Source organism: Rhizobium binae, assembly GCF_017357225.1.
Taxonomy (GTDB): Bacteria; Pseudomonadota; Alphaproteobacteria; order Rhizobiales; family Rhizobiaceae; genus Rhizobium; species Rhizobium binae.
The window spans coordinates 236,094-680,236 of record NZ_CP071604.1; the positions used below are offsets into that span (position 1 = coordinate 236,094).

Genomic DNA, 444,143 nt, shown 5'->3' on the forward strand with positions numbered 1-444,143 from the left:
CCTGGCAAAAATCAAACTCTTACCTGTTTTTCGCCTGTATTTCTCGTATTGTCGAACCATCAATATTCAGGGGAAAGTGGGAATGGCAGTTCTGTCGTCGAAGATCGGTTTGTTTCTCTCGCTTGCGGCTGCCTTGGTGCCGATGGCGGCTGTTGGTCAGGACCAGCCGTTCCAGATCGGGAGCTCGGTCATCAGCGAGATGAAGTACAAGCCGGGCTTTGCGCATTTCGACTACGTCAATCCCGATGCCCCGAAAGGCGGAGACCTGCGCCTCTCTGCAAGCGGCGCCTTCGACACGTTCAACCCTCTGCTCGCGAAAGGCCAGACAGCGGTGGGCCTGTCGCTTGTTTACGATACGCTGATGAAGCCGGCCGATGACGAACTCCTCGTCTCCTACGGTCTGCTGGCCGAGGGCCTCTCCTATACCGCTGACGTCTCCAGCGCGACCTTTCGCCTGCGGCGGGAAGCAAAATGGGCGGATGGTCAGTCGGTAACGCCCGAGGATGTGATCTTCAGTCTTGACAAGACGAAGGAACTCAACCCGCTCACGGCGAACTATTACAAGCACGTGGTGAAGGCGGAAAAGACCGGCGAGCGCGATGTCACCTTCACCTTCGATGAGAAGAACAATCGCGAATTGCCGAACATTCTCGGCCAGCTGGTGGTCGTGCCGAAGCATTGGTGGGAGGCACCGGGACCGGACGGCAAGCCGCGCGACATTTCCAAGACGACGCTGGAGCCTGTGATGGGGTCGGGGCCCTACAAGATTGCTTCCTTCTCCCCCGGCGCGACAATCCGTTATGAGCTGCGTGACGACTATTGGGGCAAGGACCTCAATGTGAATGTCGGCCAAAACAATTTCCGCAACGTCATCTACACCTATTTCGGTGATCGGGATGTCGAATTTGAAGCCTTCCGTGCCGGCAATAGTGACTATTGGCAGGAAACGACTGCCGCCCGCTGGGCAACGGGATATGATTTTCCCGCAGTGAAGGAAGGAAGGGTCAAGAGGGAAGAGGTCAAAAATCCGCTGCGCTCCACCGGCATCCTGCAGGCGCTCGTGCCCAACATGCGCCGCAACCTGTTCAAGGACATCAGGGTCCGCGAGGCACTGAATTATGGTTTCGACTTCGAAGAGTTGAACCGCACGGTTGCCTTCAACAGCTACAAGCGGATCGACAGCTATTTCTGGAACACTGACCTCGCCTCCTCCGGCCTGCCCCAGGGACGGGAGCTTGAAATACTACAGGGGCTGAAGGACAAGGTTCCGCCGGAGGTCTTCACCACCCCCTATACCAATCCGGTCGGCGGCGATCCGCAGAAAAGCCGCGACAACCTCCGCAAGGCGATTGCGCTGCTGAAAGAAGCCGGCTGGGAGCTCAAGGGCAACCGGATGGTCAATACAAAGACTGGCCAGCCGATGAGTTTCGAGATCCTTCTGTCGAGCCCCATGTTGGAGCGCTGGGCGGTGCCCTACGCCAACAACCTCAGAAAAATCGGGATCGATGCGCGGGTCCGGACGGTCGACGCCTCGCAGGCCGTCAACCGTGAGCGCAGCTTCGACTACGACATGATATGGAATGTCTGGGCGGAGACGATGAATCCGGGCAATGAGCAAGCCGATTATTGGGGATCGGGTTCGGTCAACCAGCAAGGCTCTCGCAATTATGCGGGCATCGCCAACCCGGCGGTCGACGAGCTCATTCGCATGATCATCTTCGCGCCCAGCCGCGAGGAACAGGTCGCGGCGATTAAGGCCATGGACCGGGTCCTGCTTGCCAATCACTATGTCATCCCGCTGTTCTACCGCGATACCTATAACATCGCCTATTGGAGCACGGTGACACATCCGGCCGAGTTTCCGACTTATGGCCTTGGCTTCCCCGATGCCTGGTGGTCCACGTCGGCAAAATGAGCGGGGCTTGCAATGCAGGGGCTCTGGGCTCCAAATGGCACAAGCGAATCACGACAAGCCGGCAGGGCCGGCAAGGGAAGGCTGGCGGATTGGGTGGAATTGGACTGAACGGCGTGCAGACAGGAAAAACTTTCCCGGAGGCTGAAGGCTGATGGGCGCCTATATCATTCGCCGCCTGCTTTTGATGATCCCGACCATCGTCGGCATTATGGCGATTTCCTTCATCGTAGTTCAATTCGCCCCCGGTGGTCCGGTCGAGCAGGTGATCGCCCAGCTGACCGGCCAGGCCGACAGCGCCGATCAGCGCCTGTCCGGCGGCGGTGATCTTCTCGGCGGCGGCGGCGGCGAAGAAAACTCGAAATATCGCGGCGCCCAGGGGCTCGATCCGGAGCTGATCGCCAAGCTTGAAAAACAATTCGGCTTCGACAAGCCGCCGCTGACGCGTTTCGGCGAGATGATGTGGAACTATATCCGCTTCGATTTCGGTGAGAGCTTCTTCCGCAACACCTCGGTGCTCGACCTCATCAAGGAAAAGTTGCCGGTGTCGATCTCGCTCGGCATATGGATCCTGATCTTCTCCTATGCGATCTCCATTCCGCTCGGCATCCGCAAGGCGGTGAAGGACGGATCGACCTTCGATGTCTGGACCTCGGGTGTCATCGTCGTCGGTTATGCTGTGCCAAGCTTTCTCTTCGGCATCCTGCTGATCGTGCTGTTCGCCGGCGGCTCGTTCTACGACTGGTTCCCGCTGCGGGGGCTGGTCTCGGACAATTTCGATCAGCTCGCCTGGTGGCAGAAGCCGCTCGATTATTTCTGGCACCTGACTTTGCCGCTGATCTCGCTCTCGCTCGCTGCCTTCGCGACGACGACGCTGCTCACCAAGAATTCCTTCATAGAGGAGATCAAGAAGCAATATGTCGTCACCGCCCGCGCCAAGGGTCTGAATGAGCGGCAGGTGCTCTACGGCCATGTTTTCCGCAACGCCATGCTGATCATCATCGCCGGTTTTCCCGGCGCCTTCATCTCCGCCTTCTTCACCGGCTCGCTGCTGATCGAGAACATCTTTTCGCTCGATGGCCTCGGCCGCCTCGGCTATCTCTCGGTGGTCAATCGGGATTATCCGATCGTCTTCGCGACGCTCTACATCTTCTCGCTGCTCGGCCTAGTCGTCAGCCTGGTCTCCGACCTGATCTACACCTGGATCGATCCGCGCATCGATTTCGAGCGGAGGGATGTCTGATGGACGCTGCCGCAAATCCGGCCACCGCAACCCCGGTCAAGCCGCCGCGCAAGGGCCTGCTGTCGCCGACGAACATCCGCCGCTGGCAGAATTTCCGGGCGAACGGCCGTGGCTACTGGTCGCTGTGGCTGTTCCTGCTGCTGTTCGTGCTCAGCCTGTTTGCCGAGTTCCTCGCCAACGACCGGCCGATCATCGCCTCCTACAAGGGCGAAATTCTGTTTCCCGTGCTGATTGACTATCCCGAGGAGAAGTTCGGCGGCTTCCTCGCCGAAACCGACTATCGCTCCTCGGTGATAGCAGATGAGATCAATGCCAATGGCTGGATGATCTGGCCGCCGATCCGTTATTCCTACCGCTCGGTCAATTCGAACATTCCGCATTCGGCGCCGACTCCCCCCTTCTGGCTGATGAGCGAGGAGGAGCGTTGCTCCGGCTACCCGCAAGGGGTGAATGACCCCGGCTGCACCCTTGGCAATCTCAACTGGCTCGGCACCGATGATCAGGCGCGTGACGTGCTTGCGCGCGTCATCTACGGCTTCCGCATATCGGTGCTGTTCGGCCTGGCGCTGACCATCTGCTCGGCAATCATCGGCGTGACGGCAGGGGCAGTGCAGGGCTATTTCGGCGGATTGACCGATCTCCTGCTGCAGCGCTTCATCGAGATCTGGTCGTCGATGCCGGTGCTCTACATCCTGCTGATCATCGCCGCGATCCTGCCGCCCGGCTTCTTCGTGCTGCTCGGCATCATGCTGCTCTTCTCCTGGGTCAGCTTCGTCGGCGTGGTGCGCGCTGAATTCCTGCGCGCCCGCAATTTCGAATATGTCCGCGCCGCCCGCGCGCTCGGCGTCAACAACCGCACCATCATGTGGCGTCACCTGCTGCCGAACGCCATGGTCGCGACCTTGACTTTCCTGCCTTTCATCCTCTCCGGCTCGATCACGACGCTGACCTCGCTCGACTTCCTCGGCTTCGGCATGCCACCGGGCTCCCCCTCGCTCGGCGAGATGATCGCCCAGGGCAAGACCAACCTGCAGGCGCCCTGGCTTGGGTTGACGGCCTTCTTCGCCATGTCGATCATGCTTTCCCTTTTGATCTTCATCGGCGAGGCCGTGCGCGACGCCTTCGACCCGAGGAAGACGTTTCAATGAGTGACATGACAGAACCGCTCCTTTCCGTCCGCGATCTCTCGGTTGCCTTTCATCAGGGCGGCGAAACGTCGCTTGCCGTCGATCGGATCTCCTTCGATATCGCCAAAGGCGAGGTCGTGGCGCTCGTCGGCGAATCCGGTTCCGGCAAGTCGGTCTCGGCCAATTCGATCCTCCGGCTTCTTCCCTATCCCTCGGCAAGCCATCCCTCCGGCGAAATCCTGTTCAAGGGCAAGGATCTTCTGAAAGCATCGGAGCGGGCGCTGCGCGAGGTGCGCGGCAACGACATCACCATGATCTTCCAGGAGCCGATGACCTCGCTCAATCCGCTTCATACGATCGAGAAGCAGATTGCCGAGATCCTCGCCCTGCACCAGGGCATCACCGGCCAGCCGGCGCGCCAGCGCGTGTTGGAATTGTTGAACCAAGTCGGCATCCGCGAGCCGGAAAAGCGGTTGAAGGCCTATCCGCACGAACTGTCAGGCGGCCAGCGCCAGCGCGTCATGATCGCCATGGCGCTCGCCAACCGGCCGGAATTGCTGATCGCCGACGAGCCGACCACGGCGCTCGACGTCACCGTGCAGGCGCAGATCTTGGAACTGCTGCGGAAATTGAAGGCAGCGCACGGCATGTCGATGCTGTTCATCACCCATGATCTCGGCATTGTGCGCAAATTCGCCGACCGCGTCTGCGTGATGACCAAGGGCAGGATCGTCGAGGCAGGAACGGTCGAGGAGGTTTTCGCCAATCCGAAGCACGATTATACCCGCCACCTCCTTGCCTCCGAGCCCCGCGGCGAGCCGCCGCTTGCCGATCCGTCGAAGCCGGTGGTGATGGAAGGTTCCGACATTCGCGTCTGGTTCCCGATCAAGGCGGGGCTGATGCGCCGCGTCGTCGACCACGTCAAGGCGGTCGACGGCATCGATCTTTCACTGCGCGCCGGGCAGACGCTCGGTGTCGTCGGCGAGTCCGGCTCCGGCAAGACCACCCTCGGCCTGGCACTCACCCGGCTGATCTCCTCGCAAGGGCGGATCGCTTTTGTCGGCAAGGATATAGCCGGCTATTCGTTCAGCGAGATGCGGCCGCTGCGCAACCAGCTGCAGATCGTCTTTCAGGATCCTTACGGCTCGCTCAGCCCGCGCATGTCGGTCGGCGATATCATTGCCGAAGGGCTGAAGGTGCATGAGCGCTCCTTGAGCGCCGAAGAGCGCGACAAGCGCGTCTGCTGGGCGCTGGAGGAGGTCGGCCTCGACCCTCTGACGCGCTGGCGTTACCCGCATGAATTTTCCGGCGGCCAGCGCCAGCGCATCGCCATTGCCCGTGCGATGGTGCTCAAACCGCGCTTCGTCATGCTCGACGAGCCGACCTCGGCGCTCGATATGAGCGTCCAGGCGCAGGTAGTCGATCTCCTGCGCGACCTGCAGAAGAAGCACGACCTCGCCTATCTCTTCATCAGCCATGACCTGAAGGTGGTGAAGGCGCTTGCCAACGACGTCATCGTCATGCGGTTCGGCAAGGTGGTGGAGCAGGGGCCGTCAGCGGAAATCTTCCGTGCGCCGAAGGACGATTACACCAAGGCGCTGATGGCCGCCGCCTTCAACATCGAGGCGGTGCCGACGCCCGCCGTGCAGCAGTAAAGAGCATCATGTCCGCACCTCCTCCTGTTCTCGTCGACATCAAGTTCAATCCCGAAGGTGTCGCCCGCGTGCTGAAGACGGCTTTTGCCGACCGTGGCAGCATCAATCTCGCCGATCCGGCCGATCGCCTGCGGGATCTCAGCGCTGCCGAATACGCGCTCCTCTGGAAGCCGGATGCCGATCTTTTCAACCGGGCGCCGAACCTCAAGGTCATCTTCTCGGGCGGCGCCGGTGTCGATCACATCATCGGCATGGATGGCCTGCCTGAGATACCGATCGTTCGTTTCGTCGATCGCAGCCTGACCACCCGCATGAGCGAATGGGTGGTGATGCAATGCCTCATGCATCTGCGCGGGCAATACGCCCATGACAGCCACCAGCGGCGGGGCGAATGGGCGAAGTTGATCGCGCCCGAAGCAGCGGAGGTGACGGTCGGCGTCATGGGCCTCGGCGTGCTCGGGCAAGACGCGGTCGCCAAGCTGAAAGTGATGGGTTTCAACGTCATCGGCTGGTCGCGTACCCGCAAAGAGATCGACGGCGTCGAGACCTTCGACGCGCACCAATTGGCCGGGTTTCTCGCCAGGACCGACATTCTCGTCGGCCTCTTGCCGCTGACACCCGACACCACGGGTTTCTACGATAGCGGGCTATTTAAAAAGCTCCGCCGCGACGGTGCGCTTGGGCGGCCGGTCTTCATCAATGCCGGCCGCGGCCGGAGCCAGGTCGAGGCCGACATCGTCTCGGCCATCCGGAGCGGCATCCTCGGCGGCGCTTCGCTTGATGTTTTCGAGGTCGAGCCTCTCGCGTCAGATAACCCGCTGTGGCGGTTGGAGAACGTCTTCATCACCCCGCATGACGCGGCGGTCTCGGAAGAGAACGCGCTGTTCCGCCATGTCGAGACGCAGATCGCCCGTTTCGAGCGCGGTGAGCCGCTACAATTCGTGATCGACCGCGCCGCCGGCTATTGAGCGTCCGGAACCTTCGAGACGACTGACCGTTTTCTCTGCGACAGTTTCTTCCGGCCGGATCGGCCGGCAAGACAGCGGAAGGAGACGATGATGGCGCATCAGACGGAAACACGCTGGGAAAAATCCGACGGCAAGCTTCACAAGGAAGCGCAGATCCCGCCCGTCAAGGCGAAGCAGGGGCGCATGGGATACCGCATCCTGACGGTACTGCTCGTCGCGCTGATCCTCGCTTTCGTGGTCTGGATCCCGGTCGAGATCTGGGGCAATCGCGAGGCGAACGAGGTGGCGCCGCGGCAGCCCGGCCAGCAGCTCCAGCAGCAGCAATCGGACGCAGCACCTGCCCCGACGCAGCAGAATGGCAATGCAGTGCCGACCGAGACGCCTGCAACAGCGCCGGCCCCGAATGTTGCGCCTGCCGTACCGGCCCAGCCTGCAACGCCGGCGCAATAGAGCAATTCCAGATGATCTTCCATCCCGCCGCCATGCCGCGGCGGGATGTTTATGTTTTATCTGGACTTTGCCCGCTGATTTTTCGATAAGAAGACGCACGAGCCGGTTTCGTGCGCCGGCCCGGATACTTGGCAGCACCTGACCGGATTGGACAGGGGCAGGAATTCATGGCCAAGACCGATATTGCAAGACGCGTCTACAATCACGCTTGGAAGCTCGACCCGATCATCCGCAGCCTGATCGATACCGACTTCTACAAGCTGCTCATGCTGCAGATGATCTGGAAGCTCTATCCAGACGTCAATGCCTCCTTCACGCTGATCAACCGGACCAAACGCGTCCACCTCGCCGAGGAGATCGATGAAGGCGAATTGCGTGAACAGCTGGATCACGCCCGTACGCTGCGGCTCTCCAAGAAGGAGATGATCTGGCTTGCGGGTAACAGCTTCTACGGCCGCGCCCAGATTTTCGAGCCGGAATTCCTCGCCTGGCTTTCCAACTTCCAGCTTCCCGAATACGAGCTGTCGAAGAGGGACGGCCAATATGTGCTGGATTTTCACGGGGCTTGGAAGGAAACCACGATGTGGGAGATCCCGGCGCTCGCGATCGTCAACGAGCTGCGGTCGCGCTCGGCGATGAGAGCGCTGGGCCCTTTCACCCTTGATGTGCTCTATGCCCGCGCCAAGGCGAAGATGTGGTCGAAGGTCGAGCGGCTGAGGGAACTGCCGGGCTTGCGGATTTCCGATTTCGGCACCCGCCGCCGCCACAGTTTTCTCTGGCAGCGCTGGTGCGTCGAGGCGCTGAAGGAAGGCATCGGGCCGGCCTTTACCGGCACCAGCAATGTATTGCTGGCCATGGATTCCGATCTCGAGGCGGTCGGCACCAATGCCCATGAGCTGCCGATGGTGGCCGCTGCCCTGGCGCAGACCGACGAGCAGCTGCGCAACGCGCCCTACAAGATCCTGCGCGACTGGAACAAGCTCTATGGCGGCAACCTTCTGATCGTCCTGCCGGATGCCTTTGGCACCGCGGCCTTCCTGCGCGACGCGCCGGAATGGGTGGCCGATTGGACGGGCTTTCGCCCGGACAGCGCGCCGCCGATCGAAGGCGGGGAGAAGATCATCGACTGGTGGAAGAAGATGGGCCGCGATCCGCGCCAGAAGCTGCTGATTTTCTCCGACGGCCTCGATGTCGACGCCATCATCGACACTTACCGGCATTTCGAAGGCCGGGTGCGGATGAGCTTCGGCTGGGGCACCAACCTCACCAATGACTTTGCCGGCTGCGCGCCGACGGAAATCTCAGGCCTCAATCCGATCTCGATCGTCTGCAAGGTCAGCGACGCCAATGGCCGTCCGGCGGTGAAGCTCTCGGACAATCCGCAGAAGGCGACCGGCGAACCGGCGGAGGTCGAACGTTACCTGAAATTCTTCGGCACTGAGGACAGGGTCGATCAGACCGTCCTGGTTTAGGCGCGCCGCGCCCCGCGGCTATCCCCGGATAAGGCGCGGCCGTTCCCGGATACGGCGTGGCCCTCCCGGGGCATATCGATGTGCCCGGCCATCGCGTCCTCGATCGACCAGCCGAAGCGCCAGGCCTCGAACATCGAAAACCATTCCTGCAGATCGGTGATCGGCAGCATATCCGGTTTCGACATCGGATTGTCGGCCAGGCTGCGGCCGAGCGCACGGTCGCGCGCGCCGCGTTCCTGCATCTCAAGCAGATCCTCGAACATCGTCACCCCTCTTTTGATGGGTCTATGCAATCACGCTAATGGAACCTTGTCGAGTCCGGATGCGGCGATTCCGGTTTTTCACAGGATTAGCCCTAATTCGCTATCTCGATGCACTGAGAGTGACGGGGAGGCCCGGCTTCCTGGCTGGGGTCCGCCTCCGGGCCTCCCGGCTGGCCGAATCGCAAAACGGCAGCATCGACAAGTTGCCGCCTTCCGGCCAGGCCGATCCAACCAAGATGATACGGACGGTGAACAGCCGGTTAACATCCACCGGATCTGTACCGATTCCACACGATCCGGCAGGTCGTCTGCGGCATGCCTCGACGGTTCAGGCAGCCAGTCGGCGAAACCGGGTCCGGATCCGGTCGAGGTAATAATGGCCGGGAGACGCTGCCGCTGTCATCGCATGGGCTTCCGACGAGGGAACCCCTTCGAACAGCCGCTCCTCGCCATTCTTGAAGCAAATCCTGAGCCGTCCATCTTCCTGGCTGAAATAGACGGATTTGATGATCTTCGACTTCACCGAAAGTTCTTCCACCTGTTTTACCTCTGGTTTTTAATTTTCCAGAGCATACCGCGTCACGTGCAAAGACCCGGTGAAGCGGCATGGTAAAAATTCCGGAATCGTCTGGTGTCTAAACATCCGCCACCGCAAAGCCCGTTTCGGCCAGATCACGCCTGATCAGATTTTGCCAATCCGGCTGAGAAGGCCGTCAACAAAGCCTTGCCCTGGCTCCATTCCTCAAGGCCGCTTTGCCCGTTGATATGGCCGAAAGCACCGATCTCCACAAAGCCGCTACCCCAGCGATTGGCTCGCGCCCGGGCATGGTCTAGTGTGCCGAAAGGATCATTGGCGCTTGCGACAATCAGAGTGGGGAAACGCATCTTTTGCGATGGCGGATTGCCGAAGCCCGCCGCCTCCTCGGGAAATGACGCGGACTGCGGATCCGGGACCGCCACGAGAAAGGCTCCGGCAACGGCAAGCGATGAAAGCTGCTGCCAATGCGCAACCGCCAGACAGGCTAGGCTGTGGGCGACCAGCAGGGGCGGTGTTGCCGATGCGCCGACGGCGCGATCAATGGCCGAAATCCAGTCCGCCAAGTCGGGCCTATCCCAATCGCTTGGCTGGAAACGCCGCATTTCCGGGCGCGATATTTCCCAGCGGGTCTGCCAATGATCGTCGCCAGAACCGCCAATGCCTGGCAACGTGATGATGTCTTTCATGCGTTTTCCTCTGATCATTCGTGCAGGTGAAAATGATGCATTTTCATTTGCATCGGAATGAATGATCATCGGAAAGCCGCATCCTTCTCCGATGATTTCAAGGTGATCCCATGGCTTTGCAGGAAAACAATCGCATGTTGCTCGATCCAACCGATGTCGCGATTATCGAGGCGATGCAGGAAAATGGCCGCATTGCGATTTCGGAACTCGGTCGACGGGTCGGGCTCTCCCAGCCGGCGGCATCGGAGCGGGTCAAGAGGCTGGAAGACCGCGGCATCATTGTCGGTTATTCCGCCCGCATCGACCCCGCGGCCCTGGGCATTGGAATGATGGCGGTGCTTCGCCTGCGCACGACACATGAACATATCAAGGCTTGCCTGAAACAGTTTGCCGAGATGCCGCAAGTCATGGAAGTATTGCGCCTTACCGGAGAGGATTGTTTCCTCGTGAAGGTGCTGGTTCCGTCTCCGGGAGAATTGGAAACCATCGTCGATACGATCGCACGTTTTGGCGCCGTGACCACATCTCTTGTGTTGCGCAGCGAGAATCCGAAGCCGATCGGACGCGCCCTGCTACGGCGCTCTTGAGAATATCCAGGTACGCGTGAATCCAATCGAAACGAGCGACATGAGAGGCCGCGATGGTTCCCTGTCGAGAGGATGGCTGGACCGTCTTTGTAGACCTGTGGCAGAGGTATTTTCGCACCGCCGCACAGAGTACCGCACTATGACGCAAGATCGACGAAACATGGCGGACAGGGAGGGATTCGAACCCTCGGTACGCTTTCACGTACACACGCGTTCCAGGCGTGCGCCTTAAACCACTCGGCCACCTGTCCTTTGGCGTTCGCGCCCGGAGAGGAGCAAATCGTCGGAACGGCGCGATATATACCGATGAATTTTTGCCGATCAACCCAAATCTAACAGTTTTTTGACTTCTTCCGATAAAACTCGCCTGCGCCCGTCCGTTGTGCTTCACCCCATTGATGACTATGTAATTCTCAAGGTTGAAAATGGCGCGGGTCCGCCGGAATTGTCCGGTATATCGAAGCGTCGGAGGAATTGATGCGTTTCCTGTTGCGTCTGGCCAGTCTTGTCGCGCTTGCGGCGGCCGTTATTGCCGGGACCATCGATTCGATCCAGTCGGTTGCGGCATCCACCGTTGTCATGACGCCGATGTCCGACGCCTGGCAGGATGTGAGCCCGGATACGCTGACCTCGCTGCAATCGGCGCTTTCCTACTATATACACCCGCGTTTCTATGCCTTCATCTTCCAGTGGCTGATGCTCCAGCCGGCCTTTGCGGTCTTTCTGGTGATCGCCCTGCTTCTTTGGATGATCGGCTACAAGAAGCCGCAGGTCTCCGGCCGATTCATCGCATAGCGAAGGTGTTCGAGCCGGTGCGATCCGGCAAAAGAACGGCGGCATTTGGCCTTGCCCGGTTTAGGGCCCGGTTTCAGGGACGGCCCGCGGATCGGCTAAAAAATCTGCATCCCCGTCGATGAAAATGTCCAAAAATCAGCCGGGGAGAACTGATTTTCAGCAATCGCTGCAAATCTTTACCACCTGAAAAATTTCTGGTGAATTTTTCCGTGAGCCATGCAAGGATGCGCGCAGCCAGGCCTCCGGGGGGAGGTCGGTGGTTCCGCAGACATGTCCGTAAAGGGCTTGCGGGAGGACCCCAAACAAATAGCAACAACAGGGCTGCAACTCATGAAAAAATCCCTTCTCACTCTTCTTGCCGTGGCTGCCATGTCGACGACGGCGCTTGCCGCCGATGTCAAGCCGGCGCTGGTCTACGGCACTGGCGGGAAGTTCGATAAGTCTTTCAACGAAGCGGCTTATAACGGCGCCGAGAAGTTCAAGGCCGAGACCGGCATTGCCTATCGCGACTTCGAGCCGACGGGCGACACCCAGGGCGAACAGGCCATCCGCAATTTCGCAAGCCGCGGCTTCAACCCCGTGGTCGCCGTTTCCTTCGCCTGGACTTCGGCCATCGAGAAGGTCGCAGCCGAATTCCCCGACACCAAGTTCATCATCGTCGATTCCGTCGTCGACAAGCCGAACGTCCGTTCGGTCGTCTACAAGGAAGAAGAAGGCTCCTATCTCGTCGGCATCCTCGCCGGCATGGCCTCCAAGACCGGCAAGGTCGGATTCGTCGGCGGCATGGACATTCCGCTGATCCGCAAATTCGAATGCGGCTATGAGCAGGGCGCCCGCGCCGCCAAGGCCGATATCCAGGTATTCCAGAACATGACCGGCACCACCGGTGCGGCCTGGAACGATCCGGTTCGCGGCGGTGAGCTCACCAAGAACCAGATCGATCAGGGCGCCGACGTCATTTACGCGGCAGCCGGCGCCACCGGTCTCGGCGTTTTGCAGACCGCCGCCGACAACAAGAAGCTGTCGATCGGTGTAGACTCCAACCAGAACCATCTGCATCCGGGTTCGGTCCTGACCTCGATGGTCAAGCGTGTCGACCTCGCCGTCTACAACGCTTACACCGACACCAAGAACGACAAGTTCACCGGCGGCGTTCAGGCGCTCGGCGTCAAGGAAGATGGCGTCGGCGCTGCGATCGACGACAACAACAAGTCGCTGATCACGCCGGAAATGCAGGCTGCCGTCGACAAGGCCAAGGCCGATATCATTGCCGGAACCGTCAAGGTTCACGATTACACCACGGACAACGCTTGCCCGAAGTGATCCGCGCCCTGATGTAATCGACGATTGAGATCGGGCGTATGGCGGAGGGGATTTTCGCCATACGCCCTTTTCTTATTTGGAGCCTGCTGTGACAGATAAGCCCGCCATCGAGCTTGTCGGCATCGATAAGAAATTCGGTGCCGTCCATGCCAACAAGGACATCAACCTCACCGTTGCCAAGGGGACGATCCACGGCATCATCGGCGAAAACGGCGCCGGCAAATCGACGCTGATGTCGATCATCTACGGTTTCTACCATGCCGACAGCGGCGAAATCCGCGTCAACGGCAGTCCCGTCATCATCCGCGACAGCCAGGCAGCAATCGCCGCCGGCATCGGCATGGTGCACCAGCATTTCATGCTGGTCGATAATTTCACCGTGCTCGAAAACATCATGCTCGGCGCCGAAGGCGGCTCGCTACTGGCAAGGGGCGTCGCATCGGCGCGTGCCGAGCTGAAGCGGCTGGAAACGGAATACGGCCTCGAGGTCAATCCGGATGCGCTGATCGAGCAGCTTCCGGTCGGCCTGCAGCAGCGCGTCGAAATCTTGAAAGCCATGTATCGCGGCGCCGAGATTCTGATCCTCGACGAGCCGACCGGCGTGCTGACACCAGCCGAGGCCGATCACCTCTTCCGCATCCTCAAGGTGCTGCGCGACCAGGGCAAGACGATCATCCTCATCACCCACAAGCTGCGCGAAATCATGGCGATCACCGATACGGTCTCGGTCATGCGCCGCGGTGAGATGGTCGCGACCCGCAAGACGGCGGAAACGACGGTGGAAGAGCTTGCCGAACTGATGGTCGGCCGGCGCGTGCTGCTGCGCGTCCAGAAGGGTGAGGCACACCCGGGGGCGGCCGTGCTCTCCGTCCGCAACCTCACGGTCAAGGACAATCGCGGCGTTATCATGGTGGACAACGTCTCCTTCGATGTCCGCGCCGGCGAAATCGTCGGCATTGCCGGCGTTGCCGGCAACGGCCAGTCCGAATTGCTCGAGGCGATTGCCGGTATCCGCAAGCCCGCCTCCGGCGAAATCCTTCTCGACGGCCAGACGATCGACAAGGCCGATCCGGCTCGACTGCGCGATCTCGGCCTTGCCCATATTCCCGAGGACCGTCATCACATGGGCCTGGTGCTGAAATTCGAGGAGTACGAAAATTCCGTGCTCGGCTATCACCGCCGCCCGGGCTATAGCAAGGGCCCGCTGCTCGATCTCGAGGCGCTCCGCAAGGATGCGATGGAAAAGATCGAAAAATACGACATCCGCCCGCCGAATCCGCGGCTGAAGACGGCAAACTTTTCCGGGGGCAACCAGCAGAAGATCGTCGTCGCCCGCGAGATCGAGCGCGACCCGAAGATGCTGATCATCGGCCAGCCGACGCGCGGCGTCGATATCGGCGCCATCGAATTCATTCACCGCCGGATCATCGAAATGCGCGATGCGGGCAAGGCGATCCTGCTCGTCTCCGTCGAACTCGACGAAATCCGCGCCCTCTCAGACCGTATCCTTGTCATGTTTGCCGGCAACATCGTCGGCGAGAAGACGCCCGATGCCGGTGAACAGACCCTCGGCCTGATGATGGCCGGCATTGCCGCGTGAGGCCCTTATGAGCACTGCTTCCGTTCCGTTGCCAAACTGGATCAACTACGGCCTGATCCCGCTTTTGAACCTCATTGTCGCCTTCCTGATCTCGGGCTTCGTCGTCTGGCTGATCGGCGAAAGCCCGCTTGCTGCCCTTTCGCTGTTGATCGAAGGTGCATTCGGCAGTGGCGAAGGCATAGGCTTCACCCTCTATTATGCGACGAGCTTCATCTTCACCGGCCTTTCCGTCGCGGTGGCGATCCATGCCGGTCTCTTCAATATCGGCTCCGAAGGCCAAGCCTATATCGGCGGCCTTGGCTGCGCGCTGGTGGCGCTGGCGCTCGACAAATACGTGCCCTGGTACGTGACGATGCCGCTCGCCATCGTCGGGGCCGGCATCTTTGGCGCAGCCTGGGCCTTTATCCCCGCTTTCCTTCAGGCCAAGCGCGGTAGCCACATCGTTATCACGACGATCATGTTCAACTATATCGCCGCCGCCCTTATGGTCTATCTGCTGGTGCACGTGCTGATTGTGCCCGGCAAGATGGCGCCGGAAACCCGCACCTTCCTAGAAGGCGGTCAGCTTCCGAAGCTCGGCTGGGCCATGTCGATGTTCGGCGCGAAGCTCGGTGCGGCTCCCTTCAACGTCTCGTTCATCATCGCGCTTCTGGCCGCGTGGTTTGTCTGGATCCTCATCTGGCGCACCAAGCTCGGCTTCGAAATGCGTACGCTAGGCGTGAGCTCGACGGCCGCCGCCTATGCCGGCATTCCCTATGCGCGGATCGTCATCATCGCCATGCTTCTCTCCGGTGCGCTCGCCGGCATGATGGCGCTCAATCCCGTCATGGGCTCTTCCGCCCGTCTGCAGGTCGAGTTCGTCGGCGGCGCCGGCTTCGTCGGCATTGCGGTCTCGCTGATGGGCCGCAACCATCCGCTCGGCATCATCCTGGCGGCGATCCTGTTCGGCACCCTCTACCAGGGCGGCGACTGGATCTCCTTCGAGATGCCGAACATCACCCGTGAGATGATCCTCGTCATCCAGGGTCTGGTGATCCTGTTCGCCGGCGCGCTGGAATACATGTTCCGGCCGGCAATGGTGCACATCTACCAGCAGTTCCAGCGAGCCTGAGGAGCGGACGATGGATTACTACGAAATCTTCATCAACGTCCTCAGTTCGACGGTCCGGCTCTCCATTCCGCTGATTTTCACGGCGCTGGCTGGCCTGTTTTCCGAGCGCGCGGGCGTTTTCGATATTGGTCTCGAAGGCAAGATGCTCGGTTCGGCCTTCGCCGCCGCCTGCGTCGCCTATCTCACCGGTTCGGCTTGGCTGGGGCTCGGCGCCGGCATCGTCTGTTCGGTGGCGCTCAGCCTCGTGCACGGCTTCGCCTCGATCACCAATCGCGGCAATCAGATCGTCTCGGGCGTGGCGATCAACTTCTTCATCGCCGGCATCACCATCGTCCTCGGGCAGGCTTGGTTCGGCCAGGGCGGTCGCACGCCGCAGCTGTCACCGGAAGCGCGCTTCGCGCCGATCATCCTGCCGGGCGCCGACGCCATCCGTGATGTGCCGATCATCGGTCCGCTCTATGCCGGTGTCATTTCGGGCAATAATATCCTGACGTATCTCGCCTTCCTCGCCGTGCCCTTCTCCTGGTGGGTGCTTTACCGCACGCGTTTCGGCCTGCGGATGCGCGCCGTTGGCGAAAACCCGGGCGCAGTCGATACCGCCGGCATCTCGGTCACCTGGCTACGCTACCGCGCCGTCATGTGCGCCGGCATTCTTTGCGGCTTCTCCGGCACCTATCTCGCGATTGCCCAGTCCGCCGCCTTCATCAAGGACATGTCGGCGGGCAAGGGCTACATCGCGCTCGCCGCTCTGGTCTTCGCCAAGTGGAAACCGGTGCCGGTGATGCTCGCCTGCCTGCTCTTCGGCTTCCTCGACGCACTGGCGAACTTCATGCAGGGCAAGCAGGTGCCGCTGCTCGGCGAAGTGCCGGTGCAGATCTTCCAGGCATTGCCCTATGTCCTCACCTGCATTCTGCTTGCCGGCTTCATCGGCGTCGCGACCCCACCGAAGGCCGGCGGCGTGCCCTATACGAAGGAGCGTTGATCATGTCTCATGACTTGTTCGAAGCCGCCCGCGGCGCCATGGCCTTTGCCCATGCGCCCTATTCGAAATTCCCCGTCGGGGCGGCGATCCGCGCCGAGGACGGCAAGGTCTATACCGGTGCCAACATCGAAAACCTCTCCTTTCCGCAAGGATGGTGCGCCGAGCCGACTGCAATCAGCGCCATGATCATGGGTGGCGCCCGAAAGATCGTCGAATTGGCGGTCATTGCCGAAAAACTGCCGCTCTGCCCGCCCTGCGGCGGCTGCCGTCAGAAGATCTCCGAATTCGCTTCCAAGGACACGAAGATCTATCTCTGCGATGAGGCCGGCGTGCAGAAGACCATGACGATGGAAGAGCTTCTTCCTTTCAGCTTCGAGACCGAACTCGGATGAAGGCGACGGTCGAACTGCTCGCCGCATTGCTCGGCGCGATCAAGCCGCGCCATGGCATCGTGCTCGGCTCCGGCCTCGGCTCCCTCGTTGGCCAGTTGGACGGCGCCGTGCGTATTCCCTATCGCGACCTGCCGGGCTTTCCCGTCAGCGCCGTCTCCGGGCATGCGGGCGAAGTCGTTGCCGGCCGGCTCGGCGGCGTGCCTGTCGTCATGCTCTCCGGTCGCGTCCATTATTATGAGAAGGGTGATGCCAATGCGATGCGCCTGCCGATCGAGGTTTTGAAGGCGCTCGGCGTCGAGGCGCTGATCCTGACCAATTCGGCAGGATCGCTGCGCGAGGACATGCCGCCCGGTTCGGTGATGCAGATCACCGACCATATCAACTATTCCGGCATGAACCCGCTGATCGGCGAGGAAAGCGATCTCCGTTTCGTCGGCATGACCAATGCCTATGATGCCGGTCTTGCCAGCGCGATGCAGAAGGCTGCGGCAAAGCTCAAGATCGCGCTGGCGCAGGGTGTCTATATGTGGTTCTCCGGTCCAAGCTTCGAAACGCCGGCCGAGATCCGTATGGCGCGCATCCTCGGTGCCGATGCGGTCGGCATGTCGACGGTGCCCGAGGTGATCATCGCAAGAATGCTGGGCCTGAGGGTTGCGGCCGCCTCCGTTATCACCAACTATGGAGCAGGCATGACCGGCAATGAACTCAGCCACGAAGAAACCAAGGACATGGCGCCCATCGGCGGCGCCCGTCTCGCCGCCATACTGAAAGAGATGATTGCGGCCGGAACAGGATGATTTTAGGCCGGGTCGGCCTAAAATCTGAATCCTGTTCTACATTAAATAGTGAGAGCATGATGTCGTCCGAAAACCGCTCACACTTTTCGGCATCATGCTCTAGAGGAAGTGAAAATGAATAGTCATTCCATCCGGGAAACGGCGGCTGTCGCCCTTTCCCTTCTCGATCTCACCAATCTGAAGGACGATTGTACCGAGGCGCAGATCGAAGCGCTCTGCGCCCGGGCCCAGACGCCCTATGGCAACAGCGCCGCGATCTGCATCTGGCCGCGCTTCGTCGCCCAGGCCCGCAATATCCTCGGCACCGGCCATGCCGTGCGGATCGCGACCGTGGTCAATTTCCCGGCGGGAGAGATGGAAGTGGCCGATGTCGCCGCCGAAAGCCGCGAGGCGATTGCCGACGGCGCCGATGAGATCGATCTGGTGATTCCCTATCGCAGGTTCATATCGGGCAACGAGAAGGCGGTGACCGACATGGTCAAGGCGGTGCGCGCCGAATGCACCAGCCCCGTTCTGCTGAAGGTCATCATCGAGACCGGTGAATTGAAGGAGGCGGCATTGATCCGCCGTGCCTCCGAACTTGCCATTGAAGCCGGCGCGGACTTCATCAAGACCTCGACAGGCAAGGTCGCCGTCAACGCGACGCTCGAGGCCGCCGACATCATGATCCGGGCCATTCGCGAAAGTGGTCGCAAGGTCGGCTTCAAGCCGGCTGGCGGCATCGGCTCGGTGGCCGATGCGGCGCTCTATCTCAGCCTTGCCGAAACCATCATGGCGCCGGATTGGGCGATGCCCTCGACCTTCCGTTTCGGCGCTTCCGGCCTGCTTGACGACATACTGGCGGTTCTAAGCGGGGCGCAGCCAGCATCAGCGGCGGCGTCGGGCTATTGAGATGATCCCGCAGGAGATCATCCGGCGTAAACGCGACGGCGGCGAACTTGATGCCGCCGATATCCGATCTTTCATCGATGCGCTTGCCGCCGGTCGATTGTCCGAGGGCCAGATCGGCGCCTTTGCCATGGCCGTCTGGTTCAAGGGCATGTCGCGCGAGGAAATCGTGGCCTTGACGCTGGCGATGGCCGATTCCGGCGATCGGCTGCAATGGGCTGATATCGACCGTCCGATTGCCGACAAACATTCGACCGGAGGCGTCGGCGACAACGTTTCACTGATGCTGGCGCCGATCGCCGCCGCGTGCGGCCTTGCCGTTCCGATGATATCAGGCCGCGGCCTCGGCCATACCGGCGGCACGCTCGATAAGCTCGAATCCATTCCCGGCTATATGATCGCCCCGGATGCGGATCTGTTTCACCGAGCGGTCAAACAGGCAGGATGTGCCATCATCGGCCAGACCGGCGCCTTGGCGCCGGCCGACGGCAGGCTCTATGCCGTGCGCGATGTGACGGCCACCGTCGATTCCATTCCCTTGATCACGGCCTCGATCCTCTCCAAAAAACTTGCCGCCGGTCTTCAGACGCTGGTGCTCGATGTCAAGCTCGGCAACGGTGCCTTCATGGCCGACCGCGAGCAGGCGGAAATGTTGGCACGGTCGCTGGTCGAGGTGGCGAATGGCGCGGGCGTGAAGACTTCGGCACTGATCACCGACATGAACGAGCCGCTCGCCGATAGCGCCGGCAACGCCGTCGAGATGCGCAACTGCCTGGATTTCCTGGCGGGCAGGAAAGGAAATACTCGGCTCGAGACTGTCGTTCTTGCCTTTGCCGCCGAGATGCTGGAGAAATCGGGCATTGCCGCTTCGCCGGATGAGGGCGAGGCAATGGCGCGCCGGGCCCTGTCGTCGGGGAAGGCGGCCGAGGTTTTTGCGCGCATGGTATCCATGCTCGGCGGCCCGGCCGATCTCATCGAAAACCCGGACAGATACCTGGCTCGAGCCCCGGTCGAAAAGCGTGTCACAGCTGCCCGGTCCGGCTGGCTTGCCGCCTGCGACGCCCGCGGCATCGGTGTCAGTGTCATCGATCTCGGCGGCGGAAGACGCCATCCCGCCGATCGGATCGATCACCGCGTCGGCTTCTCCGAACTTCTGCCGCTTGGCACCCGCGTAAATGCCGGCGAGCCGATCGCCCTCGTTCACGCCGCCGACGAAGCCGCGGCGGAGAGGGCAGCCGCAGCACTTGCCGCGCACTACCGCATCACCGAGGACGAGCCGGCGCTGAACCCCGTCATTGCAGGTCTTGTCTGACGCAGTCTACTGCTTGAGGCTGAGGGAGCCGTCAGCGACGGAATAGGAGGCGAGCTTCTTCAGGAAGCTCATGCCGACCAGCGTTGTCGTCAGCGCTTCGTCCTTGAGGACGAAGGCTTCGATATCCCGGACCCGGATGCCGCCGATTTCGATCCGGTCGAGTGTCACATGCGCGGCCTTGGTCTGGCCGTTCGCGGTGTTGACACCATAGCGGAAATTGAGCTGGTTGGCTGTGAAGCCCATCCGGCGCGCGAGCGTTTCGTTGAGCGCGACATAGGTGGCGCCGGTATCGATCAGGCCTTGCACCGGCTTGCCGTTGATCTTGAAATTACCGGTATAGTGGCCCTGCGCATCTGCCTGCAGACGGATCACATTGCTGCCGGAGATGGATGCGGGGGCGGCGGGCATGCCGCTTTCGCTCGAGATGTAATTGGCGGAAGGAGTGCCGGCGGGCTGTTGGTCGGTGCCGGCGAAGAAGGACGGCACCTGTGTGGCGAGCACCGCGACGATGCTGGCGAATATGACGGTACGCACGAGCATGAAACAGAAATCCTTCCTGTATAAACCCCGCTTCATGCGGGGCCTCATGCTTCCATACTGCTAGGCCGCAAGTGCTGATAAGTTGCTAATATCGGCAGGAAAACGGCCCGGGGCGAACCGCCGGCCGTAAAACTCTTTCGATTTGGTAAAGGAAGGCTGAAATTACTTGGTGCCGTACATGCGGTCGCCGGCGTCGCCGAGGCCGGGCACGATATAGCCCTTCTCGTTCAGGTGGCTGTCGATTGCAGCCGTGAAGACGGGAACGTCGGGATGCGCGGCGCGGAAATTGCGGATGCCTTCCGGGGCGGCTAGCAGGCAGAGGAAGCGGATATTGTGGGCGCCGCGTTCCTTCAGCTTGTCGATCGCCGCAATCGAGGAGTTGCCGGTCGCCAGCATCGGGTCGACGACGATGATCAGGCGCTCGGCCACATCTTCCGGCGCTTTGAAGTAATATTCGACCGGCTGCAGCGTTTCGTGATCGCGGTAGACGCCGATATGGGAGACGCGGGCGGAAGGCACGAGATCGAGCATGCCCTCGAGCAGCCCGTTGCCGGCGCGCAGGATCGAGGCGAAGACAAGCTTCTTGCCTTCAAGGATCGGAGACTCGATCGTCTGCAGCGGCGTCTCGATCGTCTCCATCGTCAGCTCGAGATCGCGAGTCACCTCGTAACAGAGCAGCGTGGAGATTTCGCGCAGCAGGCGGCGGAAACTTCCCGTCGATGTCTCCTTGCGCCGCATAATGGTGAGCTTGTGCTGCACAAGCGGGTGATCGATGACCGTGACGCCGTCCATGGGGAAGCCTTTCATTCTTTCTGTCGACTGTTTCTTTCACGGAAATCGGCTCGACCGCAAGGGTTGAGCCGAATTTGCGCCGATCTTCCCCAATCTCCGGAGCCTTTCCTGGTGAAGAAAGGCTCCAGCCTTACAGGCGGGTGAGCAGCGCCTTCCGCGTCTCCTCGTCGACGAAGGCTGCTTCGATCGCGGTGCGCGTCATGGCGTCGATCTCCGCATCGCCGAAGCCGAAAGCTTCAGCGGCCAGCGCATATTCCCGCTCGAGCGACGTATGGAAGAAAGGCGGATCATCCGAGCTGATCGTCACCGGCACCCCCGCTTCCTTCAGCCGGCGCAGCGGATGCGAAGCGAAATCGGGAAAGACCCGCAGTGCGATATTGGAGCCGGGGCAGATCTCGAGCACGGTGCCGAGATCGGCAAGCCGCTTCACCAGGTCGAGATCTTCGATGGCGCGCACGCCATGGCCGATGCGCGCGGGGCGAACCGCATCGAGCGCATCGGCGACGCTGAAGGCGCCGCAGACTTCGCCGGCATGGATGGTGAGCCCCAGGCCGGCATCGCGGGCGACGTCGAAGGCGCGGGCATAGTCGGCCACGCGGCCCATGCGCTCTTCGCCGGCCAGGTTGAAGCCTGTGATCAAGGGATTGCCGGCCTTTGCCGCATATTCGGCTGCAGCGATCACGCTCTCGGGGCCGAAATGCCGTTCGCCGGTGACGATCAGCCGGGCCTCGATGCCGCTCTTTTCCTTGGCGCGCCGAATGCCTTCGCAGACACCCGATATATAGGCGTCGGCACCAAGCCCGATGCGTTTGCCGTGATCGGGTGACACAATGAGTTCGCTGTAGATCGCGTTGATGGTGGCGAGTTCATCAAGGTAGGTTTCGGTCAGAAGCGCATAGTCCTCCTCGGTCTTGTAGACCTCTGAAACCGTGTCGTAGCATTCGAGGAAACTTGCGAAATCATGCCAGACATAGGCGCCGTCGCGAAGCGCCCCGCTGATGTCGATGCCGTATTTCCGCGCCTGCGCCTCGGTCAAAGCCGGCGGTGCCGCACCCTCCAGATGGCAGTGCAGCTCGACCTTCTTCAAATGGGATGTCACAGAAAACTCCTTCCATGCGGTCCGGCCGGAATGCCGAGATGACGCGCAATGCTTTCGCCGATATCGGCATAGGTGCGGCGCACTCCGATCGAACGCGACCGGATGCCGGGGCCATAGGCGATGACAGGCACGCGTTCGCGCGTATGGTCTGTGCCGCGCCAGGTCGGATCGCAGCCGTGATCGGCGGTGAGCACGACGAGGTCGCCGGGCTTCAGCTTCTTGTGAACCTCGGGCAGGCGCGCATCGAAGGCTTCGAGGGCTGCGGCATAACCCGGCACATCACGGCGATGGCCGTAATTCATGTCGAAATCGACGAAATTGGTGAAGACGAGATCGCCGTCGTTCGCCGCGTCGATCGCCGACAGCGACGCATCCATTAGCGCCTCGTTGCCTGTCGCCTTGATGACCCTCGATATGCCCTGATGGGCGAAGATATCGCCGATCTTCCCGACGGCATGCACGTGCCGGCCTTGCTGGACGAGCCTGTCGAGCAATGTCGGCTCCGGCGGCAGCACCGAGAAGTCGCGCCGGTTTCCGGTACGCTGGAAGGTGGAAGCCGACTGGCCGATGAAGGGCCTGGCGATGACGCGGCCGATATTGTAGGGATCGAGCAGCCCGCGGGCGATCTGGCAGAAGGTGAGCAGCCGATCAAGGCCGAAATGCGCTTCGTGTGCGGCGACCTGGAAGACTGAATCCGAAGAAGTGTAGCAAATCGGCTTGCCGGTGCGGATATGCTCTTCGCCGAGCCGGGCGATGATTTCAGTTCCTGATGCATGGCAGTTGCCGAGAATGCCGGGCACATCGCCGTCTCTGCACAGGGCCTCTATCAGTTCCGGCGGGAAGGCGTCGCCCTCCGTCGGGAAATAACCCCAGTCGAAATTGACCGGGGTTCCCGCGATCTCCCAATGGCCCGAGGGCGTATCCTTGCCGCGGGAGATTTCGTTGGCGGTCCCATAAACGCCGTAGACCTTCTCAGGCAGAGGCATACCGGCCGGAAACTGACCGGAGGCCGCGTGCGCGATATGCATCAGCCCAAGCTCGGACATATTCGGCAGGCAGAGCGGTCCGCTGCGCAGCCCGGCGCGATCTCCGGCTCCGGCGGCACAGAATTCGGCGATATGGCCGAGCGTATCGGCGCCTTCGTCGCCATAGGCGGCCGCATCCGGCGCGCCGCCAACGCCAAAGGAATCGAGAACGAAAAGAAAGGCACGCGCCATTTTACCCCCGAAAGGACCGATCGCCGACCTCCGGGATCTCGGAAGCGGTTTGCGGCCCAGGCATATAATGCCGCGCCCGGCTTGGCAAATTCGAGATCGGGAAGGGGCGTCAGCAGTCGCCGCAGGGGATCGATTCGCCCTGTCGCTGGCGGTAGAAATAGCTGCGGCTGATGGTGATCGTGCGCATGCCGTCCGGCATGAAATTCGGCGCGAACAGGAACATCGTATAGGGAATGCTGAGCTCGGTGCGGACGAGGAAGCTGTTGGCCGTCTTCATGTCCGCGGGTATGCCGCTGACCGCGGTGTTTTTGGCATAGGGCGCACTCCCGTCCTGCGCCCAGGACCAGAGCACCTTGGCATTGGCACTGGCGTCAACGGTAATCCCGGTGATCTTCAGCGTCAGCGAGGTCGAGTTGTAGGGCACGAAGATCGCGGTTGCGACCGACCGCATCTCCGTGAGTGTGCTCTTCGTGATCGATTGTTGCTGGGTGACAAGATCGGCGATCGAACTGGCGGCACGGGTCGCGCGCTTGGAGACGCTGAGGCCGATCGTGATCTCGAAAGCGCCGATATAGAGCATGACCAGCACGGGGAAGAGGATCGCAAACTCGATCGCGCCGGCTCCCTTGCGCTCCCGGATCAGCCGCCGCGCCGTCAGTGCCAGTCTGGTGAACGGGTTGCGCAATGCCATTATGGATACTGCTCGTTCTGGAAGGCTGCGGTCGCGATAATCAGATATTGCGTTGGCATCGAACCGTCGGAGGGACGGATCGTCGTGATGTAAGGCCGGACCAGATCCGTGATGATTTCCCAGCGATAGTAGGCGCGCACCATGTTGATCGAGCCGGCGGCGCCGGGCGAATATTTGATGGCGGCCGTGTTGAGGTCGGAATATCTGTCGCTCGAGAGCTTGGGGATTGTCGTCGGAATGGCCGAGAAGGTGGCGAAGGTCTGCACATCGAGATAGAGCTTGCTCGGCGTGGCCGCTTCGGTTGCCGAGCAGCTGATCAGGATCGCGATCTCGTCGCAGAAGGCCTGACGGAATTGGGTCTGGGTCATATCCGTCGTACGGCCGAGATTGTAGGTAATCTGCCCGGTCCGCATCCGCCGGCTCATCGTATCGACGGCATTGGAGACGAGTTCTTCGGCGGCGAAGGCTATGAAGGTTTCGAGGATCGCGAAGATCACGACGAAGTAGGGAATGGCAAGCAGAGCGAATTCGATCGCCGCTGCACCGTCGCGCGATCGGGCGGCAGCGCGAAACCGGGAGAAACGGAACGGCGCGAAGGCGCGCTCCCCATCCGTCTTTTGATCAACTACCGTCATTGCCTGGACCCGAGCGACATCTGCATGCCACACTAGGGGCCGTTCGTTGATTTTCCGTTTCAGTCCGATACGACGATTTTAACGACCGGCGAAGATCCCAGCCGGCCGATCAGGGCGACGTGGTACTGTCGGCGGCCTGCTGCGCGTGCTGCTCGCAGTTCGGCGTGCAGGACAGCACCGAGCGCTCTGTCTGCCGGTAGACGCGTACCGTGTTGCCCTCGTCGATCGAGACCAGGATGCGCTCGTCGAGAATGGCGTTGCCGTCGGCGTCCAGCAGAACGAGATTGGTGGTGCCGAAGCTGCGTCCTGTCAGCACGATCGTCTTGGCATCGGCCACGGTCGCATCGGCGACCTTGGCATTGCCCACGATCACCTTGCTGACGGGGCGGTCGAGCTTCAACACGCGCGCGTGATCCATATAGACGCGCAGCATGTCATCGTCTGCGGCCGCGGAAATTCCCGAAACACCGAAAACGGCGATCATGCCGGCAAAGAAAGCGGTTTTGCCGTTCGATGACATTTGGTCCTCTTTCACGATCACAGCGCAACAGGCGCATAGAATGGAAAAAAATGGTGAATGAAGCTTTAAACTCACCATGGTGTTTCGAGGTGGAGCAGGATGATCCGATTTGGCACGCGCTCCGGGCGGTGCACGTCCCAGTTGGGTACGGCGGCTGTGCTATTTTTAGATGAAACCTGTCGTTAACCCAGCAATATCGTTAAATATTGAGAGGATTGAATAAGGTTATACTTACCCTACAGCGGCCTCTTACTGCCTTCACATCCCGTTAACTCTTTTTCTTAAGCCGATGGAAACGCCCATTCACTAGATTGCAGTAATCCGATCAACGGCAACAGTTGGCGGACGTGCTGAACATCAACTGGAGTTAGGAGTAACCATGACCAAGCTTTTTAGCCGTTTTCTGAAGGACGAATCCGGCGCGACCGCAATCGAATACGGCCTGATCGCCGCCCTCATTTCCGTCGCGCTCATCACCGGCGCAACGAGCCTCGGTTCCAAGATCGGCAACACGTTCAACGGCCTGAGCACCAAGATGGACGGCGCCACTTCGGCGGCCAACTAAGCGAGGTGCCGCGAGGCGGCATCTCCCTCTTTCTGGCCGGATCTGCTCTGGCCGGTCTATCGAGCGGGCTCACGCGCTGCACGGCCGTGAGCCTTTTCATATCTTACGATGATCGGGAATATGCATGATCGCAGCTGCAGTCTTTGTCATTCTGCCACTCTGCCTCGCCATGGCGGCCTTCTCGGATCTTCTCACCATGACGATTCCGAACCGCGTTTCCCTGATTCTTATCGGCTCGTTCCTGGTGCTGGCGCCGTTCTCGGGCTTTGGCCTGCAGGCAATCGGCATGCACCTTGCCGCTGGCGCTATCGTGCTTGCCGCCTGTTTCGGGCTTTTTGCCTTCAACGTGATGGGCGGCGGAGACGCCAAGCTATTGAGCGCCACCGCGCTCTGGTTCGGCCTGAACCAGTCGCTTGCCCTGCTGATGGCCGACGTGGCGGCGGTCGGCGGTCTCATCACCTTGCTCATCCTGCTGGTAAGGGCACAGTCGAACACCATCCTCGCGATTGGCCTACCGGTCCCGAACTCGGTGCTGATTGCCAAGAAGATCCCTTACGGCATCGCGATCGCGATCGGCGGCTTCATGGCCTTCCCGTCCTCGCCGATTTTTATCGCCGCGCTGGAAAGCCTGAAATAGCGGCATTTTAAATGCCCGTTAACTTAAAATGTAAGCGTTCCATTAACCATAATTATACCAATTGCTGAGCATTCTGCAGGGCGAACGTATCGTGCCTTGAGGAATGATCGATGAAACCGGCCCGCCTGATTATCTTAGCCGTTGCCCTGGTGGCAGCCGGCCTCGCCGGCTTTCTGGCGATGCAAATGGCCGGCAGTGGCAGTGTCGTCACCCAGGTGCAGTCGGTCATCGAGAAGGAACCCACCGTCAACGTCCTCGTCTCCAGCGGCAACCTGGCGGTCGGCCAACGGCTGGAAGAGGGCTCGGTTCACTGGATGGCCTGGCCGCAGGGCGGCGTTGTCCCAGGCCTCATCACCGAGGCCGACAAGCCGGATGCGATCAAGGACCTGCAGGGCGCCGTCGTGCGCCTGCCAATCTTCGAAGGTGAGCCGATCCGACCGGAAAAGGTTGCCGATTCCAGCAGCCGTATCCTGTCATCGCTGTTGCCGGCCGGCAAACGCGCCGTTGCGACCGAGATCTCCGTGGCAACTGGCGCCGGCGGCTTCATCCTGCCGAACGACCGCGTCGACGTCATCATGGTCCGTAAGGGCACCGAGGCCAACAAGCTCATCACCGAGACGGTGCTGAGCAATGTCCGCGTTCTGGCCATCGACCAGCAGATCCAGGAAAAGGACGATGGTTCGAAGTCGGTTGTGGGAACGACCGCTACGCTCGAGCTTACGCCCGATCAGACCAAGGTTCTCGCCGTCGCTCAACAGATGGCCGACCGGCTGTCGCTCGCCTTGCGCTCGGTCGCCGATGCCCAGGAGCAGGACACCAGCGCCGCCGACTATCTGCTGAGCGGCGACAACGGCAGCGCGATCATTCAGGTCATCAAGTCGGGCTCCATCGTAACGGATGCCGGCGCAGCGCCGAAGCCGGAGTAAAGGGACGTGCAAATGGGCAATTCAACGCGGCGCGCCAAGCTTCTCCTGACAGGCAGCCTTTCGCTTGCAATCAGCGTCACGGGCATGGCGCCGGCCTCTTTCGGGCCGCTTCTCGCCGTTGATGAAGCGCGTGCCGATTCTGGAAACCTTATCCGCATTGCGCAGACCGGCCCCGACGCCCACCGCCGGCTGAAGCTCGGTCTGAACAAGGCCGTCGTCGTCGATCTGCCGGAGGATGCGCATGATATTCTCGTGTCTGATCCAAGCATGGCCGATGCCGTGACCCGGACGTCGCGTCGCATCTATCTGTTCGGCAAGAAGGTTGGACAGACCAATATATTTGTCTTCGGCGCCGGCGGGCAGGAGATCATCAACCTCGATATCGAGATCGAACGCGACGTCTCGGGTCTCGAGGCCAATCTCCGCCGCTTCATTCCCGACTCCAATATCAACGTCGAAATCGTCTCCGACAACATCGTCCTGACCGGCACCGTGCGCACGCCGCAGGACGCCACGCAGGCTGCCGATCTGGCCCAGGTCTTCCTGAAGGGCGGCGAGGCGACAACGCGAACAGAGACGGCGTCCGGCACCGGCGGCGACAGCGCGGTAGCACTGTTTGCCGAAGGCCGGCAGACGTCCCAGGTCGTCAATCTGCTGAAGATCGAAGGCGAGGACCAGGTTACCCTCAAGGTAACGATCGCCGAGGTCCGTCGTGAGGTCCTGAAGCAGCTCGGCTTCGACAACCTGATATCCAATTCCTCCGGCATGACTGTTGCCCAGCTCGGCACTCCGAGCGCCGACAGCGCGACGGCGACGGTTGGCGGCGGCCTGGCGGCTCTCTTCAAGAGCTCGATCGGCAAATACGATATCTCCACCTATCTCAACGCATTGGAACAGGCCAAGGTCGTCAGGACCCTGGCCGAGCCGACATTGACGGCGATCTCGGGCCAGGCAGCGACCTTCAATTCCGGTGGTCAGCAGCTCTATTCGACGACCGACAATGACGGCAACGTCACGGTCGTACCGTTCAATTACGGTATCAACCTTGCCTTCAAGCCGGTCGTGCTGTCGTCGGGCCGCATCAGCCTGGAGATCAAGACGAACGTCTCCGAGCCGGTCGCCGGCAGCGGCAACGCCACCTATCAGCGCCGTTCGGCAGAGACCTCGGTGGAACTGCCCTCGGGCGGCTCGATCGCGCTCGCCGGCCTCATCCGCGACAATGTTTCCCAGACGATGGGGGGGACGCCCGGCGTCTCGAAGATCCCGCTGCTCGGAACGCTGTTTCGCCAGAAGGGCTTCGAGCGTCAGGAAACCGAGCTCGTCATCATCGCGACGCCCTATCTGGTGCGTCCGGTGGCGCGCAATCAGCTCAATCGGCCGGATGACAATTTCAGCCCCGAGAACGACGGTGCGACCTTCTTCCTCAACCGTGTCAACAAGGTTTATGGCCGCCGCGAGGCACCCGTCGCGGATGCTCAGTTCCACGGCTCGATCGGGTTTATCTACAAATGAGCGGAGGGGCATCGGCAGCAATGGCACAGAACAGAGATCAGGCGATGGCCTCCATGAATTCGTCGACACGCCGGCCTAAAATCTCCAGGGCGGTTTTCGTCACGGCCGCCGTTTCGATGGCGATCCTTTCCGGATGCGCCGGCCCGCACGACCAGCTGACAACCGGCGGCATTCCGGATGATTACCGTGCCCGCCACCCGATCATCGTCACCGAGGCCGAGCAGACGGTGGATATTCCAGTGGCCTCCACCGATCGGCGCCTGACCATCGCCCAGCGCGATCTCATTCGCGGCTTTGCTGCAAACTATATCTCCCGCGCCTCCGGCCCGGTCTATGTATTGTCGCCGGAAGGCTCGCCGAACTCGGCGGCGGCCCATCAGCTGCGCAATCAGGTTCGGGCGGAATTGGCGTCGAGAGGGATCGCCAGCTCGAAAATCATCAATACCTCCTATGCCGCTGCCGGCGCTGGCGATGCGGCGCCGATCCGCCTGAGCTTCACCGGCACGACCGCGATCACCACGCAGTGCGGTCAGTGGCCGAAGGATATCTCGAACGATTTCGCCAACCAGAATTACTATAATTTCGGCTGCGCCACGCAGAACAACCTCGCCGCCCAGATCGCCAATCCGGAGGATCTGGTGGCGCCTCGCGGAATGACGCCGATCGACGCGCAGCGGCGCAACAACGCGATCCAGGAATACCGAACGACGACATCGACGATCGAGGATGTCGCCGGCAGCGACAGCAGCTTCTGAGGCGAGACGGGATGATGAGCGCCATCGAATACGAGATCAAGAATCCCAGCGAGCTTCGTCATGCCGAAGAGGCGGTACGCATGGCGGATCTGGAAACCATGCGGCCGCTGCCGCGCATCTCGGTCCACGCCTTCTGCGAGAGCGAGACCCTGCAGCATGTCATGGAACGTTGCGCCAATGACCGGCGCATGGCGAAGGTGAGCCTGCGCATCACCAGCGGCGGTATCGCCGCTGCCGCCAATATGTTTTCCGGCGCGCCGACGCCGAACCTCATCATCCTCGAGACCAAGGCGAATGTCGGAAGCCTGCTTGCCGAACTCGCTCCGCTCGCCGCCGTCTGCGATCCGACGACCAAGGTCGTCATCGTCGGCTACTACAACGATATCGGACTGTATCGCGAGCTGATCCGCAACGGCATTTCCGAATATATGGTCCAGCCCGTCGCCATGCCCGATATTCTTGCGGCGATGGCCTCGATCTTCGTCGATCCGGAAGCTGAGCCCCTCGGCCGCAGCATCGCCTTCATCGGCTCGAAGGGCGGCACCGGCGCTTCGACCATCGCCCATAATTGCGCTTTCGGCATTTCCAATCTCTTCTCCACCGAGACGATCCTCGCCGACCTCGACCTGCCCTATGGCACGGCGAATATCGACTTCGACCAGGATCCGGCCCAGGGCATCGCCGAAGCGGTCTTCGCGCCCGACCGACTCGACGAGGTCTTTCTCGACCGCCTGCTGACGAAGTGTTCCGAGCATCTGTCGCTGCTCGCAGCCCCCTCGCTGCTCGACCGCGCCTATGATTTCGACGGCCAGGCTTTCCAGCCGGTGCTCGACGTCCTGCAGCGCAGCGCCCCGGTCACCGTGCTCGATGTTCCGCATGCATGGTCGGAATGGACCCGCTCGGTGCTGGCGAGCGTCGACGAGGTGGTCATCGCGGCGGTTCCCGATCTTGCCAACCTGCGGAACACCAAAAACTTGCTGGATGCGCTGCGCAAGATGCGGCCGAATGACAAGCCGCCGCATCTCATCCTCAATCAGGTCGGCATGCCGAAACGTCCCGAGATCTCGCCGTCGGATTTCTGTGAGCCGCTGGAGATCGATCCGATCGCGATCATCCCCTTCGACATCAATCTCTTCGGCAACGCCGCCAACAGCGGCCGGATGATCTCGGAAGTCGATCCCCGGTCGCCGACGGCTGAAACCTTTTCGCAGATATCGCACATCGTCACCGGCCGGGTCGCGATCAGGAAGGCGAAGAAGGGCGGCCTGCTGGGCCTTCTGAAGCGAAAATAGACGACTAGAACGAGCAGATTGGATCAAGCAGCATGTTTGGAAAACGCGGAAACGAAGGTTTCGGAAAGGCTGGAGGCGCGATCGCTCCCCCGCCGCCGGCCGCGCCCGCGCCCGTGGCTTCCTCTCCTTCCATTCTGGTCGAACCCGCGCGCGAGAACCAGCGCCAGCAGGTGACGCCGCCGCCGATGCAGGCGCCGCCGCGCAAGCGGCCGGTCCGCACCGACGAATATTACGACACCAAACAGCAGGTCTTTTCTGCGCTGATCGACACGATCGATCTCTCGCAGCTTTCCAAGCTCGATGGCGAAAGCGCGCGCGAGGAAATCCGCGACATCGTCAACGACATCATCACCATCAAGAATTTCGCGATGTCGATCTCCGAGCAGGAGGAACTGCTCGAAGATATCTGCAATGACGTTTTGGGCTACGGTCCGCTCGAGCCCTTGCTGGCGCGCGACGACATCGCCGACATCATGGTCAACGGCGCCGGCCAGACCTTCATCGAAGTCGGCGGCAAGACCATCGAATCGGAAATCCGGTTTCGCGACAACGCCCAGCTTCTTTCCATCTGCCAGCGCATTGTCAGCCAGGTCGGCCGCCGCGTCGATGAATCGAGCCCGATCTGCGATGCGCGCCTGCCCGATGGTTCGCGCGTCAACGTCATCGCGCCGCCGCTGTCGATCGATGGGCCGGCGCTCACCATCCGCAAGTTCAAAAAGGACAAGCTGACGCTCGATCAGCTCGTCCGTTTCGGCGCGATCACGCCGGAAGGCGCGACCGTGCTGCAGATCATCGGGCGGGTGCGCTGCAACGTCATCATTTCAGGTGGCACGGGCTCGGGTAAAACGACCCTCCTGAACTGCCTGACCAATTATATCGACCGCGATGAACGCGTCATCACCTGCGAGGACACGGCCGAACTGCAGCTGCAGCAGCCGCATGTCGTGCGTCTGGAAACGCGTCCGCCGAATATCGAAGGCGAGGGCGAGATCACCATGCGCGATCTCGTCAAGAATTGCCTGCGTATGCGTCCCGAGCGCATCATCGTTGGCGAAGTGCGCGGACCCGAGGTTTTCGACCTGCTGCAGGCGATGAACACCGGTCACGACGGCTCGATGGGCACGATCCACGCCAACACCCCGCGCGAATGCCTGAGCCGTATCGAATCGATGATCGCCATGGGTGGCTTCACGCTGCCGGCAAAGACGGTGCGCGAGATCATCTCCACCTCGGTTGACGTCATCATCCAGGCGGCGCGCCTGCGCGACGGTTCGCGCCGCATCACTCAGATCACCGAGGTGATCGGCATGGAAGGCGATGTCATCATCACCCAGGATCTGATGCGCTACGAGATCGAAGGCGAAGACGCCGGCGGTCGACTGATCGGCCGGCACATGTCGACCGGCGTCGGCAAACCGCATTTCTGGGATCGGGCTCGCTATTTCAACGAGGAAAAGCGCTTGGCTGCCGCCCTCGACGCGATGGAAGCGAAAACCAAGGATTAGGCTGATGTTCGCGTTCGATCCGATAGTCTTGGCAATCGTCGTCCTCGCCGCAGTTTCCGCGGCGGCGGTCGCCTATGCCCTGATGTTTTCCCGGATCGAGGCCGACAAGAAATCGGCAAGCCGCATCAATCGCGTGAAATCGGCAGAGGTCGACCGGGTTAAGGTCAAGGCCGCCCGCGATCGCGTGCAGGAAATGTCGAAGCGGCGCAAATCGGTGCAGGACAATCTGAAGGACCTCGAAAAGCGCCAGAACGAAAAGACCAGGAAGACCCTGTCGACCAAATCGCGTTTGGTGCAGGCCGGCCTGACGGCCAGCTTGTCGCAGTTCTATCTCTTCAGCGCTATCTTCGCCTCGGTTCTGGTGCTTGTGGCTTTCGTCCTCGGCGCATCCCTGCTGGTCATGGCCGGTGTCGCCGTCGTCGCCGGTCTGGGCCTGCCGCGCTGGGTTCTCGGCTTCCTGATCAAACGCCGCCAGAACAAATTCCTCAACGAGCTGCCCAATGCGCTCGACGTCATCACCCGCTCGATCAAATCAGGCCTGCCGCTCAACGATGCGATCCGCCTGATCGGTACTGAAGGCACCGAGCCGGTCAAGAGTGAGTTCCGGCGGGTCATCGAGGCGCAGCAGGTGGGCCTCAGCATTCCCGACGCTTGCGCCCGCATGACGCTCCACATGCCGCTCCAGGAAGTCAACTTCTTCGCAATCGTCATCGCCATCCAGTCGCAGGCGGGCGGCAATCTGTCGGAAGCGATTGGTAACCTCTCCAAGGTGCTGCGCGAGCGCCGGAAGATGAAGGCCAAGGTGTCGGCGCTGTCGATGGAAGCCAAGGCGTCGGCCGTCATCATCGGCGCGCTGCCTTTCATCGTCGCGACCCTCGTTTACCTCACCTCGCCGAACTACATGATGATCCTTTTTACCGATCCGCGCGGCCATTTCATCATGGGTGTCTCGGCGATCTGGATGTCGATCGGCATCTTCGTCATGCGCAACATGGTCAATTTTGATATCTAGCGGAAGGAAGCACCATGTCGCAGGACCTCGCCGCAACGCTGACCAACCCGGGCATGCTGATCGCCGTCTTCGTCGCGATCGCCGTCTTCGCCACTTTCTATACGATCGCCATCCCGTTTTTCGAGCGCGGTGATCTCACCAAGCGCATGAAGGCCGTTTCGACCGAGCGCGAGCAGATCCGCGCCCGCGAACGCGCCCGCATGAATGCCGACCCGGGCGCCGGCAAGGCGTCGCTCCGCAGCCAGAACAACCGCTCGGTCCGCCAGATTGTCGAGCGGTTCAACCTGCGTCAGGCGCTCGTCGACGAAAATACGGTCAACAAGCTGCGTGCCGCCGGTTTCCGCTCGGAGAATGCGCTGAATACCTTCCTCGTCGCGCGCTTCCTGCTGCCCTTCCTCTTCCTGGCGCTTGCCGCCCTCTGGGTCTTCGGCCTCGGAAACCTCGCCGAAAGGGGCATGCCCATCCGCCTCTTTGCCGTCATCGGCATCGGTTATGTCGGTTTCTACGCGCCCAACATCTATATCTCCAACCGCATGGGCAAGCGTCAGCATTCGATCAAGCGCGCCTGGCCGGATGCGCTGGACCTGATGCTGATCTGCGTCGAATCCGGCATTTCGATCGAGGCGGCGATGCGCCGCGTGTCGGAGGAGCTTGGCGAGCAGTCGCCGCCGCTTGCCGAGGAGATGGTCCTGACGACGGCAGAGCTCTCCTTCCTGCCGGATCGCCGGGTGGCGCTCGAAAACCTTGCCACACGCACGCAGATCGAATTGGTGCGTTCGGTGACCCAGGCGCTGATCCAGGCCGATCGCTACGGCACGCCGGTTGCCCAGGCGCTGCGCGTTCTCGCTCAGGAAGGGCGCGACGAGCGCATGAACGAAGCGGAAAAGAAGGCGGCCGCCCTGCCGCCGAAACTGACGGTGCCGATGATCCTGTTCTTCCTGCCCGTGCTGATTGCAGTTATCCTCGGTCCGGCCGGCATCCAGGTGGCGGACAAGTTCTGACGGTTTCCAAGCCGTCAAATCTTACGTGACCGGCGCGGGAACCGCTGGTAAAAGAGATCGGCGGCCATCGGGCGCCCGCGTGTACCTGCCCTGGCGCTCGCACATTCCCGGAGAAAGCTTCGATGTCTTCGATTGGAATTTTCATCAGCATCATGGCGGCTCTGGCCGTCGGCGCGGTAAGCCCCGGCCCGAGCTTCGTCGTCGTCTCGAGGATCGCCATTTCGCGGTCGCGTTTCGATGGCCTTGCGGCCGCGCTCGGCATGGGTGCCGGCGGCGTCGTTTTTGCGGCGCTGGCACTCGCCGGGCTGACGGCGCTGCTGTCGCAGTTTGAATGGCTCTATCTGCTGCTCAAGGTCGCGGGAGGGGCCTATCTCCTCTATATCGCCGTCAATATCTGGAGAGGTGCTGCGCAGCCGCTCGCGGTGTCCGACACCGTCAATGGCCGCCGCGCGCCGACGCGCAGCTTCATGACGGCCCTGCTGACCCAGCTCAGCAACCCGAAGACGATCATCGTCTATGCCAGCCTGTTTGCCGCGCTTCTTCCGAGGACGGTCCCGCTCGACCTGATCGTTGCCTTGCCGCTCGGTGTCTTCGCGGTGGAAGCGGGATGGTATTCGATCGTGGCGCTCGCCTTTTCCGCTCGCCGTCCGCGGCGCTTCTATCTGGCTGCCAAGAGCTGGATTGACCGGGCCGCCGGCGCCGTCATGGGCGGCCTCGGTCTCCGTCTCATTCTTTCGGGCCTGAGCGCCCGTTAGAGCCTTTCCTGGTTAGATTGAAGCATTCTGCCGGAGCAGGTTTTCGTCAGGGCAAAGGCGATTGGCGATGTTCATACCCCAAGATACGTCCGACCGATCGCCTCTGGTCCTGGCTAGAGATGCCCGGCCCACCGGCCGCACCGCTTCGCCGTGGCTAAGCGATAAGTGCGTCCGGCGATTCTGGAGTCTTGCAGATTTGCCGAGCAAATCTGCGGGAGGGTTGGCTGAAACGGGCCGGCTGATCGACCGGCCGGCTTGGCCGTGGGGCTGGGCTACGACGCGCGCCGGTCGGTCGACCATCCGACTCCGCTTGAGCCAACAGAATGCTTCAATCTAACCAGGAAAGGCTCTAAATCATCACCCGGAGATCCGCCCTTGGGTTGACGCCCGTCAGTTGGTATTGCTGTCGCCCGCTGCTGCCGGCGCCTTGTCCTTGGCGGCGAGTTTCTGCCAGGAATTCTGCTGTGACAGCATGCCTCTGAGATAGGCGACATTGGCATCGGCCTGCTGCGGCGAAAGCTCGCGCCGCGCGATCTGCTCGGCTTCCGCAAAACGTCCCTGCAGGCCGACGACGAGCGCCAAGTTCTGCCTGACGCGGCTGTCGGCGTTTGGTTGGCCGGCGGCGGAGCGCAGATAGGTTTCGGCCGTACGCAGATCGCCGGTCAGCACGTAGGACATTCCGAGATTGGACAGGATGGACGGTTCGTTCGGCTGGATATCGAGCGCGTCGCGGTAGCGCTGCCTGGCCTCGCTTGCCCGGCCCATCTGATCAAGGATCGCGCCTTGGGCCGAGACCAGCTTCCAATCCGGTCGATCCGGCGTCTGCGCCCGGCTGATCGTGTCGAGCGCTTGCTGGAACTGCCCGGCGGCCGCTTGTGCCTTGCCATAGGCTGCCAGCACGTTTCGGTCGCCCGGATTGGCGATCGCCACCTGCTGCATGACGGCGAGGGCTTGGGCGTCGCGGCCGTTCATGCGCAGCAGATTGGCATAGCTGACGCCGGTAACGGGATCACGCGGGTTCTTTTCATAGGCCTGGCCGAGCCGGTCCGTTGCCGAGCGCAGTTCGGTCGCGTCCATCTCTTCGACCGGCTTGGTAAGTTTCGGCACCGAGCCTGTCGTCATCCGGTCCCTGGTCGTCGAGCAGCCGGCCAGCGCGAGGATGATCAGCGACGCTGCGACGCCCTGCAGGAAGCGATTGGTAGATATGGTCGTGAGCGAGGCAGGCATGACGCGTTCCTGATTCCGAAATCGGCGCCTCACCTGGAACGCGGAACAGGGAAAGGTTTGACGCAATCTTCGCTCCAGCAATAGTCTGTTAACCCTAACAGACCGTTAAGGAGTGATTCCTGACGACCGCCGAAGGACAAACATGGCCCCCTATCAGTTCATCGAAAGACCGACCCCCTTCAGCACGAAGGGCGGTTCGACGCTGCCGATCTTCGCTGTCACGCCCGCCCATATCGAGACCGGCACGATCGATCCGATCGCGCTCGACTGGGCGAAAAAGGCAGGTTACAAGGCCGAGAGCGGTTCGCTGCTGCTGATCCCGACCGCCGAGGGCCATCTTGGTGGCGCGCTTTTCGGCCTCGGCACCAATCCATCCGAACAGCCCTATATCACCGGTAGGCTCGCGCGTGCGCTGCCGGCCGGCGACTGGCACATCGAGACCGCGCCGCTGACGGCAAATCGCCTGGCACTCGGCTTCGGGCTCGGCAGCTACCGTTTCGACCGTTACAAATCTGAAAAATCTGCCGGCGCGACAATGCTCATTCCGACCGATGCCGACGGCGCCGACATCAAGCGCCAGCTTGCCGGCGTCTTTCTCGCCCGCGATCTCATCAACACGCCGACGAACGACATGGGACCGAACCAGCTCGAGGCAGCATTCCGCGGCCTGGCCCAGCACTACAAGGCGGAACTATCGGTTATCACGGGTGACGAACTGCTTGAGCAAAACTTCCCGCTCGTCCATACCGTCGGCCGCGCCAGCGCCGACGCGCCGCGCCTTCTCGAACTGCGCTGGGGCAAGAAGGGCCATCGCAAGGTGACGCTCGTCGGCAAGGGGGTCTGCTTCGATACCGGTGGCCTCGACATCAAACCTGCTGCCTCGATGCTGCTGATGAAAAAGGACATGGGCGGCGCCGCCAATGTCATGGGCCTCGCCCTGATGATCATGGATGCCAAGCTGAAGGTCGATCTGCGTGTCATCGTCCCTGTCGTCGAAAACGCAATCTCCTCCAACGCCTTCCGCCCCGGCGACATCTATCGCAGTCGCAAGGGCCTCACCGTCCAGATCGACAATACCGACGCCGAAGGCCGTCTGATCCTTGCCGATGCGCTGGCCTATGCCGACGAGGAGGAACCCGAGCTCCTGATCGACATGGCGACGCTGACCGGTGCCGCTCGCGTTGCGCTGGGCCCGGATCTTCCGCCCTTCTTCACCGACGACGCCAATCTGGCGCATGACCTGACCGAAGCGAGCCTGGAAACGGACGATCCGATCTGGCGTCTGCCGCTCTATCCCGGCTATGAAAAGGACATCCGCGCCAAATTCGCCGATCTCACCAACGCGCCGGCTGGCGGCATGGCAGGGGCGATCACCGCCGCGCTCTTCCTCAAACGTTTCGTCAGCAAGGCGAAGAGCTGGGCGCATTTCGACATTTACGGCTGGGCCCAGTCGGAGCGGCCGCATTCGCCGGGCGGCGGCGAAGCACAGGCGATCCGCGCGCTCTTCCATCATATCCGCACGGGCCTGCGCTAGTGCCGAAAAGTGTGAGCGGTTTTCGGGCGACATCATGCTCCGACCTTTAATTGAGAACAGGATTCAGTTTTTAGGCCGATCGGGCCTGAAATCATCCTGTTCTAAGGGGCTGCCCGAAACTGCCCCGGCGTTGGGGCGGAGGGCGATCGTTAAAATTTTATTCACCCTGCCGGACGGCAATTGCCGGCGGCCCTTGCATGTCCATGGCAACTGCCGGAAAATGAAACGCTAGCGTAACGATTTTCCGGAGGGGCCGTGCCGATCGAACTGACCGCCTCGCAGGCGCTGGGGCTCTGGCATGGCGTGGCGCTCGATCAGGTGCGTCTTGACGATCGCGATTTGACGTTGCGCCAGATGGCGATCCTGCTGCATATTTACTTGGTGCCGCCGCCCCACACCGTGCGCGGGCTTGCCGCCACGCTCGGTGTCACCAAGCCGGTCATTACCCGCGCGCTGGACACGATGGGCGAGATGGGCCTGGTCGATCGCGTGCGCGACGATGCCGATCGGCGCAACGTCATCATCAAGCGTACCGTGGGCGGCGCGCTTTACCTGGAAAAGCTCGGCGATCTCGTTCGTGATCAGGGTCGCCGTCTGCCGATCTGAACGGACGATCTGAAAGGAATGGGAATGACGATGTTCGACCGCCGCCTGCATGCCTACAGGTCCGATCTCGCGGAAGCAGCACTCGAAGGCAAGGTGGAGGCGTCGCGCTTCGTGGAAGGCACCCCGGCGCGTGTCGCCGTTCCCGTCATTGGCTTGCGCCCTGCGCCGGAATTGGCGCGCGGCATCGATACGGAACTGCTCCTTGGCGAGCAGGTGACGGTTTTCGATCGCGCCGACGGCTGGTGCTGGGTGAAAGCCGCTTCGGATGGTTATGTCGGTTATGTCGCCGCAGACGCGCTTTCGCAAATTGACCCGGTACCGACCCATATCGTCACCGTGCCGCGAACCTTGCTCTACCCGGAGCCCGAACTGCGCAAACCGCACCTGACGACGCTTTCGATGGGAAGCCGCGTTCACGTTGCCAACGAGGCTGAAGTGCGAGGCAATCATTACGTCGTGCTCGAGGATGGAACCGCGATCTTCGCCACGCACGTCCAGCCGATCGGCGCCCTCGACGGTGCCGATTACGTCGAGATCGCCGGCCGATTCCTGGAAACGCCCTATCTCTGGGGCGGACGCTCCGGTCTCGGCATCGATTGCTCCGGCCTCGTGCAGCTTGCGATGCTGATGACCGGACGACAGGCGCCGCGTGATACCGACATGCAGGCAGCCGGCGTCGGCGAAGCGATCGACCGTTCTGAAATCCGTCGCGGTGACCTGGTGTTCTGGAAGGGCCATGTGGCGATTTTCGAGGATCCGCAGACCATCCTTCATGCCAATGGTCACAGCATGACGGTGGCGCGTGAGAATTTCGAGTCCGCCGTCGCGCGCATCGGCTCGCTCTACCAGCAGCCGACCGGCTATCGCCGCCCGTTCAAGTGACCAGTGGCCCGCGGCCAGGCACTCACGCCGCCCGTCCAATCTTCGAAGGCTTTCGACAGTCTGAGGACCCGCATGTCGTCGAAGCGTGGCCCGACGATTTGCAGCCCGATCGGCATGCCCGACCGGGAGAAGCCGCAATTGATCGAGGCGGCCGGCTGTTCCGACATGTTCCACGGCACGGTGAAGGCGATATGTTCGAACGGCCTTGCCGGATCGTTGGTCGGCGATGCCCATTCGGCCGGATAGGAAATGATCGGGTTGGTCGGCGAAAGCAGCGCATCGATCGTCGTGAACAACCGTCCGCAACTCCTGCGCATTTCGATCGTCTGGTTGAAGCCTCTCACCGCATCGACGCCGCTGACGTCGGCGCCGACCTTCGCCCAATCGCCTATATAGGGGAGGATACTGTCGCGCCGCTTCTCGTCCAGGTCTGCGATTTCGCTCCAGAGGCGGGCGCGCCAGAAGCTGTCGAGCCCGTCAAGCATGGCGCGCGTCAGCACCGGCTGGACGGATATGATGGTGGCGCCGGCCTTCTCGAAAGCTTTTGCCGCTGTTTCGACCGCACCCGTGATTTCGTCATCCACAGCAAGCCCGCAGCCGGCATCGAGCATCAGCCCGATCGTCATGCCTGACATGTCGATATCGAGATCCATCCAGTTGAAATCGTTCGGCGGCAGGCTGGTGCCGTCGCGCCAGTCCGGGCGCGACAGCGTCGCCATGGAAAAGGCCGCATCCTCGACCCTGCGTGTCATCGGGCCGAGGCAGCGCCCGACATAATAGGGATCGGCCGGGATGCGCCCGTGGCTCGGCTTGAAGCCGAAGATGCCGGTCCAGCCGGCGGGCAGGCGCACCGAGCCGCCGATATCCGTGCCGATATGCAGCGGCCCGTAGCCGGCCGCCGCCGCGGCGGCAGCCCCGGCGCTCGATCCGCCGGGATTCTGCGTGATGTTCCAGGGATTGCGGCTGAGAGCATGGAAGCTCGAAAGGCCGGAGGAAAGCATGCCGTAATCGGGGCAGGTGGTCTTGGCGAAGATCACCGCGCCATCCTCGCGCAGCCGGGCGGCAGCCGGCGCATCGGCTTCCGCCGGTTTCGGCTCCACCGCCTTGGTGCCGTACGGCACCGGCTGGCCCTTCGTGGCGATCAATTCCTTCAGCGTCACCGGAATGCCGTCGAGCGGGCCGAGCGGCCGTCCCTTTGCCCAGCGCGCCGTCGATGCTTTCGCCTGCGCCCGCGCCGCTTCCGGATCGTAGAGATAGAGCGCTGAAATCGACGGCTCCCAGGCAGCGATATGGTCTTCCAGGGCGAGCCAGTAGTCGAGCGGCGAAAGGCTTTTATCGGCGAAGCGCCGTCTGAGCGCGCGGATGGTCAGATTGGTGTCGCTCATCGCCTCGGTCTCCGGCCTTTCGTTTCGGGAGGACATCAGCGGCTTGCCTCCCGTGGATCGAGAAGATCGCGCAAGCCGTCGCCGAGCATGTTGAAGCCGAGCACGGTCAGCGCGATGGCAAGGCCGGGCAGAACCACCAGCCAGGGGGCCTGCGCCAGATAGGTTTGCGCATCGGCGAGCATCCGGCCCCATGTCGGCGCCGGCGGCGCCATGCCGAGCCCGAGAAAGCTGAGACCGGCTTCGGTCAGGATCGCCAGCCCCAGCTGGATCGCCCCATGCACGATGATCTGGCTGATGATATTCGGCAGCACATGGCGCAGCGAAATGGTCAGGCGCGTATTGCCGATCGCGCGCGCCGCCGTCACATAATCCCGGCTCCAGGCCTGGAGCGAGGTCGCCAGCGTCACCCGCGCAAAGACCGGGATCATGAAGACGGCGATCGCGGCAATCGCGGTGAACCGCCCCGGCCCGAGAAAGGCGCCGAGCACCATCGCCGACAGGATCGGCGGCAAGGCAAAGATGACGTCGCAGATGCGCATCAGCAGCGCTTCGAAAGGTCCGCGGATCGCTGCCGCCGAAACGCCGGCGATCGAACCGAGCGTCCCGCCGATCGCAACCGCGGTAATGGCGATCGACAGCGAATTCCAGCATCCCGCCATCAGCATCGACAGCACGTCGCGGCCGAACTGGTCGGTGCCGAGCAGGCCGAAGGCGAGAGGTGGCTGCAGTTTGTGGACGATCTGCATCTTTGCCGGCGGCAGCGGCGTCCAGACGAGCGACAGCAGCGCGACGGCGATCAGCAGGCCGACGATGACAGCACCCGAGATCATGTTCCTTCGCCGGCTAATCCTGAAAGGGCGGCGGCCACTTGACGTGGCAATGACTGCGATCGGCACCATGGGTCAGGCCGCCTTTCTCATCCTGGGATCGATCGCCATGTAGGAGAGATCGACGATGAAGTTCACCACGATGACGAGGGCGGCGAAGAACAGCACGACATCCTGCATCACGATGATGTCGCGCTGGGAAAGCGCCTGCAGGGCAAGCCGCCCGAGACCGGGCAGGTTGAAGACATTTTCCACCAGCACTGCGCCGGCGACGAGAAAAGTGAACTGCAGCCCGATCATGGTGAGGATCGGGATCAGCGCGTTCGGTACGACGTGACGCCACAACACGGCGCTGCGCGAAAGCCCTTTGGCCACCGCGGTACGGGCAAAATCCTCATGCATCGTCTCGAGCACGGCCGAACGCGCCACCCGCGTCAATACGCCCGCCTGCGGCATCGCCAGCGCGACTGCCGGCAGAACAAGCGCCTGGAATGCCGGCAACAGACCGGCACCCCAGCCAGGGAAACCGCCGGCCGGCATCAGCCTGAGCATCGTAGAAAAGAGAATGACCAGCAGCAAGGCCACCCAGAAGGCGGGCATTGCGATGCTGATCTGTGAAAACAGCGTTGCGGCGATATCGAAGACGCGGCCGCGGCGCGAGGCGGCGAGCACCCCGAGCGGCAGGGCGATCGCCACCGAAAGTGCGATCGCCATCAACGCCAGCGGCAGCGTGACCGCCAGGCGCTCGACGAGCAATCCCGCCACCGGGACGCCATAGGTGTAGGATCGGCCGAGATCGCCTGACAACAGGCCGGCCAGCCATTGCCCGTAACGCAGGACGAGCGGCTGGTCGATACCGAGATCATGGCGTAGCGCCGCCAAGGTCTCCGGGCTCGCCGACGTGCCGAGTAGGATCGAGGCGGGATCGCCGGGCAGCAGATCCATGACGGTAAAGATCAGCAGCGAGACGATGACGAGGGTAATGACAAGGCCGGCGAAGCGGCGGGCGAGGAGGGCGATCATGCGGGCCACGCTTTCGGTGTGGCACGGCAGCCCTTCGATGCGCTGGCGATGGGTTTGGCGAGAAGGTCAAACCCACTCTCCGTAATCCTCGGCCTTGAGCCGAGGATCCATGTTGCGGCTGCTCGTGGATGCCGTGTGGATGCTCGGCTCAGGGCCGAGCATGACGGAGGGCGGGGACCGGCATTGGACGGCTCGCCATCAGGCTTCGTTTCGCTCATCTCCGCGCCTCATGCATTCAAATGCCGATCACTCCTCCCAGGAAACCCCGGACAGCACGTTGGATGGAATCGGCTCGTTCTCCCACAGCCCTTTCAGCTTCCTGTCCCAGACACCGAGTTTCGGCATGACGAAGAGGTAGAGCGCTGGCACGTCCTCGGCGAGGATCTTCTGTGCTTGCCCATAGATTGCATTCTGCGCGGCGGGATCGGCCGTCTCCTGGACCTTCTTCATCAGCGCGTTGAAGGCCGGATTCTTGTAATTGAAATAATAGGGATCGCGCGCATAGATGTCGACGTCGAGCGGCTCGGCATGGGCGACGATCGTCATGTCGAAGTTGCGGTCCTTCATGATGTCCTGGACCCATTTCGCCGGAAACTCGGTCGGCTCGATATTCATCGTCACGCCGATCTCGGCAAACATCGCCTGCATCACCTGAGCACTGCGCGGCGCATAAGCCATCTGTGGCGATTTGATCGTGAAGGTGAAGCCGTTGGGATAGCCGGCCTCAGTCAGCAGCGCCTTGGCCTTTTCGACGTCATAGGGGAGCACGCCGGTCATGTCCTGATAGCCGGGATCGTTCGGCGTGTAGTGGCTGCCGATCGGCGTGCCGAGGCCCGACCACGCGCCGTCGATCACCGTCTTGCGGTCGATCGCCATCATCAGGGCTTGGCGCACGCGCTTGTCGTCGAACGGCTTCTTGGCATTGTTCATGCCGGCGACGACTTTGAGTTCGGTATTGCCGATCCTGGTCACGAGCCTGGCATCGCTGTCGAACGAGCTCATCAGTTCGGGTGCGGCAAATTCCGGAAAGGCGTCGAGATCGCCCGATTTCAGCGCGGCGGCCTGCGCCTGTGGATCGGCGATGAAGCGGAAGGTAACCTTGTCGAGCTTGGCGGCAGCATCCTTGTTCCAGTAGTCGGCGTTCCTGGCGAGTTCGACCCTGTCGCCCTTTGCCCAACTGACGAATTTGAAGGGGCCGGTGCCGATCGGCGTCACCTTGTCGTCGTCGGCCGTCTTCTGCGCGACCATCACCGAGGCCGGCCAGCCGAGCCAGTAGATCAGACTGCCGGTCGGCGCCGACAGATGCAGCACCAGCGTTTCCGCATCGGGCGTATCGATCGAGGCGATCGAGGCGAAGAAGCGCTTCTGCGGATTGACCGAATCCGCGCCGCGAGCGCGGTCGAGCGAAAACTTGGCGCTGGCGGCGTCGAAGGCCTCGCCGTCGTGGAATTTAACCCCGGTCTGCAGCTTGAATGTGTAGGTCAGGCCATCGGGCGAGACCTCCCAGCTTTTTGCCAGCTGCGGCTGGACCTTGCCGGTCTGGTCGATCCTCACCAATCCCTCGAACACGTTCTGCCAGGTGACCTGGCCGATTGCGACGGGCGCAGCGATCGTCGGGTCGAGACCGGTCGGCTCGACGCTCATGCCAAGCTTCAGGCTGGTGTTCGCCGCTTCCGCCGGCGTCATCGCCGTCACCGCGAGACAGAGCGAAAGCGCGGCGCCGAGGGAAAGCCGCCGGACGAAACGTGCCGACGACGCAAACGAAACCTTATTCATCATGCGCATTCCCCACCAGGTTGCGACCATAAAGCCTGCCGCGATCCTAAGATCGGCCTGCCGCGCTTCCAGTCTTTGTTTTCCGCATCTGTTTGACGCAAAGGCTGCACGTCTTGCGAGACATGTTTATTCGATCAATGACCGTCAGGATAGCGGTCGCGCCACGCCTTCTGCGCGCCTTCGGCCGGAAGGGCGCCGGCCTCGTAGACGCCACGGGCGATCGCCCGCGCCATCACGATGGTGGCGAGGTGGCAAAGCTCCATCAGGCTTGCCATGTCGTCTCGTCGATGCCTGCCGGTCGAAGCGGCAAAGACGGTGTCGCCGTCGAGCGGCAGGTGCGCCGGCAAAAGCGCCCGGGCGAAGCCGTCGTGGCCGGCCAGCGAAAGCCGGTGCGCCTCCGCCTTCGTCAGCTGCGCGTCGGTCACCACCGCACCGATCGTCGTTGCCGGGGTATTCGTCCCCTTGAGCCGCATCCGGTGGTCGCAAACCGCAGGCATGCCGAGCCCCCCGAATTCGCCGTCCTTTTCGAAGGGTGCCGCCCAGAAATGCGGCCCGTCGCCGATCGTTGCGGAGCCGAGCGCATTGACGGCGACAACAGCCGCGACGCGGTGTCCGGCGCTGCTGACGGCGCTGGCCGAGCCGAGCCCGCCCTTGAAGGTGGCCGTCGTCGCCCCCGTCCCGGCGCCGGCGGTGCCGAGCGCGAATGGGCCCTTGGCGGCCGCCTTCAACGCCGCATAGCCCATGTCGCGATAGGGTGAATGGAGCCCCCAATCCTTGTCGCCGCCATTCAGCAGGTCCATCAGAATCGCCTGTGGCACGATCGGGATGCGCACCGAACCCACCGCAAAACCGCGGCCGACCTCGCGCAATCCCGCCTGCACGCCACCGGCGGCATCAAGCCCGAATGCCGAGCCGCCCGAAAGCACGAAGGCGTCAACGGCGCTGACGGTCATTGACGGGTCGAGCAGGCCGGTATCGCGCCCGCCCGGCGCGCCGCCGAGCACTGTACCGGATGCGACGGCCGGCTCGTCGAAGACGATGACCGTAACGCCGGAACCGAGGGCGAGATCGGTCGCATGGCCGACGGCGACGCCGTCGATATCGGTGATCAGGTTGAGAAGGTCGGGCAAGGGCGGATCCTTGTGCGCGAAGGGCCGCCGAATAGGACTGCAATTGTCCTCAAAAAACAAGACCGGCCCCTAAGGACCGGTCACGACAGGAAAGCCGCCAAACTCGGCAGCGGCCCCATTGCCCTCAGGCATGAAGCGGCTTCGGATGGCGGCGGGTCATCAGGTCATGGATGGCCAGCCGTACCTCGTCCGGCGAGCCGAATCGCTGCTCGTCGAGGTCGTGGACATGGTATTTCACGGCGATGAACTTCAGCCGGTCTTCGTCTGGAATGACGATCCCGACAGGAACGCCGGCATATTCGATAACTTGCTTCTTCATGGATAGAACTCCTGCTGCGCGGCATGCGCAGCCATGGCGAATTGACTTGTCTGGTACCGTTGAAAGGAGGACGAGCGTCACATTCGACAGTTCGGGCGGGAGAGGGCGCCCGGACGGTCATTGCCAAGCACAGATCGCCCAAGGAGATCGGCGAGAATATCGATGTCTATCATGTCTCGTTCCTTGCGTTGGCGTTGCGCTTGAGTGGTCCCGAGCCCGGGACCGGCGATGGCTGTCATCATTATCTACAAACTTAGGTGAGATTATCCAACAGCCTGTCAGAAACATATTCCGAAACGTGTCAAAATATCGACGATTCGAAAAAAATCATTCCGTTCCCGCTGAACTTACCGGAAAGCAACATATCAGCTCTTCGTAAAATTCGCATGACAGAATCGAAACTCTTTCGACCGCCGCAGCAGAAATAGGAAGCCTTGCTGATTCCGGCAATGGGCCGCGTCGGCAAAAATCGAAATGCCTCGAAATGATCCATTTGGTTAAGGCGGCAAGCGCCTTGTTCACCAGCCTTCGTCGAGCACCTTTTCCAGCATGTCGGCGAAAAAATCCGCGCTTTCGATGCTGAGGCAGAGCGGCGGTTTGATCTTCAGCACATTATGGTGATCGCCGGTCGGCTGCATGATGACGCCAAGTGTCAGAAGCCGGTCGCAGATTGCTGCCGTCTCTTCCGTCGCCGGCTCCAGCGTCGTTCTGTCGCGGACGAATTCCAGGCCGAGATAGAGGCCTATGCCATGCACGGCGCCGGCGATCGGGTGGCGGTCGATCAGCGCCGCAAGCCGCCCCTTCAGGTGATCGCCGACCGTGCGGGCATTTTCCTGCAGCTTTTCCTCGGCCATGATGTCGAGCACCGCCATGCCGGCGACGCAGCTGACCGGGCTGCCGCCGGTGGAGGAAAAGAAGGGACCTTCCTTCTCCAGTGACTGCGCGATCGCGCGTGTGGTGATGACGGCGCCGAGCGGATGGCCGTTGCCCATGCCCTTGGCGACGGTGATGATATCAGGCACGACCCCTTGTTGTTCAAAACCCCAGAAATAATGACCGAGTCTGGAATAACCGACCTGCACCTCGTCGGCGATGCAGAGGCCGCCGCGAGCCCGCACCTGCGCATAGATCTCCCGGAGATAACCGTCCGGCAACGGAATGCCGCCGGCATTTCCGTAGACCGATTCGCAGATGAAGCCGGCCAGGCCTTCGCCGCCGGCGTCGATCGTCTCCAGCATCGGCGTGACGGCGCCAAGATAGCTCGCTGCCGTGTCGGGCCCGCGAAATGCGCCGCGGTAGGTATTCGGCGAAACGACCGCATGCACCCAATCCGGCCGGGTGGTCAGCGCCTGCGGATTGTCGGCGATCGAGGTGGAGACGGCGTCGCTCGCCGCCGACCAGCCGTGATAGGCTTCAAGCAGGCAGAGCATATTGCGTGCGCCGCTATGGGCTTGCGCCAGCCGGATTGCCAGGTCGTTCGCCTCGGAGCCGCTATTGACCAGAAGGACCGTATCGAGTCCCTCCGGCGCAAGCGCGGCGAGCCGTTCGGAAAATTCCGCGATCGCGCCATAGTGAAAGCGCGAGTTGGTATTGAGCCGCAGCCATTGCGCGCCGATTGCCGCAGCGAACCTGGGGTGGCCATGGCCGAGGATGGTGACATTGTTGACCATATCGAGATAGGCGCGGCCCTCGATATCGAACAGATATTCTTTCCAGCCGCGCTCGATCTGCGGCGGCGCGGCATAATAGTGCTTCTGCGCGCTTGCGAGATGCGCCTGCCGCCTGACGAGCAGACCGGCAGTTTCCGGTTGCGGCGCTTCCGCTTGCCGGCCGAGAAGGGGCGAGGGTGAAGGGCAAAGTACCGACCAGGCCGCCGCCTCTCGCGGCGTGGCAAAGAGCGGCGGTTCGAGGCCCGCGACGCTGCAGAGCTGGAGGCGCAGCCCGCCGAGCGACGACGCCTCTCCGGAAACCGAGCCCAGCGGATCGCCGGCGGCAAGCATGGCGCCATCCTCGATTGAAGGGTCGAGCCCGTCGAGGTGCAGGGTCGTCGTCTCGCAGGTCAGGGTCAGATGCTGGTCCTTCCAGCCGATGCGGCCGGCAAAGGGTGCTGTGACCGCGCTTCCGGCGGCAAGGCATATGTCGACATGCAGGGCGCAGGTCGCATGTTCCTTGGTGCTGCCAAGGGTCGCGCGGGAGAGCCGGTATTCGCCGTAACGCGTTGCCGCCGCGCCGCTTTCGGTCGCAGCCCGGGCCAGCAGCCGCCAGTCCATATCGGCATTCAGCCAGTTGCCGGCGGAAAAATGCGGGCTTCGCACGCCGAGGTCGATATAGTCGATTGCGGTGGTATCGATGTCGGGCAGCAGGGGCAGCCATTCCGATGTCTGCGGAATGGCGATGTCCGTGCCGGCTGCCTTGAGGATGGCGGCTTCCATGAGTTCGAACGGAACCGACATCGCCGTATCGAAGATCGCCCGCTCGCGGTCGAGATTGCCGCGGACGTAGTCGTTGTCAGGGTCGACTGAAATCTGCTGCTCGCTACTGGCGACGAGGATGACCGCGCGGGCGACGATCAGCGGCCACAGTGCCTTCAGTTCGTCGTCGCTCAGCGGATAGATCGCCTGATAGGCGGTGACGGCGGGTAGGATATGAAAGGGGTCGCCATTCGCCTGATGCAGCAGCGAGGCGCAGGTGACCGCGAGGTCGCCGACCAGCCAGCCGCGGATGATGTCTCCGAAATCGATCACTCCATCGGGGATCGTATGGCCGCGTGCGTCACGATGACCGACGACATTGTCGCCGGTGACATCGTGATGGACAGCCTGCAGCCGGAGCGAAGGCGCCAGGGGCTGGATGCGGCGAACGGCCATCACCATGGTCTTGGCGATCCGGTCGCGGGCGGCGCTGTCGGTGATGGCGGAAAGCAGCTGCACGGCGACTGGCCCGGCGCGTCGCAGATCCCATTGCAGGTTGCGGTCGAGCCCCGGATGGTCGAAATCGGCAAGGGACTGCGCCAGCCTGGCGCAGAGAGCGCCAAGCGCCGCAACGGAAGCCGGCGCGACATATGTCAGTTCCGTCAGCCCCCGACCTTCGAGATATTCCAGTAGCCGGACCTGATAGCCCTGCCCGCGCACGGTGAGGACAAGGATCTCTCGCCCGTCATTCGTGACGACGACGTTCGGAACACGCGGCGCTTCCGACTTGCTTTTGAGGTGACGGATTGCCGCGTTCTGCGCTTCGAGTTCGCGGGTCTGGTAGGCGGCATGGCAGATTTTCAGGACGTAGCGTCCGCGATCACTGTCGACCCGGTAGTTCCGATCCTGCTGGCTGCCCAGTTCGACAACGGTGCCGGACAGACCGTAGTGATCAAGAAGGATCTCTTCCGCGTCCGCGACAGTGACGTCGGGACGCGGCAGCGCCATGCGATCAACAAGCGCCTCGTCGGTCATGACACCCCCTCCCGCAGCATGATTCGATTACCCGTTGAGCGAGATAATCAAATACTTGCTGCCGGCAGGCAACGGGTGATCGTCGTTTGCCAGCAAAAGAGATGCCGGCCTTGACCGGCCTTAGCCCATGCGTTCGGAGGCATAGCTTCCCGGGCTTGCCGGGAAGACGACGGTGCGGTTGCCGTTGATGAAGGTGCGGTGGTGGATATGGGCGTGGATAGCCCGGGCCAGCACCTGGCTTTCGACGTCGCGGCCGATCGAGACATAGTCGTCGGCGCTCTGGGCATGGGTGATCCGGGCCGTGTCCTGCTCGATGATCGGGCCTTCGTCGAGATCGGCAGTGACGTAATGGGCGGTGGCGCCGATCAGCTTGACGCCGCGCTCATAGGCCTGCTTGTACGGGTTGGCGCCTTTGAAGGACGGCAGGAAGGAATGGTGGATGTTGATGATCCTGCCCGACATCTGCTTGCAGAGCTGGTCGGAGAGGACCTGCATGTAGCGGGCAAGCACGATCAGCTCGGTGCCGGTCTGGTTGACGAGCTCGACCAGCTGGGCTTCGGCCTGCGGCTTGTTCTCCTTGGTCACCTTGATGTGGTGGAAGGGGATGTCGTGGTTGACGACGACCTTCTGGTAATCGAAATGGTTGGAGACGACGCCGACGATGTCGATCGGCAGTGCGCCGATCTTCCAGCGGTAGAGCAGGTCGTTGAGACAATGGCCGAAGCGCGACACCATCAAGAGCACCTTCATGCGCTTCTCGCTGTCGTGGAAATCGTAGTCCATCGCAAAGGGCGCGGCGACGGCGGCAAAATCGGCGCTGATTTCGGAACCGGACAGCCCCTCTTCCGAAATGAAGCTGACGCGCATGAAGAACTTGCCGGTATCGAGATCGTCGAACTGCGAGCTGTCGATGATGTTGCAGCCTTTCTCGGCTAGATAGCTCGAAATCGCCGCAACGATGCCGCGCGTCGATTTGCAGGATACCGTCAATACATAGCTTGTCATGTCTCTCGCTCTTCCCTCTTCAAGACCGCAGCCGTGCTTAGATCAAAGCCCGGGCCGCGAATAGGCCGGCGCACTTTCATTCATGCGACAAATTGCAAGAGGAACCATCAGGTTTGTGCAAGTCCTCTTGCTTCCAGGTCCTAGCTTAAGAGAAGTTGCGCAGAAAACTGTGCCGCCAGCGCCGTGGGGATGCGTATTCTCGCCTTCGGCACGAAAGTCAGGCCGGCGGACCGCTTGCGACGGCCGCTTTCCGGCGGGGCGTGGTGATTTCGTGGACGATGGCACCGCCGAACGACGAAAGCACCAGCGACAGGATCACGAAAAGCACCGGCTGCTGCAGGATGCCGATCGCAAGACGGTCGGCGACAACCCTCAGAAACGCCAGCGTGAAGGCGTGGGTGATGTAGATGGCGTAGGAGCAGTCGCCGAGATAATTCAGCCATCCGAGAACCGGCAGTCTGGAAAAGTCGATGGAGACCGCGCCGTAGACGATGAAGACCGCCGGAATTCCCCAGGCGTAGAACCGGCTCTCCGGCTGCATGAGCGCCTCGTTGACGAAGAGGAACACAAAGCCGGTGGCGAGCGCGGCCCACGCCCAGCGGTTCGGCAGGAGCGCCTTCTGACCATAGAGCCAGCCGAGCACGACGCCGCCGAGAAACTCCAGCATGATCGGTGCGCCGTAGAACCGCGTGGCCGTTGTTTCCGGCAGCAGCCGGCAGGCGATCAGGATCACGGCAAAGACGGCGAACATGGCTGGAATCCGGCGGCCTTCGGTGAGCGGCAGCAAGAGCGCAAACACGAGGTAGAAGAACATCTCGTAGTTCAGCGTCCAGCCGGGCACGACGACGGGGGTGATCGTGCCGGGATCGGCGGCATTGGCCCATGGCAGAAAGAACAGCGAGGCGATGAGATGCGGGAGGTCGAACACGGTCGATTTCAGCAATGATGAGGCCGCCAGCGCCACGACGGCTGAAAACAGCGTTGCCAGCCAATAGAGCGGAACGATTCTTCTGAGGCGGCGGCGGGCGAAGTCGATCCGGCTCATCGCGCGCCCGCTCGTCGTCAGCCACATCACGAAACCGCTCAAGACGAAGAAGATGTCGACCCCGGTTTCACCATAGAGAAAGGCCGTCGCGTCGACGGCGGGATTGACTTTGGCAAGCTGCAATATCGCATGGAAATAAACGACCATCAGCGCCGCGACAGCGCGTAGATATTGAAGCTGGACAAGCATCGAGCGTCTTGCTCCTCGGGCTCGCGCGGGCGCCGGTCTCTCCCGTGCCGCTGCGGTCAACTCTCTACATCTGCCGCACGACCTTGCCGGATGCGCGGGCTGTCGTGGAAGCGCATATATCCGACGACGAACCACAGGAGGCCGGCAATCTTCATCGAGAAGACGGCGGTCCCTCCGATCATCATATTCAGAAAAATGAAAAGAGAAAGTGAATGGGCGCAACGCCGCTGCGCCGCCGTGCGGCCGGCAGGGAAGAGACAGACGAACAGCCAGAAGGCGATGACGCCGAAAATGGTCGCCGCGTAGATCAGGTAGACATAGCCACTATCGGCGAACTCGGCGACCCTGTCGACCGACAGCCCGAGAACGGCAAGCGGATCGAGCTCCATGATCTTCTTCATCGTCAGATTGATGCGGCCGGTGAAATTGTCGCCTGTCGCATTGGGCTTCATGGTGTAGACGAGGAAACCTGCGGCAACGATCAGGGGCATCAGCGCCAGATTGAAATTCTTCGGGATCTTCGGAAAGATGAAATAGCCGACGATGCAGGCAAAACAGAAGATCAGCATCGTGCGCGTATCGTTCGTCACCAGGATCAGCACCGCCGTAGCGACGAACAGCAGCCGATCCCAACGGCTTATTCTTTCCCACATGGAGATCAGATAGATCGCGATCACGCCGCAGAAATTGGCAAGCGACACCTGTTCGAGGAAGATCGACGACGAGCGGTGATCGATGATGCCGAAGGAGAAGCGCTCGGGGAAACCGAGCGCGTTCTGGAACAGGCCCGTCTTATTGTAGCTCAGCGGCAGCAGCCCGCGTGTATTGGCGAAATAGTCGGAGGGATGCACGATGCTGACATAGAACGGCACGCTGACGATCTCGAAGACCAGGAAGATCAGCACCGCAAGGCTGGCCCAGCGAAAGGCCAGCTTCATGGTTTTCTCGTTGCTCCAGCCGCCGAGGCCGGAAAAGCAGAAGATGATCAGCACGTTGCGGAAATGATCGACGAACGGCAGGCGGTTGAGCAGGCTGACATAGATGGTCACGACAAGCGTGAACAGCAGGAACAGGAAGGCCGGCAGGTCGGTTTCGTAGATCCCCTTGTGAAGGATGTAGATGATGGCACTCGCCATAATCAGGCCTTCGCTGGCGGCGACATGCGTCAACGAAAGCGGCATGATGTTGTGGTTGATGAAGGCCAGAATGCCATTATAGAGCACCGAAAGCAGGCCGAGCCATAACACCGGATAGTCGACGCGCGATGCCCTCGCGGCCGCATCGAGCCGTTTGCCCGCCACAGTGAAAGTCGCTGCTTTCTGATCGACGGCTGCCACGGTCAGTTCTCCGCGGGCTTCACGGCGGTGCAGGCGCCGCGATCGGATTTGGCCGACTCGGCGAGAAGCCGCATCTGCGGCCGCTCGGCGCCCGCATGCGGCTGAACGTTGAACGGTTCGTCCGCCGGCCACCATTCACCCGCCGCCCAATAGGACCAGCCGAGCCAAACGTCGCTATTTCCAGACATGGTGGCGTAGATTTCTCTCAGCCCGCCCATGCAGTCCTTGTCGGCGGAGGCGCCGAATTCGCCGAGAAAGCCGCGCTTGTGGTTCAGCTTCAGCCAGGCGGTGACGCCGGCGATTGCCTTGACCGCGGTGGCCGCACCTTCGCAGGTCGGATGGGTTCCCGACGAATCGACATCAAGATATTGATGGACCTCGTAGGCGTAGAAGTCGAGCGGGTCGCGCACGCCGAGCATCACCGTGCCGTTGGCGCCGCCCATCACGTCTTGTTCCCAGCTATGAGCGCCGCTCCAGGCGGTGCCCGGCACGAGGATGAGGTTGCGTGCGCCGACGGCCCGGATGCTGCGGATCGCGGCGTTGGCGGCATCGAGCCAGTCCGTCGCCTTGATGTCATGCGGTTCGTTCATCAGGCCGAAGAGCACGCCGTTCTCATTGGCGAATTCGACCGCGAGCCTCGCCCAGAAGTCGGCGAATGCGGCGTCCGTCGCCGGCGCGGTGCCGATTTGTACCTTGTCGTAGTAGCCGAAATTATGCGGGTCGAGCAGGACGGCCATGCCATGCTTGCGGATCAGAGCAACCGTCTCTTTGATCCGCTTGATCTCGTCCTCGTCGAGCCGGCCGCCGAGCGCCGGCTGGAGCCGCTCCCAGCGGAAGGGCATCCTGATGATGGTCATGCCCTTTTTGGCGAAATAGCCGATCGTCGCCTCGCTCGGATAGAGGTAATTCGTGCCGTAAATCGCGTCGCGCTCGCCATATTCGCCGCCGGACAGGTTGACACCGCGATAGCAGGGCTTGTCGGCCGCAAGCGCCGGAGACGCGATGAGGGCGGCCACAAGCAGCGGCGCCGTCAGGTGTCGTGTCGTCCTCATGGATATCCCTCGCAGTCGCGGCAAACGGCAACATCTCTATGGTCGCCAGTATCTTAACGGTCCGTTAGCTAAGAATTTCTAAAGTCTCGGCACCTCGGCTTCAGTCTTTCACACTGGGCGGGACACGAGTGCGCGTATGAGCCAGTATGACACGAATAGAGTGAGCCGGCTGCCCGGCTGGCGCAGTTATGAGCCGCCTCAGACTGCGCCGGAAGGCGTGCGCCTGCGCAGTCCTGTCGTCCGCCCGGATGATTTCGCTCGCCCGGTGCCCGAACCCACTCCTCCGCCTTTCGTGCCGCCGCTGGCAAAGGTTGCACAAACCCGCCGACCCGAGCCGCCGTCGCCTGGGCCTGCCGAGCGGCCTGCGGCCGATTTGCCGCCGCAGAGCACGTCGGGACCCGGAGTCCCGCTTCTTGATCTCCGCTCCAGCATCGCGGCGATCTGGGGCCGCCGGCGGGTCGTGCTTGTTCTGGCCCTTATCGGCGCCGTCGCCGGCGGCGCACTGGCGCCGTTCATCGGCCAGAAATACACTGCCGTCAGCAGCCTCTATTTCGATCCGCGCCAAATCGGCCTTGCCGATGTCGGTGCGCAATCTTCCGGGCCGTCGCCGGAAATGATCTCGGCGCTGATCGACAGCCAGGTGCAGATTCTGACCTCGGGCAATGTGCTGCGCCGCGTCGTCGAGGCGATGAAGCTCGATCAGGATCCGGAATTCACTGGCGGCCGGACTGACGGTGCCGCCGTCATCGGCTCCCTGCAGAAGGCGCTGGTCATCACCCGCCAGGCCAGCACCTATGTCGTTTCGCTTGCCGCGACGACCAATGATCCGGAAAAATCCGCAAGGCTCGCCAACCAGGTCGTCACCGCCTTCACCGAAGAGGAGAACAGCGCCTCGAACGGCCTCTACGAAAACACGTCCTCGACGCTCGACGGACGGCTCGACGACCTGCGCCAGAGGGTGCTGGAGGCCGAGCAGGCGGTCGAGACCTTCCGTGCCGACAACGACATGGCCGCGACCGAGGGCAACCTGATTTCCGATCAGCGACTCGGCTCGCTGAACACGCTGCTGGTGACGGCGCAGGAAAAGACCATCCAGGCGAAGGCCCGCGCCGACGCCGTCGCCAATCTGCGCGTCGAGGACATCGTCGCCGGCAATCAGACCGAGGGCGGCCCCACCTCGCCGCTCGTCAGCCTGCGCCAGCAATATGCCAGCCAGGCCGCCGCCGTCGGCAGCCTCGAAAGCCAGATGGGTACGCGTCATCCCCGCCTGCAGGCGGCCCGCTCGTCGCTGCAGAGCATAGCCGGCGAAATCAAGGGTGAGTTGCAGCGTCTTGCCACTTCGGCACGCGGCGAATACGAGCAGGCAAAAGCCGCCGAAGACAGCATCGCCAAGGAGCTTGCGGTGCAGAAGGCGCTGCAGGCGACGACCTCGGACAAGCAGGTGGAATTGAACGAATTGCAGCGCAAGGCGACGGCGGCGCGCGATATCTATGAGACGGTGCTGAAGCGCTCGAGCCAGACCAGCGAGGAGCAGAACCTCAGCCAGAGCAACATTCGCGTCATCTCGCCGGCTGAGCCGCCGGTCAGGGCCGACGGCCCGGGAAAGAAGATCCTGCTGGTCGCCGGCATCATCGGCGGTCTCCTTGCCGGTTTCGTCATCGGTGCCGGCTTTGCCATTCTCGCCGGCCTCCTCAGCCATCCGATCATCAAAGGTTATTTCAGGAGATCGCCCGTTGCGGCTGCTTGATCAGCATCTCCGGTTTTCCTACATCCCATGAGCGGCGCAACGATGCCGGCAGGAGAGTTCCATGCGGCTTGTGATGATGTTTCCGATAGTGCTCGTTGCCCTATCAGGCCTTGCGCCAGCGTCCGCCTTTGCCGTCGACTGGACGAAGCCGGTGAATGCGGACGTTCAGGCCCTCTATCCCTACAGGGGGCTGCCCGGCGTCAAGGCGCAGCCGGACAAGAAGGAAGAAGAATCCTATAATTGCCGCACTGAAACGGTCCAGGTCCGCCGTCGCTACGACGAGATCTTCCGCTCCGGCGGCATGCCGACGCTGATGTATGTTTGCGAACGCGACGGCTTCGTCACCATGGGCGGCAAGGTGCCGCTGCGCGGCCACTATCAGCCGGTGCGATAGGCGCTTCAGCCGGTCAGCAAAGCCGTTGGCTGCGCCTGTCGGAACCGCTGGGCCGGAAGCGCCATCCTCAGATAGTCGAATCCGGCATTTGCTTGCGATCGCTCGACGACCGAGTATCTGACCATGCCTTCCTCCTGCGACCTACGCCATGAAGACGATCCCTGCTTGTCCGCCCACGCTTTTGGCGGCCACGCTCTCGCCGTTCCGCTTTGCCTCCTGGAGGAAGGAGAGTAGCCTTCCTTGATTGGCGCGACACGCCCCTGGAAGGAACGACTCATATGTCTCCGCTCGATCGAAGCCGGCGGCCTTTTCGTCGGCCCGCACCCTGCCAGCCCCGGACCTGTCGCGTGGTTCGCCGAGGCCGTGCGGCAGGCGAGGATGCGCGGGCTGCCGCCATGAGTCGGCAGTTCCTCGACGTCGAATAGCTTCAGGCCGTGGGTGGCAAAGACCTCGGCGAGCAGCGAAAGAGAAAAGACCATAGGCCTGCGGGACAGGGACGGGGAAGCAGCAATGGAACCGCTGAGCTGGATCAGCAACGCTGACGCACTTCGTTGCCGAGGCCGTCAAAAGAGGAATACCGTTCCATCCGGCATCGATGCCGCTTTCATCTTGCGCGGCATGATAATTGCATTATTACTAATATTCTAATCCTTGGGGAGAAAGTGCCATGCAATGGGACACATCGGTGGATTTTGCGCCTCTCGTTCTCTTTGTTGGGGGGCGGGGAAAGATCGTCCGGACGCTCCGTGACGCAGCCGAGCTTCTGATGATCGAATGGCCGCTTGACGACGGAGAGGAATACGTCGCGGCTGTGAAGGCTTGCGCCGACGCGATTATCGGGCAGGCCGGAATGGACGAACTCAGGGACTTGCTTCTGAGCGCCGCCAGAGAAGCCGGTATCGGGGTTTTGTCGGTGATTGCCGACGGCGGGAATGCGGCGCCGCACATGGCGGCGTAGAGGCCGGGAATCGCGCCATCACCTACCGCCCTGGTTTGGCTTTCAGAACCAGCATCATGGAACCAGTCTGTCGATAACGAGCATCGGCGCCGGCCTTCGTGGAAGTTGCCAATGTGCAATTTTGGAAAGTTTGATATCTGATCTTGGCAGCGATCAAAAGGAAATGGTGCCCAGAAGAGGACTCGAACCTCCACGCCTCGCGGCACAGGTACCTGAAACCTGCGCGTCTACCAATTCCGCCATCTGGGCGACGGAGAGCGATGTAAGGGGGTGGCCCGCGACTGTCAACTGGGTTTTTGAAGTTTTCCTGACAGTTGGCAAAAAACTGCCGATCACATCAGCAGGCGGGCTGCCGGACAGGCATAGCACCTGTCATCGGGCGTCCTATATAAGAGAGGATCATAAGGAAAAGCACGATGCCTGCTTCCCGCACTTTTCTGCTCGCCGGCCTCTTGGCCGTTCTGTTGCCCGCAATTGCAGCCGCCGATTCGCTGAAGGTGGGCAGGCCGGGGCTCGGGCCGCTTAATACCGGCTCGACGCTTTGCGATTTTCGCGGCTGCTTCGGCTTCGGGCCGCAGCAATGGCATCGGCCCGCCTATGTTCAGCCGAACTACCGTCCGCGCGGCGCGGGGCCGACCTATTATCTGCCGGGTGCGGCCGGGCGGCCGCAGCTAACCTATGATCCGCCGCCGGTGCGCCGCGTGCAGCCGGCGGCGCGCGACATGAACAAGCATATCGCCTGGTGCACCAATGAGTACCGCTCCTACAATCCGCGGACGGATCACTTCCTCACCTATGAGGGCGTCTACCGAGTCTGCCGCTCGCCCTATCGCTGAGGTCAGCTTTCGAGCGAGGCTCGGTCGACATGGCCGAGATCGCGGCCGGGCTCGACGATGTCGCGAACCCGCTGCTTCAGCTCCTTCGGCCCGGGGAAACCGCCGTCGCGCTTGCGTTCCCAGATGAGATCGCCATTGACGCGGATCTCGAAATTGCCGCCGGTGCCGGGGACCAGTGCCACCTCGCCGAGGCTGTCGGAAAAAGTATGCAACAGCTCTTGTGCCATCCAGGCGGAGCGCAGCAGCCAGTTGCACTGTGTGCAGTAGAGGATCGAGACGCGCGGTTTTTCGGTCATGGCGATTTCCTTTCGTTCCGCTTGGTTTAAGCGCGGTGACGTGGCCGCGCAATTGCTCTGATGGAAGCGTCTTGCCTACGGGCTTACGCCATGGTTTCCTCCGCGTCGATCATATCGGGAACGCCCATGCGAGTCGCAGTCGTCGAAAACATGAAGAATACCGGTCTTGGCGCGCTTGCCACAGCGCTCGACGAGGCGGGCGCGGAGATCGAGTGGTTTCGCGTCTGGCAGGACGGCATCCTGCCGCGGGATGTAGCAGGCCATGACGCGCTGGTTGTCCTCGGTGGTGAGCAGAGCGCGCTGGATGACGAGACGCATCCCTACCTGCCGGAGCTCGCCCGGCTTGCCCGCCACTTCGGCGATGCCGGCAAGGCCGTGCTTGGCATCTGCCTCGGCAGCCAGATCCTCGCCCGCGCCTATGGCGCCGACAATCATCTCGGCACCGCTTGCGAATTCGGCTGGCACCGAATCGGCGTCACCGCCGAGGGCCGGGCCGATCCGCTGCTGTCGGCGCTTGGCGGCGAGTTCACCATCTTCGAATGGCATGCAGACACCTTTGCCCTGCCGGAGGGCGCGGTGCGTCTGGCGGCGAGCCCCGTCGCCGCAAACCAAGCCTTCCGCATTGGCCGCGCCGTCTACGGCACCCAGTTCCACTTCGAGGCCGACCGGGCGGTCGTCGAGCAGTGGAAGGCGGAATTTCCCGAAACGATCGCCCGCATCGCCCCCGGCTGGCTGGAAAATCATGCCGAACTGGCGGCGCGCCACGGCGTCGCCGCCGATGCCGCCGGCCTTGCCATCGCGCGTGCCTGGGTCAGCCTGATTGAGCCTGCAGAGATTGGAATATTGTCGGAGGCCTCGGCGTGAGAGGCGATTCGATGCCGGCAAGCGACTATGAAAAGATGGCGGCGGGTGAGTGGTATTGCTGCCTCGACGACGAACTCGATCGCCTGCGCCAGCAGGCGCGCCGTGCCGTTCACGCCCATAACACGCTGCCCCCGGATGAGCGCGGGGCCGTCGCCGCGGCCCTCAGAGCGCTCTTTGCCGGGGCGGCGTCGGATATCTTCATCGAAGCGCCGTTTCATTGTTCCTACGGCATCAATATCGTTCTCGGCGAGCGCGTCTACTTCAATGCCGGCTGCACCATCCTCGATTCCGGCCGCGTGACGGTTGGAGACCGCACGATGGTCGGGCCGGGCGTGCAGATCTATTGTGCCGAACATCATAAGGATCCCGTACTTCGCGGCCAGGGCATCGAGATCGCCCGGCCGGTTGCGATCGGCAGCGATGTCTGGATCGGCGGCGGCGCCATTATCCTCGGCGGGGTGACGATCGGCGATGGGGCACTCGTCGGCGCTGGCGCCGTCGTAACGAAGGATGTGCCAGCGGGTGTAACCGTGGTCGGCAATCCGGCGCGCCCGATGAACCGCCTCTGAGATTTATGCCGGCGGGCTCCCTCGACAACGGCGCCTGCTCCGCTAAATCACGTGGCGCAAGGGGAGAGATATCATGACGGCACAGAACTTACCCATGGAAGGCGGCTGCCGTTGTGGCCGGGTGCGGTTGAAGATCAGTGCGCCGCCGCTGCTGACCATGGCCTGCCACTGCACGGGCTGCCAGAGGATGACTGCGAGCGCCTATTCGCTGAGTGCCGCCATCCCCAGCGAAGGATTCGAAGTGACGAGGGGCGAGCCTGTCATTGGTGGCTTGCATGGCACGACGAAACATTATTTCTGCCCGCATTGCATGAGCTGGATGTTCACCCGTCCGGAAGGCATGGACTGGTTCGTCAATCTGCGCGTCACCATGCTCGATGACCCCAGCTGGTTCACGCCGTTCATCGAGACATGGACGAGCGAGAAGCTGGCCTTTGCGGAGACCGGTGCGGTGCACAGCTACGCGGCGCTGCCGGAGATGGCGGCCTACGAGGGGTTGGTGAAGGAGTATATGGCGCGAGGTTGATCTCAGAGGCCCTGGAAGTTCAGGGCGGTGATGATACGATCACCGTCGGCCGCGAGGTCGGCGGCGACGCCGATCTCTTTAACGGAAATCGCTCCGATAAACTGGTCGCCATAACGTATGGCTCGCCGTTGATCACGAATTGCGGGTTGAGCTGACACATGATTTTGGGAAGCTTCCAGCGGAAGCATTGGCGCCATGATCCGCGTCGTCAGGTCGCCATGCAGGCCTGATTGCAGATCAAGCGCAAGCGCATCCCATGGATCACATTGCAGACATGAAACCGAGCCATCAGAACTGCCGATGTTTCTGAAACGGCAGGCCGTGTTTTTCGACATAGGCATTGGAGGCGGCAATGGCCTCCGCGTTCCCGATACGCCACGATCGTTCGCGTTCCGCCTTTATGGCTTTCGCGATTCCATCTTCCGCCGCCCGGGATATATTGATCTTCTCACGCACCTGCGACACGAGTCCATCATCGAGAGAGGTTCGCCGCTTTCCTTGGCCGCTGCGCCGTAACGATCTCCTTTGCCTTATGCGCAGATCATGTGCGCATAAGGTGCCATTGAGAAGCGTTACTCGTCGCCCATCTTCAGCGCTGCTATGAAGGCTTCCTGCGGAATCTCGACCTTGCCGAACTGGCGCATGCGCTTCTTGCCGGCCTTCTGCTTGTCGAGCAGCTTGCGCTTGCGGGTGGCATCGCCGCCGTAGCATTTCGCGGTCACATCCTTGCGCAGCGCCGAGATCGTCTCGCGGGCAATGACGTTGCCGCCGATCGCCGCCTGGATCGGGATCTTGAACATGTGCTTCGGAATCAGCTCCTTGAGCTTCTCGCACATGTCGCGGCCGCGCTTTTCGGCGGCGGTGCGGTGCACCATCATCGACAGCGCGTCGACCGGCTCGCCGTTGACGAGGATCGACATCTTCACGAGGTTGCCCTCGCGGTGGTCGGTGAGCGTATAGTCGAAGGAGGCATAGCCCTTGGAGATCGACTTCAGCCGGTCGTAGAAATCGAACACGACTTCATTGAGCGGCAGGTCGTAGGTCAGCATCGCGCGGGTGCCGACATAGGTGAGTTCGATCTGGATGCCGCGCCGGTCCTGGCAGAGCTTCAGGATGCCGCCGAGATAATCGTCGGGTGTGAGGATCGTCGCGCGGATCCACGGCTCGTGGATCTCGGAGATCTTGACGACGTCGGGCATATCGGCCGGGTTGTGCAGCTCGCGTTCCGTGCCGTCGGTCATGTACATCTTGTAGACGACCGAGGGGGCGGTGGCGATGAGATCGAGGTCGAACTCGCGCTCCAGCCGTTCCTGGATGATTTCGAGATGCAGCAGGCCGAGGAACCCGCAGCGAAAGCCGAAGCCGAGCGCCGCAGATGATTCCATTTCGAAGGAGAAGGAGGCGTCGTTGAGGCGAAGCTTGCCCATGGCGGCGCGCAGATCTTCGAAATCGGCGGCATCGACCGGGAAGAGGCCGCAGAACACCACCGGCTGCGCCGGCTTGAAGCCCGGCAGTGCCTGTGCGGTCGGCCGCTTGTCCTCGGTGATCGTATCGCCGACGCGGGTGTCGGCCACTTCCTTGATCGAAGCGGTGATGAAACCGATCTCGCCCGGGCCGAGGCTGTCGACATTAACCATCTTCGGCGTCAGCACGCCGACACGCTCAACCTGATATTTCGCATCCGTGCCCATCATGCGGATCGTCTGACCCTTGGTCAGTACGCCGTCGATGATGCGCACGAGAACCATGACGCCGAGATAGGTGTCGTACCAGCTGTCGACCAGCAGCGCCTTCAGCGGCGCCTTCTCGCCGCCGGGGCTCTTCGGCGCCGGCAGCTTGTGGACAATCGCTTCGAGCACGTCGGGAATGCCGAGGCCGGTCTTGGCCGAAATCAGCACCGCCTCCGACGCGTCGATGCCGATCACTTCCTCGATCTGTTCCTTGATGCGGTCGGGTTCGGCGGCCGGCAGGTCGATCTTGTTGAGCACGGTGACGAGCTCGTGATTGTTGTCGATTGCCTGATAGACGTTGGCGAGCGTCTGCGCTTCCACACCCTGCGAGGCGTCGACGACCAGCAGCGAACCCTCGCAGGCCGACAGCGACCGTGAGACTTCATAGGCGAAGTCGACGTGGCCGGGCGTGTCGATCAGGTTGAGGATGTATTTCTCGCCATTGTTTGCCTGGTAGTGCAGGCGCACCGTCTGGGCCTTGATGGTGATGCCGCGCTCGCGCTCGATATCCATATTGTCGAGCACCTGCTCGGACATTTCGCGCTCGGCAAGGCCGCCTGTCGTCTGAATCAGGCGGTCGGCCAGCGTCGACTTGCCGTGGTCGATATGGGCCACGATCGAGAAGTTGCGGATATGGGACAGCGGAGTGGTCGAATTGGTGCTCATGCGCGCCATATAGCAGCGCCGCCCCCGGCCGCAAAGCGGTAATTATCCCGCCGTTTACGCTATTTTACGAGCCGGCGGACGCGTCTCAGACCGGCCAGGTCTCCAGCCGCCAGGCCGAATCCCAGAACATCCATTCATATTGCGCGGCGCGCACGAAGACATCGGTCATCTCTGTGCGCTCCGCCGGCGAGGCGGCGCGAGCGGCGATGTCGGTCAGCGCGATCACTTCGCGCGCACCGGCGGCAAATTGCGGATCGCCATAGGTGTTGATCCAGGCCTGGAAGGCATTGCCCTCGATAACAGGCCGGTTCTTGATCGCCTCGCCGACATGCCAGTAGATCCAGAAGCAGGGCAGAATGGCGGAAAGCGCCACCGCGTAGGAGCGGTGATAGGCGGTGGCCAGCAGAAAATTGGTGTAGGCAAAGCAGGTGGGCGACGGCTCGGCCAAGGTCACATCCGCGGCCATGATGCCGAACTGGGTGAGGAAGCCCGCATGCAGGCCCTGCTCGACAGTGATCGCCTTCTGCGCCGAGCCGAGGAAACGCAGCACCTGCGCATTGTCGGGCGCCTTGGCCGCGACGATGGCAAGGCATCGCGCATAGTGCTTGAGATAAAGCGCGTCCTGCAGAATGTAGTGGCGAAAGATTTCCGCCGGCAGCGTGCCGTCGGAGAGCCGCGTCAGCAGCGGCAGCGCCTCGATCTCGGCCATGATGGGCGCAATCCTGTCCCAGGCGGCGGCCGTAAAGCTTCCCGTCAGTTCCGTTCTCTGGGTGCTGGCGTCCATTATTCTCTCCATCGATCGCGCTGACATATACCGGCGAGGCTGCGGTGAAGGCAAGCTGCGTGCGCGCCGCTTATTGGCTTGATTCCATCATTGGATCATGTATTTCTCCTATGGTAGAATCACGGGTGGACGATGGACCAGCAACTCGAACAGGCGATCGGCATTCGCATCCGCAAGCTGCGGCTGGAAAAGGGCTTGACGCTGGACGATCTTGCCACCGCCTCCGGCGTCAGCCGGGCTATGATTTCGCGCATCGAACGGGCCGAGGCGAGCCCGACCGCCTCGCTGCTGGCAAGGATCTGCGCCGCCCTCGGCCTGTCGCTCTCGGCCTTCTTCGCAGAGGAGGGACAGCAGGCCTCGCCGTTCTCCCGCCGGCAGGACCAGCAGGTCTGGCGCGATCCGGAAACCGGCTATCGCAGGCGCGCGGTCTCGGCGCCCGGCACCGCCTCCGATGTCGATATTGTCGAAGTCGAATTTCCCGCCGGCGCCCGCGTCAGCTTTCCCCCGCATGCGGCCTCCCGCGGCATGACCCAGCATGTCTGGCTGTTCGATGGCGAGCTGGAGATGACGGCCGGTGAGATGGTCTACCGGCTGCGTCCCGGCGACTGCCTCTTCATGCCCGTCGGCGAGGGTCATGTCTTCCACAATCCCGGCAACGCGCCGGCGCACTACTGCGTCGTGCTCGATCGCGGCGGCCGATAACGACTTTCATTTCAGGAGAAGAACATGCCTGACATTCGCACCCTTTCCGCCGAAGAGGCGCGCGCCGCCATTCCGGCGCTATCGCAGGTGCTTGCCGATTGCGTGGCTGGCGGCGCTTCGGTCGGCTTCATGCAGCCCTATGGGCCTGACGATGCCGAGCCCTACTGGCGCGACGTCGCCGATGCCGTTGCGGCGGGCGGTAATCTGTTGCTGGTCGCCGAACTCGATGGCAGCATCGTCGGTACCGTGCAGGTGGGTGCTGCGCAGATGCCGAACCAGCCGCATCGCGGTGATCTGAAGAAACTGCTGGTGCATCGCTCCGCCCGCGGCAGGGGTATCGCCCGGTTGCTGATGGAAGCCGCCGAGCGGGAGGCGAGAAAGCGCGGCAAAACCCTGCTCGTGCTCGACACGGCAACCGGCAGCGATGCGGAGGCGATTTATCCGCGCTTGGGCTGGGAGCGCGTCGGCGTCATTCCCGATTATGCGCTGTGGCCGCAGGGTGGCTTCTGCGATACCACCCTGTTCTACAAGCGGCTCGCCTGATTGCGCCGGCTCCGCTCACGCCAGCCGGCGCAAACCCGGAAATGCCCCGGCAAGTGTGGTGTCCGCCGTCCATTGCGCCGCGTTCCAACCGAACTGCCGCGCCGCTTCGATATTTTCCGCCATGTCGTCGATGAAGGCGATTTCGCCGGGCAGGGCGCCGACACGTTCTGTCGCCAGCCGGAAAAAATCCGGCGAAGGTTTGCGGTGTCCGAGCGCGGCGGAATAGATGATGCCGTCGACATGCGCGCCGAGGCCGGCCTCTTCCATCAGGTAGCGCGCCCGCCTATGTTCCTGATTGGTCGCCAGAAAGAGGGCAACACCGCTTTGCCGGAGGGCGGCAAGCTCTTCCAGGAGATTGAGATCGAGGCGGGAATCATTTTCGAACCAATAATCGATCAGGGTTGCGGCACTGAGATGCGGCGCGATCTCTGCAAGCACGGCCGAAAGCCGCGGTTCCAACGCCTCGCGGCCGATGACGATGTCGTTCCAACAGGTCTGGAAGAACGCCTGCTGCAGCAGGTCGAGGCGCAGCCCGAGATCGCGCTCGAGATAGGTGAAGTGCGGCAGGCCGTCGGTCGGCCGGCCATGAATGAGCACGCCGTCGACATCGACCATCAGCACTTTCATGCGGAAAATATCCTCGATCTGAAAACATCGGCGAAGGTGGTGTCATTTAGCGCTGCGATCCAGCCGACACACCGCTTTTTCGTTGGGGCGAAGCCGTGTAAATCTCGATTGTCAATCAGGGGCAGGATCTGCAATGCGCGTCATCTATTCCGAGGATCATAAGCTGCGCGACGCCAGGACCGAGCTCTATGCCGGCCAGCTGGTGACGCCCTTCGAGGCGCCGCTCCGCGCCGAATGGATCCTGGCAGCGGTCAAGGAGGCGGGCTTTGCCGATGTCGTCGCTCCCGATGCACACGGGTTGGAAACGGCAAACAAGGTGCATGATCCCGCCTATCTCGATTTTCTCGCCACCGTCTGGGACCGCTGGGCGGCGGCCGGCTTCGAGGGCGAGGCGATCGCTAATTCCTTCCCGGTGCGCCGCACCAGCCAGCGCGTGCCCGACAATATCGTCGGCGCGATCGGCCATTATGCCAATGCTGCCGATACCTCGATCACCAAGGGCTCCTACGAAGCGGCAATCGCCTCGATGCGCTGCGCCGTTACGGGCGCCGATTGGCTGGCAGAGGGCCATCGTTTCGCCTTCGCGCTCTGCCGCCCGCCCGGCCATCACGCCGGCATCGATCTCTTTGGCGGCTACTGCTTCATCAACAATGCGGGGGTCGCGGCCCAGCGGCTGCTCGATCATGGTGCGGCCAGGGTCGCCGTGCTCGATGTCGACTTCCACCATGGCAACGGCACCCAGGATCTCTTTTATCGCCGCGGCGATATCTTCACCGTCTCGCTGCATGGCGATCCGATGCACGCCTTTCCCTATTTCCTCGGCCATGCCGACGAGGAGGGCGAGGGGGCGGGCGCGGGGACCAACCGCAATTATCCGATGCCGCCCGGCACGCCCTTCGAGGCCTGGTCTTCTGCCCTTGCCGATGCGCTCGCCCGCATCAAGGCCTTCGGCGCCGAAGCGATCGTCCTGGCGCTGGGCGTCGACACCTTCGAGCGCGATCCGATCTCCTTCTTCAGTCTCACCTCCGACGATTTCACCCGCATGGGCGCAATGATATCCGCTGCCGGCCTGCCGGTGCTTGCCTGCATGGAAGGCGGCTACGGCGTGCCGGAGATCGGCCGCAATGTCGCCAATGTCCTCAAGGGTCTGGAAGCCTGATCGCTTGAGATGACCGACGAGACCGTTCCATCCGATACCCCGACACCCCGCATGCTGAGCTGGGCGCGCAACTCCGCCATCTATCGCCTGGAGCGGCGGATGATGACGGAAAAGCAGCTCTTCGACGCCATCACCCGCAAGGCCAGAGAGAAGTTCGAAGACATCAGCGCGGGCCAGATCAAGGCCGTCGCCGATTTCGCCGTCAAGTTTGCCTATAACAATAAGCTGATCGATGATGGAGCCTATGCCGAAGTCAGCACGCGCTCTGCCGTGCGCGGCGGCAAATCGAAGCGCGCGATCGCCCAGAAGCTTGCTGCCAAGGGTGTCGCGAGCGACAAGGTCGAGGCGACGCTCGTAGAGGCTGACGACCTCTATGCCGCGGCTATATTCGCCCGCAAACGCGCCTTCGGCCCCTTTCGCCGTGGCGACCTCGACGACAAGCGCAAGGCAAAGGAACTGTCCGCCTTCGCCCGCAATGGCTTCAGCTTCGAGATCGGCAGGAAGGTCTTCGATATGAGTTTCGAAGAGGCCGAAGAGGTGATCCTCTCCGGCCGCCTCTGATATGCATCAGCTCTTTTGCTGCCTGGATCAGAAGATTGAATTTGTCGGTTGCAAGCCGCCTCCGTATGAACAGCACTCGATCGGAGATGCAGATGAAAGACGGAAAGAGCGACGGCGCCGGCGTGCTGGCATTGGAAACGCCCGCAGCCTCCTCCTCCGGCCAGGCGGCCGGCGGGCTGATGTGCCTCCTGTCCATGTCTTCGATCCAGTTCGGCGCAGCCCTGTCTTCCCACGCGATCACTACCTATGGACCGGCCGGCGCGAGCTGGCTGCGCCTCGTCTTTGCCGCAGTCATCCTGGTCGTCGCCATCCGTCCACGCATATTCCGTTACTCGAGAGAGCAATGGACAAGCGCGCTCGTTCTCGGCACGACGACAGCCTTGATGACCATGAGTTTTTTCGCGGCGATCGAGCGCATTCCGCTCGGCCTTGCCGTGGCGATCGATTTTCTCGGCCCGCTTTCGGTGGCGACCATCGGCTACGGTCTCAGCCGGCGCCTCGTCTGGCCGCTCATCGCCGCGCTTGGTGTGCTGGCGCTTGCCCATGACGGCGAAGGCTGGATCGGGGATATGTGGGGCATTCTCTTTGCCGGCGGCGCGGGGAGCGGCTGGGCGATCTATATCGTGCTGACCAAGAAGATCGGCGCCAGCTTCAAGGGGCTGGAAGGGCTTTCCATGTCGCTGATGGTTGCCGCTGCGGTTGCCACGCCCTTCGGCTTTTCGGGCGCCGCGCCGGCGCTTGACACCTATGGTCTGATCGAAATGGCGGGCCTCGCCGTGCTCGTGCCGCTGCTGCCCTATACGCTGGAACTGATCGCCCTGCGGCGCATGCCGACGACGTCGTTCGGCATTCTCATGAGCCTGGAACCGGCCATTGCGGCTCTGGCAGGCTTCATCATTCTGATGCAGCCGATGACGCTTCTGCAGATGGCAGGAACGGCCCTGGTCGTCGCCGCAAGCGCCGGCGCGACCTTTTCGGCCGGGCAATGACGCGTCAGCCCGCCTTCATGGCCGGATCGTCGAGCGCCGGATTGTAGAACAGCGACAGCGTCAGGCTCTTGGCGATCCGCTCCGCCGTCGCCATGAACCAGGCCTTGGCCTCCGGCGACGGGGCGACATCGTCGAGCGTTGCGGCAAATAACGCCAGCCACTTCGGAAAGAGATCCGGCGTCAGATCCGCGACGCCGGTGTGTGCCTGCACCGGCTTGCCGCCATAGGCGCCGCTGCGAAAGGCGACGGCCGACCAGAAGCTCTTCATCTTCTCCATATGCTCCGGCCAGCGGCCGGAGAGCCTGGCGTCGAACACCGGACCGAATCCGAATGCGCCAGCACTCGCCCGTAAAAAGTCTCGACCAGCCTGCCGATAAAGGCCTCGTCGATGCCCATCGCCCGCATCTCCGCCTCCGCCCTTTCGCGGATCGCCGCGACATGGGCAGGACGGCCCTGAATGTCATTATCCATCATAAACCCCGGCGCCGCATCATGCGGCGCCCTCTCATATAGGTGTTTGTGCCGGCGCGCCAAAGGCAACCGTGTGCTTGCGGCAATCTGTCAGCCTATGTGCCTCAGCCACTTGACCGCCACCGACGCCTTCTTTAGGTTTAGAATTATTCTAAATTATTGGAGCAAGTCATGCTGGCGCGGTTTTTCAGATCCTCGAAACGATCTTTTCAGTCGCTGTCCGAGCAGGAGATCCTCGCGCTTGCCATTGCCTCCGAGGAAGACGACGCCCGCATCTATCTCGCCTATGCGGACAAATTGCGGCCCGAGTTTCCGGCATCGGCCAAGGTCTTCGAGGATATGGCCGAGGTCGAGGATACGCATCGCAAATCGTTGATCGAAATTTATCGTCAGCGTTTCGGCGAGCGCATCCCGCTGATCCGGCGCGAGCATGTCGAAGGCTTTTACGAACGCAAGCCCGACTGGCTCAGAGCCAACCTGTCGCTCGATGCGATGCGGCAGGAGACCGAGGCAATGGAGGAACAGGCCTATCGATTCTACGTCGAGGCGGTGAAGCGGACCTCGGACGTCTCGACGCGAAAACTTCTCGGTGATCTGGCGCTGGCCGAACAGGGGCACGAAGATATTGCCCGCATGCTCGGCGACAAGCACACGCCCGAGGATGTCAGGCGCGACGAGGACGAGACGGCGCATCGGCAATTCGTGCTGACCTATGTGCAGCCGGGTCTTGCCGGGCTGATGGATGGCTCGGTCTCGACGCTGGCGCCGATCTTCGCCGCCGCCTTTGCCACCCAGGACACCTGGCAGACCTTCCTCGTCGGCCTTTCGGCTTCCGTCGGCGCCGGCATCTCGATGGGCTTCACCGAAGCCGCCCATGACGACGGCAAGATCTCCGGCAGGGGTTCGCCGATCAAACGCGGCCTTGCCTGCGGCATCATGACGGCGCTCGGCGGCCTCGGCCACGCACTGCCTTATCTGATCCCGCATTTCTGGACGGCGACGATCACTGCCGCGATCATCGTCTTTTTCGAACTCTGGGCGATCGCCTTCATCCAGAACCGCTACATGGAGACCCCCTTCCTGCGCGCCGCCTTCCAGGTGGTGCTGGGCGGCGGCCTGGTTCTCGGTGCCGGGATTTTGATTGGGAATGGGTGAGGAGCGGTCGGCGAAGCCGAGCAATCGATCCAGTGAATCGATTGCAGCGACGAACGCCCTGAGCCCAAGCGAAGGGCCGGGAGACGGTGCTTATCTCACGCGAGGGTGCGGCACAGCGATCAGCCCTCGTCAGGACTGGAAAGAGCGCATCTGCATCCCCAAAAGCAAAAGGCCGGCTTTCGCCGGCCTCAGACTGCTGACAAACCCCTGGCGATGCCGGGGGTTTTGTGATTCATTGGGACATGTTGAAGAAACCCTCTGCCGAACAGACGGCGATCGAGATGGTGACGCTCGATAGCCTAGTGCCGAAGGATCACCTGCTTCGCAAGATTGATCAGGTGATCGACTTTTCCTTCATTCATGATCGTGTGGCTTTGCTTTACTGCCCGGACAACGGCCGGCCAGCGCTTGATCCGACCTTGATGTTCAGGGCCTTGTTCATCGGTTATTTGTTCGGCATCCGCTCCGAGCGTCAGCTGGTGCGCGAGATCGAGGTCAACGTCGCCTATCGCTGGTTCCTGCGGTTGAAGCTGGCAGATGGCGTGTTCGACGCCTCGACGCTGAGCCAGAACCGGCGTCGGCGCTTCAGCGACACATCGGTGGCCCAGGATATCTTCGACCATATCGTCGAACAGGCGATCGCCCACAAGCTGGTAGACGGCACGGTGCTTTATACCGACTCGACGCATCTGAAGGCCAATGCCAACAAGGGCAAGTACGATCTTGCCATGATCGAGAAGTCGCGTGCCGACTATTGGGCCGATCTCGACCGGGCGATCGAGGCTGAGCGGGCGCTGCATGGGCAGAAGCCGTTGACGGAGAAGGAGCGCGAGCCGCAGGTGAAGCAGACCAAGGTCAGCCGTACCGACCCCCAGGCCGGCTACATGGTGCGCGACGGCAAGCCGAAGGGCTTCTTCTATCTCGATCACCGCACGGTGGACGGCAAGCTCGCCATCATCACCGACACGCATGTGACGCCGGCCAATGTGCATGACAGTATCGTCTATCTCGATCGGCTGGACCGGCAGCGGCATCGCTTCGACTTCGATGTGAAGGCGGTCGGGCTCGATGCCGGCTATGCCACATCCGGCATCGCCAAGGGTCTTGAAGATCGCACTATTCTCGGCGTCACCGGCTACCGCAATCCGACGCCGCCCAAGGCCGGCATGATGCGCAAGTCGAAATTCGACTATGAGCCCGAGACAGACGGCTACCGCTGCCCCGAAGGTCAGCTCTTGACCTATGCCACCACCGACCGCAACGGCTACAAACACTACACATCCGATCCGGCCATCTGCTGTTCCTGCCCGTTGCTGGCGTCGTGCACCAGCAACAGCAAGGCCGTCCGCACCATCACCCGTCATGTCTGGCAAGACGCCCGGGAGCGCACCGACGCTCATCGCCTGACGCCCTGGGGCAAGGCGATCTACAAGCGCCGCAAGGAGACAGTCGAGCGCTCCTTCGCCGATGCCAAGCAGCTTCACGGGCACCGCTATGCGCGCTTTCGAAGTCTGACCCGCGTCGCTTGTCAGTGCCTGCTGGCCGCCGCAGCCCAAAACATCAAGAAGATCGCAATGGCGCTCACCAAAGCACCCAAACCAGCCATGGCATGAGGGCCACAGGCCGCCACCTCCGCTCCGCAGCCGCACCCAATTCGAAGCAGCCAACTCCAAAATAAAACCCGCCGAAAAATATCGACGGGTTTGTCAGCTGTCTGAAGCCGGCTTTCGCCGGCCTTTTTCCCGCATCGCTCTTAGAATGTCAGCGCAGTGCGCCGACCAGAACGTCGCGGCCGTTCTCGATGGTGACCCAGCGGCCGGCATTGTAGCTCGACTGCCGCTTGACGAAGGAATAAGGCGTTCCGAACCACGGCTTGACGTCGGCGGCGAGGTTGTCGAGCACGAAGTCGCCTTCGGCGGTCCGCAGCGTCAGGACGGCATGGCCCTCGCCGTCGGGCTTGCGCACGACGGTCATCAGCAGATCGGCGGCCGAAATGCCGCGCTGGATCAGCATGCGGCGCTTCAAAAGCGCGAAATCCTCGCAGTCGCCGGCGGTGGTCGGGTAGGCCCAGACCTCATCCTTGCCGTAGATTTCCTTGTCGGTCATCGGCGTGATCGTGCGGTTGACCATGGCGTTGACCGAACGGACGAGCGACCACTCTGCCGGGGTCATCTCGACGGGGCTCGCGTTGCGGTTTGCGCCGCATTCGTTGCTGTGGGTCTGACAGAAATCGTAATGGCCGATCGGCTGCGAAGTGGCGTTGCCTGTTACCATGGAAGCATTTCTGCTTGGAGCTGGGATGGCGGCAGTCGCCATCGCAAACACGGCCATCATGGCCACAAAGATACCTTTGATCCGCACGCCCGCTCTTTCCTCGATCGCCCCTTAATTATTAACAAATTGTTAATGGAGAGGGCCGAGAAGAGTCAATCGTTACTTCTTAGGAGGACCTTGCGACCCGTCGACATGGTTAAAATGCAACAAGACGGGGCTTGTTTCAGCAGCTATTGCCCGGCCATGGCGGTACGGATGATGCCTTTGACGGCGCCCAGAATAAGGGCGATATCGCCGGGACGGGACAGGCGATGGTCGCCGTCGCGAATGAAGGTCAGCACCACGTCGTCGGCAGGAAGGTGCTCGACAAGTTTCATCGCATGCGCATGCGGCACGTCGGGATCCTTCATGCCCTGGAGGATATGCACCGGGCAGCCCGTCTCGATCATGCCGTCGAGCACGCGGTTCTTGCGGCCGTCCTCGATCAGTGCCAGCGTATAGATGTTTGGTTCCGGGCTGTATTGCGAGCGCTCCTCGAAATAGCCGCGCTCCGCCAGCGACCTACGCTCCTTCGCCTTCAGCTTCGGCTCGATCAGTTCATAGGTGAAATCGGGCGCCGGCGCGATCAGCACCATGCCCGCGAGCTTCGGCCCATCCAGTCGCGCCAGCTCCTGCGCCAGCCGCAGCGCAATCCAGCCTCCCATCGAGGAGCCGACCAGAATGACCCGGTCGGGCGCGATGTGGCGGATGACGGCCAGCGCCTCCTCCAGCCAGCGCGAGATCGTGCCGTCGCGGAAACTGCCGCCGGAAAGCCCATGGCCGGAATAGTCGAGGCGGACACAGGCGGTACCGAGTTCGCCCGCCAGGCCGTCGAGTTCCAATGCTTTGGTGCCGCTCATGTCGGAACGGTAGCCGGGTAGCCAAACAAGCGTCGGGGCGTTATTGCCGGCTTGCGCCGGGCGCACCAGCATGGCGATCTCACGCGCCGCTTCGCCTTCGCCGACCGTCAGGAACTGCGGCTGGACATTGGGCATCTGATCGGACATCGACGTAACTCCTGTTGTTTCGGCCTATAAAACAGATTCTTGGCAGGCTGACAGCACGTGATTTTTCCGCTAAAGGATGATATTGACTCCGTTGCAGCGATAACGAGATACGTTTGTGCACCCTGATCGGGAGCGCGCGGCTGCAACGTTCCGAAACAACGCGAGGAGAATACGACCATTCGCAGACCTTTTAAGACCGATGCGCCCGTGAAGGACGGCCCGCGCTCGAACCGTGAAATCCGCATTCCCAAAGTTCAGCTGATCGCGGCTGACGGACAGAATATGGGCATCGTGCCTACCGACCAGGCCTTGAGAATGGCGGAAGAAGCCGGCCTCGATCTCGTCGAAATTTCCCCCAATGCCGAACCGCCGGTGTGCAAGATCCTCGATCTGGGCAAGCTGAAATACGCCAACCAGAAGAAGGCTGCCGAGGCGCGCAAGAAGCAGAAGATCGTCGAAGTCAAAGAAATCAAGATGCGCCCGAACATCGACACCCATGATTATGAGGTGAAGATGAAGGCGATGGGCCGCTTCTTCGACGAGGGCGACAAGGTCAAGGTGACGCTGAAGTTCCGCGGCCGTGAAATGGCCCACCAGGAACTCGGCATGAAGCTTCTGCAGCAGGTCAAGGCCGATACGACCGAGATCGCCAAGGTCGAAGCCGAGCCCAAGCTCGAAGGCCGCCAGATGATGATGGTACTGGCGCCGAAGTAAGCGCCAGATGCCTTTTTCGCCCAAGGCCGTCCGCAAGGGCGGCTTTTGTGCTTTCGGCCATCCCGATCTCGGGCTGGCGAAGATTCCTCCGCGGCCCCGTTGCACTTTGATGACGCTGCGGTTATAAGCGCGCGTCCGAACTGACCGGCAGGGCATGCCGTGGCAGTTTCGAATGCTTGCGGAACGGTTCGTCGCCGGAGCCGCAGATCAACAACAAACGCTCCCGCACCTTGTTGCGACGGCCGGAGAACCGGACTTCGCGAGAGGGCTTTTTTGATGAAGCGCGCAGGGAGGACAGAAGGAGTAGCAAAATGCCCAAGATGAAGACGAAGTCCTCTGCCAAGAAGCGGTTTAAGATCACCGCGACAGGCAAGGTCAAGGCTGCCGCTGCCGGCAAGCGCCATGGCATGATCAAGCGTACCAACAAGTTCATTCGCGATGCACGTGGCACCATGGTTCTCGCAGAACCGGATGGCCGCAAGGTTATCAAGAATTATCTGCCGAACGGTCTCTGAGACTCGTCCGCGAACGCTAGATTTAAGGAGATCATGATATGGCACGCGTAAAAAGAGGCGTCACCGCCCACGCCAAGCACAAGAAGGTTCTGAAGGCCGCCAAGGGCTTTTACGGCCGTCGCAAGAACACCATCCGCGCCGCCAAGGCCGCTGTCGACCGGTCGAAGCAGTACGCTTACCGCGACCGCAAGGTCAACAAGCGCAACTTCCGTGCGCTCTGGATCCAGCGGATCAACGCTGCCGTCCGCGAATTCGGTCTGACCTATGGCCGCTTCATCGATGGTCTGAACAAGGCCGGCATCGAAGTCGACCGCAAGGTTCTCTCCGACATGGCGATCCATGAGCCGGAAGCATTCGGCGCACTTGTCAACGCCGCCAAGAAGGCGCTTGAGTACCTCAAGGAAACCGGTACGGCCAACGAGTTTGAAGGCGCGGTTCGTTAACCAGCGCTTCCCAGGCTTTATGCTCTATTGAAATTTGGGAAACCCGCGCTGGTTTGGGCTAGCGCGGGTTTTTCTTTCTCTGTACTCCTTGCGCCGGCTTCCCCAGCCCGCATTTCGAACGCCGCCTGATCTGGACGGAAAGAAGACAATGTCAGATATCGACCAGCTTAAATCCTCTTTGCTTTCCGATATTGCCGCCGCCGGCGATGAGCCCGCGCTCGAAGCCGTGCGTGTCTGCGCGCTCGGCAAGAAGGGTTCGATCTCGGAACTCCTGAAGACGCTCGGCGCGATGACGCCGGAGGAGCGCCAGACCCGCGGTGCTGCGATCAACGCCCTGAAGAACGAGGTGACGGACGCCATTGCCGAACGCAAGTCGGTGCTGAAAATGGCGGCGGTCAATGCGCGGCTGAAGGCCGAGACGGTCGATGTCAGCCTGCCGGTGCGCTCCTCGCCGACCGAGCGCGGGCGCATTCATCCGATCAGCCAGATCGTCGATGAGATCACCGCAATCTTCGCCGACATGGGCTTCTCGATCGCCGAAGGTCCCGATATCGAGACCGATTACTACAATTTCACCGCGCTGAATTTCCCCGAAGGCCACCCGGCCCGCGAGATGCACGACACCTTCTTCTTCAATCCTGACGAAAACGGTGAGCGGAAGGTGCTGCGCACCCACACCTCGCCTGTGCAGGTGCGCACCATGGAATCGCAGAAGCCACCGATCCGCATCATCATTCCCGGCAAGACCTATCGCCAGGACAGCGATGCCACGCACTCGCCGATGTTCCATCAGGTCGAGGGCCTGGTCATCGACAAGAAGGCCAATGTCGCCAATATCCGCTGGGTGCTCGAGGAGTTCTGCAAGACCTTCTTCGAGGTCGACAGCGTGACGATGCGCTTTCGCCCGTCCTTCTTCCCCTTCACCGAGCCCTCTTTCGAGGTCGATATCCAGTGCGACCGCTCGGGTCCGATCGTCAAGTTCGGCGAAGGCAGCGACTGGATGGAGATCCTCGGCTGCGGCATGGTCCACCCGAACGTGCTGCGTTATGGCGGGCTCGATCCCGACGAGTATCAGGGCTTTGCCTGGGGAATGGGCCTCGACCGCATCGCCATGCTGAAATACGGCATGCCCGACCTGCGCGACTTCTTCAACGCCGACGTCCGCTGGATGACGCATTACGGCTTCCGCCCGCTCGACATGCCGACGCTGTTCGGCGGTTTGAGCGCTTGAACGGAGAATGGAACGATGAAATTCACGCTCTCCTGGCTGAAGGAGCATCTGGAAACGGATGCCACACTCGATGAAATCTGCACTCGCCTGACCCAGATCGGTCTGGAGGTGGAGCATGTCGACGACAAGGCGGCGTTCAAGCCCTTCGTCATCGCAAGGGTTGTTTCGGCGGAAAATCATCCGCAGGCCGATCGCCTGAAGGTGCTGATGGTCGACACCGGTTCCGGCGCGCCGGTCCAGGTCGTCTGCGGCGCCCCGAATGCGCGTGCCGGCCTTATCGGCGCCTTCGCCGCTCCCGGTACCTATGTTCCCGGTATCGACGTGACGCTCGCCGTCGGCAATATCCGCGGCGTCGAAAGCCGCGGCATGATGTGCTCCGAAAAGGAAATGCAGATCTCCGACAATCACGACGGCATCATCGATCTGCCCGACGATGCGCCGGTCGGTCAGAGTTACGCGGCCTATGCGCATCTGGACGATCCGGTCATCGAAATCAATCTGACGCCCAATCGGCCCGACTGCACGTCGATCCACGGGATCGCCCGCGATCTCGCCGCCTCCGGTCTCGGTACGCTGAAGACACGGGCCGCGCCGTCCTTCGCCGTCGAGGGTGATACACCGGTCAAGCTGACGCTCGATCTCGACGATCCGAAACTCTGCCCCGGCTTTTCGCTGCGTCTGGTGCGCGGCGTCAGGAACGGCCCGAGCCCGCGCTGGATGCAACAGCGGCTGATCGCCATCGGCCTGCGTCCCATCAACGCGCTGGTCGACATCACCAATTACATGACCTTCGATCAGGGCCGGCCGATGCACGTCTTCGACGCCGCCAAGGTCAGGGGCAACCTGACCGTCCGCCGCGCCAGGGAAGGCGAGACCGTGCTGGCGCTCGACCAGCGCGAATACAGGCTCGGTCCGAGCAACGTCGTCATCGCCGATGAAGACGGTATCGAATCGATCGGCGGCATCATGGGCGGCGAACACTCCGGCTGCGACGAGAACACCGTCGACGTGCTGATCGAATCGGCCCTCTGGGACCCGATGAACATCGCCAAATCGGGCCGCAGCCTCGGTATCATCACCGATGCCCGCTACCGCTTCGAACGCGGCGTCGATCCGGAATATATGGTTCCCGGTCTCGAACGCACGACGGAACTGGTGCTCGAGCTCTGCGGCGGCACGGCCGCACGGGCCGAGATCGTCGGTTATGAGGGCTATGATCCGAAGGTCGTCGACTTCCCCTATTCCGAGGTCAAGCGCCTGACGGGCCTGGAAGTCTCGACGGAGGAAAGCAACGCGATCCTCGTCCGTCTCGGATTCAAGGTCTCCGGCTCCGGAGAACGCGTTTCCGTCTCCGTTCCTTCATGGCGCCCCGATGTCGACGGCAAGGCCGATCTCGTCGAGGAGGTCATGCGCATCCACGGCGTCGACAATATCAAGCCGGCGCCGCTCGAAAGCCATGCCGCCGTCAATGGCAGGATCCTGACGACGCTGCAGATCCGCACCCGCGCGGCCAAGCGTGCTCTTGCCTCGCGCGGCATGCTGGAGGCCGTCACCTGGTCCTTCATTCCGGAGGATCAGGCAAGGCTGTTCGGCGGCGGTTCGCCGGGCCTCAAGCTTGCCAATCCGATCGCCGCCGAAATGTCGGATATGCGGCCCTCGCTGTTGCCGGGCCTGCTGACGGCAGCCCAGCGCAATGCCGACAAAGGCTACGGCGACGTGGCGATATTCGAAGTCTCGGGCACCTATGAGAATGACAGGCCGGACGGCCAGCGCCGCGTTGCCGGCGGCATCCGCCGCGGCACCGCCTCGCTCGCTGGAGGGGGCCGCATGTGGTCGAATGCCGTGAAGGGCGGGGGCAAACCGGTCGACGTCTTCGACGCCAAGGCCGATGCGCTCGCCGTCATCGAAGCCTGCGGCCTGCCGATGGGAAATATCCAGATCGAGCAGGGCGGCCCGGAATGGTATCATCCCGGCCGCTCGGGCACGATCAAGATGGGGCCGAAGGTGGTGCTCGGTTACTTCGGTGAATTCCACCCGCTGACACTGGAAGCGCTCGATGTCTCCGGTGCCCTCTGTGGCTTCGAGGTCTATCTCGACGCGATGGCCGAGCCGAAGAAGAAGGCGACCCGCACCAAGCCGGCGCTGGAGCTTTCACCCTTCCAGGCGGTCAAGCGCGACTTCGCCTTCGTCGTCGACAAGACGGTGGAAGCGGGCGCGATCATCAAGGCTGCGACCGGGGCCGACCGCAAGCTCGTCACCGGCGTCACCGTCTTCGATGTCTTCGAAGGTGCGTCTGTCGGCGAAGGCAAGAAGTCGGTGGCGATCGAGGTTCAGATCCAGCCGGTCGAGCGCACGCTGACGGATGAGGATTTCGAAGCGTTGACGCAGAAGATCGTCGCGAGTGTCGCGAAGTTCACCGGCGGCGTCCTCAGAGGCTGATCCTGCCAGTCTTCGCCAAAGACAAGGGACCGGTCGTTGCGACGACCGGCTCTTTCACGTGTGAAGATGGTAGAGCTTGCTGACGATGACCCACCGGCCGTCGATCTTCAGAAGTGAGAGATAGTCGGTAAAGCGCATTCCGGCGAAATCGTCGGTGACCTTGACGCTCGCCGCGTCACCCTCGACATCGACGCTTTGTATATCCATGAAGGGCTGGGTGCCGGGTGCAGCCGGCTCCTCCGCCAGGATCGCGGTGATGAATTCGTCCCGCGTCAGCCATTCGACGGCATTCTGATAATAGCCGATGATCGAGCTTTTCGGGTGAAAGGCCTTCTTCAAGGCCGCCGCATTGGCGAAGGCCATGCCTTCGACATAGAGATGAACCGTCTGTTCGACTGCCTGCCTGTCCGACATGTTTCCATCCCGTTCTCTGAGATGGCGTTAAATAGTTTCGCCGGCCGCGAAGGCAAGCCCGGCCGGCTGCGGTAGTCTAAGCCGGGCTTTTTCGATTAAAGATTCGTCATCGCAAGCGAGGCATCCGAATAGCGTTTTCCAGCCACCTGTGCGGCGGGGATCGCGTCGCCGAGCTGCCGGATCTCCGTTGCGCTCAGCGTGATATCGGCAGCGGCGGCGTTCTGTTCGAGATGGTGAAGCCTGCGGGCGCCGGGGATCGGCACGATGTCGTCGCCCTGGCTCAGCACCCAGGCCAGCGCCAGCTGCGCAGCCGTCACGCCCTTCTCGGCGGCAAGCCGCTCGAGCGTTGCGACGAGGGCAGCGTTGGCGTCGAAATTTTCCGCCTGGAAGCGCGGCACCTGCCGGCGGAAATCGTCGGCGGCGAGATCGTCAGCCTTCCGGATCGCGCCGGTCAGGAAACCGCGGCCGAGCGGGCTGTAGGGCACGAAGCCGATGCCGAGTTCGCGGCAGGTGGCAAGCACCTCCTCTTCGGGATCGCGGGTCCAGAGCGAATATTCGCTCTGCAGCGCTGCGATCGGATGGATCGCATGGGCGCGGCGGATGGTGGCGCTGCCGGCTTCCGAGAGGCCGATCGCGCGGACCTTGCCTTCCCTCACCAGCTCGGCCATGGCGCCGACCGTCTCCTCGATCGGCACGTTGGGGTCGACCCGGTGCTGGTAGAGCAGGTCGATGGTCTCGATGCCGAGACGTTTCAGCGAAGCCTCGGCAACCTCCCTGACGTGTTCGGGGCGGCTGTCGACGCCGGCGATCGCGGCAGCGCCCGCCTGGCTGGTATCGATCCTGAAGCCGAATTTGGTGGCGATCACCACGCGGTCGCGGACAGGCTTCAGCGCCTTTCCAAGAAGAACCTCGTTGGTAAACGGGCCATAGACTTCGGCGGTGTCGAAGAAGGTGACGCCGAGATCGACGGCGCGATTGAGCGTCCGGATCGATTCCGCTTCGTCGCTGGCGCCATAGGCAAAGCTCATGCCCATACAGCCGAGGCCGACGGCGGAGACGGTCAGATCATTTCCGAGTTTACGGGTCTTCATGATGGGTTCCTTTTCTGAGCTGATTTTGAACCGCTGGAGCATGATGCCGACACGTGTGAGTGATTTCGGATGACACCACGCGTCCGGAGAAATCATTGTTTGGCGGTACGGACAGACATATCGGCCACCGACCGATCAGAAAATACATGCAGTTTCTAACAGGCTGTTCTATGATTTCGATCAATGAACAGAACACAGCTCTCCCAACTCGCCGTTCTTGCCGCCGTCTCGGAGCATCGCAGCTTCCGTGCCGCGGCCAGGGAACTTCTCGTCGCGCCGTCGGCCATCAGCCACGCGATCTCAAGTCTCGAGGAAAGCCTGGGCGTCAGGCTTCTGGCGCGCACCACCCGCAGCGTCGCGCCGACGGAAGAAGGACGCCTGCTTCTCGAGAGGCTGCGACCGGCGCTGGAGGAGATCGATGTTGCGTTGGAGGCCGTTCGCGACACACGCGCCAAGCCCGCCGGAAACCTGCGCATCACTGCCCCGCGCTTCGCCTCCGATATCCTGCTTGCTCCGCGCCTCGGCGATTTTCTCAACCTTTATCCCGATATCACCCTGGAGATCGCCAATGAGGACGGCTTCACTGATATCGTCAAGGAAGGTTTCGACGCCGGGCTAAGGCTGGAAGAGAGTCTGGAGGCCGACATGATCGCGGTCAGGTTCTCGCCCAATCTGACGACTGTCATCGCCGCTTCGCCGGACTATTTCGTACGCCATCCGAAACCGGAGCATCCGCGTGATCTCGTCCATCATCGTTGCATCAAGCGGCGCTTCACGAATGGCTCGATCTATCGCTGGGAATTCGAAAAGGATGGTCAGGAACTCGTTGTTGCCGTCGACGGGCCGCTGGTTGTCAGCGACGACCGGATGGCCCTGCTTGCAGCACTGAACGGCGCCGGCCTTGCCTATCTCTTCGATATGCGGGTGCATGCGGAACTGGCGCGCGGCAGGCTCGTGCGCGTGCTGGAGGATTGGTGCACGCCCTATCCAGGGCCGTTTCTCTATTATCCGAGCCGCCGGCAGATGCGTCCGGCGCTGCGCGCCTTTATCGATTTCTTCAGATATTCCGAGAAGGATAAGGGCGGCCGGCAGGAGTGACAGCCGCCCGTTTCTGCATCCGTCAGGCAGCTTTTGCCTTCTGGTTTGCCGCGGTTGTGGCGAGCTGGGAGAGCTTCTTGTCGGTGGACGTTTCCTCCTGCAGCGTCTGGTCGAGCAGGCTGACGACGTCCTTGAGGCCGAGGGTCGCAGCCCAGGTCTTCAGCGTGCCGTAACGGGCGATTTCATAATGCTCGACAGCCTGGGCCGCCGAGATCAGGCCGGCATCCAGCGCTGTGGTGCCCTTGAATTCTTCGATGATCTCTTCGCCCTCCGCGATAATACCCTGGATCGCCTCGCAGGTTTTGCCCTGAGCGCGCTTGCCGATTTTTTCGAACACCTGCTGCAGGCGCTCGACCTGGGCTTCGGTTTCCTCGAGGTGCTTCTGGAAGCCTGCCTTCAGTTCGGAGGACTGGGCGGCCCGCGCCATCTTCGGCAGGGCGCGCAATATCTGTCGCTCGGCGAAGTAAATGTCCTTGAGCGTGTCATAGAAGAGATCTTCCAACGTCTTTTCCTTGGCCATTTTCTCGATCCTTGTTCTGGGAAAGGCCGCGAACGCGGCGACACATTAAGAAGCGAGGACCGCGCAAATTGTTCCCGATCGATTTCGGGTGGACTGGAAATCGGCTCCGGGCAATCATCCCACCGTTTCCATGGGAGAGAAAATCATGCGGAAGCCGGGTTCGATGAAAGGTCTGGAGGATCTTGGCCGGGTGCGGCTTTCGCGGAATTTCTTCTTCCGCGATTTCCTGCACTCCGAAATTGCCGATTTCTACCGCATCCCCAACATTCCCGAGGATCCCGATCTGGCAATCGAGGCGGGGAGGCGGCTTTGCGAGGAACTGCTCGAGCCGCTGGAGGCAACCTTCGGGCGTTTGCACATCCGCTCCGGCTACCGCTCGCCCGATGTCAACAGGTTCGGCAACGAGAACAAGCTGAACTGCTCGACCAATGCCGCTACATCAGCCCATCACATCTGGGATGTCAGGGATTTCGACGGCTGCATGGGTGCCGCCGTCTGCATCGCCGTGCCGTGGATGATCGACCGCTATCGTGATGAAAGCGACTGGCAGCGGCTCGCCTGGTGGATCCACGACCACCTGCCTTATGCATCGCTCTGCTTCTTCCCCAAGCTCTGGGCGTTTAATATCCAGTGGCACGAACGGCCGAAGCGAATCATCCATAGCTATGTCAGCCCGCGCGGGATCCTCACCAAGCCGGGTATGGCGAACTGGGAGGGCGATCATGGCGCGTTCTACGAGGGGTTTCCAAAGCTGATGCGATAGCGGATATGGCCATCGCTCTCGACATAGCTGTCGTAAAGGGCACGGGCCGTCTTGTTGTTTTCGCTCGTATGCCAATAAAGTCGCGACCAGCCCTTTACCTTGCCGAGCGCGACGAGATCGTCCATCAGCGCCCGGCCGACGCCCTTGCCGCGTGCATCGGCATCGACGAACAGGTCTTCGAGATAGCAGTCCCTGCCGCGTATCCAGGTGCCCTCATGCGTGAGATAGAGCGCAAAGCCGATGATCCTGCCGTCGACGTCGGCGACCCGCATCGCGATTGCGGAGGCGGGATCGAACACCCGCCGCCACGTCTGATCGGTGATATCGGTCTCGACGGTCACGTCGTAAAAGTCGAGATAAGCCGCCCAGAGTTCGCGCCAGCGGGTTTCGTCCTCAGGGCGGGCTTCGCGTATCGTCACTGTCATGGTTCTGTTCCTTCAGCGCCGGCTTCGTCGAGCAGCGCCATAGCCTGATCGGAGAGAGACAATGTCGCCGCTTTCGCCAGGCTCTCGAGTTGCGCCAGGCTGGTGGCGCTGGCGATCGGCGCCGTCACGCCTCTCTTGCGCAACAGCCAGGCAAGCGAGATCTCCGCCGGCTTGGCGCCGGTCTCGGCAGACACCTTGTCCAGCGCGGCGAGAATGCGCAGGCCCTTTTCGTCGAAATATGTCGAAACGCGGCCCTCGCGTGCCCGGCCCTGTGTATCGGCCTTGCTGCGGTACTTTCCAGTGAGGAAGCCGGCCGCGAGGCTGAAATAGGTGATGACGCCAATATCTTCCGCGACACAAAGCTCTGCGAGCGGCCCCTCGAAACTTGCGCGCGCGTAGAGATTATATTCCGGCTGCAGGACGTCATAACGCGGCAGGCCGGCCTTTTCGGCGGTGTCGAAGGACGCCTGCAGCAGGCCGGCATCAAAATTCGAGCAGCCGATGGCGCGGATCTTGCCCTGCTCTTTCAGCTTGGCATAGGCGCCGAGCGTCTCCTCATGCGGCGTATCGGCATCCGGCCAGTGCGAGAGATAGAGGTCGATATAGTCGGTCTGCAGTCGGCTGAGCGACGCTTCGACCGCTTTCAGGATATAGCCCGCCTTCAGCGTCTTTCCCTGACCCATGTCCGAGCCGACCTTGGAGATGATGAGGGCCTTGTCGCGCGAAACCCCTGATTGCTTCAGCCAGCGCCCGATGATCTCCTCGGAATCGCCGCCCTTGTTGCCCGGCACCCATGCTGAGTAGACATCCGCCGTATCGATCGCGTTCAGGCCAGCATCGAAAAAGGCGTCGAGAATGGCGAAGGAAGTTTTTTCGTCGGCCGTCCAGCCGAAGACATTGCCGCCGATGACGATCGGCGCGACCGAAAGGCCTGTTTTTCCAAGCCGACGCATTTCCATGACGCTCTCCAAAATGGTTAAGTGAGTGAAATTGCGGATGCGGCAGAACGCCGCCCGAGTTAAACTAGCGCGATCTCTGCATCCTGAAAACCAAACTTCCGTGATTTCATGTCGCACCATTGCGCCGCAGCCAAGCCCTGAATATGGTTCGCGGACATCAGTCTGGGAGGCTTGGACATGCTGCGTTTCGGTATCATTTCGACGGCGAAGATCGGGCGCGACAATGTCGTTCCCGCCATCCAGGATGCGGAAAATTGTGTCGTCACGGCGATTGCGAGCCGGGATCTCGCGCGCGCAAGGGAGATGGCCGACCGCTTCTCCGTGCCGCACGCCTTCGGCTCCTATGAGGAGATGCTGGCTTCGGATGTCATCGACGCCGTCTATATCCCGCTGCCGACCTCGCAGCATATCGAATGGTCGATCAAAGCAGCCGATGCCGGCAAGCATGTGCTCTGCGAAAAGCCCTTGGCGCTGAAGGCTGGCGATATCGACGCGGTGATCGCCGCTCGCGACCGCAATAAGGTGGTGGTCACGGAAGCCTATATGATCACCTACTCGCCGGTCTGGCAGAAGGTACGCTCGCTGATCGAGGAGGGAGCGATCGGCTCGCTCCGACATGTGCAGGGCGTCTTCACCTATTTCAATCGCGATGCCGCCAACATGCGCAACATCCCCGAGCTCGGTGGTGGCGGCCTTCCCGATATCGGCGTCTACCCCGTCATGAGCACGCGCTTTTCGACCGGCAAGGAGCCGCTCCGGATCCAGGCGATTACCGAGCGCGATCCGGATTTCGGCACCGATGTCTATTCGAGCGTCAAGGCCGAATTCGACGATTTCGAGCTGAGCTTCTATGTCTCGACGCAGATGGCCAACCGCCAGATCATGGTCTTTCACGGCACCGACGGTTACATTGAGGTCAAGTCGCCGTTCAACGCCAATCGCTGGGGGCCGGAAGAGATCGAACTGGCCGATCGCAGCCACAATGAATCGCGCATCTTCCGCTTCCAGGACAGCCGCCAGTACAGGCGCGAGGTCGAGGCTTTCGCTCGCGCGGTAGAGAACGGCAAGGAAGAGATCGTCACGCTCGAAAATTCGAAGCTGAACCAGAAGGTCATTGATGCGATCTATCGCGCCAGCGAGAAGGACGGCTGGGAGGCGGTGTGACTAACCGCGGAAGACGAAGCGCGAATAGCCGAAGAAGCTGAAGATCATTGCCGCGATACTGGCGACCACCATCGCCGCAAGCGGCTGAAGCCCTGGCAGCGAAAGCAGCAGCGCGGAATAAAGCCCGTAATTGACGAGCGCCGTCGTGACGCCGACCGAGCCGTAGCGGAAGCCTTCGGCGGCGAGCGAACGGCCGGAGCGATCGAAGGTGAAGTTCCGGTTGAAAGCCCAGGTCGTCGCCATTGCAAGGGCAATCGCGATGAGCCGCGCCACGAAGGGGCCGAGCGGCGTCAGATCGATGAGCGCCGACAGCACACCGGCATCGACGAGAAAGCCGATGCCGCCGGCAATCGCGAAACGGATGAGCTTCTTCACGCGGCATCCGCCTTGCCGCGGCCGCCACGCAGCGCCGGCGCGGCCTCGCGATCAGGCAGTTTGGCTGCGCTCGGCGTCTCCAGGCTCATATAGTGGATACGCAGCTGTTCGGCGCGGGCGCGCGCAACCGAATCCAGGATGACCCCGGCGGTAAACAGCATGAAAGAGATCATCATCAGCGCCATCGACAGCACCCAGGTCGGCATGCGGCTGACCAGGCCCGTTGCGATATATTCCGCCAGCACCGGCGTCATGAAGCCTAGGCTCGCCAGCATGAAGACGATGCTGATTGCGCTGAAGAAGGCGAAGGGCCGCGTCTCCTTCATCAGCATCGCGAACATCCAGAGGATCTTGCCCCCGTCGCGGAAAGTCGAAAGTTTGGAATGCGAGCCTTCCGGCCGGCGGCCGTAGTCGAGCTCCAACTCGCTGACCGGCAGCTTCAGCCGCGAGGCGTGCACGGACATTTCCGTTTCGATCTCGAAGCCGCCTGAGACAGCCGGGAAGCTCTTGACGAAGCGGCGCGAGAAGGCGCGGTAGCCGGAAAAGATATCGGTGAAATCAGGGCCGAAAATCGTCCGGTAGAGCAGGTTGAAAAGCCGGTTGCCGAGCGCATGGCCCTGGCGGCCGGCATCGGCATGCACGCCGCGCCGGGCTCCCACAACCATGTCGGCGCGCTCGGTCAGAAGCGTGCGCACCAGTTCCTCGGCATCGCCGGGCGCATAGGTTCCGTCGCCGTCCGCGATGACGTAGATGTCGGCCTCGATGTCGGCGAACATTCGGCGCACCACGTGGCCCTTGCCCTGTCGCCGCTCGCGCACGACATGCGCGCCGGCAAGCATTGCCTGCAACGCGGTCCCATCGGTGGAATTGTTGTCGTAGACGTGAATCGCGGCCTCCGGCAGCGTCGCCCGGAACCCTCGCACGACAGAACCGATTGTTGCCGCCTCGTTATAGCAGGGAAGCAGGACGGCTATCTCAGGATTACCGCGGCGTGATGGGGCCATGACTCTACTCGTTACACAAAAGCCGTGCCGAGCCTAATCGCCCAGCGTTAATAAGACCCTATGACGCAGGCAAAATCTCCAGTCGCCGCGAGTGTTTTACACTTTCTTGATCGGTGAAGGCTAATGTTCGATCATCCGGAAACGAACCGCTAACGATGATGAACGCCGTACAGCCGATCACCAACGCATCATACGTGACCGATATCCCGAGCGGCGGCGTCCGCGGCCTGCTGACGCGTCTGTGGCCGACCGTCATCGCCTATTGCGTCATTCTCGCCGCCGTCATCGCCGTTACCAGGCTCCATGGTGCTACCGATTACGTCGGCCCCGACAATGACGATGGCATGCGCCTCGTCGAGGTTCGCGATTTTCTCGCCGGCCAGGGCTGGTTCGATCTGATGCAATATCGTCTCGGCCTCAATGGCGGCACGCTGATGCACTGGTCGCGGTTGATTGACCTGCCGATCGCCTCGCTGATCTGGTTCTTCGGCCTGCTTGTGCCGCGCGAGACGGCCGAGGCGCTGGCCCTCGGCATCTGGCCCGTATCGCTCATCCTGCCCGCCATGCTCGCCATGGCCGTTGCCGGCCGGCGCATCGGCGGCGTTGCCGGCATGCATATCAGTCTCGGGCTGACCGCGCTGGCCATCTATACCGGAAACCGGTTCGCGCCTGGCGCCATTGATCATCACAATGCGCAACTGGCGCTGGTCGCGACGATGACGGCGATGCTGCTGGATCCGAAGCGTCGCGGCTGGAGCTATACGGTTGCCGGCGTTGCGGCCGCAATCGCCATCGCCATCGGCGCCGAGACGACGCCCTTCGTTGCCGCCGTCTGCCTGACGGTCGCGGTTATCTGGGCGTGGGAGGGCAAGGATTTCGCTGTCGCCGCCCAGTCCTTCGGGCTTGCGCTGGCGATTGCGATCAGCATCCTCTTCTTCGCAACGGTGCCGCCGCGACTCTATTCGACGGTCACCTGCGACAATCTCTCGCTCGGTTACTACAGCCTGGCGGCGATCGGCGGCGGGCTTCTGCTGTTTTGCGCGGTGTTTGCGAGTGGGCTTTCCAGGCCGCTGCGCTTTGCGGCGCTTGCCGTCGTCGGCGCCGGCGTCCTCGGTTCGGCTGTCGTGATCGCGCCGCAGTGCCTGAGCGATCCGCTTGCCGGTCTCGATCCCATGCTGATCGAACTCTGGCTACGCAATGTTTCCGAAGCGAAGTCGATCTTCGCTCTGGCGCGCAGCGAACCTTTCGATATCGGCGCCTTCTATGCGGCCGGTCTCTTCGGCATCGCCGTCTGCATCTTCCGCATCCTCCAGCGCGACCGCATGCAGGTCCACCTGATCTTGCTGTTTCTGCTTTCCATCAGCTGGACGATCGCGCTCGTCCAGGTGCGCGGCTCGACCTTCTCCAACCTCATCTCCATCCTGCCGCTTGCCCTGCTGATCATCGACATAAGGCGCATCTCCAACAGCGACAGCGAAAATATTGCCGTCGCCTTCGTCTATGTGGTGACGGTGCTTGCAGGCGTCCCCGCCGCATGGGGCCTTGGCGGTGGGCTCATCTCGCTGCAGATGGAGAATGGGGCGCAGAAGAAGGCGTCGGAACCGGCAAAGGACAAGGCCTGTGCATCGAGAGAGGCGCTGGCGCCGCTTGCCGGGCTTCCTGTCGGCCTCGTCTCCGCGCCGTCGGAAATGGGCGTCGCAATTCTCCGCTTTACGCAAAACCGCGTTCTTGCGGCCCCCTATCACCGCAATCAGGGCGGCATGCTGACGGAGCTGCATATCGGCATGGCTGAGCCGCAGGAGGCGGAAGCCTTTCTGAAGGGGGCAGGCGTCACGACGCTCGCCTTCTGCCCTGGTGATCCGCAGACGCGGCAGCTCGCGAAATTGAAGCCGGACGGCCTCTATGCGCAGCTCGGCAAGGGAAATATTCCGCCTTTTCTGGAGCCGGTTCCGAATGCGGCGGACGCGGCCGTGCAGTTCTTTCGCTATCGGCCGGCGACGAACTGACGCCGGCGATCATCGTTATGGCAAATCGTCAGTGCGAAACACGCGGCGTGCGAAAGCGTGCATGGGCATAAAGGCCAAGCACGAAGAGGATAAGGCCGCCATTATAGCCGAGAACGGCATAGAGGAGCGCCAGAAATGACACCGGCCCCGGTGAGAATACCGCCGCCAATGCGAAGCTGATTCCGATCAGCGCGGCGATCAACGCGATCGCGCCGGCCGAGCGCATTTGCCCGGCGCTGATTCCCAATGCTGCGGCTGTAAGAATAATCATTTCAGCACCTTCCCGAAGAGAACGAGGGGAAGAATAGGAAGCCCCACCTAACAAAGATTTACCGGCCATCTTGGCCGAAAAGCCTTTGTATTGCGGTGGTTAGCAATCTCTTTCGTATGAAACGCGCATTATAACTATGCGTTCCGTAGCGAACCGGATTACGAATGTCGCTGTCGTCACCCAGGCCGCCGACCGCCGTGGCATCGCCGCGCAGGCGGCACGCCGGCGATTTCAATAGCCGGGAAACAGGCTCCGGCCGATGCCGAGCTTCCCGTTTGCTGCCGATGGACATAGAAAGAAGGGATGAGCAACCTCTTCGACAGCGATTCGCCGACCAACCTTGCCGAGTATTCGGTTTCGGAGCTTTCCGGCTCGATCAAGCGTACCGTCGAGACGGCCTTCGACCAGGTGCGCGTGCGCGGCGAAATTTCAGGCTATCGTGGGCCGCACTCCTCGGGTCATGCCTATTTCGCGCTGAAGGACGATCGCGCCCGCATCGACGCCGTCATCTGGAAGGGCACTTTCTCGCGATTGAAGTTCCGTCCGGAAGAGGGCATGGAAGTGATCGCCACCGGCAAGGTCACGACCTTTCCGGGCTCCTCGAAATATCAGATCGTCATTGAGACGCTGGAGCCGGCCGGCGCCGGCGCGCTGATGGCGCTGATCGAGGAGCGCAAGCGTAAGCTCGGCGCCGAAGGCCTGTTCGATGCCGCCCGCAAGAAGCGGCTGCCCTTCATGCCCAGGGTGATCGGCGTCGTCACCTCGCCGACCGGCGCGGTGATCCGCGATATTTTGCACCGCATCTCCGATCGTTTTCCCGTGCATGTCCTCGTCTGGCCGGTCAGGGTGCAGGGAGAGGGGGCCGGCGAAGAGGTGGCGAACGCCATCCGCGGCTTCAATGCGCTGGCGCCGGGAGGTGCGATTGCCCGTCCCGACATGCTGATCGTCGCACGCGGCGGCGGCAGCCTGGAAGATCTCTGGAGTTTCAACGACGAGATCGTCGTGCGTGCGGCAGCCGAAAGCCGAATACCGCTGATCTCGGCGGTCGGCCACGAGACCGATTGGACGCTGATCGACCATGCCGCGGATGTCCGCGCCCCGACGCCGACGGGTGCGGCGGAAATGGCGGTGCCCGTCAAGGCGGAGCTGGAGGCGCAGCTTGCGGCTCTTGCCGCCCGCCTGCAGGGCGGCATGAACCGGCAGATGGATCAGCGCCGCCAGTCCGTCCGCGCCCTGATGCGCGCTTTGCCATCGCTCGATCAGCTTCTCGCTCTGCCGCGGCGTCGCTTCGACGAGGCCGCCGCCGGCCTCGGCCGCGGGCTGGCGCTCAACACCATCAACAAGCGCCGCGGCTTCGAGCGTGTCGCCTCACATCTGCGGCCCGATGTGCTTTCCAACCGCATCGCCGAGCGCCGCCAGCTTCTGAGCGAGCGCATGGCGCGGGCCGAACGCACCGTCGAACGGCTGCTCGACCGCTCGAAGTCCCGCATCGACCGCGCCGAGGCCATCCTCGCCTCGCTGCCTGCCCGGCTGAAGACGCAGACCGACCGCGGCCGCGAACGCCTCGGCAATCTCACCCGTCATGCCGATACGGCGATCCGCCACCAGTTGACGCGCGCCCGCGCCGAGCTTTCCGCGCAGGATCGCGTGCTGCAGTCGCTCTCCTACAAGAACGTGCTGAAGCGCGGCTACGCCGTGATTCGCGATGAGGATAACAGGCCGGTGTCGCAGGCCTCGGCTCTCTCCGCCGGCATGGGCATCGCCATCGAATTCGCCGACGGCCGCGTCGGCGCAATGACGACGGATGGCGGCGCCCCGCCCGCTGGCGCCAAGAAGCGCAGTGGAAAGCCGGCGGAGCCGACGAAACAGGGAAGCCTGTTCTGACGATGCGGATCCTGCTGGTTCTTGCCCATCCGCTTCAGGAAAGTTTTGCCGCTTCGGTGGCGCGCACGGCACGAGAGGCCTTGGAAGCCTCCGGCCATGTCGTCGATCTGCTCGATCTCTATGCCGAGGATTTCGACCCGCGCCTGACCGAGGCGGAGCGCCGCGCTTATTTCGATGTGCCCTACGACACCTCGGCCGTCGCCGATATCGTTGCCCGGCTGCGGTCGGCCGATGGGCTCGTCCTTGTCTTTCCGCAGTGGTGGTTCAATTTCCCGGCCATTCTGAAAGGGTTCTTCGATCGCATCCTCGCACCGGGCGTGGCCTTCATCCATGATGCCGCCGGCGGCCGCATCGTGCCGGAGCTCACCAATATCAGCCTGCTTTTTGCGCTGACGACGACGGGCTCGCCCTGGTGGCTTGTGCAACTCTATATGGGCAATCCAGTTCGCCGCCTGCTGAAGCGGGGCATCGCCAATTTCTGTTCGAAGAAGCTCGTCTTCCGCATGCTGAGCTTGCACGACATGGATCGCGCGACGGAGGCCAGGCGCCAGGCGCATCTGGAACGTGTTCGCAAGGCGCTCGCCGCAATCTGACTATTCGAAATCCGACAGCAACTTCTTGAGCAGCCGGTTGAACTCGGCCTTATCCTCGGCTGTCAGATTTCGTGTCAGCCGCTGCTGGTTGGCGACATGGGCGCCGACCGCCTCTTCGACGGTCGCAAGGCCCTTTTCGGTCAGGGCGATCAGGACGCTGCGCCTGTCCTCCGGATTGTGGATGCGCTCGACGAAGCCCGATTTCTCCAACTGGTCGATGCGGTTCGTCATTGTGCCGGAGCTGACCATCGTCATCTCCAGAAGCTCGCCCGGCGAGAGCCGATAAGGCGCGCCGGAGCGGCGCAGCGTAGCCAGTACGTCGAAGGCCGAGGTGGAAAGCCCGTGTGTCATGAGCACGGTTTCGACTTCGCGGCCGAGGTGGGTGCCGAGGCGCTTCAGCCGCCCGAGGATACCCATCGGTTCGACATCGAGGTCCGGTCGCTCGCGCCGCCATTGCGCCAGGATTCTGTCGACATGATCTTGTTGTTCTTCACCCATGTCACATCGATAGCAGGAGATATCTTGACGTCAAGATAAATTGCGCTATCGTGTATTTATCTTGATATAGAGATTCTTGATATGAAGACAAACTCGCGATATTTCGCCGATGTGCTGATCACCGCTGTCGCTCCGGCCATCTGGGGCAGCACCTATTTCGTCACCACATCTTTCCTGCCGCATGGCTATCCGCTGACTGTTGCCATGCTGCGCGCCTTGCCGGCAGGCCTGCTTCTGCTGCTCATCGTCCGCAAGCTGCCGACGGGTGTCTGGTGGGGCCGCGCCTTCATTCTCGGCGCGCTGAACTTCTCGTTCTTCTGGGCGATGCTCTTCGTCTCGGCCTATCGTCTGCCGGGTGGCGTAGCGGCCACAGTGGGCGCCGTGCAGCCGCTGATCGTCATCGCCTTGTCGCGGCTGTTCCTCGGCAAGCCGATCCGCTTCCTCGCTGTCATCGCCGGCCTGATCGGCATGTCAGGCGTGGCGCTTCTGGTGCTGACGCCGAATGCGGCGCTCGATCCCATCGGCATTGCCGCCGGTCTCGCCGGAGCGGTGTCGATGGCCTTCGGCACGGTGCTGAGCCGCCACTGGCAGCCGCCGGTCTCCAGCCTGACCTTCACGTCATGGCAATTGACAGCCGGCGGCGTCCTGCTCGTGCCCCTGGCCTTCCTGCTGGAGCCGGCGCTTCCCGTGCCGACGCCGGCCAATCTTCTCGGCATCGCCTATCTCGGCCTCATCGGCGCAGCCTTCACCTATCTGCTTTGGTTTCGCGGCCTGTCGCGCATCGAGCCCTCGGCGGCGGCATCGCTCGGCTTTCTCAGCCCCGTCATCGCAACCCTGCTCGGCTGGCTGGCGCTCGGCCAGAGCCTGACGCCGGCGCAGATCGCGGGCTTCGCCATGGTGCTCGCCAGCGTCTGGCTCAGTCAGCGGACGATGATGCCGGTCAGGCCCATTCGCCCTGACGCATCACCGCAACCCGCGAACCATCCGGCGTAATGCCGTCGATATCGACCTTGTCCGAGCCGATCATCCAGTCGATATGGATGAGGCTGGAATTGCCGCCCTGCGCCTTGATCTGCTCCTGGCTCAAAGTCGCGCCGTCGAGGAAGCACTTGGAATAGCATTGGCCGAGTGCGATGTGGCACGAGGCGTTTTCGTCGAACAGGGTGTTGTAGAACAGAATGCCGCTCGCCGAGATCGGCGATGAATGCGGCACCAGCGCCACTTCGCCGAGGCGGCGCGCGCCTTCGTCCGTATCGAGCACCTTGTTCAGCACTTCTTCGCCGCGTGATGCCTTGGCCTCGACGATGCGTCCGCCCTCGAAGCGCACCTGGATATTGTCGATCAGTGTGCCCTGGTGCGACAACGGCTTGGTGCTCGAAACATGGCCTTCGACACGCAGCGCATGCGGCGTGGTGAAAACCTCCTCGGTCGGAATGTTCGGATTGCAGGTAATGCCGTTCTTGGCGGTGGAGGCGCCGCCATGCCATTCATGCCCGTCGGCAAGCCCGACCGTCAGATCGGTGCCGGGCCCCTTGAAATGCAGCGAGGCGAAGCGTTCGCCGTTCAGCCAGGCGGAACGCTTGGCGAGATTGCCATTGTGTTCGGCCCAGGCGGCGATGGGATCGTCCAGATCGACGCGCGAGGCGGCAAAGATCGCTTTGGCCAGCTTGGCGATCGCGATCGGTTCAGGATCGTCGGGAAAGACCACCTTGGCCCAGGACGGGTTGGGATAGGAAACGATGTTCCAGTTGATGTCGAAATTGGCGATCTTCTCCAGCGCCGGCTTGTAGGCGGTGGAGTTGGCGCGATTGGCCCGGCCGACCTTGCCGGCATCCTGCTCGGACAGCAGCAACGGATTGTCGCCGGCAACCGCAAGACGGGCCGCGCCATTGGCATAGGCCTTGGCCATGCCCTCATAGAGCCAGTCGGAGGCACGGTCGAAACTCTCGTCGCTGCCGTACTGATAGCGCGAAAGCGTCGTTTCCTCGTCGGAATAAAAGGCGCTGACCAGCCCGGCGCCGGCCTGATAGGCGTGCTTGGTGATGAGGCGCACGAGCGGCAGCGCGACGACGGGCGCGGTGATCACCAGGTCCTGGCCCTTCTGCAGCCGAAGGCCGACCTTGACGGCAACTTCCGCAAGCTTCTCCAGCTTGACGGGATCAACGGTGTTCTGGCTCTGGGGCATGAAAGTCATGGTTCAACCTGCCTTCTGTGATCGACGGTGGAGGTTGGAAGACTTAGACCGGTTTGCGGCGAAAATGAAGCATGCCGCTGCCGAATGGTGCGGCCTGAACCCAGGCGCGGCCGCATCGAGGGGGAGGCCCTTCAAGCAGCCACCGATGGCCTGAGCAGGATGGAGTTATGGGTCTTGAGGAACTCCGTCAGCCGCTGCGGATAATCCTCGCCCACGGCGCCTTTGACGCTTGCACGCTCCGCCAGCGCCTTTCGCCAGCGCTTTACGCGCTCCAGCCCGTCAAATATTGCGCTGTCGCCGAGCGTGTCGAAAATATCGAAATATCGAAACACCGGCGCGAAGACGGCATCGACGAGGCTGAAGCTGCTGCCACAAAAATAGGGTCCGTCCGCCAGCGCGCCTTCGATCGTCGTGAATTTGGCGATGAGGGCTGTGCGCTTGACTTCAAACTGGAGCCTGTCCTCTGCCGTTTCATAACCCCACAGATCGGAAAGCACGGACGAGCCGAATTCCATCCATCCGCGGTGGCGCGCGCGGGTCAGCGGATCGGCGGGATGCAGGGCGGCGCCCGGCTGGGTTTCCTCCAGATATTCGCAGATGACGCTGCTTTCGAACAATACGACCTCGCTGCTGTCCGCTTGCTCGATGTGCAGCAACGGCACCTTGCCGAGCGGCGAGATTTTCAGGAACCAGTCCGGCTTGTTGGCAAGATCGATGTTGATGCGCTCGAAAGGCACGTTTTTTTCGGAAAGTGCGATCGCGGCGCGCTGCACATAGGGGCAGAGGTGATGACTGATCAAGGTAAGCTTGCTCATGGTGGTCTCCTGTCGCCGCAAACGCGGCTGAAAACGATCGGTGACAAAAGTAGATGCATATGCATATAATAGCTCTTGCGCCGGCATTCAAGCTAAATGTAATTGCATCTATGTCTGATAAACACCCGACCCCGAGCAACGCTGTAACCGGCGCATGGATCCACATCATGCGCGCCCGCGACCGTCTGCTCGCTGCGATCGAAAGCGATTTCAAGGCGGCGAAAATGCCGCCGCTGTCCTGGTATGACGTGCTTTGGGAACTGGCGAGGACAGAGGACAGGCGGCTGCGTCCTTACGAGATCGAAGAGCGGACGCTGCTCGCACAATATAATCTATCTCGCCTCGTTGATCGGTTGGAAAGGGAGGGCCTGGTCTGCCGCGAGACGTTCGGCGAGGATGCACGCGGCCGTTGGGTTGTCATCACCGATGCCGGGCTGCAGCTGCGCGAGCGCATGTGGGCGGTCTATGCCAAATCCATCGACGCGAATATCGGCTGCAGACTCACCGAAAGCGAGGCAAACAGCATCTCGGCCTTGCTCGCGCGTTTCCTGTGATCAGGCGATCAATGGCGCCTTGACGGCCTTCAAAACCGTCAGCGCATCCTTCGGGTCGAGCCGCACCTGCAGGCCGCGCTGGCCGCCATTGATATAGACGAGCGGCTCGGCAAGGGCAGCTTCCTCGATCGCCGTCGGCACCGTCTTCTTCTGGCCGAAGGGGCTGATGCCGCCGACATGATAGCCTGTCAGCCGCTCGGCATCGGCGGGCTTCATCATGTTGGCCGACTTGCCGCCAAAGGCGCTGGCCAGTTTCTTCATGCTGACTTCACGATCCGACGGGACGACGACGCAGACCGGCTTGCCGTCCAGTTCCGCCATCAGCGTTTTCAACACCCGGTGCGGTGCTTCGCCCAAAGCCTCGGCCGCCTGCAACCCGACGCGCTCAGCCCCGGGGTCATAGTCATAGGTGTGGATGGTGAAGGCGATGCCTGCCTGGGAAAGAACCTGTGTCGCGCGCGTGGTCTTGGACATGGGGCACCTGTCAGCCGCCGAATATGGCGGCATAAATTTCCGGTTTGAAGCCGATCAGCAGCTTGCCGCCAGCCTCCAGCACCGGCCGCTTGATCATCGACGGCTGGTCGAGCATCAGCGCGACCGCCTTCTCCCGGGTGAGGTTCTCGCGCTCGGCGTCGGGCAATTTGCGGAATGTCGTGCCGGCGCGGTTGAGCACGGTGTCGAGGCCAGCCTGGTCGATCCAGGCTTCGAGATGGACGCGGTCGATGCCGAGCGCCTTGTAATCGTGAAACGCGTAGGCGACGTCGTGTTCTTCCAGCCAGCTGCGGGCCTTCTTCATCGTGTCGCAATTCTTGATGCCATAAATGGTGACGGCCATAACCGATCGATCTCCCTGTGACGCCAGCGGGATAGCACGCGCGGGGGCCGGCGCAAACGCCATGCGGCACTTGCCCCCGGCAGCGCCTGCTCAATTCTCCAGCGTGCCGGCCTTGCGCGCCGCCTTGCTGGGCCTGGCGCCGACGATCTTCATCAGGTCGCCGCGCCGCCGTACCAGCCGGTCGGAGGTTCGGGTCAGGACCAGCCCGTCCTGCGGCGCCGGCAGGTCGATGCTGCCATCAGCCTGACCCGGTCGGGTGATGATCGTCGCCAGAGGCTCGCCTTCCGCAACCCGGTCTCCGATCGTGCGATGAAAGAGCACGGCGCCACCTTCGGGCGCGCGGATGATCTCGACATTGTCGAGCGGCACGGCCGGACCGGCAAAGGTCGACGGTGCCACCGTTTCGTCCCTGACAATCCCGCGTGCCGCGAGGAAACGCCAGAGCCCGTCCGCATCCCGCTTCGCCAGCAGCGGATCGACGTCGCGCTTGCCGCGCAGCTCGACCGTGACTGAGAGTTTGCCCGGCAGACGGGATTGTCGTTCTCCAGCAATTTCATGTTTCCATGCGAAACCGACGGCCTCCTCGAAGGCCGAGCTTTCGCCGTCCGAAAGCAGCACGGCCTGCATGTCGAGCGTAGCGGCAAGATCGGCCGCCTCCGGCCAGAAGGCTTCGTCGATATAGGCGTATTGCAGCGATTCGTCGTCGCAGTGCAGGTCGAGCACGAGATCGGCGCCGAGCGCCATATGCAGTAGCTGTCGCTTCAGTCTGTCGGTAGCCGGATAATCATCGAGATCCTCGATCAGCGCCATCCGGTCGGCGATGGAGATCAGCGGGAAATCCCGGTTGAAATTGGTGCGGGAGCCGAGGTCGAAGCGGCCCTGCAAGTCGCCGAAATGCGATTGCGCCGCGCCGATCGGATTGGCCTGCGGCACAATGGTGATGTCGCCGGCGACCACGCCTTGGCGTTCCGCCTGCCTCAGCCGGTCGCAGAGGAAGTGCAGGAGCGCCGTTCCCGGCAACTCACCGGCATGGAGGGCCGCCTGGATGTAGATCTTCGGCGCCTTCGGATGGCTGCCCTTGAAGCGCAGCACCGGCAGCCGCCACTCCGTTCCCGGCGTATCGCCTGGAATGATGATCTCTGAAACGTCCATGCTGTCTTCGCTCCGCTTTTACCGTCCGAACGCTCTTTCAAGCTTTATGCGCGGAACTCCGGCAAGCGCAAGCCTGGCGAGCCGCAAACACCGCTTCCTCCGGCAAGCCTGATCGCGGCAAGGAGAAAAGCCTTGGGCGCAGAGCAAGGAAAGAGACGCCGGAAAGGTAAATAGTAAGAACAAAAAAAGAACTCTGCGCGCAAGAATCGGGTTGAAACAGCGGTCGTCCCATACGATTTTGGTGACATTCGAAAACGCGGAGGCTGTGATCATGGCCCAGACGATCCATCACTATCTCATCTTCGAAACCGCGGGCGGTTTCTGCGGCATCGCCTGGAGCGACGCCGGGATCGTCCGTTTCCAGCTGCCGACGAAAACTGCGGAGGCGACCGAGCGGCTCTTGCTGCGCCGTCTGCCTGGTGGGTTGCCCGGTGCGCCGACGCCTCAGGTGTTCGAGATCGTGGCGGCTGTGAGGCGCTACTTCCAGGGGGAGGAGACGGATTTCTCTGATGTCGAACTCGATCTTGCCGGCCAGGACGCTTTTTTCAGGGAGATTTATGCGGCAGCAAGGCGCGTCGGCTGGGGCCGCACGACCACCTACGGCGCGCTGGCAAAAGAGCTCGGCGCCGGGCCGGAAGCGGCCCGCGACGTCGGCCAGGCGATGGCGAAGAATCCCATCGCGCTGATCATTCCCTGCCACCGGGTGCTGGCGGCCGGCGGCAGGATCGGCGGCTTCTCCGCTCCCGGCGGCGCGTCGTCGAAGACCCGCATGCTGGAACTCGAAGGCGTCCAGCTCGGCCCGCCGCCGCCCGCCCAGCAGTCGCTGGGGTTTTAGGCGGCGGCATATAGAACAGGATGATTTTAGGCACGGTCGGCCTAAAAATCTAAACCCCTGTTCGAAATTAGCGAGTTAGAACATGATGCCGCCCGAAAACCGCCTTTCGGCTGCGCAAGATCGACTGTTCAGTGGGGGCTGGCCGTCGGCCGGATGATGATTTCGCTGACATCGACATCGTCGGCCTGACTGATGGCATAGAGGATCGACTTGGCGATAGCCTCGGGACTGATCGTCACCGCCCTGAACGCAATCATGGCCTCTCGCGCGGTCGGGTCGGTGATCGTGTCGGCCAGTTCCGATGTCGTCGTGCCAGGAGAGATGACGGTGACGCGGATACGATCGGTCTCCTGCCGCAGCCCGTCCGAGATGGCGCGGACGGCGAATTTCGTCGCGCAATAGACGGCCGCCGTCGGCGAGACGGCGTGGCCGCCGATCGACGACAGATTGATGATCTGCCCCGATCCCTGCGCCTTCATGATCGGCAGAGCTGCCGCGATGCCGTAGAGCACGCCCTTGATGTTGACGTCGACCATCCGGTCCCATTCGTCGACTTTCAGGGCCTTGAGCGGCGAGAGCGGCATGACCCCCGCATTGTTGACGATCACGTCGAGCCGGCCGAACTCGGATCTGGCGAAACCTGCGAAGGCCTCGACGTCGGATCGGTCGGTGACGTCAAGCTTTCGCAGACGTACTGTCCCGCCCCGGGCTTCGATTTCGCCGGCGAGCCTCTCCAGGCGCTCAATGCGGCGGGCGCCGATCACGATGTGGGCGCCGGCCGCAGCCAGCACCTTTGCCGCCGCTTCGCCGATGCCGCTGCTGGCGCCGGTGATGGCAATGACTTTTCCTTCGATATTGGACATTTCAAGATCCATTTGTCGGTTGAGAGTTTTTTTCGGGCGCGGCTCAGTTGGGGAAATCGGCGCTGAGCGTTATCTGCGCCCAGGCGTCGAAATTTGCCCGCAGCGCATCGAGCCGTTCCCGTGCGATCTTCAGGGCGGGCGCGCCGAGCAGCAGACGCAATGGCGGCTCCTCCAACTCGAACGCCGATATGATGGCAGCGGCGGCGCGAACCGGATCGCCGGGCTGTTTGCCGGAGACCGAACGAGTGGCCTGGCGCCGCTTGCCTGATGTTTCGGCATAGTCGTCGATGATCCTCTTGGATTCGATCATCGACCGGCCGGCCCAGTCGGTGCGGAAGGCGCCGGGTTCGAGGATCGTCACCTTGATGCCGAGCGGCTTGACCTCATGGGACAGCGATTCCGACAGTCCTTCGACCGCGAATTTGGTGGCGTGGTAGTAGCCGGTCGCGGCAAAGGCGACGAGCCCGCCGAGCGACGAGACGTTGAAGATGTGTCCCCGCCGGCGTGAGCGCATGCCCGGCAGGACCTGCTTGGTGACGTCTATCAATCCAAAGACATTGGTCTCGAACTGGGCGCGGATTTCCGCGTCGTCGCCCTCCTCGATCGCCGAGAGATAGCCGTAGCCCGCATTGTTGACGAGGACGTCGATCGCACCGAAACGCCTTTCGGCCTCTCGGACCGCGCTGGCGATGGAGCGGCTGTCCGTCACGTCGAGGAAAAGGGCGAGCGCACGATCCTCGTGCTGTGCTGCGAGTTCACGCAGGGTCTCAGGGTTGCGTGCGGTCACGACAGCGCGCCAGCCACGCGCCAGAATGGCTTCGGCGAGCGCCCTGCCGAGGCCGGACGATGCCCCGGTGACGAACCAGATGGGTGTGACGGAAGACATGATCGTCATCCTTTCCGGCCGGATACGGCCTTGCTGAACCTGTCATTTGCGGCGAAGCACCATGCCGCCGTGATGGAGGGTATTGTCGTCAACAAAATCGCCGTCGGCCGTGAAGCCGGTATCGTCCCAGTATTCGATGTGGCTTCCGGTGACCTCGTAACGGCCTTGATAGGCGCTTTCCCGGTTGCCGCGGGCCTCGTCATAACGGCCGTTGGGCAGAAGCTGGTGGCGGACGCGGCCGTCATCCGTCACCCACATGCCGGCATAGGGATGGTCCTGCATTCGTGTTCTCACTTGCTTGTTGAGGCTTCGCTGACGGGACTGAACATAATGCGGTCGGTTATGCCGAATAAGTTGCCAATCTCACATGCCTTGGTTAGAAGCGCTAACCAATGGTCGACGATCTCGAAGGCATTTCGGTTTTTCTTGCCGTGGCGGAAGCGCGTAACTTCCGGCTCGCGGGCGAGCGGCTTGGCGTCACCCGTTCCGCTGTCAGCCAGGCGCTGCTGCGCCTGGAGGATCGACTTGGCATTGCGCTGGTGCAGCGCACGACCCGCAGCGTCAGCCTGACCGAAGCCGGCGAAGTGTTCTTTGCGGCGGTTCGTCCATCGGTCCGGCAGGTCAGGGATGCAATACAGACGGTGCGGGACATGCAGGCGCGTCCGAGCGGCGTGCTGAGGATCACTGTTTCCTCGATCGCCGAGAGCTTTCTGTCGGGCACCTTGCTGGCCGGCTTCATGCAGGCCTGTCCCGAAATCAAACTGGATATCACCGTCACAGATGACGAATTCGATATCGTCGAAACCGGTTTCGACGCGGCTGTCCGTCTGGGTGAAGTGATCGAACAGGACATGATTGCAGTCCCGGTCTCAGAGCCGCAGCGGCAATGTGCGGCCGCGTCTTACGCCTATCTCGAGCGCCACGGCGGCCCCCGCCATCCAAGCGAACTCCGGGACCATGCCTGCATCGGATGGCGGCCGCGCCCCGATACGGCGCCCTATCGCTGGGAATTCACTGAGAATGATCGCGATTTCGATGTCGCTGTCGACCCCGCCGTTACAACGAACGATATGGGAATGATGATCCGCCTGGCCTGTGCCGGAGCCGGGATCACTTTCGGCATGGTGGAAACCTTCCAGCCCTATTTCGATCGCGGCGAACTCATGCGGCTGCTCGAAGATTTCTGCCCGCCCTTTCCCGGCTTCTATCTCTATTATCCCCGGCGCGAGCGGCAGCCGCTGAAGCTGCGGGCGCTGGTCGAGCATATCAAGAGGTCCGGCAAGCGGTAGGCGATCTATCGCCACGGCGGATCCAAGCAAATTTGGCGTCGAACTGGTCGCTGCGCGCCCCTAAGATTGCCCCTGTCACGCGCTTTTGCTAATTCCGGTCCTGAGAGAGCGGAAACGGTCAGCGGCGTCCCGTATCGAGGTGCGCGTAATCCCTTCCGCTTCAAATGGCTCATGCTGCCGGAGACCGTATGCTCAACGACGTCTTTCGCATTCCGGCCAGGGCCCTGATCCGCCAGGGTGGACGGGCCCGCTTTTTTCGTCTCGTCAATACGAGTCCCCTGCTGATCCAGGTGCAATCGGGAATCAAGATCGTCATGGCGGATGACAATGCTTTGCATCTTGAGGCGGGCGCTTATGCCCTGCTGCCTGACTATCGGCCGTTGACTATGGAGAACATTCCGAAGGCGCCGCAGAAGTATCAGACCCTGGCGCTTCCTGTTCCAAGACAGCTGTTCGAGGAAGCCTATACCGCCATGGGGTCGATCGCCGTGCCCTCGCGGCCGCTCCCGGCAAGCGCCTCGAACCTGCCGGAGGAAGCGGCGGCATTGTTTGACTATTGCTGCCAGCCCGGCAATCTGACGAGGCTTCCCGGCGCCATTGCGAGAGTCCGCCTGATGGAACTGATCACCTGGTTTGCTCTCTGCGGCGCGGTACTGGGCCAATCCCAAAGTCCTCGACTGGAGGACAGGGTGAGGCAGATGATTGAAGGTGATACGGCTTACGATTGGACGCTGGGGCACGCGGCGCGCGCCTTCAACATGAGCGAAGCGACGCTCAGGCGTAAGCTCGCCGCGGAAAAGACAGGTTTCAGCGAGATATTGAGCGATACACGGATGAATCGCGCCCTGGCCCTCATTCAAACCACAACCCTGCCGATGGCGCAGGTCGCGCTCGAAGTCGGTTACGATTCGCCGTCGCAATTTTCGGCGCGATTCAAAGAACGGTTCGGCGTCAATCCGCGCCACGTGCGCAGCGGCTCCGAGCACTTTGAGCGGATCGGGGCAGAAGTTGAGCATAGCGGGACAGATGCGCTGCCGTGATGACGGTAGCTATCCCGCATCATCAACCGCAGGAAAAGAACATGCGTCTTATAACAGCAGCACTTCTGGCCGTGTCCGTCTTTGGCGCCACGGCAGCCCAGGCCGAAATGAAGCTCACTTCGAAAGATCTGACTTCCGGCAAGACCATGGCTGATGCGCAGGTGTTCAACAGCTTCGGCTGCACGGGCAAGAACATCTCGCCGGAACTCACCTGGTCGGGTGCTCCTGATGGAACCAAGAGCTTCGCCGTCATGGTTTACGACCCGGATGCTCCGACAGGTTCGGGCTGGTGGCATTGGTCGGTATTCAACATTCCGGCAGACGCCTCGAAGATTGCCACCGGCGCAAGCGGAGATAAGAAGCTTCCCGCAGGCGCCGTCGAGGGCCGTACGGATTTCGGTACATCAGGCTATGGCGGCGCATGTCCGCCGGCCGGCGATGCGCCGCACCACTACCAGTTCACCGTCTACGCGCTGTCGGTGGACAAGCTGCCGCTTCCCGAGACGGCGCCGGGCGCGATGGTTGGCTTTTATGTCCGGGCAAATACGCTCGACAGGGCGTCGATCGAGGTCACCTACGGCCGCTGACGCCGTCGTCACGGCCCTGATCCCTATCGAACGGGCCGGCCGAGGAAACTTTGGCCGGCCATACCCGCTCATCCAGGCAAACTAACCCGTCACCGCTTCCCAGCAAATCAACGGACCCTCTTCGGCATCGATGCGCTCGCCGGTGCGGATGAACCCGTTGCGCTCGAGAACACGTTGCGACGCGATATTCCCGACCCCTGTCTCCGCAGAGAGCAGAGCCACGCGAGGATCGCTCCGTCCCCATCCGAGCAACTGTCCTATGGCCCGCGTCGTGCATCCGCGGCCCTGGCGGGAAGGCGCAATCCCATAGCCGATACGGATGTTTCCATGTCGCGGCGTTCTGACGATGGAGCAGAGACCGACGACCTCGTCCTCCTCCACGATCATCCAGGCCGACGGCGAGAATACGGCGCCGATGTCGGCCGCAAGGCGGCGCAGCATCTCCAATACCTCAGCAGGCGCAATCGCGCTGTCGGGGACAAGGCGCAGGTTAAAGGGCGGGGTGCCCTTCAGCAGCGCGTCAAAATCACCAGGCGTTAGTTCGATGATCATATTCTTCCCGACACTGCACATGCGCCGGCATGGCGCGCCAAGGCCGTGGCGGATATCACCCCGATAAACTGGTCGTGGCAAGATCTCCGACCGGTTTTACTGTCATCGACCGCTTCATGGCACGCGTTGAGCCGGCCGCCGAGGAGCCCGCCGCCCCGGCGATGCATCCATCCGAGAAAGCCGATCTTTATGGCGACGAGCAGCGCAAGAGCGACCGCGGCGACATAGGAGAAAGGACTGTCGGTGAGGTTGGCAAGGAACCGGCGGAGGGACAGGGCTGCACCGGCATGCAGCGATCAGGCCCGGACTGCCGATCGCGACGGCGGCGGTCAGAAGAACTGGTGCCTTCCACTACGTCTTCGTCCGAGGCGCGCCCAATCGCGGGCCTTGCAGCGCAGATCGTGACTAAGCAGGAACGTAGACCAACCGGATCACATCCTCGTCAATTTTGTCATTGGCCATAAGGCGCAGCCGCGGTCGGGGTCCGGCGAAATATGACTTGCCCTGACCGAGCACGACGGGGTGCAGATAGATGATATACTCGTCGATCAACCCAAGATCGGTGAGGCTTTGCGCCAGATCCGGGCCGGCCACTTCGATCTCCCCGTCGCGTTCGGCTTTCAGCGTGCGGATCGTACCCTCGAGATCGTCCTCGACCAGCCTGGCGTTGGGACCGACCGATTTCAACGAGCGCGAGACGACCCATTTCGGCTGGATCCGCCAAGCGGCTGCGAAGTCGCGTTCGTCTGCGTTCCATTCAGGATGATCGTCATCCCAGTAACGCATGACCTCATACATTTGGCGACCGTAGACGCTGCCCGCTTGCCCCCGCGTCGACTCGACGAAGTGACGGAAGAGCGTGGGGCTTGGCCCGAACGCCATATGATCTACATAACCGTCCAACGACTGGTTCATTCCGAACACGAGCTTGGCCATGCTCACTTCCTTTCCCTCGAAGGTCCATCCGCATGGATCAGATGGGGTTGCGCGATCAATCACAGCGTAGATTGACCGATTGTGATGTGCAATCGGTTTTTTCGCGGGCGGGCCACTTGCTGGACGGACACGGGCACGACTGACGAAAAACCCCATGAGAGCTTCACTGATGTCATTCGCGTCGAGATTTCATCCAACTTTGCATTTCGTCGCGACCCTGCGTAGACGTCAACATCGCAAACTCGTCAATGCGTTCTCAGCCGCTGAGTGGATCAGCCTCAATGCAAGCCTAGGTCAAAGCGTTGTTAAGCTGAACACCTCTGGCGCCTTGCAGCGGTTCAGGGCATCCTATGATGGCTGAGAATTGTGGTTATGGCAGTTGGAGGAATGCCGATGCGCTGCTTTACCGTGCTTGGACCCTCGCAGACCGGAAAATCGACAGTCGTGGAAAAGCTCGGCTCGCTGGAGGGCACGCCGAGGAAATCCAGCTCCCCTTATGGATTGAACCTCACGGAATTCACCTTTGGAAACGAGGCGTGGTGTGCACTGGATGCGCCGGGACCCAACGAAGCGTTGGTGCATGCGCAACAGGCGCTTCTTGCCAGCGACGCCTGCATACTGTGCGTTTCATCGGCACCCGAAGAGGCTGTGCTCGCCGCGCCCTATCTGCGGGTAATCGAAGCCTCGGGGACGCCTTGCATCCTCTTCGTCAACCGGATGGACGAACCGAGAGGGCGGTTGAGGGACGTGATCGCCGCGCTTCAAGACTACGCCAACCACACCCTTTTGCTTCGCCAGATACCGATCCGCGAGGGGGACAGGGTCATTGGCAGTTGCGATCTGATTTCGGAACGGGCGTGGCGCTACCGGGAAGGCCAGACTTCGGCGCTGATCGCAATCCCCGAAAGCATTGCCGAACGCGAGCACGAAGCGCGCACCGAGCTCCTGGAACACCTGTCCGAATATGATGACTGGCTTCTCGAGGAACTGATCGAGGACCACGAGCCATCCAGTGACGCGATCTATGCCATTTCGTCACGGGTTCTCAAGGAAAACAGAATTATCCCGGTCCTGATCGGTGCAGCAAGTCACGGCAACGGCATGACGAGGCTGATGAAGGCGCTGCGCCACGAGGCGCCGCCGGTAGGGGTTCTTCGGCAGCGTCTCGCTCATGCGGGAACTGTCGATGAGGGCAAGCTGGTGGCCGTGAGCTTCCATGCCTATCATCGTCAGAATATTGGCAAGACGGTGCTCGTGCGCGCGCTTGGCGAGGGCCTGCGGCAAGGCGCATCACTGGGCGGCTCCAGCCTCGGCGCCGTACAGGATCCCGCAAACGGGCGGTCCAGCTCGGCGGTTCTGCCGGCGCCGGGGGATGTCTTCGCCACGGTCAAGTCCGACCACTTGCCCGTCCCGTCGCTATTGACATCAGACGCGACGGTCGCCCCGCCAGAATGGACCGAGCCACCGACGCCGATGCTTGAAAGGATCCTTGTCCCGGGCAGCGAGCGCGATGAAAACAAGCTCTCCGAAACGCTGGCGAAACTTTCCGAAACCGATCGCGGTCTGAAAGTCTCGCATGAGGAAGGCACGGGCGCCCAGCTCGTCTGCGCCCAGGGACCGGTGCATCTGCGCGATCTCTGCCGAACGCTGTCCGATGTCTTTCACATCTCCGTGACCGATCGAACCCCCAGCCCAATCTACCGCGAGACGATCGCGAAACCATCGGAGGTTCATTACCGGCATCGCAAACAGACCGGCGGTGCCGGCCAATTCGCGGATGTGAAGCTGAGCATTCGCCCCAACGAGCGCGGCCGCGGCTTCACCTTCAGCGAAACCGTCAAGGGTAGAGTCGTTCCACGCAACTACATCCCTGCCGTCGAAGCGGGCGCGCGCGAAGCGATGGAGAAAGGGCCGCTCGGCTTCCAGGTCATCGATGTCAGCGTAACGCTGTTCGACGGTCAGTACCATGCAGTCGACAGTTCGGAACACGCCTTCAGGACTGCGTCGAGAATGGGAGTGCGACAGGCGCTTTCCGAAGGGGCGGCCGTTTTGATGCAACCGGTCTTCCGCAGCGAAATTCACATTCCGTCGATCTATTCCGGCAGCCTCGTCCAGATCGTCTCCGCTCTCAAGGGTCAGGTTCTCGGCTTCGACCGGGATGAAACCGCCAAGGGATGGGACATCTTCCGGGCACTTGTTCCGGGCGGCGCACTCGACGATCTGGCGCGGGCGCTGCGCTCGGCGACGCAGGGCATCGGTTACTTTTCCAAGACCTTCGATCACTTCGAGGAGCTATACGGCAAGGAAGCGGACGCCATCGTGAGGGCACGCGAGGAATCAGGCGCCGCACACTGAAACCTTCGCGCCACTTCCTGCTCGTTCGCAGGATGCGGCTCACGTCCGCCCTTACGTGCGTGAAACGTTTGCAGTTGTAGCAGCACAGGCCCAAGGTTGCGGCTTGCTTCCGGGACGGACAGGCTTGAAGCCGGCATCAGCGATCAAACCGCGCGTCACCTGCCCAGCAGATGTATCGTCGCTGGCATACAGGACTTGGGCTGTACCGGCGTTTCCGACCACGCTACGGCCTCAAGCAGGCGGCGACGCCAGCAGATTGAATGCCTTGACGATCCGGGCCTTCGGCAGAGGTCGCTGCAGATCTTTCTTCGGAAGTCGAGCTGTCGCGCATGAAGTCCAGATCGTGACAATGCTGAGAATCTGCCGTGACACCGAGCAGGTTCATCGTCTCGATCACGGTCTTGGCATCGAGCGCGTCGCCCACTTGGCTGATGATCGCCTCGACACGTGGGCTATCGTCGCAAAAGTCTGCGTATTGGGCGGTATCCTACTCGACTGGATCTCCGACTACCTCAATCACACGCCGGGATCGATTGCCCCGTTCGACCGCTCCATCCATAGGGCGGCCGCTCAGGGGCCTGGAGGCGATCGGGGCCGGGAACGGTGGCACCAGACCATCGGTCAGGACGTCCACGATGGACGCGTATCCCAAGCTGTCCGTGCCGGTGCTCGGCACCAGCGGGATCAGCACACCGTTCGTCAAGGCCTTCCTTGATCGCTAAGCGCAGCATGCGACTATGATCGAATTCCAAGGCACTCGGGCGCTGGATCCCGAGGAGCGACCGACCGAGAGGCCCACAGCGATCTTGGTGCTTCTCCGGGAACCTTGAATCATCCTCGGGCCGCTCATCATGCGGTCGCGTTGACGAGATGGTCCGATACGGTCGAGATGAACGCACGAAGGCGCTGAAGACGTCTTAGGTCACGGTGATATCCCATCCAGATGTCTCGCGCCGGCGGCGGCATCGGCAGTTCCAGTCTGCGGATACCCGCGATCTGATCGCCGACCACGCGGGGCAGGACGGCGATACCGACGCCTTGCCTACACATGCGCCCCTGGACGTTGCGGTTGTTCGATCGCAGGACCGATCTCGCGTTGGGGAAACTCTCGATGAGCCACGCGATATCGGGGAACTGTCCGGTCGACGTATCGTGGGTGATCAGCCGGAAACCAGTCCCGTCGCCATATTTGGGATCAGCCGAATCCTCGGCGATGTAGACGCCGTATTCAAGCCTGAAGAGCCGCCGCTGGACGACATCGGCAGTGTTGAACGGAACGATACGAAAGGCGATATCTGCCTCACGCTGGGCGAGGTTGAACAGGCGGGTGCCGGTGAGGATCTCGACGTCGACATTGGGGTAGGCGTTTGAGAAATCCGCCAGGATGGGAGGCAGGACATAGGCCCCGAACCAGTCCGCTGACGAAATGCGTAGACTGCCTTTGAGATTCTTCTCCTGCCCCGCAAGCCGGCGCTCCATGGCCAGCGCACCCTCTTCCATCTGCTCCGCCAGCGCGATGATCCCGTGGCCCTCTTCAGTCAGGACAAGACCATCCGCAGTCCGCTGGAAGAGCGTGTGACCGATCGCCTGCTCAAGTGCGCGCAGGCGCCTGCCGACGGTCGGATGGCTCGTCTGAAGCGAACGCGCAGCACCGCCGAGCGTACCAGCTCTCGCGACAGCAAGAAATATTCTCACGTCACTCCATTCCATCGCCACCCCCACAAAACTGAACGCCGAGAATACAGTTCTGTCACTTAAAGAACAAATCTAAGCACCTAGATTTTTGCCATCGCTTGGGGGCGCTCCTTCTGCCTGTTTGAGGACCTTTATGAGGCCGCTCGGGTGAAGGAAACGCGCTATCGGCGTCGTCTGAAAACAACTCGGAGAAAGCTAATGAGAACTTGGCTCATCACAGGCTGCTCAAGCGGCTTTGGCCAACGGCTCGCACTCGCTGCAGCACAGCGCGGCGATGGGGTCATCGCGACGGCCCGCAATATCAAAACGATCGAAGAAATGGCCGAGCCTTTCGGCGGCCGCATGATCACCCTGCCCCTCGACGTGACCGATGCGGCTGCAGCCCGAGCTGCGGTCGCAAAGGCGGTCGACACATTCGGCGGCTTCGACGTGCTCGTGAACAATGCCGGCTATGGACTGTTCGGCGCGATCGAGGAAGGCGCGCCTGAGGAATATCGGCCGATGTTCGAGGTGAACGTCTTCGGTCTGATCGAAACCACCAGAGCAGCTCTGCCAGCCCTGCGACGTTCGGGCGGAACGATCGTCAACATGTCGTCGGGCGCAGGCATCGCGGGCAGCGGCGGTGCCGGATATTACAATGCCGCCAAGTTTGCCGTGGAAGGGATCTCCGAAGCGCTCGCGGGCGAGCTGAAGCCGTTCGGCATCCGCGTGCTGATCGTCGAGCCTGGGCCGTTTCGCACCGATTTCCTTGGCCGTTCGATCACAATGGCAGCCAACGAGATGCTGGAATACGCTGCGAGCTCGCGCAGGCACTATCGCGAAACCAACGACGGCAATCAGGCGGGCGATCCCGATAAGGCGATCGCGGTGATCCTGCAGGCAGTCGATGCCGATGACGCCCCGCTTCATCTGCCGCTCGGCCCCGCCGCGCATACGATTGCTGAGCGAAAGCTGGCTTCTTTCCGGAGCGATATCGATGCCTGGCGCGACATCACGATCGCCACCGATTTCGACCAACCCTGAGCGCTGGCCGCAACCTCTCTTTGACTTCAACATCGACTGGAAAGTGATCATGATCGCAACCTTGAAGGGGTTCACCCAACAGCTGGTGCCGGTGAATGGCATCAAGATCAACGCCGTCACGGGGGGCTCTGGTCCGCCGATCCTTCTGCTCCACGGTTGGCCGGAAACATGGTGGGAATGGCACCATGTAATGCCGTTGCTGGTCGAGCATTTTAGTGTGGTGGCCATCGATCTGCGTGGCGCGGGTTTTTCCGACTGCCCGCTCGACGGTTATGACAAGGCGACGATGGCGCGCGATGCGCACGAAGTCATGGTTGCCCTTGGACATGAACGCTATGCCGTGTGCGGCCATGATATTGGCGGAATGGTGGCGCTGCCGCAGGCCGCCATCTATTGGAAGGCTGTTACCCGTCTGGCCGTGCTCGACGTTCCACTTCCCGGCTGGACGCAATGGGAGGCGACGACGGCACGGATCTGGCACTTCAGCTTTCATATGAACCGGGATCTGCCCGAGCGCCTGATCCATGGCCGTGAATATGACTATATCTCGGCCTTCATGGCTGAACGGTTCTACGATCACAGCACCTTCAACCCGGCGGACGTCGAGATCTACGCGAAAGCGATGGTCCTTCCTGGCCGCACGCGCGGCGGCATGGAATGGTATCGTACCCTTGCTGCCGACCATGCGGCCGCACTCGAGTACAAAAAGCGACCGCTCGATATACCGGTGCTCGGTCTCGGCGGGGATCAGCGCTTCGGTGCGCATATGGTGCCGATGCTCAAGGAGTTCGCCAGCAATGTGACGGGAGGCTCGATTGCGCGGTGCGGTCACTATGTCGCTGACGAGCGGCCGGATGAGGTGGCAGCAGCTCTGATCGATTTCCTCAAGGCCAATTGAAACTCTGCAATCGCCCCGTCGTAGGCTAGGGGGTCGCGGCATTGCGGGCGGGTTGTGCCCGCACCCATCGCCGATGATTAAAGAAAAAAGGAAAACTATCATGACCGCACCTGTCATTCGCGGCGTCAATCATATCGGCATCACGGTGCCCGACATCGAAGCAGCAAAATCGTTCCTGGTGGAAGCTTTCGGCGGCCAGATGATCTACCAGTCCTTCGGACCGCAGGATCCGCCGCGGCAGGGACCCGAATTCGAGCGGGCCACTGGTGCTTTCCACGGAACGGTCGTGCGGGCGCAGGCGATGGTCAAAATCGGAACCGGACCTGATATAGAGCTCTTCGAAATGCACGGCTCCGAACAAGCGCAGCCGGTTCGAGCGAGCGACTTCGGCATTACGCACTTCGGTGTCTACACCGACGACATCGACGCATCGGTAGAGCGCTTCGAAAAGGCTGGAGGCACGTCTCTTACCGCGCCGCGCGCTATTCCCTACGCAACCGAAAAAGGTCCTGGAAACAAGGTCTGCTATTGCCGCATGCCATGGGGCACGACGATTGAGTTTATCACCACGCCCGACCGCATGGCCTACCATGACCAGACGGATCTGCGCAGGTGGCAGGACGACGACTGAGTAGGGCGCGAAGAAGGGACCCGCATCAGTTAAGTCGCGGCGATGCTGACGCTGTCGGACGGATCGACGAGTGCGCAGCCGCGACGGCTGTCGTGACGGATCGACCGCACCTGCGGTCCGCCCATCCGGATGAGCCTGACCTTCGTCAGTGCGCGTCTCATGCCGCTATGCGTTGCGAGCAGCGAAGTTCGTACGACTTCAGGTGCGCGTGAACCGTCGGGAGTATCGGGACGGACAGCGAGAACGATGACGCCCGCCGTATCATGTCGCCAATTATCTGGTCCGCTTCTATCGATGGGCACAATGCCGTTGGAAGAAATTCGACCAGCAATTAATCAATGTAGCCGTTTGATACAACTAACTATGCCCCCCTTACTCCCACTCGATCGTACCGGGCGGCTTTGAGGTGACGTCATAGACCACGCGGTTGATGCCGCGCACCTCGTTGATGATGCGGGTGGCGGCGCGGCCGAGGAATTCCATGTCGTAATGGTAGAAATCGGCGGTCATGCCGTCGACCGACGTGACGGCGCGCAGCGCGCAGACGAATTCATAGGTGCGGCCATCACCCATGACGCCGACGGTCTGGACGGGAAGCAGCACGGCGAAGGCCTGCCAGATGGCGTCGTAGAGGCCGGCCTTGCGGATTTCGTCGAGGTAGATCGCATCGGCCTCGCGCAGGATCTCCAGCTTTTCGCGGGTGATGCCGCCGGGGCAGCGGATGGCAAGGCCGGGGCCGGGGAAGGGATGGCGGCCGATGAAGCTGTCGGGCAGGCCGAGTTCGCGGCCGAGCGCGCGCACCTCGTCCTTGAAGAGTTCGCGGAGCGGCTCGACGAGCTGCATCTTCATGCGCTCCGGCAGGCCGCCGACATTGTGGTGCGACTTGATCGTCACCGACGGACCGCCGGTAAAGGAAACGCTCTCGATCACGTCGGGATAGAGCGTGCCCTGGCCGAGGAAGTCGGCGCCGCCGAGTTTCTTTGCCTCCTCCTCGAAGGTTTCGATGAACAGCCGGCCGATGATCTTGCGCTTGGTTTCCGGGTCGCTGACGCCTTCGAGCTCGCCGATGAAGCGGTCGGACGCGTCGACGTGCAGCAGATGCAGATTGTAGTGCTCGCGGAACATGGCGACGACACCAGCCGCCTCGTCCTTGCGCATCAGCCCGTGGTCGACGAGGATGCAGGTCAGCTGGTCGCCGACCGCCTCGTGGATCAGAAGCGCCGCGACGGAACTGTCGACGCCGCCCGAAAGCGCGCAGATGACGCGCTTGTCGCCGACCTGCCTGCGGATCTCGTCGACCGCCTTCTGGCGGTATGCCGACATCGACCAGTCGCCCTTGATGCCGGCGACATTGTGAATGAAGTTGCCGATCAGCTTGGCACCGTCGGGCGTATGCACGACCTCGGGGTGGAACTGCACGCCGTAATATTTGCGCTTCTCGTCGGCGATGAAGGCGAAGGGCGCGTTGGAGGAGGTGGCGACCACTTCGAAACCATCGGGCAGCGCCGTGACACGGTCGCCATGGCTCATCCACACCTGATGGCGCGAGCCGGAGGACCAGAGGCCCTCGAACAGCTGGCAGTCCTTGTCGACATCGAGGAAGGCGCGGCCGAATTCGCGGTGATGGCCGCTTTCGACCTTGCCGCCGAGCTGCATGCACATCGTCTGCTGGCCATAGCAGATGCCGAAGACCGGCAGACCGCTGTCGAAGATGATGTCAGGCGCCCGCGGCGATCCCTCGTCCACCGTCGAAGCCGGGCTCCCGGACAGGATCACGGCTTTCGGCTGCAGGCGATTGAAGCCCTCTTCAGCCGATTGGAAGGGAACGATTTCGCAATAGACACCGGCCTCGCGCACGCGTCGTGCGATGAGCTGGGTCACCTGGCTGCCGAAATCGACGATGAGAACGGAGTCGGGATGTGCTGTCTGGGTCATGGCGAGGCTTTAATGAAAAGCGCCTCGCCTGGCAATCCGGGAAATCGGCGGCATCGGGTTTTTATTGTTCCGATTGTCCCTCGCGCGCCGGGAAAGGCGGGGCTTTGAGGGTTTAGAACCAGAAAACCCCGTCCTCCAGCGCCGTGAACAGGCTGTCGACGCCGTAGGAGAGCTTGCGGTCGACGATATGCAGATACTCGGTCCAGCCGGAAATATGCTGCAGCTCGACCGCGCCATCGGAAATGCCGCGAAGACCGATCAGCGGCAGCTTGTAGCCCTGGCAGGCGCGCAACACCGCATAGGTCTCCATATCGACCATGTCGGCGTCGATGTCGGTATAGGCAGCGCCCGAGATGACGTTGCCGCCCGTGGAAAGGCTTGCCTCGGCAATACCAGGAATGCGCAGCGGCAGCTCGAGCGTCGCCGGCAGGTCGAGGAAGGGGGTCCGGCCCTTTTCGAAGCCAAGCGGCGAGGCGTCCATGTCGCGGTAGGAAACCGAGGTAACCTGATAGATTTCGGTCTGTTCCAATTTGGCCGAGCCGGCCGAGCCGAGCGAAACGACGAGATCCGGCAGGTCGTCGGCCGCATCGAGCCGCGCCAGCGTCTTGGTCAGCGCGACCGCTGCCTCGACAGGGCCGACGCCGGTCATCAAGGGCTCGATGCGCGAACGCAGAAAGGGGCCGTATTCGGCCTCCGCCGCCATGACGAACAGGATGGATTTTCCCGCGACCGATTTCAGTTCGAACTTCATCCTTTAATTCCCTCTCTGCCGCGGATGACCATCATCGTTCCGGTCATGGAGGCGATGAGTTTTGCCGGCCCGTCGCTGATCGCGTAGCCTCGCCCGTCGGCGACGATGATGGTGGAGCCCGGCTTGGTAATTTCGCCGCGAAACAGGAATCGCTCGCCACGCCCGGGCGACATGAGGTTGACCTTGAATTCGATCGTCAGGATCGAGGCTTCCGGATCGATGACGCTATAGGCGGCAAAGCCGCAGGCTGAATCGAGGGCGGCGGAAATGATCCCCGCATGTAGGATGCCGTGCTGTTGCGTCAGTTTGATGTCGAAGGGAAGCTCGATCTCGACGACGCCGTGCTCGACGCGCGTCAGCTCCGCACCGATCGTCTGCATCGCCGCCTGGCGCGCAAAGTTGCGGCGGATTCGCGCGCGGAAATCGCCCCTGTCAGTCTCACTCATGGCTACCCCTCTCGAAGTCGGGAAAGTGGCATGGCAGGCCGGATTCGACAAGCTGGACATTGCTGAAATCGATCCGGACGGTGATGGAAACCTCAAGCCGTGTCGCCAGCGCAACCTTTCGCCGTGCCGCCGTTGCGCAAACACGTTGCCAATTCCTGCGAAGACAATTGCAGCTTCGCGCGCAGCGGGTATTCTCCGGCATCCTGTCTCGAAATGAGGGAAAGCGCCGGCGCCATGACGACGATATCGCAATCGGTTCGGAATTTCGAGACCTGGCTGGCCAGCGAACTCGGCGGCGATCTAGTCACGGACGATCTCCTGGAAAAGCACGAGAAGATGCGCGGCGACGATTTCGTCTTCCTGCGCGCCACCTTTTGGCGCTGGTGCGAGATCATCCTCGATATCTGCCCGGAACTCGGCCGTGCGCCCGAGGTGCTGGCGATCGGCGATACGCATCTGGAGAATTTCGGCACCTGGCGCGACAGCGAGGGCCGGCTCGTCTGGGGCGTCAATGATTTCGACGATGCCGCGGTGATGCCCTATGCGCTGGATCTCGTTCGCCTTGCGGCAAGCGCCATCCTGGCGCGCGGGGATGACGGTCCCTCGGTCCGCATGATCGGTGAGCTGATCCTCGGCGGTTATCGCAGAGGTCTTGAAAATCCGCTGCCGATCATCCTCGAACGCGACCATAAATGGCTGCGCAAGGCGTTGATGCTGCCGAATTCGGAACGGCGGGAATTCTGGGAAAAATACGAGATGTTGCCTACGGGCAAGACGAAGGCGCCGGCTGCCTATATCGAGGCCCTTTCCCACGCATTGCCATCGGGATCGGGACCTTTCACGGCCAAGCCGCGAAGCGCCGGCACCGGCAGCCTCGGCCGCCCGCGCTTCGTCGCCTATGCCGAATGGCAGGGCGGGCCGGTCTTGCGCGAGGCGAAGGCGCTGGTGCCGTCGGCCTGGTCGCTTCGCCACAGGCCGCTTGATGGGGCGATCCGCGCGGGTGAAATCGCGGCCGGCCGGGCGCGCTCGGCCGATCCTCACTATGGCGTCTACGGCCGCATCCTGGTGCGCCGGCTCTCGCCGAACAGCCGCAAGATCGAGATCGACAAGCATCCGGAGATCCTGCTTTCGCCGACAATGCTCGAATTGATGGGCTTCGAGATTGCCAACTGCCATTCCGATGATGCGGCGGCGGCCGCGGCAATCCATCGGGACGTGCAGATGCGGGGACCCGAATGGCTGCATGAGGCGGCGAGGGCCGCGGCATCGAGCGTCAGCGCCGAGCAGAAGGCCTATGCGCGCGCCCGATGAGAGACCCGGACGATGTGCTGATCCCAGGCGACATCGCTGCGGGTCGACAGGAAATCGCCGTCATAGGAGGAGACGGCAAAGCCATCTTTTGCCGGCGCGATGCCGGCGGCCTCCGGAACGGCGCTCTCGGCCAGAACCTTGCCCGTTCTTGCATCGATGGTCACCGAGGCGCCGCCCTTCGGCGAGGTGATGCCGACGAGACCCTCGCTGCGGTTGACGGCGATCGCCCCGACATAGTTGGCGAGCCTGCGCGTCGTCTCCTCCGGCAGCGCGACGAAGGAAAGATCCTCGCCCTTGGCGAAATGGCCGACGAGCGGCGGCAAGTCCTTGCGGTGGCCTTCGTACTGGCAGGCGAACCAGATGCGGCCCTCGCCGTCGAGGTCCACATGGCGGGTCGACAGCTGCGACCATTCGGCCGGCAGCACGTGTTTTTCGATCAAGGCGCCCGTCGCCGCGTCGATCAGCGCCAGCGACGGCTGCATCGCCCCGAGATTGAGTTTGGTGCGGCCGAAATCCGGATGCGTCTCGATGCCGCCATTGGCGACAATGAGCAGGCGTCCGTCATCGGAAACCGTCATATCGTGCGGACCGATGCCACAGGTCTCGTATTCGCCGATGCGAGTGAAGCGATCGCTCGCGTCGTAGAGACCGATCATGCCGCGATTGCCGTCGAAATCATTCTCGCTGGCGTAGAGGATCCGGCCATCGGGCGAGAAGGCGCCGTGCCCGTAGAAATGGCGGTCCTCCCGGGAGTTGATGACGATCGGCTCGCCCTTATCTCGTGGATCGAAGATCATCGCATAGGTGCCCGGCCGGCGCGCGAAGGCGACGGTCTTGCCGGTGGCGGCGCTGAAGGCCATACCGTGGGCGCGGGCGGGAAGCGCCACCTGATCGATGATCTCGCCGCGCTCGGTCACGGTCGCGATGGCAAAGGAACCGTTTGCCGTGCGAATGCCCGAAGCGTAGACCGCATCGGCCCGTTCGAGTGCCATTAGCGCTCTTGGCGTCAAGCTCGCGAGGAAAGCGAGCCCTGCCGCCTTGACAAAACTGCGTCGATTGATCAGGGCGCTCCGCATCATCGCTTCAGTCTCCGTCCGAAAAGGAAAAGCCGGCCGAAAGTCCGATGGCCGCGCCATAGTCGTCGCTGATCCGGGTGATCAGATCACGGCTTTCGGCCAAAAGCGTGTCGAGCTTGGCTTTTTCGGCATCGCTGGTGGCGGCGTCCATATCGGGATTGAGTTTCGGCACGCTGTCGAGCAGCGATTTGAAGTCCTCGTCGATCGAAGCGGCAATCGATCGTTTGTCCGGCGGCAGAAGCTCGGCCATGCCAGCCTTCTGCCAGAGCGTGCGCAGGCCCTCCAGATTGGCGGCAATCGACTTCCAGGTATTTTTCGAACGCCAGTAGATCGCCATTCGCGGTCGCGGCGGGGTATCCTTGCCCTTGTAGAACTGTTCCAGCCTTTGGTCGCGGACATTCTCGGCACCGTGGACGAGAATGCCGAGCAGCGCGGTCGCGGCCTCCTTGTTGTCCATGAAATCGTTGCTCTGCGGGCCAGGATGTTTCCAGCTCGCCTGCACCCCGTCCGGCTTTTCCCAGGCAGCGACGACTTCGCCGGCCTCGCGCTGGATATTGCCGGCGACGGCGGCGCCATAAAGGCAGCGGAAGCCGCCCTTCTGACCGACAAGATTTTCCGAGCCGTTGCCGTAGAGCACGTATTCCAGGGCCGTCAGGCCCTGCAGCGCCACGCTCTTGCCGGCGATCGCATCGACCGTCGCATCCTTCGGATCGGCCTTGGCGATCAGCGCCTGCACCTGCTTCAGGCCGACGCCCTTGCGGTCGGGATAAAACAGGATGTGCTCGAAGAGATTGTCCTGGATGACGGGCCCGGTCTGGACGATCTCGATGATCGACCAGTAGCGGATCGTATCGTCGAAAGCCGATTTCGCCTTGTCGAGCGTCTGCTGCGTGCCGCCGTCGCAGAGATCCTTCATTGCCGTCGTCAGCCGGGCGGCCGATTGCTGCATGTTGCGATAGCCGGGGCGGATCACTTCGTCGACGGCGCGCTGCATGACGGCGGGAACGGCATCCTCGTTCAGCCCTGCCGGAGGAGCAGCGGTCTGGGCAGCCGCTGATGTGGCAAGGCCGATCAGAGTGAGGCAGAGCAGGGGGTGCCAAAGGCGCATCAAAGTGACTCCAGGAAAGTAATCAGGGCCGCCCTGTCGTCTTTTGACAGGGCGGAGAAAGCGTTGCGGGCCTTTTCAGCTTCGCCGCCGTGCCAGAGGACCGCCTCGGTGAGATCCCGCGCACGACCGTCATGCAGGAAAAAACTGTGTCCGCTGACCGTCCGGGTCAGTCCTATACCCCATAGCGGTGGCGTACGCCATTCACGTCCGCTTGCAAGTCCGACCTGCTGCCCGTCGGCAAGTCCGTCACCCATGTCATGCAAGAGAAAGTCGGAATAGGGCCAGATCAGCTGGAAGGATTGCGCCTTCTCAGGCGAATCCCTGCGGGTGACGAATTTCGGCACATGGCAGGAAACGCAGCCGGTTTCGTAGAAAATCCGCTTGCCCTTCAGCGTTTCGGGGAAACTTGCCTTGCGGCGCGCCGGAACGGCAAGATTTTCGGAATAGAAGGTCACGAGATCGAGAATGGGACCCGGCGCTTCTTCCTCGCCCAGCCGTTTTTGCACACCGGTCGGCATAGCGAGGCATTTTTCCTCCGCCTTGGTGCAATCGCCGTGCGCTTTCGGGTGATCGGGGGTCGAGATGCCGATATCATTGGCAAAGGCGTCGGCATTCTGATCGCGCACCGTGGCGTTCTGTGCCTTCCAGCCGAAGCGGCCGAGCGCGATCTCGCCGCTGCGGTGATCGCGGACGATCGCCGCCTTGCCGGAGATACCGTCGCCATTGGCGTCGTCAGGGTCGGCATGGGCAAGGATATCGGCCTCTGGGATCGCCTCGATCAGCCCGAGGCCGATCATGGCCGGAGCGACACGCGCCGAGATCGTCGTCGAAGCATCGAGTGGTCCATAGGCCAGCTTGGTTGCCGCGTAATGCGGCCGGCGCAGCGACACGGTCTCGCCGTCGCCAAGCGCTACCGTCTGCTCATCATAGCGGATCGTCATCCGGCCTTCGGCGGCAAGGCCGGGAACGGCAAGGTCCTGCAGCTGATGGCCATAGACCGGATCGGGGAAATTGAGAATGTCGGCGCTTGCGATCGCCTTTTCTTCTTCCGGCGTCCTGGCTGCGCGGGAAAGCCGCAGGAACATCGAGACGGCGCTCGGCCCCCCTTCCGGCGGTTTGCCGCGGCCATCATTGACGTGACAGCTCATGCAGGAGCGAGCGTTGAAGAGCGGCCCGAGCCCATCGGAGGCCTGGGTCGAGGAGGGCGAGGAAACCCAGAGCTTGCGGAAGAGCGCATTGCCGAGCTTGAAATTCTGCTCTTCCTCGAAGGGAATATTGGCCGAAATATGCGAGAAGCTGTCTTCGGTGACCGGATCGACCGATGTCGCGCCGCCCGCCTGCATCGCTTCATATTGTTCGGCCCTGGAAAAATCCGCCGTCGGCCGCGTCACGTCGGCGACGCGTTTGAGATCGGTCTCGGAAAGGTCGGCGCTTTTCGGCGGAAGATCGAAACCGGTGGCGATCGTTGCGGGCGCTACAGCAAGGGCGGCGTAACCGGCGACGCGGAGGGAGAGACGGAATCTTGAGATGAGGCGATGAACGCGAGCGGCAAGCTCGACGGTGCTGACCCGCGCTTCCCTTTCCACGCCCTCATTCCCTTCCTCGGGCTTAACCCGAGGGATGTCACAAGAATCCAGTGCGCCCAGGTCCTTGGGCGCGCAAGACTCCCCCTTGATCGAGTCATTCACGGCGCGGACGCGCCGTGGCTGGATTCCTGTGACGTCCCCAGGGCAAAGCCCTGAGGCCACAGGAATGGGGGAGGCAATAGACGGCATTTCAGAGTCCGGGCCGCTCCGATTGAAGCGGCCCGCCTTTTGCTTATTTGAAGACGGCGTTAGGATTATCCAAGCTGTCGGAACCTTCAAGCTGAACCGTGCCGAGATCGAGTGCGGCAACAACGCGCTGGATCGATTTCGTCTGGTCGATCAGCCCGTCGATGGCGGCCTGGACGACGGCGTTGCCTTCCTTGTTGCCTTCGCCGATCATCTGGTCGTACTTCTCGACCGTCTCGCCGCGCTTGGCCATGGCGTTCATCGCATCGAGCGTCTTGTTGAGCTTGCCTTCCAGCTCCGCATCGAGCGCCTTGTCCTTGGCGGCTACGAGGTCGTGCAGCGATGGGCCGCTGAGCTTGGTGCCGTCGACGCGGGTATAGTTGCCAGTATAGGCGGCGGCGATGCCGATGGCGTCGTTGAGATGCGAATTATAGGTGTTGTCGGAGAAGCAATCATGCTCTTCCTCCGGATCGTGCAGCAGCAGGCCGAGCTTCATGCGCTCGCCGGCAAGCTCGCCATAGGAGAGTGAGCCCATGCCCGTCAGGATCGCGACGAGGCCGGCCTTCGGATCAGCTTCGACGTTCTTGGTCGCTGCCCCGTCCGGCTTCCAGTTGTTGGTCATTTCCTGCAGGTCGGAAACCAGCAGGGTGGAGGCGGACTTCAGATATTCGGCGCGACGGTCGCAATTGCCGTGCGTGCAGTTCTTCAGGTCGTAATCCGTGGCCGGGCGGTTGCCGGCGCCGGGTCCCGTGCCGTTCAGATCCTGGCCCCAGAGCAGGAATTCGATGGCGTGGTAGCCGGTCGCGACATTGGCTTCGATGCCGCCGGCCTCGGCAAGCGTGCCGGAGAGGAATTCCGGCGTCAGCTTGGAGGCGTCGACATCCTTGCCGTCGATCTTGATCGTCTTGTTGGCGATGACATTGGCGACATAGAGGGAGTTTTCGTCGCTCTCGGTGCCGTAGGAGGGGTCGACATAGTCGATCAGGCCTTCATCGAGCGGCCAGGCGTTGACCTTGCCTTCCCACTCGTCGACAACAGGATTGCCGAAGCGATAGACTTCGGTCTGTTGGTAGGGAACGCGCGCCTTGATCCAGGCATCCCGGGCCGCCTTCAGCGTTTCGTCGGTCGGCGCCTTCAGAAAGGCGTCGATGGCGGCATCAAGCGCCTTTGCCGTCGTCAGCGAGTCTTCGTATTTCGCATGCGCCACATCGGCATAGTGTTTCACCACGGCGGCAGCATCGGTCTCGGCCTGCGCGGGAAGGGTGAGCAGGGCTGCGGGGGCGATCGCCAGCACGGCTGCGCGGAATTTATTGAGCTTCATAATCCTCTCCTGTGACGGATCGTCCGTCGAGCGCATCGGCCCGAAATCGGAATCGGATTTCGGAAAGCACGATGCGCCAATTCAAAAATGTTACAGCGTCCTTTGCGCGTCTGATAAGACGCGCAGCGCTGTAATCGGCCCCGTCTCTTCGCGCAAAAGTAAACTGGTGTCAAACACTCTAGTTTGGAATTATTTTAAGGACGGAGACGGGGATACGCCCCTCTTTCGGGGGCATTGCCTGAAAGATTAGCGCGCTGCCCTATTGCCGAGCGGCAGCCTGACGTCTTCGGCTGGCGACGTCAGCCCTTGCGCTGCATGCGGCAGAAGAAGAAGCCGTCTGTGTCGGTGGAAGCCGGGGTCAGCGTCACCGTCAGGGCGTCGGACGAGTGCGGCCGCGGGGCATCTCTGCCGAAGAGCGCGTCCCAGTCGGGCAAGGCGCTGACGATCTGGAAATCGGGATTGTCGGCGGCGAAGCGGCGCACCTGCTCCTCGTTTTCCTGAGGCAGAACCGAGCAGGTGACATAGATCAACTCGCCGCCCGGTCTGATGAAGCCGCTCGCCTGCGCCAGCGCGTCCTGCTGCTGGGCTGTCCGTTCGTCGAGGTTCTTCGCCGTCAGCCGCCATTTCGTATCGGGGCGGCGGCGCCATGTGCCGGTGCCGGTACAGGGCGCGTCGACCAGCACCTTGTCGCAGCGCCCGGCAAGGCCGGAAAGCCCTCGGGCGTCGTCATGCACCTGGACATTGCGCGTGCCCGCCCGCTTCAGCCGCTCGATGATCGGCGCCAGCCGCTTCCGGTCGGCGTCATAGGCGTGAACCTGTCCCTTGTTCTGCATGGCGGCCGCCATGGCGAGCGTCTTGCCGCCGCCGCCGGCGCAATAGTCGAGAATCTGCTCACCGTCCCTGGCGAGCACCAGGTCGGCGACGATCTGCGAACCCTCATCCTGAACTTCGAACCAGCCTTTCTGGAACGAAAGCTCGGCTGTCACGTTGGGAAGGCGCGAGGCGCCTTCGCCGGCGGCAATCCGGATGCCGTAGCGGGCAATCTTCGCAGCACGCGCGCCGGCGCGTTCGAGCGCCTTGACGGCCTTGTCGCGGGAGGACTTCAGGATGTTGGCGCGCAGATCGAGTGTCGGGCGCGCCGCGAGCGCCTGTGCCTCGGCAAGCCAGTCGGCGCCGAAGGCCTGTTCGAAGGAGGGTTGGATCCACTCGGGAATATCGCCGCGGATATGCGGCGGCGCGTCGTCGAGCGAGCGGCTTGCAAAGGCGGCGAGGGCATCAGCTGCAAGCGGCGGCGGCGCAAACTTGTCGTCGGCCAGTTCGGCGGCAAGGCGATCGGGCGTGAAGCCCCATTGGCGGAACATGACGGCGTGGGCGATGGCCGCAGCGCTGTCGTCATCCATCAGCCAGGCATGAGAGAGCCGCATGCGCAAGGCGTCATAGACGATATTGCCGATCGCCGCACGATCGCCGGAACCGGCGAAGCGGTGCGCAAGGCCCCAGTCCTTGAGCGCGTCGGCGACGGGCCGCTTGCGGGCATCGATATCCGCGAGCACAGAAATCGCCCCTTCGAGGCGGCCGCCCAGACGCATTACATATCTCCTGTTGCCGTGACGTGTGAACGATCCGCACACAGGCCGGGCGGATTGTCGACAAGTTTCAACCGCGTGGTAACCGCGATTGGCGGCAAGAGCAAGCGCCGGTCAGGGCGCAGCCGGTTGTGCGGCGCCGTGCGCCTCAGCTGATCACCTCGGTTGTCAGCCTCAGCTGATCACCTCGGCTGTCAGCTTTTAGCTGATCATTTCGGTTGTCAGCCTCTCAGCTGATCACCTGGTAGCAGACCTTCGCCGTGCCCGAGCTCACCATGCCGATATTCTGTGCGGCGGCGCGCGACAGATCGAGGACGCGTCCACGAATGAACGGACCGCGATCATTGATGCGGACGACGACGCTGCGGCCATTGTTGCGGTTGGTGACCTTCACCTTGGTGCCGAACGCCAGCGAACGATGCGCGGCAGTCAAGATGGCCGGGTTCATACGTTCCCCGGAAGCAGTTTTGGAGTGAAGCGCGTACCATGAAGCACCGCCGCAGCCATTCCCAGCATAGCTCTCCGCCGGAAGCATAGAAGAGCAGGCTGCAATAGTTACGGCAGCGATAATAGAACGACGTATTTTCTTCAAAACAGAGTATCCCTCAACTATTGAACTCACGCCCTTGCAGGCGGCGGGGCTTAAATCCGTCGAAAAATGGCAAAAAGGTGCCGCATCTGATCACGGAATATTACAGCATGTAATATTCCTCAGGCCATTGATAAAAAATGAGAATTTGCCGCGTATGGCAGGATGAGGAAAAAACGCAATGAAATCAGCTAAAATTCAAATGATTTTTCCGAGAAAGCCTTAAACTTCGCGGCTCTCACAAAAATCACGGAATATTTTTTCTGACTTCGTCATATTTCCCGCCACATTTGCGCAAATTCAAAGGCTGTTAACCATGATATGCGGCGAGAATTGTTCTGCCAACAGCGCAAAGTAGGAATTTCCTACCCAATTTGGGTGATAACCCTAGTCACTTCGACCGGCCCGGATTTAACCGCGCCAGCGTCCCCGCTGCCACAATTGGGCGAGCGACATCGGATACTCCGGGAAGGAAAATTCGAAGCCGGCCGCCTTCAGCTTGGCATTCGAGACCCGTTTGTTCTCGCCGTAAAAGGAGCGCGCCATCGGTGTCAGTTGGGCGGTTTCGAAAGCCTGTTCCGGCGGCGGTTCGATACCCATCAGGCGTGCCGCTTCGACGATCACGTCCTGAGGCGGCCCCGGTCGGTCGTCGGTAACATTATAGATGCCGCCAAGCCCGCGTTCCGACAGGAAGCGCGTCGCCGCGCCGATATCCTCGACGCGGATGCGGTTGAAGACCTGGTCCTTCTTGATCAGCCGCCGCGCCGTGCCCCTTTCCAGGTTGCAGAAGGCATTGCGGCCCGGCCCGTAAATCCCTGAAAGCCGAAGAACGGCTGCCGGCACGCCGCGCCTCGCGCCCATCGCCAGCCATCCCTCTTCTGCTTCGAGCCGCTCCTTCGACCGTCCGGAGACAGGCACGCAGGGTGTTTCCTCGTTGATCCATGCGCCTTTGTGATCGCCATAGACGCCGACAGTGGAGAGATAGCCGATCCATTCGAGCCTCGGCAGCAGGCGCGCGCCATCCTCATCGAGCAGTCGCAGCAGCGGATCGGCCTTTCCGGGGGCGATCGACTGCACAAGATGGGTGGCATCGGCCAAAGCCCGGACAAGTTCCTCTTCTATGGTCTCGCCATCGAACAGGAATGCCTCGATGCCGGCGCGGCGGAGCGCTTCCATCTTTTCTGCCGAACGGGTCGTTCCGGACACGCGCACGCCCTCGCCGGCGAAGGCCTTGGCGATCGCCGTGCCGGAAAAACCGCAGCCAAAGATCATCACATGCATCAGCCCACTCCCGCCAGCCGCCATTCGTTGCGTACGTCGTCATCGCCTTCATCGGCCCGTGCTGCGGCAAAGGCCGAGAATTCGCCAGCCGCCATCAGCCTTGAAAGTGCCCAGACCGCCATCCCCCGCACCACCGGCGAGGCATCGCCGGTGAGCAGGCGGCATTGCGAAATAAGCGACCTCTCGCCGGAATTGCCGGCAGCAATCAGCACGTTGCGGACGAAGCGGTCGCGGCCGATCCGCTTCACCGGCGAACCACTGAAGAAGGCGCGGAAGGCGGCATCGTCGAGCGTCAGCAGAAAGGCGAGCGACGGCTCCTTCATATCTTCCCGGGCCTTGAGCTTCATTTCGGAGGCAGAGGCCGCGAACTTGTTCCAGGGGCAGGCGGCAAGACAGTCGTCACAGCCATAGATGCGATTGCCGATCAGTGGCCTGAGATCGGGGTCGATCGGCCCCTTGTGCTCGATGGTGAGATAGGAGATGCAGCGGCGTGCATCGATCTGATAGGGGGCCGGGAAGGCCGCCGTCGGACAGATGTCGAGACAGGCGCGGCAGGAGCCGCAATGATCGGTCTCCGCCGCATCGGTGACGAGGTCGGCGGTGGTGAACATCGTGCCGAGAAACAGCCAGGAACCATGTGTGCGGCTGACGAGATTGGTGTGTTTGCCCTGCCAGCCGAGGCCGGCGGCGGCCGCCAAGGGCTTTTCCATAACAGGCGCGGTATCGACGAACACTTTCACGTCGGCGCCGGCGCGTGCGGCAAAGCGTGTGGCGATCTCCTTCAACCGGCCCTTGATGATGTCGTGATAATCGCGATTGCGGGCGTAGACGGAGATTGCCGCCCTGTCCGGCTTGTCGAGGATGTCGCGCGGGTCCTCCTCCGGAGCATAATTAAGGCCGAAGACGACGACGGACCGGACCTCGCTCCAGAGCGTCAGCGGATCGCCGCGCCGCTCGCGCGTCTCCGCCATCCACTCCATCGTCCCGTGGCGTCCGGCATCGATGAACTGGCCGAGGCGCTGTTTCGCTTCAGGGATCGCATCCGGCCGGGTGATTCGGCAGAGATCGAACCCCTTGGCGGCGGATTCCGCCCGGACGAACTCGGTCAAATTGTCGCGGCGGCGGCGCTCTTTGTCATCATTGTCGGGCATCAAGCGCCCTCGTCAGAAATCCAGATCGGCATAATGCGAAACCGGGGTCAGGCCGCGCACCCGCTCGGTCAGCATCGGCCGGAAGGAGGGGCGCGATTTCAGCCGCTGGTACCACTCCTTGACGACCGGGGCCTCGGCCCACTCAATTTCGCCGAGATAATCGAGGATCGAGATCGAGGCGGCGGCGGCAAGATCGGCATAGCTCATCCGCTCGCCCGCCAGCCACTGACGCGAGCCGGCAAGCCAGGTGAGATAACGCATATGCTGGCGGATATTCGCGCGAGCCGTGCGCAAAATCTTGGAATCCGGCGCTCCGCCGCCCTGATCGGCGGTCATCTGCAACTTGTAGACACGCTCGCGGGCGAGCGGCTTCGTCACGTCGTTTTCCATTTTCTGCATGAACCATTCGCTCAGCCGGCGTATTTCCGCCCGCTGGAAAGGGTCCTCGGCAAGCAGTCGCCGGTCGCGCTTCAACACGCCGTGCGTCTCGTCCAGATATTCGGAAATGACGGTCGCGCCGCAGAGCGCGCGCATGCTGTCGTCGACATAGACCGGCAGCGTGCCGGCCGGATTGAGCGCCAGGAAATCGCGGCGCTTCTCCCATGTCTGCTCCTCGATCAGGTCCGCCTGATAGCCGTATTCGGCCAGGATCAGCCGGACGAAGCGAGATGCGGATGACATGGGATGATGATAAAGCGTGGGCATCGATACTCGGGCTTTATAATTGCTGTTACAGGACTGTGTGGCAGCTCGTTTATAGCGCCTTAGTCGTGACTCATTGGTTGAAGCTATAGGAGCTTGGCCCGGCCAATACAAGCGAATCGGCTTTCACGCCATCTGACAAGGGACAAAACAGCCGTCTTGCATATGAGGATAAATGCAGCGCCTGATCGGCTCAAGCGCTGTTCAAGTCCGACTGACCTTTAAACCGGAGACAATTTATGGACTATATCAATGCTGCCATTCTCGGTGTCGTCGAGGGGATCACCGAGTTTCTGCCGATCTCGAGCACCGGCCATCTCATCATTGCGGAGCAATGGCTCGGCCACCGGTCGGACATGTTCAACATCGTCATTCAGGCCGGCGCCATCCTCGCCGTCACCATCATCTACTGGCGTCGCCTGCTCGATCTGGTGCTCGGCTGGCGCGAGCCTGAGAATCGCGACTATGCCGCCAAGCTGATCGTCGCCTTCCTCATCACCGCCATTCTCGGACTCGTCGTCAAGAAGCTCGGCTTTGAACTGCCGGAGACCGCGACCCCAATCGCCTGGGCGCTGATCATCGGCGGCATCTGGATGATCTTTGCCGAATGGGCGGCAGCGCGCAAGGCGCCGCATAAGGAGATCACCTGGCTCGTCGCCATCCTGGTCGGCATCGCCCAGATCGTTGCCGGCGTCTTTCCGGGAACATCGCGCTCGGGCGCCACGATCTTCGTCGCCATGCTCGCCGGCACCGGCAACCGCGCCGCTGCGACGGAATTCGCCTTTCTCGTCGGCATTCCCACAATGTATGCCGCCAGCGGGTACGAACTGCTGAAGACCTTCAAGGATGGCGGCGCGGCAGGCGAAGACTGGACCGCGCTCGGCATCGCCTTCATCGTTTCCACGATCGTCGCTTTCATCGCGGTCAAATGGCTGCTCGCCTATATCAGGAGCAACCGGTTTACGCTGTTTGCGATCTACCGCATCATTCTCGGTGTCCTGCTGCTCGGCATGGCCACCACCGGCCTGATCGCCTGAGCCATTCCCCTCGCATTGCATTCGCGCATCTCCCAGGCGCGGGTGCAATTGCCATCGGATGTCGCGACGAGACTTGCGCGCAGGCGCAGGTTTCAGCCGGCAATATTTTAGAGGGTAAGCATCCGCTGTTTGAAGCGGGCAAGACCGAGCGTTCATTTGGGAACGTCCTGGGTCAGACGCTCCGGCCGCTATTTGTCTTTATCGGGCCGGAGTCAAAGCCGGCCTTTTCGTCAATGGCGGATCGAAGCCGTCGAGCAAGGATCGACGCCGTAGGCCGGCGAGCAACCACCCTTTACCGCGGCGACCGAACCGGACGCAACGAAGGAGCCTGCAAGGATAACCAGCGCCGCACACGCAAACAGGAGCGCGATTGACTTGCCCATCGAGTATTGCCTTTCACAGTGATTGCCGCACGCCTTTCGCAGGCGTTGAGTCCTTTGAAGACGCGCGGGGTTTGGTAGTCAGTGGAATGGCAAATAGCAATAAACGTTCCCGCTAAATTTGGCGTTAATTCCACAAAATTTCCGCTGCGTCTTTTATGCAACTGCAGTTGATATGATCGGAACAACAACATTTGAAAATTGCGCCGGCATTGCTTCCGGCGAACACGCAAAATGCCGTCCGCGCTATGCGCGAACGGCGCGATGTCGAAGGCAAAAAGTTGTTCAGGCAGCCTTGCCGGAGCCGGTGTACTGGCCGTGCGGACGATACTGCACCAGGTAGGATTCAAGCACCGATGCGGCCATGGTCGGCGCAATGCCGAGACCCTTGAGCGTGCGGCCTTCCGCTTCTGCTTCTGCGGAGACGACATTGTCGCGCTTGAGAAGACGCACCTGATCCGGGGTGATCGGCGGTGCCACGAAGGGGATCAGCGAGGCGATGCTGCCGATCATCGACGCGATGCCGAAGGGCAGGGAGACGAGCGGGTTCTTGCGGCTCGTCACCTTCAGCATCATCTCGAGACATTCGCGGAAGCTCAGCACTTCGGGCCCGCCAAGTTCATAGACCTTGCCTACGCGGACCTTGCCGTCGACGGCGCGGGCGACGGCCTCGGCGACATCCTCGACGTACACCGGCTGGAACTTCGTCTTGCCCCCGCCGACCAGCGGCAGGACCGGCGACATGCGCGCCATGTCGGCAAATTTGTTGAAGAAGCTGTCTTCCGGCCCGAAGACGATCGACGGACGGAAGATCACCGCATCCGGCTTGATGGAAAGGATGGCGGCTTCGGCGCGGCCCTTGGTGCGGCCATAATCCGAATCGGAATTGGGATCGGCGCCGATCGCCGAAATATGGGTCAGCGTCGCGCCGGCATTGCGCGCCGCCTCGGCGACCGCGCGGGCGCCGAATTCCTGCACCGCGTCGAAGGTGTTGCGGCCGGTCTCGTGCAGAATGCCGACGCAGTTGACGACGTGGCTTGCCCCGTCGACGGCGCGGTCGATCGAGTTGCGGTAGCGCAGGTTCGCCTGCACGAAGGAAATCTGGCCGACATTGCCGAGCGGCTGCAGGAAGCCGGCGAGATCGGGGCGGCGCACCGCGACGCGAATGCGATAACCGCGCTTGGCCAGCGCCCGAACCACGTGCCTGCCCACGAAGCCGGACCCTCCGAACACGGTGACGAGCGGCGGCAGGTTGGCAAGGGTCATGGCAGGCTCCTCGAAAGGCTGTGCGGAATGCTGTATCGGCACCCGTCTTAGCCCAATCCCGGCGCGACGGGAAGGCCCATCGCGCCGTGAGTTTTGCAGGTGCGAAGTCGTTCAGATTCCTTCGACGACGACCATTTCCGCATCCGCCACTTCCTGGCGGATTTTGGCGGCGATCTGGTATTCCGGTGAATTGTAGCAGTCGACGGCATGCTGCATCGAGGGGAATTCGATCACGACGTTGCGGGCGCGCGCCTTGCCTTCGAGCTCGGTGATCGCGCCGCCGCGCGCCAGGAAATTGGCGCCGTATTTCTCAAAGGCGGGTTTGGCCGCCGCCACGTAATCCTTGTAGCGCTCGGCATCGCGAACGTCGACGCGGGCAATCCAGTATCCCTTGGTCATGATCTTCTCCCTTTGGTTCTCGTCAGCGGTTTGCCGGCCAGAGCGCGCCGACCATCTCGTTGAGGACGGCGCGGGCGGCTTCTCTGGGGTCTGGCGCCTTGACGATCGGTCGGGCGACGACGAGGTGGGTGGCCCCCGCCTTCAGCGCATCGAAAGGCGTCATCACCCGCTTCTGGTCGCCATGGTCGCTGCCGGTCGGGCGAATGCCGGGGGTGACGATCGCCATGTCGGGTCCGAGGACCTCGCGCACTTCGGCCGCTTCCGCTGCCGAACAGACGATACCGCCCATGCCGGCGGCGCGCGCCTGTTCGGCGCGGCGCAGCACCAGGCTGTGCGGATCCTGGCTGTAGCCGGCCTCGACGAGATCCTCTGCATCCATCGAGGTCAGCACGGTGACGCCGAGCAGACAGAGGCCGGAGCCGGCCGCGGCCTCCACCGCCGCCCGCATCGCCTTGGGATAAGCATGCAGCGTCAGCATCGACATGCCCATCCTGGCGATGTTTTCGACACCCGAGGCGACAGTGTTGTCGATGTCGAGCAGCTTCATGTCGAGAAAGATCTTCTTGCCGCTTGCGGCAAGATCGCGGGCAAACTCCAGGCCGCCGGCAAAAACCAGCTGATAGCCTATCTTATAGAAGAGGATGTCGTCGCCGAGCGTGGAAACCAGTTTCTCCGCCTCGCCGATCGCTGGAACATCCAGGCCGACGATCAACCGCTCGCGTGCGTCCATTTCAACTCACCCCCGCCAGTCTTCGATGGGTGTCCAGTCGCATGATAAGAGGCGATCCGCAAGGCCGAAAGCATAGAGATTGCCGCCGCCGCCCGGCTGGTCGCGGTCGCGGGAGATGGGTCTGCCGGCTAGATGACATTTGAGCAGCGTGCCGACGCCGCCATGGCCGACGAAGGCGATCGGCGCTGCCGCATCATGCGCAGCCAGAACGGCGTCCACCGCCTCGACGATGCGGGCCTGCGCGTCGACGGCGCGCTCCCAGCCCTTGAAGCTCTCTTCCGGGTGGGCGAAGAACCAGTTTGCCGCCTCTTCGAATTGCGGCGGCGGCAGGAAGCCGGTGGCCGAACGGTCGTTCTCGTGCATGCCGTGGACGATCTCGATCGTCACGCCGGACGCTTCCGCCAGGATTTCGGCCGTCTCGATCGCCTTCGTCTCGTCGCTGGAGACGATGCGTTGCAATTGCCTTGCCCAGCCGCTTTCGGCCGCCTTTCGGGCGCGGGCGGCGCCGAGATCGGAAAGCCCCCATTTCGGCACCGGCACGTTGGGATCGATCCTGACTTGCGGATGGGTGATATAGATCCCGAACATTTCAGCCGCGTCTGTAGATCCAGAGCTGCGCCGGCGGAATGTTGCGCATGACGAAGTCGAAATGCTGGATATGGTAGCGATCGGGATTGGCGGCGATCGGCGAGATCGCGCCATAGGAGATCTGCACCACCGGCCGGCCGGGCGGCAGGCGGTCGAGCAGGCTTTCCAAGAGCGAGATGCGCATCGCCATCGGGAAGTTCAGCAGCGGAATGCAGGAGATGACGCAATCGAAGGTCTGGTCGCCGAAGGCGCCAAGCGTCGTCTTGAGATCGAAGGCGTCCCCGTTGATGAAGTGCACGCCGGGATAGGTTCGCAGCAGATGCTGGTGGAAATCCGTCGAATATTCGATCGCGACCAGATTGTCCGGCTTCACGCCACGGCCGAGGATCGCTTTGGTGATGGCGCCCGTGCCCGGCCCGAGTTCGAGGACCGGCAGCCCCGAATGCATATCGATGACGCTGGCCATGCGCTTGGCGGTGATCGAGGAGGTCGGCACGATCGAGCCCACCGTCTTCGGCCCCTGCATCATGCCACGGAAGAAGCGGATCTCCTCATCGAATCTCTTCCCGAAATGTTCCTTCACCTTGACCGGTAAGCGCATTCTTCTCCACCCATCCGCATGTTGACCGACTGTGTTAATATGCTCTTTGTCGCTGTCAGGACAAGAATTTTCGCAACGACGACACCGGACATCAACAGCTCATGCGGCCTTTCGGTCGGAGCGAGGCAAAAGGTCGGCAAGCCTTTCACTGAGGTGATCGGCATCGACGGGCGCGCGCAGCTTCTTGTCGGTATTGTCGAAATAGAGATAGACGTCGCGGCCCTTCCTGCGCGACGGCAGGGGCGCAAGCACCCGCGTCGCACGTTCCGGTTCCCCACCGGTTCCCCAGGCGCGAATGCGCTCGGCCCACAGATCGAGCGCTTCATCTTCATAGCCGCTGACATAGAGCTGCTCGGAACCATGCAGGCGGCAATAGATGAAATCGGCGGTGATGTCCATCAACAGCGGCCATTCCACCGTGTCGGCGCAAACGAGCGCGACGTTGTGACGCCTCAGCATCTCGATGAAGGCTGCCGAGCGGAAGCTGTCATGGCGGATCTCGAAAGCATGGCGGATCGGCTGATCGGTGTCGCTTTTGAGCCAGGCGCGCCCTTTGAGGCGGCCGTCATGGCGTTTCGCCAGCGCGATCGCGGCATCGCAGTCATGCGGCAGCAGCGACAGGAAGGTTTCGAAAAGCGCAGCGTCGAAGGCCATGTTCGGCGGAAACTGCCAGAGGATGGGCCCGAGCTTGGGGCCGAGCCGCAGCAGGCCGGAGGCGAAGAAATTGGCAAGCGGTGTCTCGATCTCCTGCAACCGCTTCATATGAGTGATGAAGCGCGAGCCCTTGACCGCGAAGACGAAATCCTCGGGCGTTTCGTCCCGCCAGCGGCCGAAGCTTTCAGGCCGCTGCAATCCGTAGAAAGTGCCGTTGATCTCGATCGAAGGGAAATGCCGGGCGGCGTAGGAAAGCTCGTGCTTCTGCGGCAGGCCCTTGGGATAGAATTGGCCGCGCCAGGGCGCATAGGTCCAGCCGGATATGCCGATGCGCACAGTTCCGGTCTTTTTCATGAGCAGATCCTCCCGTTTTGACAGGAGGAAAACAATGGCAGGCGGCCTTCGTTCCCGTCAGACGCGCATCGGCATCAGCACGTAAAGGGCATCGTCGCCGGCCGTGTCGCGGATCAGCGTCGGCGATCCGGCATCAGCCAGCAGGAAGATCGCTTCCTCGCCGGAAAGCTGCGCGGTGATGTCGAGCAGATATTTGGCGTTGAAGCCGATTTCCATTGCATCCGTGTCGTAGCCGACGGCGACTTCTTCGGTGGCGCTGCCGGAATCGGGATTGTTGACGGTCAGCATCAGTTGCCCCTCGGACAGCGCCAGCTTCACGGCGCGGCCGCGCTCGGAGGAGATGGTCGAGACGCGGTCGACGGCTTGGGCGAAGGTGGTGCAGTCGACGCGCATTTCCTTGTCGTTGCCGGTCGGGATGACGCGCTGATAGTCCGGGAAGGTGCCGTCGATCAGTTTCGAGGTCAGGACGATCGAGCCGATCGTCATGCGGATCTTGGCGTCGGAAACCTCGACCGTGACGACCGCGTCCGGATTGTCGACCAGCTTCTGCAGTTCGCCGACCGTCTTGCGCGGAATGATGATGCCCGGCATGCCCTCCGAGCCGGAGGGCGCGTCGACGTCGGCGCGCGCCAGCCGGTGGCCGTCGGTCGCGACCGCCCGAAGCTTCAGCTCGCCCTTGCTCTCGATCGTATGGAAGAAGATGCCGTTGAGGTAATACCGCGTCTCCTCCGTCGAGATTGCGAACTGCGTGCGGTCGATCAGCATCTTCAGATCGGTCGCCTTCAGCTTGAAGGAATGGGTGAAGGTGCCGGCGGTCAGATCCGGGAAGTCGGATTCCGGCAGGCACTGCAGCGAGAATTTCGAGCGGCCGGACTGTACCGTCATCGAGCCGCCATCGGTGCTGGTGGCCAGCAGCACTTCCGAGCCGTCGGGCAGCTTGCGCACGATGTCGTAGAGAAGATGGGCGGGCACGGTGGTGGCGCCGGCCTGCTCGACGCTAGCAGGCGTCGCCTCGGTGATTTCGAGGTCGAGGTCGGTCGCCTTCATGTCGAGGTTCTGGCCGTCGGCCTTGAGCAGTACGTTGGACAGGATCGGGATCGTATTGCGACGTTCGACCACGCGGTGGACGTGGTTCAGCGATTTCAACAGGTTTGACCGCTCAATAGTAATACGCATGGGATGCTACCGCTTTCGACCGTGACTGTCCGGGCGCATCGAGCACCCGAAGAATGCTTTCCCGATTGAGGTCGGGGGAGTGGACGGGCAAAATGGCAGACTTCAGCACCGGTTTGCAAGAGGCATGGGCGGTGGGAGGCCCGCATTTCAGGTTTTCCGGAGCAATCCTCACAGAAATCCGAACCCTTGCCGAAGCGGTGCGGCTCGCCCATAAAGGTTCCCCATAGAGGTTCGACGACGGCGGGACGAAAGCAAACGGCATGAACGAGGAAACGACGGCGGAGGCGGCCACGCGGCGAAGCTTTCGCCTGCACAATATGGCAGTGCCGGCGCGGCCACTCGAGCCGGCGCTCTATCTGGTCGCGACCCCGATCGGCAATCTCGGCGACATCACGCTGCGTGCCCTGGAAACGCTGGCCGGCGCCGACGTGCTCGCCTGCGAGGATACGCGCGTCACCCGCGTTCTGCTCGACCGCTACGGCATCCAGAACCGCCCCTTCGCCTATCACGAGCACAATGCCGACGAGGCCGGCCCGCGGCTCATCCAGGCGCTCGAGGCCGGCCGCTCGGTGGCGCTGGTGTCGGATGCCGGCACGCCGCTGGTTTCCGATCCCGGCTATCGGCTGGCACAGCAGGCGATTGCAGCGGGCTACCGTGTCGTCCCGATCCCCGGCGCCTCGGCGCCGCTTGCAGCACTTGTCGGCTCCGGCCTACCGAACGACGCCTTCCTCTTCGCCGGTTTTCTGCCGGCCAAAGACAAGGCGCGCCGCGACCGTCTCGGCGAATTCACCGCCGCTCCCGCGACGCTGATCTTCTTTGAATCGCCGCATCGCATCGCTGCCACGCTCCTCGCGGCCGCCGATGTGCTGGGCGGCACGCGGCCGGCCTCCGTCTGCCGCGAGCTGACCAAGACCTATGAGGAGTTCCGCCGCGGCACGCTGGCGGAGCTCGCCGCCCATTATCAGGAGGTGGACAACGTCAAGGGCGAGATCGTTCTCGTCGTCGGTCCGCCGCAGCCGGTGGCAACGCCGGAGGCCGACGTCGAGGCCGTGCTCGCCGATCTCTCGAAGACGATGCCGACCGCAAAGGCCGCAACCGAAGCGGCTCGTCTCACCGGGCTGCCGCGCAAGGCGCTCTATCAGCGCCTCTTGGAGATGAAGGGCGCCGATGGGCGATAACGACCTCACCGCCATCAGAAGAAAGGCGCTGCGCCGCGGCCTGGTGTCGGAATATGTCGCTGCCGTCTTTCTGATGTTGAAGGGCTATCGCATCCTGGCGCTGCGCCACCGCACCCGGCTCGGCGAGATCGATATCGTCGCCCGCAAGGGCGATCTCGCCGTCTTCGTCGAGGTCAAGGCCCGCCATGGCGAGGCTGCCGCGGTCGACGCCGTTTCCGCCGCCGCGCAGAAGCGGATACGGGCAGCAAGCGATCTCTGGCTCGCCCGCCAGGCCGATCGGGCCCGTCTTTCCCAGCGCTACGATATCGTCGCGGTCACCCCCGGCCGGCTGCCGCGTCACTTTCCGGATGCGTTTTAGCGATTCCGGCCCACGGTTTTTCGGATTGTTAAAATTTTAGTGCCGGCTTGAACCAGCTCCTTACGACTCTCTGCTATCGCAATCGCAATGCATGTCGCCCGGAAGTGTGCCGCGGTTCCGGGATAACGACATGCATAAATACAAAGAGCTTAGGGGTGACAATTGGGGGTTGTTTCATGGCCTGGAAGCTGATGCTGGCAAGTGCGGTCGCCATGGCCGCGCGTTCGGTGCCTTATGCCGTGGCGAAGCCGGCGGGGAAATCCTTCATCGCCCATGCAAGCGACCTGCTGCCGCTGAAATCGACGCCGATCAATTCGGACTGGATCATCAGCGGCAATCCGCAAGCGCGCACCGCCGAACATTCGCGCGGCCATGACGAGGCTTCGCTGACGGCGATCTGGGACTGCACGGCAGGCGAATTCCGCTGGTTTTTCGGCTGGGACGAGACGGTGATGATCCTCGAAGGCGAGGTCCATATCACCGCCGAGGACGGCACCGAACGAACCTTGTGCGCCGGCGACGTCGCCTTCTTCGCCGGCGGAACCTGGGCAAGCTGGCGGGTCGACAGTTACGTCCGCAAGGTCGCCTTCCTGCGCAAGCCCTTCCCGAAGCCCTTGGCGATCGCCTATCGCCTGCGCAACCTGCTGCGCAACAACGGCAACCAGGGGATCGCCGCCTGAAGAGGGGTGGCGGCGGCAAGCCCCGATTGACCGTTGCGTTTGATACCGGGCCGACCTACATCTGTCCGGCATTCAGCGAGGGACGGAAATGGCCAAGATCACCAATGTAGCGGTCCAGATGGATCATGTCGCCGGCATCAATATCGCAGGCGATTCCACCTTCGCCATGAGCCTGGAAGCCCAGGCGCGCGGCTACCGCCTGTTCCACTATACCCCTGAACGCCTGAGCTTCCGCGACGGCAAGCTCTTTGCCAGCGTCGAGCCGATGGTGCTGCGCGACGTCAAGGGCGATCATTTCGAGCTCGGCGCGCCCGAGCGCGTCGATCTCTCCACCATGGATGTTGTGCTGCTGCGCCAGGATCCGCCCTTCGACATGGCCTATATCACCTCGACCCATCTGCTCGAGCGCATCCATCCGAAGACGCTCGTCGTCAACGATCCGGCCTGGGTGCGCAATTCGCCGGAGAAGATCTTCGTCACCGAATTTTCCGATCTGATGCCGAAGACGCTGATCACCAAGGACCCGGCCGAAATCCGCCGCTTCCGCGACGAGATGGGCGACATCATCCTGAAGCCGCTCTACGGCAATGGCGGCGCCGGCGTCTTCCACTCCACCCGCGACGACCGCAATCTCTCCTCGCTGCTCGAAATGTTCGGCCAGATGTTCCGCGAGCCCTTCATCGCCCAGCAATATCTGCCCGACGTGCGCAAGGGCGACAAGCGCATCATCCTGGTCGACGGCGAATTCGCCGGCGCCATCAACCGCGTGCCGGCCGAACACGACAGCCGCTCCAACATGCATGTCGGCGGCCGCGCCGAGGCGACCGAGCTGACGCCGCGCGAAAAGGAAATCTGCGAACGCATCGGCCCGGCGCTGAGGGAACGCGGCTTCCTGCTCGTCGGCATCGACGTGATCGGCGACTACATGACCGAGATCAACGTCACCTCGCCGACCGGCATCCGCGAGGTCAAGAAGTTCGGCGGCGCCGATATCGCAGCCCTTCTCTGGGACGCGATCGAGCGCAAGCGCGGCTGAGCCTCCCGGCCGCAGCCGGGGCTGCGGGCATGATCGGATGCAACCGAAGTCAGTTGAGTTGTCCGAATATGTTCCGCGACTGTTCTTGTTTTATTCTTTTTTCCATGCAAGATTGCAACCGCTGGCCCTAAAGGCCGCGGGGCGGTAAGTAAAGTTTGCTGGGCAAGGGGTAGGCGGATGGTCGCGCGTGTCAGTACGGTCGCATTCCAGGGCATAGAAGGCGTGCCGGTCGAGGTCCAGGTCATGATCGCGCCCGGCAAGATCGGCATGCAGATCGTCGGCCTGCCCGACAAGGCGGTGGCCGAAAGCCGCGAGCGGGTGCAGGCCGCTCTTCACGCCTCCGGCCTGGCGCTGCCGGCCAAGCGGGTGACGGTCAATCTGGCGCCGGCGGATTTGCCGAAGGAAGGCTCGCATTTCGATCTGCCGATCGCCCTCGCCTTGATGGCGGCGCTCGGCGCCATTCCCGCCGATGCGCTGTCGGATTATGTCGTCGTCGGCGAGCTCAATCTCGACGGCACGATCGCCGCCATCGCAGGCGCGCTACCGGCCGCGATCGGCGCCAATGCGCTCGGCAAGGGGCTGATCTGCCCGGCCGAAAGCGGCGCCGAAGCCGCCTGGGCCGGCGCCGAGGTCAATATCCTCGCTCCCCGCAGCCTGATCGCCCTTGCCAATCATTTCCGCGGCACCCAGGTTCTGTCGAGGCCCGAGCCGTCGATCCGCGCCAATGCCGCCAACCTGCCGGATCTTGCCGAGATCAAGGGACAGGAAAGCGCCAAGCGCGCCCTCGAAGTGGCGGCGGCCGGCGGCCACAATCTCTTGATGGTCGGCCCTCCCGGCTCCGGCAAGTCGATGCTTGCAGCAAGGCTGCCGTCGATCCTGCCGCCGCTTTCGGCGGCCGAATTGCTCGAAGTCTCGATGGTGCATTCGATCGCCGGTGAGCTCTCCGGCGGCAAGCTCTCCGACCGCCGGCCCTTCCGCACGCCGCATCATTCCGCCACTATGGCGGCCCTTGTCGGCGGCGGTCTGCGCGCCCGTCCCGGCGAAGCCTCGCTTGCCCATCACGGCGTGCTCTTCCTCGACGAATTTCCCGAGTTCACGCCGCAGGCGCTGGACGCTCTGCGCCAGCCGCTCGAAGGCGGCGAATGCGTCATTGCCCGGGCCAATCACCGCGTCTCCTACCCGGCGAAATTCCAGTTGATCGCGGCGATGAACCCCTGCCGCTGCGGCATGGCCGGCGAGCCGGGCCACACCTGCGCCCGCGGCCCGCGCTGCATGAGCGACTATCAGGCCCGCATCTCCGGCCCGCTGATCGACCGCATCGATATCCGCATCGACGTGCCCGCCGTCTCCGCCGCCGATCTCATCCGGCCGATGGCCGCTGAGGCGAGCGCCGACGTCGCCCGCCGCGTCTCCCGCGCCCGCGAACTCCAGCAGCAGCGTTTCGAGGCCGCCGGCGCCAAAGGCATCGGCACCAATGCCCGCTGCTCCACCGCCATGATCGAGAAGTTCGCCGAACCCGACACCGCGGGCCTGCAGCTCCTGCGCGACGCCGCCGAAAAAATGAAATTCTCCGCCCGCGGCTACCACCGCGTCCTCAAGGTCGCCCGCACGCTCGCCGATCTCGACGACAAACCGACGGTCGGCCGCCTGCATCTGGCTGAGGCGATCTCCTACCGGATAGCAGGGGAGAGGTTGACGGCGGCGGCCTAAGAAAAAGGGCGGGTGCGTGAAGATATTTTGACGCATTGGTCGCCAGGGCCCTCACCACTTCGCCGATCGCGCTGGCGCTGATGGCCGTTCTCAGCGAAATTCTTGCTGCCTCGGACGATTAAGCATTCCCCTGTGCTGCTTATCCGTTAGGGGTAACGGCCTCTCCTCACTTCGTCGCTCTTTACAATATTAGCTTCGACTGAAAAATTTCGAGAAGGATTTCGGTCCGTTCGACATAGTCGATCGGAGGTCACGGATGAGAAGCCTCTACCGGGAATGCCCATGAGTAATGAATATCCGGGCTCAAACGCCAACGCCTTGGAAGTTTTAGACTTGGCGAACGCCTACTTTCTCGCTTCCAAATGCCTGTTCAGTGAGAGTCACAGGCATGTTGCGCTATCCATGGCACCTGCTCGGATGTGCGCCATTCACGCTATTGAGCTCTACTTGAATGCCTTCCTGCGCCATGAGGGCGTTGCTCCAGAGGAAATACGAAAGCGGATGCACAACCTCGTTGATCAAAGGTTCGTTGCTCAACTTCAGCTGAGAAAGAAGACCGCACTGCATCTACAGGCAATGACGGCAAAGCGTGAGTACTTCATCTCGCGATATGCTCCGGAGCAGGCCAGAGAGCACACTGAGCTGAATCGTTTAGCTGCGACGCTGGTGGAAGTCATGGTGAAGGTTGGCAAATACTTGCATTCAACGAGCCCAGGTGGGACGTCGACGATCATTATTACGGACTACCACAGAACTCTCGTCCCACTTCGATTGGGATGCAGGTGACGGCACAACAGAAAGGGCGCCGAAGCGCCCCGCTATTCTCCGAAGGCGGAAGGTTAGGAAAGGCCCGGCCACAGCCATCTTTAGCTCCCCAGCCCTTCAAAAAGCGCCGTGGACAAATAACGCTCGGCAAAAGACGGGATGATCACGACGATGTTCTTGCCGGCATTCTCCGGCCGGCTGCCGACTTTGATCGCAGCGGTCAGCGCTGCACCCGAGGAGATGCCGACCGGCACGCCTTCGAGCCGGGCGACGAGGCGCGCCTGCTCGAAGGCCTCGTCGTTGGTCACGGTGACGACCTCGTCGTAGATGCCGGTATCGAGGATTTTCGGGGCGAAGCCGGCGCCGATGCCCTGGATCTTGTGCGGGCCGGGATTGCCGCCTGAGAGAATGGGTGAATCGGCGGGCTCGACGGCGATGATCTGGATTTCGGGCTTGTGGCTTTTCAGCACCTGGCCGACGCCGGTGATGGTGCCGCCGGTGCCGATGCCGGAGACCAGGATGTCGACCGTGCCGTCGGTGTCGTTCCAGATTTCCTCGGCGGTCGTCTTGCGGTGGATTTCGGGATTGGCCGGGTTCTCGAACTGCTGCGGAATGACGGCGTCGGGAAGCGATTCCGCCAGTTCCTCGGCCTTGGCGATCGCGCCCTTCATGCCCTTCGGTCCCTCGGTCAGCACCAGTTCGGCGCCGAGCAGCGCCAGCATCTTGCGGCGCTCGACCGACATGGTTTCCGGCATGGTGAGGATCAGCCGATAACCCTTGGCGGCGGCGGCAAAGGCGAGCGCGATGCCGGTGTTGCCGGAGGTCGGCTCGATCAGCACGGACTTGCCGGGGGTGATCTTGCCCTGTGCTTCGAGGCTTTCGATCATCGCCACGCCGATGCGGTCCTTGACCGATGCGATCGGATTGAAAAATTCGAGCTTGCCGATCAGGTTGGCCACCACGCCCTTTTCCCGCGCCAGCTTGTCGAAGCGCACGAGCGGCGTGTTGCCGATGGTCTCGGTGATCGAGGAATAGATGCGGCCGCGGCCGGGCTTGTGCGACATGGATGCCTCCCTTTGGACTTCGGTCTCTGAAATCGAAAGGAGAATAGGGGCAAAGGCCGAATGAGGCCAGCCCGCGTTGATGCCGGCGGAGCCGGCCGCGGAGAAAAAAAGCTTTGAAAACCGTTTCTTGGCGGATGTTTATTTCAGGCCGCCCGCGTGGCGATGAAGGCGGCGGTACCCGCCAGGATGCCGGCCGCAACCCGGTTCAGCGCCTGCAGGGCGCGCGGCTGTTTCAACATCGTGCGGGCCCGCGAGGCGAGCAGCATATAGGGTACGAGCACGGCAATCAGCACGACGAAGGTGACGGCGAGCAGCAGCGCATAGTCGCGCAAGCCGATATTGCCGATATCGATCAGCGTCGGCGCCAGCGCGACATAGAACAGCATTGTCTTCGGATTGCCGAGCGTCACCAGCAGGCCGGACAGGAAGGACAGGCCGATATTGCTGGATTTCTTCGCCGCGATATCCTGCGGCAGCAGCCCCGCCGTCCAGAGTTTCCAGGCGATATAGGCGAGATAGAGGGCGCCGGCGATCTTGATCGCGATGAACACCTCGGTAAAGGTCTGCGCCACGAAGGCAAGGCCGAGGATGACGGCGGTGAGATAGGTCATGTCGCCGAGCACCAGGCCGAGACCCATGAAGAAGGTCTCGCGGAAATTCGAGCCCAGCGCGCGGGCGACGATCGCGGTAATCCCGGGTCCGGGAATGGCGGCTGCAATGAACAGCGCTCCGGCATAGGCAAGCAAGGCGGCAAGGCTCATGTGTGGGCTCCCTCTTCCGCGTAGTTTTATATCCGCCGAGCCATGCCATCAATCGACCGGCGTTGATGGGTCCATCACCAGAAGAAATGCCTGCCGCATCCGTGCCCGCCTGCCTCGCGTCAGCCCTGAAGCGCCCGCGGCCGCAGCCAGCGCGGCGTCCAGCCGAGGTTCATGCCGGCGGCAGCCAAGAGAATGATGGCGGCGCCTGCGATCTGCATCGGTTGCAGCGCGTGGCCGAAGGCCAGCCCGTCGACGAGGATCGCGGCGATCGGATAGAGGAAGGACAAGGCCCCGGTCAGATGCGTCGGCAGCCGCTGGATCGCGCCGTAGAGCAGCACATACATCAGCCCGGTATGGACGACGCCGATGGAAACGAGGATCGCCCAGCTTCCGGCATCCTGAGGTGACTGCGAAAAATCCGTCATCGGCGCCAGCATCAGCATGCCGGTTGCGACCTGGATCAGTGCGATCAGATGCGGCGGCGTGCCCTTCAGCCATTTCGCGGCAAGCGCTGCCAGCGCATAGAAGAAGGCGGCGCCGAGTGCCATCAGAATGCCGAGACCGTAGCCATCCGATGCTCCGCCCGCCTGGGGTTTCCCCTCGACGATCGCCATCATGCCGGCAAAGGCGAGCGTCAGCCAGAACAGCTTGGTGGCGGTGATCTTCTCGCCGAGAAACAGCGCCCCGAGCACCAGCAGCATGAAGGGCTGGGTGTTGTAGACGGTGGTGGCGATCGAGATCGTCGCATGCGAGTAGGAGGCGAAGAGCAGCAGCCAGTTGACGACGATGGCGATGCCGCCGAAGACGGCAATGGTGAAGGCGCGCAGCGTGATGATGCCGGGCCGCAGCAGCCCGAGAGCGCCGCAGATGACAAGCAGGGTGAGCGCGCCGAACAGGCAGCGCCAGAAAACCACGCCGCTGACCGGCTGCCCCGACATGACGACGAACCAGCCGATCGTCCCCGAGATCAGCATCGCTGCCGTCATTTCCACCGTGCCTCTTCTGATGTCGCCGCTCATGATCGCCTCCATTTTTGCTGCGGTGATAATATTGCGGCTGCAGGCGAAATTATATAATAATAGGAATCAACTTTCTCGACATAGCCTAATAATAAAAGGAAAAGAAACGCTAATGCCTAACGATTTCCAGATGCTTGATGAAATCGATCAGGCCATTCTCGAAGCGCTGGCCGGCAATGCCCGCATCTCGCTGAAGGAGCTGGCGCAGCAGGTGGGGCTTTCCTCGCCGAGTGCAGCCGAGCGTCTGCGCCGGCTGGAGGAGCGCCGCGTCATCAAGGCCTTCACCATCGATCTCGATCCTGCCGCGGTCGGCTATCCCCTCCAGGCGATCGTCCGTGTACGGCCGCTGCCGGGGCAGTTGCATATCGTCGAGCGCCTCATTCAGGAAATTCCCGAGATCGTCGAATGCGACAAGGTGACCGGTGAGGATTGTTTTATTGCCCGCCTGGTCATCCGCTCGATGGCGGAACTCGACGGCCTCCTGGACAGGGTCGCCGAACGCGCCGAAACCAACACCGCGATGATCAAAGCCTCGCCGGTCAAGCGGCGTCTGCCGCCGCTTTCGCGCGGTAAGTAAATCGCGAAACGGGTCAGAAATCCGCCATCGGCGAGAGCATCGCCGGAAAATGCTGGGCATCGTCGCCGAGCCCGCGCAGCATCAGCACCGTGCCGCTTTCATACGGCTGCGGAGCGCCCGTCCAGCCGAGCTTGTCGGGACGGAAGAGCACCTCGACGGCGGCCGAGGCAATGTCGAGCCCGCCGAGGATTTCTGCCAGTGTCGGCATCTCCGCCGCTACGATGTCGAGAAGACTGAAGCGGCCCGCCGCATCCGTCTTCCAGGCGATGGCTGCTCCCCGGTCTTCCAGGAAGCTGACGCGCACATCGGGATCGAGCTGCGTGTTGATGAGAAACATTGCCGCATTGGCTGTCACCGCGAGCGATGTCGAAACCGGGCTCCGTCGTTCCAGCAGCGATTGCAGCAGGGCAAGATCATCCGCGTCGGTCGGCACAAGCAGCCGAGCGGGGCCGGCGAAAGGAGAGGGCGCAGGGGCCGCTCCTTCGTATCGATGCTGCACGATCGCCCGAAAACCGTAGGTCTCGTAGAGCGACGGCTTGTCGGTATAGAGGATGACGGCTTCGAAACCCTGCCGCTCGCACCAGTCGAGCGCCTTCACCGTCAGGTCACGGTAGAGCCCGCGCCCGCGCCATGGCGGACGCACGGCGCCCGATTGCAGCCCGGCGGCATGGACGATCCGGCCATTGAGGACGAAGGGCAGTGCAAAAGCCGAGAGATTGGCCGCAAGCTCGCCCTCGGCATCGAACCAGCCGAACGGCATGCTGGTGAGATCGGGACCGCCAAGCCGCTGCTGCGGACCGATATCGATGCTGAAAATATCCCGGAGCAGGCGGACAAGCGCAGCCCAGCCGGCGGGATCGCCGAAATACTCCTGTCGGAAGGTGAGGCCTGCGCTGTCGAGGCGCTTCCTCATTACACGCCAGTGGAGCCGAAGCCGCCGGCACCGCGCGCCGTTTCGCTTGCCGCTGTGATCTCGGCCACCCGTGCCTGGGTCACCGGCGCGATCACCATCTGGGCGATGCGCATGCCGCGCTCGATGGTGAAGGCTTCTGCGCCGAGATTGGCGAGCAGCACCTTCACCTCGCCGCGATAGTCGCTGTCGACGGTGCCGGGCGAATTGAGGCAGGTGATGCCGTGTTTCAAGGCAAGGCCGGAGCGCGGCCGCACCTGGCCTTCGAACCCCTCCGGGATTTCGAAGATGAAGCCCGTCGGCACCAGCGCCCGTTTGCCGGGCAGAAGCGTCAGCGGCGCATCCGCGTCGACGGCGGCGCGCAGGTCGATGCCGGCCGCTCCCTTGCTTTCATAGGCGGGCAGGTCGAGGCCTTCGCCATTGGCCAGGCGGATGAGGTTCAGCGTCGGGCGCGTGTCGTGATGAATGGTCATGGCCCATTACTTTGCGCAGTGAAGGCCGGGGTCAATTGCAATCTCGGCCTTTAATCGCTAGATACGCCGCAATTCCACAGGATTCACACCATGGCCGAAAGTCTCGCCGAGGCGGTCTCCCGCCGCCGCACATTCGCTATTATCGCCCACCCTGACGCCGGTAAGACGACGCTCACCGAAAAGCTGCTGCTGTTCGGCGGCGCCATCCAGCTTGCCGGCGAAGTCAAGGCGAAGAAGGACCGCATGCAGACGCGCTCCGACTGGATGAAGATCGAGCGCGAACGCGGCATTTCCGTCGTCACCTCGGTGATGACCTTCGAATATAACGACAATGTCTTCAACATCCTCGACACACCCGGCCACGAGGATTTCGCCGACGACACCTATCGCACGCTCACCGCCGTCGATGCCGCGGTCATGGTCATCGACGCCGCCAAGGGTATCGAGCCGCGGACGCTGAAGCTCTTCGAAGTCTGCCGCATGCGCGACATCCCGATCATCACCTTCATCAACAAGATGGATAGGGAAAGCCGCGATCCTTTCGAGATCCTCGACGAGGTGGAGGAGAAGCTTGCGCTGGATACGGCGCCGATCACCTGGCCGATCGGCCGTTCGAAGACCTTCTGCGGCTCCTATCATCTGGCGAACAGCACCGCCCGTGGTTCCGACACCGAGGTCGAGACGACGCCGGTCAATGGCCCGCAGGCGGTCGCCGACAGGCTGCCGGAAAATGAGCGGCAGGCGTTTATCGACGAGACCGAGCTTGCGATCGAAGCCTGCCGCCCCTTCGACCGCGAGTCTTTTCTCGAAGGCCATATGACGCCCGTCTTCTTCGGCTCGGCGCTGCGCAATTACGGTGTTCGCGATCTCATCAATGCACTCGGACAATTTGCGCCGCCGCCGCGTGACCAAGTGGCCGATACCAGGACGGTGCATGCGACCGACGACAAGATGACGGCCTTCGTCTTCAAGATTCAGGCCAACATGGATCCCAACCACCGCGACCGCATCGCTTTTGCCCGCATCTGCTCCGGCAAGCTCGAACGCGGCATGAAGGCGCGGCTCGCCCGTACCGGCAAGCAGCTCGGCCTGACGGCGCCGCAATTCTTCTTCGCCTCGCAGCGCCAGCTCGCCGACACCGCCTATGCCGGCGATGTCGTCGGCATCCCCAATCACGGGACGCTGCGCATCGGCGACACGCTGACCGAAGGCGAATCGCTGGTCTTCCAGGGCGTGCCGAACTTCTCGCCGGAGATCTTGCGCCGCGTGCGCCTGGAAGACGCGATGAAGGCGAAGAAGCTCAAGGAAGCCCTGCAGCAGATGGCCGAGGAAGGCGTCGTCCAGCTGTTCTCGCCGGAAGACGGCTCGCCGGCGATCGTCGGCGTCGTCGGCGCCCTCCAGCTCGACGTCCTGAAGGAGCGGCTGATGGCCGAATACGGCCTGCCGGTCTCCTTCGAAATGTCCCGCTTCTCCGTCTGCCGCTGGATCTCGGCCGATCAGCCGGCCGATCTGGAAAAGTTCCTCACCGTCAAACGCGGCGATATCGCCCGCGATCTCGACGGCGATCCCGTCTTCCTCGCCCAGGACGCCTTCTCATTGCGTTACGAGGCGGAGCGTTACCCGGCAATCAAGATGGTCGCCATCAAGGAATATCACGCCGCCAAGGCGGCGTGATTGGGGTTCTTGGAAGCGTGGGCGTTGCGGTAATTTTTCCCGCATCGCCCGGCGAAAGTTTTGTGTGATCGGCTCGGCCGGATAAGAAAGCACGGTTCGGGCACCGGTCCGGATCATCGTCTCGCTCGACATGCCGGGCAGGAGTTTGCCGCCTTCCAGCTTGGAAAGTTCGCTCTGGTCGATCAAAACGGTCGCGGCGAAACAAGGAGCGCAGCTGCGCTCCTCCACCATCATGTCGGCCGATACGATCTCCACGACGCCGTCGAGCAGCGGCAGGTTGTAGCGGGCAAAGGCCGGGAAACTGACGCGCGCCGGCTATCCGGGAGCGACATGCCCGCAGGCATTCCGTGTAGCGGAGGAACCATATCCTATCGGTAGCGCTCTGCCGGGACACTCAAGATCCCTCGGAGGATAACATAAAAATACTGGTCATCTCTGCCGTATCGGTGTTTCTATCACTTGGGGGAGTTGCGGTCGCGCAGACTGCGACGCTTGTCGTTCCTGGCGAGGTCAAAACCTATGTCATGAACCAGGAAACGCCATCCGTCACTGTCGGCCATACCGCGACAAGGGCTCCGGCAACCTTGCCAAGCGATCGGATCAACCATTCTTTTCTTGACCGCTCGTTGCAAGCATAGGAAGGGCGAAGCTTCGCTTCTATGCCAATCCACTATCCAATCGTTTGCATGAAGAGCCCCTTTACTCTCAAAAAGCGACGCCCGACATGGGTCGACAACGCTTCACCAGCGAAGTTCTGACTGAATACGGCAACATCGCTAAAACCTCTGTCCTTTCAGCAGGGATGAGGAAACCTAGCCTGATCGTGCCGACGGAAAGACGGACCTAAGTCGGACTGGCCGTCTCAGGACGGGCTGCGCATATACTGATTCAAATAACGTGAAGGTCCGCGGAGGGGTGTATCAGGAGGAGGATATGAAGTTCGGCGCCAACAATCATGAGGAGCGTTGCTCGGAAGGTCATCGCTCTGCCTCGATCATCGCAACGATCAAAGCAGCCCTTTCTGCCGATCCGGACATCGACAGCAGCGCCATCGAGATCAGGATGCTCGGCCCTGTCGTACTACTCGAAGGCTATATCACAAAAGCCGCAGACCGTGACAGAGTCATCTCGGTTGCCGCGCTGATCGTGGGCGGGGAGAACGTCCACGACCGGATGCTAAGCCGCTTCCCGACGCAGTAATGGACTGTACTTGCGGGCTAGGACTAAAGTCCGACAACGTCCACGGCACGAAGTCCCGGTGCCGGAACACTTGTTCCGGTTTCAGGTTTGACCCTCCAGCGGAATCAACCGCATCAAAGGAGGAAAACACATGGATATCAAAGCAGTAGGAATTGCCGCTAGTCTTCTATTGGCATCGACGTCTGCCTTCGCTCAGTCATCTACGGTGACTGGTGCTGCAGGTGGCGCTGCAGCGGGTGCAGTTGTCGGCGGCCCGGTGGGCGCGGCGGTTGGCGGCATTGTCGGCGGTGTTGCGGGCAGCGTCATCGATCCGCCGCCGCAGAAGGTCGTCACCTATGTTCAACAGGCTCCCGCCCCGACCAAGCGCGTCGTCGTGAAGGAAAAGGTCGTCGTCGGACAGCCTCTGCCGGAGACCGTCGTCGTGACGCCGGTTCCCGATGATCCGAAATATGCATACGCGATCGTCAACGATGAGCGTGTGATCGTCGAACCTTCCTCCCGGAAGGTGATCCAGGTCCTTCAGTGACCGAAGGGCAGCTCCCGCCGCCCCTTCCAAATAATCAGGGCATGCATGTGGCGCATTGGAATGCGGACTGCAGGGCGTGTTCGAACGTTGGAGAATGAATTATGAAAAGCAACCATTTTGCCATGCTCGTGGCAGCACTGTCACTCAGCGTATCGCCGCTGGCGACACTGCCGGCTGTAGCCCAGCAGGACACCAAGAGCGGCAATCAAGCCCAATCCGGTTCCCAGAGCACGGACTCCGGTTCGCAGGCGGGCTCCGGCAAGACCGGCACCGACTGCACCCCCGACGCTTCGGGAGCCTGCCCACAGGGCAAGGCTCAGTCATCGCAGCAGAAGTCCGGCAGTTCGGACACCCAGAAGAGCGCCGAGCAGCCTTCAACCGATAGCTCGACGAGCGGAACTGCCTCCGGCAAGGCTTCAACGGAAACTAAACCCGGATCGCAAGACGCCGGCGGTGGCACCACCACCGAACAGAAGCCCGCCGCCAAATCTGGCAGCACCGATACCAGCGGCGGGGCCACCTCAGGCGCAAAAAGCACCACCACGCAGGGCGGCGATGCGACGAAGCAGTCGACCGACCAGAATGCGACGACAAACAAGAGCTCGTCCGAAACCAACGTCAACATCTCGGTCGAACAGCAGACCGAAATTCGGTCGGTGGTGAAGGAGGTCCATGTAGCGCCGGTGAAGGAGGTTGACTTCACGGTCTCCCTCGGGGTGAAAATCCCGAAGAAGGTGCGGCTCGAACCACTGCCGCCGCGCATCGTGAAGATCGTTCCGCAGTATGAAGGCTATCGCTTCTTCATCCTTGCGGATGGCCGGATCGTTATCGTCGATCCGAATGCTTTGACGATCGTCTACATTATCGAGGCCTGACGCCCGGGTCTTGGCGGCGTTTGCCGATCGACATCTTGCCTCGCTCCATGTCGAGGCAGCCGGCCAACAAGCAAAATGCCCCGCAAATTGCGGGGCATTTTGCACTACCCGTGCCGCCGGCCGGAGGGACTCGACAACGTAGAATAGGATGACATGGTTCAAAGATGGTCAATTAGCTCTGAGTTACTAACCTTATTGCGAAACTTCTCTCGCGCTGAGATCAACTCGATGGATAACCTTAGACCCCAGCGTTCCTTGCCGGTTATAGTTGGGCCCTCGCAACCTCCTTCGGCTAGCTAGTCCTCGCCATCAAACCGCGGCAGCGGCTGAATATTTTCCGCCCAGGCCAGAGCCGACCGGCACCATATCTGTTTCTTTGGCGTCAGGTCCCGCCGCTGGTCGATGCTGCCGAGACGGATACCGATCGAGCCGCCTTCGCCATCGGTGCGATAGAGCGGTGATCCGCAATTCGCACAGAAGAATTGCCGGCTGAGGGCGCCGCTGTCGCCATGTTTCGCATAGCTGCGCGGTTCACCCGAAATAAGCGTGAAGCTTTCCGGTTGCGCCGGCGCGGTGACGCGGTAGGCCGAGCCCGTCAGCCGCTGGCAATCGGTGCAATGGCAGATCGAAACCCGCTCCGCGTCGATTTCCGCCTGATAGCGGATCGCGCCGCAATGGCATCCTCCGGTGATTTGCATCGGCAAGTCCTCAATCCGCCGGCGGCGCCGCCGGCCGCTTGGCATAAAAGGCCTTGGCATCCGCCGTGAAGGCGGCCCGCTGGTCGTCGTTGGTGTAGAACATATGGCCGCCGCGATAGAGCTTCAGCCCGACGCGACCGCCGGCGAGCGAAGGCGGCAGATGGTCGACCACGTAGCGGCTGACGCCGTAAGGCGTCACAAGATCGCTGTAGCCATGGGCGATCAGCAAGTGGAATGCCGGGTTGGAGGCGAGCAACTGCCTGACGTCGTCGGTGGCGCTGGCCTGCAGGCGTGATCCGCCGCCGCGTCCGCCGCCCCAATCCCAGCGCCGGCTGATATCGCCGTCGAGCAGCGAATAGGTCATTTCGGTCCTGAAGCCGAGCGTATTGCGGGCATAGTCGGAAAAGGCGCCGCCATAGGCGCGGGTGAAGCCGTCGAGAATGGCGTCGTTGCCGCGGTCGTAATCCGATTCCGGGTATGGATCGGGTGCGGCGAAGGAAGCGTCGTAGGGGCTCATCACCGCGCCGCTGCCCCCGTCCGAATGTTTGACGAAGGAATTGCCGAGGAAGCCGCGGTTGCGGGCGACGATGTCCTCGGGAATGCCCGTCAGTCCGGCGATCCTGCCATAGAAGGTGGCGGCGGCGGCGCCCGTCGGCGGCGGTCCGGCGAGCGTCGTCAGGTAGTCGCCGAGCGCGAAGGTCTCTGTCTCGCGCTGCTTCTGTTCGTCGAAGGCGTTGTGCCGGTCGAGTTCGGCCGCCGCCAACGACGGCAGCTCGAGTGCGGCGCCGAGCGCGAACTGATCGGCATTGAACATCAACTGGCCTTCCAGCAAGGGCGAAAGCATCACCGCACCGGCGATGACGATGCCCTGGCTTTCCTGCAGCACGGAGGCGACCTTGGCGGCGCGGAAGCCGCCATAGCTCTCGCCGAGCAGATATTTCGGCGAATTGGAACGGTTGTTGTGGGCGATATAGAGCGCGATCGCCTTGGCAATGCTCTGGGCATCGGAGTTGACGTTGTAATAATTGGAAGCGTCGTCGGCCTTGACCGTCCGGCTCCAGCCGGTGCCGATCGGGTCGATCAGCACGAGATCGGTGAAATCGAGCCAGCTATGCGCGTTATCGACCAGCTTCGAATTGGCGCCGTCGCGGCCCTGAGGCCCGAAATCGAGCACTTTAGGCCCGACCAGCCCGAGATGCAGGTAGGCGGAGGCCGCGCCCGGCCCGCCATTGAAGAGAAAGGTAAGCGGCCGGTCGGCCCCTGCGTCTTTCGCGACATAGGCGGTGTAGAAGATCGCCCCGGTCAGGGCACCGTCCTGACCGAAGAGATCGAGCGTGCCGGCGGTCGCCGTATAGGCGATCTTCCGGCCGCCGATCGTCAGTTCGTGCGCGGTGACGGAATCGGCCGGCAGCAGCTTCAGCACGCCATCGCGCGCGCCGATTTCGGCGTTTGCTCTGGATTGGGCGCTTTCCTGGGCCAGAGAAAGGGCAGGGGCCAGCGACGCCGCAAGCGCGGCCAGCAGAAACAGGAATCTTAGGCGCATTCTCTCCTCCGGCGGTGCGGCATGCTGGTTGAGATAGAGCATGTCTCGCAAAAGTGTGCAGCGGTTTTGCGATAAAGACATGCGTAAAAACAAAGACCTAAAGCGTGACAGGCGAATCTGAAAGATTGCGACACGCTTTAGCGTAGCATCCGCGGCCGGCGACCGGCATCAAGAGAAGGTGATGAGTCGCTGAGCCCCGAAATTGAGCAGGCTGATTTCAGCCGGACCGCGCCACCGCACGGACATGGACCTCGACCGAGCGGCCGGCCTTCCAGCCGTTGATCGCCGCTGCCAGTCCGAGCGCGACGAAAAGAAGCGCGCACCAGGAAAAGCTGCCGGTCCAGCCGCGGATGAGGCCGACGATGAGCGGGCCGACGGCGGCAAGAAGGTAGCCGACGCATTGCGCCATGCCGGAAAGATGGGCGGCGACATCGGGATCACGTGAGCGAAGCACGATCGTCGTCATCGCCGCCGCGATCAGCCCGCCCTGGCCGATGCCCTGTAGCACCGCCCAGAGCCAGATCGTCGATAGCGGCGCGAAGAGCAGGCCGAGCAGGGCAGTGACGGCGACGGCGCAAAGGCTGGCATTGATCAGCCGCTGATCGCGGCCGCGCACGGCGATATGCGGCACAACAAGGCAGGATGCGGCCTGCACCATCACCGAGAGCGAAACGATCGCCCCGGCGGTGACGCCGTCGAGCCCGCGTTCGCGCAGGATCGGAACCAGCCAGCCGAAGACGCAGTAGGCAAGCGCCGATTGCAGCCCCATGAACAGCGTCACCCGCCAGGCAAGCCGGTCCCGCCAGAGGCCTTTAAGGTGGAATCCGTTTCGTCTCGCCTGGCCGCTGCTGCGCATAACCTGCGGCAGCCAGATCAGCCCGACGACGAGCGCTGGCAGCGCCCAGATCGCGAGCGCACCCGCAAGCGAGCCGCCGAGAGCGTGCTCGACCGGCAGTGTCAGCCCGGCGGCACTCGCCGCACCTGCGCAGAGCGCCATCGTGTAGAAGCCGGTCATCAGCGCGGTGCGGGTGGCGAAATCCCGTTTGACCAAACCCGGCAACAGAACGTTGCCGACGGCGATGCAGGCGCCGGCGAGCGCCGTGCCGATGAAGAGCAGCGGTACCGAGGAAAGACCGCGCAAACCAGTGCCGAGCGCCAGGAGCAGGACAACGCCGAGCAGCGTGCGCTCCGAACCGAAGCGCTGGGCGAGGCGCGGCGCCAGCGGCGAGAAGGCCCCGAGGCAGACGACTGGCAGCGTCGTGAGCAGGCTGGCGCCGAGTGCCGTGAGACCAAGTTCCGAGCGGATCTCGGGCAGCAGTGCCGAGGCGCTTGAAAAGACCGGGCGCAGGTTGAAAGCGATCAGCACGAGGCTCGCCCCGAGCAGGACACGATCCGCGGCACCGCCCACCGGTGTCGCCTGCGGCGACGGCAGGCTGCCGGCCTCGGCATCGATCAGCAGTTCGTCGGCCGGGTCGAGCGTGGCGGCGAGATCGTTGGAAGGCGCGCTCATGACAGGATCATCCGCTCAAGGGCGGCGAGAACCGGCGCCATGAAGCGGCGCACCGCTGCATCCGCCTTGTCCGGATTGCCAGTTTCGATCGCGTCGACGATATCGGCATGAGCCTGGATATCCGGTTCGGGGATATCCTGCCCCAGGGTCGCCGCGATCGTCTCGGCGATCGAGGCCGAGAAGAAATCATAGATCTCGACCATCGCCCGGTTGCCCGACGCGGCGATGACAGCCTTATGGAAGGCGAGGTCGCGCTCGATGAAGCCGGCCTTATCGCCGCCGTCATAGGTGCCGCGCTCGGAAAGCAGCCGACGAAGCTCCGTTACCGTCTCCGGCGTCTGGCGAACCGCCGTCAGCCGGGCGGCCTCGACGTCGAGCGCCAGGCGCGCCTCGAATTGGTCGCGCAGGCTGGCGCGCCGCGCCATCGTCAGCGGCCGGCCGGCATCGCTGACCGAGCGGACATAGGTGCCGGAACCCTGCCGCGTTTCGAGATAGCCCTGGAAGACGAGAACGCGTACCGCTTCGCGCACCGTGCCGCGGCTGACGGAGAGCATGGCCGACAGCGATGCTTCATTCGGCAATTTATCGCCGACCGCCCAGCGTTTGCCGAGGATGTCACTGCGGATCGCCTCGATCGCCTCATCGGCGAGATTTGTCCTGCTGATCGCACGCATGTCGCTACTCATAAAGTCATCGGATGACTTTATGAGTAGCTGACTTTCTCCTTTTCGTCAAAGTAAAATTCGGGCAATAAAAAGGGCCGCCTCAGCGACCCTTTCCATGAGTTTGGCCTCGAACTGGCCTGGACTGTCAAAGCAGCCCCAGGAAGGCGGGTTTTAGAGCGAGGGCTGCCTCGCTTTCATCACCTCTTCCATGCCCGTTACGAGGTCCGAAATCTCATTAGACATTGGATCACCTTCCTTTCGTTCTGTTGCCGATAGATCGAAGGTAGGCCGATTCTTCTCCGATTCAAGAAGAAATTGTTTCTGCTGGGACAGGAAGGTGTTCACAAAAGAACACAGCGTTTCGTCGAATTTGAAGCGCTGCCCAGTCACGAATCCGTCATGATCGGCTTGCAAACCGGTCGCTCGTTAAGCTGTTGTTAGCCGCGCCGTCAGACAATTTCAGCATTCCCGCCGATGCGGCGGCGGGTTCCGGAGCAAGAGCCATGTGTCGCTGGGCAGCCTATCGCGGAGACCCTCTCTATCTTGAGGAGCTGGTATCTTCGCCCGCCCATTCGCTGATCGAGCAGTCCCATTGCGCCACCCGTGCCAAGACGGCAACGAACGGCGACGGCTTCGGCATCGCCTGGTATGGCGACAGGCCCGAGCCCGGCCGCTACCGCGATATCCTGCCGGCCTGGTCGGACTGCAATCTGAAGAGCCTGGCGCGGCAGATCCGCTCGCCGCTCTTCCTCGCCCATGTCCGCGCCGCCACCGGCGGCGGCACGCGCCGCGACAATTGCCACCCCTTCACCCACGACACCTGGTCCTTCATGCATAACGGCCAGATCTCCGGCTTTGAGCGCCTGCGCCGGCCGATGGAGGCGATGCTCGACGACGAATTGTTCAATGCCCGCAGCGGCACGACCGATTCCGAACTGATGTTCCTTCTGGCGCTGCAATTTGGCCTGCGCGAGGCGCCGATCGCCGCGATGGCTGCTATGGTCGGCTTCGTCGAAGACCTGGCCGAAAACATCATCGGCTCGATCCTGCTGCGCTTTACCGCCGCCTTCTCCGACGGCAATACGCTCTATGCGATCCGCTATGCCACGGATCGCAAGGCCCCGACGCTTTATGCCTCGCCGGTCGGCGCCGGCTATTGCCTCGTCTCCGAGCCGTTGAACGACGATGTCGACGCCTGGGCGGAAATTCCCGATGGCAGCGCCGTCACCGTCGGCAAAGACGGCATCGACGTCGCGGATTTCCGGCCGGAAAATCAGCGCGCCGCCAAGCTGCAGCCTTTGGCTGTCTCGGCATAATCGTCGTCGAAATCGAAAGCGATTTCAAAAGCGTTCGCGATCTTTCAGATTCGCTTGTCACGCTTTAGGTCTTTGTTTTCACGCATGTCTTCATCGCAAAACCGCTGCACACTTTTGCAAGACATGCTCTAGCTACGCGTGGAAACGCTCGGCGATCAGCGCCGCCAGCCTTTCGGCAACCTCTTCTTTCGCCAGGTCAGGCCATTGCTCGACACCGTCGTGACGGACGAGTTTGACGCTGTTGCGGCTGCCGCCCATGATGCCGGTCGCCGGAGAAACGTCGTTGGCGACGATCATGTCGGCGCCCTTCCTCTCGAGTTTCGCCCTCGCATTGCTCTCCACGTCCTGCGTCTCGGCGGCAAAGCCGATCACCAGTTTCGGCCGCATCGTGTGATGGCCGATGGTTTTGAGAATGTCGGGATTTTCAGTCAGCGCCAGCGTCGGAATGGATTCGCCCGGATGTTTCTTCAGCTTCTGGTCGGCGGCCGAGGCGACGCGCCAGTCCGCCACCGCCGCCACCATCACGGCGATATCGGCCGGCAGCGCCGCCAGCACGGCATCACGCATTTCCTCGGCCCGCTCGACATGGACGGTGTGGACGCCGACGGGGTCGGCGATCGCGACCGGCCCGGAGACGAGCGTCACCTCTGCCCCGAGCTTGGCAAGGGCTGCGGCGATCGCATGGCCTTGCCGGCCGGAGGAGCGGTTGGCGATGTAGCGCACCGGATCGATCGGCTCATGCGTCGGTCCTGACGTGACGATCGCCTTGCGTCCTTTCAGCGGTTTTTCCCCGTCATCGAGCATGGTTTCGGCGGCAGCGACGATATCAAGCGGCTCTGCCATCCGGCCGAGCCCGGCCTCGTGGCTTTCCGCCATCTCGCCGGCCATCGGCCCGACAAAGCGGACGCCATCGTCCCTCAGCCTTGCCGCATTGCGCCGGGTCGCGGGATGCGCCCACATTCTGGGGTTCATCGCCGGTGCCGCAAGCACCGGCCTCGCCGTTGCCAGAAGCACGGTCGAGGCGAGATCGTCGGCGAGCCCGTTCGCCATCTTCGCCATCAGGTCGGCGGTGGCGGGAGCGATGAGCACGAGGTCGCAGTCGCGCGCCAGCCTGATATGACCGACATCCTGTTCGTCCTGCCGCGAAAACAGATCGACGAACACATGGTCCGCCGCCAGCGCGCCGACGGCAAGCGGCGTGACGAATTCCTGAGCCCCTTTGGTCAGGATCGGGCGCACACTGGCGCCGCGCTCGCGCAGCCGGCGGATCAGGTCCAGGCTCTTATAGGCGGCGATGCCGCCGGAAATGATGAGGAGGATGCGTTTTCCGCTGAGAGCCATGGCTTTCTACCCGTCGCCTTATTGACCGGCCCCGACCCTAAGCCTTTGGCGCAGAACATGCAATCGCGCGAACGGGCTGGAGAGGGATCCCCAGTCCGCCGGCCAATATCATACTGCGCCATCTCAACTGCGGGTGACCGAAATGCCGCCGTCGACCAGCGAAGCCGTGCCGGTGACGAAGCTCGCATCGTCGGAGGCGAGGTAGAGAACCGAGCGGGCGATTTCTTCCGGGGTCGCGACGCGCTTCAGCGCATGCATATTGGTGATGGCAGCCTGTTTCTCCGCCGTATCGTTCACGTCACGGTACATGTCGGTATCGACGGCGCCCGGCAGGATGGCATTGACGCGTATCCCCTGCGGCCCGAATTCAGCGGCGAGCGCCTGCGTCAGGCCGATCAGGCCGGATTTGCTGGCGGCGTAGGCGGCAACGCCGGGAAAGGCGAAACTGTAGCCGACGAAGGTCGAGGTGAAGATCACCGAGCCGCCGCCATTGTCCGCCATCGCGCCGATCTGATGTTTGGCGGCGAGAAAGGAGGCCGTGAGATTGACGGCCAGCGCCTCGCTGAAACCTGCTTCCGAGACACCGGTGCTCGGACCGGCTTCACCGATGATGCCGGCATTGTTGAAGGCGATATCGAGCTTGCCGTAGTTGGTCACGGCCGCCGCCACCAGCGCCTTGTGATAGTCTTCCGAGCGGACATCGCCGGCAACGGCGATGGCATCGCCGCCTTCCGCCTTGATCTCCGCAACGAGGCTGTCGAGTTCACGCTCGCGGCGGGCGCCGACGACGACCTTGGCACCTTCGGCGGCAAAGAGCTTTGCGGTGACGCGGCCGATGCCGGAGCTTGCGCCGGTGACGATTGCGATCTTGTTGTTCAAGCGGTTCATGGTTCCATCTCCTATGTTGCAGCGAGGCGGCCCCTGCCGTCCCTTCCGTTGAATGGAAGATGGCATTTTCTTTTTGTTCGGATTAGTATCCAGATCGGGGAAGTCGAATTCGGAAAGTCCGAACAATGATCAGGATCGAAGGCATTGCCGCTTTCGTTGCCGTCGTCGAGGCCGGCTCGGTCAGCGAGGCGGCCCGGCGGCTCAGGCTCTCAAAATCCGTCGTCAGCGAAAGGCTGGCAGAACTGGAGAAGGCGCTGGGCGGCACGCTGCTGCACCGAACGACGCGCAAACTCACTCTGACCGAGGACGGTGCGGTCTTCCTGGAACGGGCCGGGCGCATCGTGCGCGAGATCGAGGAGGCGGCCGCCGACATGGCTGAGCGGCGCGGCACGCTGTCCGGCCCGATCCGTATTGCTGCACCCGTCACCTTCGGCCGCATGCATCTCGGTCCGGCGCTCTATCCCTTTCTCGCCGAACATCCCGATATCCACCTGACGCTGGATATAGACGACCGCCGTGTCGATGCCGCGTCGGACGGCTATGACGCCATCATCCGCAACGGCCCGCTCGCCGACAGCCGGCTGGTCGCCTGGAAGCTTGCGCCGAGCCGCCGCCTTCTCTGCGCCTCGCCGGTTTATCTCGCCCGCCAGGGAATGCCGACCTCGCTCGCCGACTTGAACAGTCATCGCGGCATCTTCTACACCAATCGCGGTGTCGCCGACTGGCGCTTCCAGACGCTAGAGGGCGCGATCCTCGTCCGCGCAAAACCGGCGCTCGGCATCAACAACGGCGATATGCTCCGCGACGCGGCCATCGCCGGCCTCGGTATTGCGCTGCTGCCCGCCTTCATTGCCGGCCCGGCAATCCGCGAGGGCCTGCTTGCCGAAATCGATGTCGGTCACAGGCCGGAAGCCGAATTCATCTACATGGCCCGTCCCGCCGGTCGCAATCCCTCGGCCAAACTGCGTGCTATCGCCGATCATCTGAAGAAGAGTTTTGGCGATCCGCCCTATTGGGATATTGCGGATAATCCATGATTCGAAGGGTCGTCAGGATGAAGATATGCCGCCCTCAGCGCACGTCGTGAAGACCGTGCTCACCGCAGAAAAGCACTATTTGATGCGCGGTACCGGCGCCTATCGCCGCGCCAGCCTGGCGCTTTTCCTCTCCGGCTTTTCCACCTTCTCGCTGCTGTATTCCGTGCAGCCGCTGCTGCCGATCTTTTCGCAGGAATTTTCCGTCAGCCCGGCCGAAAGCTCGCTGTCGCTATCGCTCTCCACCGGCTTCCTCGCACTCGCCATCGTCTGCGCCGCTGCCCTCTCGGAAGGCCTCGGCCGCCGCAGTCTGATGTCGATATCGCTGCTCGGCGCGGCCTTGCTGACAGTGGCCACGGCTTTTGCGTCGAACTGGCAGCTGCTGCTCGTCATCCGCGCCCTGCAGGGCTTCGCTCTCGGCGGCGTGCCCGCCGTCGCCATGGCCTATCTAGCCGAGGAAATCGATCCGCGCGGCCTTGGCGCCACCATGGGCCTCTATGTCGGCGGCACGGCCTTCGGCGGCATGTCCGGCCGCGTGCTGACCGCCATCTTTGCCGAATATCTCAGCTGGCGTCCGGCGCTTTTGCTTATCGGCGTCATCGGCCTTGCCGCCGCGCTCGGCTTCATCGCCCTGCTGCCGCCATCGCGGAATTTCGTCCGCCGGCCGGGCTTCGACCCATGTTTCCATGCCAGGGCCTGGCTCGGCCATCTCGCCAATCCGGCGCTTCCCTTCCTCTTCGCCGTCGCCTTCCTGGCGATGGGTTCCTTCGTGACCATCTACAATTATACCGGCTTCCGTCTGGTGGCGCCGCCCTATGGCCTCAACCAGACGGAACTCGGCCTGATCTTCACCGTCTATCTCTTCGGCATCGCCGCCGCCTCGATCGGCGGCCTGGTCGGAGATCGGATCGGGCATTTCTCCATGCTGCTCTTCGGCCTTACGCTGACCGCCGCCGGCAGTGCTCTGACGCTTTCCGCCGCGCTGCCATCGATCATCCTCGGCATTGTCGTGCTGACGGCCGGCTTCTTCATGAGCCATTCCATCGCCAGCGGCCTCGTCGGCAGGCTGGCGCATGGCACCAAGGGCCACGCCTCGTCGCTCTATATGCTGGCCTACTACGTCGGCTCCAGTCTCGTGGGGTCGGCGGGTGGCTGGTTCTGGGCAACCGACGGCTGGGCCGCCGTCGTCACCTTCACCCTTGTCCTGCTGGCGCTCGCCTTTATCTCCGCCTGTGTCGCTCAGCGTCTTGCAAGGATAAAAGCATAGGGGCCGATGGGCGCTCCCGATGCTCGCAGCGCTGCGCGAACTTCTCCCGCCTTGCGCCCGTCGTTCCGGTCAATTTCCAGGATGGCGAAGTAGCGCATCGATCCGCGCCACATTCTGATCGATATCTAGACTTTTGTAAGCGCCGCAAAAGAGTTCATGCGCGACGCCGGCATGGCGAAATCCGTTGGCGTGTGCTTGCGCAGTTCGGCGATGGGACGTTCATTGCCCCTTATCATGGCAATGACGGCATTTGCATCGAGCAGGTATTTCATTTGATGGAGTCGAGGTCAGGTCGTTCCTGCTGCGCTTCCTTCGGCAGCGGACGGCTTGGGACCGCCCTGACCAGAAGATTTTTGCGGTTTCCATGTCACGGCCCTCGACTTACATTTCAACCAAGCCGGATATAGCGCACGTCCTTCTTCACCACCTCATCCAGCGCCTCCTCGTAGCCCGCATCGGCGTAACGCATGACGCCGAGGGCGGTGTCGTTGGTCAGCGCATGGTCGAGCCGCTCGTCCGCGGCGTCGGTGCCGTCGGCGACGATGGTGACGCCGCAGCTCGTCATGTAGCCGGCATAGCCGCCGCCGCCGGAATGGACGACGACGAGATCGGCCATCGACGAGCAGAGCATCATCGCGTCGATCAGCGGCCAGTCCGCGATCGCGTCGGAACCGTCCTTCATCCGCTCGGTCATGATATTGGGATGCGCCATGGCGCCGGCATCGAGATGGTCGCGGGAAAAGGCGACCGGGCCCTTAAGATCGCCGCTCGCCACCAGCGCATTCACGCGAAGGGCAAGTGCCGTGCGTTCGCCGTGGCCGAGCCAGGCGATGCGGGCCGGTAGCCCCTCGAAGGGAACATGCTCGCGCGCCAGCCGGATCCAGTTGGTGATGATCTTGTTTTCGGGAAACAGTTCGAGCAGCAGATCGTCGATGCGGGCGATATCGCTCTCCTCGCCCGAGAGTGCCATCCAGCGGAACGGGCCGATCGCCCGGGCAAAGAGCGGTCTCAGATAGGCTTCAGTGAAGATCGGAATGTCGAAGGCCTTGCTGACGCCGCCCTCCTTCGCCTGGGTGCGGATCAGGTTGCCGTTGTCGAAGACCTCCGAGCCGCGCTTCTGGAATTCCAGCATCGCCGTCACATGCTCGACGATCGAGGCGCGGCTTGCCGCCATCAACTGCCCCTGGCCGTCGTCACGCAGTTCTTTCACCTGATCGAGGCTCATGCCCTTCGGCACATAGCCATAGACCAGATCGTGCGCCGAGGTCTGGTCGGTAACGATATCGGGCACGATTCCGCGCCTTGCGATTTCGGGATAGAGCTCGGCGGCATTGCCGACGAGCCCGACGGACAGCGCCCGCTTCTCCTTCACCGCCGCATCGATCATTTCAAGGGCGGTATCGAGATCGGGCGCGATCTCCTGGAGATAACCAATCTGCTGGCGCTTGCGGGCGCGCTCCGGATCAATGTCGATGCAGAGGATCGCAGCGCCCGCCATGCGGCCGGCGAGCGGCTGCGCCCCGCCCATGCCGCCGAGGCCGGCCGTCAGCACGAAGCGGCCGGCGAGATCGCCGCCGAAGCGCCGCTCGGCAATGCGCATGAAGATCTCGTAGGTGCCCTGGATGACGCCCTGGCTGCCGATATATTGCCAGGCGCCGGCCGTCAGTCCACCCCAGCAGATTAGTCCCTTGCGCTGCAGCTCGTAGAACACCTCGGCCTTTGCCCATTGGCCGACGAGATTGCAGTTCGCCATGATGACGAGCGGCGCCTTGGCGTGCGTACGCACCAGCCCGATCGGTTTGCCGGACTGGATCAGCAGCGTCTGGTTCTCTTCCATCTCGGTCAGCGCGGTGACGATGCCCTTATGCGCCGCCCAGCTGCGGGCCGCCTTGCCGAGCGCGGCATAGACGATCAGGTTTTCGGGATCCTCGCCGACCGATAGCACGTTTTCGAGCAGGCGCAGCAGCGCTTCCTGCCGCCAGCCCCTGGCGCGCAGCTCCGGCCCGCCGGGAATGGGAAATTTCGGATGACGCGGATTGGCCTTCGGCATGGTCGTTTCCTCGCTTTGTTTTCAACTTTTTCCTTCGGAACCCCGCTGGGGAAAAGGGAGTGGCAGGTTATTTGCCCGGCAGCGATTCCACATAGGCGAGCGCGCCATCGAGCAAACGCCGTCTCAGTGCATCGTCGCCGTAAACCTCGGCCGTGGCCCGCACCCAGCCCTGCATTATCCGTTCGCCCGATAGCATCTGGATCACGCCTGGCAGCGCCAGCGCCCAGCCGTCATTGCTCCTGCCGAGGCGGATCAGCATGCCGTCGCTGCGCGCGCCGCAAAGCAGATTGCCGTTCAGCAGGAAGGCCCGGCCGCCGAACATGGATTTTTCGGTCAGCCCCGGCCGATCGCCGAGTTCTTCGCGCAGCAATTCTTCGAGGCCGGGATCGCGCGTCATGGCTCAGGCCTTCGTTTCCAGCGCATAGCGGGCGATCTCGATGCCCATCGCTTTTTCGACGACGGGATAGACGGTGGGATCGAGCACGCTTGCCGACAGCGGGATGATGTCCTTCGGCACATGCAAGATGAAGACGGACATGCCTTCCTGCAGCTGCCCGACGCTGAGCGGCTCGCCCTCCTGAGACAGCGTGGTGATCACGGCGGGGAAGGTGGCAAGCCGGCCGCCATCGGCGTCGTCCACGGCCATATATTCGTTCATTACATGCACCGTCACCGATTTTGCGCCGGAACCGACGATGACCGTGCCGATGTCGAAGGCTTCCCTGGTGTAGACGACGTCCTTTCTAGATATGACGCCCTCGGCGAGGATATGTCCGCCCGTCGTCTTGCAGATCGCGTCAATGACGGCAGCTCCGCCGCCCTTCTCCGCCGCGATGATCGCCTCTCCGAGCGCAAGCGCCATCGAGATGCCGCCGAGTGCGGCATGGCTGCGGACATAGGAAGCGCGCAGCGGGTTGCGGCAGCTGGCGATGAAGCCGCCGGATTGATCGGCGGCGGCACGCAGCACCGGCGAGATCTTCGCCGTTGCCCCCTTCACCACCAGTTCGATATAGCGGTTCTCGGCGCGATTGCCGCCGACCGCCGTCTGGACCATTGGCTCGGGCGAGCCGGCCATGCCGATCGAGCCCATGTCGCCGGTCGGATGGGCGCGGATATCGCCGACTGCATCGACCACCTTGGTGCCGAGGATCGCCGAGGGCAGCCAGCCGTTCAGCGTCGAGGATTTGCCGTTCTGGCCTATCATCAGCCCGGAAAGCTTCTCGCCCAGCGCCTCCTGCAAGAGCTGCACGGCCTTCACATAGTCGATGCCCTGCATTTCCCAGGGCGTGGTGGAGGCCGGCGCGCCGATGGCGGCGGCCGTCGCGATCCAGTCCTCGTCCTTTAGTTCGTCGATCGAGACCAGCTCCGGTTTCCCGACATTGACGGCCGCCAGCCCAAGCATCCGCCCGTGATCGGCCCAGCCACCGCCGCCGGCGGCATAGACGGAGCCGCCCTTGACAGCGGCTTCAACATCCTTCTCAACCAGTATGCGTCCCATTGGCCTTCTCCCGTTTCGAATCCGTGTCCATCTCGCGCACCGCCTCGAACAGCACGGCGGCGCCAAGTGCGATGTCGTCGTTGTCGGCCCATTCGTCGGGGCAATGGCTGCGGCCTCCCCGGCAGGGCACGAAAATCATGGCCGCCGGCGCCACCTTGGCGATCCAGGCCGTGTCGTGTCCGGCACCCGACGCCATACGCCGATGTTTCGCGCCGACCCGCTCGCAGGCGGTTTCGAGCGTCGAAAGCAGCCCGGCATCGCCCGGCGTCGGCAGATTGTCGGACACCCGGTTCGGCGCCTCGATCGTCACGCCGTAGGCGGTCGCCAGCTTTTCGACATGGCCGTCGAGCCAGCGGCAGAAGGCCTCCATGTCGGCGCGGATTTCCGCACGCCCGTCGATCAGCAGCACGACCTTCGACGGCACGACATTGGCGGCATTCGGCTCGATCCTGAATTCGCCGACCGTTGCCGCAAAATGCCCCGGCGTTGTGGCAAGTTCAGCGGCGGCGTTTCGGATGTCGAGCACCAGCTGCGATGCCGCCACCAGCGCATCCGCCCGCCGGTCCATCGGCGTCGTGCCGGCATGATCGGCCCGCCCTTCGACGGTGATTTCGATGCGAGTGATGCCCGCGATCGCAGTGACGATGCCGATATCCTTCCGTTCGGCTTCGAGCACCGGCCCCTGCTCGATGTGCAATTCGAGAAACCCTGCAATATCCGGCCTCTTCTGCTGCCCCAGTACACCGGGTTCACCGCCCACTTGGGCAATGCCCTCGGCAAGGTCGAGATCGCCGCTGACGCGCGAGAGCCAGGACTCCGGCAATTGTCCGGTCATGGCGCGGCTGCCGACGCAGGAGACGCCGAAGATGCTGACTTCTTCGGCGAGAAAATCGACGATCTCCAGATCGTGGTCGAGCTCGATCGTCTGGTCGCTGAGCGCGCGCGCCACCTCAAGCGCCGCAATCACACCGGCAATGCCGTCGAAGCGGCCGCCGTCCGGCACCGTGTCGGAATGCGAACCGAGCATGATCGTGCCGAGCCAGGGTTTGCGGCCCGTGCGCCGGCCGATCAGATTGCCGGCTGCGTCGATCCGCGTTTCCAGTCCGGCCGCCTTCATCCGCGCTTCGAGATAGGTCCGGCCTTCGAGAAAGAGCGGCGAGAAGGCCCGCCGCGTCCAGGGATGTCCCGCCTCGGTGATTTCGGCCAGCGCCACGATATCCTCAGCGATCCGGCTGGCATTGACGGCAAGATTGCGACTCATGCGCTGGCTCCCGCAACGATGTGGCGCGGCGGCGGCCGGACGAACCGGCCGGTGCCGGGCTTGGCCAGCACCTTGCCGCCTTCGGCGACCTTTTCGCCGCGCAGATAGGTGGCCGCAACCGTCCACGGCAAGGCAATGCCGTTATAGGGGCTCCAGCTGGCGACATTGTTGCCGCTTGCCGATGCATCATAGATGCTGTCGCGCGGTTCGAGCACGGCGATATCGGCATCCTTGCCCGGCGTCAGCGCCCCCTTGATATGGTCGAGTCGGAAATGTTTCGCCGGATTTTCCGCCATCAGCCGGGCCGCCCAAGTCAGTGGAATGCCGCGTTCTATGGCGCCTTTGACAAAAAGCGGCACCATGACCTCGAGACCCGGCACGCCGGATGCGTTGGCGAGCATGTCGGGATTGGTCTTGCGGTTCTCCGACCAGCTGACGTGATCGGTCGAAACCAGCCAGACATCGCCGTCGGCCACCTTCCGCCAGAGCTTCTCCACCTCGGCGCGCGGCCGCAGCGGCGGATTAATCTTCGCCTTGCCGCCCAGGCGCTTCACATCGTTCTCTTCATCAAGCGTCAGATAATGGATGCAGCATTCGACGGTCGCCGCAAAACCGTCGCGGCGGTAGGCCCGGGCGATATCGTAGCCGCGCCCGAGCGAGCAATGCACGACATGCGAGGGGCAGCCGGTATTGGCGCCCGTTTCGAAGATCGTGTGCATCGCCAGGAGTTCGGTGATTGCAGGTCGCGACAGGCCGTGCGCCCGCCAGTCGGTGATGCCGCTCGCCTTTACCTGCTCCATGTAGCTGCGCACCGCCTCGTCATCCTCATTGTGCACGCCTGCCGTCAGCCCCGTCGGAGCGATGGCCGCAAAGCAGGCGTCGAGCAGGGCCGGGGGTATGCGCGGAAAACGCTTCGGATCGGTGCCGAAGGTGGAAAACTTGAAGGCGGCGACACCGGCCTCGACCATCTCGCCGATCCGCGCCGGGCCTTCCTCCGGATCGACGGTGCCGTAAAGCGCGAAGTCGACGCGCGCCTGCGGGCCGGCATGGTCGATCTTCCTTTTCACTGCCGCGGCCGAGCAGACAAGATTGCCCTCGTCATAGGGCATGTCGACGATCGTCGTGACGCCGCCGGCCGCCGCCGAGCGCGTCGACCAGATGAAATCCTCCTGATCCTTCTGGGAAAGCGAGTGCACCTGGGCGTCGATCGCGCCGGGCATGATCAGCGCTTTGCCGAGCAGATGCCGCTCGCGCGCTGCGGGCGGCGCGCCGAAGCCGATTTCGGCGATCTTGCCGCCGCGGGCGGCGACATAGCCCTCTTCGAGGATGCGGTCCGGCAGCACCACCGTGCCCTGCAGAACGAGATCGAAGTCCATGCCGCTTCCTCCTAACTGAAGTCAGACCGTTGACGGCCGGGGCAGGGTGGCAAGCGCGAGCGACTTATTACGGCGTTCATGCCCCGACTTGTTAATGTAGAACAGGATTCAGATTTTCAGGCCTTGGCCTGACATCATCCTGTTCGGCTGGCCAGCAGCTCCTCGATGGGCTCCGGCGATCCGAGTGCGAAGAAATCGTCGAAGGAGGCGATTGGAACCTGCTCGATCAGTTTTGCCAGAAACTCGTCCGATCCGAGCTCTTCCTCGATCGCTTCGACTTCGGCCGAAAGCGGCCGGTCGACAATATAAAAAGCCGCGTGTTTGCGCACGACCTGGTAAAGCATGCCGGCGACGCCCTTCGGTTCGTCTCCGAGAATGTCGATTGCCTGGGCCGACAGCAGCGCCTCGAGTGCCGCAAGCCGCTTCAGCGCCTGCATCTGACGCTCGAAGCGTTCGATGACGAGCGGCAGGAAGGCCGCCTCGTCCTCCAGGCCGGCCGCAACGACCAGCGACTGCGCCGAAACGGGATGGGACATCGACAAGACGCGCGAAAAGATCTCGCCGGCAAGCTTGATGATCGGCCCGAAGCCGGTGGCGATCCGGCCCTGCGGCACGAGATTGACCGGCAGGTCGCGCCGCTGGCCATTGCCGAGAATGACGCAGCGGTTGAAGGCGTTGCGTGCCGCGTGCGCCATGCACAGCGCCGCCGATTCGAGCAGGATGGTCACATCGAGCGGCAGCGATCCGCCCGACGTCATCACCCTGCCTTCCACCACCACGGGATTGTCGTCCGAGCGGCCGGTGGCGGCAAGGATCTTGTGGCCGGTCGACAGCAGGTTTTCGATGACGGCGCCGAACACCTGGGCGATCATGCGCAGGCTGAGCGGATCCTGCACATGCGTCGCGACCGGCCAGTTCCATTCGTCCGACGCATTGCACAGCCAGGCGCCGATCAGCGCCTCGCGCGCCGTGCCCACATGGCGGACGGCCTTCCACGGGTCGCGGGAGGCGCCGAGCGCGCCGGCGGCCATCATCGCTGTCGCCAGCAGGATGCGGATCGAGGCCGCTGCGTTGCGTGTCGTTTCCGCAGCTGCGGCAAAGCTCACCGCATTGATGCTGAGCGAGGCGAGGCTGTCGCGAGGCGCCATCCGCACCGGTTCCAGTCCCGCGGCCCGGAAGGCTTCGGCCGCCTGCATCCGTTTGCCGCGATAGACGGCTTCGCCGACGCCGGTCAGCACCGCGCCGATCTGCCCCATCAGGCCGATATCGGCGCAGCCGATCGAGCCGGTGCGGCGCACGACCGGGATGACATCGGCCTCCAGCATCCTGATATAGGCCTCGATCAGCTCCGGCGTGCAGCCGACCTGGCCGGTCAGCGCCGTATTGACGCGGATCGCCATGGCGTTACGCACGACGTTGCAGGAAAACGGCGTGCCGGTGCCGAAATGATGGGCGCGCACCAGACCAAGATTGAAAGTGTCGAGTTCGTCGGCCGACCACTCCACATCCTTCATCGCGCCGACACCTGTCGTCGAGCCGTAGACCGGCATGCCGGAAGCGATCGCATCCTCGACGATCTCGCGGGCGATGGCGATGCGGGCCATGCCGGTTGCCGAGACAGAAATCGCCGCCTTGCCCGCACCGATGCTCACCATCTCGGCAAAACCAAGCGGTCGTCCGGAAAGTTCGATGCCGGGGCGTTCGTGCTGCATGGGCCAGATCTCCTAAACGGTGAGACTAAGCGAGCCCTCCGCTACATGGGATATCCTAAATGCCGAACACAGCATGTTATCGGGAGGCGGTCAGCTCAGCATCCAGGCAATATAGAGAAGCGTCAATGCGATGACCCACAGCGCGATCCTGGCCGAGCGGTTGTGCCGTGCTTCCGCCTTGCCGATCGCCTCGGCTGTCTCCTCGTCGAAACGCAGGCCATGCTCGCTCATATGCAGGAGCTGATGGTGGAATTTTTCTGTCTTTGCCGCAATTTCCGGCACGGCTTCGGCAAGCTTGACCGCCGCCTTCAGCCCGTCCTTGAGATCGGTAGCGATCCGCTTCGGCCCGAGATTGTTGCGAATCCAGTCGCCGACCACGGGCTCGGATGCCTTCCACATGTTGAAGCGCGGGTTGAGCATGCGCGACACGCCTTCGACCACGACCATGGTCTTCTGCAGCATCACCAGTTCCGGCCGCGTCGCCATGTCGAAGAGCTCGGTCACTTCGAACAGCAGTGTCAGCAGCTTGCCCATCGAGATCGTCTCGGCCGGCTGTCCATGGATCGGCTCGCCGATGGCGCGGATTGCCTGGGCGAAGCTCTCGACATTGTGGTGGCCGGGCACATAGCCCGCCTCGAAATGCACCTCGGCGACGCGAATGTAATCGCGGGTGATGAAGCCGTAGAGGATTTCGGCGAGGAACCGCCGCTCCTTCTTGCCGAGCCGCCCGACGATGCCCATGTCGACGGCGACGATCATGCCGTCCGCATCGACGAAGAGGTTGCCCGGATGCATGTCGGCATGGAAGAAGCCGTCGCGCAGCGTGTGGCGCAGGAACGACTGGATCAGCGTATCGGCAAGCAGGTTGAGATCGTGGCCGGCCGCCCGCAGACCCTCGACATCGGACATCCTCGTGCCGTCGATCCACTCCATGGTGATGACGTCGCGCCCGGTGCGCTCCCAGTCGACCTTCGGGACGCGGAAACCGGGATCTCTCTCGGTATTTTCGGCGATCTCCGAAAGTGCTGCCGCCTCCAGACGGAGATCCATCTCCACCTTCGTCGTCTGTTCAAGCGTCTTCGTCACCTCGACCGGCCGCAACCGCCGGCTCGACGGCATGAAACGCTCCTGCATATGAGCGACGAGGTACATGGCCTCGATGTCGTGCGCAAAACGCTGGCGCACCCCGGGTCGCACGATCTTGACGGCGACCTTCTTTCGGCCTTGCGATGTCTCGACTTCGGCCGGATGCACCTGTGCGATCGAGGCGGCGGCGATCGGCTCGCCGAAGCTCGCATAAAGTTCGCCGATCGGCCGCCCGAGCGAGCCTTCGATATTTGCCTTGGCGGCAGCCGAGGAAAAGAAGGCCATGCGGTCCTGCAGCTGCGACAGGTCGTTGGCGAATTCGACCCCGACCACATCCGGCCGCGTCGCCAGGAACTGCCCGATCTTCACATAGGAGGGGCCCAGCCGCTCGACTGCCTGCGCCAATCGGTCGCTGCGCTTCTGATGCTTTGCCTTGCTTCGTTCGAAAATCGCGACGAGGGATTTGGCGAGCGCGACCGAAGGCGGCAAGCCTTCGGAAGGAAGCGCCGACACGACGCCCTCACGCACAAGCACCCAGCCGACGCGCCAAAGGCGGAAATAGGCTCCGAAAGTGCTCATGCCGGAATGCCCCGGTGACGGAGGTTCGTCTCTTTTTTCTTCATTCCCTCAGAGCTTCCAGCCGGAATGCAGTGCGGCGATGCCGCCGGTATAATTGGTGTAGCTGACGCGCGAAAAGCCGGCTTGGCGGATCATCGCCGCGAAATTCTCCTGGTTCGGGAATTTGCGGATCGATTCCACCAGATACTGGTAGGGCTCGGCATCGCCGGTGATCGCCTTGCCGAATTGCGGAATGGCGTTGAACGACCAGGCGTCGTAGATTGTGTCGAGCAGCGGCATGTCGACTTCGGAAAACTCCAGGACCAGCAGCCGGCCGCCGCGCTTCAGCACACGATAGGCCTCAGCCAGCGCGACATCGATCCGCGGCACGTTGCGGATGCCGAAGGCGATCGTATAGGCGTCGAAGCTGGCAGCCTCGAAGGGCAGTTCCTCGGCATTCGCCTCGACGAAGGTCAGATTGCCGGAAAGCTTCTTCTTTTCCGCCCGCTCGGCGCCGACGCCGAGCATCGAGCCGTTGATGTCGAGCACGGTGGCATGCGCCTGTCGGCCCGAAGCCTCGACGATGCGAAAGGCGATGTCGCCGGTGCCGCCGGCAACGTCGAGCACCTTGTAGCCCGGCTCCTTGCGCGGATTGAGCGCGGCGATCATCGCATCCTTCCAGACGCGGTGCATGCCCATCGACATGACGTCGTTCATGATGTCATAGCGTTTGGCGACCTTGTGGAACACCTGGTTGACCAGGCCCTGCTTCTCGCCGCCGGGCACCTCGCGAAAGCCGTAGGAGGTCTCCATGCCGCCATCGGCGGAAGTGCGGCTTTCTGACATCAGGCTGCTCCGTTCCTTCAAGATTCAGGCACGGCGGCCATAGCGAAAGACCGCGCGCGACGTTATCACTGGGCCGCGCTCTCCGCGGCCCACTGGCGCTATAGCGCACATCGTCCTCGGTTGAAACATGTTCGATATAGATGGGTTAAGATGCCGGAATTGCCAGAAGTCGAAACGGTCAGACGCGGGCTGGCGCCGGCGATGGAGGGGGCTCGTGTCGCAAGGCTGGAGCTGCGCCGCAGGGATTTGCGGTTCCCCTTTCCCGATGCCTTGGCGGACAGGGTGTCCGGCCGCACCATCGTCGGGCTTGGCCGCCGCGCCAAATATCTGCTGGTCGACCTCGACGACGGCAACACGTTGATTTCCCATCTCGGCATGTCCGGTTCGTTTCGCATCGAAGAAGGCGCCGGCTCGGCCACGCCGGGAGAATTCCACCATGCCCGCTCGAAGGACGAGAAGCACGATCACGTCGTCTTTCATCTGGAAGGTTCAGGTGGCCCGCGCCGCGTTATCTATAACGATCCGCGCCGTTTCGGTTTCATGGATATGGTGGGGCGTGCCGATCTCGCCGCCCATCCCTTCTTCCGCGATCTCGGCCCGGAGCCGACGGGAAACGAACTTGGCGCCGCCTATCTTGCCGAACGCTTTCGCGACAAGGCGCAGCCGCTGAAGAGCGCGCTTCTCGACCAGAAGAACATCGCCGGTCTCGGCAATATATATGTCTGCGAGGCGCTGTGGCGTTCGCATCTTTCGCCGATCCGCGCCGCCGGCACCCTGGTGACGCCGGGCGGCAAACCGAAGGAAAGACTCGGCCTGCTCGTCGCCTCGATCCGCGACGTCATCGCCGTTGCGATCGCCGCCGGCGGATCGTCGCTGCGCGACCACATCCAAACCGACGGATCGCTCGGCTATTTCCAGCATTCCTTCTCCGTCTATGATCGCGAAGGTCAGGCTTGCGGCACGCCCGGCTGCGGCGGTACGGTCGCCCGTATTGTGCAGGCGGGTCGCTCCACCTTCTATTGCGCCGCCTGTCAGAAATAAGAGAGAACCGGGAGACCAGCATGGCTTACGAAACCCTGATCGTCGAAACCCGAGGCAATGTCGGCCTCGTCACGCTGAACCGCCCGCAGGCGCTGAATGCATTGAATTCCACCGTCCTCAAGGAATTGAAGGCGGCCTACGCCGCCTTCCATGCCGACGAGGCGATCAGCGCGATCGTCATCACCGGCTCCGAACGCGCCTTTGCCGCCGGCGCCGATATCAAGGAGATGCAGTCGCTCCAGTTCGCCGACATCTATAAGAGTGATTTCATCAGCGGCTGGGACGACATCGCCAAGGCGCGCAAGCCGGTCATCGCCGCCGTCAGCGGCTTTGCCCTCGGCGGCGGCTGCGAACTGGCCATGATGTGCGATTTCATCATCGCCTCGGAGACAGCGAAATTCGGCCAGCCGGAAATCACCCTCGGCGTCATCCCCGGCATGGGCGGCTCGCAGCGGCTGACGCGCGCCGTCGGCAAGGCGAAGGCGATGGATCTTGTCCTGACTGGCCGGATGATGGATGCGGCGGAAGCCGAACGATCCGGACTCGTTTCGCGTGTGGTGGCGCCCGAGCGTCTTCTCGACGAGGCGCTTGCCGCAGCGGAAAAGATTGCCTCGCTATCGCAGCCCTCGGTGATGATGGCCAAGGAGGCGGTCAACCGTGCCTTCGAGACGACGCTGGATGAGGGGCTCCGCTTCGAGCGCCGCCTGTTTCACAGTCTCTTTGCCACCGATGATCAGAAAGAAGGCATGGCGGCCTTTGTCGAGAAGCGCAAACCTGCCTTTAAGCACCGTTGAATGCTTTTCGGCGCTTGCCGTGGGAAAGCTTGAAAATCCGCGTTGACGTGGGCCGGCTTTAGGGTTATATGCCCGCCCACGGTTCGGAAAGCCGCTCTGGTTTTCCGCGATTGCTCCCGCATTGCTGGATTTGGTGGCCGCAGGGCCCGCGGTGATGGCGGAGTTTGTTCGAATTCTTGAGAGAGGCATCCATGGCCAATACAACTTCGGCGAAAAAAGCGACCCGCAAGATCGCCCGCCGTACCGACGTCAATAAGGCTCGTCGCTCGCGCGTTCGCACTTTCGTTCGCCAGGTCGAAGAGGCTATCGCATCCGGTGACGCCGACAAGGCGAGGGCCGCTTTCCTGGCCGTTCAGCCGGAGCTTGCTCGCGCCGCCAGCAAGGGAGTGCTGCACTCGAACACGGCATCGCGCAAGGTCTCGCGCCTGGCCGCTCGTGTGAAGGCTCTTTCGGTCTCCGCGACCGCGTAATCTTCCATTAACGATCTCCTCGTTATGATTAGCCCGGTAATTTTACCGGGCTTTTTCGATTCCGCCGATCGGCGTCTTCATGGTTAATCACACGACTGTTTCGTGTCAGGGCCATGACAGGAAAAGTCTTTAAAAAACAATGGCTTGCGCAAGGATGCTTTCGCGCTGCGCGACTCTGGCCTGCGCTCCGGCGACCCTGGGCGAGTCAAGAAGATTTTTATTTTTTTTCTTTCTTTGCGTGTCAAAATAGCCCGAACGGGGAATCTCCTTGATTCAAAAGCGATTCTTTTTTGACGCTAGTGTGACGCCCGAAAAGGGCGGGCGGAGTCAATGGCCGCATCTTAATTTTGCGTAAAATTCATCGTTGATCTTGCCATTTGATCCTGCCTAAATGGCTTCCAACAAAGGGCGCGGACATCACCTGCAGAGGCTCGGTCTTAACTGCCACGTCGGCAGGGCGATGAGTTTGTGTCATTTGTGACGGGGCTTTGCGCTTCCGTTTTTTCAAGCACTTGACGGATTTGAGCCGTAACGTGGCTGTTACGGGGCAGGGATGTTTTGTGCCTATGGCAACCACACGTTTAACGTGAGGCTGCGGGATAGGGGATAGTAATATTGCGTTCGGGCTGGTCGGCCGAAAACGAGGATCGATCGCCAGCCTGGCACGGAACGCCGATGAAGGTTGCCGCATGACCGCGGTACCTGCACCGGAGTTCTGCGCCGGTCCCTTCGGGGGCAGTGTTTGAGTGAACCGGCAGGCGAGCGGCTTCATGAGGATGCCGCCAGCCCGTCAAAGACGGGGAATGCTCGGGCGGCTGTTTAGCGGAGGCCGCCCGGTGGAATTGAAAGGCGGCACTATGCAGATCAATACGATGACGGCAGGCGGGCACGACAATGGAGATGCGGCACCGCAGGCGTTCGGCTCCATTCGCCTGGAAATGGGGGAAGTAAAGGCGGAAATGAAGCAGAGCATCTTGTTTGAGCGCGTCAGCGCGCGCTTGAAGGCCCAGGTCGGTCCCGACGTCTATGCCAGCTGGTTTGCCAGGTTGAAGCTGCATTCGGTATCGAAGAGCGTCGTTCGCCTTTCGGTTCCCACGACATTTCTGAAGTCGTGGATCAACAATCGTTATCTCGATCTCATCACCGGTCTGTTCCAGGCCGAAGATCCGGAAATTCTCAAGATCGAAATTCTGGTGCGCACGGCAACGCGCAGCGGCATGAAGACTGTCGACGAGGTGGTCCAGCCCGAGCCCGCTCCAACTCAGATGCGCCGCCCGGCAAGCGCCCAACCGGCCAGCCAGGCCGTCCAGCAGACGGTTTCGGCTGTTGCCGCCACAAGGCCGGCAAGCCTGGGGTCGCCGCTCTTCGGCTCGCCGCTCGATAGCCGTTTCACCTTCGACACCTTCGTGGAAGGCAGCTCGAACCGCGTCGCGCTTGCGGCTGCCAAGACGATCGCCGAGGCGGGTTCCGGCGCCGTGCGCTTCAATCCGCTCTTCGTCCATTCGACCGTCGGGCTCGGCAAGACCCACCTGCTGCAGGCGATCGCCAATGCGGCGGTGCAGAACCCGCGAGCTCTGCGCGTCGTCTATCTCACTGCGGAATATTTCATGTGGCGCTTCGCCACGGCGATCCGCGACAACGACGCGCTGACGCTGAAGGATTCGCTGCGCAACATCGACCTGCTGATCATCGACGACATGCAGTTCCTGCAGGGCAAGATGATCCAGCACGAATTCTGTCATCTCCTCAACATGCTGCTCGACAGCGCCAAGCAGGTCGTCGTCGCCGCCGACCGCGCGCCCTGGGAGCTGGAATCGCTCGATCCCCGCGTCCGCTCGCGCCTGCAGGGCGGTGTGGCGATCGAACTCGACGCACCGGATTACGAAATGCGTCTCGAAATCCTCAAGCGGCGCCTTGCGGCCGCCCGTCAGGAGGATCCGTCGCTGGAAATTCCGGCCGATCTGCTCCAGCACGTCGCCCGCAACATCACGGCCAGCGGCCGCGAACTTGAAGGCGCCTTCAACCAGCTGATCTTCCGCCGCTCCTTCGAGCCGAACCTGTCGATCGAGCGTGTCGACGAACTGCTCGCCCATCTCGTCGGTTCCGGCGAGCCGCGCCGCGTGCGCATCGAGGATATCCAGCGCATCGTCGCCCGGCATTACAATGTCTCGCGCCAGGAACTGGTCTCCAATCGCCGCACCCGCGTCATCGTCAAGCCGCGCCAGATCGCCATGTATCTGTCGAAGACCCTGACGCCGCGCTCCTTCCCCGAGATCGGCCGCCGCTTCGGCGGGCGTGATCACACGACCGTGCTGCATGCCGTGCGTAAGATCGAGGAGCTGATTTCGGGAGACACCAAGCTTTCGCACGAAATCGAGCTGCTGAAGCGGCTGATCAACGAATAATTGGTGGATTTCCGAGGACATTCGACGGCCGGGAGCGATTCCGGCCGTTTTCATTTATAAGCTTTTTATTCTATACCTCCGCCCATCCCGTGCATGTCCGATTTGAAGCGGCGCGCATCGGAAAAAAACGAAAGCGCCGAACCCGGCGCGTGGGAGGATATGCATGAGTTTCAAGAAGATTGCCGTTCTCGGCCTGGGCAAGGTCGGACGGCTGGCGGCGACGCTGTTGCATGAAGGCGGCTTCGAGGTCATCGGCGTCGATGCGCAATTGCCGCTGGGCGATCTGCCCTTCCGGTGCCGCACCGGCGATATTTCCGACGCTCAGGTGATTGGCGAACTGCTCTCCACTGTCGAGGCGGTGCTCTCCTGCCTTCCCTACCATCTGAACATCGAACTGGCCCGTGCCGCCCATCTTGCCGGCATCCATTATTTCGATCTGACCGAAGACGTTCCCACCACCAATTTCATCATCGAACTGTCGAAGACGGCCCGCGGCCTGATGGCGCCGCAATGCGGCCTGGCGCCGGGCTTCGTCGGCATCGTCGGCGCAAGCCTTGCCGACGGCTTCGATCGCTGCCGCTCGATCCGCATGCGCGTCGGCGCCCTGCCGCAGCATCCGACCGGCCTTCTCGGTTATGCCTTCAACTGGTCGCCGGAGGGCGTCGTCAACGAATATCTGAATGATTGCGAGGTCATTGAGGGCGGTGTGCGCAAGCTGGTCTCGCCGATGGAATGGCATGAGACGGTCTATGTCGGTGGCGTCAAGCTCGAAGCCTTCACCACCTCAGGCGGTCTTGGCACCATGTGCGACACCATGCTCGCCAAGATCGACAATCTCGACTACAAGACCATGCGCTACCCCGGCCATATGGAGCTGATGAACTTCTTCTTCCATGAGCTGCTGATGCGCGACAAGCGTAAGCTCGCCGGCGAGATCCTGACCAACGCCAAGCCGCCTGTTGAAGATGATGTCGTCTATGTCCATGTCGCCGCCGAGGGGACGGAGAACGGCAGCCTGCGCCGCAAGGAATTCGTGCGCGCCTATTATCCGATCGAGATTGCCGGCGCCCGCCGCACGGCGATCGCCTGGACGACCTCGGCTTCGGTCGTCGCCGTCATCGAGATGGTCCGCGACGGGCTGCTGCCGGCGACCGGTTTCCTGCACCAGGAGCATATTCCGCTGGAGATGTTCTTGAAGACGCCGACCGGAAGCCTGTTCAAGGCGGACGCCACCAGCCACAAGTGAGCATGCTTTCCAGCGCGGATGGCGACATCGCCGCCGCGCTGGAAACAATTCATTGTCCTGATATCAGCAGGCGAGATCGGCGACGACCGAATCGAGGATCAGCATGCCCGCTGGTGTGCAGCGCAGCCGTGAATTGCCGATCCGCTCGATGAATTTGTGTTCGAGCAGAAACTCCTCGCGCTTCGGGTCGAGCTCGCGGCCGGAAAGCTGCTGCCAGCGGGCGAGATCGACACCTTCGCGCAGCCGCAGCCCCATCAGCAGCAGTTCGTCGGACTGTTCCTCATAGCCGAGCCGTTCCTCGTCGAGAATGCCGTGCCCGTCCCGCTCGACCATCTCGAGCCAGGCTTCCGGCTTGCGCTCGGTCGCCGTCGCAATTTTTTCGCGGCCGCGTGTCAGCCGGCCGTGCGCGCCCGGGCCGATGCCGGCATAATCGCCGTAACGCCAGTAGGTCAGATTGTGCCGGCTTTCCGCACCCGGCCGGGCGTGGTTGGAGACCTCGTAGGCGGGCATGCCCTCACGCGCGGTAATCTCCTGCGTCGCCTCGTAGAGCACAGCCGATCGCTCGCCATCCGGCACGATCAGCTTGCCCGCCTTGTGCAGGCCGTAGAACGGCGTGCCTTCCTCGATGGTCAGCTGATAGAGCGACAGATGGTCGACCGCATAGGAGATCGCCTGCTTCAGCTCGCTTTCCCATTCCTCGACCGTCTGGTCGGGCCGGGCATAGATGAGATCGAAGGACATGCGCGGAAAAATGTCGCGCGCCAGCCGGATCGCCTTCAGCGCATCGGCGACGTCATGCAGCCGGCCGAGAAATTTCAGGTCCCGGTCGTTCAGCGCCTGCACGCCGAGCGACACGCGATTGACGCCGGCTGCCCGGTAACCGCGGAAGCGCTCGGCCTCGACGCTGGAAGGATTGGCCTCCATGGTGATCTCGATACCATCGGGCACGTGCCAGTGCCGGGCAATACCCTGGAGAATGGCGTCGACGGTTTCCGGCTTCATCAGCGAGGGCGTGCCGCCGCCGAGGAAGATGCTCGTCACGGTCTTCGGCCCGCTGATTGCCCGCACCGCCGCCATCTCCTTCAGGAAGGCGGCGGCAAACCGCTCCTGATCCACCGGCTGGTGGCGCACATGGCTGTTGAAGTCGCAATAGGGACACTTCGCCGCGCAGAAGGGCCAATGGGCATAGACGCCGAAGCCGGGCTCGCCGGTATCGGGCAGCAGCGCCGCATCGCGCGGGGAGCCTGGCATGTCGAAATTGTCCACGTGGTGACCTTATGCCTCCAGGCAGGTTTCGACAAAGAGTTTGAAGGCGCGCGCCCGGTGCGACAGCGCCTGCGGCTTGCCGATATTCCAGCCGTGTTTTTCCTCGCCGCTCATCTCGCCGAAGGTAACGCCGTAGCCCTCCGGCTGGAAGACCGGATCGTAGCCGAAGCCCTGGGTGCCGCGCGGCGGCCAGACGACATTGCCTTCCACTTCGCCGCGGAAGAGTTCGGTATGCCCGTCCGGCCAGGCGAGGCAGAGAACGCTGACGAAACGCGCGGTGCGCTGCTCAGGCGTCGTGGCGCCTGCATCCTGCAGCGCCTTTTCCACCTTGGCCATCGCCATGTCGAAATCGCGCGTGCCGTCGGCTCTTTCCGCCCAATTGGCGGTGTAGACGCCGGGATCACCGCCGAGCGCGTCGACCACCAGCCCGGAATCGTCAGACAGCGCCGGCATGCCGGCGGCATTGGCGGAGGCGACCGCCTTGATTGTCGCATTCTCCTCGAAGCTGGTGCCGGTTTCGTCGGGCTCGACGAAATTCAGCTCGGCGGCCGATTTGGCGGTGAAGCCGAGCGGCCCGATCAGTTCCTGGATCTCGCGGATCTTGCCGGCATTGTGGCTGGCGACGACGATGGTCTTCGTTTCAAGCTTGCGCATTCAGATATCCTGTTCGATGCCCCAGATTTTGGCCTCCGCGCATTCCAGGCTATTGCCGGCCGGATCGCGAAAATAGATCGAGCGGCCGCCGTTCGGCCAATGCACCTCGGATTCGATTGTCACACCTGCCGCCTTCAGCCGTTCGGCCATCGCATCGATATTGCGGCCGGAGACACGGAAGCAGGCATGGCCCTCGCCGCTCGTGCCGTGCGGCGGCACCTGCAGTGCATTGGACGCCGGCGGCTTTACTGTTTCCGCTGGGTTGAAGATCAGCAGCACGCCGGGGCCACAGCGGAAGAAGACATGCCGATTGGCCGCACGGCTGATCTTTTCAAGGCCGAGCACGTCTTTGTAGAAGACCTCGGCCTGATCAAGATCGCGCGCATAGAGGGCCGTTTCCAGCATGCCTTCCAGCATGGGGTTCATCCCGCAATCGCCTGTTTCTGCAGGGCGACGAGTTCGCCGATGCCGTTCTTGGCAAGACCCATCAGCGAGGTGAATTCCTCCTCGGTAAACGGCGTGCCTTCGGCCGTGCCCTGGATCTCGACGATGCCGCCGGCGCCGGTCATGACGAAATTGGCATCGGTCTCGGCCGAGGAATCCTCGAGGTAGTCGAGATCGATCACCGCCTGGTTGGCGAAGACGCCGCAAGAGATGGCGGCGACATGATCCTTGAGGACCCGTTCGACTTTGATCATGTTGCGGCTTTCCATCCATTTAAGGCAATCGTAGAGCGCGATCCAGCCGCCGGTGATCGACGCGGTCCGCGTGCCGCCATCGGCCTGGATGACATCGCAGTCGAGCGTGATCTGCCGTTCGCCGAGCGCCTGCAGATCGACGACGGCGCGCAGCGACCGGCCGATCAGCCGCTGGATTTCCTGGGTGCGGCCGCCCTGCTTGCCGGCAGCGGCCTCGCGCTTCATGCGTTCGCCGGTCGCCCGCGGCAGCATACCGTATTCGGCCGTCACCCAGCCCTTGCCGGTATTGCGCAGCCACGGCGGCGTCTTGTCCTCGAGGCTTGCGGTGCAGAGCACGTGCGTATCGCCGAACTTGACCAGGCAGGAGCCTTCCGCATGCTTGGAAAAGTTGCGCTCGAACGAGACCTTGCGCATCTGGTCGGTTTTTCTGCCTGAAGGCCGCATTCTTATCTCCTGGAGTTGCTGACCGCTTCTACGATTGGCGGCGCTCATTTGCAAATTCCCTTTTGCCACGGGGGCGAGTTTGACTATATTTTCGAAAGCATCATCAGTGTGGGTTCGAGAGGTTCATGGGCATCAGGTCGACGTCGGTTTCGGATGCCGTTGCTGTGCTGGACGAGCGCTCCCGGGAAATCTTTCGCCGCATCGTCGAAGGGTATCTGGAAAGCGGCGAACCGCTCGGCTCGCGCAATCTGTCGCGCCTGCTGCCGATGTCGCTGTCGCCGGCCTCGGTGCGCAACGTCATGAGCGATCTCGAAGAGCTTGGCCTGATCTATTCACCGCATGTCAGCGCCGGCCGGCTGCCGACCCAGATCGGCCTGCGCTTCTTCGTCGATGCCTTCATGCAGGTCGGCGATCTATCCGCCGAGGAGAGGGCCAGCATCGATCGCCAGGTGCGGGCCGAAAGCGGCGGCAATCCGGTGGAATCGATGATGAATGAAGCCAGCCGCATGCTGTCAGGCATTTCGCGCGGCGCCGGCCTCGTCATCACCTCGAAGAGCGATCCGGTGCTGAAGCATGTCGAGTTCATCCGGCTGGAGCCGACAAAGGCGCTCGCCGTGCTCGTCGGCGATCACGACCAGGTGGAAAACCGCATCATCGAACTGCCGGCCGGCGTCACCTCCTCGCAGCTGACGGAGGCGGCGAATTTCCTCAATGCGCACATGTCCGGTCAGACCCTGCCGGAACTGCGCAAGCAGTTAAGCCTGCTGAAGGACGATGTCCGCCACGAGCTCGATGCGCTGTCGCGCGATCTCGTCGAGCGGGGCATCGCCGTCTGGGCCGGCAGCCCTGATGAGGGTAAGCCAGCCCAGCTGATCATTCGCGGCCGCGCCAACCTGCTCGAAGGGCTTGGCGGCGCCGAGGATCTCGACCGGCTGCGCATGCTGTTCGACGATCTCGAAAAGAAGGACAGCCTGATCGAGATTCTCAATCTGGCCGAAAGCGGTTCGGGCGTGCGCATCTTCATCGGCTCGGAAAATAAGCTCTTCTCGCTGTCCGGCTCGTCGCTGATCGTCGCGCCCTATCGCGACGAGGATGATCGAATCGTCGGCGCCGTCGGCGTCATTGGTCCGACGCGGCTCAATTATTCCCGCATCGTGCCGATGGTGGATTACACCGCCCAGCTCGTCTCCCGCCTTTCGCGCAATCCGCTTTGACGCCGCAGCGCGCGACTCCGCGGAATTTACGCTTCTTTGTCACGCAGACTTGATTTTTTCCGGTCAAACCTCGATATCGGGCGCATCTGAAGACACCAACCGGAGACCGTCATGACCGATGAAACGACGAAAAACGGACCTGACGCAACTGCGGCCGATGCCGCAGCCGACGCTGCCGCCTACGTCGAGAACCAGACCGTGCAGGAAGAGACCACCCAGCCAGATCCGCTTGAGCTTCTGAAAGCCGAAAACAGCGAGCTGCGCGACCGCTATCTGCGCCTTGCCGCCGAGATGGACAATCTGCGCCGCCGCACCGAGCGCGAGGTCAGGGACGCCAAGTCCTATTCCGTCGCCGGTTTCGCCCGCGACATGCTCGCGGTTTCCGACAATCTGCGCCGGGCGCTGGATGCCATTACTCCGGAGGCAAAGGCCACGGCCGATGCCGGCCTGACCACGCTGATCGAGGGTGTGGAGATGACCGAGCGCGCCATGCTGTCGGCGCTCGAGCGCCATGGGGTGCGCAAGCTGGAGCCGGTCGGCCAGAAGTTCGATCCGAATTTCCATCAGGCAATGTTCGAGGTGCCGAACCCCGAGGTGCCGAACAATACCGTCGTCCAGGTCGTGCAGGCAGGCTTCACCATCGGCGAACGCGTGCTGCGCCCGGCTATGGTCGGTGTCGCCAAGGGCGGCCCGAAGCCGGTCGAAGCCGAAACCAATTCCGTCTTCGACGAGAAGGACGCCTGACATCGGTTTCCTTCTCCTTCGCGAGAGAAGGAAAACCAAAAGATCAGATGCGGGCGAAGCGTTCGATCAGAAGGTCGAAGAAACCGTCCGCATCGACATGGCGCATCACCTTCGCATTCCGCTTGCGATCCGTCACATGCCACCAGTCGACCACGGTCATGCCGACGGTGAGTTCCGATCGGACCTCGATCTCGACATTGCAGTCCCGGCCCTGGAAAAGTTCCGGCTTCAACAGATAGGCGACCACCGTCGGATCGTGCAGCGGCCCGCCGTCGGAGCCGTATTTCTCGATATCGAAGCGCTCGAAGAATTCCAGCATCTCGACCATCGCCTGTGCCGGCGCCGTACCGATATCGGCCATACGCTTCACCCGGTCCTTGCGCGTCAGCAATTGATGCGTCACGTCGAGCGGCATCATCACGATCGGCACACCCGAGCGGAAGACGATGTCGGCGGCTTCCGGATCGACATAGATGTTGAATTCGGCCGCCGGCGTGATGTTGCCGCCCTCGAAGAAACCGCCGCCCATCATCACCAGTTCGCGGATGCGGGGGATGATGTCGGGCGCCTTCTGGAAGGCCATGCCGATATTGGTGAGCGGCCCGAGCGTGCAGAGCGTCACCGTGCCTTCCCCCTCGCGGCGCAGCGTCTCGATGATGAAGTCGACGGAATGGACCGGCTGCAGTGCCATCGTAGGCTCGGCGAGCGCGGGGCCATCGAGGCCGGTCTTGCCGTGCACATGCTCCGCCGTCACCAGTTTGCGCGCGATCGGCCTGTCGGCACCGGCGAAAACCTTGGTCTCCGGCCGGCCGCAGAGCTCGCAGACGATGCGCGCATTGCGGCTGGTCAGCGAAAGCGGCACATTGCCGGCGACCGTGGTGATCCCCAGCACCTCCAGCTCATCAGGGCTGCCGAAGGCCAGCATGATGGCGGCCGCATCATCCTGGCCGGGATCCGTGTCGATGATGATTTTTCTGATGTTTGCCATTCCGATCGTTCCGTTCCTCGCCATACCCGCTGCTTCGGCATGCAGCATTTCTTCATTTCCCGTCACAAATCAGCACAGTTCGCGCGGGCATGTTTTGATGCGAGGCAGCCATTGCATTGTCAAGCAAGGAGGAGGGCGTCGACCGTCTTAAGTCGAGCGGATCTGAAAATCGCGAGGCGGCGCCGAGCGCTCGCGCGCGCCTTGCAGCGCCGGGCTTCTCTCCCCATATTAGCGCCATCCGGATGCTGCACTTGAGGTCCGGGATGGTCGCTTGCATCAAGGACTTGAAAAGAGATGAGCCGAGTTACCCCTTTCGCCAGCCCGCTGCTTCTGGGCTTCGACGCCATGGAAAAGACGCTGGAGCGCATTTCCAAGGCGAGCGACGGATATCCGCCCTACAATATCGAACGCATTGCCGCCGACAGCGGCGCGCCGGAACGTTTGCGCATCACCCTTGCGGTGGCCGGCTTCGGTGAGGAGGAACTCGACGTCTCCACCGAGGAGAACCAGCTTGTCATCCGCGGCCGCCAGATGGAGCAGGGCGAGCGGGATTATCTCTATCGCGGCATCGCCGCCCGCCAGTTCCAGCGCACCTTCGTTCTTGCCGACGGCATGCAGGTGCTCGGCGCCGGCCTGAAGAACGGCTTGCTCTCGGTCGATCTAATTCGGCCGGAACCCGCGCGCATGGTCAAGAAAATTAACATTTCGGTTTCACAGTAGCACAACGGTTTTTCTCGAACCGTTGGTCCCTTCTTCCGGAGGAACAGGAATGTTGATGAAAGAAGCCACGTCTCACTTGACCAAATCCGAGCTTGCCCACATCGGCAACGGCGAGGTCGCCTATATCAGGAAAATGCGCACCGAAGAGGTCGCCAAGTGTTTCCCCGAGGCGCCGGATATCGATCCGAACGTCGATCTCTGGGCGCTCTTCGGCGCCGACGGCACGCCGATTCTGCTGACGGACAACCGTTCCAGCACCTTCTTCAAGGCGGCCGAGGACGAATTGAAGACGGTCAGCCTGCACTGACCGTCAAGACCGTCTGCTACGTTTCACTGCTTGCGGTGCACGGTCGATCTATTCGATTTCGCTGCGGTCGGGACGGATGTCGCGACATTATCGCCAATCGAACCACGGCGTCAGCAAGCCCGTCTTGCGCCGATAGGCTTCATATTCGGATGCCAGCGGTGATAGGGCGAATTTCCTCTCCTCGTTGCGGGCTGCAATCACGTAGACAACCGTAAAAAATAAGACCGGCAGGATCGACCATATCGACCAAGATGCCAGCGCCCACCCCGACCAGAAGAGCAGGTAGGACGTGTAAAAAGGGTGCCGCAGGTAGCGATAGGGACCGTCGGTGACAAGACTATCTGGGTGATCGAGGGTGAATACAAAGCGCAACCTGGCCTCTCGCGACGCCGACACCGCCCACCAGAACAAGCCCGCCGACCCGATTTCAAATCCCAGTCCGACTACCTGTACCCATAGCATCTGCGTCCCGGACCAAACCAGGTACAGGAAAAACGCCGTCGTCGCGATGACGACGACGGTGATCAGCTTTGCTCCGGCTTCCATCTTCGGCGAGTTGAAGTGGCCTCGCAACGACCACGCGTAGAACCCGACGACACTCAGGCTGGTGATCGAAATAACAAAGTCCAGAAGAAATTGCATCGTGATGCCCACCTTGAAAGGTTGGTTGCAATTGCTGCTGCGACAGACCTAACCCGTATACAACGCCAAGGCAAATGATTGTGTATTGATGCGTAACCGCACCGAAACGTGTCGTGATTGCACGACCTGGTTCAGATCTGGTTTACGATGATCATGCACCTGCCATAGATATTTTCGTGCAAGACTTTGGCTGCGCGTTAGGGGTCGCAGTTTATGGACATATCTCACTGTACAATCGACACCAGCCACGGCGCTGTGCGCATCAGTGACACTATTGATGGCGCTGCACCACTAGTTATGATACACGGTTCGGGCAGCTCACGGACGGTCTTTTCACAGCAACTACACAGCCATTTGTCCCGGAATTGGCGTCTGATTGCGCTCGATCTTCCGGGACATGGCGAATCGAGCGACGCTCGAGATCCGCAGTCAACTTACACCGTCACCGGTCTTGCCGACTGCATAGGAGAGGTGGCAGCCCGCCTGGGGCTTCATCGCTTTCCCGTGCTGGGATGGTCGCTTGGCGGTCACGTCGCGATTGAGATGGCGGGCAGCAGCAACGGCATTTCGGGCCTGATGTTGTGCGGCACGCCACCGATCCACAGCGGTCTCCTCGGAATGCTGCGGGGATTCCATCCATCATTTGATATTCTTCTGGCATCAAAAGAGAACTTTACATTGCGTGATGTGGAGCGGTTTCAGTCTCTTTGCTTTGGAGACACGAGCAACCCCTCCTTTCGCGATGCCATAACGCGCGCCGACGGGAGACTAAGGAGCGTTTTTTCTCGCGCAATGTTGCGGGGGCAGGGGGTGGATCAGCGTCGCACCGTCGAACAGGCTGATATACCCATTGCTTTTGTGAATGGATTTTATGACCCCTTTGTCAAACTCAGCTATTTTTCGCGCCTGAACATCCAGTTGCTCTTCGAAGGCAAAGCGCATGTAATAGAAGGGGCTGGACACGCGCCCTTCTGGGAAAAGCCGGAGAGCTTCAACTCGATTCTCGACCGGTTCCTGAACACAGTCGCCGCTCATGAAGCCAATACCGATCTGAAAAATCAACACTGTCGCCGCAGTGGAAGCCAGATATAGGATCATCAACGATGAAACTAAGGCTTTGGCCATCACCTATTGGCGGCGACTCTCTCCGCCGGATTGTCGTATCGGAAACGTGACCCCCTCGCGCTTGATGGGCTTCTGATGCATAGCAGCCTGGTTCAGATCGCGGATTTGGCAAATGGTGTCGATGGGCGGGCCGCCCATGTCCGCTTGTGCATAGCGGCCGTCCACCTGAAATGAGCTGATAGTCCGCTTCGGACCGAAAGCCGTCAGGTGGCCACTTGAGGCTTGATTGAGATCTCCCGTGCGTAACGGGGCTCTCTTACGCGAACCGGACCGCTGATCGCGCGCGCCTTTGCCGCAACCTCTTCGCGATCACGAGGAGGTTGAGACTTTTCCAGCGAATCGAGCAACTCGCGGGCACAAGCCGCGATCGAACTGACCGCGTGCTCGAATGCGAGCTCATTGCGCTTCGACGGTTTGGTCGTTCCGCTCACCTCGCGCACGAACTGGAGCGCGGCATCGTGGACCTCGCCGTCCGTCGCTGGCGGATCGAATTTGAACAGGGGTTTATATTTCGGCACATGACATGCTCCCGGTCATTTTCTCCCTTCCATTTGAGCGGAGGGTGGCCAGCACGGAAATAGTCGCGTCAGCGGCAATTGCAACCGTTCCACGGCGGAACTCTACGCGCCACAAGTGAGAGCGTAGCGCGTTCAGTTCGGTTTGTTGTCGTCGTCGGTTTTAGAGCCGGATGCCGGAAATTGCCGACAGCCTCAGATCTTCCTGAAGGTCAGATAGGCCGAAGAGCGGCCCTCGCGGCGTGCCTTGGCCTCGTAGCGGGTGCTCGGCCAGCCCTCATAGGGGGTCAGCCAATCCGCCGCATTGTCGGCCAGCCAGTCGAAGCCGCCATGGTCGCGGCATTTGATCAGCGCCCAGTTCACATAGGTGTCGATGTCGGAGGCGAAGCAGAACAGGCCGCCGGGCTTCAGCACCCGGTGAAAGCGGTCGAGATTGGTCTTCGAGACGAAGCGGCGTTTCCAGTGTTTCCGCTTCGGCCAAGGATCGGGATAGAGCAGGTCGATCTGATCGAGCGACGCGTCCGGCAGCCAGTCGAGCAGCTGCGTCGCATCGTCGTTGTAGACGCGGATATTGCGCGCGCCCGTCTCGCCGATGCGGGACAACAGCTTCTGCATGGAATTGACGAAGGGCTCGACACCGATGAAGCCGGTGGACGGGGTCTCCAGCGCCCGATGGATCAGATGTTCGCCGCCGCCGAAACCGATTTCCAGCCGCAATGCCGTTACCGGGATCGGGAAGAGGGATGTCAGCGGCTCCGGGGGAGCCGCCGAGAGATCGATGAGGAATGCCGGGAGCAGGCTGTTCAGCGTTTCCGCCTGCTGTTCGCGCAGGGCCTTTCCCTTGCGGCGACCGAAAAAGGCTTCGGTCGCCCGTCCCCGGCGCTCCATATCCGTCATGCAGCAGCCTTGGTCTTGACGGCTTCCTTGAGCGCCTTGACGAGGTCGGTGCGCTCCCAGGAGAACGAGCCGTCGCGGCCAGCCTTGCGGCCGAAGTGACCATAGGCCGAGGTCTTGGCGTAGATCGGCTTGTTGAGGTCGAGGTGACGGCGGATGCCCGACGGCGACAGATCCATATTCTCGCGAATCGCCGCTTCGACCTGGTCTTCGGAAACGCCCTTGCCGGTGCCGTGCAGGTCGACATAGATCGACAGTGGCTGGGCGACGCCGATCGCGTAGGAGAGCTGGATCGTGCAGCGGTCGGCAAGGCCGGCGGCCACGACGTTCTTGGCGAGGTAACGGGCGGCATAGGCGGCCGAACGGTCGACCTTGGTCGTGTCCTTGCCGGAGAATGCGCCGCCGCCATGCGGGGCGGCACCGCCATAGGTGTCGACGATGATCTTGCGGCCGGTGAGACCCGCATCCCCGTCCGGTCCGCCGATGACGAACTTGCCGGTCGGGTTGATGTACCACTTGCAATCATCGGCGATCTTCAGCTCGCCGAGCGCCTCGCGGATATAGGGTTCGACGACGGCGCGGACCTTCTTGGAATCCCAGCTCTCGTCGAGATGCTGGGTCGAAAGCACGATCGAGGTCACTTCCGATGGCTTGCCGTCGACGTAACGCACGGTCACCTGGCTCTTGGCGTCGGGGCCGAGCTTGGCGACTTCGCCGTCGCCCTTCTTGCGAGCGGCGGCCAGCAGCTGCAGAATCCTGTGGGAATAATAGATCGGCGCCGGCATCAGGTCCGGCGTCTCACGGCAGGCATAACCGAACATGATGCCCTGGTCGCCGGCGCCCTCGTCGCCCTGCTGGTCGGCAGCGCTGTCGACGCCCTGGGCGATGTCGGCCGACTGCGAGTGCAGCAGCACGTCGATCTTTGCCTTCTTCCAGTGGAAGCCGTCCTGCTCGTAGCCGATATCCTTGATCGCGCGGCGGGCGGCGGCCTTGAACTTCGACGGATTGATGACGTCGTTGCCGTCCTTGTCCTTCTTCATCAGGCTCGGCGGCAGGCGGACCTCGCCGGCGATGACGACGCGGTTGGTCGTTGCCAGCGTTTCGCAGGCAATGCGCACGCCCCACGGATTGACGCCGGTCTTGGCCGCTTCGCGGTAGACCAGATCGACGATCTCGTCGGAGATGCGGTCACACACTTTGTCCGGGTGACCTTCGGCAACAGATTCGCTGGTAAAGAGATAATTCGCGCGCATTCCGGGATTCCCCTCAAAGAATAATAGCCTGCTAGTAGGTACTCAGTTCGGGCGCCGATGACAAGCGCAGAAGGACATAAATATATCTTTATATCTGCCGCAAAGTGACAAATTTTGCCCCAAAAACGCAAAAAAGCGGCCTTTCGGCCGCCTTTCCATTCCGTGACGGGCGCTGCGATCAGTCGGCGTCGGCTTCGGCGGCAAGCGCCTTGACCAGTTCCACGACCTTACGGCGAACCTTGGGATCGGAAATCTTCACGAAGGCGCGGTTGAGCTGCAGGCCTTCGGAGGAGGAGAGGAAATCGACGACATAATTCGAACTGGATGCTTCGGCCATACCGCCGATCGAGCCGGAATGTTCGCCGGGCGCATCCTCGAAGAAGAAGGAGACCGGAACATTCAAAATGCTCGAGATGTTCTGCAGACGGCTTGCGCCGACGCGGTTGGTGCCCTTTTCATATTTCTGGATCTGCTGAAAGGTGATGCCAAGGCTCTCGCCAAGCTTTTCCTGGCTCATGCCGAGCATCGTTCGGCGAAGGCGAATGCGGCTGCCAACATGGATGTCGATCGGATTCGGCTTCTTTTTGTTTTCAATCATGGTCGTGCCCTAGCTACGAATTTCAACCTGTTTCTAACCGGCATGCCCCTGATCCATCCCAAAACGCCACGTTGCAGTCAGTGGGAACCCACCTTCAAACATACGTTAAGAACGCCGATTGTCATCACTATGCAATTTTAGGGGTTTTTGGTCAATTCAACCCTAAAATAAAACCTCCGCGCGAGATCAGCGCAATCAAAATCAGCAGAGCCTCGGTCAACCAGAAGTATGTCTGGTGGGGGTATGTGGTTCCGAACCCTTCGCCGAAGCTATCGATAGTTGCATCAATAAAGCCGGTTTCTCCAAGATCGAGGCCGGCGATTATTTCTCCGTGTGCGTTCACCAGTGCCGAAATGCCGCTATTGGCATCGCGAATCAGCGGCAGGCCGGTTTCGACCGCCCGCACCCGCGCCTGCAGGAAATGTTGGTAGGGCCCGGGCGTCACGCCGAACCAGGCATCATTGGTGAGGTTGAGGAGGGCGTTGGCGTCTTTTATGTCGCCGGTCATCTCGCCGGGAAAAATGATCTCGTAGCAGATCAGCGGATAAAGATTCAGTCCGCCGGGCAGGGCCAGCAGGTGCCGGCTTGCGGCGGCCGAAAACCCGCCCGGCATCTCGACGACGTTCTGGATGCCGAGTTCGGTGAGCAGGTCTTCAATGGGCAGATATTCGCCGAAGGGTACCAGATGCACCTTGTCGGAGGCGGCGATGATCTGACCGCGGCCGTCGATGACATAGATGGAGTTATAGTAGCGCACCGGCGTGCCTGGTCCCATCTCCTCGGCGCGCACCGCGCCGGCGATCAGGATTTGGTCGTCGTCGAGCGTGTCGGCGATCCGCGTCAGGGCATCCTGGTTGTCGGTCAGGATGAAGGGGATCGAGGTTTCCGGCCAGACGATGATATTGGGCTTGCGCCCGCCATTCCTCGGCGCCTCGGCCGAAAGCTTCAGATGTGTCTCGAAAATCGCATTGCGATCGGCGTCGTTGTCCATCTTCGCCGCCTGGTCGATGGCCGGCTGCACCAGCCGCACCACGGGCCGCTTATCCTCGGGCAACGGCGCGGGCCGCGGCGCCAGATAGAGAGCGTAGGCGCCGTAGCCGAGATGGGCGGCAAACAGCAGCACGGCCAGCGCAATGCCGGTGCGTGCGCCCTGTCGGGTCCCGACAAGGGCGGGGGCGGAAAAGACGAAGACGGCAAGGGCAGTCACGCCCATCGCCCCGATCACATGCGCCGACTGCATCATCAGCGGAACCGGCATCAGGCCGTAGCCGATAGCGTTCCAGGGAAAACCGGTGAGGATGACGCTGCGAAGCCATTCCATCAGCCCAAAGCCAGCCGCAAGTGCGGCGATCCGCCCCATGCCGTCGGACCAGAAGATGCGGGCCAGCACAACGGCCAGCCCGTAGAAAATCGCCAGACCGGCCGGCAGACCGAGGATGGCGAGCGGCAGCGCCCAGGCGAACTCCTCCGAATCGACCAGCAGCGCATGGCCGAGCCACCAGAGGCCCGCGACGAAATAGCCGAAGCCGAACAGCCAGCCGACCGCAAACGCCGGCCACAGCCTGCCGATCAGGCCGCTATCGGGAGAAGCCGCCGCCCCGTCGATGAGCCAGACGAGCAGCGTGAAGGATAAAAACATCGCCGCGAAAAAGCCGAAGGGCGGCAGCGCCAGCACGGCGAATGCCCCTGCGCCGATCGCCAGCAACGACCTTTTGAACCCCCAGACGAGGATAATCCTATCCGCAAGCCGCTCCATGCGCACTCCCATCAAGCCGCGAATCAACCCATCCGCAGTCTTTCAAAAAAGCGGCTCTTTGTCCTGTTAATGCATGTCGCCAGGAACCGCGCATCGGTTCCGCAATGGCGAAATGTTGCAAAAGCAAGGGGCTAGTTGGCGGTCGATTCAGCTGGCCGGTCGTCGCCGGTCTCGGAGCCGGGCGGGATGTCGCCGGCCTCCTTGGCGCGGCGGCGGATCGCGTGGCGCTTGCGGGTGATGCGCAGCCGTTTGATGCGGCGTGGATCGGCGTCGAGGATGTGGAACTCGAAATTCGGCAGCGCCTGAACCACCTCGCCGCGCACCGGAATTCGGCCGAGTGCCGAGAAGATCAGCCCGCCCAGCGTATCGACTTCGTCGACCTGTTCAGTGATGTCGAAATCCGGTCCGATTGCTTCGGCGATTTCTTCCAGTTCGACGCGGGCGTCGGCGACGAAGACATCTTCGGCGACACGCTTGAACATCACCTCTTCGTCGTCATGTTCGTCGTCGATGTCGCCGACCACCATTTCGACGATGTCCTCGTGCGAGGCGAGACCGTCGGTGCCGCCATATTCGTCGATGACCAGCGCCATCTGCGTGCGGTTGACCTGCATCCGGCGAAGCAGATCGGAGGCAAGCATCGACGGCGGCACGAACAGGATCTTGCGGATAATGCCGGCCTCGGCCAGCGTCTTCTGCAGGTCGACGCGGGCGAGATCGAAATTCGCTTTGGTCGATCGCGTCGGCTTCTGGATATTCTCGGGCGCAACGTCGATCGCCGGCACTGCGACGGCCGGTTTTGCCGGGCCGCGGCGCTTGTTGCGCGCCTGCTTGGCGATGTAGGAAAGCAGGTCGCGGATATGCACCATGCCGCGCGGATCATCGAGCGTATCGGCATAGACGGGCATGCGCGAACGGCCGGATTCCTCGAACAGGATCATCAATTCGCCGATGGTGATGTTCTGGTCCACCGCCTCGATATCGGCACGCGGCACCATTACGTCGGCGACGCGCACTTCACGGAAGCGCAGGATATTGTGCAGCATGGCCCGCTCGTCGGGCGAAAAGGCGTCATTGCCGGCCGCGTCGGTCATCAACGCGTCGGCCAGGTCCTCGCGCAGTCGCGAGCCCTGCTGCGGGCGAAGAATGCGCGCGGCGCGCGACCAAAAGGATTGGGATCGGCCGGATGGCCGACTACTACTGCCCGCCTCGTCCGAAGATGAGGATGACTCGGAGTCCTTGGCGTCTGCCGCCGGCTTCGTGGTAAAGTCGCTCATGGTTCCATTTTAAGGTCTTGACCCTCGTAAGGATCAGATAGGCCGAGCTGCGCCAAAATGCGAGTCTCCAGCCCCTCCATAATTTCGGCTTCGGCACTATTCATATGGTCGTAGCCGAGAAGATGCAAGAAACCGTGCACCAGAAGATGGGTCAGGTGGTCGTCGAAACTCTTTTCGAGCTCATGGGCCTCCCGCTCCACCGTCTCCCGGGCGACGATGATGTCGCCGAGCATCGGGCCGGGCATTTTGCCCGGCTGAACCGGAAAGGCCGGAAAGGAGAGCACGTTGGTCGCCTTGTCCTTGCCGCGCCATTCGGCGTTGATGTCCTGGATCGAAGCGTCGTCGGTAAAGACCAGCGAAACCTCCGGCGGCGTCGTCGGGAAGGGCTGCTTTTCGCTGTCGCGCAGATAGACCGCCGCTGCCCCGAGTACGTGGCCGCAAAAGGCCAGCAGCGTCTCCTCCTCGGGCCAGCCGATGTTCTCGATGCTGATCTGGATGTCGAGCTCGGCCATTAGTCCTGCCGGCTGACGTCGTCAGTGTCGACGGCATAGGTGGAATCATAGGCCCTGACGATACGCCCGACCAGCGGATGACGCACGACGTCGGTATCCTTGAAGCGCACGATCGAGATGCCCTCGACGCCGTTCAGCAGCTGCAGGGCCTCGACGAGGCCGGATTTGACGCCGCGCGGAAGGTCGATCTGGCTCGGGTCGCCGGTGACGATCATCCGGGCATTCTCGCCGAGACGCGTCAGGAACATCTTCATCTGCATCGACGTGGTGTTCTGCGCTTCGTCGAGGATGATGGCGGCATTGGCAAGCGTGCGGCCGCGCATGAAGGCGAGCGGCGCGATCTCGATGACGCCGGCGGTGATCGCCCGGTCGACCTTGTCGGCGGGGATCATGTCGTAGAGCGCGTCATAGAGCGGGCGAAGATAGGGGTCGACCTTTTCCTTCATGTCGCCGGGCAGGAAGCCCAGGCGCTCGCCGGCCTCGACGGCCGGACGCGACAGGATGATTTTTTCGACGGCGCCGCGCTCCAGCAGCTGGGCGGCATGGGCGACGGCGAGATAGGTCTTGCCGGTGCCGGCCGGGCCGACGCCGAAGACCAGTTCGGAGCGTTCCAGCGCCCTGATATAGGCGTCCTGGGTCGGGGTACGGGCGATAATCGTCTTCTTGCGAGTGGAAACCTGCGCCATCGTCAGCTTGGCCTTGCGCTCCATCGTCGGCAGGCTGAGTTGGTCGTCGGCGGCGACCGCCATGCGGATTGCGCCCTCGACGTCGGATCTTTCCACGCTGCCGCCTTTCTGAAGCTTTTCATAGAGATAGTCGAGCGTGCGCCGTGCCTGGTTGGTGGTCACGACATCACCCGATATGACGACGGAATTGCCCCGCGCACGCGCATCGATGTTGAGCCGCTCCTCGAGCAGCTTCAGGTTCTGGTCGAATTGACCGAAGAGTTCGCTGGCGAACCGATTGTTCTCGAACGTCAGGACGAAGTGATTGGTGTCGCTCGGCGTGCGGGGGTGGCGCGGTGAAGAAGAAACCAATTCTTGTCCGTTCAAGCGGTCGGGCTCCTTGGGTTAGACCGCAGCCTCTGCGCGTTCGGCAAACAGGCTGTTCGTTCCGGTTCCGGTGATTCGCACTTTAATAATGTCACCGATTTGCGATGCTTTTGCATCAACATTCACTGATTGGAGCCAGGGAGAACGTCCGATTAGCTGGTCGGGCATGCGGCCGGGCTTTTCGAGCAGCAGATCGATCTCCTTGCCGATGCAGGATTCGGCAAATTCCTGCTGCTGCTTCAAAAGAAGCGCCTGCAGGCGTTCCAGCCGTTCTGCCTTGATTTCTTCCGGCACCTGGTCCTTCAGTTCCGCGCCGGGTGTGCCCGGCCGTGTCGAGTATTTGAACGAGAAGGCCTGCGCGTAGCGCACCTCCTCTACAAGTTTCAGTGTATCCTCAAAATCCGCGTCTGTCTCCCCCGGAAAGCCGGTGATGAAATCGCCCGACAGCGCGATGTCGGGCCGCACCGTACGGATGCGCTCGATCAGCGAGAGATATTCGGCGGCCGTGTGGCGCCGGTTCATCGCTTTCAGGATGCGGTCCGAGCCCGATTGCACCGGCAGGTGCAGATAGGGCATCAGCGCCCTGAGGTCGCGATGCGCCTCGATCAGCCGGTCATCCATGTCGCGCGGATGGCTGGTGGTATAACGCAGCCGCGCGAGGCCGGGGATCTCGGCCAGGCGGTAGAGCAGGTCGCCGAGGCTCCATGCCTCGCCCCGCGGTCCGGCGCCGTGCCAGGCATTAACGTTCTGCCCGAGCAGGGTGATCTCACGCACGCCGGCTTCGGCCAGCTTTTCGGCCTCCTCGACGATCTGGGAAACCGGCCGCGACACTTCCGAGCCGCGTGTGTAGGGCACGACGCAGAAGGTGCAGAACTTGTCGCAGCCCTCCTGCACCGTCAAAAAGGCGGTGACGCCGCGGGCGCGGATCTTCCGGCTCTCGGCGATCGGCAGATGCTCGAATTTGTCCTCGATCGCATATTCGGTGTCGACGACCCGCTGGCCCTGTTGGGCCCGGCGCAGCGCTTCCGGCAGGCGATGATAGGTCTGCGGACCGATGACGACGTCGACGGCGGGCGCGCGGCGCAGGATCTCCTCGCCTTCCGCCTGGGCGACGCAGCCGGTCACGCCGATCATCATCTCCCGGCCGTCCGCCTTCTTCTTCTTCTTCATCTCGCGCAGCCGGCCGAGCGCGGAATAGACCTTCTCGGCCGCCTTTTCGCGGATATGGCAGGTGTTGAGAAGGACGAGGTCGGCCTCTTCCATGTCTTCCGTCGGCTCGTAGCCGTCGCGGACGAGCGCATCGCTCATGCGCGTGGAATCATAGACGTTCATCTGGCAGCCATAGGTCTTGATGAAAACCTTGCGGCTGTTGGGGTCGCGGAGCATCGGCTCCGGGGCCTGGAGAAGGGCGCTGTCCTGTGTCATGGCGGGCTATGTAGTGGTTTTTGAAGCTCGAGAAAATCAAAATCTTGTTTGAGCAGCTGCGCAAAAGTGTTGCAGCGACCCAGCGGCAACGACATGCGAGAAAACAAGGAGCGAAAGCGCAAGCAGCGCATCTGAAAGATCGCGACGGGCTTTAGAAAATTTCTCGCCCGCGCAGGCGGCTGTTCAGCAGGTTGCGGATGCGTGAGGCGATCGTCGAACTCACCTCCTTGCGGTTTGTGTCGGCGTGGTATTCCACCGCTTCGCCGAAGGAAACCTCCGCGTCGAGGGCGCCGCATCTGAAGATGTCGATGAGGTGCGGCAGTAGCTCGATGTCCCCCGGCCAGGCGGCGAGTGGCCTGTGATAGCGTCCCATGGGGATGCCGTGCACCCTTGTATAGGCGATTGCCACCGGCTGCACCACGACAGTTCCCGTCGGCGAGGCGGGCACGGCCATCGCGGCGGCGCCGAACAGCGAGGATTTCACCTCCAGCAGCCGGTTGCCGTCCGAGGTCGTGCCCTCTGGGAAGAGCACCACGATTTCGCCGTCGGCCATCCGCCCGGCGATCTCATTGGCCTGATGGCCGGTTTTGCGCCTCTCCTCACGCACGACGAAGACGCTTTTCTGCAGCTTGGCGAGCGTCCCGAAGATCGGCCAGTCGGCCACCTCGATCTTGGCGATGAAGGCGACGTCGGCCACCGCCGACATCACCATGATATCCATCCAGGATGAATGGTTGGAGCAGAGCATCAGCGGCCGCCGGTCTTCCAGCCTGCCGGTGACGCGCACACGGATGCCGAGGCAATAGCAGATGATGCGGTGCCAGACGCGCGGCAGGCGGCGGCGCAGCCGCCAGTCGAAACGCAGCGCCAGCAACTGCAGCGGTATGAGCACGATGCTGACGGCAAGGATGACGGCCGCAGCCAAGACAATGCGCAGCCAGACGATCAAATGTGCTGCTCCCGGGCGGCCATTGCTTCAGAGATCGTCCTTCTTCAACGGAATGCCGTAGAGCTCCAGGCGATGGTCGACCAGCTGGAAGCCATGCTCGCGGGCGATGCGCTCCTGCAGCGCCTCGATCTCAGGCGAGCGAAATTCGATCACCGTGCCGGTCTTCAGGTCGATGAGGTGGTCGTGATGCTCTTCCGGCACTGTTTCGTAGCGCGAGCGCCCGTCGCGGAAGTCGTGGCGGGCGATGATGCCGGCATCCTCGAACAGTTTGACGGTGCGATAGACGGTCGAGATCGAGATTTTCGCATCGACTTTCACCGAGCGGCGGTGGAGCTCCTCGACATCGGGATGGTCTGCCGAATCTTCCAGGATACGCGCGATCACGCGGCGCTGCTCGGTCATCCGCATGCCGCGTTCGGCGCAAAGCTCCTCAAGGGTCTTGGCTACATCAGACATGGCCCGCCTTCAAAAATACTCGCGTTTCGACAACGCCCGCACGGTCATCGCGCCGGCCAGCCTGTCATCTCCTGCCAGGGAACTACCGAAGAACGCGCTTCATGACAAGCGCCGTGGAAAGGGCGCCGTTTTCCTGCTTGTAGTAGCCTTGGCGCTCTCCGACCTTCTCGAAGCCGAGCTTGCGGTAGAGGCCAAGGGCGGCCGTATTGCCGTTATCGACCTCTAGAAACATGCTCTCGCCGCCGCGCGCCCGCGCTTCCCGCATCGCGGCCTGCATCAGCCGCCAGCCGAGCCCGGCACGGGCGGCCTTCGCCTGCACGGCGATCGTCAGGATTTCCGCCTCGCCGGCGACTTGGCGGGCAAGGATGAAGCCGGGTAGCGGCTTTTTCAGGATGGCATTGGTCTGGCGCGCGACGAAGCCGAACACCGTCTCCTGTGACAGCAGGCTATGGAATTCGCCATCGCCCCAGGGCCTTGCGAAACGCTCGCCGTGCAGCGCGGCGACATCGCGGCAATCCTCGCGCTCCATCGCGATGATCTCGAATTCCGGCTTCAGCGTCAGATAGGCTTCCAGCATCGTCACACTCGTCGCGCAATTGCATATCCGGCCTGCGGTTTGGCATCCGGTCCGCGCAAATAAAGGGGCTTTGGCTTTCCGGCATCGGCCGCGGCGGCAGCACCGAGGCGCGCCACCACCGAAATCGGAAAAACGTTGGCATGGTCGCCGCCGGCGCCGGCCTTCAGGAGCGGCGTTGCCGAACCGGTGATCTCGCCGTCGAAGCTGGCGGCGAAAGCCTGGGCCTCGGCGACGCTTGCCGCCCGCGGCGCATCGAGCGGAGAACCATCCGCTGCAAAGGACTGGAGATAGATTTCGTCCCGCTTGGCGTCCATTGCCGCAAGCACGGCGCGGCCGGGTGTCCTCTCACGCTCGGCGGCGGCCATCACTTCGAGGGTGGTGACGCCGACGACGGGGATCTGCAGGGACAGGGCAAAGCCCCGGGCTGCGGCCACGCCGACGCGGATACCGGTAAAGGAGCCCGGGCCAACGGTGACGGCAAGACGGTCGACCTCAGAAAGCGTGATATCGGCCTGACCGAGCGCACGGTCGACTATATCGATCAGATGTTCAGCATGCCCCTTGCCGATCATGTCCGATGCCTCCCCCAGCACCGTATTCCTGCCGCTGTCATAAACCGCGGCAGAGCAATCTACACCTGCCGTCTCGAGCGCCAGAACGATCATGCCATCAATTTCCGAATAAACTCTTGTCGCTAACCATAAACCCGCCGGGCCGAACAAGAGATGAACGGCCGGAACGAATTCGAGATTTTCAAGCGGCAATCACTTCCTGCACTTCGGGTACGAAATGACGCAGCAGGTTCTGGACGCCGTGCTTCAGCGTCGCCGTCGAAGACGGGCAGCCGGAGCAGGAACCCTTCATGTTCAGATAGACCTTGCCGTCCTTGAAGCCGCGGAAGGTGATGTCGCCGCCGTCCTGGGCAACGGCCGGGCGCACGCGGGTCTCCAGGAGCTCCTTGATGGTCAGCACGATCGATGCGTCGCCTTCGTCGAAGAACTCGTCGCCGGCATCGGCGTCCTCGGACAGAATCGAAGCGTCGCCCATGACCGGCTTGCCGGACATGAAATGCTCCATGATCGAGCCTAAGATAGCCGGCTTAAGATGTTGCCATTCGGCATTGTCCTTGGAGACGGAAATGAAATCATAACCGAAATAGACGCCGGTCACACCGGGTATTTCGAACAGCCGGGAGGCAAGCGGCGAGGCTTCGGCCTCCGCGGCGCTGCGGAACTCGGCCGTGCCGTTTTCCATGACTACCTTGCCCGGCAGGAACTTCTGCGTGGCGGGATTCGGCGTGGCTTCGGTCTGAATGAACATCTGGCTCTCCATGCGGCAGGCCCGTGACCTCGGCCGTCTTTAGAATTCTTCAAAAGAAAATAGGCCCATTGCCAGATCTAATCAAGAGACTTGTACTCAAGAAATAGACTCAGCAGAGGGCGTCGATTTCCTCGTTCGTCAGCGTATCCGGCAGCACGGTGACCGGAATCGGAAACGCCGCCGCGCGTCCGGCGACCGACGAAACCAGCGGTCCCGGACCCTCCTTCGCCGAACCGGCGGCAAGAACCAGGATCGCCACATCGCGGTCATCCTCGATTACGGCGTTGATCTGCTCGGCAGCACTGCCTTCGCGGATGACGATCTCGGGCTCGATGCCGATCGTCTCGCGTACGATCTGGGCGATCTTGGCGACGGTTGCCTCTGCTTCCTCGCGTGCCTCGGCCCGCATGATCTCCTCGACGCCGAGCCATTGTTGGAAATCGCCGTCGGGGATCACATAGAGCAGCACCAGGCCGCCATTGGAATTCTTCGCGCGCCGGCCGGCATAATGAACGGCGCGCTGGCATTCGGGTGTCCCGTCGATCACCGCCATGAATTTGCGCCGGTGACCTTCGAGCCGTGAGAGTCGCTTCGATACCATGGCGCGGACTCTGACACCCGAAGCGGAAAAATTGCAAGCGCAGTTTTTGCCGTTTTTCCGTCCGAAAGAGGTCGTCTTCCCCGAAGGGCAGGAAGAGGAGATCTGCCTCAGTAAAGGAAGCCGATGACGTCGCGCAACTGGTTCATCGTCACCTCGGCGCGGGCCCGGGCGCGTTCGCCGCCCTTGCGCAGGATCGCATCGATGTGGCTTGTATCGTCCATCAGTCGGCGCATTTCGCCGGTGATCGGCGCCAGCACCTGGATGGCCAGATCGACCAGCGCCGGCTTGAAGACGGAGAACTGCTGGCCGCCGAATTCGGCAAGCACGTCCGCCTTCGACTTGTCGGCAAGGGCGGCATAGATCGCCACCAGATTGTCGGCTTCCGGCCGGCCCTGCAGCCCGTCGATCTCGCTCGGCAAACCGTCCGGATCGGTCTTGGCCTTGCGGATCTTCTTCGAGATCGCCTCCTCGTCGTCCATCAGATTGATGCGCGAAAGGTCGGAGGGATCGGATTTCGACATTTTCTTGGTGCCGTCGCGCAGCGACATCACACGCGGCGCCGGTCCGCCGATCAAGGGTTCGACCATCGGGAAATAGGCATGCACCGGCTCGTCGCCGACGGTGATGTCGATGCCGTAGCCGCTCTTGCGTATATGCTCGGCATAATCGAGGTTGAACTTCATCGCGATATCGCGAGCAAGCTCCAGATGCTGCTTCTGGTCCTCGCCAACCGGCACATGGGTGGCGCGGTAGACGAGAATGTCGGCGGCCATCAGGCTCGGATAGGCGTAGAGACCGAGCGAAGCCTGCTCGCGGTCCTTGCCGGCCTTGTCCTTGAACTGTGTCATGCGGTTCATCCAGCCGATGCGGGCGACGCAGTTGAAGATCCAGGCAAGTTCCGCATGTTGCGGCACGGCCGACTGATTGAAGACGATATGTTTTTCCGGATCGATGCCGGCGGCGATGAAGGCGGCGGCGATCGAGCGCGTCTGGCTCGGCATGTCCTCGTGGACGAGCTGAGCAGTGAGCGCATGCATGTCGACGACGCAGTAGATGCAGTCATTGCCTTCCTGCAGCGCCACGAAGCGGCGGATCGCGCCGAGATAATTGCCGAGATGCAGATTGCCGGTCGGCTGCACGCCGGAGAATACGAGTTTCTTGAATTCGCTCATGTCGTCCTCAAAAGGCTGGTGGAGGGCCCCAAGGCTTTTCGCCTATGTTGCTAACGCCGCGGCTTATGCACGGGCAGCCCGTCGCAATCAAGGGGTTCAGCCTGCAGCATGCTCGATCAGGTCGAAGCTGTTGCCGTAGGGATCCGCAAAGACCGCGACTGTGCCGTACGCCTCGTGCCTCGGCTCTTCGAGAAAGCGCACGCCGGCCGCAAGCATGGCGGCATGATCGCGGGCGAAATCGTCGGTCTTCAGGAAGAAGCCGACGCGACCTCCCGTCTGATTGCCGATCGCCGCGCGCTGCGTATCGTTTGTCGCCTGGGCCAGCAAAAAAGCGGCACCATCCCCGCCTTTCGGCTTCACGACAAGCCAACGCTTGCCGCCGGGCTGCTTCTCATCCTGAAGGCAATCGAACCCGAGGGCGCCGCAATAAAAGCCCTTGGCGCGGTCGTAGTCGTCGACGACGAGAGTGACGAGGAAAAGAGACTGGACGGTCATGTGATCGCCTGCATTTGGAAGTTTATTTCACTAAGAACCTGAGCAGGCCTCATGTTTAAGCCGAATTGATCAGCGAAGCTAGTTAGAATTGAGTATAAAATTTCACGAAAAAGCTCTTTTTGAATTGAAAATCCTCGCCCGGTTGGCCGCGTCCTTATCGCCAGCCGAACCGCCCGGAGGAGACCATGCAGAACGTCAGTTTGCTCGCCATGGCAGGCCTTTTCGCCCTACAATCCGCAACCGGCGCCATCAGTCAAGATAGCAAGAGGCCGGCCATTCATCTTCCCAAGCATGAGGCGCGTCTCGCCTACGCGGTCCAGACCGTCAGCGTGCGTGCCGGCTGTTTTCCAGTGCGTCTACGAGCGATCCTCTCGCATATCGCCACAAAGACCGGACGCCGCCCGATCGTCACCTCCGGCCTCCGGCCGCATCCCAGCCGTCATGGCTCCCTGCATGGAAAATGCCTCGCGGCCGATATCAGGGTGCCGGGCCTCTCGGAACGAACAATCATTGCTGCCGCCAGGACAGCTCCAGGCATCGGCGGCATCGGCAGCTATTGCAACGGCATCATTCATGTTGATGTCGGCCCGCAACGGCGATGGGTCGATTGTTAAGCGAGAGAGGAAGGTGTGCAGGGCTAAAACCCCTCCCCAATCCCTCCAAGGGGGAGGGCTGGGGGGCTTCACCGTTGAACGACCTCACCCTTCCGTCTTCACCGGCTTGCGGTTCAGGTTGCGCCGGATCATGCCGAGATCCGCCCCGCCGATCAGGAAGGCGGCGGCGAAATAGATGAGCATGGCGATTGCGATCAGCAGCCCCAGCGTACCGACCTTGCTCAGAAGCGGCGCGCCGGAGGCGAGCCACGGCGCCCAATAGTGCTTAAGGAAGACGATTGCCGCGCCCATGACGGCCGAGGCGACGATCAGCAGGGCGGCGCGTTTTGCCAGCGCCCATTCCCATGTCAGATGGCCGCGGCGCAGAAGCGTGGTGAACAGCAGCAGCGTGCTGATCCAGCCGGCTGTGGCTTCGGCGACGGCGATGCCGGGCGCGCCCATAAAGGGGAAGAGGGTCAGCGCCGTCGCGCAGTTGGTCCCCACTGCGATCGCCGAGAAGCGCATCGGCGTTTTGGTGTCCTCGCGGGCATAAAAGCCCGGTTGCAGCGCCTTGATCAGCACAAACGCGGGCAGGCCGATGCCGTAAATCGCCAGGATCGAGCCGACGACGGCGGTGTTTTCCTGATGAAAGGCGCCGCGCTCGTAGAGCACGCGGATGATTTCGTCGGAGAGGATCCAGAGCGCGAAGGCGGCGGGGATGGTCAGGAACAGCACGAATTCGATCGAGCGGTTCTGCAGGTTTGCCGCTTCGCGCAAGGCCCCGCCCTTCAGTGCCCGGGCAAGCTCCGGCAGCAGCACGACGCCGACAGCGACGCCGACGACGCCGAGCGGCAGCTGATAGATGCGGTCGGCATATTGCAAGGCGGCGATCGCGCCGTCGCGCGAGGAGGCGATCGCCTGGCCGATCAGCTGGTTGATCTGGGTGATGCCGCCCGTCACCGCTGCGGGCACCGCAAGGATCAGCAGCCGCTTGACATTCGCAGTCATCTTCGGGAAGCGCAGGCCGATGCTCATGCCGGCCGCAAGCACGCCTATATAGACGACGGCGAGCTGCAGCACACCGGCGGCAAGAACGCCCCAGGAGAGATACCAGGCCGTCGCGAGCGGATCGGCGCCGGTATAGAGCGAGTAAAACAGCGCCCCGATCATCACCACGTTGAGGAAGACGGGGGCGATGGCGGCGGCGAAGAAATGATGTAGCGAATTCAGCATGCCGCTCATCATCGCCGTTAGCGACATGCACATGAGATAGGGAAACATCACGGCCGCCATGCGGATCGTGATCGAGAACTTCTCTGGATCGTCGGCAAAGCCCGGCGCGATGACGAAGCGCACGAGCAGCGGCATCGCAAGCTCCATCACGATGGTGATGAGGAGCAGCACCGAAAAGAGGACGCCGAAGACTTCCTCTGAAAAGCGCTTGGCGCCATCCGTGCCGTTCGCCTCGATCTCCTTGGCAAAGAGCGGCACGAAGGCGGCGTTGAAGGCGCCTTCGGCAAACAGCCGGCGGAAGAGGTTCGGGAAGCGGAAGGCGGCGTAGAAGACGTCGGCCATCGGCCCGGTGCCGAGTGCGGCCGCCATCAGCGTTTCGCGGGCGAAGCCGAAGATGCGGCTGCCGAGGGTGGCGCCGCCGACGGTCGCGAATTTCTTGACGAGGCTCATGCTGGGGAATCGGCTTTCTTTTCGGCTGGGGGCGATGTCCGGGTGGCGGCGGGCGCGATGATGCCGGAAGGCATGCGCTCGCGCAGTTCGTCCTCCTCCTCGGCCATCACCGCCTTCATCCGGGCGGTGATATTGGCGCGTTTGCTGTCGCCCGATATCTTCTGGCCGACCAGATCGGTGACGTAGAAGGTGTCGATCACCTTCTCGCCGAAGGTGGTGATGCGGGCCGACTGGATGTCGAGCGACAGATCGGAGAGCACGGCGGTGATCTCCGACAAGAGGCCGGGCCGGTCGAGGCATTCGACCTCGATGACGGTGAACTTGTTCGACAGGCTGTTGGTGATGTTGACCGACGGCGGAATGACGAAGGCCTTGCTTTTCTTGCGGTTGCGCGTGCGTGTGGCGATGACTTCAGGCAGGCGCTTGCGCCCCGACAGCACGTCCTCGATCATCCGTCCGATCGTGGCGGCGCGGCGCAGCTCGTCGGCGTCGTCGGCAAATTCGCGGCTGACATGGATCGTGTCGAGCGCCCGTCCGTCCGACGTCGTGAAGATTTGCGCGTCGACGATGTTGGCGCCGGCCGCCGCACAGGCGCCGGCAATGACGGCGAGCAGGCGCGGATGGTCGGGCGACAGCACCGTGATCTCGGTGATGGCGTGAAAACTGTCGGTCCGCACCATGGTGGCGAGCGCCTGGCCCGCCTTGTCGGCCTGGCGGATAAAATGCGCATGGCGGAGTTGGTCTTCCAGCGGCACGGAGAGCAGATAGGGCTGGTAATGCAGCTTGGTATAGGTATTGCGGTCCTTCTGGCTCCAGTCGGAGAGCGCACCACGCAGCGCCTCAGCGGCGGCGTTCGCCCGCTCCTTGCGGGAGACTTCCGAGAAACCGCCGGCCAGAAGCAGTTCGGTTTCATAATAGAGCGTACGCAGAAGCTGGCCCTTCCAGCCGTTCCAGACGCCGGGGCCGACGGCGCGGATATCGCAGATCGTCAGGATCAACAGCATCTTCAGCCGGTCGAGCGACTGCACCCGGTCGGCGAAGTCGGTGATGGTCTTGCGGTCGGTGAGGTCGCGGGTCTGCGCCACCATCGACATGGTCAGATGCTCCTCGATCAGCCAGACGACGAGTTCCGTCTGCTTATGCGACAGGCCGAAACGGGCGCAGAGCTTGCGGGCGACGCGGGCGCCGGCGATCGAGTGATCCTCCAGCCGGCCCTTGGCGATGTCGTGGAGAAGAACGGCGACGTAGAGCGCCTCGCGATCCTCGATATTGGCAATCAGTTTGTTGGCCAGCGGATGCAGATCCTCGGCGCGCCCCTTGTCGATCTCGGAGAGAACATCGACGGTGCGGATCAGATGCTCGTCGACCGTATAGTGGTGATACATGTTGAACTGCATCATCGCGACGATCTTGCCGAAATCGGGAATGAAGCGGCCGAGCACGCCGGCCTCGTTCATGCGGCGCAGGATCAGCGCCGGGTCGCGCTTCGATGTCAGGATCGACATGAACAGGCGGTTGGCCTCGTCGTTTTCCCTGAGGCGGTTGTCGATCAGGGCAAGCGAACGGGTGACGCGTTTCAGCGCATCGGGATGAAATTCCAGCCCATTGATGTCGGCGACATGGAAGAGCCGCAGGATGCTGACCGGATCGCGCTTGAAGACATCCGGGTCGGCAAGCGCGATGCGGCCGCGGTCTTCGACGAATTCGACGCTGCCGGCGATCTTGCGGGTGCGGTGCGTGAACCGGCTGATGACGCCGGTAAGGCCGGGGATCGACTTCGCCTGCTGGTCTTCGAGCGCGGCGCACAGGATGCGGGTCAAATCGCCGACATCCTTGGCAACGAGGAAGTAATGCTTCATGAAGCGCTCGACGGCCGAAAGGCCGGGGCGGGTGTGATAGCCGAAGGCTTCGGCGATCTCGCGCTGGATGTCGAAGGACAGCCGCTCCTCGGCCTTACCGGTCAGGAAGTGCATATGGCAGCGCACCGCCCAGAGGAAATCGTCGGCCTTCTCGAGCAGGCGGTATTCGTGCTTGGAAAGCACGCCGAGCTTGACCAGCTCCGCCTGGTCGCGCACGTGATAATAATATTTCGAGATCCAGAACAGCGTGTGCAGGTCGCGAAGCCCGCCCTTACCTTCCTTGACGTTCGGCTCGACGAGATAACGCGTGTCGCCTGCCTTGCGGTGGCGTTCGTCGCGCTCGGCAAGCTTGGCGGCGATGAACTCCGGGCCGGTGCCGGTGACGATTTCCTTGTCGAAGCGGGCCTCGAGCTCGGTTTCCAGCCGCTGCAAGCCGCAGATGAAGCGCATTTCCAAAATGGCGGTGCGGATCGTCATGTCGGACTTGGAAAGCGCGATGCATTCGTCCACCGTGCGGGTGGCGTGGCCGACCTTGAAGCCCATGTCCCAGAGCACGTAGAGCATGAATTCAACCGCCTTGTGCGTCTCTTCCGCCGGCCGCGGCAGGAAGAGGAAGAGCAGGTCGATATCCGAGCCCGGCGCCAGCGTGTCACGGCCATAGCCGCCGACGGCGGTGACGGCGAACTTGTCCTTCTGCTGCGGAAAGATATGGGCGGTGGCGAAATTGTGGAGGACGGTGATGATCTGGTCCTGCAGCCAGGAGATCCGGTAGGCGCAGTTGAGCCCGCTGCCATCGGCGGCAAGGGCCGCGCGCGCCTTCTGCCGGCCCTCGGTGCTCGCCTTCTTCAGGATGGCGAGGAGATCGGCGCGCATGATGTCGGGCCGGTTCCGGTTGGCTTCGGCAACGGCATCGCACTGGTTTTGCAGCAGTTCGGTGTCGAGGATCCTGGAGAAATCGAGGTCGCGCATTGCTTTCGCCGGAGTGGCGCCCTGTTCATGCCGGGCTGCCGGTTCGCGGCCTGCCAATGGTTTCGTCTGCATGCGCTATAGCCTCTTTGCCCGGCGATTGACACGGGCCTTCATATTGCAAGAACCTTTAAATTTGGCGAAATGGTGTTGGTCCGCTGCTGGATGCGGGACGCTTTGACGCAAGCAGCGGACTTTCCCGAAAAGCCTCAGCTCGCGAACTCGGCCTGCAGCGAATACAAGACCTGCCGTGTCTCGCTCAGGATCTCCTCGAGCGTCTGGCGGTCGCATTCGCGATAGCCTGCCTTGGCGATTGAAGTGGCGAGCTCTGAGATTGTAGCGCAACTGCGCGTCATTTTCAGCAGGCCGATCGGCGAGGTCCAGCCGCGCGCATTGCGGTCCCGGTCGGCGCGCCGCATCGTGTCGAGCATGGAGCAGATCAGCGAGAGGCGCTCGGTTTCGCGAACCAGCTTTTCCATGAACATCGGCCGCGCTCCTATTTCAGCTTCTTCTTGAGATCGTAAAGCGCATCCATCGCCTCGCGCGGCGTCATGTCGTCGAGGTTCATCGCCTTCAACGCCTCCTCGACCTTGGACGGGCCACGGGCCGCGTCCTCGCGGCGCACGGCCACCTGGAAGAGCGGCAGGTCGTCGATCAGCTGGCTCGCCGGATTCTTGCGGTCGGCATCCTCGAGGCGGGTGAGCACGTCGCGGGCGCGCGCCACGACCGAGGCCGGAAGCCCGGCGAGCCGGGCGACCTGAATGCCGTATGAACGGTCGGCCGCACCGGGCCCGACCTCATGCAGGAAGATCACGTCGCCGTCCCATTCCTTGACGCGCATCGTGGCGTTCGATAGCCGGCCAAGTTTCTCCGACAGCACGGTCAGCTCGTGGAAGTGCGTGGCGAACAGGCCACGGCAGCGATTGGCCTCGTGCAGGTGCTCGACAGCGGCCCAGGCGATCGACAGGCCGTCCAAGGTCGCGGTGCCGCGGCCGATCTCGTCGAGGATGACGAGCGAACGGTCGCTTGCCTGGTTGAGGATCGCAGCCGTCTCCACCATCTCGACCATGAAGGTCGAGCGCCCGCGCGCCAGGTCGTCGGAGGCGCCGACGCGCGAGAACAGCCGGTCGACAATGCCGATATGGGCTGATGTCGCCGGCACGAAAGAGCCCATCTGCGCCAGGAGCGCGATCAGCGCGTTCTGGCGCAGAAAGGTCGATTTACCGCCCATATTCGGGCCGGTCAGCAGCCAGATGGCGCCGTCCTTGGCACCGTCCTTCGGCGAAAGATCGCAATGGTTGGCGACGAAGGGGCCGCCCGCCTGCCGCCGCAGCGCCTGCTCGACAACAGGATGACGGCCGCCTTCGATGGCAAACATCTTCGAGCCGTCGACCTGCGGCCGGCAATAGGCCTGCTCTTCGGCGAGCAGCGCGAGGCCGGCGGCGACGTCGATCACGGCCAGCGCGCGGGCGCCCGATTTGATCGCCTCGGCTTCAGCGACCACGGCCGCCGTCATCCTGTCGAAGGCTTCGAGCTCGATCGACAGGGCCCGGTCGGCGGCATTGGCGATGCGGCTTTCGAGATCGGCAAGTTCGGTCGTGGTGAAGCGCATCGCGCTCGCCATCGTCTGGCGGTGGATGAAGCGCGCCTTGGCTTCCGCCGTATCGGTCATCGGCGAGGCATTGCCGGCGGTGACCTCGATGAAATAGCCGAGAATATTGTTGTGCTTGATCTTCAGCGAGCGGATGCCGGTCTCCTCGGCATATTGCAGCTGCAGCCCGGCGATGACGCGGCGCGACTGGTCGCGCAGCGCCCGGACCTCGTCGAGTTCGCCGCTGGCGCCGTCACGCAGGAAACCGCCGTCGCGCTTGAGCAGCGGCAGCTCGTCGGCGAGCGTCTCGGCAAGCAGCGTTTCCAGGCTCGCGGGAAGCGCTTTCAGCCCCGACAGCGCGTCGCCGAGTTCTTCCGGCAGCATGGCGTTGGCGAGCAGATCCGCGAGGCCGCTTGCGGCCTGCAGCCCCTGGCGGATGGCGGCAAGATCCCGCGGACCGCCGCGGTCGAGCGCCAGGCGGGAGAGCGCCCGCGGCATGTCGGGCACGTGTTTCAGCGTGTCGCGCAGCCGGCCGCAGAGCGAGGGCTCGTCGATCAGAAAGCCGATCGAATCGAGCCGGGCATTGATGCGGGCGGGATCGGTGAGCGGCGACATCAGCCGTTCGGCGAGAAGCCTGGCGCCGCCGCCGGTGACGGTGCGGTCGATCGCCTTCAGCAGCGAACCGTTGCGATCGCCCGACAGCGTGCGGGCAAGCTCGAGATTGGCGCGGGTGGCCGGGTCGATGAAAAGCGTCGAGGCGGCACTTTCCCGCTCGGGCTGCCCAAGCGGCGGACGCTCGGCGATCTGCGTCTTCTCGACATAGGCGACGGCGGCTGCGGCCGCCGCAAGCTCGGCGCGCGAGAAGCTGCCGAAGCCGTCCAGCGTCGAAACCCCGAAATAGCGGGCGATCCGGCCTTCGGCGCTGGCGCTGTCGAAGAGCACCGCCGGCTGCGGCACCGCCGTGCGGCCGAGCACGTCAAAGACGGGTTTCAGCTCGGGATCGTGGAAGATCGTATCGGGCAGGATCAGCTCGCGCGGATCGATGCGCAGAATGTCTGCGAGCAGCCGCGAACTTTCCGTCTCCGCCAGCCGGAAGACGCCGGTGGAAATGTCGATCCAGGCAAGCGCCAGCGCCGGTTCGGCGCCGCCGCGAATGCGGGCGAGCGCCATCAGATAGTTGGATTCCGAGGGCGATAGCAGCTTTTCCTCGGTGATCGTGCCCGGCGTGACCAACCGTACGACATCGCGCTTGACGACGGATTTGCCGCCGCGTTTCTTTGCTTCGGCCGGATCCTCGACCTGCTCGCAGACGGCGACGCGGAAGCCGAGCGAAATCAGCTTCTGCAGATAGTCGTCGGCGGCATGCACCGGCACGCCGCACATCGGGATATCCTGACCCATATGCTGACCGCGTTTCGTCAGCGTGATGCCGAGCGCGCGCGAAGCCTCCAGCGCATCCTCGAAGAACAGTTCGTAGAAGTCGCCCATGCGATAGAAGAGCAGCGAACCCGGATTGTTCGCCTTGATCTCGATATATTGCTCCATCATCGGCGTCGCCGAGGCACGGCTTTCCGCCGTGGCAAGCTCGGCAGCCGAAAAGGCTTCATTTCCTGTGTCTATTCGTGCGTTCACGGAGGTGCAGTTTTTCCCAAAAAAACAGGTGCCAACCCTATCCGCGCGCCGCTATAGATGACAACAGCATTTGAGGAAGAGCAAAGCGTCGCCCACAGGACGTTGGAGGATTTATGCCCGATATCGATAAGAAGGACCGGCCGACGACATCAGTGACCGACCAGGAGGCGCTCGATTTTCATGCGATGGGCCGGCCCGGCAAGCTGGAGATCAACCCGACCAAGCCGATGGCAACGCAGCGTGACCTGTCGCTCGCCTATTCCCCGGGTGTCGCCGTTCCCGTCAAGGCGATCGCCGCCGATCCGCAGACGGCCTATGATTACACGGCACGCGGCAACATGGTCGCGGTCATTTCCAACGGCACGGCGATCCTCGGCCTCGGCAATCTCGGCGCGCTCGCCTCCAAGCCGGTCATGGAAGGCAAGTCGGTGCTGTTCAAGCGCTTCGCCGACGTCGATTCCATCGACCTCGAGATCGATACGGAAAATGTCGACGAGTTCATCAACTGCGTGCGTTTCCTCGGCCCCTCCTTCGGCGGCATCAACCTCGAGGACATCAAGGCGCCGGATTGCTTCGTCATCGAAAGCCGGCTGCGCGAGCTGATGGACATTCCCGTCTTCCATGACGACCAGCACGGCACGGCGATCATCGCCGCCGCCGGCCTGATCAACGCGCTGGAACTGACCGGCCGCGACCTGAAGACGACCAAGCTCGTCTGCAACGGCGCGGGTGCTGCGGCGATCGCCTGCGTCGAGCTCATCAAGGCAATGGGTTTTGCGCCTGACAACATCATCCTCTGCGACACAAAGGGCGTCATCTACCAGGGCCGCACCGAGGGCATGAACCAGTGGAAATCGGCGCATGCGGCAAAGACCGACGCCCGCACGCTGGAAGAGGCGATGAAGGGTGCCGATGTCATTTTCGGCCTGTCGCAGAAGGGCGCCTTCTCGGCCAAGATGATCCGCTCGATGGCGGATCGGCCGATCATCTTCGCCATGGCCAATCCCGATCCCGAAATCACCCCGGAAGAGGTGGCCCGCATCCGCGACGACGCCATCATGGCGACCGGCCGCTCGGACTATCCGAACCAGGTCAACAACGTCCTCGGCTTCCCCTATATCTTCCGCGGCGCGCTCGACGTGCGCGCCTCGACGATCAACGACGCAATGAAGATCGCCGCCGTCAAGGCGCTGGCCAATCTTGCCCGCGAGGACGTGCCCGATGATGTGGTCGCCGCCTACCAGGGCAACCGGCCGCGTTTCGGCGCGCAATACATCATCCCGGTTCCGTTCGATCCGCGGCTGATTTCGGCCATCCCCGTCGCCGTCGCCGAGGCGGCGATCGAGACCGGCGTCGCCCGCAAGGTCATCACCGATATGGCCGGTTACGCCCGCGAGCTTTCCGCCCGCCGCGATCCGATCGCCTCGACCCTCGCCAGCCTCTATGAGCGCGTGCGCCGCCGCCCGAAGCGGATCGTCTTTGCCGAAGCCGAGGAAGAACAGGTCCTGCGCGCAGCACTTTCCTATGCCAACCAGGAGCTCGGCACCGCGCTCCTGCTCGGCCGCGAAGACCTGATCCGGGCGACCGCGGAGCGCGCCGGCATCGATCTCAACCGCCCCGGCCTCGAGATCGTCAACGCCCGTATCTCCACCCGTGTCGAAGCCTATATCGATTACCTCTATGCCAGGCTGCAGCGGAAGGGTTACCTTCACCGCGATGCCCAGCGGTTGATCCACAACGACCGCAACCATTTCGCCGCCACCATGGTAGCGCTCGGCGACGCCGACGGCATGGTGACGGGCATCACCCGCAACTATTCGACCGCGCTCGAGGATGTGCGCCGCTGCATCGACGCAAAGCCCGGCCACCGTGTCATCGGCGTGTCGCTGGCGCTCTGCCGCGGCCGCACCGTCTTCGTTGCCGATACCGCGGTGCACGACATGCCGAGCGCCGAAGAGCTTGCCGATATCGCCGAGGAGGCCGCCGGCCTCGCACGGCGCATGGGCTATCCGCCGCGTGTCGCGTTGCTCGCCTATTCCACCTTCGGCCATCCCTCCGGAGAACGTTCCGAGCGGGTGCGCGAGGCGGTGAAGATCCTCGACAAGCGCCGCGTCGAATTCGAATATGACGGCGAGATGGCCGCCGATGTGGCGCTGAACCGCAAGGTGATGGAGCAATATCCGTTCTGCCGGCTCTCCGGCCCCGCCAACGTGCTGGTCATGCCCGCCTTCCACTCGGCTTCGATCTCCACCAAGATGCTCCAGGAACTCGGCGGCTCGACGGTGATCGGTCCGATCCTCGTCGGCCTCGACAAGGCCGTGCAGATCACCTCGATGGGAGCCAAGGACAGCGACATCGTCAACATGGCGGCGATCGCCGCCTACGGGGCGGGGTCGTAAGGCTTGTCAGCATACGGCATTCAGCCGAGAGATCGGCGGACCTGGCCGTCAACCGCCTGCCGCCACCAACCGGGCGCGCGCCACGGGGGCCGACCCGGCAGGGGTCAGGGTGAGGCGCAGCCGCGGCGCAAGCCTTACGAGGGGTTCGTGTCGCCGATCTCGGCGTCACGGCGCGCCAAAGCGAGGATCGTCGACATCATCAGGCGATGACCTCGGCAAAGCCACCGCTATTGCTCAGATCGTGATCAGCTCGCGAAGCGGCCGGCGTCGGCGCCGTAATAGTTCAGATAGCGGTCGGAAATGCTGGAGATCGGCAGTACGATCAGCACGTCTGTCGTGTTGAAGGCGTGATCGACGACCGCGCTGGAGCCGACCATCGCGCCGAGGCGCAGATATCCCTTGATGAGCGGCGGCAGGGCCATCAGCGCGCGCTTCGAATTGACCGCTTCGACCGGCATCAGGTCCATGTTGCGGGCGAGATGCGGCAGTGCGCCGACGGCCCACTCGTCCCTTGCCAGCACATTGTGATAGAGGAAGGATAGTGCCAGTGCATGGCCTTCGAGATGGACGCCGGGGAATGAGGCGCAGCCGAACATGGCGCTCATGCCGTGCTTCAGCGCATAGGCCCAGTTGCCCTGCCACAGAAGCTCGACGGTGCGCTTGGTGCGGTATTCCGGCAGCACGCAGGAACGGCCGAGTTCCATGAAGCGCTTGTCCGGATGCCTGGCGATCAGCCCTTCGATCTCGAATTCGGAAGCCGAGTAAAAACCGCCGTTGGCCATGGCGACATCCTGGCGCAGCAGCCGATAGGTGCCGACGATCTGGTCTTCAGGATCGCCCTCGATCGCACGGTCGAGGACAAGAAGATGATCGCAGAAGGCATCATAAGCGTCGACATCACGCTGGCGGCGCATGGCGTCCAGCGGCAGCTGGGCTTTCATTTCGTCGACGAAGACTCGGTAGCGCACCGCCTGGGCGACGTCGATCTCGCGCGCCGTGCGAGCAAGGCGCGTTTCGAGATTGCCGATGCGGCCGAGGATATCGCCGTCCTTCTGGGCAGCAGCAGCCGTCGACGGCCGTGCAGCCTCCGAGGTGATGTCGCGATTGAGGATGTCGATGGAGGACATGGCGATTCTCCGGTTGCCGGCTTATCGACGCCATAAAACACTTCTGTACGACAGGAAAGTGACATATTGCATTTCCCGAGGCAAGACGGGTGCCGGTCCCCCGGGGGCTCTATCGCGCCTCTGCCCGGCGGGCCGAAAGGGCCGCGACTGCCTGAACTTCGGTCAGCAGCCGCAGCGGATCGACCGGCTTCACCATCACGCGGTTGGCGCCGTTGAGCAGGACCTGGCGGCGTGATTCGTCGCTCTTGTCGGCGGTCAGAACGATCACCGGCACGGGGGCAAGATCGAGCCGCCGTTCGTGGCCGCGCAGCCGTCCCAGCATGTCGATGCCATTGCCGCCCGGCATCGACAGATCGCTGATGATGATGTCGGGGCGGGCATCCGCCTCGCCGAGGGCGAAATCGAGCAGCGTCTCGAAATCCTCGACATGACGTACCTTGTGCCCGCCTTTTTCCAGGACGACGCGCACCAGCATGGCGTTGATCGGATCGTCTTCGCCGAGCAGGATGCTGAGCCCGCTCGCCGCCACCCTCGTCTCCGCCACCGAAAGCCCGAAACCCGGCTGATTGTCGTTCAGCGCGTCACGCTTTTCCATGCCGCGCATGCGCCCGCGCAGCACATCGATCAGCGACTGTTCGCGCAGCGGCCGGATGAGCCAGGCATCGAACAGGTCGAGCGGATGGGCACTGCGTTCTTCCGGATTGACGAGCAGAACCTTGCGCAGGCCGAGGGCGGCGATTTCGGCACGATCGGCAAGGTGGGTGGAAAATTCCACCGACATGCGATGATCGACGATGATGTCGGTCGGCCGGCGGCCGCCACTGGCCATACCGAGCAGCTTTTCCCGCGCCGCCTCGCCGTCGCCGACGAGATGGCAGATGCCGCCGAGCGTTGTGATTGTCTCGGCGATGGCAGTGCGCGCCGCACCTGCCGGCGCCAGAAGCACGACGCTGTTGCCGGCAAGCAGCGTGTTTCGCCGCTCCGACCTTTCGCTGCCGACATCGACGGGAAAGCGGATGGTGAATTCGCTGCCCAGGCCCTTTTCGCTGGCTACCGTCAATGCCCCGCCGAATTCGTGCATGATGCGGGCCGAGATCGCAAGGCCTAGCCCGGTGCCGGCGCTCTTGTCGGCGACGGTGCCGCCCTGCTCGAACTCGCCGAAGACACGCGCCTGCTCCTCCGCCGTCATGCCAGGCCCGCTATCGGCGACGGTGATGACCAGATTGCCGGCGTCGAGCGAGACACGGGTGAAGACGCCGCCCACCTGCGTGAACTTCACGGCGTTGCCGATGACGTTGAACAGAACCTGGCGCAGCCGCGCCGGATCGAAGCTCATCTGCTCCGGCACATCGGATGACACGGTGGCGCCGATCTCGATGCCTTTTTCGTGCGCCCGGTGAGCGAGCATTTCGACGACGCTCTCGAGGAGCTTGCGCAGCGATTCGGAGCGCGGGTGCAGCTCGAAACGGCCAACCTCGATGGTGGAGAAATCGAGCAGGTCTTCGACGAGCTGTGTCAGCGCGTGGCCGGATTGACGGATATTCGCCAGATAATTCTGCTGTTCCTGCGTCAGCCGCGTCTCGGCGAGCAAGTGCGTCATGCCGAGGATGCCGGAAAGCGGCGTGCGCACCTCGTGACTGACGGTAGCGAGCAGCCTGGATTTGGCGGCGCTGTTATATTCGGCCTTCTGGCGGGCTTCCTCGCGGCCCTGCGCGATCAACCGCTCTTCGGTGACGTCGCGGGCGACGCTCTGCAGCAGCAGACGGCCGTTCGCCGGATCGCGGGTGACGACGTCGCGCCAGACGAAAATCCGCTGGCCCTCCGGTGTCGAGATTTCGACATCGTAGCAATGCGGGATCGGACCGGGGCGGAAGGCGAGGCCGATCTCCTCGCAGCTGCGCCCTTCCGGATGCAGCCGTCCGGTCAGTCGCCGAAACGTATCGTTGGCGGAGATGATGCGCCGGTCCATGGTGCGCGAGACGGTGATGTCGCCGAGCACATCGTGCACGTCGGCAAACAGCTTTGCGCCATCGTTGCACTCCAGCAGGGTTTGGCGGCCGGGCTTGTTTGTCCCGCGCCGGCGGATCGTCAGGAGAAGGTAACCGGCCATCACCGCAAGGCCGAGAACGACAAGCCCGCCTGGAAGCAGCAGCGGATCGCCGGCATGGGCAAGCAGCATGAGGATCGTTGCGGCAAGGAGGCCGGCGCCGCTCAGCCAGTAGGACAGTAGGCGCCGTGTCGGGGCGGGCGTCTGGCGCTGATCGGCTTCCTGAGGTGCCGCGGTACCTGGTCGCGGGGAGGGCTGCCCCATCCGCTCCTGATGCGGCTTGGCGGCGGGTCCGCCGAATGCGGCGGACAATCTTTCCTGCAACTGTCCCAGGTTGTGCATGCTATCTGGCTAACATGAGGCCCCTTCCGAATGCCTTCAGGAATTCGATAAGATTTTAGCGGCCGGCCTTTTTCGGCAGCAGGAGCTCATCGAGAACGACGCAGGCCGCGCCGATGGTGATGAAACTGTCGGCGAGATTGAAGACCGCGAACGACCAGCTTGCGGTGTAAAAGAGGATGTAGTCGATCACATGCCCGTAGGCGAAACGGTCGATCAGATTGCCGATCGCGCCGGCGATGATCAGCGCGTAACCGAGATGGGCGAGCCAGCGGTCCTTGGCGGTGCGATACCACAACCAGACGACGAAGGCGACGATGATGAGCCGCATGCCGACGATGAACCAGCCGTCCATGCCCTCCAGCATCGAAAAGGCGACGCCGAGATTATAGGTGCGGTAGAGCGCCAGCATCGGGATCACGGGCACGGCCTCCTGCAGCGGCAGGTAATGGTCGACGGTGATCTTGACGATCTGGTCGATGAGAACGGCGGCGGCGACGAAGAAGAGGATCGGCGCCGGGCGCGCAAAAAGCGCGGGGCGTGCATGCGTCGGTTCGGTCATTTGCCCTCGGCAAGTGAGAGGAGGTGGCGGCGCGCCTCGAAAAGCATGACGGCGGTGGCGACCGCGAGGTTCAAGGAATCGGCGCGGCCCTGCTGCGGAATGCGGGCAAGCGCGTCGGCCTCTTTGGCGAGCTGCTCGGGCAGGCCGGATTGCTCATTGCCCATCAAGAGCACGATGGGCTTCTTCCGATAGTCGATGGTGCGGTAATCGACCGCGCCGGCAAGATGGGTCGCGACGACGGAAACGCCGGCCGATCTTCGCCAGGCGAGAAATTCCTCCGGCGTCGCGCGTGCGACCGGAACTGCAAAGACCGAGCCCATGGTGGCGCGCACGGTCTCGAGCGAGAAGGGATCGGTTGCCTCTCCCACCAGAATGACACCGGAAGCCCCGGCCGCATCCGCTGTGCGGATGATAGTGCCGAGATTGCCGGGATCGCGCACGCGGTCGAGCGCCACCCAGGTCTCGCCCTCCCTCGGCCGGATGTCTTTGAGCGGCTTCCAGCGCTGGTCGAAGATGCCGACGACCATCTGCGGGTTGTCGCGGCGGGTGATCGAGCCGATCACCTTTTCGCTGACTTCGAGCACCAGCCCGCCCGAGGCGACGGTCTTGGCCGCCATCTGCTCGACCAGCGGCTTGCCCTTGGCGGCCTTGGCATAGACCAGCGTGCGGATCGTCCAGCCGAGTTCGATCGCATCGATGACGAGCTTCAGCCCTTCGGCGAGGAAAGTCCCGCTTTCCTCCCGCGACTTCTTGTTCGTCAGCGCCTTGATGTCCTTGATGATCGGATTGGCGAGCGAGGTGACTTCCTTCACCTGGCCGACCCTGCGCGGTCCCTGATCGAAGTCCTTGCTCATTTCGGCACCCAGCGGGAAAAGAGGGAGGTGGAAAGTGCGCGGCCCGGCGTCTTGCCGTCGAGGCCCGCCTCGCGGATCACCAGCTCGCCGGATTCGACTGCGCCGCCCGCACCCCGCATCGTCTCGCGCATCAGCTCGTGGATCGAATAGAAGCTGGCGCGGATCGAATAGGCCGTCAGCACCAGGCCGGCGGCCCGCGGCGACAGGATTTCGCGGCAGACATCGAGCATCAACGGAAGGTGCTCGAAGAGATGCCAGACTTCGCCATTGGGGCCGCGGCCGAATTTCGGCGGATCGGTGAGGATGATGTCGTACTGGCTGCCGCGGCGTTCCTCGCGCAGGATGAATTTCATCGCATCCTCGCAGATCCAGCGGATCGGCAGCTTTTCCATCCGCCCCAGCGCCTGGTTTTCCCGCGCCCAGCCGATCGCCTTCTTCGACGCGTCGACATGGGTGACCTCGGCGCCGGCTGCAGCGGCGACCAGCGAGGCGACGCCCGTGTAGCCGAAGAGATTCAGCACTTTCAGTGGCCGGCCGGCCTTTTGGACCTGATCTTTCATCCAGCTCCAGTGCACGATCTGTTCGGGAAAGACGCCGACATGACGGAACGAGGTGAAGCGGCCGAGGAAATCGACGCCGAGCAGGTTGAGCGGCCAAGTCTCGCCGAGTGCGGCTTTCGGGAAGCGCCAGCGGCCGGCGCCTTCCTCATCGGTATCGCCGGTGAACACTGCATCGACCTTTTCCCAGATTTGCGGCGCCAGCGAAGGCCGCCACAGCGCCTGGGCCTCCGGGCGGACGATGCGATGGGGACCGTATTGCTCGAGCTTTTGGCCGTCGCCGCTGTCGATCAGGTGGAAATCGCCGGCCCCGAGCGATTCGAGGATGATAGGCACGCGTTCCGCCGGACGTTCGCCGGCGCGCGTTATCAAAGCGCGTGCGGCTGCTACCGGAGCCGCGGCCTCGCCCACTGACTCGCGCGCAGGTGCGGGCCGTGCAACCGGCTTCGCTGTCCGTCCGGTCCGTTCATCCCTGCGGCTTTCACCGGCAGTGCCTGATGTTCTCTTCTGGCCCGGCCGGCGTTCTCTCTGTTTCAACGTGCTCTTCCGCGTCTCTGTCGGGGTATGTTTACGGGACTGCGTCCTCTGCCGCACCCTTTGAATTATGCAGTAGCCTAGAAAACCGTGCCGGATCAACTGCACGCCGGCACTTCTCGGCTGCCGATGCGCCCAGCCAATTATCACGAATAGCCATGGTCGGGTGCGGAGGTATGGATGCGTAGCGGATGCAGACCGCGACTCGAGAGAGAGCCTCATCCTGAGGTTCCCCGCAAGGGGCCTCGAAGGGCGGGGCGGGTGCGCTGACGTTGGATGAATGCAATGAGCAGCGTTGGAGAATTCCGCGCCGCCGACTGCTGCCCGGGATCGCCGGATAACATTCGCTCCCCGCCTTGGCAAAGCGCTTCGCCGTTGGGATAAGATAGGCGAATCGCAGATGAGGCTATCGAATGGATTTCACCGGCGAAGAACGTATCACGGCGCCGCGAGACATGGTCTGGGCGGCGCTCAACGATCCGGACATCATGCGCGGCTGCATTCCGGGCTGCCAAAACATCGAGCGACTGTCGCCTGATAGCTTCGAGGCGACGATCAGGGTCAAGTTCAGCCTGCTGTCGGCCACCTTTCATGGGCAGCTGACGCTTGCCAATGTCGATGCGCCGAAAAGCTATACGCTGTCGGTCGAAGGCAAGGGCGGCCTTGCCGGCTTTGCCAGGGGCAGCGCAGATGTCGTGCTCGAAGATCGGGGCGAGGAGACGACCCTGCACTACCGGGGGAGGGCCGAACTCGGCGGCAAGCTCGCCCAGCTCGGCGCGCGCCTCATCGATTCGACCTCGCAAAGGCTCGCCGAAGGCTTCTTCTCCGACTTCAATGCCGCCGTCGTTGCAAGAATGGTGGCTGAATGAGCGCCGTTCGCTGTGGACTTGGCGGCGGCAGGCGCTTGGTTTAAGGGCTCATCATGACATGGACCATCAGGCCGCCGCGGGCGGAAGACCAGGACATGCTCGCGGATATCTATCTGTCCGTTCGGCGCCAGACATTCGTCTGGGTCGATCCCGGCAAATTCCATCGCGAGGATTTTGCCGCCCATACCAATGGCGAGACGATCCTCGTCTGCGAGCAAGCCGATGGCAGCCTTGCCGGCTTCCTGTCGCTCTGGCCGGAGGACGATTTCATTCACATGCTTTACATAAGACCGGAATTCTAGCGGTTCGGCGCCGGCACGGCGTTGTTGCAGGCGCTGCCGGAATGGCCGCGACATGCATACCGGCTGAAATGCCTGGTGAACAACCGCCGGGCGAAGGCCTTCTACCTTTCCCACGGTTTCCAGGTGACCGGCAACGGCGCGTCGCCGGAGGGCGATTATGAGGAGCTGAGCTTCTTTCCCGTTTGACGTGCGGCCAACGCTCTTACCGTGCCGGCAGCTGGCCGGCGATATCCTCGGCGCGCGTCCGGTGGCGATCGGCCTCGCCCTGCCAGCGAATGGCTTCCTTGGCCTCGGTGCGTGCCCGTTTGCGGTGTTTGCCCTGGCTGAACCAGGTGGCGGCCGAGCCGATCAGCATGCCCGAAATCAGCGCGATGAACAGGAAGACGAAAAAGGGCGCGGAGACCGCAAGCACCTGATCGTCAGGCCGGAACGGATTGAAGGCGAGCGTGACGCTCTGCCGGTTGGCGACGCAGAAGACGATGAGAACGACGCCGAGCGGCAGCAGAATCAAGAGGTTGATAATCTTCTTGGCCATTGAGGTCTCCATGCGTCGGACGGCGCCGCTCTCTTCGAATGGCGCGTTGTGTCTACGCATCGGCCCGAAGATCGATTTCCGATTTTCGGGCCGATGCGCCAGCAGAATAGGAAAACCGCCTGCAAGTTCAAGTGCGGTTTCGCCGCAGGTCGTCTGTGCGCTCAATCCTCTTCGTCGGCCTGGCCGGGATTGAGCCGCTCTCGCAGCTCCTTGCCGGTCTTGAAGAAGGGTACCCACTTCTCCTCGACGAAGACGGTATCGCCGGTGCGCGGATTGCGGCCGGAGCGGGAAGGGCGGTTCTTGACCGAAAACGCGCCGAAGCCGCGCAATTCGACGCGGTTGCCCGCAGCCAGTGCATCGGTGATCTCGTCGAGAACCGCGTTGACGATATTTTCGACATCGCGATGATAGAGATGCGGGTTGCGTGCCGCAACAATCTGCACCAATTCGGACTTGATCACAGTCGCCCCCTTAAATTATTGATTTCTTATCAATCGCGGCCAACCTGCCAAACTGAAAGCAGCCCGTCAAGAAGCAACTTCGGGGGTAGGATTCCATTGATATCCTGGCCTTTGACGAGATCATCATAACCGAGGATCGTAATCAACCGTGAAACAGCCCCAGCGAGCAAAAACGGCGTGTTGCTCTTCTTGTCCCAGTCCACCATCGGCAGATTGGTGTCGACCCCGCGCGATTTCAGATAGGCACGGATTTCGGGCTCGCCGCCGATCGTATCGACGAGCTTTACCTTGAGCGCCTGCCGACCGGTATAGATCGTGCCGTCCGCGAGTTTCAGCACTTCCTCGCGTGGCAGCTTGCGCCGGTCGGCGACAAGGTCGACGAACCAGTTGTAGCTGTCGACCACCATGTTGCGGATCATCGCCTTGGCGTCCTCGCTCGCCTCGTGGAAGGGCGAAGGCTCGGCCTTCAGCGGTGAGGATTTGATCTCCTGCAGCGACACGCCGATCTTGTCGAGCAGCGGCTGGATCTGCGGATACTGAAAGATCACGCCGATCGAGCCGGTGATCGAGCTGTCGCCGGCGATAATTGTATCGCCGGCCGTGGCAATCATATAGCCGGCCGAGGCGGCAAGCGTGCGCACGTCCGAGACGACGGGCTTCTTGGCCGATATGGCCCGGATCGCCTTGAAGATTTTTTCGCCGCCATAGGTCGTGCCGCCGGGCGAGGAGATCGAAATCACCGCTGCCTTCACCTGATCGCTGGTCTCGACCTTCTTCAGCCGCTCCAGAAGCTCATCATCGTCGACGATCAGACCGGATATCGTCACATGGGCGATATGTGGGCGTTCGGTTCCCGCGCCGCCGAAGGCAAAGTCGTAGAAGGCCAGGCCAAGCGCCACGACGAGGGCGACCGCGACGATGCGCCAGAAGCCGAGCTTGCGGCGCAGCCGCCGGCGATCGGCGATGATCGAACTGTCCATAAAAACCTCCAGCGCTGGCCGGCGTCGGCATGGCGCCGATCGATCCGGTGAAATAGGCGGCAGCGGCGCGCACGAATGCCACTTTTCGATTTTTTCCGTTTTGTTGCTTGTTGCAGAAAAAATTCCATATTGGCAAGCCAATGTAATAATGCGAAACGAACTGTGATTGGTGGCCGGCTTTGTTATGAGGCGCGGCAATCACCGCACATGGAACGAGACCTATGCTCGATACCCTGAAGAACAACGGAAATGCCGCTTATGTGGGCTCCGGCAGGAGCGCCTATGGCGATGCGTTGTTCCATTCCGCCCGCGTGCGGCGGCTGAAGATCCTGCTGCCGGTGGCGGCCCTCATCGTCGCCGCTGGGCTGACGGCGGTGGCGTTGGTCAGCATCTACCTGCCGGAAAACATCAAGTTCGAAGGTGCCAAGATCGAGAACGGTAAGGTCGTGATGGAAAAGCCGGCGATCGCGGGCCGCAATTCCGACGGCATCAACTATTCGATGCTCGCCGAACGGGCGTTGCAGGATATCCGCAATCCCGATCTCATCACTCTCGAAACCATCAAGGCCGCCGTGCCGATGAATGACGGCCTGATCGCCCGCGTCGTCGCCTCGACCGCCGATTACAATCGCGCCACCGACAATCTGCATATGACGGCGCCCTTCACTCTGGTTCTGAGCAGCGGCCTCAGCGCGCAATTCCAGTCCGCCCGGCTCGACATCAAGGGCGGCAACATGCGCAGCGACGACCCCGTCACCATCACCAAGGACAATGCCTCCATTGTTGCGAAGACGCTTGAGATAACAGATAAGGGGCGGGTGATCACATTCGAGGGGAATGTTCGCATGAATGTCGATTCATCCACCATCCATAAACAGGGCACCTAACCAGCCGGGTCATCCATGACAAAAGATTGTCGCATTTCAGCTCGCAAGACGGGCGTAGCATTCATTGCCGGCGCATTTGCCCTCATCCTGACAGCCTCGGGGGCTGGCGCGCAGTCGACCACGATGTCGGGCATGAAACTTTCCAACGATCAGCCGATTCAGATCGAGAGCGACAAGCTGGAGATTCACGATCAGGAACACACCGCCCTCTTCACCGGCAATGTCAAGGTCGTCCAGGGCACGACGACGATGCAGTCCGGCAAGATGACCGTCTATTATAAGGACAAGGCGGCAAAGCCGGCCGCCGATGGGGCTCAGCCCGCCGCCCAGCCGGAAAAGTCCGCTTCGCTCGCATCCGGAAGTGCCGATATCGACAAGATCCTGGTGACGGACAAGGTCTACCTGGTCTCGGGCACGCAGACGGCGACTGCCGACGACGGCAATTTCGACATGGCCTCGCAGACATTCATCCTGACCGCGGATCAGGGAAACAAGGTCATTCTGTCGGACGGTCCGAACGTCTTCACCGGCTGCAAGCTGACCGTTCACATGCAAACCGGCCAGGCGGAGCTTGAAAGCTGCGGCGGTCGTGTCCAGATTCAGCTCGATCCGAAATCGCAGCCGAACGCGCAGAAGCAGAACTGAACCGGCCTCCCACGTGAAATTATCATCGCTATCCACTATGTTCGGCAGGCCTGAGCCGCAAGATGCGGGTGCCGCCGACAAGAGCCGCTATCAGGGAACGCTGATCGCCCGTGGTCTGACCAAGACCTATGCGACGCGCCGTGTCGTCAACGGCGTCTCCCTGGTGGTGCGTCGCGGCGAAGCCGTCGGCCTGCTCGGCCCGAACGGTGCGGGCAAGACGACCTGCTTCTACATGATTACGGGCCTTGTGCCGGTGGATGAAGGTACGATCGAGATCGACGGCAACGACGTCACCGCCATGCCGATGTACCGCCGCTCCCGCCTCGGCGTCGGTTACCTGCCGCAGGAAGCTTCGATCTTTCGCGGCCTGACGGTTGAAGAAAATATCCGCGCCGTCCTGGAAGTGCATGTCAAGGACAAGGCCGAGCGCGAGCAGAAGCTGAACGAGCTGCTGGAGGAATTTCATATCCAGAAGCTGCGCAAGAGTGCCGCCGTCGCTCTTTCCGGCGGCGAGCGCCGCCGTCTCGAAATCGCCCGTGCGCTGGCGACCGACCCGACCTTCATGCTGCTCGACGAGCCCTTTGCCGGTGTCGACCCGATCTCGGTCGCCGACATCCAGAACCTCGTCCACCATCTGACGGCGCGCGGCATCGGTGTTCTCATCACCGACCACAATGTGCGCGAGACGCTTGGCCTCATCGATCGCGCCTATATTATTCATGCCGGCGAAGTGCTGACCCATGGCCGAGCCAATGACATCGTCAATAATCCGGAAGTGCGCCGGCTCTATCTCGGCGACAAATTCAGCCTCTGACGCTGGATCAGGCTGATTTCAGGCCAAATCGGCCTGACATTGGAATCCGTCATGCTCTCGCCGGCACGGAAATTCACCTTGCCGCGTAGTTCCGCTTGACCAAATGAGATAAAAAAGCAATTTTTGGGCCAACTTGGTTTCCGTGGCCTGGAGCGTTAACTGGACGCGGTTTCCCGGAGGAATTGAGGGGAGTTTCGCGTCCGTCATGGCACTGTCCGCCAATCTTTTCCTGCGCCAGAGCCAGTCCCTGGTGATGACGCCGCAACTGATGCAATCCATCCAGTTGCTGCAGATGACGCATTTCGAGCTCAATCAGTTCATCGCCCAGGAGGTGGAAAAGAACCCGCTGCTCGAATTCCCGTCGAACGACGGCGAGGCGGGCGACGAACGTGGTGCCGGCGAGGACGAGCAGTTCGGCCAGCCGCCGGAGGATGCCGGCTCTGACGACGGCGCCGACAATCGTGCCGAGGCGCTCTCCAGCGACTGGTACGACAATGGCGGCAGCGAAAGCACCGGACGGCTGAACGACGAGCTCGACGCCAATTATACCAATGTCTTTCCCGATGACGGTGGCCCGCAGCGCCTCGATGCGCCGGAGCTTGTCGGCCAGTGGAAGTCGATGCCGGGCAGCGCCGAGGGCGCCGATTACGATCTCGACGATTTCGTCGCCGGCCAGTTGTCGCTGCGCGACCATCTCGCTCAGCAGATCCCCTTCGTCCTGCCCGACATGACCGACCGGCTCATCGCCCAGAATTTCGTCGATCAACTCGATGACGCCGGCTATCTCCAGACCGATCTCGTCGAGACCGGCGAGCGGCTTGGGACCAGCCTCGAACAGGTCGAACACGTGCTCGCCGCCCTCCAGACGCTCGATCCGCCGGGTGTTTTCGCCCGCAGCCTCGCTGAATGCCTGGCGATCCAGCTCAGGCAGAAGGACCGCTACGACCCTGCCATGCAGGCGCTGGTCGACAATCTCGAACTGCTGGCGCGGCGGGATTTTGCCACGCTGAAGCGGCTCTGCGGCGTTGACGAGGAAGACCTTCTCGACATGCTCGGTGAGATCCGCCAGCTCAATCCGAAGCCCGGCAGCGGATTTGAGGCGGGTGTTTCCGAAGCGATCATGCCGGATGTCGTCGTCAGGCCCTCGGCAGACGGCGGCTGGCTGGTCGAACTCAATCCGGATACGCTGCCGCGCGTGCTGGTCAACCAGTCCTATTTTTCGCGCGTGAGCAGGAACGGTGAGGATCATGCCTTCCTTTCCGAGTGCCTGCAGAGCGCCAACTGGCTGACGCGCAGCCTCGATCAGCGGGCAAAGACCATCATGAAGGTGGCAAGCGAGATCGTCCGCCAGCAGGATGCCTTCCTGCTCAACGGCGTCGATCACCTGCGGCCGCTGAACCTGAAGACCGTGGCCGAGGCGATCAAGATGCACGAATCCACCGTCAGCCGCGTCACCTCGAACAAATACATGCTGACGCCGCGCGGCCTCTTCGAGCTCAAATATTTCTTCACCGTTTCGATCAGCGCCGTCGAAGGCGGCGACAGCCATTCGGCCGAGGCCGTACGCCACAAGATCCGCGCCCTGATCCTCCAGGAGAGCCCGGAAGCGGTGCTCTCTGATGACGACATCGTTGATATGCTGAAGAAGGGCGGCATCGATCTCGCCCGCCGCACGGTGGCGAAATACCGGGAAGCGATGAACATCGCCTCCTCGGTCCAGCGACGCCGCGAGAAGCGGGCGCTCGCCAAGGTCGCGGGCTTCTGACGCTTCGGTCTTGATCGAAACATCCGCTGCGCAAATTCCGCTAACTCTCCGGTGTCTGAAACGAAGATCGAAGTGCCGACCATGACACCGCAACGTCCGAGCCTTGCCAGAGAACTTGCCCTGCTTCTGGTGCTGGCGACCCTCTGGGGCTCTTCCTACACCTTCATCAAGATCGGCGTCGAAACCATCCCGCCGGTAACCTTGATCGCGGTGCGTACGCTGATCGCCGGCACCATTCTGCTCGCCGTGCTTCGCCATCGGCGCGTCCGTCTGCCGCGCGACCCGGCCATATGGCGCCGCTTCGTCGTTCAGGCCTGCCTCAACAGCGTCATTCCCTTCACGCTGATCGCCTGGGCCGAACAGTCCGTCGATGCCGGGCTGGCGGTGATCCTGAATTCGGCGACGCCGATCTTCACCTTCCTGTTGACCGCGCTGCTGATCCGCCATGAGCAGGTGACCTTACGCAAGCTCTTCGGCGTTGTGGCCGGGCTTGCCGGCATCTGCTTCGTCATCGGCGTCGAAGCGCTCGGTGGTCTAGGCGAAAGCCTGATGGCACAACTCGCCATCATCCTGGCGACCATCTGTTATGCCGGTGCCGCCATTTTCAGCAAGAACTTCAAAGGGCTCGATCCCGCCGTGCCGGCCGCCGGCTCGCTGATCTCGGGCGCGGTGATCCTGATGCCCGTGAGCCTGCTCGTCGATCGGCCGTGGACGCTCGTTCCTTCGGCCGCATCGATGCTGGCGCTGCTTGCTCTTTCCGCCTTCTCGACGGCGCTTGCCTTTGCGATCTATTTCCGCCTCGTCCAGACGCTGGGTTCGGTCGGGACCACCTCGCAGGCCTATCTGCGCGTGCCGATCGGCGTCGCGACCGGTATCGTCTTCCTCGGCGAAAGATTGAGCCCGACGGCGTGGATCGGACTGATTTGCGTCATTCTCGGTGTTATCGCCATGACGATCCCGGCCCGAGCCATTGCAACGCCAGCGCGAAGCGCCTGAGGCTGTCGAAATGGAGATCGGCCGCAAGCCTTCTGTCCAAGGGGTCTTCCGCAGCCTATGAGAGCGCTTCCCGGTGGGGCGGTTTGTCGCCTATTGACTTTTGGGTAAGCTCTGGCTAGAAGCCCGCCGCAATCGGCGCCGTGAGCGCTTTTTGAAGTTATCCCCATCATCCCAAGGGCACCGAGGACCCGCAGGCCCACGCCGATCTTGCTTGAGATTGCGCGAAGTGCTTGGATGAACCTGAGGCTTGGCGTAAACTGATACCCGCAAACGACCATAAGAAGGGAAACTCCATGAGTGTGCGTGTATCCGGGAAACATATGGAAATTGGTGAATCCTTCCGTCAAAAGATCGAGGACCAAATTGGTATGGCCATCACGAAATACTTCGACGGGGGGTATTCCGGCCAGGTGACCGTGGAAAAGGCGAATTCTCGTTTCTCGGCAGACTGCAAGCTTCATCTCGACAGCGGGGTGGTGCTGCATGCCGCCGGCGAAGCAACCGATCCGCAGCTCGCCTTCGACGCCGCTTCCGAGCGCATCGAGAAGCGTCTGCGCCGCTACAAGCGCAAGCTGAAGGACCATCATGCCGGAAACCACCTGAATGGTTTTGCAGAAGTCTCCTACACGGTCATGGACTCCGTTCCTGATCACGAGGATGAAATTCCCGACGATTTCGCCCCGGCTATCGTCGCTGAAAGCACGAAGCAGCTGAAGACCATGTCAGTCGCCACCGCCGTGATGGCACTTGACATGACCGACGAGCCGCTTCTCCTGTTCCGCAGCCCCGGCAAGGAACATCTGAACATTGTTTACCGTCGCCACGACGGGAATATTGGCTGGATCGATTCGGCCAGTATCAAAGGCTGAGGTCAGGGCGGTGAGCGGCGGTATCGCCGCCGCTCCCCCGCAGCATCTGATCCCGGCGACAGAAGGAAAAAGAAATGGCATTGGCAGATTTGCTCCATCAGGATGCGATCATTCCCGCCCTCAGAGTAAATTCCAAGAAACAGTTGCTTCAGGAATTGGCGGCACGAGCCGCAAGGATCACCGGGCTCTCCGAACGGGAGATATTCGACGTCATCCTGCAGCGCGAACGCCTGGGCTCGACCGGCGTCGGCAACGGTATCGCCATTCCCCACGGCAAGCTGGTGAACATTCATTCGATCGTCGGCATCTTTGCCCGGCTGGAGCAGCCGGTCGATTTTGAGGCGCTGGACGACCAGCCGGTCGATCTCGTCTTCCTGCTGCTGGCGCCGGAAGGGGCTGGCGCCGATCATCTTAAGGCGCTGTCGCGCATCGCCCGCGTCCTGCGTGATCACGATCTCGTGGCAAAGCTGCGCGCCACCGATTCCGCTTCGGCGATCTATGCTTTCCTTAACGAAGAGCAGACCTCGAACGCGGCCTGAACCGCTTCTGTTCCTGACGAAAAAGGCGCCTGATTTCGCAGGCGCCTTTTTCATTGCAATGGAACGGAGCGATCAGAACTCTTCCCAGCTCTCCTGCGCCACGGCGGCGGAACCGCGCGACGGCGCCGCCGCTCGGCGGGCTGCCGGGGCCGCGGCCCGAGGCGAAGCAGCCGGCGCCCGCATCTGCTGGGCGACGGCGGTGAGATGAGCGGCGTTGCCCGAACCGGAGACCCGGAAGCGTGTGGCGAGCGCCTTCAGCGTCTGCGCCTCGTCGTTGAGCGCCACGCTGGCGGCGGTCGCTTCCTCGACCATTGCCGCATTCTGCTGCGTCACCTGGTCCATCTGGTTCATCGCCTGGTTGATTTCCTTGAGGCCGACGGCCTGCTCACTCGCCGAGGCCGAGATCTGCCGGATGAGGTCGTTGATGCCCATCACCTGATCGGCGATCTTGTGCAGCGCGCCGCCGGCACGCCCGACGAGATCGACGCCTTCCTTGACCTGGATGGCCGAGGTGTTGATCAGCGTCTTGATCTCCTTGGCGGCGTTGGCCGAGCGCTGGGCGAGTTCGCGCACTTCCTGGGCGACGACTGCAAAGCCCTTGCCGGCCTCACCGGCGCGGGCCGCTTCGACGCCGGCATTCAGCGCCAGAAGATTGGTCTGGAAGGCGATCTCGTCGATGACACCGATGATTCGCGATACCTCCGTCGAAGACTGTTCGATCCCCTGCATCGAGGCGATCGCCTTCTGCACCACCTCGCCGGACCTTTCGGCGTCCTGGCAGGCGAGACTGACGTTTTCGGCCGCCATTCGGGCATTATCGGCGCTGGAATCGACCTGGGCGGTGAGCTCGTTGAGGGCGGCCGCCGTCTCTTCCAGGCTTGCCGCCTGCTGTTCTGTGCGCTTGGCGAGGTCGGAAGCGCTGTTGCTGATCTCGCCGGTGCCCGAACCGATATTGGCCACACTGAGGGTCATCGTGTTGATGGTCTCTTCGAGGCTTGCAAGCGCCGCGTTGAAGTCCTGCTTCAACTTGCTGTATTCGCCGGGGAAGTCGTCGGTGATGCGGTGGCCGAGATTGCCGCGCGACAGCTCGGAAAGACCGGCGCCAACGATCGAGACGATATGGCGCTGCAGCGATACCGATTCCTGGCGTTCCGATTCCGAGCGACCGCGCTCGGCCTCCGCCGCCTGCCGCTCTCTGGCAGCTTCGTCTTCGAACCGCCTGGCATCGGCGAGCGCAAAGCGGAAGCCTTCGAGCGCCTTGGCGACCGAACCGACCTCGTCGCTCCGATCTTGAGCTGCGACGGCCCCCTCGTAGTGGCCGTCGCTGAGTGCCTTGACGCTGGCGACCAGCCCGCTGAGCGGCCGCTGCACGAGCGAACGGACGGCGAAATAGAGCGCCAGCATGACCGCGCCGAGCACGATCAGCCCGTTGATGATCATCATGTAGGTCTGGTCTTTGACCGGTGCATTGATGGCGGTGTGCGGGACATCGACGAGCACGACCCAGGTGGCGTTGACGCCGGGAACGGCGAAGGGATAGACGACGCGGTCGAAGGGATCGAGGCCGTCATAGGCCAGGTTCCTGACGAGGCCGGGCTCTTTGTTCGACAGCGCCGACTTGACGACGTCGGCGCCCTCGCCGTCATATTGCTTGGTCATCAGGTCAGGGATCGGCGCGACGATCCAGTTGCCGGCCTGCGACAGCAGTGTCACGCGGCCGGAGCCGAAAGGATGCAGCGCCTGCAGCTTGTCGGTGAGCGACTTCAGCGAAATGTCGACGCCGGCGAGACCGATCATCTTGCCGCCCGCCGTGACGGGATAGGCGATCGAGGTCAGCAGCGTCGGGACATCGGTTCCCTCGGCGAGGTAAGGCGTGGTGATCGCGCCCTTGCCGCTGTCGGCGGCGAGCTTCCACCATTCGGCGGTATAATCATTGTCGAAGGTCGAGTACTGGACGCCGCCATCCTTGGTTTTCGACCAGTAGGGGGTGAAGGCGCCGTTCTTGTTCGTGCCTTCGTCATTGTTGTTGGCGATCTCGGTCGTCTTGCCGTCGAGCGCCCCGAGCTGCTCGCAGAACCAGCTGCCGAAAGCGAAGGCGTTCTGCTCGAGATTGGCTTTCAGCACGTTGATCATGCCCTTGCGGTCGAGCGACTTGCCCTCATGGCCGCGGCCGATGACCCCCGACATGGTGCGCGCCGCACTGGCGAGTTCGCCGACATTGGCGGCGATTTCGTTGGCAATCGATTTTGCCTCGAGGTTGGCCTGATCCATCGTCAGCGTCTGGACGCGATCGCGTGTCTGGTCGATGAGGAAAAAGTTCGAGACGACAAGAACAAGTGCGATGGCGATGCCGGTGATGACGAGAAGTTTCGCGGCAAGCGATTTCATGCGAAAAATAAACATGGGGTCCTCGGGCAAGGATACGCCGAATGGGCATTCTCCGGCGCAGGAGCGAAGGCATCGCCCCGTCATGGAGCAGCCGCCTGCAGCGGCGCCCGTCTTTCAAGACGCGATGGGACGCTGCAGCACTTTGAACTGGCGGCCGGCTGCAAACACGAAGGACGCCGGCGACCACGAGGAAGATCGCCGGAAATACCTTAAATTTGAATGAAACTCGAATGGCCGAGGCAAGGAAAACCGCCGAAATTTCCCTCAAAAATGATTGGTTTCTCGGCGGCTTCGCAAAGAAACTGAAACTATATTCTGTCCGCGACGTCCTGGCTTGCCGGGATCGAAGGCTGCGCTCCCGCCTTGAGGCACGCGAGCGAGCCGGCGACGGCCGCGCGGCGCAGCGCCGAGGAAAAATCAAGGCCTTCGTCGAGGCTGGCGGCGAAGTAGCCGCAGAAGGTATCTCCCGCACCGACGGTATCGACAGGTTCGATTTTCAGGCCCTGCGCCCTGGAAATCGCCCCGTCGCGAATGGCGATGACCCCGTCGCCGCCGAGTGTGACGATGAGCGTCTGACCCGTTTCGGCATGCAGGCGGTGAAGTGCCGTCTCGCGCGCTTCGACGTCCATGCCGTCCTGTCCGGCGAGCCGCTCGAATTCGGTCTCATTGGCAATGACGATATCGGCCAGGCGCCCGAGACGCGGCGCGTCTGGAGTCAGCGGCGCCAGGTTGAGGATGCTGGTGACGCCCTTGGCGCGGGCGGCCGACAGCGCGCGTTCGACGGCGTCGACCGGCACTTCGAGCTGCAGCATCAGAATGTCGCCTTCGCTCATCTTGCCGACTGCCGCCTCGGCATCGGCTGCCGTTACCAGGCCGTTGGCCCCGGGGACCACGGCGATCATGTTCTCGCCATCGCCGCCGACGAGGATCAGCGCCGTGCCGGTGGGACCGTCGACATGTTTGACGAGGGAGAGGTCGGTTCCGGCATCATCGAGCAGGGCGAGCGCATCGGCGGCAAAACCATCCTTGCCGACGGCGCCGGCCATATGCACATAGCGGCCGGCGCGGCGGGCTGCCAGCGCCTGATTGGCGCCCTTGCCGCCGGCGGCCGTGGCAAAGCTATTGCCGGCCACCGTCTCGCCGGGCTTCGGCAGGCGGTCCGTCGTGGCGATGAGATCCATGTTGATGGACCCGAAAACTGTGATCATGAGGATGTCCCGTCCTTTGGAACATGCCGGCGACGTCATGCTCCAACTCCTATCTGAAATGCGGGGCAGACACTGCCCGAAGCGGTCACTCCTCGTCAACCACCCGAAGCTTGAGAAGACCGGTGCGGCTTTCCACCGATTTGGCCGGGGTCTCGTCGTCACGGGCCGGCCGGATATCGCCGCCCGCCTCGAATTCCAGCGCTTCGATCTTGGCGCCGCGCCTGGTGAGCTTGTCGGCTGACGTGACGACCATGTCGATATCCTTCTGCGCCATGGCGAAATGGCCCTGCAGCTTGCGCACCCGCTCGTCGAGACGGCCGAGATCGTCCATCAGCAGCGCCACCTCGCCCTGGATCAGATGCGCCTGCGCCTGCATGCGCTGGTCCTTCAGGACGGCCTGGATGACCTGGATCGACAGCATCAGCAGCGACGGCGAGACGATGACAATGCGCGCCCGGTGCGCCTTCTGCACCACCGGCTCGAAATTTTCGTGGAGCTCGGCAAAGATCGATTCGGACGGCACGAAGAGAAAGGCCGTATCCTGGGTTTCCCCCTGGATCAGATATTTCTCGGCAATGTCCCTTATATGGATCTCCATGTCACGGCGGAACTGCTGGCCGGCGAGCTTGGCGGCATCGGGGCTGCCGGCGGCGTCGCGGATGGCGTTCCACGCTTCGAGCGGGAATTTCGCGTCGATGACGAGCGGCGGCGCGCCATTCGGCATACGGATCGTGCAGTCCGGTCGCGAGCCGTTGGACAGCGTCTGCTGGAAGGCATAGGCGCCCATCGGCAGGCTGTCGGCGACGATCGTTTCCATGCGCGACTGGCCGAACGCGCCGCGCGTCTGCTTGTCGGAAAGGATGGCCTGCAGCCCGACGACGTCCTTGGCGAGCGTCTGGATATTGTTCTGCGCCGCGTCGATGACCGCCAGCCGCTCCTGTAGCCGTTGCAGGTTCTCATGCGTCGATTTGGTCTGCTCGGTGATCGTCGAGCTCATGCGCTGCGACATGCCGTCGAGGCGTTGGTTGATTGCCTGGTTGAGTTCGCTTTGCCGTGCGCCGAAGACTTCGGCCATCGCCGTGATGCGGCCCTGCATCTCCGCCTGGATCTTCAAAAGTTCGGCCATGCGCATCGCACTTTCCCTGGCGCGCAGATCCGCCTCCTCCGCCTGTTCTCGGCGAAGGCCGGCGGCGCGGAGAAAAAGGATGATCACCAGCAGGATGAGGGCTGCAAGAACGCCGCCGGTCAGCGCCAGCATGGCCGGGCTGATCGAGGCGACGGAAGCTGCGAGTGATTCGGACGTGACGGTCATGGCGCAACCATAACAGAAGACGCGGCAATATATAGATCAAACCGTGAACGAAAGCGGCGATCCTCAATATCTTCGCGGGCCGCCGCGCCTTGCTGGCCAACGCGCGAAAATCACGGCTGGATTTAACGATTGCTCAATCATATTCGCCAAAAGCTGTGGCGCAGAATTCCCTCCCGCGTCGTCGCGCCAACAAACAGAGACACCCATGACATCCCAGCAGACCGACAATGCGCTCAGACAGCGCCTCGATTTCATCGAACTGGACGAGACGGCGCGCAACTCGATGCGGGACCTGCGCCCTGTTATTGCCGAGCTGATCGGCGGCGCTCTCGATAAGTTCTATGCCAAGATCGCCAAGACCCCCGCGGTCTCGAGCTTCTTCACGGACAAGAACCATGTCGGCCATGCCAAGAAGCGGCAGCAGGATCATTGGGCCAATCTTGCAGGCGGTAGCTTCGACCAAAGCTATGTCGATGGCGTGACTGCGGTCGGTCGCACCCATGCCCGCATTGGACTGGAGCCGCGCTGGTATATCGGTGGCTATGCTCTCGTCATGTCCGAACTCGTCAAAGGCATCATGGAGAAGCAGTGGCCTTCGCTCTTCGCGCGCCAGCAGGGCAGGCAGTTGGCCGAGAAGCTGTCTGCCGTCATTAAGGCAGGCATGCTCGACATGGATTATTCCATCTCGGTCTATCTCGAGACGCTGGAAGCCAAACGCCGTGCGTTGGAAGAGGAGCGCGCCAAGACGCAATCCGACCAGGCCATCGCCCTGGAGCAACTGCGCCGCGGCCTGGAAGCACTGTCGAACGGCGATCTCGAAGCCACTCTACCCGCCGATCTGCCGGGTGATTTCAGGCAGATGGCCGAGGATTACAACCGCGCCGTCAGCGCCCTTCGCCAGTCTTTCGCATCCGTACGCGATACGTCGGGCCAGATCATGAGCGGCGCCGACGTCATTTCCAATGCGACCAACGACCTGTCGCTGCGCACCGCCCAGCAGGCGGCCGGCGTCGAAGAGAGCTCGGCGGCCCTGCAGCAGCTTTCCGTCAGCGTCGGCCAGACCGCCGCCAACGCCGAAAAGGCATCCGGCGCCGTGCGTGAGACGCAGCAGAAGGCGAAGAATTCAGGTGAACTCGTCACCAGCGCCGTCTCGGCGATGGCCGGCATCGAAAAATCCTCGACCGAAATTTCCAAGATCATCGGCGTCATCGACGAGATCGCCTTCCAGACCAATCTTCTGGCGCTGAATGCCGGCGTCGAGGCGGCGCGTGCCGGTGATGCCGGCAAGGGTTTTGCCGTCGTCGCCCAGGAAGTTCGCCAGCTCGCCCAGCGCACGGCCGAAGCCGCCAAGGAGATCAAGAACCTGATCTCGCAGAGCTCGATCCAGGTCAATGAGGGTGTGGGCATCGTCTCCAGCACCGGCGAGGCATTGAACGACATGATCAGCCGCATCGATATCATCAACCGCTTCGTCGCCGATATCGCCGCTGCCGCCCGCGATCAGGCAACCGGCGTCAACGAGGTCAGCGTGGCGATCCGCAGCATGGGCGAAATCACCCAGCAGAATTCCGGCATGGTCGAGCGCACCTCGGCAGAAACCCGCCGCCTCAAGGACGAGGTGGAAAGCCTGATCGCGCTGTTGCAGCGTTTCCGCGCTAGGCCGGACGGCCGTTCGGTCGCCGCTGCCCGCCGGGCGGCTTGACGCGAATATGGCAGAATTCCGGGCGGGGATGCAAAAAAGCGTCTTCCCCGCCCGCCGGATAATTCCATAGTGAGAAAAGATGGGTTATGGGAACGCCCATGACCATCAAGCCACTCATCATTCTTCCAGATCCCATTCTCCGCCAGCTGTCCAAGCCGATCGAGCGGGTCGACGCCGACCTGCAGCGCCTTGCCGACGACATGCTGGAAACCATGTATGACGCCCCCGGCATCGGCCTTGCCGCCATCCAGATCGGCGTGCCGCGCCGCATGCTGGTGATCGACGTGTCGCGCGAAGGCGAAGAAAAGCAGCCGCAGGTCTTCATCAATCCGGAGATCGTCAAATCCTCCGACGATCGCTCGGTCTATGAGGAAGGCTGCCTGTCGATTCCCGATTATTATGCCGAGGTTGAGCGTCCGGCGGTGGTCTCGGTCAAATATCTCGACCGCAACGGCAAGGAACAGACGGTGGAAGCCGACGGCCTGCTCGCCACCTGCCTGCAGCACGAGATCGACCATCTGAACGGCGTGCTGTTCATCGATCATATCTCGCGGCTGAAGCGCGAGATGGTGATCAAGAAGTTCACCAAGGCGGCCAAGTCCAAGGCACTCTGAGTGTTGCGTTGAAAATGCACCGGGGAGGCATCATGATATCATTGATGCCATGATGGAGGTTCAAGCTCGTAAACCGGTTTGAAGACGGCTGATCCTCAATTGGCGAGATAGAATGTCTCTTAGCATCATTTTCATGGGAACCCCGGAGTTCTCGGTTCCGACCCTCCGCCTGCTCGTCGACGCCGGCCACAGGATCGTCGCCGTCTATACGCAGCCGCCGCGGCCGGGCGGCCGGCGCGGGCTCGATCTGCAGAAATCGCCGGTGCATCAGGCGGCCGAACTGCTCGGTCTGCCGGTCTTCACGCCGGTCAATTTCAAGGATCCAGAGGAGCGCGAGAAGTTTGCCGCGTTCAAGGCCGATGTCGCCGTCGTCGTCGCCTACGGGCTGCTGCTGCCGGAGGCGGTTTTGAACGGCACCCGCGAGGGCTGCTATAACGGCCATGCCTCGCTGCTGCCGCGCTGGCGGGGTGCCGCGCCGATCCAGCGGGCGATCATGGCCGGCGATGCAAAGACCGGAATGATGGTGATGAAGATGGACAAGGGTCTCGATACCGGCGCCGTCGCGCTGAGCCGCGAAGTCGAGATCGGCCCGAACATGACGGCAGGCGAACTGCACGACCGACTGATGCAGGTCGGCGCCAAGGCGATGGCGGAAGCCATGGTGAAGCTTGAAATGAACGACCTGCCACTGACGCCGCAGCCGGAAGACGGCGTGCTTTATGCCGCCAAGATCGACAAGGCCGAGACGCGCATCGATTTCGCCAGGCAGGCGCTAGAAGTGCACAACCATATCCGCGGTTTGGCGCCGTTTCCGGGCGCCTGGTTCGAGCTTGAGATCGGCGGCAGGCCTGAACGGGTGAAGGTGCTGGGCTCAGAGCTGGCTGAGGGGCAGGGGGCGGCCGGACAGTTGCTGACCGACGATCTCGTCGTGGCCTGCGCCTCTGGCGCTGTGCGGCTGACGCGGCTGCAAAAGGCAGGCGGCAAGCCGCTCGCCGCGGCCGATTTCCTCAGGGGCACGCCGCTGGCGGCGGGCACGAGGCTCTCCTGATGCCGCGCTTCCGCATGACCGTCGAATATGACGGCGGCCCCTATGTCGGCTGGCAGCGGCAGGAGAATGGTCCTTCGGTGCAGGGTGCGATCGAAGCCGCGGTGTTGTCGCTGACCGGCGAGATTGTTTCGATCCGCGGCGCCGGCCGCACCGATTCCGGCGTCCACGCCATGGGACAGGTGATTCATGCCGATCTTTCGAAGGAATGGTCGCCCTACCAGCTGCAGAACGCCCTGAATGCGCATCTGAGGCTTGCCGGCGAGCGCGTCTCCATTCTCGACGTCGAGGCGGTTCCCGAATTCTTCGACGCCCGCTTCTCGGCTTTGCGTCGCCATTATCTCTACCGTATCGTCAGCCGCCGGGCGCCGCTGGCGCTCGAAGCCGGCAAGGCCTGGTGGGTGCCGAAGACTCTCGACCACGAGGTCATGCATGCCGCCGCCCAGCGGCTGGTCGGCCGGCATGATTTCTCTACCTTCCGCTCCGCCCATTGCCAGGCGAACAGCCCGGTGCGCACGCTCGACCGGCTCGACGTGACCCGTAGCGGCGCGCTGATCGAAATCCGTGCCACGGCGCAGAGTTTCCTTCACAACCAGATCCGCTCCTTCGCCGGGACGCTGAAGCTTGCCGGCGAGGGCAAGTGGACGCCCGACGATGTCGAGGCGGCGCTCGAAGCGCGCGAGCGCAAGGCCTGCGGCCCGGTGGCGCCGCCCGACGGGCTCTATTTCCTGCAGGTGGATTATCCCGGAGTGATCACCGATCGCCGTAGGCCCGCCGACGAAAGCGACGACGATCTCTCATGATGTCCAGGCGGGATCTCATGCGACCAGCTTGGGTCAGGCCGGATAGATGCCGAGAAAGTGCTGCAGATATTCCGAAAGGATCATCGACGGCACCAGCAGCACCAGCGTCAGCGCGCCGACCATCAGCGGGTGATCGTGGCAGATCATCCTGAGGATGCGCGCCAGCACGAAGACCTGTGCCAGCATGAAGGCGAGCAGCAGCAGTGAGACGAGGCCGACGGCGCCAGGCAGGAAGAACACCAGTGCCAGCAGCAAGCCGTTGATATAGGAGAGCGGCACACCGAGCCAGTTGACGCTGACGACGACGGGGGCGAAGCGTTCGCCCATGCGGAAGGCAAGCAGCAGCAGCCCGGCAAAGACCAGCGGCACGATCCAGTTGGCGATCTCGACGAGGCCGAGCCTGATAAAGAAGGCGAGGTCGACATCGGCGTCCGGCGGCATCGAGCGCAGGAAGGCCTGTCGCCACCAGAGCCAGGAAATGCCCATCGGCGGCAGGCACCAGACCATCGCCCAGAACGAGCGGTTGACGCCGCGCTCCGACAGATCGAGGAAGCGGAAGCCGCGCGGATCCATCCGGATCAGCAGCCAGAGGCCGGCCAGATAATACTGGACTTCCCTAAGACCCGGCATGGGCGAACCAGCGGTCGATGAAGGTCTCGTAGATCGCCGTCAGCGTCTCCAGATCGGCAACGGCGACACGCTCGTCGACCATGTGCATCGTCTGACCGACGAGGCCGAACTCGACGACCGGGCAATAGTCCTTGATGAAGCGGGCATCCGACGTGCCGCCGGTGGTCGAAAGCGCCGGCGAGCGGCCGGCGACGCTTTCGATGGCCGAAGACAGCGAGGCGATCAAAGCATTGTTGCGCGTCAGGAAGACGTGGCTCGGCCGGTCGGCCCAGACGATATCGTATTTCACGGGCTCCCGGCCCGGACGCAGCTGGTCGTTGCCGGCGGCGGCATCGAGCCGCCGCAAGATTTCCGCGCGCAGCGTGTCGACGGTCCAGCTGTCGTTGAAGCGGATGTTGAAGCTCGCCGATGCCTTTGCCGGAATCACGTTCGTGGCGGGATTGCCGACATCGACCGTCGTCACCTCGAGGTTCGACGGCTGGAAATCGTCGGTGCCGCCGTCGAAGGGCGGATCCATCAGCGCCTGCGTCAGCTGGACGATGCCGCGCACGGGATTGTCGGCAAGGTGCGGATAGGCCGCGTGGCCCTGCACGCCGTGCACCGTGATCCTGCCCGACAGCGAGCCGCGCCGGCCGATCTTGATCATGTCGCCGAGCCTGTCGGGATTTGTGGGTTCGCCGACCAGGCAGGCGTCCCAGCGCTCGCCCCGTTCCGTAGCCCATTGCAGCAGCTTGACGGTGCCGTTGATCGCCGGGCCTTCTTCGTCGCCGGTGATCAGCAGGGAAATCGAGCCGGCCGGCGGGCCGTTCTTCTCGATATGGCGGGCGATGGCGGCGACGAAACAGGCAATGCCGCCCTTCATGTCGACGGCGCCGCGGCCGAAGAGCTCGCCATTTGATACCTCGGCGGCAAAGGGCGGATGCGTCCAGGCGGCTTCGTCGCCGACCGGCACGACATCGGTGTGGCCGGCAAACACCAGATGCGGGCCGTCGCTGCCGAGGCGGGCATAGAGGTTCTCGATATCGGCTGTGCCCTCTTCGCGTGCGATCACCTTGTCGACCGTAAAGCCGAGCGGCGTGAGCATGGCGTCGAGCGCCGTGAGCGCGCCGCCTTCGGCGGGCGTCACGGACGGGCAGCGAATCAAAGCCTGGAGATTGACGACGGGGTCGGTTGCGGTCATGGCGGTCGAACTATCCGGCGGGAATGGCAAAGACATGGCAAGGCGGAGTCGCCTCGCCTAAAAAGACGCCGTCTGTTTACCGGATCAAAGTGCCGGTGTCATCAATCTCTGAGCAGCTCGTTGATGCCGGTCTTGGAGCGGGTCTGTTCGTCGACGCGCTTGACGATGACGGCGCAGTAAAGGTGCGGCGCCGGCAGGCCGTTGGCCATCGTCGCATTGGCCGAGGCCATCGAACCGGCGACGACGACGGAATAGGGCGGCACTTCGCCGTACATGACCTCGCCGGTGGCGCGGTCGACGATCTTGGTCGACTTGCCGATGTAAACACCCATGCCGAGCACGGAGCCTTCGCGGATGATGCAGCCCTCGACCACTTCCGAGCGCGCGCCGATGAAGCAATTGTCCTCGATGATCGTCGGGCCGGCCTGCATCGGCTCCAGCACGCCGCCAATGCCGACGCCGCCGGACAGATGCACATGTTTGCCGATCTGTGCGCAGGAGCCGACCGTCGCCCAGGTATCGACCATCGTGCCTTCGCCGACATAGGCGCCGAGGTTGACGAAAGAGGGCATCAGGATGGCGTTCGGCGCGATATAGGCCGAGCGGCGCACGACGCAGTTGGGAACGGCGCGGAAGCCGGCGGCGCGGAACTGGTTCTCGCCCCAGTTTTCGAATTTCGAGGGAACTTTGTCCCACCAGGTGGAATTGCCCGAGCCGCCCTTGACCACCTCCATGTCGTTGAGGCGGAAGGACAGGAGCACGGCCTTCTTCAGCCACTGATTGACCGTCCAGACGCCGTCGGCACCGCGTTCGGCGACACGCGCCTTGCCTTCATCGAGCAGGTTGAGCGCTGCTTCGACCGCATCGCGGACCTCGCCCTTCGTCGACATGTTCACATTGTCACGATTGTCGAAAGCGGTTTCGATGGTCTTTTCGAGGGATGCAAGGTCGGTGGCGCTCATGGGAATTCCTTAAACTTCGATCTTTATCGTGGAGACGGCGCGGTCTCCGGAACTGCGGTTGGCGGGATTGTGTCCTGCTCTACAGCATGCGCCCGTAGAATGGAATTATTTTTCGGGCAGGATCAATCTGGTTTCAAGGCGTTATAGCGACATATCCGGCACTGAGGCCGGCAGTACTGAAAGGCATTTCGACATGGCGAAGGGACGAAACGGCGGTTCTAGGCGCAAGGACGGCGTATGGGACCCGCTGAAAAGCAGCTCGACCGACAGGCAGCGGGCGCAAGCCGTGCCGAAGACGCCGCAGACGATGTCGCCTGCCTATCGCCTTGCCTATGTCGATGAGGATTTCCTCTGCCGCGAAGAACTGCGGCCGATCCGCCTGCAGCTGGAACTGCTGAAGACCGAGATGATGCTGACGGAACGTGGCATCCGCTCGACCGTCGTCATGTTCGGCGGCGCCCGCATTCCCGCCCCCGGCCAGAGCGCCTGGGCGGCGCGCAACGACATCCAGCGCGTCAATCTGGAGGCGGCGTCCGTCTATTATGACGAGGCGCGCAAATTCGCCCGGCTCTGCTCGAAATATTCGGCGGGCTTCGACTTCCAGGAATATGTCATTGTCACCGGCGGCGGGCCCGGCGTCATGGAGGCGGGCAATCGCGGCGCGGCCGACGAGGGCGCACCTTCGATCGGCCTCAATATCGTGCTGCCGCATGAGCAGGCGCCGAACGCCTATGTGACGCCGGAGCTCAGCTTCAACTTCCACTACTTCGCCATTCGCAAGATGCATTTCATGGTGCGCGCCAAGGCGATCGCGGTCTTTCCCGGTGGCTTCGGAACGCTCGACGAATTCTTCGAATGCCTGACGCTGATCCAGACCGGGCGCATGGAGCGCCTGCCGCTGATCCTGTTCGGCGAGGCCTTCTGGCGAAGCATCATCAATTTCGAGGCATTGGCCGAATTCGGTACGATCGCGCCTGACGACGTCAAGCTGATCAGCTTCGTCGACACGGCCGACGCCGCATGGAAGATCGTCCAGGATTTCTACGAGCACTAACATCTCCCCCCGCCGGAGCGGGGAAAGAGCGGGGCAATGTTCGTCGACCCTTACAGGAGCGGCCGGTCCGGCATGTCGTCGATCGAGATGACGCCGTCCTTGTTGCGGTCCATGCGGGTGAACAGCTTATCGAAGGCGGCGACCGCTTCCTGTTTGGAGATCTGGCCGTTCTCGTCGGTGTCGACCCGGCGCATCATCATCGAGGCGCGCATGAAGTTGCCGCCATGGCGCATCCAGTGATGATCGCCATGACCGCCGCGGGGCGGCTGCCCGGGCTCGTCGTCCGGCATGTCGGGCGCCGCGTTCGCGTCCTGTTCGTCGCCGGCCTCCTGCTTGTGCTGATCTTTCATCGCCTGCAGCTGCGTCTGCCGGTACTGGCGGATTTCGCCGGGCGTCAGCGAGCCGTCATTGTTGGTGTCGATCTCGGCGAAGACCTTGTCGAGGCCGCTGGTCGCCTCCTCCTTGGAGACCTTTGCGTCTTTGTTTGCGTCGAACTCCTTGAGCATGCGGACATAGGTGATTTCGAGGAAGGCGTCGCGGCCCGGACCGTCCATGCCGGCATCATGCGGACGCGGCCCGTTGCCGGGCGCGGCAAAGCTTGTCCCGGCGGCTGCGCCGAGAACGAGGACGGAGGAGAGCGCTGCCAGTATCAGCTTGTTGCGGTACATCGTGTTTCCCTTTCGTAAGGCGTCCCTTGACGAAAGAGGCTATGGCAGCGGGCTGAAAAGACCCAGTTAAACATCGGTAAGCTGGGTGAAACTTTGGTAAGGTGACGTCAATCGCCGGATCTGGTCACCTTGCCGAGAAACGCAACGAGGTCGTCAGTGACGAAATCGATGTGATCCTCCTCGCCGCTGGTCTTTTCCCACCACTCGACGACCGTCTCTTCCAGATTGCGCGGCACGAGCAGGACGGTCTGCATGCCGAGCGCTTTCGGCACCGTCAGATTGCGCGGCAGATCCTCGAACATCGCCGCCTTGCCGGTGTCGACGCGCTTCAGCGCTGTAAACTTGTCATAGGTCGCCTGCGCCGGTTTCGGCACGTAATCGGCGGCGACAATGTCGAAGATGTCGTCGAAATGCTCGAGAATGCCGAGCGCTCCCGCCGTCATCTCCGCATGTTTGACGCTGCCGTTGGTGAAGATGAATTTACGCCCCGGCAGCGCCTTGATCGCCCGCCCGAGTTCCGGCTGCGGCATCAGCGCCGAATAATCGATTGCATGAGCCTTCTCGAGAAAGTCGTTCGGATCGATGCCGTGATGGATCATCAGACCCTGCAGCGTCGTGCCGTGCTCGAGATAATATTGCTTCTGCAGCTTGCGCGCCTCTTCCCGCTCCAACTGTAAGAGCGCGGCGACATAGGCGGTCATGTTCCTGTCGATCTGCGCGAAGAGATTGACATGATGGGGATAGAGCGTGTTGTCGAGGTCGAAAACCCAGTCGGTAACGTGGTCGAAATCGGCTTTTTCGGGGGTGCGGTCGATCTTTGTCATGTGGTCTTATCGCATGGCTGCGGTGGGAAACCAAAGGCTTTTGCAAGTGTCCGGTTTCCGCCGCCTTCTTGAAAATGCCGCCAGATTTTCACAACTTTAAAGAGATTCTGGCTGAATATGGCCATGGATCGCTGGTGACTTCTGCCTGCGTCAGACAGGGGGGACCCGGAAGGGTAAAGTCGCATGAAGATCGTTCTGATCAATCCGCCGCATACCGCGATCGGCAGCCGTATTCCCGATGATCACCTTCCACCGCTCGGCCTTCTCGCGGTCGCAGGCCCGCTGATCGATGACGGTCACGATGTCAGCCTCATCGATGCCGAGTTCGGACCGATGACGATGGTGGAAATCATCGACCGGACCAAGGCAAACGGTCCGGATCTTGTGCTGATCGGCCATTCCGGCTCGACTTCGGCCCACCCCACGGCCCGCGCGATCGCCGAAGCGGTGAAGCGCAGCGATCCCGCGATCCGCATTGTCTATGGTGGGGTGTTCCCCACCTACCATTGGCGGGAGGTGCTGGCCGAGACCGAGGCATTCGACTTTCTCGTCCGCGGCGAGGGCGAGGAAACGATGCGGCGCCTCGCCGATGGCCTGGCCGCCAACCGTCCGCTTGATGCCATTGCCGGCATTGCCTATCGTGACGGCCACGGCAAAATCCGGGCAACCCGTCCAGCGCAGGCGATCGCCGATCTCGACGCCTATCGCATCGGCTGGGAACTGATCGACCATGCCAGCTACAGCTATTGGGGTGGCAAGCGGGCGGTGGTGATGCAGTTCTCCCGCGGCTGTCCGCATCTTTGCAATTATTGCGGCCAGCGCGGCTTCTGGACCCGCTGGCGTCACCGCTCGCCGGAACTGTTTGCCCGCGAGATCGCCAGACTCTATCGCGAGCGGGGTGTCGAACTCATCAATCTCGCTGATGAGAACCCGACCTCGTCGCGCAAGGCCTGGCTGGCGTTCCTGGAAGCGATGATCGCCGAGAATGTGCCGGTGCAGATCGTCGGCTCGACGCGCGCGGATGATATCGTCCGGGACGCCGATATCCTGCATCTCTATCGCAAGGCAGGCGTCGTACGCTGGCTGCTCGGCATGGAAAACACCGATGAGGCAACCCTGGCGCTGATCAAGAAGGGCGGAGCCAAAACAACCGACAGGGAGGCAATCCGGCTCCTGCGCCAGCACGATATCCTCTCGATGGCGACTTGGGTCGTCGGTTTCGAGGAAGAGAAGCTCAGCGACCTCTGGCGAGGCCTCCGGCAATTGCTCTCCTACGATCCCGACCAGATCCAGGCGCTTTACGTCACTCCGCATCGCTGGACGCCCTTCTTCCGCATCGCCCGTGACCGGCAGGTGATCGAGACCGATATCCGTAAATGGGATTACAAGCATCAGGTCTTGAAGATGCGGTACCTCCACCCGTTCGTGCTGATCGCCTGCGTCAAGCTTATCGAGGTTACGGTCCAGGCGCGGCCGAAGGCGCTGATGCGCACTCTCTTCCATCGCGACCGCGAGCAGCGCCATTCCATGCGCTGGTACACGCAGATGGGCCGCCGCGTCTGGTTTCATGAGGTTTTCGAATTTCTTTTCCGCCGCCGCCATCTGAGGAATGGCCCGACGCTCGAGAATTTCTGGGGCGCGCCACAGGATGCCGAGGAGGAGTCGATGCTGCGCCCGCAGCGGCATATCAAGAGCCTCGACGCGGCGGAATAAAATAGACGCCCGATTTTCGGCGGACGCGGCAGGCGCGGGATGCTAGAAAGCGGGCATGCTGTTCGAACGCCCCGACGATGATACGCTTTATGAGGCCCTGGTCGCGCGCAGCGCCGATTATGAGGGCCAGGCCTATGTCTGCGTCAAGACAACAGGCGTCTTCTGCCGGCTGACCTGTCCGGCTCGCAAGCCGAAGCGGGAAAATACCCTGTTCTTCGACACGATCGCCGCCTGCCTGCATTCCGGCTTCCGTCCCTGCCGGCGCTGCAGGCCGCTGGAGCAGCCGGGCCGGGAGCCGATCGTCGACACCTTGCTCGCCCGGCTCGAGGACGAGCCGGAGGTCCGCTGGAGCGAAGACGAGCTCGTTCGCCGCGGCCATGAGCCCTCGACCGTGCGCCGCGCCTTCAAGCGGGCGTTCGGCGTGACCTTCCATGATTTCGTCCGTTATCGCCGGCTCGGCGAGGCGGCCAGGCAGCTCGCCGCCGGCGCGCGCGTCATCGATGCGCAGATCGACGCCGGATACGAATCGCCGAGCGGTTTTCGCGCGGCTTTCCAGCGGCTCGTCGGCAAGGCGCCGGCGCTTTCGCAGAGCCGCGAACTGCTCTTTGCCGATTGGTTCGACACCCCGCTCGGACCGATGATCGCGGTTGCCCACAAGACGCATCTGCATCTTCTCGAATTTCACGATCGCAAGGCGCTGTCGGCCGAGCTCGAAGCGCTGCAGAGACGCGTCCGTTCCTCGGTCGCGATCGGCCGCACCCCGGTCATCGATCAGATCGAGGCGGAGATCCGGGACTATTTCGAGGGCCGGCTCGGCGTCTTCAGGACGCCGCTGGCGCTCGGCGGCACGCCCTTCGAAAAACATGTCTGGGCAAAGCTGATGGAGATACCCGTCGGTGAGACGCGGACCTATGGCGATCTTGCGAGGGAGATGGAACGGCCGGAGGGGGTGCGCGCCGTCGGCCGCGCCAATGGCGCCAACCAGCTGGCCATCATCGTGCCCTGCCATCGTGTCCTCGGCGCGGACGGGTCGCTGACCGGCTACGGCGGCGGCCTCTGGCGCAAGCAATGGCTGCTGCGCCATGAAGAGAAGATAAGCACAGAAGCAAAGACGGAGGAGACAGCATGAACCAGACTGAAAAGGCCCGGGTATTCGGCGCGCTTCACCAGAAGGGCAATCCGGTGGTCCTTTACAATATCTGGGATGCCGGCACCGCGAAGGCGGTGGCGGAAGCCGGCGCTAAGGCGCTCGCGACGGGAAGCTGGTCGGTCGCCGCGGCCCACGGTTTTGCCGACGGCGAGAAGCTGCCGATGTCGGTGCTGGTCGAGACGGCGAAATCCATCACCGATTTCGTCGACCTGCCGCTTTCGGTCGATTTCGAAGGCGCCTATTCGGCGGAGCCCGAGGGTGCGGCGGCCAATGTCGCCAGGCTGGTCGAGGTCGGCGCCGTCGGCATCAATTTTGAAGATCGCGTCGTTGCCGGCGAGGGGCTCTATCCCGTCGAGAGCCAGGCGGCCCGCATCCGCGCCATTCGCGCCATGGCCGACGCCAAGGACGTCCCCTTCTTCATCAACGCCCGCACCGACCTCTTCCTGGCGGAGAGCGATCTTGCCAAACATGCCGGTCTGGTGGACGAGGCGATCGAGCGGGGCAAGGCCTATGCCGCCGCCGGCGGCAACGGCTTCTTCGTGCCCGGCCTGATCGATCCTGGCTTGATCGAAAAGATCTGTGCGGCATCGTCGCTGCCGGTCAATGTCATGATGCGGGCGGGCGCGCCCGATGTGAAAACCCTGGCACGGCTCGGCGTCGGCCGCATCAGCTACGGGCCGGGGCCCTACCGGTCGATGATGGAAAAGCTGAAACAGGAGGCGGCGGCGATTTACGGCCTGCTATGAGATGTTTTCCGGCCGCATCCCCACGAAGGCTGCGGCCCGAAAATGACTTCAGGAACGGAAGCGCAGATTGCGCCGCGTCAGCTGGTCGACGGAGGTGCAACCCATCAGCTTCATGCCGCGTTCGATCTCGGTGCGCATCGTCTCCAGCGCCCTTTCGACACCGGGCCGTCCGGCTGCGGCAAGCGGGAAGAGATAGTAGCGGCCAAGGCCGACGGCCTTCGCCCCCAGCGACAAGGCCTTGAGAACATGCGTGCCCCGCTGCACGCCGCCATCCATCATCACGTCGATCCGGTCGCCGACGGCATCGACGATCTCGGCCAACTGGTCGAAAGCACTGCGCGAACCGTCGAGCTGGCGGCCGCCATGATTGGAAAGCACGATGCCGGTGCAGCCGATCTCGACCGCGCGTTTGGCGTCTTCCACCGACATGATGCCTTTCAGGCAGAATTGCCCGCCCCAGGCCTGCACCATCTCGGCTACATCGTCCCAAGACATGGAGGGGTCGAGCATTTCGGTGAAGTAGCGGCTGATCGACAGCGCGCCGCCGTCCATCTTGACGTGGTTTTCGAGCTGCGGCAGCCGGAAAGCCTCATGCGTCATCCAGCCGATCGCCCAGGAGGGCTTGATCGCAAACTGCACCATGCCGGCGAGATTGAGCTTGAAGGGAATGGCAAAGCCGGTGCGCTTGTCGCGCTCGCGATTGCCGCCGGTGATGCTGTCGACCGTCAGCATCATCGCCTGCACACCGGCGGTCTTTGCCCGCGCCATCATTTCGTGGTTCAGCCCGCGGTCCTTGTGGAAATAGAACTGATAGACCTGTGGCCCGTCGCTGATCTGCCGGGCTTCCTCCAGGCTGATCGTGCCAAGCGAGGAAACGCCGAACATTGTGCCGTATTTCGCCGCTGCCGCGGCGACCGCCCGTTCCCCCTGGTGGTGAAACAGCCGCTGCAGCGCCGTCGGCGAGCAATAGACCGGCATCGCCAGCTTCTGTCCCATGACCGTCACCGACATATCGATGTCGGCCACCCCGCGCAAAACGCTGGGCACCAGATCGCAAGCCTCGAAGGCTGCCGTATTGCGCCGATAGGTCACCTCGTCATCGGCCGCGCCGTCGATATAATCGAAGATCGGTCCGGGAAGCCGTCGTTTGGCCATGCGCCGGAAGTCGTGGAAATTATAGCAGTCTGTAAGGCGCATCTGTTTGCTCGACCCGTTAAGTTTCGGGGCGCAACCTAAAGCACGATTCGAAATCTTGCCAAGTCTAGATCGTGCGATTTGCGACCTGTCGGACGGATATTGCGGCTTGGGTGGTGGGTTTGCAGGCGGACAATGATCTGCGGCGAGGGCGCCTCATGCAGAGGCCGAGCTGTTCTCCCGGCCTGTGCGCCGGCGCGGCAGCCTCCAACCTGCCCGCCCCGCCCTTCGACCGTTCGCGACACCTGAGGGGAGGCTCTCTTGAACGCGGTGCTTTATTCTGTGGTACCGCTCAATGCTGTCCGGCCGGATGAGCCCCAGCAGCGTCTCCGGAGATATCAACACGTCTCAACCCATCCCTCGGTACGATCGTGTGCGGGAGTTTGATCGCCGACGCAAGGCCGAGCCCTGCCAGCAGCCGGATGAAATGCCAACCGAGGTCAAGTTGTCCCGGTTCGATACCGAGCCGAGCCGATTCCGGAAAAGCGTGATGGTTGCCGTGGAAGCTCTCGCCGAAGGTCACCAGCCCGAAACGCGGCAGATTGTAGCCCTGCACCGCGACGTCATCGACGCTCCAGCCTTGATGGCCGTTCCGATGGGCGAAATGACCGACCAGCCAGTGGCCGGTCAGCGACACCGAGATCCGCATGGCAATTCCCCAGACCAGCCACGGCAGCCCACCGAGAGTGAAGAGCAGGAGTCCCAAGGGAATTTGCTGCGCCATCCACGTCGCCTCCAGAAGGCGATAGAAGCGGTCGCGCCGCGCGCGCGCTTCGAGGACGAAACGTGGCGGTTCATCGAGCGCCACGGCGCAATGCATCTGCCAGAAGGCGTCTACGAAGAACGATCGCCGATGGGCATAGAGGTCATGGCAGTCTCGCTGTCGTTGCGCCCAGTCGCGAATATCGTGGGCGTAGATCATGCCGTGCGGGCCTGCCATGCCGACAAGTGTGCCGAGATAGACGAGCAGATACTCGAGCCAGACCGGAGCACAGAAGGAACGGTGAATCAGCAGCCGGTGCATGCCGACCGAATGACCAAGGCAGATCGTGATAGCGGTCGATAGAACGAAGACGCTAACAGCGCTCCAGCTGAAGGTCAGTGGTCCGCCCACCACGGCAACCACGGTCATGGTGGTAATCCAGATCGATTTTGTGGGCATCCAGACCACGCTGCCCTTCACGGAATCACTGCAGTTGTCGATCATGCGTCCGGTGGAAATGCTGCGCATGGCAAAACTCCTCCCATCGGGCGCATTGTCCAGTTGAACAACGCCCGTCAATCAATTAATTAAGCAATTACCTAATTACCTTGCGCCAATGGCAATGATTAAGCAATACATTAATTGCTTAATCATATGCCTGGAGACGGACTTGGAAGACGAGAACTTCGATGACCTTTCAGAAGGCAGCTCGGTCGGCGCCGCCCAGCGGGTGTTCCACGCGCTTTCCAGTGCGTCGCGGCGGAAGATCCTCGCTTACCTCTCGGCATCGGGGCTGACCGCCGGCGAGATCGCCGACCGCTTCAGCATGTCCAAGCCCGCCGTTTCGCAGCATCTTTCCATTCTTGAAACGGCGGGGTTGATCAGACGGGAGAAACAGGGCCAGTTCGTGCACTATTCCCTGATTGAGAACAATCTCGTCAATACGCTCAACGGCTTCGTGCAGGAGGTCTGCCCGGTGGGCCGGCCGATCAAGAAGGAAAGCCAGAGGCGCACCCGCGTGAAGCAGGCGCCTTGAGCGTCGGACAGATCCTACGATGGCCTGGTCGCCAGAGGAGGGACGTTGGGAAGAGGGATTTGGGGGAGACGCTTGTGTCTCCGATGGCAAAGCAAAAGGGGGCGACGATTGAGAGCTTGCTATAGGCTCCGATTTGCGCCCCTGCGCCGGCGTGAGGAAGATGCGCCCCTCGTGGAGCAAAGGGGCGCAGTTCTCGATCAGGGAACGATCAGCGTTCCGATGCCGTGCTCGGTGAAGATCTCGAGCAGGACGGAATGGGCAGTCTTGCCGTTCAGGATGACGACGCCTTGGACGCCGGCCTTGATCGCGTCGATGCAGGTCTCGACCTTGGGGATCATGCCGCCGGAGATCGTGCCGTCGGCGATCAGCGCATGCGCTTCGGCGACGGAAAGCTCCTTGATCAGCTGGCCGTTCTTGTCGAGCACGCCCGGCACGTCGGTCAGGAACAGCAGGCGGGTGGCGTTCAGCGCCCCGGCGATGGCGCCGGCAAAGGTATCGGCATTGATATTGTAGGTCGCCCCGTCGCGGCCGGGCGCCACCGGCGCGATCACCGGGATCATCTCGGAGCGGGCGAGCAGGTCGAGCAGCGTGCGGTCGACCTCGACCACTTCGCCGACGAAACCGAGATCGAGCACCCGCTCGATGTTGGAATCCGGATCCTTGATGGTCTTGCGCGCCTTTTCGGCGAAGACCATGTTGCCGTCCTTGCCGCAAAGGCCGATCGCCCATTCGCCCGTCTGGTTGATCAGCGCCACGATCTCTTTGTTGATCGAGCCGGCAAGCACCATCTCGACGATCTCGACCGTCTTCTGGTCGGTGACGCGCAGCCCGCCTTCGAACTTCGATTCGATGCCCATCTTGTTCAGCATGGCGCCGATCTGCGGCCCGCCGCCGTGAACGACGATCGGATTGACGCCCGATTGCTTCAGGAGCGCGATGTCGCTGGCAAAAGCCTTGCCGAGCTCGGGATTGCCCATGGCGTGGCCGCCATATTTCACGACAATCGTCTTGTTCTCGTAACGCTGCATGAAAGGCAGCGCCTTGGCGAGAAGCCGTGCCTGAAGTTCGCTTTCGGACTCGTTCATAGGAACCCCGCAGAATTGATGGCGGCCTTTTATCGCAAGTTTCTGACAGAGGGAATAATCCAGAGCGCAATTGTTTTTCGTATCTGGCACGGAACCGGAAAACTTCCCCTGCTCAGCCAAGACGATATGAGGAACGGCATGCAAGGCGATGAGATCAAAGAGTTGATCAGCCGCGTCGCACTCGGCGACCGCAGGGCATTCGCAGCTCTTTACAACCAGACAGCGCCGAAACTTTTTTCAATCTGCCTGCGTATCTTGAAGGATCGGGCCGAGGCCGAAGAAGTCCTGCAGGAGGTCTATATCAGCATCTGGCAACGCGCCCGAAGCTTTCAAGCTGCATCGGGCACGTCCTCGGCATGGCTCTCGGCGATAGCCCGCAACCGGTCGATCGATGTACTCAGGGCGCGCAAGCCGATCGCCGACGAATTGGGCAGCGCCGACGACCTCGCCGATTCCGCTCTCGATCCTGAGATGCAGACGGTGACGAAGGATGAAGGAAGGCGGATTGACACCTGCATGGAAGAGTTGGAAGCTGATCGTGCGGTCGCCGTGAAACGGGCTTATGTCGAAGGGCTGAGCTATCAGGAACTGGCGGATCAGTTTGGCGTTCCGCTGAACACGATGCGGACCTGGCTCAGGCGCAGCCTCTTGAAACTGAGAGAGTGCATGGAACGATGACATCGCCCGACAAAAGCAAGGGAGACCGCTCCCGCGACGAAGTTCTCGCCGGCGAGTATGTGCTGGGCGTTCTGTCGCTGCAGGATCGCCGGGTGGTGGAAGAGCGCATGCGCCACGATCGGCCATTCGCTGCGATCGTCAGCCGGTGGGAAACCAATCTCTCCGCCTTCAACGATGAATATGAAGGTGTGGCCCCGAGCCGTGAAACCCTCAAGCAGATCGAGGCGCGGCTGTTCGGCGACGCCGGCAAGCCCGCATCCTTCTCGCAGGGACTGTGGAATTCTGCGGTTTTCTGGCGCTCTCTGGCCTTCGCCTGTATCGTCGTCGCCGTCAGCGCCGTCATCTTCGCCTCCGGCATTGTGCCGCAGCCGCAGGGGCCGGCACCGCTGGTGGCCGAACTTGCGGGCGAAAACAACGCGATCAATCTCCGCGCGTCCTACGAGCTGCAAAGCGGCCGGTTGAAGATCGTGCCGGTCGCTGCCGGCAAGCCGGAGGAGAAATCGCTGGAACTCTGGCTCGTGCCAGGCAGCGGCTTGGCGAAATCGCTCGGCGTCTTCCAGCCCGGCGAAAGCGGCGAACTGATCATTCCCGCCGAACTGCGCAACAATGTCACGGATGGCGCGACCCTTGCCGTCAGCCTCGAACCCTTCGGCGGCTCGCCGACCGGTCAGGCGACCGGCCCGATCGTCGCAAGCGGCACGGTGCACCGGCCATGATCGTGCGCTGGTCGTAAAATCATTTTCTCCTGCTGAAACTCTTCGGCGCGGACCTCCGTAGTTCGACATATCCGGACGACGCTCGGGCATAAAGCCCCGCGGATGGTGTCCGGTGAGGAGAAAATCATGATCAAGTCCCTGTTGCGCGGTTTCGCGCTTGCCACCGCCCTTTCCGCTGCCGCCTTTGCTGCCGCCAAGAACCCGATCGTTGGCGGCGCGGCAATGTTCGACAGCAAGAACATCATCGAAAACGCCATGAATTCCAAGGATCACACGACGCTGGTTGCTGCCGTCAAGGCCGCCGGCCTCGTCGGCACACTCGAGGGCAAGGGCCCCTTCACCGTTTTTGCCCCGACCAACGAAGCCTTCGCCGCCCTGCCGAAAGGCACCGTCGAGACGCTGCTGAAGCCGGAAAACAAGGCGACGCTCACCAAGGTTCTGACCTGCCACGTCGTGGCTGCCGACGCGATGGCCAAGACCGTCGCCAAGATGATCAAGGCTGATGGCGGCGAACACGACATCAAGACCGTCGGCGGCTGCGTGATCAAAGCCCGGGAAAATATGGGCAAGATCACCCTGACTGACGAAAACGGCGATGTCGCGCATGTGACGATCGCCGACGTCAAACAGTCGAACGGCGTCATCCATGTCGTCGACAAGGTGCTGTTGCCGAAGATGTAAGTGTGTGTATCGCAGAGGGCGCGCTCTTCGGGCGCGCCCCAGACCAACTGCGAATCGTGCTCAGCGTCTAAAGCGTGTCGCGATCTTTCAGATTCGTTTGTCACGCTTTAGGTCTTTGTTTTTACGCATGTCTCTAGCGCAAAACCGCCGCACACTTTTGCGAGACATGCTCCAGCGGTTCCCTGAATAGGGCGCGCCGCTGACATGGCTATTGGGGTGCTTCGATCCTTGGGAAAACGAGCGAGACACTCATGCCGGAGGCGGGGGAAGAGCTGACTTCGACCTCGGCGCGGGCGTTCTGTTTCAGGGACTGGATGATCATGGCGCTCAGTTTTCCGGGGTTCGGCCAAGGCACATTCTCAGGAAGACCCACCCCGTTATCGGCGACGGTGATCCTGCATCCGGTGTCGCTGACGACACAGCGCAGTGTGATCTCTCCGCCATCCCGCCCTATGAAGGCATGCTTGAACGTGTTGGTCAGGAGCTCGTTAACGACGAGTCCGGCAGGCATCGCAACGTTCACGGAAACCGGCCAGGTGTCCACCTTCATGTCGAGTCGGATCCCTTCCACCGCGTGGGCGGCCATGACCGAGGCTGCGATCTGGCTCACATAGCTGCCGAGATCGATCATCGCGCCTTTCTCTTCGTCCGACAGTGCGCGGTAGAGCAGAGCCAGGGCTTCGATCCGGCCCGCAAGACGTGCAAACCGCTCGCTCTCCTCGTTCTTTTGAGCATTACGCGCTTCCATTCGGATCAGCGCCGTTATCATCTGCAGATTGTTCTTCACACGATGCTGAAGTTCTCGCAGAAGGACATCCTTCTCGGCCAGCAGCTCGCTGAAGCTCTGGCCACCCGTCAGCTCGTTGCGGGCAGCAAAGGCGACCAGACGAAAAAGCGGGACGTCATCATCGTTGACGATCGTGTTCGACCACACGTCGATAATCACATTGCTTTCGGGTTCTGCCACGAGCGAGAAGGCGCCAATATATTCCTCCGCCGTGGTCACAGCCGCTGTAAGCGTTGTCTCCCCGGAAACTGCAGTGCAATTCACCTCGATGTCGGTCCAGCGTTTTCCCTCCACCTGCCTGGCGGTCAGCGCTGTCAGCCGTTCGAATTCGAGGTTGACGTAAATGAGCTTTTCACTGGCGCCGAGCTCGGAGACAGCCACTGCAAATGGGACGTGATCGAGAAAATGGCGAAACCGATCATCGTCGAGGGCTTCGGCAAGATGGGGCAGGTTGCCGACGCCTTCTGGCGAAAGGGCTTCGTCTTTGCTGTCAGTCATGGATGGTTTCTCGCGGACGCCGCTGCGCTTCAACAGCATGAGATCAAGCGTTGCTTCAAAAACTGCAATGGCGCAAGCACAATCGATGTCGCACGTCTAAACAGCCGCTGTTCAAATGCGGCAACCGTCGGGGATCTCGATGCTCTTCAAAGCTGCCGTGAACGCGGCGGTCGAGGTCACTGGTCGGCAGGCCTCTGTTGGCCGCAAGATCATGCGTCGGCGACGGTCGCGAGCTTACGCCCGGTCATAAGTGAAGGAGGTCAGCAGCGTGGTGACGAAATTGCTGGCCCTTTCTTTGACCAGAACTTCCGTCCACTCATCCGTCCCGCGCAGCCGCAAATCCGTGTAAATACTGTCCACGGCTGCCTCCTCTATGCGCTTGATATGGGACTTGAACGACGCCTCGCCGCCGCCATGATACATGTCTCGGATGACCATGCGCAAAATCTCCTGGATGGCGATCTGCCATGCTGTATTGATCGACTGAAGTTCCTTCGCATCCTCTGCCATTGCGGCGTCCTTTGGTATGAGTGAACTGTCAGCACGGCTCAGCCCGTCCTGTTGCCGCTTTTTGAACGCGCGAATACTTCCTCTTGAAAGTTGCGTCGGACAGGGCGACGCGGTGCGGTTCGTGCGCGAGAACCGGCGCAGCTCGGCATGTAGCGATCTTTGCCGGTGATCAGCAGGCTTTGGCGCGTTTCGCAAGGAGAGCAGACATTGCCGAGGCGCGATCGTCGCGCTGCTTCGCCAACCGTGCTTCCCGCAACCGTAGTGTCTTTGCCTGTTGCGACTGGGCGTAGGATTCCAGCTCTTCCACCGCCTTATTCTTCGCGAAAAACTGGGACTGGATGTTGCCGAAGGCGATCTCCGCCCGCTGGCGGGATTTGCTGTATGTTTCTGTCATTTCTTCTCCAACATTGAAGGGTTCGGCTGCAAGCGAAAACAAAAAGGCCAGGCAAATTGCCCGGCCTTGATTAAATCGGTGCTTCCGGCAGTGCCAGTACATCCGTGGTCAAAGGGAAGCAGATACCGATTTAAGCCTTCTGGAGATTGCAGGCGGACATTTTGCCCGACTTTTGGTCTCGCTCGAGATCGAAGCCGATCTTCTGGCCTTCGACGAGTTCGCGCATTCCGGCACGCTCGACGGCGGAGATATGAACGAAGGCGTCAGCACCGCCATTGTCGGGCTGAATGAAGCCGAAGCCCTTGGTGGAGTTGAACCATTTAACTGTGCCAGTGGTCATGATGAACCCTTTCATAGCAATATTGAGAAACCGCAAGGCGTCAACGCGATGCGGATGGTGGTAACGATTTTTGAAAGGAAGTTCGTTCAGGCCGCGGTGCTAATCGCGCGATAACCAAGCCAGCAAGCAAAATTCGATAAGCCCTATATAGGTCGCCTATTCCGGCGCGTCAACCTTTAGTTTTTCTGTTTGACGGGAAAATAAACTTTTAGCTGTTTCAGTGAGTATAATAGAGGTCGGATCGCTATTTCCAGTTTGCGATCCCGACAGTTTCGGCGATCGCCTGGCGCAGATCATCGAGCCCGTCGCCCTTTTCGGACGAGGTGGACAGCACGAAAGGATAGGCGGCCGGGCGTTTGCGGATCTTGTCCGCCGTCTCGGCAAGCAGCTTGGGAACGGCCGGCGCCTTGATCTTGTCGGTTTTTGTCAGAACCAGCTGGTAGGAAACAGCGGCCTTGTCGAGCAGATCAAGCACGTCATCATCGTTCTTCTTGATTCCATGGCGGCTGTCGATCAGCACGTAGACGCGCTTCAGCGTCGCGCGGCCGCGCAGGTAGTCGAAGACGAGTTTGGTCCACTTGTCGACCTGCTCCTTCGGCGCCTGCGCGTAACCATAGCCCGGCATGTCGACGATCGCCATCGGCGGCAGGTCCGCGCCTTCGCCGGAATAGCCGTCCGGGACGAAGTAATTGAGCTCCTGCGTGCGGCCCGGCGTGTTCGAGGTGCGCGCCAGGCCCTTTTGGCCGACCAGCGCATTGATCAGTGATGATTTGCCAACATTCGAGCGGCCGGCAAAGGCCACTTCCGACGGTCCCTCCGGCGGCAGGAAGGTGAGCGACGGGACGCCGCGGATGAAGATCCAGGGGTGGCCGAAGAGCGGCTTTTCGGTTTCGGGCATGCGGGGCTCGGCAATCTCCGGGTTCGGTCTTGTGTCGGCTTCGTGGTTTTACGGGCGGTTGTCAAGCTTTCAGGCGGTCCGCGTCGCGCCTCGCGGGCCGGCCGCAAATGAAAAGCCCCGCCGGAGCGGGGCTTGAGAGCGTCATTTCGATGGCGCCGTTTTTCGTCGGAACAGGCCCTTGAGATTGTCGAAGAGCTCGATCTTGACGCCATGGCGCTTCATGATCACCGACTGCTGGATCACCGAGAGCGTGTTGTTCCAGGCCCAGTAGATGACGAGGCCGGCTGGGAAGCTTGCCAGCATGAACATGAACACCAGCGGCATCCAGTTGAAGATCATCGCCTGCGTCGGATCGGGCGGCGTCGGGTTCATGCGCATCTGCAGGAACATGGTGACGCCCATGATCAGCGGCCAGACGCCGAGGTGCAGGAATGTCGGTGCCGTAAACGGCAGCAGGCCGAACAGGTTGACGATCGTCGTCGGATCGGGTGCCGAAAGGTCCTGGATCCAGCCGAAGAACGGCGCGTGGCGCATCTCGATCGTGATGTAGATCACCTTGTAGAGCGAGAAGAAGATCGGGATCTGCAGCGCTACCGGCCAGCAGCCGGCGATCGGATTGATTTTCTCTTCCTTGTAGAGCTGCATCATTGCCTGCTGCAGGCCCATGCGGTCGTCGCCGAATTTCGCCTTCAGCTCTTCCATCTTCGGCTGCATGCGCTTCATGTTCGCCATCGACGCATATTGCTTGCTGGCGAGCGGGAAGAACAGTGCCTTGACGACGATGGTGGTGCAAAGGATCGCCACGCCGAAATTGCCGAAGAAGCGGAAGAAGAAATCCATCAGCTTGAACATCGGCTTGGTGATGAAATAGAACCAGCCCCAGTCGATCAGGCGGTCGAACTTCGGGATCGAATAGCTGGCCTCATAGCCGTCGATGACGGGCACTTCCTTGGCGCCGGCGAAGACCAGGTTCTTGAGCTCGATCGACTGGCCGGGGGCAACCGTGAAGGCATCGTCCTTGTAGTCGGCCTGATAGCGCGGCTGACCGTCGGAGAAATACGAGAAGTGCGCCTCGTAGGCGGACGTCTGCGGCGGAACGATCGTCGCGGCCCAGTATTTGTCGGTAATGCCGAGCCAGCCGCCGGTGGATTTCGCCGGGGCCACGGCTTCCTTCTCGACGGCGGTATACTTGCTTTCGATCAGGCCGTCGTCGCCGATGACGCCGATGAAACCTTCATGCAGGACGTAGGCCGATGGCGTCGTCGGCTTATTGTACCGTGTCACGCGGCCGTAGGAGGAGAGCGAAACGGGCGCCTGGCCGGTGTTTGCGACCTTGTCAACGACGGTGAACATGTAGCGTTCGTCGACGGAAATCGTGCGGGTAAAGGTCAGGCCCTTGTCGTTGGTATAGGTCAGCGTCACCGGCGTCTTCTCGGTGAGCTTGGCGCCCTCCGGCGCCGTCCACAGCGTCGAGGGACCGGGAACGCTGCCCGTGGCATCGCTGCCGATATAGCCGAGCTCGGTGAAGTAACCGTCCTTGGTTTCCGCCGGGCTGAACAGGGTGATGATCGGGCTCGAGTCGTCGACGGTCTCGTGATAGCCCTTGAGCTTCAGGTCGTCGAGCCGGGCGCCGGCAAGGTTAATCGTGCCGGAAAGGGCGGGGGTGTCGATGGCAACGCGCGGGGTCTTTGCGAGCGCCTGCTCGAGCGTCGCCGTTGCGACGGCCTGGCCGGAAGGTGCTGCACCGCTCGTCTGGGCCGGCGTCGCGCCGCCGGCGGCAGGCTGCTGGACCTGCTCGGTCTGCTGCTGCGCCTTCTGGGCTTCCTGCGCCTTGCGCTGGGCCTCGATGCGCGGATTCATATAGAGAAACTGCCAGCCGAGGACGATCAGCACCGAGAGAGCGATCGCAATGAAATAATTGCGGTTGTTTTCCATCATACGTTCCTGGGGCGTCCGTCTCCGGAGCGCCGGTGTTTCGGCCTGGTTTCCACGCGAAGCTTCAGCTCCGCGGCCAATTCCTGGAAGGACGCATCAAGCACGTCCCTGCGCGCGACAACCACATAGTCGTGTCCGGGCTGCATTGCAAATCCCGCATGAAGCCGCACCGCCTCTTTCAGGCGGCGGCGCATGCGGTTCCGTTCGACCGCGTTGCCATGTTTTTTGGTGACTGTGAAACCGACGCGAGCCTGGCTGTCGGGTTCCTTCCGGTCGAGGACTTCGAGAAGGAAGAGACCTCCGCGGCGTTTTTCGCCACCGCGTACGGCAAGAAACTGCGGGCGGCTTTTCAGCCGCCCGACAGCATATTTCTTCTCACTGGTCGTCAACTCGCCCGCCATCTCTTACCGGGCAACCCGGCCTTAAGCCGAAAGACGCTTGCGGCCCTGCGCGCGGCGGGCAGCGATGACCTTGCGGCCACCCTTCGTGGACATGCGCGCACGGAAGCCGTGGCGACGCTTGCGAACAAGCTTGGATGGTTGGTAGGTACGCTTCATTTATTTAAACACCGCGGAGTGCGGCCCTTCTTGAATTTGCATGATGCAAGGAGCGTTGTTTTTCGAACGGGCGGGCCATGAAAGGCCTGAATGACCGGACGTGCGGCGGCTTATACGGATGAAGCCCGGCAAAGTCAATTATACCCGAGATTTTCACCGGCGCCGTCGCCGCCGGCTGCTATTTTCGCATTGTGGTGTTAATAAATTAGATCCGCTCCGAGAAGTTGTACTTGGGCGCCAGATTGGCTGAATAGCATGAAATTTCAACGGTTTGAAACCGCGGGGAAGGGCCGGGGCGCCAATATTTTGTTCGCCTAATCGTAAATATTGGAAATCTAACTTTAATCAATTTCGCTGATAGTCAGCGCATCGACTGGAATTTGCTTTCCAGGCAGTGGCGTAGAGGAGCATTGCATTGAAGATCCGCGGGAAAATTAATCTGCTGGTTTGCGTGATGGGCGCGGTGGCGCTTCTGATCGGCGCGACGGCATTGTCCGCCATGCGCGAATACAGCCGCAATCTCACGGCTTACGAGCAGGCCGCTGCCCGCGCCTATGCCGGCGAACGCCTCAACCGTTTCGTCACGGCTGTCGTCATGGAAGCGCGCGGCATCTATGCCGCCAAGTCGATCAAGGATACGGCAGGTTTTGCCAAGGGCTTGATGGCCGATCTCGACGAGATCGACAAGGTCATCGCGGGCTGGGCTCCGTTGGTCCCCGAAAGCGAAAAGGCCGATTTCGCCAAGCTTGTCGCCCGCGCCGCGGAATTCCGCACCTTCCGCGCGGAAACGGTCCGCCTGGGCACTGAGGTCGGCCCCGAGGCCGCTAACCAGCAGGGCAACAACGAGGCCAACCGCGCCAACCGCAAGGCGTTCCAGGCAGAAATTGATGCAGTCGTCACCGTCGACAAGGCAGCGCTCGAAGCCGTCGACGCCGAGATCGAGAGCTTCCGTTCCCGGGTGCTGATGCTCGTCCTCGGCATCACCGGCATCGGCATCGCGGCCGGCATCGGCATGGGCTTTTATATCGGAACCAGCCATCTCAGCCGCCCGATCAAGCGCGTCACCCATGCGATCAAGGAGGTCGCCGACGGCAATTTCGACGCCGAGGTTCCGTTTGCCGGCCGCAAGGACGAAATCGGCGAGATGGCCGCCGCGGTTGCGGTCTTCAAGGAGAACGGCCTTGCCGTCAAGCGCCTGAACGCCCAGGAGGCGGCGATGCGCGCCAAGAGCGACGATCTGCAGTCGAGCATGTCGGTCGTCGTCGCTGCGGCTGCAGCAGGCGATTTCAGCCACCGCATCGACAAGGATTATCAGGACGAGAACCTCAACCAGTTCGCCGGCAACATCAACGCGCTGCTGTCGAGCGTCGATGCCGGGATCGGCGAGACGCGCCGCGTCATCGCAAGCCTTGCCGAAGGCGACCTCACCCAGACGATGAACGGCAACTTCCAGGGCGCCTTCGCCGAGCTGCAGCAGAATGTCAACAACAGCTTCGTGACGCTGCAGGCGACGATGCGCGAAGTGCGCGAGACGACGGAAGCGATGAACGGTAACACCGCCGAGCTGCGCAATGCCAGCGACGACCTGTCGAAGCGCACCGAGCAGCAGGCCGCCGCCCTCGAGCAGACTTCCGCCGCGCTCGATCAGATCACCGCCGTCGTCCAGAACTCCACCGAGCGGGCGCATGAAGCCACCGTCATGGTGTCGGAAGCCAAGGAAAATGCCGGCCGCTCCGGCGTCGTCGTGCGCAATGCCGTCGAGGCCATGGGTCGCATCGAACAGGCCTCGCGCGAGATCAGCCAGATCATCAACGTCATCGACGAAATCGCCTTCCAGACCAATCTTCTGGCGCTGAATGCCGGTGTCGAAGCGGCCCGCGCCGGCGAGGCCGGCAAGGGTTTTGCCGTCGTCGCCCAGGAAGTGCGCGAACTTGCCCAGCGCTCGGCAACGGCCGCCAAGGACATCAAGGCGCTGATCACCAAGTCGGGCGACGAGGTGCAGGTCGGCGTCAAGCTCGTGCAGGCGACCGGCGAGGCGCTTTCGGAAATCGGCACCCGCGTCATCGCCATCAACGATCATATCCATTCGATCGCCACCGCGGCGGTCGAGCAGTCGACCGGCCTCAAGGAGGTCAACACCGCCGTCAATCAGATGGATCAGGTAACGCAACAGAACGCCGCGATGGTGGAGGAAACGTCCGCCGCCACCCATAGGCTTTCGGCCGAAGCCAACGGTTTGGTGCATCTCATCGCCCGCTTCAAGCTGTCGGATGGGCCGGCACCCGTGGCGCTCGTCCGCAACGAGCCGCACCGGCAGCCGGTCGCCTCGCCCGCCCGCCGGGCGATCGCCAAGGTCGCCCGCGCCTTCGGCGGCGGCAATGCGGCCGCGGCCGAGCAGAGCTGGGAAGAGTTCTGATCTCCGGCCCTTCACGCATCTTCGAGCGCCGCCTCCGGGCGGCGTTTTCTTGGTGACGACGTGACGCTGATCGCAAAGATTTGAAAGCGGAGCCTGTTGGTCTAATATAAGGCTCCATGAGGGCGGCCAGGTGCCGCCGATCGGGCGAGACGCAGATGCCGGTTCGAAACCAGCACAACGATCCTTCGGCAGAAATCCCGGCGGCCGGCGAGGCCGCCAGGGGACGGTGCCCGTCTGCCGGCATATTCGGCGGGCTGTCCGGCAAGCTGCTCTGGCTCACCGTCTTCTTCATCATGCTCGCCGAAATCCTGATCTTCTTCCCCTCGGTCGCCAGCATGCGCATGCGCTGGCTGCAGGACAGGCTGAACACGGCCGCCGCCGCCGCCATCGTCATCGACGGGCTGCAGCCGATCGAGCTGCCGCGCGCGCTGCAGAAGGAGACGCTGGAGGCGACCGGTACCAAGGCGATCGTGCTGCGCAAGGAAGGCACCTCGCGGCTCCTGGCGACAACAGACATGCCGACCTCGGTCGACGAGTCCTACGACCTGACGGACGTGCCGCCGCTGACGGCGATCCGCGACGCCCTCGACACGCTGATTTTCGGCGGCGGCAGAATGATCCGCGTCTATGGCCCGGTCGGCGACACCAAGGTCGGCGTCGAGGTGGTGATGAAGGACCGGCCGCTGCGCACGGCGATGTTGGCCTATTCCCGCAACGTCCTGCTGCTGTCGGTGCTGATCTCGCTGTTCACGGCGACGCTGATCTTTTTCACGATCAACCGCCTCCTCATCGGGCCTATCCGCCGGCTGACCGGCAGTATGCAGCAATTCTCCTCCGATCCTGAGAATCCGGCCCATATTTATATCGGCGACGGCGGCCGCGACGAGCTGGCGGTCGCCGGTCGCAATCTCACCTCGATGCAGATGGAGCTGCAGAAGACGCTGAAGCAGCAGAAGAACCTGGCGGCCCTTGGCCTGGCCGTTTCCAAGATCAATCACGACATGCGCAATATCCTGGCTTCCGCGCAGCTGATGTCGGACCGGCTGGTCGATGTCGATGATCCGATGGTCAAGAGCTTCGCGCCGAAGCTGTTGCGCACCATCGACCGGGCGGTCGGCTATACCACTGAGGTACTGTCCTACGGCAAGGCGAGCGAATCGGCCCCGCGCCGCCGCCGTGTCCGGCTGCTGGAGCTGACCCAGGACGTCAGGGATATGCTGGCGATCGATCCGCAGAGCGGCATCGAGTTCATCGAGCAGTTCGCTGCCGATCTCGAGGTCGATGCCGATGGTGAACAGCTCTTCCGGATCATTCACAACTTGACACGCAACGCGTTGCAGGCGCTGACCTCGCCGGGCGAGGGCGGCCCCGGTGCTGTCAGGCGCATCACCGTCTCCGCCCAGCGCGTCGGCAGCGTCGTCAGCATCACGGTGGACGATACCGGCCCCGGCATGCCGCTGAAGGCGCGCCAGAACCTGTTTGCCGCTTTCCGCGGTTCGGCCCGTTCAGGCGGCACCGGCCTTGGCCTCACCATCGCCCGCGAACTGGTGCTTGCCCATGGCGGCACCATCGCGCTTGTGGAAAAACCGACGGTCGGCACCCAGTTCCGCATCGAAATTCCCGACCGCCCGGTCTCGCTGGACGATTACCGCAGCCGGACGCACAGTGAGAAGTGAGGGAATTTCGCCCGCCGCGGCCGCAAACAGGCAAACCCGCGATTTTTTCAGAAATGCTCTTGCATTGTCCGAAAGGACCCTTTAGAGGATCGCCCACGCAAGCGGTACCGCCGCTTCTGCCACGCACCCGTAGCTCAGCTGGATAGAGCACCAGACTACGAATCTGGGGGTCAGGAGTTCGAATCTCTTCGGGTGCGCCATTCCTTTTTCACCATCTGAAATTTTGCATGGCTCCGAACGGTAACGTCATCTGACGTGCTCTCGTGATTTTGTACCGAGCAACGTTTGCCGCCGGGTCGCGACCAGGCGATGGAGCTCTTCCGGTCCCGAATTATGGTGAATTGGTCTGCAGCAGTGGAAAGCGGCAACTGATTCACCCAATGCCCCGTGTTCAGGAATACGGGTGATGAAATCAAGTTTGCCGCGACGGTCGCCCCCATCCTCTGCTCCAAGGCAGCGAAGCGAAAAATTATTGCTCGGCCGGGAAGTCTCTTTCATAGGCTTCCCTTTCCTCCTTCCCGAACAAGGATGAGTAGTAACCGCTGCAAACCAGATATGAGCACTCATCCGGGTTGCCCGTTTGCCATCCCGGCTGGCAGAGGGCGACCCGATGGAATTTTGCGTTGCAAAGTCCGTCGTTTGCCACGAGCCGTGGATCGTTTCCGAAATACGCGCTTATGGCTTTTGGCGAGTCCACGGAGGAACGACTTTCCAATCAGCTTCGCCGCCCTCAGCGCTGACATTGCCGGTCGCACAGAAAGACCAGTTGGCAATCATAACCGGCTGATCGCAGGGAAAAGCCTGAACGGCGCTTGCCATCAAGATCGAAACCAGTGCCAGCAGCCGCTGGCCATAGATCCACGCGCCCTTCTCCCCCACGCCGAACTTTCGCATCCTGGCCTTCCAATCATGTGCAACTGCCTGTCACCGTCTGACCGAATCAGGACGTCAAAACACCTAAGATTATTTTCCTAGTTCACGGAACGTCCTTACGCTAGATTGCCCGCGGTTGCAGCCATGGAATGTTGAATGTCGAAGAATATCGCAGCGATTGGCGATGGCGCCGCTTGGGCCGGTCGTTCCCTCCGCAGGCGTGAAAAAACGAGTTCCTCTGTCGTTTCCCGCAGGGACGTGCCGACAGCCAAGGTGAGGATCTGATGGCCGAATTGAACCCTCGTGACAAGAGCCGCACCGGTGCTGGCAAGACGCGGTCGCTCGTGCGCAAACATACCGCACCGCCGAACGGAGGCGACGACGGCAGCCTTCGCTGGCAATGGTTGACGATCCAGCTGCTGGAATCGCCGGCGTTCACATCACTGAGCGCGAATGCCAGCCGCGCCTTCTTCCGCATCATCATCGAGCACACCGCACACGCCGCCCTGGCAAATGGCAGGCTTGTCGTGACCCACCCGCAGTTCGTCTCTTACGGTGTCACCGGCGAATACGTGGCCGATGCGCTCGACGAGCTGGACTATAAGGGCCTCATCAAGGTTCGCCGCGGCCGGGCGGGCAGCGGTGTCGCGCATCCGAACCTCTTCACGCTGACCTTTGTAGGTGACCATGAAGGCGCACCGCCCACGGACGATTGGCGGCGATGCACGGCGGAGAGATGCCGGAAGTGGTCGGAGATCGACCGCAAGTTTGCCGCCGACAAACGCGGCCGGGTCGGCAGGAAGAAAAAAACGCCACTTCGGGATCCCGAAATTCCCCCGCTTCGGGATCCCGAAATTCGCCGCGCCTCGTGAGCCCGCGCGGCGAGGGAAGAGGCAATGATTTCAATGCCGCAACCAATTTCGGGATTCCGCAGTGCTATATAGATTCTGGTGGGGAGTTCCTCTTGAGTCCGCAAGATCAGACCATGGCTTGTGGAGCGGTTGCCTGCTATCGGCATGCCTAGTTTCGCGCAACCTTGCTGGTGTATCCGCGAGCGTGACGATGTTTGACGCGCTTTCGGCCGGAGGAATGCATGGCGATAGGAATTTTTCGAGCTGTCGGCGCCGTGGCCTTGATGGCGGCTCTTGCCGGCTGCATCGACCGCGCCAACGAGCCGGTGCTGTTGGCCGTCGGCGTGCCGGTCAATCCGCCGGCCGTTGCACACAGCCTCTGCATGACCGACGGCAATGCCATGTATGACGAGGCGAAGCGCCAGTACGAGCTGCGCGCCCAGCTGACCGGATATGCGCAGGCCGATGCGCTGGAAGCGGAAACGATTGCTCGCGCCGCCGCGCATCGCCAATATGTCGCCTGCCTCTCCGGCCAGGGCTACCGCACATTATACGCGAACTGAGAACAGAGAATTCATAACGCCTCAGCGGTGTCGCCAGCGCCTTTCAGCCCATTGCGGCATTTTACAATTCATCGCGATAAGGTCACGCCGGATCGCCTTGCGACCCCTGTCGCCCTCGCGGCGATCCCGCCGGCTGCGGCCGCGCCCCTTCCCATACGTCCGCCGTCCATCGTCTCGAAGGCGAAAACAGTGCAATTTAAGGTACATGCCGGCACCTTGCACGGCTATCGGGGCTTTGCCGCGGAGCGTCACGGCACCGGCCGCCATTCCGATGGCAATTGGTATCCGCTGGCCACCTTCGGCGTCGACCCCGCATGACCGGCTCAATCATTCGCCAGCCCGTGAACAGGCCGGCGGCGCCGACAACGTGCAACCCTACGCTTTCGGGATCGATCGGCCCCGGCAGCATGCCCTGCAATAACGGCTATTGAGCCGGCAAAGGAAAGAAGCGGCGACGAGCCGCGTCTTTCTCGGTCGGGCCGCCGCTCACATATTCGTGACCCCTGTTGCAGTGCGGTAGTATGTGACAGATCCGCTTCCTAACTCCTCGGCGTAAATTCCCTTAAATCCTCCCAAGGAGACGATCATGATCACGACGTTCAAGAGCGGCCTGGCGGCCGTGGCCATCGGCGCAATGCTCGGCCTTTCCTCGTTCCCGGCCGAAGCGGCTCCCCTCCAGTCCAGTGCGACGCAGCAGGGCGCGGTCAAGCAGCCGGTTGCCCGGAAAGAAACCCAGATGCAGCACGATCGTCGCACCACCGGTTCGATCGGCGAGCGCGGCCCAGACACCATGGCTTCACCCTACATGATGAACCCGAAGAAGCCGCTGAACATGGATTGCAAGCTCGGCTTCAACCCGACAAGCAGCTCCGGCTGCAACTATTGAGGCCTCGCGATCGGGCTGAGGGGTGGCTTCCGGGCCGCCCCTTCTCCCTGTGGTCGCGGGAAATGGCCATGATGCGAAAATATGCCGGACGCCGATGGAAAAAATCGTCGCAAACGCCGGCTTACACAGGCGATTGATGTCGCTGCCTTGGAATTGCCATGCTGGCCGCGATGGTCGCATTGATACTCAATTGAATTTCAGACAGGTGGAACAGTCATGACCGCAAAGGCTGCATGCTCCGATTTCCTGCATTTTTTCCGCTCCTGGATCAGCAACCCGCTTCGGGTGGCGGCCATCGCGCCGTCGGGTGATTCCCTGGCCAGGATCATGACCAGCGAAATTGCCGCACTGGATGGGCCGATCATCGAGCTCGGCCCGGGCACCGGCGTGTTCACCCGGGCGCTGCTCGCCCGCGGCGTCAGCGAGGCCGATCTCACCCTGATCGAATATGGGCCTGAATTTATCGATGCGCTGCAGGCGCGTTTCCCGGCGGCGCGCGTATTGCAGATGGATGCCGCCCATCTTGCCCAGGCCGAAATTTTCGAGGACGAACCGGTCGGCGCCGTCATCAGCGGCCTGCCGCTTCTGTCCATGTCGCCGCCCAAGATCGCCGCGATCCTTGCCGGCGTCTTCGCCTATATGCGGCCGGGCGGGGCGGTCTATCAGTTCACCTATGGCCCGCGCTGCCCGGTGCCGCGGCAGATCCTCGACCGCCTTGGCCTGGAGTCCGTGCGCATCGGCGGCACGGTGCGCAACCTGCCGCCCGCCTCCGTTTACCGGATTTCGCGCCGCAAGCCGCTCGAACTCTCGCGCGAGCGCCTGCGATACCGGGACGGCGACGCCGACATCGACGTCGCCGCCTTTTCCGGCGAAACGGGCGGCTGAAAACAGGCGTCAACGCAAGAGCCGCCGGCTTTCCTGTCGCCGCTCCGGCATCGCCTTGACGCCGATGTTTCCGGCGCAATCCCTGTTATCTCAATAGTGCTGTCCTATATCTCAAGAGTCGCAGCGGTCGCTCGCCAATGCCGCGGCGACTGCCGGCTCATCACCATCGGCACCGCCAGGGCGGGCAGACATGCGCGTTTCAAACGCCGCCAGCCGCGGCGAGTGGCAGCCGGGCGGCTTTCGGCCTTCCCGCTGACTTCAACTATTCCATTGACCAACAGAGGAAAGATCATGGCCAGTTACAACGCAGCCAAGTCGGGCACTTTCAGGATCGGCGGCGAGATCGAGATCAATCGTCTCGGTTTCGGCGCCATGCGCGTCACCGGCAAGGGCATCTGGGGCGAGCCCGAAGATCACGCTGAATCCATCCGCACACTGAAGCGCCTGCCGGAGCTTGGCGTCAATTTCATCGATACGGCCGATTCCTACGGCCCCGACGTTTCCGAATGGCTGATCAAGGAGGCGCTGCATCCCTATGGCGGCAAGTCCGTCGTCGCCACCAAGGGCGGCCTGACCCGCCACGGCCCCGACATCTGGCTGCCGGTCGGCCGTCCCGAATATCTGATCCAGCAGGCGCATAAGAGCCTGCGCAATCTCGGGGTCGAGCGGATCGATCTCTGGCAGCTTCACCGCATCGATCCGAAAGTGCCGGCCAGGGAACAGTTTGATGCGATCAAGTCGCTGCTCGACGCCGGCCTCATCCGCCATGCCGGCTTGAGCGAAGTCTCCGTCGCCGAGATCGAGGCGGCCTCGAAGCACTTCAGGGTCGCCACCGTCCAGAACCGCTATAACCTCGTCGATCGCACCAGCGAAGACGTGCTCGATTATTGCGCCAAGCACAATATCGGCTTCATCCCCTGGTATCCGCTGGCCGCCGGCGATCTCACCAAGCCCGGCTCGCTGCTCGATACGATCGCCAGGAAGCATGGTGCCGCGCCGAGCCAGATCGCGCTCGCCTGGGTGCTGAAGCGCAGCCCGGTGATGCTGCCGATCCCCGGCACCTCCAAGGTCAAGCACCTGGAAGAAAACGTCGCGGCCGTCGACATCACCCTCTCCGACGAGGAGTTTTCGGCGCTGGATGCCGAGGGGCGGAAAGTGTTCAAGGCGGCTTAAGGAGTGACGGCAGCCGATTTTCCCCGCGAGCGACCGCGAGCGGGGAGGTGGCGGCAGCCGGATGAGGGCAGGCGGCGCGCTCTAACGTCGAGGCCTCATTTTTCAGCAGAATTTGACCATCCGGTCAAAGATGCCGCAAAATGAGGCGTCGATCTGTTGTTTTGAGGGCAAGCGTTGCGTTGGGTGCATTGCTGCATTGCGGTATTTTCGCTATTCCCGATCAAATGAATGGGCTATCTATATCTCCGTAAGCAGCGCACTCCTCCTCCCAGCGCTCTTACATCGGACTGACAACACTCCTCCTCCCAGTTGTCAGTCAGTATCAAGAGCCTGGCGCACCTCCTCCCGCGCCAGGCTCTTTTCTTTTTCCCATCAAGTTCTTCACCGCGGTTTGACTCGGCAAGCGTCGTCGGACTATTTGAACGGGCGCCCCTCTGTCCGGTGCGCGCACCGGTTGGAGTTCGGTCATGATCGGCAAATGGCGCGCCCCGCATGCGGCCCTGACAGGTCTTCTGGTTGCAACGCTTGTGCTCGCCGGCTGCGGCGGCAGGCCGGTCGGCGTCATGCAGGCGGCCGGTGCGGTGCCGCCGGGCACCTCGAAGGTCGATCTCTTGGTGGCGACGACGCGGGCTGCCGATGACAATCCCGCCGTGCTTTTCTCCGGCGAACGCGGCACCGGGCTCACCGTCAATGCCGTCGATGTCTCCATTCCACCGGATGCCAATCGCAAGGTCGGCCAGGTGCAATGGCCAAAGCGGCTGCCGGCAGACCCCTTGCGCGATTTCGTCACCGTGTCCGTCGATCCGCTGGAAGGCGAGCGGGCGGGCGAGCGCTGGCTGAAGACCCATATGCCGAAAAGCCGCCGCGTTCTGGTCTTCGTGCACGGTTTCAACAATCGTTACGAGGATGCCGTCTACCGCTTCGCCCAGATCGTTCATGATTCGCATGCCGACGTCGCACCTGTCGTTTTCACCTGGCCCTCGCGCGCCAGCATCTTCGATTACAATTACGACAAGGAAAGCACCAACTATTCCCGCGACGCGCTGGAGGAGCTGCTGACCCGGACCGCCGCCAATCCCGCCGTCGCCGACATCACCATCATGGCGCATTCGATGGGCACCTGGCTCACCGTCGAAGCGCTCAGGCAGATGGCGATCCGCAATGGTGAGGTCGCCGGCAAGATCAACAATGTCATCCTCGCCTCGCCGGATCTCGATGTCGACGTCTTCGGCCGCCAGTTCGCAAGCCTTGGCAAGGACAAGCCGCATTTCACCATCTTCGTCTCGCAGGACGACCGGGCGCTCGCCTTGTCGCGGCGCATCTCCGGCAATATCGATCGCCTCGGCCAGATCGACCCCTCGGCCGAGCCCTATCGCAGCAAGCTCGAAGCGGCCGGGATCACCGTGCTCGATCTCACCAAGCTCAAGGGCGGCGACCGGCTGAACCACGGCAAATTCGCCGAAAGCCCGGAAGTGGTGAAGCTGATCGGCGACCGGCTGATCGCCGGCCAGACGATCACCGATTCCAATGTCGGCCTCGGCGAGGCCGTCGGCGCCGTCGCGATGGGCGCTGCCCAGACCGCCGGAAGTGCCGTCGGCGTCGCCGTCAGCACGCCGATCGCCATCTTCGATCCGCGCACGAGGCGCAATTACGACGCCCAGCTGAAGCGTCTCGGCCAGTCGGTGAATAATACCGTCGGATCGGTGGGTGACAGCGTCGGCGCCGGCCTGCCAGAAAGCCAGTGAAAATTCCGTAGGCAATCATCGCCGATCTGATATATCACGTTGGCGAAGCGGCGGTCTTGTCTGCCGTGCGGTTGGGTTGATGGCATGGCTGAAGAGACGAAGAAGAGGGTTGTTGTGGTCGGCGCGGGGGTGGTCGGCGCCTCCATTGCTTTCGAATTGCAGCGGCGTGGCAATCAAGTGACGCTGGTCGACAAAGGCGAGCCGGGACGCGGCACCTCTTTCGGCAACATGGCGAGCATCGCGCTCGATTTCGCCGCCGGGTCGGGCCCTTCGACCTGGAAGAAAATGCCCGGCTGGCTGCTCGATCCCGAAGGCCCGGTCTGGCTGCGCCCCTCCTATGCGGCAAAAATGCTGCCCTGGTTCCTGCGCTTCCTCGCCGCCGGCCGCCCGTCGCGCCTCAGAGAAATCGAGGATGCCGGCATGAGCCTGTCGCAGCGCGCGCTCGGCGATTTCAGGGAGATGCTCCAGGCGATCGGCGCCTCCGAGCTGATGACGGAGGAGGGGTGTCTGGCGATCTACGAGACGGAAGCGGAATTTGCCGCCGACCGCGGCCACCTCGCCATGATGCAGCGCTACGGCCTCGAATTCGAAGTCTTGAGCAACGGCGCCATCCAATATCATGAGCCGGCCCTTTCGCCTGCCGTCGCCAAGGCCGTGCTGCTGCCCGACAACAAGTCGATCCGCGATCCCTATAGTCTGGTGGTCAAATTGGCCGAGGCGGCCAAGGCCGCGGGCGCGTCCTGTGTCTCCGGCGCTGTCAGGAACATCGAGCGCAAGGGCGATGGCGCCGTCGTCGTTCTCTTGGAAGATGGCGGCCGCCTCGAGGCCGATTCCGTCGTGCTCGCCGCCGGTGTCCACACCCGCTTTCTGGCCGAAAAGCTCGGCGAGCCGATCCCGCTCGAAACCGAGCGCGGCTATCACACCCAGATCATGAAGCCGGGTATTTCCATGCGCTATTCGGTGATCTGGCCGGCGCGCGCCTTCATGGTGACGCCGACGGCCGGCGGCATCCGTGTCGGTGGCAATGTCGAGCTCGCCGGGCTCGATGCCGCGCCCGACTTCCGCCGCCCGCGCGTGCTCGTGCGCCACGCTCAGCGGGCGCTGCCCGGGCTGAAGCTTGAGGAGGCGACGGATTGGATGGGCCATCGCCCGGCGCTGCCCGATACGATCCCGATCATTTCGCCGTCGTCGAAAATGTCGGGGGTCTTCTATGCGACCGGGCACGGCCATCTCGGCCTGACCTATGCCGCGACGACAGCGCGGCTGATCGGCGATATGGTGAGCGGCATTGAGCCGCCGGTCGACATCCGCCCGTTCCGCATCGACCGATACTGAATGAGAATCGTTATCTCGGAACCGGAGTTTTCGATATGAGATGGAAACGCACGATCCAGCTACTGGATGTTCATGCCGAAGGCGAGATCGGCCGCGTCGCGATCGGCGGCGTGCCGAAGATACCGGGCGATACGATCGCCGCCCAGCTGCATTGGCTGAACACCGATCCGAAGGGCGACGAGCTTCGCCGCTTCCTCTGCCTGGAGCCGCGCGGCGCTCCGATCGGCTCGGTCAACCTGCTGCTGCCGGCAAGGCATCCGGAAGCGGACGCCGCCTTCATCATCCTGCAGCCCGACCAGGCGCATGCGAGCTCCGGCTCGAACTCGATCTGTGTGACGACGGCGCTGCTCGAAGCCGGAATCGTCGAGATGCAGGAGCCGGAGACAATCGTCACACTGGAAACGGCAGCCGGCCTCGTCAAGGCGACCGCGACCTGCCGCGACGGGCGCTGCGAAAAAGTCCGGCTCACCATGGTGCCGTCCTTCGTGCATGAACTCGATGTCGAGATCGACACGCCGCATTGGGGCAAGATCAAGGCCGATCTCTGCTACGGCGGCATCTTCTATGCCCTCGTCGATGTCGACCAGATCAATCTCACGATCGAGAAGGCCAATGCGGCCGGCCTCGTCCAGGCCGGCATGATCCTCAAGGAACTGATCAACCGCGACATCAAGGTCGTCCATCCCGAAATCCCGGCAATCTCGGGCGTCGCCTATGTCATGTTTCGCGATACCGAGGCCGACGGCACGGTGCGCACCTGCACCACCATGTGGCCGGGCCGGGCCGACCGCTCGCCCTGCGGCACCGGCAATTCCGCCAATCTCGCCGCGCTCCATGCCCGCGGCAGGGCGAAACTCGGCGACGTCTTCACCTCGAAATCGATCATCGGATCGCAGTTCGAGGTCGGCCTGCAGGCGGTGACCGAGGTCGCCGGCCGCCCGGCGGTCATCCCCACCATCACCGGCCGCGGCTTCACCTTCGGCCTGACCCAGGTGGCGCTCGACCCCTTCGATCCGCATCCCGCAGGTTTTGCGCTCACGGATGTCTGGGGGCCATCGGCGGGGGAGATTTGAGCCGGCGGTTTTGTCCGCTTTTCGGCGCCGATCGACGAGGAGAACGGCCACTCGGCGGCACTCACCGACGTACCGCATCCCGATGCAAAATGTCCCGCGTCTAGGTATATTCCAAAGCGCTCCACGACATGCGCTGCCGCGGCCCGACAACCGCGTGCGTTCACCACTGATGCAGTGAGGAGCCTCAACTGACGCTCTTGCGTCGTCACCGCGAGATCATCTGGGCTTACCGGGATATTTAAACTGTCAGAAGGACGCTCCTTGGCATTCTCGCCGCCGACATCAGGGGTTGGGCAACCTGATCCAGCAACTGGCCGGCATTCTGCTCTTCACCCAGCGACAGTGTTAGCAATTGAGCGACCGCCGGTTGCGCAAGTTGAAGTGCCATATTGCGAGCGGTGGTGTAGGCGGCGATCTCGTAGTGCTCGACCCGCAGCGCCGCTCCGATCAAAGCCAGATCAGCGGGAGCGTCTTCCTTTTTCTTGCCTTCCGCCATCACTTCCTCGCCTTCCTCAATCAGGCCGGCCATGCCCTTGCATGGCTTGGCGCGAGCCGAGGTGCCAAGGATGCGCAGACATTCGTTCAAACGCTCGACCTGCCCCTCCGTCTCGGCAAGATGGTTGCGCAGCAAGGTCTGCAGCTGCTGAGTGCGCGCGGCTTTCTGCATCTTGGGAAGCGCTTTCAACAGCTGTTTTTCCGCGTGGAGCAGGTCACGGAGTTCATCCACGAGGACTTCCTGAATCGCTTCCGCTCCTTCAGGGGAGGCGCTCTCAGCGCGGATCGCCGTTCCCCCGTTTTCGGCTCCCGGGAGATCCTGGAAGGCGGGCGCCTCCACAAATTCCCAAGGTTCTCCCTCATTCCATGGACCGCGGGCGTCAACCTCACCTAAATCCCCTCGACCCGTGGAATCGTTGAAGAACTGATCGACGAGTCCTGCAGTCGGCGCAATCCTGCCGACGCTCAGCGGCGGCTTGCCCATGCTTTCGAGGGCCAGGGCGAAAGCACGCATGTGGGTGATCTCCCTGGTCATCAGGAACTGCAGCGCATCCTTTGTCCCCGGATCGCGGCAGAAGTCGATCAAGCGTTCGTAGACGATCTTGGCACGGGCCTCCGCGGCTATATTGCTTCGCAGATCCACATCCAACTCGCCCGTTATTTTCAGATAATCGGCAGTCCAGGGGTTTCCCATCGAATTGAAAAGGTTCACCCCACCGCCGCCTGCGATGGCGATCAGCGGGTCGGCTTCCGCCTCCTCTCTGACTGACTTCAGCGGCTTGAGATGCATCCTCGCAAGAGTCCCGACGATCTCGAGGTGGCTGAGTTCTTCGGTTCCGATGTCCATCAGGAGGTCCTTGCGACTGGGATCCTCGCAATTCAAACCTTGAATAGAGTATTGCATGGCTGCGGCAAGTTCGCCGTTTGCGCCACCGAACTGCTCAAGCAGCATATTGCCGAATTTTGGATCAGGTTCGTCAACCCGAACGGTATACATGAGCTTCTTTACATGGTGATACATTGGCATCCTCCTGGTTGGATGCCGACTAACCGACCCATCGCAGGAATGTTCCCCGTCCGTGGCTCGTCAGGACACCGATGGCCGGCAGCCACATAGCAGGCCGCTCAGCCCTCATCCGTCGAAGGCCCCTTCGAGGCACCTCAGGATCGAAGGCGGAGCGGAGACGGCATTCCGGGGCGCAGGTGCCGGCATCCTACGCAATCTGCACAGAGTTCGATGGAAAAGCGGCAACTCTTCTTCGGCCCCGATAAACGAAGGCATAGTCCCGTCAACGACGCCGCAGAATCCCTCTGTCGACTTGACGTGCGGTGATCTCCTCAATCGGCGCCGGTCTGCCCAGCAGATATCCTTGGCCGATGTCATGATCATTAATGTTGGCGGAAAGGCAGCCGTTGTGATGGAGACGCACTGCACGCAGATGGCACCGCGCTTTTTTTTCGCGCGGTGCCATCTGCGGCAACTTTTTCCCGATCAGTAGACGAACGGATCGACCTCGGCCGCCTGCGTGCCCGGCTCCTTCGGATAGATGACGCCCTTGCGCAGGATGATGTTGGCATAGAGCCTGGGTTCGCTGGTCTGGATCAGCGCGTGGGCGGCCCGCACCCGGCCATAGAAATCCTGGCCGACGAGCGGCACCACCTGGCGGTGCGGCTCGTGGCGGGCGCAGCAGTCGATCATCTCCTCATGCACGGGATCGAGCTTGTCGCGCTCGGCCTTGACGGTCGAGCGGAAGATCGCCTCGGGCACGAAATCGTCGATCGGCAGCACGCTGAGCACGGCGTTGAGCACCGGAATGAGGTGGTGGCCGTCGAGCCGGATCAGCCGGCGGGCATCTTCGACACCGGGATAATTGCCGTCGACGATCGCGATCTCGTCGCCGTGGCCCATGGCCCGCAGTGTTGCGAGCAATTCCGGGCTCAGAAGCGGATCAAGTCCCTTCAGCATGGTCTATCTCCTTGAAGAGTACGTTCTGGTCTGTGAGGTAACGCGAAAAGATCGGCAGGCTGGCGCCGCCGATGGCGCGGGCCTGCGCGCCGACCGCGCCCTCGATGATTTCGGGCATGACGACGCCCTGCAGGTCGAGTTTGGCGGCCTCGTCGATCGTCGCCTGCACGACGCGGCTGCGCACCCAATGAGGAAAGCCGCCATCGATGACGGCGGCGCTGAAGTCGACGATCGAGGCGGCGGCGACGATCGCCTGCGCCAGCGCCTTGGCGGTATCCTGGATCCAGATTTCCATCGGCTCGCCGAAATCCACCCAGTCGTCGGCCGAATACCAGAGCGGCTCAGGATCGATGCCGCGCTCGCGCAGCATGTTTTCCAGAACGAAGATCGAGGCGATTTCGAGCAGTTGCTTCGTTTCGCCGTTCCTGTCGCGCACCGGCAGCGGCCCGATGGCGCCGGCCGTGCCGGTGCGGCCGGAAAAGATCGCCGAATTCAACACGATGCCGCCGCCTATGAAGGAGCCGATGAAGAAGTAGACAAAGTCCGGATAGGAGGGGCCGACGCCGAAGACGAGCTCGGCGCCGCAGGCGCTGGTCGCATCGTTCTGCAGGAAAACGGGATGGGAAACGCGCGCGGCGATATCGGCCTGCAGGTCGACATCCCGCCAAACCTCCATGGCGCCCGGCGGCGCGCCGACCTCTTCGGCCCAGTTCCACAGCTCGAAGGGGGCGGCGATGCCGAGGCCGGCAATGCGGCTGCGCTGCTTGTCGTCGAGCTGGCTTTCGATCTCCTCGATGCCTGCGGTGACGAAGGCGAGGATTTCATCCGGCAGCGGATAGGCATAGGTCTGGTGCAGCTGCATGCGGATGCGGCCGACGAAATCCATCAGCACCAGATCGGCGCTGCGCCGGCCCATCTTCAGGCCGAAGGAATAGACGGCATCAGGGTTGAGATGCATCGGGATCGACGGCTGGCCGACACGGCCGCGCACCGGCGCCCCGCGCGACAGCAGCCCTTCCTTTTCCAGCACCCGCATGATGACCGAGACGGTCTGGGCCGAAAGCCCGCTGCGGCGCGCGATATCGGCCTTCGACAGCGCGCCGTAAAGGCGCACCAGCGACAGCACGAGCCGTTCGTTATAGGCGCGCACCCTGACCTGGTTCGCACCGCCGGCCGGATTTAGAATTGGCGGCGGGACCGGCGTATGTTCCGGTCCATCCAAAGACGACATGGCCGCTCCTCCCGAGCGTTCGCCTCCTTCTCCTCATCGAAGGCGATTTGAAAAACATGCAGCAACTCAAAGCGGTACAGCCTCCTTCCGTCTGAGACCCGCGGCGCTCGCTGTACACCCTAATTCAATTGAGCATGCCACATCGAATTAATAATTCAATTGGATTTATTTATTGACAAGCCGATTTCTTTCCCTCTTAATTGCCAGCGTCAAGGGCACGGACGGCTTCGGAAGCGGCAGCGACCGAAGCGAAGTGTCACATCTCGAAAATTCCGGCCCGCACGGGCGGCGCCGGCAAACTCTGGGAGGAGTTCATGAAGAAATCAGTTCTCGCTTTCGGCGCGCTCGCGCTCGGTGTCGCTTTTTCCGCTCCGGCGATGGCGGCTGACGTTTCCGCCTGCCTCATCACCAAGACCGACACCAACCCCTTCTTCGTCAAGATGAAGGAAGGTGCGACGGCCAAGGCCAAGGAACTCGGCGTTTCGCTGAAGTCCTATGCCGGCAAGATCGACGGTGACAGCGAAAGCCAGGTCGCAGCGATTGAAAGCTGCATCGCCGACGGCGCAAAGGGCATCCTGCTGACCGCCTCCGACACCAAGGGCATCGTGCCTGCGGTCAAGAAGGCCCGCGACGCCGGCCTGCTGGTCATCGCGCTCGACACGCCGCTCGAGCCGGCCGATGCCGCCGACGCCACCTTCGCCACCGACAACCTGCTCGCCGGCAAGCTGATCGGCCAGTGGGCCAAGGAAACCCTCGGCGACAAGGCCAAGGATGCCAAGGTCGGCTTCCTCGATCTGACGCCGTCGCAGCCGACGGTCGACGTCCTGCGTGACCAGGGCTTCATGATCGGCTTCGGCATCGACCCGAAGAACCCGGACAAGATCGGCGACGAAGACGACAAGCGCATCGTCGGCCACGACGTGACCAACGGCAACGAGGAAGGCGGCCGTAAGGCCATGGAAAACCTTCTGCAAAAGGATCCGAGCATCAACGTCATTCACACGATCAACGAGCCGGCCGCTGTCGGCGCCTACCAGGCGCTGAAGGCCGTCGGCATGGAAAAGAACGTGCTGATCGTCTCGGTTGACGGCGGCTGCCCCGGCGTCAAGTCGGTCAAGGAAGGCGTCATCGGCGCCACCTCGCAGCAATATCCGCTGCTGATGGCGTCGCTCGGCATCGAGGCGATCAAGAAGTTCGCCGACTCGGGTGAAAAGCCGAAGCCGACCGAAGGCAAGTCCTTCTTCGACACCGGCGTCTCGCTCGTCACCGACAAGCCGGTTTCCGGCGTCAAGTCGATCGACACCAAGGAAGGCACCGACAAGTGCTGGGGCTGAGCCCGATCTATTGAAACAGAGAACGGCCGGGGCTTGATCCCCGGCCGTTTTGGACGGACGATGTGCCGTCGCTCCACCGGCTAAGCAACGAACGGATGAACAGGAGTGACGGCCTCCGCGCGGGTTCGGCGCGCGGATGCGGAGGAGGAACCATGACCGGAGCACAGGAATTCGAACGCGTCCTCGACGGCAGCGACAAGAACGTCGCCTCCTTCGAGCACCAGAGCGTCCCGCTGATAAAGCGCGCCCAGCATTTTCTGCACTCGACACCGGCCGCCGTGCCGCTGATCGTATTGGTATTGGCGATCATCATTTTCGGGATGGCGCTCGGCGGACGTTTCTTCTCGTCGTATACGTTGACGCTGATCCTGCAGCAGATCGCCATCGTCGGCATACTCGGCGCCGCCCAGACGCTGGTCATCCTGACGGCCGGCATCGATCTTTCGATCGGCGTCATCATGGTGATCTCGGCCGTCATCATGGGCAATGTCGCGATCACCTACGGCATACCGACGCCGATCGCGGTGATTGGAGGCCTGCTGGTCGGCGGCCTGTGCGGCCTGCTGAACGGTGCCCTTGTCGCCTTCATGAAGCTGCCGCCCTTCATCGTCACGCTCGGCACCTGGAACATCGTCATGGCGACGAATTTCATCTATTCCGCCAATGAGACGATCCGCGACACCGACGTCGACGAACAGGCGCCGCTGCTGCATCTTTTTGCCGCGAGCTTCAAGCTCGGCAGCGCCGTGCTCACCCTCGGCGTCATCGCCATGGTGCTGCTCGTGCTGCTGCTCTGGTATGTGCTCAACCACACCGCCTGGGGCCGGCATGTCTATGCCGTCGGCGACGATCCGGAAGCGGCGAAGCTTTCCGGTATCCAGACGAAGAAGGTGCTGCTCACCGTCTACACGATTTCGGGCGTCATCGCCGCCTTCGCCGCATGGGTGTCGATCGGCCGCAACGGCTCGATCTCGCCGTCCTCGGCGGTGACCGATTATAACCTGCAGGCGATCACCGCGACCGTGATTGGCGGCATCTCGCTCTTCGGCGGCCGCGGTTCCATTCTCGGCACCCTCTTCGGCGCCATGATCGTCGGCGTCGTGTCGATGGGCCTCAACATGCTCGGCGCCGATCCGCAATGGAAAGTCCTCTTGACAGGCGTGCTGATCATCGCCGCCGTCGCCATCGATCAGTGGATCAGAAAGGTTTCGGTGTAATCATGGCTGTCGAACCCATTCTCACTGCCCGCGGTCTCGTCAAGCGCTATGGACGTGTGACCGCGCTCGACAATGCCGATTTCGACCTCTATCCAGGCGAAATCCTTGCCGTTATCGGCGATAACGGCGCCGGCAAGTCCTCGCTGATCAAGGCGATTTCAGGCGCCGTCACGCCCGATGAGGGGGTGATCACGCTCGAAGGCCGACCGGTGCATTTCCGCTCGCCGATGGAAGCGCGCGAGGCCGGCATCGAGACCGTCTACCAGAACCTCGCTCTGTCGCCGGCACTCTCCATCGCCGACAACATGTTCCTCGGCCGCGAGATCCGCAAAAAGGGCCCGCTCGGCTCGCTGTTCCGCATGCTCGACCGGCCGGCGATGGAAAAGCTGGCCCGCAACAAGCTTTCCGAACTCGGCCTGATGACCATCCAGAACATCAACCAGGCGGTGGAGACGCTGTCGGGCGGCCAACGCCAGGGTGTCGCCGTCGCGCGCGCCGCCGCCTTCGGCTCGAAGGTCATCATCATGGACGAGCCGACAGCCGCTCTCGGCGTCAAGGAGAGCCGCAAGGTGCTGGAACTGATCCTCGATGTGCGGGCCCGTGGCCTGCCGATCGTGCTGATCTCGCACAACATGCCGCATGTCTTCGAGGTGGCCGACCGGATCCATATTCACCGCCTCGGCCGGCGCCTGACGGTGATTAATCCGAAGGAATACACCATGTCGGACGCCGTCGCCTTCATGACCGGCGCCAAGGCGGTGCCGACGGAGCCCGTTGCGGCATGAGTGCACGCATCGACGAAATCGCCGGCGAGGTTCTTAGCCGCGCCGGCGATAGCAGGCGTTTCCTGATCGGCATCGCCGGACCGCCTGGTTCGGGCAAATCGACCATGGCCGACAATCTGGCGGCAGCGCTGAAGGCCAAAGGCGAGAGCGCTGCGGTCCTGCCGATGGACGGCTTCCACATGGACAATGCCATCCTAATCGAACGCGGCCTTTTGGCCCGCAAGGGCATTCCCGAAACATTCGATGTCCGCGGCTTCCTCGACATCGTCCGGGCCGTCAGGCCGGCCGATCAGGAGGTTTTGGTGCCGGTCTTCGACCGCTCGCGCGAACTCGCCATCGCCTCGGCCCGGCCGATCGATCCCAAGGACCGGTTCATCATCGTCGAAGGCAATTATCTGCTGTTCACGCAGGGAAAATGGGCCGAGCTCGACGGCATCTTCGATTTCACCATCATGCTGGCGCCGCCGATCGAGGTGCTCGAGGAGCGCCTCTGGGAACGCTGGCGCGGCTATAATCTCAGCGAAGAGGCGGCCAGCGCCAAGGTCTATGGCAATGACCTGCCGAACGGAAGGCTGATCCTCGAAAACCGCCGCCCGGCCGATGTGACGCTGGAGATCGCGCTGGCGTAATCGGCGCACGAATCGATTTCAATGCGCCGCACTTTAGTGCTATCGAGGCCGCAGACGCATCGCTTCGGAGGCCTGCCATGCAATCGATCACCATCCGCCGTCCTGACGACTGGCACTTGCATCTGCGCGACGGCGCCATGCTGGAGGGCGTGATCGCCGATACGAGCCGCACCTTCGCCCGCGCCATCATCATGCCCAATCTGGTGCCGCCGGTCGTCACCACGTCAGACGCCAGCGCCTATCGCGAGCGCATCCTCAGGGCCCTGCCGGCCGGCCACCGTTTTCAGCCGCTGATGACGCTCTATCTCACCGAGCATACCAGCGCTGACGATGTCGAGGCGGGGGCGAAAACCGGCCTCATCACCGCCGTCAAGCTTTATCCGGCCGGCGCCACCACCAATTCGCATGGTGGGGTGCGCGACATGGAAAAGGCGATGCCGGTGCTGGAGCGCATGGCGAAGATCGGCCTGCCGCTCTGCGTCCACGGCGAAGTGACGACGCCTGAGGTCGATATCTTCGACCGCGAGGCCGTCTTCATCGACACCGTGCTCGATCCGCTGCGCCGGCGCCTGCCCGAGCTGAGGGTGACGATGGAGCATGTGACGACAGCAGACGGCATCGATTACATCAAGGCCGCCGAGGCCAATCTGGCCGGCTCGATCACCACCCACCATCTGATCATCAACCGCAACGCCATCCTGGTCGGCGGCATCCGCCCGCATTATTACTGCCTGCCGGTCGCCAAGCGCGAGAACCACCGCCTGGCGCTGCGCGCCGCCGCCGTGAGCGGTAACCCCCGCTTCTTCCTCGGCACCGATTCGGCCCCGCATGTCGATCCCCTGAAGGAATGCGCCTGCGGCTGCGCCGGCATCTACACCTCGATCAACACGATGAGCTGCCTCGCCCATGTCTTCGAGGACGAGGGCGCGCTGGACAAACTCGAAGCCTTCGCGTCGCTGAACGGGCCGGCTTGGTATGGGCTTCAGCCAAACGACGAGCGCATCACGCTCTCACGGCAGACCGACCCGGTCGTCTTTCCCGCGAAGATTGAAACAGGCGCCGGGTCGGTCACCGTCTTCGATCCGATGTTTCCCCTGCATTGGCAGGTGATGCCGCAGGCGTAGGCGCCCCGATTTCAATTTAAAATCGAAAATTCATCTAATTTTTTTCCGCGACGTTAGACGCGTAACATTTTCATTGTGCGGTGCATCATTTGTTAACGGATGCATAAGAAAGTCCTCGTCGACCCTACCCGTTGCCCATATTCCGGCGCGACGACAGCTGCGGAGACTGAAAAGCATGACGCTTGACTATAACTCCCTCCTGCTGGCGCTCGGTGTCTCCGCGGCATGCCTTGCCGTGACCCTGATGGGCAGCTGGCTGGTCCGCCGGACCGAAACCGTGCTGCTGACCGCCACCATCGGCCTCGTCCTCGTCGTCAGCGGGATCTTCGTCTACAGCGCCTATGTCAACCGACCGGAAGTAGCCTTCGCCATTGGCAGCTTCGTCCTGTTCCATGCCGGCTTTGCCACCATCTGGGGCGCCGGCAAACAGTTCCTCGCCGGTCGGCTGTCGATCCCGGCCATTGCTATGCGCGCGCTGGCTGCGATGATCTCTTCCGTCGTGCCGATGCTGGCGGGTTATGACGGCCTGGCCTTCATCTCAGACAATCTTGCCATCGCGCTCATGCTCTTTGCCACCGCCCGGCAATATTGGCTCGCCCGCGCCGAGGCGCCGGCACCGATCCTCGGCATTGCCGCACTCTATACCGCCACGGCGATCTCCTTCGTGCTCTGTGCCGCCGTGTTGATTGCCGACGGCAAGCTGGTGCTGGGCGCAGCGCCCAGCAACTGGGCCGAGGATCTGAGTCTTGCCGTCTGCATCGCCGGCATGACCGGGATCGGCGCGCTGTCGCTGGCGCTGCACCAATGGCGTCTGGCCGCCCGCCACCGGCTCGAGGCGATCACCGATCCGCTCACCGGCCTGCTCAACCGCCGCGCCGTCTTCGACCAATACGGGAAGGGCTCGATGGGCACGACCACCGCCGTCATCGTCTTCGATATCGACCATTTCAAATCCGTCAACGACCGCTATGGCCATGCGAGCGGCGACCGCGTGATCACCGTCTTCGCCGAGGAACTCGCCGCCAATTGCCGCCCTGGCGATACCGCCGCGAGGCTCGGGGGCGAAGAATTTGCGCTGGTGCTGAAAGAAGTCATGCCAGGCCGGGCCGAACTGACGGCTGAGCGGATCCGCAGGGCCTTCGAGGCGCGAGAGATTCCGATCGACGGTGAGGTGTTGAGATGCACAGTGAGCGTCGGCGTTGCGCCCGGCCGCTCGCAGCCACTGGATTTCGACACCATGCTGAGTGCCGCCGATAAGGCGCTTTATGCCGCCAAGCGCGCCGGCCGCAACCGCGTCGAGCTTGCCGCCCATCTCAGAGCGGTTTCGGCCGAGGTGTCGCGCACGGCGTCTTGAATGCGGCATAGCATCGCCGCCAGCCGGATGCGGCCAGCGCCGTGACGCCCGGCGAGCATCCACGCAGAACGCCCGCCTCGTCCTTCGAGGCGCCTTTGGGGCATCTCAGGATGAGGCTCTCTTGGCTGCCGGCGCATGTTTTTCAAACGATCATCAACGCCCTGACAAAGGCGAGCGAGGCCAGCAGCGAGGCCACCGTCCTGACATGGTTCCACCAGGTCCAGTCCCTGAGATAGGTGCTCCACAGCGCAACCGCTTCCGGCCCGCTGCCGCTTACCTTCTCCAGCGCATCGTTCATCGGCACGTTGAAGATGATCGTCGAGAGGAAGGAGGCAAAGACATAGAGCGCCGCTCCCGCCAGCATCAGCGCCGACGCCCCGCCGCGCCAGTTGATCAGCGCCAGCACAGCAATGACCAGGCAGAGGATCGCCGTCGGTACGAACAGCGCCATGAAGGGCGAGCGGACGATCGTCACGTTGATCGAATTCATCGCGGCAATGCCCTGTTCCGCCGGGATGCGCGAAAAGGCGGTCATGATGAAGGTCGAGAAGGCAAAGAAGATACCGGCGACGAGGCCGCTGCCGATCGCTGCGGCGACGAGGGAAAGGATAAGGACGATCTGCATGTCGAAGCTCCTTCCGGGATGGAATAAGAGAAACTCTCTCATTTGCGAAATGAGATAAACTCTCTTATTTTGATTGTCAATCGTGAAGGAGCAGAGCATGTCGGAACAGGTGGTCGCGTCACGCAGGCGTCAGCAGCAGCATGCGGGCCAGCCGCGCCGGATCCCCAGCCAGCAGCGCGGCCGCGAGCGCTTCGAAAAAATCCTCGCCGTCGCCGCCGAGCTGATCGAAAGCAAGGGCAGCGACGGCCTGAAGATGAGCGAGATCGTCGAGAAGGCCGGGCTTTCCTTCGGCGCGCTCTACCAGTATTTCCCGGATAAGAGCGCAATCATCCGGACGCTGGCCGAACGCTTCAACGAAGAGGGCAGGCGCTGTGTCGAGGCGGAATTGGAAAAGGTCGCCGACGCCGCGGCCCTGCAAGGTGCGCTCGCCAATATCGTCGACGAATATTATGCCTTTTTCCGCCGCGAGCCCGTCATGCGCGATCTCTGGCATGCGACCCATACCGACAAGCTGCTGCAGCAGATCGATGCCGAGGACATGGAATTCCACGCCCGGGCGTTTCTCGCCGTGCTGCTGCGCCTGTGGCCCGATCGCGACCACGGCGAGCTTCTGGCGATTGCCCGGCTGACGATGCAATTGCTGGCTGCTGCCGTGCGTTACGCCGTATCACTGGATGCGGAGGAGGGCGCTCGGGCGATCGCTTTGTTCAAGACGATGCAGGTCGTCGATTTCAGCCGGCTGCTGGGCTGATACAACCGTGTTGCGTCTGGAAACTCAGGGCTCTTGCTGCTATTGCCGCAATGAGCAAAGTTGAAGGAGAGCCGCATGATCCAGACTACGTTTCCCGACCGCGCCCTGATGGCCGAACTGGTGGCCAAGATGCTCTGGGAGATCAAGGCGGTGCATTTCAATGCGGGCGAGCCTTACAAGCTCTCCTCCGGCATGGCGAGCCCGGTCTATATCGATTGCCGCAAGCTCTTGTCCTACCCCCGCATCCGTTCGACGGTCATGGATTTTGCCGCCAGCACGCTCTTGCGCGATGCCGGTTTCGAGCAGTTCGATTGCATCGCCGGCGGCGAGACCGCCGGCATCCCCTTCGCCGCCCTGCTCGCCGACCGCCTCGGCCTGCCGATGATCTATGTCCGCAAGCAGCCGAAGGGCCATGGCCGCAATGCCCAGATCGAAGGCAATATGCCGGAAGGGTCGCGCGTGCTCGTCATCGAGGACCTGACGACGGCCGGCGGCAGCATGTTCAAGTTCATCGATGCGGTCCGCGCCGCCGGCGGCATCGTCGATCACGGCATCGCGCTGTTCTTCTACGACATCTTCGGTCAACAGCGCTTTACCGAAGGCAAGGTTCGGCTGCATCATATCGCCACTTGGCGCAATGTTCTCGCCGTCGCCAGGGCGCAGAAGCTGTTCGACGACAAGACGCTCGAAGAAGTCGAAGCCTTCCTCGATGCGCCGCTCGCCTGGTCGGGAAGGAATGGTGGCGTCAGTGAGCTTTCGCTCTAGCCTTTTGACAAAAGCTCGCTTAATCGATTGAAGGACGCGTAAGTCCTGTTGGGAGGAATCCGATGATTTTGTGCTGCGGCGAAGCCTTGATCGACATGCTGCCGAGAGATACGACCCTGGGCGAAAAAGGCTTCGCCCCCTATGCCGGGGGCGCGATCTTCAACACCGCCATCGCGCTCGGCCGCCTCGGCATCCCGACGGCCTTCTTCACCGGCATTGCCGACGACATGATGGGCGAAATCCTGCTTGCGACGCTGAAGGCCGCCAATGTCGATTACGGCCCTTGCGCCATCACGCAGCGCCCCTCGACGATCGCCTTCGTCAAGCTCGTCAACGGCCAGGCGACCTATGCCTTCTACGACGAGGGCACGGCCGGCCGCATGATCACCGAGGCCGACCTGCCCGTCCTCGGCGATGATTGCGAAGCGCTGCATTTCGGGGCGATCAGCCTGATCCCGAGCCCCTGCGGCGAAACCTACGAAGCGTTGCTCCACCGCGAAGCCGAGAAGCGCGTTATCTCGCTCGATCCCAACATCCGCCCCGGCTTCATCAAGGACAAGCCGGCGCATTTGGCCCGCATCGAGCGCATGGCGGCCAAATCCGACATCGTTAAATTCTCCGACGAGGATCTCGACTGGTTCGGTCTTGAAGGGGACCACGATGCACTCGCCGCCCACTGGCTCGCCCATGGCGTCAAGCTTGTCGTTATCACCAAGGGTGCCGAAGGCGCTTCAGGCTATACCAAGGAGCGCAAGGTGACGGTGCCGAGCGAGCGCGTCGCGGTCGTCGACACCGTCGGCGCCGGCGACACCTTCGATGCCGGCGTGCTGGCCTCGCTGAAGAGGGATGGCCTGCTGACCAAGGCGCAGGTCGCCTCGCTCGACGAACAGGCGGTGCGCAACGCCCTGACGCTCGGCGCCAAAGCCGCCGCCGTCACCGTCTCCCGCGCCGGCGCCAACCCGCCCTGGGCGCATGAGATCGGGCTTTAAGGCTTGACCGAGCATCAGCCCCTCATCCGCCTGCCGGCACCGACCGAGGTCGAGCCACGGGTCTCGACCCGTCCTTCGGACCCCCGCTTGCGGGGCGAAGGGGGATAGTCGCGGCCTCTCTGTTCCGCCGTCGACATTGCGTGTGGCACGTCCCCCGCCCCGTTTACGGGGAGAGGGTTAGGGTGAGGGGCATGTTTAACGCCTCGCCAGCGCCGCAGCCAGCCCTTGCGTCAGGCCTTCGACGACTCATGTGGACGCCGATCGATCAGGAGGCTGCCTGGGGAGCCACGCTACGGCCGAGTTCTGGAGCGATCATCAGATCCCCCAAGAAGGTTTCGCACCAGAGCGAGACGTCGTGAGAGCGCAGATGTTCCATCATCATGTTCCAGCGGTCGCGGCGCTCCGCGAGCGACATGACAATCCCCCTGGCAAGCGCATTGGCGGTACCCTCGACATCGTAGGGGTTGACCAGCAGCGCCCCCTTCAGCTCCCGTGCCGCGCCGGCGAAGCGCGATAGAACCAGGACGCCCGGCCGATGCGGATCCTGGGCGGCGACATATTCCTTGGCGACGAGGTTCATGCCGTCGCGCAAGGGCGTGACCAGTCCGATCGTCGCCAGGCGGTAGAGGCCGGCGAGCACGTTGCGGCTGATCGATCGGTTGACATAGCGGATCGGCACCCAGTCGACCGTTCCGATGGCGCCGTTCACGCGGCCAGCCTGTTCGGCGACCATCTTCTGCATATGCTCGTATTCGGGGACCTCCGACCGCGATTTCGGCGTGACCTGCAGATAGGTGACCTTGTTTTGGTAGGCCGGATTGCTGGTGAGGAAGCGTTCGAACGCCTCCAGCCGCTGAATGATGCCTTTCGAATAATCGAGGCGGTCGACCCCGATGATCATGTCACGGCCTTCGACGCTGCGCCGGGTCTTCTGCACCATCACGTTGTTTGCGGCCTTTTCGGCGAATTCGGCGAAGGCGGCGGTTTCGATCCCGATCGGATAGGCGCCGGCCTTGAAGATCCGCCCATGCGAATCGAACAATCCGTTTCCGAGGTCGTCGCCGATGCCCTCCCTTCTGAGATAGCCGGCGAAGTTCTGCAGGTCGTAATCGGTCTGGAAGCCGACGAGGTCGTAATGGGAGAGGCCGCGCATGATTTCTTCATGGACCGGCATCGTCACGAGAATATCGGCCGGCGGCCAGGGAATGTGCAGGAAGAAGCCGATCCGGTTCTTCAGCCCCATTTGGCGCAGTTCGGCCGCCAGCGGAATGAGATGATAGTCATGAACCCAGATGATGTCGTCCGGCTCGATCATCGGCGCCAGCCGATGTGCGAAGAAGCGGTTGACACGGAAATAGCCGGCCATTTCCTTCCGGCCATATTCGGCGAGGTCGAGGCGGTAGTGACAGATGGGCCAGAGAACGCGATTTGCAAAGCCGCGATAATATTCCTCGACATCGGTGTCGGTGAGATCAGTCAGCGCATAGGTGATGTTACCCTTCTGCAGTTGCGCCAGCGGGCCGGGCTCCCTGTCTCCGCTCGATTCTCCGGACCACCCCATCCAGATGCCGCCGCGCGCCTGCAGGGCTGCCTGCAACGCGACGGCGAGGCCACCGGCCGCGGCGCTGCCATCCTTGGCCGGCATGGGGACACGATTGGAAACGACGATAAGACGGCTCATGAGCTTCCTTCAGTTGAGATGGATCGTGAAAATGCTCTGTGGCAACGTCTCGGGGGCTTTCCGGATCGCGGGAAGCGCGATGCAGTGCAGGCGCCGACATCGAAAGAGCAGGACGCGAGTGGCCCGGTGCACAGGCCGGTGAAAGCAATGAAACCGGCTTCATCCCCGGCTTGATAGGCCATGTCGTCTGAAATACCTTGCGCACAGATTTTGCTTGAATCTAGGGCGATTGCCGCAGATTGAAAGAATTCTTTCTACAATTTTCTATTAGTAGAACATTCAATCCGGATTCGCGCGGCGATCCATTGCGGCAGGGCGCGCTGCCCAGTTCATCATCTGCGGCCGCCACGTCGATGTAGGCGGTAGCCGTCGGCCCTTGATGGCCTGCCAATCACAGCCCGTCGCAGCGGCGCCCGCTTTGCACAGAGGTGGGCACCGGAGGACGGGCGGCGTGCCCGGCCTGGCGGCTATAGGTGAGACGACGGGCCGGCTGGTCCTACTTCGCCAGCTTCGCCAGCGCCGCGACCAGCCCTTGCGTCGAGGAATCATGGCCTGCCGCGCTCTCCTTGCCCTCGACGACAGGCAGCAGGCCAGTCGCCAGTTCCTTGCCGAGCTCGACGCCCCACTGGTCGAAGGAGTTGATGCGGAAGAGCACGCCTTCGACGAAGACGCGGTGTTCGTACAGCGCGATGAGTCGGCCGAGCGCGTAAGGCGTCAGCTTGTCGTACACGAAGGTGATCGACGGCCGGTTGCCCTGGAAGACGCGGTGCGGCGCGATGAAATCGGCCTTCTTGTCGTCCATGCCCTTGTCGGTCAGCTGCTTCTTGGCTTCTGCGAAGGTGCGGCCTTTCATCAGCGCTTCCGACTGGGCGAGAACATTGGAGACCAGCAGCTGGTGTTGATGGCGTAATTCCGGCTCGAAGGCATTGGCGGCGATCATGAACTCGGCCGGGATGATGCTCGTGCCCTGATGGATGAGCTGGTAGAAGGCGTGCTGGCCGTTGGTGCCGGGCTCGCCCCAGACGATGGGGCCGGAATTGCCCTCGACCGGCGTGCCGTCGATGGTGACGCCCTTGCCGTTCGATTCCATGTCGAGCTGCTGCAGATAGGCCGGGAAACGCGACAGGCGCTGGTCGTAGGGCAGGATGGCGCGGGTGGGATAACCCATCACATTGCGGTGGTAGAAGCCGATCAGGCCGAGCAGCATCGGCAGGTTTTCGGCAATCGGCGCCTGACGGAAATGATTGTCGATGGCATGGGCGCCGTCGAGGAACTTGCCGAAATTCTCCGGGCCGATGGCGATCATCAGCGGCAGGCCGATCGCCGACCAGATCGAATAGCGGCCGCCGACCCAGTCCCAGAAGCCGAAGACGCGGGCGCTGTCGATGCCGAAGGCGGCGACCTTGTCGAGCGCCGTCGAGACGGCGGCGAAATGGTGCTGCACGGCCGCTTCGCCGAGCGCCTTGGCGATGAAATTGCGCGCCGTCTGCGCATTGGTCATCGTCTCGACGGTGGTGAAGGTCTTCGAGGCGACGATGAACAGCGTCGTCTCCGGCTGAACCAGCTTGAGGATATCGGCGATATGGGCGCCGTCGATATTGGAGACGAAGTGGGCGCGCGGACCGTCATGGAAGGGCGCAAGCGCCAGCGTCGCCATCACAGGGCCGAGATCCGAGCCGCCGATGCCGATATTGATGACGTCGGTGATCGCCTTGCCGGTCGCGCCCTTCAGCGCGCCGGAGCGGATATCGTCGGCGAATTTGCCCATGGCGGCGAGCACCGCGTTGACATCCGGCATGACGTCCTTGCCGTCGACCAGAACCGGCGTGTTGGAGCGGTTGCGCAGCGCCGTGTGGAGAACGGCGCGGTCCTCGGTGAAGTTGATCGCCTTGCCGGAGAACATCTCTTCGCGCTTCTTCTCGACGCCGCCGTCTTCGGCGAGTTTCACCAGCAGCTTCAGGATGTCGTCATTCACCGCGGTTTTGGAAAAATCCATCAGGAGGTCGTCGAGCGCGACGGAGAAGCGCGAAAAGCGCTGTGCATCGGCGGCGAAGGCCGCGCGGAGATCGGTCGCCTTGGTGGCGGCGGCGGTGCTTTTCAGCTGTTCGACGATTGCGTTCATGGGGAGGCTCCTTTTGAGGCGGAAAGGTTGCGGAAACTATTCGCTTTATCGGGCCCAAATCAAGTTCAGCCGCTGCTCCACTATGAAAAAAGCCACCCGCGGCAAGCGGATGGCTTTAATTTCATCAGATCGTCAAATTCAGCCGCGCAGGTCCTTGCGCAGGATCTTGCCGACGGGGGATTTCGGCAGCTCGGTGCGGAATTCGATGAAGCGCGGGCGCTTGTAATTGGTGAGATTGGCGATGCAATGGGCCTTCACCTCGGCCTCCGTCAGGTTCGGATCCTTCCTGACGACGAAGAGTTTGACCGCCTCGCCCGAATGCCCGTCCGGGACGCCGATCGCCGCGGCTTCGAGAATGCCGGCATGCATGGCGGCGACCTCCTCGATCTCGTTCGGATAGACGTTGAAGCCGGAGACCAGGATCATGTCCTTCTTGCGGTCGACAATCTTGGTGTAGCCGCGTTCGTCCATGAAGCCCATGTCGCCGGAGCGGAAATAGCCGTCGGCCGTCATCACCCGCGCCGTGTCCTCCGGCTTCTGCCAATAGCCGGCCATCACCTGCGGCCCGCGGATGCAGATCTCGCCGATTTCGCCGAGCGGCAGCGGACGGCCCTCTTCGTCGCGGATGTCGAGTTCGGTGGAGGGCAGCGGCAGGCCGATCGAGCCGGTAAACTCGATCGAATCGAAGCGGTTGGCGGTGGCCACGGGCGAGGTCTCGGACAGCCCGTAACCCTCGGTAATTGCCGTGCCGGTCATCTTCAGCCAGCGTTCGGCGACCGGGCGCTGGACGGCCATGCCGCCGCCGAGCGACATGATCAGCGAGGAGAAGTCGAGCTTGGCGAATTCGGCATTGTTCATCAGCGCGTTGAACAGCGTGTTGAGGCCCGGAAAGATATGAATGTTCGACTTTCCGAATTCCTTGACGAGGCCGGGAATGTCGCGCGGATTGGCGATCAGGATATTGTGGGCGCCGAGCGACATGCCCATGAGCGAGTTCACCGTCAGCGCGAAGATGTGGTAGAGCGGCAGCGCGCAGAGGAAGTTCAGCGCTTCGGGCTGTTTCTTGCGCTCGAAGGCCGACCGCAGCCAGAGCGACAGCTGCAGCTTGTTGGCGAGCAGGTTTTGATGCGTCAGCACCGCGCCCTTCGCAACCCCGGTCGTGCCGCCGGTATATTGCAGGAAGGCGACGTCGCCACCGGTCAGCGTGACCGGCCGAAGGCTCTTCTTCGCGCCTTCGCGCAGCACCTGGCTGAAGCTCTTATGCTGCGGGATCGACCATGAGGGAACGAGCTTCTTCACCTTGCGCACGACAAAATTGACCATCAGCCCCTTCGGCCCCAGCATTTCGCCGAGCGAGGTGACGACGACATGGCGCAGATCGGTCTTGTTCAGGACCTGCTCGACCGTGCGGGCGAAATTCTCCAGGACGAAGATTGCCTTGGCGCCGGAATCGCGCAGCTGGTGTTCGAGTTCGCGCGGCGTATAGAGCGGATTGACGTTGACGACGACGAAGCCGGCCCGCAGGATGGCATAGGTGGCGACCGGATTCTGCAGGACGTTTGGCATCATCACCGCGACGCGGTCGCCCTTCTCCAGCCCGATGTTCTGCAGCCAGGCGGCGACCTTGCGTGTCTTGTCCTCCAGCTCGCGGTAGCTCATCGCCTTGCCCATGCTGGAAAAAACCGTCCGGTCGGCGTAACGGGCGCAGGATTTTTCGAGGAGTTCGGCAAGCGAGGCATGTTCCAGCGGCGGGAGCTCGTCCGGAACCATTTCGGGATAGGTTGCAAGCCAGGGCTTGTCGGCTTTTGCTCCGTTCGGATGGACGGAAATGCTGGTCATCGTGTGTCTCTCTCCCTTGCGGTCGCCGCGCCTGTGCCGAGCCGCTATCGGCTGGCCCGCGATTGACCGGAAGCATCCTCCATCTTCCTGCCCGGCAGCTTATGCCATTGCCTGAACGGTTCAAGCTGAATGACGCTATACTAACCTTGACGTAAACGTCAACATTTGCGGATGTCGCGATCGGCGACAAAACCGGGAACTTTGAGTCCGCCGTGACGTTGATCCTGCATACTCACCACGAAGAAACACCAAAGGAGGTACACAATGTTGAATCAGGATACCGACGCCAGCCGCCGCGACCCGAACGTAAAGGATACGCCTTCGCTGATCGCCAGCGACCGGGTCGAAGGTACCCGCGTCTACGGCCCGGATGGCAGGCATATTGGCTCGATCGAACGGCTGATCATCGGCAAGCTCGATGGCCGCGTCGCCTATGCCGTGCTGAGCTTCGGCGGCTTCCTGGGCATCGGTGACGATCACTATCCGCTCCCCTGGGAAAAGCTGAACTATGACACCCAGCTGGACGGCTATCGCATCGACCTGACGAAGGAGCAGATCGAAGGCGCCCCGAGCTATTCGGACGATGACGACACCTGGTACAACGATAATGGCCGCCGGGTCTACGACTACTACGGCGTGCCGCCCTACTGGATGTAATCTCGTCCGATGGACCGAGCTGGAAGGGCCCCGTGCGATGCGGGGCCTTTTTGGTGTCGAGTGGCGATTGCCCCTCACCCTCACCTCTCCCCGTTCTGACAGGGAGAGGGGACGTGCGCCGCGAGAGGTGGTGGGAACGGAGAGCTTGCGGCATCGTCCCTTCGCCCCGCGAGCGGGGAGAAGGTGCCGGCAGGCGGATGAGGGGCAGCTAGCGCGAACCGGCGACAAGATCATTGGCCGTGCGCAGAACGGTACCGACGATGTCATCAGCCTCAATTACCTTCGCCGTTCTTACCGCAAACACATGGCTCTCGCCCGGCAGAAGCGTCACCAGCATCGTATCGACCACCGCATCCGGATCCAGCCGGTCCGCCATCAGGCAGAGATCCTTGAGGAAGTTCTCGGCCGTCACTTTCACCGCATACCCGCCCTCGATCGTCGCAACATCCACCGTCAGCCGCGGCACCGGCAAGGCAAGCTCGATATCCTCGACGAAATAATGGAACGCCCGCCGGTCGAGCATGTCGACGACCACGACCTCGTCCTTCGGTAAGTCCGGCCTGACGATATCGTCGGGCAGCGGAAACTCGTTGGCCTCGAAGCGGTCGCAGAGCAGACGCCAGAATTCGAATTCGGCCAGCACGGTGCCGTCGAGATTCAAACGCCTGCCGCTGATTTTCGCCCGCCAGAACAGCGTTCTCTCGTTGACCGCCACTGCCGCAAGTCCGCCGCCGCGCGGCTGGATCGTCAGCAGGCGTGGATCATAGGCGGCCTTCAGCGCATACCAGAGCGGCTTGCGGCGACCGGCCGAATCGAGGGCTGCCCAGGAGGTCACCGGCCAGCAGTCGTTGAACTGCCAGACCACCGCACCCTTGCAGATCTCCCGATGAGAGCGCATGTGCTCGATGCCGAAGCGGATGGCGCGGGCCTGGTTGAGCTGAGTGGCGAAATGCCAGTCGTCCATCGTCTTCGGCTCCGGCAGATGGCCGGCGAGGCCGCGGATCAGCTTGTCATTGCCGAGCGTCGCCTTCTGATGATGGAAGACGCCGTTCGCTTGCGGCGTCAGCGGCGTGTCATGAACGCTTTCGGCGATCGTCGCCCAGGCGGCCGGCGCCTGCCAGCCGAATTCGGAGCAGAAACGCGGGATATAGTTGCGGTAGACCTCGTAGCCGACGTCGTTCCAGACGTCCCAGATATGTTTGCAGCCATGCGCGTCGGCATTGGGCTCGATCTCCATCGAGCCGGAATAGGGGCTGCCGGGATAATAGGGCCGGTCGGGATCGAGCTCAGTGCAGAGCTTCGGCAGCAGATCGAGATAATAACCGAGCCCCCAGCTCTCGCCGGCCTTGATGATCGGCCGCCAGCCCCATTCGTCGAAGCCCCAGATATTCTCATTGTTGCCGTTCCAGAGGATCAGTGAGGCATGCGGCATCAGTCGCACGACATTGTCGCGCACCTCAGCCTCGACCTCGCTTCGAAGCGGCTCCTCTTCCGGGTAGGCGGCGCAGGCAAAGAGGAAATCCTGCCAGACCAGCATGCCGATGCGGTCGCAGGCCGCGTAGAATTCGTCGCGCTCGAAGATGCCGCCGCCCCAGACGCGCAGCATGTGGATATTGGCGGCCTTCGCCTCCTCGATGCGGGCGGCATAGCGCTCGGCCGTCACCCGCGATGGGAAACAATCGTCGGGAATCCAGTTTGCCCCGGCGATGAACAGCGGCACGTCGTTGATGACGAAGGTGAAGGCCGAGCCGTGGGCGTCGGGCGAGGTGTCGAGCCGCAACGAACGGAAACCGAGCTCACGCCGATAAGTGTCGAGCACATCGCCGCCGGCTTCGTCGAAGAGTTCAAGCGTCAGGGGATAAAGTGGCTGCGCGCCGAGATGGTGCGGCCACCAGAGCTGCGGCGACGGCAGGCGAAGTTCGAGGGCGACCTCGGCTTCGCCGGCGCCGATCGCCACCGCCGTCGTTATGCCGCCGATTGTCGCGACGAGCCGGCACGGAGCGCTAGCGCCATGCCGTGCCAGCCGGGTGTGGATCTTCACCAGCCCGTCGCCGCCGGCAAGCGTTGCCGAAACCCGTGTTTCCGCAAGCCGCGCCCGGTCCCAGCTTTCCAGCCGCACCGGTTTCCAGAGACCCGAGGTCACCAGCGTGGGCCCCCAGTCCCAACCGAAATTGCAGGCCATCTTGCGCATCAGATTGCCCGGTCCCGGATAATTGTTCGGCCGGTAGCCGTAATGTTTCTCCATCTCCGCGCCATAAGCATAGGCGGAACGGAAGGTGACGGTGAGGTCGTTCCGGCCGGACTTCAGCAGCCCGGAAACATCGAAACGATAGGTGCGGTGCATATTGAAGCTGCAGCCGATTTCGTCGCCGTTCAGCGCGATCACCGCGACCGTATCGAGCCCGTCGAACACGAGTTCCTGCACCCTGTCATCATCGGGCGCTGCCTCGAAACTGCAGCGATAGGTCCAGTCGGTCTTGCCGATCCAGTCATTGGTGATCTCGTTGACGTCGATATAGGGATCGGCGATCAGCCGGCTGGCGAGAAGATCGAGATGCACGCAGCCCGGCACCGTCGCGGGGATTGTTTCCGGCAGACCAGGCCTTGCTGTATCGTTGCAGGAAAGCGTCCAGCCGGAATTGAGGGCGGTCTTCTCGATCATGGCGGGCTCCTGATTTATGCCGCTCGCAATTGTGGTGGGGTGTTGTTAGAAGTGGCGCCGCGGCGATCGGCAGCGGCGCGGCGCGTCAGAGAAACCGGCCATGGCGCTGCAGCACTTCGATCTTGTAGCCGTCGGGATCGCTGACGAAAAAGAATAGGCCGAAGAGCCTGCCGTCGCGATTGAGCTCCACCAGTTCACCCGGTTTCAGCCCCAGTTTCAGCATGCGCTCACGCTCGACCGCCACCTCTTCGACCGAGACGGCGAGATGGCCATAGGCATTGCCGAGATTATAGGGCTCGGTCCGGCCCTTGTTGACGGTCAGCTCCAGTTCGAAGCCGGTCTCGGCATTGCTGAGATAAATCAGCGTGAAGGTTTCGAAATCGACGCGATCGGCAACCGCAAGGCCAAAAGCCTTGCGATAGAAGTCGACCGAACGCGCCTCGTCGAGAACGCGGATCATGGAGTGGATCATCTTCGCCAATTCTGCCTCCCATTCTTTCGGCCATGCCTGTGGTAGCGGTCCCTCTACGCCGCGCGCAAGCCGATTCTTCGCGTGATCGCCGCTTCGACGAGACCCATGGCGTCGTAGAGCAGCACCGCCATCAGGCCGACGATCAGCCCGCCCTGCAGGATGAAGGCCGTATTGTCCGATATCAGCCCGGCGATGATCACCTCGCCGAGGCCCTTTGCCGCAACCGTCGAGCCGATCGTCGCCGTGCCGATATTGATGACGGTCGCGACCTTCAGCCCTTCGAGGATCAGCGGCAGGGCAAGCGGCAGCTCGACGCGCAACAGCCGCTGCGTGGCACTCATGCCCATGCCGTCGGCGGCATCGAGCACCTGCGGCGACACCTGCTTGAGACCGGCGACGGTGTTTTCGAAGATCGGCAAGAGGCCATAGAGAAAGAGTGCGATCAGCGTCGGCATGGCGCCGAAACCGGTGGCCGGAACGGCCAGCGCCAGCACCGCGACCGGCGGAAAGGTCTGCCCGGCATTGGCAATCGCCCGCGACAGCGGCAGGAAGTCGGCGCCGCTTTCGCGGGTGACGAAGATGCCGCCGAGAACGGCGAGCACGGCGCTGCAGGCGATCGATCCGACGACGAGCTGCAGATGGCCGGCAGCCAGCGACGCAAGGCTGTTCTGCGTATAGACGGCGGGCGCATTGTTGGTGGTCAGCGGCGTCAGCAGGAAGGAAAGCCACTGGGTCCTGAACAGCAGGATCAAGAGCAGGACGAGTGCGGCCAGCCGGAAGAGATTGGCGACGACGAGTTTCATGCCTTGCGGCCCAGTTCGAGCAGCCGTGTCATTGAAATAGATCCCACAGGCGCCTTCTCGCCATCCTGCACCGCCGCCTCGTCGACCCCCTGCCAGATCATTTCGGCAAGCGCGTCGCGCAGGCTGAGCGACTGCGGCAGGGCATAGGCAAGCCCGCTCTTGGCCGGTCCCATGCTCTCCTTCAGGGGCAGCAGCGACATCAGCTTCAGCGCCCGGTCGGAGGTGCCGGTCAGTTGCTGGACGAAGGGATCGGCCGGCTCGGTGAGGATCTTTTCCGGCGTCGAGCATTGCAGCAACCTGCCCTGGCTCATCACCGCGATCTGATTGCCGAGATGGAAGGCCTCGTCCATGTCGTGGGTGACGAGGATGATGGTGGTGCCGAACTGCTTCTGGATCGCCAGCAGATCGTCCTGCGCCTTGCCGCGGATGACGGGATCGAGGGCACCGAAGGGTTCATCCATCAACAGCAGTTCCGGCTCGGCCGCCAGCGCCCGGGCAACCCCGACGCGCTGCTGCTGGCCGCCGGAAAGCTGATGCGGATATTTGTCGGCGAAAGTTGCCGGATCGAGGTTGAACAGTCCGAGCAGTTCTTCGACGCGGGCGGCGATACGTGCCGAATCCCATTCCAGAAGCTGCGGCACGGTGGCGATATTCTGCGCGACGGTGCGATGGGGAAACAGGCCGTGCCCCTGGATGGCGTAGCCAATCCGGCGGCGAAGCTCGGTCACCTCGACGTCCATGACATTCCGGCCGCCGACGAAGATCTTGCCTTCGGTGATCGGCACCAGCCGGTTGATCATCCGCATCAGTGTCGATTTGCCGGAGCCCGACGTGCCGACGATGACAGTGATCGAGCCCTTTTCGACCTCCATCGAGACATTGTCGACGACGGTGGCGGCACCATAGCGCTTGGTGACATTGCGGATTTCGATCATGCTCATGCGGCGGGCCCCCGGATGCTGTCGATGACCGCATCGAGGATGACGGCCGATGAGAAGGCGAAGAAGACTGTCGGCACGGCGCCGAGCAGCACGAGATCCATGGCGGTCTGGCCGAGCCCCTGGAAGATGAAGATGCCGAAGCCGCCGCCGCCGATCAACGCGGCGATCGTCACCATGCCGATCGCCTGCACCAGCACGATGCGGATGCCGGTGAGAATGACAGGAAAGGCAAGCGGCATGTCGATACGAACGAGGATCTGCCGACGCGTCAGTCCCATGCCGGCCGCGGCATCGCGCACCGAGGGATCGACGCCCTGAAGGCCGACGACGGTATTGGCGACGATCGGCAGCAGCGAATAAAGCACCAGCGCGATCAGCGCCGGCGCCGTGCCGATGCCGCGGATGCCGATCGCGGCCGCCAGCGCCACATGGGTGGCGAGGTAGCCGAGCGGCAGCATCAGCAGGCCGAAGAGCGCCAGGCTCGGGATCGTCTGGATGAGGCTGAGGCCCTGCAGCACCACGGCCCGCAGCCGCGGCACCCAGAAGCAGAGGATGCCGAGCGGCAGGCCGAGAAGAATAGCGATGGCAAGCGAGCCGAGGGCCAGCAGCAGATGCGAAATCGCTTCGGTCTCGAATTGCGGCGCCCGCGTCGAGAATTCCTTCATGATCGACAGGCTGTCGAGCAGGCCGGAGGCAAGCAGGATGAACAGAAGCGCCGCATAGGCCGCAAGCGCTGCGACCCGCATCCACGGCGCCAGCCTTATCTTCACCAGCGCATCCGAGATGACGAGCCCGATCACCGCGAACAGCGTCCAGAAACCGCCGCCCGGCGTCATGCGCGCCACGGTGCTGCCGGCCGGCGTCGCCGCGGTCGAGACCAGACCGATCGCGACGACCAGCGCCGCGAGGCAGAGTGTCGCGATGACGAGCCGCGCTACTGCGCTGCGGAGAAACAGCGTCGCCAGGGCGGTGAGTATGAGGAGGGCGGTCAGGATGACGACGGAAGGCTGGGGAAGGAGCTGGGCCAGCAGCATCGGCTTGCCGGCGGCGATGCGATTCGCCTTGACGTAGATGAAGGGCATCAGAGCGGTGGCCGCAATGCCGCCGGCCACCAGTACCAGGCCGAGCCGGTCCAGCCTGCGGACCGCTGAGGTTTCGTCCATCGATCCAACCTTGTGGGGAAAGGCTCCGCCCGCTGCCGGGCGGAGCGGGCGATGATTACTTCAGGAAGCCCTTTTCCTTGAGATAGGCTTCGGCGACAGATTTTGCCGGCTCGCCGTCGACCTGGATCTTGGCGTTGAGCTTGCGCAGCTCGTCGGCGCTGAGGCTCTTGAAGATCGGCGAGAGGATTTCCTCGATCTTCGGATTGGCCTTCAGCACCGCTTCGCGGATGATCGGGGTCGGCGCATAGACCTGCTGCACACCCTTGTCGTCTTCGAGAACCGTCAATTCGGCCGCTTCGATCGCGCCATCGGTGCCGTAGACCATGGCGGTGTTGACGCCGTTCGTCTGGTCGGCGGCGGCCTTGATCGTCGCTGCCGTGTCGCCGCCGGAGAGAACGACCATCTGGTCGGGTTTCAGCTGGAAGCCGTAGGTCGTCTGGAAGGCGGGAAGCGCGCCGGCCGAATTGACGAATTCGGAAGACGCCGCAAGCTTGGCGCTGCCGCCGCCGGCAACCCACTTGCCGAAATCGGACATGGTCTTCAGCTTGTTGGGGCCGGCCACATCGTTGCGCACGGCAAGCGCCCAGGTGTTGTTGGCCGGCGACGGCGTCAGCCAGACGATCTTGTTGGCGTCATAATCGAGCTTCTTTGCCAGTTCATAACCCTGGTCGTTGTTCTTCCAGGCCGCGTCGTCGGCCTTGTTGAAGAAGAACCCGGCATTGCCGGTATACTCAGGATAGATATCGATTTCGCCTGCGGTGATCGCCTTGCGCACCACGGGCGTGGCGCCGAGCGCGATGCGGTCCTGCGTCTTGATGCCGTTTGCTTCGAGCGCCAGTGCGATGACATTGCCGAGCAGCGTGCCTTCCGTGTCGATCTTCGACGAGACGACGACGTCTGCGGCCTGAACCGCACCCGCCGCGAAGGCGGAGAGCGAGACGGCAAGTGCGAGTTTCTTCAGCATGGAATATCCCCTGTTTGAAAACCGTTGAGGTGGCGCAAGCCCCCCGGTGGGAGGCGTATGCGCAGGAATCCGCCGGCGAAGGCGACAAGGCCCCCATCATGCCGGAATTGCGTGCGTGATGGAAATAGTGTCCACGCTCGAAAAATCGATGCAGGCCCCCTCCAGTATTTGCGTTCGCGCCCTTGATTATGGCGACGAACGCGGCGCGGCGCGCGGAAAGCTATTCCCTTTTCCGGGGCGAGCGCGATTTGTTTTTGTTCCCTTGCGTGTTTCCGCGATGGTTCCGGTGCTCTTGCGCGGATGTGCCCGGATTTTTATGACGCCGACGATAGCCCGGCTCTGTCGAAGCTGGGATATCTTTTTTCGCGAACACATCATATCGTCCGGTTTTTAAAGTACTTTCCGGAGCCAGCCTTTGCATCTCGGCGCCCTGTTCATCATCCGCCATGTCCTGACCTCGGCCTCGGTCCGCGAGACCGCGCGCCGCTTCCAGTTGTCGCCCTCCACCGTGTCTGCGGCCATCCGCAACGCCGAGACGGAACTGGCGATGAAGCTGACGGAACGCGCCTCCGGCGAGCTGGTGACGCTGATCGCAAGCGGCGGCTTGCTCGAAGGCCTGGAGCCGATCACGGTCGCGATCGGCGAGCTCTGCCAATTCGCCGACCACGCCGGCGCCGGCGGGATCGATGAGGCCTGGGCCGCTCGTATTCCCGTCAAGATCGTCGCGATCGAGCGGTTCCTGGAGGTCGCCGATCACGGCAGCATCAACCGCGCCGCGTGCCGCCTTCATCTCGGTCAGCCGCAGCTTTCGCTCCAGCTTGCCAATCTTGAAAAATTTCTCGGGCGCCGGCTGTTCGAGCGGCAGGCGCATGGCTCGGTCCTGACGGAGGAGGGCAGGCGCGCCTACCAGATCTTCATGGCGATCAGCCAGGCGTGGAACGATCTGAAATCGGCCGCCGACGAGCGCTATCGCCGCACCGCGCGGTCGCTTCGCATCGGCTCGATCATCCCGACCGGATCGGAAAGCTGGGTGGCGCGCTGCCTCGGCCTGCTGGTCTCCGAATGGAACGCGCGCCGCAGCAACAATGCAATTTCGCTGGTCGCGATGACCGCCGACGATCTGCGCGAAGCGCTGAAGAGCGGCCGCATCGATGTGGCGATCCTGGATTCGGTCTTCGGCCTGGAAGACTTCCGCCATCGCGAACTGCTGCAGACCGACATGGTGGTGATCGCCCCGCCGCAAAGCACGGAAACGACGGTCGCCGAACTGGTGGCCGCCCATGCGATCTGCATGCCGAGCCCGCGCACCGGCCTCGGCCATGCGGCCATGGCCTTCAGCCACGAGCGCGCAGACCGGCGCTTGCGCAGCCGCGATATCACCGCGGCGGATTCGCTGCCCGTGATCGTCGACCTCGTCGCCAATCACGGTTACGTCTCCTTCCTCGGCCGGGTCAGCGCCATGCCGATCGCCGACAAGGTACGCATCGTCGATCTCGACGAGGCCCTGCCGATGTCCTATCACGTCGCCTTCAACCATCGCAAAGCCGCCGCCGACGCCTGCGCCGTCATCATCGCGGCGGCGGCAAGAATAACGTCGGAAGCCGTCGCGAAAACCGACGGAACGAGGGAGAGCGCCGCATGACGATCTTGCTGGAAGTCTGTGTCCACAGCGCCGAGGGCCTTGCCGCCGCGATCGAAGGCGGCGCCTCTCGTATCGAGCTCTGCTCGGCGCTGGAGCTCGGCGGCCTGACGCCGCTACCGAGCCTGATGCGGATCGCCGCCCGGGCGCCCATCCCGGTCTACGCTATGATCCGCCCGCATGCCGGCCCCTTCATCTTCGGCAGCGCCGACGAGGAAGCCATGCTGCTCGATATCGACGCCGTGCGCGCCGCCGGCCTTGCCGGCGTCGTCATCGGCGCCAACCGGCCGGACGGCACGCTCGACATGCCGCTGATTTACCGCCTGAAGGCGCATGCTGCCGGCTTGGGATCGACGCTGCACCGCGCCTTCGACCTGGTGCCGGATGCCGACCAGGCGCTGGAGCAGGCGATCGAACTCGGCTGCGAACGCATCCTTACTTCCGGCTGCGCGCCAAACGCCATAGACGGAATCGAAACGCTGCAGCGCCTGTCGGCAAAGGCGACCGGCCGCATATCGATCATGCCCGGCAGCGGCATCCGCCCCGCCAACGTCGGCGCAATATTGCAGGCAACCGGCGCCCGCGAGGTGCATGGATCCTGCAGCTCGCGGGTCGAAGGCGTCGATCCGCGAGCGGTTGCCTTCGGCTTCGAGGCGAAGAGCAGCAATAGGACGGATGTCGCGGTGGTCAGGGAGATGCGCGGGGCGATCGAGGCTGCGGGTTAGCGGCTTCGCCATTCCGGACGGAAAGCGCTTTGCGCTTTTGAAACGCGAATGCAGTGCTTGCCGCATAGGCCCTCGGGTCAAGCCCGAGGGCGACGGAGTGTGGGGGAGCGCGTGTGGCAAGGACCGCAAGGCGTCTGGTTTTATTGGAACTGCCGTCTTTATTTACGCAAACCGCCTCGCATTTTGCTGCCATTCCTCCGCACGTCCCGCCTCTTGCAGCACGGGTTTCCTCACTCTCCGTCATACTGGGGCTTGACCCGAGTATCCACGCCGAGCACATCCGCGCGGATATTATGCGTGTAACCTACCCACCAACCCGGATCACCGCCTTGATCAGCCCGCTCTTCTCATGCGCCCAGCGGGCGAGATCGCGCGGGGCATCGGCAAGCGTCGTGCGATGGGTGATGAGCTTATCCACCGGCACCAGCCCCTTGGCGATCGAATCCGCCACATGTTCGAAGTCGGCGCGGGTGGCGTTGCGGCTGCCGATCAACATCATCTCGCGTTTGTGGAATTCCGGGTCGGAGAAGCGGATGTCGTCCTTGACGACGCTGACCAGCACCAATGCGCCGCCATGGGCGACAAAGGAGAAGGCTTTCTCCATCGAGGGGCCGTAACCCGTGGCGTCGAACACCACGTCGAATCCGTCGCCATGAGTTTTTTCCCGCACGGCATCGGCGGTTTTCTCATCGGCGACGATGCCTGAGGTAAAACCAAATCGTTCCGCAGCCATCTGCAGCCGTTCGGTACTGGTATCGAGCAGCGTCACCTCGTGACCGGCAATACGCGAGAAGATCGCCGCCCCGAGGCCGATCGGGCCGGCGCCGATGACGAGCGCGCGTGCGCCGGCGCTGGCCAGCGAGCGGCGCACTGCATGGGCCCCGATTGCCAGAAATTCCGTCGTCGCCGCCGCCTCCAGGCTGAGACCCTCGGCGGGATAGAGATTGCCTGCCGGAACAGAAATCTCCTCGCAGAAGGCGCCGTCGGTATGGACGCCGAGCACCTTGATATTGGTGCAGCAATTTGGCTTGCCCTGGCGGCAGGCGACACATTGGCCGCAGGAGAGATAGGGGTTGACGATGACCGGCGTGCCGGCCGCAAGCGTTACGCCGTCGCCGGCTGCGATGACCGTCGCCGAGATTTCGTGCCCCATCACCCGGGGATATTCGAGGAACGGGTGCTTGCCCTCGAAAATATGATAATCCGTGCCGCAGATGCCGACATGGCTGACGGCGAGCCGCACCCAGCCGGGCGCCGGTGCGGCGGGGGATGGCCGTTCGACGATCTCGAGCACGCCGGGCTCGCGGCAAACAACTGCTTTCATGACAGGTCTCGCATTCCTGGAATTTGAAGAAGCCGGCCGTCCGGACCGGCTTTCTCTATGTCTCTCAATTGCTCTTGCGGCGGCGCAGCTGGTCGAAGAAGACGATCACGATGATCAGCAGACCGGTGATGATGCGCTGCCAGAAGGAGTTGACGTTCAGAAGATTGGCGCCGTTGTTGATGGTGGCGAGGATGAAGGCGCCGATCAGCGGGCCGTGCACCGAACCGACCGCGCCGAACAGGCTGGTGCCGCCGATGACCGAGGAGGCGATCGCCTGCAGTTCCCAGCCGTCGGCCTGTGTCGCATTGCCGATGGCGATGCGCGAGGCGAGCAGCACGCCGACGAAGGCGGCGAAGCCGGCCGAGAGGATATAGGCAAGGTAGATCATGCCCTTGACGTTGACACCGGAGAGGCGCGCGGCTTCGGCATTCGAGCCGACGGCGAAGAGATAGCGGCCCCAGCGGCTCAAATGCAGGAAGACGAAGGAGGGCACCGCCACCAGGATGACCATCCAGAACAGACTCGGAATGCCGAGGAAATCGGCACGCGCGAAATTGCTGAAACTCTCGTCGGTGATGCTGATCGTCGAGCCATTGGTGATCAGCAGGCCGATGCCGCGCAGCGACGTCAGGGTTGCCAGCGTGATGATGAAGGGCGGCAGGCCCATATGCACGATGCCGAAGCCGTGGAAGGCGCCGATCGCGACACCGATGGCAAGCGTCAGCACGATCGCTGCCCAAAGCGGCACGCCCGCCTGCAACAGCCAGGCGATGATGACGGTGCAGAAGCCGACGATCGCGCCGACCGAGAGGTCGATGCCGGCGGTGATGATGACGAAGGTCTGGCCGAGCGCCAGGATCGCCGTCATGGCGCCCTGACGCAGCAGGTTGGAAATGTTGAGCGGCGTCCAGAAGCTGGTGGTGACGAAGCCGAGCACGATCCAGAGGAAGATCAGCAGGCCGATCAGGGTCAGGCCGAACAGGATGTTCATTTTCCGGCGTGGCGGCGGCGCGACGATTTCGGTGGGGGTGGCAGTCATGAATTTTCTCCCTCTTATTCTTCTGGCTCAGACGCCGATCGCTTCGCTGAGCACTTGTTCATGCGTCGCCGCGTGGAAATCATGGCTGGCGACGAGCCTGCCGCCGCGGAAGACGTGCAGCCGGTCGGCCAGTTCGTAGACTTCGGGCAGGTAGGAGGAGATCAGAATGATGCCCGCCCCCTCCTTCAGCAGCTTGGCGAACAGCCGGTAGATTTCCGCCTTGGTGCCGACGTCGACGCCGACGGTCGGCTCGTCGAAGATGAACAGCCTCGCGCCGTGGCTCAGCCACTTGCCGATGACGATCTTCTGCTGGTTGCCGCCCGACATGCTGGAGGCCGGAACCCGCCGGCTCGGTGTCTTGATGCTGAGATCGCGGATCTGTCTGTCGGCATTGGCCGACTCCCGCGCGTGGTTGATGACCGGCCCATGGCTAAGCCGCCCGAAGACCGGCAGGTTGATGTTGAGGCCGATCGAAAGGTTGAGGCAAAGCCCCTGGTCGCGCCGGCTTTCCGGCGCCAGCGCAATGCCGAGCTCCATCGCCGTGCGTTCGTTGCGGATATCGACACGCTTGCCCATCCAGTGGATTTCACCGGCGCTGATCGGCTGGCGCCCGTAGAGGCCGAGCGCAAATTCGCTGCGGCCGGCGCCGATCAGCCCGTAGAGACCGACAATCTGTCCGGCTTTGACGCTGAGCGACACGTCCTCGAAGCCCGGACCTGAAAGACCCTTGACCTCGACGATCGTCTGGCCGATGGCGATCTCTTCCTTGTGGTAGATCTGCTCGATCGAGCGGTTGATCATCAAAGCGATCAGCTCGGCCTCGTTGGTCTCGCCGATCAGCCGCGTGCCGACATGCGTGCCGTCGCGCAGCACCGAGACACGGTCGGCCAGTTCGAAGACTTCCTCCATGCGGTGGCTGATATAGACGATGGTGACGCCTTCGCCCTGCAGTCGGCGGATCAGCTTGAAGAGCTGCGCCGATTCCTGGCGCGTCAGATAGGCCGTGGGTTCGTCGAAGATCAGGAACTGCGTGCCGCGCATCGCCGCCCGCGCCGTTGCCACCAGCTGCTGCTGGCCGATCGTCAGCGAGCTCAGAAGCGCGCCGGCAGGCAGGCCGAAGCCGAGATCGTCGAGCACGGCTTGCGCCATCTTCTCCATCTGCTTCTTGCGCATCAGCCCGTAGCGGTTGACCTCGTCGCCGAGGAAGAGGTTGGCGGCCACCGTCAGGTGCCGGCAGAGCACGACTTCCTGGTGGACGGCGTTGATGCCGCGGGCGATGGCCTCGTTCGGCGTCGACAGCCCCACCGGATGGCCGCACCACAACACCTCGCCGGCCGTCCGGGTGATGACACCGGTGAGCAATTTGATGAGGGTGGATTTACCGGCGCCGTTTTCGCCGACGATGGCGTGGATCTCTCCGGCCAGGAAGGTCATCGTCGCCGGCTTCAGCGCCTGCACATGACCGTAATTCTTCTGCAGGCCTTTCAGTTCGAGGATAGGCGATCCGGCGGGAATGCGATTGGCTTCTTTCAGCGTGGCGCTGTCATCGTGGCGATGACTGACCTCTTCCAGTCCGATCATGGACCTCTCCTCCTCTTGTCGCGTCTGCTCCATCCCTGCTGAACCATACCATGGATGGAAAAGGCCGCGCCGGTTTTTGAGTCGGCGCGGCCCGTCTGTCGTCTTACTTGATCTTCGGGTTCAGGAGCGCGTCGATCTTCGGATCGGCCATATTCGCCTTGGTGACGAGGTTGGCGCCGGTGTCGACATTCTCAGGAACCTTTTCGCCCTTGGAGACGGCAAGCGCGGTCTTGATGCCGTCATAGCCCATGCGATAGGGGTCCTGAACGACGAGGCCGGCGATCGCGCCATCCTTGAGGAAGCCCACCGTCTTGTCGTCACTGTCGAAGCCGATGACCTTGATCTTGTCGCCGAGCTTGTTTTCGGCGATCGCCTGGCCAACGCCCTGCGCCAGGATCAGGTTCGAGGCGAAGACGCCGACGAGGTTCGGATTGGCGGTGATCAGGTCGGTCATCATGTTGAGGCCGGTCGTCGCCTGGCCGTCGCCATACTTGTCGGCGATGACCTTCAGGCCGGGATGCTTGGTCTTGATCTGATCCAGGAAGCCTTCGCGGCGCTGTTCCAGCGAGCCGACGCCGGGAAGATTGGTCAGGATGACGACGTCGCCTTCTTCCTTGCCCGTCATCTCCTTGATGGCGGCGGCAAGACCGTCAGCGGCAATGCGGCCGCCCTGGACGTTGTCGGTCGTCAGGAACGAGCTGAACGCCTTGGAGTCGGCACCAGAGTCGATGCCGATGATCGGAACCGACTTGGCGGCTTCGTCGATCGGCTTGCCGAGCGCCTTGAACTCGGTCGGCGAGATGACGATGGCGGCCGGCTTGCCGGCAACGGCATTCTCCAGAATGCTGATCTGGCCGTTGATGTCGGATTCTGCCTGCGCGCCGAGCTCCGGCACGTTGACGCCGAGATCCTTGCCGGCCTTGCGGGCGCCTGCCAGAACGATCTGCCAGTAGAAGGACGTCGTGTCCTTGACGATGATCGGGATCGTCACGTCGGCAGCAAAGGACGTGACCGGCATCGCCGTGGCGATGACGGCTGCACCTGCCAGCGCGGTAAAGGCGCGGCGGGACAGAAGGGATTTAACAATGCTCATAAAGGTTCTCCTCTCAGGATGCGTTCTCCTCCAAATAAACCGGACCGCTGAACGCTGGCGGAAGGTTTTTATCGATAAAAAACATTTGCAGGCAGAAGCTAGCCGAGGCGCATTCAAATTGCAAGGGTGTCGATCTCGCTTTTTCGCTTCTGAAAACTCCTTTCAAGCTACTGATTTTATTTCAATACCACGATAGCCTAAAATAGCTACCGGCCGAATTCAACCTCATGGGGATGCACGACGCCCTTCTTCAAAATCAGGTTGCCATACAGGCGGAATTCCGATGTCGCGACGATATAGGCCGCCTTGCGCGCCATCGCATAGAAGGCGAAGCGCTCCACCGGGACGATGGGAAAATCGCCGGCGCGCCTCGAGACGATCTCTTGGAATTCGGCGCAGACTTCGGGCACGGCCTGGGGATCGCCGACCACCTCCATCCGCCATGCCGTCTCCGGCACGAAGGTGTCGAGCGGCATATGGGTCAGAATGGCTTCGGCCATGGCGGTGGCGCTGACGCCGTCGGCGCGGATGACCGGCGGACCCATCGAGCCCGAGGGAAAATTGGCGTCCGATATGACGATGTCGTCGCCGTGCCCCATGGTCTTCAGCGCATGGAGCAGGTCGGGGCCGAGCAGTGGATGAATTCCTTTGAGCATATCTTCTTCCTCAGACGCGGACCGCTTCGGCGCCGAGCGGCGGCGCGACCAGCGTATAGGGCTCGAATTCGCCGTAGATGCTGTCGGGCAGCTGCGGCGCGACGATTTCCATGTTGCGCGTCAGGCTCGAAGCCTTCGCCGTGCCGATCAGCACCGAGGCGACGATCGGGTCGCGCAGTGGAAACTGCATGGCGGCTGCCGCGAGCGGCACGCCGTGACGCTTGGCTATCGCCTCCATGGCGCCGACCTTGGCGAGCACCTCTTCGGTGGCCGGCATATAATCGAAATGCGAACCTGGCACCGGGCCGGTGGCGAGGATGCCGGAGTTGAAGACGCCGCCGACGACGAGCGAGGTCCCCTTCTGGCGGCAGAGCGGCAGCAATTCGGCGACCGCCGAGCGGTCGAGCAGCGTATAGCGGCCGGCAAGCAGGATGCAGTCGAGATCGGCATGGCGCATGACGTCGAGGCAGACGGGAACCTCGTTGACGCCGAGGCCGAAGGCGGAGATGGCGCCCGACGATTTCAGCTCTTCGAGCGCTTTCACGCCGGAATCGAGAAGCTGCTTCTGATAGACCGCGTTCTTCGCCGCGCCATGCGTATAGCCGCCGATATCGTGCACGTAGAGAATATCGATGCGGTTGAGCCCGAGGCGGGCATAGCTGAACTCCACCGAGCGCATGATGCCGTCATAGGAATAATCATAATCGGCATCGAAGGAGAGCGGATCGACATAGCTGTAGTCAGGCACGGTTCCCGTCGGCACCGGCCGCAGCAGCCGGCCGACCTTGGTGGAGAGCACGAAGGAAGCATCCGGCTGGTCACGCAGGAAATCGCCGACCCGCCGTTCGGCAAGGCCGAGCCCGTACCAGGGTGCGACGTCGAAATAGCGGATGCCGCTGTCCCAGGCGGCCTGCAGGGTTTCCATTGCCTGCTCGCGTGGGCAGGCGCGGTAGAGGCCGCCGAGCGCAGCCGCGCCGAAGCTGAATTCGGTCACCTCGAGCTTGGTCTTGCCGATCCGTCTCGTCTTCATCATGCCTCCTCGGCAAGCCTTGCAATTTTCTATTTCACATCAGAGCGTTGCGCCGAGATGCCAGGGCACAAATTCATTGTCGCCATAGCCGAAGAGTTCGCTCTTCGTCCTTTTGCCCGAGGCCGTCTCGATGATCAGGTCGAAGATCTCGCGGCCCTTGCCGCTGATCGTCGCATCGCCGGTGGCGATGGTGCCGCAATCGATGTCCATATCCTCTTCCATCGCCGCATAGAGCGCCGAATTGCTGGAAAGCTTCAGCGACGGCGCCGGCCGGCAGCCGAAGCAGCTGCCGCGGCCGGTAGTGAAGGCGATCATGTTCGCGCCGCCGGCCACTTGTCCAGTTGCCGAGACCGGGTCGTAGCCGGGCGTGTCCATGAAGACGAGGCCGGGGGCCGTCACCCGCTCGGCATAACCATAGACGGCCGTCAGCGGTGAACGCCCGCCCTTGGCGACGGCACCGAGCGATTTTTCCAGAATGGTGGTGAGGCCGCCGCGCTTGTTGCCGGGCGAGGGGTTGTTGTCGAGCGAGGCGCCGTGCAGCGCCACATACGCCTCCCACCAGGCGATTTTCTCGTCGAGTTTTTTCGCTACGTCGTCGCTGACGGCGCGGCTGCGCAGCAGGTGCTCGGCGCCATAGATTTCCGAGGTTTCCGACAGGATCGCCGTGCCGCCGGCCGCGGCCAGCAGATCGGCGGCCACGCCGAGCGCCGGATTGGCCGTGATGCCGGAAAAGCCGTCCGAACCGCCGCATTGCAGGCCGATGATGATCTCGCCGATCGGGATCGGCGCGCGCTTTTCCCTGCCGACATCGGCGGCGATTTCGCGCAGCATGCCCATGGCGCGCTCGACCGCGCGGCGCGAGCCGCCGGCGTCCTGGATGTTGAAATGCCGCTTCGAGGCGCCGGCGCCGCTCTGGCCGTACAGCGTCAGCTGGTTGACCTCGCAGCCGAGGCCGATCATCAGCACGCCGCCGAAATTCACATGTCGCGTATAACCGGCCAGTGTCCGGTGCAGCACGTTCATGCCGTCGCCGGTCGAGCTCATGCCGCAGCCCTGGTCGTGCACGATCGGCACGAAACCGTCGATGCCTTCATAATGCGGCAGGATCGTCCGGTTTGCCTCGTCGGCGATCGCCCGGCAGACCGTGGTGGAACAGTTCACGCTGGCGATGATGCCGATATAATTGCGGGTCGCCGCCCGGCCGTCGGCGCGGCGATAACCCATGAAGGTGCGCGCCTTGTCTTCGGCGGTCGCTTTTTCCGGCGCCGAATTGGCGGTGGCGGCCAGCCGGTCGTTTTCGAAATGCAGATTGTGGCTGTGCACATGGTCGCCGGCCTTGACCTCGGCCGTGGTGCGGCCGATCGCCTGACCGTATTTCACCACGGCGGCTCCAAGCGGAATATCGGCGATCGCCACCTTGTGGCCCGGCTCGATCTTCTGGCGGGCCTCGACGCCGGCAACCATCGAGCCCGGCGCGATGGCGGCCGTTGCGACCGCGACATTGTCGCCGGCCGACAGGATGATCCAAGGCTGCTTGTCCAATCTCTTCTCCCTAGAGCACGATGCCGAAAAAGTGTGAGCTGTTTTCGGGAGCGCCCGCCGCATGGCAAATGCGCATTGATTTTGTTTTTTATCTACAATAAACATTTTCAAGTCAACGGGAATATTGATCCTGTGGACGAGGGAGGCGATGCGCCGCAGGCGGCCGGAAATAAGCTAAAGGTCGTTTGGACAAGCCCCGACCCGATCCCGTCCTGCTTTGAGAGCCGGGATGGCGGCTGCGGCGCGCGGGCGGAAAGCGGGGATCTGATGGCAAGGCAGAACACGGTCTTCAAGGAAGCCTATAACAGGTACGCCGCGGCCCTGCGCACGGATACCGCGCTCCCGTCCGAGCCGGAGATCGCCGCCCAGCTCGGCGTCAGCCGCTCCACCGCGCGCGCCATCCTCACACGCCTCAGCGATGAAGGCATCATCCGCTGGAACAAACGTCAGAAGATCGTGCTGCGCGAGCCCACCGACCGCGACCTCTTTCCCTCCGAAGAGACGGATTCGCTGCATGACATCATCGAGCGCAGTTTCATGCGGCGCATCCTGGCCGATGACGCCGCCCCCGGCATGCAGATCAACGAATTGGAGCTTGCGCGCGAGATCGGCACCGGCACGACGAGCGTGCGCGAATTCCTGATCCGCTTCTCCCGCTTCGGCCTCATCGAAAAGCGGCCGAACAGCCATTGGACGCTGAAAGGCTTCACCCGCGAATTCGCTCTCGAACTCGCCGATGTCCGCGAGATGTTCGAGCTGCATTCGGCCGCCGAATTCGGCAGGCTTCCTCGCGACAACCAGGCCTGGACCGATCTTGCCGCCATTCGCGACGAACATCACGCCATGCTTGCCGACATCAACCAGCGCTTCAAGGATTTCTCCGTCCTTGACGAACGTTTCCACCTCCTGATCCACCGCGCCTCGAAGAACCGCTTCATCGCCGATTTCTACGATGCGATCGCCATCGTCTTCCACTATCACTATCAGTGGAACAAGACCGCCGCCCGCGAGCGCAACGAGCGCGCCATCCACGAACATCTCGATTATATCGCCGCACTCGAATCCGGCGACCAGGCGGCCATCGAGAAAGCCTGCCGCGTCCACCTGCGCTCCGCCCGCCAGACCCTGCTGCAATCCCTGCCACAAATCGCGACGGAGAGCGCGTGAGGAGCATAAGCGAAGGACGACGGAAGTCGTGCCTTGTAGCCCCCCGGTCGGGATCCTTGTGCCGCTCGGATTGCCGGTTCTCATCATGACTCCTGGCGATCTCTCCAATGAGCGCTCGCGACAGAGGCCAGGGAAGTTCCGCCGGTCGCCATCGCGATTGTTCAGAACGTGGCGAATGACAGCAATGTCATCGGCGCAGACAAGGCGTCGTAACGGCGCCGGTGCGGTTGCGCTTCATCGTCTTGACCTGCGATGCCGCGCCCGGCGCGGCCCGCATGAAACCTTTTGAGTTGTAAGCCGTTGTCAAGCTTATGGCCGACGCTAAACTCAAACCGAAATCGGTCGACGGCACCGAGGAGCACGGTGCCGAGAAGTCGCGCCCCGAGAAGGCATCGACTGTCGAGGCTGGCCCGCCGCCAGATGCCATCGAACCCAGTCCGGACCTCACGCCCGAGGAGGCCGAGCAGGCGCGCAAGCGATATTTGCTGAGGCGTTTCTGGATCAGCGCCCGCCGCTACTGGGGCCGCGGCGGCGACAGGTTTGCCTGGCCGTGCTCGATCATTCTGCTGGCAATGATCTGCATGAATGTCGGTTTCCAATATGGAATCAATCGCTGGAACCGGGGGATCTTCGACGCCATCGAACGGCACGACGCCGGCACGGTCTATTACCTCAGCGCCGTCTTCGTGCCGCTCGTGCTCGGAAGCGTCGCGCTTGTGACCGCGCAAGTCTATGTTCGCATGATGATCCAGCGCCGCTGGCGCTCCTGGCTGACGGCGGCGGTTATCGCGCGCTGGCTCGCCAACGGCCGCTATTATCAGCTGAACCTGATCGGCGGTGATCACAAAAATCCCGAGGCCCGCATCTCGGAGGACTTGCGCATTGCCACCGAAGCGCCGGTCGATTTCATCGCCGGCGTCATTTCCGCATTCCTGTCGGCCTCGACCTTCATCGTGGTGCTGTGGACGATCGGCGGAGCGCTCGACCTGCCGGTCGCAGGGATGACCATTACCATTCCCGGCTTTCTCGTCGTCACCGCGGTTCTCTATGCCGTGATCACATCAACCGTGATCGCAATCATCGGCCGCCACTTCGTCCAGGTATCGGAGGTCAAGAACCAGGTGGAGGCCGAGCTCCGCTACACGCTGACGCGCGTGCGCGAAAACGGCGAGAGCATCGCACTGCTCGGCGGCGAGGAGGAGGAGCGCAGCGATCTCGACAGGACATTTTCCAACGTGCTCAAGCAATGGGCGCTGCTTGCGCGCCAGCACATGCGCACGACCTTCGTGTCGCACGGGTCGATGCTGATTGCCCCCGTCGTGCCGCTGCTGCTGTGTGCGCCGAAGTTTCTTCACGGCGAAATGACGCTCGGCGAGATCATGCAGGCCGCCTCCGCCTTCGCCATCGTTCAGAACGCGTTCGGCTGGCTGGTCGACAACTACCCGCGTCTTGCCGACTGGAACGCCTGTGCGCGGCGCATCGCCTCGCTGATGGCGTCGCTCGACGGCCTTGAGCGCGCCGAACAGAGCGATGCACTGAGGCGCATCAAGCACGGTCAAACCGAGGGCAATGCGATCCTGAACCTTAACGATCTCTCCGTATCGCTCGACGACGGCACCGCCGTGGTCAAGGAAACCCAGGTCGAGATCGCGCCGGGCGAGCGGGTGCTCGTCGCCGGGGAATCCGGCTCGGGCAAGAGCACGCTGGTGCGTGCCATTGCCGGCCTCTGGCCCTGGGGTCACGGCAGCGTCGACTTCCACGCCGACCGCCGCCTCTTCATGCTGCCGCAGCGGCCCTATATTCCGTCCGGCACGCTTCGCCGGGCCGTCGCCTATCCCCGCGCCGCCGACAGCTGGACGGCGGAGGAGGTCAAGGCTGCACTCGCCAAGGTGGGACTGGACTATCTGAACGAGAGGATTGAGGAAGACGCGCCATGGGACCAGATCCTGTCGGGCGGTGAAAAGCAGCGGCTCGCCTTTGCCAGGCTGCTGCTGCACCATCCAGATATCATCGTGCTTGACGAGGCGACCTCGGCGCTCGACGAGAAAAGCCAGGACCGGATGATGGAAACGTTGATCGAAGAAATGCCGACGGTGACGATCATCAGCGTCGCGCATCGCGCCGAGCTCGAAGCCTTCCACAGCCGCAAGATCACCCTGGAGCGGCGCAAAGGCGGCGCCAAGTTGGTCAGCGATATCGATCTTGGCCCGCGCAAGGCAAGGCGCAGCCTGATCATGCGGGTTTTGGACACCCGCCGTTAGGCGCTCTCATGAAAGAATTCGACACACCTAGTGCGAGGCCGCTTCGCCGGCGACCGCCGGCTCTTCGCGTTTCCTGATATGGCCGACCGGGATCAGCCAGGTGGTGAAGAAGGTCAGCACCGCGACGACGACCACGCCCCAGAAGCTCCAGTGCAGGGCCGCATCGAAGATGCCGCGGCTCGCCGGATCGGCCGCGAGCGCCGAGAGGCCGGTCGGCTGGTTCAGCGCCTTATGAAGGGCGGCCGCCGTTTCGCCGCTCGCATAATGGCCGATACCGGCATTGAGGATGGCGCCGAGCACGGTGGCGCCGAGCGTATTGCCGAGGCTGCGGGCAAAGATGATCGACGCGGTGGCGCTGCCGCGCATCGACCATTCGACGCTGTCCTGCACCAGCACGATGCTCGTCAGGCTGATCAGGCCCATGCCGAAGCCCATGAAGAAGGAGCCGGTGCCGGCGAGAACCGGCGAGCTTTCCGGCGTCAGGAACAGGAGGAAGCAGGCGCCGAACGGAAACATCAGGCTGCCGACGCGCAGCGTGCGGCGAATGCCGAAAGCCCTGTAGAAGCGGCCGGAGAGCATGACCGCCAGGGGCCAGCCGACGATCAGCATGGTCAGCGTGAAGCCGGCAACGATCGGCGAGCGGCCGAGCACGCCCTGCACATAGATCGGCAGAATGGTGGAAAGTCCGATCAGCGCCATGCCGGCAAGCAGCGTCGCCGCGTTGCTGGTGGCGATCAGCCGGCGGCTCCAGAGCGCGATCGAAATGATCGGCTCCGGCGCCCGTTTCTCCTGGGCGAGGAAGAGAATACCCGCGACCACGAACACGGCGAAAAGCAAAAGCAGGATGGAGGTGCCCGCATCCGTCTCCGTCAGCATGACGAGCAGCGCCACGATCGAAATCGAAAACAGCACCGATCCGAGATAATCGATCCTTGCCTGCTTGTGCGCAACGTCCTCCTTCACGAAGATCATGAAGGCGACGATCGAGACGATGCCGATCGGCAGGTTGATCCAGAAGATCCAGGCCCAGGAGATATTGTCGACGATGATGCCGCCGGCCAGCGGCCCGACGACGGCCGAGGTCGCCCAGACCGTCGCCATCGCCCCCTGCACCCGGCCGCGCTCCTCGAGCTTGAAGAGGTCGCCAATGATCGTCATCGTCACCGGCTGGATGGCGCCGGCACCCAGCCCCTGCAGCAGCCGGAAGAGCACCAGCGACATCATCGACCAGGCAAAGCCGCAGAGCAAAGAGCCGGCGAGGAAGATTAGGATGCCGCCGATCAGTACCGGCTTGCGCCCGAAAATATCCGAAAGCTTGCCGTAGATGACCGTCGTCGTCGACTGCGCCAGCAGGAAGGCCGAAAATACCCAGCTGTAATAGGAAAAGCCGCCGAGCTGCCCGACGATGCGCGGCATCGCGGTCGCCACGATCGTCGCCTCGATGGCAACCATGAAGGTCGCCACCATGATGGTCGCGACGACAAGCACGCGGTTCGAGCGATGCGCAGCATTCGACATGACGATCCTCTTCGGGTGCTCCGCGGACGCCGGAAAATATCGGCTGGCTGGCTGGGTGCGGCAATCGCCATGTGCGGAGGGATGCGGTAGTTCTACGACCTGAAAGCCGGTCGGTAAAGCTATTCTCGCGGCAACCGTCGTTTTTGAGCGACGCAGCCGAAATGAAGGCCCGGCGCGACCGCGGCCGGGCCCTCATTCTGTCAGAGGCGGGTGCCTGCTCACCTCACTGCCGGCATGCCTCGCTGAGTGAGCCGGTACCTGCCGTGCAACCCGGCACCTGCTGAAGATCCGGATTGACGCCACCGGGATTGATCGTGCTGCGGTCGCGGTTGAGATCGACGCCACCAGTGCCGGTCGTGCTGCCGGTCGTACTGGGATCGGTGCCGACAGAGCCGGTGCCGGCCGCGCCCGTACCGACGGATCCGGTCCCGGCCGAACCCGTGCCCGAGTCCCCTGAGCCGCCGATGACAGGCGCCACCGAAAGCCGCCCACTGGAATTCGCGCCCCCGGTCGTCTGTGCCAGCGCCGAGCCGGCAAGGCCGACGGAAAGAAGCGATATCGCGATGAGTTTGCAGGCCATGGTTTGCTCCATCCTTATTGTCTCAAGGGGAGAACCAGTTCGGGAGCGGCAGGTTCCTGCGGGGATCTGTCATTCGTCGTCCAGCATTTTAAACTTTCGCGCCGCCTGAGGCCAGAGCATCGTGAACTGCCTGATTAGCGGCGGCATGCCTGAGGCGCACGACACATCTGCATTCTCTGGTTACGGGAAAATCAGGTGTAGCGGTTCGCCGTCAGAAGGAAAGAAGGACAGGGTGCCCTTGCGGCAATCGGCCGTGGAACGATAGGTGTCTTTACCATCTCCTTTGATATACATCGCCAACGCACTGCTCGACAGTCAATTTCCCGCTAGGTGCGACCGTCTCGTATCCCGGGTCTCGCTCGCAGTATTCCTGGAAGTTGGCCTGATTGACGTTCCCTTCCATCACCGCATTTCTCGAATTCGTACCGCTCCTTCGGACCAGCGTTCCGTCACTCCTATCTGACTGGCCCGCTCGGCCTCGATCGACATCAGTCGCTCATGTGAAGCCGAAGGGGCAGGCCGATTGCCTTGAGAAGTAGCCCAGCACCCATTGCGATTTGCCCGCCAAGCGGCGATGGCTGATTAGTGGACGCAGGTTATTAAGAGAGACTTATATGTGGGTGAGCGAGCAGGCATCAGACATACAGCCCGCTCGCCGTATCTGCAAATTTGCAGTTGTCGGCAATCGTCGCGGTGACAACGCAGCCCGAACTCGGCCATAAGAAGAAGTGAGTTAGTGGTTTCACTGGCAGATGGGACGATCGTCGATGGCAGGCAGGCAATCATTCGAGGATGTTACGGCAGGACTGGAGACCAAGTCCGACAAGATTAGGGCGCTGGCGAGGGCAGGTTACCTTCGCACCGAAATCAGCTCGCTCCTTGCGATTCGGTACCAGCATGTTCGAAAAGTTCTCGCCGATGCGGGGATCTCGGAAGGTCTGAAGAAAGAGGTCCAGCTCGAGCGCGAGCCCGTGTCCATCCAGGTCGAAGAGGATGCAGCGACGACGACAGTCGCACCGACATCATGGGAAGTGCTTCTTCGTGCAGGGTTCCGTTTCCTTGGCGAGTGGACGCCCGGCGAGGATGAGAGCTTCCGTTTGGATGCAGCAGCGCCAACCGATGGCGGAGTTTACTCTTTCGTCGTGGACGACGTCGTCATGTACGTAGGCTTGACGCAACGAGGCCTTAGGCAGCGCCTCGACGGCTACAGGCGGGGCCACGAAAGGCAGAGAACCAACGCTAGGGTCAAGGCGTTGATCCTCGAAGCGCTGTCGGCAGGGAAACGGGTAAAGGTCCTCATCGCGTCGCCGGAGGAAGGATCCTGGAACGGGCTTCCCGTCAATATGTCGGCCGGGCTGGAGGCAGGCTTGATCACTAAGGTTCAGCCGGCATGGAATATCCTCGGGGTCGGCTGACTATCGTCGTAGCCTCGATATTGTCAGCTATCCTTCCGGCGAGCTTACGTCGAAACGTGTGACGTCTCCTGAATGAAATCAAATTGGAAAACATTTCGGGAGACGGTAATCCCAGAAGGCTGCTGGCCATCGCCAATTTCGTGAACAAATTCAAGGATAAAGAAAATGGTGCCGCTTACGTGACTCGAACACGTGACCCCATCATTACGAATGATGTGCTCTACCGACTGAGCTAAAGCGGCACTTTGGCGGCCGAAGCGTGCGGCCTGCGATTTGCATGGCGCTGATACAGGCATTGTCTGAAGATTTCAAGCACCCTGTCATGCCTTTGGCAAAAAAGAGGGAGGGTATGGAAGATCTTCAGAGCGAGAGGCGGGCGCGGGCAGCCTTGTATTCGGCCTCCAGCCGGTCGACGAGATCTGCCACCGGCTCCACCGCCTTGACGGCGCCGATGCCCTGGCCGCTGCCCCATATGTCCTTCCAGGCCTTGGCGCCGCCGGTGGCCTGCTCGAAATCCATCTTCGAGGGGTCGGCGACGGGCAGGTTGTCGGGGTCCATGCCGGCGGCGATGATCGACGGTTTGAGATAATTGCCGTGCACGCCGGTGAAATAGTTGGAATAGACGATATCGGCGGCGGCCCCTTCGACAATCGCCTGCTTGTAGGCGTCTGCGGCGCGCGCCTCCTGCGTGGCGATGAAGGGCGAGCCGATATAGGCCATGTCGGCGCCCATGGCTTCTGCGGCAAGAATGGCGCCGCCGGTCGCAATCGCGCCGGCAAGCAGCAGCGGCCCGTCGAACCACTCGCGGATTTCCTGGACGAGGGCGAAGGGCGACAGCGTGCCGGCATGGCCGCCGGCGCCTGACGCCACGGCGATCAACCCGTCCGCCCCCTTGCGAATCGCCGAATGAGCGTGGCGGTTGTTGATGATGTCGTGCAGCACGATGCCGCCATAGGAATGGACCGCGGCGTTGACCTCCGGCACGGCGCCGAGCGAGGAGATGACAACGGGCACCTTGTATTTGACACAGAGCGACAGGTCGTGCTCCAGCCGCTTGTTGGACATGTGGACGATCTGGTTGATGGCAAAGGGAGCGGCCGGCCTCTCCGGATGGGCGGCGTTGTGGTGGGCAAGCTCCTCGGTGATCTCGGCCAGCCATTCGTCGAGCTGGCTTTCCGGCCGGGCGTTCAGCGCCGGAAAGGCGCCGATAACGCCTGCCTTGCATTGCGCCAGGGTCAATGCCGGATGCGAAATGATGAAGAGCGGCGAGCCGATCACCGGCAGTCTGAGATTGTCATTGAGGATCGGGGGTAGGGCCATGGTTTACCGCTCGCATTGACGTTTACGAAAACGTCAATCTCTTAGCAGAGAAGAAAAGCCGATAAAAGAGCGGCTGCCATGCCTTCGTCGATTTCCGCCCGATATATCAGGCCTGCAGAACGGATAGGGAAGGCCCGCCGGCTCGTCAAAGCTGGCGAATATCGCCTGAGATCAACGGCGGGCGGGCCTGCAAGGCTTGCGGTTTGCCGCACTTGCCGCTACCGAATTTTGATGAAGAACGGCGGGGATTGCGGACCGACGCCGGGTTCAAGGTGAAGGACGTGAAGTGAGCGGATTAGAAACGGCCATCAGAACAGCGCTCGAAAATGCCGATCGCGACAATCCGGAAGTTCGAGCGAGGATCTACCAGTCGGCCCGCCAGGCGCTGGAAGCCGGCCTGCGCAAGCAGGATATCACCGATGCCGACGCCGTCGCCCACCACCGCCACCGGCTGGAAACCACCATTCATGCCATCGAAGGCGAGGAGCGCGACCGGCTTCACCCTCGCCAGCGGCCGCCTGAAGTGCCGGTACCTCCGGTCGTCGACATGCCGGTGCCGCCGGCTCACCGAGGGGATGTGGCCGATATCGACAGCCTGATCGACAATCCCGTGGCGGCGGGCGAGACCCGTAGCCCGGACGTGATCATGCACCGCAGCGACGAGTCGCGCCTTGACGACGTGCATGCGAGCACCGCCGATCATCTCTCGGCCGCCCCGCTCGGCGAGGAGCGGCTGCAGCGCGGCCAGCGCGCCGCCAGCATGGATTTCCGCCCGGAGCGGGCTGCGGGCCGCCGCAAGCCGCGCAAGTTCTTTTCGCGGCTTCTCGTCTGGTGCGTGCTCTTCGCCTTCATCGGCATCGGTGCCTGGTGGGCCTATACGTCGGGCCTGTTGTTGACGGCGGCTGAGCGCGACACCAGCGTCGCCAATCCGCCGGCGAGCACCCAGCCGGAGGATTTTACCGGCAATGACGACAGCGCCGGCGACGCCGCCACCCATACCGATCAGCCGGTGACCATCGATCCGCAGAACAGTTTCTCGGCCGACTGGATCCCGGTGTTCAAGCCTGGCGAGGCCGACAAGATCACAACCGGCCCGCGGGCCCGCACCGAAAACGTCACCGAGAATGACGGTCCCGCCGTCCGCCTGATTTCCGAAAGCGGCGCGGCTGACGGCAATATCTCCGTCAGCGTTCCCTCTTCGGTGCTGCAGCAGCTTGCCGGCAAATCCTCGACCATCGCGCTGACGCTGCAGTCGACCACCGACGAGCCGACGCAGGTGACGGTCGAATGCAATTTCCAGTCGCTCGGCAATTGCGCCCGCCATCGTTTCAGCGTCACCCGCGAAAAGTCGGATGCGCTGCTGCAGGTGAAGTTCGACCGCTCGCTCGCCCCGAATTCGCCGGGCACGCTTGTGATCAACAGCGATCTCGACGGCAAGGCGCGCGGCGTCAACCTCTTCGCCATCCGCATCCTGCCAGGGCAGTGACCGGCTTTTTACCGCGGCAGACAGTCTATTTCAGGAATCCCGGGCCGGAGCCGATGATCTGCTCGTCGGCCTCGCCGAGCGCTGATTTGTCCTTGCCGTCATAGTCCATCCGGTTGAGCATGTGGCGGATGAGCTGCAGGCGCGCACGACGCTTGTCATTGGCGCGGATGACGGTCCAGGGCGCGAAATCCGTGTGGGTTTCCTTCAGCATCCGGTCGCGTTTTTCGCTGTAGTCGCCCCATTTTGTCAGCGCCGCGATATCCATCGACGACAGCTTCCAGACCTTCAGCGGATCGTGCCTGCGGTCATGGAACCGCTGGAGTTGCATCTCCCGGCCGATATCGAGATAGAATTTGAACAGGAAGATGCCCTCATGGGCGATGATCTTTTCGAGCTGCGGCGCCTGCTTGAGGAAGGCTTCATATTGCTGCGGCGTGCAGAAGCCCATGACCGGCTCGACGCCGGCGCGGTTATACCATGAGCGGTCGAAGAGGACGAATTCGCCCGATGTCGGGAACTGCGCGACATAGCGCTGGAAATACCATTGTCCCTGTTCGCGTTCGGTCGGCTTGGCGAGCGCCACGACGCGGGCAAGGCGCGGATTCATATGCGCCGACGACGCCGAGATCGCGCCGCCCTTGCCGGCCGCGTCCCGCCCTTCGAACAGCGCCATTACCCGTTTGCCGGTCGCCTGCAGCCAGAACTGCACCTTGACGAGCTCGACCTGCAGCTTTTTCAGCTGCGAGAGATAGTCCTCCTCGTTGAGTTTCTTCTTGTAGGGAAATTCGGCGGATTCCAGCGCCTGTTCCTTCACCCAGTCCGGCAGAACAGGATCGTCGACGTCGAAGATGCGCTTCTTGCCGCGGATATCCAGTTCCACGGCCCTGCTTTCGACATCCTCGCCCATGTGCTCCTCCTGCGCTGGTGGCTCTCTGCGCAGGCGAACATAGTTGCCGTTGAAAATCAAATCTTTCGCGTCACGCCGGCGATATTTCTCGCGCTCGCGCTGCGGTCTTTCGCTTCAAGCGGCGCCAGCCGAAAACTTCTGTCATGAATTGCCGCTATCAGGCAGAGTTCAATATAAAGAAAAACGAATCGACGCCGCGAGGCCCCCTTGCCAGACGAAATCCCGTGGAGAAGAAGTCTCCTGGCGCGCATCCGGCGCGAACGGCCGGTGTTGCTTGCGGCCATCCTCAGCGCCTTGATTGCTCTTGCCGCCGGCATGAACAAGTGGGTCGTGCTCGTCCTCCTGCTCGTCATGAGCTTGACCGCGCTGTTCAACGAGGCGCCGGTGCTGAAAGTGGAGCCGGCCGAGCCGGAGGAGACGGAGCCGGAAACGCCGCCGAGCCGCCTGCAAGACGTTTCCGCCACGCTTGCCGGCCTCGATATTCCCGTCATGGTGCTGTCGGACGATGCCTCGGTGCTCTTCCAGAACCGCGCCGCCGAAAAGGCCTTCGGCGAGGTTGCGCTCGGCGCCCATATATCGGCCCGCCTGCGCTCGCCCGGTGTGCTCGACATGGTGCGCGAAACCATCGCCACCAATGCGCCAAACCAGATCGAACATGCCGAGCGGCTGCCATCCGAGCGGGTCTATATCGTCCGCAGCGCGCCCGTCGAATTCAAGGCCGACGGACAGCGTGAGCGATTTTTCATCCTGTCCTTCCGCGATATATCGGAAGTGCGCCGCATCGACCGCATGCGGTCGGATTTCGTCGCCAATGCCAGCCACGAGCTGCGCACGCCGCTTGCCTCGCTGCGCGGCTTCATCGAGACGATCCAGGGCCCGGCGAAGAACGATCAGAAGGCGCAGGCGCAGTTCCTGGGCATCATGCTCGATCAGACGACGCGCATGAGCAGGCTCGTCGACGACCTCCTGTCGCTCTCGCGCCTGGAGCTGAAATCGCACATCGCCCCGGACGAGAAGGTCGATTTGGTACCGCTGCTTGGCCATGTCCGCGACTCGCTGGTGCCGCTGGCAAGAGACGTCGGCGTCGACATCAACCTGCATCTGCCCGACGGCAGGGTCGAGGTGCTGGGAGACCGCGACGAGCTCGTCCAGGTCTTCGAGAACCTGATGGAAAATGCCTGCAAATACGGTCAGGAAGGCAAGGTCGTCGACGTCCGGCTGAAGAATGGCGCCGGCGGACCGGTGGAGGTCAGCATCGTCGACAAGGGGCCGGGCATACCGGCCGAGCACGTGCCGCGTCTGACGGAACGCTTCTACCGCGTCAGCATCGAGGACAGCCGCTCGAAGAAGGGCACCGGCCTCGGCCTCGCCATCGTCAAACATATCCTCACCCGCCACCGGGCACGGCTGATCGTCAGATCGGAGGTGGGTAAAGGCACTGATTTTACGGTGCGCTTCTGAGGTGAAATCTCTCGTGGTCCCCTCTCCCCATAAAACGGGGAGATGGTTCGTTGCGATCTGCGACGGGCGGCTGATCGAACGCGTCGAGGCAATGGATTTGCGGTTCTTTCCAGCCGTGCGTTAATAACGATGGCGTGCCGCGCGATTGCCCCTCACCCTAACCCACTCCCCGTAATGACGGGGAGAGGGGACGTGCCCTGGCGAGATTTTTGGGTGGGACGGAGAGGTCGCGGCATATCCCCTTCTCCCGGTCAAAACGGGGAGAAGGTGCCGGCAGGCGGATGAGGGGCAGATCCCACGGGCGGACCTGAATGAAAGAATGCAGGCGGGAAGGGCCAGGATGCCTTTCCGCAACCGCCGGGCTACGTGTGGTAAACTGCAATGCAAGGTCGAGCGGCGACCCAAACTTTGCCAACCGTCGACACGTTCAGGCGGGATCCATAAAATTTATCGTTATAAAACAGCGCATTAACCTGTCACAAATGTTTCACCGATTTGACATAAAAGGACGGTGCTTACAGCGCTAAGAGAGTCCGGCCAATGAAAAAAGGCAATGCGAGGGCCTCTCATAGGCCGCACTCACACAAGTCCAATGCCGGGAGATTTCAAATGAACACCCTCAAGCTCACCGTTGCGGCGCTCGCTGCAACTGCTGCTTTCGCTGGCGCCGCCGTTGCCCGCGATCAGATTCAAATTGCTGGTTCGTCCACCGTCCTGCCTTACGCCAAGATCGTTGCTGAGTCGTTCGGCGAAACATTCACCAACTTCAAGACGCCGGTCGTCGAATCCGGCGGCTCGAGCGCCGGCCTCAAGGAATTCTGCAAGGGCGTCGGTGAAGATACCATCGATATCGCCAATGCTTCTCGCGCCATCAAGAAGAGCGAGATCGAAGCCTGCAAGACCGCCGGCGTAACCGACATTCAGGAAGTCAAGATCGGTTATGACGGCATCGTCTTCGCCACCGATTCCGGCAACCCCGACGTCGCCTACGTTCCGGCCGACATCTACAAGGCGCTGGCTGCCCAGGTCGTCGTCGACGGCAAGCTCGTCGCCAACCCCTACAAGAAGTGGTCGGAAGTCAACCCGAAGCTCCCGGCTGTCGATATCGCTGCCTACATCCCGGGCGAAAAGCACGGCACACGCGAAGTCTTCGAGGAAAAGGTCTTGGCAGCTGGCTGCGAAGCCTCGGGCGCCGCAGAAGTCATCAAGGCCGCCGTATCGGACAAGGCCGCTCAGGGCAAGGCTTGCGTCGCAGTTCGCAAGGACGGCGCTGCAGTCGACATCGACGGTGACTACACCGAGACGCTGTCTCGCATCGCCGCCAACAAGACCGCGGTCGGCGTATTTGGCCTTTCCTTCTATGAAAACAATGCCGACAAGCTGAAGGTCGCGACCGTGAACGGTATCGTTCCGTCGACGGAAACGATCGCCAACGGCACCTACCCGGTTTCCCGTCCGCTGTTCTTCTACGTCAAGAAGGCACATCTCGGCGCCGTCCCGGGCCTGAAGGAATACGTCAACTTCTTCGTATCCGACCAGATGATCGGCCCCGACGGCCCGCTCGCCGAATACGGTCTCGTTGCCGCCCCGGATGCCGAGCGCGAAGCGATCCGCAAGGACGTCGAAGCCGGCAAGACTATGTGATGACTTTGCCGGCGCGGCGTCTCGATGCCGCGCCGGCACTGCCTTGCGTCCGGGCGTGCCGGGATACGCGGGGCTGGAATTCCTTCTCCAATGGTTGGAAGCCGAAGGCGGTTCGATGAACCGCCGGGCTTTATGGGGGCTGCGGGCCTGGGGACGTAACGAATGAGCACATCCGTCATACTTCTGTGCCTTGTGGTAATCGGCGCCGCCGCCTATCTGGTCGCGCGCAGCCGTGCCGCGGCACTTGCCGGGGGCAGGTCCTCCGCATTGCATTCACGCCCGGCCTATTACGGCGCTTACGCTGCGATCTGGGCCGTTCTTCCCGCCCTCATCGTTCTCTGCGTCTGGCTCTCCGTGAGCCCCGGCATCATCCAGTCCTCGGTTCGCAATGCTTTCCCTGACGATGTCAAGGCCCAGGTCGCGGTCGAGCAGGATTTGAACTATTCGATGGTGGCGACGGTCGCCCGCGGCCTGACGATGCTGACTTCGGACGAAGCGGCCGCGGTCGCAAACGATCCGGCTGCCCTGCAGGCCAAGCTCAGCGAGAAGGGTGTGCCGCTCGCCGGCCAGCCGCAGCCTTACATGGTCGAGGCCGCCAAGAAGCTCAACGCCATGAGCCTGACGAGCCGCATCGCCATGACCGCGATCGTCTTCGTTCTGGCCGTTGCCGGCGCCTTCTACGCGCTGCGCGCCATCGCACCCCGCTTCCGGGCCCGTAATCGCGTTGAGCGCGTCATGCTCTGGGGTCTGCTGCTCGCCTCCTCGATCGCCATCCTGACGACGATCGGCATCGTGCTGTCCATGCTGTCGGAAGCCACACGCTTCTTTGCAGTCGTTCCCGCCGGCGATTTCTTCTTCGGAACCGTCTGGGATCCGCGCTTTGCCGGCGCCGGCAGCTCTTCCTTCGGTCAGTTCGGCCTGATCCCGCTGCTGATGGGCACGCTCTATATCGGCCTGGTCGCCATGCTGGTCGCCGTACCGGTCGGCCTTTTCGCCGCCATCTACATGGCCGAGTACGCCTCGCCAAAGGTGCGCGGCGTTGCCAAGCCCCTTCTCGAGGTGCTCGCCGGCATTCCGACGATCGTCTACGGCTTCTTCGCCCTCGTCACCGTCGGCCCCTTCCTGCGCGATTTCTCGGCTCAGATCAGCGGCTTGCTCTCCGGCAACTATACCAACTTCATCCAGGCGCAGAGCGTTCTGACCGCTGGCATCGTCATGGGCATCATGCTCATCCCCTACGTCTCCTCGCTGTCGGACGACATCATCACCGCTGTGCCGCAGGCTCTGCGTGACGGTTCGCTCGGTCTCGGCGCCACCCGCTCCGAAACCATCAAGAGGGTGGTCCTGCCGGCAGCCCTTCCGGGCATCGTCGGCGCGCTGCTGATGACCGCCTCGCGCGCCATCGGCGAAACCATGATCGTCGTGCTGGCCGCCGGTGTCGCGGCGCGCATTCAGATCAACCCCTTCGAGCCGATGACGACGGTGACCGTCAAGATCGTCAACCAGCTGACGGGCGACCTCGAGTTCACCTCCCCGCAGACGCTGGTTGCCTTTGCTCTTGGCATCACGCTGTTCTGCATCACGCTTTGCCTCAATATCTACGCGCTCTACATCGTGCGCAAATACCGGGAGCAGTACGAATGACGGATATTGTTTCTCCCACAACAGGCGTCACCATCTCCAAGGCGCCGGCGCGCCGCGATATCGGCATCAAGCGCCGCTACGCCGCCGAGCGCCGGTTCCAGGCCTATGGCATCGCCGCCATTTCCTTCGGCCTTGTCTTCCTTTTCATCCTGCTGTGGACGGTGATCGGCAAAGGCTATACCGCCTTTCAGCAGACCGCGATCACCCTGCCGATCGAATTCACCGAGAAGACGATCGACCCCAGCAACAAGCGGGCGGCCGACCCTTCGGTGCTGATCGCGGCCAATTACCCGGTTCTCCTGCGCGACGCGATCGTCAAGCAGCTGGATATCAACGCCTCGAGCAAGCCTGACGTGCGCGATGCATCCGCCATGCTCTCCAAGAGCGCGCCGATCCAGCTGCGCGACATGGTCGTCGCCGATCCCTCGCTCATCGGCAAGACGGTCAATGTCTCGCTGCTCGCCGACGCCAATATCGACAGTGCCAACAAGGGCCAGATCGATCTCTCCGTCGACGAGAAGAACCGCAAGGTCAATGACAAGCAGCTGACTTGGATGAACCAGCTGAAGGCGAACGGCGCTCTCCACAAGCAGTTCAACACCGGCCTCTTCGTCAACGGCAACTCCAGCCGTCCGGAGGCTGCCGGCCTCGGCGTCGCCCTCATCGGCTCGCTCTACCTGATGCTGATCGTGCTGGCGCTGTCCCTGCCCATCGGGGTTGCCGCCTCGATCTACCTCGAGGAGTTCGCGCCGAAGAACAAGCTGACGGACCTGATCGAGGTCAACATCAACAACCTCGCCGCCGTGCCCTCCATCGTCTACGGTCTGCTCGGCCTTTCCGTCTTCATCAACTTCGTAGGCCTGCCGCGCTCGGCCTCGCTGGTTGGCGGCCTGGTGCTGGCGCTGATGACCTTGCCGACGATCATCATCGCCACGCGCGCGGCCCTGCGCGCCGTGCCGCCCTCGATCCGCGCCGCAGCCTTGGGTCTCGGCGCCTCGAAGATGCAGATGGTGTTCCACCATGTCCTGCCGCTTGCCATGCCCGGCATCCTCACCGGCACGATCATCGGCCTGGCGCACGCGCTCGGCGAAACCGCGCCGCTGCTCCTGATCGGCATGGTCGCCTTCGTCGCCAACGTGCCGGCGACACCGCTCGATCCCTCGACGGCCCTGCCGGTGCAGGTCTATATGTGGGCGAACGAGGCCGAACGTGCCTTCGTGGAACGTACTTCGGGTGCCATCATCGTCCTGCTTCTGTTCCTGATCATCATGAACATGGGCGCCATTCTCTTGCGTCGTCGCTTCGAGCGCCGCTGGTAAACGGAGTTAAACATCATGAACATGTTGACGGAAGCTGCAGTTGAAAAGGCGCTGGATCAGAAGATGAGCAACGTCCCGTATAAAATGATCGGACAGGATGTCTCGGTTTACTACGGCGAAAAGCGGGCGCTTTTCGATGTGAACCTGAACATCCGCGAAAACACCGTAACCGCGCTGATCGGCCCTTCGGGCTGCGGCAAGTCGACCTTCCTGCGAAGCCTCAACCGCATGAACGACACGATCGAGGGCTGCCGCGTCACCGGCAAGATCACCCTCGACGGCGACGATATCTATGATCCTGACATTGACGTCGTCGAACTGCGCGCCCGCGTCGGCATGGTCTTCCAGAAGCCGAACCCGTTCCCGAAGTCGATCTATGAAAACGTCTCCTACGGCCCGCGCATCCATGGACTGGCCAAATCGAAGGCCGATCTCGACCAGATCGTCGAGACCAGCCTGCAGCGCGCCGGCCTCTGGAACGAGGTCAAGGATCGCGTCCATGAATCCGGCACCGGCCTCTCCGGCGGTCAGCAACAGCGCCTGTGCATTGCCCGCGCCGTCGCCGTCAGCCCTGAGGTCATCCTGATGGACGAGCCCTGCTCGGCGCTCGACCCGATCGCCACCGCCAAGGTCGAGGAGTTGATCCACGAGCTGCGCGAGAACTACACGATCGTCATCGTCACCCACTCCATGCAGCAGGCGGCGCGCGTGTCGCAGCGCACCGCCATGTTCCACCTCGGCAACCTCGTCGAGGAGAACGACACCGACAAGATGTTCACCAATCCGGACGATCCGCGCACCCAGGACTACATCATGGGTCGCTTCGGCTGATTGCGGTTATCCGAAGCCTTCCCGTTATTCGAGGACAAAGCCCCATGGCATCGACACATATTTATTCTGCCTATGATGATGATCTGAAGTTCCTGTCCAGGCGGATTTCCGAGATGGGCGGCCTGGCCGAGCAGATGGTCGCCGAATCCGTCCGGGCGCTGGTCAACGGTGATACCGCGCTGGCGCAGAAGGTCATTTCCGACGATGTGATCCTCGATCACACCGAGCGCGAGATCGGCGACAAGGCGATCGTCACCATCGCCCGCCGCCAGCCGATGGCCTCGGACCTGCGCGAAATCATGGGTTCGATCCGCATCGCCGCCGATCTCGAACGCGTCGGCGACCTCGGCAAGAACACCGCCAAGCGCGTCATCGCCGTGCAGAGCACCGGCGTTCCCCGCAAGCTCGCCCGCGGTCTCGAGCACCTGTCCGAGCTGGCGCTTGTCCAGCTCAAGGAAGTGCTCGACGTCTATACGACGCGCGCCGCCGACAAGGCGAATGCCATCCGCGAACGCGACAACGAGATCGACGCGATGTACACGTCGCTGTTCCGCGAACTCCTGACCTATATGATGGAAGATCCGCGCAACATCACGAGCTGCACGCATCTTCTGTTCTGCGCCAAGAACATCGAGCGCATCGGCGACCACGCGACCAATATCGCCGAAACGATCTACTACATGGCGACCGGCGCCCAGCCGGAAGGCGACCGTCCGAAGGACGACAGCGCCAACACCGTCGGTGCCGCCACGGAATAACCGTGCCGAACCAGCCCATTGCGTGCGCGCCCGTCCGGGCGCGCAAAGCGGTCGCAGCCAATTTCTGATTTTGCGCGGGATCCCTTGCTTAAATCATTCCCGGTTTAAGGATCGTGCGCGAGGAGACGGACACGCATGATCCCGAGAGTTGCAGTTGTTGAAGACGAAGAGGCCCTCAGCGTGCTTCTCCGCTATAATCTCGAAGCGGAAGGCTTCGAGGTCGATACCATCCTGCGCGGCGACGAGGCCGAGATCAGGCTTCAGGAGCGCACGCCCGATCTCCTGATCCTCGATTGGATGCTGCCCGGCGTCTCCGGCATCGAGCTCTGCCGGCGCCTGCGCATGCGGCCGGAAACCGAGCGGCTGCCGATCATCATGCTGACGGCGCGCGGCGAGGAGAGCGAGCGGGTCCGCGGGCTGTCCACCGGCGCCGACGATTACGTCGTCAAGCCGTTCTCGACCCCCGAACTCGTCGCCCGCGTCAAGGCCATGCTGCGCCGTGCCCGCCCGGAGGTGCTGTCCTCGGTGCTGAAATGCGGCGATATAGAGCTCGACCGCGAAACCCATCGCGTCCATCGCAAGAGCCGCGAAGTTCGCCTCGGCCCGACCGAATTCCGCCTCTTGGAATTCCTGATGTCGTCGCCGGGCCGCGTCTTCTCCCGCTCGCAGCTGCTCGACGGCGTCTGGGGCCACGACATCTATGTCGACGAACGCACCGTTGACGTCCATGTCGGCCGCCTGCGCAAGGCCTTGAACTTCTCCAACATGCAGGACGTCATCCGCACCGTCCGCGGCGCCGGCTATTCGATGGAAGCCTGAGGCTGAGGGAGTGTGGGGTTGGCGTTCCGCCGGTGCAGCCTTTCCCAGGCCTTCATCGCACCGGCGCGGCGTATGAGCGGGCACCAGCTCACCTCTGTCATCCAGGCACCACCTCTCCTCCGTCATCCCAGGGCTTGACCCTGGGATCCATGCGGCTGGCGCTGCGGGAGGAGCGATGGCATTCAACTGCAGGGAAATTATCGAAGCCGGGTGCCTGGTTGTGGATCCCAGGGTCAAGCCCTGGGATGACGGAGTGTGGGTTGGCGTTCTCGCCAAACGCACCGCTGACGTAGCTTGTGAAGCGGCGCTTCTGCCGTAACTTCATCGCGCCGGCGAGGCTTATGCGTCTAGGCACCACCTCTCCTCTGTCATCCCAGGGGCCTGACCCTCGGATCCATGCGAAGAGCACGAGAGAAGCCGCAGCCCGAATTCGCACAGCGTCGAGGAAAAACCTACAGCTTCCCACTCCAACCAATAAAAAACGGGCCACTCGGCCCGTCTTCTGCATTCTGACGATGGCGTGGCCGCTCAGCTGACCCGCGCCGCCGCCCGGCGGCGTTCGTTGATCGGCTGGTAGGCGAGCTTCTGATGATAGCTGCAATAGGGCGAATTGTCAGGAGATTCACAGCCGCAGAAGTGGAAATCGTCCTTGAGCGGATCGCCGACCGGCCATTTGCAGGTGCGTTCGGTCAGTTCGGTCAGGCCGAGGCGGCGGGAAATCGGAACGACCACGTTGCCGGCCGGCACATATTCCATGTCCTCGACCGCATCGACCTCGATCTCCTCCTTCAGCATCGTTGCGCCCTGCTGGCGGGTCACGGTGCGGGTGGTGATCCGCGAGGCGTAGCTCGGCGCGCGCGGCGTCGATGTCTGGCGCTTCGGCGTGCGCGCCGCCGTCGCCGTGCCGCCGGCCTTGGCACGGCCCGGCAGGCTCAGCCGGTGCACCTTGCCGATAACGGCGTTTCGGCTCACGCCGCCAAGCTGTGCCGCGATCTGGCTGGCGCTCAGCCCTTCGGACCACAGCTTCTTGAGTTTCTCGACCCGCTCGTCTGTCCAGTTCATGCCCTGTCTCCACCTTCTGCGTTGGTGATGGCAGAATCCCTCACCGTTGTCCCGGAAGCCTCCGAAACAGGAAACGCCTGATCAATTTTGGTGACTAGTTCCGCCGCATGCAGTCTAGTAATTGAACTTTAACCTAGTGTGAGCCTGACTCCGTGACAAGAGTCGCGGGAATCCGGATGAATCGAATTCGGAGTTTTCCCCAACTTGCTGCCTGTGCGTGTCATTTCTGCAATAATGCCTGTTGAAGGCCGGAAATGCCGCTGTACAAGCTTGCTGCATGCGCTAAGGGCGCAGTTTTGTTGACATTGCAGCGCGAAGAGGAAATAGTGCTGGTCGCCGCCGCAAGGCGGCATTTTTGATTTTTCGGGCCTGGTTTTCTTAGCCGGAGTCCGGTGATTGACAACGCTGATCGGGAGACCCGCGCCATGGCAGAAGCCGCGCCGCTTTATGACACCTATTCTCGTGCCCCGTTGCGGTTCGAGCGAGGCGAGGGCGTGTGGCTGATCACCGAAAGCGGCGAGCGTTATCTCGATTTCGGCGCCGGCGTCGCCGTCACGTCGGTCGGCCACGGCAATCCGCATGTGGTCGCCGCCCTGAAGGAGCAGGCCGACAAGGTCTGGCACCTCTCCAACATCTATGAGATCCCCGGCCAGGAGCGCCTGGCCAAACGCCTGACGGACGCCACTTTCGCCGACAAGGTGTTCTTCACCAATTCCGGTGCCGAGGCTCTCGAATGCGCGATCAAGACGGCGCGCCGCTATCAGTTTTCCAAGGGCCATCCCGAGCGCTTCCACATCATCACGTTTGAAGGCGCCTTCCATGGGCGCACGCTTGCGACGATCGCCGCCGGCGGCCAGGAGAAATATCTCGAAGGCTTCGGCCCCAAGGCGCCGGGTTTCGATCAGGTGCCGTTCGGCGATATCGAAGCGGTCCGCGCCGCGGTCACCGATGCGACGGCGGCAATTCTCATCGAGCCGGTGCAGGGCGAGGGCGGCGTACGTCCCGCCACCCCCGAATTCATGAAGGCGCTGCGCCAGATCTGCGACGAGAACGGCCTGCTGCTGATCCTCGACGAGGTCCAGACCGGCGTCGGCCGCACCGGCAAACTCTTCGCTCATGAATGGTCGGGCATCACGCCCGACATCATGGCTGTCGCCAAGGGCATCGGCGGCGGTTTCCCGCTCGGCGCCTGCCTTGCCACCGCGGAGGCCGCCTCCGGCATGAAAGCCGGCACCCATGGTTCGACCTATGGCGGCAATCCGCTGGCCATGGCCGTCGGCAGCGCCGTGCTCGATGTCATTCTCGCCGACGGCTTCCTCCAGCAGGTGCGCGATGTCGCGTTGGTCTTCCGCCAGGGGCTCGCCTCGCTGAAGGACCGTTATCCCGATGTGATCGAAGAAATCAGAGGCGAGGGCCTGCTGCTCGGCGTCAAGGCGGCCGTTCCCTCGACCGAACTGCTGCAGGCGATCCGCGCCGCGCATCTCCTCGGCGTGCCGGCCGGCGACAACGTCATCCGCCTGCTTCCGCCGCTGGTCGTCACCGCCGAAGAAGCCCGCGAGGGTCTCGCCCGCCTCGAACGCGCCGCCGAGAGCATCCGCGCCGCCAAGGTCAAGAAAACGGCTTGAAGGATTGGCGCCTGCGGGCGCACGACAGGTAAGAACATGGCTCCTAAACATTTTCTCGATCTCTCGGCGGTCACATCTGCCGACCTCAGAACCATCATGAACGACGCGTTGGCCCGCAAGCAGGCCTTCAAGGCCGGCCAGGGCGACAAGCCGCTCGCCGGCAAGATGCTGGCGATGATCTTCGAAAAGCCGTCGACGCGCACCCGCGTCTCCTTCGACGTCGGCATGCGCCAGCTTGGCGGCGAAACGCTGTTTCTATCAGGCACCGAAATGCAGCTCGGCCGCGCCGAGACGATCGGCGACACTGCCAAGGTGCTGTCGCGATATGTCGATGCGATCATGATCCGCACCACCGAGCATTCGAGGCTCCTGGAGCTTGCCGAACATGCGACCGTACCCGTGATCAATGCGCTGACGGATGATACCCATCCCTGCCAGATCATGGCCGACATCATGACCTTCGAAGAGCATCGCGGCCCGATCAAGGGCAAGACCATCGCCTGGACCGGTGACGGCAACAATGTGCTGCATTCGCTGGTCGAAGGTGCTGCGCGTTTCGGCTATCGCATGAACATGGCCGTACCCCTTGGTTCGGAGCCCAAGGATCACTATCTGAACTGGGCCCGCAATGAGGGCGCCGAAATCATGCTCTGCCATGATGCCGACCGTGCGGTCGAAGGCGTCGATTGCGTGGTGACCGATACCTGGGTCTCCATGAATCAGGAGCATCGGGCCCGGGGACACAACGTCTTTCAGCCTTATCAGGTCAATGCGGCCTTGATGGCCAAGGCCGGCAGCGATGCATTGTTCATGCATTGCCTGCCTGCTCATCGCGGCGAGGAAGTGACGGATGAGGTGATTGACGGCCCGCAATCCGTTGTCTTCGACGAAGCGGAAAACCGTCTTCACGCGCAGAAGTCGATTCTTGCTTGGTGCCTGGGCGCGATCTGAACCATAATCGGACGCCGCGCGTCAAAACCCGCGGCCGCGCGAGCGAAGGGCACCCTTGCTCATCGCTTGAAAACTAGGAGTAAAGCCATGGCAGAAGCTGCAGCCGCCCTCGGCCAGTTCGATTTCGCCGGCGATGACCATGTCGTCCCTTTCCAGGTGGAGGGTCTGGATGTGCGCGGCCGCGCCGTCCAGCTCGGCCCGATGCTCGATGCGATCCTCGAGCGCCATCATTATCCCACCCCCGTCGCCCGGCTGCTCGCCGAAGTCGTCGTGCTGACGGTGCTGCTCGGCACCTCGCTGAAATTCGACGGCAAGTTTACGGTGCAGACCAAGGGCGATGGCCCGGTCGATCTTCTCGTCGCCGATTTCTCGACGCCGGAAAATGTCCGCGCCTATGCCCGTTTTGATCAGGCACTGCTTGCCAAGGCGGTGGAAGCCGGTGAAACCGAGCCGGAACAGCTGCTCGGTAAGGGGGTGCTCGCCTTCACCATCGACCAGGGCAAGTTCACGCAGCCCTATCAGGGCATTGTCGCGCTTGACGGAACCTCGCTCGAGGAGATTGCCGGCGTCTATTTCCGCCAGTCGGAGCAGATCCCGACGCGCGTGCGCCTGGCCGCGGCCGAGCTCTTCGATCGCGACGATGCCGGCAAGCCCCGCCATCGCTGGCGGGCTGGCGGCCTCGTCGCCCAGTTTCTGCCGGAGGCGCCCGAACGCATGCGCCACCCGGATCTCCACGGCGGCGACGGCGACAATGGCGAGCGCCCGCATGGCGAGGACGACGCCTGGGTCGAAGCCCGCTCGCTGGTCGAGACCATCGATGCCGACGAGCTGACCGACCCGCTTGTCGGCACCGAACGGCTGTTGTTCCGGCTGTTCCACGAGCGCGGTGTGCGCGTCTACGAACCGCGCGCCGTCTTCGACCGTTGCAGCTGTTCGCGCGAAAAGATCAAGGGCGTGCTGAAGGGCTTTTCGGCCGAAGAGATCGAGGAAAGCCAGGAAAACGGCGAAATCGCAGTCACCTGCGAATTCTGCTCGACCACCTACCGCTTCGAGCCGACCGAACTTCAGCCGGCCGAATAGGCCCGGTTGGCGCTGAGGATCCATGGCCGCGGGTACTGCGTCCCAATTGGTACTCAGGGGCGATCCGACCGCAGCCGAACACAGGCACGCGGAGTGCTTGCGGCATGGATACTCGGGTCAAGCCCGAGTATGACGGAGAGTGGCGGGCGCGATCGGCAGGAAGCGAGACGTCTGGGGGGAACTCCAGCAAAACGGGCGAGGGGTTTTGCACGGGATTGGGCAATCAAAGACGGCAGTTCCAACAAAACCGCTGTGCGCTTGCGCTACTTGCGAGATAAGCTACCCACCCTCCGTCGCCCTCGGGCTTGACCCGAGGACCCACGCGGCAAGCACGGCAATCCTGTTCGCCCCGACGAAGCGACCGCGAACCTGTGCGCTCAATTGAGCACGCGCAGCAGCCCCGGTGAATCCAGTGAGAAGGCGGGGATGTCGACGTCGAACAGTTCGCCTTCGTCCGTTTCCATCTGGTAATGGCCGAACATCAGCCCGGAAGGCGTGTCGAGCGGGCAGCCGGAGGAATATTCGTAGGTATCGCCGGGGCTGAGCCGGGGCTGTTCGCCGACGACGCCTGGGCCGGTCACCTCGTCCACGACGCCGTTCTGGTCGGTGATGTTCCAGTAGCGGTTGACAAGGCGAACGGCGACGCCGGAATTGTTGCTGATGACAATCCGGTAACCCCAGACGTAGCGATCGTCTTCCGGATCGGATTGCTCCTCCAGATAGAATGGTTCGACGACGACTTCGATATCTCTTGTGAGGGCGCGATACATGCCTTGCACCTTAGTCAAGATATGTTACCCGTATCTTATAAGAAGACCCCATCCGTCAAGAAACGGAACGTTGATCGGCGATGAAACAGCCGTGATCGCATGGTTTTCGATCGTTAAGCCTAATTGTCAATACTAATTTTACTTAGGCGCACCGGCGCCGATCCCGCGGCCGGTACGGCCGAACCCGGAGGCTCGGCCGCCGATGCTGTCGATCAGGCCGAAACCTTGGCAAGCGCCTTGGCGAAATCCTCGATCAGATCTTCCGTATCTTCGATGCCGGCCGAAAGGCGAACGGTGCCCGGCGAGATGCCGAGTTCGGCGCGCGCCTCGTCCGTCAGGTTCTTGTGCGTCGTCGTCGCCGGATGGGTGATCAGGCTCTTGCTGTCGCCGAGATTGTTGGAGATATTGACGATATCAAGCGCATTCTGCAGCGCGAAGGCCGCTTCCTTGCCGCCCTTCAGTTCGAAGCAGACGAGGGTCGAGCCGCCCGTCATCTGCTTGGCGATGATATCGGCCTGCGGATGGTCCTTGCGGCCGGGATAGATCACCTTGGCAACCTTGCCCTGATCGGCGAGGAAATCGGCGATCTTCGCGGCATTCTGCGTCTGCTGACGCACGCGCAGCGGCAGCGTCTCGATGCCCTTCAGGAGCGTCCAGGCGTTGAACGGCGACATGGCCGGACCGGTATGGCGGAAATAGTCGTGCAGGTTCTCGTCGATCCAGGCCTTGTCGGCCAGCACGACGCCGCCGAGGCATCGGCCCTGGCCGTCAATGTGCTTGGTGGCGGAATAGACGACGATATGGGCGCCGAGTTCGAGCGGCTTCTGGAAGAGCGGCGTGGCAAAGACATTGTCGACCACGACCTTGGCGCCGACCTGGTTGGCGAGCTTGGCCACACCGGCGATATCGACGACCTCGAGCGTCGGGTTGGTCGGGCTTTCCAGGAAGAACACCTTGGTGTTCGGCCGGATCGCCTCTTCCCAGTTCTTCAGGTCGCGGCCGTCGACCAGCGTGCATTCGATGCCGTATTTCGGCGCCAGCGTTTCCACCACCCAGCGGCAGGAGCCGAAGAGGGCGCGCGCGGCAACGATATGGTCGCCCGCCTTGACCTGGCAGAGGATCGCCGCGCTGACGGCGGCCATGCCGGAAGCGGTGGCGCGGGCGTCTTCCGCACCTTCGAGCATGCACATGCGCTTTTCGAACATGTCATTGGTCGGGCTGCCGTAGCGGGCGTAGATGTAGCCGTCCGTCTCGCCCTTGAAGCGGGCTTCGGCCGCTTCCGACGTTTCATAGACGAAGCCCTGCGTGAGATAGATTGCCTCGGACGTTTCGCCATATTGCGAACGCAGCGTGCCGCCATGGACGAGTTGAGTTGCTGGGCGCCAGGTCTTGCTCATGCCATCACCTTCACATAACAAAAAAACCGGCCGCAAAAGCAGACCGGTTCACAACCCGGTCTTTTTAGCCACTTGTTTAACGTGGCTGCAAGCCGACCGGCCAAATCACCACGGGATAATTCTGCAATACTGCTCTTAGCTGCTTGCGTCAATTCCCCGTATTTGGTTTTGTCGGCGCAAAAGATGGATGGGGCATGATGGCTCGCGAAACTGGAATTCTGGCCGACCGCGCGATCTCCGCGCTGTTTGAAACGGGGCGTCTTAACTCCGAGCGGGAGCTGGACCGCGACCAGATCCAGCCGGCAAGTCTCGACCTGCGCCTGGGAAGCAAGGCCTTTCGTGTGCGCGCCAGTTTCATGCCGGGGCCTTCGCACCTGGTGGCCGACAAGCTCGATCGCCTCAGCCTGCATGTGATCGATCTGTCCCAGGGCGCGGTGCTCGAGACCGGCTGCGTCTACATCGTTCCGCTGATGGAGAGCCTGGCGCTGCCGGCCGACATGTCGGCCTCGGCCAATCCGAAGAGCTCGACCGGCAGGCTCGATATCTTCACCCGCGTCATCACCGATTATGCCCAGGAATTCGACAAGATCCCGCCAGGCTATTCCGGCCCGCTCTATCTCGAAATCAGCCCGCGCACCTTCCCGATCGTCGTGCGCCGCGGCTCGCGCCTGTCGCAGATCCGCTTCCGCGTCGGTCAGTCCCTGCTCGGCGAGCCGGAACTGTTGAAGCTGCATGAAAGCGAGACGCTGGTCGCCAGCAAGCAGCCGAACGTATCGGGCGGCGGCATCGCGCTGTCGATCGATCTCACCGGCGACAAGGACGGCCTGATCGGCTATCGCGGCAAGCACCACACAGCCGTCGTCGATGTCGACGAGAAGGACCAGCACGACATCTTCGATTTCTGGGAGCCGCTCTATAGCCGCGGCCGCAACGAGCTGATCCTCGATCCTGACGAGTTCTATATCCTCGTCTCGCGGGAGGCCGTGCATGTGCCGCCGGATTATGCCGCCGAGATGACCCCTTTCGATCCGCTGGTCGGCGAATTCCGCGTCCACTATGCCGGCTTCTTCGATCCGGGCTTCGGCCATGCCCCGGCCGGCGGCCGTGGCAGCCGCGCAGTGCTCGAAGTGCGCAGCCACGAAGTGCCCTTCATCCTCGAAGACGGCCAGATCGTCGGCCGCCTCGTCTATGAGCACATGCAGGAAAAACCCGCCAGCCTCTACGGCTCCGGCCTCGGCTCCAACTACCAGGCCCAGGGCCTGAAACTCTCGAAGCACTTCCGCATCTGAAACGCGACTTGACAGCGCCCCCCATCTGTTGGAAATCTCAGCGCATCGCGGGTGTAGCTCAATGGTAGAGCAGCAGCTTCCCAAGCTGAATACGAGGGTTCGATTCCCTTCACCCGCTCCACTTATCCTTCCGGCGACGCCCACCTAATCCCCGAAAAACCGGATCGGCTTGTATCGCCGGTGGGCGATGATCAGGCTTCGGTCGGGCTGGATGATGTAGGTTTCTTCCACCTGCTGGCCGTACTGGTCGATGAAATCATGCGGGAAGCTGGAGCCGGGTGGCGATTTGGTGAGCTTGCTGCGCGGCTGGCCGTTATAGGTGATGCTGCCCGGGATCGGCTCGAGGCCGGGGCCGCTATAGTAGGAAACGCTGTTGCACCCGGCAAGAATGAGGGTGCCGATGAGGCCGAGGAGTGCGGGTTTCATGTCCATCCCTTCCGATGCGCCGAAGCGGCGATCTTACTCCTGATTGCATCGTGCTCGCCAGATGAAAGGCCATCTGCGCCTTCACGCCTTCGCGAAGCATCGCCTGGAACGTCGTGATCGCTTCAGCCTTTCCGTTGCCGAAGCCGCGGCCGTCTGCTAGATCGGCATCGTCGAAAAAGGCAGGGTCGGTTGAGGTAAGCCCGATCCCTTCCGTCTGAGCGTCGAAGCGCTCTGGCGAAGCTCTGCTCCGTGCCCCAGGGCGCGAGAACCCGCGACGTGATCCGCATGCAAATGCGGGATCCCGGCGGCGTGCGGAGAGGGCAAAAGGCAGTCCCGGGATTATTTTGAACGGAGACTGTCCATGCGCCTGAACCATCTCGATTTTCACGTACCCGATATTGCCGAGACGGCGGATTTCTTCATCCGCCATTTCGGCCTGAAGCTGAAGGATCTGCGCGGCAACAATGGCCTAGCGATCCTGGAGGACGATTCCGGCCTCGAAATCGTCCTCAGCCACGCCATCGCCAAGTTCGGCACCGCCGACCAGGTGGAGATAGGGCGTCAGACCTATCACATCGGCTTCATTCTGCCCGAAAAGGCGGATGTCGAGGCTGTCCATGCCGGGCTTATTGTTGCTGGTGCCATGCTCTCCGGTCCGCCGGCCGTTATGCGGGGCGGCTGGCTGTTCTATTGCACGGCGCCGGGGAATATCCTCGTCGAGGTGGGCTGGCGGCCGGGTTAGAAAAGGGCGAGAGGTGTTTGCTGCGAGCTGCCCCTCACCCTAACCCAACCGGGCTCGAGACCCGTGGCTCGACCCCGGTTGGTGCCGGCAGGCGGCGAACGCTGAGATATTTGTCTCAGAACTCCGTCCATTCACCATCCTGGCTTTTCGGCGCGTTGCCGCCGCCGAAGGCGTTGGCGAGGGTCTGGCCGAGGGCGCGGGCGGGTGAGGCGGTCGGGCGGGCAGTGCCTTCCCGGGCGACGCGGATCGCCGGAGCCTTGGCCACCGGGCGCGCGGGCGGGCGCGGGGCTGGGGCCGGCGGCCGGGTTGAGGCGATCGGGGCGGCGGCGGCGAGGCTGCCGGTGCCGGTCAGCCGGAACTGGCCAAGCAGATTGTTGAGCGCTGTCGCCTCCGTGGCCAAGCTGTGGCTGGCGGCGGTCGATTGCTCGACCATCGCCGCGTTCTGCTGCGTGCCCTGGTCCATGGTGTTGACGGCGGTGTTGATCTCCTGCAGCCCGATCGACTGTTCGCGCGAGGCTTCGGCTATCGCGTGGACATGCTGGTTGATTTCCTGAACTTCGGTGACGATCGCATCGAGCGCCTTGCCGGTTTCGCCGACCAGCGAGACGCCGGTCTGCACATGCGTGCCTGAATTGGTGATCAGGCCCTTGATTTCCTTGGCCGCCTTGGCCGAACGCTGGGCGAGTTCGCGCACCTCCTGGGCGACGACCGCAAAGCCCTTGCCGGCCTCGCCGGCGCGCGCTGCCTCGACCCCGGCGTTCAGCGCCAGCAGATTGGTCTGGAAGGCGATGTCGTCGATGACGCCGATGATGTTGCCGATCTCGACCGAGGACTGTTCGATCTGCTGCATCGCGGAGACGGCCTTGCGGACGATCTCGCCGGATTTTTCGGCGCCGAGGCGGGTGCGGGTAACGAGGCGGCTCGCCTCCTCGGCGCGTTTGGCGGCGTCGCGCACCGTCGTGGTGATCTCTTCGAGCGCCGCTGCGGTCTCTTCGACCGAGGCCGACTGCTGTTCCGTCCGCCGGGAAAGCTCGTCTGCGGACGAACGGATCTCGTTGGCGCCGGCGCCGATTGCCCGGGCATTGGCGCCGACCGCCTGCAGCGTCTCGTTGAGCTTCTCGACCGAATGGTTGAAATCCTGGCGCAGCGCGTCGAGATGGGCGACGAACGGCTCGCCGATATGCGAGGCGAGATCACCGGCGGCAAGGCGGCGCAGGCCGTCGCCGAGGGCTGAGACGGCGTGTTCGAGTTCAGATGCCTCGCGGGTCTTCTGCGCCTCGCGTTCGCGGCGCTCGCCATCGCTGACGCTGCGGTCTGCCTCGGCGCGCGCCTCGATCTGACGGCGCTCGATCGCGTTGTCGCGGAAGATCGAAACGGCCTTGGCCATCTGGCCGATTTCATCGTCGCGGTCGAGGCCGCCGATCTCGCTGTCGGTGTCGCCCTCGGCAAGGCGCGTCATGCGCAGTCGCAATTGCGCCATCGGGCCCGCGATGCCGGCCTGTGCGACCGCGACGCCGATGCCGATTGCGGCGAGAACGGCAATGCCGATCAGGATAAGACAGAAGCTGATCCTGCCGTTGACGGAAGCCGAGAGCGCGTCGCCGCCGTCGTTGAGCAGCGCCATCATCGCATCATTGTTGGCGATCATCTTCGGCGTCAGGGCATCGAGCTTGGCGTTGATCAGGGCGACATTGGCGAGCGCGCCGGCGCTGTCCTTGGCTTTGCTCTGTTCGATGATCTTGTTCGCCAGGGCTTCGATGTCATCGATGCCAGCCTGCAGCTCGTCGATCGCAGCCTTGCGGCTCGGCACCAGCGCCAGCGCCTGCTTCAGCCGGTCGCGCGCCTGCGGCAGCTTGCTCGGCGTGGCGAGCGCCGTCTCGAAAGCCGGCGTATCGGGCTTCATGTCGGCGAGCAGCGTGACCTGCAGCACCGAGGCCACCACCGAGGCGCTCGCGCGTGCGCTCTGCATCGAGGCCAGCGCCTCATGATCGATGAAGGCGCTGTAAGCAGCGTCCGCACGGCGAAAATCGGCGATGATATAGATCAGCCCGGCCATCATGATCAGCCCCAGCAGCGCCACGACCGATAGGATTTTCGTGCGAATTTTCAGATGCTTCAGCATGGAAACGTTACCCGATTGGCCGGGCGTGCCGCACCGGCGCTGTCAAATCAATTGGTCAAACAGAGCGCTGACGCCTGCATCATGCGATCGGCCAGCGGGGTCCGATGACGTCGCCACAAATAAAGGGCACTATTCTTTAATGCCGCCCTAATGGCGGTGTGGAGAAAGCCCATAATTTGAGGGATGAAGAATTACGCCGGAACCCCTGCCTCTCCTGAGGTGCCCCGCAGAGGCTCGAAGGACGGGGCGGGCATTCCGGCGTCGGATAGACGCATATTCCCCGCCACGCATGACTCTGCTACATCTCTCCAACCCCGCACCGCTTCGCGCTGAACCCGAGACTGGATCACGATGATTGAATCCAAGCTGGCATCCCTCAGTCTGAAGGGATTTCTCGCGTTCGGGCTGTTGCTCTTTTCAAGCCTGGCCGCCTCCGCCCAGCAGGCGGCACCCTCTCTGCCGCTGCTCTTCGATGCCCGTGAACGTCTTGCGAGACCCGATCTTTCCTCGCTGGTGCGCCTGCGCTTCCTGACGTCGGTGGATTTCCCGCCCTTCAATTTCACCGATCAGAACGGCAAGCTTTCCGGCTTCAACGTCGATCTCGCCCGCGAAATCTGCAGCGAGCTGGAGATTTCGGACAAGTGCCAGATCCAGGCGATCCCCTTTGCCGATCTCAAGGATGCGCTCGCCGCCTCGCAGGGCGATGCCGTCATCGCCGGACTTGCGGTGACCCCAGAGCTGCGTCGGCGGTTCGTCTTTTCCCGGCCCTATCTGATGCTGCCGGCGCGTTTCGTGCGCAATCTTGCGGCACCGGTCGAGGGCAAGACGGCGGCCGCCCTTGCCGGGCGGCCGGTCGGGGTCGTCAAGGGAACGGTGCACGAAGCGATGCTGGCCGCCTTTTTCCCGGCGCTCAAGGCCCAGACCTTCGACACGAAGGAGGCTCTGCTTGCGGCGCTGAAGGAGCGCAAGGTCGATGCCGCCTTCGCCGATGCGCTGCAGCTTTCCTTCTGGGTACCTTCGCCGGCTTCCGGCAAATGCTGCGCGCTGTTCGACGGTCCCTATCTCTCCGAACATTTCCTCGGCGAGGGCATGACCATCATGCTGCGGCAGAAGGACAGCGTGCTGACATCAGCCATCGACCACGCGCTCGCCGCGCTGTCGCGCAACGGCCGTCTGCAGGAAATCTATCTGCGCTATTTCCCCTACGGCCTTTACTGATCAGCCCTTGCGGAAGCGGGCAATAGCGCTGCGCTCGATCGCCGCGCAGGTGAGCTTGTCGAGGCCGAGACGGTCACGCAGCAGGCTGAGCAGCCGCAATTCCTCGGCCTTGACCGAAAGGTCGGCGGAAGCCACTTCGACGGCGAGCGCATAGGCCGTGTCGTAGAGTTTTGCCGGCAGCGTGTCGCGCACGGTTTCGAGAACGACGTCAAGGCCTTCCGGTCCGGCCAGCAGCGAGGCGCAATCGCGCGCCACCGAAATCAGCTTGTCGTCGTCGAAATCCCGGAAAACCGGCAGGAAGCCGATCAACTGGCCGATCCTTTCCATCTCCCTGTCGTTCATGGTGCTGTCGACGGCGGAGGCCATCACCATCACATAAATCAGGGCATCATGGGCGGATAGCGGCTTGTTCATCTCTGATTCCTTTTTCGGTGAGCGGAGATTAAGAATTGGCGGCCGCCTTTACAAGGGATCGGCAGCATCGCCAGCCGTGGACCTCCGTCATTTGCGGCGCGGGTCGCCGCCGTAAATGCCTTTCTGTGCTTGTTTCGCCTTCTCGGCGACGGCGCCGAGCGGCGAGCCCGCCTCTGCTTCGGCCCAGCCGTTTTCGGCGAGCCATGTGCCGAGATCCTGCGTGCCGAGCCGGCAGGCGGCGGTCGCCATCTCCTTCCATTCCGCCATGTCGAGGTCGCAGGTGAGGCTGCGGTTGCGCAAGAGCTGACGCAGCGCCGTCTTCGCCATCATGCCGCAGGGCCATTGCCGGCCTGCCGGCCCGCATATCCTGTCGGCCGGTGTCGGGATGATGCCGGCAAGCTGAAGCCGGCGCTCGCCAAAGGTAAGCAGGCCGGCATTTTCGGCCACCGGCCGCGCCAGCTCGATCGGCTTCTTCGCGGCCGGCTCCGCCGCTTGCCGGCCGGGTGTCTCCGCTGGGCGCGGCGGATCGGCCGGCGTGACCGTCGTGCCTTCGGCCGGCGCGGGGGAGGGAGCGGCCGGTTGTGCCCCGCGTGCAATGATTTCGGCATCTGCGTCCGATATCGTCGCCGACGGGCCTGCTGCCTCGGGGGCGGGTTCCGCCGCCGTTTCGGTTGCTGGCGCCTCTACGGTGATCATATCCTCGCCGCCCGTTCCGCCGCGCAGCCTTGCTTCTGCGGCGATCAGCAGGCCGGACACGACCGCCATTCCTGCGAGCCCGGTGAAGACGGCGGCAGGGCGCATGGAATATCTTCCTATTGGCTGGCCCAGATGATACGGGCGATCCACTCGACGTCGGATAGTTCGAGCGTCCGGTTTGGATGTTCGGGATTGAGCGACATCAGCTCGATCGACCGTGGACTCTGGCGCAGCAGAACCTTGGCCATCACCTCACCCTCGCGGGTGCGCACGACGACGCGGTCGTTGCGGCGCACCTGCGCGCCGGGCTCGACGATCAGCACGTCGCCGTCGCGGTAGAGCGGCATCATGCTCTCGCCCTGCACCTCCAGCGCATAGACGCTCGATTTCTGCGACGGGGCAGCCGGAAACTCGACCACGTCCCAGCCTTGCCCGGCCGGAAAGCCGCCATCGTCGAAGAAGCCGCCCGCACCCGCCTGCGCAAAGCCGAGCAGCGGAATGGCGCCGCCGTGCAGCTGAAACCGGTTTCCCGGCTGCTGGGCAGGAATGCCCCGCGGCAGGAGGGCGAGAAACTGCTCCATGCTCGCCCCTGTCGCATCGAGCACCTTGGCGATCGATTCGGTCGAGGGCCAGCGCAACCGTCCGTCGGCCGAAAGCCGTTTCGACTTGTTGAAGGAGGTCGGGTCGAGGCCGGCGCGGCGCGCAAGACCGGATGGCGTCAGGTCGTGCCGTTCGGCAAGCCTGTCGATCGCCTCCCAGATCTGGTCGTGTGACAGCATAGCGCCCAATTCCGTGCGGCCTGTCCAAGGCCGCGCTTCAGCCGGCCGGAAGTCTAACCGACCGGGCGGCGCGCGTAAAGGTAAAAGAGGAATAAAATCCTGCCATCGGCAGTTTCGACGGCCCTCAGGCAACCATTGCCATGTTGATCTTGCCGAGCTGGATGACGGCCTGCGTGCGGCTGTCGACATCGAGTTTCAAGAGGATCGCCGAGACATGCGCCTTGATCGTCGCCTCGGAGACGCCGAGTTCATAGGCGATCTGCTTGTTCAGCAGCCCTTCGGCGAGCATGGTCAGCACCCGGCTCTGCTGCGGCGTCAGCGTGTGCAGGCGGTGGATCAGGTCGGCGACGTCCGGGTCCTGCTCCTGGCCGTCGCGATAGCTTTCCGGTGTGGCGATATCGCCGGCGAGCACCGTCTGGATGCCGCGGCGAATGTCTTCGATGCCGGAGGATTTCGAGATGAAGCCGGACGCGCCGAGTTCCAGCGCCCGGCGGATCGTCGTCGCGTCGTCGCTTGCCGAGACGATGATGATCGGCAGGCTGGCGAATTCGGCGCGCAATGCCATCAGGCCGGAAAAGCCGCTGACCCCCGGCATGGCGAGGTCGAGCAGCATCAGGTCGGCGTCCGGATGGGCGCCGGCGGCGGTCCGCGCCGCGGCAAAATCGCCGGCTTCGACGATCGACTGGCGGCCTTCCATGCCGCTGACGGCCTGGCGCAGCGCATCGCGAAAAAGCGGATGGTCGTCGGCAATGATGATGGTCTGTTCCTGCATCGAAAACTCCCTCCCAAGAGCCCGATCACGCTGCATGCGACGCCGTCCCCACTGCGCTCCATGCATGCCTGCTGATATGACTATATCAGATCAGGTCTTCTGCGGAAGGGGATTGGCCTTTTCCTCGGCCTGGAACTCCTTCACCATCCCCATGAAACTCTTGATCATCTTTTCCATGATGCTGATAGAGCGGTCGATTTCGGCATCGCTCGGCAGCGCCCGCTCGACGAGGCCGCGCTGTTCGAGCTTGGTCACCCGCTGCGAAAGCCGGTCGAGTTCGTCCTCATAGGCCGCCCGCTCGTCGGCGGCCATGCGGCAGACGAGGGCGCCGTCCTTGTCCTGGCAGATCGACATGGCGCCGGTCTGCCGGTCGAGCCGGACGAAATGATCGCCGCTCTTCTCCAGCTGGAACCGGCCCGCATCGGCCTCGGCCGCCATGGCGCCGAGCGGCAGGAGAACAGCGCCAAGTGCGAGAGCCAAAATCTTCATCGTCTCATCCTCCGGATTTTGCCTGTGCGGGTCCTGTTTTTTAAGCGCCGGGGCGTGGACATTGCCGCCTCTTTCCGGCAAAGCGCTGTGATCGAGGACCAGCAATCGCGAGGCCATGATGACCCTGACACCGACCCTTTACAAGATCGTGACGGAAACGCTCTGGCAGCAAGCCAGACAAAGCGGTGTTTTTCATGGCGCCGGCATCGATCTCAAGGACGGTTTCATCCATTTCTCGACGGCCGGCCAGGTCAAGCAGACCGCGGCCCTGCATTTTACCGGCCAGTCCGGCCTGATTCTGGTAGCCGTCGATGGCGGCGGCCTCGGTGACAAGCTGATCTTCGAAGCCTCGCGCGGCGGCGATCTGTTCCCACATCTCTATGCCGATCTGCCGCTTGCGGCCGTGCTCTGGGAGGTGCCGTTGCCGCTCGATGAGACCGGCGTTCATATTTTCCCGGAGCTGCAGCCATGATCGACCCCTTCAAGCGTCTCGCCCGCAAGGGCCTCTTCCTGTTCGATCCGGAAACGGCGCACGGCATGTCGATCGCGGCGCTGAAGTCCGGCCTCGTGCCGGCCTGTCAGATCACTCCCGATCCGCGCCTGCGCCAGACCGTCGCCGGACTTACCTTCGAAAACCCGCTCGGCATGGCGGCGGGCTACGACAAGAATGCCGAGGTGCCGGAGGCGCTGCTGAGGCTCGGCTTCGGCTTTACCGAGATCGGCACGGTGACGCCGAAGCCGCAATCCGGCAATCCGCGTCCGCGCATCTTCCGCCTGGTCGAGGATGAAGCGGTCATCAATCGCCTCGGTTTCAATAATGAAGGCCATGAGGCTGCTTTCGAGCGGCTCTCGGCGCTGACGGGCAAAGGCATTGTCGGCGTCAACATCGGCGCCAACAAGGACAGCGAGGACCGAATCGCCGATTATGTCGCCGGCATCCGCTGTTTCTATTCCGTCGCGCGCTATTTCACCGCCAATATCTCCTCACCGAATACGCCCGGCCTGCGCGATCTGCAGGCGCGCGAAAGCCTTGCGGCGCTGCTGTCGGCCGTGCTGGCGGCGCGCGATGAAATGGCGGAGAAATCCGGCCGGAATATCCCCGTCTTTCTGAAGATCGCCCCCGATCTGACCGAGGAGGGCATGGACGATATCGCCGCCGAGGCGCTTGCGCATCCGCTGGATGGGCTGATCGTCTCCAACACCACGCTGTCGCGTGAGGGCCTGAAAGATCAGCGCCAGGCCAAGGAGATGGGCGGCCTCTCCGGCGTGCCGCTGTTCGAAAAGTCGACCGCCGTGCTTGCCCGGATGCGCAAGCGCGTCGGTGCCGCGCTGCCGATTATCGGCGTCGGCGGCGTCTCCTCGGCCGAAACCGCGCTGGAGAAGATCAGGGCGGGCGCCGATCTCGTCCAGCTCTATTCCTGCATGGTCTATGAAGGTCCCGGCCTGCCGGGCGATATTGTCCGAGGCCTCTCGACGCTGCTCGACCGCGAAAAGGCCGGCTCGATCCGCGAACTGCGCGACAGCAGGCTGGATTACTGGGCGGCGCGGAAGGTCTGATCGGCCCGCGGCCTGACCAGCATCGCCAGGAAAAAGCCGCGGAACAGCAGGAAGGCGTTCATCGCCAGCCAAAGGCCGTGATTGCCGAAGAGCGGCACGAAGACGGCGAGCATGGCGAGGTAGCCGGCAAAGGACATCAGCATCCGGTTGCGCATGTCGGCCGACCACGTCGCGCCGATGAACACCCCGTCCATCAGGAAGGCGAGCGCGCCGGTGAGCCCCGTCACCGCCGCCCAGGGCAGATAGGTGCCGGCCGCCTGCCGCACTTCGGGCGAGGTCGTGAGCACCGAGATCAGCCAGGGTCCGGCGAGCAGGAAGAAGGCGGAGACGATCGCCGCCAGGCCGAAGGACCATAAGGTGGTGAGCTTCAGCCCGCGATCGAAGGCCGGCCGGTAAAGCGCGCCGATCGCCCGGCCGGTGATCTGCTCGGCGGCATTGGCAAGCCCGTCGAGATAATAGCCCGACAGTAGGAAGAAATTCATCAGCACGGCATTGGCGGCAAGGGTCACCGCGCCGAAGCCGGTGCCGATCCGAGTCATGATCGTGAAGGCGCCGATCAGCACGAAGGTGCGGATCAGAATGTCGCGGTTGAGCGCGAAAAGCTCGGCGAGCCGATGCCGGGAAAAGACCTCGGACCACGCCGGCCGTTCTGCTTTGGCAAAGCCGCCGAGCACGATGAACAAGCCGGCGAGCGCGCCGGCCACCTCGCCGGCCAGCGTTCCCCAGGCGACGCCGGCCACGCCCCAGCCGAGCGACAGGCCGAGATAGATCGACAGCAGGATATTGATACCGTTGATCAGCGCCTGCAGCAGCAGCCCGAGGCCGCCCTGTCCGCGTCCGAGCACGAAGCCGAGGATGGCGTAATTGGCGAGCGCTGCCGGCGCGGCCAGCATGCGGATCGAGAAATAGGTGGCGGTCGCCTCGGCGATCGCGCCTTCCGCGCCCATCAGCCTCAGACCCGCCGCCTTGAGCAGCGGCGAAAGACAGAGCAGCGCCAGCCCGCAGCCAAGCGCCGAGATCAGCGCCCTGGCGAAGACCGCCTGCTGCTCGTGCTGATTTCGCCGGCCATAGGCCTGCGCCGTCAGCCCTGTCGTCGAGGCGCGCAGGAAATTGAAGCTGCCCAGGATGAGATCGAAGAGCATCGCGCCGATTGCGAGCCCCGCCAGCGCTTGCGGGTCGCCCATATGGCCGACGACGGCGGTGCTTGTCAGCCCGAGCAGCGGCGTCGTCATGAAGCCGAGCGTCATCGGAATGGCGATCGAGAGCACCAGCCGGTGCGTCACCTCGAAGGCAAGGGAATGACTGTTGCTGCGCGTATCCATGCCGGCCTGGTCTCCAGCGCCTGAGCCGATTCCGATTTCAGGCCTTATGCGGCCGAATCGCCTCAGCTGGAAAGCACCATCGCCCAATAGGGCAGGTTTCTGGAAGATGAATTGTGGGCGACGGCGACGCCGAGGCCGTCATAGCGCCCCAGCATGTTTTCCAGATGATGCGGCGAGTTGATCCAGGCCGTCACCACCGCATCGACGCTCTGCTGGCCGGAAGCGATATTCTCCGCCGCCGGCAGCCGGACGCCGCTCGCCTTGACGCGAGCGCCGAAACTGTCGGTCATGCCCATGAGATGCGCCATCTTGCCGACGCTTGCCATGCGTTTGGCCTGGAAGAGGGCGGCCGTCTGCGCCGCCGGATCGACCTCAAGCGGCGGCAGGCCGTTCTTGGCCCTCAGCTGGTTGACGAGCGGCAACACGCTTGCCGTCTCGTCCTCGCCATTCGAAGGCGTGCCGGCGAGGCGCGGCGTGGTGGTGCAGCCGGCGATGCCGGCGGCGAACGCGAGTCCGGAAAGACGCAGCAGGCTGCGCCGGGAAAGATCGATGGAGGTCATGTTACCGGTGATAGCTGAAAAGGCGAAGGATGAGGAAGAGCGGAATGACGATCGTCGCCCCGAGGAGGAGATAGTCGCCGACGCGCCCGAGCGCTGAAAAGCCGCGGTGCCAGATCTCCAGGATGAAGTCGCGGAACCCATAGATGATGTTCCACGGCGTCAGGCCGAAGACGGTCATGACGAAACCGACGATCAGCGACACGACGACGAGTTTTATCAATGTGCGGCCGAGCGAATCGCCGAGGAACCTGTTCACTTGATCGGACATGCGCCATCTCCTGTTTGCCCTTGGAATAAGGTTGCGGCGCGCCGCTCGCAAGCCCTTTCCGGAATTGGCCGCTTCGCCTGTGAAATAGGACTTGAGTTTTTTTGTGGCCGCCGCCAGATGCGGGCAAACGCAAGGCGCGCAAAGTCTGCGGCGGTTTGCGCGACATGCCTAAGATCCAACAGGTCCAATCATGCAGCCCCACCAGCTTTCCTCAGGCGATGTCATCGCCGACCGCCGCGCCGATTATGCCCGGATGCTCGAAGAGGGCGGTGAGCCGGAGGCGGCCGTCGAGCTGATGGAACAGGCGCTCGAACTCGCACCGGCCTGGGCCGCCGGTTGGTATCGCCTCGCCACCTATCGCGAAAAGGCGGGCAAGGCGGAGGCCGCGATCGAAGCCTATCGCAATACGCTCGCCCTCGACCCCGAAGATATTTTCGGTTCGGCCCTCAAGCTCGCCGTGCTCGGCGACGGCGCCACACCCGACCGGCCGCCGAGCCGCTATGTCGAGCGCCTGTTCGACGACTATGCCGACCGTTTCGAAACCGCGCTCGTCGACAAACTCGAATACAGCGTCCCCCAGAAGCTCGCAGCCCTCGTTTCCGCCACCGGCAGGCATTACGCATGCGCCGTCGATCTCGGCTGCGGCACCGGTCTGCTCGGCCCCGAAATCCATGGCCGTGTCGGCCGCCTCGAAGGTTTCGACCTGTCGCAGAACATGCTGGCCAAGGCGGCGGAGAAGGCGGTCTACGATCACCTCGCCCAGGCCGACCTGTCGCTTGCGCCTAATCACTCCGGCCTCTTTGCCGATGGGCCACGCGGCCGCGCTGACCTGGTGACGGCAGCCGACGTACTGATGTACCTCGGCAATCTCGAAAGCGTCTTTGCCATCATCGAAGAGCTCGCCGCCGCCGGCGCCGATCTCGCCTTTTCCGTCGAGGATGCCGGGGAGGGCGAGAGCTTCCATCTCGCGCCGTCGCTGCGTTATGCCCATTCGGAGGCCTATGTGAGGATGCTGCTTGTCCGTCACGGCTTCGAAGTCCTCGACATCGCCAAGACCGTCATTCGCAAAGATGGCGGCAAGCCGGTCGCCGGCATTCTGTTCCTTACACGCAAGCCGGCCTGAGCGAATGTTTCTTGCGATTTTTAATTAGGACAGCATTGCTTACCTATTTCGCTTGATCGGCCGCCGGAAAGCCTGATATTGCAGGGGTATCCGAAGAGGGCGGCGATAAGACGCCGAGCGCTCCGGCTCATTTCACAGGCAAAAATCCACCGCGTCCGGGTGTCTCCGGACGTGCTCCCGAACACGTCTGCTATCGGAGACTGGCGACATGACACTGCTCATCAATGCCCTCGGCGTCTGGAATACGAACGCGACGCGCCACTCGCCGATCGAAGACGTGCAGGGCATATTCTCCGGCAGTCTCGTCGCAGCACTCGGCCTTTACGTGCTTGCCAGCGCCGGCCTCCTCACCGGCAGCACCGCCGGTGTCGCCTTCCTTCTGCACTACGTTTTCGGCGTCAATTTTGGCCTCGCCTTCTTCCTGCTCAACCTGCCGTTCTTCTATCTCTCGTGGAAGCGTCTCGGCATGGCCTTCACGATGAAGACCTTCATCGCCATCGGCCTGACCTCGGTGATGTCAGATCTGCAGTCGCGCCTCTTTTCCATCTCGAGCATCCATCCGGCCTGGGCCGCCCTGCTCGGCGGCCTGCTGCTCGGCTTCGGCGCGCTGGCGCTCTATCGCCACCGCGCCAGCCTCGGCGGCGTCGGCATTCTCGGCGTCTATCTGCAGGAACGTTTCGGCATCCGCGCCGGTCTCGTCCAGCTTGTCATCGACCTGTGCGTGCTGGCCGCCGCCGTCTTCGTCACCACGCCGCCGGTGGTCTTCTATTCCGTCCTCGGCGCCCTTGTCCTCAACCTCTTCGTTGCCATCAACCACCGCGCCGACCGCTACATCGCCCTCTGACATTACAGATCCGTAATCCATTCTGAACAAAAGGTAACTTGCCTGCGACCGGTTCCGGCGCGACATTTCTCGCCGCGCCGGATTTGATGAGGTGAACCATGTCAGATTTGGAAAAACTTGTGAGACGCCGCATGCAGGAAGAATACGCCAAGGGCGCTTCCGCAAAGGAAATCGCGAAGGTCGTACGTGATCTGCTCAACAACATTGACCTCTCGGACGACGGGTTTGACGCCGTTGCCGTGCAGGGCACCGCCGATCGCGAGTGATCGGATATTCGACCGACCCGAGATTTCGGGTCGGTCGTGAGGGTTGCTCGCCATCGATCGCCGTGGCGACGTCTGTGCCTGGGGCGAAACCGGTGGCTCAACCTAGGCAAGGGTGTCCGGTAGGGCGGATGATGGGGGGCTGAAGCCCATGGAAAAGTCGCAGCTGCGCGCCATTTCTCGCTGTTCTTGCTCCACAAGCCACCCCACCCTCCGTCATCCTCGGGCTTGACCCGAGGATCTACGCCGGTCTCCATCAGCAGCGGGCATGGATCCCAGGCTCAGGGCCTGGGATGACGGAGAGTGGGAGCCTGTTGCTGCCAAACTCGACGTCGGCGTAGCCGATGATGCGTCACGCTTCTTGATCCAGCGTGATGCCGTGTGGCCCCCATCCGCCTGCCGGCACCTTTGTCCGCTGGGGAGAAGAGATTTATGGCAACCTCTCCGTCCCCCGCTCACCTCTCTCGTGGCATTGACCTCATGCTGCCTTCGTCACCTGGTCGATCGGATGCTGCGAGCGGAAGCCGACGGCAAGGCGGTTCCAGATATTGATCGCACCGATCGCCACCGTAATCTCGGTCATCTCCTTCTCGGAGAAATGCGCCTTCAGCGCCTCGTAATCTGCGTCCGGCGCGCCCGTCTTGGCGATATTGGTCACCGCGTCGACCCAGCCGAGTAGGGCGCGTTCGCGGGCGTCATAAACCGGCGATTCCCGCCAGACGCACATCAGGTTGATCCATTGTTCGCTGAGCCCGTCATGGCGAGCTTCCTTCACATGCATATCGACGCAGTAGGCGCAACCGTTGATCTGCGAGGCGCGCAGCTTGATCAAGTGGATGAAGCGGCGCTCCAGCCCGGAAGACTGGACATATTGTTCCAGCGCGGCGACAGCCTTGTAGGCATCGGGAGCAGCCTTGGCGAAGTTGAAACGCGGTTGCATGTCTTTCTCCTGTGATATGGCTCAACGAGCCGTTTTGCGTTCATGGATTTCAAGGAAGGCGCAGCCTCGGGCTGCGATCGATCCGTCGTCGAGGGCATTCAGTTCGACGCCGAGATCGGCAATGCTGGTCTTGGCGAGTTCGGCCCGGTAGACCCGTTCGGCCCGGAGCATCGCCGCGCTGATGTTACAGGGCTTGGAAAAGAACCGGTCGGGTACCGGGTTCGGGCCGCGCTGGCGGATTTCGGCGCAACGGAAAGCCGGCGCCGGCCCCTCGACTGCAAGCAGGATGTCGAGCAGCGAAATCTCTTCCGGCGCCTTCGCCAGCTTATATCCGCCTCGCGGGCCGGGTACGGTGTCGAGGATGCCGGCACCCGACAGCGCCTGCAGATGTTTCAACAGATAGCTCGTCGACACGCCGTGGAACTCCGCCAGGGCCGCAGCCGACAGCACGCCGCCTTCGGAAAGGCCGCAAAGCATCGCAACGCTGTGGATGGCCTGCTCGACGCCGTCGCTCATCTTCATCGCCATGATCCTCTAATCGTGGATAAAGTATATCTATGATTATTGCGACTGTCAACTGCTGTCCTCGCTGCTTGCCGCTTGCCTTTATTGTGACGGCGGATAGAAACGAAAGAAGCCGACAGGGGAACATCATGGCATCCAACGCCTTTACGGGCCTTCTGAACTCCAGCGCCGACCGCCATTCGCTATTCGACGACGCCCAGGGCATCGTCGCCGGCAGCATGCTCGCCGTGCTCGGCGTCTCGCTGCTCTCCGGCGCTGGGCTGCTTGCCGGCGGCACGGCCGGTCTCGCTTTCCTCGCCCATTACGCGACGGGCTTCAGCTTCGGTCTCTGCTTCTTTGCCGTGAACCTGCCATTCTATTATCTCGCCTTCCGCCGCATGGGGCCTGCCTTCACCATCAAGACCTTCGCCGCCATCGCGTTGACCTCCGTTCTGTCCGAATTCGTGCCCGGCTTCATCGGTATTGGGCATGTCGATCCCGTTGCCGGGGCCCTCTTCGGCGGCCTTGTCATCGGCGCCGGCATGCTGGCGCTCTTCCGCCACCGCGCCAGCCTCGGCGGCATCGGTATCCTCGCCCTCTATATCCAGGATTGTCTCGGCTGGCGCGCCGGCCTCGTCCAGCTCGGCTTCGACTGCCTCATCCTGGCGCTCTCCTTCCTGGTCGCCAGCCCCTCGATCATCGCCTGCTCCGTGCTCGGCGCCATCGTGTTCAACCTCACGCTCGCCATCAATCATCGCAAGGACCGCTATATCGCCGTGTAAGCGGATGGCGGCTCTTCTTTTTCCCTGAGCTTTCACTACCTTCAGGGCGTGGACCAGATCGATTCCGAAGCCCGCGCCCTGCTTCCTGCTGCCTTTACCCGCTGGTTTGCGGAAAAGGGCTGGCGCCCGCGCGCCCACCAGTTGGAGCTGCTCGCCCGTGCCGAGGCCGGCGAAAGCACGCTGCTGATTGCGCCGACCGGCGCCGGCAAGACGCTCGCCGGCTTTCTGCCGTCGCTCACCGATCTCAGCCGCCGCGGCAGGATCCCGCTCGGTTCCGCCTTCACCGGCATTCACACCCTCTATGTCTCGCCGCTGAAGGCGCTGGCGATCGACATCGAGCGCAACCTGATGAAGCCGGTCGCGGAAATGGGCCTGCCGGTCACCATCGAAAACCGCACCGGCGATACGCCGAACGCCAAGCGCCAGCGCCAGAAGCTCAATCCGCCGGACATTCTGCTGACGACGCCCGAGCAGGTCGCGCTGCTTCTCGCCAATCGCGAGGCCGAGCGCTTCTTCAAGGACCTGAAATATGTGGTGCTCGACGAGCTGCATTCGCTCGTCACCTCCAAGCGTGGCCACATGCTGTCGCTCGGCCTTGCCCGTCTGCGCCGCCTTGCCCCAGGCCTCAAGACCATCGGCCTGTCGGCGACCGTCGCCGAGCCGATGGACCTGCAGAAATGGCTGGTCGCCCAGGAGGAGGAGAAAGAGCATCACGCCGGCCTCGTCGTCGTCGAAGGCGGCGCCAAGCCCGATATTTCGATCCTGTCGACCGAAGAGCGCATTCCCTGGGCCGGCCATTCCGCCAAATATGCCATTCCCGATGTCTACAGGCAGCTCCTCGATCACCAGACGACCCTGCTCTTCGTCAATACCCGCAGCCAGGCCGAGATGCTCTTCCAGGAACTCTGGACGATCAACGACGACAACCTGCCGATCGCCCTCCACCACGGCTCGCTCGATGTCGCCCAGCGCCGCAAGGTCGAAGCGGCGATGGCAGAGAACCGGCTGCGCGCCGTCGTCGCCACCTCGACGCTCGATCTCGGCATCGACTGGGGCGATGTTGATCTGGTCATCCATGTCGGCGCGCCGAAGGGCGCCTCGCGTCTTGCCCAGCGCATCGGCCGCGCCAATCACCGCATGGACGAGCCCTCGAAGGCGATCCTCGTGCCGGCCAACCGTTTCGAGGTCATGGAGTGCCAGGCGGCGCTCGACGCCAATTATATCGGCGCCCAGGATACGCCCCCCGTCGGCCGCGGCGCGCTCGACGTGCTCGCCCAGCACGTGCTCGGCATGGCCTGCGCCGAACCTTTCGACATGCTGGAACTCTATGATGAGATCACCAGCGCCTCGCCCTATGCCGATCTCACCTGGGAGACCTTCGGGAGCGTCGTCGATTTCGTCGCGACCGGCGGTTATGCGCTGAGGACCTATGAGCGTTACGCTCGCATCCGCAAGACCAAGGAGGGTCGCTGGCGCGTTTCCAATCCTGCCGTCGCCCAGCAATACCGCCTCAATCTCGGCACCATCGTCGAAAGCCCGATGCTGAACATCCGCATGGTCAAGCGCGGCGAGGGTGGCCGGATCGGCCGCGGCGGCGCAACGCTGGGCAAGGTCGAGGAATATTTCCTCGAGCAATTGTCGCCGGGCGATACGTTCGTCTTCTCCGGCAAGGTGCTGCGCTTCGAGGGCATCCGCGAGAACGAATGCCTGGCCTCGCAGGCCTTTTCGCTCGATCCGAAGATCCCCTCGTATAACGGCGGCAAGTTTCCGCTGTCGACCTATCTCGCCGAACAGGTACGGGCGATGATCGCCGATCCCGACCGCTGGCGCCAGCTGCCGGATCAGGTGCGCGACTGGCTGTCGCTGCAGACAGACAAGTCGATGCTGCCGAAGCGCGACGAGTTCCTGATCGAAACCTTCCCGCGCGGCAGCCGTGGTTATCTGGTCGCCTATCCCTTCGAGGGCCGTCTCGCCCATCAGACGCTCGGCATGCTGCTGACACGCCGGCTGGACCGGGCGGGCGCCAAGCCGCTCGGCTTCGTCGCCACCGATTATTCGCTCGCCATCTGGGGCCTGGAGGATATGGGCCTGATGATCGGCAACGGCCGGCTCAGTCTTTCCGACCTGTTCGACGCGGACATGCTGGGCGATGATCTCGAAGCCTGGCTCAACGAATCCTTCCTGCTGAAGCGCACCTTCCGCAATTGCGCCGTGATTGCGGGCTTGATCGAGCGGCGCCATCCCGGCAAGGAAAAGAGCGGCCGCCAGATCACCGTCTCCGCCGATCTGATCTATGACGTGCTGCGCAGCCACGAGCCGGATCACATCCTCTTGCAGGCGACGCGGCAGGATGCGGCGATCGGACTTTTGGATATAAGCCGACTTGGCGATATGCTGATGCGAATCAGGGGCCACATCACCCATCGCCCGCTCGATCATATTTCTCCGCTCGCCGTGCCGGTGATGCTGGAGATCGGACGCGAAGCGGTGCCGGGCGAGGCCCATGACGCACTGCTCGCCGAAGCGGCGGACGATCTGATCGCCGAAGCGCTGGCCTGAGACCTGTTTGGGAATAACGACTGTGATGAACCGCCTGGCGCTCGCGCGCGACCTATCCGGATCGGCCGCGGTGCCGGGAATCGAGACGTCGGTCTACGGCATTGCCGCCGTCTGCGATCCGCTCGGTGCTCTCTACTTGCCGGATGCCGGTCTGCTCGTCGTCTCCGACCTGCATCTCGAAAAGGGTGCCGCCTTCGCCCGCCGCGGCATGATGCTGCCGCCCTATGATACGCTGGCGACCCTGACTGTGCTGGCCGCCGTCATGTCGCGGTATGATCCGAAGCTCGTCGTCTCGCTCGGCGACAATTTCCACGACCGCATCGGCTCCGCGCATCTGCCGGAAAATTTCCGCGCGCTGATCGTCGGCATGGCGCGCGGCCGCGAATGGCTCTGGATCAACGGCAACCATGATCCCGACGGCGTCGTCGATCTTCCGGGCGCCTGCGCCGACGAGATGCATTATGCCGGCCTGACCTTCCGCCACGAGCCGAAAGGCGGCCTGCAGAGCGGCGAAATCGCCGGCCATCTGCACCCGTCGGCGACCGTGCGCCGCCGCGAGAGATCGATCCGCCGCCCCTGTTTCGCCACCGACGGCGCCCGCCTGCTCATGCCTGCCTTCGGCGTCATGAGCGGCGGCCTGGACCTCGGCCATCAGGCGATGAAAGGCCTGTTCGACACATCCTCGCTGGTGGCGCATCTCTTGGGGCGGGATCGGATTTATTCGGTCAGGTACGGGAATCTGCGGGGGTAGCGATTGCTATTCGGATAGGGCGTCCACGGCACGCCCTTAATTATGATCAGTCACACCCCTGCAACTGCTGCTGATAGGTCCCGGCCATCCGCGCGAACTTCTGCGCGGTCTGCTGCAATTGCCCGTTCGAGCGCCAGTCGCCGCGCTTGTATCCCGTCGGGCCGGAATAATAGGCGAGATAGAGATTATAGGCATCGTTCAGCGGGATGCCGGTCTCCACGCTATTTTGATAGTGATACCAGCCGATGAAATCGATCGCGTCGGTGAAGTTCGTCCGCCGTGCCGTCCAGTTCCCGGTCTGCGACTGATAATGATCCCACGTCCCGTCGAGTGCCTGCGAATAGCCATAGGCGGTCGATGGCCGGGTCCAGGGAATGAAGCCGAACAGCTTGGTGCGCGGCGGCCGCGCATAGGGCTGGAAGCCGGATTCGGTATACATCGTCGCCATCAGGATCGGCACAGGCACGCCGTATTTCTTTTCCGTCCGCTCGGCCGCTCTCTGCCAGCTGGTAAAGAGTCCCTCGCGCTGGTCGAAGACGGCGCAGATGTTTCTCGTCTGCTTCGGCGCCGTTGCGCAGCCGGCAAGCAGCGCCAGACCCACGACGGTCAGAACGATACGAGTACGCATAACAAAACCTCTCGTTTCAGAGAGATTACTAACTCGTAAACGTTAAGAAGCGGTTTTTAGTCGAATGCCATCTTTCCCCGCGGCTGCTTGTGCGGCCACGGATGGACGCCGTCGCGCAGCCACAAGAGGCTGTCGCGCCAGAAGCCCTCGGTATGACGGGCATGGAACAGGTTGAAATGACCGATCGCATCAAAGCCGAAATCGACCGGCTGCAACAGCGCCTGGCTCACGTCGGCATTGCGGTAATAAGCGAGGGTGCGGCGAATGGCGGGCTCCGTGCCGAGTTCATCGTCCGACATGGCGACAGCAAGAATAGGGGCCGTCACCGCCGAGAAACGCTCGAGCACCTCGTCCCGTTCTGCGGGCGGATGGCTCATCTCCATGCGCGCGCGCCGAAAGCTCCATTCATTGGCGACGCCCGCTGGCAGATCCTCGAGCCAGCCGAGCCGCTTGCCGGGAAAATAACCGAAGAGCGCCGTCAGCACCGGCATGGCGACGTGCCATTTCAGGAACAGCTGCATCCGGCGCTCCGGCGCATAGTCTCGCCAATAGGCATATTGTGCGCCCATCGTCAGCATGCGATCGACGCGCCTGGCATGTTTCGACAGGCCCGGCAGAAAGCCGCCAATGCTGTGGCCGACGACGTAGAGCGGCAGGTCCGCCCGCGCATCCATCAAGCGCAGCGCCGCGTCGAAATCCTTTTCACCCCATTCGCGCCAGTGGTAGCCGCAGCCGCTGAGCCGGGCCGGTCGCGACAGTCCGATGCCGCGGTAATCATAGGTGAGGACGTCGAAGCCGTGAGCGGCAAGAAAGCGCGCGTAATAGTGATAATAACGCGCGAGCACGCCGGTCGCCGGATTGATGATGACGGAAGCCCTGGCTTTGCCGGCAGCCCAGACATGCCCGCCGAGCACGACGCCGTCGCTGCAGCGGATCTCGACCGGCGCACCCTCGGCCGGCCGGCCGTTTCGCGCTTCCGCAAGCGGCAAGTCTATCCCCTCTGCCATGCTCCCACTCCGTCCGTTGCGGGGCGATGATAGAGGCGCCGCTTTGTCAGGCAAAGGCGAAAGCCGCCGCTTCCCTCAACACATAGTCTAATCCCTCAAGCCTTGACGGGCTGGTAGCGCAGGATCACCGCGCGGTGCCGCGCGGCGGCTCAGTCCTTGCGGAAGATCAGGCTGGCGCCCCAGCCGGTGACGACGGCTAGCGCCACGGCCGCAAAGCCGTAGAGGATCGGCCGGTCATGGGCCGCATCGGTGATCGTCTGCTCAATGCCCGTCTTGATGACGCGCAGCGGCAGCGATTTCTCGGTTATGAGATTGCCGCTCTTGAAGAGATAGGCGCGCACAGTGTGCACGCCGTTCGGAATATTTGCCGGCAGGCGCAGGCTCGCCTTGAACAGGTTCGATGCGACGAACCGCACGCCGCTCGGGTTGCGGTCGTAAAGCGCGCCTCCCTGCTGCAGCCGCAGGAAAGCCTGGCGGAATTCGCCGAGATTGCTGCCGTCACCGACGAAGCCGACCGGCGTCAGCGGAATGTGATCGATGCCGATTCCCTGATCGGTCAGCTCGAGCGGTGTCGTCAGATCGTCGATCATTCGCGAGCTCGACATCGAATAGGAGTGCGGCACCGCCTCGAAGGTCATCGAACGCGTATTCACCCAGATGCCGAAGACGCGTTCCTTCTTGCGCACCGTCGCATCCTGGCGCGGACCTTCCAGCACGACGACCACGTCATATTGGCCGATGGCGAGCAGCAGCTGGTCGGTGTTCGACAGCGCCCCGAAGATCGTCAGATCGGCGCCGTGGAAATCGGAGGTGATGGCGATTTCGCTGGTCGAGGTGCCGATCTCAAGCCCTTCGCGCACCGCTTCCGTCGATTGCCCAGGCAGCCATTGTGCGCCGGCGGCTGCCGGCAGCAGGCAAAGAAGCGCGAGGACGGCGGCAAGCAGGCGCATCAGTTGCCCGTCCCCATCACCACCGAATAAATATCCGCCGGCGTCACCACCAGTGCGATCGCAAGACGCAGACCGACGGCCAGCACCAGCAGGCCGAGCAGGGCGCGCAGCTGTTCGCCGCGCAGCTTCTGACCGACGCGAACGCCGTATTGGGCGCCGATGACCCCCGCCACCATCAGGATGAAGGCCAGCACGATGTCGACGGAGAAGTTCGTCGCCGCCTGCACGATCGTCGTATAGGCGGTGACGAAGATGATCTGGTAGAGCGAGGTGCCGACGACGACATTGGTCGGGATGCGCAGCAGGTAGATCATCGCCGGCACCATGATGAAGCCGCCGCCGACACCCATGACCGAGGTGAGGATGCCGATTGCAAAGCCGAGTGCGACGATCGGAATGACGCTCAGAAAGATCTTCGATTTCTTGAAGCGCACCTTGAGCGGCAGCTTGTGCACCCAGTGCTGGTGGCCGGGCTTGCGTGGCGCCGTCGGCTCGTTGCGGGCGGCGCGGCGCATGGCGTTGATGCTTTCGAGCAGCATCAGCCCGCCGACGGTGCCGAGGAAGATCACGTAAAGCAGCGAGATGAACAGATCGAGCTGGCCGAGGGCGCGCAGCAGCGAGAAGATCCAGATGCCGACGGTGGCGCCCGACAGGCCGCCGACCAGAAGCACCGTGCCAAGCTTGAGGTCGAGCGTGCCGCGGCGGAAATGGGTGATCGCGCCCGATATCGACGACGCCACCACCTGGTTGGCCCCGGTCGCGACAGCGACGACCGGGGGAATATTGTAGAAGATCAGCAGCGGCGTGATGAGAAAACCGCCGCCGACGCCGAACATTCCTGACAGGAATCCGACGGCCGCCCCCATGCCGAGAATGATGAAAATGTTCACCGACAATTCTGCGATGGGCAGATAGATTGTCACAACCGACCCCGAATGATGACCGTCCCTGCCGGGCGGTTTCCGTCACGTCCCCGTTCGAATGCGCACCTTACTGCCAAATCGTTGCCAGAGGCTTTCGATCAGCCCCAGGAGCGACGGAGATCGCGCGTGGACGATTCGACGGATGCGCCAGGCGATCTGTCCCGCATAATCCGGCTTTTTTCAGATCGCGTGACAGGCGGCGGAAAAAATGGCGAATGTCTTGGTGCCGCAGGTCTTCTGTAGCGCGATTCCGGCAAAGCAGCCGTGCGGTTTGCGCCCGGCTTGGCGCAAACAAGATCGTCATGTCGGCAGCCAGCGGCAACCGTTCTAGATCGCCTTGGCCACCTGCTTGTTGCGCTCGAGCAGCGCCTTGACCGTCGCGTCGGTCACCTTGCCGTCCGGCTCCTGGCCGATCGATTTTTGGAAGTTCTTGATCGCAGCGACGGTTTTTGCGCCCATTTCGCCATCCGGCACGCCGGCGTCGAAGCCGTTATTGTTGAGGATGGCCTGGATGTTGCGGATCGCCTTCTTCATGTCGACGGAGGCCGTCTTGGCGCCCGTGCCCGCCCATTCGTCGGGGATGTCGATGCCGTTGGCGCGGTGATCGAGCGGCTCCGGCTTCCAGAGATCGGCCTTGGCGCGGGCCCTCTGGAGCTGATCGGGCTTCATTGCGTTGGCCACTTCGTCGCGCTTCTGCGCTGCGTCCTTGTCGCCGGCCTTGGCGGCGATCGCAAACCACTTGTAGGATTCTTCGATGTCGGCCGGAACGCCGTTGCCCCTCGCGCAGAGGATCGCCAGGTTGAACTGGCTGTCGGTGATGCCGAGATTGGCGGCCTTGGTGAACCAGGAGGCCGCCGTCGCATAATCCTGCTGGCCGAGCGCACCGGAGGCGTAGAGCACGGCGAGATTATGCATGGCGCTGGCATTGCCCTGGTTTGCCGCCTGTTCGTAGAAGGTCTTTGCCTTGGCGATGTCGCGTTCGACGCCGTTGCCCTTCTCATACATGCTGCCGAGCCGGTACTGCGCCGGCGCAAAACCCTTGTCGGCCGAAAGCTGATACCAGTTGGCCGCCTGCTTCTGATCGACCGTCACGCCGTTGCGGCCATCCGAATAGCGCGCGCCGATCTCGAACAGCGCCAGCGCATCGCCGCCCTGCGCCGCATCGGCAAGCGATTTCGGCTGCACGGTGTCGGGAATGGTGATGGCGGCCTGCAGTGCTGCGGCCGGCGTATTCGGCACGAAGCCCGAGGTTTCCTGCGGTGCGCCGGAAGCGGCGGGCGCAAAACCTGCCGCTCCTTCGCCGTCGAGCGGGGCAGCGTCGGTCAGATGATCGCCGCTGGCGGGTGGGGTTATTTCCGGCTGCGCCTGTTCGGCGGCTGGGGGAGCCGTCTCGGCTGCGGGAGCTTTCACCGCCGCGGCGCCGGCGTCGGGCTGGGCGGACGTCGCGTCCGGCAAGTCCGGCTGCGGGTTTTCCGTTGCTCCCGTCAGCGCCGAGACCTCCGCCGGCGGCTGCGGCGCGGATTCGCCGCTCGTCAGCGTTCGGGCCAGCGGAAAGGCCATGATGGCGAGCAGTACGGCGCCGACCGCGAGCAGGATCGGCCGGCGATAGCGCGAGAAGGCGCTGACCTTGCCGGTTTTGCCCGTCTGGTCGGTCCTGCCGGCCTTGGCAGTCGCGCCCTTCTTCTCGCTCTTGCCAGCCTGCTTCGGATTGGCGTCCACTTCCATGGCGGCCGCCTGCGCCGCCCGGCGCGCAGCGGCGATGTAATCGGCGCGATCGGTCTCGACGGGAGGTTTGCCGCGTGCGGCACTTTGGCTGGCGCGCACCCGTTCGAGGATCTTCTTGACGTCAGGCGCGCCCGAACCCGGCTCGAGCAGTTCGTTCGCCGCATCCGTCGGCACCACGTCGGCAGGATCGATCGACGGCGCCGGGTCGATCACCGCGCGTTCGGCGGCCTTTGTCTCGGCCTTCTTGCCGGGGCGCAACCGCTTGCCGAGGCTGGCCAGCAGACTGGATTTTGTCGGCGCCGGCGTCGTGGCCTCCGGCGTTCTGGTCGCCGCTTCGATGGCGATCGCGCTGGTTGCGCTCATGACTGTGGCCTGCGCCGGGGCGGCAGGTTCGGCTGGGATCTCTGCCGGGCGGATGACCGGCGAGGCCGTCGCTGCCGGGGGAGCTTCCGGCGTCCGGGCGGCCTCGGCCACCATCAGCGCGTAAGGGTCGACGTCGAAATCGACGTCGGCGATCGGCATCTGGGCGACCGGCCGTCCGCGCTCTTCCATGCCGTCGAGACGGTCGGCGATATGCACCAGCGTCTCGTGCAGCGCCTTGAAAGTCTTGTGCGTGCGCTCCTCGCTGTCGCGACTGATATCCTCGAGATGGCGCAGGTCCTCGGCCAGCGCCGTCAGCGCCGACATGTCGGCGGCCGGCACGGCCCCCTGCAGGGCGCCATTGCGCGAATAGGCCTCGACGACGGCTTCCGCCGCCTGACGCGCCGCTTCGATGATGTATTCGTCGCTCGTCGCCATGTAATCTTCGATCGCGCCCATGCGGCGGTCGAGCTCGGCGGGGATCGCAGCGCTATCGCGCGGCTCGCTCATCAGCGCCGAAAGATTGGCGATCTGATCCTCGAGGTTCTTCAGCGCCAGCGGATCGGTCGGCGGTGCTGCTGTGCTCTCTTCCAGCCGGGCGGCGATGTCGCTCAGCCGTCCTTCGAGGCGCCGGAAGGCGCCGTCGTCGATCGCGGCGGCCGGCGCCGACTGCGGATGGGCCATCTCGTCGATGCGCCGGGCGAGATAATCGAGCCGCTGCGCCAGCACCTCGTTAACGGCGCCGTTCTCCAGCGCGTCGATCTTGCGGGAGATGTCGGAAAGCGGTCCGCTGAGATCGGGCTGCGCCGCCGTCTGCTGCGTGCGCTCCAAAAGATAGGAAAGATGTTCCAGCCGCTCGTCGAGCCGCGACGTCGCTTCCGCCCTGGTCAGTTCCTCGACACGCTCCGTCAGCGCTTCCAGCCGCATCGCCAGCTCATCGGCCGGCGTCGCCCGGCTGGCGGCATCATGGCTCATCACGTCGATCTGGTCGGCGAGCGCCGAAAGCCGGCTTTCCAGCCGCTGCATCAGCGTCGGATCGTTATTGGCGGCCGCACGTCCGCTGGCCGCGATCGCCCGGCTGATCTCGTCGAGCCGCATGTCCATGGCGGCGAATTGTTCCGCCATGATCCGGTCATGCGGCTGGATCATATTGCCGAACTGTTCCATCGCCGTTGCGATGGCGATGAGCTTGTCTTCCAGCGCGCGAACCGCCGGACTTTCGCCCATGCCGCCGATATGGCGCTTGATGTCGTCGAGCCGGTAGGCGAGCGAAACGAGCTCTTCCTGCAGCCCTTCGGTATCGAGTGCGGCAAGCCGGTTCTCGAACCCGTCCCAGCGGTTTTCCATGTGACGCAGCGATTCCTCGCGCGCCAGCCCGTCCATCAGCGATCGCAGATCCTCGAAATCTTCACGCAGGCCGGCCGCCTCCGCGCCGGCCGAGCGTCCGGTCAGCTGATTGATGCTCTGGGCGAGGCGGCTCATGTCGGCGCGGATGTCGTCGGCGAAGCGGCCGTCGCCGGCACTTGTTTTGATCTCGCGCAGCTCCGTGCGCAGCGCGTTCATCTCGCGGGTGACACCTTCGGAAATATCGCGTTTCAGGTCCTGGCGCAGGTTGACAAGCGCCTGGGCGATCTCCGTCATCGTATCGTTACCGACGCGGAAGGCGGGTGCCGGCTGTGACGTCGCGGCGCGCGGCGCGGGTTCGCGCAGCTGCGGGGCCGGCTCGCGCCCGTAAGGCCGCTCGCGGCCGGCTTCCAGCGCGCGCTGGCGCTGGCGGATTTCAGCGAGCGGATCCGGCCGCGGCTCGATCGGCGCTCTTGCTGGGCGCGGCGAATTGGAGCCGGCGTAAGCGTCGCGCTCGGCCGTTGCCGTGCGTGGCCGCTGGTCGCGCCCGCTGCCCATGAGCCCTTCGATGCGCGCCTCCAGCCCTTCGATCGTGCGGTTCAGCGCATCGAGCGAGGTCCTGTCGGACTGCCGGGAAGGATTTGGTCGCGATCCGTTCATCTTCTTGCTCGCTTCGACTGCTCGATCTCTCGTCAGAGCTCGATCCGTGGCTTTTCCGTCTGTGGCCAGCGTCTTCACGCGGACCGGAGCACATCATCCATAAGAAGATAGTCAATTAGACTTTCCTCAGGCTGGACGACGTAGCGGCATCTCTGGGAAACGCGAGACTGGAAAAAGGAATGCGGATCGCTACTGCTCAACCCGCACCTTTCACGAAACGTGGTAAACAAGCCGTTAATATCGATGAGAATTTTTTAACCTTTGTGCCTCAAACGCCGTTTTTGGCGGCAATTGCCGGCCAATTGGTCGGATCGAACGGTGGTGCCGCGTTCAGGCCGGCCGCTTATATTGCAGCTCGATCTTCACGCCCTCGGGGCCGTAAACGAAGACTTGGCCGAGATCCGTGTCGGGGATGTCATAATATTCGTAGCGATAGCCGCTCGCCTTGATGCGCTCCAGCGCCGGGGCGAATTCGTAAAGGCTGAAGGCGGCATGGTTGAAGATGCCGGGTGGAAAATCACCGCTGCGCGATGTCAGGCTGAGATGGATGACCGGGCGGTCGTCGAGATAGAGCCAGTGGCCGGGCGAGGGGAAAGGCGGCCGGTAGCCTTCCTCGACGCCGAGCACGGTCTTGAAGAAGCCGATCATGCGAGGCGCATCGCGGGTATCGATCGTGACATGGTCCAGGCGCGGCATCGGTTCCTCCCTGCCAGCTCTTTCGACGAAACATAGTCTGTTCGTAACCGCCGCGAAAGCGGCCTCTTCTGCGCAGCCGGCAGCTCAGAAATTCTCCGTCCATGGCCGGACTTCCACTTCCAGCGACCATGCACTGCGGTGCTGGCGAAGCACGTCGATATAGGTCTGGGCGATCGCGTCCGGCAGCAGCGTGCCGTCGGGTTTCTCCGCCCGGTCCGGCCGGGTTTCGGAACGCACGCCGCCGTCGATGACGAAATGGGCGACATGGATGCCCATCGGCCCGAGCTCGCGGGCGGCACTCTGGGCAAGGCCGCGCAGCGCGAACTTGCCCATAGCGAAGGGAGCCGATTGCGCAAAGCCTTTCACGCTTGCCGAAGCGCCGGTGAAGAAGATCGCGCCGCGGCCGCGCGGTATCATGTGCTGCGCCGCCTGTTGCGCCACCAGAAAGCCGCCGAAGGCGGTGGTCGCGATCGCCTTTTCCACCTCGGCGGGGTCGAGTTCGGCAAGCGGGCCGCGCACCCGGGCGCCGGCATTGAAGATCACGACCTCTGGCCCGCCGATGGTGGCGGCAGCCTCTTCGAACAGCGCCGCGACGCTGGCAGGCTGCGACACATCTCCGCTGAATCCGCTGGCGCCTGTTTCCGCCAAGAGCGCCTGGAGCTTTTCGATGTTGCGGGCGGCAAGCCCGACCTTGACTCCGAGCGCCGACAATTGCCGGGCGAGCGATGCGCTGATGCCGGAACCCGCCCCGACGATGAGGGCGCTGGCATAGGGAAAGTCGGACATAAGTATCTTCCTGCGTGGATCGTCCGAAAGAGGTAGGAAGTGCCGATGGCTCGTGCCAGCGCCCTGGCGGGAATTTCAGTGCGGCGCTGCCGCATCGATCGAATAGGCGCTGATGCGCGACAGATGGATGAAGGAAAGCCCGGTCTCTTCGGCCCAGTCGTTGAAGGCCTTCTGGATCATCGGCTGGTCCTTCTTCGCCGTGCCGGAGGCAGACAGCGGCACGCCGGCCGACCTCAGGCAGGCGAGCACATCCATCGTCGCGACAAAGCTGTCGCGGCCGATGCCCCGCAGGAAATATTGCCCGGTCATGCCGCCGAGACGGCTTGCGCGTTTGCTCAGCAGGTCGAGGAGACCGATCTGGTCCTCCCGCGGCCAGCCGGCGAAGAAGGCGCCGGCGCTGCCGTATTCCCTCGCCAGATCCCGGACGAAAGCGGCATTGGCGCGAACCGACATGATCTTCGCGCCGTTGCGGATGATCCGCTCGTCCGAGGTCAGCTCATGCCAATAATCGTCGGGCGCGATATTCAGCATTGCCGGATCGAAACCGGAAAACGCCGCCTCGAAACCCGGCCATTTCGCATCGATCACCTTCTGGACGAAGCCGCTGTAGAAAACCCGCCGGGTCATGTCGGCAAGAATGCGGTCATCAGGCATGGCGCGCAGCCGGTCGTGATCCGGCCGATGCCTCTCCAGCAAGGCCTGCAGCGCCGCTGCTCCGCCTTTCCGTTCTTCCGCACGCTGCCTTATCGCCTCGAAACTGATCATGCCGGCCGCCCCTGAAGCATTGCCCGAATTGCGGATAGAAGACGATCGTCCTTATACGCCGTTCCCCGATAGACAAGGAAGGGGAGATCACGTCTCCTCCTCACGCGCAGATTCGTCGTCGCGAATTTTTTCGCGAAAGATGGCGAAGCTGCAGAATTTGACGTTTACGCAAACGTCAATATTTTGTAAGACAGTGCCCGAGGCCGGCTCGACCCGGTCAGTCGAATGGAGGAATTCGCGAAATGCCAGTCTATAAGGCCCCGGTGAACGATACGCTCTTTGTCCTGAACGACGTACTGGGCCTCGAACGCTACAACAATCTGCCGGGTTTTGCCGATGCCACGCCTGACATGATCGAGACGATCCTCGGCGAGGCCGGAAAGGTTGCCGAGGAGGCGCTCTTTCCGGTGAATTATTCCGGCGATCAGAAAGGCTGCCATCGCCACGACGATGCCAGCGTCTCGACGCCCGAGGGCTTCAAAGAGGCTTACAGGGCCTATCGCGAAGGCGGCTGGATCGGTCTCGCGGTGCCGGAGGAATTCGGCGGGCAGGGGCTGCCCTACACGCTGCATTGCGCCGTCGGCGAATATACCTCCGCCGCCAACATGTCGCTGATGATGTATCCGGGCCTGACGCAGGGCGCGATCGCGGCGATCCTCGTCCATGGCACGCAGGAGCAGAAGGAGACCTACCTGCCGAAGATGGTCGACGGCTCCTGGTCGGGCACCATGAACCTGACCGAGCCGCATTGCGGTACCGATCTCGGCATGCTGCGCACCAAGGCGGTGCCGCAGCCCGACGGCAGCTACAAGATTTCCGGCCAGAAGATCTTCATCTCCGCCGGCGAACACGACCTAACCGACAATATCGTCCATCTGGTGCTGGCTCGCATCGAAGGCGCGCCCGAGGGCACCAAGGGCATTTCGCTGTTCATCGTTCCGAAGTTCCTGGTCGGCAAGGACGGCGCGCCCGGTGCCCGCAACGCCGTTTCCTGCGGCGCGATCGAGCACAAGATGGGCATTCACGGCAACGCCACCTGCGTCATGAATTACGACGAGGCGACGGGTTTCCTGATCGGCGCCGAAAACCGCGGCCTCAACGCCATGTTCGTGATGATGAACGAGGCTCGCCTGATGGTCGGCCTGCAGGGCATCGCCATTTCCGAGATCGCCTATCAGAACGCCGCCGCCTACGCCCGCGACCGCATCCAGGGCCGCTCGCTGTCCGGCGTCAAGGCGCCTGATAAGAAGGCCGATCCGATCATCGTCCACCCGGATATCCGCCGGATGCTGATGACCATTCGCGCCTTCAACGAGGCCGGCCGCGCCTTCCTGCTGTGGACGGCGCTGAAATCCGATATCGCCCACCGCGCTACCGACGAGAAGGAGCGCCAGACGGCCGACGATATTCTCGGCCTCGTCACCCCGATCCTCAAGGGCGTGATGACCGACAAGGGCTTCGATCATGCCGTCATGGCCCAGCAGGTTTTCGGCGGTCACGGCTATATCGAAGAACACGGCATGAGCCAGTATGTGCGCGATGCCCGCATCGCCATGATCTATGAAGGCGCCAACGGCATTCAGGCGCTCGATCTCGTCGGCCGCAAGCTTGCGCTGAACGGCGGCCGCGCCGCCATGGCCCTCTTCAAGGAGATCGGTGATTTCTGCGAGGAAAACCGCAGCGACGAAAAGCTTTCCTTCTTCACCAAGCATCTGAAGAAAGGCTTGAACGACGTCCAGGGCGCGACCATGTGGTTCATGCAGAACGCCATGGCCAAGCCCGACAATGCCGGCGCCGGCTCGACCGATTACATGCATCTCTTCGGCCTCGTCGTTCTCGGCTATATGTGGGCAAAGATGGCGAAAGCCGCCGAGGACGGTCTTGCCTCCGGCGATCCGAGCCGCGAGGATTTCCTGAAGAACAAGCTGGTGACCGCCCGCTTCTTCATGGAACGCATCATGCCGGAAACCGCGTTGCGCAAGGCCCGCATCGAAACCGGCGCCGATACGATGATGGAGTTGGCCGCCGAAGCGTTTTAAGCGGTCGGCGTAGCCGACGAAACGATCCGGTGAATCGTTTCGAGCGCCGAACGCCCTGAGTTTAGACGAAGGGCTATCTGGTTTTCGCAGATTTCGAAGGCGCATCGGCGCCGTCAGGGAGACGAGACAATGACCGAGGTTTTCATTTACGATCACGTCCGCACGCCGCGCGGCCGCGGCAAGAAGGACGGCGCCCTGCATGAGGTGCCCTCCGTCCGTCTGGCGGCCAAGACGCTGGAAGCGATCCGCGACCGCAACGGGCTCGATACGCAGACGGTCGACGACATCATCATGGGCTGCGTCGATCCGGTGATGGATGCCGGCGCCGTCATCCCCAAGGCGGCCGCCTTCGAAGCTGGTTATTCCACCAAGGCACCCGGCATGCAGATCTCCCGCTTCTGCGCCTCCGGCCTCGATGCCGTCAATTTCGGTGCCGGCAAGATCGCCCAGGGCGCCGCCGACATCGTCATCGCGGGCGGCGTCGAAAGCATGTCGCGCGTCGGTCTCGGCATGTCGGGCGGCGCCTGGTTCATGGACCCTTCGGTGAATTTTCCCGCCTATTTCATGCCGCAGGGCGTCTCCGCCGATCTCATCGCCACCAAATACGGTTTCAGCAGAACCGATGTCGACGCCTATGCCGTCGAGAGCCAGAAGCGTGCCGGACATGCCTGGGAGCAGGGATGGTTCGACAAGTCGGTCGTCCCGGTCAAGGATCAGAACGGCCTGACGATCCTCGACAAGGATGAGCATATGCGCCCGGGCACCGACATGCAGGCGCTCGCTTCGCTCAACCCCTCCTTCCAGATGCCCGGCGAGATGGGCGGTTTCGAAGCCGTCGGCATCCAGGCGCATCCCGAGATCGAGCGCATCAACTATGTCCACCATGCCGGCAATTCCTCCGGCATCGTCGATGGCGCCGGCGTCGTCCTGCTCGGCTCGAAGGCGGGTGGGGAGAGCATGGGGATCAAGCCCCGCGCCCGCATCAAGGCCTTCGCCAATATCGGCTCCGATCCGGCGCTGATGCTGACCGGTCCTGTCGACGTGACCGAAAAGCTGTTGAAGCGGACCGGCATGCGCCTTGCCGACATCGACCTCTTCGAACTCAATGAGGCCTTCGCGGCTGTCGTACTGCGCTACATGCAGGCCTTCGACATCGACCACGACAGAATTAACGTCAATGGCGGCGCCATCGCCATGGGTCACCCGCTCGGCGCCACCGGCGCGATGATCCTCGGCACGGTGCTCGACGAACTCGAACGCCGCGATCTCAATACCGCGCTGGTAACGCTCTGCATCGGCGCTGGCATGGGCACCGCAACGGTTATCGAGAGGGTCTGACGATGGGCTTCAACACCGGCACGATCGAAGCCGAATATGCCGAGGTCGCCGAGCACTGGTCGCCCCGCGTCATCGCCGATCTCAACGGCCAGAGCGTCAAGCTCGCCAAGGTTAGGGGCCAGCTCACCTGGCATTCCCACCGCGACGAGGACGAGCTTTTCCTCATCTGGAAGGGGGCGCTTACCATCGAATATCGCGATCGCCCGCATGTGCATCTCAAAGCCGGTGATTTTCATGTCGTGCCGAGGGGTGTCGAGCATAATCCTATCGCCGAAGAGGAATGCTGGATCGTGCTTTTCGAGCCGTCGCAGACAAAGCATACCGGCGATGTCATCACCGAAAAGACCAAGACCGTAGACGCGCAGCGCAGCCACTTGCCGGGCTGATCGGGAGGAACCCAATGACCTATACCAATTTCACGCTCGAAACCGACGCCGACGGCATCGCTCTCGTCACCTGGGACATGCCCGGCAAATCGATGAACGTCTTCACCGCCGAGGTGATGGAAGAGCTCAATGCGATCATAGACACAACGACCGCTGACGCCGCCGTCAAGGGTGTCGTTTTCACTTCGGGCAAGTCCTCCTTCTCCGGCGGCGCCGATTTGTCGATGATCAAGTCGATGTTCAGTTCCTATCAGGAGGAGAAGGCAAGGAGCCCGCAAACGGCCGTTCGGACGCTCTTTGGCCTTGTCGGCCGCATGAGCAGCCTGTTCCGCAAGCTCGAAACCTCGGGCAAGCCCTGGGTGTCGGCGATCAACGGCACCTGCATGGGCGGCGCCTTCGAACTGTCGCTCGCCTGCCACGGCCGTGTCGCCTCCAATGCCAAGAGCGTCAAGATCGCACTGCCCGAGGTCAAGGTCGGCATCTTCCCCGGCGCCGGCGGCACCCAGCGTGTGCCGCGGCTCGCCAATGCCCAGGATGCGCTGCAGATGATGACGACCGGCCAGTCGCTGAGCGGCTCCCGCGCCAAGGCAATGAACCTCGTGCATCAGGTGGTCGAGCCGGACCAGTTGATCCCCGCCGCCAAGCAGATGATCAAGGACGGCCTGAAGCCGGTCGCCCCCTGGGACGAGAAGGGCTTCAAGCTGCCGGGCGGCGGCATCTGGACGCCGGCCTCGGCCCAGCTCTGGCCGGCTGCACCGGCAATCCTGCGCCGCGAAACCTCGGGCAATTACCCCGCCGCGCTCGCCATCCTGAAATGCGTCTATGAAGGCCTGCAGGTGCCCTTCGATACCGGCCTGAAGATCGAGCAGCGTTATTTCACCGAGGTGCTGCAGACCCGCGAAGCCTTCTCGATGATCCGCTCGCTGTTCATCTCGATGCAGGAACTCGGCAAAGGCGCCCGCCGCCCGGCCGGCATCCCCAAGTCCGAACTCAAGCATGTCGGCGTCGTCGGCGCCGGCTTCATGGGCGCTTCGATCGCCTATGTCACTGCCGCTGCCGGTCTCCCGGTGACCCTGATCGACCGCGACATGGAAGCTGCCGCCAAGGGCAAGGCCGTGTGCGAGGGGCTCGTCAAGGATTCCGTCGGTAAGGGGCGGTTTACGCAGGACGAGGCTGCAGCCCTTCTCTCCCGCATCACCCCTTCGGCCGACTATGCCGGGCTCTCTACTGCCGATCTCGTCATCGAGGCGGTGTTCGAGGATCGCCAGGTGAAGAAATCAGTCATCGCGGCGGTTGAAGCCGTGCTGCCCGAGGGCGCGATCTTCGCCTCCAATACCTCGACGCTGCCGATCACGGGCCTTGCGAAGAATTCCAAACGCCCCGCCGATTTCATCGGCATCCACTTCTTCTCGCCGGTCGAGAAGATGATGCTGACCGAGGTCATTCTCGGCAAGGAGACCGGCGACAAGGCGCTGGCCGTCGCGCTCGATTATGTCGCGGCGATCAAGAAGACGCCGATCGTCGTCAACGACACCCGCGGCTTCTTCGTCAATCGCTGCGTGCTGCGCTACATGTCGGAAAGCTACGACATGCTGATCGAGGGCGTGCCGCCGGTCATGATCGAGAATGCCGCCAAGATGGCCGGCATGCCGGTCGGTCCCCTGGCGCTCAACGACGAGGTGGCGATCGACCTGTCACTGAAGATCCTCAAGGCCACCGTTGCCGACCTCGGCGAAAAGGCGATCGACCCCAGGCATATGGAGCTGATCTCCCGCATGGTGGAAAAGGAGGGCCGCTTCGGCCGCAAAAACTCCAAGGGCTTCTATGACTATCCGCCCAAACCGGCGAAGAAATCGCTCTGGCCGGAGCTTAGGAGCTTCTATCCGCAAAAGACGGCGGACGAGGTCGATGTTGCCGTCCTCAAACAGCGCTTCCTCGTCACCATCGCGCTGGAGGCCGCCCGCACCGTCGAGGAAGGCATCGTCACCGACCCGCGCGAAGCCGACGTCGGCTCGATCCTCGGCTTCGGCTTCGCGCCCTATACCGGCGGGGCGCTGAGCTATATCGACGGCATGGGTGTGAAGGCTTTCGTCGAATTGGCAGAAAAGTTAGCAGGGGCTTACGGAGATCACTTCAAGCCGACGCCGCTGCTGAAGGACATGGCCGCCAAGGGCGAGGCCTTCTATGGCCGGTTCGATCCCTATGCGAAGATCGGGAAGGCGGCGTAAGGCTGTTTTTGGGCGGACTGCCTTTTCTGTCGTGCCGTGGCAGCCCCCTCCGCTTTGCCGGGTATCTTCCCACAGGTGGGCAGATCGGCAAGTTGCCGGCTCACCGAATCCATTCTCCGTCTTGATGCCCCGGCAGGGCAGAGGTGGCCGCCACACGGCACGACATTAAAGAGATCGCGCCATTTTCTCTCGGCGGTCGCAGGGCAGCACTCACCCGCTCGACACTTCGGCCTCCTCCAGCATTCCCATCACCCGCGCCATGACAGCCCGCGCCGCATCGAGCTCCGCCGATGCAAACGCCGCCCCAAGCCCATCCGCCCATCCGGCCTGCGCCATCTCGATCACCCCCAGCCGCTCCGCCCCTTCGCCCGTCAGCCGCACCAGCTTGGCGCGCTGGTGCTGCGGATTCTCGGCATAGGCGATCAGGCCTTCGCCCGCCAGCACATCGGTAAGCCGCTGCACACCCTGGCGGGCGAGGCCGAGGGTGCGGGCGATCTGCGCTACCGACATGTCACCACGCCGCGCCGTCGCCAGCACCTGCCAGCGCGCACTCGTTTGTCCCGCCGGTTTTGCCAGCCGATCACCGGCCGCCGTCAGATGGGCGGCCAGACGCAGGGCCGTGATCGCGAAAGCGGCAAAGGCATCCCCTCCCACGGTTCGCTCCGGTCGATTTTGTTTGACAACATGTTGTCGATTCTGTAACTCATTCATAATGACAACATATTGTCCTAAGTCTGCGCCCGCTGCAACGCCAAGGAGGAGATCATCATGAAGAAGGCCTACAAAGGAAGCTGCCACTGCGGCAAAGTGAATTACGAGGTGGATATCGATCTCGAAGCAGGCACTGGTCGCTGCAATTGCTCGATCTGCGCCAAGCGGCGCTATTGGGGCGCCAACGTCAAGCCCGAGGATTTCCGGCTGATGTGCGACGAAGCGGTTATGGCCGACTATCAGTTCAACACGATGAGCGGCCATCACCGCTTCTGCCGCACCTGCGGCGTGCCAGCATTTGGAGACGGTTATGTCGAGGCGATCGGCGGCGCCTATGTCTCGATCAACATCGCCTGCCTCGACGATATCACCCCTGAGGAACTGGCGGCGCTGCCGGTGCGTTACGCCGACGGCAGGCACGATGCCTGGTGGAACGAGCCGGCGGTGACGAGTTATCTCTGAAGCAATTCCAGCGGTTTTGCGTTCGGAACTGCACGAGCGGAATGCTCCCTTGTCGGATCGTCGTCCTCCCGTTCGTCCTCTGTCCATAGCGAAAAGGAGAACGAGCGTGAACGATGAAACGAAGGTCAGGATCGAGGAAGAAGCGATCATCGCCATGCTGATGATGCGGGCAAGGGCGCTCGGCGAAAAGAACGCCGAGGAGGCGCTTTCCTACGAGGCGGAGGATTCCGTCGAGTTTTCCCTGGCGCCGCCGCTCGCCTTTTACGGCCGGGACGAGGCGAGTCTGCGGGCGTGGTTCGACACGTGGGACGGCCCGATCGGCGGCGAAGTGCGCGATGCCAAGCTGACGGTCGGCGGCGATGTCGCGTTCTGGAGCGGTCTCATGCGCATGACCGGAACCAAGACCGATGGCACCGAAGTCGATCTCTGGTTCCGCCAGACCCTCGGCCTCGTCAAGCGTGACGGGAAATGGATCGTCGCTCACCAGCACGCCTCGGTGCCCTTCGCCATGGATGGCAGCGGCCGCGCACTGCTCGATCTTCAGCCGTGACTCGGACCTCGGATGTCAGGCAGGGTTCTCCGCCAGCTTCCGCCGGCCGCTCCGGACAGCGATGATGCCGATGCCCATCAGAAGCAGGATCGCTGTCGCATAGATATCGGTGGTCAAGCCATAGCCGGCCGATTTCGCCAGGAAGCCGGCGAGGATCGCCGGCAGGCTGAAGGCGAGATAGCTCTGGACATAGAAGGCGGCAAGCAGGCCGGCGCGCTCATCCGCTTTGGCGAGCGGCATGATGGTGCCGATCGAGCCGAGGAAATTGGTGCCGAAACCGGCGCCGGTGAAGACGGTGCCGATGAGCAGCAGCGGTACATTGGCGAGATGCACGCCGGCAACGACCGTCAGGATCCCGAGCGTCTTTGCCGACACGCCGAAACCCAGATTGGCCGATGCCGTCTTGCTGCGCCTGAGATAGACGGCGATCGCGCCGCTGACCATCAACGCGGTGACGACGGCCCCGCCGGTTAGCGGCGCCCTGCTGCCGGTCGTGCTGGCGACCAGCGACGGCACCAGCGAAAGGTAGAAGCCGGCAAGCGTCCAGTTGGCGATATTGATCGGCGTCACCAGCGAGAGCGGCCGTTTTACCTGCGGGGGAATGGCGACCCTGGGGATCAGGGAGCCGAGGGCGCCCGGCCGCCTGCCGCCGGTCTCGCGCGTCAGCCAGATGGCCGCCGCCAGCAGCATGAAGGCAAGAAGCAGCAGCGCATAAATGAGATGCATCGGGAAAGGCCCATATTGGATCAGGGCGCTGGTGCCGACCGCGCCGACCGCCATGCCGCAAAGCGGCGCGATCGAATTGACGATCTGCCCCTTGGCCCGGTCGACATCGACGAGAGCGGCTCCGAGCGAGGCGCCGGCAATCCCGGTCGCAATACCCTGCACGATCCGCGCCGCGATCAGCCAGCCGGGGCCGCTGGCGACGACGAAGAGGCCCATGGCTGCGATTTCGAGCACGAGAGCGAAGAAGATCACCGGCTTGCGGCCGAGATGGTCGGAGATCGAACCGGCGATCAACAGCGCCGCCAGCAGCGCGAAGGCGTAGACGGCAAAGACCACCGTGATCAGCACCGGCGAGAGCGAGAAATTCTCCTGATAGATCCGATAGAGCGGCGTCGGCGCCGCCGAGGCGCCGAAAAAAGTGGCGAGCGTCAGCGCGTGAAAGCCGATCGAGGGATGAGGCGCATTCTCTGTGGATTTGGCTGCGGCGACCATGTATAAGCCCTCTTAAAGCTAAGGCGTTGCGTTAGCTCCATGTAGGACGGATGGATCATAAAGGCAAATTATTTGCGTTTATGGGTCTGTCAAAGAATTTGAACGATAAGTGTCAGGGGGAGCCGGCGTCGAAATGGCAGTGAAAGAAAATCTCCGGCCGGGCGGTAGAAGCGCCCGGGTTCAGGCCTCGGTGCACAAAGCTGCCCGCGAGTTGCTGGCCGAGATGAACCGCGCCGAGGTGACCATCCCGTTGATCGCCGCCAGGGCGGGTGTGACGCCGTCGACCATCTATCGCCGCTGGGGCGATCTGCAGGAACTGCTTGCCGATGTCGCCGTCGAGCGGCTGCGGCCGGACATGCAGCCGGTCGATGCCGGCAGCGGCAAGGCCGATCTTGAAGCCTGGGCCGAGCAATATGCCGAGGAGATGGCTTCGGGGCCGGGCCGAGAGATGATCCGCGACGTGCTGGCGGCGCAGGCGGGGGTTAACGCTTGCAAATGCGCAGAATATACGCGTCAGCAGATCGACGTCATCGCCGAGAGGGCAAAGCTTCGTGGTGAGACCTTCCCCGATGTCGACAGTGTCATGGATCAGGTGGTGGCGCCGATCATGTATCGCATCCTGTTCGCCGACGTGCCGGATACCGCGCATGTGCGCGATCTCGTTTCGCGTGTCGTACGCGCGAGCGACTGAACTGCCTGTTATTCGGCAGCCGCGCGTTTCAACCCGGATATCTGGGTGATATAGGCACGCAGCGCTGCCGGCCGCACCGGCTTGTGCTGGACGGCGATATCGTGCCGCTCGGCCTCGCTGCGCACTTCCGGCGTGCGGTCGGCGGTAACAAGCAAAGCGGGGATATCGACGCCGAACTGCCGGCGCAGATGCAGGATCGCGGCTATGCCGGTGCCGTCGTCTAGATGATAATCGGCGATGACGAGGTCCGGCGGTCTGTCACGGCCATCAGCTGCGCTCACATCGGCCAGGCGGTCCGCCGCCGTCACCTCGCAGCCCCAGCCGCTGAGCAGCAACCGCATGCCTTCGAGGATTTTCGGCTCGTTATCGATGCAGAGCACCTTCAGCCCCTTGAGCGGCTGCGCGGGCCGGTCGGTCGGCGCCGCGGCTGCGACCGCCTCGGCCGGGCGCGAGACGTCGAGCGGCATGGCGATGCGGAACTCCGTTCCCCTGCCGTGTGTCGACTGCAGCTCGACCGGATGATTGAGAACGCGGGCGATGCGGTCGACGATCGAAAGGCCGAGCCCGAGACCGGAGGCGGTTTTCGCTCCTTCGTCGAGCCGCGCGAATTCCTTGAACACGGTGCGGAATTTCGACGGCGGAATGCCGATGCCGGAATCGATTACCTGGATGATCACCTGGTTGCCGCGCCGCCGCGCCCCGACCAGCACCTTACCGCTAATCGTGTATTTGATGGCGTTGGAAACCAGGTTCTGCACCAGCCGGCGCAGCAGGTTCGGATCGGAGCGGACCCTGAGCGACGTCGGCATGACCACCAGCTTCAGCTGTTTTTCCCGGGCGATCGGCGCAAAATCGGTCTCGATCCGCTCCAACAGGTCGGAAAGCGCCACTGAGGCAAGCCGCGGCCGCATGGCGCCGGTGTCGAGCCTGGAGATATCGAGCACCGCGCCGAGAATGGTTTCGACCGATTCCAGCGCCGAATCGATGTTGCGCACGATCGGGCTGTTGTCGGATTGCGCCATGCGCTCGACCAGCGCCGAGGAATAGAGCCTGGCGGCGTTGAGCGGCTGCAGGATGTCGTGGCCGGCGGCGGCGAAGAAACGGGTCTTGCCGATATTCGCCTCGTCGGCGGCGGCCCGCGCTTCGGCGAGTTCGCGGTTGACGCGGGTGAGTTCCGCCGTGCGTTCGGCGACGCGCTGCTCCAGCGTCTCGTTCGCCTGTTTCAGCGCCTGATCGGCGCTGACGCGCTGGGTGATGTCGGTGAAGGTGGCGACGATGCCCTTGTCGGGCATGGCATTGGAGCGCACCTCGATGATCCGCTCGCCGCCGCCGAGCACCAGCGCGAAGGGTTTGTCGAGCGTCAGGAAATGCCGCACCGTCTGCTGCAGGTCGCCGGGCGCGATGTCGCCGCGCTGGCTGAGAATGGTGACGATATCGGCCAGGGGAAAACCGACCTGGCCGGCATTCTCCGGCAGGTCGAGCAATTGCCGGAAGCGGCGGTTCCAGATCGTCAGCCGGTTGGAGCTGTCGAAGACGGCAATGCCCTGGTCCATCTGCGACAGCGCGGTCTGCAGCATGTCCTGGTTATATTGCAGCGCCTCGCTCGCCTGGTCGAGCAGCCAGGCGGTGTCGGAGGAGGCATCTTCGATCTTCTGAAGGATCAACGACAGCACCAGCCGCGCCGAGGAGGAGCCGATGGCGCTGCCGAGCAGCTGTTCGCTGAAATGGATCAGCGCCATGTCGGCCGGCTGCTCGTCCTCCAGCTTGCGGCCGGAACTTTGCTCATAGGTCGTCAGCGAGCGCTGCATGCGCTCCTCGCCGAGGTAGCGCGAGATTGCCGCCTTGAGGTCGCCGACGCTGATGCGGGTTTTCCAGCCGCGCGTGGCAAATTGCGAGCGTGAATGCCGTTTGACGAAAATGCCGGCCTGGATGCGTTCCAGCGGCCTGGCATTGCGGGTGAGCGATCCGACGATGACGAAAGCGGTGTTGACGAGCAGGCTCATTAGGGTCGCATTGACCAGCGGGTCGGCGTCGGGCGCGGTAAACAGCGTGGCGCCGGGGAAGATGAAGCCGAGCACGGCGCTTGCCACATGCGAATAATCGGGGCCGCCGAGCGACGGCAGGAACAGCAGATAGATCCAGATGACGAAGCCGGACGTCAGCCCGAGGATGGCGCCGCGCGCATTTGCCCGCCGCCAGATCAGTCCGACGAACAGGGCAGGGGCGATCTGCGCGATCGCCGCGAACGAGAGAAGGCCGATCGAGGCCAGCCCCGCCGTGCTGTCGGTCGAGCGGTAGTAGGCGTAACCGAACAACAGCACGGCGAAGATCGCGCTGCGGCGGATGTTCAGCAGCGTCTTGGCGAAATCGTCGCGCTGGCCGGTGCGGCCGGCGAGTTTGCGCCGCAGGAAGATCGGCATGATGATGTCGTTCGACACCATGATCGACAGCGCCACGGAATCGACGATGACCATCGCCGTTGCGGCGGAGAAGCCGCCGATGAAGGTGATCAGCGAAACCACCGGCATCTCGCCGGCAAGCGGCAGCGACAGCATGTAGAAATCGGCATTGCCGGCGCCGCCGAAGGTCAGCAGCCCGCCGATCGCCACCGGCAGCACGAAGAGATTGATTGCGATCAGATAGACGGGAAACAGAAAGCCGGCGAGTTTCAGCTGTTTCGCCGTCCGGTTTTCCACGACCGTCACGTGAAATTGCCGCGGCAGCATGATGATCGCGAAGGCCGACAGTGCGATCAGGGTGATCCAGCGGCTGATCGGCGTGTGATAATTCAGCGCCGACATCACCAGGCTGTTTTCGACGGTCTTCTGCCAGAGGTCGGTCGGACCATCGAAAAGAAACCAGATGACGCAGATGCCGGCCGTCAGGAAGGCAACCAGCTTGACCACCGATTCCATCGAAACCGCGAGGATCAGCCCGTCCTGATGTTCCGTCGCATCGGTATGCCGCGTCCCGAACATGATGGCGAAGCAGGCAAGCACCAGCGTCGCGACGAGCGGCAGATCGAGAAAATAGAGATTGCCGCTGCCGATGCCGTAATCGGACGGGTTGACCATGGCGCTGACGGTGCTGGAGATCGCCTTCAGCTGCAGCGCGATATAGGGAATGGTGCCGATCAGCGAGATCAGCGCGACGATGGTGGCGACCGTCGGGTTCTTGCCGTAGCGGGCGGCGACGAAATCGGCGACGGAGGTGAGCTTCTCCGCCTTGGCGAGCTCGATGATGCGGCGAAGCAGCGGCATGCCGAGCGTGAAGACCAGGATCGGGCCGATATAGATGCCGGCAAATTCCAGGCCGCGCTGCGCGGCAAGCCCGACGCTGCCGAAATAGGTCCAGGAGGTGCAGTAGATCGCCAGGCTCAGCGCATAGACGACCGGCCATCCGCCCTCCAGCGAGCCCGGGCCGCGGTTCTTGCGGTCGCCATAGCTTGCCACGGCGAACAGCAGCAGCAGATAGCCGAAGGCAGACGCGAATATGACCCAGCCTGGAAGCATTGACCCTCCGCCGGCGACAGGCGCCGGCACCTCCCGCAATGCAGGTGAGCTTAAGTCATTTCAGGAGCCTTGAAAATTCCTGCCCGTCTAAGCCTTAAGTCAAAGACTGCGCGCAGTCCTTTGCGGGATTATTGCGATTTGCAATTGATTAATTGCAGTGAAGATGTAGCTAATGAAAACAACTGCATATCTCTGAAATGGATCGAAGGGAGACGGATCGGATGCTCAATGAGTTCAAGGCCTTTATCGCCCGCGGCAATGTCATGGATCTTGCGGTCGGCGTCATCATCGGCGGCGCCTTCGGCGGCATCGTCAAATCGCTGGTCGATGACCTTATCATGCCGATCGTCGGCGCCATTTTCGGCGGCTTCGATTTTTCCAATTATTTCCTGCCGCTCTCGTCGGCCGTCAACGCGCCGACGCTTGCCGCCGCCCGCGCACAAGGCGCGGTCTTTGCCTATGGCAGCTTCCTCACCGTGCTCATCAACTTCCTGATCCTTGCCTGGATCATCTTCCTGATGGTCAAGGGCGTGAATTATCTGCGCATGCAGGTCGAGCGCCAGGAGAAGGCCGCACCGGAAGAACTGCCCCCGCCGCCGGCGGACGTCCTGCTGCTGACGGAGATCCGCGATCTCCTCGCCAAGCGCCCGGCGGTCTGATCGCGGCTGGGACCGGCGGCTCAGGCCGGCATATTGATGCACGTCGTGGTGGCTCCACAAGGGCTCCGCCCGCCCTCAGCACGTCGGCCGCGCCGGCCATCCATCACGAAAATCGATATGCCATCACTTGTTATCATGGGATTTGCGGTCGCAAATCCTCTATGAAGGCGCAAACCGGAGATCTGCATGTCGATCATGAACAGCCTCAGCCCGCGCGCCTTGGCGGCGCCCGAAAGCGGGATCGTCGAAGTCGTCAATTATGCCCGCGGCCGCGAAGGCCTGCTGCCGCTCTGGGTGGGTGAAGGCGATCTGCCGACGCCCGATTTCATCAGCCGGGCGGCGATGGAAGCGCTGGCCGCCGGCGAGACCTTCTACACCTGGCAGCGCGGCATTCCCGAGCTTCGCCGGGCGCTGTCGGATTATTATGTCAGACATTTTTCCGTCCGGCTGCCGGTCGAACATTTCTACGTCACCGGCTCCGGCATGCAGGCGATCCAGATCTCCGTGCAGGCGCTGACCTCGCCCGGCGACGAGTTCGTCTATCTCACCCCGGCCTGGCCGAATATCGCTGCCGCGCTGGAAATAGCCGGTGCGCGCGCCGTCGGCGTCGAACTGCAGTTCGAAGGCGGCAGATGGGGGCTCGATCTCGACCGCATCGAAGCCGCGATCACGCCAAAGACCCGGGGTCTGTTCATCAATACGCCGTCGAATCCGACCGGCTGGACCGCAACCAGAAAGGATCTCGGCGAAATCCTGGCCCTTGCCCGCAAACATGATCTCTGGATCATGGCGGATGAAATCTACGTGCTCTATCACTTTGCCGGCGGCCGTGCGCCGTCCTTCCTCGACATCATGGAAGAGGGCGACAAGATCATCTTCGTCAATTCCTTCTCGAAGAACTGGTCGATGACCGGCTGGCGCGTCGGCTGGATCGTCGCTCCGCCGGAGATGGGACAGGTGCTCGAAAACCTCATCCAATATTCGACATCGGGTGTGGCGCAGTTCATGCAGAAAGGCGCCGTCGCGGCGCTCGATCAAGGCGACGATTTCGTGAGCGCCAACATCGCCAGGGCCGCCCGTTGCCGCGACATTCTCTGCGATGCGCTGATTGCCACCAACCGCGTCGAAACGCTGAAGCCGGACGGCGCGCTCTATGCCTTTCTGAAGATCGACGGGGTCAGCGACAGCCGCCAGGCCGCGATCAACATCGTCGATAAGACGGGAGTCGGTCTCGCCCCCGGGACCGCGTTCGGCGCCGGCGGCGAGCTTTTCCTGCGGGCCTGTTTCCTGCGCGATCCGGGCCAGGTGGCGGTCGCTGCCGAGCGTCTCTGCGACTATATCCTCAGGCGCTGAGAAGTTGCCCGGCCGGTCGGTTTCGTGCCGGAATCGACCGATCGCTAAAACTTGAGCAAAGCCCGAAATCAGCCTCTAACCACGACTCCAAACATACCGGTTCAAAGGCCCTCGAACGGCCCCGCGATAAGAAAATTGGAAAGAAAAACCGGCGCCTGATGCCCCTGCTTCTAAAAAGCGAAAGCAGGGGTGTGGGACATGGCGGTTTTGGTGACGGGCGGGGCCGGTTATATTGGCAGTCACATGGTTTGGGCGCTCATCGATGCGGGCGAGGATGTGGTCGTGCTCGACCGCCTCTCCACCGGCTTCCGCTGGGCCGTGGCCCCGGCGGCGCGTTTCTACCTCGGCGACATTGCCGATGCCGACATCCTGAAGAAGATCTTCATCGAAAACGACATCGAGTCGATCATCCATTTCGCCGGCTCCGCCGTCGTCCCGGTCTCGGTCGCCGATCCGCTTTCGTATTACGACAACAACTCCGGCAAGACCCGGGCGCTTCTCTCCGCCGCGATCAAGGCCGGCATCCGCAATTTCGTCTTTTCGTCGACGGCGGCCGTCTACGGTCAGCCGCAGACCGACCGGCCGGTGAAGGAGAATGCCTCCCTCAATCCGGAAAATCCCTACGGCCAGTCGAAGCTGATGAGCGAATTCATGCTGCGCGACGCCGCCGCCGCCTATGATTTCAACTATGTCGCGCTCCGTTACTTCAACGTCGCCGGCGCCGACCCTGATCGCCGCACCGGCCAGTCGACCGCGGGGGCCACGCATCTGATCAAGGTTGCCTGCGAGGCAGCACTTGGCAAACGCGACAGCGTCCATGTCTACGGCATCGACTATCCCACCCATGACGGGACCGGCGTGCGCGACTACATCCATGTCACCGATCTCGCCGATGCGCATCTGAAAGCGCTGCAGCATCTGCGCAAAGACAAAGGCTCGCTGGTTGCCAATTGCGGTTATGGCAGCGGTTATTCGGTGCTTGACGTGCTGAACATGGTCACCCGCCTGCACGGGCATTCCTTCAAGATCCATATGGCGCCGCGCCGCCCCGGCGACTCGGCGAGCGTCGTCGCCGACGCTTCGCTCGCCCGGCAGGTGCTCGACTGGAAGCCCCGCCACGATTCGCTTGAAACCATCGTCCAGAGCTCACTCGATTGGGAGCTCTTCCTGTCGAACAGAGATATCGACGACCTGCACAGCATCCACCGGGCGCTGGCCGCCGCATCGTTCTGAACGGTGCGCGGCAGCAGCCTGCTTGCAATCCTCGCGCCGGCGGGCCGATGACGGTACGAAAAAGGGGACACCCAAGCTTTCTCAGGCTGGCGCCGGCCGACGGATAGGAGAAGATGAAGAACTTTCTGGCCTCATTGCAGCTGCGAAAAGATAATCCGACGCTTCTGGTGGCGCAGTTTCGGGCCCTGTCGGCGCAGATCCCCACTCTCTATATCCTGCTGATCATCAATGCGCTTGCGGTGGCGATCACCCATCTCGAATCCGCGCCCCTGTGGCTTTCCCTCTATATTCCAGTAACCTTGAGCGTCGTCTGTGTCTTCCGTCTCTGCTGGTGGGAGATCAGAGGCAAGGAAGACATCACCGCCGAGCGGGCCTATAAGCTGATGAAGGTGACCATATCGGGCGCCGGCATCCTGACCGTCGCCTTCGGCGGCTGGTCTATCGCGCTTTACCAATATGGCGACGCTTCCCAACAGGGTCAGATAGCCTATTTCCTCGTCGTGGCGGGCATTTCCTGCATCTTCTGCCTGACGCACCTGCCGATGGCGGCGGCGATGACCACGGTCATCACCTTCTCGGCCATGATTGCGACCTTCATGTTTTCCGGCAATCCGGTTTTCGTCGCCACCGCCGTCAGCGGCCTTTTCCTGATCCTGCCCTTCCTCAGGGTGATCAACAGCTATTTCCAGAATTTCGTCGGCCTGGTGCAACTGACCGAGGAGCTGAAGCAGAAGCAGGAGGAAGCCGAGGAGCTGAACTTGGTCAACAGCCGCAACGCGCTGCAAGACCAGCTGACCGGCCTTGCCAATCGCCGCAGCTTCTTCCTCTCCCTGGAAGAACGGCTGCAGAAAAATCCGGCTGCGCCGCCTGTCATCGGCATCATCGATCTCGATGGCTTCAAGCCGGTCAACGACGTCTTCGGTCATGCCGCCGGCGATCTGGTGCTCAAGGAGACGGCCCGGCGCTTCACGGTGCTGGTCGGCGAGGAGGGCGTCGTCTCGCGTCTCGGCGGCGATGAATTCGGCATCATCTTTCCCTGCTCGTTGACGCGCCAGGCGATCGCCGATCTCGGCCAGGCGCTTTGCGCCACTGTCCGCAACCCTTACGAAATCCCCGACGGCTCGGTCCGCGTCTTCGGTTCCTGCGGCATCGTCTGTCCCGATGCCGGCAGTTACACGGCCGAAGATCTTTACGAGAAGGCGGATTTCGCCCTCTATCAGGTCAAGAGCAAGCGCAGCAGCGGCGTCGAGTTCTTCTCGGCCGACCATGAGAAGATCCTGACTCAGCGCCACCTGATCGAACTCGAGTTGCAGGCAAATGACTTCGCCAGCGAAATGAGGCTCGATTATCAGCCGATCGTCGAATTGCAGAGTGGCCGCGTCGTCGCCTATGAGGCGCTCGCCCGCTGGGACAGCGCCCGCTTCGGCCGCATCAGTCCCGCAGCCTTCATCCCCGCCGCCGAGCGCACCGCCGTGATCGGCCGCATGACGCGTATTCTCTTTGCCCAGGCGCTCGAAGCGCTGGCGATCATGCCGCGCCATTTGAGGCTGTCCTTCAATCTCTCGGCCCGCGATATCTGCGACCACGAGACCTCGATGGCGCTGCTCGCCATGATCAATCGCTCCGGCGCCGATCCCAGGCGCATCGAATTCGAAATCACCGAGACCGCGCTGCTCTCCGATTTCGATACCGCCGACCGGGTGATCACGATGCTGCGCGCCGCAGGCATCTCGATCGCGCTCGACGATTTCGGCACCGGCTTTTCGAGCCTCAGCCACATTCATCGCCTCGCCTTCGACAAGCTGAAGATCGACAAGGGTTTCGTGATGAATTTCGACCGTGACGCCCGCTGCATGAGCATCACCCGGTCGGTCGCCAACCTCTGCCAGAATCTCGGCATTGCCTCGGTCGCCGAAGGCGTCGAAAGCGAAGCGATCGCCGAGGGGCTGAAGGCGATCGGCGTTCGCCTCGCCCAGGGCTATTATTTCTCGCGGCCGCTGCCGTTGGAACTTGCCGTTGACTATGCCGCCCGCTGCGAGGCCAAAGCATCCGCCCGGGATTCGCTTTCGGCCTGACCGATCAATCCCGGCTGGCCTGAAATGCTCTGGAGCGATCTTGCATCGTCGTCTATTCATGGTTCAACAGTGGAGGTGAACCATGCAGGACGGCGAAGTCATCATCGAGCGGCGAGGCACTGCCGGCATCATCCGGCTCAACCGGCCGCGGGCGCTGAACAGCCTGACGCTGGCGATGATCCGGAGGATCACCCAGGCGCTGGATGGCTTTGCCCGCGATGCCGACGTTGCGGCTGTCGTGGCAATAGGGGAGGGCGAACGCGGCTTCTGCGCCGGCGGTGATATCCGCGCCCTGCATGAGAGCGCCCGGGCCGGCGACGGCCTCGCCGGAACTTTCTGGCGCGAGGAATTCCGTCTCAACCATATGATCGCCGTCTACCCCAAACCCTATGTCGCGCTGATGGACGGCATCACCATGGGCGGCGGTGTCGGCCTGTCCTCGCACGGCCGCCACCGCATCGTCACCGAGCGCACCCGCCTTGCCATGCCCGAAACCGGCATCGGCTATGTCCCCGATGTCGGCGCCACCTGGCTGCTGCCGAAGGCACCCGGCGAGGCCGGAACGTGGCTCGGCCTGACCGGCCTCGATATCGACGCCGCCGACGCGATCCACGCCCGCCTTGCCGATATTCGGATCGCCTCGTCGCGGCTCGGCGATGTGATCGAGACATTGTCGGGCCTGCCGCGCGGCAGTTCGTCGGGCGATGTCGATGGCGTCCTGCAGCTGTACGCAGAGCCTCCGGGCGAGAGCCGGCTGCGGCAGAACGCACCAATGATCGATCGCGCTTTTCGTTTCGACAGCGTTGAGGAAATCCTGGCGGCGCTCGCCGGGGAGGACGGCGAATTCGCCGCCGAGACGCGCCGGGTGCTGCTGACGCGCTCGCCGACCAGCCTGAAGCTCGCTTTGCAGCTCTTGAGGGCCGGCCGCCGCAGCGCCTCGCTCGCCGAGTGCCTCGGCCGCGAACTCGGCGCCTGTCTGCGGATGCTCAATAATCCGGATTTCTTTGAGGGCATCCGCGCCGCCGTCATCGATAAGGACCGCAATCCGAAATGGTCGCCGGCGTCAGTCGAGGCGGTGGAGGCGGCAGCCGTCGAGCGCTTCCTGCAGCCGGCCGAACCGCCGCTTTTGCTTTGACGCTCTCATCCTCTGAAGGCCCGATGTGCGGCACCGTGCGGCGTTACCTATCGCCACATGCCGCGCATGCGGGCGCCGACATCGATGCGCACCTGCCGCGCCTGGGCTTGCGCGGCGGCATCCGATTTCACCTGCGGCCAGCTGCAGGCCTCGAAGAATTGCAGGAGGGTCGCCGGAATGAAGCGGCTGCGCGAGGCATAGACATGCCGGTCGCCCTGCGCATTCTGCCCATAAGTGAAGAAGCGCTGCGGCACGACGAGGTCGAGACCGTCGCGGGCGCGCGTCATCGCCACATAGAGCAGCCGGCGTTCCTCCTCGATTTCGGCGCTGGCGCCGACGGCAAGATCGCTCGGAATACAGCCGTCGACGACGTTTAGCATGAACACCCTCGTCCACTCCTGGCCCTTGGCCGAATGGATGGTCGAAAGAATGAGGTAGTCCTCGTCGAGCAGCGGCACGCCGGCCTGGTCGCTGGTCGCATCCGGCGGATCGAGGGTGAGCTCGGTGAGGAAGCGCTCGCGCGAGGCATAACCGCCGGCAATCTGCTCGAGCTGCAGGAGATCGGCCTGCCGCGTTGCCGCGTCCTCATGCAGCCGTTCCAGATGCGGCGCATACCATTGCCGCGCCAGCTCGATTTCCGCCGGCCAGCCGGCCTTGCCGGATTTCATCTCCTGCAGCATCGAAACGAATGCTGCCCAATCCTCGCCGGAGCGCGGCGGCGCCGGCATGGCGGCCAGCGCCGACAGCGGGCTTACATCCTCGGCCATCAGATCGAGCGCCTTCTGCGCCGTCGATGGTCCGACGCCCGGCAGGATCTGCATCAGCCGGAAGCCGGCCACCCGGTCGCGCGGGTTCTGCGCGAAGCGAAGGGCGGCCAGCATGTCCTTGACATGGGCGCTGTCGAGAAATTTCAGCCCGCCGAACTTGACGAAGGGAATGTTGCGCCGGGTCAGCTCGACCTCCAGCGGTCCGCTGTGATGCGAGGCGCGGAATAGAACCGCCTGCTGCTTGAGCTTGAGGCCTTCCTCGCGGTTGTCGAGCACCTTGTCGGCAACATAACGCGCCTGGTCGGCCTCGTCGCGTACCGTGACGAGGCGCGGCCGCTCGGAGGACTGCCGCTCGGTCCAGAGATTCTTGGTGAAGCGCTCCGAAGCGAGATCGATGACGGCGTTGGCAGCCGTCAGGATCGGCTGCGTCGAGCGATAGTTGCGGTCGAGCGTGACGATATTGGCGGGCGGGCTGAAGGCCGCGGGAAAATCGAGGATGTTGCGGACTGTGGCTGCGCGGAAGGAATAGATCGACTGCGCATCGTCGCCGACAACGGTCAGCCCCCGGCCTTCGGGCTTCAGCGCCATCAGGATCGAGGCCTGCAGCCGATTGGTATCCTGATATTCGTCGACCAGCACATGGTCGAAGCGGCTGCCGATATCCTCGGCGATCACGCTCTCGCCGACCATCTGCGCCCAGTAGAGCAAAAGGTCGTCGTAATCGAGCACGTTCTGGCTCTGTTTGGCCTCGACATAGCAGGCGAATAGCTCGCGCAGCTGCTTTTCCCAGGCCGCGCACCAGGGAAAGGCGTCGCGCAGCACCTGGTCGAGCGCCGTTTCCGAATTCACCGCCCTGCTATAGATGGCAAGGCAGGTGCCCTTGGCCGGAAACCGGCTTTCCGTCCTGGAGAAGCCGAGATCGTGCCGGATCAGGTTCATCAGGTCGGCGCTGTCTTCGCGGTCATGGATGGTGAAATCGGCATCGAGGCCGATCTGCTGGGCATAGTCGCGCAGCAGCCTGGCGCCGATGCCGTGGAACGTGCCGGACCAATGAAGCGCATCCGTCATCACGCCGGCATTCGAACCGAGCACGTCGCGGCAGATGCGCTCGACGCGCCGCGCCATCTCCGCGGCCGCCCGGCGCGAGAAGGTCATCAGCAGGATGCGGCGGGGATCGGCGCCCTTGACGACCAGATGGGCGACCCGGTGCGCCAGCGTATTCGTCTTGCCCGAACCGGCGCCGGCAATGACCAGCAGCGGCCCCGCAATATGGCTGCCGTCGGTGAGCGTGCCGTGCTCGACGGCCATGCGCTGCTGGGGATTGAGCTTTTCGAGATACATCCAGCCGTCCGGTCGGGCTCCCGCAGAATCACTGCGAGAAGATTAGATGTTCCTTGAATGTTCGCGATTGCCGCCGCTGTCAAGCCTGGAACGGCGCAAGCTTAATCGGGGAAATCCGGCCCCACCACACGCCGCACCAGCTTCAGGCTGCGATCCGGCTGAAGAATATAAGTCTCTTCCACCCGCTGGCCGAACTCGTTGTAGAACTGGTGATGGACGGCGCTGCCGACCGGCGATTTGGTGAGCTTCGTTCGCGGCTGGCCGCCATAGGTGATGCTGCCGGGAATGGGATCCAGCGCCGGGCTATCGGCCGAGGAGCAGCCGGTCAGCAATATCCCGGCAAACAAGGCGGGCATCAGCACTTTCATCGTCGTCATCCCTCTTTCGACTGCAGCAAGATATGGAAGCCGCAGCACCTTCCGCCAAGAGCGGGTCAGGATTGGCCGGCAGAAATCCGGGAATTATGTAGCAAATGCCACCAGCCGGTAATCGTGCGCGGTGGCCGTTTTACGCCAACAGCGGTCATTGAAGTTGACTATCCGGCTACATTGCAAAATTCAGGAGACAAGTGTCGTAGAGTTTTCCGACGGGCCATTTCGGCTGTCACCCAATACCCGACTCTACGCGTCTGCGCCAATGATCTCAGGGAAAGAGTCAGCGTCATTGATCAGCACAAGTGGTCCGCACGCCAACGCGATATGAGAGAGGATGCGACGGATCAACGGCTCATGCCCTTTCTCGAAATAGAGCTTTTGCGGTTCGTGATCTCCCGAGTAATCCGGGATTATCAGGAGCGCCCATTTAATGTCGGGATTATCTGCAGCGTCCCGAACGAGTGCATGCCACGGAGCCATTGCCCCGTTGTCGGTGATTTCTGCTGTGAGGTCGAGGTCTGATAAAGCTCGCTTGACCTCGGAACCTGTGGGCCATCGCGAAGGCAATGCTGGAAATGAGATTCCTTGCTCGCTTAACCAAATCATCATCTCGGCGTCTAAGGGCCATACAGTCCACATTATGCCCATGGTTGACCCTTAGCGAACAAAGTTAAAGCCATCTCGCACGTTCAGCACTCTCCACCAAAGTCTGACATAACCAGGTCGCAAAAATCCCTCACAAAATCCAGAGGTTCGTGACCGAGTTTTGCGGAATTGTCTTGCAAATGCCAAACGACCGCTTTCGGGCCCAAAGCGGACACTGCAGGAGGTATGACTTGCTACAGGATCGCAAAAGGCTTATGCATAATATATACAGGTAAACTGTATATATTATCGGCGTATGTTGAGGGATGAATCATGTCAACCGATTGCAAAGAGGTGGTTCGCCGCTTCAACATTGAGGTCATTCAAAATGGGAGCGAAACCGAATTTCATTCCTTGATGGCTCCTCACTTTGTGAATCACTCTGCGCCGCAAGGAATGCCGAACGGCCCGGAAAGCATGTGGCACACCTTCCAGAATGTCCTTCGCCCAGCTCTATCAAACCTGGCGGTAACGATCCATGACCAGATCGCCGAGGGCGATAAGGTCACAACGCGCAAGACGATAAGCGGAGTTCATACCGGTACCCTGCTGGGCGTTCCGGCGACGGGACGGGACGTTTCCATTGGCGCTATCGATATTGTGCGAATTCAGGACGGTAAATATGCAGAACATTGGGGCGTGAACACCTTATCCAACGTACTCGCTGCCTTGTCGAAGGATTGATGCGACGAGCTAGCACAGCCGTTCGATAACAGCGATTGCGGCTTCGAGCGTTTGTCTGTCCGTGCCGGACAGGCGTTCCTCGATCAAACTGGCAATCTGCAATGTTCGGGCTTCGCGGGCGCGGGACAATTCCTCATTTCCCTTCTCGGTAATGAAAAGAAGCTGGCTCCGCCCGTCCGCTGGGTTCGGCATTTTGCTGATCAGGCCTTCAGCTTCCAACTGACCGGCAACCAGCCGCATGCTCTGATGCCTGACGTTGCGCCGGCCTGCCAGTTCTGCGACACTGAGCGGACCCGCCCGATCCAGAAGCGACAGTGTTTCTGACTGCGAGGTTGTCGGTGTATTTGCCTGCGCCTTTACGCCGCGAACGAATCTGCCGAGCGTGATGCGCAGATTTTCCGCAAGGGCCAGCGCATCGCTATCTATTTCGGAGCTGGCATCTTCGCTGGCCATTTTCTTCTTCCGCCTAAACTGCACCCTCTAAGCCTTTCCATAGACCGAGAAGAACTAGAAGAGAAATAGCTTCGGCACGACCGCTTATGGCGCGAGAGAGACCACCGACTGTTGCCGACGGCCAAGATTCCAGATCATAACACCTCTCGTCGCTACTCGGCCCAAAGCTGTCATTGACCGTCGCAAAAAGCGGCTCAAGCAATCTGATTTTCGATCGAGGTTTTGTCGATCGCGGATAACACATCGATTATTTTACCGCCCTTCACCTCGTAAAACACGTTTTCTGCGAAGGAAATGCGTCGGCCGTTGATCTTTAAGCCAAGGAAATTGCCTTTTGGTGAGCAATTGAACATCAACCTCGCCGCAATAAGGGGCGGGTCGCATACCAGACGATCTATGACGAAACGTAGGTCGGGGATGTCCTCGAAGTCTTTGATCAGCATCGAGCGGTAGCCTGACAGCCCAAGCGGTCGCCCATTATGTTTAACATCGTCGGCAACATACCGCCTCAGCTCATCCCAATCTTGTCGATTTAGGCAACCTATGTACGCGTCGTAAAATTCTTGCAGTGTCATGTTGCAGATACCATCAGATCAATCCCTTTACCGTCGTGTGGACCAAGACGGCCGGAATTCACGTTGTTATGCGCTCGCACCATGCGTCGCAAGGCTCACAGCACTAAGATCAGTTTCCTCGAGTTTTGCGGCAGTCGCGACGTCCGGTGTTGGCGCTAGATGACCTGATGTGGTGGACGGCCTCCGCTCCCGGCATCGCAATGTGCCAAAGTGTGGCTGTCGAAGTCACATAAGGGAGAGCCGTCCATGGAGAAGATTACCACAATTGGTCTGGATATCGCCAAGCATGTATTTCAGGTTCACGGGATCAATGGTGCCGGCGCGACGGTGAGCCGCCGCAAGCTGCGCCGCGACGATGTCGTTGGATTCTTCAAGGCATTGCCGCCATGCCTGATCGGAATAGAGGCATGCGCGACTGGACACCACTGGGCTCGGGTTCTTATGGCGCTGGGTCACGAGGTTCGGCTGATCGCGTTGGTCGACGACGATGATCACGATCTAATCCCGCCGCTTGCGCGGTCCGCGCTTCTTCCGCTGATCGGCAGTTGCGGGAGGCGCACGAGAAGGTCAGCGAGTTGGATCGCCAAATTCATGCTTGGCATCGCTCGAACGAACTGAGCCGCCGCCTTGAGACGATCCCTGGAATTGGCCCGATCACTGCCAGCGCAATTGCCGCGACGGTGACCGACGCGTCGCTCTTCAAATCCGGCCGACAATTGGCGGCATGGATAGGCCTGGTGCCGCGGCAGAACTCATCGGGTGGCAAGGACCGCCTCGGAAGGATCAGCAAACAAGGCGATCCCTATCTCCGCCGGCTTCTCGTTGTGGGCGCGCACGCGGTGCTTCGTTTCAGCGGCAAAGCTAAAGTTGCACCGACGCTTTGGGCCGCCGAACTTCTGGTGAAGAAGCCGTACAACGTCGTCGCTGTTGCTTTGGCCAACAAGATGGCGCGGATCGTCTGGGCGTTGATGACGACGGGCAGGCGCTCTTTGAGGCGACCGCCGCCCTTTGAATGCTCACAGAGAATGCAGAAATTGGTGAGGTGCTGATGGCGTGATGGCGAACGGTCGAGCCGGGATCGGACAAACCCGATCAGTGGGTGCCGCTTGAAAGCGCGTTGACCTGTCTGGGATCCGATCAGCGGACTACATCAGGGCCAGCGGCATGAACGCGCCGCAATCAAAGGCCGTATACATGCCTGCACCCGACCAATCTGCCGGAAACACCAAACTGCCCCTTGCCACGCGGAGGCCGTCCATACATGCGGCGCTGAGGGAACCAAGTGAGCCCTGACGTGTTGAAATGCCGGATCGAAACGCTGGAGACCATCATGCAGGTGCTTCTTCGCCTTTGGGCAACGACCTTGATTATCGGGTGCGGTGTCTTTGCCGGCTCCGCCTATGCCTCGCTCGAAACCGGCACGGACTATTCCGCGCTTCCGAAGGACCAGATCGCGCTCAACGAATATACCGGAACGGCCGCCTGTCAGCCGGCAGAGCCGCACTATCTGCCGTCCTTCATCCGCACGGCGGACGGCACGATCATCGGTGTCGGCTATGTCGAGGTGGAGAATGAAAGCGGCGCGGGCTGCTGAGAATCCGATCTGTTCGGACGAGGCTCGCCGGCGTTTCCGGTGACGAGCCTCTGACCATCATCATGATGGCTGCGTGTTTTCTATCGAAACAGCTGTCCCGGGCGCAACGCCCTTTGCGCCAGAACCCGGCACCTGCTCGATCCAGGGTTAAGTGAAAATTAAACAATGCATCGTTCCGGCACGCCTTGCCGAACAAATCGAAAAACAGCCGGACGTTCCTGCCGTGTTAATGCAGCAGCTTCAGCTTCGCTTCTTCGGCCGCCGCCAGGAACTCGGCCCTTGCCTCTTCGACGCTCTTGCGCCCGTCGAGTGCCGCCCGGCAGGTACTGCGCGCCTTGATATAATGCAGTCCGCGCGCACTCGGCCAGAGATCCGCCAGACATTTCAGCGCATCGAACGGCCCGTTGACGGTTTTGAGGTCAGCGCCTTCGAAACCGACCTTGACCGGGTCGTTCCATTTTTCAGTTGCCATCGATGCTCCTCCGGGGTTTCGACAGAACCAAGTGTGCTGCGCCATCCTGTCCTCAGGGGGCCGCCGCCATGATAGCCATTCTAGCGAGAATTTTGCGGTCAACAATGGTGAATCGTTTGTTGCCGATGAGGCGAAATGCCAGCGTTTGTAAGACGGGTGGAGTCGCGTCCCGCCGTAAGAGGATTTTTGGATGGTCGAAGATAAGTTGTATGGCGTTTGCGCGCTACTACCGCTACCGTGCTCGAGAAAGCCGAGGGCTCGACATGGGTTTCGATGGAAAATGGATCTGGGCTGCGTTTCTGTGCGGTGCGCTGGCAATGCCTGCCCTTGCCGGTGGCGCAGAGACGTCCTCAGAAGAGGCTTTCCTAATCCGCATTTCTACCGAGGTCATTCCAACAATGCAGCGGGAGTATCTGCGGGCCGCCCTACGTCGGTATCTTGAGGCCGGGGTGATAGATCTTGCTGCCTACGCTTGGTCGGAGAACTTTGAGCGATGGTATATTGAAGGCACGTTCGATGGAACAACTGCATGGCCCCACACACCAATTCCAGGCGAAGAGTTAGTAACCGGAGAAATGTTCGAGCTGTGGCAGTTTTCGCCGTTCGTACCCTATTATCTTGAGGTAACCGACATTCCCGATTGCACTGGCATGCAGTCCGCTTCGTGCGGACGGCTGCCCCTCAGCCTAACCCTCTCACGGTAAAAGCGGCGAGGGGACGTGCCCGGCGAGAGGCCTGCGAGGACGGAGAGGTTGCGACATAACCCTTCGCCCCGTTTTCGGGGGGTGCGAAGGACGGTTCGAGACCCGTGGACAGGCCCCGGTCAGTGGCGGCAGCCAGATGAGGGGCTTGTCGAGTGCGGGAGAAATGATGTCGGATCAGAAAACTGGTGCTGCCGAGTGGGATTGAACCACCGACCTCACCCTTACCAAGGGTGTGCTCTACCACTGAGCTACGGCAGCAGGACCAGGACCCGTGCGAGCCGGGCGGCTCAAATCGCGGGAACGGGGCGGCTATTGCCACAGCTTGACGGCAAGCGCAAGCAACAAATTCCAACTTCGCGTGGATTGCGATGCGGGGGACTTTTGGATCGGCGCGAATTCGGCTAATCCTGTCACATGAACGACAAGACCGAAACCGGCCAGCAGAGCCGCAAACAGGCGATCGAGGCACAGGCGAAACTGCGCCGCGAGCGCGCGGCCGAAAAGCTCAGGGAAAATCTCAGCCGACGCAAACAGCAGGTGCGCGCCCGCCGCTCTGGCCAGGCCGACGAAACAAATGGGCTGCCCGCCGCAAAAATGGACGAATCGTAATGTTCCGTCCAGCACGAATTGAAGCTCCGCAAGAAATCCCCTAAACACCCACTCCTTCTTTCAAGTCAGAACTTTCAGGAAAGGCGGGCGCGGCCCGTAGGCGCACATGGATCGTATCAGAATCGTCGGCGGTAATGAGCTGAATGGCATCATTCCGATTTCCGGCGCCAAGAATGCCGCACTGCCGCTGATGATCGCCTCGCTGCTGACCAGCGATACGCTGACGCTGGAAAACGTGCCGCATCTGGCCGATGTCGAACTTCTGATGCGCATCCTCGGCAATCACGGAGTCGACGTCGCCGTCAACGGCCGACGCGAGCGCCAGGAGGATTCCTACGCCCGCACGATCCATTTCACCTGCCGCACCATCGTCGATACCACCGCTTCCTATGAACTGGTCTCGAAGATGCGCGCCTCCTTCTGGGTCATCGGCCCGCTGCTGGCCCGCGAGGGCCATTGCCGCGTGTCGCTGCCGGGCGGCTGCGCCATCGGCACACGCCCCGTCGACCTCTTCATCGAAGGCCTGACGGCGCTCGGCGCCACCATGGAGATCGATGCCGGTTACATCAACGCCAAGGCCCCGGATGGCGGCCTGATCGGCGCGCGCTATACCTTCCCGAAGGTTTCGGTCGGCGCCACCCATGTGATGATGATGGCGGCAACGCTTGCCCGCGGCACCACGGTTATCGGCAATGCCGCCCGCGAGCCCGAAGTCGTCGACCTCGCCAACTGCCTGAACGCCATGGGCGCCAAGATCTCCGGCGCCGGCACGGCGACCATCACCATCGAGGGCGTCACCTCGCTCTCCGGCGCCCGTCATCGCGTCCTGCCGGATCGCATCGAGACCGGCACCTATGCCATGGCCGTCGCCATGGCCGGCGGCGACGTCGTGCTCGAAAATACCGATGTGGCGCTGCTCGAGACGGCGCTGGAGACGCTCCGCCGCGCCGGCGCCGATATTTCCGCGACCAATAATGGCATGCGCATCAAGCGCAATGGCGCCGGCATCAAGCCGGTCGATATCGTCACCGATCCTTTCCCGGGCTTCCCCACCGATCTGCAGGCGCAGTTCATGGCGCTGATGACCCGCTCCTCCGGCATCTCGCACGTCACCGAGACCATCTTCGAAAACCGCTTCATGCACGTGCAGGAGCTTGCCCGCCTCGGCGCCAGGATCACGCTCTCCGGCCAGACGGCGAAGATCGAAGGTGTCCAGCGGCTGCGCGGCGCGCCCGTCATGGCGACCGATCTGCGCGCTTCCGTTTCGCTCGTCATCGCCGGCCTTGCCGCCGAGGGCGAAACCACGGTCTCCCGCGTCTATCACCTCGATCGCGGTTTCGAGCGGCTCGAGGAGAAGCTGACCCGTTGCGGCGCCGTCGTCCAGCGCATCAGCGAGTAGGCCTCGTTCATCCCCGGTTGCGTAATCGGCCACAGCATCCTATTTCCCTTGTCTGACGCATCGCCATTCCGGCGGTGCCTGCTGGGATATGACCGAATGACCGATCTGAAGCTTGTTGCGCTCGATGATGAGGATCTTGCCATCATCTCCGCGCATATGCAGGACAGCGTCTTCAAGGTCGGTGACATCGACTGGTCGCCGCGCGAGGCGCAATTCGCCCTTGCCGCCAATCGTTTCGTCTGGGAAGGTGCCGGGCGCAAGCGCAGGGGTTTCGAGCGCCGCCGGGCTGCGCTGGTCTTTAAGCGCGTGCTGGCCGTCCGCTCGCTCGGCATCGACCGCGGAAAACGGGACGAGGTGCTGTCGCTCCTGGCGCTGCGCTTCGAGAAGAAGGGCGAGGGGCCGGATGGCACGGTCGAGCTGGCGCTGTCGGGCACGGCCTCGATTGCCCTCGATGTCGAATGCATCGAGGCGCAGCTCGCCGATATCGGCGGCGCCTGGGAGGCGGCTTCCAGGCCGCGCCATCCCTGACGCGCCAGACGTTTGAATGTTGCGGTTTCGAGTTGAGAAGGAATATCGGCCTTGGCAATCTGGCTGGATCAGGCATCGGAAGGTTTCGAGCAGCGTTTCGCCGCTTTCCTGACGACGAAGCGCGAAGTCTCCGAGGATGTGAACGCGGTGGCGCGCGCCATCATCGATGACGTCAGGGCACGCGGCGATGTGGCGCTTGCCGAATATTCGCTGAAATTCGACGGCATCGATTTCGCCACCGTCCCGATGCGCGTCACGCCCGAAGAGATCGATGCCGCCATCGAGGCGGTGCCGTCGGAAGTGCTGGGGGCGCTGAAGCTCGCAGCGCTGCGCATCGAAAGCCATCATCGCCGGCAGCTGCCGAAGGACGATATCTACGAGGATGATCTCGGCGTCCGTCTCGGCTCGCGCTGGACGGCGATCGAGGCGGTCGGGCTCTACGTCCCGGGCGGCACCGCGAGCTATCCGAGCTCGGTGCTGATGAATGCCGTGCCGGCCAAGGTCGCCGGCGTCGACCGTATCGTCATCGCCGTTCCCGCCACCGGCGGCGCCGTCAATCCGGCGGTGCTCGCCGCCGCCAGGCTTGCCGGTGTGAGCGAGATCTACCGCGTCGGCGGCGCCCAGGCGATCGCCGCTCTCGCCTATGGAACCGAGACGATCGCCCCGGTCGCCAAGATCACCGGCCCCGGCAACGCCTATGTCGCCGCCGCCAAGCGCCATGTCTTCGGCACCGTCGGCATCGATATGATCGCCGGCCCCTCCGAGGTGCTGGTGATTGCCGACGAGGACAACAATCCCGACTGGATTGCCGCCGATCTCCTGGCGCAGGCCGAGCACGATGCCAGCGCCCAGGCGATCCTGATCACCGACGATGCCGCATTCGGCAAGGCGGTGGAGCAGGCAGTCGAGAGCCAGCTGAAGACGCTGAACCGCGCGGAGACGGCGGCCGCCAGCTGGCGCGATTTCGGCGCGGTCATCCTGGTTGCCGACCTGAAACAGGCCATTCCGCTCGCCAACCGCATCGCCGCCGAACATCTCGAGCTTGCCGTCGCCGATCCGGACCGGCTGCTCGACGGCATCCGCAATGCCGGCGCGATCTTCCTCGGCGCCCATACGCCCGAGGTGATCGGCGATTATGTCGGCGGTTCGAACCATGTGCTGCCGACGGCGCGTTCGGCGCGCTTTTCCTCCGGTCTTTCGGTGCTCGATTTCGTCAAGCGCACCTCGATCCTGCGTCTTGGGCCGGGTGAGCTGCGCACGCTTGGGCCGGCGGCGATCGCGCTTGCGGTCTCCGAAGGTCTCGATGCCCATGCGCGATCCGTCGCGATCCGCCTCAACCTCGAAAGGTGAGGGCATGGCGGCGGGCGATTTCCGGCTTTGCGACGTCGTCCTGGACGATACGATCGGCCGTTCGACGCCCGATGTCGAGCATGAGCGCGCCGTCGCCATCTTCGATCTGATTGAGGAGAACAGTTTTGCGCCGATCGGCCATGCCGGCGGGCCCTATCGGCTGAACATCTCGCTGGTCGATTCGAAGCTGGTCTTCGCCATCACCACCGAAGATGGCGGCAATGTCGCCACCCATATCCTGTCGCTCACGCCCTTCCGGCGGATCGTCAAGGATTACTTCATGATCTGCGAGAGCTATTACGAAGCGATCCGTTCGGCGACGCCGAGCCGCATCGAGGCGATCGACATGGGCCGGCGCGGCATCCACAACGAGGGGTCGCAGACGCTGAAGGACAGGCTGAACGGCAAGATCGACATCGATTTCGACACCGCCCGGCGGCTGTTCACGCTGGTCTGCGTGCTCTACTGGCGCGGATGACGAAGATGGAGCTCGCCGCCGACGTTGGGGAGGGAAAGAGGCCGGGCGCCATCCTCTTCATGTGCGGGCTGAACGCCATCCGCTCGCCGATGGCGGAAATCATCGCCCGTAGCATTCTGCCGTCCAATATCTATATAAGGTCCGCCGGCGTTCGCGCCGGCGAGCGCGATCCCTTCGTCGATGTCGTGCTCGAGGAGATCGGGCTTTCGCTCGGGCGCCGCCAGCCGCAGACGCTGGAAGAACTCGAGGACGATTATTTCGATCTGATCATCACGCTGTCGCCGCAGGCCCACCACGCCGCACTCGAGCTGACGCGCTCGAATGCAATCGACGTCGTCTACTGGCCGACCATGGACCCGACGGTTGTCACCGGGACGCGCGAGCAGATTCTCGAGAGCTATCGCGAGGTCCGCAATCACCTCGCCGGCCTCATCGAAAGCCGGCTGCTCAAACGAAATGGCATTGCCGCGCAATCGGCTTGAAAACAAATGACGGAAAGCCCGATCAACAAGGTTCACAAACCCGCCTTGATTGTGTAGTTTCCGCCCAAATTTTAAAGGCGCGCGCTGCGCTGCCTCTTCAACCCACAGGAAGAAAACCGCTATATGCCGAAAGAAGAAGTCCTCGAATTCCCGGGAATCGTCACCGAACTTCTGCCGAATGCGACGTTTCGCGTGAAGCTCGAAAACGAACACGAGATCATCGCCCATACCGCCGGCCGCATGCGCAAGAATCGCATCCGCGTTCTCGCCGGCGACAAGGTGCTTGTGGAAATGACGCCCTACGATCTGACCAAGGGCCGCATCACCTACCGTTTCAAGTAAGCTTGCCCAAGGTCCTGCAAGGGTTTTTCTCCCGTCTGCCGATGGTCGAGGTTCCATGACGCTGAAATATAAGCTCATTCTCGCCTCGGGCTCGCCTCGTCGCGTCGACCTGCTCAACCAGGCAGGCATCGAGCCCTCGCGCCTGATGCCGATGGATATCGACGAGACGCCGAAGAAGTCGGAGCATCCGCGTTCGCTCGCCCGAAGGCTTTCGGCCGAGAAGGCGCAAGCCGCCCTTGCCGCCATTAAGGGCGATGTCATCTGGAAGGGCAGTTATATCCTCTCAGCCGATACGGTTGTCGCCGTCGGCCGGCGCATCCTTGGCAAGGCCGAGTTCGCCGATGAGGCGCTGAACTCGCTGCATCTTTTGTCGGGGCGCAACCATCTCGTCTATACCGGCGTTTGCTTGGTGACGCCGGATCGCAAGATCCGCCAGAAGATCGTCGAGACCAAGGTGCGCTTCAAGCGGCTGTCCGGCTTCGAGATCGAGAACTACCTGGCCTCCGGCCAGTGGCGCGGCAAGGCGGGCGCCTACGGCATCCAGGGGCTTGCCGGCACCTTCGTGCAGAAGATGGTGGGCTCCTACACCAATGTCGTCGGCCTGCCGCTTTATGAAACCATTGTGCTTCTGACCGGCGAAGGCTTCGATGTGCATAGCCGGTGGCCCGAGGCCTGAGCCCGCGGCCGACGCCATAGGACGGACCGATCATGCCCGATGACAACAAAGCCGCCGCCAAGGTCGAACCGCTGCGCAAGACGCGCCCCTGCCCCGAATGCGGCAAGCCGTCGAATCGCGAACATTATCCCTTCTGCTCCAACCGCTGCCGCGAGGTCGATCTTTCCCGCTGGCTGACCGGCTCCTATGCCATTCCGGTTGCCGATGACGAGACGAAGGCCGATTATCCCGACGAGGAAAACTAGGGAAATCCGCCAGCGAAGCTCTTATTTTTCCTCATGAATCGGCAAATTCGGCAAGACCGTCAAAAAAGAGTCATTTGACGCTTGCCATGAGCGAACAAGATGCTATAACCCCGCTCGCTTCCGGGGCGAACCAAGGCCCCGCGGTTCTTTTCGCGAAGAACTCTTGAGAAGCGGGTTAGCCCAGGTAGCTCAGTTGGTAGAGCAGCGGATTGAAAATCCGCGTGTCACTGGTTCGATTCCGGTCCTGGGCACCACTCAATCCTCTATAACTGATCTCCCATGAAAAGTATCGGATAGGCCGGCCAACAGACCGTCTGTTCAGAGCTTCGTGCCGCCCTTTCGTTGTCTTCGCCAGCATTTCGCTCAGCGTCGCCGCCGAGAGCCTGGATTCGGCCAAGAGCTTCTTGAGCTTCTGGTTCTCTTCCTCCAGAACTCCACATCTAATCCTTTTCGCATGGAGGCCGGCATTTCCGGACTGCGGGGATTGCCACCGATAGAAGCTCGGTTCGCTGATACCGTGCTCGTGGCAAACCGCTACCGTCACGCCGGCCTGATATTTCATTGGCCGACCGGTTCCGTCACCGCTTTAATGACGTCAGACGCCATCTTGAATTCCTTGTCGCGGCTGGTGATGCCGTGGCGTCGCGCGATCCAGGCAAAATCCGTGTAGGCGACGCGAACCGACCCATCCCTCGTTTTGTAGACGAGAACGCGGACCGGCCAATCGAGGCCGGCTGTGGGATTGGCAGTGATGAATGTCGTTCCGAGTGCCGGATTGCCGAACAGAATCAACCGTGAAGGCAGGACCTTGTTGCCAGCGGCCGTACCGAGAGCCGCTTGATCAATATCATCGAACAGCATGATGCCCTTCTCCGCGACATTGGCCTTGATCTTACTGACAGTCTCGTCAACCGAGTAACGGCTTTTCAGAACAACGACCCCGTCGCGCGCACCTGCCTGGGCGACTGAGGCGGGCGTTGCTGCGATTGCGGCTGCCAATGAAAGCATTGCGGTGAAGAATAGGTTGATCACTCTTTGCATGTCATTCTCTCCTTTGGTTGGGTAGATTTTTGGGCGTAGTCGTCAGGTCGGGGCGGAACATCGTTCCCTCCGCTTCGATAGGCTGGGCTTATGATTCTGGCGCGCTCAGCGACCCTCCGAGGAAGATTGCCGTGCCGAGTGCGGTGCTCAGGACGAGCACGCAGGCGTTCCAGCCAAGATGGTCATAGACCTGTCCGAGAGCGAGGCTGCCGATCATGCCGCCGGTATAGTAGGATGCCAGGTAGATGCCGCTGGCACCGGCCTTGTCGCTCATCGCACGCCGGCCGATGATGCTTGTGGCAATCGCCTGCGCCAGGAAAGTGCCTATTGCCACCAGCGTCAATCCGCCGAGGATGATTGGCAAATTTGTGCTGAGAAGCGCCACGAGGCCGAGGACGGCCATTGCCAGGGTCAAGACGATTGCCGCTTTCGAGCCGACATGGCTTGCGAGCTTCCCGGCAAACGGCGTGGTCACGATCGAAGGGAGAAAGACAAGGTAGACAAGGCCGAGCGCCATCGGCGCCACGCCCAGCGCGACGATCTGGAAGTTCACATAGGTATAGGTGCCGATGAACACGAACAGGATCAGGAAACCGATCGCGAAGACGCGGCGCAGGTCCGGATCGGCAAGGTGAACGCTCCAGATGTGCCTGGTCAGGCTGCCTCGGCTGTTCATGCGCATCATGCTCGCGGTTTTTTTGAGCGTGAACCAGACCAGGGCGGCGCCGAGGAGATTGAGTCCGGCGAATATCAGAAAGTTCAGCGAAAGGCCGCCGACGCCGGCAATAGCGGCAGACAGCATACGGCCAAAGAGATTGCTCGCGACATTGCCGGTCACATAGGCTGCCAGGGCCCCTGCGGTCTTCCCGGAGGAAAAATGTTCAGACAGGTAGGCTGCCGTGAGCGTAAAGGCGGTCGACATGCATAGTCCCTGAAGCACCCGTAACGCTGCGAAGACGATAATGTTGTCGGTAAATGCCAGCAGCGTCGTCGGGATGGACAGAAGGGCGAGACTGATCCAGATGCCGTTGCGCCGGTCGACATCACCGCCAAAAAAAGCCACGAGCAGACCGGCGACTGCCATGCCGAATGTGCTGGCATTGACGGCAAAGCCCATCGTCGCGCGGCTCACCTGGAATCTCTCCACCAGCGAAGGCAACACCGCCTGTGCCGCGAAGAGGTCGACAAGGGTCAGGAAGGCAATAAGGGCGATCAGTCCAAATCGCCAACTGTCCGCACGAAGTGTCTTATCTGGATGAATGGATGCGAGCGGCTGTTCGATATCGGTCATTGCTGGGTTCCCCGAAGCGCGGCGATTTCGGCAATGGCCGAAAGCGCCGCAGAGTAGCTCAATGGTCTGAGTCACCGGACGTATCAGCGATCACATCGCTGACACGTCGTGCATTTCCGGGCTCAAAATATCGGAGGAATAAAGCACGGCCGGAACCTTGCCGTTGTTCTTCCACCAATGGGAGAGGTGGCCGAACTCGCCGGCAACCTCGCCCGCCTTGTGCAGGATCGGCACCTTACAGGTGCTGCGGTACTCGGTGATCGAGCCTGAGACGATCAGGATGTTGGCCGGACGCATCTCATGCGAATGCCAGGGAACGACGCCGCCCGGCTGCACGATGAGCTTTCGCATGCGCAGCATGCTGCCCTTCCAGGCATCACCCTTGGAGGAAAGATCGATTGTTTCGAGGACGCTGTCGGTGACGCCCTTCGGCATCATCGGGCCAGGCTTCATGCCGTCTTCGGCAACCTGATCGGCTGGGCAGTCACCGGCCAAGGCAGATGAGGCGTGCAGGCAGGAGGCGAACGTCAGCGCGTTAAAGGCGAGCATAGCCAAAGAGACTCGGCTGGTTTTGAATGAAGGCATCATCGGTGGTTCTCCTTGTTGGGCTCGGCAAGATCGGTGTCGAGCATGTGTGGAGAGTGGCGGAGCGCCGATCCAAAGAGAAATGCCAGATGCTTTTGATTTCGATAGCCGTGGGCTATTGCCGATTGCCAAACAAGGACCAAAAGCCCGGCGAATTGCCAGGCGATGTTCGGCAGGGTCAGTCCGATAGGGTCGTTAATGCGGTCTGGTTGGCGGGGAAGCCCAGCCATAGGATTTCACGGCGCCGACAAAGACGGAAACCGCCGGCGAAAAGCGACGGCCGGCGACAGTCACGAGACAGACTTCCCGGCTGACCTCCGGCTCCGCGACGGGTCGCACCTGCAGGCCGGGAATGACGGCGCTGTATTCAGGGATGAAGCAAATGCCCAAGCCGCCGGCTACAAGGTTCTGGATCCAGTCTTCGCGTTCGCTGGAATAGGAAACGAGCGTCTTGACACCTTGCGCATCGCAAAGATCCGAGAGGTAGTCCCAATATTCGCAGTTGACGCGACGCAGATAGACTTCGCCGTCGATCGCCGCGATGGGAATGGCGTCGTATTGGCTGAGCCTGTGGCCGGCAGGGAAGGCGAGCATGAACCTCTCGTGGAAGAGGGAGGTCACGTCGAACCGCTCCGGAAAATTCGTTGCAGTCGACATCAGCGCCACATCGATTTCGCCGGTCTCCAACAGATCGGACAGTCTCGTGGGCACGCCTTCGATCAGTTGCAGCTGGATACCCTTGTGACGCATGTTGAAGTCGGTCAGGAGACCGGTGAACCGCCGCGGCCCGATCGTACACATGATCCCGACCTTGAGATTAGCTTCGCTCAGACATAGAAATCGCGAGGCCTCCGTCCGAACGCCCATGAGCTCATCCTGAATCTGCTGGAACCGTGGCCGGAGCAGATTGCCGAGATCGGTGATATGAGTGAGATTGCGCTCTCGACGGAACAGCAGGCCACCGACCTCGTCCTCAAGCTGCTGTATGGCGCGGCTGAGGGCCGGTTGAGTAACATTGCACTTTTCGGCCGCACGCGTGAAATTGCGTGTTTCGCAGACGGCCAGGAAATAACGTATATGATGAATATCCATCGCTGCCCCCGGGGTGAACGCGATCTTTACTATGCTGCAAATCTCTACCGCGGCGGCATTCTCATCCAATGCCATGGATTTATCAATTCCATACCACACCGGCATTTCTAAAGTGAGCGCCGATACTCCACTGTGACTGCCATGACGCCAGAAAGTGTCGTCGATCGCAGTGGAGAGCGCATATGTTGAACGCCTTTGATCCCGAAATTGATAGTCTCGTCGGCCGCAAGCCCCTGGAGGGGCGCAGCGCCATCGTCACCGGTTCCACCAGCGGGATTGGTCTTGGCATTGCGCACGCACTTGCTCGCTCAGGTGCGGCCGTGATGTTGAACGGTTTTGGTGACCCAGCCGAGATCGAGACGCTGCGCGCCGGCATCGCCGGCGACAACGACGTCGATGTCGCCTATGACGCGGCTGACATGGCCAAACCGGAGGCCATTCGGATGATGGTCGAGAGGGCGGTCGCGCGGTTTGGCCAGGTCGACATCGTCGTCAACAATGCCGGCATCCAGCACGTTTCGCCGATCGGCAAATTTCCGCCGGAAAAGTGGGACGCCATCCTCGCCATCAATCTCTCCGCCGCTTTTCATCTGGTGCAGTCGACATTCGACGGCATGTGCGCCAGAGGTTACGGCCGGATCATCAATGTCGCCTCGGCTCATGGATTGATCGCATCGCCGTTCAAGTCCGCCTATGTGGCGGCCAAGCATGGCATCGTCGGCTTCACAAAGACGATCGCGCTCGAAGGTGCGGAATTCGGCGTCACATCCAATGCGATCTGCCCCGGCTATGTCTGGACGCCGCTTGTCGAACACCAGATCGAAGATCAGGCGAAGTCGCATAAGATCGCCCGAGATGCGGTGATCCGCGATGTTTTCCTGAAGGATCAACCGACCAAGCGTTTTGCCACCATCGAAGAAATGGGTGCGCTCGCGGTGTTTCTCTGCGGCGACCTTGCCGGATCGATCACCGGGACCGCTATTCCGGTCGACGGCGGCTGGACCGCGCACTGACCAATCATTCGAACCAAGGGGAGGCAATCGTGAACAAGCACATAGGAAGACAGTCTGGAATGCAGCCCGAATTTTCCGTTGCCGGGCGTGAACCACGGATGATCAATCTCGCGTTACAGGGCGGGGGCGCGCATGGCGCCTTCACCTGGGGCGTGCTCGATCGGCTGCTGGATGAGCCCAGCCTTTCTTTTGAAGGCATCGTGGCGACGAGCGCCGGCGCGATGAATGCTGCCGTGATGGCTTACGGCCTTGCCGCGGGCGGACGAAGCGGGGCGCAAAGCGCGCTCTCCAATTTTTGGCGCCGCGTCAGCCATGCGGCCGCATCGGGACCTTTGCAGCCGACTTTGCTCGACCGTCTTACTGGTTCGAAATCGCTGGAGTTCTCCCCGGCATTTATCATGTTCGACCTGGTCACCCGGCTGATGTCGCCCTACCAGTTCAACCCATTCAACTTCAATCCCCTGCGCAAGGTGCTGGAACAATCGATCGATCTCGACGCCATCCGAATGGCGCGCTGCCCCGTCAAACTCAGCATTTGTGCCACCAATGTGAGGACCGGCAAGGTGAAGGTCTTCGGCAATGACGAGCTCTCCATCGATGCGGTTATGGCGTCCGCCTGCCTGCCTTTCCTGTTCCAGGCGGTGGAAATCGATGGGGAAGCCTATTGGGACGGTGGCTATATGGGAAATCCCGCAATATTCCCGCTGATCTATGGCTGCGATACGCCCGATGTCCTCGTGGTCCATATCAACCCGATCGAAAGAGCCGACGTGCCGCGCACCGCAGGCGAAATTCTCAACCGCATCAACGAGATCAGCTTCAACTCGTCGCTGCTGAGGGAGATGCGCGCGGTGGCTTTCGTGACGCAGCTTATCGACGCCCAGATGACGCCGCCCCCCAATCTCAAGCGTGTTTTCGTGCACGGTATTTCCGACGACGACACGATGAAGAATCTCAGCGCGTCGAGCAAGCTGAACGCAGACTGGGGAGCGCTCGTGGATCTGAGGGATCGCGGCCGTGAATGCGCCGAACACTGGCTGGTCGCCAACTACGACGACATCGGCAAACGATCGACGGTGGACATCCGCGAACGCTATCTTTGATCCTCGACAATTCTCAACTCCCGGCAGTTGCCTCCTGCCCCTTGAGCCCTCGTCTTTTCCAACGGGGGCTCTTTTTTTGGATGGGATCGACTGCCGAAGCATAGAGACGGCGTATCGAAACCATGCGGAGACAGCATTTCAGACGGAAGCAGACTTCTGGGAAAGTGAGTTGGTCAAGCCGATGGCGGTTTGACCCACCAACCAGGAGACTTCTCATGAGTGCTTCACGTTTTCTTATCAGCTCGGCTATTGCTGCTGCCGCCTCCATGAGCGCCGCCAGCGCCTTTGCCGGCCCGGCTGCCAAGCCGGATTTCTCATTCGAAAAATGCTTTGGCGTCGTCAAGGCCGGCCTCAACGACTGCCAGACCGCCAGCCATTCCTGCGCTGGCACGGCGACGGCCGATAACGCGAAGGATTCGTGGATTTATATTCCGGCCGGCACCTGCAGCAAGATTACCGGCGGCAGCACCGAACCCAAGGCCTGACCCCTCTCAAGCTCTCAACTGCACATCCGAAAGGAGCAACCGATGTCCAAGATATTTCCGAGCAATCCGGTACCGAACGCTGCGGGCATCGGCCTTCGCTCCCAGCATATCGGCGAAATGCTGTCCCGCCGCCCATCGGCGGGGTGGCTCGAAGTCCATGCGGAAAATTATATGGGCGGCTCGGCGGCCGTCGATGCGCTTGAGCGGCTGCGGGAAAGCTATCCCCTGTCGATCCACGGTGTCGGCCTGTCGCTCGGCAGCAGCTCCGGTCTTGATCGCGATCACTTGGAACGTATGCGCAAGCTCTGCCTGCGTTTCCAGCCAAGCCTTGTTTCCGAACACCTTGCTTGGAGCGTTGCCGATGGCGCCTATCTGAATGACCTTCTGCCGCTGCGCTATGATGCGCAGGCACTGGCCATCGTCGCCACCAATGTCTTGCGGCTTCAGGATACGCTTCAGCGGCGCGTCTTTATTGAAAACCTCTCGGCCTATATCGCCTTCGAGGGCTCAACGATGACCGAGGCGGAATTTCTCGCCGAACTCGTCCGGCTCACCGGTTGCGGTCTGCTCCTCGACGTTAACAACGTTTATGTATCGGCATGCAATCTCGGCTTCGACGCCAAAGCCTTCATTGATCAGCTCCCGGCGCATGCCGTCGGCGAAATTCACCTCGCCGGCCATGCGGTTAACGAGGTTGAGGGCGATATCGTGCTGATCGACGACCATGGCTCCCGCGTTCCGCCGGCCGTCTGGTCACTCTATGCCTATGCGATCCGGAAAATCGGACATCGCCCCACGCTCATCGAATGGGATACCGATGTCCCCGCCCTGGACGTGCTGCTCGGCGAAGCCATGTGGGCCGATCTGCTCGGCCAATCGATCGCCTTCGAAGATCGAATGCTGGCCGCAAGGCCAGCGTCTCAGACGAGCCGGTTCGAAGCCATGGTGCTGCCGTTGCAGCCCGCCAGCACGAAGGGACCAATGCCGGCACTTGCCGCGCTGGCGACGATCAAGCCGTCCGTATTTGCCAATCATCCAAGGGCGAGGAGGAGCGGCCATGCTTTCTGATTGCGCCCTGCAGTCGCGGATTGCCCAGGCCGTTCTGCACGGCGATCGTAGCGACGTTGCTCCGGTGTTGGCCAAGGCCGCCTTCGATCCGCTGCGCCGGTTCAACATCTACCGCAACAACACGTTCGCCTCGCTGACGGCGACCTTGATCGCGGTTTTCCCGGTCACGGTGCAGCTCTTAAGCGAAAACTACTTTCGTTACGTTGCCGGTCTCTTCATACGCAGCAATCCGCCACAGGAGGCGCGGCTCGTTCGCTATGGTGGCAATTTCCCCCGCTTTCTGGCCGGGTTCGAAGGCATTCGTTCGATGCCCTTCATCGCCGAAACTGCCCGGCTGGAATGGATGATTGCCGAAGCGCTTGACGCGCCGGCATTGCCGGGCTGCATCTTGGAGCAGCTTGCAGACGGCGAAGCCGACACGGTTCCACAACTCTTTCTTCAGCCGTCGCTGCGTCTGCTCGTCTGTCGCTGGCCGGCACTGGAGATCTGGTCGGCGCATCAGCCGGGCGGACAGATCGGGATGCTGACGGGATTGTGCCGCCGACCTGAGCGCATCGCTTTATGGCGAACCAACGAAAGCGTGCGTTTTCTGCGCCTCGAAGCTCGGCATTTCGCATTCCTGCATGCACTGAAGAAGCGTGCAAGTCTGGAGGCGACAGTCGACCGCATCCTTTTGCGAACGCCTGATTTCGATCTCGCGACTGCCTTGAGCGGCTTGTTCGCCGAAGGCCTCGTAGCTCGCATCCGCCACATCGAACTCGCAACCAATTGAAGGATGGAAATCATGACAATGATGAACCCTGCCGCAGCGGGCCGCAAAGCCGGGATCGCCGGACTCTACGTCTCCGCGTTGGAGCGATTGAACATCCTGCCGCTCTCGCTTGTCCAACTCGTCTCCCGCCTGGCCGTCGCTCATGTCTTCTGGCAGTCATCGCAGAGCAAGCTTGCCTCCTGGCCGGCGACGGTGCAGTTGTTCACGCTTGAATACAGGCTGCCCGTCATCGATCCCGGCTTGGCCGCTGGGCTCGCGACGACGGCTGAGCTGAGCGGCTCCATATTGATTTTTCTCGGCCTGTTCTCGCGCCTTGCCACCCTGATGTTGCTTGGCGTGATTTCGGCGATCCAGTTCCTCGTCTATCCCCAGAACTGGCCCGATCATTTGCTCTGGACCGCGCCGCTGTTGTTGATCCTGACGCGCGGAGCCGGTGTTGTTTCGCTCGACTATGTCGCCAGCCGCCTGTTTCTGAGGGAGCGCTGAGACATGCGTATCACGGTAGAGGAGGCCGATAGCGGTTCGCCTGCGATCAATCGGAATGCTTTCAAGGCAACAATTCGCCGTCAGAAGGTGGTCATCCTCGGGGCCGGATTTGGCGGTCTTGCCGCGGCTATGGGACTCCGCCATGCGGATGTCGATGTGACGGTCATTGACCGGCGCAACTACCATCTTTTCCAGCCTTTGCTCTACCAGGTGGCGACAGCCGGGCTTTCTCCGGCGCAAATTGCCATGCCGATCCGCCGCATCCTCTCGCGACAAGCCAATGTCACCGTTCTGATGGAGCGCGTCGAAGGGATCGACAAGGAGGCCCGGATCGTCCAGACGGCCAACCGCCGCATTGCTTACGACTATCTGATCATCGCGACAGGCGCCAGGCACGCATATTTCGGCAATGATGAATGGGCGGAGACAGCACCCGGATTGAAGACGATCGCCGATGCCACCGAAATCCGCGCCCGTATTCTGTCGGCCTTCGAACGCGCCGAGGCTGCCGAAGATCAGGCCGACCGCGAGCGCTTGCTCACATTCGTCGTCGTCGGCGGCGGCCCGACCGGCGTTGAGCTGGCAGGCGCCATTGCCGAACTGGCGAAAAAAGTCATCGTTCGCGATTTTCGACGCATCGACTCGTCCTCCGCGCGCGTTGTCCTGGTCGAAGCCGGTGGAGTCGTCCTGCCCGCCATGCCGCCGAAACTGTCAGAGAAAGCCCGGCGGCACTTGGAGATGCTTGGCGTCGAGGTACTTCTTAAGGCGGCGGTGACGCGCTGCGATGTTCAAGGTGTCACACTTGCCGATGGGCGGGAAATTCAATCATCCTGTGTGCTGTGGGCGGCCGGCGTCATGGCTTCCAAAGCAGCGAAATGGTTAGCCGTGCCTGCCGATCGCGCAGGCCGCGTCCATGTCGACCGAAATCTTAATCCGCCAGGCAACGATGACATCTTCGTAATTGGCGACACCGCGGCGGTGACGGATGAAAGCGGCCGGGCAGTTCCGGGTGTCGCGCCGGCCGCCAAGCAGATGGGCGAGCACACAGCACGCGCTATTCTCGCCAATATTGACGGTCGGGCCGTCGGGCCGTTCCGCTACCGTGATTTTGGCCGTCTGGCGACGATCGGGCGCAAGGCGGCGGTTGCCGACTTCGGGCGAATCCGGCTGTCGGGTTTGGGTGCCTGGCTGGTGTGGAATATCGCGCATCTTTGGTTTCTTGTCGGTTTCCGCAATCGCGCCGCGGTCTTCGTGGATTGGGCCCTGGCCTACGTTCGCTATGATCGCAGTGCCCGTCTGATTACCGATCGCCATGAACGCTAGGGCTTTCCCACGGGTTAAAATGGGACGCGCAGTCACCGCGTTGCTGTTGCTTGCAGTGTTGTCCACGGCAGCGCTTGTCCATCTGGTCTGGTATCGCACGGCCACCCAGAATGTCGAAACGGTTGTCGCCAGCCTCGACGCCCAAAGCACCGCCGCCGTCCGCAATGCGCTGACCTCAAATCTGGCGCTGGTATCCAGCAGCGCGGAAATCGTCAGATCGGTTTTTTTTCAGGGCGCGGTCCGGCCAGACGACGAAGTCAAGCGTGAGTTCCTGTTCCTGTCGCTGCTGCGCGAGCAGCCGGCGATCGCCTGGATCGGGTTCGGCTTCCCGGATGGCCGTTTCTTTGGCTCGCACGCGATGCCGGACGGTGAGATCGAAATGGTGGAGATTGGCGCAGCGGCGCCGGGAAAGCCGCGCCCGTTGCGCCGTGATCTCTATAAGCCAATACCCGGTGATATCTTCTTCGAGAACCGCCTGAAGTCCGAAAGCGTCTATGTCTCGGAGGGTTCGCCGTGGTATCGGCGCGGCAGCATGAGTACGGAAGCGGCCTGGACTGTCGTCAGCATTTTGCCCAATGGCTTCGAGCCGGCGATTGTGGTTTCCAAAAGGGTTGAAGCCTTCAAACATTTCGAAGGCGTCGTGATGGTGGCGGTCAGTCTGAATCGGCTGTCGGCCACGCTTTCCGCACTCAAAGTTCCGAAAGGCAGCAAGGCCTTCCTCCTCGCCAGAGACGATATGGTATTGGCGACATCAGAACCATCCGATGGTGGCGTGGCGGCTCATCTCAAGGATTTCCCTCCATCCGATGCACTGGCTGCAGCGGTCGCCACCGCGGCGACTCGCGACCAGGTCGACAGCTTCCGGACGCAGGTCGACAGCAAACTCCTCGGTCCGGTCTTCGTGTCGTCGGGTAAGTTGCCGTTCGAAGATTGGCGGCTGGTCACCGCGATACCGCGAGCGACCTTTGCCGGCGATATCGATGCCAATACCGAGCGCGTGATCTTCATCATCGGCGCCATCGCATTGCTCGCAGCAGTGACTGCGATCCTGTTTGCCAGGACGCTCTTCACTCGACCACTGTCTCGCCTTGCCGGGCAACTGCACCTGATCGAGAGGTTCGAACTCGAGGCCGTTGAGCACCGGCCGGCGCTGCTGGCCGAACTCGACGATTTCTCGTTCGCGCTGAAACGCATGTCGAGTGGCCTTTCCGCCTTTGCACGCTTTATGCCGATCGAGGTCGTTCGTCCGCTTGTCGATGGCGGCATCGAGCCTCGTCCGGGCGGTGAACTGAGGGAAATAACCGTCCTGTTTGCCGATTTACCCGGCTTCACGGAGCTGACCGAAGAGCTCGGCAGCGGCGTCGAGCCGAGCCTGACCCGCTTCCTGACCTCGTCGATCGCCGCCATTCATGCCGAAGGCGGTACGGTCGACAAGTTCATCGGCGATGCGGTGATGGCAATCTGGAATGCGCCAAATGACGAACCCGATCACGCATTGCGTGCGTGTCGTGCCGCAGCCGCAATCCGTGACGCCATGCACGCCATGCCTCCCATCGCGTCGAAGCACGATGCCATTCGCGTGCGTATCGGCATCAATAGCGGCGTGGCGCTTGTCGGCAATATTGGCTCAGCAGAAAGGCTGAGCTACACGGCGATCGGCGACGTCGTCAATCTCGCGAGCCGGCTCGTCGGTGCCGCGAAGGAAAAGGGCGTGGAGATCGCGCTGAGCGACGAAACGTTCCTCAGGACGCGAGGCCATATCCATGCAAGATTGCTGGGAGCAGTAGACATTCGAGGAAAGACTGCGCCAGTATGCGTGCATACGATCGATCCAAGCGGGAGCAGGTAGCGCGACATGGCTATTGATTGCCTCCTCCTGACAAGTCTCGTTTGGCTGCAGATCAAGCATTTCGTGGCCGATTACGTGCTGCAGCCTGCCTGGATGATAGGAGGCAAAGGCGATTTCAGGAAACCGGGGGGATATGTCCACGCAGGCATTCACGCGGCCGCCACTCTGCCAATCCTGTCGTTATCAATGCCATTCCCGATGTGGAGTGTCGCTGTTGCGGCCGGCGAGTTTCTGGTTCATTTCCTAATCGATCATCTCAAAGCCGTTCACGGTCGCCGTCATCCTTGCGCAGTGAATGCGCGTTCATTCTGGATACTGCATGGTAGCGATCAGCTCGCGCATCACCTGACGTATTCGATGATTTTGACCGTGGTAGCCTGGCAAAATTATCTCAATGTTTGAAAAATGCAGGCGACCGGGGCAGACGACCGCGAGGTCATGCGGTCGGCCTGGGTTTACAGGTCCGGACCAGAAACCACCCACCTCTCAAGCTCGCCTGAAACGCAGGGCGATGGGAATGAGGCAGAGGCGTTCTTAAAGGTGGCCGCGGTGTTCTCTGCAATGCCGGGTGCAGATCTTGCCTTTTCTCCCGTCCCTGCTCGGGAGGCCGAGCCTCCCGCTCCATGGGTCGAGCTCTCGGGTTCTCCTGCCCGTGCGGTCGTCGAGTAGGGCAGCCAAAAGCCCCTTTGTTCAGAGGTTAGTGCCGCCCTTTCGTTGTCTTCGCCAGCATTTCGCTCAGCGTTGCCGCCGAGAGCATGGATTCGGCCAAAAGCTTCTTCAGCTTCTGGTTCTCTTCCTCCAGGGCTCTAATCCTTTTCGCATGGAGGCCGGCATTTCCGGACTGCAGGGATTGCCACCGATAGAAGGTCGGTTCGCTGATGCCGTGCTTGTGGCAAACATCCGCCACCGTCACGCCGGCTTGGTGTTCCTTCAGGATGCCCGAAATCTGGTCGTCGTCATATTTTCGCTTGCCCATCACCGCTTCAATCCTCACGAAATGCTCTGTTGAAGCTGTCGAAAAGTGGTCTGACGGCATAGAACGCCACGCTGCTTTCGCCAGTTTCGATAAGCGTCTGGACAGGCATGCCGGCAACCAGTTCGACATCATTCATTTTCGCCAACCGCTCGTCCGTGACACGGATGGTCGCGGCAAAATAGGGTTGGCCGGTCTGCGTATCGATGAGACGGTCCGCCGAGACATAGTCGACCCGACCTTTCAGGAGTGGAACGCGCCGCTGATTGTAGGGGAGCAGGTGAACCTGAGCCTCCAGCCCCGCGCGGACGAGATTGATGTCTTCCGGCCTGACGTGGACAGACACGATCAGCCGATCGGAGCGTGGCAGAAGATCGACGAGCGGTTCGCCCGCGCCGATCACCCCGCCTGATGTGTGGACGCGCAGGTTCATGATGGTGCCATTCTCGGGAGCCCGGATATCGGTCCGCGAAAGCTGGTCGTCGATGGCCCGCAGGCGCTCGCGCATCTGCATGATCCGGCTTTCCGTATCGCGCATGCCTTGGGCGATTTCGCTCAGCCGGTCGCTCTCGAGCTTTGCGAGATCGGCCTGTGCTCCGCTGATCACCTGGTAGGCGCGAGAGATCTGCGCCGCGACTTCGCCCTGCTGGCCATCAAGATCTGCTTTTTCCCGCTGCAGGTTGAGAAGTCTGCTCTTCTTTTCCAGCCCCTTGGCGCTGAGGGCGGTAACCTGGTCCAGTTCCTGGCTCGAAATTGCGGCTCGGCCGGCCAGTGCCGCCTTCTGCGCCTCAAGTCCGACGATTTCCTGCCGCACCTGCGCAATTTTTTCGTTGGTGATCTGAATTTCCGCCTGCACGACCCGGCGACGGGCCTCGAAGATTTTCTGCTGCCCGGTCAGGATCGCGCTGACGGAAGGATATCTGTCCATGGCCGCCCTCAGATCTTCGGGATAGGTGACATGGTCGTCGCCCGCCTGCTCCGCGAGCAGGCGGGCGCGGTTTCCTTCGGCATCCCAAAGCTGCCCTTGAACACTGTCGCGCTCCGCGCGGAACTTCGTGTCTTCGAGTTCGATGACGATCTGCCCGGCCATGACGGTATCGCCGTTTTTGACGAGGATCCGTCGCACGATGCCGCCTTCCAGATGCTGAATGGTCTTGCGGCTGGACTCCGGTTCGATGACGCCCAACGCGACCGCCGCACTTTTCAGCGGCGCCAGAACCGACCAGAATCCCAGGCCGACGACGAAGAGCAGGATCAACAGGTTCCCCATCCAGACAACGCCCCTGAGCCCCGGCATGGGTGAAGCGGGGGCGGGGCCGCGCTGTTTCTGTTTGATCACAGGCGCATAGGCCGTCTCTTGCCTGGCTGTCGCTGATGATCGTCGAGCGAAGCGCTGGCCCGTTCTTGGCGAATTTGAAAGTCTCGCCGGCGTTGCGTCCAGTGAAACAAGGGTCATGGCGGCATCCCTCCCTATGTTCCTGTTCGAGACGGCGGTTGAAGATAGGTTTCATAAATCCGTTCGCTGTCGCCGAAGGCAGCCACCGTGCCGTTGCGCATGATGGCGATCTTGTTGGTGACGGGCAGGATCCCCATCCGGTGAGTTATGATAACGACGGTCATCCGCCGGGCTTTCATGCGCTCGATGGCCGCAAACAGCATCCGTTCGCCGTCATAATCGAGGCTCGAGTTCGGATCGTCGAGAACGATCAACGACGGATTTCCATAGGCCGCCCGGGCCAGCCCCAGCTGTTGGCGCTGGGCTCTGAGGAGCAGGCTGCCGTTTTCGCCGATATCGGTCTCGTAGCCCCGGGGCAACCGCATGATCGCGTCGTGCAATCCGACCAGCTTTGCGGCATCGATCGCCTTGCCGGGGTCCTCGCCGTCCAGCCGGCCGATCACGTCCTTGATGGCGCCGCCGAAGAGCTCGATGTCCTGCGGCAGGTATCCGACGTGCCGCGTCCCGCCGCAGAGGCGCAGAGCCGAGATATCGACCCCGCCGAGAAGGGCGCATCCGCTCGTTGCTGGCACCACGCCCGCCATGACGCGACCGAGGGTCGATTTTCCCGACCCCGACGGACCGATCAGCGCTATGCAATCGCCCGGTGCGAGGCGCAAGGTGACATCAGTCAATATCGGCCGATCGGGGAACGGAATGACATAGCTGACGTTTTCGAGAACCAGCCCATTGGGCTCCGGGAACGGCACGATTCGGCCATCCTGTTCGGATGCAACAGTTATCAGCATCCTGTTCAGGCGATTGAAGGCATTCCTGGCAAACGTAAAGGAGCGCCATGCACCGATTGCGCCCTCGATCGGTGCAAGCCCGCGCCCGAGCAGCAAGCTCGCAACGAAGATGATTCCGGGACTACCGCTGTTGACGAGCACCAGCCACGTCGCCGATCCCATCATCAGGATCTGCGCGAGCGTGCGGATCGATTTGGAGAAGCCAAGAACGATCTCCGTGCGATGCATCGCGACGTCCTGCGCCCTTCTTGCCATTTCCGCATCGCGGTAGACGATCATCGCTGCGCCATCCTGCATGCCCATTGCCCGGATCACCTCGATGTTCTTGAGGGCGGTCGCAAATCGGAAATAGCTCCTGGAAAGGGCGAGATTGGCGTGGGCAAGCGGCTCGCGCGTCGCCAGTTCCGTCAAAAACGCAAACAGCAGAAGTGCAACTGCGCTCAAAAGACCGATGGTTCCAAGCAGCGGATGAACAAGAAAGAGCAAGAGCAGGAATACCGGCGCCCAGGGAACGTCAAAAAACAGCGAGCTCGCCGGTGAATCGAGAAACTGGCGCAGCGCGCCAAGATCCCTGTAGCACTCCGTGGCGGCTCCCGCATCGGCGCGTGCGGCATATTCGAATGATGCGGTCAGCACCATCGGTCGTAGCCTGTGATCAATCCAGCTGCCGACGCGCGAAAGCGCTGCCCTGCGCACGATATCCAGCATGGACCCGACCAACACGGCGACGGCGATGATCAGCGTCAGCATCACGAGCGTGTCGGCGCTGCGGCTCGACAGGACCCTGTCATAGATCTGCAGCAGATAGATGGACGGCGCCAGAAGAAAGAGATTGTAGCCGCAGCTGTAGAGGAAGACCAAGCCGAAGGCTCCGGCACAAGCTCGTAGTGCAACGACGAGATGTGTCTGCGGACGCGCTGGTTTTGTCGAAGTCGTTGTCATTATCAGATCTCGCTGCATTTGATACTGACAAGGAGAGGCTGCTGACTGCTTCATTAACGCCTGAGGGGCGCCGGCCGAAACCGGCGGCCCTCGGGACCTGAGTTCATGAGCCGAGATGGCTGAGGTCGATATCGCCAAAGGCGTTTAAGAAGTGATCGAGAGAGTTGTGTACCGTCGTCGTTTCGGGGTCGGTGTGGACCAAAGCCGACGATATATCGCCGCCACGGGCCATGGCGCCGTTGCCGCCGTTGCCGCCGACGCCTGCGAGGATGGTGGCATGCTGGTCGGCCATCAGCTGCGTATGTTGCGTCGCGGTCGTCGCCGCAGCCACCGAAGCCGTGTCACCGCCGCTCTCGTTTCCTTGATTGCCGTTGGAGTGAGTATCTCCCCCGTCGCCGCCGTCGCCGCTGTTCGAGATCTTCGCCAGGAAGCCGTTCTTAGCCTCGGCATAGCCACCGGGTCCGCCATTGCCGGCGTCCCAGTCTGCCTTTTGCCAGACATGATCGCCGTTGTGCAGATCGGTATCCGCCCCGTAGACCTTTTGCACGGGGTCAATATAGGCAACCGGGTTGTAGTCGATGTTGCCATGATTGATGCCGTCGCCGCCGTTGCCGGCATTCGCGTCACCGGCATCCGGGTTGTTGAGATGAATCGTGTCGGATATTTGTGGAATAGGCATGATGTCGCTCCTCTACTTGGTTTCGTCCGGGTTTCTTTCGTACGGCGTTCCCCCTACGGTGTGGGTATTCAGGATCTCACCGCCAGCCAATACAACCGCGAGCGAATATTGCCTGCGATTTAAACTTTGAACTATCTAGATATTCGGTGACGTCCTTTCGGATGTATACTTGCAAGTACCAGAGCGTTGTTTGGGGTCAGTCCTTGATGATCTGGTGCCGGATGGCATTGTTACGATCATGTCTGCGACCCCACCGAAGCGCCGCCGTTTTTCGAAGCACGGCCGCCCGGACGAACCGGGATTGTTGCGGGGTTTTGATTAGGCTGCGCCCGGCAAAGAAGACCCTGCCTCGGGCTGAAAACTCTCATGACACGCCGCAAGAACGCGGGGTGCAAGATGCAGGGCCTCCAACCCGAAGGCGGATTTAGTGTTCGCAAACACGCGCTGCGCCATGACAGCCAAATGGCTACAGCCCTAGCCGAGGGGATATAGACGAATTGCAGGCTCCGCTTTTCCTGCTTTCAGATGCACAATGCCTGAACAATCCAGGGCCTGAACAATCCAGGGCCTGAACAATTCAGCCTACATCCGTTGCACGCTCGGTGGCCGTGCGGTTGTCCGCGGAATGGAGACGGTAATGACGGAAGCTCGTCCCTTATCGGAAGACCTGCCCAAGTCAGGTTCCGATCAACACCTCGCCTTCAATGTGGCCGCGGGGCATCTCGCATTGGTGCCGACCTGGCTTCCCTTGGATGTCGCTTCCGGGCCAGGCTATAGCTCAGCCGGCAGCGGTGGTGATGGAATAAGCGACGGCGTGATCAGCAGCAATGCGCTGGCCGTCTTCATGCCGTCCAACGCCGCCATTGCAGGGCCCCATTCGACGGCCGAGGCCGTTCAGGGCAACGACGCGTTCATCAATCAGCATCCCACCGAAATGGCGGGGATAGGCGGGAATGGCGGAAGCGGCAATGTTGCCATCGGCGGCGGTGACGCCAGTCATGCCGGCAGCGGGGGCGCCGGCCTGTTCTACGGTGGGCTCGTCAGCACCGAAGTCGGGTTGTTTGCCCCCGTGAATGCCGCCGTGGCTGCCGGCCCCGGCGCAGTGGCGCACTCCGAGCAATCGAACAACGCGCTGTTCCTGCAGGGCGCAACCCAGATCGGCGGCATGGGCGGCTCGGGCGGAGACCATAATGTCGCCAGCCACGGCCCGTCGATGAGCCCGGGAACGTCGCTCACTTTCACCGGCGACAATTATGCTGGCCACGGCGGCGATGGATATTTCGTCGGCAGCATGGTCGACGTGAGCATCGCCATCTTCTCGCCGATCAACATCGCCATCGGCGCCGCAGGCGGCTCGGCCGAGGCTCATCAGACAAACAATGTGATTTTCGATCAGGGCACTGTGCAGATCGCCGGCGTCGGCGGCAACGGCGGTGGCTTCAATCTGTCGTCGGACACGATTTTTACCGGGAACCATGCCGGCGGCGGTGGCGGAGTCGGATCGGCGACCGGCAGCATGGTCGACGTCAATTTCGGCTATTTCCATCCCATCAATATTGCCGTTCCCGCCGGTGGGACGGCCGATGCCCAGCAGATCGATCATGTCCTCTATGATCAGCATGCGCTCCAACTGGCCGGCATCGCAGGCAACGGCGGAGAGGGTAACCTGACGGACGCCCATTCGGCTCTCGTCGACGACATTCTGACCTTCATGCACAGCTAATCTATCGGTAAGCTCTCAATTGCCTTGCCGAGGCTGAACCGCAGGAAACATTCCTCCTGCCGTTTTTCAATCCGTGTATCGGTCGTTCCTCCGCCCGGCTTTCGTCTCTTGCGCCTGCATGACGCCGCGCTTCCCGAGATGGCGAACATTCCACCATGGCTTCATCGCATCGTCGCCGATCTCGGCCTACAGAAACTCTGAGATCTTCCCGGCATCTGCCCACGCCCGAAACTGGGCGCCGGAGAGACTACGACCGAAACTGGTATTAAATGCGTCGATAGTCCCCGAGTTCTTCAATAATCATAACGGGTAGGCACCGATCTCGCGCTTTCGTTGCCTTTCGCATTTGTCGTTTTGCCGCCGGGTCCGCGGCAGCTTTGAATTGTGATATGGAAACAATGCTGCGCCGGTCGGCGGCGCGATCTATCCACCACCGCCTTGCCAAATGGGCCTGTCTCAAATCCGTTGCCTTTTCAATCCCTTTGAAACCTTCTTTGACTCACTTGCCGTAGGTGAATTGCGCCAAGGCTGGAAGTCCGCGACGACAAGTCGAACCAGCATACCCGCATGAAACGTGCTCTTGCGAGCCCGGTTATCTCTTGCAGAAATCTTATAGACTATAAGAATTATCAGAAGGGAACGGACTATTGGTATCGGTAATACACTCGCTTTTTATCATGACATGTAGTGAGAACGAGATTAATATGATTAGCTGTTGGGTTGCAAATATTCCGGGGAGCCCGCAATGTCCGACAGTTCTGGAGCCAGGCGCCGTGTGGGGCGCAATACACCGACCGTGATCATCATCGGGAATTCAACCCTTGCGCGCACCGCCGGGGTGAAGTTGCTGGAGCGCGAACTTGCGGGGTGGAACCTTATCGATCTGGTCTCGACCGAGAGTCTCGATCGGGCACTTGGAACTGAGGTGCGTTTGATTGCACTGGATCTGGCCGGCAGAGCTGTCGAGAGCGCCAGCCTGCGTGAAGATCTCGCGGCGATTGCCGCACGTTTTCCCGATGCTCCTATCACGTTGCTCTCAGGAACGGATGACGCCATCATCGCCCGTCAGGCGCTCAAGATGGGCATCCGCGGCTTTTTCTCGACTTCGCTTGCCGTTGACATTGCCCTTGCCGGCCTTCGTCTCGTTCTGGCAGGAGGAACATTTTTCCCGCAGCTGTTGGGCACTGTTGCCAACGGTTCGAACGAGCATGGTCACGCCCGAAACGAGGCCGAAAGAAGAATGGATGATAGGACGCAATACCTCGCGATTGCCGATTTCACGCCCCGGGAAGCGGATATCCTCGCAGAGTTGCAAAGCGGCTGTTCAAATAAGGTGATTGCAGGAAAGCTGAATTTGTCGGGACATACGGTGAAGATGCATCTGCAGCACATCATGCGCAAGCTGCAGGCGCAGAACCGGACTGAAGTGGTTGCCCGCCTGATTCAGAGAGCCGCCGGCGGGCACGACGCATCGCCGACCTGATTTCTGCTGCGTCATGAATATGGCGCGCCTCTGAACAAGCCTGCTGGAGCAACGGAACAATCACGACCTTTTCTGGTTTAGGCTAGATCCGTATTCCCGGCGGAGGCGACGATGTGGGCAGTTCTGATTGGTGCCGTTCTCATAATCGGCGGCCTACTTTTTCTTCTGCAGGCGACGCTTCGTCGAAGACCGAGTGATCCGCACCTGATGCCGCAAGGCGGCGTGACGTTGGAACCGCGGCGCCAGGGCTTGCGATTCCTCGGATTGTCGCGGAATTGGCCGGCGCTTGCGACCATCGCGGTCGGTGCGCTTCTTCTGGCTTTTGGCAGTTATCTGTGACGGGCGACCTGGCCGCGCCGCCCGCTCCGTTCCGTACAATCGAGAACCGAACTTACGCCGATGTCTTGAGAAGGCCTGCAGCCAAAGCGCCGAAGGCTTCGACAGCTTTCGGCAACACCTCCTGCGGTTCGTTGCTGGCAGCGATCCAGAGCGCGGCATTGAGCGCAGCGCCGCTGAGCAGCCGGGCGGCTGCTTCCGCATCGACCGGCTTCAATGCTCCTTGTCCGATCAGGCGCTCGACCGCCTGCCTGGTCGCTTGAAGACAGTTGCTCTGGCTCGGCCATTGGGAAGGATCGCCCAGCACCGCGGGTCCATCGAGCAGAACGATGCGCTGGACCTCCGGATCGAGCGCCATCTCGATATAGGCAATACCTTCGGCAAGCAGGCCCTGCCAACCATCACCCGCACGGGCGCCGATCTCCTGGGCGCGCGAGGCCATTTCCGTGTCGATCTGGTCGACAACTGCGGCGAGGAGCCCGCGCTTGTCTCCGAAGTTGTGGTAGAGCGCGCCCCGCGTCAGCCCGACTTCGGCCGTCAACTCGTCCATCGAGGCGGCTGCATATCCTTTCTCGGCAAAGGCCTTTCGCGCGGCGGCGATCAGCTTTCGGCGATTTTCCTCCATCGTCTCGACACGGCGGTTGGCCATTTCAACTCCAATCTCACATACGCGGCGTATATCAATTTGACATACGTCGCGTATGTGGTATATTTATATACGCACCGTATATCAACTGAGGCAGCAATGGGAAGCTCCTGTTGCGGCGCACACAGGATTCCCAGTCAACGCTATCGAAACGAGATCGACAATGACCCGACGCGAAGCAATTTTTCCCGCAGACCGGCATGCTCTTTACGAGCAACACGGCTATTCCGCCGCCATCCGATCCGGCGATCTTCTCTTCGTGTCTGGCCAGGTCGGCAGCCGTTCCGATGGAACGCCGGAGCCTGATTTTGAACGCCAGGTCCGACTGGCGTTCGAAAACCTCAAGGCGACGCTGGAGGCCGCGGGCTGCACCTTTGAGGATCTGGTTGATGTGACGACGTTCCACACCGATCCCGAAAACCAGTTCGAAACGATCATGGCCGCCAAGCAGAAGATTTTCAGCAAGGCGCCCTATCCGAACTGGACCGCAGTCGGCGTCAACTGGCTGGCCGGCTTCGATTTCGAGATCAAGGTGATCGCCCGCATCCCTTCGAATGCATGATCCGCGACAATCCAGCCGGCAGATCCTCAGACGATGGAAGCGTGGGATCCGACCTAACGAGCGAAAAGTTCCGGGATCATCGCGCGGGCGCGATCGCGCAGACCTTTCGCTTCCTGCTCGCCGATAAAGCGGTAAGGCCAACGCAGCCTGGTGGTAACAGGGCCCCAATTGCCGACCGCCGCGAGCAGTTTGTCGAGCGCGGCATTGCAATAGCCGTGCTCACGTCGAAACGGGACGATGTGGCTGTCCATGAAGGCGCAGATGCGGCTTTCGATCTCCAGCGCGGCGTTGATGTCGGTGTGCATCAGCTTTGTCCAGGCTTGGGCGCCGCGGGGACTGAGACAGGCGACGTTGGAAAACGCTCCGGCAGCGACGCCCTGTTTGATGCCGGTTGCGAGATGGTGGCCGGGAATGAACAGCGAGAATTCGCCGAGATATGCCCGCGCCTGCGCGTACCAGGCGTCGTCGCCATCGGCGATCTTCATCCCGACCACCGATGGGCAGGGGCCGCACACGTCGCTGAGCTCGGCTGGCGACAGGACACGTTTGGCATGCGGGGGATTGTAGAGGATGAGCGGGATGCCTTCGGCGGTCTCCGACGCCCGGTGCAGGAAATCGATGGCTTCGAGATTGGTGAGCGCCCACCAGTCGGGAAGGATCACCTGGATTGCCAATGGTTTGTGGGCAGTGGCGCGGCGCAGGCGATCGAGCATGATGATCGGATCGGGCTGGCAGGCGCCGATGACGAAGGCCATTCCGGCGGCCCGGCAACGCGACGCCAGCATCTCCTGAATTCGCTCGTATTCCGCGTTCGTCTGGTTATGAAATTCACCCGCCGTGCCATTTGAATAGATGCCGTCGACCTTGGCGGCGATCAGTAGGTCGATTTCCTCGCCGAGCTTTTCGAAATCGATGCTGTCGTCCTCGGCAATTGGTAAGAGCAGGCTTGCCCAGTTGCCCGCAATTGGGTGACGGCGCATTGTCATCGGCCTCTCATCTCCTTCAATCGAGATCATCGCGGATGCAGGCCTTGTAATGCCCCCGCGTCATTTCGCGCAGCTCCGGCACGGTTTCGCCGCAGGCCGGCAGGGCGTTCGGACAGCGCGTACGAAAAACGCAACCGCTCGGCGGATCGGCAGGGCTCGGAATATCCCCCTTGAGGATCTGGCGGTTGCGCGGCGCATCAGGATCGGGCGAGGGGATCGCCGAGAGCAGCGCCCGCGTGTAGGGATGCAGCGGCCGGGCATAAAGCGCAGCACTTGAGGCGATTTCCACGATCCGGCCGAGATAGAGGACAATCACCCGGTCGCAGATATATTCGACCACGGCGAGGTCGTGACTGATGAACAGCATGGTCAGACCAAGGCGCTGCTGCAGGTCGCGCAGAAGATTGATCACCTGCGCCTGGATCGAGACATCGAGTGCAGAGACCGGCTCGTCGGCGACGACGAATTCCGGCGCGAGCGTCAACGCCCGGGCGATGCCGATCCGCTGCCGCTGGCCGCCCGAGAATTCGTGGGCGTAACGATTGACGGCGTCCGGCGGCAGATCGACCTGTTCGAGCGCGGCGCGGGCGCGTTCCAATCTCTCTCTTGCCGTGCCGAGACCCTGGATATTCAGTCCCTCGGTCAGGATTTCGCCGATCGTCATGCGCGGTGAAAGGCTGGCGAACGGGTCCTGAAAAATATATTGCATGCGGGGCCGCAGGCGCCGCATTGCCGATGAGGACAGGCTGGTGAGTTCGGTGCCGTCGAAGCGGACGCTGCCGGCGGAGGGTTCGATGAGGCGCAGCACCGACCGCCCGATCGTCGTCTTGCCGCTGCCGGATTCCCCGACCAGCCCGACCACCTCGCCCCTGCCGATATCGAAGGAAATGTCCCGCAGAATGGTCAGCCTAGCGCCGCGGGACGTATAATCTTTTCCAAGGTCGCGGACTGAGAGAAGGGGCTCGCTCATCTAGATCTCCTGCCAGCGGATGCAGCGGCTCTTGTGGCGCGGATTGACGTCGGCCAGCGGCGGTACCGCCGCGCGGCAGGCGTCGACGGCAAATTGGCAGCGCGGCTGGAAAGCGCAGCCGCCGGGCATGTTCATCAGGCTCGGCACGACGCCCGGAATGGCCGCCAGCCTTTCGCCCGCCTGTCTCATCCGGCTGGCATCACCGAGTTTCGGCATCGAGGCCAGCAGGCCGATCGTATAAGGATGCCGCGGGTTGCGGAAAACCTCGGCCACCGGCCCGGTCTCGACGATCCGCCCGGCATACATGACCGCCACCCGATGGGCGATTTCGGCGACGACGCCGAGATTATGGGTGACGAAGAGCATGGCCATGCCGCGCTCGCGCTGCAGCGCCTGCAGCAGCGCGAGGATCTGCGCCTGGATGGTGACGTCGAGCGCCGTCGTTGGCTCGTCGGCGATCAGCAGCGTCGGGTCGCAGGCAAGCGCCATGGCGATCGTGGCGCGCTGGCGCATGCCGCCGGATAATTCGTGCGGATATTGGCCAGCACGGCGCCTGGCGTCGGGGATGCCGACGCTGTCGAGAAGCGCGACGGCCGCATCCATGGCGGCTTTCCGGTTCGCCCCGCGATGGATGCGGATCGGCTCCGAGATCTGGTCGCCGACGGTGTAGACCGGGTTGAGGCTCGACATCGGTTCCTGGAAGACCATGCCGATATCATTGCCGCGAACGGCGCGCATCTCCTGTTCGGCGAGGCAGACAAGGTTGCTGACGGTCCCGTTCTTGCGCTTCAGATCGATGCGGCCGGCGGCGATCGCACCGATATTGCGGGTGAGGAGACGCATGACCGAAAGGCTGGTGACCGATTTGCCCGAGCCGGACTCGCCGACGAGCGCCAGCGTCTCGCCAGCAGCCACGCTGAGATCGATGCCGTTGACCGCTGTCACCTCGCCTGATCGGATGCGGAAGACGGTCCGCAGCCCCTTGATGTCGAGAATGGTGTCGGCGGTCTGTGGCACGGCATCCATCAGGAAAGCAGGCCGGTGACGCGGAGGATCTCGTCGATCCTTGCGGTTTCGGCCTCGTTAAGGGCCGCCCGCGGACGCGGCATCAGCGCCGTATCGATGATGCCGAGGCTCTTCATCGCCGCCTTGAAGGCGCCGATGCCGGCCGCCCCGCCGCTGACCCGGCCCGCCCCGACCCAGACGATTTCGAAGAGCCGGCAGAGCCGCTCCTGTTCCTTGCGGGCCGCGACCCAGTCGCCGCGCTGGGCGGCATTCCAGAGCCTGACGTAGCCGTGCGGATCGACATTGGCGATGCCGGGGACGACCCCATGCGCGCCCATCTGCAGCGCCGTGTCGACGACGATCTCGGAGCCGGTCATCAGGAAGACGTCCTTGTTGTCGGCGAGATCGAGCAGCACGTAACGAAAATTGCCGTCGTCGCCGCTCGAATCCTTGATGCCGATGATGGTTCCCTCCTTCGCCAGCGTCACGCTGGTCTGGCGCTGCAGTTTCACATGGACGCAGACGGGAATGTCGTAGGCGATCAGCGGCACGTCGACGGCATCGCGGATACAGCGGAAGTGATCGATGATCTCGCCCTGGCCGGTGACTGTGTAGAACGGCGCCGTCACGACAACCGCGTCGGCGCCGGCCGATTTTGCGATCCTGGCGTGGTTGATGACCCTGTCGGTCGTGGGATCGATGGCGCCGACGATCAGCGGCACGCGGCCGTTGATGACCTTGGCCGAATGCTCGATGATCTCCTGCCGGGTCTTTTCGTCGTGGAATATCACCTCGCTGGTCGAGCCGAGCACGAAGAGGCCGTGGCAGCCGGCCTCGATGAGGTTTTCGAGCACCCGCGTATAGGACGGGTAGTCGACGCTGTAATTCTCGTTCAGCGGGGTTATGACGGGAGGAACGACACCCTTGAATTTGCTCATTTTCGCTTTCTTTCGATCGTCAGTTTAATTCGGCGCGAGGGTCGAAGGCATCGCGAAGACCATCGCCAATGAAGTTGATTGCAAGGACGGTCAGCACCAGAAAGCCGCCGGGAAACAGCCATTGCCAGGGATATTGTTCGAGCACGGCGGTGGAGCGGGCGGCATTCAGCATGTTGCCCCAGCTTGCCGCCGGCGGCGCAATACCGAGCCCGAGGAAGGAGAGGCCGGCCTCGAGCAGGATGGCATTGGCGATCTGCAGCGTCGCGAAGACGACCAGGATGTCGATCGAGTTCGGCAGGCCGTGGCGGAAGAGCAGGTGCGGCAGACCTGCCCCCATGCCTCTTGCCGCCATCACGAAGTCGCGCTCGCGAAGTTCGAGCAGCCGCGAGCGCACCATGCGCGCCAGCAGCGGCCAGGAGAGCAACGAGATGACGAAGACCGTCGGCCAGATGCCGGTGCCGGCGATCGAGGCGAGCACCAGCAGGAAGATGACCGGCGGCAGGGTCATGACAAGATCGACGAAACGCATGGTGACGGCATCCGCAAAGCGGCCGGCAAGCGCCGAGGCCGCACCGACCAGGAAACCGATGACGCCGGAAATGACGGTCGAGGTGATGGCCACCAGGAGTGAAATCCGCCCGCCGTCCATGACCCGGGCAAAGATGTCGCGGCCGACGCCGTCGGTGCCGAACCAGTGTCTCGATCCCGGCTGCGCATTCATCGCCAGAAGATCGATGTCATTGGGCTTGAAGCTCCACCACAACGGATAGGAAAGGATCGCCATGATCACCAGCGTGATCATGCACAGGCCGGCGAAGGCGGCTCGGTTGAGCAGGAAGCGATGAAGGGAGCGTGCGATCGGGCCCGGGCTGCCGGCAGGGTTTCGTGCCAGCATCGTTCAGCCCACCTTGATGCGCGGATCGACCACTGCATAGGCGAGGTCGGTCAGAAGGTTGACGGCGATGACGCAGGCGCCGATCACCAGCGTCGAACCCATGATGACAGGATAGTCGCGACCCTCAACCGCGTCGACCATCAACAGGCCCATTCCGGGCCAGTTGAAAACGCTTTCGATGAAGATCGCGCCGCCGATCGCAAGGCCGATGGTCGACCCGATCAGCGTGATGACCGGCAGCAGCGCATTGCGCAAGGCATGCTTGGCAATGACCCAGAATTCGAAGACGCCCTTGGCGCGCGCTGTGCGCACATAGTCCTGGTTCAAGACCTCAAGCATGGAAGCGCGCATGTAGCGCATGATCAGCGCTGTCTGCGCCACGGCAAGCAGAGTCGCCGGCAGGATGAGGTGGTGGAGGAGGTCGGCGACGGAAAATTCCAGGCCGGGCGTCAGCATGCCGCCGGAGGGCATCCAGTGGAAATAGACTGAAAATAGATAGAGGCCGACCAGCGCGCTTAAGAAGGGCGGGCTGGAAATGCCGGTGACCGCGAAGACAGACAAGGACAGGTCGGCGATCGAGTTGCGACGAACCGCGCCGACGATGCCGGTCGCGATGCCGGCGATGATCGCAATCGCGATCGCCGATCCCATCAGCAGAACCGTCGGACCGACCCGCGACAGCACGAGGCCGAGCACCGGCTGGTCGGGCCGTTTGATCGAATAGCCGAGATTTCCCACCAGCGCCTGCTGCAGCCAGGCGACATATTGCACCGGCAGCGGCTGGTCGAGGCCGAGCGTAAGGCGCAGATCGGCAAGATCCGACGCTGACATCGGCACATTCGGGTCGATATAGGCGTCGATCGGATCGCCGGGGGTAAGGCGCAGCATGATGAAGATCAGCATGCTCAAGGCAATGAGCATGCCCACTCCGATCAGCAGGCGCCGGAGGCTGTATCTCAGCATGGAAAATCCGTTCCGGTGCGGGCAGACAGGTCGCTAGCTGGCCGCCCTTGGCTTCTCAGGATGCGTGGCGCGCCCTATTCGGCGATCGCCCATTTTTCCGGGTGCGCCTGGTACGGACCGCCGCCGGGGGCAGGCGTCCAGATGAAGTCCTTGAGCTTGGCGGAGGCGACGCCGTAACGTTTCGCTACCCAGAGCGGACCCCAGGGCAGTTCCTTGTTCATTACTCTGCAGACCTCCTGGTAGCGGCCGTCGCGCTTGGCGGCATCCGTCTCGCCAAGGGCCGCATCGAGAGCGGCGGTCAGCACCGGCATGCGCACGCGCGCGACGTTCGGGCCGGCCGGTGGAATCTGCTTTTCGTTGAGGCCGACATTGATGCTGCCCGGATCCGGGCCGTTCTGCAGGCCGGCATAAACCATCTGGAATTGCGCGACATCGGGCGTCGGGTTGAGCACGATACTGTTATAGGTCGGCGTGTCGACGGCGCGCGGCGTGACGTTGATGCCGACCTGCGCCAGCATCGCCTGGACCGCAGCCATGACATTGGCGGCAAGCGGTGTCGTGTAATAGGTCAGAAGCGTTATCGGCTTGTCGCCGTTGATCTCATCCCAGCCGGCTTCCTTCAGCAACTGCCTGGCCTTTTCCGGATCATAGGAATAAGCCTCGATGCCCTTCGGCACTAACTGGTCGGCGATATAGCCGCAGTTGGCGGGTTTGGCGGCGCCGCCGTAAAGGCTCTGGATGATCGCGTCGCGATTGATCGCATACATCACCGCCTGACGGACCCGGACATCCTTCCAGATCGGCGAATCATGGTTGAAGCCGAGATAGTTGACGACGAAGGAATTGCCTTCGATGACGCGGAAATCCTTATTGTCGTTGAAGGCCTTCAGATCGTTGGAATCGACATAGGTGAACTGGATCTCGCCGGCCCGCAGTGCGGCGATTGCCGCAGCCGGATTGGCGAAATAGCGGTTGATGATCTTTTCCAGCGCCGGTTTGCCGCCCCGGTAGTCGGTGTTGGCGGCAAGTTCGACATATTGATCGGTGACATATTTGCTGAACTTGAACGGCCCCGTGCCGATCGGCGTGGTCGACCACCAGCTGTTCTTGGCGAGCTGATCGGCGGGTATCTGCGAAAGCGCGTGCTCCGGCAGCATCATCACCTTCGTCAGCGTGTCCATCAGGCTTGCCGACGGGGCCGACAGTTTGATGACCAGGGTCTTGTCGTCCTTGGCGTCGGCCGAGGAAACGGCGTTCAGGCGAGCCGCGAGAACCGAGCCGGTCTTGGCGTTCTTGGCAAGCTCGATGGTGAACTTCGCGTCTTTTGCGGTAAAGGGCTTGCCGTCATGCCATTTCGCGTCGGCGAGCTTGAACGTGTAGGTCATCTGGTCTGGGCTGACCTCATAGGACGAGGCGAGCTGGCCGACGACTTTCTCGAGCTTCTCGTCATAGGTCACCAGCGGCTCGAAATAGACGCTGAGCCAGGTGAAGCCGCCCGTCGCGGCGAGCGGGTTGAAATTGCCCTGGAAGCCGCCAGGCCCGACATCGAAACCGCCCGACAGCGTCGCGGCCTGCGCCGGGCCGGTGAAGACCGGAATGGCGGTCGTCGCCATCATTGCAGCAAGCGCGATGGCGGATGATAATCTGAACAGTCCTTTCATTGTGCTCCTCCCACATTGGCACTTTTCTTATTGGCGGTGATCACCCGGGAAATGCCGTCATAGTGGCGGTCCAGGCGCTTCTGCGCTTCCGCAACGTCCCTTGCCTCGATGGCATCGACGATCGCCGCATGATCCCTCCAGGTCGCGACGGGGTCGACATTGTCGAGGTTTACGAAATCGGACGCCTTGTAGAAAGCGAGCCAGAACACATCGATCAGCCGGGCAAGTGTCTCGTTGTTCTGGCAGCGGAACAGCAGGGTATGAAAGAGCTGGTCTTCGTCGGCAAAGGATTGACCACGCTCGGCATGGACCCGCATGCGGTCCACGGTGGCGCGCAGCTCGGCGATATCCTCGTCGCCGATCATTTCGACCGTCTTGTCGATCAGGCCGACTTCCAGGGTCCGGCGGATCTCGATCACCTCCTCGATCTGGCGCAGAGCGCCGCCGAGGCCATAGGCGAGATTGTCGAGCAGCGGCTCGAATGAGAAGGCCTTGACGAAGATGCCGACGCCGCGCCGCGATTCCAGCACGCCCACGGATTCCAGCGCCTTGATGCCCTCACGCAGGGAATTGCGGCTGACGCCGAGCTGGTTTGCCAGGTCGGATTCGGCCGGAAGCAGCGTGCCGGGCTTCAGGCCGTTGTCGCTGATATAGGCCCGCAGGCTTTCCTGCACGGAGACGTGGAGAAGCGGCGCACGGGCGAGGGGCTTCATCGATTTCAGCGACATGCCGTTCCCATTCGATCTGCAATGATGATGGTGAAACATATCCACTTGTAGGATATCCGTCAACAGGATTTGATTTAAGCGCGGTAGATCAGCTAGCTTGCGCCGCGGCAGAGGAAGGCGGATGCGTTTCGCCCGCGCCGCAGCCGGTGGCTTCGGTCCGGATCGTGCGGGCCGAATCTATGATCGGTGAAAGTCGGAGAAGCGCCCGGCGACGGATCTGGTCAATCGGGTTGCGGGGAAGAGGTCGTTTCCCCTGCCGAAAGTTCGCAGTCAAGCAGGATGGGATGGCCGACGCCGGGCGTCGGTTGCTTGTTCAAAAGAACCGCGACCGCGGCTGCGGCAATCTTCTGAATCGGCTGCTTGACGGTGGTCAGCCGCGGCGTCGTCATGCTCGACAGCGGGATGCCGTCGAAACCGACGATGGAAAGGGCTGCGGGGACCGGAATTCCCAGATCATGCGCCGCTCTCATGCAGCCGATCGCCTGCTGATCCGAGCTCGCGAAGATGGCGGTCGGCCGTTCGCTGCGCGCGCGCGCCAGCAGATAGTTTCCTGCGGACCGGCCGCTTTCATAGTCGAAGGCCGCCTCGGCGATCAGCGGCGAAGCTTGAATTTCTCCGTCGTCATCGGATTGTCCCATCGCATCAAGGTAGCCCTTGAGGCGATCATTGGCAGGCACGGAATGCCTGGGGCCCGAAATGAAGCCAATGCGGCGATGGCCGAGCTTCAAGAGATGTTCGACGCCGAGGCGCACGCCGCTGCGGTGATCGGAGGCGATGCCGGAATATCCCGGCATCAGGCGATCGACGACTACGATCGGTAGAGCCTTCGGCAGCTTCAGCGTATGGAAATCATTGCTGGGAACGAGAATGATCCCGTCCACCTTCCGGCTTGTCAGCTGCCCGATGCGGTCGGCCTCCTTGGCCGCATCGTCAAACGACGTCATGACGATGATATTGTAGCCATGACTTGCCGCCGCCTGTTCGGCCGACTGCACAAGTTCGGAGAAGAACGGATTGGTCAGATCCGGAATGATGATGCCGATCAGGCGGCTGACCTTGCTGCGCATGCTTCTCGCCGACGGATCGGGCATATATCCGAGGTCGTCGATGATGCGTCTGACGCGTGCCCTCAGTTCATTCGTCACCGAAGGGTGATCATTCAGGACGCGTGAGACTGTTCCGGTGGAAACGCCGGCAAGCTTGGCAACGTCTCGAATTCCGACCTTTGGCATAATGGAAGAACATGTCCCTTCATCTTCATTGTCGGGACGTCCGAGGGCGCCCCATCCAGCTCTCAGCTAATGATCTCCAGCGCCTTCGTCAAACGTGATGACATCACGATAGCACGAGGCTCGGTCGCGCTCAATGGAAACGGTTCATTATCTTCGGCTATAAAGCGCAGGGTTTGATCCAATTTGCGCCGTGTTCCTCTAGTTTCCGGTGCCTTGACAATCGATCTAGGCATTGTTACGCAAGCGTTGTTGGAAACGGTTCATCTGCGAAGGCACTCAGGTGAGGAGGCCCGGAACCGTTCGGAGGAGAGAAATGTCCCATTTTACAAAGCGTGATTCCGTCCTGATGAGTGCGCCGCGCCGTGCGGCATTGAGGCTTGGACTTGCCGGCACCCTGGTGCTTGCCCTGTCCTGCGGCGTGTCGCCCGCTTTTGCGGCCGGCAAGCCCAAGGTCGGCCTGATCATGAAGTCTCTGTCCAATGAGTTCTTCAAGCAGATGAAGGCCGGCGCCGATAAGTATGCGGCTGAGAACAAGGACAAGTTCGACTTCAAGGCCGTCGGCATGAAGGACGAGCGCGATTTCGCCGCCCAGGTCGATGCCGTCGAAAACTTCGTGACGCAGAAATACGACATCATCGTCGTTGCCCCGGCCGATTCGAAGGCGATGGCAACGCCGCTGGCCAAGGCCGTGAAATCAGGCGTCAAGGTCATCAATATCGACGTGCCGCTCGACGCCGATGCCAAGAAGGCGGCCGGTATCGACCTGGCCTTCTTCGGTCCTGACAATCAGGAAGGCGCCAAGCTTGCCGGTGACGCACTGGCCAAGGATCTCGGCCCGGGAGCGAAGGTTGTCATCCTCGAGGGCAATCCAGAGGCCGACAACGCCAAGGAGCGGAAGGAAGGCTTCATGGACTCCGTTAAGTCGGGCAAGCTCGAGCTTCTCGACAGCAAGACCGCCCATTGGGAGACGGAAGAAGCCAACACCGTCATGACCAATTTCCTGACGAAGTATAAGGATATCCAAGGCGTGATGGCAGCCAACGACTCGATGGCGCTCGGCGTCGTCAAGGCGCTCGACGCAACCGGCCAGGCCGGCAAGATCAAGGTCGTCGGCTTCGACAACATCCCGCCGGTGCAGCCGCTGATCAAGGATGGAAAGATGCTTGCCACCGTCGAACAGTATGGCGCCCAGATGGCGGTCATGGGCATCGACTACGGCATGCGTGAACTTGCCGGCGAGAAATTCACCGGCTGGGTCAAGACCGACATCAAGCTCGTCACTGCCGACGACCTCAAATAATCGAGACTCTCGGCCTGGAACGGGATGATTTTGGACCCGGTCGGTCTATCTGAATCCTGTTCTAAATTAAGGAGTTAGAGCATGATGCCGTCTTACACTTTTCGGCATCATGCTCTTGGGCCAAAGGAAGCGCCGGCTGTAGGCCGGTGCTGACCGCTGCCAACCGATTGCATGATGATCGCTGCGAATGAGGCTCATTGCGGGTTTCGCGGACTGCGGCTTGTGCGGATGGTGGCCATCTCGAATTTCAACGGATCATGCACGAGGTGGACGTGTCAGACGCAGCAGACGACTACATCTTGACGCTGGATGGGATCGGCAAACGCTTCCCCGGCGTTGTCGCCCTTCGCAATGTTTCCATGCGGATCGGCCGCGGCAAGGGCCACGTCCTGCTCGGTGAGAATGGCGCGGGCAAATCGACCTTGATCAACCTGCTGGGCGGCGTCTTCAAGCCCGATGACGGGCACATTTCTTTTGACGGCAAGCCTTATCACCCGGGCTCGCCGCTGGAAGCCTTCAAGGCGGGCATTCGCGTCATCCACCAGGAGCTCCATCCCCTTTCCAATCTCACCGTCGCCGAAAACCTGCTTTTCGAGCATCTTCCGCGCCGATACGGCCTGGTGGACTACCGGAAAATGAACAGCCGCGCGGCCGAACTGCTGGCGGAAGTCGGCCTCGACGTGGCGCCGACGACGCTTGCCGGCCGCCTCAGCGTCGCGCAGCTGCAGCTGCTCGAGATCGCCAAGGCGCTCTGCTATGAAAGCAAGCTGCTCGTTCTCGACGAGCCGACGGCAACCCTGACCTCCAAGGAAGTCGACCGGCTGTTCGAAATTCTGAAGCGGCTGAAGGCGCGCGGCGTCACGACGCTCTATATCTCCCATCGGCTCGAGGAGATTTTCGAAGTCGGAGACGATGTCACGGTGCTGCGCGACGGCCAGCATGTCATCACCCGACCGCTGTCCGGATTGGCGATCCCCGATATCGTCGAGCTGATGGTCGGGCGAACGCTTTCGGATCATGGCGTCTTTCGCAGCGACAGCGCCGTGTTCGGCGAAGCGCTTGGCGTCTCCGGCCTGAAGGTGACACGCAAAAGTCCGGAACTGTCGTTTTCCGTCGCCAAGGGCGAGATCGTCGGCATTGCCGGTCTTGTCGGCAGCGGCCGGACGGAAGCGGTGCGCGCCATATTCGGCGCCGACGCCAAAGCCGGCGGCGAAATCCGCGTCGACGGCGAGCCGGTTGCGATCCATTCGCCCAAAGACGCGGTTGCCGCCGGCTTGTGCCTGGCGACCGAAGACCGCAAGCTGCAGGGCCTGATGCTCGACATGAGCTGCGCGGAAAACGCCACGGTGACGGATCTCGGCAAGATCTCCCGCAAGGGACTGATCAGCCGAAAGGCGGAGAACGAGCAGGCGCAGCGTCTCGTGCGCGAGCTGCGCATCAAAACCCCGTCGATCCATCAGATGGTCAGGACGTTTTCGGGCGGCAATCAGCAAAAGGTCGTGATCGCCAAATGGTTGTTCCGAGGTCCCAAGGTGCTGATTTTCGATGAGCCGACCCGCGGGATCGACGTCGGCGCGAAGGCGGAAATCTATGAACTTCTCTGGAAGTTTGCCGCCGAAGGAAAGGGCGTTCTTGTCGTCTCCTCTGACCTGCCGGAGCTCATCGGCATCTGCCATCGCATCATCGTCCTGTCGGACGGCAAGATGGCCGGCGAAATAGCGCGGGATCAATTCGAAGAGAGCAGGATCCTCTCACTCGCTTACAAGGAGTACAGTCGTGTCCGGCAACATTGAAACCAAGATCGAAGCGAAAGAGACAGGCTTCTGGGACAAGCTCATCCGGATCTCGATGAAGGAGGCAGGTGTCGCCATCGCCCTCGTCCTGATCGTCATATTCTTCTCGGTGACGGCGCCCTATTTCGCCACGCCGGAGAATTTCCTGAAGATCTTCGTGCAGATCGCCATCAACACCGTGCTCGCCTCGGGCATGACCTTCGTCATCCTGGTCGGCGGCATCGATCTTTCGGTCGGCTCGCTGCTGGCTCTTTGTACCGTCATCGGCGCAACGATCATGATCGACCCGAGGTTCTCCCCCTGGCAGGCGATCGTGCTGGCGTCGCTCGCCTCGATGGGCACCGGCGCGATCCTTGGTGCCATCAATGGCTGGGTCTGCGAAAAGTGGAAGCTTCCGTCCTTCATCGTCACGCTCGGCATGCTGAATGTGGCAAGCGGCTTGGCACGCGTCGTCAGTGACAACTCCACCATCACCGGCCTGCCGCAGCCCTTCGTCGATTTCGGCAATCTGATCTTCTGGGGGATTTTCCCGTCGATCTTCCTGATTGCGATCGTCGTCGTCCTCGTCGGCTGGTTCGTGCTGCGTTATACGGTCTTCGGGCGCTTCGTCTTTGCGATCGGCACCAACGAAGAGGCCGTGCGGCTGTCGGGACACGAGCCGAAGCGCTACAAGATCGCGGTGTTCACGATCTCAGGCCTGACCTCCGGCATTGCCGCCATGGTCTATCTGCTCCGCCTCAACGTCGGCAGCCCGGTTGCCGGCATCGGCTATGAACTGAATGCGATCGCCGCCGTTATCATCGGCGGAACCAGCCTCTCGGGCGGCAAGGGTTCGATCGTCGGAACGCTGGTCGGCGCCTGCATTCTGCAGGTGCTGTCGACGGGACTGCAGCTCCTGGGCGCCGACGATAACATCAAGCCGATCGTCATCGGCGCCGTCATCGTGCTTGCGGTTATCCTCGATAGCTATCGCGGCCGGCTGATGCGGATACTCGAGACCCGGTGACCGATTGCAGGGCTTTGGCCTCAATGCATGTCGCCCGGAAGTGTGTAGCGGTTCCGGGACAACGACATGCGTCAAAACAAAGGGCTAAAGCGCGTCGGATGAATCAAATTCGATGCGACGCGCTTTAGAGATCGCATGGCGGCCTGCGAAGTGAAGCAGGCCGTCAAACTCCTGCCACATGCCCTGCATTAATTCGGCGCGACCGCGTATTTCTTAAATCGGAATTGATTTAAGGGTAGGCCATGAGCAGCTCAATGCGTTACCGCATTTCCCTGCGCCTCTGACAAAAGGTGCGGGGGCCGCAGGTAGTCGCGCCGATGGAGATCCGATGCCCGCAATCCTGCGAAAGAAAGCTCATGGCGTCTCAACGAGGGCGCAGGTCATCGATGGTGCGGAAGATGTCGGCGTCGCCTATCAGGTGTTTTCCGATACGGTGGTCGAGGACGTCATCGTCAAGAATTCGCCGCGCGGCTTCAAATTTCACAATGGCAAGAACCTCGTCGTCAGGCGCTGCGAAACGGAGAATGTCAGGGGCGACGGCATCTATCTGACGAAGACGTCGAATGTGCTTCTGGAAAACAACCGCATGGGTGCCGCGCCGGGCGAGGGCGCGGATTGCTGCCAGTTCGCCTATCAAAACAGCGACGACAATATCAGTTCGGACGTGGTGATCCGCGGCAATCTCTTCCTGCAGTCGCCGACGAGCACGTCGAACAAGGGTGCGCTGGTCTGCGATAAAACTCGGCGATACCGCGTCGAGTACAACTTCATCGGCGGCAAGAATTTCTCCTTTTCGTCGATCGGCGACGATGCCGTGGTGCGCAGCAACATCATGCGCGATGGCAGGATGAACGACTATTCCTTCGGCTACGGCATCGGCGACAAGGCCGACCATTCCGGCCATCACCTCTACGACAATTGGATCGAGAACAACAATCGCGGTATCAGTCTCAGCGGCTTTTCCGACCAGGAGCTGGCACTCCGCAGGGATATCGACATCCACGACAACGTCATCAGCGAATGCGACGTCGCCTTCTTCGCCAATCGCCCGTGGTCGGGGAGCTTCCGGCGCAACATATTCATGCGTTGCCGGCAGGACATCCTTATGAAAGGAAAGGGCGAAGCCACGGCCGGCCAGATTGACGGCAATTATCACAATGACGGCAGCTTCCTTAACGTGACGCCGCCGCCGCTTCGCTTCAATGCCGACGGTAAAGTCTCCGTCGCCTCGGGCGAGTGGACATCCGAGCCCGATGAGATCAGCATCCAATGGCGTGACAAAGGGGTAGATATCCCCGGCGCCAACCGGCCTTCCATTGCCGCCGAGCCCGGCATGGAATTGTCCTGCGTGCTGCTCGCCCGCAAGGGTCGCAACTGGATGCTGGCGATCGCCGAAACAGCCTATGACGAATTCATCCCGCGCGCATGGCAGGAAAAAATGCTGCCCTGGCAGAAGCGGTATCTCTCGATCTGAACGGCGCCGCGCGCAGCCACGGGTCGCCCTGGGAACCAAAGGCCCGGCTTTACCGTTGATCGCCATGTCCCACCCCGTGTCCCGGAGACAGGACAGCCATGGCACGCCAGACTTTCTGGAAAGGTTATCTCAAGCTCTCGCTCGTCACTGCCGCCGTCTCGCTGACGCCGGCGACGACCGAGAGCAACAAAGTGCGTTTCCACGTCCTCAATCGCCAGACGAAAAACCGCGTCGAAAGCCGCTATGTCGACAGCCTGACCCACAAACCGGTGGCCGACAGGGACCAGGTGAAGGGCTATCCGCGCGGCGAGGATGATTATGTTCTTCTCGAAGACGAGGAGATCGAGGAAGTCGGGCTGGAAAGCACCCGCACCATCGATATCGACAGCTTCGTGCCGCGCGGCTCGATCGACTGGATCTGGTACGACAAGCCGCATTTTCTGGCGCCCGAGGACAAGGTCGGCGTGGAAGCCTTCTGCGTCATCCGCGAGGCGATGAAGGCGAACGACGTCGTCGGCATTGCCCGTCTGGTTCTCTATCGCCGCGAGCGGGCCGTGCTGCTGGAGCCGCAAGGCAAGGGCATCATTCTCTGGACCCTGCGTTATGGCGACGAGGTGCGTGAACCCTTGGCCGAGATCGACGGCAGGACAAAGATCGACAGCAAGCTTTTGACGCTGATGAAGCAACTGGTGAAGGAACAGACCAAGGATTGGAGCCCGGCCATGGTGCAGGACCCGATCCAGAAACGCGTGAAGTCTATGATCCGCGGCAAACAGAAGAGCTTGAAGCAGGCGGCGCCCGCCAAGAAACCGCCATCGGTGAAATCGACAGGCAACGTCATCAATATCATGGACGCGTTGAAGAAGAGCCTCGCGGAAGGCGGCAGGAAGCCGCGATAATTCCTATCTTTTCTTCTTTTCCAAGGGCTTCGCCGCCGCGAAAAATCCATCCCAGGGATCTCTGGGCAAGGCGTCGAGCCGCGTCGGCGTATTGTCGACGGTAAAATAGGCCGGCCCGATGTCGGCGGTCAGTTCGCTCCATTCCAGCGGCATGGAGACGGCCGCACCCGGTCTTGCCCGCGTCGAGTAGGCGGCAACCGCCGTGTTGCCGCGGCCGTTGCGCAGATAATCGATGAAGATCCTCCCCTTGCGCTTGGCCTTCGTCGCCATTGCGAGATAACGATCGGGATCGTCGGCTGACATGCTGTCGGCCAGCCATTTGGCAAAAGCCTTCACCTCCACCCAGCCGGCTTTCGGTGTCAGCGGCGTCACGACATGCAGTCCCTTGCCGCCCGAGGTCTTGACGAAGGCGGCGAGACCTTCGGCTTCCAGCCGCTCTTTCAATTCGTAAGCAGCGGCTATCACATTCTCCCATGCCACCTCTTCGCCGGGATCGAGGTCCATGGTGATCATGTCCGGCTTTTCCCAATTGTCGGTCGTCGTGCCCCACGGATGAATTTCAAGCACTGCCGATTGCACCAGCGCCACGACCCCGTCGAAATCGGTGATCCGCAGCAGCTTCTCGCCCTGCTTGTCCTTCGGATCGATTATCTGCTCGATATGCGGGTTCATGCCCTTCCAGGCGTGTTTCTGGAAAAACCGCTGACGGCCATTGATTCCGTCCGGCAGACGCAAGAGCGCCAAGGGGCGGTTGACGACGAAGGGCGCCATGAAGCGCCAGACCTGCGCATAATAGTTCGCCAGCCCCTCCTTGGTAACACCCTCGTCCGGCCAGTAGATGCGGTCGGGGTGGCTGAGCGTCACAGCAGCTTTCGGCAGTGGGCGGGCTGCGGTCTGTTCCGTCTCTCGCGTCACCTCTTTGGCGAGCTTGTCTTCGCGCAGTCCGCGGAAGGCGGCATGGCGCAGATTCCCGTCGGCCGACCAGGCGCGGAACTCGACTTCGCCGACCAGCTGCGGCTTGACATAGATCAGCCCGCGTCGCTCATCGGCGGTGAGCTTGTCATCGAAGGAGTTCTCGTTCTGCGCCATCCCTGACAGCTTCTCATAGAGCATTTGCGCAGTTGCCACCGTATATCCGGTGCCGACACGGCCGACATGCTTGAGCTCGCCACCCTGGTAGTAACCCATCGCCAGCGAGCCGACCGCATTCTTCATCGAGGTCGACGGCACATAGCCGCCGATGACGAATTCCTGCCGGTGCGAGCACTTCGATTTGATCCAGTCGCCCTTACGTCCCGAGGTGTATTTGCTGTCGCGCAGCTTGGAGATCACACCTTCGAGGCTGAGCCGGCAGGCATGATCGAGTACCAGGCCGCCGCGTTCGTTGAAATGTGCGCTGTAACGCAGCTTGTCATCACCGGCAGGCAGCAGGCCTTCGAGCAGATGCTTGCGATCAATGAGCGTGGCGTCCAGCAGGCTATGGCCGTCGAGATGAAGGAGATCGAAAGCATAGAAGACGAAGCGGTCGTTGCGGTCCTCGCTCAGATCGCGCTGGAGCGCTGCGAAATCCGAGGCGCCGCTATCGCGCTCGACGACAATTTCGCCATCTATCACCGCCGATTGCACCGGCAGGGCGGCAAAGGCGTCGAGCACGTCCTTGCCGAATTTTGCCGTCCAGTCGAGGCCGCTGCGGGTCAACATACGGACCTTGCCGTCCTCGACCCTGACCTGCAGTCGATAGCCGTCGAACTTGATCTCGTGGATCCAGCGATCACCTGCCGGCGGCTTCGGCTTCAATTTGGCGAGCGCCGGTTCGATGAAGTCGGGCATTGCGCCCTTGCGCGCGCCTTTAGGCCATTCGCGTTGCCGGGATACCGACGACGTCGCCTTTTGCGCCGGCTTCTTGGCGGCAACCGCCTTGCCGCTCCCCGATTTGAACTTCCAGGTCGCATCGGGATTTTCCGCCACCTCTTCAAGCTGCCGACCTGTTTTGGCCGATTCCGGCCGTTCCTCGAGAATGTCGCCGTCATGGCGCGCCTCGGCGTCATCCCCCTTGATCAACAGCCAGTTCTCGCGCTTCTCGCCCGGCCGGCCGTGCATGCGCACGAGGTGCCATCGTCCCTTCAGCTTCTCACCGTCGAGCTCGAATTCCAGATGGCCTTTCCGGTAGGCCTTGTCAGCGTCGCCGAGCGGCGTCCAGGTGCCGCGGTCCCAGACGATTACGGTGCCGCCGCCATACTGCCCTTTCGGGATGATGCCTTCGAAATCGCCATAGGATAGCGGGTGGTCTTCGACATGCACCGCCAGGCGCTTGTCCTCCGGATTGAGGCTCGGCCCCTTGGTCACTGCCCAGCTCTTCAGCACGCCATCCATCTCGAGCCGGAAGTCATAGTGCAGCCTTGTCGCATCATGCTTCTGGATGACGAAACTGTTGCCGCTGCTGTGGCCCTTGCGCCCGCGCGGCTCCGGGGTGAGTTTGAAATTGCGCTTCGCCTGATAGGTCTCGAGAGCCATCTCAGCCTGCCTTCTTCCTTTGGCTGTCGCTGCGCGCCGGCGTCTTCTTCGCTGCGCTCTTGCCGCTCATTTTCGCGCTCTGGCGCAGCGCTTCCATCAGATCGACGACCTTGCGTTCCGGCGCCGGTTTCTTCTTTGGCGGCGCCCGACCCTCGATCTTCGCCTTCACCAATTCGACGAGGGCGGTTTCGTAGCGATCCTCGTGTTCACTGGGATCGAAGCTGCCACGTTTGGTTTCGATAATATGCCCGGCGAGCTCGAGCATTTCCTTCTCGAATTTGATATCGGGAATATCCTTGAAGACGGTGTCGGCCGAGCGCACCTCATAATCGAAGTTCAGCATGGTCGCGATAATATGGGTGTCATGCGGCCGGATCAGCAGCGTACGGTGGCGCCGGAAAAGCACAGCTTCGGCCAGCGCCGCCACCTTGGCGTCCCGCATGCCCCGGATGATCAGCGACAGGGCTTGTTCATCGTGCTCATCGACGGGTGCGAGATAATAGGGGCGGTCGAAATAGAGCTTGTCGATATTGTCATAGGCGATGAAAGCTTTGACATCGAGCACCTTGTCGCTCTCCGGCATGAGCTGGGCAATCTCGTCGCCTTCGATGATGATGTAATCGCCATTCTCCATCTGGTAGCCCTTAACCTGGTCGTCGCGCTCCACCGGCTTGCCGGTTTCGCTGTCGACGAATTGTCGTTCCACCCGATGGCCGGTCCTGCGGTTGATGATGTTGAAGGAAACCCGGTCCGAGGAAGAAATGGCGGTATAGAGCCCGACGGCGCAAGCAAGGTCGCCTACCTTCAGATGACCTTTCCAGCTTGCCCGCGCGGCCATTCCATCCTCCGTGACAAATCAGAGCCGACTGCTGCTCTTGTCGGTTTCGAGTTCCTGGAATGCCCAGCCGCCGTCGGGTGAGGGATAGGCGAGCAGCGCATCGCCATCGCCGATCTTCTGCCGCGACGCGGCGTCCTTGGCGCGGGCGATCGCTTCTTCGGCCGTCTGATAGGTTTCCGATAACGTGTCGCCGAGCTTGTAGGCCCAGCCATTGTCATGCGGGACGACCTGATAGGTGATATCGGCCATTTCGGATCTCCTCTTCTTCGAACGCCTTTTGCGCAGGTCGGGACTCAGGACCGCTGCGGAGCTCGGCTGGAATTGCTCCTAGTTCCGATTTGGTTTGCGCCTTTCATCGAGGGCGATGATCTTCTCGAGCGAAGCAATATCCTCGCTGGTGACGACGGGAACCGGATCGGCCGCAATCGCCTCCAGCACCTCCTCCGAGATGGCGCCGTTGCGGATCGCCCATTCCAGCGTCTCGCGTGTTTCCCGCTCGGCCTTCAGCTGCGCATAGAGCGCGACGATCAGCCGGTCGCGGGCATCCATCCGCCGGTCCTGACGATCCATCTTGCGGACATGCGGCATCGCAATCCACCTTTGTCACTGCTTTCGCTCAGGTGTAGTCAACTGATGGCGGATGGAAAGGTTCCGCTATCGGCGACCGCCGGCGCCGTTGCCGGCCGGTGCGGATTGTCCTATCTCTGCGAAGCTGTTGTCAGAGGATTCCTTCATGGCTGATCTCAAGGCTCGCCCCCGTCCGACCGGCGCCACCGCCACTCTCGGCCGCACCGGCTTTCCGCATGTCACTTCCACCACGAAGGGCGAGATCGATATCGTCACCGCGCCCTCGCAGCCGGGCTTCAGCCCGCTCGATCTGCTCTATGCGTCGCTCTCGGGCTGTCTCGTGCTCAGCGCCCGCATTGCCGCCAGCCATATGGGCGTTCTCGACAGGATCAGCGAGATCACCGCCGACGTCACCGGCGAAAAGGCGACCGAAGGGCACTCACGCGTTGCGAAGTTCAACATCGTCTTCTCGATCAAGGGCGATATCGACGAGGAGACCCGCAGCCAAATCGTCCATGCCGCCGAAGATGAGATCTGCACGGTCAGCAACACCATCCGCGGCAATCCCGAATTCTCGACGACGTTAGCGGCATCGGACTGAGATCAACAAATCGACAATCGCAGATGGAGCATTGCGCGGGCAATGTCCGGCTTCTATGCTCAGCTATCGAAGCAACGGTCTCGGCCATCATGCAGCCCAAGCCTCTGCCGACGTCCGGAAAACCCGTCGTCGCCATCATCGGCGGTGGCGTCTCCGGCGCGGGCGTCGCCTATCATCTCGCCGGGGCGATGGCCGACGCGCTTCCCGTCATCGTCGTCTTCGAGCCACGCGCCGAGCTCGGTCGTGGTCTTGCCTATGACACGGATGACCCGGCTCACCGCATCAACGTTCCCGCCGCCAAGATGAGCCTGCAGCCTGACGACCAGACCGAATTCCAGGCTTGGATCGACGCCCGCGACGCCGTCGCCTGCGACCCCGAGGCAAAACGCCCTGATGGTCAAGTCTTTCCCCGGCGTCGGCTCTTCGGCGATTATGTCGCCTCCCTGCTGAAACCGCTGCTGGCGGACGGCAGCGTGCGTCACTGTCGCGCGGCCGTCAGCCATGTCGAGCGTCGGGCCGGCCGCTGGTCGATCCGCGATAACAAAGGCGGCGTGACGGAGGCCGATATCGTCGCGATCGCCACCAGCCATCCGCCGCCGGCAGCTCCCGGCCGACTTGCAAGCCGGCTTGCCGCCCATCCCCGTTTCGTCGCCGATACCACCAGATCGGGCGCGCTCGACGTCATCCGTCCCCACGACCGTGTGCTGGTCATCGGCAACGGCCTGACCGCCGCCGACGTCATTGCCTCGCTTGCCGGCCGCGGACATGATGGTCCGGTGACGGCGATCTCGCGCCGTGGCCTGCGCTCGCGTGGGCATGCGCCGGTGCCGCAACCGCTCTATGGCGATTTCGTTGCCGAAGCGGCTCATTCCGCCGTTTCGCTGCTGGCGGGAATCCGCGCCGCCATCAGCGCCGCGAAGGCGCAGGGCATAAGCTGGCATGGGGTGATCGATCAGGTGCGGGCGCAGGGATTTGATCTCTGGCAGGCGCTGCCGGTGGCCGAAAGGCGTCGTCTCGTCCGCCATCTGCGCTCCTATTGGGATGTGCATCGTTTCCGCGTCGCGCCGCAGGTGGAAGCCGTGCTCGATATGGCGATTGCTGCCGGTCGCCTGGAAATCCTTGCCGGCTCCGTCGCCGATGCGCGCATCGAAGGCGAACTCATCCGTTGCACGCTTCAGCCGCGCCATCGGGGCCAGCCGCTTGAGCGGATCTATGACGCCGTCGTCGTCACCACCGGTCCGGCCCATGGCGGCATTCTCGAAACCCAGCCCTGGCTCGCGGCGCTTGCGGCAGACGGCCATCTGTCGCTTGATCCCACCGGCCTCGGTCTTGCCTGCACCGCGCGCTCGGAGGCGATCGGTCCGTCGGGAAAGGCCGATCCGTCGCTGTTGATCTCCGGTCCGCTGGCGCGTGGCACCTTCGGCGAGTTGATGGGGCTGCCGCAGGTGACCGAGCATGCCTTCTTCATTGCGGCCGAAATCGCCGCAAAGCTGCGGCTTGCTGAGACAAAGGCGCATCCCGCCTGATTTTCCATTCGATGTCGTTCTCCGACTGTCTCAGGCCATCGACTTCTGCTACGCAGTCCGCAGTCAATAACCCGCCTTCGGGCCATCAGAAATATCGAGATCATGTCGCAGTCCGCTTCCACCCTTTCCGAAGCCTCGCCTTCCAATCGCCTCGCTCTTGCGGCGCTCGTTCTCGGCGGTGCGGCAATCGGCGGATCGCCGATCTTCGTGCGGCTGTCCGAGGTCGGTCCGATGGCCACCGCCTTCTGGCGCGTGGCGCTGGCGCTGATCCCGATCTTCATCGTCTCGCTGCTGAAGAGGGATGCTGGCCCCAGACCGCAAAGCCTTGCCGACTACGGCATGCTGGTTCTGCCGGGCGTGATGCTGGCGCTCGACCTTGCCGCCTGGCACCTTTCTCTCACCATGACCTCGGTCGCCAACGCGACGCTGCTAGCCAATCTCGCGCCTGTTTTCGTCACGCTGATCGCCGTCCTGTTTTTCAGGGCGAGAACCAGTGGAATCTTTGTGCTGGGGCTGCTCCTGGCGCTTGCTGGAGTCGTTATTCTGAAAGGCGGTCCGGCGGGGCTCGGTAATGGCGACTTGCGTGGCGACGGCACCGCGATGGTCGCCGCCTTCTTCTATGCTTGTTATATCCTGGCGATCGGCAGGCTGCGCAGCCGGTTCGATACGATCCGCATCATGTTGTGGAGCACGGCGTCCGCCGCCGTCTGCGTCTTCCCGCTGGCCTTCTTGTTCGAAGGCCATATGCTGCCGGCGACCCTCTATGGCTGGTCGATCCTCTTCAGTCTCGCCTTTATCAGCCATGCCGGCGGGCAGGTGGCCATCACCTATGCGCTGGCCTACCTGCCGCCGGCATTCTCCTCGCTGACACTGCTGTTGCAGCCGGTCGTCGCCGCCATCCTCGCCTGGGCGCTGCTCAACGAGGCGATCGGCACCATGCAGGCGCTGGGGGCCGCCGTGGTGCTCGCCGGCATCATGGTCGCCAGGGCATCACGCGTCTAAGCATCCGGACGCAACGTCAGCGATTTTCCTGCAGCAGCCATTTTTGGATAATCGGCACGTCGGCATCGCCGAGATCGTGGCCGCCGGGAATGACGTCGGAATCGACGGTGGCGCCCGAACTTTTGAGCCGCACTTCCAACTCGCTCGCATATTTGCCGTAGGCATCGGTCTTGCCGCTGATAACGAGCAGGTCCGTGCCCTTCAGGTCGGCATGCGGATAGTCGCTGAGGACAGGCATGGAGCGCAGCAGTACCGCCTTGTGAACGAGATTCGGGTGCAGGTAGAGCAGCGAGTTCAAAAGGTTGGCGCCATTCGAATAGCCGACATAGACGACCTTCTTGGGATCGAGTCCATAGGACTTGACGGCGCCTTCGATGAAGGCTGCAAAGGCCTCCGCCTCGGTCTTGATGTCGTTCTGGTCGAAGGAGAAGGGCGTGATGCGCTTGTACCAGCGCGGAAAACCTTCCTCCGTCGCGCGGCCGCGCACGCCGAGCAGCGTGGCGCGCGGCGCCACTTTGTTGAGGAGCGGCATCAGCGTCGTCTCATTGCCGCCCGAGCCGTGCAGCAGCACGAAGACGCTGCCGTCGGGATCCGGCGGCGTGTAAAAGCGATGGACGAAGGGCAGTTCGCGATAATTGATGCGCGGCTGGCCGGGCATCGAAAATTGCGGCAGCATCACCTTCAGCTCGTCGAGATTGGTGATCGCGTCGGGTGGCGCGAAAAGTTTCGTTCCGAGTGCGGCGTGCTCTTCGTCGACGGTCATGCCCGGCTTGTCGGTCGCAAGCTCCACCAGCGTGCCACCCGGCTCGCGGGCATAGAGCGAGCGGAAATATTTGCGGTCATGCATGTTGGTCGGCGACGCATCGGTCGCCTCCAGGGCCTTGCCGACCGACAGCAGCGTCTCCTCGTCGGGTGCGCGGAAGGCGACGTGATCGACCGTGCCGGTGCCGGGCGCTCCGGACCAGAAGCCGCGCGCATCGCGCACGTCGATAATGTCGCCCGATTGCGAAACCAGCCTGTCGATCGTGCCGCGATTGGCCTGGAAGCGGTATCCGAAATGGCGCTCGAGAAAGCCGCGGCTTTCGATGGGCTTTTCTGTCAGCATGGTCGCGCCGCGTACGCGCTGGACGGCATGTTCGACGGGGATCGAGGCGCCGTCCCAAGCGGCCGGCGAGGTGACGTTCTTGGCGCCTGCGAGCTTGAGGATGATATTGTCGGGATCCTTCAGCCTGAGCACAGGCTCGCCGAATTCGTCGGCCGGCCCCTCCGAGCGCAGCCCAAAGCTCATGGCGCGCGTCAGCCAATAACCGATGCTCGCCGGATTGATCGCCAGTGAAATCTCGCTGATCTGGCCGTAGCCCGCCCGGCCGGGGGCGCCGTCTTCCCAGACGAGGAAGGTGAGCAGCGAACCCGGCGTTCCCGCCGCGTCGCCGTAGAGCAGATGAAGCTGCATCACATCTTCGTAACCGGCCGTCTGCTTGACGAGCCGCATGCCGAGAAAGCCGGCGTAGAAGTCCACGTTTGCCTGCACCTTGCGGGTGATGGCCGTCACGTGATGTATGCCTGATACCATCGAGAGCAGTCCTGATTGAAGCGGCGTCGTCAGGAGCGCGAGTATGAAAGTTGCAAAGATCATACCGTTGCCAATGACCACCGCTTAGTTTTGTTCCGCACAAAGCGCAAGCGAATCGCCGCGCTGCAGCAGCTCCAGATGATCGACGTCCTCGAGTGCCTCTTCCAGTTGCTGCAGGGTCGGCGGCTTGACCATATAGGCGCGCGCGCCGAGATTTCTGGCCCGCTGCCTGTCGGTCTCGTCGCTTGAGGTGCTGAGAATGCAGACGGGAATCCGTTTCAGTCGGGCGTCGGCCGAAAGTGCGTTCAGCACTTCAAAGCCGTCCATGATCGGCATGTTGATGTCGAGCAGCATCAGGTCGATCTGCGGCACGTCGGCAATGCCGGCGCGTTCTTCGAGCAGCCGCATCGCCTCGCGTCCGTTGGTGGCGACATGCAGGTTGAAGGTCACCTTCTCCCGCCGCATCAGCTTGATTTTCAGAATCTGGATGTCGGCCGGGCTGTCTTCGACGAGCAGCACTTCGGCAAGCCTGCCGGAACCTTCGCCCGGCTGCTCCGCAGGCTTTGCGGTGGGCGGAACAGCCGATGCGGCGGGCGGCGCCGGCCGCGCCGCAGAAAGCGGTATTTCGACGATGAAGGTGGCGCCGGGCCCCTTGTCCGGTTCGCACCAGATCGAGCCGCCATGCAGCTGTGCGATGCGGCGGCAGATGGCAAGGCCGAGCCCGGTGCCCTCGATGCCGCGGCCGACCAGCCGCTTGAACGGCTGGAAGATCAACTCGCGGTGCTCGGGATCGATGCCCGGTCCGTTGTCACGGACCGTCAGGCGGCAGGTGTCTCCCTGCGCTTCGCCCGAGATCGTCACCTCCGGAGCTTTTTGATCGCAATAGCGGATGGCATTCGACACCAGGTTCTGGAGAAGCTGGGTCAGCAGCGTCGCATCGCCCATGACCTCCGGCAGCGCCCCGCGGATGACGACCGCCCCGCGGCTCTCGACCTGCTGGCGCAGATTGTCCTCCACCTGGTTGAGCACATCCGACAGCGCGACCGGCGTCAGCGCCGGCCCGCCATAGGCTTCGAGCTTGGTGAAGCCCGAGACCTTGACGATCAGGTCTTCCATATGGTCGGCGGCGCTGAGCACATAATCGAGCAGTTCCCGGTCTTCGGCCGGAAGTGCTGCGGAACCATGCAGGATGCGGCTGAAGGATTTGATCGTCCTGAGCGGCTCCTTCAGATCATGGGCCATGGCGCGCGTGAAGATCTCGAGCGATTGCCGCTTCTGCTCCAGCTGTGCTTCCAGCATGCCGTGCATGATGGCGTTCTGGATGCAGCGGTGCAGCGTTTCGGGCGACAGCGAATCCTTGGTGAGGTAGTCGCGTGCGCCGGCCTTCATTACTTCGACCGCAACCGTCTCGCTGCCCTGGCCGGTCAGCATGATGACATTGGCGACAGGATCGTCCTCCAATATATCGGCAAGCACGCCGAGCCCGTCGCGCCCCGGCAGCGAATAGTCGAGCAGGATGCAGTCCGGCCGCTTGCGCCCGTTCAGCACGCGACCCTCTTCGCCGGTCTCCGCCTCGACGACGGTATAGGCGGTGCTGGAGACGCGGCCCAATATGCGGCGATAGACTTCGCGATCGTCGATATTGTCGTCGATGATGAGAATGCAGCAGTCTTCCGCCAAACCGTCAGTCCTCGAGCGGCAGGATCGCGATTTCGAACCAGTATTCCTTCAGCCGCTGGATCGCGGCGAAGAGGCCGTCGAGATCGACCGGCTTCTGTACATAGGTATTGGCGCCGAGCGCATAGCAGCCTTCGATGTCGCGCTCGTCGTCGGATGTCGTCAGGATCACCACGGGAATCTTGCGCCAGCCGTCGTTCGACTTGATCGCCTCCAGCGTCTTGCGGCCGTCGAGGCCCGGCATGTTGAGGTCGAGCAGGATCAGCCCGGGTTTCGGCACCATCACCGCAAGCATGTCGAGCGCTTCCTGGCCGGAGGCTGCCCAGCGGATCGAGTTGCGCAGGTTGGTGCGCTTGAAGGCGCGCATCGTCGCTTCGAAATCGTCTTCGCTGTCTTCGACGATGAGGATCGGTTGCGTGTCACGCTGCTGCATTCTGCCCCTCGCGCTTTTTTCCCAGGGTGAAATAGAATGTGGTGCCGGCGCCAACTTCGGATTCCAGCCAGATGTCGCCATTGTGCCGCGCGATGATCTTGCGGACGAAGGTGAGGCCTGCTCCGGTCCCGTCGTCGGAATCCTGCGACTTTTCGAGACGTTTGAAAATGCGGAAAATGTCCTCATGGAATTCCTGGGGTATACCTTTGCCGTTATCCCTAACGAAAAACACGTTGCGGGCAATCGTGCCGTTCTGGCCGACATAGCGTTCGAGATAACCGATCGAGACCAGCGGCGCCGGCTTGTCGTTGTATTTGATCGCGTTGGTGATGAGATTGCGGAACACTTCGGTCAGCCGTGGCGCGTCGCAGACCACTTCCGGCAGCCGGCCGTCGATGACGACCCTGGCATGCCGCTCCTCCAGCAGGAGCTCCATCGTCGCAACCACATCCTTGATGATCAGACCGATATCGGTGCGTTTGACCGCCAGCTGCTGTCGCCCAAGCCGGGAGAAGTAAAGCAGGTCATTGACGAGTTTCTCCATGCGCTGGCTGAGACGCACCAGACGGTTCAGCCGGCGCACGCCGTCATCGTCGAGCTTGTCCTCATAGTCTTCGAGGAGAAAGCGGGAGTGGTTGTGCAGGCCGCGCAGCGGCTCCTTCAGATCATGCGATGCGATGTAGGCGAATTCGTCGAGGTCGTGGTTGCTGCGCTCGAGCTCGGCGGTATAAGCCTCGAGTTGGGCAAGCGTGGTTTTCATCCGCTCTTCCTGCCGGGCGCGTTCGCTGATGTCGCGAACGATGCCGACAAAGGTCTTTGTCTCGCCGCTGGCGACGACGCTAATTGACACCTCGATCGGAAAGACGATGCCGTTCTTGCGTCGTCCGGAGACCATGCGCGTCGTGCCGATGATGCGTTCCTCGCCGGTCTGCCGGTAATGGGTGAGATAGCCGTCATGCTCGGAATGATAGGGCTCCGGCATCAGCATCTTGATGTTCCGGCCGATCGTCTCCTGCGGGGAATAGCCGAACATGCTTTCGGCCGCCGGATTGAAACTCTTGATCGTTCCGCGCTCGTCGATGACGATGACGGCGTCGGGCGTACTGCGCACCAGCGCGCCGAAGCGGA

433 protein-coding genes, 7 tRNA genes, 12 pseudogenes and 1 riboswitch (1 of these 453 only partly in view) are annotated in these 444,143 nt (G+C 62.3%); of the genes and pseudogenes, 214 read left to right on the forward strand and 238 right to left on the reverse strand.

Translation table 11 applies throughout. From position 1 onward, the window contains the following. Positions 1 to 82 precede the first annotated feature (82 nt). From J2J99_RS01090 to pncB, 7 genes are all read left to right on the forward strand, one after another. Positions 83 to 1,915 (forward strand): extracellular solute-binding protein, encoded by a 1,833-nt coding sequence (locus tag J2J99_RS01090; protein ID WP_168295609.1) that lies wholly within the window; start codon positions 83 to 85, stop codon positions 1,913 to 1,915. A 151-nt stretch (positions 1,916 to 2,066) separates the two neighbouring features. Then, complete coding sequence (locus tag J2J99_RS01095; RefSeq protein WP_168295607.1) at positions 2,067 to 3,155, forward strand: microcin C ABC transporter permease YejB; 1,089 nt, start codon at positions 2,067 to 2,069, stop codon at positions 3,153 to 3,155. Next, on the forward strand, positions 3,155 to 4,303 hold the full coding sequence (locus J2J99_RS01100) for an ABC transporter permease (protein ID WP_168295605.1): 1,149 nt from the start codon (positions 3,155 to 3,157) through the stop codon (positions 4,301 to 4,303). Before J2J99_RS01095 ends, J2J99_RS01100 begins: the two co-directional genes overlap by 1 nt. Further along, positions 4,300 to 5,937 (forward strand): ABC transporter ATP-binding protein, encoded by a 1,638-nt coding sequence (locus J2J99_RS01105; RefSeq protein WP_168295603.1) that lies wholly within the window; start codon positions 4,300 to 4,302, stop codon positions 5,935 to 5,937. The genes J2J99_RS01100 and J2J99_RS01105 overlap by 4 nt, the downstream gene beginning before the upstream one ends. A gap of 8 nt (positions 5,938 to 5,945) precedes the next feature. Next, positions 5,946 to 6,905, forward strand: a complete 960-nt coding sequence (locus J2J99_RS01110; protein WP_168295601.1) for a 2-hydroxyacid dehydrogenase — start codon at positions 5,946 to 5,948, stop codon at positions 6,903 to 6,905. Positions 6,906 to 6,992: 87 nt separating this feature from the next. Then, positions 6,993 to 7,355, forward strand: coding sequence for a hypothetical protein (locus J2J99_RS01115; RefSeq protein ID WP_168295599.1), 363 nt, complete (start codon positions 6,993 to 6,995; stop codon positions 7,353 to 7,355). A gap of 167 nt (positions 7,356 to 7,522) precedes the next feature. After that, positions 7,523 to 8,827, forward strand: a complete 1,305-nt coding sequence (pncB, locus tag J2J99_RS01120; protein WP_168295598.1) for a nicotinate phosphoribosyltransferase — start codon at positions 7,523 to 7,525, stop codon at positions 8,825 to 8,827. On the opposite strand, the gene J2J99_RS01125 is transcribed toward pncB, so the two are convergent. From J2J99_RS01125 to J2J99_RS01135, 3 genes are all read right to left on the reverse strand, one after another. Next, entirely contained in the window at positions 8,824 to 9,090 is a 267-nt protein-coding gene (locus J2J99_RS01125) for a CrpP-related protein (RefSeq protein WP_168295596.1), read from the reverse strand. The genes pncB and J2J99_RS01125 overlap by 4 nt on opposite strands. Positions 9,091 to 9,418: 328 nt before the next feature. Continuing rightward, positions 9,419 to 9,628, reverse strand: coding sequence for a KTSC domain-containing protein (locus J2J99_RS01130; RefSeq protein ID WP_085857800.1), 210 nt, complete (start codon positions 9,626 to 9,628; stop codon positions 9,419 to 9,421). 134 nt (positions 9,629 to 9,762) lie between these two features. Next, positions 9,763 to 10,383 (reverse strand): RBBP9/YdeN family alpha/beta hydrolase, encoded by a 621-nt coding sequence (locus J2J99_RS01135; protein WP_168295594.1) that lies wholly within the window; start codon positions 10,381 to 10,383, stop codon positions 9,763 to 9,765. A 41-nt stretch (positions 10,384 to 10,424) separates the two neighbouring features. Here J2J99_RS01135 and J2J99_RS01140 point away from each other — a divergent pair, with 41 nt between their 5' ends. Further along, on the forward strand, positions 10,425 to 10,901 hold the full coding sequence (locus J2J99_RS01140; protein WP_168295591.1) for an Lrp/AsnC family transcriptional regulator: 477 nt from the start codon (positions 10,425 to 10,427) through the stop codon (positions 10,899 to 10,901). A 161-nt stretch (positions 10,902 to 11,062) separates the two neighbouring features. Here J2J99_RS01140 and J2J99_RS01145 read toward each other — a convergent pair. Beyond that, a tRNA-Ser gene (locus J2J99_RS01145) sits at positions 11,063 to 11,152 on the reverse strand. Positions 11,153 to 11,378: 226 nt separating this feature from the next. On the opposite strand from J2J99_RS01145, the gene J2J99_RS01150 reads away from it, so the two are divergent. The 9 genes from J2J99_RS01150 to deoA all read left to right on the forward strand — a co-directional run bounded on the left by J2J99_RS01150 (position 11,379) and on the right by deoA (position 20,101). Continuing rightward, positions 11,379 to 11,696 carry a hypothetical protein gene (locus tag J2J99_RS01150; protein WP_168295589.1) on the forward strand — a complete coding sequence of 106 codons (318 nt, stop codon included), beginning with the start codon at positions 11,379 to 11,381 and terminating at the stop codon, positions 11,694 to 11,696. Between the two features lie 330 nt (positions 11,697 to 12,026). Further along, positions 12,027 to 13,019 carry a BMP family lipoprotein gene (locus J2J99_RS01155; RefSeq protein WP_168295587.1) on the forward strand — a complete coding sequence of 331 codons (993 nt, stop codon included), beginning with the start codon at positions 12,027 to 12,029 and terminating at the stop codon, positions 13,017 to 13,019. A gap of 88 nt (positions 13,020 to 13,107) precedes the next feature. Next, complete coding sequence (locus tag J2J99_RS01160) at positions 13,108 to 14,619, forward strand: ABC transporter ATP-binding protein (protein WP_168295586.1); 1,512 nt, start codon at positions 13,108 to 13,110, stop codon at positions 14,617 to 14,619. Between the two features lie 7 nt (positions 14,620 to 14,626). After that, positions 14,627 to 15,730, forward strand: a complete 1,104-nt coding sequence (locus tag J2J99_RS01165) for an ABC transporter permease (protein WP_168295585.1) — start codon at positions 14,627 to 14,629, stop codon at positions 15,728 to 15,730. Between the two features lie 10 nt (positions 15,731 to 15,740). Beyond that, the gene (locus tag J2J99_RS01170; RefSeq protein ID WP_168295584.1) at positions 15,741 to 16,712 is read left to right on the forward strand and encodes an ABC transporter permease; all 972 of its coding nucleotides are present in this window, start codon (positions 15,741 to 15,743) and stop codon (positions 16,710 to 16,712) included. Positions 16,713 to 16,714: 2 nt separating this feature from the next. After that, a complete protein-coding gene (locus J2J99_RS01175; RefSeq protein ID WP_168295583.1) occupies positions 16,715 to 17,104 on the forward strand; it encodes a cytidine deaminase in 390 nt (129 codons plus the stop codon). Beyond that, positions 17,101 to 17,901, forward strand: a complete 801-nt coding sequence (locus J2J99_RS01180) for a purine-nucleoside phosphorylase (RefSeq protein WP_168295582.1) — start codon at positions 17,101 to 17,103, stop codon at positions 17,899 to 17,901. The genes J2J99_RS01175 and J2J99_RS01180 overlap by 4 nt, the downstream gene beginning before the upstream one ends. 114 nt (positions 17,902 to 18,015) lie before the next feature. Continuing rightward, complete coding sequence (gene deoC / locus J2J99_RS01185) at positions 18,016 to 18,792, forward strand: deoxyribose-phosphate aldolase (RefSeq protein ID WP_168295581.1); 777 nt, start codon at positions 18,016 to 18,018, stop codon at positions 18,790 to 18,792. 1 nt (position 18,793) lies between these two features. After that, positions 18,794 to 20,101, forward strand: a complete 1,308-nt coding sequence (gene deoA / locus J2J99_RS01190; protein WP_168295580.1) for a thymidine phosphorylase — start codon at positions 18,794 to 18,796, stop codon at positions 20,099 to 20,101. Positions 20,102 to 20,107: 6 nt separating this feature from the next. Here deoA and J2J99_RS01195 read toward each other — a convergent pair whose 3' ends face one another. The 7 genes from J2J99_RS01195 to J2J99_RS01225 all read right to left on the reverse strand — a co-directional run bounded on the left by J2J99_RS01195 (position 20,108) and on the right by J2J99_RS01225 (position 25,595). Continuing rightward, complete coding sequence (locus J2J99_RS01195) at positions 20,108 to 20,677, reverse strand: TIGR02281 family clan AA aspartic protease (RefSeq protein WP_168295578.1); 570 nt, start codon at positions 20,675 to 20,677, stop codon at positions 20,108 to 20,110. 126 nt (positions 20,678 to 20,803) lie between these two features. After that, positions 20,804 to 21,433 carry a uracil phosphoribosyltransferase gene (gene upp, locus J2J99_RS01200; RefSeq protein WP_004674949.1) on the reverse strand — a complete coding sequence of 210 codons (630 nt, stop codon included), beginning with the start codon at positions 21,431 to 21,433 and terminating at the stop codon, positions 20,804 to 20,806. A gap of 130 nt (positions 21,434 to 21,563) precedes the next feature. After that, positions 21,564 to 22,532 carry an adenosine deaminase gene (locus tag J2J99_RS01205; protein ID WP_168295576.1) on the reverse strand — a complete coding sequence of 323 codons (969 nt, stop codon included), beginning with the start codon at positions 22,530 to 22,532 and terminating at the stop codon, positions 21,564 to 21,566. Then, positions 22,529 to 23,749 carry a phosphopentomutase gene (locus J2J99_RS01210; RefSeq protein ID WP_168295575.1) on the reverse strand — a complete coding sequence of 407 codons (1,221 nt, stop codon included), beginning with the start codon at positions 23,747 to 23,749 and terminating at the stop codon, positions 22,529 to 22,531. The genes J2J99_RS01205 and J2J99_RS01210 overlap by 4 nt, the downstream gene beginning before the upstream one ends. Positions 23,750 to 23,858: 109 nt before the next feature. Then, the gene (locus J2J99_RS01215; protein WP_168295573.1) at positions 23,859 to 24,440 is read right to left on the reverse strand and encodes a TadE/TadG family type IV pilus assembly protein; all 582 of its coding nucleotides are present in this window, start codon (positions 24,438 to 24,440) and stop codon (positions 23,859 to 23,861) included. Continuing rightward, the gene (locus tag J2J99_RS01220; RefSeq protein ID WP_168295571.1) at positions 24,440 to 25,075 is read right to left on the reverse strand and encodes a TadE/TadG family type IV pilus assembly protein; all 636 of its coding nucleotides are present in this window, start codon (positions 25,073 to 25,075) and stop codon (positions 24,440 to 24,442) included. Before J2J99_RS01220 ends, J2J99_RS01215 begins: the two co-directional genes overlap by 1 nt. Positions 25,076 to 25,184: 109 nt before the next feature. Then, entirely contained in the window at positions 25,185 to 25,595 is a 411-nt protein-coding gene (locus J2J99_RS01225; RefSeq protein ID WP_168295569.1) for a pilus assembly protein N-terminal domain-containing protein, read from the reverse strand. A 379-nt stretch (positions 25,596 to 25,974) separates the two neighbouring features. Here J2J99_RS01225 and J2J99_RS01230 point away from each other — a divergent pair, with 379 nt between their 5' ends. From J2J99_RS01230 to J2J99_RS01275, 10 genes are all read left to right on the forward strand, one after another. Continuing rightward, the gene (locus J2J99_RS01230; protein ID WP_004668696.1) at positions 25,975 to 26,160 is read left to right on the forward strand and encodes a Flp family type IVb pilin; all 186 of its coding nucleotides are present in this window, start codon (positions 25,975 to 25,977) and stop codon (positions 26,158 to 26,160) included. Between the two features lie 124 nt (positions 26,161 to 26,284). Then, complete coding sequence (locus J2J99_RS01235) at positions 26,285 to 26,797, forward strand: A24 family peptidase (RefSeq protein WP_168295567.1); 513 nt, start codon at positions 26,285 to 26,287, stop codon at positions 26,795 to 26,797. A 110-nt stretch (positions 26,798 to 26,907) separates the two neighbouring features. Beyond that, positions 26,908 to 27,723, forward strand: coding sequence for a Flp pilus assembly protein CpaB (gene cpaB / locus J2J99_RS01240; protein WP_168295565.1), 816 nt, complete (start codon positions 26,908 to 26,910; stop codon positions 27,721 to 27,723). A 12-nt stretch (positions 27,724 to 27,735) separates the two neighbouring features. Then, positions 27,736 to 29,235 carry a type II and III secretion system protein family protein gene (locus J2J99_RS01245; RefSeq protein WP_168295563.1) on the forward strand — a complete coding sequence of 500 codons (1,500 nt, stop codon included), beginning with the start codon at positions 27,736 to 27,738 and terminating at the stop codon, positions 29,233 to 29,235. Next, positions 29,232 to 29,990 carry a CpaD family pilus assembly protein gene (locus J2J99_RS01250; protein ID WP_168295561.1) on the forward strand — a complete coding sequence of 253 codons (759 nt, stop codon included), beginning with the start codon at positions 29,232 to 29,234 and terminating at the stop codon, positions 29,988 to 29,990. The genes J2J99_RS01245 and J2J99_RS01250 overlap by 4 nt, the downstream gene beginning before the upstream one ends. A 14-nt stretch (positions 29,991 to 30,004) precedes the next feature. After that, on the forward strand, positions 30,005 to 31,282 hold the full coding sequence (locus tag J2J99_RS01255) for a CpaE/TadZ family protein (protein WP_168295817.1): 1,278 nt from the start codon (positions 30,005 to 30,007) through the stop codon (positions 31,280 to 31,282). A 32-nt stretch (positions 31,283 to 31,314) separates the two neighbouring features. Then, a complete protein-coding gene (locus J2J99_RS01260; protein ID WP_168295559.1) occupies positions 31,315 to 32,787 on the forward strand; it encodes a TadA family conjugal transfer-associated ATPase in 1,473 nt (490 codons plus the stop codon). A 4-nt stretch (positions 32,788 to 32,791) separates the two neighbouring features. After that, positions 32,792 to 33,799 (forward strand): type II secretion system F family protein, encoded by a 1,008-nt coding sequence (locus tag J2J99_RS01265; protein ID WP_168295557.1) that lies wholly within the window; start codon positions 32,792 to 32,794, stop codon positions 33,797 to 33,799. Positions 33,800 to 33,813: 14 nt separating this feature from the next. Continuing rightward, a complete protein-coding gene (locus tag J2J99_RS01270; protein WP_168295555.1) occupies positions 33,814 to 34,800 on the forward strand; it encodes a type II secretion system F family protein in 987 nt (328 codons plus the stop codon). A gap of 122 nt (positions 34,801 to 34,922) precedes the next feature. Next, entirely contained in the window at positions 34,923 to 35,555 is a 633-nt protein-coding gene (locus J2J99_RS01275) for a LysE family translocator (protein ID WP_168295552.1), read from the forward strand. 390 nt (positions 35,556 to 35,945) lie between these two features. Here J2J99_RS01275 and J2J99_RS01280 read toward each other — a convergent pair whose 3' ends face one another. After that, complete coding sequence (locus J2J99_RS01280; RefSeq protein ID WP_168295548.1) at positions 35,946 to 36,782, reverse strand: tetratricopeptide repeat protein; 837 nt, start codon at positions 36,780 to 36,782, stop codon at positions 35,946 to 35,948. A 142-nt stretch (positions 36,783 to 36,924) separates the two neighbouring features. Here J2J99_RS01280 and J2J99_RS01285 point away from each other — a divergent pair, with 142 nt between their 5' ends. The 3 genes from J2J99_RS01285 to J2J99_RS01295 all read left to right on the forward strand — a co-directional run bounded on the left by J2J99_RS01285 (position 36,925) and on the right by J2J99_RS01295 (position 39,804). Further along, complete coding sequence (locus J2J99_RS01285) at positions 36,925 to 38,316, forward strand: leucyl aminopeptidase family protein (protein WP_168295546.1); 1,392 nt, start codon at positions 36,925 to 36,927, stop codon at positions 38,314 to 38,316. 255 nt (positions 38,317 to 38,571) lie between these two features. Beyond that, positions 38,572 to 38,922 (forward strand): MarR family winged helix-turn-helix transcriptional regulator, encoded by a 351-nt coding sequence (locus tag J2J99_RS01290; RefSeq protein ID WP_016735093.1) that lies wholly within the window; start codon positions 38,572 to 38,574, stop codon positions 38,920 to 38,922. A gap of 24 nt (positions 38,923 to 38,946) precedes the next feature. After that, positions 38,947 to 39,804 carry a C40 family peptidase gene (locus tag J2J99_RS01295; protein WP_168295544.1) on the forward strand — a complete coding sequence of 286 codons (858 nt, stop codon included), beginning with the start codon at positions 38,947 to 38,949 and terminating at the stop codon, positions 39,802 to 39,804. Here J2J99_RS01295 and J2J99_RS01300 read toward each other — a convergent pair. The 11 genes from J2J99_RS01300 to J2J99_RS01350 form a co-directional block, all read right to left on the reverse strand. Continuing rightward, positions 39,783 to 41,189 (reverse strand): amidase, encoded by a 1,407-nt coding sequence (locus J2J99_RS01300; RefSeq protein ID WP_168295542.1) that lies wholly within the window; start codon positions 41,187 to 41,189, stop codon positions 39,783 to 39,785. The two genes, J2J99_RS01295 and J2J99_RS01300, sit on opposite strands and share 22 nt — an antisense overlap. 35 nt (positions 41,190 to 41,224) lie before the next feature. Continuing rightward, entirely contained in the window at positions 41,225 to 42,088 is an 864-nt protein-coding gene (locus tag J2J99_RS01305; protein ID WP_168295540.1) for an ABC transporter permease, read from the reverse strand. 3 nt (positions 42,089 to 42,091) lie between these two features. Beyond that, positions 42,092 to 43,039, reverse strand: coding sequence for an ABC transporter permease (locus J2J99_RS01310; protein ID WP_168295539.1), 948 nt, complete (start codon positions 43,037 to 43,039; stop codon positions 42,092 to 42,094). Between the two features lie 246 nt (positions 43,040 to 43,285). After that, positions 43,286 to 44,815 carry an ABC transporter substrate-binding protein gene (locus J2J99_RS01315; RefSeq protein WP_205918704.1) on the reverse strand — a complete coding sequence of 510 codons (1,530 nt, stop codon included), beginning with the start codon at positions 44,813 to 44,815 and terminating at the stop codon, positions 43,286 to 43,288. Positions 44,816 to 44,949: 134 nt separating this feature from the next. Further along, entirely contained in the window at positions 44,950 to 45,945 is a 996-nt protein-coding gene (locus J2J99_RS01320; protein ID WP_168295535.1) for a P1 family peptidase, read from the reverse strand. A gap of 124 nt (positions 45,946 to 46,069) precedes the next feature. Continuing rightward, positions 46,070 to 46,264 (reverse strand): hypothetical protein, encoded by a 195-nt coding sequence (locus J2J99_RS01325; RefSeq protein WP_004674838.1) that lies wholly within the window; start codon positions 46,262 to 46,264, stop codon positions 46,070 to 46,072. 518 nt (positions 46,265 to 46,782) lie between these two features. Beyond that, positions 46,783 to 49,710, reverse strand: a complete 2,928-nt coding sequence (locus J2J99_RS01330; RefSeq protein WP_168295533.1) for an aminotransferase — start codon at positions 49,708 to 49,710, stop codon at positions 46,783 to 46,785. A gap of 120 nt (positions 49,711 to 49,830) precedes the next feature. Then, the gene (purU, locus tag J2J99_RS01335; protein WP_168295532.1) at positions 49,831 to 50,715 is read right to left on the reverse strand and encodes a formyltetrahydrofolate deformylase; all 885 of its coding nucleotides are present in this window, start codon (positions 50,713 to 50,715) and stop codon (positions 49,831 to 49,833) included. A gap of 217 nt (positions 50,716 to 50,932) precedes the next feature. Then, positions 50,933 to 51,949, reverse strand: a complete 1,017-nt coding sequence (locus tag J2J99_RS01340; protein ID WP_168295531.1) for an acyltransferase family protein — start codon at positions 51,947 to 51,949, stop codon at positions 50,933 to 50,935. A gap of 56 nt (positions 51,950 to 52,005) precedes the next feature. Further along, positions 52,006 to 53,286: a hypothetical protein gene (locus tag J2J99_RS01345; RefSeq protein ID WP_168295530.1), complete on the reverse strand. Its 1,281-nt coding sequence runs from the start codon at positions 53,284 to 53,286 to the stop codon at positions 52,006 to 52,008. Positions 53,287 to 53,288: 2 nt separating this feature from the next. After that, positions 53,289 to 54,338 carry a glycoside hydrolase family 5 protein gene (locus J2J99_RS01350; protein WP_168295529.1) on the reverse strand — a complete coding sequence of 350 codons (1,050 nt, stop codon included), beginning with the start codon at positions 54,336 to 54,338 and terminating at the stop codon, positions 53,289 to 53,291. A 136-nt stretch (positions 54,339 to 54,474) separates the two neighbouring features. Here J2J99_RS01350 and J2J99_RS01355 point away from each other — a divergent pair, with 136 nt between their 5' ends. Together J2J99_RS01355 and J2J99_RS01360 are read left to right on the forward strand one after the other, a co-directional pair. Beyond that, positions 54,475 to 56,085 carry a GumC family protein gene (locus J2J99_RS01355; RefSeq protein WP_168295528.1) on the forward strand — a complete coding sequence of 537 codons (1,611 nt, stop codon included), beginning with the start codon at positions 54,475 to 54,477 and terminating at the stop codon, positions 56,083 to 56,085. Positions 56,086 to 56,146: 61 nt separating this feature from the next. Then, the gene (locus tag J2J99_RS01360; protein WP_168295527.1) at positions 56,147 to 56,479 is read left to right on the forward strand and encodes a hypothetical protein; all 333 of its coding nucleotides are present in this window, start codon (positions 56,147 to 56,149) and stop codon (positions 56,477 to 56,479) included. Positions 56,480 to 56,662: 183 nt separating this feature from the next. On the opposite strand, the pseudogene J2J99_RS34560 reads toward J2J99_RS01360, so the two are convergent. Continuing rightward, a pseudogene (locus J2J99_RS34560) lies at positions 56,663 to 56,952 on the reverse strand (Rossmann-fold NAD(P)-binding domain-containing protein); the annotation flags it as partial. Positions 56,953 to 57,146: 194 nt separating this feature from the next. Between J2J99_RS34560 and J2J99_RS01370 the strand changes: the two are divergent. Next, on the forward strand, positions 57,147 to 57,437 hold the full coding sequence (locus J2J99_RS01370) for a DUF982 domain-containing protein (RefSeq protein WP_168295525.1): 291 nt from the start codon (positions 57,147 to 57,149) through the stop codon (positions 57,435 to 57,437). A 164-nt stretch (positions 57,438 to 57,601) separates the two neighbouring features. Here the strand turns inward: J2J99_RS01370 and J2J99_RS01375 are convergent. Beyond that, positions 57,602 to 57,686: transfer RNA gene (locus J2J99_RS01375), tRNA-Leu, on the reverse strand. 167 nt (positions 57,687 to 57,853) lie between these two features. On the opposite strand from J2J99_RS01375, the gene J2J99_RS01380 reads away from it, so the two are divergent. Continuing rightward, positions 57,854 to 58,273: a BA14K family protein gene (locus tag J2J99_RS01380; RefSeq protein WP_168295524.1), complete on the forward strand. Its 420-nt coding sequence runs from the start codon at positions 57,854 to 57,856 to the stop codon at positions 58,271 to 58,273. Positions 58,274 to 58,275: 2 nt separating this feature from the next. Here the strand turns inward: J2J99_RS01380 and J2J99_RS01385 are convergent, their stop codons facing one another. Further along, positions 58,276 to 58,569: an Rdx family protein gene (locus tag J2J99_RS01385; RefSeq protein WP_168295522.1), complete on the reverse strand. Its 294-nt coding sequence runs from the start codon at positions 58,567 to 58,569 to the stop codon at positions 58,276 to 58,278. 126 nt (positions 58,570 to 58,695) lie between these two features. Here J2J99_RS01385 and J2J99_RS01390 point away from each other — a divergent pair, with 126 nt between their 5' ends. The 3 genes from J2J99_RS01390 (at position 58,696) to J2J99_RS01400 (ending at position 60,528) form a co-directional block, all read left to right on the forward strand. Beyond that, positions 58,696 to 59,433 (forward strand): type 1 glutamine amidotransferase, encoded by a 738-nt coding sequence (locus tag J2J99_RS01390; RefSeq protein ID WP_168295520.1) that lies wholly within the window; start codon positions 58,696 to 58,698, stop codon positions 59,431 to 59,433. Between the two features lie 11 nt (positions 59,434 to 59,444). Continuing rightward, positions 59,445 to 60,002: a sugar O-acetyltransferase gene (locus J2J99_RS01395; protein ID WP_168295816.1), complete on the forward strand. Its 558-nt coding sequence runs from the start codon at positions 59,445 to 59,447 to the stop codon at positions 60,000 to 60,002. A 73-nt stretch (positions 60,003 to 60,075) separates the two neighbouring features. Then, on the forward strand, positions 60,076 to 60,528 hold the full coding sequence (locus J2J99_RS01400) for a GFA family protein (RefSeq protein ID WP_168295518.1): 453 nt from the start codon (positions 60,076 to 60,078) through the stop codon (positions 60,526 to 60,528). 2 nt (positions 60,529 to 60,530) lie between these two features. On the opposite strand, the gene J2J99_RS01405 is transcribed toward J2J99_RS01400, so the two are convergent. The 4 genes and pseudogenes from J2J99_RS01405 to tenA form a co-directional block, all read right to left on the reverse strand. Further along, complete coding sequence (locus J2J99_RS01405; protein WP_246735340.1) at positions 60,531 to 60,863, reverse strand: CcdB family protein; 333 nt, start codon at positions 60,861 to 60,863, stop codon at positions 60,531 to 60,533. Beyond that, a pseudogene (locus J2J99_RS01410) lies at positions 60,817 to 61,048 on the reverse strand (type II toxin-antitoxin system CcdA family antitoxin). Before J2J99_RS01410 ends, J2J99_RS01405 begins: the two are co-directional and overlap by 47 nt. A 52-nt stretch (positions 61,049 to 61,100) precedes the next feature. Then, positions 61,101 to 62,933 carry a translation elongation factor 4 gene (lepA, locus tag J2J99_RS01415; protein WP_037142863.1) on the reverse strand — a complete coding sequence of 611 codons (1,833 nt, stop codon included), beginning with the start codon at positions 62,931 to 62,933 and terminating at the stop codon, positions 61,101 to 61,103. Between the two features lie 76 nt (positions 62,934 to 63,009). Next, entirely contained in the window at positions 63,010 to 63,708 is a 699-nt protein-coding gene (gene tenA, locus J2J99_RS01420; protein WP_168295516.1) for a thiaminase II, read from the reverse strand. Between the two features lie 132 nt (positions 63,709 to 63,840). Between tenA and J2J99_RS01425 the strand changes: the two genes are divergently transcribed. Both J2J99_RS01425 and J2J99_RS01430 read left to right on the forward strand, forming a co-directional pair. Next, on the forward strand, positions 63,841 to 64,410 hold the full coding sequence (locus J2J99_RS01425) for a helix-turn-helix domain-containing protein (RefSeq protein ID WP_168295514.1): 570 nt from the start codon (positions 63,841 to 63,843) through the stop codon (positions 64,408 to 64,410). Positions 64,411 to 64,434: 24 nt separating this feature from the next. Beyond that, complete coding sequence (locus J2J99_RS01430; RefSeq protein WP_168295512.1) at positions 64,435 to 64,953, forward strand: GNAT family N-acetyltransferase; 519 nt, start codon at positions 64,435 to 64,437, stop codon at positions 64,951 to 64,953. Positions 64,954 to 64,968: 15 nt separating this feature from the next. Here J2J99_RS01430 and J2J99_RS01435 read toward each other — a convergent pair whose 3' ends face one another. Continuing rightward, on the reverse strand, positions 64,969 to 65,580 hold the full coding sequence (locus J2J99_RS01435) for an HAD-IA family hydrolase (RefSeq protein WP_168295510.1): 612 nt from the start codon (positions 65,578 to 65,580) through the stop codon (positions 64,969 to 64,971). Between the two features lie 133 nt (positions 65,581 to 65,713). Here J2J99_RS01435 and J2J99_RS01440 point away from each other — a divergent pair, with 133 nt between their 5' ends. The 3 genes from J2J99_RS01440 (at position 65,714) to J2J99_RS01450 (ending at position 68,289) form a co-directional block, all read left to right on the forward strand. After that, positions 65,714 to 66,739 carry a histone deacetylase family protein gene (locus J2J99_RS01440; protein ID WP_168295508.1) on the forward strand — a complete coding sequence of 342 codons (1,026 nt, stop codon included), beginning with the start codon at positions 65,714 to 65,716 and terminating at the stop codon, positions 66,737 to 66,739. A 9-nt stretch (positions 66,740 to 66,748) separates the two neighbouring features. Further along, positions 66,749 to 67,300: a recombination regulator RecX gene (gene recX, locus J2J99_RS01445; RefSeq protein WP_168295506.1), complete on the forward strand. Its 552-nt coding sequence runs from the start codon at positions 66,749 to 66,751 to the stop codon at positions 67,298 to 67,300. A 92-nt stretch (positions 67,301 to 67,392) separates the two neighbouring features. Beyond that, complete coding sequence (locus J2J99_RS01450) at positions 67,393 to 68,289, forward strand: EamA family transporter (protein WP_168295504.1); 897 nt, start codon at positions 67,393 to 67,395, stop codon at positions 68,287 to 68,289. Positions 68,290 to 68,293: 4 nt separating this feature from the next. Here J2J99_RS01450 and J2J99_RS01455 read toward each other — a convergent pair. After that, a pseudogene (locus tag J2J99_RS01455) lies at positions 68,294 to 68,760 on the reverse strand (group III truncated hemoglobin). A 171-nt stretch (positions 68,761 to 68,931) separates the two neighbouring features. Between J2J99_RS01455 and mbfA the strand changes: the two are divergent. Together mbfA and J2J99_RS01465 are read left to right on the forward strand one after the other, a co-directional pair. After that, positions 68,932 to 69,915 carry an iron exporter MbfA gene (mbfA, locus tag J2J99_RS01460; protein WP_168295501.1) on the forward strand — a complete coding sequence of 328 codons (984 nt, stop codon included), beginning with the start codon at positions 68,932 to 68,934 and terminating at the stop codon, positions 69,913 to 69,915. A 242-nt stretch (positions 69,916 to 70,157) separates the two neighbouring features. Beyond that, positions 70,158 to 71,528, forward strand: coding sequence for an IS1182 family transposase (locus tag J2J99_RS01465; RefSeq protein ID WP_207600942.1), 1,371 nt, complete (start codon positions 70,158 to 70,160; stop codon positions 71,526 to 71,528). Positions 71,529 to 71,676: 148 nt separating this feature from the next. Here J2J99_RS01465 and J2J99_RS01470 read toward each other — a convergent pair whose 3' ends face one another. Both J2J99_RS01470 and J2J99_RS01475 read right to left on the reverse strand, forming a co-directional pair. Beyond that, positions 71,677 to 72,276 carry a transglutaminase-like cysteine peptidase gene (locus tag J2J99_RS01470; protein WP_168295478.1) on the reverse strand — a complete coding sequence of 200 codons (600 nt, stop codon included), beginning with the start codon at positions 72,274 to 72,276 and terminating at the stop codon, positions 71,677 to 71,679. Between the two features lie 143 nt (positions 72,277 to 72,419). Continuing rightward, positions 72,420 to 73,235, reverse strand: coding sequence for an alpha/beta hydrolase (locus J2J99_RS01475; RefSeq protein WP_168295476.1), 816 nt, complete (start codon positions 73,233 to 73,235; stop codon positions 72,420 to 72,422). A gap of 177 nt (positions 73,236 to 73,412) precedes the next feature. Between J2J99_RS01475 and infC the strand changes: the two genes are divergently transcribed. The 5 genes from infC (at position 73,413) to pheT (ending at position 78,577) form a co-directional block, all read left to right on the forward strand. Beyond that, positions 73,413 to 73,949 (forward strand): translation initiation factor IF-3, encoded by a 537-nt coding sequence (gene infC, locus J2J99_RS01480; protein ID WP_077991295.1) that lies wholly within the window; start codon positions 73,413 to 73,415, stop codon positions 73,947 to 73,949. A gap of 311 nt (positions 73,950 to 74,260) precedes the next feature. Further along, complete coding sequence (rpmI, locus tag J2J99_RS01485) at positions 74,261 to 74,464, forward strand: 50S ribosomal protein L35 (RefSeq protein ID WP_003570998.1); 204 nt, start codon at positions 74,261 to 74,263, stop codon at positions 74,462 to 74,464. 38 nt (positions 74,465 to 74,502) lie between these two features. Then, on the forward strand, positions 74,503 to 74,907 hold the full coding sequence (gene rplT / locus J2J99_RS01490; RefSeq protein WP_004673860.1) for a 50S ribosomal protein L20: 405 nt from the start codon (positions 74,503 to 74,505) through the stop codon (positions 74,905 to 74,907). Between the two features lie 148 nt (positions 74,908 to 75,055). Further along, complete coding sequence (gene pheS / locus J2J99_RS01495; protein WP_168295474.1) at positions 75,056 to 76,138, forward strand: phenylalanine--tRNA ligase subunit alpha; 1,083 nt, start codon at positions 75,056 to 75,058, stop codon at positions 76,136 to 76,138. 15 nt (positions 76,139 to 76,153) lie between these two features. Next, complete coding sequence (gene pheT / locus J2J99_RS01500) at positions 76,154 to 78,577, forward strand: phenylalanine--tRNA ligase subunit beta (protein ID WP_168295472.1); 2,424 nt, start codon at positions 76,154 to 76,156, stop codon at positions 78,575 to 78,577. Between the two features lie 54 nt (positions 78,578 to 78,631). Here the strand turns inward: pheT and J2J99_RS01505 are convergent, their stop codons facing one another. Further along, on the reverse strand, positions 78,632 to 78,991 hold the full coding sequence (locus J2J99_RS01505) for a nuclear transport factor 2 family protein (protein ID WP_168295469.1): 360 nt from the start codon (positions 78,989 to 78,991) through the stop codon (positions 78,632 to 78,634). A 95-nt stretch (positions 78,992 to 79,086) separates the two neighbouring features. Further along, complete coding sequence (locus J2J99_RS01510) at positions 79,087 to 80,082, reverse strand: aldo/keto reductase (protein ID WP_168295467.1); 996 nt, start codon at positions 80,080 to 80,082, stop codon at positions 79,087 to 79,089. A 183-nt stretch (positions 80,083 to 80,265) separates the two neighbouring features. Between J2J99_RS01510 and J2J99_RS01515 the strand changes: the two genes are divergently transcribed. Further along, a complete protein-coding gene (locus J2J99_RS01515; RefSeq protein ID WP_168295465.1) occupies positions 80,266 to 81,180 on the forward strand; it encodes a LysR family transcriptional regulator in 915 nt (304 codons plus the stop codon). Between the two features lie 22 nt (positions 81,181 to 81,202). On the opposite strand, the gene J2J99_RS01520 is transcribed toward J2J99_RS01515, so the two are convergent. Next, positions 81,203 to 81,700 carry a YciE/YciF ferroxidase family protein gene (locus J2J99_RS01520; protein ID WP_168295463.1) on the reverse strand — a complete coding sequence of 166 codons (498 nt, stop codon included), beginning with the start codon at positions 81,698 to 81,700 and terminating at the stop codon, positions 81,203 to 81,205. A gap of 145 nt (positions 81,701 to 81,845) precedes the next feature. Between J2J99_RS01520 and J2J99_RS01525 the strand changes: the two genes are divergently transcribed. Further along, a complete protein-coding gene (locus J2J99_RS01525; protein WP_168295461.1) occupies positions 81,846 to 82,463 on the forward strand; it encodes a hypothetical protein in 618 nt (205 codons plus the stop codon). Here the strand turns inward: J2J99_RS01525 and J2J99_RS01530 are convergent. Both J2J99_RS01530 and J2J99_RS01535 read right to left on the reverse strand, forming a co-directional pair. After that, the gene (locus tag J2J99_RS01530; protein ID WP_168295459.1) at positions 82,433 to 82,888 is read right to left on the reverse strand and encodes a GNAT family N-acetyltransferase; all 456 of its coding nucleotides are present in this window, start codon (positions 82,886 to 82,888) and stop codon (positions 82,433 to 82,435) included. The genes J2J99_RS01525 and J2J99_RS01530 overlap by 31 nt on opposite strands. Continuing rightward, positions 82,885 to 83,847, reverse strand: coding sequence for an aldo/keto reductase (locus J2J99_RS01535; protein ID WP_168295456.1), 963 nt, complete (start codon positions 83,845 to 83,847; stop codon positions 82,885 to 82,887). The genes J2J99_RS01530 and J2J99_RS01535 overlap by 4 nt, the downstream gene beginning before the upstream one ends. 177 nt (positions 83,848 to 84,024) lie before the next feature. Between J2J99_RS01535 and J2J99_RS01540 the strand changes: the two genes are divergently transcribed. Then, the gene (locus J2J99_RS01540) at positions 84,025 to 85,011 is read left to right on the forward strand and encodes a Gfo/Idh/MocA family protein (RefSeq protein WP_168295454.1); all 987 of its coding nucleotides are present in this window, start codon (positions 84,025 to 84,027) and stop codon (positions 85,009 to 85,011) included. On the opposite strand, the gene J2J99_RS01545 is transcribed toward J2J99_RS01540, so the two are convergent. Together J2J99_RS01545 and J2J99_RS01550 are read right to left on the reverse strand one after the other, a co-directional pair. After that, positions 85,012 to 85,386, reverse strand: coding sequence for a GtrA family protein (locus J2J99_RS01545; protein WP_168295452.1), 375 nt, complete (start codon positions 85,384 to 85,386; stop codon positions 85,012 to 85,014). It abuts the gene before it with no gap. Further along, positions 85,383 to 86,390, reverse strand: a complete 1,008-nt coding sequence (locus J2J99_RS01550) for a glycosyltransferase (protein WP_168295450.1) — start codon at positions 86,388 to 86,390, stop codon at positions 85,383 to 85,385. The genes J2J99_RS01545 and J2J99_RS01550 overlap by 4 nt, the downstream gene beginning before the upstream one ends. A gap of 158 nt (positions 86,391 to 86,548) precedes the next feature. Here J2J99_RS01550 and J2J99_RS01555 point away from each other — a divergent pair, with 158 nt between their 5' ends. Continuing rightward, positions 86,549 to 88,396 (forward strand): hypothetical protein, encoded by a 1,848-nt coding sequence (locus J2J99_RS01555; RefSeq protein WP_168295498.1) that lies wholly within the window; start codon positions 86,549 to 86,551, stop codon positions 88,394 to 88,396. A 28-nt stretch (positions 88,397 to 88,424) separates the two neighbouring features. On the opposite strand, the gene J2J99_RS01560 is transcribed toward J2J99_RS01555, so the two are convergent. Continuing rightward, the gene (locus tag J2J99_RS01560; protein WP_168295448.1) at positions 88,425 to 88,667 is read right to left on the reverse strand and encodes a hypothetical protein; all 243 of its coding nucleotides are present in this window, start codon (positions 88,665 to 88,667) and stop codon (positions 88,425 to 88,427) included. Between the two features lie 303 nt (positions 88,668 to 88,970). Here J2J99_RS01560 and xseA point away from each other — a divergent pair, with 303 nt between their 5' ends. Next, the gene (gene xseA / locus J2J99_RS01565; RefSeq protein WP_168295446.1) at positions 88,971 to 90,551 is read left to right on the forward strand and encodes an exodeoxyribonuclease VII large subunit; all 1,581 of its coding nucleotides are present in this window, start codon (positions 88,971 to 88,973) and stop codon (positions 90,549 to 90,551) included. A 2-nt stretch (positions 90,552 to 90,553) separates the two neighbouring features. Further along, the gene (locus J2J99_RS01570; protein ID WP_168295444.1) at positions 90,554 to 91,144 is read left to right on the forward strand and encodes an NAD(P)H-dependent oxidoreductase; all 591 of its coding nucleotides are present in this window, start codon (positions 90,554 to 90,556) and stop codon (positions 91,142 to 91,144) included. Here the strand turns inward: J2J99_RS01570 and J2J99_RS01575 are convergent, their stop codons facing one another. Beyond that, on the reverse strand, positions 91,145 to 91,642 hold the full coding sequence (locus J2J99_RS01575; RefSeq protein WP_168295443.1) for a MarR family winged helix-turn-helix transcriptional regulator: 498 nt from the start codon (positions 91,640 to 91,642) through the stop codon (positions 91,145 to 91,147). It abuts the gene before it with no gap. An 81-nt stretch (positions 91,643 to 91,723) separates the two neighbouring features. Here J2J99_RS01575 and J2J99_RS01580 point away from each other — a divergent pair, with 81 nt between their 5' ends. Next, positions 91,724 to 92,635 (forward strand): EamA family transporter, encoded by a 912-nt coding sequence (locus J2J99_RS01580; protein ID WP_168295441.1) that lies wholly within the window; start codon positions 91,724 to 91,726, stop codon positions 92,633 to 92,635. On the opposite strand, the gene J2J99_RS01585 is transcribed toward J2J99_RS01580, so the two are convergent. Beyond that, complete coding sequence (locus J2J99_RS01585) at positions 92,583 to 93,836, reverse strand: aminopeptidase (RefSeq protein WP_168295439.1); 1,254 nt, start codon at positions 93,834 to 93,836, stop codon at positions 92,583 to 92,585. The genes J2J99_RS01580 and J2J99_RS01585 overlap by 53 nt on opposite strands. Positions 93,837 to 93,967: 131 nt before the next feature. Beyond that, entirely contained in the window at positions 93,968 to 94,651 is a 684-nt protein-coding gene (locus tag J2J99_RS01590) for a glutathione S-transferase family protein (RefSeq protein ID WP_168295437.1), read from the reverse strand. A 110-nt stretch (positions 94,652 to 94,761) separates the two neighbouring features. Here J2J99_RS01590 and J2J99_RS01595 point away from each other — a divergent pair, with 110 nt between their 5' ends. Then, the gene (locus J2J99_RS01595) at positions 94,762 to 95,205 is read left to right on the forward strand and encodes a MarR family winged helix-turn-helix transcriptional regulator (RefSeq protein WP_168295435.1); all 444 of its coding nucleotides are present in this window, start codon (positions 94,762 to 94,764) and stop codon (positions 95,203 to 95,205) included. Here the strand turns inward: J2J99_RS01595 and ybaK are convergent, their stop codons facing one another. From ybaK to J2J99_RS01610, 3 genes are all read right to left on the reverse strand, one after another. After that, complete coding sequence (gene ybaK, locus J2J99_RS01600; protein WP_168295433.1) at positions 95,206 to 95,679, reverse strand: Cys-tRNA(Pro) deacylase; 474 nt, start codon at positions 95,677 to 95,679, stop codon at positions 95,206 to 95,208. A gap of 10 nt (positions 95,680 to 95,689) precedes the next feature. Then, positions 95,690 to 96,040, reverse strand: coding sequence for an ArsC family reductase (locus J2J99_RS01605; RefSeq protein ID WP_168295431.1), 351 nt, complete (start codon positions 96,038 to 96,040; stop codon positions 95,690 to 95,692). Positions 96,041 to 96,130: 90 nt separating this feature from the next. Further along, positions 96,131 to 97,192, reverse strand: a complete 1,062-nt coding sequence (locus tag J2J99_RS01610) for a succinylglutamate desuccinylase/aspartoacylase family protein (RefSeq protein ID WP_168295429.1) — start codon at positions 97,190 to 97,192, stop codon at positions 96,131 to 96,133. Positions 97,193 to 97,463: 271 nt separating this feature from the next. Here J2J99_RS01610 and J2J99_RS01615 point away from each other — a divergent pair, with 271 nt between their 5' ends. After that, complete coding sequence (locus J2J99_RS01615; protein WP_168295427.1) at positions 97,464 to 98,027, forward strand: methylated-DNA--[protein]-cysteine S-methyltransferase; 564 nt, start codon at positions 97,464 to 97,466, stop codon at positions 98,025 to 98,027. Between the two features lie 128 nt (positions 98,028 to 98,155). On the opposite strand, the gene J2J99_RS01620 is transcribed toward J2J99_RS01615, so the two are convergent. The 3 genes and pseudogenes from J2J99_RS01620 to J2J99_RS01630 all read right to left on the reverse strand — a co-directional run. Next, positions 98,156 to 98,890, reverse strand: coding sequence for an SDR family oxidoreductase (locus tag J2J99_RS01620; protein ID WP_168295425.1), 735 nt, complete (start codon positions 98,888 to 98,890; stop codon positions 98,156 to 98,158). Positions 98,891 to 98,933: 43 nt separating this feature from the next. Then, complete coding sequence (locus J2J99_RS01625; RefSeq protein WP_205918680.1) at positions 98,934 to 99,785, reverse strand: oxidoreductase; 852 nt, start codon at positions 99,783 to 99,785, stop codon at positions 98,934 to 98,936. A 33-nt stretch (positions 99,786 to 99,818) separates the two neighbouring features. Next, positions 99,819 to 100,080 (reverse strand): annotated as a pseudogene (locus J2J99_RS01630) (Atu4866 domain-containing protein); the annotation flags it as partial. A gap of 88 nt (positions 100,081 to 100,168) precedes the next feature. Between J2J99_RS01630 and J2J99_RS01635 the strand changes: the two are divergent. From J2J99_RS01635 to J2J99_RS01645, 3 genes are all read left to right on the forward strand, one after another. After that, positions 100,169 to 101,065, forward strand: coding sequence for a LysR family transcriptional regulator (locus J2J99_RS01635; RefSeq protein ID WP_168295419.1), 897 nt, complete (start codon positions 100,169 to 100,171; stop codon positions 101,063 to 101,065). A gap of 188 nt (positions 101,066 to 101,253) precedes the next feature. After that, positions 101,254 to 102,105 carry an AraC family transcriptional regulator gene (locus tag J2J99_RS01640; RefSeq protein WP_168295417.1) on the forward strand — a complete coding sequence of 284 codons (852 nt, stop codon included), beginning with the start codon at positions 101,254 to 101,256 and terminating at the stop codon, positions 102,103 to 102,105. 41 nt (positions 102,106 to 102,146) lie between these two features. Continuing rightward, complete coding sequence (locus J2J99_RS01645; RefSeq protein WP_168295415.1) at positions 102,147 to 102,692, forward strand: YbhB/YbcL family Raf kinase inhibitor-like protein; 546 nt, start codon at positions 102,147 to 102,149, stop codon at positions 102,690 to 102,692. Between the two features lie 81 nt (positions 102,693 to 102,773). Here the strand turns inward: J2J99_RS01645 and J2J99_RS01650 are convergent, their stop codons facing one another. Then, complete coding sequence (locus J2J99_RS01650) at positions 102,774 to 103,265, reverse strand: GNAT family N-acetyltransferase (protein ID WP_205918687.1); 492 nt, start codon at positions 103,263 to 103,265, stop codon at positions 102,774 to 102,776. A 384-nt stretch (positions 103,266 to 103,649) separates the two neighbouring features. Further along, complete coding sequence (locus J2J99_RS01655; RefSeq protein WP_168295411.1) at positions 103,650 to 104,180, reverse strand: dihydrofolate reductase family protein; 531 nt, start codon at positions 104,178 to 104,180, stop codon at positions 103,650 to 103,652. A 393-nt stretch (positions 104,181 to 104,573) separates the two neighbouring features. On the opposite strand from J2J99_RS01655, the gene J2J99_RS01660 reads away from it, so the two are divergent. Continuing rightward, a complete protein-coding gene (locus J2J99_RS01660) occupies positions 104,574 to 106,535 on the forward strand; it encodes an elongation factor G (protein ID WP_168295408.1) in 1,962 nt (653 codons plus the stop codon). A gap of 223 nt (positions 106,536 to 106,758) precedes the next feature. On the opposite strand, the gene J2J99_RS01665 is transcribed toward J2J99_RS01660, so the two are convergent. After that, positions 106,759 to 106,959, reverse strand: a complete 201-nt coding sequence (locus J2J99_RS01665) for a hypothetical protein (RefSeq protein WP_168295407.1) — start codon at positions 106,957 to 106,959, stop codon at positions 106,759 to 106,761. Positions 106,960 to 107,384: 425 nt separating this feature from the next. Then, positions 107,385 to 108,245 carry a LysR family transcriptional regulator gene (locus J2J99_RS01670; protein WP_168295405.1) on the reverse strand — a complete coding sequence of 287 codons (861 nt, stop codon included), beginning with the start codon at positions 108,243 to 108,245 and terminating at the stop codon, positions 107,385 to 107,387. Between the two features lie 183 nt (positions 108,246 to 108,428). On the opposite strand from J2J99_RS01670, the gene J2J99_RS01675 reads away from it, so the two are divergent. From J2J99_RS01675 to J2J99_RS01685, 3 genes are all read left to right on the forward strand, one after another. Beyond that, on the forward strand, positions 108,429 to 109,253 hold the full coding sequence (locus tag J2J99_RS01675) for an oxidoreductase (RefSeq protein WP_168295403.1): 825 nt from the start codon (positions 108,429 to 108,431) through the stop codon (positions 109,251 to 109,253). A gap of 49 nt (positions 109,254 to 109,302) precedes the next feature. Next, a complete protein-coding gene (locus J2J99_RS01680) occupies positions 109,303 to 110,151 on the forward strand; it encodes an alpha/beta fold hydrolase (RefSeq protein ID WP_168295495.1) in 849 nt (282 codons plus the stop codon). A gap of 100 nt (positions 110,152 to 110,251) precedes the next feature. Continuing rightward, positions 110,252 to 110,782 carry a VOC family protein gene (locus tag J2J99_RS01685; RefSeq protein ID WP_168295493.1) on the forward strand — a complete coding sequence of 177 codons (531 nt, stop codon included), beginning with the start codon at positions 110,252 to 110,254 and terminating at the stop codon, positions 110,780 to 110,782. A gap of 29 nt (positions 110,783 to 110,811) precedes the next feature. Here J2J99_RS01685 and J2J99_RS34440 read toward each other — a convergent pair whose 3' ends face one another. The 4 genes from J2J99_RS34440 to J2J99_RS01700 all read right to left on the reverse strand — a co-directional run bounded on the left by J2J99_RS34440 (position 110,812) and on the right by J2J99_RS01700 (position 113,914). Continuing rightward, positions 110,812 to 110,943 carry a hypothetical protein gene (locus J2J99_RS34440; RefSeq protein ID WP_259664636.1) on the reverse strand — a complete coding sequence of 44 codons (132 nt, stop codon included), beginning with the start codon at positions 110,941 to 110,943 and terminating at the stop codon, positions 110,812 to 110,814. Positions 110,944 to 111,154: 211 nt separating this feature from the next. After that, positions 111,155 to 112,717 carry a glutamine-hydrolyzing GMP synthase gene (gene guaA / locus J2J99_RS01690; RefSeq protein ID WP_168295401.1) on the reverse strand — a complete coding sequence of 521 codons (1,563 nt, stop codon included), beginning with the start codon at positions 112,715 to 112,717 and terminating at the stop codon, positions 111,155 to 111,157. Between the two features lie 112 nt (positions 112,718 to 112,829). Continuing rightward, positions 112,830 to 113,468: a 5'-methylthioadenosine/S-adenosylhomocysteine nucleosidase gene (locus J2J99_RS01695; protein WP_168295399.1), complete on the reverse strand. Its 639-nt coding sequence runs from the start codon at positions 113,466 to 113,468 to the stop codon at positions 112,830 to 112,832. Continuing rightward, positions 113,465 to 113,914: a PaaI family thioesterase gene (locus J2J99_RS01700; protein ID WP_168295397.1), complete on the reverse strand. Its 450-nt coding sequence runs from the start codon at positions 113,912 to 113,914 to the stop codon at positions 113,465 to 113,467. Before J2J99_RS01700 ends, J2J99_RS01695 begins: the two co-directional genes overlap by 4 nt. 234 nt (positions 113,915 to 114,148) lie before the next feature. Here J2J99_RS01700 and J2J99_RS01705 point away from each other — a divergent pair, with 234 nt between their 5' ends. Beyond that, positions 114,149 to 115,225 carry a DUF2252 family protein gene (locus J2J99_RS01705; protein WP_168295396.1) on the forward strand — a complete coding sequence of 359 codons (1,077 nt, stop codon included), beginning with the start codon at positions 114,149 to 114,151 and terminating at the stop codon, positions 115,223 to 115,225. Here J2J99_RS01705 and J2J99_RS01710 read toward each other — a convergent pair. From J2J99_RS01710 to J2J99_RS01750, 9 genes are all read right to left on the reverse strand, one after another. Continuing rightward, complete coding sequence (locus tag J2J99_RS01710; RefSeq protein ID WP_168295395.1) at positions 115,207 to 116,304, reverse strand: DUF1513 domain-containing protein; 1,098 nt, start codon at positions 116,302 to 116,304, stop codon at positions 115,207 to 115,209. The two genes, J2J99_RS01705 and J2J99_RS01710, sit on opposite strands and share 19 nt — an antisense overlap. A gap of 4 nt (positions 116,305 to 116,308) precedes the next feature. Then, the gene (locus tag J2J99_RS01715; protein ID WP_168295394.1) at positions 116,309 to 117,409 is read right to left on the reverse strand and encodes an imelysin family protein; all 1,101 of its coding nucleotides are present in this window, start codon (positions 117,407 to 117,409) and stop codon (positions 116,309 to 116,311) included. Beyond that, on the reverse strand, positions 117,409 to 119,184 hold the full coding sequence (locus J2J99_RS01720; protein WP_168295393.1) for a di-heme oxidoreductase family protein: 1,776 nt from the start codon (positions 119,182 to 119,184) through the stop codon (positions 117,409 to 117,411). The genes J2J99_RS01715 and J2J99_RS01720 overlap by 1 nt, the downstream gene beginning before the upstream one ends. A gap of 43 nt (positions 119,185 to 119,227) precedes the next feature. Further along, positions 119,228 to 120,502, reverse strand: coding sequence for an imelysin family protein (locus J2J99_RS01725; RefSeq protein ID WP_168295392.1), 1,275 nt, complete (start codon positions 120,500 to 120,502; stop codon positions 119,228 to 119,230). 299 nt (positions 120,503 to 120,801) lie between these two features. Further along, complete coding sequence (locus J2J99_RS01730; RefSeq protein WP_168295390.1) at positions 120,802 to 122,091, reverse strand: RsmB/NOP family class I SAM-dependent RNA methyltransferase; 1,290 nt, start codon at positions 122,089 to 122,091, stop codon at positions 120,802 to 120,804. Between the two features lie 226 nt (positions 122,092 to 122,317). After that, on the reverse strand, positions 122,318 to 122,680 hold the full coding sequence (locus J2J99_RS01735; RefSeq protein ID WP_168295388.1) for a septal ring lytic transglycosylase RlpA family protein: 363 nt from the start codon (positions 122,678 to 122,680) through the stop codon (positions 122,318 to 122,320). A gap of 408 nt (positions 122,681 to 123,088) precedes the next feature. Continuing rightward, positions 123,089 to 123,958, reverse strand: coding sequence for an SDR family oxidoreductase (locus tag J2J99_RS01740; protein WP_168295387.1), 870 nt, complete (start codon positions 123,956 to 123,958; stop codon positions 123,089 to 123,091). Further along, positions 123,958 to 125,109: a tRNA epoxyqueuosine(34) reductase QueG gene (queG, locus tag J2J99_RS01745; protein WP_168295386.1), complete on the reverse strand. Its 1,152-nt coding sequence runs from the start codon at positions 125,107 to 125,109 to the stop codon at positions 123,958 to 123,960. The genes J2J99_RS01740 and queG overlap by 1 nt, the downstream gene beginning before the upstream one ends. Positions 125,110 to 125,121: 12 nt before the next feature. Next, positions 125,122 to 125,814, reverse strand: coding sequence for a glutathione S-transferase family protein (locus tag J2J99_RS01750; RefSeq protein ID WP_016735022.1), 693 nt, complete (start codon positions 125,812 to 125,814; stop codon positions 125,122 to 125,124). 236 nt (positions 125,815 to 126,050) lie between these two features. Between J2J99_RS01750 and J2J99_RS01755 the strand changes: the two genes are divergently transcribed. Then, a complete protein-coding gene (locus tag J2J99_RS01755; RefSeq protein WP_168295385.1) occupies positions 126,051 to 126,848 on the forward strand; it encodes an undecaprenyl-diphosphate phosphatase in 798 nt (265 codons plus the stop codon). A gap of 230 nt (positions 126,849 to 127,078) precedes the next feature. Here J2J99_RS01755 and J2J99_RS01760 read toward each other — a convergent pair whose 3' ends face one another. The 8 genes from J2J99_RS01760 to dnaN all read right to left on the reverse strand — a co-directional run bounded on the left by J2J99_RS01760 (position 127,079) and on the right by dnaN (position 132,996). Beyond that, the gene (locus J2J99_RS01760; RefSeq protein ID WP_168295384.1) at positions 127,079 to 127,231 is read right to left on the reverse strand and encodes a hypothetical protein; all 153 of its coding nucleotides are present in this window, start codon (positions 127,229 to 127,231) and stop codon (positions 127,079 to 127,081) included. Between the two features lie 282 nt (positions 127,232 to 127,513). Further along, positions 127,514 to 128,494: a complex I NDUFA9 subunit family protein gene (locus J2J99_RS01765; RefSeq protein WP_168295382.1), complete on the reverse strand. Its 981-nt coding sequence runs from the start codon at positions 128,492 to 128,494 to the stop codon at positions 127,514 to 127,516. 111 nt (positions 128,495 to 128,605) lie between these two features. Beyond that, on the reverse strand, positions 128,606 to 128,893 hold the full coding sequence (locus tag J2J99_RS01770; RefSeq protein WP_168295380.1) for a DUF1330 domain-containing protein: 288 nt from the start codon (positions 128,891 to 128,893) through the stop codon (positions 128,606 to 128,608). 22 nt (positions 128,894 to 128,915) lie between these two features. After that, entirely contained in the window at positions 128,916 to 129,623 is a 708-nt protein-coding gene (pyrF, locus tag J2J99_RS01775) for an orotidine-5'-phosphate decarboxylase (protein ID WP_168295378.1), read from the reverse strand. A gap of 6 nt (positions 129,624 to 129,629) precedes the next feature. Then, positions 129,630 to 130,211: a histidine phosphatase family protein gene (locus J2J99_RS01780; RefSeq protein ID WP_168295376.1), complete on the reverse strand. Its 582-nt coding sequence runs from the start codon at positions 130,209 to 130,211 to the stop codon at positions 129,630 to 129,632. A 1-nt stretch (position 130,212) separates the two neighbouring features. Next, positions 130,213 to 130,812: a phospholipid N-methyltransferase PmtA gene (gene pmtA, locus J2J99_RS01785; RefSeq protein WP_168295374.1), complete on the reverse strand. Its 600-nt coding sequence runs from the start codon at positions 130,810 to 130,812 to the stop codon at positions 130,213 to 130,215. 99 nt (positions 130,813 to 130,911) lie between these two features. Next, the gene (locus J2J99_RS01790; RefSeq protein WP_168295373.1) at positions 130,912 to 131,820 is read right to left on the reverse strand and encodes a DUF72 domain-containing protein; all 909 of its coding nucleotides are present in this window, start codon (positions 131,818 to 131,820) and stop codon (positions 130,912 to 130,914) included. A gap of 57 nt (positions 131,821 to 131,877) precedes the next feature. Further along, positions 131,878 to 132,996 carry a DNA polymerase III subunit beta gene (dnaN, locus tag J2J99_RS01795; protein WP_168295372.1) on the reverse strand — a complete coding sequence of 373 codons (1,119 nt, stop codon included), beginning with the start codon at positions 132,994 to 132,996 and terminating at the stop codon, positions 131,878 to 131,880. Positions 132,997 to 133,256: 260 nt separating this feature from the next. On the opposite strand from dnaN, the gene rsmI reads away from it, so the two are divergent. The 6 genes from rsmI (at position 133,257) to J2J99_RS01825 (ending at position 138,744) form a co-directional block, all read left to right on the forward strand. Next, positions 133,257 to 134,174, forward strand: a complete 918-nt coding sequence (gene rsmI / locus J2J99_RS01800) for a 16S rRNA (cytidine(1402)-2'-O)-methyltransferase (protein ID WP_168295371.1) — start codon at positions 133,257 to 133,259, stop codon at positions 134,172 to 134,174. Further along, entirely contained in the window at positions 134,164 to 134,532 is a 369-nt protein-coding gene (locus tag J2J99_RS01805) for a YraN family protein (RefSeq protein WP_168295370.1), read from the forward strand. Before rsmI ends, J2J99_RS01805 begins: the two co-directional genes overlap by 11 nt. Positions 134,533 to 134,708: 176 nt before the next feature. Next, complete coding sequence (locus J2J99_RS01810; RefSeq protein ID WP_168295369.1) at positions 134,709 to 135,212, forward strand: cupin domain-containing protein; 504 nt, start codon at positions 134,709 to 134,711, stop codon at positions 135,210 to 135,212. An 88-nt stretch (positions 135,213 to 135,300) separates the two neighbouring features. Next, a complete protein-coding gene (gene gshB, locus J2J99_RS01815; RefSeq protein WP_168295368.1) occupies positions 135,301 to 136,248 on the forward strand; it encodes a glutathione synthase in 948 nt (315 codons plus the stop codon). A 177-nt stretch (positions 136,249 to 136,425) separates the two neighbouring features. Beyond that, complete coding sequence (locus tag J2J99_RS01820; RefSeq protein WP_168295367.1) at positions 136,426 to 137,958, forward strand: YifB family Mg chelatase-like AAA ATPase; 1,533 nt, start codon at positions 136,426 to 136,428, stop codon at positions 137,956 to 137,958. A 282-nt stretch (positions 137,959 to 138,240) separates the two neighbouring features. Beyond that, a complete protein-coding gene (locus J2J99_RS01825) occupies positions 138,241 to 138,744 on the forward strand; it encodes a hypothetical protein (RefSeq protein WP_168295365.1) in 504 nt (167 codons plus the stop codon). Positions 138,745 to 138,824: 80 nt separating this feature from the next. Here the strand turns inward: J2J99_RS01825 and cysK are convergent, their stop codons facing one another. The 3 genes from cysK to J2J99_RS01840 form a co-directional block, all read right to left on the reverse strand. Next, on the reverse strand, positions 138,825 to 139,787 hold the full coding sequence (gene cysK / locus J2J99_RS01830; protein WP_168295364.1) for a cysteine synthase A: 963 nt from the start codon (positions 139,785 to 139,787) through the stop codon (positions 138,825 to 138,827). Positions 139,788 to 139,930: 143 nt separating this feature from the next. Further along, entirely contained in the window at positions 139,931 to 140,548 is a 618-nt protein-coding gene (locus J2J99_RS01835) for a LysE family translocator (protein ID WP_168295363.1), read from the reverse strand. Between the two features lie 119 nt (positions 140,549 to 140,667). After that, positions 140,668 to 141,579 carry a DMT family transporter gene (locus J2J99_RS01840; RefSeq protein ID WP_205918678.1) on the reverse strand — a complete coding sequence of 304 codons (912 nt, stop codon included), beginning with the start codon at positions 141,577 to 141,579 and terminating at the stop codon, positions 140,668 to 140,670. Positions 141,580 to 141,679: 100 nt separating this feature from the next. Here J2J99_RS01840 and J2J99_RS01845 point away from each other — a divergent pair, with 100 nt between their 5' ends. Then, positions 141,680 to 142,144: an Lrp/AsnC family transcriptional regulator gene (locus J2J99_RS01845; RefSeq protein WP_168295360.1), complete on the forward strand. Its 465-nt coding sequence runs from the start codon at positions 141,680 to 141,682 to the stop codon at positions 142,142 to 142,144. 13 nt (positions 142,145 to 142,157) lie between these two features. Here the strand turns inward: J2J99_RS01845 and J2J99_RS01850 are convergent, their stop codons facing one another. Together J2J99_RS01850 and dut are read right to left on the reverse strand one after the other, a co-directional pair. Continuing rightward, entirely contained in the window at positions 142,158 to 143,057 is a 900-nt protein-coding gene (locus J2J99_RS01850) for a GNAT family N-acetyltransferase (RefSeq protein WP_168295359.1), read from the reverse strand. Beyond that, on the reverse strand, positions 143,057 to 143,527 hold the full coding sequence (gene dut / locus J2J99_RS01855; RefSeq protein ID WP_168295358.1) for a dUTP diphosphatase: 471 nt from the start codon (positions 143,525 to 143,527) through the stop codon (positions 143,057 to 143,059). The genes J2J99_RS01850 and dut overlap by 1 nt, the downstream gene beginning before the upstream one ends. Positions 143,528 to 143,617: 90 nt before the next feature. On the opposite strand from dut, the gene J2J99_RS01860 reads away from it, so the two are divergent. Next, positions 143,618 to 145,201, forward strand: coding sequence for a peptide chain release factor 3 (locus J2J99_RS01860; RefSeq protein ID WP_168295357.1), 1,584 nt, complete (start codon positions 143,618 to 143,620; stop codon positions 145,199 to 145,201). Between the two features lie 33 nt (positions 145,202 to 145,234). Here the strand turns inward: J2J99_RS01860 and J2J99_RS01865 are convergent. Next, a pseudogene (locus J2J99_RS01865) lies at positions 145,235 to 145,516 on the reverse strand (beta-barrel domain-containing protein); the annotation flags it as partial. A gap of 101 nt (positions 145,517 to 145,617) precedes the next feature. Here J2J99_RS01865 and J2J99_RS34665 point away from each other — a divergent pair. The 4 genes and pseudogenes from J2J99_RS34665 to J2J99_RS01880 form a co-directional block, all read left to right on the forward strand. Continuing rightward, a pseudogene (locus tag J2J99_RS34665) lies at positions 145,618 to 145,752 on the forward strand (DUF1236 domain-containing protein); the annotation flags it as partial. Between the two features lie 382 nt (positions 145,753 to 146,134). After that, positions 146,135 to 146,401, forward strand: coding sequence for a BON domain-containing protein (locus J2J99_RS01870; RefSeq protein ID WP_168295355.1), 267 nt, complete (start codon positions 146,135 to 146,137; stop codon positions 146,399 to 146,401). A gap of 130 nt (positions 146,402 to 146,531) precedes the next feature. Beyond that, positions 146,532 to 146,927, forward strand: a complete 396-nt coding sequence (locus J2J99_RS01875; protein WP_168295354.1) for a DUF1236 domain-containing protein — start codon at positions 146,532 to 146,534, stop codon at positions 146,925 to 146,927. Positions 146,928 to 147,028: 101 nt separating this feature from the next. After that, on the forward strand, positions 147,029 to 147,802 hold the full coding sequence (locus J2J99_RS01880; protein ID WP_168295353.1) for a DUF1236 domain-containing protein: 774 nt from the start codon (positions 147,029 to 147,031) through the stop codon (positions 147,800 to 147,802). Between the two features lie 296 nt (positions 147,803 to 148,098). On the opposite strand, the gene J2J99_RS01885 is transcribed toward J2J99_RS01880, so the two are convergent. The 4 genes from J2J99_RS01885 to J2J99_RS01900 form a co-directional block, all read right to left on the reverse strand. Continuing rightward, positions 148,099 to 148,500: a GFA family protein gene (locus J2J99_RS01885; RefSeq protein ID WP_168295352.1), complete on the reverse strand. Its 402-nt coding sequence runs from the start codon at positions 148,498 to 148,500 to the stop codon at positions 148,099 to 148,101. 10 nt (positions 148,501 to 148,510) lie between these two features. After that, on the reverse strand, positions 148,511 to 150,043 hold the full coding sequence (locus J2J99_RS01890) for a S10 family peptidase (protein ID WP_168295351.1): 1,533 nt from the start codon (positions 150,041 to 150,043) through the stop codon (positions 148,511 to 148,513). Between the two features lie 217 nt (positions 150,044 to 150,260). Then, the gene (locus tag J2J99_RS01895; RefSeq protein ID WP_168295350.1) at positions 150,261 to 151,553 is read right to left on the reverse strand and encodes a CynX/NimT family MFS transporter; all 1,293 of its coding nucleotides are present in this window, start codon (positions 151,551 to 151,553) and stop codon (positions 150,261 to 150,263) included. Then, positions 151,550 to 152,227 carry a FadR/GntR family transcriptional regulator gene (locus J2J99_RS01900; RefSeq protein ID WP_168295349.1) on the reverse strand — a complete coding sequence of 226 codons (678 nt, stop codon included), beginning with the start codon at positions 152,225 to 152,227 and terminating at the stop codon, positions 151,550 to 151,552. Before J2J99_RS01900 ends, J2J99_RS01895 begins: the two co-directional genes overlap by 4 nt. Positions 152,228 to 152,721: 494 nt before the next feature. Between J2J99_RS01900 and J2J99_RS01905 the strand changes: the two genes are divergently transcribed. Continuing rightward, the gene (locus J2J99_RS01905) at positions 152,722 to 153,534 is read left to right on the forward strand and encodes a class II glutamine amidotransferase (RefSeq protein WP_168295347.1); all 813 of its coding nucleotides are present in this window, start codon (positions 152,722 to 152,724) and stop codon (positions 153,532 to 153,534) included. Positions 153,535 to 153,666: 132 nt separating this feature from the next. On the opposite strand, the gene coaBC is transcribed toward J2J99_RS01905, so the two are convergent. After that, positions 153,667 to 154,875, reverse strand: coding sequence for a bifunctional phosphopantothenoylcysteine decarboxylase/phosphopantothenate--cysteine ligase CoaBC (gene coaBC, locus J2J99_RS01910; RefSeq protein WP_168295346.1), 1,209 nt, complete (start codon positions 154,873 to 154,875; stop codon positions 153,667 to 153,669). A 123-nt stretch (positions 154,876 to 154,998) separates the two neighbouring features. Beyond that, complete coding sequence (locus J2J99_RS01915) at positions 154,999 to 155,763, reverse strand: SDR family oxidoreductase (protein ID WP_168295344.1); 765 nt, start codon at positions 155,761 to 155,763, stop codon at positions 154,999 to 155,001. A gap of 125 nt (positions 155,764 to 155,888) precedes the next feature. Between J2J99_RS01915 and J2J99_RS01920 the strand changes: the two genes are divergently transcribed. Together J2J99_RS01920 and J2J99_RS01925 are read left to right on the forward strand one after the other, a co-directional pair. Then, positions 155,889 to 156,800: a LysR family transcriptional regulator gene (locus J2J99_RS01920; protein WP_168295343.1), complete on the forward strand. Its 912-nt coding sequence runs from the start codon at positions 155,889 to 155,891 to the stop codon at positions 156,798 to 156,800. Between the two features lie 25 nt (positions 156,801 to 156,825). Beyond that, positions 156,826 to 158,064, forward strand: coding sequence for an MFS transporter (locus J2J99_RS01925; protein WP_168295342.1), 1,239 nt, complete (start codon positions 156,826 to 156,828; stop codon positions 158,062 to 158,064). 125 nt (positions 158,065 to 158,189) lie between these two features. On the opposite strand, the gene J2J99_RS33850 is transcribed toward J2J99_RS01925, so the two are convergent. The 9 genes from J2J99_RS33850 to ubiE all read right to left on the reverse strand — a co-directional run bounded on the left by J2J99_RS33850 (position 158,190) and on the right by ubiE (position 168,451). Then, a complete protein-coding gene (locus J2J99_RS33850) occupies positions 158,190 to 158,336 on the reverse strand; it encodes a PIN domain-containing protein (RefSeq protein WP_246638756.1) in 147 nt (48 codons plus the stop codon). 116 nt (positions 158,337 to 158,452) lie between these two features. Beyond that, entirely contained in the window at positions 158,453 to 160,114 is a 1,662-nt protein-coding gene (locus tag J2J99_RS01935; RefSeq protein WP_168295341.1) for a thiourocanate hydratase, read from the reverse strand. Between the two features lie 67 nt (positions 160,115 to 160,181). Next, complete coding sequence (locus J2J99_RS01940) at positions 160,182 to 160,511, reverse strand: TfoX/Sxy family protein (protein WP_168295339.1); 330 nt, start codon at positions 160,509 to 160,511, stop codon at positions 160,182 to 160,184. A 3-nt stretch (positions 160,512 to 160,514) separates the two neighbouring features. Continuing rightward, positions 160,515 to 161,612, reverse strand: a complete 1,098-nt coding sequence (locus J2J99_RS01945; RefSeq protein WP_168295338.1) for a thiohydantoin desulfurase — start codon at positions 161,610 to 161,612, stop codon at positions 160,515 to 160,517. Then, complete coding sequence (locus J2J99_RS01950) at positions 161,593 to 162,873, reverse strand: Zn-dependent hydrolase (protein WP_168295337.1); 1,281 nt, start codon at positions 162,871 to 162,873, stop codon at positions 161,593 to 161,595. Before J2J99_RS01950 ends, J2J99_RS01945 begins: the two co-directional genes overlap by 20 nt. After that, positions 162,870 to 164,249: a hydantoin-5-propionate amidohydrolase gene (locus J2J99_RS01955; RefSeq protein ID WP_168295336.1), complete on the reverse strand. Its 1,380-nt coding sequence runs from the start codon at positions 164,247 to 164,249 to the stop codon at positions 162,870 to 162,872. Before J2J99_RS01955 ends, J2J99_RS01950 begins: the two co-directional genes overlap by 4 nt. A gap of 134 nt (positions 164,250 to 164,383) precedes the next feature. Then, a complete protein-coding gene (locus tag J2J99_RS01960) occupies positions 164,384 to 165,961 on the reverse strand; it encodes an aromatic amino acid lyase (RefSeq protein WP_168295333.1) in 1,578 nt (525 codons plus the stop codon). A gap of 90 nt (positions 165,962 to 166,051) precedes the next feature. Further along, positions 166,052 to 167,626, reverse strand: a complete 1,575-nt coding sequence (gene ubiB / locus J2J99_RS01965; protein WP_168295332.1) for a 2-polyprenylphenol 6-hydroxylase — start codon at positions 167,624 to 167,626, stop codon at positions 166,052 to 166,054. 48 nt (positions 167,627 to 167,674) lie between these two features. After that, positions 167,675 to 168,451, reverse strand: coding sequence for a bifunctional demethylmenaquinone methyltransferase/2-methoxy-6-polyprenyl-1,4-benzoquinol methylase UbiE (ubiE, locus tag J2J99_RS01970; protein WP_168295331.1), 777 nt, complete (start codon positions 168,449 to 168,451; stop codon positions 167,675 to 167,677). A 150-nt stretch (positions 168,452 to 168,601) separates the two neighbouring features. Here ubiE and mutM point away from each other — a divergent pair, with 150 nt between their 5' ends. The 5 genes from mutM (at position 168,602) to J2J99_RS01995 (ending at position 174,407) form a co-directional block, all read left to right on the forward strand. Next, positions 168,602 to 169,492 carry a bifunctional DNA-formamidopyrimidine glycosylase/DNA-(apurinic or apyrimidinic site) lyase gene (mutM, locus tag J2J99_RS01975; protein ID WP_168295329.1) on the forward strand — a complete coding sequence of 297 codons (891 nt, stop codon included), beginning with the start codon at positions 168,602 to 168,604 and terminating at the stop codon, positions 169,490 to 169,492. Between the two features lie 20 nt (positions 169,493 to 169,512). Further along, complete coding sequence (locus J2J99_RS01980) at positions 169,513 to 170,286, forward strand: enoyl-CoA hydratase (protein ID WP_168295327.1); 774 nt, start codon at positions 169,513 to 169,515, stop codon at positions 170,284 to 170,286. 191 nt (positions 170,287 to 170,477) lie between these two features. Then, positions 170,478 to 170,756 (forward strand): 30S ribosomal protein S20, encoded by a 279-nt coding sequence (gene rpsT / locus J2J99_RS01985; RefSeq protein WP_168295326.1) that lies wholly within the window; start codon positions 170,478 to 170,480, stop codon positions 170,754 to 170,756. 857 nt (positions 170,757 to 171,613) lie between these two features. After that, the gene (gene dnaA / locus J2J99_RS01990) at positions 171,614 to 173,161 is read left to right on the forward strand and encodes a chromosomal replication initiator protein DnaA (protein WP_168295491.1); all 1,548 of its coding nucleotides are present in this window, start codon (positions 171,614 to 171,616) and stop codon (positions 173,159 to 173,161) included. A 163-nt stretch (positions 173,162 to 173,324) separates the two neighbouring features. Beyond that, positions 173,325 to 174,407 (forward strand): saccharopine dehydrogenase family protein, encoded by a 1,083-nt coding sequence (locus J2J99_RS01995; protein WP_168295324.1) that lies wholly within the window; start codon positions 173,325 to 173,327, stop codon positions 174,405 to 174,407. A 63-nt stretch (positions 174,408 to 174,470) separates the two neighbouring features. Here the strand turns inward: J2J99_RS01995 and hemW are convergent, their stop codons facing one another. The 4 genes from hemW to rph are packed head-to-tail and all read right to left on the reverse strand — an operon-like array spanning position 174,471 to position 177,469. Beyond that, positions 174,471 to 175,673, reverse strand: a complete 1,203-nt coding sequence (hemW, locus tag J2J99_RS02000; RefSeq protein ID WP_168295322.1) for a radical SAM family heme chaperone HemW — start codon at positions 175,671 to 175,673, stop codon at positions 174,471 to 174,473. 9 nt (positions 175,674 to 175,682) lie between these two features. Continuing rightward, the gene (gene rdgB / locus J2J99_RS02005) at positions 175,683 to 176,327 is read right to left on the reverse strand and encodes an RdgB/HAM1 family non-canonical purine NTP pyrophosphatase (RefSeq protein ID WP_168295320.1); all 645 of its coding nucleotides are present in this window, start codon (positions 176,325 to 176,327) and stop codon (positions 175,683 to 175,685) included. Continuing rightward, the gene (locus J2J99_RS02010; RefSeq protein WP_168295319.1) at positions 176,328 to 176,753 is read right to left on the reverse strand and encodes a VOC family protein; all 426 of its coding nucleotides are present in this window, start codon (positions 176,751 to 176,753) and stop codon (positions 176,328 to 176,330) included. Continuing rightward, the gene (rph, locus tag J2J99_RS02015; protein WP_168295318.1) at positions 176,750 to 177,469 is read right to left on the reverse strand and encodes a ribonuclease PH; all 720 of its coding nucleotides are present in this window, start codon (positions 177,467 to 177,469) and stop codon (positions 176,750 to 176,752) included. The genes J2J99_RS02010 and rph overlap by 4 nt, the downstream gene beginning before the upstream one ends. Before the next feature lie 125 nt (positions 177,470 to 177,594). Between rph and hrcA the strand changes: the two genes are divergently transcribed. Both hrcA and grpE read left to right on the forward strand, forming a co-directional pair. Continuing rightward, positions 177,595 to 178,683: a heat-inducible transcriptional repressor HrcA gene (hrcA, locus tag J2J99_RS02020; protein WP_168295317.1), complete on the forward strand. Its 1,089-nt coding sequence runs from the start codon at positions 177,595 to 177,597 to the stop codon at positions 178,681 to 178,683. Positions 178,684 to 178,794: 111 nt separating this feature from the next. Continuing rightward, positions 178,795 to 179,427, forward strand: coding sequence for a nucleotide exchange factor GrpE (gene grpE / locus J2J99_RS02025; RefSeq protein ID WP_168295316.1), 633 nt, complete (start codon positions 178,795 to 178,797; stop codon positions 179,425 to 179,427). 43 nt (positions 179,428 to 179,470) lie between these two features. On the opposite strand, the gene J2J99_RS02030 is transcribed toward grpE, so the two are convergent. Then, on the reverse strand, positions 179,471 to 180,415 hold the full coding sequence (locus tag J2J99_RS02030; protein ID WP_168295315.1) for a nucleoside hydrolase: 945 nt from the start codon (positions 180,413 to 180,415) through the stop codon (positions 179,471 to 179,473). Positions 180,416 to 180,709: 294 nt separating this feature from the next. Here J2J99_RS02030 and J2J99_RS02035 point away from each other — a divergent pair, with 294 nt between their 5' ends. Together J2J99_RS02035 and J2J99_RS02040 are read left to right on the forward strand one after the other, a co-directional pair. Next, positions 180,710 to 181,135, forward strand: coding sequence for an Hsp20 family protein (locus J2J99_RS02035; protein ID WP_168295314.1), 426 nt, complete (start codon positions 180,710 to 180,712; stop codon positions 181,133 to 181,135). Positions 181,136 to 181,184: 49 nt separating this feature from the next. Beyond that, on the forward strand, positions 181,185 to 181,442 hold the full coding sequence (locus J2J99_RS02040) for a BQ00720 family protein (protein WP_008524631.1): 258 nt from the start codon (positions 181,185 to 181,187) through the stop codon (positions 181,440 to 181,442). Between the two features lie 87 nt (positions 181,443 to 181,529). On the opposite strand, the gene J2J99_RS02045 is transcribed toward J2J99_RS02040, so the two are convergent. Beyond that, complete coding sequence (locus tag J2J99_RS02045) at positions 181,530 to 182,084, reverse strand: methyltransferase family protein (RefSeq protein WP_064800432.1); 555 nt, start codon at positions 182,082 to 182,084, stop codon at positions 181,530 to 181,532. A gap of 213 nt (positions 182,085 to 182,297) precedes the next feature. Here J2J99_RS02045 and J2J99_RS02050 point away from each other — a divergent pair, with 213 nt between their 5' ends. Beyond that, positions 182,298 to 183,176, forward strand: a complete 879-nt coding sequence (locus J2J99_RS02050; RefSeq protein WP_168295313.1) for an alpha/beta fold hydrolase — start codon at positions 182,298 to 182,300, stop codon at positions 183,174 to 183,176. 289 nt (positions 183,177 to 183,465) lie between these two features. Here J2J99_RS02050 and J2J99_RS02055 read toward each other — a convergent pair. The 17 genes and pseudogenes from J2J99_RS02055 to J2J99_RS02135 all read right to left on the reverse strand — a co-directional run bounded on the left by J2J99_RS02055 (position 183,466) and on the right by J2J99_RS02135 (position 198,061). After that, positions 183,466 to 183,729 (reverse strand): annotated as a pseudogene (locus J2J99_RS02055) (DUF2277 domain-containing protein). A gap of 190 nt (positions 183,730 to 183,919) precedes the next feature. Further along, on the reverse strand, positions 183,920 to 184,621 hold the full coding sequence (gene trmB, locus J2J99_RS02060) for a tRNA (guanine(46)-N(7))-methyltransferase TrmB (RefSeq protein WP_168295311.1): 702 nt from the start codon (positions 184,619 to 184,621) through the stop codon (positions 183,920 to 183,922). After that, complete coding sequence (gene metK, locus J2J99_RS02065; protein WP_168295310.1) at positions 184,618 to 185,871, reverse strand: methionine adenosyltransferase; 1,254 nt, start codon at positions 185,869 to 185,871, stop codon at positions 184,618 to 184,620. Before metK ends, trmB begins: the two co-directional genes overlap by 4 nt. A 178-nt stretch (positions 185,872 to 186,049) precedes the next feature. Continuing rightward, the gene (locus J2J99_RS02070) at positions 186,050 to 186,469 is read right to left on the reverse strand and encodes a helix-turn-helix domain-containing protein (protein WP_168295309.1); all 420 of its coding nucleotides are present in this window, start codon (positions 186,467 to 186,469) and stop codon (positions 186,050 to 186,052) included. A gap of 151 nt (positions 186,470 to 186,620) precedes the next feature. After that, a complete protein-coding gene (gene lnt, locus J2J99_RS02075) occupies positions 186,621 to 188,225 on the reverse strand; it encodes an apolipoprotein N-acyltransferase (protein WP_168295308.1) in 1,605 nt (534 codons plus the stop codon). A gap of 131 nt (positions 188,226 to 188,356) precedes the next feature. After that, complete coding sequence (locus J2J99_RS02080; RefSeq protein WP_168295307.1) at positions 188,357 to 189,502, reverse strand: hemolysin family protein; 1,146 nt, start codon at positions 189,500 to 189,502, stop codon at positions 188,357 to 188,359. Further along, on the reverse strand, positions 189,499 to 190,014 hold the full coding sequence (ybeY, locus tag J2J99_RS02085) for an rRNA maturation RNase YbeY (protein ID WP_168295306.1): 516 nt from the start codon (positions 190,012 to 190,014) through the stop codon (positions 189,499 to 189,501). The genes J2J99_RS02080 and ybeY overlap by 4 nt, the downstream gene beginning before the upstream one ends. Further along, entirely contained in the window at positions 190,014 to 191,066 is a 1,053-nt protein-coding gene (locus tag J2J99_RS02090) for a PhoH family protein (protein WP_168295305.1), read from the reverse strand. The genes ybeY and J2J99_RS02090 overlap by 1 nt, the downstream gene beginning before the upstream one ends. An 18-nt stretch (positions 191,067 to 191,084) precedes the next feature. Then, positions 191,085 to 192,491: a tRNA (N6-isopentenyl adenosine(37)-C2)-methylthiotransferase MiaB gene (miaB, locus tag J2J99_RS02095; RefSeq protein ID WP_168295304.1), complete on the reverse strand. Its 1,407-nt coding sequence runs from the start codon at positions 192,489 to 192,491 to the stop codon at positions 191,085 to 191,087. 151 nt (positions 192,492 to 192,642) lie between these two features. Then, positions 192,643 to 193,440 (reverse strand): lyso-ornithine lipid O-acyltransferase, encoded by a 798-nt coding sequence (olsA, locus tag J2J99_RS02100; protein WP_168295303.1) that lies wholly within the window; start codon positions 193,438 to 193,440, stop codon positions 192,643 to 192,645. A gap of 27 nt (positions 193,441 to 193,467) precedes the next feature. Next, complete coding sequence (locus tag J2J99_RS02105) at positions 193,468 to 193,896, reverse strand: Fur family transcriptional regulator (protein ID WP_168295302.1); 429 nt, start codon at positions 193,894 to 193,896, stop codon at positions 193,468 to 193,470. Between the two features lie 82 nt (positions 193,897 to 193,978). Further along, positions 193,979 to 194,473, reverse strand: coding sequence for a GNAT family N-acetyltransferase (locus J2J99_RS02110; protein WP_168295301.1), 495 nt, complete (start codon positions 194,471 to 194,473; stop codon positions 193,979 to 193,981). Between the two features lie 2 nt (positions 194,474 to 194,475). Beyond that, positions 194,476 to 195,138 carry a tRNA (adenosine(37)-N6)-threonylcarbamoyltransferase complex dimerization subunit type 1 TsaB gene (gene tsaB / locus J2J99_RS02115; RefSeq protein WP_168295300.1) on the reverse strand — a complete coding sequence of 221 codons (663 nt, stop codon included), beginning with the start codon at positions 195,136 to 195,138 and terminating at the stop codon, positions 194,476 to 194,478. An 88-nt stretch (positions 195,139 to 195,226) separates the two neighbouring features. Further along, complete coding sequence (locus J2J99_RS02120) at positions 195,227 to 195,793, reverse strand: NifU family protein (RefSeq protein ID WP_168295299.1); 567 nt, start codon at positions 195,791 to 195,793, stop codon at positions 195,227 to 195,229. A gap of 109 nt (positions 195,794 to 195,902) precedes the next feature. Further along, positions 195,903 to 196,394, reverse strand: coding sequence for a universal stress protein (locus J2J99_RS02125; protein ID WP_168295298.1), 492 nt, complete (start codon positions 196,392 to 196,394; stop codon positions 195,903 to 195,905). 107 nt (positions 196,395 to 196,501) lie between these two features. Beyond that, positions 196,502 to 197,566 (reverse strand): tryptophan--tRNA ligase, encoded by a 1,065-nt coding sequence (gene trpS / locus J2J99_RS02130; RefSeq protein WP_168295297.1) that lies wholly within the window; start codon positions 197,564 to 197,566, stop codon positions 196,502 to 196,504. A 96-nt stretch (positions 197,567 to 197,662) separates the two neighbouring features. Next, positions 197,663 to 198,061 carry a VOC family protein gene (locus tag J2J99_RS02135; RefSeq protein WP_168295296.1) on the reverse strand — a complete coding sequence of 133 codons (399 nt, stop codon included), beginning with the start codon at positions 198,059 to 198,061 and terminating at the stop codon, positions 197,663 to 197,665. Between the two features lie 185 nt (positions 198,062 to 198,246). Between J2J99_RS02135 and J2J99_RS02140 the strand changes: the two genes are divergently transcribed. After that, positions 198,247 to 198,675: a YcbK family protein gene (locus J2J99_RS02140; RefSeq protein WP_168295295.1), complete on the forward strand. Its 429-nt coding sequence runs from the start codon at positions 198,247 to 198,249 to the stop codon at positions 198,673 to 198,675. Positions 198,676 to 198,759: 84 nt separating this feature from the next. Here J2J99_RS02140 and murJ read toward each other — a convergent pair whose 3' ends face one another. From murJ to mutS, 4 genes are all read right to left on the reverse strand, one after another. After that, positions 198,760 to 200,337, reverse strand: coding sequence for a murein biosynthesis integral membrane protein MurJ (murJ, locus tag J2J99_RS02145; protein ID WP_168295294.1), 1,578 nt, complete (start codon positions 200,335 to 200,337; stop codon positions 198,760 to 198,762). Then, positions 200,334 to 203,237 carry a [protein-PII] uridylyltransferase gene (locus J2J99_RS02150; protein WP_168295293.1) on the reverse strand — a complete coding sequence of 968 codons (2,904 nt, stop codon included), beginning with the start codon at positions 203,235 to 203,237 and terminating at the stop codon, positions 200,334 to 200,336. The genes murJ and J2J99_RS02150 overlap by 4 nt, the downstream gene beginning before the upstream one ends. A 134-nt stretch (positions 203,238 to 203,371) precedes the next feature. Further along, positions 203,372 to 203,647, reverse strand: a complete 276-nt coding sequence (locus tag J2J99_RS02155) for a hypothetical protein (RefSeq protein WP_168295292.1) — start codon at positions 203,645 to 203,647, stop codon at positions 203,372 to 203,374. A gap of 11 nt (positions 203,648 to 203,658) precedes the next feature. After that, complete coding sequence (gene mutS, locus J2J99_RS02160) at positions 203,659 to 206,385, reverse strand: DNA mismatch repair protein MutS (protein WP_168295291.1); 2,727 nt, start codon at positions 206,383 to 206,385, stop codon at positions 203,659 to 203,661. Positions 206,386 to 206,498: 113 nt separating this feature from the next. On the opposite strand from mutS, the gene J2J99_RS02165 reads away from it, so the two are divergent. After that, positions 206,499 to 208,784 (forward strand): NADP-dependent malic enzyme, encoded by a 2,286-nt coding sequence (locus J2J99_RS02165; protein WP_168295290.1) that lies wholly within the window; start codon positions 206,499 to 206,501, stop codon positions 208,782 to 208,784. Positions 208,785 to 209,029: 245 nt separating this feature from the next. Here J2J99_RS02165 and olsB read toward each other — a convergent pair whose 3' ends face one another. The 5 genes from olsB to J2J99_RS02190 all read right to left on the reverse strand — a co-directional run bounded on the left by olsB (position 209,030) and on the right by J2J99_RS02190 (position 214,807). After that, complete coding sequence (gene olsB, locus J2J99_RS02170) at positions 209,030 to 209,911, reverse strand: l-ornithine N(alpha)-acyltransferase (protein ID WP_168295289.1); 882 nt, start codon at positions 209,909 to 209,911, stop codon at positions 209,030 to 209,032. 109 nt (positions 209,912 to 210,020) lie between these two features. Next, a complete protein-coding gene (locus tag J2J99_RS02175) occupies positions 210,021 to 212,300 on the reverse strand; it encodes a PAS domain-containing hybrid sensor histidine kinase/response regulator (protein WP_168295288.1) in 2,280 nt (759 codons plus the stop codon). A 55-nt stretch (positions 212,301 to 212,355) separates the two neighbouring features. Beyond that, positions 212,356 to 212,859, reverse strand: coding sequence for a signal peptidase II (gene lspA, locus J2J99_RS02180; RefSeq protein WP_168295287.1), 504 nt, complete (start codon positions 212,857 to 212,859; stop codon positions 212,356 to 212,358). Further along, positions 212,856 to 213,713: a TrmH family RNA methyltransferase gene (locus J2J99_RS02185; protein ID WP_168295286.1), complete on the reverse strand. Its 858-nt coding sequence runs from the start codon at positions 213,711 to 213,713 to the stop codon at positions 212,856 to 212,858. Before J2J99_RS02185 ends, lspA begins: the two co-directional genes overlap by 4 nt. Further along, a complete protein-coding gene (locus J2J99_RS02190) occupies positions 213,710 to 214,807 on the reverse strand; it encodes a class I SAM-dependent methyltransferase (RefSeq protein ID WP_168295285.1) in 1,098 nt (365 codons plus the stop codon). Before J2J99_RS02190 ends, J2J99_RS02185 begins: the two co-directional genes overlap by 4 nt. A 410-nt stretch (positions 214,808 to 215,217) precedes the next feature. On the opposite strand from J2J99_RS02190, the gene J2J99_RS02195 reads away from it, so the two are divergent. Then, on the forward strand, positions 215,218 to 215,673 hold the full coding sequence (locus J2J99_RS02195) for an SRPBCC family protein (RefSeq protein ID WP_168295284.1): 456 nt from the start codon (positions 215,218 to 215,220) through the stop codon (positions 215,671 to 215,673). Positions 215,674 to 215,726: 53 nt separating this feature from the next. Next, positions 215,727 to 216,161 (forward strand): annotated as a pseudogene (locus J2J99_RS02200) (GNAT family N-acetyltransferase). A 16-nt stretch (positions 216,162 to 216,177) separates the two neighbouring features. On the opposite strand, the gene J2J99_RS02205 reads toward J2J99_RS02200, so the two are convergent. The 3 genes from J2J99_RS02205 to sppA all read right to left on the reverse strand — a co-directional run bounded on the left by J2J99_RS02205 (position 216,178) and on the right by sppA (position 217,951). Continuing rightward, a complete protein-coding gene (locus J2J99_RS02205) occupies positions 216,178 to 216,510 on the reverse strand; it encodes a LapA family protein (RefSeq protein ID WP_168295283.1) in 333 nt (110 codons plus the stop codon). A 161-nt stretch (positions 216,511 to 216,671) separates the two neighbouring features. After that, on the reverse strand, positions 216,672 to 216,971 hold the full coding sequence (locus J2J99_RS02210; protein WP_003544934.1) for an integration host factor subunit beta: 300 nt from the start codon (positions 216,969 to 216,971) through the stop codon (positions 216,672 to 216,674). Positions 216,972 to 217,000: 29 nt separating this feature from the next. Continuing rightward, the gene (gene sppA / locus J2J99_RS02215; RefSeq protein WP_168295282.1) at positions 217,001 to 217,951 is read right to left on the reverse strand and encodes a signal peptide peptidase SppA; all 951 of its coding nucleotides are present in this window, start codon (positions 217,949 to 217,951) and stop codon (positions 217,001 to 217,003) included. Between sppA and J2J99_RS02220 the strand changes: the two genes are divergently transcribed. The 8 genes from J2J99_RS02220 to ptsN all read left to right on the forward strand — a co-directional run bounded on the left by J2J99_RS02220 (position 217,935) and on the right by ptsN (position 224,466). Further along, complete coding sequence (locus J2J99_RS02220) at positions 217,935 to 218,117, forward strand: hypothetical protein (protein WP_168295281.1); 183 nt, start codon at positions 217,935 to 217,937, stop codon at positions 218,115 to 218,117. The genes sppA and J2J99_RS02220 overlap by 17 nt on opposite strands. A 55-nt stretch (positions 218,118 to 218,172) precedes the next feature. After that, positions 218,173 to 218,838, forward strand: coding sequence for an LPS export ABC transporter periplasmic protein LptC (lptC, locus tag J2J99_RS02225; protein WP_168295280.1), 666 nt, complete (start codon positions 218,173 to 218,175; stop codon positions 218,836 to 218,838). Between the two features lie 15 nt (positions 218,839 to 218,853). Then, positions 218,854 to 219,483, forward strand: a complete 630-nt coding sequence (locus J2J99_RS02230; RefSeq protein ID WP_168295279.1) for an LptA/OstA family protein — start codon at positions 218,854 to 218,856, stop codon at positions 219,481 to 219,483. 37 nt (positions 219,484 to 219,520) lie between these two features. Beyond that, on the forward strand, positions 219,521 to 220,297 hold the full coding sequence (gene lptB, locus J2J99_RS02235) for an LPS export ABC transporter ATP-binding protein (RefSeq protein ID WP_168295278.1): 777 nt from the start codon (positions 219,521 to 219,523) through the stop codon (positions 220,295 to 220,297). Positions 220,298 to 220,502: 205 nt separating this feature from the next. Then, positions 220,503 to 222,062 (forward strand): RNA polymerase factor sigma-54, encoded by a 1,560-nt coding sequence (rpoN, locus tag J2J99_RS02240; protein ID WP_168295277.1) that lies wholly within the window; start codon positions 220,503 to 220,505, stop codon positions 222,060 to 222,062. Positions 222,063 to 222,143: 81 nt separating this feature from the next. Further along, on the forward strand, positions 222,144 to 223,058 hold the full coding sequence (locus tag J2J99_RS02245) for a DMT family transporter (RefSeq protein WP_168295276.1): 915 nt from the start codon (positions 222,144 to 222,146) through the stop codon (positions 223,056 to 223,058). 293 nt (positions 223,059 to 223,351) lie between these two features. After that, the gene (gene hpf, locus J2J99_RS02250; protein WP_168295275.1) at positions 223,352 to 223,927 is read left to right on the forward strand and encodes a ribosome hibernation-promoting factor, HPF/YfiA family; all 576 of its coding nucleotides are present in this window, start codon (positions 223,352 to 223,354) and stop codon (positions 223,925 to 223,927) included. Positions 223,928 to 224,001: 74 nt separating this feature from the next. Next, on the forward strand, positions 224,002 to 224,466 hold the full coding sequence (gene ptsN / locus J2J99_RS02255; protein ID WP_003570770.1) for a PTS IIA-like nitrogen regulatory protein PtsN: 465 nt from the start codon (positions 224,002 to 224,004) through the stop codon (positions 224,464 to 224,466). Between the two features lie 72 nt (positions 224,467 to 224,538). Here ptsN and J2J99_RS02260 read toward each other — a convergent pair whose 3' ends face one another. The 3 genes from J2J99_RS02260 to J2J99_RS02270 form a co-directional block, all read right to left on the reverse strand. After that, entirely contained in the window at positions 224,539 to 226,869 is a 2,331-nt protein-coding gene (locus J2J99_RS02260) for a methyl-accepting chemotaxis protein (protein WP_168295274.1), read from the reverse strand. 293 nt (positions 226,870 to 227,162) lie between these two features. Next, positions 227,163 to 228,062: a ribokinase gene (locus tag J2J99_RS02265; protein ID WP_168295273.1), complete on the reverse strand. Its 900-nt coding sequence runs from the start codon at positions 228,060 to 228,062 to the stop codon at positions 227,163 to 227,165. Positions 228,063 to 228,147: 85 nt separating this feature from the next. Further along, a complete protein-coding gene (locus J2J99_RS02270; RefSeq protein WP_168295272.1) occupies positions 228,148 to 229,374 on the reverse strand; it encodes a DNA recombination protein RmuC in 1,227 nt (408 codons plus the stop codon). Between the two features lie 205 nt (positions 229,375 to 229,579). Here J2J99_RS02270 and J2J99_RS02275 point away from each other — a divergent pair, with 205 nt between their 5' ends. The 4 genes from J2J99_RS02275 (at position 229,580) to truA (ending at position 233,538) form a co-directional block, all read left to right on the forward strand. Further along, a complete protein-coding gene (locus J2J99_RS02275; protein WP_168295271.1) occupies positions 229,580 to 231,076 on the forward strand; it encodes a methyl-accepting chemotaxis protein in 1,497 nt (498 codons plus the stop codon). A gap of 98 nt (positions 231,077 to 231,174) precedes the next feature. Then, positions 231,175 to 231,690 (forward strand): peptide deformylase, encoded by a 516-nt coding sequence (gene def, locus J2J99_RS02280; protein ID WP_168295270.1) that lies wholly within the window; start codon positions 231,175 to 231,177, stop codon positions 231,688 to 231,690. 112 nt (positions 231,691 to 231,802) lie between these two features. After that, positions 231,803 to 232,738 carry a methionyl-tRNA formyltransferase gene (gene fmt / locus J2J99_RS02285; RefSeq protein ID WP_168295269.1) on the forward strand — a complete coding sequence of 312 codons (936 nt, stop codon included), beginning with the start codon at positions 231,803 to 231,805 and terminating at the stop codon, positions 232,736 to 232,738. Then, complete coding sequence (truA, locus tag J2J99_RS02290) at positions 232,738 to 233,538, forward strand: tRNA pseudouridine(38-40) synthase TruA (RefSeq protein ID WP_168295268.1); 801 nt, start codon at positions 232,738 to 232,740, stop codon at positions 233,536 to 233,538. Before fmt ends, truA begins: the two co-directional genes overlap by 1 nt. A 33-nt stretch (positions 233,539 to 233,571) precedes the next feature. Here the strand turns inward: truA and J2J99_RS02295 are convergent, their stop codons facing one another. The 3 genes from J2J99_RS02295 to dapD all read right to left on the reverse strand — a co-directional run bounded on the left by J2J99_RS02295 (position 233,572) and on the right by dapD (position 236,310). Then, positions 233,572 to 234,168, reverse strand: coding sequence for a hypothetical protein (locus tag J2J99_RS02295; protein WP_168295267.1), 597 nt, complete (start codon positions 234,166 to 234,168; stop codon positions 233,572 to 233,574). Next, positions 234,155 to 235,348, reverse strand: coding sequence for a succinyl-diaminopimelate desuccinylase (gene dapE, locus J2J99_RS02300; RefSeq protein ID WP_168295266.1), 1,194 nt, complete (start codon positions 235,346 to 235,348; stop codon positions 234,155 to 234,157). The genes J2J99_RS02295 and dapE overlap by 14 nt, the downstream gene beginning before the upstream one ends. Positions 235,349 to 235,449: 101 nt before the next feature. After that, on the reverse strand, positions 235,450 to 236,310 hold the full coding sequence (gene dapD, locus J2J99_RS02305) for a 2,3,4,5-tetrahydropyridine-2,6-dicarboxylate N-succinyltransferase (protein WP_168295265.1): 861 nt from the start codon (positions 236,308 to 236,310) through the stop codon (positions 235,450 to 235,452). Between the two features lie 193 nt (positions 236,311 to 236,503). Between dapD and J2J99_RS02310 the strand changes: the two genes are divergently transcribed. Continuing rightward, a complete protein-coding gene (locus J2J99_RS02310) occupies positions 236,504 to 237,364 on the forward strand; it encodes an LOG family protein (RefSeq protein ID WP_168295264.1) in 861 nt (286 codons plus the stop codon). A gap of 50 nt (positions 237,365 to 237,414) precedes the next feature. Here J2J99_RS02310 and J2J99_RS02315 read toward each other — a convergent pair whose 3' ends face one another. Continuing rightward, on the reverse strand, positions 237,415 to 238,032 hold the full coding sequence (locus J2J99_RS02315) for a CREC-EF hand family protein (RefSeq protein WP_168295263.1): 618 nt from the start codon (positions 238,030 to 238,032) through the stop codon (positions 237,415 to 237,417). A gap of 107 nt (positions 238,033 to 238,139) precedes the next feature. Beyond that, the gene (locus J2J99_RS02320; RefSeq protein ID WP_168295262.1) at positions 238,140 to 238,856 is read right to left on the reverse strand and encodes a pyrimidine 5'-nucleotidase; all 717 of its coding nucleotides are present in this window, start codon (positions 238,854 to 238,856) and stop codon (positions 238,140 to 238,142) included. A gap of 183 nt (positions 238,857 to 239,039) precedes the next feature. Here J2J99_RS02320 and bchE point away from each other — a divergent pair, with 183 nt between their 5' ends. The 3 genes from bchE to J2J99_RS02335 are packed head-to-tail and all read left to right on the forward strand — an operon-like array spanning position 239,040 to position 242,465. After that, a complete protein-coding gene (bchE, locus tag J2J99_RS02325) occupies positions 239,040 to 240,569 on the forward strand; it encodes a magnesium-protoporphyrin IX monomethyl ester anaerobic oxidative cyclase (protein WP_168295261.1) in 1,530 nt (509 codons plus the stop codon). Between the two features lie 55 nt (positions 240,570 to 240,624). Beyond that, a complete protein-coding gene (locus J2J99_RS02330) occupies positions 240,625 to 241,698 on the forward strand; it encodes a bifunctional transcriptional activator/DNA repair enzyme AdaA (protein WP_168295260.1) in 1,074 nt (357 codons plus the stop codon). After that, positions 241,695 to 242,465 (forward strand): isocitrate lyase/PEP mutase family protein, encoded by a 771-nt coding sequence (locus J2J99_RS02335; RefSeq protein WP_168295259.1) that lies wholly within the window; start codon positions 241,695 to 241,697, stop codon positions 242,463 to 242,465. Before J2J99_RS02330 ends, J2J99_RS02335 begins: the two co-directional genes overlap by 4 nt. A gap of 48 nt (positions 242,466 to 242,513) precedes the next feature. Here the strand turns inward: J2J99_RS02335 and J2J99_RS02340 are convergent, their stop codons facing one another. Both J2J99_RS02340 and J2J99_RS02345 read right to left on the reverse strand, forming a co-directional pair. Then, positions 242,514 to 243,662 carry an alpha-hydroxy acid oxidase gene (locus J2J99_RS02340; RefSeq protein WP_168295258.1) on the reverse strand — a complete coding sequence of 383 codons (1,149 nt, stop codon included), beginning with the start codon at positions 243,660 to 243,662 and terminating at the stop codon, positions 242,514 to 242,516. 289 nt (positions 243,663 to 243,951) lie between these two features. After that, entirely contained in the window at positions 243,952 to 244,890 is a 939-nt protein-coding gene (locus tag J2J99_RS02345) for an acyl-CoA desaturase (protein ID WP_168295257.1), read from the reverse strand. A 142-nt stretch (positions 244,891 to 245,032) separates the two neighbouring features. Between J2J99_RS02345 and J2J99_RS02350 the strand changes: the two genes are divergently transcribed. Next, on the forward strand, positions 245,033 to 245,398 hold the full coding sequence (locus tag J2J99_RS02350) for a metalloregulator ArsR/SmtB family transcription factor (protein ID WP_168295256.1): 366 nt from the start codon (positions 245,033 to 245,035) through the stop codon (positions 245,396 to 245,398). Positions 245,399 to 245,595: 197 nt separating this feature from the next. Here the strand turns inward: J2J99_RS02350 and argB are convergent, their stop codons facing one another. Then, positions 245,596 to 246,483, reverse strand: a complete 888-nt coding sequence (gene argB / locus J2J99_RS02355; RefSeq protein WP_168295255.1) for an acetylglutamate kinase — start codon at positions 246,481 to 246,483, stop codon at positions 245,596 to 245,598. Between the two features lie 138 nt (positions 246,484 to 246,621). Between argB and J2J99_RS02360 the strand changes: the two genes are divergently transcribed. The 3 genes from J2J99_RS02360 to J2J99_RS02370 all read left to right on the forward strand — a co-directional run bounded on the left by J2J99_RS02360 (position 246,622) and on the right by J2J99_RS02370 (position 248,558). After that, positions 246,622 to 247,161: a sigma-70 family RNA polymerase sigma factor gene (locus J2J99_RS02360; protein WP_168295490.1), complete on the forward strand. Its 540-nt coding sequence runs from the start codon at positions 246,622 to 246,624 to the stop codon at positions 247,159 to 247,161. After that, positions 247,158 to 247,877, forward strand: a complete 720-nt coding sequence (locus J2J99_RS02365; RefSeq protein ID WP_168295254.1) for an anti-sigma factor — start codon at positions 247,158 to 247,160, stop codon at positions 247,875 to 247,877. The genes J2J99_RS02360 and J2J99_RS02365 overlap by 4 nt, the downstream gene beginning before the upstream one ends. A 126-nt stretch (positions 247,878 to 248,003) precedes the next feature. Then, positions 248,004 to 248,558, forward strand: a complete 555-nt coding sequence (locus tag J2J99_RS02370) for a fasciclin domain-containing protein (protein ID WP_168295253.1) — start codon at positions 248,004 to 248,006, stop codon at positions 248,556 to 248,558. Positions 248,559 to 248,766: 208 nt separating this feature from the next. On the opposite strand, the gene J2J99_RS02375 is transcribed toward J2J99_RS02370, so the two are convergent. The 8 genes from J2J99_RS02375 to rpmH all read right to left on the reverse strand — a co-directional run bounded on the left by J2J99_RS02375 (position 248,767) and on the right by rpmH (position 254,477). Beyond that, on the reverse strand, positions 248,767 to 249,843 hold the full coding sequence (locus J2J99_RS02375; RefSeq protein ID WP_168295488.1) for a sensor histidine kinase: 1,077 nt from the start codon (positions 249,841 to 249,843) through the stop codon (positions 248,767 to 248,769). Between the two features lie 234 nt (positions 249,844 to 250,077). Beyond that, a complete protein-coding gene (locus J2J99_RS02380) occupies positions 250,078 to 250,353 on the reverse strand; it encodes a hypothetical protein (protein ID WP_088390282.1) in 276 nt (91 codons plus the stop codon). A 169-nt stretch (positions 250,354 to 250,522) separates the two neighbouring features. Beyond that, positions 250,523 to 250,747, reverse strand: coding sequence for a hypothetical protein (locus J2J99_RS02385; protein WP_168295252.1), 225 nt, complete (start codon positions 250,745 to 250,747; stop codon positions 250,523 to 250,525). 130 nt (positions 250,748 to 250,877) lie between these two features. Further along, the gene (locus J2J99_RS02390) at positions 250,878 to 251,087 is read right to left on the reverse strand and encodes a cold-shock protein (RefSeq protein WP_168295251.1); all 210 of its coding nucleotides are present in this window, start codon (positions 251,085 to 251,087) and stop codon (positions 250,878 to 250,880) included. A 244-nt stretch (positions 251,088 to 251,331) separates the two neighbouring features. Continuing rightward, positions 251,332 to 251,985: a ribosome biogenesis GTP-binding protein YihA/YsxC gene (gene yihA / locus J2J99_RS02395; RefSeq protein ID WP_168295250.1), complete on the reverse strand. Its 654-nt coding sequence runs from the start codon at positions 251,983 to 251,985 to the stop codon at positions 251,332 to 251,334. Between the two features lie 141 nt (positions 251,986 to 252,126). Continuing rightward, positions 252,127 to 253,920 (reverse strand): membrane protein insertase YidC, encoded by a 1,794-nt coding sequence (gene yidC / locus J2J99_RS02400; RefSeq protein WP_168295485.1) that lies wholly within the window; start codon positions 253,918 to 253,920, stop codon positions 252,127 to 252,129. Then, a complete protein-coding gene (gene rnpA / locus J2J99_RS02405; protein WP_168295249.1) occupies positions 253,920 to 254,321 on the reverse strand; it encodes a ribonuclease P protein component in 402 nt (133 codons plus the stop codon). Before rnpA ends, yidC begins: the two co-directional genes overlap by 1 nt. A 21-nt stretch (positions 254,322 to 254,342) precedes the next feature. Beyond that, entirely contained in the window at positions 254,343 to 254,477 is a 135-nt protein-coding gene (rpmH, locus tag J2J99_RS02410; RefSeq protein ID WP_008524438.1) for a 50S ribosomal protein L34, read from the reverse strand. A gap of 415 nt (positions 254,478 to 254,892) precedes the next feature. Between rpmH and J2J99_RS02415 the strand changes: the two genes are divergently transcribed. From J2J99_RS02415 to J2J99_RS02425, 3 genes are all read left to right on the forward strand, one after another. Beyond that, entirely contained in the window at positions 254,893 to 256,893 is a 2,001-nt protein-coding gene (locus J2J99_RS02415) for a methyl-accepting chemotaxis protein (RefSeq protein ID WP_168295248.1), read from the forward strand. A 155-nt stretch (positions 256,894 to 257,048) separates the two neighbouring features. Beyond that, positions 257,049 to 258,569: an ATP-binding protein gene (locus J2J99_RS02420; RefSeq protein WP_168295247.1), complete on the forward strand. Its 1,521-nt coding sequence runs from the start codon at positions 257,049 to 257,051 to the stop codon at positions 258,567 to 258,569. A gap of 123 nt (positions 258,570 to 258,692) precedes the next feature. After that, positions 258,693 to 258,769: transfer RNA gene (locus J2J99_RS02425), tRNA-Arg, on the forward strand. A gap of 269 nt (positions 258,770 to 259,038) precedes the next feature. Here the strand turns inward: J2J99_RS02425 and J2J99_RS02430 are convergent. Then, positions 259,039 to 259,463 (reverse strand): annotated as a pseudogene (locus tag J2J99_RS02430) (hypothetical protein). Between the two features lie 263 nt (positions 259,464 to 259,726). Between J2J99_RS02430 and J2J99_RS02435 the strand changes: the two are divergent. The 9 genes and pseudogenes from J2J99_RS02435 (at position 259,727) to J2J99_RS02475 (ending at position 267,953) form a co-directional block, all read left to right on the forward strand. Beyond that, entirely contained in the window at positions 259,727 to 260,314 is a 588-nt protein-coding gene (locus J2J99_RS02435) for a hypothetical protein (protein ID WP_168295246.1), read from the forward strand. 221 nt (positions 260,315 to 260,535) lie between these two features. Next, positions 260,536 to 260,856 (forward strand): hypothetical protein, encoded by a 321-nt coding sequence (locus tag J2J99_RS02440; protein ID WP_168295245.1) that lies wholly within the window; start codon positions 260,536 to 260,538, stop codon positions 260,854 to 260,856. Positions 260,857 to 260,907: 51 nt separating this feature from the next. Beyond that, a pseudogene (locus J2J99_RS02445) lies at positions 260,908 to 261,287 on the forward strand (cell surface protein). 155 nt (positions 261,288 to 261,442) lie between these two features. After that, a complete protein-coding gene (locus tag J2J99_RS02450; protein WP_168295244.1) occupies positions 261,443 to 261,742 on the forward strand; it encodes a hypothetical protein in 300 nt (99 codons plus the stop codon). Positions 261,743 to 261,958: 216 nt separating this feature from the next. Then, positions 261,959 to 262,627: a class I SAM-dependent methyltransferase gene (locus J2J99_RS02455; protein ID WP_168295243.1), complete on the forward strand. Its 669-nt coding sequence runs from the start codon at positions 261,959 to 261,961 to the stop codon at positions 262,625 to 262,627. Positions 262,628 to 262,918: 291 nt separating this feature from the next. Continuing rightward, complete coding sequence (locus J2J99_RS02460; RefSeq protein ID WP_168295242.1) at positions 262,919 to 263,800, forward strand: aldo/keto reductase; 882 nt, start codon at positions 262,919 to 262,921, stop codon at positions 263,798 to 263,800. A gap of 467 nt (positions 263,801 to 264,267) precedes the next feature. After that, complete coding sequence (locus J2J99_RS02465; protein ID WP_168295241.1) at positions 264,268 to 265,545, forward strand: alpha/beta hydrolase; 1,278 nt, start codon at positions 264,268 to 264,270, stop codon at positions 265,543 to 265,545. A gap of 84 nt (positions 265,546 to 265,629) precedes the next feature. Then, complete coding sequence (locus J2J99_RS02470; RefSeq protein ID WP_168295240.1) at positions 265,630 to 266,880, forward strand: NAD(P)/FAD-dependent oxidoreductase; 1,251 nt, start codon at positions 265,630 to 265,632, stop codon at positions 266,878 to 266,880. Positions 266,881 to 266,915: 35 nt separating this feature from the next. Continuing rightward, positions 266,916 to 267,953 (forward strand): proline racemase family protein, encoded by a 1,038-nt coding sequence (locus J2J99_RS02475; RefSeq protein ID WP_168295239.1) that lies wholly within the window; start codon positions 266,916 to 266,918, stop codon positions 267,951 to 267,953. A gap of 238 nt (positions 267,954 to 268,191) precedes the next feature. On the opposite strand, the gene J2J99_RS02480 is transcribed toward J2J99_RS02475, so the two are convergent. The 3 genes from J2J99_RS02480 to J2J99_RS02490 form a co-directional block, all read right to left on the reverse strand. Beyond that, positions 268,192 to 269,469: a DUF892 family protein gene (locus tag J2J99_RS02480; RefSeq protein ID WP_168295238.1), complete on the reverse strand. Its 1,278-nt coding sequence runs from the start codon at positions 269,467 to 269,469 to the stop codon at positions 268,192 to 268,194. A gap of 471 nt (positions 269,470 to 269,940) precedes the next feature. Continuing rightward, on the reverse strand, positions 269,941 to 270,414 hold the full coding sequence (locus tag J2J99_RS02485) for an RbsD/FucU family protein (protein ID WP_168295237.1): 474 nt from the start codon (positions 270,412 to 270,414) through the stop codon (positions 269,941 to 269,943). Then, positions 270,398 to 271,645, reverse strand: coding sequence for an ROK family transcriptional regulator (locus tag J2J99_RS02490; protein ID WP_168295236.1), 1,248 nt, complete (start codon positions 271,643 to 271,645; stop codon positions 270,398 to 270,400). The genes J2J99_RS02485 and J2J99_RS02490 overlap by 17 nt, the downstream gene beginning before the upstream one ends. A gap of 314 nt (positions 271,646 to 271,959) precedes the next feature. Between J2J99_RS02490 and J2J99_RS02495 the strand changes: the two genes are divergently transcribed. From J2J99_RS02495 to J2J99_RS02520, 6 genes are all read left to right on the forward strand, one after another. After that, entirely contained in the window at positions 271,960 to 272,979 is a 1,020-nt protein-coding gene (locus tag J2J99_RS02495) for a sugar ABC transporter substrate-binding protein (protein WP_168295235.1), read from the forward strand. Positions 272,980 to 273,131: 152 nt separating this feature from the next. Beyond that, positions 273,132 to 274,196 (forward strand): ABC transporter permease, encoded by a 1,065-nt coding sequence (locus J2J99_RS02500; RefSeq protein WP_168295234.1) that lies wholly within the window; start codon positions 273,132 to 273,134, stop codon positions 274,194 to 274,196. Positions 274,197 to 274,198: 2 nt separating this feature from the next. Further along, positions 274,199 to 274,981: an ATP-binding cassette domain-containing protein gene (locus tag J2J99_RS02505; RefSeq protein WP_168295233.1), complete on the forward strand. Its 783-nt coding sequence runs from the start codon at positions 274,199 to 274,201 to the stop codon at positions 274,979 to 274,981. Further along, the gene (locus J2J99_RS02510; RefSeq protein WP_168295232.1) at positions 274,978 to 275,610 is read left to right on the forward strand and encodes a nucleoside triphosphate hydrolase; all 633 of its coding nucleotides are present in this window, start codon (positions 274,978 to 274,980) and stop codon (positions 275,608 to 275,610) included. Before J2J99_RS02505 ends, J2J99_RS02510 begins: the two co-directional genes overlap by 4 nt. A 77-nt stretch (positions 275,611 to 275,687) precedes the next feature. Continuing rightward, on the forward strand, positions 275,688 to 276,734 hold the full coding sequence (pyrC, locus tag J2J99_RS02515; RefSeq protein WP_168295231.1) for a dihydroorotase: 1,047 nt from the start codon (positions 275,688 to 275,690) through the stop codon (positions 276,732 to 276,734). Between the two features lie 175 nt (positions 276,735 to 276,909). Beyond that, complete coding sequence (locus tag J2J99_RS02520) at positions 276,910 to 278,088, forward strand: GGDEF domain-containing protein (protein WP_168295230.1); 1,179 nt, start codon at positions 276,910 to 276,912, stop codon at positions 278,086 to 278,088. A 142-nt stretch (positions 278,089 to 278,230) separates the two neighbouring features. Here J2J99_RS02520 and J2J99_RS02525 read toward each other — a convergent pair whose 3' ends face one another. After that, complete coding sequence (locus tag J2J99_RS02525; protein WP_168295229.1) at positions 278,231 to 278,713, reverse strand: anthrone oxygenase family protein; 483 nt, start codon at positions 278,711 to 278,713, stop codon at positions 278,231 to 278,233. A gap of 97 nt (positions 278,714 to 278,810) precedes the next feature. On the opposite strand from J2J99_RS02525, the gene J2J99_RS02530 reads away from it, so the two are divergent. From J2J99_RS02530 to J2J99_RS02540, 3 genes are all read left to right on the forward strand, one after another. Next, entirely contained in the window at positions 278,811 to 279,464 is a 654-nt protein-coding gene (locus tag J2J99_RS02530; protein ID WP_168295228.1) for a TetR/AcrR family transcriptional regulator, read from the forward strand. Positions 279,465 to 279,539: 75 nt separating this feature from the next. Next, the gene (locus J2J99_RS02535) at positions 279,540 to 280,229 is read left to right on the forward strand and encodes an orotate phosphoribosyltransferase (RefSeq protein ID WP_168295227.1); all 690 of its coding nucleotides are present in this window, start codon (positions 279,540 to 279,542) and stop codon (positions 280,227 to 280,229) included. Positions 280,230 to 280,291: 62 nt separating this feature from the next. Further along, positions 280,292 to 281,218 (forward strand): carbohydrate kinase family protein, encoded by a 927-nt coding sequence (locus tag J2J99_RS02540; protein WP_168295226.1) that lies wholly within the window; start codon positions 280,292 to 280,294, stop codon positions 281,216 to 281,218. 265 nt (positions 281,219 to 281,483) lie between these two features. On the opposite strand, the gene otsA is transcribed toward J2J99_RS02540, so the two are convergent. The 3 genes from otsA to J2J99_RS02555 all read right to left on the reverse strand — a co-directional run bounded on the left by otsA (position 281,484) and on the right by J2J99_RS02555 (position 286,860). Continuing rightward, positions 281,484 to 282,899, reverse strand: coding sequence for an alpha,alpha-trehalose-phosphate synthase (UDP-forming) (gene otsA, locus J2J99_RS02545; RefSeq protein ID WP_168295225.1), 1,416 nt, complete (start codon positions 282,897 to 282,899; stop codon positions 281,484 to 281,486). A 496-nt stretch (positions 282,900 to 283,395) separates the two neighbouring features. Beyond that, complete coding sequence (gene pgi / locus J2J99_RS02550; RefSeq protein ID WP_168295224.1) at positions 283,396 to 285,021, reverse strand: glucose-6-phosphate isomerase; 1,626 nt, start codon at positions 285,019 to 285,021, stop codon at positions 283,396 to 283,398. 138 nt (positions 285,022 to 285,159) lie between these two features. Next, positions 285,160 to 286,860 (reverse strand): long-chain fatty acid--CoA ligase, encoded by a 1,701-nt coding sequence (locus tag J2J99_RS02555; protein ID WP_168295223.1) that lies wholly within the window; start codon positions 286,858 to 286,860, stop codon positions 285,160 to 285,162. A gap of 264 nt (positions 286,861 to 287,124) precedes the next feature. Here J2J99_RS02555 and J2J99_RS02560 point away from each other — a divergent pair, with 264 nt between their 5' ends. Then, a complete protein-coding gene (locus J2J99_RS02560) occupies positions 287,125 to 287,517 on the forward strand; it encodes a PRC-barrel domain-containing protein (RefSeq protein WP_168295222.1) in 393 nt (130 codons plus the stop codon). A gap of 208 nt (positions 287,518 to 287,725) precedes the next feature. On the opposite strand, the gene J2J99_RS02565 is transcribed toward J2J99_RS02560, so the two are convergent. The 6 genes from J2J99_RS02565 to osmF all read right to left on the reverse strand — a co-directional run bounded on the left by J2J99_RS02565 (position 287,726) and on the right by osmF (position 294,522). Beyond that, complete coding sequence (locus tag J2J99_RS02565; RefSeq protein ID WP_168295221.1) at positions 287,726 to 290,179, reverse strand: glycoside hydrolase family 2 protein; 2,454 nt, start codon at positions 290,177 to 290,179, stop codon at positions 287,726 to 287,728. A gap of 85 nt (positions 290,180 to 290,264) precedes the next feature. Then, entirely contained in the window at positions 290,265 to 290,660 is a 396-nt protein-coding gene (locus tag J2J99_RS02570) for a VOC family protein (RefSeq protein WP_168295220.1), read from the reverse strand. Positions 290,661 to 290,704: 44 nt separating this feature from the next. After that, positions 290,705 to 291,454 (reverse strand): ABC transporter permease, encoded by a 750-nt coding sequence (locus J2J99_RS02575; protein ID WP_168295219.1) that lies wholly within the window; start codon positions 291,452 to 291,454, stop codon positions 290,705 to 290,707. Then, positions 291,451 to 292,395, reverse strand: coding sequence for an ABC transporter ATP-binding protein (locus J2J99_RS02580; RefSeq protein ID WP_168295218.1), 945 nt, complete (start codon positions 292,393 to 292,395; stop codon positions 291,451 to 291,453). Before J2J99_RS02580 ends, J2J99_RS02575 begins: the two co-directional genes overlap by 4 nt. Continuing rightward, positions 292,392 to 293,558 (reverse strand): ABC transporter permease, encoded by a 1,167-nt coding sequence (locus tag J2J99_RS02585; RefSeq protein WP_168295217.1) that lies wholly within the window; start codon positions 293,556 to 293,558, stop codon positions 292,392 to 292,394. Before J2J99_RS02585 ends, J2J99_RS02580 begins: the two co-directional genes overlap by 4 nt. A gap of 55 nt (positions 293,559 to 293,613) precedes the next feature. Then, a complete protein-coding gene (gene osmF / locus J2J99_RS02590) occupies positions 293,614 to 294,522 on the reverse strand; it encodes a glycine betaine ABC transporter substrate-binding protein OsmF (RefSeq protein ID WP_168295216.1) in 909 nt (302 codons plus the stop codon). Positions 294,523 to 294,637: 115 nt separating this feature from the next. Here osmF and J2J99_RS02595 point away from each other — a divergent pair, with 115 nt between their 5' ends. Genes J2J99_RS02595 through J2J99_RS02605 form a run of 3 tightly spaced genes read left to right on the forward strand, consistent with a single transcriptional unit; the run spans position 294,638 to position 296,886 of the window. Next, positions 294,638 to 294,916 (forward strand): hypothetical protein, encoded by a 279-nt coding sequence (locus tag J2J99_RS02595; protein WP_168295215.1) that lies wholly within the window; start codon positions 294,638 to 294,640, stop codon positions 294,914 to 294,916. Positions 294,917 to 294,937: 21 nt separating this feature from the next. Further along, a complete protein-coding gene (locus J2J99_RS02600) occupies positions 294,938 to 296,164 on the forward strand; it encodes a LysR family transcriptional regulator (protein WP_168295214.1) in 1,227 nt (408 codons plus the stop codon). Further along, the gene (locus J2J99_RS02605; RefSeq protein WP_168295213.1) at positions 296,161 to 296,886 is read left to right on the forward strand and encodes a copper homeostasis protein CutC; all 726 of its coding nucleotides are present in this window, start codon (positions 296,161 to 296,163) and stop codon (positions 296,884 to 296,886) included. Before J2J99_RS02600 ends, J2J99_RS02605 begins: the two co-directional genes overlap by 4 nt. A gap of 304 nt (positions 296,887 to 297,190) precedes the next feature. Here the strand turns inward: J2J99_RS02605 and J2J99_RS02610 are convergent, their stop codons facing one another. From J2J99_RS02610 to J2J99_RS02640, 7 genes are all read right to left on the reverse strand, one after another. Then, positions 297,191 to 298,210, reverse strand: coding sequence for a zinc-binding alcohol dehydrogenase family protein (locus J2J99_RS02610; protein WP_168295212.1), 1,020 nt, complete (start codon positions 298,208 to 298,210; stop codon positions 297,191 to 297,193). 64 nt (positions 298,211 to 298,274) lie between these two features. Then, positions 298,275 to 299,249, reverse strand: coding sequence for an ABC transporter permease (locus J2J99_RS02615; protein ID WP_168295211.1), 975 nt, complete (start codon positions 299,247 to 299,249; stop codon positions 298,275 to 298,277). 27 nt (positions 299,250 to 299,276) lie between these two features. Further along, positions 299,277 to 300,830: a sugar ABC transporter ATP-binding protein gene (locus J2J99_RS02620; protein WP_168295210.1), complete on the reverse strand. Its 1,554-nt coding sequence runs from the start codon at positions 300,828 to 300,830 to the stop codon at positions 299,277 to 299,279. A 103-nt stretch (positions 300,831 to 300,933) separates the two neighbouring features. Next, positions 300,934 to 301,923, reverse strand: a complete 990-nt coding sequence (locus J2J99_RS02625; RefSeq protein ID WP_168295209.1) for an ABC transporter substrate-binding protein — start codon at positions 301,921 to 301,923, stop codon at positions 300,934 to 300,936. Between the two features lie 206 nt (positions 301,924 to 302,129). Then, complete coding sequence (locus tag J2J99_RS02630; RefSeq protein ID WP_168295208.1) at positions 302,130 to 302,579, reverse strand: RbsD/FucU family protein; 450 nt, start codon at positions 302,577 to 302,579, stop codon at positions 302,130 to 302,132. Between the two features lie 10 nt (positions 302,580 to 302,589). Further along, entirely contained in the window at positions 302,590 to 303,609 is a 1,020-nt protein-coding gene (locus J2J99_RS02635) for an aldo/keto reductase (protein ID WP_168295484.1), read from the reverse strand. Positions 303,610 to 303,648: 39 nt separating this feature from the next. After that, positions 303,649 to 305,151 carry a UxaA family hydrolase gene (locus J2J99_RS02640; protein WP_168295207.1) on the reverse strand — a complete coding sequence of 501 codons (1,503 nt, stop codon included), beginning with the start codon at positions 305,149 to 305,151 and terminating at the stop codon, positions 303,649 to 303,651. 267 nt (positions 305,152 to 305,418) lie between these two features. On the opposite strand from J2J99_RS02640, the gene J2J99_RS02645 reads away from it, so the two are divergent. Together J2J99_RS02645 and J2J99_RS02650 are read left to right on the forward strand one after the other, a co-directional pair. Continuing rightward, positions 305,419 to 306,318 carry a GntR family transcriptional regulator gene (locus tag J2J99_RS02645; protein ID WP_168295482.1) on the forward strand — a complete coding sequence of 300 codons (900 nt, stop codon included), beginning with the start codon at positions 305,419 to 305,421 and terminating at the stop codon, positions 306,316 to 306,318. 311 nt (positions 306,319 to 306,629) lie between these two features. Then, positions 306,630 to 308,579, forward strand: coding sequence for an ABC transporter ATP-binding protein/permease (locus J2J99_RS02650; protein WP_168295206.1), 1,950 nt, complete (start codon positions 306,630 to 306,632; stop codon positions 308,577 to 308,579). Between the two features lie 27 nt (positions 308,580 to 308,606). Here J2J99_RS02650 and J2J99_RS02655 read toward each other — a convergent pair whose 3' ends face one another. Both J2J99_RS02655 and J2J99_RS02660 read right to left on the reverse strand, forming a co-directional pair. Next, positions 308,607 to 310,097 (reverse strand): MDR family MFS transporter, encoded by a 1,491-nt coding sequence (locus tag J2J99_RS02655; RefSeq protein WP_168295205.1) that lies wholly within the window; start codon positions 310,095 to 310,097, stop codon positions 308,607 to 308,609. A gap of 223 nt (positions 310,098 to 310,320) precedes the next feature. Further along, a complete protein-coding gene (locus J2J99_RS02660) occupies positions 310,321 to 310,677 on the reverse strand; it encodes a hypothetical protein (protein ID WP_168295204.1) in 357 nt (118 codons plus the stop codon). A 767-nt stretch (positions 310,678 to 311,444) separates the two neighbouring features. On the opposite strand from J2J99_RS02660, the gene J2J99_RS02665 reads away from it, so the two are divergent. Further along, on the forward strand, positions 311,445 to 312,092 hold the full coding sequence (locus J2J99_RS02665) for a GIY-YIG nuclease family protein (protein WP_168295203.1): 648 nt from the start codon (positions 311,445 to 311,447) through the stop codon (positions 312,090 to 312,092). Between the two features lie 166 nt (positions 312,093 to 312,258). On the opposite strand, the gene J2J99_RS02670 is transcribed toward J2J99_RS02665, so the two are convergent. Together J2J99_RS02670 and J2J99_RS02675 are read right to left on the reverse strand one after the other, a co-directional pair. Then, a tRNA-Thr gene (locus J2J99_RS02670) sits at positions 312,259 to 312,334 on the reverse strand. A 118-nt stretch (positions 312,335 to 312,452) separates the two neighbouring features. Next, positions 312,453 to 313,412, reverse strand: a complete 960-nt coding sequence (locus tag J2J99_RS02675) for an NAD(P)H-dependent flavin oxidoreductase (protein ID WP_168295202.1) — start codon at positions 313,410 to 313,412, stop codon at positions 312,453 to 312,455. 286 nt (positions 313,413 to 313,698) lie between these two features. On the opposite strand from J2J99_RS02675, the gene J2J99_RS02680 reads away from it, so the two are divergent. Beyond that, positions 313,699 to 314,898, forward strand: a complete 1,200-nt coding sequence (locus tag J2J99_RS02680; RefSeq protein WP_168295201.1) for a regulator — start codon at positions 313,699 to 313,701, stop codon at positions 314,896 to 314,898. A gap of 25 nt (positions 314,899 to 314,923) precedes the next feature. On the opposite strand, the gene ppk2 is transcribed toward J2J99_RS02680, so the two are convergent. After that, positions 314,924 to 315,805 (reverse strand): polyphosphate kinase 2, encoded by an 882-nt coding sequence (gene ppk2, locus J2J99_RS02685; RefSeq protein WP_168295200.1) that lies wholly within the window; start codon positions 315,803 to 315,805, stop codon positions 314,924 to 314,926. A gap of 240 nt (positions 315,806 to 316,045) precedes the next feature. On the opposite strand from ppk2, the gene phoR reads away from it, so the two are divergent. The 7 genes from phoR to phoB all read left to right on the forward strand — a co-directional run bounded on the left by phoR (position 316,046) and on the right by phoB (position 324,281). Next, positions 316,046 to 317,266 carry a phosphate regulon sensor histidine kinase PhoR gene (phoR, locus tag J2J99_RS02690; RefSeq protein ID WP_168295480.1) on the forward strand — a complete coding sequence of 407 codons (1,221 nt, stop codon included), beginning with the start codon at positions 316,046 to 316,048 and terminating at the stop codon, positions 317,264 to 317,266. Between the two features lie 609 nt (positions 317,267 to 317,875). Next, positions 317,876 to 318,910, forward strand: coding sequence for a substrate-binding domain-containing protein (locus tag J2J99_RS02695; protein WP_168295199.1), 1,035 nt, complete (start codon positions 317,876 to 317,878; stop codon positions 318,908 to 318,910). Positions 318,911 to 319,072: 162 nt separating this feature from the next. Next, positions 319,073 to 320,554 carry a phosphate ABC transporter permease subunit PstC gene (gene pstC, locus J2J99_RS02700; RefSeq protein WP_168295198.1) on the forward strand — a complete coding sequence of 494 codons (1,482 nt, stop codon included), beginning with the start codon at positions 319,073 to 319,075 and terminating at the stop codon, positions 320,552 to 320,554. Next, positions 320,551 to 321,873: a phosphate ABC transporter permease PstA gene (gene pstA, locus J2J99_RS02705; RefSeq protein WP_168295197.1), complete on the forward strand. Its 1,323-nt coding sequence runs from the start codon at positions 320,551 to 320,553 to the stop codon at positions 321,871 to 321,873. The genes pstC and pstA overlap by 4 nt, the downstream gene beginning before the upstream one ends. 15 nt (positions 321,874 to 321,888) lie before the next feature. Continuing rightward, positions 321,889 to 322,704 carry a phosphate ABC transporter ATP-binding protein PstB gene (gene pstB, locus J2J99_RS02710; RefSeq protein ID WP_168295196.1) on the forward strand — a complete coding sequence of 272 codons (816 nt, stop codon included), beginning with the start codon at positions 321,889 to 321,891 and terminating at the stop codon, positions 322,702 to 322,704. A 44-nt stretch (positions 322,705 to 322,748) separates the two neighbouring features. Beyond that, positions 322,749 to 323,462, forward strand: a complete 714-nt coding sequence (phoU, locus tag J2J99_RS02715; protein ID WP_168295195.1) for a phosphate signaling complex protein PhoU — start codon at positions 322,749 to 322,751, stop codon at positions 323,460 to 323,462. A gap of 135 nt (positions 323,463 to 323,597) precedes the next feature. Further along, positions 323,598 to 324,281, forward strand: coding sequence for a phosphate regulon transcriptional regulator PhoB (gene phoB / locus J2J99_RS02720; RefSeq protein WP_004672768.1), 684 nt, complete (start codon positions 323,598 to 323,600; stop codon positions 324,279 to 324,281). Positions 324,282 to 324,378: 97 nt separating this feature from the next. Here phoB and J2J99_RS02725 read toward each other — a convergent pair whose 3' ends face one another. Together J2J99_RS02725 and J2J99_RS02730 are read right to left on the reverse strand one after the other, a co-directional pair. Further along, positions 324,379 to 324,636, reverse strand: a complete 258-nt coding sequence (locus tag J2J99_RS02725) for a hypothetical protein (protein ID WP_168295194.1) — start codon at positions 324,634 to 324,636, stop codon at positions 324,379 to 324,381. Positions 324,637 to 324,809: 173 nt separating this feature from the next. Further along, positions 324,810 to 325,343 carry a GcrA family cell cycle regulator gene (locus J2J99_RS02730; RefSeq protein WP_168295193.1) on the reverse strand — a complete coding sequence of 178 codons (534 nt, stop codon included), beginning with the start codon at positions 325,341 to 325,343 and terminating at the stop codon, positions 324,810 to 324,812. Between the two features lie 425 nt (positions 325,344 to 325,768). Between J2J99_RS02730 and J2J99_RS02735 the strand changes: the two genes are divergently transcribed. The 3 genes from J2J99_RS02735 to J2J99_RS02745 all read left to right on the forward strand — a co-directional run bounded on the left by J2J99_RS02735 (position 325,769) and on the right by J2J99_RS02745 (position 328,999). After that, positions 325,769 to 326,968, forward strand: a complete 1,200-nt coding sequence (locus J2J99_RS02735) for an aspartate aminotransferase family protein (protein WP_168295192.1) — start codon at positions 325,769 to 325,771, stop codon at positions 326,966 to 326,968. A 36-nt stretch (positions 326,969 to 327,004) separates the two neighbouring features. Continuing rightward, positions 327,005 to 327,919, forward strand: coding sequence for an ornithine carbamoyltransferase (gene argF, locus J2J99_RS02740; protein WP_004677055.1), 915 nt, complete (start codon positions 327,005 to 327,007; stop codon positions 327,917 to 327,919). Between the two features lie 87 nt (positions 327,920 to 328,006). Then, complete coding sequence (locus J2J99_RS02745) at positions 328,007 to 328,999, forward strand: Hsp33 family molecular chaperone (RefSeq protein ID WP_168295191.1); 993 nt, start codon at positions 328,007 to 328,009, stop codon at positions 328,997 to 328,999. A gap of 377 nt (positions 329,000 to 329,376) precedes the next feature. Here J2J99_RS02745 and apaG read toward each other — a convergent pair whose 3' ends face one another. After that, a complete protein-coding gene (gene apaG / locus J2J99_RS02750) occupies positions 329,377 to 329,769 on the reverse strand; it encodes a Co2+/Mg2+ efflux protein ApaG (RefSeq protein WP_004677057.1) in 393 nt (130 codons plus the stop codon). A 212-nt stretch (positions 329,770 to 329,981) separates the two neighbouring features. Next, the gene (locus J2J99_RS02755) at positions 329,982 to 331,166 is read right to left on the reverse strand and encodes an O-succinylhomoserine sulfhydrylase (RefSeq protein WP_168295190.1); all 1,185 of its coding nucleotides are present in this window, start codon (positions 331,164 to 331,166) and stop codon (positions 329,982 to 329,984) included. Positions 331,167 to 331,209: 43 nt separating this feature from the next. Further along, a riboswitch (SAM riboswitch) is annotated at positions 331,210 to 331,288 on the reverse strand. Positions 331,289 to 331,360: 72 nt separating this feature from the next. Here J2J99_RS02755 and J2J99_RS02760 point away from each other — a divergent pair. Beyond that, on the forward strand, positions 331,361 to 332,455 hold the full coding sequence (locus tag J2J99_RS02760) for a 2'-deoxycytidine 5'-triphosphate deaminase (protein ID WP_168295189.1): 1,095 nt from the start codon (positions 331,361 to 331,363) through the stop codon (positions 332,453 to 332,455). Between the two features lie 47 nt (positions 332,456 to 332,502). Then, positions 332,503 to 332,576 (forward strand) — tRNA-Gly (locus J2J99_RS02765). A gap of 23 nt (positions 332,577 to 332,599) precedes the next feature. On the opposite strand, the gene J2J99_RS02770 is transcribed toward J2J99_RS02765, so the two are convergent. Continuing rightward, a complete protein-coding gene (locus J2J99_RS02770; RefSeq protein ID WP_168295188.1) occupies positions 332,600 to 332,881 on the reverse strand; it encodes a hypothetical protein in 282 nt (93 codons plus the stop codon). A 361-nt stretch (positions 332,882 to 333,242) separates the two neighbouring features. Here J2J99_RS02770 and J2J99_RS02775 point away from each other — a divergent pair, with 361 nt between their 5' ends. After that, positions 333,243 to 333,623 carry a VOC family protein gene (locus J2J99_RS02775; RefSeq protein WP_168295187.1) on the forward strand — a complete coding sequence of 127 codons (381 nt, stop codon included), beginning with the start codon at positions 333,243 to 333,245 and terminating at the stop codon, positions 333,621 to 333,623. 115 nt (positions 333,624 to 333,738) lie between these two features. On the opposite strand, the gene J2J99_RS02780 is transcribed toward J2J99_RS02775, so the two are convergent. Continuing rightward, a complete protein-coding gene (locus J2J99_RS02780; RefSeq protein WP_207600945.1) occupies positions 333,739 to 335,745 on the reverse strand; it encodes a methyl-accepting chemotaxis protein in 2,007 nt (668 codons plus the stop codon). Positions 335,746 to 336,096: 351 nt separating this feature from the next. On the opposite strand from J2J99_RS02780, the gene J2J99_RS02785 reads away from it, so the two are divergent. Continuing rightward, a complete protein-coding gene (locus J2J99_RS02785) occupies positions 336,097 to 336,963 on the forward strand; it encodes a transporter substrate-binding domain-containing protein (protein ID WP_168295828.1) in 867 nt (288 codons plus the stop codon). Here J2J99_RS02785 and J2J99_RS02790 read toward each other — a convergent pair whose 3' ends face one another. From J2J99_RS02790 to J2J99_RS02810, 5 genes are all read right to left on the reverse strand, one after another. Further along, on the reverse strand, positions 336,964 to 337,377 hold the full coding sequence (locus J2J99_RS02790; protein WP_003570543.1) for a tellurite resistance TerB family protein: 414 nt from the start codon (positions 337,375 to 337,377) through the stop codon (positions 336,964 to 336,966). An 87-nt stretch (positions 337,378 to 337,464) separates the two neighbouring features. Then, the gene (locus J2J99_RS02795) at positions 337,465 to 338,178 is read right to left on the reverse strand and encodes a thermonuclease family protein (RefSeq protein WP_168295829.1); all 714 of its coding nucleotides are present in this window, start codon (positions 338,176 to 338,178) and stop codon (positions 337,465 to 337,467) included. A gap of 11 nt (positions 338,179 to 338,189) precedes the next feature. Then, entirely contained in the window at positions 338,190 to 338,852 is a 663-nt protein-coding gene (locus J2J99_RS02800; protein ID WP_168295830.1) for a S24 family peptidase, read from the reverse strand. Positions 338,853 to 338,976: 124 nt separating this feature from the next. Next, complete coding sequence (locus tag J2J99_RS02805; protein WP_168295831.1) at positions 338,977 to 339,624, reverse strand: response regulator; 648 nt, start codon at positions 339,622 to 339,624, stop codon at positions 338,977 to 338,979. 90 nt (positions 339,625 to 339,714) lie between these two features. Further along, positions 339,715 to 340,113, reverse strand: coding sequence for a hypothetical protein (locus J2J99_RS02810; RefSeq protein ID WP_168295832.1), 399 nt, complete (start codon positions 340,111 to 340,113; stop codon positions 339,715 to 339,717). Between the two features lie 118 nt (positions 340,114 to 340,231). Between J2J99_RS02810 and J2J99_RS02815 the strand changes: the two genes are divergently transcribed. Beyond that, on the forward strand, positions 340,232 to 340,585 hold the full coding sequence (locus tag J2J99_RS02815) for a DUF952 domain-containing protein (protein ID WP_168296017.1): 354 nt from the start codon (positions 340,232 to 340,234) through the stop codon (positions 340,583 to 340,585). Beyond that, complete coding sequence (locus J2J99_RS02820; RefSeq protein WP_168295833.1) at positions 340,582 to 341,670, forward strand: quinone-dependent dihydroorotate dehydrogenase; 1,089 nt, start codon at positions 340,582 to 340,584, stop codon at positions 341,668 to 341,670. The genes J2J99_RS02815 and J2J99_RS02820 overlap by 4 nt, the downstream gene beginning before the upstream one ends. Here the strand turns inward: J2J99_RS02820 and J2J99_RS02825 are convergent. The 3 genes from J2J99_RS02825 to J2J99_RS02835 all read right to left on the reverse strand — a co-directional run bounded on the left by J2J99_RS02825 (position 341,646) and on the right by J2J99_RS02835 (position 343,820). Further along, positions 341,646 to 342,992, reverse strand: a complete 1,347-nt coding sequence (locus tag J2J99_RS02825; protein ID WP_168295834.1) for an MATE family efflux transporter — start codon at positions 342,990 to 342,992, stop codon at positions 341,646 to 341,648. The genes J2J99_RS02820 and J2J99_RS02825 overlap by 25 nt on opposite strands. Positions 342,993 to 343,054: 62 nt before the next feature. Next, the gene (locus J2J99_RS02830; protein ID WP_168295835.1) at positions 343,055 to 343,552 is read right to left on the reverse strand and encodes a CAP domain-containing protein; all 498 of its coding nucleotides are present in this window, start codon (positions 343,550 to 343,552) and stop codon (positions 343,055 to 343,057) included. Between the two features lies 1 nt (position 343,553). Then, the gene (locus tag J2J99_RS02835; RefSeq protein ID WP_168295836.1) at positions 343,554 to 343,820 is read right to left on the reverse strand and encodes a DUF6460 domain-containing protein; all 267 of its coding nucleotides are present in this window, start codon (positions 343,818 to 343,820) and stop codon (positions 343,554 to 343,556) included. Positions 343,821 to 344,010: 190 nt separating this feature from the next. Here J2J99_RS02835 and J2J99_RS02840 point away from each other — a divergent pair, with 190 nt between their 5' ends. From J2J99_RS02840 to J2J99_RS02850, 3 genes are all read left to right on the forward strand, one after another. Beyond that, complete coding sequence (locus tag J2J99_RS02840) at positions 344,011 to 344,943, forward strand: class I SAM-dependent DNA methyltransferase (protein WP_168295837.1); 933 nt, start codon at positions 344,011 to 344,013, stop codon at positions 344,941 to 344,943. A 208-nt stretch (positions 344,944 to 345,151) separates the two neighbouring features. Beyond that, entirely contained in the window at positions 345,152 to 345,787 is a 636-nt protein-coding gene (locus tag J2J99_RS02845; protein WP_168295838.1) for a YitT family protein, read from the forward strand. 98 nt (positions 345,788 to 345,885) lie between these two features. After that, a complete protein-coding gene (locus J2J99_RS02850; protein WP_168295839.1) occupies positions 345,886 to 346,053 on the forward strand; it encodes a hypothetical protein in 168 nt (55 codons plus the stop codon). Between the two features lie 475 nt (positions 346,054 to 346,528). Here J2J99_RS02850 and J2J99_RS02855 read toward each other — a convergent pair whose 3' ends face one another. Further along, a complete protein-coding gene (locus tag J2J99_RS02855) occupies positions 346,529 to 346,990 on the reverse strand; it encodes a carboxymuconolactone decarboxylase family protein (RefSeq protein WP_168295840.1) in 462 nt (153 codons plus the stop codon). A 21-nt stretch (positions 346,991 to 347,011) separates the two neighbouring features. Continuing rightward, entirely contained in the window at positions 347,012 to 347,512 is a 501-nt protein-coding gene (locus J2J99_RS02860) for an RrF2 family transcriptional regulator (protein ID WP_168295841.1), read from the reverse strand. A gap of 131 nt (positions 347,513 to 347,643) precedes the next feature. Between J2J99_RS02860 and J2J99_RS02865 the strand changes: the two genes are divergently transcribed. From J2J99_RS02865 to pdeM, 3 genes are read left to right on the forward strand one after another with little or no spacing between them, the layout of a single operon-like run. Then, entirely contained in the window at positions 347,644 to 348,276 is a 633-nt protein-coding gene (locus J2J99_RS02865) for a YitT family protein (RefSeq protein WP_168295842.1), read from the forward strand. A 48-nt stretch (positions 348,277 to 348,324) separates the two neighbouring features. Next, positions 348,325 to 350,835 (forward strand): ligase-associated DNA damage response DEXH box helicase, encoded by a 2,511-nt coding sequence (locus tag J2J99_RS02870; RefSeq protein ID WP_168295843.1) that lies wholly within the window; start codon positions 348,325 to 348,327, stop codon positions 350,833 to 350,835. A gap of 25 nt (positions 350,836 to 350,860) precedes the next feature. Beyond that, positions 350,861 to 351,586 (forward strand): ligase-associated DNA damage response endonuclease PdeM, encoded by a 726-nt coding sequence (pdeM, locus tag J2J99_RS02875; protein WP_168296018.1) that lies wholly within the window; start codon positions 350,861 to 350,863, stop codon positions 351,584 to 351,586. Positions 351,587 to 351,632: 46 nt separating this feature from the next. On the opposite strand, the gene J2J99_RS02880 is transcribed toward pdeM, so the two are convergent. The 8 genes from J2J99_RS02880 to J2J99_RS02915 form a co-directional block, all read right to left on the reverse strand. Further along, a complete protein-coding gene (locus tag J2J99_RS02880; RefSeq protein ID WP_168295844.1) occupies positions 351,633 to 352,214 on the reverse strand; it encodes a transglycosylase SLT domain-containing protein in 582 nt (193 codons plus the stop codon). Between the two features lie 56 nt (positions 352,215 to 352,270). Further along, a complete protein-coding gene (locus J2J99_RS02885) occupies positions 352,271 to 353,221 on the reverse strand; it encodes an alpha/beta hydrolase family protein (protein WP_168295845.1) in 951 nt (316 codons plus the stop codon). 149 nt (positions 353,222 to 353,370) lie between these two features. Next, positions 353,371 to 354,171, reverse strand: coding sequence for a TIGR02186 family protein (locus J2J99_RS02890; RefSeq protein ID WP_168295846.1), 801 nt, complete (start codon positions 354,169 to 354,171; stop codon positions 353,371 to 353,373). Further along, positions 354,171 to 355,094 carry a sulfite exporter TauE/SafE family protein gene (locus J2J99_RS02895; RefSeq protein ID WP_168295847.1) on the reverse strand — a complete coding sequence of 308 codons (924 nt, stop codon included), beginning with the start codon at positions 355,092 to 355,094 and terminating at the stop codon, positions 354,171 to 354,173. Before J2J99_RS02895 ends, J2J99_RS02890 begins: the two co-directional genes overlap by 1 nt. A gap of 327 nt (positions 355,095 to 355,421) precedes the next feature. Beyond that, complete coding sequence (locus tag J2J99_RS02900; protein WP_168295848.1) at positions 355,422 to 359,183, reverse strand: peptidoglycan-binding protein; 3,762 nt, start codon at positions 359,181 to 359,183, stop codon at positions 355,422 to 355,424. Between the two features lie 330 nt (positions 359,184 to 359,513). After that, on the reverse strand, positions 359,514 to 359,879 hold the full coding sequence (locus J2J99_RS02905) for a VOC family protein (RefSeq protein ID WP_168295849.1): 366 nt from the start codon (positions 359,877 to 359,879) through the stop codon (positions 359,514 to 359,516). Between the two features lie 84 nt (positions 359,880 to 359,963). Continuing rightward, the gene (locus J2J99_RS02910) at positions 359,964 to 360,665 is read right to left on the reverse strand and encodes an SDR family NAD(P)-dependent oxidoreductase (RefSeq protein WP_168295850.1); all 702 of its coding nucleotides are present in this window, start codon (positions 360,663 to 360,665) and stop codon (positions 359,964 to 359,966) included. 75 nt (positions 360,666 to 360,740) lie between these two features. Continuing rightward, entirely contained in the window at positions 360,741 to 361,430 is a 690-nt protein-coding gene (locus J2J99_RS02915) for a DNA-3-methyladenine glycosylase I (protein WP_168295851.1), read from the reverse strand. A gap of 242 nt (positions 361,431 to 361,672) precedes the next feature. Here J2J99_RS02915 and J2J99_RS02920 point away from each other — a divergent pair, with 242 nt between their 5' ends. The 4 genes from J2J99_RS02920 to J2J99_RS02935 all read left to right on the forward strand — a co-directional run bounded on the left by J2J99_RS02920 (position 361,673) and on the right by J2J99_RS02935 (position 367,421). Next, on the forward strand, positions 361,673 to 363,469 hold the full coding sequence (locus J2J99_RS02920) for an acyl-CoA dehydrogenase C-terminal domain-containing protein (RefSeq protein ID WP_168295852.1): 1,797 nt from the start codon (positions 361,673 to 361,675) through the stop codon (positions 363,467 to 363,469). A gap of 129 nt (positions 363,470 to 363,598) precedes the next feature. Further along, positions 363,599 to 364,807: an acetyl-CoA C-acetyltransferase gene (locus J2J99_RS02925; protein WP_168295853.1), complete on the forward strand. Its 1,209-nt coding sequence runs from the start codon at positions 363,599 to 363,601 to the stop codon at positions 364,805 to 364,807. Positions 364,808 to 364,809: 2 nt separating this feature from the next. Beyond that, positions 364,810 to 365,193: a cupin domain-containing protein gene (locus J2J99_RS02930; protein ID WP_168295854.1), complete on the forward strand. Its 384-nt coding sequence runs from the start codon at positions 364,810 to 364,812 to the stop codon at positions 365,191 to 365,193. Positions 365,194 to 365,207: 14 nt separating this feature from the next. Beyond that, positions 365,208 to 367,421: a 3-hydroxyacyl-CoA dehydrogenase NAD-binding domain-containing protein gene (locus J2J99_RS02935; protein WP_168295855.1), complete on the forward strand. Its 2,214-nt coding sequence runs from the start codon at positions 365,208 to 365,210 to the stop codon at positions 367,419 to 367,421. A 210-nt stretch (positions 367,422 to 367,631) separates the two neighbouring features. Here the strand turns inward: J2J99_RS02935 and J2J99_RS02940 are convergent, their stop codons facing one another. Further along, positions 367,632 to 368,132, reverse strand: a complete 501-nt coding sequence (locus J2J99_RS02940; RefSeq protein ID WP_168295856.1) for a MarR family winged helix-turn-helix transcriptional regulator — start codon at positions 368,130 to 368,132, stop codon at positions 367,632 to 367,634. A 57-nt stretch (positions 368,133 to 368,189) separates the two neighbouring features. Between J2J99_RS02940 and J2J99_RS02945 the strand changes: the two genes are divergently transcribed. Then, positions 368,190 to 368,594 carry a GFA family protein gene (locus J2J99_RS02945; RefSeq protein WP_168295857.1) on the forward strand — a complete coding sequence of 135 codons (405 nt, stop codon included), beginning with the start codon at positions 368,190 to 368,192 and terminating at the stop codon, positions 368,592 to 368,594. A gap of 154 nt (positions 368,595 to 368,748) precedes the next feature. Continuing rightward, positions 368,749 to 369,144, forward strand: coding sequence for a nuclear transport factor 2 family protein (locus J2J99_RS02950; protein ID WP_168296019.1), 396 nt, complete (start codon positions 368,749 to 368,751; stop codon positions 369,142 to 369,144). A gap of 15 nt (positions 369,145 to 369,159) precedes the next feature. On the opposite strand, the gene J2J99_RS02955 is transcribed toward J2J99_RS02950, so the two are convergent. After that, a complete protein-coding gene (locus J2J99_RS02955; RefSeq protein WP_168295858.1) occupies positions 369,160 to 370,362 on the reverse strand; it encodes an MFS transporter in 1,203 nt (400 codons plus the stop codon). Between the two features lie 133 nt (positions 370,363 to 370,495). Here J2J99_RS02955 and J2J99_RS02960 point away from each other — a divergent pair, with 133 nt between their 5' ends. After that, the gene (locus tag J2J99_RS02960; RefSeq protein WP_168295859.1) at positions 370,496 to 371,053 is read left to right on the forward strand and encodes a TetR/AcrR family transcriptional regulator; all 558 of its coding nucleotides are present in this window, start codon (positions 370,496 to 370,498) and stop codon (positions 371,051 to 371,053) included. A gap of 8 nt (positions 371,054 to 371,061) precedes the next feature. Here J2J99_RS02960 and J2J99_RS02965 read toward each other — a convergent pair whose 3' ends face one another. Beyond that, the gene (locus J2J99_RS02965) at positions 371,062 to 374,565 is read right to left on the reverse strand and encodes a PAS domain-containing hybrid sensor histidine kinase/response regulator (RefSeq protein WP_168295860.1); all 3,504 of its coding nucleotides are present in this window, start codon (positions 374,563 to 374,565) and stop codon (positions 371,062 to 371,064) included. Between the two features lie 221 nt (positions 374,566 to 374,786). Here J2J99_RS02965 and mscL point away from each other — a divergent pair, with 221 nt between their 5' ends. The 5 genes from mscL (at position 374,787) to J2J99_RS02990 (ending at position 381,020) form a co-directional block, all read left to right on the forward strand. After that, a complete protein-coding gene (gene mscL / locus J2J99_RS02970; RefSeq protein WP_168295861.1) occupies positions 374,787 to 375,224 on the forward strand; it encodes a large conductance mechanosensitive channel protein MscL in 438 nt (145 codons plus the stop codon). 186 nt (positions 375,225 to 375,410) lie between these two features. After that, positions 375,411 to 376,577: a pyridoxal phosphate-dependent aminotransferase gene (locus J2J99_RS02975; RefSeq protein ID WP_168295862.1), complete on the forward strand. Its 1,167-nt coding sequence runs from the start codon at positions 375,411 to 375,413 to the stop codon at positions 376,575 to 376,577. Between the two features lie 198 nt (positions 376,578 to 376,775). Next, the gene (gene galE / locus J2J99_RS02980) at positions 376,776 to 377,810 is read left to right on the forward strand and encodes a UDP-glucose 4-epimerase GalE (protein WP_168295863.1); all 1,035 of its coding nucleotides are present in this window, start codon (positions 376,776 to 376,778) and stop codon (positions 377,808 to 377,810) included. A 113-nt stretch (positions 377,811 to 377,923) separates the two neighbouring features. Continuing rightward, positions 377,924 to 379,885, forward strand: coding sequence for a putative bifunctional diguanylate cyclase/phosphodiesterase (locus J2J99_RS02985; RefSeq protein ID WP_168295864.1), 1,962 nt, complete (start codon positions 377,924 to 377,926; stop codon positions 379,883 to 379,885). 82 nt (positions 379,886 to 379,967) lie between these two features. Next, positions 379,968 to 381,020, forward strand: coding sequence for an enoyl-CoA hydratase/isomerase family protein (locus J2J99_RS02990; RefSeq protein ID WP_168295865.1), 1,053 nt, complete (start codon positions 379,968 to 379,970; stop codon positions 381,018 to 381,020). A gap of 47 nt (positions 381,021 to 381,067) precedes the next feature. On the opposite strand, the gene J2J99_RS02995 is transcribed toward J2J99_RS02990, so the two are convergent. The 3 genes from J2J99_RS02995 to J2J99_RS03005 all read right to left on the reverse strand — a co-directional run bounded on the left by J2J99_RS02995 (position 381,068) and on the right by J2J99_RS03005 (position 384,111). Next, positions 381,068 to 383,128 carry an ATP-dependent helicase gene (locus J2J99_RS02995; RefSeq protein WP_168295866.1) on the reverse strand — a complete coding sequence of 687 codons (2,061 nt, stop codon included), beginning with the start codon at positions 383,126 to 383,128 and terminating at the stop codon, positions 381,068 to 381,070. Positions 383,129 to 383,229: 101 nt separating this feature from the next. Beyond that, positions 383,230 to 383,496 (reverse strand): hypothetical protein, encoded by a 267-nt coding sequence (locus J2J99_RS03000; RefSeq protein ID WP_168296020.1) that lies wholly within the window; start codon positions 383,494 to 383,496, stop codon positions 383,230 to 383,232. A 252-nt stretch (positions 383,497 to 383,748) separates the two neighbouring features. Continuing rightward, positions 383,749 to 384,111 (reverse strand): hypothetical protein, encoded by a 363-nt coding sequence (locus tag J2J99_RS03005; protein WP_168295867.1) that lies wholly within the window; start codon positions 384,109 to 384,111, stop codon positions 383,749 to 383,751. Positions 384,112 to 384,420: 309 nt separating this feature from the next. Here J2J99_RS03005 and J2J99_RS03010 point away from each other — a divergent pair, with 309 nt between their 5' ends. Next, positions 384,421 to 384,831 carry an ester cyclase gene (locus J2J99_RS03010; RefSeq protein ID WP_168295868.1) on the forward strand — a complete coding sequence of 137 codons (411 nt, stop codon included), beginning with the start codon at positions 384,421 to 384,423 and terminating at the stop codon, positions 384,829 to 384,831. A 9-nt stretch (positions 384,832 to 384,840) separates the two neighbouring features. Here J2J99_RS03010 and J2J99_RS03015 read toward each other — a convergent pair whose 3' ends face one another. After that, positions 384,841 to 385,284 (reverse strand): MarR family winged helix-turn-helix transcriptional regulator, encoded by a 444-nt coding sequence (locus tag J2J99_RS03015; RefSeq protein ID WP_168295869.1) that lies wholly within the window; start codon positions 385,282 to 385,284, stop codon positions 384,841 to 384,843. A 194-nt stretch (positions 385,285 to 385,478) separates the two neighbouring features. Further along, positions 385,479 to 385,859 (reverse strand): ester cyclase, encoded by a 381-nt coding sequence (locus J2J99_RS03020; protein WP_168295870.1) that lies wholly within the window; start codon positions 385,857 to 385,859, stop codon positions 385,479 to 385,481. Between the two features lie 246 nt (positions 385,860 to 386,105). On the opposite strand from J2J99_RS03020, the pseudogene J2J99_RS03025 reads away from it, so the two are divergent. After that, positions 386,106 to 386,871, forward strand: a pseudogene (locus J2J99_RS03025) (IS110 family RNA-guided transposase). A gap of 318 nt (positions 386,872 to 387,189) precedes the next feature. After that, positions 387,190 to 387,453: a hypothetical protein gene (locus tag J2J99_RS03030; protein ID WP_168295871.1), complete on the forward strand. Its 264-nt coding sequence runs from the start codon at positions 387,190 to 387,192 to the stop codon at positions 387,451 to 387,453. A 226-nt stretch (positions 387,454 to 387,679) separates the two neighbouring features. Here the strand turns inward: J2J99_RS03030 and J2J99_RS03035 are convergent, their stop codons facing one another. Then, on the reverse strand, positions 387,680 to 387,925 hold the full coding sequence (locus tag J2J99_RS03035; RefSeq protein WP_168295872.1) for a DUF982 domain-containing protein: 246 nt from the start codon (positions 387,923 to 387,925) through the stop codon (positions 387,680 to 387,682). Positions 387,926 to 388,188: 263 nt separating this feature from the next. Between J2J99_RS03035 and J2J99_RS03040 the strand changes: the two genes are divergently transcribed. Next, positions 388,189 to 388,629, forward strand: a complete 441-nt coding sequence (locus tag J2J99_RS03040; RefSeq protein WP_168296021.1) for a hypothetical protein — start codon at positions 388,189 to 388,191, stop codon at positions 388,627 to 388,629. 183 nt (positions 388,630 to 388,812) lie between these two features. Here the strand turns inward: J2J99_RS03040 and J2J99_RS03045 are convergent. After that, positions 388,813 to 388,887, reverse strand: a tRNA-Thr gene (locus J2J99_RS03045). Positions 388,888 to 389,043: 156 nt separating this feature from the next. On the opposite strand from J2J99_RS03045, the gene J2J99_RS03050 reads away from it, so the two are divergent. From J2J99_RS03050 to J2J99_RS03095, 10 genes are all read left to right on the forward strand, one after another. Continuing rightward, a complete protein-coding gene (locus J2J99_RS03050) occupies positions 389,044 to 389,238 on the forward strand; it encodes a hypothetical protein (protein WP_012482611.1) in 195 nt (64 codons plus the stop codon). 106 nt (positions 389,239 to 389,344) lie between these two features. Further along, entirely contained in the window at positions 389,345 to 390,637 is a 1,293-nt protein-coding gene (gene murA / locus J2J99_RS03055; protein WP_168295873.1) for a UDP-N-acetylglucosamine 1-carboxyvinyltransferase, read from the forward strand. A 96-nt stretch (positions 390,638 to 390,733) separates the two neighbouring features. Continuing rightward, the gene (locus J2J99_RS03060) at positions 390,734 to 391,165 is read left to right on the forward strand and encodes a DUF2948 family protein (RefSeq protein WP_168295874.1); all 432 of its coding nucleotides are present in this window, start codon (positions 390,734 to 390,736) and stop codon (positions 391,163 to 391,165) included. 51 nt (positions 391,166 to 391,216) lie between these two features. After that, entirely contained in the window at positions 391,217 to 392,515 is a 1,299-nt protein-coding gene (gene hisD, locus J2J99_RS03065; protein WP_168295875.1) for a histidinol dehydrogenase, read from the forward strand. A 4-nt stretch (positions 392,516 to 392,519) separates the two neighbouring features. After that, positions 392,520 to 392,993 carry a UPF0262 family protein gene (locus J2J99_RS03070; RefSeq protein ID WP_168295876.1) on the forward strand — a complete coding sequence of 158 codons (474 nt, stop codon included), beginning with the start codon at positions 392,520 to 392,522 and terminating at the stop codon, positions 392,991 to 392,993. Beyond that, positions 392,990 to 393,475, forward strand: coding sequence for an arsenate-mycothiol transferase ArsC (locus J2J99_RS03075; RefSeq protein ID WP_205918727.1), 486 nt, complete (start codon positions 392,990 to 392,992; stop codon positions 393,473 to 393,475). The genes J2J99_RS03070 and J2J99_RS03075 overlap by 4 nt, the downstream gene beginning before the upstream one ends. Positions 393,476 to 393,598: 123 nt before the next feature. Further along, positions 393,599 to 393,817 carry a translation initiation factor IF-1 gene (gene infA / locus J2J99_RS03080; protein ID WP_003545338.1) on the forward strand — a complete coding sequence of 73 codons (219 nt, stop codon included), beginning with the start codon at positions 393,599 to 393,601 and terminating at the stop codon, positions 393,815 to 393,817. A gap of 55 nt (positions 393,818 to 393,872) precedes the next feature. Then, the gene (locus J2J99_RS03085; protein WP_168295877.1) at positions 393,873 to 394,493 is read left to right on the forward strand and encodes a Maf-like protein; all 621 of its coding nucleotides are present in this window, start codon (positions 393,873 to 393,875) and stop codon (positions 394,491 to 394,493) included. Between the two features lie 32 nt (positions 394,494 to 394,525). Next, on the forward strand, positions 394,526 to 394,738 hold the full coding sequence (yacG, locus tag J2J99_RS03090; protein WP_168295878.1) for a DNA gyrase inhibitor YacG: 213 nt from the start codon (positions 394,526 to 394,528) through the stop codon (positions 394,736 to 394,738). Between the two features lie 178 nt (positions 394,739 to 394,916). After that, positions 394,917 to 394,992 (forward strand) — tRNA-Phe (locus J2J99_RS03095). Positions 394,993 to 395,189: 197 nt separating this feature from the next. Here the strand turns inward: J2J99_RS03095 and J2J99_RS34670 are convergent. From J2J99_RS34670 to J2J99_RS03120, 5 genes and pseudogenes are all read right to left on the reverse strand, one after another. Then, a pseudogene (locus tag J2J99_RS34670) lies at positions 395,190 to 395,300 on the reverse strand (hypothetical protein); the annotation flags it as partial. Continuing rightward, positions 395,297 to 395,779: a DUF302 domain-containing protein gene (locus J2J99_RS03105; RefSeq protein WP_168295879.1), complete on the reverse strand. Its 483-nt coding sequence runs from the start codon at positions 395,777 to 395,779 to the stop codon at positions 395,297 to 395,299. The pseudogene J2J99_RS34670 and the gene J2J99_RS03105, both read right to left, overlap by 4 nt. A gap of 88 nt (positions 395,780 to 395,867) precedes the next feature. Beyond that, complete coding sequence (locus J2J99_RS03110) at positions 395,868 to 397,070, reverse strand: MFS transporter (RefSeq protein ID WP_168295880.1); 1,203 nt, start codon at positions 397,068 to 397,070, stop codon at positions 395,868 to 395,870. Between the two features lie 90 nt (positions 397,071 to 397,160). Beyond that, positions 397,161 to 397,655 carry a cupin domain-containing protein gene (locus tag J2J99_RS03115; protein ID WP_168296023.1) on the reverse strand — a complete coding sequence of 165 codons (495 nt, stop codon included), beginning with the start codon at positions 397,653 to 397,655 and terminating at the stop codon, positions 397,161 to 397,163. A gap of 195 nt (positions 397,656 to 397,850) precedes the next feature. Next, positions 397,851 to 398,747, reverse strand: coding sequence for a LysR family transcriptional regulator (locus tag J2J99_RS03120; RefSeq protein ID WP_168295881.1), 897 nt, complete (start codon positions 398,745 to 398,747; stop codon positions 397,851 to 397,853). Between the two features lie 182 nt (positions 398,748 to 398,929). Between J2J99_RS03120 and J2J99_RS03125 the strand changes: the two genes are divergently transcribed. The 9 genes from J2J99_RS03125 (at position 398,930) to J2J99_RS03165 (ending at position 407,248) form a co-directional block, all read left to right on the forward strand. Next, positions 398,930 to 399,760, forward strand: a complete 831-nt coding sequence (locus J2J99_RS03125) for a 3-hydroxybutyrate dehydrogenase (protein WP_168295882.1) — start codon at positions 398,930 to 398,932, stop codon at positions 399,758 to 399,760. A gap of 59 nt (positions 399,761 to 399,819) precedes the next feature. After that, positions 399,820 to 400,863, forward strand: a complete 1,044-nt coding sequence (locus tag J2J99_RS03130; protein WP_168296024.1) for a patatin-like phospholipase family protein — start codon at positions 399,820 to 399,822, stop codon at positions 400,861 to 400,863. 215 nt (positions 400,864 to 401,078) lie between these two features. Then, entirely contained in the window at positions 401,079 to 401,348 is a 270-nt protein-coding gene (locus J2J99_RS03135) for a BufA1 family periplasmic bufferin-type metallophore (RefSeq protein ID WP_168295883.1), read from the forward strand. Between the two features lie 42 nt (positions 401,349 to 401,390). Next, complete coding sequence (gene bufB, locus J2J99_RS03140; protein WP_168295884.1) at positions 401,391 to 402,416, forward strand: MNIO family bufferin maturase; 1,026 nt, start codon at positions 401,391 to 401,393, stop codon at positions 402,414 to 402,416. Further along, a complete protein-coding gene (locus tag J2J99_RS03145) occupies positions 402,406 to 403,188 on the forward strand; it encodes an HvfC/BufC family peptide modification chaperone (protein ID WP_168295885.1) in 783 nt (260 codons plus the stop codon). The genes bufB and J2J99_RS03145 overlap by 11 nt, the downstream gene beginning before the upstream one ends. Positions 403,189 to 403,200: 12 nt before the next feature. After that, positions 403,201 to 403,674, forward strand: coding sequence for a DoxX family protein (locus tag J2J99_RS03150; RefSeq protein ID WP_168295886.1), 474 nt, complete (start codon positions 403,201 to 403,203; stop codon positions 403,672 to 403,674). A gap of 3 nt (positions 403,675 to 403,677) precedes the next feature. Then, on the forward strand, positions 403,678 to 404,997 hold the full coding sequence (locus J2J99_RS03155) for an NAD(P)/FAD-dependent oxidoreductase (RefSeq protein ID WP_168295887.1): 1,320 nt from the start codon (positions 403,678 to 403,680) through the stop codon (positions 404,995 to 404,997). Continuing rightward, positions 404,987 to 406,846 (forward strand): adenylate/guanylate cyclase domain-containing protein, encoded by a 1,860-nt coding sequence (locus J2J99_RS03160; RefSeq protein ID WP_168295888.1) that lies wholly within the window; start codon positions 404,987 to 404,989, stop codon positions 406,844 to 406,846. Before J2J99_RS03155 ends, J2J99_RS03160 begins: the two co-directional genes overlap by 11 nt. Before the next feature lie 6 nt (positions 406,847 to 406,852). Continuing rightward, positions 406,853 to 407,248, forward strand: coding sequence for a DUF3307 domain-containing protein (locus tag J2J99_RS03165; RefSeq protein WP_168295889.1), 396 nt, complete (start codon positions 406,853 to 406,855; stop codon positions 407,246 to 407,248). Positions 407,249 to 407,543: 295 nt separating this feature from the next. Here the strand turns inward: J2J99_RS03165 and J2J99_RS03170 are convergent, their stop codons facing one another. The 4 genes from J2J99_RS03170 to J2J99_RS03185 form a co-directional block, all read right to left on the reverse strand. Beyond that, positions 407,544 to 407,822, reverse strand: coding sequence for a transposase (locus tag J2J99_RS03170; RefSeq protein ID WP_168295890.1), 279 nt, complete (start codon positions 407,820 to 407,822; stop codon positions 407,544 to 407,546). Positions 407,823 to 407,829: 7 nt separating this feature from the next. After that, on the reverse strand, positions 407,830 to 409,275 hold the full coding sequence (locus J2J99_RS03175; RefSeq protein WP_168295891.1) for an HlyD family type I secretion periplasmic adaptor subunit: 1,446 nt from the start codon (positions 409,273 to 409,275) through the stop codon (positions 407,830 to 407,832). A 14-nt stretch (positions 409,276 to 409,289) separates the two neighbouring features. After that, the gene (locus tag J2J99_RS03180) at positions 409,290 to 411,005 is read right to left on the reverse strand and encodes a type I secretion system permease/ATPase (RefSeq protein ID WP_168295892.1); all 1,716 of its coding nucleotides are present in this window, start codon (positions 411,003 to 411,005) and stop codon (positions 409,290 to 409,292) included. A gap of 103 nt (positions 411,006 to 411,108) precedes the next feature. Then, positions 411,109 to 411,684: a PE-PGRS family protein gene (locus tag J2J99_RS03185; protein ID WP_168295893.1), complete on the reverse strand. Its 576-nt coding sequence runs from the start codon at positions 411,682 to 411,684 to the stop codon at positions 411,109 to 411,111. A gap of 637 nt (positions 411,685 to 412,321) precedes the next feature. Between J2J99_RS03185 and J2J99_RS03190 the strand changes: the two genes are divergently transcribed. From J2J99_RS03190 to J2J99_RS33855, 3 genes are all read left to right on the forward strand, one after another. Next, positions 412,322 to 413,407, forward strand: a complete 1,086-nt coding sequence (locus tag J2J99_RS03190) for a hypothetical protein (RefSeq protein WP_168295894.1) — start codon at positions 412,322 to 412,324, stop codon at positions 413,405 to 413,407. Between the two features lie 745 nt (positions 413,408 to 414,152). Further along, positions 414,153 to 414,890 (forward strand): response regulator transcription factor, encoded by a 738-nt coding sequence (locus tag J2J99_RS03195; RefSeq protein WP_168295895.1) that lies wholly within the window; start codon positions 414,153 to 414,155, stop codon positions 414,888 to 414,890. 111 nt (positions 414,891 to 415,001) lie between these two features. Then, the gene (locus tag J2J99_RS33855) at positions 415,002 to 415,229 is read left to right on the forward strand and encodes a hypothetical protein (RefSeq protein WP_168295896.1); all 228 of its coding nucleotides are present in this window, start codon (positions 415,002 to 415,004) and stop codon (positions 415,227 to 415,229) included. Positions 415,230 to 415,281: 52 nt separating this feature from the next. Here J2J99_RS33855 and J2J99_RS03200 read toward each other — a convergent pair whose 3' ends face one another. After that, positions 415,282 to 415,875: a TetR/AcrR family transcriptional regulator gene (locus J2J99_RS03200; protein ID WP_168295897.1), complete on the reverse strand. Its 594-nt coding sequence runs from the start codon at positions 415,873 to 415,875 to the stop codon at positions 415,282 to 415,284. Between the two features lie 160 nt (positions 415,876 to 416,035). Between J2J99_RS03200 and J2J99_RS03205 the strand changes: the two genes are divergently transcribed. Beyond that, positions 416,036 to 416,434 (forward strand): RidA family protein, encoded by a 399-nt coding sequence (locus tag J2J99_RS03205; RefSeq protein ID WP_168295898.1) that lies wholly within the window; start codon positions 416,036 to 416,038, stop codon positions 416,432 to 416,434. 53 nt (positions 416,435 to 416,487) lie between these two features. On the opposite strand, the gene J2J99_RS03210 is transcribed toward J2J99_RS03205, so the two are convergent. The 9 genes from J2J99_RS03210 to J2J99_RS03250 all read right to left on the reverse strand — a co-directional run bounded on the left by J2J99_RS03210 (position 416,488) and on the right by J2J99_RS03250 (position 425,812). Then, complete coding sequence (locus J2J99_RS03210; RefSeq protein WP_168295899.1) at positions 416,488 to 417,420, reverse strand: dihydrodipicolinate synthase family protein; 933 nt, start codon at positions 417,418 to 417,420, stop codon at positions 416,488 to 416,490. Between the two features lie 16 nt (positions 417,421 to 417,436). Then, complete coding sequence (locus J2J99_RS03215) at positions 417,437 to 418,390, reverse strand: ABC transporter ATP-binding protein (RefSeq protein WP_168295900.1); 954 nt, start codon at positions 418,388 to 418,390, stop codon at positions 417,437 to 417,439. Further along, complete coding sequence (locus J2J99_RS03220) at positions 418,391 to 419,416, reverse strand: ABC transporter ATP-binding protein (RefSeq protein ID WP_205918728.1); 1,026 nt, start codon at positions 419,414 to 419,416, stop codon at positions 418,391 to 418,393. After that, positions 419,416 to 420,333 (reverse strand): dihydrodipicolinate synthase family protein, encoded by a 918-nt coding sequence (locus J2J99_RS03225; RefSeq protein WP_168295902.1) that lies wholly within the window; start codon positions 420,331 to 420,333, stop codon positions 419,416 to 419,418. Before J2J99_RS03225 ends, J2J99_RS03220 begins: the two co-directional genes overlap by 1 nt. A gap of 19 nt (positions 420,334 to 420,352) precedes the next feature. Continuing rightward, positions 420,353 to 421,228: an ABC transporter permease gene (locus J2J99_RS03230; RefSeq protein ID WP_168295903.1), complete on the reverse strand. Its 876-nt coding sequence runs from the start codon at positions 421,226 to 421,228 to the stop codon at positions 420,353 to 420,355. A 3-nt stretch (positions 421,229 to 421,231) separates the two neighbouring features. Then, positions 421,232 to 422,191, reverse strand: coding sequence for an ABC transporter permease (locus J2J99_RS03235; protein ID WP_168295904.1), 960 nt, complete (start codon positions 422,189 to 422,191; stop codon positions 421,232 to 421,234). Between the two features lie 74 nt (positions 422,192 to 422,265). Then, the gene (locus J2J99_RS03240; RefSeq protein WP_168295905.1) at positions 422,266 to 423,852 is read right to left on the reverse strand and encodes an ABC transporter substrate-binding protein; all 1,587 of its coding nucleotides are present in this window, start codon (positions 423,850 to 423,852) and stop codon (positions 422,266 to 422,268) included. Further along, positions 423,849 to 424,580, reverse strand: coding sequence for a FadR/GntR family transcriptional regulator (locus J2J99_RS03245; protein WP_168295906.1), 732 nt, complete (start codon positions 424,578 to 424,580; stop codon positions 423,849 to 423,851). The genes J2J99_RS03240 and J2J99_RS03245 overlap by 4 nt, the downstream gene beginning before the upstream one ends. Positions 424,581 to 424,801: 221 nt before the next feature. After that, positions 424,802 to 425,812, reverse strand: a complete 1,011-nt coding sequence (locus tag J2J99_RS03250) for a LacI family DNA-binding transcriptional regulator (protein ID WP_168295907.1) — start codon at positions 425,810 to 425,812, stop codon at positions 424,802 to 424,804. Positions 425,813 to 426,125: 313 nt separating this feature from the next. Between J2J99_RS03250 and J2J99_RS03255 the strand changes: the two genes are divergently transcribed. The 5 genes from J2J99_RS03255 (at position 426,126) to ku (J2J99_RS03275) (ending at position 432,284) form a co-directional block, all read left to right on the forward strand. Then, on the forward strand, positions 426,126 to 427,112 hold the full coding sequence (locus J2J99_RS03255; protein WP_168295908.1) for a sugar ABC transporter substrate-binding protein: 987 nt from the start codon (positions 426,126 to 426,128) through the stop codon (positions 427,110 to 427,112). 257 nt (positions 427,113 to 427,369) lie between these two features. Further along, positions 427,370 to 428,905, forward strand: a complete 1,536-nt coding sequence (locus tag J2J99_RS03260) for a sugar ABC transporter ATP-binding protein (protein WP_168295909.1) — start codon at positions 427,370 to 427,372, stop codon at positions 428,903 to 428,905. Beyond that, a complete protein-coding gene (locus tag J2J99_RS03265; protein WP_168295910.1) occupies positions 428,889 to 429,911 on the forward strand; it encodes an ABC transporter permease in 1,023 nt (340 codons plus the stop codon). Before J2J99_RS03260 ends, J2J99_RS03265 begins: the two co-directional genes overlap by 17 nt. Positions 429,912 to 430,239: 328 nt before the next feature. Then, positions 430,240 to 431,385, forward strand: coding sequence for a right-handed parallel beta-helix repeat-containing protein (locus J2J99_RS03270; protein WP_168295911.1), 1,146 nt, complete (start codon positions 430,240 to 430,242; stop codon positions 431,383 to 431,385). Positions 431,386 to 431,483: 98 nt separating this feature from the next. Continuing rightward, the gene (ku, locus tag J2J99_RS03275) at positions 431,484 to 432,284 is read left to right on the forward strand and encodes a non-homologous end joining protein Ku (protein ID WP_168295912.1); all 801 of its coding nucleotides are present in this window, start codon (positions 431,484 to 431,486) and stop codon (positions 432,282 to 432,284) included. 3 nt (positions 432,285 to 432,287) lie between these two features. On the opposite strand, the gene ligD is transcribed toward ku (J2J99_RS03275), so the two are convergent. The 4 genes from ligD to J2J99_RS03295 all read right to left on the reverse strand — a co-directional run bounded on the left by ligD (position 432,288) and on the right by J2J99_RS03295 (position 436,224). Continuing rightward, on the reverse strand, positions 432,288 to 434,798 hold the full coding sequence (gene ligD / locus J2J99_RS03280; protein WP_168295913.1) for a DNA ligase D: 2,511 nt from the start codon (positions 434,796 to 434,798) through the stop codon (positions 432,288 to 432,290). A 1-nt stretch (position 434,799) separates the two neighbouring features. After that, a complete protein-coding gene (gene ku / locus J2J99_RS03285) occupies positions 434,800 to 435,636 on the reverse strand; it encodes a non-homologous end joining protein Ku (protein ID WP_168295914.1) in 837 nt (278 codons plus the stop codon). 18 nt (positions 435,637 to 435,654) lie between these two features. Then, entirely contained in the window at positions 435,655 to 435,885 is a 231-nt protein-coding gene (locus tag J2J99_RS03290; protein WP_168295915.1) for a DUF2188 domain-containing protein, read from the reverse strand. A 78-nt stretch (positions 435,886 to 435,963) separates the two neighbouring features. Beyond that, positions 435,964 to 436,224, reverse strand: a complete 261-nt coding sequence (locus J2J99_RS03295) for a hypothetical protein (protein WP_168295916.1) — start codon at positions 436,222 to 436,224, stop codon at positions 435,964 to 435,966. 145 nt (positions 436,225 to 436,369) lie between these two features. Between J2J99_RS03295 and J2J99_RS03300 the strand changes: the two genes are divergently transcribed. The 3 genes from J2J99_RS03300 to J2J99_RS03310 all read left to right on the forward strand — a co-directional run bounded on the left by J2J99_RS03300 (position 436,370) and on the right by J2J99_RS03310 (position 439,332). Further along, the gene (locus tag J2J99_RS03300) at positions 436,370 to 436,804 is read left to right on the forward strand and encodes an OsmC family protein (protein ID WP_168295917.1); all 435 of its coding nucleotides are present in this window, start codon (positions 436,370 to 436,372) and stop codon (positions 436,802 to 436,804) included. A gap of 89 nt (positions 436,805 to 436,893) precedes the next feature. Continuing rightward, complete coding sequence (locus J2J99_RS03305; protein WP_168295918.1) at positions 436,894 to 438,330, forward strand: FAD/NAD(P)-binding protein; 1,437 nt, start codon at positions 436,894 to 436,896, stop codon at positions 438,328 to 438,330. 102 nt (positions 438,331 to 438,432) lie between these two features. Next, positions 438,433 to 439,332 carry a DMT family transporter gene (locus tag J2J99_RS03310; RefSeq protein WP_168295919.1) on the forward strand — a complete coding sequence of 300 codons (900 nt, stop codon included), beginning with the start codon at positions 438,433 to 438,435 and terminating at the stop codon, positions 439,330 to 439,332. Positions 439,333 to 439,348: 16 nt separating this feature from the next. On the opposite strand, the gene J2J99_RS03315 is transcribed toward J2J99_RS03310, so the two are convergent. The 4 genes in view from J2J99_RS03315 to J2J99_RS03330 are tightly spaced (at most 21 nt apart) and all read right to left on the reverse strand, a layout consistent with a single transcriptional unit that may run on beyond the window. Then, positions 439,349 to 440,968: a VOC family protein gene (locus J2J99_RS03315; RefSeq protein ID WP_205918730.1), complete on the reverse strand. Its 1,620-nt coding sequence runs from the start codon at positions 440,966 to 440,968 to the stop codon at positions 439,349 to 439,351. A 21-nt stretch (positions 440,969 to 440,989) separates the two neighbouring features. Then, positions 440,990 to 442,585, reverse strand: a complete 1,596-nt coding sequence (locus tag J2J99_RS03320; RefSeq protein WP_168295920.1) for a response regulator — start codon at positions 442,583 to 442,585, stop codon at positions 440,990 to 440,992. 4 nt (positions 442,586 to 442,589) lie between these two features. Next, entirely contained in the window at positions 442,590 to 443,015 is a 426-nt protein-coding gene (locus J2J99_RS03325; RefSeq protein ID WP_168295921.1) for a response regulator, read from the reverse strand. Further along, positions 443,002 to 444,143 carry the 3' portion of a sensor histidine kinase gene (locus J2J99_RS03330; protein WP_168295922.1) on the reverse strand. It continues 1,000 nt past the right edge of the window, so 1,142 of the gene's 2,142 nt are visible here — the last part of the coding sequence; its start codon lies beyond the right edge, outside the window — the gene reads right to left on this strand; it ends in the stop codon at positions 443,002 to 443,004. The genes J2J99_RS03325 and J2J99_RS03330 overlap by 14 nt, the downstream gene beginning before the upstream one ends.

Excerpts from the sequence above, each read along its gene's own strand:
- lspA (WP_168295287.1), bottom strand. The coding sequence starts at position 212,859 with ATGACCGAACCGACGCATGCACGCCCCGCGCTTTTTGCGCGCCCGGCG.
- otsA (WP_168295225.1), bottom strand. The coding sequence starts at position 282,899 with ATGAGCCGTCTTATCGTCGTTTCCAATCGTGTCCCCATGCCGGCCAAG.
- J2J99_RS02665 (WP_168295203.1), top strand. The coding sequence starts at position 311,445 with ATGGCAGGCAGGCAATCATTCGAGGATGTTACGGCAGGACTGGAGACC.
- J2J99_RS01140 (WP_168295591.1), top strand. The coding sequence starts at position 10,425 with ATGGCTTTGCAGGAAAACAATCGCATGTTGCTCGATCCAACCGATGTC.
- J2J99_RS02915 (WP_168295851.1), bottom strand. The coding sequence starts at position 361,430 with ATGATCAGTTTCGAGGCGATAAGGCAGCGTGCGGAAGAACGGAAAGGC.
- J2J99_RS01940 (WP_168295339.1), bottom strand. The coding sequence starts at position 160,511 with ATGACGCGCGATCCCGGCCTCGAAGAATTGCTGCGCGAAGAACTCGGC.
- J2J99_RS02070 (WP_168295309.1), bottom strand. The coding sequence starts at position 186,469 with ATGATTGAAAACAAAAAGAAGCCGAATCCGATCGACATCCATGTTGGC.
- pgi (WP_168295224.1), bottom strand. The coding sequence starts at position 285,021 with ATGAACGCAATCGTCGAACAGCTGAAAAGCACCGCCGCCGCCACCAAG.
- J2J99_RS02460 (WP_168295242.1), top strand. The coding sequence starts at position 262,919 with ATGGCCAGTTACAACGCAGCCAAGTCGGGCACTTTCAGGATCGGCGGC.
- J2J99_RS02795 (WP_168295829.1), bottom strand. The coding sequence starts at position 338,178 with ATGCGCCCTGCCGCCGTCTTCACCGGGCTCGCAGGAATGGCGGTCGTG.
- pdeM (WP_168296018.1), top strand. The coding sequence starts at position 350,861 with ATGAACCGCCTGGCGCTCGCGCGCGACCTATCCGGATCGGCCGCGGTG.
- J2J99_RS02745 (WP_168295191.1), top strand. The coding sequence starts at position 328,007 with ATGGCAGAAGCTGCAGCCGCCCTCGGCCAGTTCGATTTCGCCGGCGAT.
- J2J99_RS01810 (WP_168295369.1), top strand. The coding sequence starts at position 134,709 with ATGGCCTGGAAGCTGATGCTGGCAAGTGCGGTCGCCATGGCCGCGCGT.
- J2J99_RS02375 (WP_168295488.1), bottom strand. The coding sequence starts at position 249,843 with ATGACTGACAGCAAAGACGAAGCCCTTTCGCCAGAAGGCGTCGGCAAC.
- J2J99_RS02520 (WP_168295230.1), top strand. The coding sequence starts at position 276,910 with ATGACGCTTGACTATAACTCCCTCCTGCTGGCGCTCGGTGTCTCCGCG.
- J2J99_RS02925 (WP_168295853.1), top strand. The coding sequence starts at position 363,599 with ATGACCGAGGTTTTCATTTACGATCACGTCCGCACGCCGCGCGGCCGC.
- J2J99_RS03050 (WP_012482611.1), top strand. The coding sequence starts at position 389,044 with ATGAACGACAAGACCGAAACCGGCCAGCAGAGCCGCAAACAGGCGATC.
- J2J99_RS02820 (WP_168295833.1), top strand. The coding sequence starts at position 340,582 with ATGATCGACCCCTTCAAGCGTCTCGCCCGCAAGGGCCTCTTCCTGTTC.
- J2J99_RS01095 (WP_168295607.1), top strand. The coding sequence starts at position 2,067 with ATGGGCGCCTATATCATTCGCCGCCTGCTTTTGATGATCCCGACCATC.
- J2J99_RS03245 (WP_168295906.1), bottom strand. The coding sequence starts at position 424,580 with ATGTCGCTGAAATCGATGAAGCCCCTCGCCCGTGCGCCGCTTCTCCAC.
- J2J99_RS01895 (WP_168295350.1), bottom strand. The coding sequence starts at position 151,553 with ATGAGCGCGCCTTCCAACGATCTCGCCGCCACGCTCGACCCGGCCGAC.
- J2J99_RS02385 (WP_168295252.1), bottom strand. The coding sequence starts at position 250,747 with ATGACAGAAACATACAGCAAATCCCGCCAGCGGGCGGAGATCGCCTTC.
- J2J99_RS02490 (WP_168295236.1), bottom strand. The coding sequence starts at position 271,645 with ATGTCGTCTTTGGATGGACCGGAACATACGCCGGTCCCGCCGCCAATT.
- osmF (WP_168295216.1), bottom strand. The coding sequence starts at position 294,522 with ATGCTGAAGAAACTCGCACTTGCCGTCTCGCTCTCCGCCTTCGCGGCG.
- J2J99_RS01380 (WP_168295524.1), top strand. The coding sequence starts at position 57,854 with ATGCCTGCTTCCCGCACTTTTCTGCTCGCCGGCCTCTTGGCCGTTCTG.
- guaA (WP_168295401.1), bottom strand. The coding sequence starts at position 112,717 with ATGACCCAGACAGCACATCCCGACTCCGTTCTCATCGTCGATTTCGGC.
- J2J99_RS01915 (WP_168295344.1), bottom strand. The coding sequence starts at position 155,763 with ATGAACCGCTTGAACAACAAGATCGCAATCGTCACCGGCGCAAGCTCC.
- J2J99_RS01560 (WP_168295448.1), bottom strand. The coding sequence starts at position 88,667 with ATGATTATTCTTACAGCCGCAGCATTGGGAATCAGCGCCGGGCAAATG.
- J2J99_RS03005 (WP_168295867.1), bottom strand. The coding sequence starts at position 384,111 with ATGATGATTTGGTTAAGCGAGCAAGGAATCTCATTTCCAGCATTGCCT.
- J2J99_RS01705 (WP_168295396.1), top strand. The coding sequence starts at position 114,149 with ATGACGACGATATCGCAATCGGTTCGGAATTTCGAGACCTGGCTGGCC.
- J2J99_RS01635 (WP_168295419.1), top strand. The coding sequence starts at position 100,169 with ATGGTCGACGATCTCGAAGGCATTTCGGTTTTTCTTGCCGTGGCGGAA.
- dnaN (WP_168295372.1), bottom strand. The coding sequence starts at position 132,996 with ATGCGTATTACTATTGAGCGGTCAAACCTGTTGAAATCGCTGAACCAC.
- coaBC (WP_168295346.1), bottom strand. The coding sequence starts at position 154,875 with ATGGCTCTCAGCGGAAAACGCATCCTCCTCATCATTTCCGGCGGCATC.
- J2J99_RS01405 (WP_246735340.1), bottom strand. The coding sequence starts at position 60,863 with ATGTCGAAAAACACGGCCTGCCGTTTCAGAAACATCGGCAGTTCTGAT.
- J2J99_RS02630 (WP_168295208.1), bottom strand. The coding sequence starts at position 302,579 with ATGCTCAAAGGAATTCATCCACTGCTCGGCCCCGACCTGCTCCATGCG.
- murJ (WP_168295294.1), bottom strand. The coding sequence starts at position 200,337 with ATGAGCCTCGTCAAGAAATTCGCGACCGTCGGCGGCGCCACCCTCGGC.
- J2J99_RS01715 (WP_168295394.1), bottom strand. The coding sequence starts at position 117,409 with ATGCGCCTTTGGCACCCCCTGCTCTGCCTCACTCTGATCGGCCTTGCC.
- J2J99_RS02470 (WP_168295240.1), top strand. The coding sequence starts at position 265,630 with ATGGCTGAAGAGACGAAGAAGAGGGTTGTTGTGGTCGGCGCGGGGGTG.
- J2J99_RS02900 (WP_168295848.1), bottom strand. The coding sequence starts at position 359,183 with ATGAACGGATCGCGACCAAATCCTTCCCGGCAGTCCGACAGGACCTCG.
- pstB (WP_168295196.1), top strand. The coding sequence starts at position 321,889 with ATGAACATGTTGACGGAAGCTGCAGTTGAAAAGGCGCTGGATCAGAAG.
- J2J99_RS01170 (WP_168295584.1), top strand. The coding sequence starts at position 15,741 with ATGGATTACTACGAAATCTTCATCAACGTCCTCAGTTCGACGGTCCGG.
- J2J99_RS03145 (WP_168295885.1), top strand. The coding sequence starts at position 402,406 with ATGCTTTCTGATTGCGCCCTGCAGTCGCGGATTGCCCAGGCCGTTCTG.
- J2J99_RS02850 (WP_168295839.1), top strand. The coding sequence starts at position 345,886 with ATGTCAGATTTGGAAAAACTTGTGAGACGCCGCATGCAGGAAGAATAC.
- J2J99_RS03175 (WP_168295891.1), bottom strand. The coding sequence starts at position 409,275 with ATGACCCTTGTTTCACTGGACGCAACGCCGGCGAGACTTTCAAATTCG.
- J2J99_RS02150 (WP_168295293.1), bottom strand. The coding sequence starts at position 203,237 with ATGCAGACGAAACCATTGGCAGGCCGCGAACCGGCAGCCCGGCATGAA.
- J2J99_RS02230 (WP_168295279.1), top strand. The coding sequence starts at position 218,854 with ATGACAAAAGATTGTCGCATTTCAGCTCGCAAGACGGGCGTAGCATTC.
- rpmH (WP_008524438.1), bottom strand. The coding sequence starts at position 254,477 with ATGAAGCGTACCTACCAACCATCCAAGCTTGTTCGCAAGCGTCGCCAC.
- J2J99_RS01825 (WP_168295365.1), top strand. The coding sequence starts at position 138,241 with ATGAGTAATGAATATCCGGGCTCAAACGCCAACGCCTTGGAAGTTTTA.
- J2J99_RS02830 (WP_168295835.1), bottom strand. The coding sequence starts at position 343,552 with ATGACCTCCATCGATCTTTCCCGGCGCAGCCTGCTGCGTCTTTCCGGA.
- J2J99_RS03125 (WP_168295882.1), top strand. The coding sequence starts at position 398,930 with ATGTTGAACGCCTTTGATCCCGAAATTGATAGTCTCGTCGGCCGCAAG.
- J2J99_RS01310 (WP_168295539.1), bottom strand. The coding sequence starts at position 43,039 with ATGATCGCCCTCCTCGCCCGCCGCTTCGCCGGCCTTGTCATTACCCTC.
- J2J99_RS01125 (WP_168295596.1), bottom strand. The coding sequence starts at position 9,090 with ATGTTCGAGGATCTGCTTGAGATGCAGGAACGCGGCGCGCGCGACCGT.
- J2J99_RS02855 (WP_168295840.1), bottom strand. The coding sequence starts at position 346,990 with ATGCAACCGCGTTTCAACTTCGCCAAGGCTGCTCCCGATGCCTACAAG.
- J2J99_RS02360 (WP_168295490.1), top strand. The coding sequence starts at position 246,622 with ATGCAAGGCGATGAGATCAAAGAGTTGATCAGCCGCGTCGCACTCGGC.
- J2J99_RS02380 (WP_088390282.1), bottom strand. The coding sequence starts at position 250,353 with ATGGCAGAGGATGCGAAGGAACTTCAGTCGATCAATACAGCATGGCAG.
- J2J99_RS01330 (WP_168295533.1), bottom strand. The coding sequence starts at position 49,710 with ATGACCGACGAGGCGCTTGTTGATCGCATGGCGCTGCCGCGTCCCGAC.
- J2J99_RS02965 (WP_168295860.1), bottom strand. The coding sequence starts at position 374,565 with ATGCTTCCAGGCTGGGTCATATTCGCGTCTGCCTTCGGCTATCTGCTG.
- J2J99_RS01255 (WP_168295817.1), top strand. The coding sequence starts at position 30,005 with ATGAGCGCCATCGAATACGAGATCAAGAATCCCAGCGAGCTTCGTCAT.
- J2J99_RS01645 (WP_168295415.1), top strand. The coding sequence starts at position 102,147 with ATGCGTCTTATAACAGCAGCACTTCTGGCCGTGTCCGTCTTTGGCGCC.
- J2J99_RS01870 (WP_168295355.1), top strand. The coding sequence starts at position 146,135 with ATGAAGTTCGGCGCCAACAATCATGAGGAGCGTTGCTCGGAAGGTCAT.
- J2J99_RS03180 (WP_168295892.1), bottom strand. The coding sequence starts at position 411,005 with ATGACAACGACTTCGACAAAACCAGCGCGTCCGCAGACACATCTCGTC.
- J2J99_RS02165 (WP_168295290.1), top strand. The coding sequence starts at position 206,499 with ATGCCCGATATCGATAAGAAGGACCGGCCGACGACATCAGTGACCGAC.
- J2J99_RS01850 (WP_168295359.1), bottom strand. The coding sequence starts at position 143,057 with ATGAGGAAGCGCCTCGACAGCGCAGGCCTCACCTTCCGACAGGAGTAT.
- J2J99_RS03240 (WP_168295905.1), bottom strand. The coding sequence starts at position 423,852 with ATGAAAGGACTGTTCAGATTATCATCCGCCATCGCGCTTGCTGCAATG.
- J2J99_RS02110 (WP_168295301.1), bottom strand. The coding sequence starts at position 194,473 with ATGCTGGAAGCCTATCTGACGCTGAAGCCGGAATTCGAGATCATCGCG.
- J2J99_RS03075 (WP_205918727.1), top strand. The coding sequence starts at position 392,990 with ATGACGAAGATGGAGCTCGCCGCCGACGTTGGGGAGGGAAAGAGGCCG.
- J2J99_RS01860 (WP_168295357.1), top strand. The coding sequence starts at position 143,618 with ATGGCCGAAAGTCTCGCCGAGGCGGTCTCCCGCCGCCGCACATTCGCT.
- J2J99_RS33855 (WP_168295896.1), top strand. The coding sequence starts at position 415,002 with ATGTGGGCAGTTCTGATTGGTGCCGTTCTCATAATCGGCGGCCTACTT.
- J2J99_RS02040 (WP_008524631.1), top strand. The coding sequence starts at position 181,185 with ATGTTGATGAAAGAAGCCACGTCTCACTTGACCAAATCCGAGCTTGCC.
- J2J99_RS02860 (WP_168295841.1), bottom strand. The coding sequence starts at position 347,512 with ATGAAGATGAGCGACGGCGTCGAGCAGGCCATCCACAGCGTTGCGATG.
- J2J99_RS02735 (WP_168295192.1), top strand. The coding sequence starts at position 325,769 with ATGGCAGAAGCCGCGCCGCTTTATGACACCTATTCTCGTGCCCCGTTG.
- J2J99_RS01750 (WP_016735022.1), bottom strand. The coding sequence starts at position 125,814 with ATGCCCACGCTTTATCATCATCCCATGTCATCCGCATCTCGCTTCGTC.
- J2J99_RS02990 (WP_168295865.1), top strand. The coding sequence starts at position 379,968 with ATGCAGGACGGCGAAGTCATCATCGAGCGGCGAGGCACTGCCGGCATC.
- J2J99_RS01995 (WP_168295324.1), top strand. The coding sequence starts at position 173,325 with ATGAGTTTCAAGAAGATTGCCGTTCTCGGCCTGGGCAAGGTCGGACGG.
- J2J99_RS02315 (WP_168295263.1), bottom strand. The coding sequence starts at position 238,032 with ATGTACCGCAACAAGCTGATACTGGCAGCGCTCTCCTCCGTCCTCGTT.
- J2J99_RS01390 (WP_168295520.1), top strand. The coding sequence starts at position 58,696 with ATGCGAGTCGCAGTCGTCGAAAACATGAAGAATACCGGTCTTGGCGCG.
- J2J99_RS02800 (WP_168295830.1), bottom strand. The coding sequence starts at position 338,852 with ATGCTGTCACACGACCAGATCTGGGAGGCGATCGACAGGCTTGCCGAA.
- J2J99_RS02930 (WP_168295854.1), top strand. The coding sequence starts at position 364,810 with ATGGGCTTCAACACCGGCACGATCGAAGCCGAATATGCCGAGGTCGCC.
- J2J99_RS02120 (WP_168295299.1), bottom strand. The coding sequence starts at position 195,793 with ATGTTCATTCAGACCGAAGCCACGCCGAATCCCGCCACGCAGAAGTTC.
- J2J99_RS02790 (WP_003570543.1), bottom strand. The coding sequence starts at position 337,377 with ATGAACAAGCCGCTATCCGCCCATGATGCCCTGATTTATGTGATGGTG.
- J2J99_RS01280 (WP_168295548.1), bottom strand. The coding sequence starts at position 36,782 with ATGCCTGCCTCGCTCACGACCATATCTACCAATCGCTTCCTGCAGGGC.
- J2J99_RS03150 (WP_168295886.1), top strand. The coding sequence starts at position 403,201 with ATGACAATGATGAACCCTGCCGCAGCGGGCCGCAAAGCCGGGATCGCC.
- tsaB (WP_168295300.1), bottom strand. The coding sequence starts at position 195,138 with ATGATCGTTCTGGCGCTCGAGACGGCAGGTGTAGATTGCTCTGCCGCG.
- J2J99_RS01100 (WP_168295605.1), top strand. The coding sequence starts at position 3,155 with ATGGACGCTGCCGCAAATCCGGCCACCGCAACCCCGGTCAAGCCGCCG.
- J2J99_RS01425 (WP_168295514.1), top strand. The coding sequence starts at position 63,841 with ATGGACCAGCAACTCGAACAGGCGATCGGCATTCGCATCCGCAAGCTG.
- J2J99_RS01440 (WP_168295508.1), top strand. The coding sequence starts at position 65,714 with ATGCGCGTCATCTATTCCGAGGATCATAAGCTGCGCGACGCCAGGACC.
- yidC (WP_168295485.1), bottom strand. The coding sequence starts at position 253,920 with ATGGAAAACAACCGCAATTATTTCATTGCGATCGCTCTCTCGGTGCTG.
- pyrF (WP_168295378.1), bottom strand. The coding sequence starts at position 129,623 with ATGGACGCACGCGAGCGGTTGATCGTCGGCCTGGATGTTCCAGCGATC.
- J2J99_RS02310 (WP_168295264.1), top strand. The coding sequence starts at position 236,504 with ATGGCGAAGGGACGAAACGGCGGTTCTAGGCGCAAGGACGGCGTATGG.
- J2J99_RS02505 (WP_168295233.1), top strand. The coding sequence starts at position 274,199 with ATGGCTGTCGAACCCATTCTCACTGCCCGCGGTCTCGTCAAGCGCTAT.
- rnpA (WP_168295249.1), bottom strand. The coding sequence starts at position 254,321 with ATGGCGGGCGAGTTGACGACCAGTGAGAAGAAATATGCTGTCGGGCGG.
- J2J99_RS01760 (WP_168295384.1), bottom strand. The coding sequence starts at position 127,231 with ATGGGCAAGTCAATCGCGCTCCTGTTTGCGTGTGCGGCGCTGGTTATC.
- J2J99_RS03040 (WP_168296021.1), top strand. The coding sequence starts at position 388,189 with ATGGGTTTCGATGGAAAATGGATCTGGGCTGCGTTTCTGTGCGGTGCG.
- galE (WP_168295863.1), top strand. The coding sequence starts at position 376,776 with ATGGCGGTTTTGGTGACGGGCGGGGCCGGTTATATTGGCAGTCACATG.
- J2J99_RS02450 (WP_168295244.1), top strand. The coding sequence starts at position 261,443 with ATGATCACGACGTTCAAGAGCGGCCTGGCGGCCGTGGCCATCGGCGCA.
- J2J99_RS02575 (WP_168295219.1), bottom strand. The coding sequence starts at position 291,454 with ATGAAACTCGTCGTCGCCAATCTCTTCCGGCTGGCCGCACTCGTCCTG.
- J2J99_RS02295 (WP_168295267.1), bottom strand. The coding sequence starts at position 234,168 with ATGCCGGGTCTTAGGGAAGTCCAGTATTATCTGGCCGGCCTCTGGCTG.
- J2J99_RS02910 (WP_168295850.1), bottom strand. The coding sequence starts at position 360,665 with ATGTCCGACTTTCCCTATGCCAGCGCCCTCATCGTCGGGGCGGGTTCC.
- rdgB (WP_168295320.1), bottom strand. The coding sequence starts at position 176,327 with ATGCGCAAGCTTGAAACGAAGACCATCGTCGTCGCCAGCCACAATGCC.
- J2J99_RS01150 (WP_168295589.1), top strand. The coding sequence starts at position 11,379 with ATGCGTTTCCTGTTGCGTCTGGCCAGTCTTGTCGCGCTTGCGGCGGCC.
- J2J99_RS02495 (WP_168295235.1), top strand. The coding sequence starts at position 271,960 with ATGAAGAAATCAGTTCTCGCTTTCGGCGCGCTCGCGCTCGGTGTCGCT.
- J2J99_RS02270 (WP_168295272.1), bottom strand. The coding sequence starts at position 229,374 with ATGACCGTCACGTCCGAATCACTCGCAGCTTCCGTCGCCTCGATCAGC.
- J2J99_RS02635 (WP_168295484.1), bottom strand. The coding sequence starts at position 303,609 with ATGAAGACGAGACGGATCGGCAAGACCAAGCTCGAGGTGACCGAATTC.
- J2J99_RS01780 (WP_168295376.1), bottom strand. The coding sequence starts at position 130,211 with ATGTTCGGGATCTATATCACCCATCCGCAAGTCAGGATCGATCCCAAC.
- pheT (WP_168295472.1), top strand. The coding sequence starts at position 76,154 with ATGAAATTCACGCTCTCCTGGCTGAAGGAGCATCTGGAAACGGATGCC.
- J2J99_RS01265 (WP_168295557.1), top strand. The coding sequence starts at position 32,792 with ATGTTCGCGTTCGATCCGATAGTCTTGGCAATCGTCGTCCTCGCCGCA.
- J2J99_RS02260 (WP_168295274.1), bottom strand. The coding sequence starts at position 226,869 with ATGTTTATTTTTCGCATGAAATCGCTTGCCGCGAAACTTCTCGTCATC.
- J2J99_RS01670 (WP_168295405.1), bottom strand. The coding sequence starts at position 108,245 with ATGGAATGGAGTGACGTGAGAATATTTCTTGCTGTCGCGAGAGCTGGT.
- ybaK (WP_168295433.1), bottom strand. The coding sequence starts at position 95,679 with ATGTCCAAGACCACGCGCGCGACACAGGTTCTTTCCCAGGCAGGCATC.
- metK (WP_168295310.1), bottom strand. The coding sequence starts at position 185,871 with ATGCGCGCGAATTATCTCTTTACCAGCGAATCTGTTGCCGAAGGTCAC.
- J2J99_RS01740 (WP_168295387.1), bottom strand. The coding sequence starts at position 123,958 with ATGCATGTGATGATCTTTGGCTGCGGTTTTTCCGGCACGGCGATCGCC.
- J2J99_RS02835 (WP_168295836.1), bottom strand. The coding sequence starts at position 343,820 with ATGTCCGATCAAGTGAACAGGTTCCTCGGCGATTCGCTCGGCCGCACA.
- J2J99_RS01650 (WP_205918687.1), bottom strand. The coding sequence starts at position 103,265 with ATGTGCAGTGTCGGGAAGAATATGATCATCGAACTAACGCCTGGTGAT.
- J2J99_RS01295 (WP_168295544.1), top strand. The coding sequence starts at position 38,947 with ATGACGATGTTCGACCGCCGCCTGCATGCCTACAGGTCCGATCTCGCG.
- purU (WP_168295532.1), bottom strand. The coding sequence starts at position 50,715 with ATGACAAGCTATGTATTGACGGTATCCTGCAAATCGACGCGCGGCATC.
- J2J99_RS03160 (WP_168295888.1), top strand. The coding sequence starts at position 404,987 with ATGAACGCTAGGGCTTTCCCACGGGTTAAAATGGGACGCGCAGTCACC.
- J2J99_RS01505 (WP_168295469.1), bottom strand. The coding sequence starts at position 78,991 with ATGTCGGACAGGCAGGCAGTCGAACAGACGGTTCATCTCTATGTCGAA.
- ppk2 (WP_168295200.1), bottom strand. The coding sequence starts at position 315,805 with ATGGGCGAGGATGTCGAAAGCAGGGCCGTGGAACTGGATATCCGCGGC.
- J2J99_RS02485 (WP_168295237.1), bottom strand. The coding sequence starts at position 270,414 with ATGCTGAAGGGACTTGATCCGCTTCTGAGCCCGGAATTGCTCGCAACA.
- J2J99_RS02365 (WP_168295254.1), top strand. The coding sequence starts at position 247,158 with ATGACATCGCCCGACAAAAGCAAGGGAGACCGCTCCCGCGACGAAGTT.
- hpf (WP_168295275.1), top strand. The coding sequence starts at position 223,352 with ATGAGTGTGCGTGTATCCGGGAAACATATGGAAATTGGTGAATCCTTC.
- J2J99_RS03155 (WP_168295887.1), top strand. The coding sequence starts at position 403,678 with ATGCGTATCACGGTAGAGGAGGCCGATAGCGGTTCGCCTGCGATCAAT.
- J2J99_RS01925 (WP_168295342.1), top strand. The coding sequence starts at position 156,826 with ATGCCGCCCTCAGCGCACGTCGTGAAGACCGTGCTCACCGCAGAAAAG.
- J2J99_RS02940 (WP_168295856.1), bottom strand. The coding sequence starts at position 368,132 with ATGAATGAGTTACAGAATCGACAACATGTTGTCAAACAAAATCGACCG.
- rpsT (WP_168295326.1), top strand. The coding sequence starts at position 170,478 with ATGGCCAATACAACTTCGGCGAAAAAAGCGACCCGCAAGATCGCCCGC.
- hrcA (WP_168295317.1), top strand. The coding sequence starts at position 177,595 with ATGGGCATCAGGTCGACGTCGGTTTCGGATGCCGTTGCTGTGCTGGAC.
- J2J99_RS01215 (WP_168295573.1), bottom strand. The coding sequence starts at position 24,440 with ATGGCATTGCGCAACCCGTTCACCAGACTGGCACTGACGGCGCGGCGG.
- J2J99_RS02760 (WP_168295189.1), top strand. The coding sequence starts at position 331,361 with ATGATGGCTCGCGAAACTGGAATTCTGGCCGACCGCGCGATCTCCGCG.
- J2J99_RS02985 (WP_168295864.1), top strand. The coding sequence starts at position 377,924 with ATGAAGAACTTTCTGGCCTCATTGCAGCTGCGAAAAGATAATCCGACG.
- J2J99_RS03020 (WP_168295870.1), bottom strand. The coding sequence starts at position 385,859 with ATGACACTGCAAGAATTTTACGACGCGTACATAGGTTGCCTAAATCGA.
- J2J99_RS01245 (WP_168295563.1), top strand. The coding sequence starts at position 27,736 with ATGGGCAATTCAACGCGGCGCGCCAAGCTTCTCCTGACAGGCAGCCTT.
- J2J99_RS01695 (WP_168295399.1), bottom strand. The coding sequence starts at position 113,468 with ATGAAGTTCGAACTGAAATCGGTCGCGGGAAAATCCATCCTGTTCGTC.
- J2J99_RS01270 (WP_168295555.1), top strand. The coding sequence starts at position 33,814 with ATGTCGCAGGACCTCGCCGCAACGCTGACCAACCCGGGCATGCTGATC.
- grpE (WP_168295316.1), top strand. The coding sequence starts at position 178,795 with ATGACCGATGAAACGACGAAAAACGGACCTGACGCAACTGCGGCCGAT.
- ubiE (WP_168295331.1), bottom strand. The coding sequence starts at position 168,451 with ATGTCAGAAAGCCGCACTTCCGCCGATGGCGGCATGGAGACCTCCTAC.
- J2J99_RS02650 (WP_168295206.1), top strand. The coding sequence starts at position 306,630 with ATGGCCGACGCTAAACTCAAACCGAAATCGGTCGACGGCACCGAGGAG.
- rpoN (WP_168295277.1), top strand. The coding sequence starts at position 220,503 with ATGGCACTGTCCGCCAATCTTTTCCTGCGCCAGAGCCAGTCCCTGGTG.
- pstC (WP_168295198.1), top strand. The coding sequence starts at position 319,073 with ATGAGCACATCCGTCATACTTCTGTGCCTTGTGGTAATCGGCGCCGCC.
- olsB (WP_168295289.1), bottom strand. The coding sequence starts at position 209,911 with ATGTCCTCCATCGACATCCTCAATCGCGACATCACCTCGGAGGCTGCA.
- J2J99_RS02780 (WP_207600945.1), bottom strand. The coding sequence starts at position 335,745 with ATGCTGAAGCATCTGAAAATTCGCACGAAAATCCTATCGGTCGTGGCG.
- J2J99_RS02890 (WP_168295846.1), bottom strand. The coding sequence starts at position 354,171 with ATGCGCCTGCTTGCCGCCGTCCTCGCGCTTCTTTGCCTGCTGCCGGCA.
- apaG (WP_004677057.1), bottom strand. The coding sequence starts at position 329,769 with ATGTATCGCGCCCTCACAAGAGATATCGAAGTCGTCGTCGAACCATTC.
- J2J99_RS01890 (WP_168295351.1), bottom strand. The coding sequence starts at position 150,043 with ATGCGCCTAAGATTCCTGTTTCTGCTGGCCGCGCTTGCGGCGTCGCTG.
- phoB (WP_004672768.1), top strand. The coding sequence starts at position 323,598 with ATGATCCCGAGAGTTGCAGTTGTTGAAGACGAAGAGGCCCTCAGCGTG.
- J2J99_RS01395 (WP_168295816.1), top strand. The coding sequence starts at position 59,445 with ATGCCGGCAAGCGACTATGAAAAGATGGCGGCGGGTGAGTGGTATTGC.
- J2J99_RS03035 (WP_168295872.1), bottom strand. The coding sequence starts at position 387,925 with ATGGCAACTGAAAAATGGAACGACCCGGTCAAGGTCGGTTTCGAAGGC.
- ku (WP_168295914.1), bottom strand. The coding sequence starts at position 435,636 with ATGGCCGCGCGGGCAAGCTGGAAAGGTCATCTGAAGGTAGGCGACCTT.
- J2J99_RS03230 (WP_168295903.1), bottom strand. The coding sequence starts at position 421,228 with ATGCTGGCACGAAACCCTGCCGGCAGCCCGGGCCCGATCGCACGCTCC.
- J2J99_RS02675 (WP_168295202.1), bottom strand. The coding sequence starts at position 313,412 with ATGGCCCTACCCCCGATCCTCAATGACAATCTCAGACTGCCGGTGATC.
- J2J99_RS03255 (WP_168295908.1), top strand. The coding sequence starts at position 426,126 with ATGTCCCATTTTACAAAGCGTGATTCCGTCCTGATGAGTGCGCCGCGC.
- ku (WP_168295912.1), top strand. The coding sequence starts at position 431,484 with ATGGCACGCCAGACTTTCTGGAAAGGTTATCTCAAGCTCTCGCTCGTC.
- J2J99_RS02330 (WP_168295260.1), top strand. The coding sequence starts at position 240,625 with ATGCTGTTCGAACGCCCCGACGATGATACGCTTTATGAGGCCCTGGTC.
- J2J99_RS01180 (WP_168295582.1), top strand. The coding sequence starts at position 17,101 with ATGAAGGCGACGGTCGAACTGCTCGCCGCATTGCTCGGCGCGATCAAG.
- yihA (WP_168295250.1), bottom strand. The coding sequence starts at position 251,985 with ATGCCCGAAACCGAAAAGCCGCTCTTCGGCCACCCCTGGATCTTCATC.
- J2J99_RS02695 (WP_168295199.1), top strand. The coding sequence starts at position 317,876 with ATGAACACCCTCAAGCTCACCGTTGCGGCGCTCGCTGCAACTGCTGCT.
- upp (WP_004674949.1), bottom strand. The coding sequence starts at position 21,433 with ATGGACGGCGTCACGGTCATCGATCACCCGCTTGTGCAGCACAAGCTC.
- J2J99_RS02880 (WP_168295844.1), bottom strand. The coding sequence starts at position 352,214 with ATGCGTACTCGTATCGTTCTGACCGTCGTGGGTCTGGCGCTGCTTGCC.
- phoU (WP_168295195.1), top strand. The coding sequence starts at position 322,749 with ATGGCATCGACACATATTTATTCTGCCTATGATGATGATCTGAAGTTC.
- J2J99_RS01570 (WP_168295444.1), top strand. The coding sequence starts at position 90,554 with ATGCGGATCCTGCTGGTTCTTGCCCATCCGCTTCAGGAAAGTTTTGCC.
- J2J99_RS01935 (WP_168295341.1), bottom strand. The coding sequence starts at position 160,114 with ATGCCGAAGGCCAATCCGCGTCATCCGAAATTTCCCATTCCCGGCGGG.
- J2J99_RS03190 (WP_168295894.1), top strand. The coding sequence starts at position 412,322 with ATGACGGAAGCTCGTCCCTTATCGGAAGACCTGCCCAAGTCAGGTTCC.
- J2J99_RS01880 (WP_168295353.1), top strand. The coding sequence starts at position 147,029 with ATGAAAAGCAACCATTTTGCCATGCTCGTGGCAGCACTGTCACTCAGC.
- J2J99_RS02345 (WP_168295257.1), bottom strand. The coding sequence starts at position 244,890 with ATGCGCAGCATTTCCACCGGACGCATGATCGACAACTGCAGTGATTCC.
- J2J99_RS01225 (WP_168295569.1), bottom strand. The coding sequence starts at position 25,595 with ATGTCATCGAACGGCAAAACCGCTTTCTTTGCCGGCATGATCGCCGTT.
- J2J99_RS02125 (WP_168295298.1), bottom strand. The coding sequence starts at position 196,394 with ATGGTATCGAAGCGACTCTCACGGCTCGAAGGTCACCGGCGCAAATTC.
- J2J99_RS03195 (WP_168295895.1), top strand. The coding sequence starts at position 414,153 with ATGTCCGACAGTTCTGGAGCCAGGCGCCGTGTGGGGCGCAATACACCG.
- J2J99_RS03205 (WP_168295898.1), top strand. The coding sequence starts at position 416,036 with ATGACCCGACGCGAAGCAATTTTTCCCGCAGACCGGCATGCTCTTTAC.
- J2J99_RS01305 (WP_168295540.1), bottom strand. The coding sequence starts at position 42,088 with ATGGTGCCGATCGCAGTCATTGCCACGTCAAGTGGCCGCCGCCCTTTC.
- J2J99_RS01620 (WP_168295425.1), bottom strand. The coding sequence starts at position 98,890 with ATGTCCAATATCGAAGGAAAAGTCATTGCCATCACCGGCGCCAGCAGC.
- J2J99_RS01605 (WP_168295431.1), bottom strand. The coding sequence starts at position 96,040 with ATGGCCGTCACCATTTATGGCATCAAGAATTGCGACACGATGAAGAAG.
- J2J99_RS02475 (WP_168295239.1), top strand. The coding sequence starts at position 266,916 with ATGAGATGGAAACGCACGATCCAGCTACTGGATGTTCATGCCGAAGGC.
- J2J99_RS02730 (WP_168295193.1), bottom strand. The coding sequence starts at position 325,343 with ATGAACTGGACAGACGAGCGGGTCGAGAAACTCAAGAAGCTGTGGTCC.
- J2J99_RS01610 (WP_168295429.1), bottom strand. The coding sequence starts at position 97,192 with ATGGACGTTTCAGAGATCATCATTCCAGGCGATACGCCGGGAACGGAG.
- J2J99_RS01660 (WP_168295408.1), top strand. The coding sequence starts at position 104,574 with ATGCGCTGCTTTACCGTGCTTGGACCCTCGCAGACCGGAAAATCGACA.
- J2J99_RS02140 (WP_168295295.1), top strand. The coding sequence starts at position 198,247 with ATGCAGAACGTCAGTTTGCTCGCCATGGCAGGCCTTTTCGCCCTACAA.
- queG (WP_168295386.1), bottom strand. The coding sequence starts at position 125,109 with ATGCCCGACAATGATGACAAAGAGCGCCGCCGCCGCGACAATTTGACC.
- J2J99_RS01700 (WP_168295397.1), bottom strand. The coding sequence starts at position 113,914 with ATGAGTGAGACTGACAGGGGCGATTTCCGCGCGCGAATCCGCCGCAAC.
- J2J99_RS01945 (WP_168295338.1), bottom strand. The coding sequence starts at position 161,612 with ATGGGACGCATACTGGTTGAGAAGGATGTTGAAGCCGCTGTCAAGGGC.
- J2J99_RS02245 (WP_168295276.1), top strand. The coding sequence starts at position 222,144 with ATGACACCGCAACGTCCGAGCCTTGCCAGAGAACTTGCCCTGCTTCTG.
- yacG (WP_168295878.1), top strand. The coding sequence starts at position 394,526 with ATGCCCGATGACAACAAAGCCGCCGCCAAGGTCGAACCGCTGCGCAAG.
- J2J99_RS01235 (WP_168295567.1), top strand. The coding sequence starts at position 26,285 with ATGATCGCAGCTGCAGTCTTTGTCATTCTGCCACTCTGCCTCGCCATG.
- tenA (WP_168295516.1), bottom strand. The coding sequence starts at position 63,708 with ATGGACGCCAGCACCCAGAGAACGGAACTGACGGGAAGCTTTACGGCC.
- J2J99_RS01115 (WP_168295599.1), top strand. The coding sequence starts at position 6,993 with ATGATGGCGCATCAGACGGAAACACGCTGGGAAAAATCCGACGGCAAG.
- J2J99_RS02175 (WP_168295288.1), bottom strand. The coding sequence starts at position 212,300 with ATGCACAACCTGGGACAGTTGCAGGAAAGATTGTCCGCCGCATTCGGC.
- J2J99_RS01090 (WP_168295609.1), top strand. The coding sequence starts at position 83 with ATGGCAGTTCTGTCGTCGAAGATCGGTTTGTTTCTCTCGCTTGCGGCT.
- pmtA (WP_168295374.1), bottom strand. The coding sequence starts at position 130,812 with ATGCGCTTACCGGTCAAGGTGAAGGAACATTTCGGGAAGAGATTCGAT.
- J2J99_RS01640 (WP_168295417.1), top strand. The coding sequence starts at position 101,254 with ATGCTCAACGACGTCTTTCGCATTCCGGCCAGGGCCCTGATCCGCCAG.
- J2J99_RS01325 (WP_004674838.1), bottom strand. The coding sequence starts at position 46,264 with ATGAAGAAGCAAGTTATCGAATATGCCGGCGTTCCTGTCGGGATCGTC.
- J2J99_RS01550 (WP_168295450.1), bottom strand. The coding sequence starts at position 86,390 with ATGGCCCCATCACGCCGCGGTAATCCTGAGATAGCCGTCCTGCTTCCC.
- J2J99_RS02885 (WP_168295845.1), bottom strand. The coding sequence starts at position 353,221 with ATGGCAGAGGGGATAGACTTGCCGCTTGCGGAAGCGCGAAACGGCCGG.
- J2J99_RS02865 (WP_168295842.1), top strand. The coding sequence starts at position 347,644 with ATGGCATCCAACGCCTTTACGGGCCTTCTGAACTCCAGCGCCGACCGC.
- J2J99_RS02660 (WP_168295204.1), bottom strand. The coding sequence starts at position 310,677 with ATGGCCTGCAAACTCATCGCGATATCGCTTCTTTCCGTCGGCCTTGCC.
- J2J99_RS01110 (WP_168295601.1), top strand. The coding sequence starts at position 5,946 with ATGTCCGCACCTCCTCCTGTTCTCGTCGACATCAAGTTCAATCCCGAA.
- recX (WP_168295506.1), top strand. The coding sequence starts at position 66,749 with ATGACCGACGAGACCGTTCCATCCGATACCCCGACACCCCGCATGCTG.
- J2J99_RS02945 (WP_168295857.1), top strand. The coding sequence starts at position 368,190 with ATGAAGAAGGCCTACAAAGGAAGCTGCCACTGCGGCAAAGTGAATTAC.
- J2J99_RS01355 (WP_168295528.1), top strand. The coding sequence starts at position 54,475 with ATGAGCCAGTATGACACGAATAGAGTGAGCCGGCTGCCCGGCTGGCGC.
- J2J99_RS02625 (WP_168295209.1), bottom strand. The coding sequence starts at position 301,923 with ATGAGCATTGTTAAATCCCTTCTGTCCCGCCGCGCCTTTACCGCGCTG.
- J2J99_RS02610 (WP_168295212.1), bottom strand. The coding sequence starts at position 298,210 with ATGAAAGCAGTTGTTTGCCGCGAGCCCGGCGTGCTCGAGATCGTCGAA.
- J2J99_RS02195 (WP_168295284.1), top strand. The coding sequence starts at position 215,218 with ATGGATTTCACCGGCGAAGAACGTATCACGGCGCCGCGAGACATGGTC.
- J2J99_RS01360 (WP_168295527.1), top strand. The coding sequence starts at position 56,147 with ATGCGGCTTGTGATGATGTTTCCGATAGTGCTCGTTGCCCTATCAGGC.
- def (WP_168295270.1), top strand. The coding sequence starts at position 231,175 with ATGACCATCAAGCCACTCATCATTCTTCCAGATCCCATTCTCCGCCAG.
- J2J99_RS01765 (WP_168295382.1), bottom strand. The coding sequence starts at position 128,494 with ATGACCCTTGCCAACCTGCCGCCGCTCGTCACCGTGTTCGGAGGGTCC.
- J2J99_RS02645 (WP_168295482.1), top strand. The coding sequence starts at position 305,419 with ATGGCAAGGCAGAACACGGTCTTCAAGGAAGCCTATAACAGGTACGCC.
- J2J99_RS03130 (WP_168296024.1), top strand. The coding sequence starts at position 399,820 with ATGCAGCCCGAATTTTCCGTTGCCGGGCGTGAACCACGGATGATCAAT.
- J2J99_RS01385 (WP_168295522.1), bottom strand. The coding sequence starts at position 58,569 with ATGACCGAAAAACCGCGCGTCTCGATCCTCTACTGCACACAGTGCAAC.
- rph (WP_168295318.1), bottom strand. The coding sequence starts at position 177,469 with ATGCGGCCTTCAGGCAGAAAAACCGACCAGATGCGCAAGGTCTCGTTC.
- J2J99_RS02560 (WP_168295222.1), top strand. The coding sequence starts at position 287,125 with ATGTTGAATCAGGATACCGACGCCAGCCGCCGCGACCCGAACGTAAAG.
- J2J99_RS02655 (WP_168295205.1), bottom strand. The coding sequence starts at position 310,097 with ATGTCGAATGCTGCGCATCGCTCGAACCGCGTGCTTGTCGTCGCGACC.
- J2J99_RS01260 (WP_168295559.1), top strand. The coding sequence starts at position 31,315 with ATGTTTGGAAAACGCGGAAACGAAGGTTTCGGAAAGGCTGGAGGCGCG.
- J2J99_RS01370 (WP_168295525.1), top strand. The coding sequence starts at position 57,147 with ATGCAATGGGACACATCGGTGGATTTTGCGCCTCTCGTTCTCTTTGTT.
- J2J99_RS01435 (WP_168295510.1), bottom strand. The coding sequence starts at position 65,580 with ATGAAAGTGCTGATGGTCGATGTCGACGGCGTGCTCATTCATGGCCGG.
- argF (WP_004677055.1), top strand. The coding sequence starts at position 327,005 with ATGGCTCCTAAACATTTTCTCGATCTCTCGGCGGTCACATCTGCCGAC.
- J2J99_RS01755 (WP_168295385.1), top strand. The coding sequence starts at position 126,051 with ATGGACTATATCAATGCTGCCATTCTCGGTGTCGTCGAGGGGATCACC.
- J2J99_RS01540 (WP_168295454.1), top strand. The coding sequence starts at position 84,025 with ATGCTGCGTTTCGGTATCATTTCGACGGCGAAGATCGGGCGCGACAAT.
- J2J99_RS03110 (WP_168295880.1), bottom strand. The coding sequence starts at position 397,070 with ATGACCGATATCGAACAGCCGCTCGCATCCATTCATCCAGATAAGACA.
- deoC (WP_168295581.1), top strand. The coding sequence starts at position 18,016 with ATGAATAGTCATTCCATCCGGGAAACGGCGGCTGTCGCCCTTTCCCTT.
- lnt (WP_168295308.1), bottom strand. The coding sequence starts at position 188,225 with ATGGAGCGGCTTGCGGATAGGATTATCCTCGTCTGGGGGTTCAAAAGG.
- deoA (WP_168295580.1), top strand. The coding sequence starts at position 18,794 with ATGATCCCGCAGGAGATCATCCGGCGTAAACGCGACGGCGGCGAACTT.
- J2J99_RS02755 (WP_168295190.1), bottom strand. The coding sequence starts at position 331,166 with ATGAGCAAGACCTGGCGCCCAGCAACTCAACTCGTCCATGGCGGCACG.
- fmt (WP_168295269.1), top strand. The coding sequence starts at position 231,803 with ATGTCTCTTAGCATCATTTTCATGGGAACCCCGGAGTTCTCGGTTCCG.
- J2J99_RS01900 (WP_168295349.1), bottom strand. The coding sequence starts at position 152,227 with ATGCGTGCGATCAGCAGGACAAATCTCGCCGATGAGGCGATCGAGGCG.
- J2J99_RS03260 (WP_168295909.1), top strand. The coding sequence starts at position 427,370 with ATGCACGAGGTGGACGTGTCAGACGCAGCAGACGACTACATCTTGACG.
- J2J99_RS03270 (WP_168295911.1), top strand. The coding sequence starts at position 430,240 with ATGCCCGCAATCCTGCGAAAGAAAGCTCATGGCGTCTCAACGAGGGCG.
- J2J99_RS01300 (WP_168295542.1), bottom strand. The coding sequence starts at position 41,189 with ATGAGCGACACCAATCTGACCATCCGCGCGCTCAGACGGCGCTTCGCC.
- J2J99_RS01770 (WP_168295380.1), bottom strand. The coding sequence starts at position 128,893 with ATGACCAAGGGATACTGGATTGCCCGCGTCGACGTTCGCGATGCCGAG.
- J2J99_RS02420 (WP_168295247.1), top strand. The coding sequence starts at position 257,049 with ATGCCGGTTCGAAACCAGCACAACGATCCTTCGGCAGAAATCCCGGCG.
- J2J99_RS02185 (WP_168295286.1), bottom strand. The coding sequence starts at position 213,713 with ATGAGCAAGGACTTCGATCAGGGACCGCGCAGGGTCGGCCAGGTGAAG.
- dut (WP_168295358.1), bottom strand. The coding sequence starts at position 143,527 with ATGACCATTCATCACGACACGCGCCCGACGCTGAACCTCATCCGCCTG.
- xseA (WP_168295446.1), top strand. The coding sequence starts at position 88,971 with ATGAGCAACCTCTTCGACAGCGATTCGCCGACCAACCTTGCCGAGTAT.
- J2J99_RS01525 (WP_168295461.1), top strand. The coding sequence starts at position 81,846 with ATGCGGAAGCCGGGTTCGATGAAAGGTCTGGAGGATCTTGGCCGGGTG.
- J2J99_RS01535 (WP_168295456.1), bottom strand. The coding sequence starts at position 83,847 with ATGGAAATGCGTCGGCTTGGAAAAACAGGCCTTTCGGTCGCGCCGATC.
- J2J99_RS02825 (WP_168295834.1), bottom strand. The coding sequence starts at position 342,992 with ATGGATACGCGCAGCAACAGTCATTCCCTTGCCTTCGAGGTGACGCAC.
- J2J99_RS01875 (WP_168295354.1), top strand. The coding sequence starts at position 146,532 with ATGGATATCAAAGCAGTAGGAATTGCCGCTAGTCTTCTATTGGCATCG.
- J2J99_RS02775 (WP_168295187.1), top strand. The coding sequence starts at position 333,243 with ATGCGCCTGAACCATCTCGATTTTCACGTACCCGATATTGCCGAGACG.
- J2J99_RS02605 (WP_168295213.1), top strand. The coding sequence starts at position 296,161 with ATGACGATCTTGCTGGAAGTCTGTGTCCACAGCGCCGAGGGCCTTGCC.
- J2J99_RS02105 (WP_168295302.1), bottom strand. The coding sequence starts at position 193,896 with ATGTCTGATGTAGCCAAGACCCTTGAGGAGCTTTGCGCCGAACGCGGC.
- sppA (WP_168295282.1), bottom strand. The coding sequence starts at position 217,951 with ATGGACAGTTCGATCATCGCCGATCGCCGGCGGCTGCGCCGCAAGCTC.
- J2J99_RS01835 (WP_168295363.1), bottom strand. The coding sequence starts at position 140,548 with ATGAGCCTTGCCGCCTTGCTTGCCTATGCCGGAGCGCTGTTCATTGCA.
- lptC (WP_168295280.1), top strand. The coding sequence starts at position 218,173 with ATGCTCGATACCCTGAAGAACAACGGAAATGCCGCTTATGTGGGCTCC.
- J2J99_RS03015 (WP_168295869.1), bottom strand. The coding sequence starts at position 385,284 with ATGGCCAGCGAAGATGCCAGCTCCGAAATAGATAGCGATGCGCTGGCC.
- J2J99_RS02805 (WP_168295831.1), bottom strand. The coding sequence starts at position 339,624 with ATGCAGGAACAGACCATCATCATTGCCGACGACCATCCGCTTTTTCGC.
- bufB (WP_168295884.1), top strand. The coding sequence starts at position 401,391 with ATGTCCAAGATATTTCCGAGCAATCCGGTACCGAACGCTGCGGGCATC.
- J2J99_RS02390 (WP_168295251.1), bottom strand. The coding sequence starts at position 251,087 with ATGACCACTGGCACAGTTAAATGGTTCAACTCCACCAAGGGCTTCGGC.
- J2J99_RS02510 (WP_168295232.1), top strand. The coding sequence starts at position 274,978 with ATGAGTGCACGCATCGACGAAATCGCCGGCGAGGTTCTTAGCCGCGCC.
- ubiB (WP_168295332.1), bottom strand. The coding sequence starts at position 167,626 with ATGAGCACTTTCGGAGCCTATTTCCGCCTTTGGCGCGTCGGCTGGGTG.
- J2J99_RS02565 (WP_168295221.1), bottom strand. The coding sequence starts at position 290,179 with ATGATCGAGAAGACCGCCCTCAATTCCGGCTGGACGCTTTCCTGCAAC.
- J2J99_RS03305 (WP_168295918.1), top strand. The coding sequence starts at position 436,894 with ATGCAGCCCAAGCCTCTGCCGACGTCCGGAAAACCCGTCGTCGCCATC.
- J2J99_RS03200 (WP_168295897.1), bottom strand. The coding sequence starts at position 415,875 with ATGGCCAACCGCCGTGTCGAGACGATGGAGGAAAATCGCCGAAAGCTG.
- pstA (WP_168295197.1), top strand. The coding sequence starts at position 320,551 with ATGACGGATATTGTTTCTCCCACAACAGGCGTCACCATCTCCAAGGCG.
- J2J99_RS03165 (WP_168295889.1), top strand. The coding sequence starts at position 406,853 with ATGGCTATTGATTGCCTCCTCCTGACAAGTCTCGTTTGGCTGCAGATC.
- J2J99_RS02620 (WP_168295210.1), bottom strand. The coding sequence starts at position 300,830 with ATGATCGGACTGGAAGAGGTCAGTCATCGCCACGATGACAGCGCCACG.
- J2J99_RS34440 (WP_259664636.1), bottom strand. The coding sequence starts at position 110,943 with ATGAGACGCGCACTGACGAAGGTCAGGCTCATCCGGATGGGCGGACCG.
- J2J99_RS02155 (WP_168295292.1), bottom strand. The coding sequence starts at position 203,647 with ATGTTCATGGAAAAGCTGGTTCGCGAAACCGAGCGCCTCTCGCTGATC.
- J2J99_RS01575 (WP_168295443.1), bottom strand. The coding sequence starts at position 91,642 with ATGGGTGAAGAACAACAAGATCATGTCGACAGAATCCTGGCGCAATGG.
- J2J99_RS01230 (WP_004668696.1), top strand. The coding sequence starts at position 25,975 with ATGACCAAGCTTTTTAGCCGTTTTCTGAAGGACGAATCCGGCGCGACC.
- J2J99_RS02340 (WP_168295258.1), bottom strand. The coding sequence starts at position 243,662 with ATGCGCCTTACAGACTGCTATAATTTCCACGACTTCCGGCGCATGGCC.
- ybeY (WP_168295306.1), bottom strand. The coding sequence starts at position 190,014 with ATGGCCGAGCTCGACATCCAGATCAGCATCGAGAACATCGGCTGGCCC.
- cysK (WP_168295364.1), bottom strand. The coding sequence starts at position 139,787 with ATGTCGCACAAGCCCGGCCGCGGCCGCATCTATTCCTCGATCACCGAG.
- J2J99_RS03290 (WP_168295915.1), bottom strand. The coding sequence starts at position 435,885 with ATGGCCGATATCACCTATCAGGTCGTCCCGCATGACAATGGCTGGGCC.
- J2J99_RS02035 (WP_168295314.1), top strand. The coding sequence starts at position 180,710 with ATGAGCCGAGTTACCCCTTTCGCCAGCCCGCTGCTTCTGGGCTTCGAC.
- J2J99_RS02785 (WP_168295828.1), top strand. The coding sequence starts at position 336,097 with ATGATTGAATCCAAGCTGGCATCCCTCAGTCTGAAGGGATTTCTCGCG.
- J2J99_RS02950 (WP_168296019.1), top strand. The coding sequence starts at position 368,749 with ATGCTGATGATGCGGGCAAGGGCGCTCGGCGAAAAGAACGCCGAGGAG.
- ptsN (WP_003570770.1), top strand. The coding sequence starts at position 224,002 with ATGGCATTGGCAGATTTGCTCCATCAGGATGCGATCATTCCCGCCCTC.
- J2J99_RS01840 (WP_205918678.1), bottom strand. The coding sequence starts at position 141,579 with ATGGAGGCGATCATGAGCGGCGACATCAGAAGAGGCACGGTGGAAATG.
- J2J99_RS02960 (WP_168295859.1), top strand. The coding sequence starts at position 370,496 with ATGGCAGTGAAAGAAAATCTCCGGCCGGGCGGTAGAAGCGCCCGGGTT.
- J2J99_RS02540 (WP_168295226.1), top strand. The coding sequence starts at position 280,292 with ATGATTTTGTGCTGCGGCGAAGCCTTGATCGACATGCTGCCGAGAGAT.
- cpaB (WP_168295565.1), top strand. The coding sequence starts at position 26,908 with ATGAAACCGGCCCGCCTGATTATCTTAGCCGTTGCCCTGGTGGCAGCC.
- J2J99_RS02905 (WP_168295849.1), bottom strand. The coding sequence starts at position 359,879 with ATGCCGCGCCTGGACCATGTCACGATCGATACCCGCGATGCGCCTCGC.
- J2J99_RS02335 (WP_168295259.1), top strand. The coding sequence starts at position 241,695 with ATGAACCAGACTGAAAAGGCCCGGGTATTCGGCGCGCTTCACCAGAAG.
- J2J99_RS02815 (WP_168296017.1), top strand. The coding sequence starts at position 340,232 with ATGACCCTGACACCGACCCTTTACAAGATCGTGACGGAAACGCTCTGG.
- J2J99_RS03070 (WP_168295876.1), top strand. The coding sequence starts at position 392,520 with ATGGCGGCGGGCGATTTCCGGCTTTGCGACGTCGTCCTGGACGATACG.
- J2J99_RS01135 (WP_168295594.1), bottom strand. The coding sequence starts at position 10,383 with ATGATCATTCATTCCGATGCAAATGAAAATGCATCATTTTCACCTGCA.
- J2J99_RS02435 (WP_168295246.1), top strand. The coding sequence starts at position 259,727 with ATGGCCGAATTGAACCCTCGTGACAAGAGCCGCACCGGTGCTGGCAAG.
- J2J99_RS01710 (WP_168295395.1), bottom strand. The coding sequence starts at position 116,304 with ATGATGCGGAGCGCCCTGATCAATCGACGCAGTTTTGTCAAGGCGGCA.
- J2J99_RS03215 (WP_168295900.1), bottom strand. The coding sequence starts at position 418,390 with ATGAGCGAGCCCCTTCTCTCAGTCCGCGACCTTGGAAAAGATTATACG.
- truA (WP_168295268.1), top strand. The coding sequence starts at position 232,738 with ATGCCGCGCTTCCGCATGACCGTCGAATATGACGGCGGCCCCTATGTC.
- J2J99_RS03235 (WP_168295904.1), bottom strand. The coding sequence starts at position 422,191 with ATGCTGAGATACAGCCTCCGGCGCCTGCTGATCGGAGTGGGCATGCTC.
- dapE (WP_168295266.1), bottom strand. The coding sequence starts at position 235,348 with ATGACCGCAACCGACCCCGTCGTCAATCTCCAGGCTTTGATTCGCTGC.
- J2J99_RS03060 (WP_168295874.1), top strand. The coding sequence starts at position 390,734 with ATGACCGATCTGAAGCTTGTTGCGCTCGATGATGAGGATCTTGCCATC.
- J2J99_RS03135 (WP_168295883.1), top strand. The coding sequence starts at position 401,079 with ATGAGTGCTTCACGTTTTCTTATCAGCTCGGCTATTGCTGCTGCCGCC.
- J2J99_RS02845 (WP_168295838.1), top strand. The coding sequence starts at position 345,152 with ATGACACTGCTCATCAATGCCCTCGGCGTCTGGAATACGAACGCGACG.
- ligD (WP_168295913.1), bottom strand. The coding sequence starts at position 434,798 with ATGGCTCTCGAGACCTATCAGGCGAAGCGCAATTTCAAACTCACCCCG.
- J2J99_RS03010 (WP_168295868.1), top strand. The coding sequence starts at position 384,421 with ATGTCAACCGATTGCAAAGAGGTGGTTCGCCGCTTCAACATTGAGGTC.
- J2J99_RS02045 (WP_064800432.1), bottom strand. The coding sequence starts at position 182,084 with ATGCAATTTCTTCTGGACTTTGTTATTTCGATCACCAGCCTGAGTGTC.
- J2J99_RS01655 (WP_168295411.1), bottom strand. The coding sequence starts at position 104,180 with ATGGCCAAGCTCGTGTTCGGAATGAACCAGTCGTTGGACGGTTATGTA.
- J2J99_RS03325 (WP_168295921.1), bottom strand. The coding sequence starts at position 443,015 with ATGCAGCAGCGTGACACGCAACCGATCCTCATCGTCGAAGACAGCGAA.
- J2J99_RS01555 (WP_168295498.1), top strand. The coding sequence starts at position 86,549 with ATGAACGCCGTACAGCCGATCACCAACGCATCATACGTGACCGATATC.
- bchE (WP_168295261.1), top strand. The coding sequence starts at position 239,040 with ATGAAGATCGTTCTGATCAATCCGCCGCATACCGCGATCGGCAGCCGT.
- J2J99_RS03115 (WP_168296023.1), bottom strand. The coding sequence starts at position 397,655 with ATGCCTTCATTCAAAACCAGCCGAGTCTCTTTGGCTATGCTCGCCTTT.
- J2J99_RS02320 (WP_168295262.1), bottom strand. The coding sequence starts at position 238,856 with ATGACAAAGATCGACCGCACCCCCGAAAAAGCCGATTTCGACCACGTT.
- J2J99_RS01210 (WP_168295575.1), bottom strand. The coding sequence starts at position 23,749 with ATGGCGCGTGCCTTTCTTTTCGTTCTCGATTCCTTTGGCGTTGGCGGC.
- J2J99_RS02080 (WP_168295307.1), bottom strand. The coding sequence starts at position 189,502 with ATGAGCGACTTTACCACGAAGCCGGCGGCAGACGCCAAGGACTCCGAG.
- J2J99_RS02480 (WP_168295238.1), bottom strand. The coding sequence starts at position 269,469 with ATGTATCACCATGTAAAGAAGCTCATGTATACCGTTCGGGTTGACGAA.
- J2J99_RS01430 (WP_168295512.1), top strand. The coding sequence starts at position 64,435 with ATGCCTGACATTCGCACCCTTTCCGCCGAAGAGGCGCGCGCCGCCATT.
- J2J99_RS02810 (WP_168295832.1), bottom strand. The coding sequence starts at position 340,113 with ATGAAGATTTTGGCTCTCGCACTTGGCGCTGTTCTCCTGCCGCTCGGC.
- miaB (WP_168295304.1), bottom strand. The coding sequence starts at position 192,491 with ATGACACAGGACAGCGCCCTTCTCCAGGCCCCGGAGCCGATGCTCCGC.
- J2J99_RS03105 (WP_168295879.1), bottom strand. The coding sequence starts at position 395,779 with ATGCAAAGAGTGATCAACCTATTCTTCACCGCAATGCTTTCATTGGCA.
- J2J99_RS02010 (WP_168295319.1), bottom strand. The coding sequence starts at position 176,753 with ATGAACCCCATGCTGGAAGGCATGCTGGAAACGGCCCTCTATGCGCGC.
- J2J99_RS01955 (WP_168295336.1), bottom strand. The coding sequence starts at position 164,249 with ATGGACTTCGATCTCGTTCTGCAGGGCACGGTGGTGCTGCCGGACCGC.
- rpmI (WP_003570998.1), top strand. The coding sequence starts at position 74,261 with ATGCCCAAGATGAAGACGAAGTCCTCTGCCAAGAAGCGGTTTAAGATC.
- J2J99_RS02135 (WP_168295296.1), bottom strand. The coding sequence starts at position 198,061 with ATGACCGTCCAGTCTCTTTTCCTCGTCACTCTCGTCGTCGACGACTAC.
- J2J99_RS03310 (WP_168295919.1), top strand. The coding sequence starts at position 438,433 with ATGTCGCAGTCCGCTTCCACCCTTTCCGAAGCCTCGCCTTCCAATCGC.
- rsmI (WP_168295371.1), top strand. The coding sequence starts at position 133,257 with ATGAACGAGGAAACGACGGCGGAGGCGGCCACGCGGCGAAGCTTTCGC.
- J2J99_RS02455 (WP_168295243.1), top strand. The coding sequence starts at position 261,959 with ATGACCGCAAAGGCTGCATGCTCCGATTTCCTGCATTTTTTCCGCTCC.
- J2J99_RS02975 (WP_168295862.1), top strand. The coding sequence starts at position 375,411 with ATGTCGATCATGAACAGCCTCAGCCCGCGCGCCTTGGCGGCGCCCGAA.
- J2J99_RS03300 (WP_168295917.1), top strand. The coding sequence starts at position 436,370 with ATGGCTGATCTCAAGGCTCGCCCCCGTCCGACCGGCGCCACCGCCACT.
- J2J99_RS01615 (WP_168295427.1), top strand. The coding sequence starts at position 97,464 with ATGGCCCAGACGATCCATCACTATCTCATCTTCGAAACCGCGGGCGGT.
- J2J99_RS01720 (WP_168295393.1), bottom strand. The coding sequence starts at position 119,184 with ATGCCGTCTATTGCCTCCCCCATTCCTGTGGCCTCAGGGCTTTGCCCT.
- J2J99_RS03250 (WP_168295907.1), bottom strand. The coding sequence starts at position 425,812 with ATGCCAAAGGTCGGAATTCGAGACGTTGCCAAGCTTGCCGGCGTTTCC.
- J2J99_RS03185 (WP_168295893.1), bottom strand. The coding sequence starts at position 411,684 with ATGCCTATTCCACAAATATCCGACACGATTCATCTCAACAACCCGGAT.
- J2J99_RS01475 (WP_168295476.1), bottom strand. The coding sequence starts at position 73,235 with ATGTCCGATCAGATGCCCAATGTCCAGCCGCAGTTCCTGACGGTCGGC.
- J2J99_RS01400 (WP_168295518.1), top strand. The coding sequence starts at position 60,076 with ATGACGGCACAGAACTTACCCATGGAAGGCGGCTGCCGTTGTGGCCGG.
- J2J99_RS01685 (WP_168295493.1), top strand. The coding sequence starts at position 110,252 with ATGACCGCACCTGTCATTCGCGGCGTCAATCATATCGGCATCACGGTG.
- gshB (WP_168295368.1), top strand. The coding sequence starts at position 135,301 with ATGGCCAAGATCACCAATGTAGCGGTCCAGATGGATCATGTCGCCGGC.
- J2J99_RS02535 (WP_168295227.1), top strand. The coding sequence starts at position 279,540 with ATGATCCAGACTACGTTTCCCGACCGCGCCCTGATGGCCGAACTGGTG.
- J2J99_RS02050 (WP_168295313.1), top strand. The coding sequence starts at position 182,298 with ATGGACATATCTCACTGTACAATCGACACCAGCCACGGCGCTGTGCGC.
- J2J99_RS02840 (WP_168295837.1), top strand. The coding sequence starts at position 344,011 with ATGCAGCCCCACCAGCTTTCCTCAGGCGATGTCATCGCCGACCGCCGC.
- J2J99_RS01885 (WP_168295352.1), bottom strand. The coding sequence starts at position 148,500 with ATGCAAATCACCGGAGGATGCCATTGCGGCGCGATCCGCTATCAGGCG.
- J2J99_RS02955 (WP_168295858.1), bottom strand. The coding sequence starts at position 370,362 with ATGGTCGCCGCAGCCAAATCCACAGAGAATGCGCCTCATCCCTCGATC.
- J2J99_RS01905 (WP_168295347.1), top strand. The coding sequence starts at position 152,722 with ATGTGTCGCTGGGCAGCCTATCGCGGAGACCCTCTCTATCTTGAGGAG.
- pheS (WP_168295474.1), top strand. The coding sequence starts at position 75,056 with ATGTCAGATATCGACCAGCTTAAATCCTCTTTGCTTTCCGATATTGCC.
- lepA (WP_037142863.1), bottom strand. The coding sequence starts at position 62,933 with ATGGCGCGCATGAGCACCAATTCGACCACTCCGCTGTCCCATATCCGC.
- J2J99_RS02585 (WP_168295217.1), bottom strand. The coding sequence starts at position 293,558 with ATGGACGAAACCTCAGCGGTCCGCAGGCTGGACCGGCTCGGCCTGGTA.
- J2J99_RS01515 (WP_168295465.1), top strand. The coding sequence starts at position 80,266 with ATGAACAGAACACAGCTCTCCCAACTCGCCGTTCTTGCCGCCGTCTCG.
- J2J99_RS01340 (WP_168295531.1), bottom strand. The coding sequence starts at position 51,949 with ATGCTTGTCCAGCTTCAATATCTACGCGCTGTCGCGGCGCTGATGGTC.
- J2J99_RS03220 (WP_205918728.1), bottom strand. The coding sequence starts at position 419,416 with ATGGATGCCGTGCCACAGACCGCCGACACCATTCTCGACATCAAGGGG.
- J2J99_RS02500 (WP_168295234.1), top strand. The coding sequence starts at position 273,132 with ATGACCGGAGCACAGGAATTCGAACGCGTCCTCGACGGCAGCGACAAG.
- J2J99_RS01730 (WP_168295390.1), bottom strand. The coding sequence starts at position 122,091 with ATGCGTCTGGGCGGCCGCCTCGAAGGGGCGATTTCTGTGCTCGCGGAT.
- J2J99_RS01220 (WP_168295571.1), bottom strand. The coding sequence starts at position 25,075 with ATGACGGTAGTTGATCAAAAGACGGATGGGGAGCGCGCCTTCGCGCCG.
- J2J99_RS01105 (WP_168295603.1), top strand. The coding sequence starts at position 4,300 with ATGAGTGACATGACAGAACCGCTCCTTTCCGTCCGCGATCTCTCGGTT.
- J2J99_RS01450 (WP_168295504.1), top strand. The coding sequence starts at position 67,393 with ATGAAAGACGGAAAGAGCGACGGCGCCGGCGTGCTGGCATTGGAAACG.
- pyrC (WP_168295231.1), top strand. The coding sequence starts at position 275,688 with ATGCAATCGATCACCATCCGCCGTCCTGACGACTGGCACTTGCATCTG.
- J2J99_RS02920 (WP_168295852.1), top strand. The coding sequence starts at position 361,673 with ATGCCAGTCTATAAGGCCCCGGTGAACGATACGCTCTTTGTCCTGAAC.
- J2J99_RS02220 (WP_168295281.1), top strand. The coding sequence starts at position 217,935 with ATGATCGAACTGTCCATAAAAACCTCCAGCGCTGGCCGGCGTCGGCAT.
- lptB (WP_168295278.1), top strand. The coding sequence starts at position 219,521 with ATGTTCGGCAGGCCTGAGCCGCAAGATGCGGGTGCCGCCGACAAGAGC.
- mscL (WP_168295861.1), top strand. The coding sequence starts at position 374,787 with ATGCTCAATGAGTTCAAGGCCTTTATCGCCCGCGGCAATGTCATGGAT.
- rplT (WP_004673860.1), top strand. The coding sequence starts at position 74,503 with ATGGCACGCGTAAAAAGAGGCGTCACCGCCCACGCCAAGCACAAGAAG.
- J2J99_RS02580 (WP_168295218.1), bottom strand. The coding sequence starts at position 292,395 with ATGAGCATGATCGAAATCCGCAATGTCACCAAGCGCTATGGTGCCGCC.
- J2J99_RS01530 (WP_168295459.1), bottom strand. The coding sequence starts at position 82,888 with ATGACAGTGACGATACGCGAAGCCCGCCCTGAGGACGAAACCCGCTGG.
- J2J99_RS02265 (WP_168295273.1), bottom strand. The coding sequence starts at position 228,062 with ATGATCACAGTTTTCGGGTCCATCAACATGGATCTCATCGCCACGACG.
- J2J99_RS01350 (WP_168295529.1), bottom strand. The coding sequence starts at position 54,338 with ATGAGGACGACACGACACCTGACGGCGCCGCTGCTTGTGGCCGCCCTC.
- J2J99_RS03210 (WP_168295899.1), bottom strand. The coding sequence starts at position 417,420 with ATGACAATGCGCCGTCACCCAATTGCGGGCAACTGGGCAAGCCTGCTC.
- J2J99_RS01315 (WP_205918704.1), bottom strand. The coding sequence starts at position 44,815 with ATGAATAAGGTTTCGTTTGCGTCGTCGGCACGTTTCGTCCGGCGGCTT.
- J2J99_RS01675 (WP_168295403.1), top strand. The coding sequence starts at position 108,429 with ATGAGAACTTGGCTCATCACAGGCTGCTCAAGCGGCTTTGGCCAACGG.
- J2J99_RS01680 (WP_168295495.1), top strand. The coding sequence starts at position 109,303 with ATGATCGCAACCTTGAAGGGGTTCACCCAACAGCTGGTGCCGGTGAAT.
- J2J99_RS01275 (WP_168295552.1), top strand. The coding sequence starts at position 34,923 with ATGTCTTCGATTGGAATTTTCATCAGCATCATGGCGGCTCTGGCCGTC.
- J2J99_RS02465 (WP_168295241.1), top strand. The coding sequence starts at position 264,268 with ATGATCGGCAAATGGCGCGCCCCGCATGCGGCCCTGACAGGTCTTCTG.
- J2J99_RS03170 (WP_168295890.1), bottom strand. The coding sequence starts at position 407,822 with ATGGGCAAGCGAAAATATGACGACGACCAGATTTCGGGCATCCTGAAG.
- J2J99_RS03000 (WP_168296020.1), bottom strand. The coding sequence starts at position 383,496 with ATGAAAGTGCTGATGCCCGCCTTGTTTGCCGGGATATTGCTGACCGGC.
- J2J99_RS01510 (WP_168295467.1), bottom strand. The coding sequence starts at position 80,082 with ATGAAGACCCGTAAACTCGGAAATGATCTGACCGTCTCCGCCGTCGGC.
- J2J99_RS03225 (WP_168295902.1), bottom strand. The coding sequence starts at position 420,333 with ATGAGCAAATTCAAGGGTGTCGTTCCTCCCGTCATAACCCCGCTGAAC.
- J2J99_RS01520 (WP_168295463.1), bottom strand. The coding sequence starts at position 81,700 with ATGGCCAAGGAAAAGACGTTGGAAGATCTCTTCTATGACACGCTCAAG.
- J2J99_RS02370 (WP_168295253.1), top strand. The coding sequence starts at position 248,004 with ATGATCAAGTCCCTGTTGCGCGGTTTCGCGCTTGCCACCGCCCTTTCC.
- J2J99_RS01845 (WP_168295360.1), top strand. The coding sequence starts at position 141,680 with ATGCCTAACGATTTCCAGATGCTTGATGAAATCGATCAGGCCATTCTC.
- J2J99_RS01195 (WP_168295578.1), bottom strand. The coding sequence starts at position 20,677 with ATGAAGCGGGGTTTATACAGGAAGGATTTCTGTTTCATGCTCGTGCGT.
- J2J99_RS02440 (WP_168295245.1), top strand. The coding sequence starts at position 260,536 with ATGGCGATAGGAATTTTTCGAGCTGTCGGCGCCGTGGCCTTGATGGCG.
- J2J99_RS02770 (WP_168295188.1), bottom strand. The coding sequence starts at position 332,881 with ATGAAACCCGCACTCCTCGGCCTCATCGGCACCCTCATTCTTGCCGGG.
- J2J99_RS01595 (WP_168295435.1), top strand. The coding sequence starts at position 94,762 with ATGTCTGATAAACACCCGACCCCGAGCAACGCTGTAACCGGCGCATGG.
- J2J99_RS03120 (WP_168295881.1), bottom strand. The coding sequence starts at position 398,747 with ATGGATATTCATCATATACGTTATTTCCTGGCCGTCTGCGAAACACGC.
- mutM (WP_168295329.1), top strand. The coding sequence starts at position 168,602 with ATGCCGGAATTGCCAGAAGTCGAAACGGTCAGACGCGGGCTGGCGCCG.
- J2J99_RS01805 (WP_168295370.1), top strand. The coding sequence starts at position 134,164 with ATGGGCGATAACGACCTCACCGCCATCAGAAGAAAGGCGCTGCGCCGC.
- J2J99_RS02995 (WP_168295866.1), bottom strand. The coding sequence starts at position 383,128 with ATGTATCTCGAAAAGCTCAATCCCCAGCAGCGCATGGCCGTCGAGCAC.
- J2J99_RS01155 (WP_168295587.1), top strand. The coding sequence starts at position 12,027 with ATGAAAAAATCCCTTCTCACTCTTCTTGCCGTGGCTGCCATGTCGACG.
- J2J99_RS02275 (WP_168295271.1), top strand. The coding sequence starts at position 229,580 with ATGACATCCCAGCAGACCGACAATGCGCTCAGACAGCGCCTCGATTTC.
- J2J99_RS02030 (WP_168295315.1), bottom strand. The coding sequence starts at position 180,415 with ATGGCAAACATCAGAAAAATCATCATCGACACGGATCCCGGCCAGGAT.
- J2J99_RS01960 (WP_168295333.1), bottom strand. The coding sequence starts at position 165,961 with ATGCAGCACGAACGCCCCGGCATCGAACTTTCCGGACGACCGCTTGGT.
- J2J99_RS01820 (WP_168295367.1), top strand. The coding sequence starts at position 136,426 with ATGGTCGCGCGTGTCAGTACGGTCGCATTCCAGGGCATAGAAGGCGTG.
- J2J99_RS03030 (WP_168295871.1), top strand. The coding sequence starts at position 387,190 with ATGCAGGTGCTTCTTCGCCTTTGGGCAACGACCTTGATTATCGGGTGC.
- J2J99_RS01175 (WP_168295583.1), top strand. The coding sequence starts at position 16,715 with ATGTCTCATGACTTGTTCGAAGCCGCCCGCGGCGCCATGGCCTTTGCC.
- J2J99_RS02205 (WP_168295283.1), bottom strand. The coding sequence starts at position 216,510 with ATGGCCAAGAAGATTATCAACCTCTTGATTCTGCTGCCGCTCGGCGTC.
- J2J99_RS02525 (WP_168295229.1), bottom strand. The coding sequence starts at position 278,713 with ATGCAGATCGTCCTTATCCTTTCCCTCGTCGCCGCAGCGATCGGCAGC.
- J2J99_RS02530 (WP_168295228.1), top strand. The coding sequence starts at position 278,811 with ATGTCGGAACAGGTGGTCGCGTCACGCAGGCGTCAGCAGCAGCATGCG.
- J2J99_RS01725 (WP_168295392.1), bottom strand. The coding sequence starts at position 120,502 with ATGAAGCTCAATAAATTCCGCGCAGCCGTGCTGGCGATCGCCCCCGCA.
- J2J99_RS01285 (WP_168295546.1), top strand. The coding sequence starts at position 36,925 with ATGGCCCCCTATCAGTTCATCGAAAGACCGACCCCCTTCAGCACGAAG.
- J2J99_RS01465 (WP_207600942.1), top strand. The coding sequence starts at position 70,158 with ATGTTGAAGAAACCCTCTGCCGAACAGACGGCGATCGAGATGGTGACG.
- J2J99_RS01250 (WP_168295561.1), top strand. The coding sequence starts at position 29,232 with ATGAGCGGAGGGGCATCGGCAGCAATGGCACAGAACAGAGATCAGGCG.
- J2J99_RS01625 (WP_205918680.1), bottom strand. The coding sequence starts at position 99,785 with ATGACGATCATGTCTTCCGTCACACCCATCTGGTTCGTCACCGGGGCA.
- trpS (WP_168295297.1), bottom strand. The coding sequence starts at position 197,566 with ATGAGCGAATTCAAGAAACTCGTATTCTCCGGCGTGCAGCCGACCGGC.
- J2J99_RS02615 (WP_168295211.1), bottom strand. The coding sequence starts at position 299,249 with ATGACTGCCACCCCCACCGAAATCGTCGCGCCGCCGCCACGCCGGAAA.
- J2J99_RS02555 (WP_168295223.1), bottom strand. The coding sequence starts at position 286,860 with ATGACCAGCATTTCCGTCCATCCGAACGGAGCAAAAGCCGACAAGCCC.
- dapD (WP_168295265.1), bottom strand. The coding sequence starts at position 236,310 with ATGAGCGCCACCGACCTTGCATCCCTCGAAAAGACCATCGAAACCGCT.
- murA (WP_168295873.1), top strand. The coding sequence starts at position 389,345 with ATGGATCGTATCAGAATCGTCGGCGGTAATGAGCTGAATGGCATCATT.
- pncB (WP_168295598.1), top strand. The coding sequence starts at position 7,523 with ATGGCCAAGACCGATATTGCAAGACGCGTCTACAATCACGCTTGGAAG.
- J2J99_RS01580 (WP_168295441.1), top strand. The coding sequence starts at position 91,724 with ATGAAGACAAACTCGCGATATTTCGCCGATGTGCTGATCACCGCTGTC.
- J2J99_RS01790 (WP_168295373.1), bottom strand. The coding sequence starts at position 131,820 with ATGAAAAAGACCGGAACTGTGCGCATCGGCATATCCGGCTGGACCTAT.
- J2J99_RS01920 (WP_168295343.1), top strand. The coding sequence starts at position 155,889 with ATGATCAGGATCGAAGGCATTGCCGCTTTCGTTGCCGTCGTCGAGGCC.
- J2J99_RS33850 (WP_246638756.1), bottom strand. The coding sequence starts at position 158,336 with ATGAAATACCTGCTCGATGCAAATGCCGTCATTGCCATGATAAGGGGC.
- dnaA (WP_168295491.1), top strand. The coding sequence starts at position 171,614 with ATGCAGATCAATACGATGACGGCAGGCGGGCACGACAATGGAGATGCG.
- infA (WP_003545338.1), top strand. The coding sequence starts at position 393,599 with ATGCCGAAAGAAGAAGTCCTCGAATTCCCGGGAATCGTCACCGAACTT.
- J2J99_RS01980 (WP_168295327.1), top strand. The coding sequence starts at position 169,513 with ATGGCTTACGAAACCCTGATCGTCGAAACCCGAGGCAATGTCGGCCTC.
- J2J99_RS01165 (WP_168295585.1), top strand. The coding sequence starts at position 14,627 with ATGAGCACTGCTTCCGTTCCGTTGCCAAACTGGATCAACTACGGCCTG.
- J2J99_RS03085 (WP_168295877.1), top strand. The coding sequence starts at position 393,873 with ATGACGCTGAAATATAAGCTCATTCTCGCCTCGGGCTCGCCTCGTCGC.
- argB (WP_168295255.1), bottom strand. The coding sequence starts at position 246,483 with ATGAACGAGTCCGAAAGCGAACTTCAGGCACGGCTTCTCGCCAAGGCG.
- mbfA (WP_168295501.1), top strand. The coding sequence starts at position 68,932 with ATGCTGGCGCGGTTTTTCAGATCCTCGAAACGATCTTTTCAGTCGCTG.
- J2J99_RS03315 (WP_205918730.1), bottom strand. The coding sequence starts at position 440,968 with ATGATCTTTGCAACTTTCATACTCGCGCTCCTGACGACGCCGCTTCAA.
- J2J99_RS01950 (WP_168295337.1), bottom strand. The coding sequence starts at position 162,873 with ATGAGTCGCAATCTTGCCGTCAATGCCAGCCGGATCGCTGAGGATATC.
- J2J99_RS01590 (WP_168295437.1), bottom strand. The coding sequence starts at position 94,651 with ATGAGCAAGCTTACCTTGATCAGTCATCACCTCTGCCCCTATGTGCAG.
- J2J99_RS02935 (WP_168295855.1), top strand. The coding sequence starts at position 365,208 with ATGACCTATACCAATTTCACGCTCGAAACCGACGCCGACGGCATCGCT.
- J2J99_RS03295 (WP_168295916.1), bottom strand. The coding sequence starts at position 436,224 with ATGCCGCATGTCCGCAAGATGGATCGTCAGGACCGGCGGATGGATGCC.
- trmB (WP_168295311.1), bottom strand. The coding sequence starts at position 184,621 with ATGACGGATATGGAGCGCCGGGGACGGGCGACCGAAGCCTTTTTCGGT.
- J2J99_RS01585 (WP_168295439.1), bottom strand. The coding sequence starts at position 93,836 with ATGACTTTCATGCCCCAGAGCCAGAACACCGTTGATCCCGTCAAGCTG.